This is a genomic window from Pseudomonas sp. WHRI 8519, assembly GCF_040224055.2.
In the GTDB taxonomy this organism is placed as follows: Bacteria; Pseudomonadota; Gammaproteobacteria; order Pseudomonadales; family Pseudomonadaceae; genus Aquipseudomonas; species Aquipseudomonas putida_X.
Genome location: NZ_CP167996.1, coordinates 3,989,556 through 4,450,928, shown reverse-complemented (window position 1 = coordinate 4,450,928; position 461,373 = coordinate 3,989,556). Strand labels below are relative to the sequence as shown.

General features: G+C 61.9%; 372 protein-coding genes, 3 tRNA genes, 3 rRNA genes, 1 other RNA gene and 7 pseudogenes (2 of these 386 running past the window's edge). 237 read left to right on the top strand and 149 right to left on the bottom strand.

What is annotated here, in order from left to right; translation table 11 throughout:
• The 3 genes from flgD to ABRP30_RS20225 all read left to right on the top strand — a co-directional run.
• Positions 1-158 carry the final stretch of a flagellar hook assembly protein FlgD gene (gene flgD, locus ABRP30_RS20235; RefSeq protein WP_241804604.1) on the top strand. The gene continues 550 nt to the left of window position 1, outside the view, so 158 of the gene's 708 nt are visible here — the last part of the coding sequence; the start codon falls outside the window, past its left edge; it ends in the stop codon at positions 156-158.
• 30 nt (positions 159-188) lie between these two features.
• Positions 189-1,544 carry a flagellar hook protein FlgE gene (gene flgE, locus ABRP30_RS20230; RefSeq protein WP_349976554.1) on the top strand — a complete coding sequence of 452 codons (1,356 nt, stop codon included), beginning with the start codon at positions 189-191 and terminating at the stop codon, positions 1,542-1,544.
• A 72-nt stretch (positions 1,545-1,616) separates the two neighbouring features.
• On the top strand, positions 1,617-1,802 hold the full coding sequence (locus ABRP30_RS20225; RefSeq protein ID WP_349976555.1) for a hypothetical protein: 186 nt from the start codon (positions 1,617-1,619) through the stop codon (positions 1,800-1,802).
• A gap of 129 nt (positions 1,803-1,931) precedes the next feature.
• Here the strand turns inward: ABRP30_RS20225 and ABRP30_RS20220 are convergent, their stop codons facing one another.
• On the bottom strand, positions 1,932-2,885 hold the full coding sequence (locus ABRP30_RS20220) for an IS110 family transposase (RefSeq protein WP_372490346.1): 954 nt from the start codon (positions 2,883-2,885) through the stop codon (positions 1,932-1,934).
• 419 nt (positions 2,886-3,304) lie between these two features.
• Here ABRP30_RS20220 and flgF point away from each other — a divergent pair, with 419 nt between their 5' ends.
• The 50 genes from flgF (at position 3,305) to flhB (ending at position 56,848) form a co-directional block, all read left to right on the top strand.
• Positions 3,305-4,045, top strand: a complete 741-nt coding sequence (gene flgF, locus ABRP30_RS20215; protein WP_042111635.1) for a flagellar basal-body rod protein FlgF — start codon at positions 3,305-3,307, stop codon at positions 4,043-4,045.
• Positions 4,046-4,092: 47 nt separating this feature from the next.
• Complete coding sequence (gene flgG, locus ABRP30_RS20210; protein ID WP_012315556.1) at positions 4,093-4,878, top strand: flagellar basal-body rod protein FlgG; 786 nt, start codon at positions 4,093-4,095, stop codon at positions 4,876-4,878.
• Between the two features lie 34 nt (positions 4,879-4,912).
• Positions 4,913-5,608, top strand: a complete 696-nt coding sequence (flgH, locus tag ABRP30_RS20205; RefSeq protein WP_267817756.1) for a flagellar basal body L-ring protein FlgH — start codon at positions 4,913-4,915, stop codon at positions 5,606-5,608.
• A 12-nt stretch (positions 5,609-5,620) separates the two neighbouring features.
• Positions 5,621-6,730 carry a flagellar basal body P-ring protein FlgI gene (locus ABRP30_RS20200; RefSeq protein ID WP_241804600.1) on the top strand — a complete coding sequence of 370 codons (1,110 nt, stop codon included), beginning with the start codon at positions 5,621-5,623 and terminating at the stop codon, positions 6,728-6,730.
• 11 nt (positions 6,731-6,741) lie between these two features.
• Positions 6,742-7,908, top strand: a complete 1,167-nt coding sequence (flgJ, locus tag ABRP30_RS20195; protein WP_241804599.1) for a flagellar assembly peptidoglycan hydrolase FlgJ — start codon at positions 6,742-6,744, stop codon at positions 7,906-7,908.
• Positions 7,909-7,920: 12 nt separating this feature from the next.
• Entirely contained in the window at positions 7,921-9,969 is a 2,049-nt protein-coding gene (gene flgK / locus ABRP30_RS20190; protein ID WP_241804598.1) for a flagellar hook-associated protein FlgK, read from the top strand.
• A gap of 13 nt (positions 9,970-9,982) precedes the next feature.
• Positions 9,983-11,557 carry a flagellar hook-associated protein 3 gene (locus ABRP30_RS20185; protein WP_119687560.1) on the top strand — a complete coding sequence of 525 codons (1,575 nt, stop codon included), beginning with the start codon at positions 9,983-9,985 and terminating at the stop codon, positions 11,555-11,557.
• Between the two features lie 118 nt (positions 11,558-11,675).
• The gene (locus ABRP30_RS20180; RefSeq protein WP_349976170.1) at positions 11,676-15,257 is read left to right on the top strand and encodes a glycosyltransferase; all 3,582 of its coding nucleotides are present in this window, start codon (positions 11,676-11,678) and stop codon (positions 15,255-15,257) included.
• Positions 15,258-15,382: 125 nt separating this feature from the next.
• Positions 15,383-16,156, top strand: a complete 774-nt coding sequence (gene rfbF / locus ABRP30_RS20175; RefSeq protein ID WP_119687558.1) for a glucose-1-phosphate cytidylyltransferase — start codon at positions 15,383-15,385, stop codon at positions 16,154-16,156.
• Positions 16,138-17,220: a CDP-glucose 4,6-dehydratase gene (rfbG, locus tag ABRP30_RS20170; RefSeq protein WP_349976169.1), complete on the top strand. Its 1,083-nt coding sequence runs from the start codon at positions 16,138-16,140 to the stop codon at positions 17,218-17,220. Before rfbF ends, rfbG begins: the two co-directional genes overlap by 19 nt.
• Positions 17,217-17,777, top strand: a complete 561-nt coding sequence (locus ABRP30_RS20165) for a dTDP-4-dehydrorhamnose 3,5-epimerase (protein ID WP_349976168.1) — start codon at positions 17,217-17,219, stop codon at positions 17,775-17,777. The genes rfbG and ABRP30_RS20165 overlap by 4 nt, the downstream gene beginning before the upstream one ends.
• Entirely contained in the window at positions 17,774-18,997 is a 1,224-nt protein-coding gene (locus tag ABRP30_RS20160; RefSeq protein WP_241804594.1) for a class I SAM-dependent methyltransferase, read from the top strand. Before ABRP30_RS20165 ends, ABRP30_RS20160 begins: the two co-directional genes overlap by 4 nt.
• 5 nt (positions 18,998-19,002) lie before the next feature.
• The gene (locus tag ABRP30_RS20155) at positions 19,003-19,860 is read left to right on the top strand and encodes an NAD(P)-dependent oxidoreductase (protein WP_267817743.1); all 858 of its coding nucleotides are present in this window, start codon (positions 19,003-19,005) and stop codon (positions 19,858-19,860) included.
• Positions 19,850-20,935, top strand: a complete 1,086-nt coding sequence (locus tag ABRP30_RS20150; RefSeq protein ID WP_267817742.1) for a class I SAM-dependent methyltransferase — start codon at positions 19,850-19,852, stop codon at positions 20,933-20,935. The genes ABRP30_RS20155 and ABRP30_RS20150 overlap by 11 nt, the downstream gene beginning before the upstream one ends.
• Before the next feature lie 6 nt (positions 20,936-20,941).
• A complete protein-coding gene (locus tag ABRP30_RS20145) occupies positions 20,942-21,676 on the top strand; it encodes a cephalosporin hydroxylase family protein (RefSeq protein WP_012315543.1) in 735 nt (244 codons plus the stop codon).
• Positions 21,677-21,730: 54 nt separating this feature from the next.
• Complete coding sequence (locus ABRP30_RS20140) at positions 21,731-24,628, top strand: TIGR00180 family glycosyltransferase (RefSeq protein ID WP_349976167.1); 2,898 nt, start codon at positions 21,731-21,733, stop codon at positions 24,626-24,628.
• A gap of 135 nt (positions 24,629-24,763) precedes the next feature.
• Positions 24,764-25,765: a UDP-N-acetylglucosamine 4,6-dehydratase (inverting) gene (gene pseB, locus ABRP30_RS20135; protein WP_012315541.1), complete on the top strand. Its 1,002-nt coding sequence runs from the start codon at positions 24,764-24,766 to the stop codon at positions 25,763-25,765.
• Positions 25,762-26,943, top strand: coding sequence for a UDP-4-amino-4,6-dideoxy-N-acetyl-beta-L-altrosamine transaminase (pseC, locus tag ABRP30_RS20130; RefSeq protein ID WP_267817735.1), 1,182 nt, complete (start codon positions 25,762-25,764; stop codon positions 26,941-26,943). Before pseB ends, pseC begins: the two co-directional genes overlap by 4 nt.
• On the top strand, positions 26,936-27,661 hold the full coding sequence (gene pseF, locus ABRP30_RS20125) for a pseudaminic acid cytidylyltransferase (protein WP_349976166.1): 726 nt from the start codon (positions 26,936-26,938) through the stop codon (positions 27,659-27,661). Before pseC ends, pseF begins: the two co-directional genes overlap by 8 nt.
• A complete protein-coding gene (pseG, locus tag ABRP30_RS20120) occupies positions 27,658-29,133 on the top strand; it encodes a UDP-2,4-diacetamido-2,4,6-trideoxy-beta-L-altropyranose hydrolase (RefSeq protein ID WP_349976165.1) in 1,476 nt (491 codons plus the stop codon). The genes pseF and pseG overlap by 4 nt, the downstream gene beginning before the upstream one ends.
• 3 nt (positions 29,134-29,136) lie before the next feature.
• Complete coding sequence (gene pseI / locus ABRP30_RS20115; RefSeq protein ID WP_267817729.1) at positions 29,137-30,189, top strand: pseudaminic acid synthase; 1,053 nt, start codon at positions 29,137-29,139, stop codon at positions 30,187-30,189.
• 280 nt (positions 30,190-30,469) lie between these two features.
• Entirely contained in the window at positions 30,470-31,414 is a 945-nt protein-coding gene (locus tag ABRP30_RS20110; RefSeq protein WP_119689077.1) for a ketoacyl-ACP synthase III, read from the top strand.
• Between the two features lie 53 nt (positions 31,415-31,467).
• Complete coding sequence (locus tag ABRP30_RS20105) at positions 31,468-32,760, top strand: motility associated factor glycosyltransferase family protein (RefSeq protein WP_267817724.1); 1,293 nt, start codon at positions 31,468-31,470, stop codon at positions 32,758-32,760.
• On the top strand, positions 32,757-33,005 hold the full coding sequence (locus ABRP30_RS20100; RefSeq protein WP_241804586.1) for a hypothetical protein: 249 nt from the start codon (positions 32,757-32,759) through the stop codon (positions 33,003-33,005). The genes ABRP30_RS20105 and ABRP30_RS20100 overlap by 4 nt, the downstream gene beginning before the upstream one ends.
• A 218-nt stretch (positions 33,006-33,223) precedes the next feature.
• Positions 33,224-34,078, top strand: coding sequence for a flagellin domain-containing protein (locus ABRP30_RS20095; protein ID WP_012315533.1), 855 nt, complete (start codon positions 33,224-33,226; stop codon positions 34,076-34,078).
• A 71-nt stretch (positions 34,079-34,149) separates the two neighbouring features.
• Entirely contained in the window at positions 34,150-34,503 is a 354-nt protein-coding gene (locus ABRP30_RS20090) for a flagellar protein FlaG (RefSeq protein ID WP_267817722.1), read from the top strand.
• Positions 34,504-34,585: 82 nt separating this feature from the next.
• On the top strand, positions 34,586-36,001 hold the full coding sequence (fliD, locus tag ABRP30_RS20085) for a flagellar filament capping protein FliD (protein ID WP_349976163.1): 1,416 nt from the start codon (positions 34,586-34,588) through the stop codon (positions 35,999-36,001).
• A 200-nt stretch (positions 36,002-36,201) separates the two neighbouring features.
• On the top strand, positions 36,202-36,597 hold the full coding sequence (fliS, locus tag ABRP30_RS20080; RefSeq protein ID WP_241804583.1) for a flagellar export chaperone FliS: 396 nt from the start codon (positions 36,202-36,204) through the stop codon (positions 36,595-36,597).
• Positions 36,598-36,610: 13 nt separating this feature from the next.
• Entirely contained in the window at positions 36,611-36,907 is a 297-nt protein-coding gene (locus ABRP30_RS20075) for a flagellar protein FliT (protein WP_241804582.1), read from the top strand.
• A 165-nt stretch (positions 36,908-37,072) separates the two neighbouring features.
• Positions 37,073-38,548, top strand: coding sequence for a transcriptional regulator FleQ (fleQ, locus tag ABRP30_RS20070; protein ID WP_241804581.1), 1,476 nt, complete (start codon positions 37,073-37,075; stop codon positions 38,546-38,548).
• 240 nt (positions 38,549-38,788) lie between these two features.
• Entirely contained in the window at positions 38,789-40,006 is a 1,218-nt protein-coding gene (locus ABRP30_RS20065) for an ATP-binding protein (protein ID WP_349976162.1), read from the top strand.
• Positions 40,006-41,382, top strand: coding sequence for a sigma-54 dependent transcriptional regulator (locus ABRP30_RS20060; protein ID WP_349976173.1), 1,377 nt, complete (start codon positions 40,006-40,008; stop codon positions 41,380-41,382). The genes ABRP30_RS20065 and ABRP30_RS20060 overlap by 1 nt, the downstream gene beginning before the upstream one ends.
• A 195-nt stretch (positions 41,383-41,577) precedes the next feature.
• Positions 41,578-41,910: a flagellar hook-basal body complex protein FliE gene (fliE, locus tag ABRP30_RS20055; RefSeq protein WP_012315525.1), complete on the top strand. Its 333-nt coding sequence runs from the start codon at positions 41,578-41,580 to the stop codon at positions 41,908-41,910.
• A 15-nt stretch (positions 41,911-41,925) separates the two neighbouring features.
• A complete protein-coding gene (fliF, locus tag ABRP30_RS20050; protein ID WP_241804579.1) occupies positions 41,926-43,704 on the top strand; it encodes a flagellar basal-body MS-ring/collar protein FliF in 1,779 nt (592 codons plus the stop codon).
• The gene (fliG, locus tag ABRP30_RS20045) at positions 43,697-44,716 is read left to right on the top strand and encodes a flagellar motor switch protein FliG (RefSeq protein WP_012315523.1); all 1,020 of its coding nucleotides are present in this window, start codon (positions 43,697-43,699) and stop codon (positions 44,714-44,716) included. The genes fliF and fliG overlap by 8 nt, the downstream gene beginning before the upstream one ends.
• A gap of 118 nt (positions 44,717-44,834) precedes the next feature.
• The gene (gene fliH, locus ABRP30_RS20040) at positions 44,835-45,599 is read left to right on the top strand and encodes a flagellar assembly protein FliH (protein WP_267817711.1); all 765 of its coding nucleotides are present in this window, start codon (positions 44,835-44,837) and stop codon (positions 45,597-45,599) included.
• Entirely contained in the window at positions 45,589-46,947 is a 1,359-nt protein-coding gene (gene fliI / locus ABRP30_RS20035) for a flagellar protein export ATPase FliI (protein WP_349976161.1), read from the top strand. Before fliH ends, fliI begins: the two co-directional genes overlap by 11 nt.
• Positions 46,948-46,953: 6 nt before the next feature.
• Positions 46,954-47,406: a flagellar export protein FliJ gene (gene fliJ / locus ABRP30_RS20030; RefSeq protein ID WP_349976160.1), complete on the top strand. Its 453-nt coding sequence runs from the start codon at positions 46,954-46,956 to the stop codon at positions 47,404-47,406.
• A 98-nt stretch (positions 47,407-47,504) separates the two neighbouring features.
• Positions 47,505-47,810 (top strand): STAS domain-containing protein, encoded by a 306-nt coding sequence (locus tag ABRP30_RS20025; protein WP_012315519.1) that lies wholly within the window; start codon positions 47,505-47,507, stop codon positions 47,808-47,810.
• A 5-nt stretch (positions 47,811-47,815) separates the two neighbouring features.
• Positions 47,816-49,510, top strand: a complete 1,695-nt coding sequence (locus tag ABRP30_RS20020; RefSeq protein ID WP_349976159.1) for a fused response regulator/phosphatase — start codon at positions 47,816-47,818, stop codon at positions 49,508-49,510.
• A gap of 48 nt (positions 49,511-49,558) precedes the next feature.
• Positions 49,559-49,906, top strand: coding sequence for an Hpt domain-containing protein (locus ABRP30_RS20015; protein ID WP_241804574.1), 348 nt, complete (start codon positions 49,559-49,561; stop codon positions 49,904-49,906).
• Positions 49,907-49,978: 72 nt separating this feature from the next.
• A complete protein-coding gene (locus ABRP30_RS20010) occupies positions 49,979-51,286 on the top strand; it encodes a flagellar hook-length control protein FliK (protein WP_349976158.1) in 1,308 nt (435 codons plus the stop codon).
• 131 nt (positions 51,287-51,417) lie between these two features.
• Positions 51,418-51,915 carry a flagellar basal body-associated protein FliL gene (fliL, locus tag ABRP30_RS20005; RefSeq protein WP_241804572.1) on the top strand — a complete coding sequence of 166 codons (498 nt, stop codon included), beginning with the start codon at positions 51,418-51,420 and terminating at the stop codon, positions 51,913-51,915.
• Positions 51,916-51,924: 9 nt separating this feature from the next.
• A complete protein-coding gene (gene fliM, locus ABRP30_RS20000; protein WP_012315514.1) occupies positions 51,925-52,893 on the top strand; it encodes a flagellar motor switch protein FliM in 969 nt (322 codons plus the stop codon).
• A gap of 47 nt (positions 52,894-52,940) precedes the next feature.
• Entirely contained in the window at positions 52,941-53,405 is a 465-nt protein-coding gene (fliN, locus tag ABRP30_RS19995; RefSeq protein WP_267817700.1) for a flagellar motor switch protein FliN, read from the top strand.
• On the top strand, positions 53,406-53,861 hold the full coding sequence (fliO, locus tag ABRP30_RS19990) for a flagellar biosynthetic protein FliO (RefSeq protein WP_241804570.1): 456 nt from the start codon (positions 53,406-53,408) through the stop codon (positions 53,859-53,861).
• Positions 53,861-54,628 (top strand): flagellar type III secretion system pore protein FliP, encoded by a 768-nt coding sequence (fliP, locus tag ABRP30_RS19985; RefSeq protein WP_241804569.1) that lies wholly within the window; start codon positions 53,861-53,863, stop codon positions 54,626-54,628. Before fliO ends, fliP begins: the two co-directional genes overlap by 1 nt.
• Before the next feature lie 21 nt (positions 54,629-54,649).
• Positions 54,650-54,919, top strand: a complete 270-nt coding sequence (fliQ, locus tag ABRP30_RS19980; protein ID WP_012315510.1) for a flagellar biosynthesis protein FliQ — start codon at positions 54,650-54,652, stop codon at positions 54,917-54,919.
• Between the two features lie 7 nt (positions 54,920-54,926).
• On the top strand, positions 54,927-55,703 hold the full coding sequence (gene fliR / locus ABRP30_RS19975) for a flagellar biosynthetic protein FliR (protein WP_241804568.1): 777 nt from the start codon (positions 54,927-54,929) through the stop codon (positions 55,701-55,703).
• Between the two features lie 2 nt (positions 55,704-55,705).
• Positions 55,706-56,848 carry a flagellar biosynthesis protein FlhB gene (flhB, locus tag ABRP30_RS19970; protein ID WP_267817694.1) on the top strand — a complete coding sequence of 381 codons (1,143 nt, stop codon included), beginning with the start codon at positions 55,706-55,708 and terminating at the stop codon, positions 56,846-56,848.
• Between the two features lie 217 nt (positions 56,849-57,065).
• Here the strand turns inward: flhB and ABRP30_RS19965 are convergent, their stop codons facing one another.
• Positions 57,066-57,257, bottom strand: coding sequence for a hypothetical protein (locus ABRP30_RS19965; RefSeq protein ID WP_267817692.1), 192 nt, complete (start codon positions 57,255-57,257; stop codon positions 57,066-57,068).
• 93 nt (positions 57,258-57,350) lie between these two features.
• Here ABRP30_RS19965 and ABRP30_RS19960 point away from each other — a divergent pair, with 93 nt between their 5' ends.
• Positions 57,351-58,445, top strand: a complete 1,095-nt coding sequence (locus ABRP30_RS19960) for a D-alanine--D-alanine ligase family protein (RefSeq protein ID WP_267817689.1) — start codon at positions 57,351-57,353, stop codon at positions 58,443-58,445.
• Here the strand turns inward: ABRP30_RS19960 and ABRP30_RS19955 are convergent.
• Positions 58,405-59,100: a GntR family transcriptional regulator gene (locus tag ABRP30_RS19955; protein WP_349976172.1), complete on the bottom strand. Its 696-nt coding sequence runs from the start codon at positions 59,098-59,100 to the stop codon at positions 58,405-58,407. The two genes, ABRP30_RS19960 and ABRP30_RS19955, sit on opposite strands and share 41 nt — an antisense overlap.
• Positions 59,101-59,506: 406 nt before the next feature.
• On the opposite strand from ABRP30_RS19955, the gene flhA reads away from it, so the two are divergent.
• From flhA to ABRP30_RS19885, 14 genes are all read left to right on the top strand, one after another.
• Positions 59,507-61,636 carry a flagellar biosynthesis protein FlhA gene (gene flhA / locus ABRP30_RS19950; protein WP_267817687.1) on the top strand — a complete coding sequence of 710 codons (2,130 nt, stop codon included), beginning with the start codon at positions 59,507-59,509 and terminating at the stop codon, positions 61,634-61,636.
• A gap of 11 nt (positions 61,637-61,647) precedes the next feature.
• Positions 61,648-62,955 (top strand): flagellar biosynthesis protein FlhF, encoded by a 1,308-nt coding sequence (gene flhF / locus ABRP30_RS19945; RefSeq protein WP_349976156.1) that lies wholly within the window; start codon positions 61,648-61,650, stop codon positions 62,953-62,955.
• Positions 62,956-63,048: 93 nt separating this feature from the next.
• Positions 63,049-63,882 (top strand): flagellar synthesis regulator FleN, encoded by an 834-nt coding sequence (gene fleN / locus ABRP30_RS19940; protein WP_011534890.1) that lies wholly within the window; start codon positions 63,049-63,051, stop codon positions 63,880-63,882.
• Positions 63,879-64,619: an RNA polymerase sigma factor FliA gene (gene fliA, locus ABRP30_RS19935; protein WP_012315498.1), complete on the top strand. Its 741-nt coding sequence runs from the start codon at positions 63,879-63,881 to the stop codon at positions 64,617-64,619. The genes fleN and fliA overlap by 4 nt, the downstream gene beginning before the upstream one ends.
• Positions 64,620-64,723: 104 nt before the next feature.
• Positions 64,724-65,098: a chemotaxis response regulator CheY gene (locus ABRP30_RS19930; RefSeq protein ID WP_133328372.1), complete on the top strand. Its 375-nt coding sequence runs from the start codon at positions 64,724-64,726 to the stop codon at positions 65,096-65,098.
• Positions 65,099-65,116: 18 nt separating this feature from the next.
• On the top strand, positions 65,117-65,905 hold the full coding sequence (locus tag ABRP30_RS19925) for a protein phosphatase CheZ (protein ID WP_267817681.1): 789 nt from the start codon (positions 65,117-65,119) through the stop codon (positions 65,903-65,905).
• Positions 65,906-65,917: 12 nt separating this feature from the next.
• Positions 65,918-68,149 carry a chemotaxis protein CheA gene (locus ABRP30_RS19920; RefSeq protein ID WP_267817679.1) on the top strand — a complete coding sequence of 744 codons (2,232 nt, stop codon included), beginning with the start codon at positions 65,918-65,920 and terminating at the stop codon, positions 68,147-68,149.
• Between the two features lie 46 nt (positions 68,150-68,195).
• Entirely contained in the window at positions 68,196-69,326 is a 1,131-nt protein-coding gene (locus ABRP30_RS19915) for a chemotaxis response regulator protein-glutamate methylesterase (RefSeq protein WP_267817677.1), read from the top strand.
• Complete coding sequence (locus tag ABRP30_RS19910) at positions 69,326-70,066, top strand: flagellar motor protein (RefSeq protein WP_241804562.1); 741 nt, start codon at positions 69,326-69,328, stop codon at positions 70,064-70,066. The genes ABRP30_RS19915 and ABRP30_RS19910 overlap by 1 nt, the downstream gene beginning before the upstream one ends.
• Before the next feature lie 3 nt (positions 70,067-70,069).
• A complete protein-coding gene (motD, locus tag ABRP30_RS19905; protein WP_241804561.1) occupies positions 70,070-70,927 on the top strand; it encodes a flagellar motor protein MotD in 858 nt (285 codons plus the stop codon).
• A gap of 91 nt (positions 70,928-71,018) precedes the next feature.
• Positions 71,019-71,810, top strand: coding sequence for a ParA family protein (locus ABRP30_RS19900; RefSeq protein ID WP_241804560.1), 792 nt, complete (start codon positions 71,019-71,021; stop codon positions 71,808-71,810).
• Positions 71,807-72,682 (top strand): CheW domain-containing protein, encoded by an 876-nt coding sequence (locus ABRP30_RS19895; protein WP_267817672.1) that lies wholly within the window; start codon positions 71,807-71,809, stop codon positions 72,680-72,682. The genes ABRP30_RS19900 and ABRP30_RS19895 overlap by 4 nt, the downstream gene beginning before the upstream one ends.
• 42 nt (positions 72,683-72,724) lie before the next feature.
• Positions 72,725-73,204, top strand: coding sequence for a chemotaxis protein CheW (locus ABRP30_RS19890; RefSeq protein WP_003254393.1), 480 nt, complete (start codon positions 72,725-72,727; stop codon positions 73,202-73,204).
• Between the two features lies 1 nt (position 73,205).
• Positions 73,206-73,601 carry a DUF2802 domain-containing protein gene (locus tag ABRP30_RS19885; protein ID WP_241804557.1) on the top strand — a complete coding sequence of 132 codons (396 nt, stop codon included), beginning with the start codon at positions 73,206-73,208 and terminating at the stop codon, positions 73,599-73,601.
• A gap of 401 nt (positions 73,602-74,002) precedes the next feature.
• Here the strand turns inward: ABRP30_RS19885 and ABRP30_RS19880 are convergent, their stop codons facing one another.
• The 4 genes from ABRP30_RS19880 to ABRP30_RS19865 all read right to left on the bottom strand — a co-directional run bounded on the left by ABRP30_RS19880 (position 74,003) and on the right by ABRP30_RS19865 (position 81,618).
• Entirely contained in the window at positions 74,003-76,798 is a 2,796-nt protein-coding gene (locus ABRP30_RS19880; RefSeq protein WP_349976152.1) for a dermonecrotic toxin domain-containing protein, read from the bottom strand.
• A 139-nt stretch (positions 76,799-76,937) separates the two neighbouring features.
• Positions 76,938-79,661, bottom strand: coding sequence for a dermonecrotic toxin domain-containing protein (locus ABRP30_RS19875; protein WP_349976151.1), 2,724 nt, complete (start codon positions 79,659-79,661; stop codon positions 76,938-76,940).
• Between the two features lie 59 nt (positions 79,662-79,720).
• On the bottom strand, positions 79,721-80,065 hold the full coding sequence (locus ABRP30_RS19870) for an EscU/YscU/HrcU family type III secretion system export apparatus switch protein (RefSeq protein ID WP_241804554.1): 345 nt from the start codon (positions 80,063-80,065) through the stop codon (positions 79,721-79,723).
• Positions 80,062-81,618: a flagellar hook-length control protein FliK gene (locus ABRP30_RS19865; RefSeq protein WP_349976150.1), complete on the bottom strand. Its 1,557-nt coding sequence runs from the start codon at positions 81,616-81,618 to the stop codon at positions 80,062-80,064. The genes ABRP30_RS19870 and ABRP30_RS19865 overlap by 4 nt, the downstream gene beginning before the upstream one ends.
• Positions 81,619-81,821: 203 nt before the next feature.
• On the opposite strand from ABRP30_RS19865, the gene ccmA reads away from it, so the two are divergent.
• The 15 genes from ccmA (at position 81,822) to ABRP30_RS19790 (ending at position 92,857) form a co-directional block, all read left to right on the top strand.
• Positions 81,822-82,454: a cytochrome c biogenesis heme-transporting ATPase CcmA gene (gene ccmA, locus ABRP30_RS19860; protein ID WP_241804552.1), complete on the top strand. Its 633-nt coding sequence runs from the start codon at positions 81,822-81,824 to the stop codon at positions 82,452-82,454.
• Positions 82,451-83,119 carry a heme exporter protein CcmB gene (gene ccmB, locus ABRP30_RS19855; RefSeq protein WP_241804551.1) on the top strand — a complete coding sequence of 223 codons (669 nt, stop codon included), beginning with the start codon at positions 82,451-82,453 and terminating at the stop codon, positions 83,117-83,119. Before ccmA ends, ccmB begins: the two co-directional genes overlap by 4 nt.
• Positions 83,120-83,165: 46 nt before the next feature.
• Positions 83,166-83,933: a heme ABC transporter permease gene (locus tag ABRP30_RS19850; protein WP_241804550.1), complete on the top strand. Its 768-nt coding sequence runs from the start codon at positions 83,166-83,168 to the stop codon at positions 83,931-83,933.
• Complete coding sequence (gene ccmD / locus ABRP30_RS19845) at positions 83,930-84,106, top strand: heme exporter protein CcmD (RefSeq protein WP_012273475.1); 177 nt, start codon at positions 83,930-83,932, stop codon at positions 84,104-84,106. The genes ABRP30_RS19850 and ccmD overlap by 4 nt, the downstream gene beginning before the upstream one ends.
• Entirely contained in the window at positions 84,103-84,558 is a 456-nt protein-coding gene (gene ccmE / locus ABRP30_RS19840; RefSeq protein WP_241804549.1) for a cytochrome c maturation protein CcmE, read from the top strand. The genes ccmD and ccmE overlap by 4 nt, the downstream gene beginning before the upstream one ends.
• Before the next feature lie 11 nt (positions 84,559-84,569).
• The gene (locus tag ABRP30_RS19835) at positions 84,570-86,543 is read left to right on the top strand and encodes a heme lyase CcmF/NrfE family subunit (RefSeq protein ID WP_241804688.1); all 1,974 of its coding nucleotides are present in this window, start codon (positions 84,570-84,572) and stop codon (positions 86,541-86,543) included.
• Positions 86,540-87,076, top strand: coding sequence for a DsbE family thiol:disulfide interchange protein (locus ABRP30_RS19830; RefSeq protein WP_349976149.1), 537 nt, complete (start codon positions 86,540-86,542; stop codon positions 87,074-87,076). Before ABRP30_RS19835 ends, ABRP30_RS19830 begins: the two co-directional genes overlap by 4 nt.
• On the top strand, positions 87,073-87,549 hold the full coding sequence (locus ABRP30_RS19825; protein WP_349976148.1) for a cytochrome c-type biogenesis protein: 477 nt from the start codon (positions 87,073-87,075) through the stop codon (positions 87,547-87,549). Before ABRP30_RS19830 ends, ABRP30_RS19825 begins: the two co-directional genes overlap by 4 nt.
• Positions 87,542-88,732 carry a c-type cytochrome biogenesis protein CcmI gene (gene ccmI / locus ABRP30_RS19820; protein WP_267817656.1) on the top strand — a complete coding sequence of 397 codons (1,191 nt, stop codon included), beginning with the start codon at positions 87,542-87,544 and terminating at the stop codon, positions 88,730-88,732. The genes ABRP30_RS19825 and ccmI overlap by 8 nt, the downstream gene beginning before the upstream one ends.
• A gap of 11 nt (positions 88,733-88,743) precedes the next feature.
• A complete protein-coding gene (locus ABRP30_RS19815) occupies positions 88,744-89,163 on the top strand; it encodes a hypothetical protein (RefSeq protein ID WP_267817654.1) in 420 nt (139 codons plus the stop codon).
• A gap of 150 nt (positions 89,164-89,313) precedes the next feature.
• The gene (locus tag ABRP30_RS19810) at positions 89,314-90,252 is read left to right on the top strand and encodes a 2-hydroxyacid dehydrogenase (protein ID WP_267817652.1); all 939 of its coding nucleotides are present in this window, start codon (positions 89,314-89,316) and stop codon (positions 90,250-90,252) included.
• Between the two features lie 51 nt (positions 90,253-90,303).
• Positions 90,304-91,092, top strand: a complete 789-nt coding sequence (locus ABRP30_RS19805) for a PhzF family phenazine biosynthesis protein (RefSeq protein WP_267817649.1) — start codon at positions 90,304-90,306, stop codon at positions 91,090-91,092.
• A gap of 76 nt (positions 91,093-91,168) precedes the next feature.
• Entirely contained in the window at positions 91,169-91,576 is a 408-nt protein-coding gene (locus tag ABRP30_RS19800; RefSeq protein ID WP_349976147.1) for a GFA family protein, read from the top strand.
• A gap of 69 nt (positions 91,577-91,645) precedes the next feature.
• Positions 91,646-91,984 carry an FKBP-type peptidyl-prolyl cis-trans isomerase gene (locus tag ABRP30_RS19795; protein WP_241804541.1) on the top strand — a complete coding sequence of 113 codons (339 nt, stop codon included), beginning with the start codon at positions 91,646-91,648 and terminating at the stop codon, positions 91,982-91,984.
• 210 nt (positions 91,985-92,194) lie between these two features.
• On the top strand, positions 92,195-92,857 hold the full coding sequence (locus ABRP30_RS19790; RefSeq protein WP_267817644.1) for a histidine phosphatase family protein: 663 nt from the start codon (positions 92,195-92,197) through the stop codon (positions 92,855-92,857).
• A gap of 299 nt (positions 92,858-93,156) precedes the next feature.
• On the opposite strand, the gene ABRP30_RS19785 is transcribed toward ABRP30_RS19790, so the two are convergent.
• The 3 genes from ABRP30_RS19785 to ABRP30_RS19775 all read right to left on the bottom strand — a co-directional run bounded on the left by ABRP30_RS19785 (position 93,157) and on the right by ABRP30_RS19775 (position 96,321).
• Positions 93,157-93,885, bottom strand: a complete 729-nt coding sequence (locus ABRP30_RS19785; protein WP_349976146.1) for an aspartate/glutamate racemase family protein — start codon at positions 93,883-93,885, stop codon at positions 93,157-93,159.
• 16 nt (positions 93,886-93,901) lie between these two features.
• The gene (locus ABRP30_RS19780; RefSeq protein ID WP_349976145.1) at positions 93,902-95,434 is read right to left on the bottom strand and encodes an NCS1 family nucleobase:cation symporter-1; all 1,533 of its coding nucleotides are present in this window, start codon (positions 95,432-95,434) and stop codon (positions 93,902-93,904) included.
• Positions 95,435-95,883: 449 nt separating this feature from the next.
• Positions 95,884-96,321, bottom strand: coding sequence for an Lrp/AsnC family transcriptional regulator (locus ABRP30_RS19775; protein WP_241804537.1), 438 nt, complete (start codon positions 96,319-96,321; stop codon positions 95,884-95,886).
• Between the two features lie 133 nt (positions 96,322-96,454).
• Here ABRP30_RS19775 and ABRP30_RS19770 point away from each other — a divergent pair, with 133 nt between their 5' ends.
• Positions 96,455-97,354, top strand: a complete 900-nt coding sequence (locus ABRP30_RS19770; protein ID WP_349976144.1) for a DMT family transporter — start codon at positions 96,455-96,457, stop codon at positions 97,352-97,354.
• A 70-nt stretch (positions 97,355-97,424) separates the two neighbouring features.
• A complete protein-coding gene (locus ABRP30_RS19765; protein ID WP_267817639.1) occupies positions 97,425-98,360 on the top strand; it encodes a class I SAM-dependent methyltransferase in 936 nt (311 codons plus the stop codon).
• A gap of 59 nt (positions 98,361-98,419) precedes the next feature.
• On the opposite strand, the gene ABRP30_RS19760 is transcribed toward ABRP30_RS19765, so the two are convergent.
• Entirely contained in the window at positions 98,420-99,418 is a 999-nt protein-coding gene (locus ABRP30_RS19760) for a sulfate ABC transporter substrate-binding protein (protein WP_241804534.1), read from the bottom strand.
• A 184-nt stretch (positions 99,419-99,602) separates the two neighbouring features.
• On the opposite strand from ABRP30_RS19760, the gene ABRP30_RS19755 reads away from it, so the two are divergent.
• Positions 99,603-104,090: an NEL-type E3 ubiquitin ligase domain-containing protein gene (locus tag ABRP30_RS19755; RefSeq protein ID WP_349976143.1), complete on the top strand. Its 4,488-nt coding sequence runs from the start codon at positions 99,603-99,605 to the stop codon at positions 104,088-104,090.
• Here ABRP30_RS19755 and ABRP30_RS19750 read toward each other — a convergent pair.
• The 7 genes from ABRP30_RS19750 to gcl form a co-directional block, all read right to left on the bottom strand.
• On the bottom strand, positions 104,063-104,887 hold the full coding sequence (locus ABRP30_RS19750; protein ID WP_241804532.1) for an ion transporter: 825 nt from the start codon (positions 104,885-104,887) through the stop codon (positions 104,063-104,065). The two genes, ABRP30_RS19755 and ABRP30_RS19750, sit on opposite strands and share 28 nt — an antisense overlap.
• 45 nt (positions 104,888-104,932) lie before the next feature.
• Complete coding sequence (locus ABRP30_RS19745) at positions 104,933-105,802, bottom strand: urea transporter (protein WP_349976142.1); 870 nt, start codon at positions 105,800-105,802, stop codon at positions 104,933-104,935.
• Positions 105,803-106,072: 270 nt separating this feature from the next.
• The gene (pyk, locus tag ABRP30_RS19740; protein ID WP_349976141.1) at positions 106,073-107,488 is read right to left on the bottom strand and encodes a pyruvate kinase; all 1,416 of its coding nucleotides are present in this window, start codon (positions 107,486-107,488) and stop codon (positions 106,073-106,075) included.
• A complete protein-coding gene (locus tag ABRP30_RS19735; protein ID WP_267817628.1) occupies positions 107,485-108,759 on the bottom strand; it encodes a glycerate kinase in 1,275 nt (424 codons plus the stop codon). Before ABRP30_RS19735 ends, pyk begins: the two co-directional genes overlap by 4 nt.
• Positions 108,760-108,925: 166 nt before the next feature.
• Positions 108,926-109,819, bottom strand: a complete 894-nt coding sequence (locus ABRP30_RS19730; RefSeq protein WP_267817626.1) for a 2-hydroxy-3-oxopropionate reductase — start codon at positions 109,817-109,819, stop codon at positions 108,926-108,928.
• A 154-nt stretch (positions 109,820-109,973) separates the two neighbouring features.
• Positions 109,974-110,756 carry a hydroxypyruvate isomerase gene (hyi, locus tag ABRP30_RS19725; protein WP_267817624.1) on the bottom strand — a complete coding sequence of 261 codons (783 nt, stop codon included), beginning with the start codon at positions 110,754-110,756 and terminating at the stop codon, positions 109,974-109,976.
• A gap of 68 nt (positions 110,757-110,824) precedes the next feature.
• Positions 110,825-112,600, bottom strand: a complete 1,776-nt coding sequence (gcl, locus tag ABRP30_RS19720) for a glyoxylate carboligase (protein ID WP_241804526.1) — start codon at positions 112,598-112,600, stop codon at positions 110,825-110,827.
• Between the two features lie 257 nt (positions 112,601-112,857).
• Here gcl and ABRP30_RS19715 point away from each other — a divergent pair, with 257 nt between their 5' ends.
• A complete protein-coding gene (locus ABRP30_RS19715) occupies positions 112,858-113,298 on the top strand; it encodes a heme-binding protein (RefSeq protein WP_241804525.1) in 441 nt (146 codons plus the stop codon).
• A 180-nt stretch (positions 113,299-113,478) separates the two neighbouring features.
• Here ABRP30_RS19715 and ABRP30_RS19710 read toward each other — a convergent pair whose 3' ends face one another.
• Positions 113,479-114,090 carry a TetR/AcrR family transcriptional regulator gene (locus tag ABRP30_RS19710; protein WP_039604598.1) on the bottom strand — a complete coding sequence of 204 codons (612 nt, stop codon included), beginning with the start codon at positions 114,088-114,090 and terminating at the stop codon, positions 113,479-113,481.
• Positions 114,091-114,222: 132 nt separating this feature from the next.
• Here ABRP30_RS19710 and ABRP30_RS19705 point away from each other — a divergent pair, with 132 nt between their 5' ends.
• Positions 114,223-115,137 carry a DUF808 domain-containing protein gene (locus ABRP30_RS19705; protein WP_349976140.1) on the top strand — a complete coding sequence of 305 codons (915 nt, stop codon included), beginning with the start codon at positions 114,223-114,225 and terminating at the stop codon, positions 115,135-115,137.
• A gap of 126 nt (positions 115,138-115,263) precedes the next feature.
• Here ABRP30_RS19705 and ABRP30_RS19700 read toward each other — a convergent pair whose 3' ends face one another.
• The 7 genes from ABRP30_RS19700 to puuE all read right to left on the bottom strand — a co-directional run bounded on the left by ABRP30_RS19700 (position 115,264) and on the right by puuE (position 122,211).
• Positions 115,264-116,046: an outer membrane protein OmpK gene (locus tag ABRP30_RS19700; RefSeq protein WP_267817616.1), complete on the bottom strand. Its 783-nt coding sequence runs from the start codon at positions 116,044-116,046 to the stop codon at positions 115,264-115,266.
• Between the two features lie 352 nt (positions 116,047-116,398).
• Entirely contained in the window at positions 116,399-117,184 is a 786-nt protein-coding gene (locus tag ABRP30_RS19695) for an outer membrane protein OmpK (RefSeq protein ID WP_267817614.1), read from the bottom strand.
• A 139-nt stretch (positions 117,185-117,323) separates the two neighbouring features.
• Complete coding sequence (locus ABRP30_RS19690) at positions 117,324-118,679, bottom strand: nucleobase:cation symporter-2 family protein (RefSeq protein WP_349976139.1); 1,356 nt, start codon at positions 118,677-118,679, stop codon at positions 117,324-117,326.
• 157 nt (positions 118,680-118,836) lie between these two features.
• The gene (locus ABRP30_RS19685; RefSeq protein WP_349976138.1) at positions 118,837-120,165 is read right to left on the bottom strand and encodes a urate hydroxylase PuuD; all 1,329 of its coding nucleotides are present in this window, start codon (positions 120,163-120,165) and stop codon (positions 118,837-118,839) included.
• A 43-nt stretch (positions 120,166-120,208) separates the two neighbouring features.
• Positions 120,209-120,712 (bottom strand): ureidoglycolate lyase, encoded by a 504-nt coding sequence (locus tag ABRP30_RS19680; RefSeq protein ID WP_012315446.1) that lies wholly within the window; start codon positions 120,710-120,712, stop codon positions 120,209-120,211.
• A gap of 57 nt (positions 120,713-120,769) precedes the next feature.
• The gene (uraD, locus tag ABRP30_RS19675) at positions 120,770-121,285 is read right to left on the bottom strand and encodes a 2-oxo-4-hydroxy-4-carboxy-5-ureidoimidazoline decarboxylase (RefSeq protein ID WP_241804519.1); all 516 of its coding nucleotides are present in this window, start codon (positions 121,283-121,285) and stop codon (positions 120,770-120,772) included.
• Positions 121,285-122,211 (bottom strand): allantoinase PuuE, encoded by a 927-nt coding sequence (gene puuE, locus ABRP30_RS19670; RefSeq protein ID WP_027592956.1) that lies wholly within the window; start codon positions 122,209-122,211, stop codon positions 121,285-121,287. The genes uraD and puuE overlap by 1 nt, the downstream gene beginning before the upstream one ends.
• Positions 122,212-122,588: 377 nt before the next feature.
• Between puuE and uraH the strand changes: the two genes are divergently transcribed.
• The gene (gene uraH, locus ABRP30_RS19665; protein WP_012315443.1) at positions 122,589-122,942 is read left to right on the top strand and encodes a hydroxyisourate hydrolase; all 354 of its coding nucleotides are present in this window, start codon (positions 122,589-122,591) and stop codon (positions 122,940-122,942) included.
• 589 nt (positions 122,943-123,531) lie between these two features.
• On the opposite strand, the gene ABRP30_RS19660 is transcribed toward uraH, so the two are convergent.
• Positions 123,532-124,881, bottom strand: a complete 1,350-nt coding sequence (locus tag ABRP30_RS19660; RefSeq protein WP_372490345.1) for an NCS2 family permease — start codon at positions 124,879-124,881, stop codon at positions 123,532-123,534.
• A gap of 284 nt (positions 124,882-125,165) precedes the next feature.
• On the opposite strand from ABRP30_RS19660, the gene ABRP30_RS19655 reads away from it, so the two are divergent.
• A complete protein-coding gene (locus ABRP30_RS19655) occupies positions 125,166-125,921 on the top strand; it encodes a GntR family transcriptional regulator (protein WP_241804518.1) in 756 nt (251 codons plus the stop codon).
• Between the two features lie 217 nt (positions 125,922-126,138).
• Positions 126,139-126,837, top strand: coding sequence for an aquaporin Z (gene aqpZ, locus ABRP30_RS19650; protein ID WP_267817603.1), 699 nt, complete (start codon positions 126,139-126,141; stop codon positions 126,835-126,837).
• On the opposite strand, the gene guaD is transcribed toward aqpZ, so the two are convergent.
• The 4 genes from guaD to xdhA form a co-directional block, all read right to left on the bottom strand.
• Positions 126,834-128,138: a guanine deaminase gene (gene guaD, locus ABRP30_RS19645; RefSeq protein ID WP_267817601.1), complete on the bottom strand. Its 1,305-nt coding sequence runs from the start codon at positions 128,136-128,138 to the stop codon at positions 126,834-126,836. The two genes, aqpZ and guaD, sit on opposite strands and share 4 nt — an antisense overlap.
• A gap of 10 nt (positions 128,139-128,148) precedes the next feature.
• Complete coding sequence (xdhC, locus tag ABRP30_RS19640) at positions 128,149-128,994, bottom strand: xanthine dehydrogenase accessory protein XdhC (protein ID WP_267817599.1); 846 nt, start codon at positions 128,992-128,994, stop codon at positions 128,149-128,151.
• A 116-nt stretch (positions 128,995-129,110) separates the two neighbouring features.
• Positions 129,111-131,510: a xanthine dehydrogenase molybdopterin binding subunit gene (gene xdhB, locus ABRP30_RS19635; protein ID WP_267817597.1), complete on the bottom strand. Its 2,400-nt coding sequence runs from the start codon at positions 131,508-131,510 to the stop codon at positions 129,111-129,113.
• A complete protein-coding gene (gene xdhA / locus ABRP30_RS19630) occupies positions 131,503-132,957 on the bottom strand; it encodes a xanthine dehydrogenase small subunit (protein WP_267817595.1) in 1,455 nt (484 codons plus the stop codon). Before xdhA ends, xdhB begins: the two co-directional genes overlap by 8 nt.
• 267 nt (positions 132,958-133,224) lie before the next feature.
• Here xdhA and ABRP30_RS19625 point away from each other — a divergent pair, with 267 nt between their 5' ends.
• From ABRP30_RS19625 to ffs, 5 genes are all read left to right on the top strand, one after another.
• The gene (locus tag ABRP30_RS19625; protein ID WP_267817593.1) at positions 133,225-133,884 is read left to right on the top strand and encodes a GntR family transcriptional regulator; all 660 of its coding nucleotides are present in this window, start codon (positions 133,225-133,227) and stop codon (positions 133,882-133,884) included.
• Positions 133,885-133,887: 3 nt separating this feature from the next.
• Positions 133,888-137,376 (top strand): chromosome segregation protein SMC, encoded by a 3,489-nt coding sequence (gene smc, locus ABRP30_RS19620; RefSeq protein WP_349976137.1) that lies wholly within the window; start codon positions 133,888-133,890, stop codon positions 137,374-137,376.
• 204 nt (positions 137,377-137,580) lie between these two features.
• Positions 137,581-138,465 (top strand): cell division protein ZipA, encoded by an 885-nt coding sequence (gene zipA / locus ABRP30_RS19615; RefSeq protein ID WP_241804510.1) that lies wholly within the window; start codon positions 137,581-137,583, stop codon positions 138,463-138,465.
• 275 nt (positions 138,466-138,740) lie between these two features.
• Entirely contained in the window at positions 138,741-141,071 is a 2,331-nt protein-coding gene (ligA, locus tag ABRP30_RS19610; RefSeq protein WP_349976136.1) for an NAD-dependent DNA ligase LigA, read from the top strand.
• A 199-nt stretch (positions 141,072-141,270) separates the two neighbouring features.
• Positions 141,271-141,367, top strand: an RNA gene (gene ffs / locus ABRP30_RS19605) — signal recognition particle sRNA small type.
• 130 nt (positions 141,368-141,497) lie between these two features.
• On the opposite strand, the gene ABRP30_RS19600 is transcribed toward ffs, so the two are convergent.
• On the bottom strand, positions 141,498-141,629 hold the full coding sequence (locus ABRP30_RS19600; protein WP_349976135.1) for a hypothetical protein: 132 nt from the start codon (positions 141,627-141,629) through the stop codon (positions 141,498-141,500).
• A 350-nt stretch (positions 141,630-141,979) separates the two neighbouring features.
• On the opposite strand from ABRP30_RS19600, the gene ABRP30_RS19595 reads away from it, so the two are divergent.
• Together ABRP30_RS19595 and ABRP30_RS19590 are read left to right on the top strand one after the other, a co-directional pair.
• A complete protein-coding gene (locus tag ABRP30_RS19595; protein WP_349976134.1) occupies positions 141,980-142,252 on the top strand; it encodes a hypothetical protein in 273 nt (90 codons plus the stop codon).
• A 94-nt stretch (positions 142,253-142,346) separates the two neighbouring features.
• A complete protein-coding gene (locus ABRP30_RS19590) occupies positions 142,347-143,246 on the top strand; it encodes an EamA family transporter (protein WP_241804506.1) in 900 nt (299 codons plus the stop codon).
• Between the two features lie 24 nt (positions 143,247-143,270).
• On the opposite strand, the gene ABRP30_RS19585 is transcribed toward ABRP30_RS19590, so the two are convergent.
• Positions 143,271-144,044: an ABC transporter substrate-binding protein gene (locus ABRP30_RS19585; protein ID WP_349976133.1), complete on the bottom strand. Its 774-nt coding sequence runs from the start codon at positions 144,042-144,044 to the stop codon at positions 143,271-143,273.
• A gap of 125 nt (positions 144,045-144,169) precedes the next feature.
• Between ABRP30_RS19585 and dnaX the strand changes: the two genes are divergently transcribed.
• The 3 genes from dnaX (at position 144,170) to recR (ending at position 147,446) form a co-directional block, all read left to right on the top strand.
• Positions 144,170-146,248, top strand: a complete 2,079-nt coding sequence (gene dnaX / locus ABRP30_RS19580) for a DNA polymerase III subunit gamma/tau (protein WP_349976132.1) — start codon at positions 144,170-144,172, stop codon at positions 146,246-146,248.
• Positions 146,249-146,311: 63 nt separating this feature from the next.
• Complete coding sequence (locus tag ABRP30_RS19575) at positions 146,312-146,647, top strand: YbaB/EbfC family nucleoid-associated protein (RefSeq protein ID WP_008093501.1); 336 nt, start codon at positions 146,312-146,314, stop codon at positions 146,645-146,647.
• A gap of 196 nt (positions 146,648-146,843) precedes the next feature.
• The gene (gene recR, locus ABRP30_RS19570) at positions 146,844-147,446 is read left to right on the top strand and encodes a recombination mediator RecR (RefSeq protein WP_241804503.1); all 603 of its coding nucleotides are present in this window, start codon (positions 146,844-146,846) and stop codon (positions 147,444-147,446) included.
• Between the two features lie 134 nt (positions 147,447-147,580).
• Here recR and ABRP30_RS19565 read toward each other — a convergent pair whose 3' ends face one another.
• The 16 genes from ABRP30_RS19565 to ccoN (ABRP30_RS19490) all read right to left on the bottom strand — a co-directional run bounded on the left by ABRP30_RS19565 (position 147,581) and on the right by ccoN (ABRP30_RS19490) (position 163,026).
• Complete coding sequence (locus ABRP30_RS19565; protein ID WP_003254303.1) at positions 147,581-148,129, bottom strand: adenine phosphoribosyltransferase; 549 nt, start codon at positions 148,127-148,129, stop codon at positions 147,581-147,583.
• 55 nt (positions 148,130-148,184) lie between these two features.
• The gene (gene fnrA / locus ABRP30_RS19560) at positions 148,185-148,919 is read right to left on the bottom strand and encodes a Crp/Fnr family transcriptional regulator FnrA (protein ID WP_349976130.1); all 735 of its coding nucleotides are present in this window, start codon (positions 148,917-148,919) and stop codon (positions 148,185-148,187) included.
• 185 nt (positions 148,920-149,104) lie between these two features.
• Positions 149,105-150,487, bottom strand: coding sequence for an oxygen-independent coproporphyrinogen III oxidase (hemN, locus tag ABRP30_RS19555; RefSeq protein WP_349976129.1), 1,383 nt, complete (start codon positions 150,485-150,487; stop codon positions 149,105-149,107).
• A 108-nt stretch (positions 150,488-150,595) separates the two neighbouring features.
• Positions 150,596-151,279 carry a sulfite exporter TauE/SafE family protein gene (locus ABRP30_RS19550; RefSeq protein WP_349976128.1) on the bottom strand — a complete coding sequence of 228 codons (684 nt, stop codon included), beginning with the start codon at positions 151,277-151,279 and terminating at the stop codon, positions 150,596-150,598.
• Positions 151,272-151,484 (bottom strand): cbb3-type cytochrome oxidase assembly protein CcoS, encoded by a 213-nt coding sequence (gene ccoS, locus ABRP30_RS19545; protein WP_241804500.1) that lies wholly within the window; start codon positions 151,482-151,484, stop codon positions 151,272-151,274. Before ccoS ends, ABRP30_RS19550 begins: the two co-directional genes overlap by 8 nt.
• A 13-nt stretch (positions 151,485-151,497) precedes the next feature.
• A complete protein-coding gene (locus ABRP30_RS19540) occupies positions 151,498-153,942 on the bottom strand; it encodes a heavy metal translocating P-type ATPase (RefSeq protein WP_349976127.1) in 2,445 nt (814 codons plus the stop codon).
• Between the two features lie 39 nt (positions 153,943-153,981).
• Complete coding sequence (locus ABRP30_RS19535; protein ID WP_349976126.1) at positions 153,982-154,509, bottom strand: FixH family protein; 528 nt, start codon at positions 154,507-154,509, stop codon at positions 153,982-153,984.
• Between the two features lie 15 nt (positions 154,510-154,524).
• Positions 154,525-155,940, bottom strand: a complete 1,416-nt coding sequence (gene ccoG, locus ABRP30_RS19530) for a cytochrome c oxidase accessory protein CcoG (protein WP_349976124.1) — start codon at positions 155,938-155,940, stop codon at positions 154,525-154,527.
• Between the two features lie 307 nt (positions 155,941-156,247).
• Positions 156,248-157,228 (bottom strand): cytochrome-c oxidase, cbb3-type subunit III, encoded by a 981-nt coding sequence (gene ccoP / locus ABRP30_RS19525; RefSeq protein WP_241804496.1) that lies wholly within the window; start codon positions 157,226-157,228, stop codon positions 156,248-156,250.
• Positions 157,225-157,422, bottom strand: a complete 198-nt coding sequence (locus ABRP30_RS19520; protein ID WP_012315408.1) for a CcoQ/FixQ family Cbb3-type cytochrome c oxidase assembly chaperone — start codon at positions 157,420-157,422, stop codon at positions 157,225-157,227. Before ABRP30_RS19520 ends, ccoP (ABRP30_RS19525) begins: the two co-directional genes overlap by 4 nt.
• A 5-nt stretch (positions 157,423-157,427) precedes the next feature.
• Positions 157,428-158,036, bottom strand: a complete 609-nt coding sequence (ccoO, locus tag ABRP30_RS19515) for a cytochrome-c oxidase, cbb3-type subunit II (RefSeq protein WP_012315407.1) — start codon at positions 158,034-158,036, stop codon at positions 157,428-157,430.
• The gene (gene ccoN, locus ABRP30_RS19510) at positions 158,036-159,478 is read right to left on the bottom strand and encodes a cytochrome-c oxidase, cbb3-type subunit I (RefSeq protein ID WP_241804494.1); all 1,443 of its coding nucleotides are present in this window, start codon (positions 159,476-159,478) and stop codon (positions 158,036-158,038) included. Before ccoN (ABRP30_RS19510) ends, ccoO (ABRP30_RS19515) begins: the two co-directional genes overlap by 1 nt.
• Before the next feature lie 366 nt (positions 159,479-159,844).
• The gene (gene ccoP, locus ABRP30_RS19505; RefSeq protein ID WP_349976123.1) at positions 159,845-160,786 is read right to left on the bottom strand and encodes a cytochrome-c oxidase, cbb3-type subunit III; all 942 of its coding nucleotides are present in this window, start codon (positions 160,784-160,786) and stop codon (positions 159,845-159,847) included.
• The gene (locus ABRP30_RS19500; protein ID WP_012315404.1) at positions 160,783-160,974 is read right to left on the bottom strand and encodes a CcoQ/FixQ family Cbb3-type cytochrome c oxidase assembly chaperone; all 192 of its coding nucleotides are present in this window, start codon (positions 160,972-160,974) and stop codon (positions 160,783-160,785) included. Before ABRP30_RS19500 ends, ccoP (ABRP30_RS19505) begins: the two co-directional genes overlap by 4 nt.
• A gap of 5 nt (positions 160,975-160,979) precedes the next feature.
• Complete coding sequence (gene ccoO, locus ABRP30_RS19495) at positions 160,980-161,588, bottom strand: cytochrome-c oxidase, cbb3-type subunit II (RefSeq protein ID WP_241804492.1); 609 nt, start codon at positions 161,586-161,588, stop codon at positions 160,980-160,982.
• 13 nt (positions 161,589-161,601) lie between these two features.
• Positions 161,602-163,026, bottom strand: coding sequence for a cytochrome-c oxidase, cbb3-type subunit I (gene ccoN / locus ABRP30_RS19490; protein WP_267817551.1), 1,425 nt, complete (start codon positions 163,024-163,026; stop codon positions 161,602-161,604).
• Positions 163,027-163,075: 49 nt separating this feature from the next.
• On the opposite strand from ccoN (ABRP30_RS19490), the gene ABRP30_RS19485 reads away from it, so the two are divergent.
• Positions 163,076-163,768, top strand: coding sequence for an alpha/beta family hydrolase (locus tag ABRP30_RS19485; protein ID WP_349976122.1), 693 nt, complete (start codon positions 163,076-163,078; stop codon positions 163,766-163,768).
• A gap of 113 nt (positions 163,769-163,881) precedes the next feature.
• Here ABRP30_RS19485 and ABRP30_RS19480 read toward each other — a convergent pair whose 3' ends face one another.
• Both ABRP30_RS19480 and ABRP30_RS19475 read right to left on the bottom strand, forming a co-directional pair.
• Positions 163,882-164,166 (bottom strand): pyrimidine/purine nucleoside phosphorylase, encoded by a 285-nt coding sequence (locus ABRP30_RS19480; protein ID WP_012315400.1) that lies wholly within the window; start codon positions 164,164-164,166, stop codon positions 163,882-163,884.
• Between the two features lie 90 nt (positions 164,167-164,256).
• Positions 164,257-164,802 carry an exonuclease domain-containing protein gene (locus ABRP30_RS19475; protein ID WP_267817546.1) on the bottom strand — a complete coding sequence of 182 codons (546 nt, stop codon included), beginning with the start codon at positions 164,800-164,802 and terminating at the stop codon, positions 164,257-164,259.
• Positions 164,803-164,965: 163 nt separating this feature from the next.
• On the opposite strand from ABRP30_RS19475, the gene ABRP30_RS19470 reads away from it, so the two are divergent.
• Both ABRP30_RS19470 and ABRP30_RS19465 read left to right on the top strand, forming a co-directional pair.
• Complete coding sequence (locus ABRP30_RS19470; protein WP_241804488.1) at positions 164,966-165,766, top strand: ABC transporter substrate-binding protein; 801 nt, start codon at positions 164,966-164,968, stop codon at positions 165,764-165,766.
• Between the two features lie 63 nt (positions 165,767-165,829).
• A complete protein-coding gene (locus ABRP30_RS19465) occupies positions 165,830-166,843 on the top strand; it encodes a GNAT family N-acetyltransferase (protein ID WP_349976121.1) in 1,014 nt (337 codons plus the stop codon).
• A gap of 102 nt (positions 166,844-166,945) precedes the next feature.
• On the opposite strand, the gene ABRP30_RS19460 is transcribed toward ABRP30_RS19465, so the two are convergent.
• Positions 166,946-167,476 carry an RNA polymerase factor sigma-70 gene (locus ABRP30_RS19460; protein ID WP_241804486.1) on the bottom strand — a complete coding sequence of 177 codons (531 nt, stop codon included), beginning with the start codon at positions 167,474-167,476 and terminating at the stop codon, positions 166,946-166,948.
• Between the two features lie 305 nt (positions 167,477-167,781).
• Here ABRP30_RS19460 and ABRP30_RS19455 point away from each other — a divergent pair, with 305 nt between their 5' ends.
• A complete protein-coding gene (locus tag ABRP30_RS19455) occupies positions 167,782-180,729 on the top strand; it encodes a non-ribosomal peptide synthetase (RefSeq protein WP_349976120.1) in 12,948 nt (4,315 codons plus the stop codon).
• 113 nt (positions 180,730-180,842) lie between these two features.
• Here ABRP30_RS19455 and dsbG read toward each other — a convergent pair whose 3' ends face one another.
• Genes dsbG through dsbD form a run of 3 tightly spaced genes read right to left on the bottom strand, consistent with a single transcriptional unit; the run spans position 180,843 to position 184,151 of the window.
• Entirely contained in the window at positions 180,843-181,601 is a 759-nt protein-coding gene (gene dsbG / locus ABRP30_RS19450) for a thiol:disulfide interchange protein DsbG (protein ID WP_267817538.1), read from the bottom strand.
• A 1-nt stretch (position 181,602) separates the two neighbouring features.
• Positions 181,603-182,439 (bottom strand): prolipoprotein diacylglyceryl transferase family protein, encoded by an 837-nt coding sequence (locus ABRP30_RS19445; RefSeq protein ID WP_349976119.1) that lies wholly within the window; start codon positions 182,437-182,439, stop codon positions 181,603-181,605.
• Positions 182,439-184,151, bottom strand: coding sequence for a protein-disulfide reductase DsbD (gene dsbD, locus ABRP30_RS19440; RefSeq protein WP_349976118.1), 1,713 nt, complete (start codon positions 184,149-184,151; stop codon positions 182,439-182,441). The genes ABRP30_RS19445 and dsbD overlap by 1 nt, the downstream gene beginning before the upstream one ends.
• A 265-nt stretch (positions 184,152-184,416) precedes the next feature.
• Between dsbD and ABRP30_RS19435 the strand changes: the two genes are divergently transcribed.
• Genes ABRP30_RS19435 through ABRP30_RS19415 form a run of 5 tightly spaced genes read left to right on the top strand, consistent with a single transcriptional unit; the run spans position 184,417 to position 190,529 of the window.
• Positions 184,417-187,248 carry a xanthine dehydrogenase family protein molybdopterin-binding subunit gene (locus ABRP30_RS19435; RefSeq protein WP_349976117.1) on the top strand — a complete coding sequence of 944 codons (2,832 nt, stop codon included), beginning with the start codon at positions 184,417-184,419 and terminating at the stop codon, positions 187,246-187,248.
• The gene (locus ABRP30_RS19430; protein ID WP_241804480.1) at positions 187,241-187,777 is read left to right on the top strand and encodes a (2Fe-2S)-binding protein; all 537 of its coding nucleotides are present in this window, start codon (positions 187,241-187,243) and stop codon (positions 187,775-187,777) included. The genes ABRP30_RS19435 and ABRP30_RS19430 overlap by 8 nt, the downstream gene beginning before the upstream one ends.
• 2 nt (positions 187,778-187,779) lie before the next feature.
• Positions 187,780-188,991: a cytochrome c gene (locus tag ABRP30_RS19425; RefSeq protein ID WP_372490344.1), complete on the top strand. Its 1,212-nt coding sequence runs from the start codon at positions 187,780-187,782 to the stop codon at positions 188,989-188,991.
• 3 nt (positions 188,992-188,994) lie between these two features.
• Positions 188,995-189,966 (top strand): XdhC family protein, encoded by a 972-nt coding sequence (locus tag ABRP30_RS19420; RefSeq protein ID WP_349976116.1) that lies wholly within the window; start codon positions 188,995-188,997, stop codon positions 189,964-189,966.
• The gene (locus ABRP30_RS19415; RefSeq protein WP_349976115.1) at positions 189,963-190,529 is read left to right on the top strand and encodes a nucleotidyltransferase family protein; all 567 of its coding nucleotides are present in this window, start codon (positions 189,963-189,965) and stop codon (positions 190,527-190,529) included. The genes ABRP30_RS19420 and ABRP30_RS19415 overlap by 4 nt, the downstream gene beginning before the upstream one ends.
• A 14-nt stretch (positions 190,530-190,543) precedes the next feature.
• Here ABRP30_RS19415 and ABRP30_RS19410 read toward each other — a convergent pair whose 3' ends face one another.
• The 3 genes from ABRP30_RS19410 to ABRP30_RS19400 all read right to left on the bottom strand — a co-directional run bounded on the left by ABRP30_RS19410 (position 190,544) and on the right by ABRP30_RS19400 (position 193,237).
• Positions 190,544-191,164 (bottom strand): GAD-like domain-containing protein, encoded by a 621-nt coding sequence (locus tag ABRP30_RS19410; RefSeq protein ID WP_349976114.1) that lies wholly within the window; start codon positions 191,162-191,164, stop codon positions 190,544-190,546.
• A gap of 93 nt (positions 191,165-191,257) precedes the next feature.
• Positions 191,258-191,875 (bottom strand): GAD-like domain-containing protein, encoded by a 618-nt coding sequence (locus ABRP30_RS19405; protein ID WP_349976113.1) that lies wholly within the window; start codon positions 191,873-191,875, stop codon positions 191,258-191,260.
• 18 nt (positions 191,876-191,893) lie between these two features.
• Entirely contained in the window at positions 191,894-193,237 is a 1,344-nt protein-coding gene (locus tag ABRP30_RS19400) for a DUF6861 domain-containing protein (protein ID WP_267817523.1), read from the bottom strand.
• Positions 193,238-193,488: 251 nt separating this feature from the next.
• On the opposite strand from ABRP30_RS19400, the gene ABRP30_RS19395 reads away from it, so the two are divergent.
• From ABRP30_RS19395 to ABRP30_RS19380, 4 genes are all read left to right on the top strand, one after another.
• Positions 193,489-194,172: a response regulator transcription factor gene (locus ABRP30_RS19395; RefSeq protein WP_016393078.1), complete on the top strand. Its 684-nt coding sequence runs from the start codon at positions 193,489-193,491 to the stop codon at positions 194,170-194,172.
• Positions 194,169-195,491: an ATP-binding protein gene (locus tag ABRP30_RS19390; RefSeq protein ID WP_241804474.1), complete on the top strand. Its 1,323-nt coding sequence runs from the start codon at positions 194,169-194,171 to the stop codon at positions 195,489-195,491. Before ABRP30_RS19395 ends, ABRP30_RS19390 begins: the two co-directional genes overlap by 4 nt.
• 244 nt (positions 195,492-195,735) lie before the next feature.
• Positions 195,736-196,689, top strand: coding sequence for an IS110 family transposase (locus tag ABRP30_RS19385; RefSeq protein WP_372490323.1), 954 nt, complete (start codon positions 195,736-195,738; stop codon positions 196,687-196,689).
• Positions 196,690-197,011: 322 nt separating this feature from the next.
• Positions 197,012-198,403, top strand: a complete 1,392-nt coding sequence (locus ABRP30_RS19380) for an aspartate aminotransferase family protein (RefSeq protein ID WP_267817490.1) — start codon at positions 197,012-197,014, stop codon at positions 198,401-198,403.
• Between the two features lie 86 nt (positions 198,404-198,489).
• Here the strand turns inward: ABRP30_RS19380 and ABRP30_RS19375 are convergent, their stop codons facing one another.
• Positions 198,490-199,620, bottom strand: coding sequence for a cupin-like domain-containing protein (locus tag ABRP30_RS19375; RefSeq protein WP_349976294.1), 1,131 nt, complete (start codon positions 199,618-199,620; stop codon positions 198,490-198,492).
• A gap of 180 nt (positions 199,621-199,800) precedes the next feature.
• On the opposite strand from ABRP30_RS19375, the gene ABRP30_RS19370 reads away from it, so the two are divergent.
• The 3 genes from ABRP30_RS19370 (at position 199,801) to ABRP30_RS19360 (ending at position 216,062) form a co-directional block, all read left to right on the top strand.
• Positions 199,801-210,015 carry an amino acid adenylation domain-containing protein gene (locus ABRP30_RS19370; RefSeq protein ID WP_349976295.1) on the top strand — a complete coding sequence of 3,405 codons (10,215 nt, stop codon included), beginning with the start codon at positions 199,801-199,803 and terminating at the stop codon, positions 210,013-210,015.
• Complete coding sequence (locus ABRP30_RS19365) at positions 210,012-213,098, top strand: amino acid adenylation domain-containing protein (protein WP_349976296.1); 3,087 nt, start codon at positions 210,012-210,014, stop codon at positions 213,096-213,098. Before ABRP30_RS19370 ends, ABRP30_RS19365 begins: the two co-directional genes overlap by 4 nt.
• Positions 213,099-213,530: 432 nt before the next feature.
• A complete protein-coding gene (locus ABRP30_RS19360) occupies positions 213,531-216,062 on the top strand; it encodes a TonB-dependent siderophore receptor (RefSeq protein ID WP_349976297.1) in 2,532 nt (843 codons plus the stop codon).
• Between the two features lie 286 nt (positions 216,063-216,348).
• Here ABRP30_RS19360 and ABRP30_RS19355 read toward each other — a convergent pair whose 3' ends face one another.
• The 7 genes from ABRP30_RS19355 to pvdM all read right to left on the bottom strand — a co-directional run bounded on the left by ABRP30_RS19355 (position 216,349) and on the right by pvdM (position 237,682).
• Positions 216,349-217,296, bottom strand: coding sequence for an alpha/beta hydrolase (locus ABRP30_RS19355; RefSeq protein WP_349976298.1), 948 nt, complete (start codon positions 217,294-217,296; stop codon positions 216,349-216,351).
• Between the two features lie 60 nt (positions 217,297-217,356).
• Entirely contained in the window at positions 217,357-225,894 is an 8,538-nt protein-coding gene (locus ABRP30_RS19350) for an amino acid adenylation domain-containing protein (RefSeq protein ID WP_349976299.1), read from the bottom strand.
• On the bottom strand, positions 225,894-232,304 hold the full coding sequence (locus ABRP30_RS19345) for an amino acid adenylation domain-containing protein (RefSeq protein ID WP_349976300.1): 6,411 nt from the start codon (positions 232,302-232,304) through the stop codon (positions 225,894-225,896). The genes ABRP30_RS19350 and ABRP30_RS19345 overlap by 1 nt, the downstream gene beginning before the upstream one ends.
• A gap of 119 nt (positions 232,305-232,423) precedes the next feature.
• A complete protein-coding gene (locus ABRP30_RS19340) occupies positions 232,424-234,079 on the bottom strand; it encodes a cyclic peptide export ABC transporter (RefSeq protein WP_349976301.1) in 1,656 nt (551 codons plus the stop codon).
• Positions 234,080-234,153: 74 nt separating this feature from the next.
• Positions 234,154-235,035, bottom strand: a complete 882-nt coding sequence (locus tag ABRP30_RS19335; RefSeq protein ID WP_267817472.1) for a formylglycine-generating enzyme family protein — start codon at positions 235,033-235,035, stop codon at positions 234,154-234,156.
• A gap of 12 nt (positions 235,036-235,047) precedes the next feature.
• On the bottom strand, positions 235,048-236,319 hold the full coding sequence (locus ABRP30_RS19330; RefSeq protein ID WP_349976302.1) for an aminotransferase class V-fold PLP-dependent enzyme: 1,272 nt from the start codon (positions 236,317-236,319) through the stop codon (positions 235,048-235,050).
• A 16-nt stretch (positions 236,320-236,335) separates the two neighbouring features.
• Positions 236,336-237,682: a pyoverdine-tailoring dipeptidase-like protein PvdM gene (pvdM, locus tag ABRP30_RS19325; protein WP_267817467.1), complete on the bottom strand. Its 1,347-nt coding sequence runs from the start codon at positions 237,680-237,682 to the stop codon at positions 236,336-236,338.
• Between the two features lie 214 nt (positions 237,683-237,896).
• On the opposite strand from pvdM, the gene ABRP30_RS19320 reads away from it, so the two are divergent.
• Positions 237,897-239,525 carry a twin-arginine translocation signal domain-containing protein gene (locus ABRP30_RS19320; protein WP_349976303.1) on the top strand — a complete coding sequence of 543 codons (1,629 nt, stop codon included), beginning with the start codon at positions 237,897-237,899 and terminating at the stop codon, positions 239,523-239,525.
• A gap of 30 nt (positions 239,526-239,555) precedes the next feature.
• On the opposite strand, the gene ABRP30_RS19315 is transcribed toward ABRP30_RS19320, so the two are convergent.
• From ABRP30_RS19315 to ABRP30_RS19305, 3 genes are read right to left on the bottom strand one after another with little or no spacing between them, the layout of a single operon-like run.
• The gene (locus tag ABRP30_RS19315; protein WP_349976304.1) at positions 239,556-240,959 is read right to left on the bottom strand and encodes an efflux transporter outer membrane subunit; all 1,404 of its coding nucleotides are present in this window, start codon (positions 240,957-240,959) and stop codon (positions 239,556-239,558) included.
• Positions 240,960-240,962: 3 nt separating this feature from the next.
• Entirely contained in the window at positions 240,963-242,927 is a 1,965-nt protein-coding gene (locus tag ABRP30_RS19310; protein WP_349976305.1) for a MacB family efflux pump subunit, read from the bottom strand.
• Entirely contained in the window at positions 242,928-244,106 is a 1,179-nt protein-coding gene (locus ABRP30_RS19305) for an efflux RND transporter periplasmic adaptor subunit (RefSeq protein ID WP_349976306.1), read from the bottom strand.
• Between the two features lie 205 nt (positions 244,107-244,311).
• Between ABRP30_RS19305 and ABRP30_RS19300 the strand changes: the two genes are divergently transcribed.
• From ABRP30_RS19300 to ABRP30_RS19290, 3 genes are all read left to right on the top strand, one after another.
• On the top strand, positions 244,312-244,788 hold the full coding sequence (locus tag ABRP30_RS19300) for a sigma-70 family RNA polymerase sigma factor (protein WP_241804453.1): 477 nt from the start codon (positions 244,312-244,314) through the stop codon (positions 244,786-244,788).
• A 171-nt stretch (positions 244,789-244,959) separates the two neighbouring features.
• Positions 244,960-245,439, top strand: coding sequence for a histidine kinase (locus ABRP30_RS19295; RefSeq protein WP_349976307.1), 480 nt, complete (start codon positions 244,960-244,962; stop codon positions 245,437-245,439).
• A gap of 71 nt (positions 245,440-245,510) precedes the next feature.
• Complete coding sequence (locus ABRP30_RS19290) at positions 245,511-246,836, top strand: MFS transporter (RefSeq protein WP_349976308.1); 1,326 nt, start codon at positions 245,511-245,513, stop codon at positions 246,834-246,836.
• Between the two features lie 90 nt (positions 246,837-246,926).
• Here the strand turns inward: ABRP30_RS19290 and ABRP30_RS19285 are convergent, their stop codons facing one another.
• Positions 246,927-248,591, bottom strand: coding sequence for an electron transfer flavoprotein-ubiquinone oxidoreductase (locus tag ABRP30_RS19285; RefSeq protein ID WP_349976309.1), 1,665 nt, complete (start codon positions 248,589-248,591; stop codon positions 246,927-246,929).
• Positions 248,592-249,147: 556 nt separating this feature from the next.
• On the opposite strand from ABRP30_RS19285, the gene ABRP30_RS19280 reads away from it, so the two are divergent.
• From ABRP30_RS19280 to ABRP30_RS19240, 9 genes are all read left to right on the top strand, one after another.
• Positions 249,148-249,897 (top strand): electron transfer flavoprotein subunit beta/FixA family protein, encoded by a 750-nt coding sequence (locus ABRP30_RS19280; RefSeq protein WP_012315360.1) that lies wholly within the window; start codon positions 249,148-249,150, stop codon positions 249,895-249,897.
• Positions 249,898-250,842: an electron transfer flavoprotein subunit alpha/FixB family protein gene (locus tag ABRP30_RS19275; protein ID WP_267817451.1), complete on the top strand. Its 945-nt coding sequence runs from the start codon at positions 249,898-249,900 to the stop codon at positions 250,840-250,842.
• Positions 250,843-250,918: 76 nt separating this feature from the next.
• A complete protein-coding gene (locus tag ABRP30_RS19270; protein ID WP_267817449.1) occupies positions 250,919-251,740 on the top strand; it encodes an ABC transporter substrate-binding protein in 822 nt (273 codons plus the stop codon).
• A 9-nt stretch (positions 251,741-251,749) separates the two neighbouring features.
• A complete protein-coding gene (locus tag ABRP30_RS19265) occupies positions 251,750-252,103 on the top strand; it encodes a DUF4398 domain-containing protein (protein ID WP_349976310.1) in 354 nt (117 codons plus the stop codon).
• On the top strand, positions 252,100-252,912 hold the full coding sequence (locus ABRP30_RS19260; protein ID WP_241804445.1) for an OmpA family protein: 813 nt from the start codon (positions 252,100-252,102) through the stop codon (positions 252,910-252,912). The genes ABRP30_RS19265 and ABRP30_RS19260 overlap by 4 nt, the downstream gene beginning before the upstream one ends.
• A 184-nt stretch (positions 252,913-253,096) precedes the next feature.
• Positions 253,097-254,539: a PLP-dependent aminotransferase family protein gene (locus ABRP30_RS19255; protein ID WP_241804444.1), complete on the top strand. Its 1,443-nt coding sequence runs from the start codon at positions 253,097-253,099 to the stop codon at positions 254,537-254,539.
• Between the two features lie 63 nt (positions 254,540-254,602).
• Entirely contained in the window at positions 254,603-255,064 is a 462-nt protein-coding gene (locus tag ABRP30_RS19250) for a hypothetical protein (protein ID WP_349976311.1), read from the top strand.
• Positions 255,065-255,185: 121 nt separating this feature from the next.
• Positions 255,186-255,440, top strand: a complete 255-nt coding sequence (locus tag ABRP30_RS19245) for a YkgJ family cysteine cluster protein (RefSeq protein WP_267817439.1) — start codon at positions 255,186-255,188, stop codon at positions 255,438-255,440.
• A 34-nt stretch (positions 255,441-255,474) separates the two neighbouring features.
• Positions 255,475-256,080, top strand: a complete 606-nt coding sequence (locus ABRP30_RS19240; RefSeq protein WP_267824035.1) for an START domain-containing protein — start codon at positions 255,475-255,477, stop codon at positions 256,078-256,080.
• Positions 256,081-256,306: 226 nt separating this feature from the next.
• Here ABRP30_RS19240 and gltA read toward each other — a convergent pair whose 3' ends face one another.
• Entirely contained in the window at positions 256,307-257,596 is a 1,290-nt protein-coding gene (gene gltA / locus ABRP30_RS19235; protein ID WP_241807051.1) for a citrate synthase, read from the bottom strand.
• A 352-nt stretch (positions 257,597-257,948) separates the two neighbouring features.
• Here gltA and sdhC point away from each other — a divergent pair, with 352 nt between their 5' ends.
• The 11 genes from sdhC (at position 257,949) to ABRP30_RS19180 (ending at position 271,922) form a co-directional block, all read left to right on the top strand.
• Positions 257,949-258,335 (top strand): succinate dehydrogenase, cytochrome b556 subunit, encoded by a 387-nt coding sequence (gene sdhC, locus ABRP30_RS19230; protein ID WP_012315350.1) that lies wholly within the window; start codon positions 257,949-257,951, stop codon positions 258,333-258,335.
• Complete coding sequence (sdhD, locus tag ABRP30_RS19225) at positions 258,329-258,697, top strand: succinate dehydrogenase, hydrophobic membrane anchor protein (protein WP_003254214.1); 369 nt, start codon at positions 258,329-258,331, stop codon at positions 258,695-258,697. The genes sdhC and sdhD overlap by 7 nt, the downstream gene beginning before the upstream one ends.
• Positions 258,698-258,700: 3 nt before the next feature.
• Positions 258,701-260,473 carry a succinate dehydrogenase flavoprotein subunit gene (gene sdhA / locus ABRP30_RS19220; RefSeq protein ID WP_241807050.1) on the top strand — a complete coding sequence of 591 codons (1,773 nt, stop codon included), beginning with the start codon at positions 258,701-258,703 and terminating at the stop codon, positions 260,471-260,473.
• 11 nt (positions 260,474-260,484) lie between these two features.
• A complete protein-coding gene (locus ABRP30_RS19215; RefSeq protein WP_012315348.1) occupies positions 260,485-261,189 on the top strand; it encodes a succinate dehydrogenase iron-sulfur subunit in 705 nt (234 codons plus the stop codon).
• A gap of 246 nt (positions 261,190-261,435) precedes the next feature.
• Entirely contained in the window at positions 261,436-264,267 is a 2,832-nt protein-coding gene (locus tag ABRP30_RS19210; RefSeq protein WP_267817435.1) for a 2-oxoglutarate dehydrogenase E1 component, read from the top strand.
• Positions 264,268-264,309: 42 nt separating this feature from the next.
• Entirely contained in the window at positions 264,310-265,533 is a 1,224-nt protein-coding gene (gene odhB / locus ABRP30_RS19205) for a 2-oxoglutarate dehydrogenase complex dihydrolipoyllysine-residue succinyltransferase (RefSeq protein WP_267817433.1), read from the top strand.
• Positions 265,534-265,629: 96 nt separating this feature from the next.
• Positions 265,630-267,066: a dihydrolipoyl dehydrogenase gene (gene lpdA / locus ABRP30_RS19200; protein WP_241807047.1), complete on the top strand. Its 1,437-nt coding sequence runs from the start codon at positions 265,630-265,632 to the stop codon at positions 267,064-267,066.
• A gap of 172 nt (positions 267,067-267,238) precedes the next feature.
• Positions 267,239-268,405 (top strand): ADP-forming succinate--CoA ligase subunit beta, encoded by a 1,167-nt coding sequence (sucC, locus tag ABRP30_RS19195; RefSeq protein WP_011534748.1) that lies wholly within the window; start codon positions 267,239-267,241, stop codon positions 268,403-268,405.
• Entirely contained in the window at positions 268,405-269,289 is an 885-nt protein-coding gene (gene sucD / locus ABRP30_RS19190; protein ID WP_016393102.1) for a succinate--CoA ligase subunit alpha, read from the top strand. The genes sucC and sucD overlap by 1 nt, the downstream gene beginning before the upstream one ends.
• Positions 269,290-269,681: 392 nt before the next feature.
• The gene (brnQ, locus tag ABRP30_RS19185; protein WP_267817429.1) at positions 269,682-270,995 is read left to right on the top strand and encodes a branched-chain amino acid transport system II carrier protein; all 1,314 of its coding nucleotides are present in this window, start codon (positions 269,682-269,684) and stop codon (positions 270,993-270,995) included.
• A 177-nt stretch (positions 270,996-271,172) separates the two neighbouring features.
• Positions 271,173-271,922 carry a DUF599 family protein gene (locus ABRP30_RS19180; RefSeq protein ID WP_349976312.1) on the top strand — a complete coding sequence of 250 codons (750 nt, stop codon included), beginning with the start codon at positions 271,173-271,175 and terminating at the stop codon, positions 271,920-271,922.
• 67 nt (positions 271,923-271,989) lie between these two features.
• Here ABRP30_RS19180 and ABRP30_RS19175 read toward each other — a convergent pair whose 3' ends face one another.
• Entirely contained in the window at positions 271,990-272,259 is a 270-nt protein-coding gene (locus ABRP30_RS19175) for a hypothetical protein (RefSeq protein ID WP_012315342.1), read from the bottom strand.
• A 170-nt stretch (positions 272,260-272,429) separates the two neighbouring features.
• Here ABRP30_RS19175 and ABRP30_RS19170 point away from each other — a divergent pair, with 170 nt between their 5' ends.
• The 4 genes from ABRP30_RS19170 to ABRP30_RS19155 all read left to right on the top strand — a co-directional run bounded on the left by ABRP30_RS19170 (position 272,430) and on the right by ABRP30_RS19155 (position 276,149).
• Complete coding sequence (locus tag ABRP30_RS19170) at positions 272,430-272,906, top strand: PaaI family thioesterase (protein WP_349976313.1); 477 nt, start codon at positions 272,430-272,432, stop codon at positions 272,904-272,906.
• Positions 272,903-273,385, top strand: coding sequence for a PaaI family thioesterase (locus ABRP30_RS19165; protein ID WP_267817423.1), 483 nt, complete (start codon positions 272,903-272,905; stop codon positions 273,383-273,385). The genes ABRP30_RS19170 and ABRP30_RS19165 overlap by 4 nt, the downstream gene beginning before the upstream one ends.
• A gap of 69 nt (positions 273,386-273,454) precedes the next feature.
• Positions 273,455-275,359 carry a molecular chaperone HtpG gene (gene htpG, locus ABRP30_RS19160; protein WP_349976314.1) on the top strand — a complete coding sequence of 635 codons (1,905 nt, stop codon included), beginning with the start codon at positions 273,455-273,457 and terminating at the stop codon, positions 275,357-275,359.
• 64 nt (positions 275,360-275,423) lie between these two features.
• Complete coding sequence (locus ABRP30_RS19155; RefSeq protein ID WP_241807041.1) at positions 275,424-276,149, top strand: dienelactone hydrolase family protein; 726 nt, start codon at positions 275,424-275,426, stop codon at positions 276,147-276,149.
• 173 nt (positions 276,150-276,322) lie between these two features.
• Here ABRP30_RS19155 and ABRP30_RS19150 read toward each other — a convergent pair whose 3' ends face one another.
• Entirely contained in the window at positions 276,323-277,186 is an 864-nt protein-coding gene (locus ABRP30_RS19150) for a pirin family protein (protein WP_349976315.1), read from the bottom strand.
• A 115-nt stretch (positions 277,187-277,301) separates the two neighbouring features.
• On the opposite strand from ABRP30_RS19150, the gene ABRP30_RS19145 reads away from it, so the two are divergent.
• On the top strand, positions 277,302-278,306 hold the full coding sequence (locus ABRP30_RS19145; RefSeq protein WP_349976316.1) for an amidohydrolase family protein: 1,005 nt from the start codon (positions 277,302-277,304) through the stop codon (positions 278,304-278,306).
• A 90-nt stretch (positions 278,307-278,396) separates the two neighbouring features.
• Here ABRP30_RS19145 and fabB read toward each other — a convergent pair whose 3' ends face one another.
• The 5 genes from fabB to ABRP30_RS19120 all read right to left on the bottom strand — a co-directional run bounded on the left by fabB (position 278,397) and on the right by ABRP30_RS19120 (position 285,311).
• Positions 278,397-279,617, bottom strand: a complete 1,221-nt coding sequence (gene fabB, locus ABRP30_RS19140; RefSeq protein WP_012315335.1) for a beta-ketoacyl-ACP synthase I — start codon at positions 279,615-279,617, stop codon at positions 278,397-278,399.
• Positions 279,618-279,628: 11 nt separating this feature from the next.
• On the bottom strand, positions 279,629-280,144 hold the full coding sequence (gene fabA / locus ABRP30_RS19135) for a 3-hydroxyacyl-[acyl-carrier-protein] dehydratase FabA (RefSeq protein ID WP_241807037.1): 516 nt from the start codon (positions 280,142-280,144) through the stop codon (positions 279,629-279,631).
• A gap of 201 nt (positions 280,145-280,345) precedes the next feature.
• Positions 280,346-282,277, bottom strand: a complete 1,932-nt coding sequence (locus tag ABRP30_RS19130; protein WP_349976317.1) for an ATP-binding protein — start codon at positions 282,275-282,277, stop codon at positions 280,346-280,348.
• Positions 282,274-283,164 (bottom strand): ABC transporter substrate-binding protein, encoded by an 891-nt coding sequence (locus tag ABRP30_RS19125; RefSeq protein ID WP_349976318.1) that lies wholly within the window; start codon positions 283,162-283,164, stop codon positions 282,274-282,276. Before ABRP30_RS19125 ends, ABRP30_RS19130 begins: the two co-directional genes overlap by 4 nt.
• Positions 283,164-285,311 (bottom strand): TonB-dependent siderophore receptor, encoded by a 2,148-nt coding sequence (locus ABRP30_RS19120; protein ID WP_267817409.1) that lies wholly within the window; start codon positions 285,309-285,311, stop codon positions 283,164-283,166. Before ABRP30_RS19120 ends, ABRP30_RS19125 begins: the two co-directional genes overlap by 1 nt.
• Positions 285,312-285,583: 272 nt before the next feature.
• Between ABRP30_RS19120 and ABRP30_RS19115 the strand changes: the two genes are divergently transcribed.
• The 18 genes and pseudogenes from ABRP30_RS19115 (at position 285,584) to ABRP30_RS19030 (ending at position 306,728) form a co-directional block, all read left to right on the top strand.
• The gene (locus tag ABRP30_RS19115) at positions 285,584-286,609 is read left to right on the top strand and encodes an NAD(P)H-dependent glycerol-3-phosphate dehydrogenase (RefSeq protein ID WP_267817408.1); all 1,026 of its coding nucleotides are present in this window, start codon (positions 285,584-285,586) and stop codon (positions 286,607-286,609) included.
• A gap of 57 nt (positions 286,610-286,666) precedes the next feature.
• A complete protein-coding gene (locus tag ABRP30_RS19110; protein WP_046785237.1) occupies positions 286,667-287,014 on the top strand; it encodes a DUF4389 domain-containing protein in 348 nt (115 codons plus the stop codon).
• Complete coding sequence (gene sixA, locus ABRP30_RS19105; RefSeq protein ID WP_241807032.1) at positions 287,011-287,469, top strand: phosphohistidine phosphatase SixA; 459 nt, start codon at positions 287,011-287,013, stop codon at positions 287,467-287,469. The genes ABRP30_RS19110 and sixA overlap by 4 nt, the downstream gene beginning before the upstream one ends.
• A gap of 173 nt (positions 287,470-287,642) precedes the next feature.
• On the top strand, positions 287,643-288,431 hold the full coding sequence (locus ABRP30_RS19100; protein ID WP_241807031.1) for an alpha/beta fold hydrolase: 789 nt from the start codon (positions 287,643-287,645) through the stop codon (positions 288,429-288,431).
• The gene (locus tag ABRP30_RS19095; RefSeq protein ID WP_349976319.1) at positions 288,428-289,282 is read left to right on the top strand and encodes an alpha/beta hydrolase; all 855 of its coding nucleotides are present in this window, start codon (positions 288,428-288,430) and stop codon (positions 289,280-289,282) included. Before ABRP30_RS19100 ends, ABRP30_RS19095 begins: the two co-directional genes overlap by 4 nt.
• A gap of 109 nt (positions 289,283-289,391) precedes the next feature.
• Entirely contained in the window at positions 289,392-290,183 is a 792-nt protein-coding gene (locus tag ABRP30_RS19090; RefSeq protein ID WP_349976320.1) for a DUF4892 domain-containing protein, read from the top strand.
• Positions 290,184-290,195: 12 nt separating this feature from the next.
• Entirely contained in the window at positions 290,196-291,248 is a 1,053-nt protein-coding gene (locus ABRP30_RS19085) for an AI-2E family transporter (protein ID WP_267817397.1), read from the top strand.
• 174 nt (positions 291,249-291,422) lie between these two features.
• Positions 291,423-291,512, top strand: coding sequence for a K(+)-transporting ATPase subunit F (gene kdpF, locus ABRP30_RS19080; protein WP_039602773.1), 90 nt, complete (start codon positions 291,423-291,425; stop codon positions 291,510-291,512).
• A 9-nt stretch (positions 291,513-291,521) separates the two neighbouring features.
• The gene (gene kdpA / locus ABRP30_RS19075; RefSeq protein ID WP_267817394.1) at positions 291,522-293,216 is read left to right on the top strand and encodes a potassium-transporting ATPase subunit KdpA; all 1,695 of its coding nucleotides are present in this window, start codon (positions 291,522-291,524) and stop codon (positions 293,214-293,216) included.
• Positions 293,217-293,226: 10 nt separating this feature from the next.
• Complete coding sequence (kdpB, locus tag ABRP30_RS19070; protein ID WP_349976321.1) at positions 293,227-295,281, top strand: potassium-transporting ATPase subunit KdpB; 2,055 nt, start codon at positions 293,227-293,229, stop codon at positions 295,279-295,281.
• 10 nt (positions 295,282-295,291) lie between these two features.
• A complete protein-coding gene (gene kdpC, locus ABRP30_RS19065; protein WP_349976322.1) occupies positions 295,292-295,843 on the top strand; it encodes a potassium-transporting ATPase subunit KdpC in 552 nt (183 codons plus the stop codon).
• Positions 295,844-295,992: 149 nt separating this feature from the next.
• Positions 295,993-298,647: a sensor histidine kinase KdpD gene (locus ABRP30_RS19060; protein ID WP_349976323.1), complete on the top strand. Its 2,655-nt coding sequence runs from the start codon at positions 295,993-295,995 to the stop codon at positions 298,645-298,647.
• Positions 298,644-299,339, top strand: coding sequence for a response regulator (locus tag ABRP30_RS19055; RefSeq protein WP_349976324.1), 696 nt, complete (start codon positions 298,644-298,646; stop codon positions 299,337-299,339). Before ABRP30_RS19060 ends, ABRP30_RS19055 begins: the two co-directional genes overlap by 4 nt.
• 397 nt (positions 299,340-299,736) lie before the next feature.
• Positions 299,737-301,509 carry a GGDEF and EAL domain-containing protein gene (locus ABRP30_RS19050; protein ID WP_349976325.1) on the top strand — a complete coding sequence of 591 codons (1,773 nt, stop codon included), beginning with the start codon at positions 299,737-299,739 and terminating at the stop codon, positions 301,507-301,509.
• A gap of 39 nt (positions 301,510-301,548) precedes the next feature.
• Positions 301,549-302,262, top strand: a pseudogene (locus ABRP30_RS19045) (PAS domain-containing protein); the annotation flags it as partial.
• Between the two features lie 78 nt (positions 302,263-302,340).
• The gene (locus tag ABRP30_RS19040; protein WP_277818278.1) at positions 302,341-302,847 is read left to right on the top strand and encodes a methyl-accepting chemotaxis protein; all 507 of its coding nucleotides are present in this window, start codon (positions 302,341-302,343) and stop codon (positions 302,845-302,847) included.
• A gap of 134 nt (positions 302,848-302,981) precedes the next feature.
• Positions 302,982-304,334 (top strand): MFS transporter, encoded by a 1,353-nt coding sequence (locus ABRP30_RS19035; RefSeq protein ID WP_267817383.1) that lies wholly within the window; start codon positions 302,982-302,984, stop codon positions 304,332-304,334.
• A 201-nt stretch (positions 304,335-304,535) separates the two neighbouring features.
• Positions 304,536-306,728: a TonB-dependent siderophore receptor gene (locus ABRP30_RS19030; RefSeq protein WP_349976326.1), complete on the top strand. Its 2,193-nt coding sequence runs from the start codon at positions 304,536-304,538 to the stop codon at positions 306,726-306,728.
• Positions 306,729-306,979: 251 nt separating this feature from the next.
• Here the strand turns inward: ABRP30_RS19030 and ABRP30_RS19025 are convergent, their stop codons facing one another.
• The 8 genes from ABRP30_RS19025 to gloB all read right to left on the bottom strand — a co-directional run bounded on the left by ABRP30_RS19025 (position 306,980) and on the right by gloB (position 317,247).
• Positions 306,980-307,366 carry a c-type cytochrome gene (locus ABRP30_RS19025; protein WP_349976327.1) on the bottom strand — a complete coding sequence of 129 codons (387 nt, stop codon included), beginning with the start codon at positions 307,364-307,366 and terminating at the stop codon, positions 306,980-306,982.
• A gap of 90 nt (positions 307,367-307,456) precedes the next feature.
• Positions 307,457-309,067, bottom strand: a complete 1,611-nt coding sequence (locus ABRP30_RS19020; RefSeq protein WP_349976328.1) for an ABC transporter ATP-binding protein — start codon at positions 309,065-309,067, stop codon at positions 307,457-307,459.
• A gap of 1 nt (position 309,068) precedes the next feature.
• Entirely contained in the window at positions 309,069-310,088 is a 1,020-nt protein-coding gene (locus tag ABRP30_RS19015; RefSeq protein WP_241807017.1) for an ABC transporter permease, read from the bottom strand.
• Between the two features lies 1 nt (position 310,089).
• A complete protein-coding gene (locus ABRP30_RS19010; RefSeq protein WP_039603181.1) occupies positions 310,090-311,163 on the bottom strand; it encodes a microcin C ABC transporter permease YejB in 1,074 nt (357 codons plus the stop codon).
• 1 nt (position 311,164) lies between these two features.
• Complete coding sequence (locus tag ABRP30_RS19005; RefSeq protein ID WP_349976329.1) at positions 311,165-313,000, bottom strand: extracellular solute-binding protein; 1,836 nt, start codon at positions 312,998-313,000, stop codon at positions 311,165-311,167.
• The gene (locus ABRP30_RS19000; RefSeq protein WP_349976330.1) at positions 312,997-314,826 is read right to left on the bottom strand and encodes an extracellular solute-binding protein; all 1,830 of its coding nucleotides are present in this window, start codon (positions 314,824-314,826) and stop codon (positions 312,997-312,999) included. Before ABRP30_RS19000 ends, ABRP30_RS19005 begins: the two co-directional genes overlap by 4 nt.
• A 119-nt stretch (positions 314,827-314,945) precedes the next feature.
• Entirely contained in the window at positions 314,946-316,367 is a 1,422-nt protein-coding gene (locus ABRP30_RS18995; RefSeq protein ID WP_349976331.1) for a transglycosylase SLT domain-containing protein, read from the bottom strand.
• Positions 316,368-316,467: 100 nt separating this feature from the next.
• Positions 316,468-317,247: a hydroxyacylglutathione hydrolase gene (gloB, locus tag ABRP30_RS18990; RefSeq protein ID WP_267817369.1), complete on the bottom strand. Its 780-nt coding sequence runs from the start codon at positions 317,245-317,247 to the stop codon at positions 316,468-316,470.
• Positions 317,248-317,333: 86 nt separating this feature from the next.
• Between gloB and ABRP30_RS18985 the strand changes: the two genes are divergently transcribed.
• The 4 genes from ABRP30_RS18985 (at position 317,334) to ABRP30_RS18970 (ending at position 321,786) form a co-directional block, all read left to right on the top strand.
• Positions 317,334-318,107: a class I SAM-dependent methyltransferase gene (locus ABRP30_RS18985; protein WP_241807012.1), complete on the top strand. Its 774-nt coding sequence runs from the start codon at positions 317,334-317,336 to the stop codon at positions 318,105-318,107.
• Between the two features lie 13 nt (positions 318,108-318,120).
• Positions 318,121-318,567 (top strand): ribonuclease HI, encoded by a 447-nt coding sequence (rnhA, locus tag ABRP30_RS18980; RefSeq protein WP_012315304.1) that lies wholly within the window; start codon positions 318,121-318,123, stop codon positions 318,565-318,567.
• 51 nt (positions 318,568-318,618) lie between these two features.
• Complete coding sequence (gene dnaQ, locus ABRP30_RS18975; protein WP_241807011.1) at positions 318,619-319,377, top strand: DNA polymerase III subunit epsilon; 759 nt, start codon at positions 318,619-318,621, stop codon at positions 319,375-319,377.
• A 159-nt stretch (positions 319,378-319,536) separates the two neighbouring features.
• Entirely contained in the window at positions 319,537-321,786 is a 2,250-nt protein-coding gene (locus ABRP30_RS18970; protein ID WP_349976332.1) for an Orn/Lys/Arg decarboxylase N-terminal domain-containing protein, read from the top strand.
• Here the strand turns inward: ABRP30_RS18970 and ABRP30_RS18965 are convergent.
• Complete coding sequence (locus tag ABRP30_RS18965) at positions 321,770-321,988, bottom strand: hypothetical protein (protein WP_241807009.1); 219 nt, start codon at positions 321,986-321,988, stop codon at positions 321,770-321,772. The genes ABRP30_RS18970 and ABRP30_RS18965 overlap by 17 nt on opposite strands.
• Positions 321,989-322,144: 156 nt before the next feature.
• Here ABRP30_RS18965 and ABRP30_RS18960 point away from each other — a divergent pair, with 156 nt between their 5' ends.
• Positions 322,145-322,705, top strand: a complete 561-nt coding sequence (locus ABRP30_RS18960) for an NADPH-dependent FMN reductase (protein ID WP_349976333.1) — start codon at positions 322,145-322,147, stop codon at positions 322,703-322,705.
• A 108-nt stretch (positions 322,706-322,813) separates the two neighbouring features.
• On the opposite strand, the gene phnX is transcribed toward ABRP30_RS18960, so the two are convergent.
• Entirely contained in the window at positions 322,814-323,641 is an 828-nt protein-coding gene (phnX, locus tag ABRP30_RS18955) for a phosphonoacetaldehyde hydrolase (protein WP_349976334.1), read from the bottom strand.
• Positions 323,642-323,675: 34 nt separating this feature from the next.
• A complete protein-coding gene (locus ABRP30_RS18950; RefSeq protein WP_349976335.1) occupies positions 323,676-324,782 on the bottom strand; it encodes a 2-aminoethylphosphonate--pyruvate transaminase in 1,107 nt (368 codons plus the stop codon).
• 112 nt (positions 324,783-324,894) lie between these two features.
• On the opposite strand from ABRP30_RS18950, the gene ABRP30_RS18945 reads away from it, so the two are divergent.
• The 12 genes from ABRP30_RS18945 (at position 324,895) to ABRP30_RS18890 (ending at position 339,712) form a co-directional block, all read left to right on the top strand.
• Positions 324,895-325,758 carry a LysR substrate-binding domain-containing protein gene (locus ABRP30_RS18945; RefSeq protein WP_241807005.1) on the top strand — a complete coding sequence of 288 codons (864 nt, stop codon included), beginning with the start codon at positions 324,895-324,897 and terminating at the stop codon, positions 325,756-325,758.
• A 38-nt stretch (positions 325,759-325,796) separates the two neighbouring features.
• Entirely contained in the window at positions 325,797-326,819 is a 1,023-nt protein-coding gene (locus ABRP30_RS18940) for an AraC family transcriptional regulator (RefSeq protein WP_267817286.1), read from the top strand.
• 108 nt (positions 326,820-326,927) lie between these two features.
• Positions 326,928-331,421 (top strand): NEL-type E3 ubiquitin ligase domain-containing protein, encoded by a 4,494-nt coding sequence (locus ABRP30_RS18935; RefSeq protein WP_349976336.1) that lies wholly within the window; start codon positions 326,928-326,930, stop codon positions 331,419-331,421.
• A gap of 123 nt (positions 331,422-331,544) precedes the next feature.
• Positions 331,545-333,191 (top strand): AMP-binding protein, encoded by a 1,647-nt coding sequence (locus ABRP30_RS18930; protein ID WP_267817282.1) that lies wholly within the window; start codon positions 331,545-331,547, stop codon positions 333,189-333,191.
• Between the two features lie 13 nt (positions 333,192-333,204).
• Entirely contained in the window at positions 333,205-333,972 is a 768-nt protein-coding gene (locus ABRP30_RS18925) for an SDR family NAD(P)-dependent oxidoreductase (protein ID WP_016485819.1), read from the top strand.
• 11 nt (positions 333,973-333,983) lie between these two features.
• Entirely contained in the window at positions 333,984-335,177 is a 1,194-nt protein-coding gene (locus tag ABRP30_RS18920; RefSeq protein WP_349976337.1) for an acetyl-CoA C-acyltransferase, read from the top strand.
• An 8-nt stretch (positions 335,178-335,185) separates the two neighbouring features.
• A complete protein-coding gene (locus tag ABRP30_RS18915) occupies positions 335,186-336,313 on the top strand; it encodes an acyl-CoA dehydrogenase (protein WP_349976338.1) in 1,128 nt (375 codons plus the stop codon).
• Positions 336,314-336,326: 13 nt separating this feature from the next.
• Positions 336,327-337,100: an enoyl-CoA hydratase gene (locus ABRP30_RS18910; protein ID WP_267817274.1), complete on the top strand. Its 774-nt coding sequence runs from the start codon at positions 336,327-336,329 to the stop codon at positions 337,098-337,100.
• A gap of 651 nt (positions 337,101-337,751) precedes the next feature.
• A complete protein-coding gene (locus ABRP30_RS18905) occupies positions 337,752-338,156 on the top strand; it encodes a TraR/DksA C4-type zinc finger protein (protein ID WP_012315289.1) in 405 nt (134 codons plus the stop codon).
• Positions 338,157-338,337: 181 nt separating this feature from the next.
• Positions 338,338-338,532: a hypothetical protein gene (locus tag ABRP30_RS18900; protein ID WP_267817269.1), complete on the top strand. Its 195-nt coding sequence runs from the start codon at positions 338,338-338,340 to the stop codon at positions 338,530-338,532.
• A 500-nt stretch (positions 338,533-339,032) separates the two neighbouring features.
• A complete protein-coding gene (locus tag ABRP30_RS18895) occupies positions 339,033-339,503 on the top strand; it encodes a hypothetical protein (protein WP_241806995.1) in 471 nt (156 codons plus the stop codon).
• A complete protein-coding gene (locus tag ABRP30_RS18890; protein WP_267817267.1) occupies positions 339,500-339,712 on the top strand; it encodes a hypothetical protein in 213 nt (70 codons plus the stop codon). Before ABRP30_RS18895 ends, ABRP30_RS18890 begins: the two co-directional genes overlap by 4 nt.
• Positions 339,713-339,724: 12 nt before the next feature.
• Here ABRP30_RS18890 and ABRP30_RS18885 read toward each other — a convergent pair whose 3' ends face one another.
• The 7 genes from ABRP30_RS18885 to ABRP30_RS18855 form a co-directional block, all read right to left on the bottom strand.
• The gene (locus tag ABRP30_RS18885) at positions 339,725-340,090 is read right to left on the bottom strand and encodes a Na+/H+ antiporter subunit G (RefSeq protein ID WP_267817265.1); all 366 of its coding nucleotides are present in this window, start codon (positions 340,088-340,090) and stop codon (positions 339,725-339,727) included.
• Positions 340,087-340,365: a K+/H+ antiporter subunit F gene (locus ABRP30_RS18880; RefSeq protein ID WP_241806992.1), complete on the bottom strand. Its 279-nt coding sequence runs from the start codon at positions 340,363-340,365 to the stop codon at positions 340,087-340,089. The genes ABRP30_RS18885 and ABRP30_RS18880 overlap by 4 nt, the downstream gene beginning before the upstream one ends.
• A complete protein-coding gene (locus ABRP30_RS18875) occupies positions 340,362-340,850 on the bottom strand; it encodes a Na+/H+ antiporter subunit E (protein ID WP_267817263.1) in 489 nt (162 codons plus the stop codon). The genes ABRP30_RS18880 and ABRP30_RS18875 overlap by 4 nt, the downstream gene beginning before the upstream one ends.
• On the bottom strand, positions 340,847-342,526 hold the full coding sequence (locus ABRP30_RS18870; protein WP_349976339.1) for a monovalent cation/H+ antiporter subunit D: 1,680 nt from the start codon (positions 342,524-342,526) through the stop codon (positions 340,847-340,849). The genes ABRP30_RS18875 and ABRP30_RS18870 overlap by 4 nt, the downstream gene beginning before the upstream one ends.
• Positions 342,523-342,867, bottom strand: coding sequence for a Na+/H+ antiporter subunit C (locus ABRP30_RS18865; RefSeq protein WP_043213881.1), 345 nt, complete (start codon positions 342,865-342,867; stop codon positions 342,523-342,525). Before ABRP30_RS18865 ends, ABRP30_RS18870 begins: the two co-directional genes overlap by 4 nt.
• A complete protein-coding gene (locus ABRP30_RS18860) occupies positions 342,867-345,782 on the bottom strand; it encodes a monovalent cation/H+ antiporter subunit A (protein WP_241806989.1) in 2,916 nt (971 codons plus the stop codon). Before ABRP30_RS18860 ends, ABRP30_RS18865 begins: the two co-directional genes overlap by 1 nt.
• Positions 345,783-345,932: 150 nt before the next feature.
• Positions 345,933-346,877: a DMT family transporter gene (locus tag ABRP30_RS18855; RefSeq protein ID WP_267817251.1), complete on the bottom strand. Its 945-nt coding sequence runs from the start codon at positions 346,875-346,877 to the stop codon at positions 345,933-345,935.
• An 83-nt stretch (positions 346,878-346,960) separates the two neighbouring features.
• Between ABRP30_RS18855 and ABRP30_RS18850 the strand changes: the two genes are divergently transcribed.
• Positions 346,961-347,524, top strand: coding sequence for a helix-turn-helix domain-containing protein (locus ABRP30_RS18850; protein WP_267817249.1), 564 nt, complete (start codon positions 346,961-346,963; stop codon positions 347,522-347,524).
• A gap of 26 nt (positions 347,525-347,550) precedes the next feature.
• Here ABRP30_RS18850 and ABRP30_RS18845 read toward each other — a convergent pair whose 3' ends face one another.
• Both ABRP30_RS18845 and ABRP30_RS18840 read right to left on the bottom strand, forming a co-directional pair.
• The gene (locus ABRP30_RS18845; protein WP_267817247.1) at positions 347,551-348,321 is read right to left on the bottom strand and encodes a S9 family peptidase; all 771 of its coding nucleotides are present in this window, start codon (positions 348,319-348,321) and stop codon (positions 347,551-347,553) included.
• A complete protein-coding gene (locus tag ABRP30_RS18840; protein WP_267817245.1) occupies positions 348,305-349,423 on the bottom strand; it encodes a DUF3182 family protein in 1,119 nt (372 codons plus the stop codon). Before ABRP30_RS18840 ends, ABRP30_RS18845 begins: the two co-directional genes overlap by 17 nt.
• 214 nt (positions 349,424-349,637) lie before the next feature.
• On the opposite strand from ABRP30_RS18840, the gene ABRP30_RS18835 reads away from it, so the two are divergent.
• Positions 349,638-351,446: an aminopeptidase P family protein gene (locus ABRP30_RS18835; RefSeq protein ID WP_349976342.1), complete on the top strand. Its 1,809-nt coding sequence runs from the start codon at positions 349,638-349,640 to the stop codon at positions 351,444-351,446.
• Positions 351,447-351,502: 56 nt separating this feature from the next.
• Here the strand turns inward: ABRP30_RS18835 and ABRP30_RS18830 are convergent, their stop codons facing one another.
• Both ABRP30_RS18830 and rhtA read right to left on the bottom strand, forming a co-directional pair.
• The gene (locus ABRP30_RS18830) at positions 351,503-351,784 is read right to left on the bottom strand and encodes a hypothetical protein (protein ID WP_241806983.1); all 282 of its coding nucleotides are present in this window, start codon (positions 351,782-351,784) and stop codon (positions 351,503-351,505) included.
• A 188-nt stretch (positions 351,785-351,972) separates the two neighbouring features.
• On the bottom strand, positions 351,973-352,860 hold the full coding sequence (gene rhtA, locus ABRP30_RS18825) for a threonine/homoserine exporter RhtA (protein WP_349976340.1): 888 nt from the start codon (positions 352,858-352,860) through the stop codon (positions 351,973-351,975).
• 605 nt (positions 352,861-353,465) lie between these two features.
• Between rhtA and ABRP30_RS18820 the strand changes: the two genes are divergently transcribed.
• The 5 genes from ABRP30_RS18820 to rrf all read left to right on the top strand — a co-directional run bounded on the left by ABRP30_RS18820 (position 353,466) and on the right by rrf (position 358,651).
• Positions 353,466-355,002 (top strand): 16S ribosomal RNA (locus ABRP30_RS18820).
• A gap of 86 nt (positions 355,003-355,088) precedes the next feature.
• Positions 355,089-355,165, top strand: a tRNA-Ile gene (locus ABRP30_RS18815).
• A gap of 26 nt (positions 355,166-355,191) precedes the next feature.
• A tRNA-Ala gene (locus ABRP30_RS18810) sits at positions 355,192-355,267 on the top strand.
• 242 nt (positions 355,268-355,509) lie between these two features.
• A 23S ribosomal RNA gene (locus tag ABRP30_RS18805) occupies positions 355,510-358,401 on the top strand.
• Positions 358,402-358,535: 134 nt separating this feature from the next.
• Positions 358,536-358,651 (top strand): 5S ribosomal RNA (rrf, locus tag ABRP30_RS18800).
• Together the 16S, 23S and 5S rRNA genes with 2 tRNA genes alongside form the textbook arrangement of a ribosomal RNA operon.
• 67 nt (positions 358,652-358,718) lie before the next feature.
• On the opposite strand, the gene ABRP30_RS18795 is transcribed toward rrf, so the two are convergent.
• The gene (locus ABRP30_RS18795; protein ID WP_267817239.1) at positions 358,719-359,582 is read right to left on the bottom strand and encodes a universal stress protein; all 864 of its coding nucleotides are present in this window, start codon (positions 359,580-359,582) and stop codon (positions 358,719-358,721) included.
• A 154-nt stretch (positions 359,583-359,736) separates the two neighbouring features.
• Between ABRP30_RS18795 and ABRP30_RS18790 the strand changes: the two genes are divergently transcribed.
• Positions 359,737-360,354 carry a tRNA-(ms[2]io[6]A)-hydroxylase gene (locus ABRP30_RS18790; protein ID WP_349975160.1) on the top strand — a complete coding sequence of 206 codons (618 nt, stop codon included), beginning with the start codon at positions 359,737-359,739 and terminating at the stop codon, positions 360,352-360,354.
• Positions 360,355-360,386: 32 nt separating this feature from the next.
• Here ABRP30_RS18790 and ABRP30_RS18785 read toward each other — a convergent pair whose 3' ends face one another.
• Positions 360,387-360,812 carry a YqjD family protein gene (locus ABRP30_RS18785; protein ID WP_372490503.1) on the bottom strand — a complete coding sequence of 142 codons (426 nt, stop codon included), beginning with the start codon at positions 360,810-360,812 and terminating at the stop codon, positions 360,387-360,389.
• Positions 360,813-360,832: 20 nt separating this feature from the next.
• Between ABRP30_RS18785 and ABRP30_RS18780 the strand changes: the two genes are divergently transcribed.
• Positions 360,833-361,096 (top strand): hypothetical protein, encoded by a 264-nt coding sequence (locus ABRP30_RS18780; RefSeq protein ID WP_241805440.1) that lies wholly within the window; start codon positions 360,833-360,835, stop codon positions 361,094-361,096.
• Positions 361,097-361,110: 14 nt separating this feature from the next.
• Here ABRP30_RS18780 and ABRP30_RS18775 read toward each other — a convergent pair whose 3' ends face one another.
• Positions 361,111-361,599, bottom strand: a complete 489-nt coding sequence (locus tag ABRP30_RS18775; protein WP_349975158.1) for an LEA type 2 family protein — start codon at positions 361,597-361,599, stop codon at positions 361,111-361,113.
• 262 nt (positions 361,600-361,861) lie between these two features.
• On the opposite strand from ABRP30_RS18775, the gene ABRP30_RS18770 reads away from it, so the two are divergent.
• The 4 genes from ABRP30_RS18770 (at position 361,862) to ABRP30_RS18755 (ending at position 365,153) form a co-directional block, all read left to right on the top strand.
• Positions 361,862-362,179 carry a hypothetical protein gene (locus ABRP30_RS18770; protein WP_349975157.1) on the top strand — a complete coding sequence of 106 codons (318 nt, stop codon included), beginning with the start codon at positions 361,862-361,864 and terminating at the stop codon, positions 362,177-362,179.
• A gap of 23 nt (positions 362,180-362,202) precedes the next feature.
• Positions 362,203-363,351, top strand: coding sequence for a PQQ-dependent sugar dehydrogenase (locus ABRP30_RS18765; RefSeq protein WP_349975156.1), 1,149 nt, complete (start codon positions 362,203-362,205; stop codon positions 363,349-363,351).
• Between the two features lie 104 nt (positions 363,352-363,455).
• Positions 363,456-364,562: a cell division protein ZapE gene (gene zapE / locus ABRP30_RS18760; protein WP_349975155.1), complete on the top strand. Its 1,107-nt coding sequence runs from the start codon at positions 363,456-363,458 to the stop codon at positions 364,560-364,562.
• 12 nt (positions 364,563-364,574) lie between these two features.
• Positions 364,575-365,153, top strand: a complete 579-nt coding sequence (locus tag ABRP30_RS18755; protein ID WP_349975154.1) for a DinB family protein — start codon at positions 364,575-364,577, stop codon at positions 365,151-365,153.
• A gap of 24 nt (positions 365,154-365,177) precedes the next feature.
• On the opposite strand, the gene ABRP30_RS18750 is transcribed toward ABRP30_RS18755, so the two are convergent.
• From ABRP30_RS18750 to ABRP30_RS18715, 8 genes are all read right to left on the bottom strand, one after another.
• On the bottom strand, positions 365,178-367,142 hold the full coding sequence (locus ABRP30_RS18750) for a DNA topoisomerase III (RefSeq protein ID WP_349975153.1): 1,965 nt from the start codon (positions 367,140-367,142) through the stop codon (positions 365,178-365,180).
• A 232-nt stretch (positions 367,143-367,374) separates the two neighbouring features.
• Positions 367,375-367,809 (bottom strand): GNAT family N-acetyltransferase, encoded by a 435-nt coding sequence (locus ABRP30_RS18745; RefSeq protein WP_241805433.1) that lies wholly within the window; start codon positions 367,807-367,809, stop codon positions 367,375-367,377.
• Positions 367,802-368,968, bottom strand: coding sequence for a cupin domain-containing protein (locus ABRP30_RS18740; protein WP_039604938.1), 1,167 nt, complete (start codon positions 368,966-368,968; stop codon positions 367,802-367,804). Before ABRP30_RS18740 ends, ABRP30_RS18745 begins: the two co-directional genes overlap by 8 nt.
• 81 nt (positions 368,969-369,049) lie before the next feature.
• Positions 369,050-370,420 carry an adenylosuccinate lyase gene (gene purB, locus ABRP30_RS18735; RefSeq protein WP_241805432.1) on the bottom strand — a complete coding sequence of 457 codons (1,371 nt, stop codon included), beginning with the start codon at positions 370,418-370,420 and terminating at the stop codon, positions 369,050-369,052.
• Positions 370,421-370,555: 135 nt separating this feature from the next.
• Positions 370,556-371,182 (bottom strand): high frequency lysogenization protein HflD, encoded by a 627-nt coding sequence (hflD, locus tag ABRP30_RS18730; RefSeq protein WP_241805431.1) that lies wholly within the window; start codon positions 371,180-371,182, stop codon positions 370,556-370,558.
• Positions 371,179-372,303, bottom strand: coding sequence for a tRNA 2-thiouridine(34) synthase MnmA (mnmA, locus tag ABRP30_RS18725; protein ID WP_267817219.1), 1,125 nt, complete (start codon positions 372,301-372,303; stop codon positions 371,179-371,181). Before mnmA ends, hflD begins: the two co-directional genes overlap by 4 nt.
• A 59-nt stretch (positions 372,304-372,362) precedes the next feature.
• The gene (locus tag ABRP30_RS18720; protein ID WP_267817217.1) at positions 372,363-372,803 is read right to left on the bottom strand and encodes an NUDIX hydrolase; all 441 of its coding nucleotides are present in this window, start codon (positions 372,801-372,803) and stop codon (positions 372,363-372,365) included.
• Between the two features lie 225 nt (positions 372,804-373,028).
• On the bottom strand, positions 373,029-375,254 hold the full coding sequence (locus tag ABRP30_RS18715) for an NADP-dependent isocitrate dehydrogenase (protein WP_241805428.1): 2,226 nt from the start codon (positions 375,252-375,254) through the stop codon (positions 373,029-373,031).
• A gap of 416 nt (positions 375,255-375,670) precedes the next feature.
• On the opposite strand from ABRP30_RS18715, the gene icd reads away from it, so the two are divergent.
• A complete protein-coding gene (gene icd / locus ABRP30_RS18710) occupies positions 375,671-376,927 on the top strand; it encodes an NADP-dependent isocitrate dehydrogenase (RefSeq protein WP_241805427.1) in 1,257 nt (418 codons plus the stop codon).
• Between the two features lie 69 nt (positions 376,928-376,996).
• On the opposite strand, the gene cspD is transcribed toward icd, so the two are convergent.
• Positions 376,997-377,248, bottom strand: a complete 252-nt coding sequence (gene cspD, locus ABRP30_RS18705; protein ID WP_241805426.1) for a cold shock domain-containing protein CspD — start codon at positions 377,246-377,248, stop codon at positions 376,997-376,999.
• Positions 377,249-377,478: 230 nt separating this feature from the next.
• Between cspD and clpS the strand changes: the two genes are divergently transcribed.
• Positions 377,479-377,841: an ATP-dependent Clp protease adapter ClpS gene (gene clpS, locus ABRP30_RS18700; RefSeq protein WP_241805425.1), complete on the top strand. Its 363-nt coding sequence runs from the start codon at positions 377,479-377,481 to the stop codon at positions 377,839-377,841.
• 30 nt (positions 377,842-377,871) lie between these two features.
• A complete protein-coding gene (gene clpA, locus ABRP30_RS18695) occupies positions 377,872-380,142 on the top strand; it encodes an ATP-dependent Clp protease ATP-binding subunit ClpA (protein ID WP_039601928.1) in 2,271 nt (756 codons plus the stop codon).
• Between the two features lie 85 nt (positions 380,143-380,227).
• Here clpA and infA read toward each other — a convergent pair whose 3' ends face one another.
• From infA to aat, 3 genes are all read right to left on the bottom strand, one after another.
• Positions 380,228-380,446 carry a translation initiation factor IF-1 gene (gene infA / locus ABRP30_RS18690; RefSeq protein WP_002553999.1) on the bottom strand — a complete coding sequence of 73 codons (219 nt, stop codon included), beginning with the start codon at positions 380,444-380,446 and terminating at the stop codon, positions 380,228-380,230.
• A 102-nt stretch (positions 380,447-380,548) separates the two neighbouring features.
• The gene (locus ABRP30_RS18685; protein WP_046788264.1) at positions 380,549-381,256 is read right to left on the bottom strand and encodes an arginyltransferase; all 708 of its coding nucleotides are present in this window, start codon (positions 381,254-381,256) and stop codon (positions 380,549-380,551) included.
• Between the two features lie 56 nt (positions 381,257-381,312).
• Positions 381,313-381,993, bottom strand: coding sequence for a leucyl/phenylalanyl-tRNA--protein transferase (aat, locus tag ABRP30_RS18680; RefSeq protein WP_349975152.1), 681 nt, complete (start codon positions 381,991-381,993; stop codon positions 381,313-381,315).
• A 328-nt stretch (positions 381,994-382,321) separates the two neighbouring features.
• On the opposite strand from aat, the gene ABRP30_RS18675 reads away from it, so the two are divergent.
• The 6 genes and pseudogenes from ABRP30_RS18675 to cysG all read left to right on the top strand — a co-directional run bounded on the left by ABRP30_RS18675 (position 382,322) and on the right by cysG (position 389,785).
• Positions 382,322-384,835: a DNA translocase FtsK gene (locus ABRP30_RS18675; RefSeq protein WP_372490502.1), complete on the top strand. Its 2,514-nt coding sequence runs from the start codon at positions 382,322-382,324 to the stop codon at positions 384,833-384,835.
• A gap of 62 nt (positions 384,836-384,897) precedes the next feature.
• Positions 384,898-385,533, top strand: a complete 636-nt coding sequence (gene lolA / locus ABRP30_RS18670; RefSeq protein ID WP_241805422.1) for an outer membrane lipoprotein chaperone LolA — start codon at positions 384,898-384,900, stop codon at positions 385,531-385,533.
• A 12-nt stretch (positions 385,534-385,545) separates the two neighbouring features.
• The gene (locus ABRP30_RS18665) at positions 385,546-386,871 is read left to right on the top strand and encodes a replication-associated recombination protein A (protein WP_241805421.1); all 1,326 of its coding nucleotides are present in this window, start codon (positions 385,546-385,548) and stop codon (positions 386,869-386,871) included.
• A 47-nt stretch (positions 386,872-386,918) separates the two neighbouring features.
• Positions 386,919-387,068 (top strand): annotated as a pseudogene (locus ABRP30_RS18660) (fluoride efflux transporter CrcB); the annotation flags it as partial.
• 41 nt (positions 387,069-387,109) lie between these two features.
• Entirely contained in the window at positions 387,110-388,390 is a 1,281-nt protein-coding gene (gene serS / locus ABRP30_RS18655) for a serine--tRNA ligase (RefSeq protein WP_267817204.1), read from the top strand.
• Positions 388,391-389,785: a siroheme synthase CysG gene (gene cysG / locus ABRP30_RS18650; RefSeq protein WP_241805419.1), complete on the top strand. Its 1,395-nt coding sequence runs from the start codon at positions 388,391-388,393 to the stop codon at positions 389,783-389,785. It begins immediately after the preceding gene.
• Between the two features lie 232 nt (positions 389,786-390,017).
• Here cysG and ABRP30_RS18645 read toward each other — a convergent pair whose 3' ends face one another.
• From ABRP30_RS18645 to ABRP30_RS18610, 8 genes are all read right to left on the bottom strand, one after another.
• Positions 390,018-390,974 carry a glutathione S-transferase family protein gene (locus tag ABRP30_RS18645; protein ID WP_241805418.1) on the bottom strand — a complete coding sequence of 319 codons (957 nt, stop codon included), beginning with the start codon at positions 390,972-390,974 and terminating at the stop codon, positions 390,018-390,020.
• A 92-nt stretch (positions 390,975-391,066) separates the two neighbouring features.
• Positions 391,067-392,071, bottom strand: a complete 1,005-nt coding sequence (locus ABRP30_RS18640; RefSeq protein WP_241805417.1) for a glycosyl transferase family protein — start codon at positions 392,069-392,071, stop codon at positions 391,067-391,069.
• Entirely contained in the window at positions 392,068-392,403 is a 336-nt protein-coding gene (locus ABRP30_RS18635) for a TusE/DsrC/DsvC family sulfur relay protein (RefSeq protein WP_241805416.1), read from the bottom strand. The genes ABRP30_RS18640 and ABRP30_RS18635 overlap by 4 nt, the downstream gene beginning before the upstream one ends.
• On the bottom strand, positions 392,400-392,696 hold the full coding sequence (gene tusB / locus ABRP30_RS18630; RefSeq protein ID WP_267817198.1) for a sulfurtransferase complex subunit TusB: 297 nt from the start codon (positions 392,694-392,696) through the stop codon (positions 392,400-392,402). Before tusB ends, ABRP30_RS18635 begins: the two co-directional genes overlap by 4 nt.
• Positions 392,696-393,055, bottom strand: a complete 360-nt coding sequence (gene tusC / locus ABRP30_RS18625; RefSeq protein ID WP_241805414.1) for a sulfurtransferase complex subunit TusC — start codon at positions 393,053-393,055, stop codon at positions 392,696-392,698. The genes tusB and tusC overlap by 1 nt, the downstream gene beginning before the upstream one ends.
• 1 nt (position 393,056) lies before the next feature.
• Positions 393,057-393,449 carry a sulfurtransferase complex subunit TusD gene (tusD, locus tag ABRP30_RS18620; RefSeq protein ID WP_241805413.1) on the bottom strand — a complete coding sequence of 131 codons (393 nt, stop codon included), beginning with the start codon at positions 393,447-393,449 and terminating at the stop codon, positions 393,057-393,059.
• A gap of 85 nt (positions 393,450-393,534) precedes the next feature.
• Positions 393,535-394,914, bottom strand: a complete 1,380-nt coding sequence (locus tag ABRP30_RS18615) for a nucleobase:cation symporter-2 family protein (protein WP_267817193.1) — start codon at positions 394,912-394,914, stop codon at positions 393,535-393,537.
• 222 nt (positions 394,915-395,136) lie between these two features.
• Positions 395,137-395,808 (bottom strand): Bax inhibitor-1/YccA family protein, encoded by a 672-nt coding sequence (locus tag ABRP30_RS18610; RefSeq protein WP_241805411.1) that lies wholly within the window; start codon positions 395,806-395,808, stop codon positions 395,137-395,139.
• Between the two features lie 707 nt (positions 395,809-396,515).
• Between ABRP30_RS18610 and ABRP30_RS18605 the strand changes: the two genes are divergently transcribed.
• Positions 396,516-398,348 (top strand): reverse transcriptase domain-containing protein, encoded by a 1,833-nt coding sequence (locus ABRP30_RS18605; protein ID WP_349975150.1) that lies wholly within the window; start codon positions 396,516-396,518, stop codon positions 398,346-398,348.
• A gap of 206 nt (positions 398,349-398,554) precedes the next feature.
• A tRNA-Ser gene (locus tag ABRP30_RS18600) sits at positions 398,555-398,642 on the top strand.
• Between the two features lie 311 nt (positions 398,643-398,953).
• Here ABRP30_RS18600 and ABRP30_RS18595 read toward each other — a convergent pair.
• The 6 genes and pseudogenes from ABRP30_RS18595 to ABRP30_RS18570 all read right to left on the bottom strand — a co-directional run.
• Positions 398,954-399,562: pseudogene (locus tag ABRP30_RS18595) on the bottom strand (tyrosine-type recombinase/integrase); the annotation flags it as partial.
• 3 nt (positions 399,563-399,565) lie between these two features.
• Positions 399,566-399,745, bottom strand: coding sequence for a hypothetical protein (locus ABRP30_RS18590; protein WP_349975178.1), 180 nt, complete (start codon positions 399,743-399,745; stop codon positions 399,566-399,568).
• Positions 399,742-400,089 carry a hypothetical protein gene (locus tag ABRP30_RS18585; RefSeq protein WP_349975148.1) on the bottom strand — a complete coding sequence of 116 codons (348 nt, stop codon included), beginning with the start codon at positions 400,087-400,089 and terminating at the stop codon, positions 399,742-399,744. The genes ABRP30_RS18590 and ABRP30_RS18585 overlap by 4 nt, the downstream gene beginning before the upstream one ends.
• 284 nt (positions 400,090-400,373) lie before the next feature.
• Entirely contained in the window at positions 400,374-400,598 is a 225-nt protein-coding gene (locus ABRP30_RS18580) for a hypothetical protein (protein WP_349975147.1), read from the bottom strand.
• Positions 400,595-400,948, bottom strand: a complete 354-nt coding sequence (locus ABRP30_RS18575; RefSeq protein WP_349975146.1) for a hypothetical protein — start codon at positions 400,946-400,948, stop codon at positions 400,595-400,597. Before ABRP30_RS18575 ends, ABRP30_RS18580 begins: the two co-directional genes overlap by 4 nt.
• Positions 400,945-401,223 (bottom strand): hypothetical protein, encoded by a 279-nt coding sequence (locus ABRP30_RS18570; RefSeq protein WP_349975145.1) that lies wholly within the window; start codon positions 401,221-401,223, stop codon positions 400,945-400,947. The genes ABRP30_RS18575 and ABRP30_RS18570 overlap by 4 nt, the downstream gene beginning before the upstream one ends.
• 1,213 nt (positions 401,224-402,436) lie before the next feature.
• Here ABRP30_RS18570 and ABRP30_RS18565 point away from each other — a divergent pair.
• Positions 402,437-403,168: a TorF family putative porin gene (locus ABRP30_RS18565; protein WP_349975144.1), complete on the top strand. Its 732-nt coding sequence runs from the start codon at positions 402,437-402,439 to the stop codon at positions 403,166-403,168.
• Between the two features lie 547 nt (positions 403,169-403,715).
• Here ABRP30_RS18565 and ABRP30_RS18560 read toward each other — a convergent pair.
• Together ABRP30_RS18560 and ABRP30_RS18555 are read right to left on the bottom strand one after the other, a co-directional pair.
• Positions 403,716-404,228, bottom strand: a pseudogene (locus ABRP30_RS18560) (methyl-accepting chemotaxis protein); the annotation flags it as partial.
• A gap of 393 nt (positions 404,229-404,621) precedes the next feature.
• Positions 404,622-405,470 (bottom strand): annotated as a pseudogene (locus ABRP30_RS18555) (chemotaxis protein); the annotation flags it as partial.
• Between the two features lie 719 nt (positions 405,471-406,189).
• Here ABRP30_RS18555 and ABRP30_RS18550 point away from each other — a divergent pair.
• Together ABRP30_RS18550 and ABRP30_RS18545 are read left to right on the top strand one after the other, a co-directional pair.
• Positions 406,190-407,194, top strand: a complete 1,005-nt coding sequence (locus tag ABRP30_RS18550) for an FAD-dependent oxidoreductase (protein WP_349975142.1) — start codon at positions 406,190-406,192, stop codon at positions 407,192-407,194.
• 174 nt (positions 407,195-407,368) lie between these two features.
• Positions 407,369-408,178, top strand: coding sequence for a citryl-CoA lyase (locus tag ABRP30_RS18545; protein ID WP_349975141.1), 810 nt, complete (start codon positions 407,369-407,371; stop codon positions 408,176-408,178).
• Positions 408,179-408,222: 44 nt separating this feature from the next.
• Here the strand turns inward: ABRP30_RS18545 and ABRP30_RS18540 are convergent, their stop codons facing one another.
• The 3 genes from ABRP30_RS18540 to ABRP30_RS18530 form a co-directional block, all read right to left on the bottom strand.
• Positions 408,223-408,828, bottom strand: coding sequence for a TetR/AcrR family transcriptional regulator (locus ABRP30_RS18540; protein ID WP_349975140.1), 606 nt, complete (start codon positions 408,826-408,828; stop codon positions 408,223-408,225).
• A gap of 19 nt (positions 408,829-408,847) precedes the next feature.
• Entirely contained in the window at positions 408,848-409,261 is a 414-nt protein-coding gene (locus tag ABRP30_RS18535; protein WP_349975139.1) for an acyl-CoA thioesterase, read from the bottom strand.
• 176 nt (positions 409,262-409,437) lie between these two features.
• Positions 409,438-409,785 carry a RidA family protein gene (locus ABRP30_RS18530; protein WP_349975138.1) on the bottom strand — a complete coding sequence of 116 codons (348 nt, stop codon included), beginning with the start codon at positions 409,783-409,785 and terminating at the stop codon, positions 409,438-409,440.
• A 387-nt stretch (positions 409,786-410,172) separates the two neighbouring features.
• On the opposite strand from ABRP30_RS18530, the gene ABRP30_RS18525 reads away from it, so the two are divergent.
• From ABRP30_RS18525 to ABRP30_RS18485, 9 genes are all read left to right on the top strand, one after another.
• On the top strand, positions 410,173-410,988 hold the full coding sequence (locus ABRP30_RS18525) for a polysaccharide deacetylase (RefSeq protein WP_349975137.1): 816 nt from the start codon (positions 410,173-410,175) through the stop codon (positions 410,986-410,988).
• A 14-nt stretch (positions 410,989-411,002) separates the two neighbouring features.
• A complete protein-coding gene (locus tag ABRP30_RS18520) occupies positions 411,003-411,491 on the top strand; it encodes a MaoC/PaaZ C-terminal domain-containing protein (RefSeq protein WP_349975136.1) in 489 nt (162 codons plus the stop codon).
• A 43-nt stretch (positions 411,492-411,534) separates the two neighbouring features.
• Positions 411,535-413,028, top strand: coding sequence for a class I adenylate-forming enzyme family protein (locus ABRP30_RS18515; RefSeq protein WP_349975135.1), 1,494 nt, complete (start codon positions 411,535-411,537; stop codon positions 413,026-413,028).
• Positions 413,021-413,911 (top strand): nitrilase-related carbon-nitrogen hydrolase, encoded by an 891-nt coding sequence (locus ABRP30_RS18510; RefSeq protein WP_349975134.1) that lies wholly within the window; start codon positions 413,021-413,023, stop codon positions 413,909-413,911. Before ABRP30_RS18515 ends, ABRP30_RS18510 begins: the two co-directional genes overlap by 8 nt.
• A gap of 95 nt (positions 413,912-414,006) precedes the next feature.
• Positions 414,007-414,810 carry an amino acid ABC transporter ATP-binding protein gene (locus ABRP30_RS18505; protein WP_349975133.1) on the top strand — a complete coding sequence of 268 codons (804 nt, stop codon included), beginning with the start codon at positions 414,007-414,009 and terminating at the stop codon, positions 414,808-414,810.
• 5 nt (positions 414,811-414,815) lie between these two features.
• The gene (locus ABRP30_RS18500) at positions 414,816-415,457 is read left to right on the top strand and encodes an amino acid ABC transporter permease (protein ID WP_349975176.1); all 642 of its coding nucleotides are present in this window, start codon (positions 414,816-414,818) and stop codon (positions 415,455-415,457) included.
• Entirely contained in the window at positions 415,454-416,110 is a 657-nt protein-coding gene (locus ABRP30_RS18495; protein WP_349975132.1) for an amino acid ABC transporter permease, read from the top strand. The genes ABRP30_RS18500 and ABRP30_RS18495 overlap by 4 nt, the downstream gene beginning before the upstream one ends.
• Positions 416,111-417,285: 1,175 nt before the next feature.
• On the top strand, positions 417,286-418,287 hold the full coding sequence (locus ABRP30_RS18490; RefSeq protein WP_349975131.1) for an NADP-dependent oxidoreductase: 1,002 nt from the start codon (positions 417,286-417,288) through the stop codon (positions 418,285-418,287).
• 337 nt (positions 418,288-418,624) lie between these two features.
• Positions 418,625-419,197 (top strand): TetR family transcriptional regulator, encoded by a 573-nt coding sequence (locus ABRP30_RS18485; RefSeq protein WP_349975130.1) that lies wholly within the window; start codon positions 418,625-418,627, stop codon positions 419,195-419,197.
• Positions 419,198-419,208: 11 nt separating this feature from the next.
• Here the strand turns inward: ABRP30_RS18485 and ABRP30_RS18480 are convergent, their stop codons facing one another.
• The 3 genes from ABRP30_RS18480 to ABRP30_RS18470 all read right to left on the bottom strand — a co-directional run bounded on the left by ABRP30_RS18480 (position 419,209) and on the right by ABRP30_RS18470 (position 423,242).
• Complete coding sequence (locus tag ABRP30_RS18480) at positions 419,209-420,087, bottom strand: dienelactone hydrolase family protein (RefSeq protein WP_349975129.1); 879 nt, start codon at positions 420,085-420,087, stop codon at positions 419,209-419,211.
• 94 nt (positions 420,088-420,181) lie between these two features.
• Positions 420,182-421,156 carry an aldo/keto reductase gene (locus ABRP30_RS18475; protein ID WP_349975128.1) on the bottom strand — a complete coding sequence of 325 codons (975 nt, stop codon included), beginning with the start codon at positions 421,154-421,156 and terminating at the stop codon, positions 420,182-420,184.
• A gap of 661 nt (positions 421,157-421,817) precedes the next feature.
• A complete protein-coding gene (locus ABRP30_RS18470; RefSeq protein WP_349975127.1) occupies positions 421,818-423,242 on the bottom strand; it encodes an aldehyde dehydrogenase family protein in 1,425 nt (474 codons plus the stop codon).
• A gap of 469 nt (positions 423,243-423,711) precedes the next feature.
• Between ABRP30_RS18470 and ABRP30_RS18465 the strand changes: the two genes are divergently transcribed.
• The 4 genes from ABRP30_RS18465 to ABRP30_RS18450 all read left to right on the top strand — a co-directional run bounded on the left by ABRP30_RS18465 (position 423,712) and on the right by ABRP30_RS18450 (position 427,628).
• Complete coding sequence (locus ABRP30_RS18465) at positions 423,712-424,527, top strand: FAD-binding oxidoreductase (RefSeq protein WP_349975126.1); 816 nt, start codon at positions 423,712-423,714, stop codon at positions 424,525-424,527.
• 30 nt (positions 424,528-424,557) lie between these two features.
• Complete coding sequence (locus tag ABRP30_RS18460) at positions 424,558-425,169, top strand: TetR/AcrR family transcriptional regulator (RefSeq protein ID WP_349975125.1); 612 nt, start codon at positions 424,558-424,560, stop codon at positions 425,167-425,169.
• Positions 425,170-425,257: 88 nt separating this feature from the next.
• The gene (locus ABRP30_RS18455; RefSeq protein WP_349975124.1) at positions 425,258-426,049 is read left to right on the top strand and encodes an SDR family NAD(P)-dependent oxidoreductase; all 792 of its coding nucleotides are present in this window, start codon (positions 425,258-425,260) and stop codon (positions 426,047-426,049) included.
• A gap of 103 nt (positions 426,050-426,152) precedes the next feature.
• The gene (locus ABRP30_RS18450; protein ID WP_349975123.1) at positions 426,153-427,628 is read left to right on the top strand and encodes an MFS transporter; all 1,476 of its coding nucleotides are present in this window, start codon (positions 426,153-426,155) and stop codon (positions 427,626-427,628) included.
• Between the two features lie 77 nt (positions 427,629-427,705).
• Here ABRP30_RS18450 and ABRP30_RS18445 read toward each other — a convergent pair whose 3' ends face one another.
• The 4 genes from ABRP30_RS18445 to ABRP30_RS18430 form a co-directional block, all read right to left on the bottom strand.
• Positions 427,706-429,625: an ATP-binding cassette domain-containing protein gene (locus tag ABRP30_RS18445; RefSeq protein WP_349975122.1), complete on the bottom strand. Its 1,920-nt coding sequence runs from the start codon at positions 429,623-429,625 to the stop codon at positions 427,706-427,708.
• A 180-nt stretch (positions 429,626-429,805) separates the two neighbouring features.
• Positions 429,806-431,266, bottom strand: a complete 1,461-nt coding sequence (locus ABRP30_RS18440) for an APC family permease (RefSeq protein ID WP_349975121.1) — start codon at positions 431,264-431,266, stop codon at positions 429,806-429,808.
• 142 nt (positions 431,267-431,408) lie between these two features.
• Complete coding sequence (locus tag ABRP30_RS18435) at positions 431,409-433,091, bottom strand: choline dehydrogenase (RefSeq protein WP_349975120.1); 1,683 nt, start codon at positions 433,089-433,091, stop codon at positions 431,409-431,411.
• A gap of 173 nt (positions 433,092-433,264) precedes the next feature.
• Positions 433,265-434,377 carry a nitronate monooxygenase gene (locus tag ABRP30_RS18430; protein ID WP_349975119.1) on the bottom strand — a complete coding sequence of 371 codons (1,113 nt, stop codon included), beginning with the start codon at positions 434,375-434,377 and terminating at the stop codon, positions 433,265-433,267.
• Positions 434,378-434,677: 300 nt separating this feature from the next.
• Between ABRP30_RS18430 and ABRP30_RS18425 the strand changes: the two genes are divergently transcribed.
• From ABRP30_RS18425 to ABRP30_RS18390, 8 genes are all read left to right on the top strand, one after another.
• A complete protein-coding gene (locus ABRP30_RS18425) occupies positions 434,678-435,469 on the top strand; it encodes an electron transfer flavoprotein subunit beta/FixA family protein (protein ID WP_349975118.1) in 792 nt (263 codons plus the stop codon).
• Complete coding sequence (locus tag ABRP30_RS18420) at positions 435,469-436,434, top strand: electron transfer flavoprotein subunit alpha/FixB family protein (RefSeq protein WP_349975117.1); 966 nt, start codon at positions 435,469-435,471, stop codon at positions 436,432-436,434. Before ABRP30_RS18425 ends, ABRP30_RS18420 begins: the two co-directional genes overlap by 1 nt.
• 8 nt (positions 436,435-436,442) lie before the next feature.
• On the top strand, positions 436,443-437,948 hold the full coding sequence (locus tag ABRP30_RS18415) for an FAD-dependent oxidoreductase (protein WP_349975116.1): 1,506 nt from the start codon (positions 436,443-436,445) through the stop codon (positions 437,946-437,948).
• 24 nt (positions 437,949-437,972) lie between these two features.
• Positions 437,973-439,133, top strand: a complete 1,161-nt coding sequence (locus ABRP30_RS18410) for an FAD-dependent oxidoreductase (RefSeq protein ID WP_349975115.1) — start codon at positions 437,973-437,975, stop codon at positions 439,131-439,133.
• 148 nt (positions 439,134-439,281) lie between these two features.
• Positions 439,282-440,031, top strand: coding sequence for an electron transfer flavoprotein subunit beta/FixA family protein (locus ABRP30_RS18405; protein ID WP_349975114.1), 750 nt, complete (start codon positions 439,282-439,284; stop codon positions 440,029-440,031).
• A 14-nt stretch (positions 440,032-440,045) separates the two neighbouring features.
• Complete coding sequence (locus ABRP30_RS18400) at positions 440,046-440,975, top strand: electron transfer flavoprotein subunit alpha/FixB family protein (protein WP_349975113.1); 930 nt, start codon at positions 440,046-440,048, stop codon at positions 440,973-440,975.
• Between the two features lie 20 nt (positions 440,976-440,995).
• Complete coding sequence (locus ABRP30_RS18395; protein ID WP_349975112.1) at positions 440,996-441,772, top strand: aspartate/glutamate racemase family protein; 777 nt, start codon at positions 440,996-440,998, stop codon at positions 441,770-441,772.
• Positions 441,773-442,322: 550 nt separating this feature from the next.
• Positions 442,323-443,870: an EAL domain-containing protein gene (locus tag ABRP30_RS18390; protein ID WP_349975111.1), complete on the top strand. Its 1,548-nt coding sequence runs from the start codon at positions 442,323-442,325 to the stop codon at positions 443,868-443,870.
• Between the two features lie 285 nt (positions 443,871-444,155).
• Here ABRP30_RS18390 and ABRP30_RS18385 read toward each other — a convergent pair whose 3' ends face one another.
• From ABRP30_RS18385 to ABRP30_RS18375, 3 genes are read right to left on the bottom strand one after another with little or no spacing between them, the layout of a single operon-like run.
• Positions 444,156-444,977, bottom strand: coding sequence for a transporter substrate-binding domain-containing protein (locus ABRP30_RS18385; RefSeq protein ID WP_349975110.1), 822 nt, complete (start codon positions 444,975-444,977; stop codon positions 444,156-444,158).
• Positions 444,978-445,030: 53 nt separating this feature from the next.
• Positions 445,031-445,942, bottom strand: coding sequence for an NAD(P)-binding domain-containing protein (locus ABRP30_RS18380; RefSeq protein ID WP_349975109.1), 912 nt, complete (start codon positions 445,940-445,942; stop codon positions 445,031-445,033).
• Positions 445,943-445,955: 13 nt separating this feature from the next.
• Complete coding sequence (locus tag ABRP30_RS18375) at positions 445,956-447,470, bottom strand: APC family permease (protein ID WP_349975108.1); 1,515 nt, start codon at positions 447,468-447,470, stop codon at positions 445,956-445,958.
• Between the two features lie 266 nt (positions 447,471-447,736).
• Here ABRP30_RS18375 and tnpB point away from each other — a divergent pair, with 266 nt between their 5' ends.
• The 3 genes and pseudogenes from tnpB to ABRP30_RS18360 all read left to right on the top strand — a co-directional run bounded on the left by tnpB (position 447,737) and on the right by ABRP30_RS18360 (position 450,450).
• Positions 447,737-448,285: an IS66 family insertion sequence element accessory protein TnpB gene (gene tnpB / locus ABRP30_RS18370; protein WP_349975107.1), complete on the top strand. Its 549-nt coding sequence runs from the start codon at positions 447,737-447,739 to the stop codon at positions 448,283-448,285.
• An 82-nt stretch (positions 448,286-448,367) separates the two neighbouring features.
• Positions 448,368-449,893: pseudogene (locus ABRP30_RS18365) on the top strand (IS66 family transposase).
• A gap of 68 nt (positions 449,894-449,961) precedes the next feature.
• A complete protein-coding gene (locus ABRP30_RS18360) occupies positions 449,962-450,450 on the top strand; it encodes a GNAT family protein (protein WP_349975106.1) in 489 nt (162 codons plus the stop codon).
• Between the two features lie 283 nt (positions 450,451-450,733).
• Here ABRP30_RS18360 and ABRP30_RS18355 read toward each other — a convergent pair whose 3' ends face one another.
• Positions 450,734-451,624 (bottom strand): LysR family transcriptional regulator, encoded by an 891-nt coding sequence (locus ABRP30_RS18355; protein ID WP_349975105.1) that lies wholly within the window; start codon positions 451,622-451,624, stop codon positions 450,734-450,736.
• Positions 451,625-451,714: 90 nt separating this feature from the next.
• Between ABRP30_RS18355 and ABRP30_RS18350 the strand changes: the two genes are divergently transcribed.
• The 3 genes and pseudogenes from ABRP30_RS18350 (at position 451,715) to ABRP30_RS18340 (ending at position 454,174) form a co-directional block, all read left to right on the top strand.
• Positions 451,715-452,215 (top strand): lactoylglutathione lyase family protein, encoded by a 501-nt coding sequence (locus tag ABRP30_RS18350; protein WP_349975104.1) that lies wholly within the window; start codon positions 451,715-451,717, stop codon positions 452,213-452,215.
• A complete protein-coding gene (locus ABRP30_RS18345; RefSeq protein WP_349975103.1) occupies positions 452,212-453,210 on the top strand; it encodes an alcohol dehydrogenase catalytic domain-containing protein in 999 nt (332 codons plus the stop codon). The genes ABRP30_RS18350 and ABRP30_RS18345 overlap by 4 nt, the downstream gene beginning before the upstream one ends.
• 112 nt (positions 453,211-453,322) lie before the next feature.
• A pseudogene (locus ABRP30_RS18340) lies at positions 453,323-454,174 on the top strand (ROK family protein).
• Positions 454,175-454,342: 168 nt separating this feature from the next.
• Here the strand turns inward: ABRP30_RS18340 and ABRP30_RS18335 are convergent.
• From ABRP30_RS18335 to ABRP30_RS18320, 4 genes are all read right to left on the bottom strand, one after another.
• Positions 454,343-454,585 (bottom strand): hypothetical protein, encoded by a 243-nt coding sequence (locus tag ABRP30_RS18335; protein ID WP_349975102.1) that lies wholly within the window; start codon positions 454,583-454,585, stop codon positions 454,343-454,345.
• A gap of 395 nt (positions 454,586-454,980) precedes the next feature.
• A complete protein-coding gene (locus ABRP30_RS18330) occupies positions 454,981-456,699 on the bottom strand; it encodes an OPT family oligopeptide transporter (RefSeq protein WP_349975101.1) in 1,719 nt (572 codons plus the stop codon).
• A gap of 393 nt (positions 456,700-457,092) precedes the next feature.
• Positions 457,093-458,418, bottom strand: a complete 1,326-nt coding sequence (aceA, locus tag ABRP30_RS18325; RefSeq protein WP_012315229.1) for an isocitrate lyase — start codon at positions 458,416-458,418, stop codon at positions 457,093-457,095.
• 492 nt (positions 458,419-458,910) lie between these two features.
• The gene (locus tag ABRP30_RS18320) at positions 458,911-459,645 is read right to left on the bottom strand and encodes a secretin N-terminal domain-containing protein (RefSeq protein ID WP_372490501.1); all 735 of its coding nucleotides are present in this window, start codon (positions 459,643-459,645) and stop codon (positions 458,911-458,913) included.
• 141 nt (positions 459,646-459,786) lie between these two features.
• Here ABRP30_RS18320 and ABRP30_RS18315 point away from each other — a divergent pair, with 141 nt between their 5' ends.
• Both ABRP30_RS18315 and ABRP30_RS18310 read left to right on the top strand, forming a co-directional pair.
• Positions 459,787-460,941, top strand: coding sequence for a hypothetical protein (locus ABRP30_RS18315; protein ID WP_267817175.1), 1,155 nt, complete (start codon positions 459,787-459,789; stop codon positions 460,939-460,941).
• A 103-nt stretch (positions 460,942-461,044) separates the two neighbouring features.
• On the top strand, positions 461,045-461,373 hold the 5' end (the start) of the coding sequence (locus tag ABRP30_RS18310) for a SulP family inorganic anion transporter (RefSeq protein ID WP_349975100.1). 1,114 nt of this gene lie beyond the right edge of the window; the window shows 329 of its 1,443 coding nt (coding positions 1-329); it begins with the start codon at positions 461,045-461,047; its stop codon lies beyond the right edge, outside the window.

The following is a 461,373-nucleotide window of genomic DNA, read 5'->3' as shown; positions in this document are numbered from 1 at the left end:
CCGCCAGCACCACCGTGGATGGCCAGTCGGTGCAGATGAGCACGCTGCTGCCGGCCAAGGTGACCAGCGTCAGCTTCAATGCCACCGGCGAAATGGTGCTCAACCTTGCTGGCGTCGGCAAGGTCTCCCTCTCTGACATACAAACCATCGGTATCTAAGGTCCGCCAGCGCGGCGCAGGAGCGAATTCATGTCTTTCAATATCGGCCTTAGCGGTCTGTACGCAGCCAACAAACAGCTGGACGTTACCGGCAACAACATCGCCAACGTCAACACCACTGGCTTCAAATCCTCGCGTGCCGAGTTCGCCGACGTCTATGCCGGCGCCAATCGCCTGGGTGTGGGCAAGAATCAGGTCGGCAACGGCGTGCGTCTGGCGGCTATCTCGCAGCAGTTCTCCCAGGGTGACGTCAATAACACGGGCAACGTGTTGGACATGGGTATCCAGGGCCAGGGCTTCTTCGTCCTGTCCGACAACGGTTCTCGCGTCTACACCCGTGCCGGTGCGTTCCAGGCCGACAAGAACAACTTCGTGGTCACCTCGGACGGCCTGCGCCTGCAAGGCTACGCGGCCGATGCGACCGGTAAGATCCAGAAGGGTGTGCTGACTGACCTGCAGATCGACACCTCGGCGCTGCAGCCAAAAGCCACCTCGCTGATTGACCAAGGCATCAACCTGAACTCCTCGGCCACCGATATTCCACTGGAAATCGATGATGGCACGGGTGCGATGGTGCCTAATCTGCCGTTCGACCCTACCGACGAGACGACCTACACCAAGTCGTTCCCGACCAAGGTGTACGACAGCCAGGGTAACGAGCACACCATGGAGCAGTTCTACCGCAAGACCGGTACGAACGAATGGACCATGTACACGTTGGTCGACGGTCGAAACCCGTTCGATCCTGCTTCCACCACGCCGCTGACCGGCACCATCAGTTTCAGCAGCGATGGTTCTGTGAGCAGCATGACTGCCGATAACACAGGCCATCCGGCGGGTGCTTCGTTCACCGTGACCAACAACACCTTCACCATGACCGGTTGGGTGCCAGCGGTCGAGGATTCGGCAGGCAACTGGGCGTCCAATGGCGCTGCGGGTAACGCCGATGGCATGAAGCTGTCGATGAACAGCACCACGTCCTACAACACCGAGACCGCGCGCATGTCGCAGTCCCAGGATGGTTACGCCACCGGTATCCTGTCGAGCCTGAGCATCGACTCCACCGGCGTGATGTTCGCCAGCTTCAGCAACCAGCAGTCGCGCGCCATTGGCCAGGTGGCGCTGGCCAGCTTCGCCAACGAGCAGGGCTTGCAGCAGATCGGCGGCACCCGCTGGACCGAAACCTTCTCTTCCGGCATTCCCGGCATCGATGAGCCCAAGACCGGTACGCTGGGTAGCGTCGAGTCCAATGCCCTGGAGGCTTCGAACGTCAACCTGACCCAGGAGTTGGTCGAGCTGATCAAGGCGCAGAGCAACTATCAGGCGAACGCCAAGACCATCTCCACCGAAAGCACCATCATGCAGACCATCATCCAGATGACCTGATGGTCGCGGGTTGATTGTGTGATGACGAACCCCTTTGCCATGAAGGGGTTCGTCGTTTTTGTGGGAGGGCTTATGAAAAAGTGGCTTGTCGCCGCGCTTGCCGTGTTCTGCCTGTATCAGGCCCATGCGGGTACTGCGCCCTGGTGGCGCTGGGAAAGCCAGGTGGATGGGCGCCTGGTATGCTCGCAATGGTCGCCGGGGGAGGGCTGGAAGCGTTTTGCCGGGCCCTACAACAATGGCGGTTGCCGCGATCGGTGATTGCCTGCGCCGGCCTCATCGCCGGCAAGCAGGCTCCCACAGGGTTTTACAGCGCTGCGGATATTGGGGGCAACCGTCTTACCCAATATCCAGAAGTTTACGCGATCCTTGTGGGAGATTCTATGGTTATCAGCAAGCCATTTTCCCGCCTTTGGTGACGTATTCGTCCTGATTTCTCATCAGGGCGAATGCCACACGTGCGAGCTTCCTGGCCAGAATTACCAACGCCTGGGTCGTTGCCTTACCGCTGTTTCGATACTGCTCATATACCCCTTTCCAAGCGGCCGACCTGCTGGCCGCCATTGCTGCGTTATGCAGCAAACGACGGATTTCCGAGCAGCCGCGCTTGGTGAGCCGACGACGTCCATTCTTCTCTCCAGAATCATTAACCCGCAGGTCCATTCCCAGGAATGCGATGTACGAATCACTGTTCTTGAACTCGCCCCTTACAAAAGCCATTACCAAGGCTGTAGCGGTAAGAAACCCAATTCCCTCTACCGCCTGACAGCGGGCAACTTGCTCGTGCAGCCCAGCCTCTCGTAGCACTTCCTTAATCTTTTTTTGTATCAGCTGATCCAGCCGATCTATCGATGTTACGAAGGTTTTGAAGGCGGCCTTCAGCAGGCTTTCGTTTGTCCAGCTCTGAGCTAATGCAGTGCGAGCAGTCACCAAGACAGCTCTGCGTCGAAGGAGGCTCTGAAGCTTGCCGTAGACAGCAGGAGGCGGGGTCCAAGGACGAAGATCGTCGCCCTCGTTTTTCAAAAATCGGGACAGCAACCGAGCATCAGAGGGGTCAGTTTTAACCCGCCCTCCAACACTTTTCCTGTAGTTGCTCAGTTGGAAACCATCGATGACATAAACGTCGAAACCGAAGCCATGGGCTAGCTCAACCAGGTCCAGATGGTAGACATTGGTCGCCTCAACAGCGATTGCAGTGCCGAGGGGCTGTTGCTTTAGCCAGCTTTTGATTTCGGGCTTGGTATTTTTCAGCCTGATAATTTCATCACGATCATCGTGATGAATCACTAATTCGGCTTTTGCGACATCCGCACCCACGATCAGTTTGTTTACCTGCATTGCCATGGGCGGCTCCTCGCGTTATGGTTTTTGAGCTTGAAGGGTTTTCACCAAGAGGCGCTGGCTTGCTTCTATCGTCGTTTGCAAACGATGCATTCTTTATCGGCGCTTTGGTGGAAGGGGTGGGGCGATGTCTCCCACAGTCTGTACTGCGTCAACAGTCAGAATCCGGCATTTAGTCCCACCACCCCTTCAAGTCTAACCATACAAGCCGGCTTGCCGGCGATGAGGCCGGTGCGCACACTTGCTTTGCCGCTACCGGCAACCCGGCGCCGGATAACCGGCGTTCTCCTGCCCGGTAGCACCCTTCAAAGCCCGTATTTACGGGCTTTTTCAGCATTTCAAAAAGTTGGTTCGGAACTTGCTTTAGTGCCTGCACAGCAACGGCGAGCGGCAAACGATCGCCAGTGCAGCGGAGGATGACTGTGGACAAGATGCTTTACGTGGCCATGACCGGCGCCAGCCAGAACGCGCTGGCGCAGAAGGCCCACGCCAACAACCTGGCGAACATTTCCACCAATGGTTTCCAGCGTGACCTGGAGCAGGCGCGCTCGATGCCGGTGTTCGGTGACAGCTTTCCGTCGCGGGCGTTTGCCATGACCGAGCGTCCGGCCACCGACTTCAGTGAAGGGCCCATGGTCGAGACCGGGCGTGACCTGGACGTGGCGGTGGCGGGGCAGGGCTTCATTGCCGTGCAGGCCCCCGATGGCAGCGAAGCCTACGTACGTACCGGTAGCCTGAACATCGATGCCCTCGGCGTGCTGCGCGCCGGTAATGGCATGCCGGTGATCGGCAACGGCGGGCCGATCGCCATTCCGCCAGAGCAGAAAGTCGAAGTCGGCGCTGACGGCACCATCAGCATCCGCTCAATGGGTGAAGACCCGCGGGTGATGGCTGAGGTCGACCGGATCAAGCTGGTCAACCCGGACACCAAGGGCCTGACCAAGGGCCTGGACGGGTTGATCCACACCACCAGCGGCCAGCCGGCAGCTGCCGATGTCAACGTCAAGGTCGTATCTGGCTTCCTCGAAGGCAGCAACGTCAATGCCGTCGAAGAAATGACGTCGGTGCTGGCGCTGTCTCGCCAATTCGAACTGCACGTGAAGATGATGAACGCGGCCAAGGAAGGCGATGAAGCCATGGCGCGTGTTTTGCAACTCGGCTAACCACACTTGAACGGGTGCCGTAAAACAGGCGCACGAGGAGAATACTGATGCTTCCGGCTCTTTGGGTCGCTAAAACCGGCCTGTCCGCCCAGGACACCAACCTGACGGTCATTTCCAACAACCTGGCCAACGTTTCGACCACTGGCTTCAAGCGCGACCGCGCCGAATTCCAGGACCTGCTGTACCAGATCAAACGCCAGCCAGGCGCGCAGTCCACCCAGGACAGCGAACTGCCGTCGGGCCTGCAGGTCGGTACCGGTGTGCGCATCGTCGGCACCCAGAAAAACTTCCAGACCGGCAGCCTGCAGACCACCGAAAACCCGCTGGACATGGCGGTAAACGGCCGTGGTTTCTTCCAGGTGTTGCAGCCGGACGGTACGGTTTCGTACACCCGTGACGGTACCTTCCACCTGAACTCCGACGGCCAGATCGTCACCGCCAACGGCTTCGCGCTGGAGCCTGCGGTGGTCGTGCCGAACGACGCCCAGACCTTCACCGTAGGCCAGGACGGCACCGTGTCGATCACCACCGCTGGCAACCCGGCAGCGCAGGTCATCGGCAACATCCAGACCGCCGACTTCATCAACCCGGCCGGCCTGCAGGCGATCGGCGACAACCTGTTCCTGGAAACCGCTGCCAGTGGTGCCCCACAGGTCGGTACCCCAGGCCTGAACGGCTTCGGCACCACCCTGCAACAGACTCTGGAAAACTCTAACGTCAGCACCGTGGAAGAGCTGGTGAACATGATCACCACGCAGCGCGCCTACGAGATGAACTCCAAGGTCATCTCCACTGCTGACCAGATGCTGTCGTTCGTCACTCAGCAGCTGTAAGCCCAAGTCCCTGTTACACCGTGAGGTAAGCGTCATGAATCGTTTGTTGTCCCTGTTCGCCCTGGGGGGGGCGGTGTTGCTGGCTGGTTGCGTCGCGCCGACGGCCAAGCCCAACGACCCGTACTACGCGCCGGTTTTGCCGCGCACCCCGTTGCCGGCAGCGGCCAACAACGGTTCGATCTACCAGGCCGGCTTCGAGCAGAACCTGTACAGCGACCGCAAGGCGTTCCGCGTGGGTGACATCATCACCATCACGCTCAACGAACGTACCTCGGCCAGCAAGAATGCCGGTTCGCAGATCCAGAAGGACAGCAGCGCCAACATCGGCCTGACCTCGCTGTTCGGTGCCACGCCGAACACCAACAACCCGTTCGGCGGCGGCGACCTGTCGCTGGAGGCGGGCTACAGCGGTGAACGTGCCACCAAGGGTGACAGCAAGGCCACCCAGGGCAACACGTTGACCGGCTCGATCACCGTCACCGTCGCCGAAGTGTTGCCCAACGGCATCATCGCCGTGCGGGGTGAGAAGTGGATGACCCTGAACACCGGCGAAGAGCTGGTGCGCATCGCCGGGCTGATCCGCGCCGACGACATCGCCACCGACAACACCGTGCCGTCCACCCGTGTGGCCGACGCGCGCATCACCTATTCGGGTACCGGTTCCTTCGCCGACGCCAGCCAGCCTGGCTGGCTGGACCGTTTCTTCCTCAGCCCGCTTTGGCCCTTCTGAGTACGGATGAACATGTTCAACGTCAGGCAACTGATTGCCGCAACCTTGCTTCTGTCCTGTGCGTTTGGCGCCCATGCCGAGCGCCTCAAGGACATCGCCAGTATCTCGGGCGTGCGTTCCAACCAGTTGATCGGTTACGGCCTGGTGGTGGGCCTCAACGGCACGGGTGACCAGACCACCCAGACGCCGTTCACGCTGCAGACGTTCAACAACATGCTGTCGCAGTTCGGCATCAAAGTGCCCGCCGGCTCCGGCAACGTGCAGTTGAAGAACGTCGCCGCAGTGTCGGTGCATGCCGACTTGCCGCCCTTCGCCAAGCCGGGCCAGGTGGTGGACATTACCGTGTCCTCGATCGGCAACTCCAAGAGCCTGCGCGGCGGTAGCCTGCTGATGACCCCGCTCAAGGGTATCGACGGCAACGTCTACGCCATTGCCCAGGGCAACCTGGTGGTCGGCGGCTTCGATGCCGAAGGCCGCGATGGCTCGAAAATCACCGTCAACGTTCCGTCGGCGGGTCGTATTCCAGGTGGCGCTTCGGTGGAGCGTGCAGTACCGAGCGGGTTCAACCAGGGCAATACCCTGACGTTGAACCTCAACCGGCCCGACTTCACCACCGCCAAGCGTATCGTCGACAAGGTCAACGAACTGCTCGGCCCAGGCGTCGCCCAGGCGGTGGACGGCGGCTCGGTGCGCGTCAGCGCGCCGATGGACCCGACCCAGCGTGTGGACTACCTGTCGATCCTCGAAAACCTGGAGATCGACCCGGGCCAGGCCGTTGCCAAGGTCATCATCAACTCGCGTACCGGCACCATCGTGATCGGCCAGAACGTCAAGGTTTCGCCGGCGGCGGTGACCCACGGCAGCCTGACCGTGACCATCACCGAAGACCCGATCGTCAGCCAGCCGGGGCCGTTCTCCAATGGCGAGACCGCCGTGGTGCCACGCTCGCGGGTCAACGCGCAACAGGAAGCCAAGCCAATGTTCAAGTTCGGCCCGGGCACCACGCTGGATGAAATCGTCCGTGCGGTGAACCAGGTGGGCGCAGCGCCCAGCGACCTGATGGCCATCCTCGAAGCCCTGAAACAGGCCGGCGCCTTGCAGGCCGACCTGATCGTGATCTGAGGACGCCACGCATGAACTCGAAAAGCCTGGTTTCCAGCGCGGCCGACAGCGGCGCCTACACCGACCTCAATCGCCTGAGCTCGCTCAAGCACGGTGATCGCGACAGCGATGCCAACGTGCGCAAGGTGGCCCAGGAATTCGAGTCGCTGTTCATCAGCGAAATGCTCAAGGCCTCGCGCAAGGCCAGTGACGTACTGGCCGACGACAACCCGATGAACAGCGCGACGGTCAAGCAGTACCGCGACATGTACGACCAGCAGCTGGCTGTGAGCATGTCCCGCGAGGGGGGCGGTATCGGCCTGCAGGACGTGCTGGTGCGCCAGCTGTCGAAGAACAAGAGCGCGCCGGTCAACACCAGCCCGTTCCCCCGTAGCGAAGGCAGTGCGCCGGCGCTGTGGGGCAACAAGGTAGCCGACCCGGTACATGCCGTGCAGTCGACTGCCACCCGCAACGACGTTGCCGCGCTCAATTCAAGGCGTCTGGCGTTGCCGGGCAAGCTGACCGACCGCTTGCTGGCCGGTATCGTGCCCTCGGCGGGCAACCCGGCGGCAGCCACCAATACCGCCGCTGTGCCGGCCCGCGATGGGCAGCAGGTGGCGCAGAGCTTCGCCGTGCCCGAGCGCGGGCTGCGCATCACCGGCCGTGCCGTGGCGCAGCCGCCTCTGGCGCCGAAAAAAGCGTTCACCGACAGCGACGCATTCGTCGCCACCATGCTGCCGATGGCCGAGCAGGCCGCCAAGCGCATCGGTGTCGACCCGCGTTATCTGGTGGCCCAGGCAGCCCTTGAAACCGGCTGGGGCAAGTCGGTCATGCGCAACAGCGATGGCAGCAGCAGCCACAACCTGTTCGGCATCAAAGCCACGGGCAATTGGGAAGGCGATTCGGCGCGGGCGATCACCAGCGAGTTCCGTGACGGCCAGTTCGTCAAGGAGACCGCAGCGTTCCGCTCCTACGACTCCTATCAGGACAGCTTCCACGACCTGGTCAGCCTGCTGCAGAACAATTCCCGCTATCAAGAAGCGGTGAAGGCGGCCGATAAGCCAGAACAGTTCGTGCAAGAGTTGCAAAAGGCCGGGTACGCCACCGACCCGAATTACGCCAGCAAGATCTCGCAGATCGCAAGACAGATGAAGTCGTACGAGAGCTATGCATCGCTCGGTACCACAACACCACTTTAAGGGTATGGAAACATGGCGAGTTTGATCAACATTGGCATGTCGGGATTGTCGGCCTCCCAGTCGGGTCTGCATACCACAGGCAACAACATCGCCAACGCCGATGTCGCCGGGTACTCCCGTCAGCAGAATATCCAGCGTGCCAAGGGCTCGCTCCAGGAAGGCCAGCTGTTCATGGGCACCGGTACGACGCTGGCGGATGTGCGCCGGGTGTACAATGCCTTCCTGGATGCACAGTTGCAGACCGCCACCTCGCTCAACAGTGACAGCACCGCCTACCTGAATCAGGTCACGCCCCTCAACAACTTGTTGTCGGACAGCAACACTGGTATCACTGGCGCGCTGACCAACTTCTTTTCCGCCTTGCAGAGCGCTGCCAACAAGCCGACCGAAGACGCTTCCCGTCAGTTGTTGTTGAGCAATGCCGATGCGCTGGCCAATCGTTTCAACAGCCTCTCTGCCCAGTTCAAGGAGCAGAACACCAACATCAATGGCAACTTGAGCTCGATGACCGCCCGGATCAACGAGCTGACCTCCAGTATCGCGCAGTACAACGAGCAGATTTCCAAGGTGTCGGCGGTCAACGGCCAGCCCAACGACCTGCTCGATCAGCGCAACGAGGCAGTGCGGCAGCTCAATGAGTTGGTGGGCGTGCAGACCGTCGAGCGTGACGGAAATATCGACGTCTACCTGAAGAACGGGCAGTCGCTGGTACTGGGCAAGACCACCAACAAGATGAGCGCTGAGCCAAGCGCCACCGACCCTACGCAGTTTGCGATCAAACTCGATCGTGGCAGCACCACCATGGATATCACCAACAGCATCACCGGCGGTGAAATGGGGGGGCTGTTGCGCTACCGCAGTGAAACCCTCGCGCCGGCCATGAACGAGCTGGGTCGTATCGCGTTGGTGGTGTCGCAGCAGATCAACTCGCAGCTCGGCCAAGGTATCGACAAGAACGGTGAATTCGGCGCTGCTCTGTTTGGCGACATCAATAGCGACAAAGCCATGTCTGCGCGCAGCACTGCCAAGATTGGTAACGCTGGCGACGCCGCCCTGAATGTCGTCATCCGAGATACCGGCAAGTTGAGCACCAGTGACTATCAGGTGACGTTCGTTGGCCCGACTGCGGACAAGTTCCAGGTCAAGAAGCTGCCTGACGGCACGGACATGGGCACCTATAGCACCAACGACGACCCGGCACCGGTGATCGACGGTTTCAGCATCGACCTCAAGAGCGGTACTGCGGCAGTGGGGGATAGCTTCAAGATTACCCCGACCCGCAATGCCTCGGCAGAGATCGACGTAGTGCTCACCGACGCCAAGCGGCTCGCCTTGGCCGCACCGCTGACCGCCACATCCGGCAGCGGCAATTCCGGTACCGGGGTGATCACCCAGCCGGTACTGACCTCGGTGTTGGACATCGCTGACCCTGCCCAGCGCCTGGAACTGCAAACCGGCATAAAGTATTCCACCCCGGTGCGCCTGGTGTTCGGTGACGAAACCGCCTCACCACAAACCTACGAAGCCTTCGATGCCAAGGGCAACAGCATTGGCACCGGCACCTTCATTCCGGGGCAGAGCAATACCCTGAAGCTCGATGTGCCAATGATCGACGCCTCGGGCAATCCGATCAATGACGCCAGCGGCGTCCAGAAGTCATTCAGCTTCGAGATGGATGTAGCCGGCTCGCCCAAGAATGGCGACAGCTTTACCGTATCGTTGACCGGCGCAGGCTCCTCGGACAACCGCAATGCACTGTCCCTGCAAGAGCTGCAGACCAAACAGACGATGGACATCGGTTCGACCAAGGGCATCAGCATCACCGATGCCTACGGCAAACTGGTGGAAAGTGTGGGTGCCCAGGCCAAGCAGGGCCAGATGGATACCCAGGCAACCGGCGTCATTCTGACTCAGGCTGCCGGCGCCCGCGACTCGTTGTCCGGCGTGCAGCTGGATGAAGAAGCCAGCAACCTGATCAAGTACCAGCAGTACTACACGGCCTCGTCGCAGATCATCAAGACGGCGCAGGACATCTTCAACACGCTGATCGCTGCGCTTTAAGGAGTATTGATCCATGCGTATTTCCACGGCCCAGTTCTACCAGACCAGCGCGGCGAACTACCAGCGCAACTATTCCAACCTGATCAAGACCAACGAAGAGGCCAGTTCCTTCGTCAGGGTCAATACCGCTGCCGATGATCCGGTGGGGGCTGCACGTCTGCTGCAGCTGGGTAATCAGGCAGACATGCTGGCCCAGTACAAGACCAACGCGACAAACATCACCAACTCGCTGAACCAGACCGAGACCACGCTCAATTCGATCAACACGATCCTGACGCGGGTCAACGAGCTGGCGATCGAGTCGGGTAATGCCGGCTACACCGACACCGAACGCAAGGCCAAGGCAGCCGAGCTGGGGCAGTTGGAAGACCAGCTGTTGAGCCTCATGAACAGCCGTGATGAGAACGGCCAGTACCTGTTTGCCGGTTCCAGTACCGACACCGCGCCGTTCGTGCGCAATGCCGATGGTACCTATTCTTATCAAGGTGACCAGACCCAGCTGGAGCTGCAGGTTGGTGACATGCTCAAGATGGCCGGCAACAGCTCTGGCTATAGCGTATTCGAGCAAGCCCTCAACACCAGCCGCACCGAAACCAGCCTGAGCGCCCCCGCGGTGGATGATGGCCGCGTGAAGCTGTCCAATGGGCAAGTGTCCGGCAGCGTCACGTACAACGATCGCTTCCGCAGTGGTCAGCCGTACACAGTCACCATGCTCAGCAGTACCGAGTTCAGCATCACCGACAGCTTGGGCAACGATGTGACCGCCGAGGCCACCCAGGGCGGTAAATTTGATCCCGATACCGTAGGCGGATCGATGATCAGCTTCCGTGGTGTGGACATGCGGCTGAACATCAACCTTCAGGACGGCGACGTTCCGGATGCAGCGGTGGCAGGTCATACCTTCACCCTGCAAAGCAAGCCCGATACCATCACTGCGACCCGTAGCCCGGGCAACCCGTCGAGTGCTCAGGTATCGTCGATCAGCATCACTGATCCGGCCCAGTACAAAGCGATGTTTCCCAATGGCGGTGCGGTCATCAAGTTCACCAGCGCCACGGACTTCGAACTCTATGCCCAGCCGCTGACCGCTGACAGCCGCCCGGTGGCCAGTGGTGCCATGACTGGCAACGTCGCCTCGGCTGCCGGTGTGGACTTCACCTTCACCAGCACGCCCGCGCAGCAGTCCGGTGACCAGTACGTGGTGAACGTCGACAACCACCAGACCCAGAACGTTCTGGACACCGTCGCCCAGTTGCGTACGGCGTTGAGCAAGCCGATCGACGGAGACAACGCGGCCTACCAGCAACTGCGTGCAGACCTGGATTCGGCCATCGCCAATATCCAGAGCGGTCAGGACGCGCTCAACACGGCAGTCACCGATATCGGTGCCCGTGGCAAGGCGCTGGAAATCCAGCAAAACACCAACGAGAGTCTGAGCATTGCCAACAGCACCACGCAGTCGTCGATCCGTGACTCGGACCCTGCCACCGTGCTGGTCCGCCTTACCCAGCAGCAGACCTTGCTTCAGGCTTCGCAGGCGGCTTTCGCACGCGTCAGCCAGCTGAGCCTGTTCAACGCCATCGGTTAAGTGCGCCCGTCGCCTTCACCGCTTACCCCTCGGGTACGCGGTGAAGGCGCATTGATTTCCCCGTAGTATCGACTGTTCTGAATTCCCTGCGGGCAGTCATCGGTCGAGAGATTTCCTCGTGAACCCAGCCCCTCTAGTCAGCCTCGTCATTCCCGCCTGCAACCCCCGTTACTTCCGTACTGCTCTGGTCAGCGCCCTGGCTCAGGATTACGCAAACCTCGAAGTCATCGTCTGCGACGACAGCCCAGGTACGCAGATCGAGGCGGTGGTCGATGAGCTGCGCAGTCTTGCACGTCATCCACTGATTTACTTGCGTAACCCGCAACCGCTGGGTTTTGCCGGGAATTTGCAACACGGGCTGGAGCAGAGCCAGGGCGACTACATCAAGTTCCTCTGTGACGATGACCGCCTGATGGCCGATTGCGTGTCCAGCCAGGTGCGACTGTTCCAGGCCCATGACGATGTCAGCCTGGTCGCGGCCAGGCGCCACCAGGTCGATGCTGAAGATCACATTTTGCCGCAGCGTCTGGAAACCAGCCCGGTCACGTTTGGCGACACACTGTTCAACGGTGACGACCTGCTGGATTTCTTCGAGACCCGCCAGCTCAACTTCATCGGCGGGCTGAGCAGCGTGCTGGTGCGTACCCGCGATCTGCGTGAATTGCTGCCTGCGCTGGCGCCGGGCTTTGTGGCAATGCTCGATTTCGTGTTGTTCGTGTGCCTGCTGCGTCGCGGCCATCTGGGCGTGACCGCCGGGGTGCACTGTGTCGAGCGGGTTCATCCCGACCAACTGCGTCGCCAGAGCGATGTGAAGGCTGCCGCTACCAGTGAATCACAACACCTGCGCGACATGTTCGCCGCGCGCACTGCAGTACGTGAGCCGTTCTCCGGTTGGGTGCGGGTGCAAATCCTCCAGGGCGACGAGGGCGATACCCAGCGTATCTGGGAGAACCTGTTCCTGATCCATACCCTGCGCTGCTTGCAGGCGATCCAGGAATCTCATGTCGGCAGCGACAGCGACAGTTTTGCCGAGCTGTACAGCAAATGGCTGGCCTGCCGACAGGATCCGCTGGTGCTCGCGCGTCTGATGCGCCTTAGCGAGCACTGGCCAACTCGTCCGCGTATCGTGCCCGTGGTTATCGACAGCGAGGGTGATGCACAAGCTCTGCAGGTTACCCTGGACAGCATTGAGCGCCAGGCCTATGGCGCAGAGATGACGCTGGTATTGTCCAGCGCGCCGCTGCCAGGCGGCCCAGATGTTCGCAGGGTCCACCAGCCATTGCAGGCCGACTGGGCTGAACAACTGAACACAGCGATTGACCAGTTGGGCGAGGTGGACTGGATCTACCTGCTGCGTGCTGGCGACCGGCTCAATGCCTTCAGCTTGATGCTCCTGGCCGAGCGGGTCGTATCGCGCCCGCAGATCGCCTGCTGCTATGGCGATGAGGGGGGCGTGCGGGATGAGGCGTCCGTAGAGCCGGTGTTCAAGCCCGACTTCAACCTCGATTTGATGCGCGGTTACCCCTATACCGGTCGCATGCTGGCGTTCTCGCTTGACGCCTTGCGGGCATTGGGCGGTTTCACGCCCGGATATCGCGAGCTGGCGCCGCACGATCTGCTCTGGCGTCTTGTGGAAAGCCGCGGCCCCCATGCCATCGAGCACATTCCGGAAGTGCTGGCCGAAAGCGCGTTCAGCTACGCTGCCTGGCTGTCTTCGCAGGCAGTGGTTGAGGAAAATCCGAAACTGCTGGATGCCCACCTCAGGCGCTTGGGCGTGACCTACCGGCTGCAGAACAGTGGCGGGGCAATCAACCAGGTCCGCTACCTGCACGCCACCCAGCCACTGGTAAGCCTGGTGATCAGTGCCCAGGACCAGTTGCCTGCCCTCGAGCGCTGCCTGGAAAGCGTGCTTGAGAAGACCGCCTACGGTCACTACGAAGTGCTGATTGTCGACAATGCCAGTCAAGGTGCCGAGACTCACGCCTGGCTCAGCGCCCTTCAACAGCTGGGCGAAGACAAGTTGCGGGTCCTGATGCTGGGCGAGCAGGCCAGCTTCGCCGCTGTGCAGAACCTTGCCGCGCAACACGCCCGGGGTGAATACCTGCTGATGCTGAGCCCGTTCGCTGTGGTCACCGAGCCAGACTGGCTCGACGCACTGCTCAGCCATGGCCAGCGCCCTGAAGTCGGAGCGGTGGGTGCCAAGCTCTGCAACGCCCACGGTCTGATCGTGCATGCGGGCGGCGTGCTGGGCCTGCGTGGCGCCGTGGGGTCGCCGTTCGTGGGCGAGACGATGGAGGCGGGCGGTTACATGCAGCGCTTGCAAGTGGCGCAGAATTATTCTGCTGTCGGCGCTGATTGCCTGTTGGTGCGCAAAGAGCTGTTCCTGTCGTTGGGCGGGCTCAATGAAAGCGTCTTCAGCCTGGCCTTCAGCGATATCGACCTGGGCCTGCGCCTGGGCGAAGCCGGGTACCTCGTGGTGTGGGCGCCGGATGCCCGGCTGGTACTTGACCCGCCAGCGCCGGCGGCGATCGATGCGCAGGCTGAAGCCGAGCGCCAGGCCCGGCTGGCGCAACAGCATGATGCCTTCTTCAAGGCCTGGATGCCGGTGGTGGCGCGTGACCCCGCTTACAATATCAACCTGTCCCTGAACGGCTCCAGCTTCTGTCTGGATCCGGGCCTCAAGGCCGCCTGGACGCCTTTCGTCAGCCGTCCACTGCCCCATGTGCTCGCATTGCCAATGAACAAGACTGCGGTCGGGCATTACCGGGTGATCCAGCCGCTGGTCGAGCTGGAGAAGGCTGGCTGGGTGACCCAGCAGCAGTACTTCGAGATACCGAGCAACGTCGAGCTGGAACGCAGCTCGCCGGATGTGGCAATTCTGCAGGGGCGTTATACCGAAGGGTTCGTCAAGGAGATCGAGCGCCTCAAGACCTTCTCCAAGGGCTTTTGCATCTACGAGCTGGACGACTACGTGATTGATGTGCCGAAGAAGAACGGGCACCTCAAGCACACGCCAAAAGATCTGGAAAAATCCCTGCGCCGAGGTATCGAACGCTGTGATCGGCTGGTGGTCTCGACCCAGGCGCTGGCGGATGCCCTGCATGACACCCATAGCGATATCCGGGTAATGCCGAACATGCTGGCCGAGCAGCTCTGGACCGGTTTGCGTAGCCAGCGCCGCAGCGCGCGCAAGCCGCGGGTGGGTTGGGGCGGTGGCACCAGCCATACCGGCGACCTGGAAGTGATTGCCGAGGTGGTCAAGACCTTGGCGAACGAAGTCCAATGGGTGTTCTTCGGTATGTGTCCGCCGGCATTGCGGCCCTACATCAGCGAGTTCCATCCGCCGGTGCCGCTGGAGCTGTACCCGGCCAAGCTCGCCAGCCTGAACCTGGACCTGGCCTTGGCGCCACTGGAGTATCACATCTTCAATGACTGCAAGAGCAACTTGCGCTTGCTGGAATACGGCGCGTGCGGGTACCCGGTGATCGTCACCGATACCAGTGCCTATGAAGGCTACTTGCCGTGCACGCGGATCAAGACCAACAGCACCGCCGAGTGGCTGGAGGCGATCCGCATGCACCTGGCGGACCCTGACGAAAGTTTCCGCCAGGGCGACCGTCTGAAGCAGGAAGTGCTGCGTGACTATGTGCTGCGCGAAGAGCACGTTCAGCATTGGTACAGCGGCTGGATGCCGGGCTGACTGCGGGGTGTATGGACGACACCAGTAAAGCGCCTTCTGGCGCGTTTCCTGCAAGCCCCCCGTCATATCGCCATAAATCGTGCAGCCACACGACTTATGGCTGGTGACGAACACGAGGGGACGACATGAAGGCGGTAATTCTGGCGGGTGGACTGGGCACGCGTATCAGCGAAGAGTCTCACCTCAAGCCTAAACCCATGATCGAAATCGGTGGGAAGCCAATTCTCTGGCACATCATGAAGCAGTACTCGGCTCACGGCATCCACGACTTCGTGATCTGCCTGGGCTACAAGGGCTACGCGATCAAGGATTTCTTCGCCAACTACTTCCTGCACACCTCGGACGTCACCTTCGACATGCGCGAAAACCGCATGGACGTGCACCAGAACTACAGCGAGCCATGGCGCGTGACCCTGGTCGACACCGGTGAAGAAACCATGACCGGTGGCCGCCTGCGCCGCGCCGCTCGCTACCTTGAGGGCGAAGATGCCTTCTGTTTCACCTACGGGGACGGTGTTTCGGACCTGAACATCGGCGCCCTGGTGGATTTCCACCTGGCCCACGGCAAACTCGCCACCGTTACTGCGGTACAGCCTCCTGGGCGCTACGGCGCGCTGGCACGCGACGGCGACAGCGTCACCGGTTTCGTCGAAAAGCCCCGTGGTGACGGTGGCTGGATCAACGGTGGCTTCTTCGTGCTTTCGCCCAAGGTGCTCGACTACATCGCCAACGATCAGACTTCCTGGGAGTCGGAGCCGCTTGCCTGCCTGGCCGCTGAGTCGCAACTTAACGCCTTTGAGCATGATGGCTTCTGGCATCCGATGGATACGCTGCGTGACAAGAACCATCTGGAACAACTCTGGCAAAGCGGGGAGGCTCCATGGAAGCAGTGGGCCTGAGTCCAGCGTTCTGGCAGGGCAAGCGTGTTCTGCTCACCGGTCACACGGGTTTCAAAGGCAGTTGGCTGGCGCTCTGGTTGCATGAGCTCGGCGCTCAGGTCACAGGCTTCGCGCTGGACCCTGGCACCGAACCAAGCCTGTTCGAACTTGCCCAGGTCGGCAGCGACATTGCCGACGTGCGCGGCGACCTGCGCGACCTCGGCGCGCTGCTTGAAGCGATGGCCCAGGCCCAGCCGGAAATCGTCCTGCACCTGGCGGCTCAGCCACTGGTGCGCGAGGCCTACCGTGACCCGCTAGGTACCTATTCCAGCAACGTGATGGGCACCCTTAACCTGCTTGAAGCGGTGCGCCAGGCTGGCGGGGTGCGTGCGTGCGTCCTGGTCACCACCGACAAGGTCTATGCCAACCAGGAATGGCCCTGGCCGTACCGCGAGAACGAGGCCCTGGGCGGGCATGACCCGTACAGCAGCAGCAAGGCCTGCTGCGAGCTGCTGGCGCAGTCCTACGCCGCGTCATTCTTCCCGGCCGCCGAGCATGCCGAACACGGCGTGGCCCTGGCCACCGCGCGCGCCGGCAATGTACTGGGCGGCGGAGACTTTGCCGCAGAGCGGCTTGTCCCCGATGTGCTCAAGGCTTGGTCGGCCGGGTCGCCGGTCACCCTGCGCTACCCGCAGGCCGTGCGCCCTTGGCAGCACGCCCTGGAACCGCTGGCCGGCTACCTGCAGTTGGCCGAGCGCCTGTATACCCAGGGGCCGGCCTGCGCCGGTGCGTGGAACTTCGGCCCGAGCGAAGGCGACATGTGCAGCGTCGGTGAGGTGGTCGACCGCCTGGCCCGGCAATGGCCGCAGGCACCAGGGGTGCGGGTCGAGCCAAGCGAGTTGCATGAAGCCCGGTTGCTACGCCTGGACAGCTCTCGTGCCCGCCAGGTGCTGGGCTGGCGCACGCGCTGGTCGTTGCACGAATGCCTGCAGCACACGCTCGACTGGCACCTGGCGTGGCAGCGTGGCGACAACATGCGCGCCGTCACGCTGCACCAGCTGAACCTGTACACGGAGTTGCCGTGACTGATCTGCTGCTGCAAGCCTTGCCACTGGGTGGCCTGTTCAGTGTCCAGCACAAGCGCCATGGCGATGCCCGCGGGCAGTTCGCGCGGCTGTTCTGCGAATCCAGCCTGGGCGCCTTGGATGCGCCGTTCCATGTGCGCCAGATCAACCACTCGCACACTCAGGGCTCAGGTAGCGTACGCGGCCTGCACTACCAGACCGGCGACACCCCGGAGGCCAAGCTGATCACCTGCCTGCGCGGTGAGGTGTGGGACGTGGTAGTGGACCTTCGCGAAGGCTCGCCAACCTTCCTGCACTGGCACGCCGAGCACTTGCGGGCCGGCGATGGCCGCAGCCTGTTGATACCGGCCGGCTTTGCCCATGGTTTCCAGGTGCTGAGCGAGGATGCCGAGCTGCTTTACCTGCACAGTGCCGACTATGCGCCGGGCCGCGAAGGCGGGCTGTCGGTACTCGATCCGAAGTTGGCCATCCGTTGGCCGCTTGCTGTCAAGAATCTGTCGGCCCGGGATGCCGCTCATCCCTGGCTGGACCTGTCGTTTACCGGAGTGCGTCCATGAACTGCCGTGGCTGTGGTACCTGCCTGAGCCTGCCCCTGATCGACCTTGGCACTGCGCCGCCGTCCAACGCCTACCTGCGCGCTGACCAACTGGCCGCGGCCGAGGCTTGGGTGCCGCTTAAAGTGGCGGTGTGTGAGCAGTGCTGGCTGGTGCAGACCGAGGATTACACCCGCGCCGAGACGCTGTTCGATGCCGACTATGCGTATTTCAGCTCCTATTCCAGTTCGTGGCTGGCCCATGCCCGCGACTATGTCGGGCAGATGGTCGAGCGTTTCGGCCTGAACGGCGAGAGCCGGGTGGTTGAAATCGCCGCCAACGACGGTTATCTGTTGCAGTATGTGGCCGAGCGCGGCATTCCCTGCCTAGGTGTCGAACCCACCCGAAGCACCGCACAGGCGGCCCGGGAGAAAGGGCTGCAAATTCGTGAGGTGTTCTTCGGCGAACAGGCCGCCCATGACCTGGCGAGTGAAGGTTGGTCGGCTGACCTGATGGCCGCCAACAACGTGCTCGCTCACGTGCCGGACATCAACGATTTTCTGCGCGGTTTCGCGACCCTGCTCAAAGCCGATGGTGTGGCCACTTTCGAGTTTCCGCACCTGCTGCGCCTGATGGCCGAGCAGCAGTTCGATACCCTTTACCATGAGCACTACTCCTACCTGTCGCTGACGGCGGTCAACACGCTTTGTGCCCGCAACGGCCTGGTGATCTTCGATGTCAGCGAACTGCCGACCCATGGCGGATCGTTGCGGGTTTTCGTGCAGCGCGCCGATGGCCCGCGCCCACGCCAGGCCAGTGTCGACGACCTGCTTGGCATCGAGGCGCGGGTCGGTGTCAGCACGGCGGCGTTCTACAGCACCCTTGCACCGGCGGCGCAGCGGATCAAGCACCAGCTGCTGCGCTTCCTGTTGCAGGCCAAGGCCGAAGGCAAGCGAGTGGTTGGCTATGGCGCCGCAGCAAAGGGCAACACCCTGTTCAACTACGCAGGCGTGAAGCCCGACCTGCTGGCCTGGGTGGCCGACGCCAACCCGCACAAGCAGGGCAAGTTCCTGCCGGGCAGCCGAATTCCCGTGGTCGCCCCCGAGCGCCTGGCCATCGAGCGGCCGGACTATGTGCTGGTACTGCCGTGGAACCTGCTCAAGGAAGTCAGCGAGCAGCAGGCGCACATCCGCAAATGGGGCGGGCGCTTTGTGATCGCCGTGCCTGAGCTGACCGTCCTGTGACCGCGATGAAGGTGCTTGTCACCGGTGCCACTGGCTTTGTGGGCCGGCATCTGGTCGCCGCCTTGCTGGCGCGCGGGTACCGGGTGCGTGCGCTGGCACGTCGTCTGGAGCCGGCTCAAGCCATGCCGTGGTTCGGCCAGGTCGATTTCGTCGCCGCCGATCTGCATGACCCGCAGTTGGACGTCAATCAGTTGTGCGACGGCATCGATGCGCTGGTGCACCTGGCCTGGCCTGGCCTGCCGAATTATCAAGGGCTGTTCCACCTGGAGCGCAACTTGATGGCTGACTATGCCTTCATCAAGCGTGCCGTCGCAGCCGGTGTCGGCCAGGTGCAGGTGGCCGGCACCTGTTTCGAATACGGCCTGCGCAATGGCGCGCTGGACGAGGCGCTGGCCTGCCAGCCGGCCAACCCTTACGGGCTGGCCAAGCACAGCTTGCGCCTGTTCCTCGAAAGCCTGGCCCGCCAGCAACCGTTCAACCTGCAGTGGGTGCGCTTGTTCTACCTGTTTGGCGAGGGGCAAAACCCAGGCAGTCTGCTGGCAGCCTTGGACAGCGCAATCGACCAGGGGCAGCCGCATTTCGACATGTCCGGTGGCGAGCAACTGCGCGACTACCTTGCCATCGAAAGCGCCAGTACATACCTGGCCGACCTGCTCGGTCAGCGCGATTTCAGCGGCGTGGTCAATTGCTGCAGCGGCCAGCCGATTTCGGTACGCAAGCTGGTGGAAGCCCGCATCGCCGAGCGCAACGCCACCCTTGCGCTGAACCTTGGCCATTACCCTTATCCTGCCCACGAACCCATGGCGTTCTGGGGCGATGCCCGCAAGTTGCAGGCTCTGCTGGGAGCACGCCATGAAACATGAGTTGTATAGCGCCACCGGCCTGCCGGTGCTGCAGAACCGCACATTCGCCGATGCTCAGTCGGCCCGAGCCTCAGCCAGCGCAGACATGCGCTTGGTGCAGGACAGTCGCACAGGGTTGGTTTACAACGATGCTTTCGATGCCGACAAGCTCAACTACGACAGCGACTATCAGAACGAGCAAGCGCATTCGGCGCGCTTCCAGCGCCATCTGGACGATGTCGAAGGTGTCATCGCCCGTCACTTCAGGGGCCAGCGCCTGATCGAAGTGGGCTGTGGCAAAGGCTGGTTCCTCGAACTGTTGCGCGAGCGCGGTTATGCCGTCACCGGCATCGACCCGGCCTACGAGGGCGACAACCCGGACGTGGTCAAGGCGCCCTTCACCCGTGAGTTGAACCGCCAGGCCGAAGCCATCGTGTTGCGCCATGTCCTCGAGCACATTCAGGACCCGATCACGTTCCTTGGCGCCATCGCCGATGCCAACGGCGGGGTAGGGCAGATCTACATCGAAGTGCCGTGCCTGGACTGGATCATCGAGCACAAAGCGTGGTTCGACCTGTTCTACGAGCATGTCAATTACTTCCGCCTGGCCGACCTGCGCCGCCTGTTCGGCAAGGTCGCCGAGGCCGGCCACCTGTTCGATGGCCAGTACCTGTACATCGTTGCCGACCTTGCTAGCCTGCAGACTACGCTCGAGCCCGTGCCGCCGCTGTCGTTGCCGGCCGATTTCAGTGCCAGCCTGCAGCATGCCGCATGTCTGGTGCGCCGCGATGCCGGACGTGGTTCGGCGATCTGGGGCGCATCGTCCAAGGGCGTGATCTATTCGCTGTTCCTGCAGCGTGCCGGTGCTCCGGTGGACCAGGTTATCGACATCAATCCTGCCAAGCAGGGTCGCTACCTGCCGTTAAGTGGCGCGCGGGTGTCATCGCCGCAAGAGGCGATGCAAAGCCTGCCGGATGGCGCCCACCTGTTCGTGATGAATTCCAATTACCTCGAGGAAATCCGCCGCATGACCGATGGCCGTTTTGTCTATCACGCCGTCGACAATGCCGATTTCACCGACCAGCCAACCGAGTAAAGAACCATGACCGACACGCCGATCAAAGCCTTCGAAGCCGAGTGCAACGCGCAGATCGCCTCCCAGGGCGAAGACAAGGAGCTGCAGCAACTGTCTCGCGACTTCTTCAACAAGTCCGCCGAGCACAAGTACAGCTACCATTTTTCGTGGATGGGCCGGCCGATCATCCAGTTGCCCCAGGACATGATGGCGATGCAGGAGATCGTCTGGCAGGTCAAGCCTGACCTGATCATCGAGTGCGGCATCGCTCACGGCGGTTCGATCCTCTACTACGCCTCCCTGCTGGAGCTGCAGGGCCATGGTGAGGTGCTTGGCATCGACATCGACATCCGCCCGCACAACCGCCAGGCCATCGAGGCGCACCCGATGAGCAAGCGCGTGCGCATGATCGAAGGCTCGAGCATCGATGCCGACATCGCCGGGCAGGTCAGGGCGCTTGCCGAAGGCAAGAAGGTCATCCTGGTGCTCGACTCCAACCACACGCATGAGCACGTGCTCAAGGAGTTGGAGCTGTATGCGCCGCTGGTGGCCGTGGGCAGTTACTGCGTGGTGATGGACACCGTGGTCGAGGACATGCCGGCAGACTTTTTCCCCGATCGCCCGTGGGGGCCTGGCGACAACCCCAAGACCGCAGTTTGGGAATACCTCAAGGGTAACGACAGCTTCGAAATCGACTATCAGCTGCAGAACAAGCTGCTGGTCACCGTGGCACCGGACGGCTACCTGCGCCGGGTTCGCTGAGACATTCAACAGAGTTCGATTTCTTCGGCGGCAACGCCAATGGTGGGTAAGACTATGCAAGGCAATTTCTCGGCAGACCAGGCAGCCACACTGCGCGAGCGGTTCACGCTGGTATTGATGACGCACAACCGGCCGGCGTTCCTGCAGCGCACGCTGCAGTATTACAGCGGCTATCGGTGCTCGATCCTCGTGCTGGATTCCTCGAGCGAATCTGCCGAGGTGATGGCCGCGCAGTACCCCGGCGTCGAGTACCTGCACCTGCCACAGTTTTCCTACCAGGGCTTCCAGGCCAAGCTGGCCTATGGTGTGGGCCGGGTGAACACGCCGTTCATGGCCTTCGCCGCTGATGACGATTTCCTGCTGTACGACGGGCTGAACCAGTCGCTGGACTTCCTTGAGGCCAACCCCGATTACGGCCTGTGCCATGGCTACTGTCTGAACTACCTGGCCGAAGCCACCCAGGTGAAGTACTACCGGCGTAACAAGAAGGTCCGTGAGGACTACAACGCTCCGCGCGCTGAACAGCGCCTGCTGGACTACATGGGTGAGTTCATCCCACCTTTCTTCGCTGTCACCCGCACTGCATTGCTGCGCCAGTGGTTTGAGCTGCTGCCCGAGGGCACGAGCTTCGAGTGGCAGGAGATCGGCCACGCGTACTTCCTGCTGACCAACGCCAAAGCGCGGATCCTGCCAATCCCCTACGCGGTACGTGAAACCAACTACGGTGTCTCCGAGCATCAGACCGAGGTCATTCATGTGCTGGCCTTCACCGACGCCAAGTCGGTGGCCGAGCGCGAACAGTTCGCCGACTTCCTTGCCGGCCTGCCGACCGCCATCGAGGGGCTGGACCACGAGGCGCGGCGCCAGCTGGCCCTGGACAGCTTTGCAGTCACTGCCGAGGGGCTGTTCAAAGGCCGGGCGATGACCCTGGAGCTGATCTGGGAGTCAAGCTGGACAGACCCGCTGAACCCGCCGGTGCGTACCTTCCAGCCGTCCCAGTACGTGGAAATGCCGTTCTACAACCAGGCATTCTTCGATCAGCTTACGGCACTGGAGTTTCTGATCCATGCCATGCCGGCCGGGCGCCTGCAGTTGCAGCAACTGGAGCCGCTGCTATTGCGCCAGGAACAGCTGCTGCTGGCACAGCCCAGCGACACTTCGGGCACCGTACGTACCCGCTTGTGGGAGGCACTGCAGTGCAACGCGTTCAACCGTGAGGTGGTGCGGCACCTGGCCGGACACCTGCGTGACAGTGATGAGACCGAGGAGAGCGAGGCGCTGTTCGCTTGGCTGGCACGGCTTGAAGGCGTATTGAAGCAAAGCGGTCGCGAACTGCTTGGGAGCATGCATTCGGGTCGCCTGCTCGACTGGCTGGAGGCGCGCAAGCCGGACACCGCCGCGCTAGCGACCATCAACGAGCACCTGGCGCTGCATCAGGGGGGTCCGCAGTTCGGCATCCTGCTGTTGGACCTGGACAACAACATGGCCAAACTCCAGGACACGTTCGACAGCCTGCTGGGCGGCCTGAGCAAGGCGTTCCGGATCATGGTCTTCACCACAGGCGAGCCGCCTGTGGCCACCTCGCTGCAGAACACCCTGCATTTCATCAAGGTCAGCCGCGAAGACTACGTCGAGCGGATCAACCAGATCGCCCGGCAGACGGCCTGCGAATGGCTGTTGCTGGCTGAGGCGGGTGACCGTTTCACCGCCACCGGTCTTTTGCGCGCCAGCCTCGAGCTGCTGAACGCTCCCGATTGCCGCGCGGTCGCGGTAGACGAGATCCAGCAACAGGCCGATGGTGCCTGGCGAGAGCTGCTGCGCCCGGGAGTAAACCTGGACCTGCTGCAGGCCAATCCCGCGCTGATGGCACGCCATTGGCTGCTGCGTCGGGAGGTGCTGGTGGAGGCGGGTGGCTTCGATAAGGACTTTGCCGAGGCGTTGGAGTTCGACCTGCTGCTGCGCCTGATCGAGCAGGGCGGCCTCAATGGGCTGGCCCATCTCGACGAGCCGATGCTGATCACCCCGGCACCGCAGGCCAAGGACAGCGAGCATGCCCGCCAGGCCTTGATGCGACACTTGGCCGGCCGGGGCTACAAGGCCCAGGTCAGTACGCCGCTGCCTGGCACCTTGCGTATCGACTACAGGCATGTCGAGCGGCCGCTGGTGAGCATCGTGCTGCGCAGCGAGGACAATCTGGACGAACTGCAGCGCTGCCTGAAGAGCATCCTGCAGCGCACTCGCTATGCGCGCTACGAGGTACTGATCGCCGACAACGCCAGTCAGTCACCGCAGTTGCTCGAATGGCTGGCGCAGCAGCAAGTTGGCAAGGTGCGCGTGCTGCAAAGTGCCGAGCGCCTGAGCGCGGCAGCGCTATGCAACGCTGCCAGTGCCGAGGCCAAGGGGCAATACCTGATATTGCTGGCGGCGGACGCCGAAGTGGTCAATGCCAACTGGATCGAAGCGTTGCTCAACCAGGCGCAGCGTCCGGAAGTAGGCGTGGTCGGTGCCAAGCTGCTCGATACTGACGGCAAGCTTGCCCAGGCGGGCTTGCTGCTGGACGCCGAAGGCGCAGTTGCGCCAGCTTTTGCCGGTGAGGCCGCAAATGCCGTGGGTTACCTGAATCGGCTGGCGGTCGAGCAGAACTGTCCAGCGGTCTCGGCGAGCTGCCTGATGGTCCGTAGCGAAGTCTTCCGTGCTCTGGAGGGGCTCGACGAAACCACGTTCGCCCATGCCCATGGTGATGTCGACCTGTGCCTGAAAGCAGCCGCGGCCGGCCTGCTGACAGTCTGGACGCCACAGGTGCAGGTGATTCACCCCGGCGTGGTCGCCGAGGACGAGGCGGCGCTGGCGGCATTGCGCGCCAAATGGTCGGCGCAGTGGCAAGGTACAGTCCAAAGCCAGGTGCTTGCCCCCGGCAAGGCGGCACTGGACTGGGCCGGGCTGATCGCCTGACGCGGCACTGGCCTGCATCTTGCTTCGAGCTGGTTCATTGGGGGCGCGAGTCAGAAATCTGTACGCTGTGCGCCCTGCCTTACAGTGCAATCGGGCGCCTTCGTCAGCTGACGGCGCCGCCCCTAGGAACCAGGTATGTTCGACGACAAGTCCATTTTCATCTCCGGGGGGACCGGATCGTTCGGGCGCCGCTTCATCGAGCGGTTGCTTGAGCGCTACCGCCCACGGCGCGTCGTGGTGTTCTCCCGCGACGAGTTGAAACAGTATGAGATGCAGCAGCGTTTCAACGCGCCGTGCATGCGCTATTTCCTGGGCGATGTCCGTGATGCCGAGCGCGTGCGCCAGGCCATGCGCGGTATCGACTATGTGGTTCATGCCGCCGCGCTCAAGCATGTGCCCGCGGCCGAGTACAACCCCACCGAATGCATCCGCACCAACGTCAATGGTGCCGAAAACATCATCGCCGCGGCGATCGAGAATGGCGTGCAGAAGGTCGTCGCACTGTCCACCGACAAGGCGGCCAGCCCGATCAACCTGTATGGTGCGACCAAGCTGCTGTCCGACAAGCTGTTCGTGGCCGCCAACAATTTTGCCGGCCAACAGGACACCCGCTTTGCGGTTGTGCGCTATGGCAATGTGGCGGGCTCCCGGGGCTCGGTGGTGCCATTCTTCAAGCGCCTGATCGAGGAGGGTGCCCGCGAGCTCCCCGTCACTGACCCGCGGATGACGCGCTTCTGGATCACCCTCGACCATGGCGTACAGTTCGTGCTCGACAGCTTTGCCCGCATGCACGGGGGGGAAGTGTTCGTGCCCAAGATCCCGTCCATTCGCATCGTCGACCTGGCCCGCGGCATGGCCGGGCACTTGCCGCAGAACGTGGTCGGCATCCGCCCGGGGGAAAAGCTGCACGAACTGATGATCCCACTGGACGATGCGCGGATGACCCTCGAGTTTGGTGATCATTTCACCATCGTTCCGTCGATCCGTTTCAACCATACGGATGTTGATTTTGCGGTCGATTGCGTGGGTGAAACCGGGCGTTGGGTTGCCGAGGATTTCGAGTACCGTTCCGATACCAATCCCGCCTTCCTCACCGTAGACCAGCTGGCAGACCTGCACGCAGGGTTGCCGGCATGATCCCCTATGGTCGGCAGAGCATCGATCAGGCTGATATCGCCGCGGTCGTCGAGGTGCTGCAATCCGACTGGCTGACTCAGGGACCACTGATCGAGCGCTTCGAGCAGGGCATCGCCCAGCGTTGTGGCGCAACGCACGCGGTAGCTGTGTGCAACGCCACTGCGGGGCTGCACCTTGCCTGTCTCGCCGCCGGCCTGGGGAGCGGGGACTGGCTGTGGACCAGCCCCATCAGTTTCGTTGCATCAGCTAACTGCGGGCGCTACTGCGGTGCGGGTGTCGATTTCGTCGACATCGACCCGCACACCTGGACTATCGACGCCCAAGCACTTGCGCTGAAACTTGAGCAGGCCGCCCGGGAAGGTCGCCTGCCCAAGGTGGTAGTCGCCGTGGCCTTTGCCGGGCAAAGCGCCGACATGCGTTCGATCGCGGCGCTAGCCCGGCAGTATGGCTTTACCCTTATCGAGGATGCTGCCCACGCGGTCGGCGCGCGTTACGCGGGTAAGGCGGTCGGCTGTGGCGAATATGCCGACATGACGGTGTTCAGCTTTCACCCGGTAAAGATCATCACCACGGCCGAGGGCGGCATGGTGCTTACCGCGCGTGCGGATCTGGCCCTGCGTTTGCGCAGGCTGCGCAGTCATGGGATCACCCGTGACCCGGGTCAAATGACCGAAGAAAGCCATGGCGCCTGGTACTACCAGCAACTTGAACTGGGCTTCAACTATCGCATCACCGACCTGCAAGCTGCCCTGGGGCTGTCTCAACTGACTCGGCTGGATGCGTTCCTTGCCCGTCGCCGTGAGTTGGCGGCTCGTTATCAGCGCTTGCTGGCGGACCTGCCCGTGAGCGTCCAGGCGCCTCAGCAGGGCGCCGAATCTGCGTGGCATCTGTTCGTGGTGCGCCTTAAGGGCGATCGTCTCCAGGGTTCACACCGGGAGATTTTCGATGGTATGCGGGCTGCAGGAGTTGGGGTCAACCTTCATTACATTCCCATTCATCTGCAACCCTATTACCGCGATCTGGGCTTCAATCCGGGCGATTTTCCGCAGGCTGAAAGTTACTATGCCCAAGCCCTGAGCCTGCCAATGTTCCCAGAGCTGACTGACGCTCAGCAAGATCATGTGATCGACAGTCTGCGTGGGTTGCTGCAGGTTCCGGTGGGCTGCGTCCATGCCTGAGCGAATGGAAATCAGTGTCGCGATCATCCCGGCCCGTGGAGGCAGCAAGCGGATCCTGCGCAAGAACCTCAAGATGTTCGCAGGGCTGCCGATTATTGCCCACTCGATCCGCGTGGCACTGGCCAGTGGCTTGTTCGAACAGGTGGTGGTCAGCACCGACGACCCGGAAATAGAGGCGGTGGCACGGGAATACGGTGCACAGGTGCCGTTCCGTCGGCCGGCGCACCTGGCTGACGATCATGCCACCACCCAGGCCGTGGTCAGCCACGCCCTGCAGGAGCTGGCCAGCCAAGGCCAGGTCCTGACCCATGCCTGTTGCATCTACGCCACTGCGCCTTTCGTGCAGCAGCGTTACTTGCAGCAGGGGTTGGCGTTGTTGCGGCAACACCCTGAGCGCTCTTTCGCTTTTTCGGTGAGCAGCTTCGGTTTCCCGGTCCAGCGGGCGCTATCACTCGATGACCAAGGTGCGCTGGTACCTCTATATCCACAGTATCGTGATACCCGGTCTCAGGACCTGGCGCCGGCCTATCAGGATGCCGGCCAATTTTACTGGGGGCGGGTGCAGGCCTGGCTGCAGAAAGAGGCTCTTCATTCCGAACGGAGCTTGCCAGTGATCATCCCTCGGCATCTGGTTCAGGACATCGACACCGAGGAAGACTGGTTGCGCGCACAGTACCTGTACGCAGCGCTCAGGGCTGGCGGAGAGCTGGCGCCATGAAGGTGCTGGTACGTGCTGATGCCTCTTCATCGATTGGCGTCGGCCACACGGCGCGCTGCCTGACGCTGGGCAAGGCCCTCCGAGAGCTCGGTGCGAAGGTGAGCTTTGCCTGTTGCCTGCTTGACGGTCATCGCCGGGCCGCCATCGAGCAGGAGGGTTTCAAGGTCTTTGCATGGCCGCAGCGCGAGGAAAAACCGGGCATCGAACCCTGGGCTGCGGATGTCGCGGCGCTGCGTGATGTGCTGCCGGCACAGGCCCGATTCGACTGGCTGGTCGTCGATCATTACGCCTTGGACGCCCGCTGGGAGCAGGCAGCCCGGGCGTTCGCCCGGCGCATCGCGGTCATCGATGACCTGGCTGATCGTGATCATGCCGCCGACCTGCTGCTGGATCAGAATTTCAGTGCCAGCGAGGCGCTCTACGCGCCGCGGCTGGCAACGGAGTGCCGGCGCTTGCTGGGGCCGCGCTATGCGCTGGTGGGGCCGGCGTTTCAGGGGGTGGCGATATCGCCGCCCCTGCAGGCAAGAAGGGTGCTGGTGAGTTTCGGTGGCTACGATGTGGCTGGCATGCTGCCCAAGACCTTGCAGGCGCTGTCCGGGCTGGAAGGGTTGCAGGTCACCTGCATCGCTGGGCTCAGGCATCGGCAGGGTGAGTTGCTGGCCCAGTTGTGCAACGCGCGGGCGGGTTGGGAGCTGCATGACTATGTCGACGATCTGCCAATGCGGATGGCTGCGGCAGACTTGTTCATCGGCGCCGGAGGCGGTACTACCTGGGAGCGCGCCGCACTGGGCTTGCCGAGCCTGTGCGTGAGCGTGGCAGACAACCAGCGGGCCAATGCCCAGGCCATGGCTCGGGCGGGCATGCACCTTTACCTGGGTGAGGCTGGGCAGGTCCAGGTGCCTGCGCTGCGCCAGGCGATTGCCTTGTTGCTGATCAATCAGGCACTGCGCCAGAGCTTCGCCGAGCGCAGTCGGGCACTGGTCGATGGCCTGGGGGCGCAGCGGGTGGCGGTGGCCTTGCTGGGGGAAGGGCTTGCGCTACGTCCGGCTCGCAGTGAAGACGCGCGGCTGTTGTTCGACGGGCGCAACGCGCCCGAGGTACGGCGCCGTTCGCAGCAGGCGCGGGAGCTGGACTGGGCGGGGCATCTGGCCTGGCTGGCTGCTACGCTGGCTGATCGGCAGCGTTTGCTGCTGATCGCCGAGACAGCCGACGGGCCGGTGGGCTGTGTTCGCTACGACCGCTTGCCCGGGCAGCGGGCGAAGGTGTCGTTGTATCTCTTCGCGGGGCGTTGCGGGCTGGGTTGGGGCAGAGCGTTGCTCGCCCGTGGCGAGGCCTGCGTGCGTGAGTTCTGGCCGGACCTGCGTGCGATCGAGGCCCAGGTGCTGCCCGACAATCAGGCGTCATTGCAATTATTCGCGGGTGCCGGCTTCGCTCAGTCGCCGTGCTCGTTCGAGCGGGTATTCCAGGAGTAGCCCATGAACAGATTCAACATCGGGCACCGCTGTGTCGGCCCGGACCAGCCACCGCTGGTGATCGCGGAGATGAGTGGCAATCACAACCAGTCGCTGGCCCGGGCACTGGAGATCGTCGAAGCGGCCGCCGCCGCCGGCGCCCATGCGCTGAAGCTGCAGACCTACACTGCCGACACCATGACCCTGGACCTGGCGCATGGTGAGTTTTTCATCGCCGACCCGAACAGCCTCTGGTCTGGCTCATCGTTGTATACGCTGTACGAAAAGGCCCATACCCCCTGGGAGTGGCACCCAGCGATCTTCAAGCGCGCTCGTGAACTGGGCATGCTGGTGTTCTCCACGCCGTTCGACGAAACGTCGGTGGATTTCCTCGAAAGCCTGGATGTGCCGGCCTACAAGATTGCCAGCTTCGAGAACACCGATCTGCCGCTGATACGCAAAGTGGCGGCCACTGGTAAACCTATGATCATTTCCACCGGCATGGCCAGCCTCGCGGAACTCGAACGTACCGTGCGGGTGGCGCGCGAAGGAGGGTGTCGCGACCTGGTGCTGCTCAAGTGCACCAGTACCTACCCGGCCAGCCCGCAGAACAGCAACGTACTGACCATCCCGCACATGCGCGAGCTCTTCGGTTGCCAGGTCGGGTTGTCGGATCACTCCATGGGGGTTGGGGTTGCGGTGGCGGCAGTGGCCCTGGGGGCGACGGTGGTGGAAAAGCACTTCACGCTTGACCGTGCCGATGGCGGCGTGGATGCGGCATTTTCCCTGGAACCCCAGGAAATGGCAGCGCTGGTGCTGGAAACCGAGCGTGCCTGGCAGTCGCTGGGGCGGGTGCACTATGGCGCGACCCAGGCCGAGGAGGCCTCGCGGCGTTTCCGCCGCTCGCTGTATGTAGTGCGTGACATGGCTGCTGGCGAGATCTTCGACCGTAGCAACGTGCGCGCCATCCGCCCAGGTTTGGGGCTGGCGCCAGGCCATCTCGATGCGGTGCTTGGCCGCAAGGCCAGGCAACCACTCAAGCGCGGTACGCCCCTGGACTGGCAACTGCTCGACTGAAAGTTGGCTCCAGCCGGGGCCAGGTTTGCCCTGCATGGCAAACTCGCAAGCGCTATGACGACGTGACGCGGCCAGGCAAAATATGCGATTGTCTTGAAATATTCGTGACCTATCGGTCAGAGCGGGCATCTCTTTCTGTAACCGTTAATGGGGCAGGTGTGCAATTGCCGCCTGCCAGCCTGCCTGTCGCCACTCCACCTGGGCGGCAGATCCCGTTCTTCAGGCGCCGCTCGAGTCATCCGGGCGGTGGTATTGAGCTGTTATTTATTGGGAAGCCATGATGATCGGCATTAAAAGCATCGCGAGCTATGTGCCCGCTTCCGGCCTGGACAACTATGTACAAGGCGCGAAATTCGGCAAGGACGAAGAGTTCATGTTCGGCAAGATCGGCGCAAGCTTCCTGCCGCGCAAGGACGATGAGCAGGAGACTTCCGATCTGTGTGTCGAAGCGGTCAACAACCTGTTCGCCGCTAACCCGCAACTCAAGCGCGAGGCGATCGATGCGCTGATCGTCGTCACCCAGAACGGTGACGAGGAAGGCTTGCCTCACACCGCTGCCATCGTCCAGCACAAACTCGGTCTGCCGACCCATGTCGCGGCCTTCGACATTTCCCTGGGCTGCTCCGGCTACGTCTATGGCATTTACGCGCTCAAAGGCTTCATGGAAGCCGCAGGCCTGAAGAATGGCCTGCTGGTGACGGCTGATCCGTACTCCAAGATCGTCAACACAGAAGACCGCAATACCACCATGTTGTTCGGCGACGCGGCCACTGCCACCTGGATGGGTGAGGGCGCTACCTGGCAACTGGGCAAGGCGAAGTTCGGTACCGATGGTGCTGGTGCGCCGCACCTGAAGGTGACTGATGGCGAGTTCTTCATGAACGGTCGTCAGGTCTTCAACTTCGCTCTGATCAAGGTGCCGGCGCATCTGCATGAGCTGCTGCGCGAGTCAGGGCTGGAGAACAAGGATATCGACGCCTTCTGCATCCATCAGGGCAGTGCGGCGATCGTCGATGCCGTGGCACGACGCTTCGAGGAAGACCCGGAAAAGTCCCAGGCCGACAAGTTCATCAAGGACATGCTGGAGACCGGTAATACCGTGTCATCGAGCGTTCCGCTGCTGTTGCAGAAACACATGTTCGACAGTGCCTGGAAGCGCGTGGCCATTAGCGGCTTCGGTGTCGGCCTGTCGTGGGGCTCGGCGGTTCTCTACAAGGCTGAATAAGCGCTGCCAGTCGGGTACTCTTCGGTGTTTCGCAGGTAAGGGAAGCTCAACCCATGAGCGAGTTTTTCCAGCGTAACGCTGAAGTGCTGCAGGCCCGCTGGCCGGCACTGTACGAGCGCCTGCAAGGCGAGGCGTGTAGTGCGCTCGAGGTCGAGCTGGTGGAGGGGCTGGGGTCTACCCTGAGCGTGTGTGGCATCCAGCTCACAAGTCGTCACGATCGTATTGCCGAGGCTCGCCTGCAGGCCGCGAGCCTGCCTGAAGACAGTTCCACTCTTCATCTCTATGGCAGTGGGCTGGGTGACTTGCAGCGTGTGCTGCTGGAGCGGCCTGGGCTCGTGCGGTTGCAGGTGTACCTGCTCAATGGCGCACTGTTCCAGCTGGTGCTGCAACTGCTGGATCAGTCCGACTGGCTTGCCGACCCGCGCGTCGAACTGGCCTATGCCGGCGACAGCGCGGAAATCGCCTTGCCGTTCTTCGCCTTGCCTTCCGAACGGGTGCTGGCCGATGACTTCAATGCGAAGGTGCGCGACCGTCTGATCAGCGAGGCCCACCTGGCAGACAGCAATCGCGCTTTCGATGTGGCCGACCCGCGCTTGCAGAAGCTGCTCGAAGACAGTTTGCCATTGCTGCGTCTCGACCCCGATGTGGCCACGCTGTTCGGTAGCCAGGCCGGGCGTGACTGCTATGTGATTGCCACCGGGCCAACCTTGGCCGGGCACCTGCCTGCGTTGGCAAGGGTGCGCGCTCAGGCCGAGCGGCCACTGTTCATCTGCGTCGACACCGCTTATATCCCCCTGCTGCGCGCCGGAATCCAGCCTGACATCGTGGTCAGTGTCGACCATAAAATCCGCCTCCATCACTTGCCGCCGCAAGACTCGGCTGCGACCACTCTGGTCTACATGCCGATGCTGGACGTCGAGCTGCTCGGTAATTGGCGTGGGCCACGCTACACAGCCTATTCCGGCAGTGCGCTGTATGCACAGGTGCGCCAAGCCATACCGCGCGCCGAGTTGTTCGTTGGGGGAAGCGTGATTCACCCTGCTACGGACCTGGCTGTGAAGATGGGGGCCGTGCGCATTACGTTTTTCGGCGCTGATTTCGCCTTCCCGGGTGGTCGCACCCACACAGGCTGGGACGATGGCGTACTCGGCCCGGCGATTGCGGCGGCGCAGCACTGGGTGCTGGATGGCCATGGCCAGCGGGCGCGTACCCAGCTCAATTTCCGCAGTTACCTGATCGAGCTTGAGCGGTTCATTGCGCGCCATCCCCAGGTGCGGTTCCACAACACCAGTCGTGCCGGCGCGCACATCGCCGGCACCACTTTCGATCCGGAGTTCTGTTCATGAATGCTGCCGATCAAGGGCGCGCGGCCCGCGAATGCGCCGCGCTGTTACGCCTTGGGCGGGATGTGGAGGCGGCGTTGCGTATGGTCGAGCTGTTCGATGAGGTATTGCCGCAGGTCGATCCAAAAGCGGGGGCGGTGGTCATGCAGGCCATGCTCGATGCCCAGCAGCGCCAGGACTGGCTGGCGCTGGCCGATTACCTCGAATATGAGCTGCTGCATCTGATCGAGCAGGCGGCGTCGCGCTGAAATGTGATCTGTATCACACTCTGTGGTTGGCGAAAATATCGCACGGCAGGGCTGCAAAGCCCGGTTTGTAAGGGGGTGGCGTGGTGATGGCATTTTTTTTTGGAAAAGCCCTAAAGCAACTTGCAAACCCGACGATAACCATTACGAAGGTTCTCTAGGCCACACCCGGCGGACGCCAGGGCCGGAAGCCGCAGTATCCATCCAACGAGGAATTCGTCATGGCTTTAACCGTAAACACCAACACCACTTCGCTGGGCGTGCAGAAGAACCTGAACAAAGCTTCCGACGCGCTGAGCACTTCGATGACTCGCCTGTCTTCCGGCCTGCGTATCAACAGCGCTAAAGACGATGCTGCTGGTCAGCAGATCGCCAACAAGCTGCAGACCATGGTTACCGGTACCACCGTTGCCATCAAGAACGCCAACGACGGTAACTCGATCACCCAGACCGCTGAAGGCGCGCTGTCGGAAATCACCAACATCCTGCAGCGTATGCGTGAACTGGCTCTGCAGGCACGTAACGACTCCAACGGCACCACTGAACGCGCTGCTCTGAACAAAGAATTCGCGGCCAAGTCCGACGAGATCACTCGTATCGCGACCTCCACCACCTTCGGTACCAGCAAGCAACTGCTGAACGGCACCGCTGGCACCATGGAGTTCCAGGTTGGCGCGATGACTGGTACCAGCCAGATCCTGAGCGTTTCGATGACTTCCTCGTTCGCTGCTTCGACCCTGGCTGTCGGCACTGGCACCCTGGCGATCTCGGGTACTTCCGACTCCGCCGTTCACACCTCCGTCGACGCCGCCATTACCGCGATCGACGCTGCTCTGCAGACCGTTGACACCAAGAAGTCGGACCTGGGTGCTATCCAGAACCGCTTCCAGTCGACCATCAACAACCTGCAAAGCATGAACGAAAACTCGGCTGCCGCCATGGGCCGAGTTCAGGACACCGACTTCGCCGCAGAAACCGCTCAGCTGACCAAGCAGCAGACCCTGCAGCAAGCTTCGACCTCTGTTCTGGCTCAGGCTAACCAGCTGCCATCCGCCGTACTGAAACTGCTTCAGTAATAGCGCGATGAAGTTTGGCGAGGGAGTGCTCATGCGCTCTCTCGCTTTTTACTTTTTAAAGGTGATGTGCGATGGACATAAGCGTCAAGTCAAGCCCGTCGTATCCGGTGTCGTCGCTGGTTGGCAACACCGAGCACAATACAGCTGCTGACAAGGTTTCAGGTCAGTTGCGCAAGACATTGCAGCAAGACGCTCCCAAGAGCGAGGCCGAGTTACATTCGGCCGTCAAGGAAATTCAAGATTTTGTCCAGTCGTTGCAGCGCAACCTGGAATTTTCGGTGGATGATTCCACCGGAAGGTGGGTCGTCAAGGTCGTTGCCCGCGATAGCGGTGAGGTGATCCGTCAGATCCCGTCGGAAACAGCGCTCGAACTGGCCCGAAGCCTGCAAGATTTCAACAGTCTGCTCTTCGATGAGAAAGCCTGAAAGCTGGTCGGTCAGTTGAATTGTTACGCCGGCGCTGATGAGGCAACTCTGCGTTTGGGCGTTAACCAGTAAGGAGGATGTAATGGCAAGTCCAATTCTACCGAGTTTGGGGCTGGGTTCCGGTCTCGATACCTCGGCCATTGTGAAGGCCCTGGTTGATGCCGAAAAGACTCCCAAGCAGAGCCAGCTCGACCGCCGCACGTCGGCGAACACCGCATCGATTTCGGCGGTGGGTAGCCTCAAAAGTGCGTTGACCGCCTACAAGACGGCGCTGGAGAAGCTTAACGACAGTGCCAACCCTGCGTTTCTCGGGTCCACGGCAGCCTCCTCCAACGACAAGTACGTCAAGGCCACGGCAGGCAGTGCGGCAGTCAACGGCAGCTATTCGATCCAGGTTACCCAGCTGGCCACGGCGTCGCGCGTAGCCAGTCAGCGTTTCACCGACAGCAGCTCGGTTGTTTCCGCCAGTGGTGGCACGTTGACCATCACCCAGAATAGCGTCGACTTCGATGTGACCATTCCGGCCAATGCTACGCTGCAGCAGGCGCGTGATGCGATCAACGCCCAGGCGAGCGGCAAGGGCTTCACCGCCAACATCGTTAACGACGGTACCGGTTCGCGGTTGGTGTTGAGCTCCGAAACCATGGGTGAAGGTTCGGACATCTCTACTTCGGGGGTCGCTGACCTGACCATCGACCCAGCAACGCAGATGGCCGATGCGGGCGGTGCTGGCCGTATCGGCGAACTCGCAAAAGATGCCGAGTTCGATATCGATGGCATGAAGCTCACCAGCAAATCGAACAAGGTCGATAACGCGATCAGTGGCATGACGTTCGAACTGCTGTCCAAGACCGAAACGCTCAGCCCGGTCAGCGTCACCGTGGCTGCCAACACTGAGGGCCTGAAAAAGTCGGTGCAGTCGTTCGTCGATGCCTATAACGCGTTGGTGAATACGATAAACAGTGTGAGTGTGTCGACCAAGGCGGCAGACGGCAGCTGGAACACTCCGGCTCTGTCGGGTGACCCGGCAGTGCGCAGCATGCTGTCGGCCATGCGTAATGAGCTGGTGGTCTCCGGTACCGGTGGTTCGGGGCAATTGACGGTACTTTCGCAGTTGGGGATCAATACCGCTCAGAGTAGCGGCCTGCTGGAGTTCGACAGCACCAAGTTCACCAAGGCGATCAATGATCAGAAGCTTGGTGGCGAGGTGCAGAATCTGTTCAATGGCGACGGCGGCTTGCTCGATCGCATGGTCAAGACCATGGAGCCGTTCTCCGCGTCTGGTGGTGTGCTGGATGAGCGCAACAAGTCGCTTGAGGTTGCCAAGAAAAGCCTGACCATGGAGCAGAGCTCTTTGGATGCCCGCATCAAGGACCTGGAGGCGTCATTGACCAAGAAGTACAACACCATGGACACCTTGGTCGGGCAACTCAATGCTCAGCGCGACAGTGTCGTTTCCATCTTTGAAGCGATGGCAGCACAGCAGAAGAACTCCTGATCGGCCATGGGCTACATGGCAGGTCTGCGGCATCACGCTGTGCGATGCCGCGCCCGTGCTACGATTTACGCAAGACAAACAAACGCCAAAAGCCCGACGAGGCGTGACGCTCAGTCGGGCATTTTTGTATTCTTCCTAAAGTTTTTTGACGCCGCGCCGATAGCCCGGTCATACAGCAACCCTGCGGTGACGAGGTACCCATGAATCCAATGTTAGCCCTTCGGCAGTACCAGAAGATTGGCGCCCAGGCGCAGACCTCCGAAGCGAGCCCGCATCGCCTGGTGCAGATGCTGATGGAAGGTGGTCTGGACCGTATTGCCCAGGCCAGCGGCGCGATGCAGCGCAAGGATATCGCCGGCAAAGGCATCGCGATCGGCAAGGCTATTGGCATCATTGGTGGCCTGCGCGAAGGTTTGGATCGTGACAACATGACCGACGAGCTCATTCGTCTCGATGGTCTCTACCTGTATATGACTCGCCGTCTGAGTGAGGCCAATATCCAGAATGATCCGGCGATTCTGGATGAGGTCAGGGACTTGCTGAGCACTGTCAAGGAAGGCTGGGACGCGATCGCTCCGCAGTCGATGGTTCCCTGACCCGGGAGGTTTCATGAGTAAGGTGATCGAGGGTATCGAGCGGACCCGTAGCGCGTTGCTTGCTGCGTTGGCCAGTCGTGACTGGGAAGCGGTAGGGGAGCTTGACCTGAAGTGTCGTCTTTGTATCGAGGAGGTTCTGGCCGAAGCGCTCAGCAATGAAGACGCGGTACGCTCAAGTCTTGAGGGCCTACTGGCGGTCTACGGGCAGTTAATTGATGTTGCAAGCGGTGAACGTCAATCTATAGTCGATGAGATGACGCAAATCCGTCAGGCGAAAAGTGCCGCCAAGGTATACCATCTGTTCACTTGACCACAGATGTCCTAAAAGCCGTGCGCCATTAATTTGACTGCATACTTTTTTTTGACTTTACTAGTGGCTGTTTTCGAATTTCAGACGTCCGAACACTGACCATTCAGTCTGAATGATGTCGCGCACGCCTTCGGGCGCCGATATGACTAGGGAAGTTGCTATTGCATGTGGCGTGAAACCAAGATTCTCCTGATCGATGACGACAGCGCCCGCCGCCGCGATCTGGCGGTGGTCCTGAACTTTCTCGGCGAAGAAAACCTGCCCTGCTCCAGCCAGGATTGGCAGCAGGTGGTGGGGGCGTTGTCTTCCAGTCGTGAAGTGCTCTGCGTGCTCATCGGAACCGTGAATGCTCCAGGCAATGTGCTTGGGTTGCTTAAGACAGTGGCCGGGTGGGATGAGTTCCTTCCGGTGTTGCTGATCGGCGAAATTTCTTCTGCGGAGTTCCCGGAAGAGCTTCGTCGACGCGTGCTGTCCAACCTTGAGATGCCGCCCAGCTACAGCCAGCTGCTCGACTCCCTGCACCGGGCCCAGGTTTATCGCGAGATGTACGACCAGGCCCGTGAGCGCGGCCGTCAGCGCGAGCCTAACCTGTTCCGTAGCCTGGTTGGCACCAGCCGCGCCATCCAGCATGTTCGGCAGATGATGCAGCAGGTCGCCGACACCGACGCCAGCGTACTTATTCTTGGTGAGTCCGGTACTGGCAAGGAAGTGGTCGCGCGCAACCTGCATTACCACTCCAAGCGCCGCGAAGCGCCGTTCGTGCCGGTCAATTGCGGGGCGATCCCGGCCGAGTTGCTGGAGAGCGAACTGTTCGGCCACGAGAAGGGTGCGTTCACGGGCGCCATCACCAGCCGTGCCGGGCGTTTCGAGCTGGCCAATGGCGGCACGCTGTTCCTCGACGAGATCGGCGACATGCCGTTGCCGATGCAGGTCAAGCTGCTGCGTGTGCTGCAGGAGCGTACCTTCGAGCGGGTTGGCAGCAACAAGACCCAGAGCATCGATGTGCGCATCATCGCAGCGACCCACAAGAACCTTGAGACCATGATCGAGGGTGGGACCTTCCGTGAAGACCTGTACTACCGCCTCAACGTGTTCCCGATCGAGATGGCGCCGTTGCGTGAGCGTGTGGAAGACATTCCGCTGCTGATGAACGAGCTGATTTCGCGTATGGAGCATGAGAAGCGTGGCTCGATACGTTTCAACTCTGCTTCGATCATGTCGCTGTGCCGGCATGGTTGGCCGGGTAACGTCCGCGAGCTGGCCAACCTGGTCGAGCGCATGGCGATCATGCACCCGTACGGGGTGATTGGTGTGTCGGAGCTGCCGAAGAAATTCCGCTACGTCGACGATGAAGACGAGCAGTTGGTCGACAGCCTGCGCAGTGACCTGGAAGAGCGCGTGGCTATCAACGGCCATGCGCCGAGCTTTGCCAGCCATGCCATGCTGCCGCCTGAGGGGCTGGACCTCAAGGATTACCTGGGCAGCCTGGAGCAGGGGCTGATCCAGCAGGCGCTGGACGATGCCAACGGTATCGTGGCGCGGGCGGCTGAACGTTTGCGTATTCGCCGCACCACCCTGGTGGAGAAGATGCGCAAGTACGGCATGAGTCGCCAGGGCGGTGAGGAACAGGCGGAAGATTGACTTCGCCTGTACCGCCCATATCGCCGGCAAGCCGGCTCCCACATGGATGTGCGCCGGCTTTAAGAAATTTTGCTTGCACAGGTAAAGCGCAGGCCTTCAGAGCAGCGCGGTCGTGGTGGGAGCCGGCTTGCCGGCGATAGGGCCCGAGCAGGCAGCACAAACCCCCAGCCCCGGCACGGCTATTGCTACACCGCTGGCATCACACCGTTTTTATGACGGTCAGCCACGCGAGAGAGCACGATGCCCCAGGCCGCCCACTTTTCCCGAGTCCCTGATCCGCAGGGGCCTACCCCCGTCGAACAGGAGAGTCGACAGGGGCTGGAGCAGGCGTTCGCCCTGTTCGACCAAGTCTCCACCCAGCTCAACCAGTCCTACAGCATGCTCGAGGCCCGCGTCAGTGAGCTCAAGGGTGAACTGGCGGTAGTCGGCGCCCAGCGCATGGCCGAGCTGAACGAGAAAGAGCGCCTGGCCAATCGCTTGCAGAACCTGCTGGCCCTGCTGCCTGGCGGGGTGATCGTCATCGATGACCAAGGCCTGGTGCGCGAAGCCAATCCGGCGGCCTGCGAACTGTTGGGTGAGCCCTTGCTCGGCCAGTTATGGCGCCAGGTGATCGCCCGCAGCTTCGCCCCGCGCAAGGATGACGGGCATGAGGTGTCCCTGCGCGATGGCCGCCGTTTGTCCATTGCCACGCGTTCGCTGGATGCCGAGCCAGGGCAGTTGGTGCTGCTCAATGACCTGACCGAAACCCGTCGCCTGCAGGACCAGTTGGCACGCCATGAGCGCCTGTCGTCATTGGGGCGCATGGTCGCTTCGCTGGCCCATCAGATACGCACACCGCTGTCGGCAGCCATGCTCTATGCCAGCCACCTGGCCGAAGACGAGCGTGAGCTTGCGCCAGAGACCCGCCGGCGTTTCGCCGGCAGCCTCAGGGAGCGTCTGTACGAACTGGAACACCAGGTGCGCGACATGCTGGTGTTCGCCCGGGGCGAGCTGCCACTGGGTGACCGGGTGAGCCCAAAGGGCCTGTTCCAGGCCTTGCAGCAAGCCGCCCAGCCTCATGTCCAGGGCCATGCCGTGCGTTGGCAGTGCGACAGCCACTTGGGTGAGTTGCTGTGCAATCGCGACACCCTGGTCGGCGCCATCCTCAACCTGATCGAGAATGCTCTGCAGGCCAGCGTTGGCGCTGCGCGGCTCAAAGTGCACCTGTATCGGCGCGACCACACCCTGCACCTGTGCATCAGTGATGCCGGCAGCGGCATCGATGCCGAGCTCCTGGGGCGGCTCGGTGAGCCGTTCCTCACGACCAAGGCTACCGGCACCGGGCTCGGCTTGGCCGTGGTCATGGCCGTGGTGCGGGCGCACCACGGTAAGTTGCAGCTGCGCTCCAGGGTCGGGCGCGGCACCTGTGTGAGGGTGGAGTTGCCATTGATCGGCGGGCAGCCTGCGGAGGTCGCATGATGCTCATCAAGGTGTTGTTGGTCGAGGATGACCGGGTACTGCGCCAAGCGCTTGGCGATACCCTGGAGATCGGCGGTTTTGCCTATCGCGCTGTGGGCAGCGCTGAAGAAGCGTTGGAGGCGGTGCAAAGCGACGGCTACAGCCTGGTCATCAGTGACGTGAACATGCCGGGCATGGATGGGCATCAGTTGCTGGCGCACCTGCGCCGCCAGCAGCCGCAATTGCCCGTGCTGCTGATGACTGCTCACGCTGCCGTGGAGCGCGCTGTCGAGGCGATGCGCCAGGGCGCTGTGGATTACCTGGTCAAACCCTTCGAGCCTAAGGCGCTGCTGAGCCTGGTCGAGCGTCACGCCGCCGGGCGCCTGAGTGCGGCCGAGGACGATGGGCCGGTGGCCTGCGAAGCTGCCAGCCGTCAACTGCTGGAGCTTGCCGCGCGTGTGGCGCGCAGCGATTCGACCGTCCTCATCTCGGGTGAATCGGGCACGGGCAAGGAAGTGCTTGCGCGGTACATTCACCAGCAGTCGCCGCGTGCGGCGCAGCCATTTGTCGCGATCAACTGCGCGGCCATCCCGGACAACATGCTCGAGGCCACTCTGTTCGGCCACGAGAAAGGCGCTTTCACCGGCGCCATTGCCGCGCAGGCCGGCAAATTCGAGCAGGCTGAGGGCGGCACGCTGCTGCTCGATGAGATTTCTGAAATGCCTCTGGGCCTGCAGGCCAAGCTGTTGCGTGTGTTGCAGGAGCGTGAGGTTGAGCGGGTAGGGGGGCGCAAGCCGATTACCCTGAACATCCGCGTGCTGGCAACCAGCAACCGCGACATGGCCGGTGAAGTGGCGGCCGGGCGTTTCCGTGAGGACTTGTTCTACCGCCTGTCGGTGTTCCCGTTGGCCTGGCAGCCGTTGCGCGAACGTGCTGGCGACATCCTGCCCTTGGCCGAGCGCCTGCTGGCGCGGCACGTGGCGAAGATGAAGCATGCGCCGGTGCGTCTGTCGGCGGCGGCGAAGGCCTGCCTGCAGGCCCATGCCTGGCCGGGCAATGTGCGTGAGCTGGACAACGCGTTGCAGCGGGCGCTGATCCTGCAGCAGGGTGGGGTGATCGAAGCGGCGGATTTTTGTCTGGCCGGCGCCATTCCCTTGTCGGCGGTTGCACCCGCCACGCCGCTGCCCGTCGCGGTCGAGCCGGCAGCTGATGCCGGTGGCCTGGGCGATGACATGCGCCGCCACGAGTTCCAGATGATCATCGACACCTTGCGCGCCGAGCGCGGTCGCCGCAAGGAGGCTGCCGAGCGGCTCGGCATCAGCCCACGTACCTTGCGCTACAAGCTTGCGCAAATGCGCGATGCCGGACTGGACGTGGAAGCCAGCCTTTTTGGGTGAGCTGCGCCGAGCTGCAAGCTACAAGCTACAAGCTACAAGCTACAAGCTACAAGCAAGAGCGCCGCAGTCCAGCTTGAAGCTTGAAGCTTGAAGCTTGCAGCTTGCAGCTTCCAGCTAGCTGGCACTGTTGTTGCTTTAGAAGGGCTATCCGCCGCATGAGTGTCAAAAAAATGCGGCAGCCGGAGAGAGAAGTTCATGAGCCAAGGTGTTGAATTCAATCGTCTGATGCTGGACATGCGTGCCATGCAGGCCGATGCCATGTCGCTGCCCAAAGCCACCGCCGCGCCCGAATTGGCAGAAGGCCAGAGCAGCTTCGCCGACATGCTCGGCCAAGCCATCGGCAAAGTGCACCAGACCCAGCAGGCGTCGACCCAGCTCGCCAATGCGTTCGAGATCGGCAAGAGCGGCGTCGACCTGACTGACGTGATGATCGCTTCGCAGAAAGCCAGCGTTTCCATGCAAGCGCTGACCCAGGTACGCAACAAGCTGGTCCAGGCGTACCAGGACATCATGCAGATGCCGGTTTGAGGACGGAAGTAAGTCATGGCTGAAGCAGTCGTCGATAACGTCCCCGCCAAAAGCGGCCCGCCAGCGTCCAAGCCGCCGCTGTTCGGCATGGCGTTTCTGGAAAACATCTCGCAGATGCCCATGCTGCGTCAGATCGGCCTGCTGGTCGGGTTGGCGGCGAGCGTGGCGATCGGCTTCGCCGTGGTGCTGTGGTCGCAGCAGCCCGATTACCGGCCGCTGTACGGCAGCCTTGCCGGTATGGACACCAAGCAGGTCATGGATACCCTGGCCGCTGCAGACATCCCCTACAACGTCGAGCCCAATTCCGGTGCTCTGCTGGTCAAGGCCGACGACCTCTCCCGTGCGCGCCTGAAACTGGCAGCCGCAGGCGTTGCGCCTAGCGACGGCAATGTCGGCTTCGAACTGCTCGACAAAGAGCAGGGCCTGGGTACCAGCCAGTTCATGGAAGCGACTCGCTACCGCCGCAGCCTGGAAGGCGAGCTGGCCCGTACGGTCTCCAGCCTGAACAACGTCAAGGCCGCACGCGTGCACCTGGCGATCCCGAAAAGCTCGGTGTTCGTGCGCGATGAGCGCAAGCCCAGCGCCTCGGTCCTGGTCGAACTGTACCCCGGCCGCTCCCTGGAAGCCGGCCAGGTGATGGCGATCGTCAACCTGGTCGCCACCAGCGTGCCCGAGCTGGACAAGTCGCAGGTCACCGTGGTCGACCAGAAGGGCAACCTGCTCTCCGACCAGCTGCAGGACACTGCATTGACCATGGCTGGCAAGCAGTTCGACTACAGCCGCCGCATGGAAGGCATGCTCACCCAACGTGTGCACAACATCCTGCAACCGGTACTGGGCAACGACCGCTACAAGGCCGAGGTGTCTGCCGATCTTGACTTCAGTGCAGTGGAATCTACGTCCGAGCAGTTCAACCCGGACCAGCCGGCGCTGCGCAGCGAGCAGTCGGTCAACGAGCAGCGTGCCAGCAGCTCGGGGCCGCAAGGTGTGCCTGGCGCGCTGAGCAACCAACCGCCGGCAGGTGCAGCAGCGCCTGAAAACGCCACCGCCGCAGCCCCTGCCGCCGGTGCGGTCCAGCCTGGCCAGCCGCTGGTGGATGCCAACGGCCAGCAGATCATGGACCCGGCCACCGGCCAGCCAATGCTCGCGCCATACCCGGCCGACAAGCGTCTGCAAACCACCAAGAACTTCGAGCTGGACCGCTCGATCAGCCACACCCGCCAGCAGCAGGGTCGCCTGACCCGCCTGTCGGTGGCGGTAGTGGTCGATGACCAGGTCAAGGTCGACGCCGCCGGCGAGACCACCCGCGCGCCGTGGGGCGCCGAGGACCTGGCGCGCTTCACCCGCCTGGTGCAGGACGCCGTGGGCTTCGATGCCAGCCGTGGCGACAGCGTCACGGTGATCAATGTGCCGTTCGCTGCCGACCGCGGCGAAGAAATCGCCGACATTGCGTTCTATCAACAGCCGTGGTTCTGGGACATCGTCAAGCAAGTGTTGGGCGTGGTGTTCATTCTGGTACTGGTGTTCGGCGTGCTGCGCCCGGTACTCAACAACATCACAGGCGGCGGCAAGCAGGCTGCTGCAACGGACAGCGACATGGAGCTGGGCGGCATGATCGGTCTGGATGGCGAACTGGCCAACGACCGCGTCAGCCTGGGTGGCCCGACAAGCATTCTGTTGCCAAGCCCGAGCGAGGGTTACGAGGCACAGCTCAACGCAATCAAAGGCCTGGTGGCCGAAGACCCGGGCCGTGTCGCCCAGGTCGTGAAAGAGTGGATCAACGCCGATGAGTGATAACCGAGCCGTTACCGCCAAGCTGAGCCGCACCGACAAAGCGGCAATCCTTTTGCTCTCGCTGGGTGAAACCGATGCCGCCCAGGTGCTGCGGCACATGGGCCCCAAAGAAGTCCAGCGGGTCGGTGTGGCCATGGCTCAGATGGGCAACGTGCACCGCGAGCAGGTCCAGCAGGTGATGAGCGAGTTCGTCGAGATCGTCGGCGACCAGACCAGCCTGGGCGTAGGGTCCGACGGTTATATCCGCAAGATGCTCAACCAGGCCCTGGGCGAGGACAAGGCCAACGGCCTGATCGACCGCATCCTGCTGGGCGGCAATACCAGCGGCCTGGACAGCCTCAAGTGGATGGAGCCGCGGGCGGTGGCGGATGTGATCCGCTTCGAGCACCCGCAGATCCAGGCCATCGTGGTCGCCTACCTCGACCCTGATCAGGCTGGCGAAGTGCTGAGCAACTTCGACCACAAGGTGCGCCTGGACATCATCCTGCGCGTGTCCTCGCTCAACACCGTTCAGCCAGCGGCGCTCAAGGAACTGAACCAGATTCTCGAGAAGCAGTTCTCGGGTAATTCCAATGCCGCACGCACCACCCTGGGTGGCATCAAGCGCGCCGCCGACATCATGAACTTCCTCGACAGCTCCGTGGAAGGTGCGCTGATGGACTCGATCCGCGAGGTCGACAACGACCTGTCGGAGCAGATCGAAGACCTGATGTTCGTCTTCAACAACCTGGCCGATGTCGATGATCGCGGCATCCAGGCGCTGCTGCGCGAAGTGTCCTCCGATGTGCTGGTGGTGTCGCTCAAGGGCGCCGACGAGCGGGTCAAGGACAAGATTTTCAAGAACATGTCCAAGCGTGCTTCGGAGCTGCTGCGCGACGACCTCGAGGCCAAGGGCCCGGTGCGCGTCAGCGACGTGGAAACGGCGCAGAAGGAAATCCTCACCATTGCCCGACGCATGGCCGAGGCCGGCGAGATCGTGCTCGGCGGCAAGGGCGCCGAGGAAATGATTTAAGCGGCAAGCCACACGCTGCAAGCGGCAAGGGAAAGCCAGACGCTGCACAGCCTGCTTCTTCTTGCAGCTTGCAGCCCACAGCTTGCAGCTCATCCCGCTTTCAACACCAGGCATGCCAATGTCCAGCAAAGAACAGCACCCCAGCGACCTGATTCGCGCACGTGACCTGGAAGGCGTCGATGTGTGGGCACTGCCCAGCTTCGACCCTGAGCCGGAACCTGAGCCCGAACCGGAACCGGAAATCATCGAGGAAGAGGTCGAGGAAGTACCGCTGGAGGAAGTCCAGCCACTGACCCTTGAAGAGCTCGAAGCGATCCGGCAGGAGGCCTATAACGAAGGTTTCGCCACCGGCGAGCGCGAAGGTTTTCACAGCACCCAGTTGAAGGTGCGACAGGAGGCCGAGGAGGCGCTCAATGCCCGGCTGGCCGACCTGGAACAGCTGATGGCGCACCTGCTCGAGCCGATCGCCGAGCAGGACACACAGATCGAGAAGACCCTCGTTCACCTGGTGGCGCACATGGCGCAGCAGGTGATCGGTCGCGAACTGCGCAGCGACTCCAGCCAGATCACCCAGGTACTGCGCGAAGCGTTGAAGCTGCTGCCCATGGGCGCGGACACTATCCGCATTCACCTCAACCCCCAGGATTTCGAACTGGCCAAAGCCCTGCGCGAACGCCATGAGGAGAGCTGGAAGCTGCTTGAGGATGACGCCCTGTTGCCAGGGGGTTGCCGCATCGAGACCGCGCACAGCCGCATCGACGCAACCATGGAAACCCGCATCGAAAAGGCCGTGGCCCAGCTGTTCGATCAGTTGCACGACCAGGCCCTGCACCCGGCGGCGCCGGATGTATCGATCGAGTTGGGCGCCGACGATGCGCCTTGACCGCACCAGCTTCGGCAAACGCCTGGGTGGCTACGCCGAGGCGATCACGCTGCCCGTGCAGCCTGTGGTCGAAGGCCGTCTGCTGCGCATGGTCGGCCTCACCCTGGAGGCTGAAGGCCTGCGCGCCGCAGTGGGCGCACGCTGCCTGGTGATCAATGACGACTCCTACCACCCGGTGCAGGTCGAAGCCGAAGTCATGGGCTTCGCGGGCAGCAAGGTCTTCCTCATGCCGGTCGGCAGCATCGCCGGTATCGCCCCCGGGGCGCGGGTGGTACCGCTGGACGACAGCGGTCGTTTGCCCATGGGCATGAGTATGCTTGGCCGGGTGCTCGATGGCGCCGGCCGAGCCCTGGACGGCAAGGGCGGGATGAAGGCTGAGGATTGGGTGCCGATGGACGGCCCGATCATCAACCCGCTCAACCGCGACCCGATCAGCCAGCCACTGGATGTGGGCATTCGCAGCATCAACAGCCTGCTGACCGTCGGCCGGGGCCAGCGCCTGGGCCTGTTCGCCGGTACCGGTGTCGGTAAATCGGTGTTGCTCGGCATGATGACTCGCTTCACCGAAGCCGAAATCATCGTGGTCGGCCTGATTGGCGAACGGGGCCGCGAGGTGAAGGAGTTCATCGAGCATATTCTGGGTGAAGAGGGGCTCAAGCGATCGGTGGTGGTCGCATCCCCGGCCGACGACGCGCCGTTGATGCGGTTGCGTGCGGCCATGTATTGCACACGCATCGCCGAGTACTTCCGTGACAAAGGCAAGAACGTCCTGTTGCTGATGGATTCGCTGACCCGTTTCGCCCAAGCCCAGCGTGAAATCGCCTTGGCCATCGGCGAGCCGCCGGCGACCCGTGGTTACCCGCCATCGGTGTTCGCCAAACTGCCCAAGCTGGTGGAGCGCGCCGGTAATGGTGAGCCCGGCGGTGGTTCGATCACGGCCTTCTATACCGTGCTGTCCGAAGGCGACGACCAGCAGGATCCGATCGCCGACTCGGCGCGTGGCGTGCTCGATGGCCACTTCGTCTTGTCCCGCCGGCTGGCCGAGGAAGGCCATTACCCCGCGATCGATATCGAAGCCTCGATCAGCCGGGTGATGCCGCAGGTGGTCGATGCCGATCACCTGCGCCAGGCGCAGAAATTCAAGCAACTGTGGTCGCGCCTGTCGCAAAGCCGCGACCTGATCAGTGTCGGCGCCTATGTGGCAGGCGGCGACCCGGAAACCGACCTGGCCATTGCGCTGCAGCCTAAACTGGTGGACTTGCTGCGCCAAGGGCTGGATGAAAATGTCGGCATGGAGCAGAGTCGACAGCAGTTGGGGGCTATCTTCACGCCTCCGGCGAACGGTTGATAGGCCATGAGTACGCCTGGTCGTGCCGCGCGTCTGCTGCCAGTGGTGCAGATGGCCGAGGAAGCCGAGCGCAAGGCAGCCCAGCGGCTAGGACATTTTCAGCAGTTGGTGGCCCAGGCCCAGGCCAAGCTGGCCGAACTTGAGTCGTTCCGTGAGGGCTATCAGGCGCAATGGATCGACCGCGGTGGCCAAGGCGTCAATGGCAGCTGGCTGGTCAACTACCAGCGCTTTCTAGGCCAGCTCGAAACGGCCATGACCCAGCAGCGCCAGAGCCTGACTTGGCACCAGAACAACCTGAAGAACGCCAGGGGCACCTGGCAGCAAGCCTATGCCCGGGTGGAGGGCCTGCGCAAACTGGTGCAGCGTTACCAGGAAGAGGCGCGCCGCGCCGAGGACAAGCGCGAGCAGCGCTTGCTGGATGAATTGTCCCAGCGATTGCCAAGGCAAGGTCACACCTAGCTTGCAGCTTGCAGCTTGCAGCTTGCAGCTTGCAGCTCTGCCCCCTGCCTGCTAAACCTTGAACTGTTGCATTCGCCATCATCGAAGGAATCGCTAGCATGGCAGTCGAGACCGATTTTTCGCAGGACGAGAAAAAGCTGACGATCAAGATCAAGGGTCGTTTCGATTTCGGTAAGCATCAGGAGTTTCGCGATGCTTACGAGCGTCAACCCAAGCGTCCGGACTCGGTTGTGGTCGACCTCAAAGACACAACCTACCTGGACAGCTCGGCCCTCGGCATGTTGCTGCTGCTGCGTGACCACGCCGGGGGCGATGAATCGGACGTGCGCGTGGTGCATGCCAGTTCAGACGTGCGCAAGATCCTTGCCATATCCAACTTCGACAAACTGTTCGCTATCAGTTGAGCGTCATGACGCCGGCCGAACAGCCATTGACCGTGCTGGTGGCCGAAGACGGGGCGACGGACAGGCTGTTGCTGGCTCAGATCGTGCGGCGCCAGGGGCATCACGTCTATACCGCGGAAAACGGCCAGCAAGCCGTTGAGCTGTTCGCCGAAAAGCGTCCGCAACTGGTCCTGCTCGATGCCCTGATGCCGGTCATGGACGGTTTCGAAGCGGCGCGGCAGATCAAGGTGCTGGCCGGCGAGGCCTTGGTGCCGATCATCTTTCTGACTTCGCTCAATGAGGAAGAGGCCCTGGTGCGTTGCCTGGAGGCGGGCGGTGACGACTTCATGGCCAAGCCCTACAGTGCGGTGATCCTCGGCGCCAAGATCCGCGCCATGGACCGCCTGCGCAGGCTGCAGGCCACGGTGCTCGAGCAGCGCGACCTGATCAGCCGGCATCACCATCACCTGCTCAACGAGCAGCGGGTGGCCAAGGCGGTGTTCGACAAGGTTGCCCATTCTGGCTGCATCACGGCGCCGAACATTCGTTTCCTGCAGTCGCCTTACGCACTGTTCAATGGCGACTTGCTGCTGGCGGCGTTCACCCCATCCGGCGACATGCATGTGCTGCTGGGTGACTTCACCGGGCATGGGCTGTCTGCCGCAATCGGTGCCATGCCCTTGGCGGAAGTGTTCTATGGCATGACAGCCAAAGGCTACGGCCTGGCGCACATGCTGCGTGAGATGAACGCCAAGCTCAAGCGCATCTTGCCGGTGGACATGTTCTGTTGCGCACAGCTGCTCAGCCTGAGCGTGCAACGCGGTTCGGTGGAGGTGTGGAACGGGGGCATGCCGGATGGCTACCGCCTGTCGCCTGGCGGTGAGGTGCTTTCGATGCTGGGTTCGCGCCACCTTCCGCTGGGCATTCTGGCGCCTGAACGCTTCGATGACAGTACCGAGGTGTTGCCGCTGGCGCCGGGGGAGCGGGTGTTGCTGCTCTCCGACGGTGTTGTGGATACAGCCGATGAAGCGCAGACGTTGTTCGGTGTCGAGCGCCTACGCGCGGTGCTGGCGGCCAACCGTGATCCGGCGCGGCTTTTCGACGAGGTGATGGAGGCGCTGGAGCGCTTCGGCGGGCGCCCCAGGGATGACATCAGCCTGTGCGATATCCGAATGTTCACCGCCCAGGAGCGGGTGCCGGCGCCAACCATCTATTCTGATAGTGGGCGCTCCAGCCCATTGGACTGGTCGCTAGGCTTCGAGTTGCGCGGTGAGAGCCTCAAACGGTTCAACCCGGTGCCGTACCTGGTGCAGTTGCTGCAGGAAATCCACGGTTTGCGGCCCCGCACCGGCGCCCTGCACAGCGTGCTCAGCGAGTTGTATTCCAATGCGCTGGAGCACGGTGTGCTGCGCCTGGATTCGCGGCTCAAGCGGGATGTGCATGGGTTTGCCGACTACTATCAGGAACGCGCCCGCAGGCTCGCTGCGTTGACCGAGGGCAGCGTGCGCATCGATCTGAAAGTGGAACCGATGGCCGAGGGTGGTCGTCTGATGATCGAAGTCCGTGACAGTGGTGCGGGGTTCGATGTGCAGCGGGTGCTGGCGCGTCCTGCCCGTGAGCACGGGTTGAGTGGTCGTGGGTTGCACCTGGTGCGGCGCCTTGGCAGCCGTGCCGGGTGGCGTGAAGGTGGCCGTTGCGCATGGGTGCAGTTCGATTGGTGAGCTGTTTGGCGCTTGAGGCATAATTCTGCTTGATCAGGGAGTGAGCAAGTGACTGACATACATATTGACCACAGGGTGCTCAGTGAGCTGCAGGAGGTCATGGAAGATGGCTACCTGCAGCTGGTTGAAACCTTTCTGGAAGATTCCGGGCGGCGTCTTGACGCACTTCACGGCGCCCGGAACGCCGATGAGCTTGGCGTGGCCGCGCACAGTTTCAAGGGCAGCAGCAGCAACATGGGCGCGGTCGGGCTGGCGCAGCTTTGCCATCAGCTGGAGGAGCGGGTCAAGCAGCGCTCGTTCAATGGCATAGAAGAACTGATCAACCGCATCGACCAGGAGTATCTGGAGGTGCAGCGTTTCTATCAGGGCGAACGCAAGCGTGTTTCCGCAGGCTGATCGGGCAGTTGGCTCGACTTTTGCCTGTATGTGCCTCAACGATACCTTTGTTTCTGGCGCGGAGACCCCTCAATGCCTGTCGCACCTAATCCTTTGTTGCAAACCAGTACGCTGAGCAAGCCGTCGCGTGCGGGTTCCTCGCAGGTGGACAAGCCGCTGCAGGCGGCGGGCGGGCAGGGCGGCGGCTTCGATCAGGTCATGGCCAGGCAGGGCAATGACAAAGCGCAGGTCCGTGATGACAAGGTTGCCCAGGCCAAGCCCAAGGACAAGAATGAGGTCGGCCAAGACGGCAAGAAAGAGCCTGCCGACAAACCGGCGGCTGCCGATGACGGCAATAAATTGCCAGCGGACGATCAGGCGCAAGCCAGTACCGATAGCGCACCTGGCAGTGATTCGACCTCGCTGGACGCCAGCCTGGTGGCGGGCCAGGTGACCGATGCGCAGCCGGGGGCACAGTTGCTGCAAGCCCAGGCTGAAGCGGTGGCGCCGGTGCTTCAGGCTGCGGGCCAGCTACCGCAAGCTGCGATAACCGAAGCGCTGCCCGAGGATCCGGCAGCGCAAGCCTTCGACCCTGATGCCGACCCCTTGGCCAACTTGCCGACACTGCGCCTGGCGCTGGAGCAAAGCGCTCACGCCAAGGGCACGACCTCGGCCCACGCCGCCGACCCCTCCCAGGCCAGTGCCGAGGATGGTCAGCCTGCCGTCAATCCCTTGGCGAACTTGATCGACAAGGTTGAGGCCGAGGCAGGGCAAGCGGAAACCGGTGACAAGGCCTTTGGTGCGTTGCTCGACGATGGCCTCAAGGATACCAAGAGCGCCTCCAGCGACACTCGGATCGACGATTTCGCCAACCGCTTGGCGAGCCTGACCCAGGCTGCCACGGCCAAGACCGCCAATGCCGTGCCGGTGACCGGCAACCCGCTGCACCAGCCATTGTCGATGAACCAGAACGCCTGGGCTGAAGGGTTGGTCAACCGCGTCATGTACCTGTCCAGCCAGAACCTGAAGTCGGCGGACATCCAGTTGGAGCCCGCCGAGCTTGGCCGGCTGGATATCCGCGTCAACGTCGCTGCCGACCAGGCGACCCAGGTGACCTTCATCAGCGGCCATGCAGGCGTGCGTGATGCGCTGGACAGCCAGGTGCATCGCTTGCGCGAGCTGTTTGCCCAGCAGGGGCTGGCGCAGCCGGACGTCAACGTGGCTGACCAGTCGCGCGGGCAGCAACAGCAAGCGCAGCAGGACGGTTCACAGTTGTCCGGCGTTGCCGCACGGCGGGCCCAGAATGGCGGTGGTAGCGAGCAGGGTGAGCTCGCTGACGCCTCCCGGCCGGTCGAGCATCAGGTCGTGGTCGGCGACAGTGCCGTCGACTTCTATGCGTGAGTTGCTGTTCTCTGCCATGGCCGGTCGCAGGCGATAGGGCCGGTCCCGGCAAAAAATCCCCAATCTGGCATAACACTTGCTCAAGCCACGTCATCCTCATTTGAAACCCCGATGGACGACGGATTATTGGCATGGCGAAGAGCGACGCAGTGAAAGACCCCGCCACTAAAGGCAAACTCAAGCTGATCCTGCTGTTGGTGCTGGCCCTTCTGCTGGCGGTCGGCCTGTCGGTGGGCGCGACCTGGTTCTTCATGCACAAGAGCGAGTCGGCTCCAGCGGCCGATCCGGCAGCGGCCAACGTCAAGCTGGCGGCAATCTACGAGCCCCTGGCGCCGGCCTTCGTGGTCAACTTCAACCAGAACGGCCGCCAGCGCTACATGCAGGTGAGCATCACCCTGCAAGGGCGCAACCAGGCTGACCTGGATGCCCTGAAGGTGCACATGCCGGTGATCCGCAACAACCTGGTGATGATGTTCTCCGGGCAGGGCTTCGACACCTTGGCCGCCAGCTCCGTGGGCCAGGAGATGCTGCGCCAGAAAGCCACCGCAGTGGTTCAGGAAGTGGCGCAGAAGGAAGTCGGCAAGCCGGTGATAGACCAGCTGCTGTTCACCAATTTCGTATTGCAGTAGGAGTCCGCAATGGCCGTACAGGACCTGCTGTCCCAGGATGAGATCGACGCCCTGCTGCACGGCGTCGATGATGGGCTGGTACAGACCGAGAGCGCTGCCGAGCCTGGCAGCATCAAAAGCTACGACCTGACCAGCCAGGATCGGATCGTGCGCGGTCGCATGCCGACCCTCGAGATGATCAACGAACGTTTCGCCCGGTACACCCGTATCAGCATGTTCAACCTCCTGCGTCGCTCCGCCGACGTTGCGGTGGGGGGTGTGCAGGTGATGAAGTTCGGCGAGTACGTGCATTCGCTGTACGTGCCGACCAGCCTCAACCTGGTCAAGATCAAGCCGCTGCGCGGCACTTCGCTGTTCATTCTGGACGCCAAGCTGGTGTTCAAGCTGGTGGACAACTTCTTCGGGGGTGACGGTCGTCACGCCAAGATCGAAGGCCGCGAATTCACCCCCACTGAACTGCGCGTGGTGCGCATGGTGCTGGACCAGTGCTTCATCGACCTCAAGGAAGCCTGGCAGGCGATCATGCCGGTCAACTTCGAGTACATGAACTCCGAAGTCAACCCGGCCATGGCCAACATCGTCGGGCCGAGCGAAGCCGTGGTGGTCTCGACCTTCCATATCGAACTGGACGGTGGCGGCGGCGACCTGCACGTGACCATGCCCTATTCGATGATCGAGCCGGTGCGCGAGATGCTCGATGCCGGTTTCCAGTCCGATCTGGACGACCAGGACGAGCGCTGGGTCAAGGCCCTGCGCGAAGACGTGCTGGACGTTTCGGTACCGCTCAGTGCCACGGTTGCCCGCCGTCAACTCAAATTGCGCGATGTGCTGCACATGCAACCGGGTGACGTGATCCCGGTGGAGCTGCCCGAGCACCTTGTGCTGCGTGCCAATGGCGTGCCGTCGTTCAAGGCGCGCTTGGGTTCGCACAAGGGCAACCTGGCGTTGCAGATCATCGACCCGATCGAACGCCGCTGACGGCGTGCCGGTCGCTCACTACGAATTGAATGCCTGTCGAGGACATCATGGCTAACGAAAACGAGATTACCTCCCCGGATGAACAGGCCCTGGCCGATGAATGGGCTGCGGCGCTGGAAGAAACCGGTGATGCCGGCCAGGCTGACATCGACGCGCTGCTCGGCGGCGACGGCGGTAGCGCCGGTGCCGGCCGGTTGCCGATGGAGGAGTTCGCCAGCTCCCCCCGGCCCAAGGAAAACGTCAGCCTGGAAGGGCCGAACCTGGACGTGATCCTGGACATCCCGGTGAACATCTCCATGGAAGTGGGCAGCACCGAGATCAACATCCGCAACCTGCTGCAGCTCAACCAAGGCTCGGTGATCGAGCTCGACCGCCTGGCCGGTGAGCCGCTGGATGTGCTGGTCAACGGCACCCTGATCGCCCACGGCGAGGTGGTTGTGGTCAACGAGAAGTTCGGCATCCGCCTGACTGACGTGATCAGCCCCAGCGAACGCATCAAGAAGCTGCGCTGAGTGAAGGGCACGATACGGGCTGTCACGGCCCTTGCCGCGCTGCTCGCCAGCGAAGTGGTGATCGCCGCTGCCGCACCGGCCGTGGTGGCCACGCCGCCGGCCGCAGCGCCCGGCAGCCTGGGTGGGCAGCTGGCGCAAATGGTGCTGGGCCTGCTGCTGGTGGTGGGCCTGATCTTCTTTCTGGCCTGGCTGCTGCGCCGCATGCAGGGCGCAGCACCCAAGGGCGGCCAGGTGATCGAAGTGATCGGCAGCCGCGCCATTGGCCCGCGTGACCGGCTGTTGCTGGTGCAGGTGGGCAAGGAGCAACTGCTCATCGGCCACACTCCAGGCAGCATCGAAGCACTGCATGTGCTGGCCGAGCCCGTGCAAGTGCCGGCCAGCGCCCGCCAGGCCACGCCGGAGTTTGCCCAGCGCCTCATGGAGCTGATGGGCAAGGATCATAAGGACAAGAAGTGATGAGCGGCGCGCTACGTACCCTGTCGGGCCTGTTGTTGATGCTGGTGCTGCTGTTGGCAGCGCCTCTGGCCCTGGCCGCCGACCCGCTGTCGATCCCGGCCATCACCCTGTCCAACGGCCCGGACGGGCAGCAGGAATACTCGGTCAGCCTGCAGATCCTGCTGATCATGACGGCGCTGAGTTTCATCCCTGCGTTCGTCATCCTGATGACCAGCTTCACCCGAATCATCATCGTGTTCTCGATCCTGCGCCAGGCCCTGGGCTTGCAGCAGACACCGTCGAACCAGGTGCTGACCGGCATGGCGCTGTTCCTGACGATGTTCATCATGGCCCCGGTGTTCGACCGGGTGAACCAGGATGCACTGCAGCCGTACCTCAACGAGCAGATGACCGCCCAGCAGGCGATCGACAAGGCCCAGGGGCCGCTCAAGGACTTCATGCTGGCGCAGACCCGGCAGAGCGACCTGGACCTGTTCATGCGCCTGTCCAAGCGCACCGACATTGCCGGCCCGGATCAGGTCCCGCTGACCATCCTGGTGCCGGCGTTCGTCACCTCGGAGCTCAAGACCGCGTTCCAGATCGGTTTCATGATTTTCATCCCGTTCCTGATCATCGACATGGTGGTCGCCAGCGTGCTGATGGCCATGGGTATGATGATGCTGTCGCCGTTGATCATCTCGTTGCCGTTCAAGATCATGCTGTTCGTTCTGGTCGATGGCTGGGCGCTGATCATGGGCACCCTGGCCGGCAGTTTCGGCGGCGTCTGACGCCGTCAAGGAGAGCCTTGCATGACCCCTGAAGTTGCCGTCGACCTGTTTCGCGACGCCCTGTGGCTTACCACGCTGATGGTGGCCATTCTGGTGGTGCCGAGCCTGCTGGTCGGCCTGGTGGTTGCGATGTTCCAGGCTGCCACGCAGATCAACGAACAGACCCTGAGCTTCCTGCCGCGCCTGCTGGTGATGCTGGTGACACTGATCGTCGCCGGCCCTTGGCTGACCCAGAAGTTCATGGAATACATCACGGGCCTGTACACCAGCATCCCGCAGCTGATCGGTTGAGGCGGCCATGCTGGAGCTGACCGACGCACAGATCGGCACCTGGGTCGCCACCTTCATCCTGCCGCTGTTCCGGGTGACCGCAGTGCTGATGACCATGCCCATCTTCGGTACCCGCATGCTGCCGGCGCGCATACGCCTGTACGCAGCCGTGGCCATTACCGTGGTGATCGTGCCAGCGTTACCGCCGTTGCCGGAATTCGACCCGCTGAGCTTGCGTGGCATGTTGTTGTGCGGTGAACAGATCATCGTCGGGGCATTGTTCGGTTTTTCGTTGCAGTTGCTGTTCCAGGCGTTCGTCATCGCCGGGCAGATCATCGCGATACAGATGGGTATGGCGTTCGCATCGATGGTCGACCCGGCCAACGGCGTCAACGTGGCGGTGGTCAGCCAGTTCATGACCATGCTGGTGAGCGTACTGTTCCTGGTGATGAACGGCCATCTGGTGGTATTCGAAGTGCTGACCGAAAGCTTTACCACCTTGCCGGTCGGTCACGCGCTTGTGGTCAACCACTTCTGGGAAATCGCCGGCCGCCTGAGCTGGGTATTTGGTGCCGGTCTGCTGCTGATCCTGCCGGCAATCGCCGCGCTCCTGGTGGTGAACATCGCCTTTGGCGTGATGACCCGCGCTGCGCCGCAGTTGAACATCTTCTCTATCGGGTTCCCGCTGACCCTGGTGCTGGGTATCGGCATCTTCTGGGTCGGCCTTGCCGATATTCTTCCGCACTACCAGGCATTGGCCAGCGAAGCGCTGCAATGGCTGCGTGAACTGGCGAGGGCGCGCTGAGCATGGCTGAGAGCGAGAGTGGTCAGGACAAGACAGAAGACCCCACCGACAAACGCAAGCGCGACGCGCGCGAAAAAGGTGAGATCGCCCGTTCCAAGGAGTTGAACACCGTGGCGGTGACCCTGGGGGGCGCGGGTGGGCTGCTGGCGTTCGGCGGGCACCTGGCCGAGACGCTGCTGGAGATGATGCGCCTCAACTTCAGCCTGACCCGTGAAGTGATCGTCGACGAGGGTGCCATGGGCGCCTTCTTGCTGGCCTCGGGCAAGATGGCGATCTGGGCAGTGCAACCGGTGCTGATCCTGCTGTTCGTGGTGGCCTTCATTGCGCCCATCGCGCTGGGCGGTTTCCTGTTCTCCGGCAGCCTGCTGCAGCCAAAATTCAGCCGCATGAACCCGCTGTCGGGGATCAAGCGCATGTTCTCGATGAATGCCCTGACCGAGCTGCTCAAGGCCGTTGCCAAGTTCGTCGTCATCCTTGTGGTGGCGTTGGTGGTGCTGGCCAACGACCGCCAGGCGTTGCTGGCGATCGCCAACGAGCCGCTGGACCAGGCGATCATTCATAGCGTTCAGGTGGTGGGGTGGAGTGCATTGTGGATGTCGGCCGGGTTATTGCTGGTGGCTGCGGCAGACGTGCCGTTCCAGCTTTGGCAGACGCACAAGAAGCTGAAGATGACCAAGCAGGAGGTCAAGGACGAGTACAAGGACAGCGAAGGAAAGCCTGAGGTCAAACAGCGGATTCGCCAGTTGCAGCGCGAGGTATCGCAGCGGCGGATGATGGCTGCCGTGCCCGATGCGGATGTGATCATCACCAACCCGACCCATTATGCCGTGGCGCTGCAGTATGACCCGGAGAAGGGTGGGGTGGCGCCGTTGCTGCTGGCCAAAGGTACGGATTTCATTGCCTTGAAAATCCGCGAGATCGGGGTCGAGCACAAGGTGCAGATTCTCGAGTCGCCTGCGCTGGCGCGTGCGATCTACTACTCCACCGAAATCGAACAGGAGATCCCCGCAGGGTTGTACCTGGCGGTGGCGCAGGTGCTGGCGTATGTGTTCCAGATCCGCCAGTACCGGTCCGGCAAGGGCAAACGGCCGGAGCCATTGAAGGAAGATTTGCCGATACCGCCGGATTTGCGGCGTGATAGCTGATGGCGGAGACGGTGCGCCATTGTGTGTTTGAACGTGTCGAGATCAAACGCCGCCTGCGCGGCGCTTAATCTTAACCGCGTGATTGATAGATGCCCACCGGAAAAGATCACCTACCACACTGCAGCCCCCGGTGAGGCAATGTTTTCTTAGTCTCACGTCAGCAGTGTAGGCAACGTTCCAAGTTCATCCATTGATTGCATAAGCAAAAAGTATTCTCTCAACTTTTTGTCAGGTCCCCCCCAATTGCTGTTTGCCCAAGCGCCTTTGCTTTCTTGCGCAAGGCTTGCCGCGCAGCGGCATGCGTTAAATAGGCTGACAGGGTCAGTGCTGGTTCAAGGCCCTGCCTGATTTGCAGCCGCACGCAAGAACGCTCGCCCCGGCTCCCCCCTTTGGTGATCTGTAAAGCCATGGTCTTCCTTTCCTGGAGATCGGCAAATGCCGTTGTTATTGTTTTTGGATATTGGATACAGTAGCCAAAATTTCCAGGCTGAGGTCTCTCGATATGAAACAAAATGTGATCGCACTGGTTTTTGGGGGGAGGAGCTCAGAGCACTCAGTGGCGCTCCGCTCCGCCTCTACGATTCACGCGGCGCTGATGGCCCTCGGTCAGCGTGTGCACTGTGTTGGGATAGATCGTGAGGGCAACTGGAGATATCAGGGGGAGCCTGGCCAGTTTCCAGGCGAGGTTGATCTGTCGGCGCCTTTGATTTCGATACGTCCAGGTCATCCTTCGCTCTCATACACAACTCATGGGAGCGACACGGTGGAGATTGCGATCGATCTGCTCTTTCCGGCACTGCATGGTCGGTGGGGGGAGGATGGAACGATTCAAGGCTTGGCAGCGATGTGCAGTTTGCCTTGTGTGGGCTCCGGGGTGCTGGGTTCAGCAATGTCCATGGATAAGGACGTTACGAAGACGATGGTCCAGTCTTCTGGGCTGGTTGTGGGGCCTTGGAGGGCCATGAATTTCATGCGCCCGTGGGAAGAGCTGGTTGAGTGCTTGGGTAGCAGCACGCTCTTCGTCAAGCCCGCCAATTCGGGGTCATCGATTGGTGTTTCTAAGGTATCCAATGCCTTGGAATATGCTGAGGCATTTGCTATTGCAGCGTGTCAGGACACAAAGGTGCTGGTGGAGGCGGAAATCTGTGGAAGAGAGATAGAGTGTGGAGTGCTCGAACTTGAGGGAGGTTTGATGGCCTCGGTAGTGGGTGAAATACTCAAAAAAGAAGGGCACGGATATTACGATTATCAGGCGAAATATGATTGCAACAGCGGAGCAGATCTTCGTGTGCCATGCCTACTGCCGCCGGACATTGTCGAGCGCATTCAGGCATTATCCGTTCAAGCATTCAGATGCCTTGATCTGAAGGGGTACGCCAGGGTGGATTTTTTCTTGACAGAGGGTGGTTCAATTATTCTCAATGAGGTCAACACGTTACCTGGATTTACAAGTTCCAGTATGTACCCGAAAATGTTTGAGTGCTCAGGTTATCCCCCTGTGAAGCTAGTAGGAGCGCTAGTGGAATATGCGCTCTCGTCGGCATCGAAGGACCGTATTACGGCACGTCCTGTCGTCGCCGTGTCTCAAGAAACGTAACGATCGAATCTCGGCCCTCGGCAAGGTGCTCGGCCAAATATTGCTTGGCGGCTTCGCGATCACCCTGAGCGCACGCGTTCACAATGCGTTTGTGGTCTTGTTGCGATTTCTTGTGGTAATCGAGATTTGTCAACAAAAAACGAAGATGGCGATCCACCGAGTCATGAAGGGACTTAATCAACGCAAGTAACCTGGGGCGATTGGCTTTTGAATACAGAAGGTGATGAAAATTTTCGTTAAGTTCGCTAAGCTGGTGCGGGTATGTTGCATGCTCCATTGTAGACACGAGGTCATACATCTGCGCCAGATCATTCTCTACAATGTTGGCAAAACCAAAGTCCAGGGCTGTGCATTCTGCCATGATCCGCATGTCATAGATCTCGACAATATCTTCAATCGTCATGATCGCGACAGATGCGCCTTTATGGACTTCGTAGGTAACAAGTCCTTCGGCCTCCAATTGCCTTATGGCGTCCCTTACCGGCATTCGGCTCAAGCCGAATTTTGAGGCTAGCTCTTCTTGCCGCAAAGCCGTGCCTTCGGCTATTGCGCCAGAAAGTATGCCTTGGCGTAGCGACTCGACTACATAATCCATCGCGGTTTTATGGCGATGTTTGTCAGGAACGATAAAGCTATCGAGAGAGTTTGCCACCATATGCTCCGGGTCAAGCGATGCAGTCAAAACGCTGGCGAAGGTACCACAGACTCACTAGGGCTACCAATCGAGTCATTGGCTGATGTTCGAGGCTTTATAGCTGGCATTTGCCTCGTGCGTCGGTATAGAAACCACGCTTTTTGCATGAGCATATCGGTGTGAGTTTTCCATTGGGCAGCCTCTCTGTAGATTTTCAAGAGTGAAGCATTGCGTCATTGCCGTTGAAGCGGGTGGGGTAGGAGGTATTGTTGCTCTTGTTGATTGCCCGCTGATGAGCCGCCAGCCAACGCAATTGGGCTCGGCTGGTTCACGTTTCGCGTGGGCCAGGTCAAAGTTGGAAAGCTTCTTGCAGAGCCACGCCCAAGCGCCCCTGGGGCGTCAAAGTTTTGCTTGAAGAGGGCTCTCGGTGGATCGCAGTCAGTTAATCAACAACGCACGCCACAACCTGGCCGGCCTGGGCCGGGGCAACCTGGGTGTGCCGCTGTTGCTGCTGGTGATGTTGGCAATGATGATGTTGCCGATACCGCCGTTCCTGCTCGACGTGTTCTTCACCTTCAACATCGCCCTGTCGATCGTGGTCCTGCTGGTCTGCGTGTATGCCTTGCGGCCGCTCGACTTTGCCGCGTTCCCCACCATTTTGCTGGTGGCGACGCTGTTGCGGCTGGCCTTGAACGTCGCCTCCACGCGTGTGGTCATGCTCCACGGCCAGGAGGGCCATGGCGCTGCGGGCCAAGTGATCCAGGCTTTCGGTGACGTGGTGATCGGCGGCAACTACGTCGTCGGTGCAGTGGTGTTCGCCATCCTCATGATCATCAACTTCGTGGTGGTCACCAAAGGTGCCGGGCGCATCTCTGAAGTGAGCGCGCGTTTCACGCTGGACGCCATGCCCGGCAAGCAAATGGCAATCGACGCCGACCTCAATGCCGGCCTCATCGATCAGGCCCAGGCCAAGGCGCGACGCGCCGAAGTCGCCCAGGAGGCCGAGTTCTACGGTTCGATGGACGGTGCCAGCAAATTCGTGCGCGGTGACGCCATCGCCGGCCTGCTGATCCTGTTCATCAACCTCATCGGCGGCATGCTCATTGGCATGCTCCAGTACAACATGTCCTTCAGCGAGGCCGGCAAGGTCTATGCGCTGCTGACCATTGGTGACGGTTTGGTGGCGCAATTGCCATCACTGCTGCTGTCCACCGCTGCCGCGATCATGGTGACCCGTGCTTCCGGCTCCGAGGACATGGGCAAGCTGATCAACCGGCAAATGTTCGATTCGCCCAAAGCGCTGGCGGTATCGGCAGGCTTGATGATCGTCATGGGCCTGGTGCCAGGCATGCCGCACTTCGCTTTCCTCAGCCTTGGGCTGGTGGCCGGCGGTGGTGCCTACCTGGTGTGGAAGAAGCAGCAGAAGGCCAAGGTCGCCGCGCAGCAAGAGGCGCAGCGCCAGCAGGACCTGCTGCCGTCGCCGCAACGGGCGATGGAAACCAAGGAGCTTGGCTGGGATGACGTGACGCCGATCGACATGATCGGCCTGGAAGTCGGCTACCGCCTGATCCCGCTGGTCGATCGCAACCAGGGTGGGCAACTGCTGGCTCGGATCAAGGGCGTGCGCAAAAAGCTCTCCCAGGACCTGGGCTTCCTCATGCCCACCGTGCACATCCGCGACAACCTCGACCTGCAGCCCAGCGCCTATCGCCTGACGCTGATGGGCGTGATTCTGGCCGAGGCCGAGATCTACCCGGACCGCGAGCTTGCCATCAACCCTGGGCAGGTCTTCGGTACCCTCAACGGCATCGCCGCGCGTGACCCGGCCTTCGGCCTGGAAGCGGTGTGGATCGATATCGGCCAGCGTGCCCAGGCGCAGTCGCTGGGCTACACCGTGGTCGACGCCAGTACCGTGGTGGCCACGCACCTCAACCAGATCCTGCAGAAGCATTGCCACGAACTGATCGGTCACGAGGAAGTGCAGCAATTGCTGCAGGTGCTGGGCAAGGCTTCGCCTAAACTTGCAGAGGAACTGGTGCCGGGTGTCATTTCCTTGTCGGGCCTGCTCAAGGTCCTGCAGGCATTGCTCGCCGAGCAGGTGCCGGTGCGTGACATCCGCAGCATTGCCGAGGCCATCGCCAATAATGCGGGTAAGAGTCAAGATACCGCCGCGCTGGTGGCGGCAGTGCGCGTCGGATTGTGTCGCGCCATCGTGCAAAGCATTGTCGGCGTTGAGTCCGAGCTGCCTGTGATCACGCTTGAGCCAAGGTTGGAACAGATTTTGCTCAATAGTCTGCAAAGGGCCGGGCAAGGTCAGGAAGACGGTGTTCTTCTGGAGCCGAGCATGGCCGAAAAGCTGCAGCGTTCGTTGATTGAAGCGGCCCAGCGTCAGGAGATGCAGGGCCAGCCGGCCATCCTTCTGGTGGCCGGCCCGATCCGTGCCATGCTGTCGCGCTTCGGCCGCCTGGCTGTACCGAATTTGCATGTTCTGGCGTATCAGGAAATACCGGATAACAAGCAAGTCACCATCGTTGCCACCGTGGGCCCCAACGGCTGAGGTAGTGGGTTATGCAAGTTAAGCGTTTTTTCGCCGCCGATATGCGCCAGGCCATGAAGCTGGTCCGTGATGAGCTGGGCTCCGACGCCGCCATCATCGGTAACCGGCGCATCGCTGGCGGTGTCGAACTGACGGCCGCGCTGGACTACAAACTGTCCGCGTTGGCCCCGCGCGTGCCCAATGCCGAGCTCGAGCAAGAGCTGCGCAAGACCCAGACGCGCATCGCCACTGCCCAGGCTGAGCTGGACAACCGCAGTGATGCCAGCGAAGGCAGCCGCCAATTGTTCGCCGGGCAGTCGCTGACCGCCTCGCAGCCCTTGATCGAACCGCATGTGGACGTGCCGGCCCCTGCAGCACCTGCTGCGCCGGCAGCGGTCGACCCGCGCTTGTTCGATGCGATGCGCTCTGAGCTGTCGGGCCTGCGCGAGCTGCTGGAAGTGCAGCTCGGCTCGCTGGCCTGGAACCAGCTGCAAGGCAGCAAACCGGCGCAGGCCAACCTCTGGCGCCGGCTGCAGCGCATCGGCCTGTCCGGGCCGATCGCCCGCGAGCTGCTGGACCTGATCGCCGAAATCGAAGAGCCACGCCAGGCCTGGCGCATGCTGCTGGCGCACCTGGCACGCATGATCGAAGTGCCGGAGATCGAGCCGATCGAAGAGGGTGGCGTGATCGCCATGGTCGGCCCTGCCGGTATGGGCAAGACCACCACGCTGGCCAAGCTGGCGGCGCGCTATGTCCTCAAGTACGGCCCGCAGAACGTGGCCCTGGTCAGCATGGACAGTTTCCGCATTGGTGCCCAGGAGCAGCTCAAGACCCTGGGGCGTATCCTCAACGTGCCGGTGACTTATGTAGACCCCGGCCAGTCGCTGGCCCAGGCGTTGGAGCCGCTGCTGCGCAAGCGCGTGGTGCTGATCGATACCGCCGGCCTGCAGGCCAGCGACCCGGCCCTGCGCATGCAGCTGGAAAGCCTGGCCAGCCGCGGCATCGCTGCGAAGAATTACCTGGTGCTGGCCACCACCAGCCAGAAGCAGGTGCTGACGGCCGCCTACCACAGCTACAAGCGCTGTGGCCTGGCCGGCTGCATCCTGACCAAACTCGATGAAACGGCGAGCCTCGGCGATGTGCTGAGCCTGGCCATCAGTCATGAACTGCCCGTCGCCTATCTTACCGATGGCCCGCGCATTCCTGACGACCTGCACTTGCCGCGGGCGCACCAACTGGTTAGCCGCGCGGTCAATGTGCAGTTGCAGGATGAGCCCAGCGAAGAGGCCATGGCCGACATGTTCGCTGATCTCTATCACAACCCAAGGAGAGCGGGTTGATGATCAAGCGTATGCAAAATACCTACACCAAGGGGACCGCTGTCATGCCCCACGTGTGGCTTGGGTCCAAGCGAGACAAGGTGAACAACGAACATGGGTAGCATGCATCCCGTACAGGTGATCGCCGTGACCGGTGGCAAAGGTGGCGTCGGCAAGACTAACGTTTCAGTGAACCTGTCCCTGGCACTGGCCGAACTCGGCCGCCGGGTCATGCTGCTTGACGCCGACCTGGGCCTTGCCAACGTCGACGTGTTGCTGGGCCTGACCCCCAAACACACCCTGGCCGATGTCATTGAAGGGCGCTGCGAGCTGCGCGACGTGCTGTTGCAGGGCCCGGGCGGTGTGCGCATCGTGCCGGCGGCCTCCGGCACCCAGAGCATGGTGCACCTGGCGCCGGCCCAGCATGCCGGGCTGATCCAGGCCTTCAGCGAGATCGGCGACAACCTCGACGTGCTGGTGATAGACACCGCTGCGGGGATTGGTGACTCGGTAGTCAGTTTCGTGCGTGCAGCCCAGGAAGTGCTGCTGGTGGTGTGCGACGAGCCGACCTCGATCACCGACGCCTACGCGCTGATCAAGCTGCTCAATCGCGATTACGGGATGAACCGTTTCCGCGTGCTGGCCAACATGGCGCAAAGCCCGCAGGAAGGGCGCAACCTGTTCGCCAAGTTGACCAAGGTCACTGATCGCTTCCTTGACGTTGCCCTGCAATACGTCGGCGCCGTGCCGTATGACGAGTGTGTGCGCAAGGCGGTGCAGAAGCAGCGGGCAGTCTACGAAGCCTTCCCTCGTTCCAAGTGTGCGCTGGCCTTCAAGGCCATTGCCCAGAAGGTCGACAGCTGGCCGCTGCCGGCCAACCCGCGCGGGCATCTGGAGTTCTTCGTCGAACGCCTGGTGCAGCCAACCAGTGCAGGGCCGGTCCTATGAGTGCGAGCGGGTTCAAGATGTACAGCAAGGCGTCCAAAGACGCCCAGTACGATCTGGTTGAACGCTACGCGCCGCTGGTCAAGCGCATTGCCTACCACCTGCTGGCGCGCCTGCCTGCCAACGTGCAGGTGGAAGACCTGATCCAGGCCGGCATGATCGGCTTGCTTGAGGTCGCCAACAAATACGACGCCAGCAAGGGCGCCAGCTTTGAAACCTACGCCGGCATCCGCATCCGCGGCGCCATGCTCGACGAGGTACGCAAAGGTGATTGGGCACCGCGTTCGGTGCACCGCAACACGCGTATGGTCAGCGATGCGATGCGCGCTGTGGAAGCAAGAACCGGCCGCGACGCTAAAGATCATGAAGTTGCGGCCGAACTCAAGTTGAGTCTCGATGATTACTACGGGATTTTGAACGATACCCTGGGTAGCCGCCTGTTCAGCTTTGACGACCTGTTGCAGGACGGCGAGCACGAAGGGCTGCACGAGGAGGGCGCCAGTGGCCAGGTCGAGCCGTCGCGCGACCTGGAGGACGAGCGCTTCCAGGCCGCCCTGACCGATGCCATCGCCAACCTGCCGGAGCGCGAGCGGCTGGTACTGGCGCTGTACTATGACGAAGAGCTGAACCTCAAGGAAATCGGTGAGGTACTGGGGGTCAGCGAATCGCGTGTCAGCCAGCTGCACAGCCAGTGCGCCGCGCGTTTGCGCAGCCGTCTTGGGGAATGGCGGGCGCGTTGAGCCCGGGGTCGTTGCAGTCGTTTTCACGTTGTACCGAATTGATTGAATGCGCGCTCGGGGCCGAGCGCGTTTGAGACTGCTTGGAGGTCTAATTGAACAAAGACATGAAAATCCTCATCGTTGACGACTTTTCGACGATGCGGCGGATCATCAAGAACCTGTTGCGTGATCTGGGCTTCACCAATACCGACGAAGCTGACGACGGCACCACGGCGTTGCCGATGCTCGAAAGCGGCCATTACGACTTCCTGGTGACCGACTGGAACATGCCTGGCATGTCCGGTATCGACTTGCTGCGCAAGGTACGTGCCCACGAGCGCCTGAAGGGTATGCCGGTACTGATGGTGACGGCCGAAGCCAAGCGCGACCAGATCATCGAAGCGGCTCAGGCCGGTGTGAATGGGTATGTGGTCAAGCCGTTCACCGCCCAGGTGCTCAAAGAAAAGATCGAGAAGATCTTCGAACGCGTCAACGGCTGAACAAAGTCAGGGGGCGCCATGGAATCAACACAAACGTCTTTGGGGGAGTTTGAGTCAACCCTGAAGAAGCATGCTCAGGAACTGGTCGAAAGCCTGGAACGGGGCCGGTTCGGCGAGGCGGTGCAGCTGATTCATCAGCTCAACCAGACCCGCGACCGCGGCTTGTATCAGGAAGTCGGCAAGCTCACGCGCGAGCTGCACAGTGCGATCGTCAGCTTCCAGATCGACCCGCGCATGCCGCAGGCCGAGGAAGTCTCGCAGATCACCGATGCCACCGAACGCTTGTCCTATGTGGTCAAGCTGACTGAAGGCGCCGCCAACCGCACCATGGACCTGGTGGAGGAGAGCACGCCCGTGCTCAACGACCTGGCTGCTGAAGCGCAGAGCCTCAGTGTCGACTGGCAGCGTTTCATGCGCCGCGAAGTCGCTGCGCCGGAATTTCGCGAGTTGGTCAAGCGTGTCGACAGTTTCCTGACGCACAGCGCTGAAGGTAACCGCAAGGTATCCGGCCACCTCAATGACATTCTGCTGGCTCAGGACTATCAGGACCTGACCGGCCAGGTGATCAAGCGGGTGACTGCGCTTGTGACCGAAGTCGAAAGCAATCTGCTCAAGCTCGTGCTGATGGCCAGTCAGGTCGACCGTTTTGCCGGTATCGAACATGACCACCAACAGCTGCGCGCGGAAAAAGATGAAGAAAAATATCCGGCTCGGGGTGAAGGTCCGCAGATTCATGCCGATAAGCGTGAAGACGTCGTGTCCGGTCAGGACGATGTCGATGATCTGCTGTCCAGCCTGGGTTTTTGAGGAGCACGTTTAATGAGCTTCGGCGCCGATGAAGAAATCCTTCAGGATTTCCTGGTAGAAGCCGGCGAAATTCTTGAGCAACTGTCCGAGCAACTGGTCGAGCTGGAAAGCCGGCCCGATGATGCCGACCTGCTCAATGCGATCTTTCGCGGTTTCCACACTGTAAAAGGGGGCGCCGGCTTCCTCCAGCTCAATGAGCTGGTGGAGTGCTGCCATATCGCCGAGAACGTGTTCGACATCCTGCGCAAAGGTGAGCGCCGGGTCGACGCGGAACTGATGGACGTGGTGCTCGAAGCACTGGACACGGTCAACAGCATGTTTGGCCAGGTGCGCGAGCGCAGTGAAGTCACCCCGGCCACGCCCGAGTTGCTGGCGGCCCTGGCACGCCTGGCCGAGCCGGCTGGCCCTGAAGCGGCTGCGCCGGTGGTCGAGGCTGCGCCTGCGCCGGCCGAACCTGCCGCCGAGGCCGACATCACCGACACCGAATTCGAGCAGCTGCTCGACTCGCTCGATGCGGTCAAAGCCCAGGCAGCCGCTGCCGAACAGCAGCTGCAAGGCGAAACGCTGTCCGGTTCGGGTGACGAGATCACCGACGACGAATTCGAATCGTTGCTCGACCAGTTGCACGGCAAGGGCCAGTTCTCGGCCGAAGGCGTTGCCACAGAGCCTGTGGCCGCTTCTGCCAGCGCGCCAGCCAGCGACGAGATCACTGACGAAGAATTCGAGTCGCTGCTCGATCAGCTGCACGGCAAGGGCACGTTCCAGGCGGATGCGCTGCCTGCTGCCGTGGCTCCGGTGGCCAGCGAAGCGCCAGCTGCCGGTAGCAGCGATGAAATCAGCGAGCACGAGTTCGAGGCACTGCTCGATCAGTTGCATGGCAAAGGCAAGTTCACCGGCGATGCGGTCACCGCCGAAGCGCCCGCCGCCGTTGCCACCCCTGTGGCCGCCAAGGCGCACAGCCAGCCTGTGGCCAAGCCGGCACCTGCACCTGCACCTGCACCTGCTGCGGCGGCCAAGCCCGCCGCGCCGGCCCGCGCGCCTGCACCTGCTGCCGAGAAGCACGCGGTGAGCGAAGCGGAAACCACCGTGCGCGTCGATACGGCGCGCCTGGACGAGATCATGAACATGGTCGGCGAACTGGTGCTGGTGCGTAACCGCCTGGTGCGCCTGGGCCTGAACAGCGGTGACGAGGCCATGTCCAAGGCCGTGTCGAACCTGGACGTGGTCACTGCCGACCTGCAGACCGCGGTGATGAAAACGCGTATGCAGCCGATCAAGAAAGTCTTCGGCCGCTTCCCGCGCCTGGTCCGCGACCTGGCCCGCCAGTTGAAGAAAGAGATCAACCTGGAACTGGTCGGTGAAGAGACCGACTTGGACAAGAACCTTGTCGAGGCATTGGCCGACCCCCTGGTGCACTTGGTGCGCAACGCGGTTGACCACGGTGTGGAGATGCCTGAAGAGCGTGAAGCGTCGGGCAAGGCGCGTACCGGCCGCGTGGTGTTGTCGGCCGAGCAGGAGGGTGACCACATCCTGCTGTCGATCTCCGATGACGGCAAAGGCATGGACCCTAACATTCTGCGCGCCAAGGCGGTGGAAAAGGGCCTGATGGACAAGGACGCCGCCGACCGTCTGAGCGAGTCGGACTGCTACAACCTGATCTTCGCCCCAGGCTTCTCGACCAAGACGGAAATTTCCGATGTGTCCGGCCGTGGTGTCGGTATGGACGTGGTCAAGACCAAGATTTCCCAGCTCAACGGCTCGATCAACATCTTCTCGGCCAAAGGCCAGGGTTCGAAGATCGTCATCAAGGTGCCGCTGACCCTGGCGATCATGCCGACCCTGATGGTGATGCTGGGCAACCAGGCGTTCGCCTTCCCGCTGGTCAACGTCAACGAAATTTTCCACCTGGACCTGTCGCGCACCAACGTGGTCGACGGCCAGGAGGTGGTGATCGTGCGCGACAAGGCGCTGCCGCTGTTCTACCTCAAGCGCTGGCTGGTCCAGGGCCAGGTGCACGAGGAGCAGCGCGAGGGCCATGTGGTGATCCTCTCTGTGGGCACCCAGCGCATCGGCTTCGTGGTCGACCAACTGGTGGGCCAGGAAGAGGTGGTGATCAAGCCGCTGGGCAAGATGCTGCAGGGCACCCCGGGCATGTCCGGCGCCACCATCACCGGTGACGGTCGCATTGCGCTGATCCTCGACGTACCGAGCATGCTCAAGCGTTACGCGGCGCGGCGTATTTGATTTCGGTGGCGCGCCCTGCGGGGCTGCGCCACCTAATGGAGTGTTTATGGCAGTCAAGGTCCTGGTGGTGGATGATTCGGGTTTCTTCCGCCGCCGCGTCTCGGAAATCCTCTCGGCGGACCCGACGATCCAGGTCGTCGGTACCGCGACCAACGGTAGGGAAGCGATCGACCAGGCGCTGGCGCTCAAGCCCGATGTCATCACCATGGACTACGAAATGCCCATGATGGATGGCATCACCGCCGTGCGGCACATCATGCAGCGCTGCCCGACACCGGTGTTGATGTTCTCCTCGCTGACCCACGAAGGCGCCCGTGTGACCCTCGACGCGCTGGATGCCGGTGCGGTGGATTACCTGCCGAAGAACTTCGAGGACATCTCGCGCAACCCGGAGAAGGTCAAGCAGATGCTGTGCGAGAAGGTGCACACCCTTTCGCGCAGCAACCGTCGTTTCGGTGGTTACCCAAGCACCGCAGCGGCGCCTGCGCCGGCACCTGCCAGCGTGGCGCACGCCCCCGCCAGCAGCCTGGCCAGCACGGCGTCCACACGCAGCGTGGCGCCTGCCCGAGCGGCGGCTGCACCGGCGTCAAGCCATTCGCCCGCGCCCAAGCGCAAGCCCTACAAACTGGTGGCTATCGGCACATCGACCGGTGGCCCGGTCGCGCTGCAGCGGGTACTGACGCAATTGCCTGCCGGGTTCCCGGCTCCGATCGTGCTCATCCAGCACATGCCGGCGGCGTTCACCAAGGCGTTTGCCGAGCGCCTGGACAAGCTGTGCAAGATCAGCGTCAAGGAAGCCGAGGACGGCGACGTGCTGCGCCCAGGCCTGGCCCTGCTTGCCCCCGGTGGCAAGCAGATGATGATCGATGGCCGGGGCACGGTGAAGATCCTGCCCGGTGACGAGCGCTTGAACTACAAACCCTGCGTGGACATCACCTTCGGTTCGGCAGCCAAGTCGTACGGTGACAAGGTGCTGTCGGTGGTGCTGACCGGCATGGGCGCCGACGGCCGTGAAGGCGCGCGCCTGCTCAAGCAGGGCGGCAGCACTGTGTGGGCCCAGGATGAAGCCAGTTGCGTGATCTACGGCATGCCCATGGCCATCGTCAAAGCCAACCTGGCCGATGCGGTGTACAGCCTGGATGAGATTGGCAAGCACCTGGTCGAGGCGTGTGTGTAATGGATGTCCTTAGCCTGATCGGACTGATCCTGGCCTTCGTCGCCATCGTCGGTGGCAACTTCCTCGAAGGTGGCCATGTCGGCGCGCTGCTCAATGGCCCGGCAGCCCTGATCGTACTGGGCGGTACCCTGGCGGCGGCGCTTTTGCAGTCACCGTTGTCATCGTTCAAGCGTGCCTTACAGATCTTGCGCTGGATCATCTTCCCGCCGCGGGTCGATCTGGCTGGCGGCATCGACAAGGTGGTGAACTGGAGCCTGACCGCACGCAAGGAAGGCCTGCTTGGCCTGGAAGGTGTGGCCGATGGCGAGCCCGACCCGTATGCCCGCAAAGGCTTGCAGTTGCTGGTCGACGGCGCCGAGCCCGAGGCCATTCGCAGTATCCTCGAAGTCGATTTCCTGACCCAGGAAGGCCGCGACATCCAGGCTGCCAAGGTGTTTGAAAGCATGGGCGGCTACGCGCCGACCATCGGCATCATCGGTGCGGTGATGGGCCTGATCCACGTGATGGGCAACCTGGCCGACCCGTCTCAGCTGGGCAACGGCATCGCCGTGGCGTTCGTTGCCACCATTTATGGCGTGGCCAGTGCCAACCTGATTCTGTTGCCGGTCGCGAGCAAGCTCAAGGCCATCGTCATGCGCCAGTCGCGCTACCGCGAAATGCTGCTAGAAGGCCTGTTGTCGATTGCCGAGGGTGAGAACCCGCGTTCGATCGAACTGAAGCTGCAAGGCTTCATGGAGTAACCTATGCGTCGCCGTCGCCATACTGAAGAACATGAAAACCACGAGCGATGGCTGGTGTCGTACGCCGACTTCATTACCTTGCTGTTCGCCTTTTTCGTGGTCATGTACTCGATTTCCTCGATCAACGAGGGTAAGTACAAGGTCATTTCGCAAGCGCTGCTCGGGGTGTTCAACGACCCTGAGCGGAGCATGAAGCCAATCCCTATCGGCGATGAGCAACCGCTCAGCGTCAGGCCGGCCGAGCCGTTGATCAAGGACAGTGAGCAGACCGACGCAGGCCTTGCGCAGACCAGCGTCGACCCGCTCAAAGCCATCAGTGAAGACGTGCGCGATGCCTTCGGTGACCTGATCAGCTCCGACCAGATGACCATTCGCGCCAACGAGCTGTGGGTGGAGATCGAGCTGAATTCCTCGCTGCTGTTCGGCAGTGGCGATGCCATGCCCAGCGACCAGGCGTTCGACATCATCGAGAAGGTGGCGCACATCCTCAAACCGTTCGCCAACCCGGTGCACGTCGAGGGCTTTACCGACAACCTGCCGATCCGTACCGCGCAATACCCGACCAACTGGGAGCTGTCTTCGGCGCGGGCGGCAAGCATTGTCCGCCTGCTGGCGATGGAAGGCGTCAACCCGGCGCGCATGGCCTCGGTGGGCTATGGCGAATATCAGCCTGTGGCCAGCAATGACACTGCAGAGGGCCGGGCGCGAAACCGCCGGGTGGTGCTGGTGATCTCGCGCAACCTTGAAGTGCGCCGCAGCCTGACGGGCTCCGGCAGTGCCAATACCACCCCGGACGCCGCCCTGCGCCGCGCTGGCACACAAAGTGCACCGGCAACCCCAGCAGCGACGGCGGGGCAGTGACTCGTCAATTCTCTGTCACCGCGAACCCTGTGGCGGCTGCAAAGCCGGATCGCACAGGGTTCAGCGGCCTCCATGAATCAAGAGTTGTCCTATGAGAGTCTGGGCAGTAGCCAATCAGAAAGGCGGGGTCGGCAAGACCACCACCACTATCGCCCTGGCCGGTTTGCTGGCCGAGGCGGGCAAGCGCGTGGTCGTCGTCGACCTTGACCCGCATGGTTCGATGACCAGCTATTTCGGGCACAACCCCGATGCGCTGGAGCACAGCTGTTACGACCTGTTCCTGCACAAGGGCCAGGTGCCGGATGGCTTGCCCGGGCAGCTGCTGCTGCCGACCAGCGACCAGCGTATCTCGCTGCTGCCTTCGAGTACCGCATTGGCGGTGCTGGAGCGGCAGTCTCCGGGGCAGAGCGGGCTGGGCCTGGTGATCGCCAAGAGTCTGGCGCAACTGTGGCAGGATTTCGACTTCGCCCTGATCGACAGCCCCCCGCTGCTCGGGGTGCTGATGGTCAACGCACTGGCCGCCAGCCAGCAGCTGGTGATCCCGGTGCAGACCGAGTTTCTCGCGGTCAAGGGCCTGGAGCGCATGATCGGTACGCTGGCCATGATCAACCGTTCGCGCAAGCAGGCCTTGCCCTACCAGATCGTGCCGACCCTGTTCGACCGCCGGACTCAGGCTTCGCTGGGTACGCTGAAAGTATTGCGTGATACCTATGAACATCAGGTGTGGCAGGGCTACATTCCGGTCGATACGCGCCTGCGCGATGCCAGCCGCAACGGCGTCACGCCGTCACAGTTCGATGGCAAGAGCCGCGGCGTGATCGCTTACCGGGCGCTGCTCAAGCACCTGCTCACCTACAAGGCTGCAGTACAGGTGGCGTCATGACGGTGAAGACGGGTACGCGGCCGCAACTGGCCTTGCAATCTTACCTGGACGGCCTGCTGCAGGAAGCCACCGAGGCTGAAACCAATCTCGAGCTGCCGGCTGCGAGGGACGAATTTGCCGCGGCGGTGCGCGAAGAACAGGCCCGAGACGCGCAGCCACAGGCCCAGAAGCCTGCAGTGAGCGTCCCGGCAAGGCCTTTCGCCGAACCGCAGGCCGGGGTACTTGCGACTGTCTTGCCGGTCGAAGCGCCGGTGGTGGCGGTGGTCGAGGCCAAGGTGGTGGCCGAAGCCGCCATTCCAGTACTGACCCAGGTTCAGGCGCCCGAGCCCGTCGCGCCGTTGGTTGAAGTCAACCTGCCCGCGCCGAGCGCGCCTGTGCCACCGGCCACGGTCGATGGTCGCCCGGCCTGGGCGGCCGAGCCCTTCGAGTGCCTGCTGTTCGACGTCGCCGGGCTGACGCTGGCAGTGCCGCTAGTGTGCCTGGGCTCGATCTACAGCCTGGAGGGCCAGGAACTGACGCCGCTGTTCGGCCAGCCGGACTGGTTCCTTGGCATTCTCACCTGCCAGGCGGGCAACCTGAAGGTGCTGGACACGGCGCGCTGGGTCATGCCAGATCGTTACCGGGACGATTTCCGTCAGGGCTTGCACTATGTCATTTCCGTTCAGGGCTACGAATGGGGGCTGGCGGTGCATCAGGTCAGCCGTTCCCTGCGCCTGGACCCGTCGGAGATCAAATGGCGCAGCCAGCGTGGTCAGCGACCGTGGCTGGCCGGCACGGTGATCGAACACATGTGTGCGCTGCTGGACGTGGCCGAACTGGCCGAGCTGATCGCCAGTGGCGCGGTCAAGCAGCTGCATACCAAACACAAATAACTGCGAACACACCGCCATTGGCGGATTTTGAGGGCTAGGGGAATGAAAAAGTCGTCTGCACAAGGTTCGGAAGATCCGATTCTGCAATGGGTAACCTTCCGTCTGGACAACGAGTCCTACGGCATCAATGTCATGCAGGTGCAGGAAGTCCTGCGCTACACCGAGATCGCCCCGGTTCCGGGTGCGCCGAGCTACGTGCTGGGGATCATCAACCTGCGCGGCAATGTCGTGACGGTGATCGACACCCGCCAGCGCTTCGGCCTGATGCCTACCGAGGTGACCGACAACACCCGTATCGTCATCATCGAGGCTGACAAGCAAGTGGTCGGCATCCTGGTCGATAGCGTGGCCGAGGTGGTCTACCTGCGTCAGTCGGAGATCGAGACCGCGCCGAACGTGGGGAACGAAGAGTCGGCCAAGTTCATCCAGGGCGTGTGCAACAAGAATGGCGAACTGCTGATCCTGGTCGAGCTGGACAAGATGATGACCGAGGAAGAGTGGTCCGAGCTGGAGAACATCTGAGTTGATTTTCGAGGTTGCTGTCATCTTCCTGGCGCTGTTGTGGGCGCTGAGCCTGTGGTTTTTCCTCAACTACAGCAAGCGCCAGCGCGAGCTCGCCGCCCAGCAGGCCCAGGGCGATGCCGTGCGTGACCAGCGCATCAAGGACCTGGCCAAGCGCCTGGATGATTACCAGAACGGTACCGTGCGCATGGGTGAAGCCATCCATGAGCTGCGCGCGGTAGTGGCGACCTTGCCAGACCGGCTGGAGCGTCTGGAGCAACGTGACCCGAGCGATGTAACCTTCAGCCAGGCGGCAAAACTGGTAGGGATGGGGGCGAGTGTGTCGGAGCTGACCGAAAGCTGCGGTTTGACCCAGGCCGAGGCCGAGCTGATGAGCAAGTTGCATCGTGGCGAGTAGCGTGAAAAGGCGACCTGAGGTGAGTGCCAGTCGGTAGGCGTAATCAGGGCTGCTGCGCAGCCCATCGCCGGCAAGCCAGCTCCCACAGGTACGGCGCAGGCCTGAAGGACTGCGGCATTCCACCCTTTGGGAGATACGGCGCAGGCCTCAAGGACTGTCACAGTCCAACCCTGTGGTAGATGCAGCACAGACCTCAAGGATTGTCACAGCCCAACCCTGTGTTAGATGCAGCACGGACCTCAAGGATTGTCACAGTTCAACTCTGTGGGATATGCAGCACAGACCTCAAGGACTGTCACCACCCGGTGGCCGGCTTGCCGGCGATGGGCCGCACAGCGGCCCCAAATCGCTTGCCTGGCTGGCATCGGACCTGAGGCAGCAGGTGCTTGCTGAGCCTGCGCTCAGGGCCTGGCCCAAGAATTGTATCCGCCGATCCTGGCGATGCGGTTGAGTGGAAGCAGCTGCCGTTGCGCTGCCTCAAACTCCACAAGGCTGACGAACTGCCAGGAGTTGGTGCGGGGGAACGCATACAGGTTGATGATCTGACGCATCACGCCCAGCTCAGGCAACAGCCGGTCGACCACGTCGGTGAGCAACCTCGGCCCGGTGAGGCGGCTCAGCGTCTGAGCATAACCATAGAAAGCTTGCGGGTCGGTGTGCAGGGAGGGCCTGCTGTTGTAGAAGCCCGGCGCTTGCTCGAAGCGCGCCTGCATTTCCTCCAGGATTGCCCTGAGCGTCGGGTTATCTGCATGGCTGCCTACCAGGCTGCCGTTGTAGAGGCAGTTCATGCCCAATCTTTCATTGGATACCGCCGGGTGCAGCAGCAGCCCATTTTCAGTGGTGGCGAGTACCACGTCATCCAAGTGCTCTCCCGGCGTGCCCCTGGGGGCGCCGTCGATTGACACCGGGTATTCGCCAGGCGCCAGCAGGGTGTCGTCGACGTCCATGTACAGGCCACCTTCCTGATCCAGCAGGGCATAGCGCAAAACGTCCGACGCCGACGAAAAGTTGCTCGCCACCCCACCATTGCCTTGAATCGCCGCCTGGTATTGGGCGAAGTTGGCACTCTCGCTGAAGCGTTTATAGAACGGCTGGTCCTCAAGCGGCATGACCTCCACCCCGGGCGCATGCGCCGTCAACAGCCGCAGGTTGGCCTGGAAGGCACCTGGCTCGGCCCTGGAAAGATACAGGCGATGAACATACTGGGTGTTCTGCAGCGTGCGGGCGTTGCGGGCGATAGTGTCGATCAGGCTTTGCTCGATCACCTTGTCGCCCACCCAAAGGTTCATCACCTGTTTAGGGATGGGCCGCAGTGCTTCGGTGCGCAAGGCCGGCAGGGCGACGGGCAGGTGCAGATCGACGCCCAATGCACGCAGGGTCGCCATGCGCATCTGATCGGTAACCTGCCGCGTTCGGGCATCCACCTCGACCAGATTGAGCGAGCCTGGCGCTGCGATGTAGTAGGTGGGCTCAACCTCATTGAGGCCGCTCTCCAGGCCAAAGGCATCGGCCTGCATGTCGTAGAACATATGCTCATGATAACCGCCGATCATCGCCGTAAGCAGGTCGGCCGAACCGTCGTAGCGCGGGATCCTCACCACTGCACCGGCCACAGCGTCGTCGCCACCGGGCAGCGGTGCAATGGGGTCTGTGGTCTGGAGAAAATCCGCCACATCGGCCAGCGCCAGATGCGGTGGGTCGAGGGGGCTCAAGGGGTAGCCGATCTGTTCGTTGACCCTGCTGGGCACCACGAAGCCGTCACGCTTCAAGCGCAGCAGCACCGGTGCCCTGGACAGCCCGACAGTCACCAGCGGTGCTGCATTGAGCACCCCGAACACCGACATGCTGACGCCTTCGGCGCTTTGCTGGGCGGTCTTGGCGTGGATGGCCTGGTCCAACCCCAGGCCAAACTGGGCGATGCCGCCGAGGGCGAACAGCGGGGCGAGCTCGGGCACCACCAGGGCCAAGGGGGCCAGCAGGTTGATTGCCGAATTCAAGTAGCCGCGCCATTTGGCCTTGGTCACTTCGCTGTCGCTGGTGATGATGAAGTGTGCGTCTTGGTAACTGCGCTGCTTCTGGCGCCTGGCAAGGGAAAGGAACAGGTCGCCTTCGATCAGGGGGCTGTATTCCTTGGCCTTGTAGTTGATGTAGTCCTGGGGGGGCCAGATGCCTTGCACCGTGAAACCGGGGCGGTTGCTGTCGAGGTGATAGGGGGCTGGGTAGCTGCCCAGGCCGCATAGGGCGGTGTGAAGGCCGCTGTAACTCAAACCGTCTTCGCGATCGGCCAGGGCGAAGTGGTCCTGCAAGGCATCGCGCGTGCGAGGGTCGCGGCACTGGTGGGCAAACCAGTCCAGCATGGCTTGTTTGTCGCTGAATTCGTGCAGGGGCGAGGCGTTACCCGGAATGTAGAGCAAGACCAGGCCGCTGACGGCGTCGTACAGGCACAGCAGGTCAGTGGCGCGGTAGCCATAGACGTTCAGCCACCGGGCGCGCAGCCTCGGTTTGCTGCTGGTTTTGCCGTCACTGGGCGCCGTCGGCGATGAAGCCTGCACGCCGCACGCCTGCCAGGCCAGCTGTCTGCCGGCATCACTCAGGCTGCCCTCGGTGACTTGCTTGTTGCATGCGGCGATGAAGTTGATCTTGGCGCTGACACGGTAGCGGTCCAGGTTGGCATCCCAGTAGCGGTCGAGCATCGACTTGTACTGCACCTGCAAGTCCAGGCCCCAGACGAACGACTGGAATTGCTCGGCCGCCAGCGCTACATGCGTATCTGCGTTGTATAGCGGCTGGTCGCTGTGCCTGAACAGCCCGTTGTAGATGCTGTAGGGGGCATGGTAGTCAAACAGGCCGCGCTCGCGCAGCGTCTGGACGATGGTCAGTGGCCCTTCGGGCAGTTCGCCAGCCCATGGGGCATGGAGCGCCGCCCCCAGCCAGTTGTTGGCCGACTCGCCCTGCCAGTTCGAGAGTACCGCCTGGGTCAGGGTCATCTTTTGCGCGACGATCGCAATCCAGCCGAGCTTGGGGTTGAACTGGTAGTGGAGGGTCACTGCGTCGACGCGGTCCGGGTCCAGGTCCATGGCGCGCTGGTGGGCCCACTGGCGTATGGCGTCGGCTGCCGCGCGGTCCGGGCGCGGAAAGCCGGCAAGGCTGTCGCGCACGAATTGCGTGCCCTTGGCATTGATGTACTGGGTCGTCATGACGGTCACCTTTGAGTCTGTAAGGGCTGGCCAAGGTGACCTGCGTGCAGGTAGGAATGGCGCTATTTATGTAGGTACATCGCAGGGTTCGCTAACCTGGGCAAACCGGGCCGAGTCGGGCGAACCGCCAGTGGATCGCTCAGGTGTAGGCCCAGCTATGCTCGCGGCCAATGCGCGCAACCCTGTCGAGCGGAACGTGCTGCTGCAGCACTGCGTGGAACCGGCGCAGGTTGAGCGTTGCATGGATGTCGTAGACCGGGGACATCAGCAGATGGCAGATTTCCCGCAGCTGTTTGAGCAGCGGCAGCTGTTGGTCAACTACGTCATTGAGCACCGCTGGGCCGGTCAACAAACTCAGGCGCCGGGTATAGGCCTGGAACAGCAGCGGCGCCTGGCGGGCGTGTGGGCGGCTGTTGTAGAAGTCGGGCTCCAGGCCGTAGCGGCGCAGGATTTCTTCAGAAATTGCGTCCAGCGTCGGGTTGCCCGGGTGGCTGCCAATCATGCTGCTGTTGAATTTGACGTACATGCCCAACTGGTCGTTCGACACCGGTGGCGAGAGCAGCAGGCCATCCTCCGTGGTCTTGAGTGTCAGGTTGGCCAGGGGAGGGCTGAACTGGCCGCTGCTGGCGTCCAGCAACCGATCGTCGGCATCCAGGTAAAGCCCGCCATAGTGCTTGAGCAACCGGTACCGCAGGATGTCGCAAGCGGAGGCAAGGTTGCGGCCGGGTCCGCCATTGCCGGCGATGGCGGCCAGGTATTGCGGGTAGTAGGCTGAATGGGCGAATTCCCGGAAGAAGCCTTGCGTTTCCAGGGGCAGCAGCTGTGCGCCTACCGCGCGCGCGCGCAGCAGCAGCATGTTGCGCTCAAACACCTGTTGGTCGTTTTGCGAAAGCAGTATCTGGTAGCGGTAACCACTGATGCGGGCCACGCGCGTGTTGTGCACCAGGGCTTCGAGGAATTCGCCTTGCAACACACTGTCGCCCAACCAGACACTGCTGATCAGCCGGGGGATCGGCGTGCGTTGCAGTTGCTCATAAGGCGCGTAGTCGATGGGCACCTCTAGGTCGATACCCAATGCCCGAAGGGTGGTGGTGCGCTGTACGTCGGTGGCGATATGCCGCTGGGTGGACAGGGCCAGGGCTGTGTCCTGGCCGTCGGCGAGCCGCCAGCGCAGCGGAGCGATCATGTGCGTGTCTCGGGCGCGGACGAAGCTGTCGCTGGCAAACTCATACTCGACCCATTCACCGACCACGCCTTTGGGCGTCTGCAGCCATGCCATGAAGCGGTGCTCAAGGTTTTCGTCGACGCGCGTCACCACGGCCGCCAGGCTGCTGGAGGACACGACCGCCGGGGCCCGGAATGCCAGCTCCACCGCATCGCTCGCCTGGGCAACAGGCGCCGCGCCGACCGGGGCGCCCAGCAAATCCGCAACGCGGGCGGAGCCGAAGAACCCTGGACGGGAGTATCGAAACACCGCTGCCTCCCTGGCTAAGCCCTGCCCGGCCACGGGCAGGGCGTTGAACAAGCCGAACGTCTGGTCGGCGACACCCGCGTTCTTGCTCTCCAGGCTCTTGCCATTGATGGCCTGGTCGAGGCCCAGGCTGAATTGGCCCAGGCCACCGATCACCAGCAGCGGCGCAAGCTCGGGCAGGACGATGACCAGGGGCGCCAGCAGGGCGGTGACCAGCGTGAGGTAATTGCCCCATCGGGACTTGTCGACCTCATGGTTGCTGGTGATCTGGCTGTCGGCATCGGCATAGGTGCGCTGCTTGCGCTGCAAGGTCAGGTGCTCGAAAAGGTCGCTGGTGATCGGAGGGGAATAGGTATCTGGGCGGAAATCGATCATCTGTTGCGGGTCCCAGTAGCCGCTGGTGGCAAAGCCAGGGTGATGGGCGCTGAAACGATGTGCGACGGGGTACAGGCCCAGCCCCGTCAACGCCGTGCGCAGGCCGCTGAAATCCAGGCCGTCGGGCCAGTCGGCGCGGGCGAAGTGGCCCAGCATCGCCCTGCGTTTGTCTGCGGCCTGGCACTGGCGGGCAAACCAGTGCTTCATGGCTTGGGCGTCAGGGAATGCATGAAAGGGCGATGAGTTGCCGGGGATGTACAGGACGGTCTCACTGCTGGTGCCCTGCTGGATGTACAGGATGTCGGTCGAGGTGTAACCGTAGACGTTGAGCAACGACACACTGAGGTCGCCGTAAGGCAGCAAGCCGCAAGCTCGCCAGACCAGACGGCGCTGGGCGTCGGACAGGCTTCCCTGCGCCACCTGGCGGTTGCAGGCGGCGATGAAGGCGATGTGAATGGCCCGCCGGTACTGGGCTTGCTGCTGCTCCCAGTAGGTGTCGAGTTGCTGTTTGAACAGGGTGTGAAAATTCAGCTTCCAGGCCGCGGTCTGAAAGTCCTCGGCGCGTATCGGCAAGCGCGTGTCCGGTGCGTACCGGGCAGGCTCGGTGCGCGTGTACAAGCCGTTGAACACTTGGTAAGGCGAGGCGTTGGAGAGCGGGTCGATTGGCTCGAGCCTGTCTACGATGGTCAACGGGTCCTGTGGCGGGAGGCCTGCCCAGTCGCCATAGTGAAAACCTCCGTAGCCTGCCGCGGATTCGCCCTGCCAGTTGGCGAGCAATGCTTCGACCAGGTTCATTTTCTGGGTGATGACCGCTTTGGTATAGGTACTGGCGCGGCCTTCACCCGCCGGTTCGGTCCGGTAATGGAACGTGACCACGTCGATCAGCAATGGCGATTGCGCCACGCCCTGGGGGGTGAGCCAGTCGGTAAGTACCTGTTGGGCCAGCAGGTCGGGGCGCGGTAAACCTTTCAACGCCTGGCGGATCAGGGCCGGGCTGGGGGAGGGAGCGGGCTGCATGGGGATACCCTTCTGTCGAGGAAGGGGCACAGGGTGGTGGAGCGGGGCGGCAAACGGCGTCAGGTAACGCTACCACCCGTGGGCAGGCCCAGCGGCGTTGGCGTGACGTCACGGGGCGCTGCCGGGTCGTCGGCGAAGCCTGCCGGCACACGGCCGCGCAGTTGCCAGGCGAAGGCAATGATTTCGGCGATGGTCAGGTACAGCGCTTCAGGAATCTGTTCGCCCAGCTCAAGGCGAGCCAGCAGGCGCACAAGCTCGGCATTTTCGTAGATCGGTACCTCGTGCTCGCGGGCCAAAGCCAGGATGGCCTCGGCCAGCGCATCGTCACCCTTGGCGCTGAGGGTCGGGGCCTGCTGCCCGTCGTAGGTCAGGGCAATGGCCTGGCGTGTTGGTTTCTGTGTCATGCGTTTTCGTCTACCCAGCGTTGCTCCACCCGTGTGCGCGGGCCTTGAGGGGGGATGCCCGGGTGGCATTCCAGGTCACCGACGTCCAGGCCGCGTTCCAGCAGGCGATTGCGCAAGGCACCGAGCTGGCTGTCGATGAGCCTGGCTGTTGGTTCGCGCTCTGCCCACAGGTGCCCGCTCAGGCGGCCTTGGCTCAATTGTGCCTGTACTTGCAACGGGCCAAGGGGCGAGAGGTCGAACGCGAGCTCCAGGCGCCACAGGGCTTGCAGCGGGTCTTGCGATTCCTGTTGTTGTTCGGCCTGCTGTTGCGGGGTTTCCTCGCGCTGGATCTTGACCTGCAGCGGGATGAACTCCTGGCCGTGGCGGATCGGTACTTCTGTCTGCCAGGTGGTCTGCAGGTTGCCGTTTTCCAGCGTGCCGGTTTGTTGCAGGCTGCTCATGGCATGGTTTTGCAAGCGTGAAACGGCAGCAGCAGCCAGGCGCAGCAGTTGTTGCAGGTCACCTTCGTCTTCCAGGGCCTTGAGCAAGCGCGATGGCAGCGGAAATGCCCCAGGCTGCGGCTTGGGGCTGACCCGTTCAAGCATGCCCAGGGCACTGCGCGCCAGCGCCGGCATGGTCACGGCCAGGCTGGAGGGTGCCAGGTTGGGGTTGCCCGCCGGCAGGACCGGGGCTTGGGCAACCAGGCGCAGCACGTGTGCCTTGAGGTCTGTGGCGATGCTGGCGGGGAAGCCGCCGAGCAATTTCGCTTCAAGAAAGGCGCCACTGTTGTTCAGCGCCTGGGCCACGCCTTTGGCGTCGCTCAGTTGCCGGGCGTCCGGCAGGCCCGCCAACAGGCGTTCGGCACTGGCGCGCAGTTCGCCATCGGCGCTCGGGTCGCGGGTCAGCTGTTGCAGCGCGTTGAGCAGGCCGGGCAGCGAGGCCTGGCGGTTTTGCTGGGTCAGCAGCTGCTGGGCAATGCTCAGTTGGTCCTGCCTGCCACTGAGCGGCACGAAACGCAGCGACTGGTCACCCTGCACCAGTGCGCTGAGCAGGCTGCCAATGGCCAGTGGGCGCGGGCTGTCGACGCTCAAGGTGGCGCCGGCCTGTGCACTGTTGAGCAGGCTGACCAGCGCCCGGTAGATCGGCGCTTGGCCAGGCGCCTGGGCCAGTGCCTGGTTGGTCAGGACTTTGCCCTGCAGCAGGGTCCCGACGGGTACTTTGCTGGTGTCCAGGCGAGTAAGGGTGGCGATCTGGCTGGCGTTGGCCTGCTGCAGCATGATTGCCAGGCGGTTGCTTTCGGGCTGGGTGACGGTGACCTGGCTGCCGGGGGGCAGGGGCTGGTTGGCATTGGCTTGCAATTGCGTCTGCACGCCGTTGGCCTGTATCAGGCGCAGCACCAACTGGAACTCCTGGCCTGCCTGGCGCATCGACACGACTTCGGCCTGCGCGGTCTCGCCGGGGGCCAGCAGGCCGGGCTGTGCCTGGATCAGACGCAGCAGTTCGCCGGTCATGCCTGCCTTCATGGCTTGGCTGTTGATCGCGGTTTGTGCGCCGAGACTATTGATTTCAGTCATGATTGTATACAACCTGTCGAGCCCGGCCTCTTGGCAGCGCGGCAGCGCGTGTAATAATGCCGCGCGCCGGTGGTTGCCAGTATAACGGCAGCGCGCGGGGCGACTTGAGACACAAGGGCTCTGGAGCGGTGTTGGCTGCCACGCGGGTTCACCCGTGTAGCAGCCAACAACGGCCCGAAGCCCTACAATGATAAGGCGAAACCGTGACCCTTCACCTTCAAGCCGCAGGCTTGGCCTGCGAGCGCGACTGGCGCCTGCTGTTCGAGCAGCTCGATTTCGAGCTGGGCGCTGGCGACATGCTGCAAATCAGCGGCCCCAATGGCAGCGGCAAGACCAGCTTGCTGCGCCTGCTGGCCGGCTTGATGCAGCCTACCGCCGGGCAGATTCTGCTGGGCGGCAAGCCACTGGCCGAACAGCGTCACGCTTTGGCCAGCATCCTGCTGTGGATCGGCCACGCTGCGGGCATCAAGGACCTGCTCAGCGCCGAGGAAAATCTCACCTGGCTGTGCGCGTTGCACCAGCCGGCCAGCCGCGAGGCGATCTGGGCGGCGCTGGAGGCGGTAGGGCTGCGCGGTTTCGAAGACGTACCCTGCCACACCCTGTCCGCTGGCCAGCAGCGCCGCGTGGCCCTGGCCCGGCTGCACCTGGCTTGCCCGCCGCTGTGGATTCTCGACGAACCGTTCACCGCTCTGGACAAGCAAGGCGTGGCTCAGTTGGAAGCGCACCTGGCGGCCCACTGCGAGCAGGGCGGTACGGTGGTGCTGACCACCCACCACACGCTGGAGCGCAAGCCCTACGGTTACCGTGAACTGAACCTGGGGCAATGGGCGGCATGAGCGTATTCATTTCGCTGTTGCGTCGCGAAGCGCGCCTGCTGTTCCGTCGCCCTGCCGAGCTGGCCAATCCCTTGGTGTTCTTTGCCATCGTCGTTGCGCTGTTTCCCTTGGCGGTTGGTCCGGAAAGCCAATTGTTGCAAACCTTGTCGCCTGGGCTGGTCTGGGTAGCGGCACTGTTGGCAGTGCTGCTGTCGCTGGACGGCTTGTTCCGCAGCGACTTCGAGGATGGCTCGCTGGAGCAGTGGGTGCTGTCGCCGCACCCGCTGGCGTTGCTGGTGCTGGCCAAGGTGCTGGCGCACTGGACCTTTTCCGGGCTGGCACTGGTATTGTTGGCGCCGCTGCTGGCGCTGATGCTGGGGCTGCCGAGCCATTGCCTGCCGGTGCTGCTCGGCTCCCTGCTGCTGGGCACGCCGGTATTGAGCCTGCTGGGTGCGGTGGGCGCGGCACTGACGGTCGGTCTGAAGCGCGGTGGTTTGTTACTGGCGTTGCTGATACTGCCGTTGTATATCCCTGTATTGATCCTGGGCAGTGGTGCGTTGCAAGCGGCATTGCAGAATATGCCGGCCACCGGCCACCTGCTCTGGCTCGCCAGCCTGACGGCCCTGGCTGTAACCCTGGCCCCCTTTGCGATAGCGGCCGGCCTGAAGATCAGTGTCGGTGAATAACGAGTCGCGGGCTCTCAAGCCCGGCAAATACCCTGGATGTACCCTGATGAAAATAAGCTGGACGTGGTTCCACAAGCTGGGCTCCCCGAAATGGTTCTATGCCATCAGCGGCCGCATGCTGCCATGGCTGGCCGGCGCTGCCGTGCTTCTGCTGCTGGTCGGTATCACCTGGGGCCTGGCGTTCGCCCCGCAGGACTACCAGCAAGGCAACAGCTTCCGCATCATTTACATTCATGTGCCGGCGGCGATGCTGGCGCAGTCCTGCTACGTGCTGCTGGCAGTCGCCGGGGTAGTGGGGTTGGTGTGGAAGATGAAACTGGCCGACGTGGCCCTGCAATGTGCCGCGCCCATCGGCGCCTGGATGACCGCCGTGGCGCTGGTGACCGGCGCCATCTGGGGCAAGCCGACCTGGGGCAGCTGGTGGGTGTGGGACGCCCGCCTCACGTCCATGCTCATTCTGCTTTTCCTGTACTTCGGCATCATTGCGCTGGGCCAGGCGATCAGTAATCGTGACAGCTCGGCCAAGGCGTGCGCCGTGCTGGCAATCGTCGGCGTGGTCAACATCCCGATCATCAAGTACTCGGTGGAGTGGTGGAACACCCTGCACCAGGGCGCCACCTTCACCCTCACCGAAAAGCCGGCAATGCCCGCAGAAATGTGGCTGCCGTTGCTGTGTACGGTGTTGGGTTTCTACTGCTTCTTCGGTGCCGTGCTGTTGCTGCGCATGCGCCTTGAAGTGCTCAAGCGCGAGGCGCGCGCCAGTTGGGTCAAGGACGAAGTGTTGAACAGCCTGGGGCGGAGGGCCGCACAATGAGCTTTGCCACCTTCGGTGATTTTCTCGCCATGGGCCACCATGGCCTGTACGTGTGGTCGGCCTATGGCATCTGCCTGGCGGTGCTGGCGCTGAATGTCGCCGCGCCGCTGCTGGCCCGTCGTCGCTATCTGCAAGAAGAGGCGCGCCGTTTGCGCCGGGAGAACAACCAGTGAATCCGCAGCGCAAGAAACGCCTGTTGCTCATCGTCGGCCTGCTGGTCGGTGTCGGGGTTGCCGTCGGCTTTGCCTTGAGCGCACTGCAGCAGAACATCAACCTGTTCTACACGCCCACCCAGATCGCCAATGGCGAAGCGCCGCTGGACACCCGCATCCGTGCTGGCGGCATGGTCGAAAAAGGCTCGGTGCAGCGCTCGTCCGACTCGCTGGACGTGCGCTTTGTGGTCACCGACTTCAACAAGTCGGTGCCGATCACCTACCGCGGCATCCTGCCCGACCTGTTCCGCGAAGGGCAGGGCATCGTCGCCCTGGGCAAGGTCAACGCCGAAGGCGTGGTGGTGGCCGATGAAGTACTGGCCAAGCACGACGAGAAGTACATGCCGCCCGAGGTCACCAAGGCCCTGAAGGAAAGCGGCCAGGCCGCCACCGGTACGGAGGCCAGACCATGAACGCAGCACTGGTGATCCCCGAACTTGGCCAGTTGGCGATGATCCTGGCCATCTGCTTCGCCGCGGTGCAGGCCAGTGTGCCGCTGCTCGGCGCCTGGCGTGGCGATAGCCTGTGGATGAGCCTGGCGCGGCCGGCGGCCTGGGGGCAATTCGCTTTCCTGGCCTTTGCCTTCGCCTGTTTGACTCATGCCTTCATGACCGACAACTTCTCGGTCGCCTATGTGGCCAGCAACTCCAACAGCGCCTTGCCCTGGTACTACAAGTTCAGCGCCGTGTGGGGCGCGCACGAGGGTTCGCTGCTGCTCTGGGCGCTGATCCTGGGCGGCTGGACCTTTGCCGTGTCGGTGTTTTCGCGGCAACTGCCGCAGGTGATGCTGGCCCGCGTGCTGGCGGTGATGGGCATGATCAGCGTCGGCTTCCTGAGCTTTTTGATCATCACGTCCAACCCGTTCCAGCGCCTGCTGCCGCAAGTGCCCACTGACGGCCGCGACCTCAACCCGCTGCTGCAGGACTTCGGCCTGATCGTCCACCCGCCCATGCTGTACATGGGCTATGTGGGCTTCTCGGTGGCCTTTGCCTTCGCCATTGCCGCCTTGCTCGGTGGCCGCCTGGACGCTGCCTGGGCGCGCTGGTCGCGGCCGTGGACCATCATCGCCTGGGCCTTCCTGGGGGTGGGTATCACCCTGGGTTCCTGGTGGGCCTACTACGAACTGGGCTGGGGCGGCTGGTGGTTCTGGGACCCGGTGGAAAACGCCTCTTTCATGCCCTGGCTGGTGGGCACGGCTCTGATCCACTCGCTGGCAGTGACGGAGAAGCGTGGCGTGTTCAAGAGCTGGACCGTGCTGCTGGCGATCGCCGCGTTCTCGCTGAGCCTGCTGGGGACGTTCCTGGTGCGCTCCGGCGTGCTGACCTCGGTGCATGCCTTCGCCTCCGACCCGTCACGGGGTGTGTTCATCCTGATCTTCCTGCTGTTCGTGGTCGGTGGTTCGCTGACCCTGTTCGCCCTGCGTGCCCCGGTGGTCAAAAGCCAGGTGGGCTTTGCCCTGTGGTCGCGCGAGACGCTGCTGCTGGCCAACAACCTGGTGCTGGTAGTGGCCGCTGCGATGATCCTGCTCGGCACCCTCTACCCGTTGGTGCTCGATGCCCTGACCGGGGCCAAGCTGTCGGTGGGCCCGCCCTATTTCGATGCCTTGTTCCTGCCGCTGATGGCACTGCTGATGGTGGTGCTCGGCGTCGGCGTGGTGGTGCGCTGGAAGGACACCCCTGGCAAGTGGTTGGCCAGCATGATGACGCCGGTACTGATCGCCAGCGCAGTGCTGGCGCCAGTGGCCGGTTTCATCGTCGACGACTTCGACTGGCCGACCCTGACCGCCTTTGCCCTGGCTGCCTGGGTGGTGCTCAGCGGGTTGCGCGACATTGTCGACAAGACCCGCCACAAGGGCTTGGCCAAAGGCGTACGTGGCCTGACGCGCAGCTACTGGGGCATGCAACTGGCGCATCTGGGGCTTGCGGTGTGCGCGCTTGGCGTGGTGCTGTCGAGCAACAACAGTGCCGAGCGTGACCTGCGCCTGGCGCCGGGTGAAAGCGTGGAACTGGCGGGCTATCAGTTCCTGTTCCAGGGCGCCAAGCACTTCGAAGGGCCGAATTTCAGTTCCGACAAGGGCACCGTCGTGGTCAGCCGCGATGGCCGTGAAGTGACCACGCTGCACCCCGAGAAGCGCCTCTATACCGTGCAGCAGTCGATGATGACAGAGGCCGGCATCGATGCTGGTTTCACCCGCGACCTGTATGTCGCCTTGGGCGAGCCGCTGGACAACGGCGCCTGGGCCGTGCGCGTGCATATCAAGCCTTACGTCCGCTGGATCTGGCTGGGCGGTCTGTTGACCGGCCTGGGCGGTTTGCTGGCGGCCCTCGACCGGCGCTATCGCGTCAAGGTCAAGACCCGGGTGCGTGATGTCCTGGGCGTGTCTGGAGCAGCTGCATGAAGCGTTGGATCATGGTGGTGCCACTGGCGGTATTCCTGCTGGTGGCTGTTTTCCTCTACAAAGGCCTGTTCCTCAAGCCCGACGAGCTGCCCTCGGCAATGATCGGCAAACCGTTCCCGGCGTTTTCCCTGGCCTCGACCCAAGGTGATCGCACCCTGACCCAGGCTGATCTGCAAGGCCGCCCGGCGCTGGTCAACGTATGGGCCACCTGGTGCCCGTCGTGCAAGGTCGAGCACCCTTACCTGAACCAGCTTGCCGGGCAGGGCGTGGTGATCTACGGCATCAACTACAAGGACGACAATGCTGCCGCCCAGAAGTGGCTGGCCGACTTCCACAACCCCTACCAGCTGGATATTCGCGATGAACAGGGCAGCCTGGGCCTGGACCTGGGCGTTTATGGCGCGCCGGAGACGTTCCTGATCGACGCCAAGGGCATCATCCGCTACAAGCATGTGGGCGTCGTCGACGCCGGCGTCTGGCGCGAGCAACTGGCGCCGCTGTATCAGGGCCTGGTCGACGAGGCCAAACCATGAAGCGCTGGCTTGCGGCCGCAGTATTGGCTTTGGGCGTGGCCGGCGTGGCCAAGGCGGCGATCGATACCTACCAGTTCCGCGACGACGCCGAGCGTGAGCGTTATCAGCAGCTGACCAAAGAGCTGCGCTGCCCCAAATGCCAGAATCAGGACATCGCCGACTCCAACGCACCGATTGCCGCCGACCTGCGTCGTGAGATTTTCCGCATGCTGGGTGAAGGCAAGAGCAACCAGCAGATCGTCGACTTCATGGTCGACCGCTATGGCGATTTTGTGCGCTACAAGCCAGCCCTCACTGGGCGTACCTGGCTGCTCTGGTTCGGCCCGGGCATTCTGCTGGTCGGTGGCTTTGCGGTGCTGTTGGTGATTGTCCGCCGGCGCCGTGTGCCAGCTACTCCGGGCTCGCAGGAGCTGTCCGTCGAAGAACGCGAACGTCTCGCCAAACTGCTGGAAAAAGAACAGAACCATGACTGAATTCTGGCTTGGTGCGGGCCTGCTGCTGCTCGCCGCCCTCAGCTTTCTGCTGATCCCGATCCTGCGTGGCCGTCGCCAGCAGCAGGAAGAAGACCGTACTGCGCTGAACGTGGCGCTGTACCAGGAACGTGTCGCCGAACTGGCTGCCCAGCAGGCCGCCGGGGTGCTGGATGACGCGCAACTGGCCAGCGGCCGTGATGAGGCCGCCCGTGAACTGTTGGCCGACACCGAAGGCGCCGAAGCGCCGCGCCAGGGGCACCTGGGCAGGGTGCTGCCGCTGCTGGCCGCTGTGCTGGTGCCGGTGGTGGCGCTTGGTCTGTATCTGCACTTTGGTGCTGCGGACAAAGTGCAGTTGACCCAGGAGTTCGCCGCGGCGCCCAAGACGATGGAAGAAATGACCACGCGCCTGGAGCGCGCCGTCCAGGCTCAGCCGGATTCGGCCGAGGGCCTGTATTTCCTGGGCCGCGCCTACATGGCCGAGCAGCGCCCGGCAGATGCCGCCAAAGCCTACGAGCGCGCCGTGGCCCTGGCCGGCCGCCAGCCCGAATTGCTGGGCCAATGGGCCCAGGCCCTGTATTTCGCGGCCAACAAGCAGTGGAGCGCACAGGTGCAGGCGCTGACCGACGAGGCCCTCAAGGCCGACCCTAACGAAGTGACCAGCCTTGGCCTGCGCGGCATTGCGGCATTCGAAGGCGAGCGCTACCAGGAAGCCATCGATTACTGGAACCGCCTGCTGGCGCAACTGCCTGAAGGCGACGCCTCGCGCGCGGCCTTGCAAGGTGGCATCGACCGTGCGGCAGAGCGCCTGGGCGGCAACGCTGGCAAGCCTGCGACCCCGCTGGCAGCACGCCTGAAGGTCCGGGTCGAGCTGGCCCCGGCGCTCAAGGATGAGGTCCAGCCCGGCGATGCGGTGTTCATCTTCGCCCGGGCTAGCAACGGCCCGCCCATGCCGCTGGCGGCCAAGCGGGTGACCGTGGCCCAATTGCCGCTGGAGGTCGAATTGTCTGACGCCGATGCGATGATGCCGCAGATGAAACTGTCCGACTTTGCCGAAGTCCAACTGGTTGCACGGGTATCGCGCGCTGGCCAGCCCACCCAGGGTGAGTGGATCGGCCAAGGCGCACCGCTGCCCAGCACCACCCAGGCCACCCAACTGCTGATCATCGACAGCCCCGACCGGTAAGAGAACCCGCCATGCGAAACGTCGTCCGCCTGACCCTGATCACTCTCGCCGTGGGTTTGTCTGCGTGTACGGTGCGCGAGCCGTACGAACAGCCGGCCCCACCGATCGAAACGGTGCCTGCGCAAAAGGGGCCGGTGGTCAAGCCGCTGCCGGGTAGCCAACCCTCCACGCAGCCGAGCAAACCGGCCGCGACACCCAAACCGATGCCGCGGACCTCAGCAAGCTTTGCCCCACCACCGGGGGGCGCCAGCCATTGGGATCCGAAACTGGGTGTTTATGTGTTGGAGAAGAAACCCAATACGTTCTACCGGCAGCGCACCTATTACCGCTATGACAATGGCTGGAGCTGGTCTCTGAGCCCGGATGGCCCGTGGCAGGAGACCGACAGCAGTGGTGTACCCGGTGGGCTGGGTCGGGCGTTCGCTCAGTAATCGCGTTGTGTTTTCTGGCCGTGTCGTCGGCAAGCCGGCACGGCCAGTAGCAAGCAACCGATACAGTACAGTTTACCCGCGATTTATCGATTGACTGTACCGCCCGCCGACTCCGCATAATGCCCCTTCGAATTAGAGCCGGAGGGGTGCATGAGCAAGACAGTCCTGGTGTTGGTGGAAACCGTCGATGATTACCTGCCCCTGCTCGAGCAGGCTGGCTACCGGCTGATTCGCGCACCGTCCGCGCAGCTGCGTGGCGACGCCATCCGCCGCCATGGCGCTGAAATCGATGCGGTGCTTACCCGCGGCCCGCTGGGCCTGACCGCTGCTGAAATCCAAGCGTTGCCCCACTTGCAGATCATCTGCGTGATCGGTGCCGGTTACGAACAGGTCGACCTGGCCGCCGCCGCTGCTCGTGGCATCACCGTCACCAATGGCGCCGGTGCCAATGCCGCCGCCGTGGCCGACCACACCCTGGCGATACTGTTGGCCCTGCTGCGCGACATTCCACGCGCCGATGCCGGTATCCGCCTCGGTGCGTGGAACCGGGTCATCAGCCCCTCGATAAGTGGCAAGCGCCTCGGCATCCTCGGCTTGGGCGCAGTTGGCCGGGCCATCGCCAAACGTGCCAGCCTGGGCTTCGAGATGAGTGTCTGCTATCACAGCCGCACGCCGCGCCAGGACGTGCCTTACACCTGGTACGACAGCCCGTTGCACCTGGCCGATGCCGTAGACATTCTGGTCGTAGCCACCCCGGGCGGTACCAATACCCACCACCTGGTCGATGCTCGGGTGCTTGAGGCACTGGGCCCCGAGGGCTACCTGGTGAACATCGCCCGTGCCAGCGTTGTGGATACCCCGGCGCTGATAAGTGCCCTGCAGCACGGGCAACTCGCAGGCGCAGCACTTGATGTGTTCGACGACGAACCGGCCGTGCCCGATGCCTTGAAGGCCCTCGGCAATACCGTGCTCACCCCGCATGTGGCCGGGCAATCCCCTGAAGCGGCGCGTGACACGGTGGCCTTGGTCCTGCGCAATCTACAGGCCTTCTTTGCCGGCGAACCGGTACTTACACCCGTCCATCTGTAACGTTCGTTTTTAATTCTGCCCGGCGCTGGCTGGGCCACAAGGAGTGTTCGCATGCAACTCGAGATCTTTCAGGTCGATGCCTTTAGCGCAGAACCGTTCGGTGGCAACCCGGCTGCCGTGATTGCGCTTGAAAGCTGGCTGCCTGATGACGTGCTGCAACGCATCGCCGAAGAGAACAACCTCTCCGAAACCGCCTATTTCGTGCGCAGTGGGGAGACCTTTGACCTGCGCTGGTTCACCCCGGCGGTGGAGGTCGACCTGTGCGGCCATGCCACCTTGGCATCGGCCTATGTGCTGTTCGAGCAGTTGGGCGAGCAGGCTGAAGTACTGCGCTTCAACACCCGCAGCGGTGAATTGCGGGTAAGCCGAGGCGCCGACGGCTTGCTGGCCATGGACTTCCCGGCCAAGCAGCCGGCCGCCGTCGAGGCGCCCGCCGGTTTGCTCAAGGCACTGGGGCTGAGTGGGGCGAGTGCGGTGTATCGGTCCGACGACTATGTAGTGATGATCGATGACGCCTCGCTTCTGGACCCGCTGCAGCCGGACTTCGTCGCCTTGTCGGCGTTCGATGTGCGGGGTATCGCCGTGACTGCTCCCGGGCGCGGATACGATTTCGTCACGCGCTGGTTCGGCCCGCGAGTGGGTGTCAATGAAGACCCGGTCACAGGTTCTGCGCACACTTCGCTTGCGCCTTTGTGGGCGCAGCGGTTGGGCAAGAGCACCCTGACCTGTGAGCAGGGTGGTGCGCGCAAGGGCCAACTGCACTGTGAAGTGCCGGGCAATGGCCGAGTGATCATCAGCGGGCGGGCGGCGCTCTACCTACGCGGCAACGTGTTCGTCTGACCGGCCCGGTGGGGTTGCGAGCCGTTGTGCGGGGGCGATCTATACTTGCCCTCCACCCAACGCAAGGAGCCTCACCATGACCCTGGAAAAGCACGGCAGTTGCCTTTGTGGGGAAACCCGGCTGCACGTCACCGTCGACACTACCCACATCAGCGCTTGCCATTGCAGCATGTGCCGCAAGTGGACCGGGGGGCCATTGCTGGTCGTTCACTGCAGCCAGCCACCGGTCATCGAAGGGCGTTCGCCCAGCGTCTACGATTCTTCCGATTGGGCCCAGCGCGGTTTTTGCGGGCGCTGCGGCACTCACCTGTATTACCGGCTCAAGGCCAACGATTTCTACGCGGTGCCGGTGGGCCTGCTGGACGGCGAGGAGGCCTGGGATTTCGACCTGCAGATCTTCGTCGAGCAGAAACCTGCCTGGTACTGTTTTGCCAACCAGACTACCGAGCTGACGGGCCAGCAAGCTTTCGAGCAATTGGGGTGAGTGGTGCTTGCCAATACCGTGCATTCCTGAGAAAAGGGCGGCCTTGAATGTCACCCTTGGAGCATGCCCATGAACAGCGAACTGCAAATCACCGACCTCGTCGAAGGCGACGGTAAAGCTGCCGTCAAAGGCGCCCTGATCACCACCCAGTACACCGGCTGGCTGGCCGATGGCAGCGAGTTCGACTCGTCCCGGTCGCGCGGCAAACCGTTCCAGTGCGTGATTGGCACGGGCCGGGTGATCAAGGGCTGGGACCAAGGCCTGATGGGCATGCGGGTAGGGGGCAAACGCAAGCTGCAGGTGCCTGCGCACCTGGGATATGGAGAGCGCAGCGTGGGTGCGATCCCACCGAATTCGGACCTGACGTTCGAGATCGAGTTGCTCGAAGTGTTGACGCGGGATGACTGAGCCTCGGGCGCGGCTGGCAGGCTTGGAATAATTTCGCAACATGTGTGGGTTACCCTAGGCCTTGCCCAGGGAGGAACCAAACGCGTTGAGGGCACTCTGACCCCTACTCGTTAGCCAGGGATGGCATTCACTACAAGGATGCCGGGCCTCTTGGGCCTCAGGGCAGTGTGGCGGGTCGACCCAAATTGTCTGCCACAAGAGCCTGCCTTCATGAAGTTGCCCACGTTTGTTCGCCGTCGTCGCCATCTGCTGTTGGGCCTAGCACTCGCTGCTGCGGCGGTGCCCTTGGCCCTGGAAGTGGTCGAAAACCGCGTTCAACCTGTCGACGGTACCCAGACCCTGGTGTTTCTGCGCCATGCCGAAAAACCCGGCGAAGGGTTGGGGCAGTTGAACTGCCAAGGCCTCAACCGCGCGCTGGACCTGGCCAGGCTGCTGCCCGAGCGCTTCGGCAAAGCCGATTTCGTCTTCGCCGCCAACCCGACGCGAGAGGTCGAGGAAGGCGTCGATGACCAGCGTTACAGCTACATCCGCCCACTGATGACCATCACCCCGAGCGCGATACGTCTCGGCTTGCCGGTGAATATCGATTACGGTGCGAACGATACCGATGAGCTCGCGGATGAGTTGCTCAGCGGCAAATACCGCAACGCCACTGTCTACACTGCCTGGTCCCATGGTTATTTGCCGGAGCTGATCAATACCGTCGCCGGCAAGGCGCTGGGTGAGGACCGGGTGATCACCGAGGACTGGCAGGGCGACGATTTCGACACCCTGTATGTACTGACCCTGACCTGGCGCGACGGCAAGGCCAGCCTGCTCAGCCGCAACGTACGCCAAGGCCTGGATGGCGGCGCGCACAGCTGCCCGACCTGATTCGTGGTCACTTTCCTGGCAACCAAGCTGAAACATCAGGCAAGTGTTGATGCTGCTGGGTTTGGAGCTGCTGGTCTGTCGGCCTTGGGGGTGCTCGGCGCTTGGCCTGGATGACAAGGCGACTGCGCTGGCCCTATCGCCGGCAAGCCGGCTCCCACCGCGACCGCGCAGTTCTTCAGGCCTGCGCTTTACCCGTGGAAGCAACCGACTTGCCCAATTTCTGAAAGCCGGCCCAATTGGACTGCCCCCAGGGGCCGACGGTGCTGCTGGTCTGTGGGGGCGGGAATGCGCCTTGGCGCTTACCGGCCGAATCGCATCGGCCAGCCCACTACCTTCTTGGCCCGCGGGGTGGCGTAGGTCCGCACCTTGGAGGTGCTCAGCCCCATCCGCACCAACGACTCGGCAATGGTCACCGCCGCGCTCACGCCATCGACCACCGGCACCCCGGTGCGCTGACGAATCTGCTCATCCAGCCCGGCCATGCCGCCACAGCCCAGGCAGATCACCTCGGCCTTGTCATCGCGCACCGCCCGCTCGGCTTGTTCGACGATCGCCTGCACTGCACGCTGTGGATCCTCCTCCAGTTCCAGCACGGCAAGGCCACTGGCGCGCACCGAGGCGCAGCGGTCGTACAACCCCGAAAGCCTCAGGCGGTCTTCGATCAGCGGCACGGTACGGTCCAGGGTGGTCACCACCGAGTAGGCGTGGCCCAGATACATTGCCGTGCTGGCGGCGGCATCGGTGATGTCCACCACCGGCACGTTCAGCAGTTCCTGCAGGCCTTCGCGGCCATGTTCGCCGTAGCCGGCCTGGATCACGGCATCGTACGGCCCCTCATAAGCCAGCACGCGGTCCATGACGGCGATGGCAGCCAGGTAGCTCTCGAAATTGCCCTCCACCGACTCGGCACCGAACCAGGGGGTCAGGCCGATGATCTGCGTGTCGGGGCCCGCCACGCTGCGGGCCTGCTCGGCGATGGCCTCGGTGATGGCTTCGGTGGTGTTGACGTTGGCGATCAGAATACGCATGAGCACTGCTCCTTGATCAGTGGCTGCTGTGGTCGACGGCGATGCATTCGCCGCTGACATCAGAGTATTGACGGTTGCGAGGGGCGATCAGCAGGTACAGCGCGGCGGCGATGCCGGCACCGATCAGCCAGGAAAACGGCGCGATGGCATGGAAGTTGGGCACCAGCGCCAGGACGATGGCCAGCAGCGCTGCCGGCAGGAACGCGGCGACGGCACGCAGGTTGATGCCCTTGCTGTAGTGGTAAGCCCCGGCCGGATGTTCGCTGTACAGCTCCGGCACGTTGATGCAGCCTTTGCGCAGCAGCCAGTAGTCGGCCATGATCACCCCATACAGTGGGCCCAGCAGGGCGCCCAGGCCAGACAGGAAATAGACGATCACCAGCGGGCTGTTGTAGAGGTTCCATGGCAGGATCAACACGGCCACGGTGGCGCTGATCAGCCCTGCGCGGCGGAAGTTCAGGTGCCGCGGCGCCAGGTTGCTCAGCACGAAGGCCGGGGCGACGAAGTTGGCCATGATGTTCACCGCCACGGTGACGATCAGGAAGGCCAGGCAGCCGAGGACCAGGAAGGCCGTATTGGGGATGCTGGCAACGATCTGGGTCGGGCTGTCGATGATCTGGCCGTTGATCTGGAACTGTGCGCCGCACAGCACCACGGTGATCAGCGCGAAGACCACGATGTTCACCGGCAGGCCCCAGAAGTTGCCGACGCGGATGGTCTTGCGGCATGGCGAGGAACGGGCGAAATCGCAGAAGTTGAGCACCAGGGTGCCGTAGATCGCCAGCCACAGCGCGCCGCCGGCGAATATGTTGCGCCACATCTCGTACCCGGTCAGCGGCTCGGCCACCGACCAGGCGATACGCGCATCGGCCTTGAAGTACATGAACACCGCCAGGCTGGCGACGGTCAGCAGGATCACCGGGCCGGCGAATGCCTCGTAGCGGCGCACCATCTCCATGCCGTAGGCGAGGATCACCAGTTGCACCAGCCAGATTGCCACGAAGCACACCCAGCCCAGGCTCGACAGGCCGAGGATGCTGTCTTGGTCATAACTGGCGAGTTGCGGCCACACCGCCGTCAGCAGCACGCGTAGCACCACTGAAGCCAGGTAGGTCTGGATGCCGAACCAAGCGATGGCGATCACAGCACGGATCAGCGCGGGAATTTGCGCGCCATGAATGCCGAAGGCAATGCGGCTGATTACCGGGAACGGCACGCCGGTCTTCTGCCCCATGTAGCCGGAAAGGTTCATGAAGAAGTACACCAGCGCGGCGCCGATCGCCAAGGACAGGAGAATCTGCCAGCCGCCGAGGCCAAGCGCGAACAAGCCCATGGCGAAGGAGTAGTTGGCAATGTTGTGCACATCGTTGGTCCACAGCGCGAAGATGCTGTAGCGCCCCCAGCGGCGGCCTTCGATACGCGTCGGCGCCAGGTCGCGGTTATGCAGGCGCGGGCTGAGTTCAAGTTGCGGCGCATGGCCGGCCAGGGAGGACGAGGGGTGGGTGCTGGCGACGGATAGTTCAGGGGCAAGGTCGAGGCTGGTACTCATTCCGGCAGGCTCCTGATGCACGTGGACTGCGATGAGCGGGCATGCGCACGGGCTCGCCATCTCGTCAGTCCAGCGTTGGCATCACTGGGTTCTGGGCGCGGCGGCCGGGTTGGGTCGGCGTCGCGGGTTCTTGTGTATTTATGTTTAGTTCAACTTGTATACAAAACACGAACACACAAAAGCGAGTTCCATGCCAGGCGGAGAACGTACATCAAGTTGCATTTACTTCAAAGCTATCGCTTTGAAAGCTAAGTTTATGAATTGAATTAACTATAAGTTGACCAATTGAACAGGTTTAATTTTATTCATGCATAATTAGTTGATCATTTGGTCAGATTTAGTTGCGCAACGTATGTAACGTATTGGGGCAGTGCTAGCACTTATGCACACAAAAATGGCACTTAAGGTGACGTTTGTGTGTACAGGTGTGGGTCAGGTTTTTCGGCGCTTCAATTCATCGGCGGCAAGCGCCGCTTCACCGGGCTTTTCTTGATGATCGCCGTGTTGGTTTCAGCGAGCACATTGATACGGTCGAGCAGGGTGTCGAGCTGTTCCATCGACCGCACATGCAGCCGGGCAATGAAGCAATCCTCGCCCGTTACCTTGTCGCACTCGGTGAACTCGGGAATCGCGATGATCTGCCGTTCCACTTCCTGCAGCTGCCCGGGCAGCGGGCGAATGCGTACGATGGCCTGCAATTGGTAACCAAAGCAGCGCGGATCGACATCCACGGTGTAACCGCGCAGTACGCCGCGCTCTTCCAGGCGGCGCAGGCGCTCGCTGACGCTGGGTGCAGACAGGCCACTGATGTGCGCCAGCGCTTTGAGTGAGCGGCGGGCGTCTTCCATCAGGGCGTTGATCAGGAGCTGGTCGATGGCATCGGTCATATACGCCTCATAAGGGCAAATTGGTGGTTTGCCTTGATAGTAAAGGCTGAGGAGGAATTTTTCCTTGGTTATGCGCTGGAGGGTCCACTGCGAGCCTCTGCATACTGTCCGTCATCGTCAGGGGAGGTGTGAGATGGACAGTTCGTTGCGCCGTGGCTCGCTGGAAATGGTCGCTGCCATGCTGATTTCCGGGACTATCGGCTGGTTCGTGCTGGTATCGGGGCAGCCGGTCCTGGAAGTGGTGTTCTGGCGGTGTGTGTTTGGCACCGGCACGTTGCTGCTGGTCTGTGCGGCGCTCGGCTTTCTCAAACCTGGTGTGATCAGCCGCACGGCCTTGCTCTTGGCAATCGCCAGCGGCGTGGCCATCGTCGGCAACTGGGTGTTGCTGTTCGCCTCCTATTCGCGGGCGTCGATCGCCATCGGCACCGCGGTGTACAACGTGCAGCCGTTTCTGCTGGTGGGGCTGGCGGCAGTGTTTCTGGGCGAGAAGATCACTGTGGCCAAGGTCACCTGGCTGAGCGTGGCGTTCCTCGGCATGCTGGCCATCGTCAGCGCCCATGGCGCAGGGCAGGGCAGCGGTGAAGAGTACCTGCTGGGCATTGCCCTGGCGTTGGGGGCGGCGTTTCTTTATGCCATTGCCGCGTTGATCATCAAGCGCCTGAACGGCACGCCACCGCATCTTATCGCCCTGATCCAGGTAGCGACCGGGGTGTTGCTGTTGGCGCCGTGGGTCAAGCCGGGCGGTCTGCCTGGCGAGCCCTCGGCCTTGGCCAGCCTGGTGATGCTGGGCGTGGTGCACACCGGGCTGATGTATGTGTTGCTGTACAGCGCCATCCAGCGCCTGCCCACGGCATTGACCGGCGCCCTTTCATTCATCTACCCGATCGCCGCGATCCTGGTCGACTGGGTGGCCTTTGGGCACCGCCTGGTGCCGTTGCAATGGCTCGGTGTGGCGTTGATCTTGCTGGCGGCGGCGGGCATGCAGCAGGGGTGGTGGTTCCGTTCGGCGCCGATCACTGCCAAAGGCCAGTGAGGCGCGGTTGCGCGCCCCACCAGCAGCCTCGCGGGGTAGAATGCTTCCTTTTATTTGCTTGCGACCCGCCATGACTTCGCCGATCCACACCCTCGAACAGCATCTGCTTACCGCCCTCGACCCCGCACCGCAGGAAACCCGTCGCCTGTTTCACGGCCGCGGCCGTTGCTGGCCGGGGCTGGAGCAGGTCACCGTCGACTGGTTGCAGGGCGTGCTGTCGGTAGCGCTGTTCCGTGAGCCAGCCGCAGGCCAGCTGGCTGAACTGCAGGCCATGCTGCGCACCCTCGCCGAGCGCCCGCAGTGGACCGGCCAAGCGATCCTCATCCAGCACCGTTACTTGCCGGACAGCCCGGGTGAGTGGTTGTGGGGCGAGCCGTGCCAGCAGCGCGAAGTGGTCGAAGATGGCCTGACCTATTTGCTCGACCTGGGCGTGCGGCAGAACAACGGTCTGTTCCTCGACATGCGTTACGGCCGCCGATGGGTACGTGAACAGTCGGCGGGCAAGCGTGTGCTCAACCTGTTCGCCTACACCTGCGGCTTTTCGGTCGCGGCGCTCGCCGGCGGTGCCGAGCAGGTGGTCAATCTGGACATGGCCAAGTCGGCGCTTTCGCGTGGCCGCGACAACCACCGGCTCAATGGCCACGATGCATCACGGGTGGCGTATCTGGGGCATGAGTTGTTCAAGTCGTGGGGTAAGGTGCGCAAGTACGGGCCTTACGATTTGATCATCATCGACCCGCCCACCTTCCAGAAAGGCAGTTTCGTGCTGACCCAGGATTACGCGAAGATCCTGCGGCGCTTGCCAGAGTTGCTGACCAAGGGTGGCACTGTGCTGGCGTGCGTGAACGATCCGGGCATCGGGCCGCAGTTTCTGATCGACGGGATGGCGGAGCAGGCCCCAGCGTTGGCTTTCGTGGAGCGTTTGGATAACCCGCCGGAGTTTCCGGATGCCGATCCGGCGGGTGGCTTGAAGGCCTTGGTGTTTCGCGATGAAGCACCAGCCTGATGTAGTCGGGAAGCTTCACTTGGGCGCAATGATGGCGCTCAAGTGAAGGCAGCACGCGATTACGGGTTGGTATAGATCTGGTCGAACACGCCACCATCGTTGAAGTGGGTTTTCTGCACGGTGCGCCAGTCGCCGAAGGTTTTCTCCACCGACAGGAAATCGACCTTAGGGAAGCGGTCGGTGTACTTGGCCAGTACCGTTGCATCACGCGGACGCAGGTAATTCTGTGCGGCGATTTCCTGAGCTGCCGGCGACCACAGGTACTTGAGGTATTCCTCGGCCACGGCCTGGGTGCCCTTCTTGGCTACCACCTTGTCGACCACACTGACCGGTGGTTCAGCCTCGGCCGACACGCTCGGGTAGACCACTTCGAACTGGTCGCGGCCGAATTCGCGGGCGATCATTTCGGCTTCGTTCTCGAAGGTCACCAGCACATCACCGATCTGGTTGGTCATGAAGGTCGTGGTAGCAGCGCGACCGCCGGTATCCAGTACCGGTGCCTGCTTGAACAGCTTGCCGACGAAGTCACGGGCCTTGGCCTCGTCACCGCCTTGCTTGAGCACATAGCCCCAGGCCGACAGGTAGGTGTAGCGGCCGTTACCCGAGGTCTTCGGGTTGGGCACGATCACCTGCACGCCGTCCTTGAGCAGGTCTGGCCAGTCTTTCAGGGCTTTGGGGTTACCCTTGCGCACGATGAACACAGTGGCCGAGGTGAACGGCGCGCTGTTGTTGGGCAAACGGGTGACCCAATCGTCCGGCACCAGCTTGCCGATGTCGGCAAGCGCGTTGATGTCGGTGGCCATGTTCATGGTGATGACATCGGCCGGCAGGCCATCGATCACCGCGCGCGCCTGCTTGCTCGAGCCGCCGAACGACATCTGCACGTTGACCTTCTCGTCATGCTCGGCTTCCCAGTGCTTCTGGAAGGCCGGGTTGTAGTCTTTGTAGAAGTCACGCATCACGTCGTAGGACACATTCAACAGGGTCGGGGCGGCGTGGGCCAAGTTGCCCAGCGCCAGGCCGGCCGCCAGCAGCGAGGCGGTGAATAGCTTTTTCACGAAGCATTCCTTGTTAGGGTTCAGAGGGTTGGCATTGTGCCAGTGACTATAGCCGTTCGCTTCGCAGCGATTAAAGACCGAATGGCTCTTTGCTTATGCGCGCGCCCAGCCGGGTGTTAGGTATCTAACCACTTTCAGCCCTGGGCCATACCTAAGCTCGCGCCTCCCGAAGGAGGAGCGCGCCATGACTTACCAAACCGACCCGCAGCCCGATGGACTTGCCCTGGAACAGGCCTTCCAGGATCAATTGATTGCCGCACGCCTGCCCCAGTGGCTGCGAGCAGCCCGCGCCGAACATTTGCCGGGCCTGAGTGAGGCGTTGCGCCAGAGCCTGGCCGTGCGTCAGCAACTCAGTGCAGTGCTCGCACGCCTGGAAGGTATCGACAGTTTCGCGAAAACCCGTCTGGAGCAGGCCTTGGAAGGGCCCGATGGCGAGCCTTTCAACGTGCATCTCTGGTCCTTCATTGCCGGCCACCGTGAACCGGTGATCAATGCACAGCCTGTGGGCGTGCACCTTACCGAGCTGGTGTATGACGACATGCCGCTGCTGGAAGCGGCGCTGCGCAATTTCACTGAAGATCAAGCCGAGGAGGGCGGCCAGCCGCGGGGTAACCGGCTGACCAGTGCGCGTAAAGGCGCAGCCAAACCACCGTCGGCCGTGGCGTTTGCCAAGCTGTGTCGCAGCCTCGACCTGGGCGGTCAATATCAGGCTCACCTCAACAGCGTGCTGCTGGCGCCGACAGCCCAGGGCGCAAGCGTCGCGATGCTGTTGGGTAACGCCCAACGCCAGCAGATGCTGGTGGAGGCTTACAAGGCCAGGCAGAGGGGTGTACTCGACGACGACGAACTGCAGATGATTGTGGGCTTATGCCGCGACGGCACGCCGCCGCGCCTGCAAGGCGATCCGGTGGTGGCCAGGCAACTGAGCCTGGTGGGCTGTACCCTGGAGCAGATAGTGCTGCTGGACGTCATCGATGAGGGTTGGGTTCGCAACACCACCCGGCGTTTGCTGGCGTACGTGCCGGATGATCCCCATGGGCCGTGGTGTGTGTCCAGCAGCCTGCGGCATCTGGCCAATGACCTGGGGCGGCGCCTACGTACGCGTGACTACCAGCGGTTCTTCAGCCGCTTCGTGCGGCGTCGGGACAGCCAGGCATTTTTCTCTGTGATCATCCCGGCTTACGCTGATCTGGCGGATTGGGCCAACTACGACCTCGATGAGCACATGCAGGCCCTGCGCCTGCCATTGTTCGAAACCCTGGGCACGGCGCGTATCGCGCAGATCAAGGATGACGCGGCGATGATCGCCGCCCCTGTCGCCAGCATCGACCGGGCCGTGCAGCAGGCCCACGACCAACGCCTGGCCGCAGAGGGCTGGGCGCTGCTGAACCTGGCCGGCCTGTTCATTCCGGTGATCGGCACAGGTTTGCTGGCATTCACTGCATGGGGCTTGCTCAAGGAAGTGTTCCATGGCGTCGAGGCCTGGCATGAAGGCGACACCAGCGCGGCGCTCGATCATTTGACCCATGTCGCTACCGACCTTGCCGTGATGGGCGCCACTGCTGTCGGTGTGGGGGTGGCACTGCGTACCTGGCGGCGGTCGCTGAGGGTGGACAGCTTGCTGCCTGAGCAACTGGAAGACGGTAGTACCCGGCTGTGCCGTCCGGTATTGGCCGATTACCGCAGCGTGCCACCCCTGCAGGCGCACGTGGATGAAGAGGGCGTGCATCGGCTCGATGGCCGCGCCTGGGTCGAGATGGAGGGCCACTGCTACCCCGTGGTGCAGCATGGCGCACAGGGTGAGTGGCAACTACGCCCGCGTGACGGGTATGGCCCGCAGCTGCGCCACAACGGCGCGGGGGCGTGGCGCCTGTGGTTCGAGCAACCGGCGCAGTGGGATGACCGCTATGGTTTGTTTCGCCGGCTTGGTGGACGCCTGCACGCGTTGGATGATGAGCGGATCGAGCAGATTCTGCTGATCCACGACCTGCACGCCGATCATCTGCGCGCTCTGCATGTCGAGGGCCAGGCCCCCGACGCTGTGCTGCTCGACAGCGCCGAACGCTTTGTGCTGGACCGGCGTATCAGCGTACTGATCGAGCGCCTGCGCGCCGGGCAGCCGGTGGACGACGCTGCGCTCTTGCAGCAAGCACGCGCATTGCCTGGTGGCCAGGGGCTGGGCGATCAGGCGTTGGCCGAGCTGGCCGCCGCTCGCCGTCGGTTGCTCTTCCAGCAGGCCTACGCCGCTACCCAGCCTCCATCGAGTGCAGAAACCGCAGTTCTGCGTCGCGTCTTTCCAAGCCTGCATGAATCGGCGGCACGCGCTTTGTGGCGCACTGCTCACTTGGCAGACCGCGAGCGGCTGGTGGACAGCGGGCGCGTGGCGTTGAGGCTTGCTGAGGCGGCGCGCGTGCATGTCCGGCAGATTCGTCAGGTCAGGGTGTTCGAAGCGTTCTACCTGGAAGTGGAGCAGCAGTTGGACCTTGCCCGGGTGGCGCTTGCCATGCTCAGGCACTTGCCAGCGGGCGGTGGCGTGCGCTGGGCCTTGTTCGATGGCGATGCCGGTGCCCCCTTGCTGGTCACCGGGGAAAGCGGCCCTGAATGTGCGATCCGCCATGAAGATGGCCAGTTTCGCCGCCTGGATGGCGCAGGCCAGCCGCTGGGCCAGGCTGGCGAGCTGTTCGAGGTCATGGCCTCTGCCTATGACGATCAGCTGCGCGATACCTTGGGGGTCGGCGAGCCATTCGCCCACAACTTGCGCGTACTGCTCAGCCGCCAGGCCGTAGCGCATCGCGCCGAGGTCACTCAGCTGTTGGGTGAGCCACCCTCGCGCGGCTGGTTTCGCCTGCCGCAGCGCCAGCCCGATGGGCGTCTGGGGTACCCGCTGAGCGGGCGGCGTGGAAGGCCTCCACAAGGGTTGTTTGCCTCAGTGCGCAATTTGTACCCAGGCTTCTCCGACGAGCAGATACTGGCCTGGATTGAAGGCCTGCGCACCTCAGGCAGCGATGTCCATGGGGAAATCACCCGGCTGGGCAACGAGCTTGCGGCGTTGCGCGAACGGCTGCAGCAGTGGGAGCGTCAGGCAGCATCACGGGGCCTGCGAGAAGAGCGCCGTTATTTCCGGCGTTGCCTGATCGACTGCTGGCAGCGGCGGATCACTGCGGGGGTGAACGATATCCAGGCGCCGCAGAGTTTCCGCTTTGCCATGTTCGCTGCCATGCCCGGCCAGTTGCCAGAGCTGCCCTCCCACGTCAGGTTTTCCCATATTTTTGAACTGGCGTTGTTGGGGATGCAGCTAGAGGACATTCCCGTGGCATTCCTGGGCGCTTTTCCAGAGCTTCGCATCCTTGAGCTCAGTGGCAATCGCCTGAGCCGGGTGCCGGCGGCGATCGCCCAGATGCCCAGCCTGAACGAGCTGGACCTGTTCAACAACCGCATCGTGCTCGACCCGGAACAGGCGGGCATCCTCGCCCATTGCGAGTCCCTGGAGTACCTCAACCTGTCGTTCAACCCTTTGGGCCGCGGCTTTTCTCTGCGCGCGCTGCCTCGGCTGCGACGGCTGTATTTGCGCAATACCGGCCAGACGGAGTTGCCGCCCGGGGTGCTGCGTTGCCCCGACCTGCTGCAAGCCGATTTGCGCGACAACCGTATCGCCACATTGCCTGCAAGCTATTATCGGGCACCGGTATGGAGCCGGCGCATGCTCATGCTCTGGGGCAACCCGTTGAACGATCACGACCTTGAGGGCCTGCAGACGTCGATGCCACACCTGAACATGGAAGCGCAACCGGGGACCACGTTCTTGCGTCAGCGCTGGCTGGACAGCGCCAACGTGCTGGCACGTGACGAACTGTCGGCGTGCTGGGAGGCGCTGGAGATGGAGCCCGGTGGCGACGACTTCTTCCGGTTGCTGGGCCGCTTGCTGGACACCGCAGAGTTCAGGCAGAACGGCGAAGCATTGGCGGAGCGGGTGTTCATCATGCTACAGGCCATGCAGGACCACGCCAGCCTGCGAGAGATGTTGTTCCATCAGGTCAACCAGGAACTCACTTGCCAGGACAGCGTGGCGTTGTGTTTCAGCAACCTGGAACTGAGCATGCTGGTCTGGCGTGCGCGTATCGAGGCCGGGAGTGGCGATCAGCAGGGCGCCTTGCTGCACCTGGGCCGACAACTCTGGCGGCTGGATGAGGTCGATCGCATCGTTGTGCAAGACATTCAAGCTCGCCGCGCCGCAGGCGCCGATCCGGATGAGATCGAAGTGGGCCTGGCCTATCGCGTGGCCTTGCGTGATGCACTCGATCTGCCCGCCCAACCTGGGAGCATGCTGTTTACCGCACTGGCCGGCGTGGGGCCTGAACGCGTGGAGGCGGCGCGAGCGCGGGTGCAGGCAAACGAGACAGATGAGCAGATTGCCGTCTCACTGGCTCAGCGCGAATTCTGGCAGGAGCATCTGCAACGCACGCAGGCAGCACGCCTGGAGGCGGCCGATGCGCCCTTCCACACGCGCATGCAAGCATTGCTGGAAAGCGCCGATTCGGTACCCGAGGCCGAATACCTGGCCAGGGTCGGGGTCGTCCACGCCGAGCGCCAGGCAGCGCGCAGCGACGTGCTGCTGGCGTTGACACGCGAGGCGCTGGCGCAGGATCAGTCGCGCTTGCCGAACAGTGCCTGACCACAGCGCGAGCAGAATGCCGCGTCGTGGCCATGCGTGCTTTTCTGGCAGTTTGGGCAGTCATGGTGCAACTGTTCGCCACGCATGGCATTGGCCAGTTCGGCAGTGAAAATCCCGGTGGGCACGGCGATGATCGAATAACCGGTGATCATCACCAGCGAAGACAGCACCTGCCCCAGCGGCGTCTTGGGCACGATGTCGCCGAAGCCCACTGTGGTGAGGGTGACGATCGCCCAATAGATGCCTTTGGGGATACTGGTAAAACCGTGCTCCGGCCCCTCGATCACATACATCAAGGTGCCGAACACAGTCACCAGTGTCGATACGCTGAGCAGAAACACGATGATCTTCTGCTTGCTGCCGCGCAGTGCCGCCATCAGGTAATTGGCTTGGTTCAGGTACTGGCCGAGCTTGAGCACCCGGAAAATCCGCAGCATGCGGATTACCCGGATGATCAGCAGGTACTGCGCGTCGCTGTAGTACAGGGCGAGGATCCCGGGCACGATCGCCAGCAGGTCGACCAGGCCATAGAAGCTGAAGGCGTAGCGCATGGGCTTGGGCGAGCAGTACAGGCGGGTGATGTACTCGGCCAGAAAAATCGCGGTAAAGCCCCATTCGATACCCGCCAACAGGCCTGCGTAGTTCTGGTGCACTTCATCGATACTGTCGAGGATGACGGTGACCAGGCTGGCCAGGATGATCAACAGCAGCGTCTTGTCGAAGCGCCGGCCGGCGACGGTGTCGGTCTGGAAAACGATGACGTAGAGCCGTTCGCGCAGGCTCGTAGGGTTATTCATGGGCTCGTTCCACAAAAGCAATGGGGTGAGCCTAGGGGTTGCGTTTCAGCTGTGCAAGCGGCTGGCATTGCGTTGCCTGGGTTGTGCCAGGTGGCTGCCCAAGTGCATCAGCCAACAGGCGGCGACGAACGGTGCGGTCAGGCCGGGAGCCGGTAGCAGCTTGAACAGCGATTGCAGCACTACCGCCAAGGCAATCGCCAGCAGGGTCACCCAGGGCTTTTCACCCTGTCTGCTGAAGGCTAGCGCGGCCAGTGCGGCGTTGAAGCCGTGCAGACCCAGCCAGGCAGATTGCGCTTCGGCGAACAAGCCCACGCTGCCACCGATGGCCGAGCCGATGACAGCCCACATTGCGGCATAGGGATTGGCGACGAACATGCCGACAATGATCAGTACGCCGGCCAATGGCTGGTCGAGCAGAAAAATCTGACCTACTCCCCGCGCCAGGGCATACAGCGGGTCGGCTTCGACGAAGCCGCCGGGCGAGGGGCTGGCGAACAGCAGCACGGCCCAGCCCAGCAGCACAAACGGTGCGGTATAGGCAATCAGCAGCTTGCCACCGCGCTTGCGCCACTGGTGGGTAATGATGCTCGACAGCCCGCCAGCAGCGATGATCAGTGGCGGCAGAATGGCCGACCAGGGCAGCACGGCGCTGATCAGCAGGCCGATGAGCACGCCGTTGTAGCTGTACAGCCCGGCCTGGCGGTCAGCGCGGTCGTAGCCGCGGGCCTGGGCGGTGAGCAGGCCGGCCAGGGCGCCGAGTAGGGCGCCGCCGACCAGGTTGGGCGCGGTCAGCAGAATGGCCAGCAGGCAGCACAGGCCGCACAGGGGATTGCGCAGCAGCAGCACCTGGCTGAAGCCGTTGAGCAGCGCCGTGGCCCAGTCGGGGCACGGGTTGACGAAATTTTTGGTGTACATGGGCAGTCGGCAAGGTTGATGGAAGAGCGGTGGGCCTCTTTGGGCCTCGGTTTTCCGCGTGTCTGTCGTTGCAGTGCCAGGGGAGGGCGTTGCTTGAAGCCACCCAGTCAAGCGCTTTGCAGCCGCTTCACGGCCCGCCGCCGGCAAGCCAGCTTCCACCAGGGCCGCGCAGTTCTTGAGGCCTGCGCGTACCTGTGTGAGCTGGCTTGCCAGCGATGGGCTGCGTAGCAGCCCTGCTAGCGAAACTGGCGCAAAGCGCCCCCGACACCCTCAGATCAAGGTCTCGATCCGCAGGCTGTTGGTCGAGCCCGGCTTGCCGAACGGCACACCGGCAGTGATCAGCAAGGTGTCACCACGGCTTGCCATACCCTGCGCCTGGGCGATTTCCAGTGCGGTGGTGACCACTTCATCCACCTGGCGCAAACGGTCATTGACCACCGAGTGCACGCCCCAGGTCACGCTCAGGCGGCGGGCAGTGACCAGGTTCGGCGTCAGGTTGAGGATCGGCGCCCGTGGCCGCTCGCGTGCGGCGCGCAGGGTCGAGGCGCCCGACTCGCTGTAGTTGACCAGCACCGCCACCGGCAGGATGCCGCTGATGCGGCGGATTGCGCAGCTGATGGCGTCCGACACCGTCGCTTCAGCCTTGGGCCGGCCAACGTCGAGCTGGGCCTGGTAGTCCGGGCCGTTCTCCACCTGGCGGATGATCTTGCTCATCATCTGCACCGCTTCCAGTGGGTAATCACCCGAGGCGGTCTCAGCCGACAACATCACCGCATCGGCGCCCTCGGCCACGGCATTGGCCACATCAGTGACTTCGGCGCGGGTCGGGGCCGGCGAGAAACGCATGGATTCGAGCATCTGCGTGGCCACCACTACCGGTTTACCCAGCTGACGGCAGGTGCCGATGATGCGTTTCTGGATTTGCGGCACGCTCTCGGCCGGCACTTCCACGCCAAGGTCACCGCGGGCCACCATGATCGCGTCTGCCAGTTCGGCGATGGCTTGCAGCTGTTCGACTGCCGATGGCTTCTCGATCTTGGCCATCAAGTAGGCGCGATCGCCAATCAGCTGGCGTGCTTCGACGATGTCTTCAGGGCGCTGCACGAACGACAGGGCCACCCAGTCCACGCCCAGTTCCAGGCCAAAGGCCAGGTCACGGCGGTCCTTTTCAGTCAGCGGGGAGAGGTCGAGTACTGCTTGCGGTACGTTGACGCCCTTGCGGTCGGACAGCTCGCCGCCGTTCAGCACTTCGGTGTCGATGGCGTCGTCGTGCTTGGCGGTGACGCGCAGGCGCAGCTTGCCGTCGTCCAGCAACAGGTCCATGCCGGGCTCAAGGGCTGCGATGATTTCAGGGTGTGGCAGGTTGACCCGCCGGCTGTCGCCCGGGGTCTTGTCCAGGTCCAGGCGCAGGGCCTGGCCGCGTTGCAATTGCACCTTGCCCTCGGCGAAGCGGCCCACGCGCAGCTTCGGCCCCTGCAGGTCCATGAGGATACCCAGCGGGTAGTTCAGTTGCTGCTCGACTTCACGGATCCACTGGTAACGCAGGGCGTGGTCGGCGTGTTCGCCGTGGCTGAAGTTGAGGCGGAAGATGTTCACCCCGGCTTCCACCAGCTGGCGGATGTCGTCGATGCCGTTGATCGCAGGGCCCAGGGTGGCGAGGATTTTGACTTTCTTATCAGGCGTCATGATTGTGCAGTCTCAAGGATCAGGATGGCGCGGAAGTCGTTGACGTTGGTGCGGGTAGGCTCTGTGACGATCAGCGCATCGAGTGCCGCGAAATAGCCGTAGCCGTTGTTGTTGTCCAGCTCGTCGCTGGCCGACAGGCCCAGTGCCTCGGCGCGGGCGAAGCTGTCTGGCGTCATGAAGGCGCCGGCGTTTTCTTCCGAGCCGTCGATGCCGTCGGTGTCACCGGCCAGGGCATACACGCCCGGCAGGCCCTTGAGGCTTTCGGTGAGGCTGAGCAGGAACTCGGCATTGCGCCCGCCACGGCCATTACCGCGTACGGTGACAGTGGTTTCTCCGCCAGAAAGGATCACACAGGGCGCCTTCAGCGGCTGCCCGTGCTGGACGATCTGCCGGGTTATACCCGCGTGCACCTTGGCCACCTCGCGTGACTCGCCTTCCAGGTCGCCGAGGATCAGCGGGCTGAAGCCGGCCTGGCGGGCCTGGACTGCAGCGGCTTCAAGCGATTGCTGGGGCTTGGCGATCAGCTGGAAGTGGCTGCGGGCCAGGGCCGGGTCATCGGCCTTGACGGTTTCCGAGGCCGGGTCGTTGAGCCAGTCGATGACCGCTTTGGGCGCTTCGATGTTGTAGCGCTTGAGGATCGCCAGGGCATCGGCCGAGGTGCTTGGGTCGGCCACGGTAGGGCCGGAAGCGATGACCGTGGCCAGGTCGCCAGGGACATCGGAGATTGCATAGGTGTAGACCGTGGCGGGCCAGCAAGCCTTGGCCAGGCGGCCGCCCTTGATCGCCGAGAGATGCTTGCGCACGCAGTTCATCTCGCCGATGGTGGCGCCGGATTTGAGCAGCGCCTTGTTGATGTGTTGCTTGTCGGCCAGGGTCAGGCCTTCGGCTGGCAGCGCCAGCAGGGCAGAACCACCGCCGGAGAGCAGGAAGATGACACGGTCGTCTTCGTTCAGGTTGCTGACCAGCTCCAGCACGCGTTTGGCCACAGCCAGGCCAGCGGCGTCGGGGACCGGGTGGGCGGCTTCGACCACTTCGATCTTCTGGCAGTTGGCGCCGTGGCCGTAACGTGTGACAACCAGCCCGGACACTTCGCCCTGCCAGCTCTTCTCGACCACTTCGGCCATGGCTGCAGCGGCTTTGCCGGCGCCGATGACGATGACCCGGCCGCTACGGTCGGCGGGCAGGTAGGGTTCGAGGACTTGACGGGGGTGGGCGGCAGCGATGGCTGTGTCGAACAGGTCGCGGAGAAGTTTTTGCGGATCGACCGACATGGCAGGCTCCCAATTATTGTTGTTCTGCAGAATCGAAAACGCCCCTGGAACTGCCTCCGTGCAGGCCGAACCAGGGGCGGTCCCCAGAGCTGCAAGCTTCAAGCTACAAGCCACAAGTAAAAGCAGACCTGCTTTTGCTTGCCGCTCGAGGCTTACAGCTTGAAGCTTATTTCTCGCCGCGGATCGAGAAGTTGGCCATGTGTTCCAGGCCTTTGATCAGCGCCGAGTGGTCCCAGTTGCCGCCGCCCAGTGCCACGCAGGTGCTGAACACTTGTTGGGCATTGGAGGTGTTGGGCAGGTTGATGCCCAGTTCCTTGGCGCCTTGCAGGGCCAGGTTCAGGTCCTTCTGGTGCAGGTTGATGCGGAAGCCTGGGTCGAAGGTGCCTTTGATCATGCGCTCGGCGTGCACTTCGAGGATTTTCGACGAGGCGAAACCGCCCATCAGTGCTTCACGTACCTTGGCAGGGTCCGCGCCGTTCTTGGCGGCGAACAGCAGGGCTTCACTGACGGCCTGGATGTTCAGGGCGACGATGATCTGGTTGGCGACCTTGGCCGTCTGGCCGTCGCCATTGCCGCCGACGCGGGTGATGTTCTTGCCCATGGCCTCGAACAGCGGCAGGGCGCGTTCGAAGGCTTTCGGGCAGCCACCGACCATGATGCTCAGGGTCGCGGCCTTGGCACCGACCTCACCACCGGACACCGGGGCGTCCAGGTAGGCGGCACCGGTGGCCTTGATCTTCTCGGCAAAGGCCTTGGTGGCGGTCGGCGAGATCGAGCTCATGTCGATCACGACCTTGTTCGGGCCCACGCCTTCGGCAACGCCGTTCTGGTCGAACAGGACACTCTCGACCTGTGGGGTATCCGGCACCATGACGATGATGAACTCGGCTTCCTGGGCAACCTCTTTCGGGTTGGCCAGCGCCACGGCGCCAGCGGCGATCAGGTCAGCCGGTGCGGCCTCGTGGTGGGTGGAAACGAAAATGCTGTGACCTGCTTTTTGCAGGTTCTGAGCCATGGGCTTGCCCATGATGCCGGTGCCGAGGAATCCGATTTTAGCCATGAGAAATTACCTCTTTCATTGTTATGTGAGCAGGCGACCCGGCCCCGCCAGGAGTGGCCGGGTGTCGCGAAAGGGGCGCGCAGTGGCCCCTCGGTCTCAGTGGCGCAGGAACCTGCCAGGGCTGATCTGCAGCCCACAGGTTCTGCGGGCGTTCTTAGAGTGCGTTATGGGTTTTCAGCCAGCCCAGGCCCGCTTCGGTGGTGGTCAGCGGCTTGTACTCCGCGCCTACCCAGCCTTGGTAACCGATGCGGTCCAGGTGCTCGAACAGGAAGCGATAGTTGATCTCGCCGGTGCCCGGCTCGTTGCGGCCCGGGTTGTCGGCCAGCTGGATGTGGTTGATCAGGTTCAGGTTCGCTTGCATGGTGCGAGCCAGGTCACCTTCCATGATCTGCATGTGGTAGATGTCGTACTGCAGGAACAGGTTGTCGCTGCCCACTTCGGCCTGGATTTCCAGGGCCTGCTGGGTGGTGTTCAGGTAGAAGCCCGGGATGTCGCGGGTGTTGATCATTTCCATGACCAGGCGAATGCCAGCGGCTTTGAGCTTGTCGGCGGCGAATTTCAGGTTGTCGACGAATGTCTTGCGTACGTCGGCGCACTGCAGGCCTTGCGGGCGAATGCCGGCCAGGCAGTTGACCTGGGTGTTGCCCAGGACCTTGGCGTATTCGATGGCCTTGTCGACACCCGCGCGGAATTCTTCCACGCGGTCGGGGTGGCAGGCGATTCCGCGCTCACCTTTGCCCCAATCACCGGCCGGCAGGTTGAACAGCACCTGGGTCAGGCCGTGGGCGTCGAGTTGCTGCTTGATGTCGGCAGCGCTGAAGTCGTAGGGAAAGAGGTATTCGACGCCGCTGAAACCAGCATCGGCGGCAGCCTTGAAGCGGGCCAGGAAGTCCTGTTCGGTGAACAGCATGGACAGGTTGGCAGCGAAGCGAGGCATGATGTGTCTCCTTGCGATGAAGGCCCCCGGCGCCCTCGGTCAGGGCGCAGCGCGGGGGCGTCAGGCGATCAGTCCAGCATCGAGATGGCGGTTGGCGCGTCGTTGCCGACCAGGGCCAGGTCTTCGAACTCGTTGACCGCGTTGATCTCGGTGCCCATGGAAATGTTGGTCACGCGCTCGAGGATCACTTCCACCACGACCGGTACCCGGAACTCTTCGGCCATCTTCTGAGCCTTGAGCAGGGCCGGGGCGATTTCACCTGGTTCGAATACCCGGATGGCCTTGCAACCCAAGCCTTCGACCACGGCGACGTGATCGACACCATAGGTGGCGGCGTCGGTGGAGTTGATGTTCTCGAACGCCAGTTGTACACAGTAATCCATGTCGAAGCCACGCTGCGCCTGACGGATCAGGCCCAGGTAAGCGTTGTTCACCAGCACGTGTACGTACGGCAGGTTGAACTGCGCGCCCACGGCCAGCTCTTCGATCATGAACTGGAAGTCATAGTCGCCCGACAGTGCCACGACCTTGCGTTTCGGGTCGGCTTTGACCACGCCCAGTGCCGCCGGGATGGTCCAGCCGAGCGGGCCGGCCTGGCCACAGTTGATCCAGTGGCGTGGCTTGTACACGTGCAGGAACTGCGCGCCGGCAATCTGCGACAGGCCAATGGTGCTGACGTAGCAGGTGTCCTTGCCGAACACCTGGTTCATCTCTTCGTAAACGCGCTGCGGCTTGACCGGCACGTTGTCGAAGTGGGTCTTGCGCTGCAGGCTCGCCTTACGCTGCTGGCAGTCTTCCAGCCAGGCCTTGCGGCACTGCAGCTTACCGGCGGCTTTCCACTCGCGGGCTACTTCGATGAACACGTCCAGCGCCAGGCCTGCGTCGGAGACGATACCCAGGTCCGGGGTGAACACGCGGCCGATCTGGGTGGGCTCGATGTCGACGTGGACGAACTTGCGGCCTTCGGTATAGACGTCAACGGAACCGGTATGGCGGTTGGCCCAACGGTTGCCGATGCCGAACACCAGGTCGGACTTGAGCAGGGTGGCGTTACCGTAGCGGTGCGAGGTCTGCAGGCCGACCATGCCAACCATCTGGGCGTGGTCGTCCGGGATGGTGCCCCAGCCCATCAGGGTAGGGATCACGGGCACGCCGGTCAGTTCGGCGAACTCTACCAGCTTGTCGCTGGCGTCGGCGTTGATGATGCCGCCACCGGCCACCAGCAGTGGGCGCTCGGCGTCGTTGAGCAGGGCCAGGGCTTTTTCAGCCTGCACGCGGGTGGCGCACGGCTTGTTGACGGCCAGCGGCTCGTAGGCGTCGATGTCGAATTCGATTTCGGCCATCTGCACGTCGAACGGCAAATCGATCAGCACCGGGCCTGGGCGGCCAGTGCGCATTTCGTAGAAGGCTTTCTGGAAGGCATAAGGCACTTGGCCTGGCTCCAGCACAGTGGTCGCCCACTTGGTGACGGGCTTGACGATGCTGGTGATGTCGACTGCCTGGAAGTCTTCCTTGTGCAGGCGGGCACGTGGCGCCTGGCCGGTGATGCACAGAATCGGGATGGAGTCGGCCGACGCGCTGTACAGGCCGGTGACCATGTCGGTGCCGGCGGGGCCCGAGGTGCCGATGCACACGCCGATGTTGCCTGGGTTGGCGCGGGTGTAGCCCTCGGCCATGTGCGAGGCGCCTTCAACGTGACGAGCGAGGACGTGATCGATGCCACCGACTTTTTTCAGGGCCGAGTACAACGGGTTGATGGCAGCCCCTGGGATGCCGAACGCGGTATCTACACCTTCACGGCGCATGACCAGAACGGCTGCATCGATTGCTCTCATTTTGCTCATGGGTTGTGCCTCATCGATTTTGTAATTGTATACAACTTGCTTTGTGCCAGAGTGTATTCACGGCTGGCGGTTTAGGTCAATGGGTTTTCATCGGGGGAGGTTGCTTTCGTCCGAGCGCCCATGAAAACGGCGATTTGCGTCACCGCATACGATCGTTTCAATTTATTGTATACAAAAACAATCTTACTTGTGTTCTATTTGATGAATCGTTTTTCAACTGCCCTACGGGCTTCTCACAACAAGAAGAGGACCTTTCCATGAACGCTTTGAACCTGAAAGTCGCTGTCAGCCTGGTGAACGCGGCGCTGGCGGCGGGCCGCAAGATCAATGCTGCGCCGTTGACGGTGGTGGTGCTGGATGCCGGTGGGCATGTGCTGGCCCTGCAGCGCGAAGATGGCGCCAGCCTGATTCGCCCTGGGGTGGCCACGGGCAAGGCCTGGGGTGCGATTGCCTTGGGCAAGGGTTCGCGCTTGCTGGCGCTGGATGCGCAGCAGCGGCCGGCGTTTTTTGCCGCGTTGAATGGTGTGGGTGAGCGGCCGGTAGTGCCGGCGCCCGGTGGCGTGCTGATTCGTGATCAGGATGGCAAGGTGCTGGGTGCGGTAGGGATCAGCGGCGATACGTCGGATATCGACGAGCAGTGTGCGATCAGTGCGATCGAAGAGGTGGGGTTGACGGCGGATGCCGGGGTAGCGGCCTGAATTTCTGTTGGCTGTACCGGCCTCATCGCCGGCAAGCCGGCTCCCACAGGTACTCCACGATCTGTTAACTGTGGTGTACCTATGGCAGCAACCGTCTTGCCCAATGTCTTAAAGCCGGCGCAATCCATGTGGGAGTCGGCTTGCCGGCGATAGGGCTGCAGAGCAGCCCCTCGCGTCCTGTCAGGCTGCCTCGGGCTCGCAGCCTTTGAGCACCAGCCGGATGATGGTCTCGGCTGCTGCTTCGTAATCACTGTCAGCCAACTTGGCCTTGCCGGTGATCACTGAAATCTGCCAATCGAAGTCGGCATAGGTCTGAGTCGCTGCCCAGATGCTGAACATCAGGTGGTGCGCGTCGACCTTGGCAATCTGCCCGCGCTCGATCCAGCGCTCTATGCACTCGATGTTGTGGCGGGCCTGCTCGTTGAGCTGTTCCACCTGGTTGGGTGAGAGGTGCGGTGCACCGTGCATGATCTCGCTGGCGAACACCTTCGAAGCATGGGGCAGGTCGCGCGAAATGCGAATCTTCGAGCGGATGTAGGCACTGAGCACTTCTTTGGGGTCGCCGTCGGCATTGAACGGCGTGGAGGCCTGCATGATCGGCGCGATGATGCTCTCCAGGACCTCGCGGTAGAGGTTGTCCTTGGACTTGAAGTAGTAATACACGTTCGGCTTGGGCAGGCCGGCCTTGGCCGCGATATCGCTGGTCTTGGTGGCAGCGAAGCCCTTGTCGGCGAATTCCTCGCTGGCCGCGCGCAGGATCAGTTCCTTGTTGCGCTCGCGAATGGTGCTCATGGTCAGGGATCTTCCTCGTGTCTGGCCACCTCTAAGAGGGATCGAGCATGGTAGCACCGGGCTCGATGGAGGCTCAAGGCAGCGACTTTGGGCTAGACTGCGGCCCATTCATTTCACGGGAAACAGGCAGACATGGCAGGAAGCAGTTTACTGGTACTGATCGACGACATTGCCACGGTACTCGACGATGTCTCGTTGATGACCAAGGTCGCGGCGAAGAAAACCGCAGGTGTGCTGGGCGACGACCTGGCACTCAACGCCCAGCAGGTCACGGGTGTGCGCGCCGACCGCGAGATCCCGGTGGTGTGGGCAGTGGCCAAAGGCTCGTTCGTCAATAAGGCGATCCTGGTGCCGGCGGCGCTGCTGATCAGCGCGTTCATTCCATGGGCGGTGACACCGCTGCTGATGATCGGCGGGGCATACCTGTGTTTCGAAGGCTTCGAAAAGCTGGCGCACAAGTTCTTGCACAGCAAGGAAGAGGATGCTGCCGAGCACAGTGCGCGTAGCGAGGCCATTGCCGATACCAATGTCGACCTGGTGGCGTTCGAGAAGAGCAAGATCAAAGGGGCGGTGCGCACCGACTTCATTCTCTCGGCAGAAATCATCGCCATCACCTTGGGCACCGTGGCCGATGCGCCGCTGACTCAGCAGATCATCGTGCTGTCGGGTATTGCGATCGTCATGACCGTGGGTGTCTATGGGTTGGTGGGCGGTATCGTCAAGCTCGATGACCTGGGCTTGTGGATGACTCACAAGGCCTCGAAAGCGGCCCAGGTGGTGGGCAATGGCATTCTGCGGGCGGCGCCCTACATGATGAAGAGCCTGTCGGTGATCGGGACGGCGGCAATGTTCCTGGTCGGTGGCGGGATTCTGGTACACGGTGTTGCGCCATTGCATCATGCCATCGAGGCCTTCAGCGAAGGGCGGGGCGGGGCGCTTACTGGCGCGTTGCTCAATGGTGGTGTGGGGATTGTGGCGGGTGCCGTTGTGCTCGCTGTCGTGGCGCTGGCGAGCAAGTTGTGGCGGGCGGTGAAGCCTGCCACCTGATGTGCCGGGCCGGGGCTAAGCCCCGGATCGCCGGCAAGCCGGCCCACATTGTCCCCGCCTGTCTCAGGCGCGGCGCCATTTCTGTGGGACCGGCTTGCCGGCGCTGGGCTGCAGCGCAGCCCGCTGTCAGAAGTGGACCTTGACCAGGAAGCTTGCCGTGTTCTGGTCGGTGGTGAACCCGTCGGAATCCTTGATCCCGTACTTGTTCTTCCAGTAGTCGTACTCAAAGCCTACGTACAACTGCTTCTCACCCAGGTGCAACGCCTTGCCCAGGTCATATTTGACCTGAGGGTTGAAGTGCAGGTTGGCCTGGTAGGTGCCGCGGCGGTTCTCGTCGTTGTCGACCACCCAGTCCATGAAACCGTCGATGAGGATGTCGGAGGAGCCCACAGGAATGGTGTACGACCACACCGGCGTGATCTGCCAGACATTGTCACCGGCACGGCTGCCGTCGGTGGTGCGCTGGTAGAAGTTCAGCTGGAAGTAGTCGAAGCCCGGGACGTCCAGGTCGAAGCCAGGGCCGATCAGGTAGGACTCGGTATCACCCTCGCCGAACTCGTAGGTCATTGCCAGCAGCACGTCCTTGACCGGGCCGAACGCCAGCTTCTGGTCGAAGATCTTGCCGAACGACAGGCGTGGGCTGATCTCACCGTAGTAGGTGTTATCGCCGTTACCCGAGTCCTTCTTGCCGTTGTAGAAGATCTTGTCGACGAAGATGAAGTTGTCGCCGTACTTCCAGCCATCGGCGTGCTCGAACGTGACGGTTTGCTGGATCGCTGGGTTGACCTTGAAGTTCTTGCCCCACAGGTAGGTCAGGCTGTTGTTCTGCCACTGCAGCAGGTCATCGGCGTAGGTGGTGCCGCAGGCCAGCAGGCCGCCCGCGAGAATCAGGCTATTGATGGTACGCATTGCGAGTGTCGCTCCCTTGATTGGTCTGTTGTCAGCGCTCGGTATTGGCGCTTTTTTGTCTTTTGAGTCAGCTTTTTTCGATTGGCCACAGTTGTTTGGCAAGAGCTGCGCCAACTTTCCGGATTGGCTACAACCTGCCTGCTCGACTCGTTCTGAACGGCTGAAAATGGGTATTTCCGGCTGGCAACACGTTGGCCAACCGCCCGAATTCATTGACTGAGCGGTCAGTAAACGCGGGCAGAATCCCTCCTGCCCTGTTCGAGGGGGCGCGCAGATTACTGGCTTGCGCGCCTGGCCTCAAGTGCTCCTTCCTGGAGCAGTGTGTATCAAACTTGGGCGTTTGATCAGGTTTTCAGAAATGGACCTTGATCAGCGCGCTGGCGACACTCTGGTTGCTCTGAAGATTGCCGCGGCTGTCGATGCCGTACTTGTCCTTCCAGTAGCTGTACTCAAAGCCCACATACAGCTGTTTGGCGCCCAGGTTGAGGGCCTTGCCCAGGTCGTACTTGACCTGGGGGTTGAAGTGCAGGTTGGCGTGGTACGTGCCGCGGCGGTTCTGGTCGTTGTCGGGCACCCAGTCCATGTAGCCGTCGATCAGAATGTCCGACCTGCCCACGGGAATGGTGTAGGACCAACCGGGGGTGATTTGCCAGACGTCGTCGCCAGGGCGGCCGCCTTCGGTGTTGCGCAGGTAGAAATTGAGGGTGAAATAATTGAAGCCGGGAATGTTCAGGTCAAAGCCCGGGCCGATCAGGTAGGCCTCGTTGTCACCTTCACCACGCTCGTAGGTCATGGCCAGCAACACGTCTTTGATCGGGCCGAAGGCGAGCTTCTGGTCGAAGATCTTGCCGAACGACAGGCGCGGGCTGAACTCACCGTAGTAGGTGGTCACGCCTTTGCTGGCATCGGGCTTGCCGTTGTAGAAGATCTTGTCAACGAACAGGAAGGTGTCGCCGTACTTCCATTTGTTGGCGTGCTCGAACGTGATGGTCTGCTGGATGTCTGGGTTGACCTTGAAGTCCTTGCCATACAGATAGGTCAGGCTTTCGCCGTGCCACAGCAGCCATTCGCCTGCATGCGAGGGGAGGGTGGCCAGCAGGCTGCTGCCCAGCAACAGGGTTGATGCGATGCGCTTCATGTTGTGATTCCCGGACTTATTGTTTTTGTTGGCGGATTGTTCGGCGCGCAGGCGCCCCGGGCGGCCCATTCCGGCGGGCCGACGGTGTGGCAGTTGCAACGGATAGGCGCGGGGCGACGCAAGCGCCGCCCCGCTTGGCTCAATGCTGGTGACAGGCGTCGTTGTGCGCTGCGCGGTCGGCACCACCGAGGATGTTGAACAGTACGTTCAGCACCAAGGCGCTGACCGTGGCCATGGCGATACCACTGTGGGTGATCGGTTCCATCCACTGCGGCATCTGGGCGAAGAACTCCGGACGCACCACCGGGATCAGGCCGAAGCCGACGCTGACCGCAACCAGCAGCTGGTTGCGACGGTCGCCGATGTCTGCCTCCTGAAGGATCTTGATCCCGGTGGCGGTGACCATGCCGAACATGGCAATGGACGCACCACCCAATACTGCAGGCGGGATCGAGGCGATCAGGTAAGCCGCCTTGGGCAGCAGGCTGAGCAGGATCAGCAGCGCACCGGCGACCACGGTGACATAGCGGCAGCGTACGCCGGTCATCTGCACCAGGCCGATGTTCTGGGCGAACGAGGAGTGGGTGAAGGTGTTGAAGAACCCGGCGATGAACGACGCGCCGGCATCGCACAGCAGGCCGCGGCGCAGCATCCCTGGCGTGACTTCACGATTGGTCACCTTGCCCAGGGCGAGGAACATGCCCGTGGACTCGACGAAGATGATCACCACCACAAGGCACATCGACAGTATCGGCGCCAGGCTGAAGGTCGGCATGCCGAAGTGCAGTGGCGTTACCACTTGCAGCCACGGTGCCTGGCTCAGGCCGGACAGGTCGACCATGCCGATCGAGCCGGCCAGGATGTAACCCAGGCCCATGCCTACCAGCACCGACACGTTGACCCAGAAGCCGCGCATGAAGCGGTTGATCAGCAGGATCACGGCCAGCACCAGGCCCGCGACCATCAGGTAGATCGGCGAGCCGAAGGCTTCTGCCTCATGGCCGCCACCGGCCCAGTTGACTGCGACCGGGAACAGCGAGAGCCCGATCGAGGTGATCACGGTACCTGTGACCAGCGGCGGGAAGAAGCGTACGACCTTGGACATGAACGGTGCGATGAGCATGCCGAAGAACCCGGCGGCGATGGTCGCACCGAATATCCCCTGCAGGCCAACGCCAGGCATGCCGGCCATGGCCACCATGCTACCGACGGCAGCGAAACTGGCCCCCATCATCACTGGCATGCGGATCCCCACCGGGCCGATACCGAACGACTGGATGATGGTGGCGACGCCGGCGACCAGCAGGTCGGCGTTGATCAGGAAAGCGACTTCTTCACGGGACAATCCGGCTGCCTGGCCGATGATCAAAGGCACGGCGATCGCGCCTCCGTACATCAGCAGAACGTGTTGCAGGCCTACCAGGATCAGTTGGAACAGGGGCAGAGGCTCTCGCGGTGGCGCCACAGGAATGTACGCCTTGCGTGACTCGGACATGCAGCACCTCGAGTTTTGTTTTTATTCTCGGATCCAAGCGGCAAGCCCCAGGCAGCAAGCTTCAGGAAGAAGCTTGGTGATCCGCGTGGAGCCTGACGCTCGATGCTTGCTTGTTACCTACGACTTACAGCTTGAGGCTTGAAGCGAGTGGCTTCGATCAGTTGACCTGGGCGCCTTTGGCGATCCAGTCACCGACGAGCTTGCGCTCTTCGACGGTCATCTGGGTGATGTTGCCCAGCGGCATGATCTGGCTGGCGACCGCTTGCGCCTGAATGCGCGCGGCCTGAGCCTGGATCTGCTGCGGGGTGTCGAACATCACGCCGCCAGGGGCGGTGCTGAACAGCGGGCTGGTCGGTTTCGACGAGTGGCACACGGTGCAGCGTTCCTGGATGACCGTGTGGATCTTGTCGAAGGCGCCGCCGCCGGCCTGAGCAGTCGCCTGGGCTGGGGCTTGAGCCGGTGCGGCAGGGGCTTCGGCCGCCTTGGCAGCGTCCTCGGCGCGCTGCTCGGCAGCGGTCTTGCCACCCACTGCAGTCGCGGGCAGCGGCTGGTACTCGATCTTCGCCGCGGCCTGCTCTGGGTCAACGGCCATCGGTTTCGGGCCGGTGACGTAAGCCAGGCAGATCATCGCCAGGGCACCGGCTGGCAGGGTCCAGGCGTACTTGTTGCTGTCGTGGCGGGTGTTGAAGTAGTGGCGGATCAGTACCGCAGCTACCGCAATGCCGGCCAGGATCAGCCAGTTGTACTGGCTACCGTAGGTGCTCGGGAAGTGGTTGCTGATCATGATGAACAGCACCGGCAGGGTGAAGTAGTTGTTGTGACGCGAACGCAGCAGGCCTTTGGCCGGCAGGCGCGGGTCGGGGGTGGTGTTGTTCTCGATCGCAGCCACCAGCTGGCGCTGGGCCGGCATGATGATGCGGAACACGTTACCGACCATGATGGTGCCGATGATCGCACCCGTGTGCAGGTACGCGCCACGGCCGCTGAACACCAGGCTGAAGCCCCAGCAGGCGGCGATGATCAGGACGAACAGCACGGCGCCAAGCAGTGCCGGGCGTTTGCCCAGTGGCGAATCGCAGAGCAGGTCGTAGATGAACCAACCGGCCACCAGCGAACCGATACCGATGGCCACACCCTCGGCACCGCTCAGGGTGCTGCCAGGGGCCAGCAGGTACAAGGTCGGGTTCCAGTAGAACACCACGCACAGCAGGGCGATACCGGACATCCAGGTGAAGTAGGCTTCCCATTTGAACCAGTGCAGGTTCTCGGGCATTTTCGGCGGCGCCAGCTTGTACTTCTCAAGGTGGTAGATACCACCGCCGTGGATGGCCCAAAGGTCACCCGACAGCCCGTCACGCGGATTGCTCCGGTTCAGGTTGTTTTCCAGCCAGACGAAGTAGAACGATGCACCGATCCAGGCCACGCCGGTGATCATGTGAACCCAGCGAATGCTCAGGTTCAGCCATTCGTGAAGGTGTGCTTCCACAGTATGTACCTCTGCCGATCACCGAACGATGATCGACCTTTTCTTATTGGTGGGGATTGAGGATCAGCATCTGTTCCTCGGTGAAGTAATGCTCATCGCAGTTGTTGCCGGAACCACTGCGATCAACCACCAGGAAATCATCCCGCTTTTCGATCGTAAGCACCGGGTGGTGCCAAACGCCGCGATGGTAATTGACGCCCTGCCTGCCATTACTGCGGAAGGCACGGACCAAGCCTGATACAGGTGCATCGCCAACGGGCGCGACCACGATCAGAAAGGGGTTGCCGAGCAGCGGGATGAAAGCCTGGCTGCCCAGCGGATGGCGTTCCAGCATGCGCACGGTCAGCGGCATGTCCAGCGCGTCGGCGCGGAAGATGCTGATGATCGCTTTGTCTTCAGGCTCGGCGGTCTCGACCGTGGCGAGCTTGTGGAAGCGCATGGTCGAGCCGTTGTTGATCATGAAGTGGTCACTGCCGTCGGTTTCGATCACGTCACCGAAGGGGGCGAAGGCTTCTTTGGTCAGGGGCTCGATCATCAGGGTGCGCATGCGGTTATCTCTTCTATGTTCGTTGTTCTGGATAAAGCTGTGACGTTGCCGCGCCGGTTACAGCTGCAGCAGACGGAACAGGGCGATCAGGTTGATCTGCGCCAGGGCTTCCTTGAATTCGGCATCGCTGTCGTTGTGGATGCGTTTTTCGAAAGCGGCGAGGATCTGGTGCCGGTTGCTGCCCTTGACGGCCATGATGAACGGGAACTGGAACTTGGCCTTGTAGGCATCGTTCAGTTCGGTGAACCGGGCGAACTCTTCGGCGGTGCACTGGTGGATACCGGCGCCGGCCTGTTCGTTGGTGCTCGATTCGGTCAGCTCGCCCTGGATGGCGGCCTTGCCGGCCAGGTCCGGGTGAGCGTTGATCAGCGCCAACTGGTCGGCGTGGTTGGCACTGAGCAGGATGTCGCTCATGCGCTGGTGCAGCGCTTCGATCTCGTTCAGTTCCTCCAGCTGGCCCAGGTCGTAGGCTTTTTCGGCGACCCACGGCGAATGCTCGTAGATGTCGGCGAAGACCTTGACGAAGGTGTCACGGTCCAGGGTCGATGGCTTGAGGGTCTTGAAGGCGGTCATCAGGCGTTCTCTTTCTTGTACGGGTGGGTGGTGTGCCAGTGGCGGGCGATGTCCGCGCGACGGGCGAACCAGACCTGGTCATGGCTCTTGGCGTAGTCGACGAAACGCTTGAGCGCGGCCAGGCGCGCCGGGCGGCCGACCAGCCGGCAGTGCAGGCCGATGGACAGCATTTTCGGGGCTTCGGCGCCTTCGGCGTACAGCACATCGAAGGCGTCCTTGAGGTACTGGAAGAACTGCTCGCCGCAGTTGAAGCCCTGTACCTGGGTGAAGCGCATGTCATTGGTGTCCAGGGTGTAAGGGATCACCAGGTGCGGCTTGCCGGTCGGGTTGTTGGGTTCCCAGTAGGGCAGGTCGTCATCGTAGGTATCGCTGTCGTAGAGGAAGCCACCTTCCTCCATGACCAGGCGACGGGTATTGGGGCCGGTGCGGCCGGTGTACCAGCCAACCGGGCGCTCGCCGGTCAGTTCGGTGAGGATGCGGATGGCCTCGAGCATGTGCTCGCGCTCCTGGGCTTCATCCATGTTCTGGTAGTCGATCCAGCGGTAGCCGTGGCTGCAGATCTCGTGGCCGGCCTCGACCATGGCGCGGATCACGTCCGGGTGGCGCTGGGCGGCCATGGCTACGGCGAACACGGTCAGCGGTACACCGCTGTCCTTGAACAGCTTGAGCAGGCGCCATACGCCGGCACGGCTGCCGTATTCGTACAGCGACTCCATGCTCATGTTGCGCTGGCCCTGCAGTGGCTGGGCCGCGACCATTTCGGACAGGAAGGCTTCAGACTCTTTGTCGCCGTGCAGGATGTTGCGCTCGCCACCTTCTTCGTAGTTCAGGACGAAAGACAGCGCGATGCGAGCATTGCCCGGCCATTGCGGGTGAGGTGGGTTGTTGCCGTAACCGATCAGGTCGCGAGGGTAGTCAGCGCTCACTGCAGTCTTCCTTCTTGTGCGTTAGTGCGGGGTGTGGGCGGGCCGCGTCGGGATGTCGCACCACCGGATGGACTGATTGTATACAACTTCTGAAATCATTTGTAAGCCTGTTTTTCCGCATTTCTTCCCATTTGTCGCCTGAGAATCTGTTGCAAGAAACCTGCCTGATTGGTCAGTTAATCAGATTGGCAACGGCACAGCGCTTGATTTTGCGACTATTGACCGGTTTGACCGGGCCCTGGCGGAAGGGCTCAAAAAATTGTGTACAATCTTTCGATGAAATGTCTTAATAACGCTATTCCCGCCCGTCGCAGGTTGTTTGCCGTGCGGATGGCTGTGTATTTTTTGCCCACAGATTGAACAAGAGGCGACAAGCAATGGGACGTTTGACTACACACGTACTGGATGCAGCTCACGGTTGCCCGGGCAGCGCGATCAAGGTCGAGCTGTACCGTGTCGAAGGCCAGCAGCTTGAGCTGGTCAACACCGCCCTGACCAACAGTGACGGCCGCGTGGACGCGCCGCTGCTGCAGGGTGACGATTACCGTACTGGCGTTTACCAGCTGCAGTTCAGTGCTGGCGCCTACTACCGTGCTCGCGGCGTACAACTGCCGGAGCCGGCGTTTCTGGATGTTGTCGTGCTGCGCTTTGGCATCGACGAGAAGCAGGAGCACTACCATGTGCCGCTGCTGATCTCGCCGTATAGCTATTCGACCTATCGCGGGAGCTAGTTGGTCGCTAGAAGAATCTTCGTAGGTCCTTGGCCCGCTCTCACACTGGCGGGCTTTTTTTCGTCTGCTGTTTTGTGTTTCCCCTGCGCCCTCATCGCCGGCAAGCCGGCTCCCACCTGGATTGCGGCGGCTTTTAGCAATGGGTAAGCCCGTTGCTTCGATAGGTAAAACGCTGACCTGAAGAACACCGCGGTCGGGGTGGGAGCCGGCTTGCCGGCGATGGGCTGCGCAGCAGCCCCCTTAGCAGACCTGTATTAGCCCAAGCGCGCTCGGCGGGACCCGCGAGCATCTGGGTCCGCTTTGCGGCCCATCGCCGGCAAGCCGACTCCCACCTGGATTGCGGCGGCTTGTAGAAATGGATAATACCGTTGCTTGCACAGGTAAAACGCTGACCTGAAGAACACCGCGGTCGTGGTGGGAGCCGGCTTGCCGGCGATGGGCTGCGCAGCAGCCCCCTTAGCAGACCTGTATTAGCCCAAGCGCGCTCGGCGGGACCCGCGAGCATCTGGGGCCGCTTTGCGGCCGATCGCCGGCAAGCCGACAGCACAAAAAGGGCGCCGAAGCGCCCTGATCTGGTGCATGTGTCAGTTCAGAGGAACACGAACTTGGCAATGAAGATCGCGCACAGCACCCACAGGCTGGCCGAGATCTCTTTGTACTTGCCGGTACCGGCCTTCAGCGCCACGTAGGTGATGAAACCCAGGGCAATACCGTCTGCGACCGAGAAGGTCAGCGGCATCATGATCACCGTGACGATCGCCGGAATGCTGTCGGTGGCTTCATCCCAATGGATGTGCGCCATGCTGCCCATCATCAGCATGGCCACGTAAATCAGCGCACCCGCAGTCGCGTAGGCTGGAATCATCCCGGCGAGCGGTGCAAAGAACATCGCCGCCACGAACAACAGGCCAACCACCACCGCGGTCAGGCCAGTGCGGCCGCCTGCGGCAACGCCCGCGGCACTTTCCACATAGCTGGTTACCGGCGGCACGCCCACCACGGCACCGAACACGCTGGACGCGCTGTCCGCCTTCAATGCCTTCGACAGGCCTTCGATGCGGCCATCTGGCGCCACCAGGTTGGCCCGCTGGGCGACGCCCATCAAGGTACCGGCGGTGTCGAACATGTGCACGAAGAGGAACGCCAGCACCACGCTGATCATGCTCACGTTGAACACGCCGGCCACGTCCATGGCCATCCAGGTGGGTGCCAGGCTCGGCGGCATCGACATCACCCCGCCAAACTTCACCAGGCCCAGGCCCCAGCCGGCCAGGGTGACGCCGATGATGCTGATCAGGATGGCGCCGAACACGCGCTTGTAGCTGAGGATTGCAATCGACAGGAAGCACAGTGCCGCCAGCAAAGGGCCAGGCTCATGCAGCGAACCCAGCTTGATCAGCGTGGCGGGGCTGTCGACGATGATGCCTGCCGTCTTCAGGCCGATCAGCCCGAGAAACAATCCGACGCCGGCCCCCATGGCATGGCGCAGGCTGACCGGAATACTGTTCAGCAACCATTCGCGCACTTTCGACAAGGTCAGGAACATGAACAGCACGCCCGAGACGAACACCGCGCCCAGAGCCGTTTCCCAGTTGTAGCCCATGGTGCCGACCACGGTGTAGGTGAAGAAGGCGTTGAGCCCCATGCCTGGCGCCAGCCCCACTGGCCAGTTGGCATAAAGGCCCATCAGCAGGCAGCCCAGTGCCGCTGCGATGCAGGTGGCAACGAAGGCTGCGCCGTGATCGATGCCGGCGTCAGCCATGATGTTCGGGTTGACGAAGATGATGTACGCCATGGTGATGAAGGTGGTCACCCCGGCGATCATTTCGGTTTTGACGGTACTGCCGTGCTGCTTGAGTTTGAAAATCCGCTCCAGCCAGCTCGTTTCGAGCGGTGGAGCGAGATCCAGCGTAGGTGCGTCGGATTTGCGGCTTTCCACAGCGATACTCCTCAAGTCTTTCTTGTTGTTCTTGGAGCCAGTGACCTGCGCAATGCACTTGGCGGCTCCGCGAGGGATGGCAGACGTCTGACGCCGCTTTGTTGACTTACGGGTCAAGAAGTTGCCCGATGGATTATGCTTTTGTGTACAAAGAAAGCAAATAATGTTTTATTTTTTGTACGCATCATATGCCGCACATCAGCTATATAGATAAAACCCCACCTGCAGAAACGGCTCAGCTTGTGTACAATGCCGCCATACTTTCCTTCGTGCCTCGAGAGCCCATGAACGAACAGCTGCAACCTCTGAAGAAACCTGCGCGTGCCGGCAAGGCTGGCCGCAGCGGTACCCAGGACGATATCGTCTATGCGCACATCTTCGAGGCGATCCTCGAGCAGCGACTCGCACCGGGCACCAAGTTGAGCGAGGAAGCGCTGGGCGAGATATTCGGCGTCAGCCGCACCATCATCCGCCGTGCCCTGTCGCGCCTTGCCCACGAAAGCGTTGTGCTGCTGCGCCCCAACCGCGGTGCCGTGGTGGCCAGCCCGACGGTCGAAGAAGCCCGTCAGGTGTTCTTCTCGCGGCGCATGGTCGAACGCGCCATCACCGAACTGGCCGTGCAGCACGCCACCGTCGAGCAGCTCAACGAACTGCGGCATATGGTCCGTGAAGAGCGTGACAGCTTCTCGCGTGGTGATCGGGGGGCCGGCATCCGGCTGTCCGGGGAGTTTCACCTGAAGTTGGCCGAGGCGGCCGGCAATGCCCCGCTGGTCAGTTTCCAGCGCAGCCTGGTGTCGCAGACATCGCTGATCATTGCCCAATATGAGAGCGGCAACCGCTCGCACTGCTCGTATGACGAGCACATGCAACTGATCGATGCCATCGAGGCGCGTGATGCCGAGCAGGCGGTCAGCCTGATGATGCATCACATGGACCATATCGACAGCAAGCTCAACCTGGACGAGGAGAGCGCCTCGGACGACCTGCATGCGGTGTTTTCGCACCTGCTGAAAAAGCCCAAGGTCTCGCTGAAGGGTTGATCGTTTGCCTGGCTGAATGAGGGGCCGCTTCGCGGCCTGTCGCCGGCAATCCGGCTCCCGTGAGGTTGTGCGGGGGTCGCCTTGCCGGCGATGGGCGCCATGCGGCCCTCGTTGTTGCTGGTCATTGTTCAAAGGTCTGCTAAATTCTTGTGGGCAAACCTTCATCAAGCAGTTGGGCTTGCGCATCCGTTGCGTTCCACTTCTTGAGGAAAGGTCCATGACCATGTCTCTGGGTAAACGTATGGGTGCCGAGCTGATCGGCACCTTCTGGTTGGTACTCGGTGGCTGCGGCAGTGCGGTACTCGCAGCCAGCTCTCCCCTCGGCATCGGCGTTCTCGGTGTCGCCTTCGCTTTCGGTCTTACCGTCCTGACGATGGCATTCGCCATCGGCCACATCTCCGGTTGCCACCTGAACCCTGCCGTTTCCTTCGGGCTGGTAGTGGGCGGGCGTTTTCCGGCCAAGGAGTTGCTGCCATACGTGATCGCTCAGGTGATCGGTGCGATCATCGCGGCTGCGGTGATCTACTTCATTGCCAGCGGCAAGGCCGGCTTCGAATTGTCGGCGGGCCTGGCGTCCAATGGCTACGCCGACCACTCGCCAGGCGGTTACTCGCTGGGTGCGGGTTTTGTCAGTGAAGTGGTGATGACGGCGATGTTCCTGGTGGTGATCATGGGCGCAACTGACGCCCGGGCACCGGCGGGCTTTGCCCCCATCGCCATCGGCCTGGCCCTGACGCTGATCCACCTGATCTCGATCCCGGTGACCAATACCTCGGTCAACCCCGCGCGCAGCACGGGGCCGGCGCTGTTCGTCGGTGGCTGGGCCTTGCAGCAACTGTGGCTGTTCTGGCTGGCGCCGCTGATCGGAGCAGCGATCGGCGGCGCACTGTACCGGGGGTTGGCCAAAGCGCCTTAGCGCTGGTGCACGCAGCGGCCGGCGGCGTAGGTTTCGCGCACGGTGCGGTCGTCGCCCAGGGTGGCGAGCACGAACAAGGTCTCTTCGATGCTGCCCGACTGCTGGATACGGTAGTCGAGCAGCGGCGTGGCCTTGTAGTCGAGCACCACGAAGTCGGCATCGTTGCCGGGGCGCAGGCTGCCGATCCGGTCATCCAGGCGCAACGCACGGGCGCCGCCGAGGGTGGCCAGGTACAGCGATTTGTAGGGGTGCAGGCGCGCGCCCTGCAGCTGCATGACCTTGTACGCTTCGTTCAGGGTACTGAGCAGCGAGAAGCTGGTGCCGGCGCCGACGTCGGTGCCCAGGCCTACGTTTACCTTGAAGCGTTCGGCCTGGGGCAAGTTGAACAGGCCACTGCCCAGGAACAGGTTCGAGGTCGGGCAGAAGGCGATCGCCGAGCCGGTTTCGGACAGGCGTTGGCATTCGTCGTCGCACAGGTGCACGCCGTGGGCGAAAACGGAGCGCTCGCCGAGCAGTTCGAAGTGGTCGTAGACGTCCAGGTAACCTTTCTGCTCAGGGAACAGTTCCTTGACCCAGTCGATTTCCTTGAGGTTCTCGGACAGGTGCGTGTGCATGTAGACGCCCGGATGCTCCTTGAGCAACTGCCCGGCAAGCTTCAACTGCTGCGGGGTGCTGGTGGGGGCGAAGCGCGGGGTGACCGCGTAGTGCAGGCGGCCCTTGCCGTGCCAGCGCTCGATCAGCGCTTTGCTGTCGGTGTAGCTGGTTTCGGCGGTGTCGGTCAGGTAGTCGGGCGCGTTGCGGTCCATCATCACCTTGCCGGCGATCATCCGCAGGTCCAGGCGCTCGGCCTCCTCGAACAGTGCATTGACCGACTGCGGGTGCACACTGCCGAACACCAGGGCCGTGGTGGTGCCGTTGCGCAGCAGTTCCTTGAGGAAGATTTTCGCGACTTTGTCGGCGTGATCCTTGTCGGCGAACTGCCTTTCACAGGGGAAGGTATAGGTGTTGAGCCAGTCCAGCAGCTGTTCGCCATAGGAACCGATCATGCCGGTCTGCGGGTAATGGATGTGGGTGTCGATGAAGCCCGGGGTAATCAGGGCGTCCTGGTAATGCACCACTTCGATGTCGGCATCCAGCGTCGGCAGCAGTTCGCTGGCATGGCCCAGTGCACTGATGCGGCCATCGTCGATCACCAGCAGGCCGTCCTCGTAGTACTCATGGGACGCGTCCAGGCCCACCTCGGCCGGGTCAGCGATGCTGTGCAGGATGGCGGCACGGTAGGCTTTGCGGGTAGCGGTCATAACTCACTCGTCAATTGGCTTGGCTGCGCCGGGACGGCGGCAGCAGTTGGGCGATGGGGCCCGCATTGACGCCAGCGTCATGCTGGCCAAAGCAGGCGTTGTAGGTGGCAATGATTTCGCCGGCGATGGACACGGCGATCTCGATCGGCAACTTGCCCTTGACCTCGGCCAGGCCCATCGGGCAGCGCATGCGCGCCATCACGGTCTCGTCGAAGCCGCGCTCGCGCAGGCGGTGCTCGAACTTGACCCGTTTGGTCTTCGAGCCGATCAGGCCGAACCAGGTGAAATCGTTGCGCTTGAGAATGGCGGCGGTCAGCTCCAGGTCGAGCTGATGGTTGTGGGTCATGACGATGCAGTAGCAACCAGGTGGCAGCTCGGCCACTTCGTCGACCGGCTCCTCACTGACCACCTTGGTCACCCCGTTGGGGATGAGCTCGGGGAATTCCTGTTCTCGCGAATCGATCCAGCGCACCCGGCAGGGCAGGGCGGCGAGCAAGGGTACCAGAGCACGGCCGACATGGCCCGCGCCGAACACGGCGATTTGCGCCTGTACAGCGGTCATGGGCTCGAACAGCAGCACGGTGACGCCGCCACAGCACTGCCCGAGGCTGGCGCCGAGGCTGAAGCGCTCCAGGTGCGGCGTGCTGCGCTGCTCTTCAAGCATCTGCCGAGCGATGTGCAGGGCCTTGTATTCCAGGTGGCCGCCGCCGATGGTGTCGAACAGGCCGCTGGCACTGACGACCATTTTCGAGCCTGCGTTGCGTGGGGTCGAGCCGCGCTCCTCGATGATGGTCACCAGCACGCAGGCTTCGCCACGGGACTGGTGGTCGGCGAGGGCGTTGATCCATTGGTGCATGATGCAGTTCCTCATTCCAGGTGGCCTGTTCGAGCCTTGTCGCTGGCAAGCCTGGTGCCCGCAGGTACAGCGCAGGGCTTGCTGGCGACAGGGCCCGAACAGGCGCCCACCCAACCTCAGTGTGTGACGGTTTCCCGTTGCGGTTCTGCAGGCTCGGTGGCAGCCACCGCCTTGCGCATCTGCTCGCAGCCCCACAGCACCCGCTCCGGTGTCGCCGGTGCGTCGATGTTCGGTTGCAGGCGGTAACCGGCGATACTGGCCACGGCATCCTTGATCGCACACCAGGCGGCGATGCCGAGCATGAACGGTGGCTCGCCAACAGCCTTGGAGTGGAACACGGTGTCTTCCGGGTTCTTGCGGTTTTCCACCAGCTTTACCCGCAGGTCCAGCGGCATGTCGGCCACGGCCGGGATCTTGTAGCTGGCCGGGCCATTGGTCATCAGCTTGCCCTTGCTGTTCCACACCAGCTCTTCGGTGGTCAGCCAACCCATGCCCTGGATGAAGCCGCCTTCCACCTGGCCAATGTCGATGGCCGGGTTCAGCGAATCGCCGACGTCGTGGAGGATGTCGGCGCGCAGCATCTTGTACTCGCCGGTCAGGGTGTCGACGATCACTTCCACGCAGGCGGCGCCGAAGGCGAAGTAGTAGAACGGCCGGCCGCGTGCCTGGCTGCGGTCGTAGAAGATCTTGGGCGTGCGGTAGAAGCCGGTACTCGACAGGGAGACCTGGGCGAAGTACGCCTGCTGCACCAGTTGTTCGAAGCTGACGATCTGGTCGCGCACGCGCACATGGCCGTTACGGAACTCGACATCTTCCTCGGTGACCTGATAATGCCGCGCGGCAAACTCGGTCAGGCGCTTTTTGAGAATCTCGGCCGCATTCTGCGCCGCTTTGCCGTTCAGGTCGGCGCCGCTGGAGGCTGCGGTCGGCGAGGTGTTGGGCACCTTGTCGGTATTGGTGGCGGTAATCTGGATGCGGCTGAAATCAACCTGGAAAATCTGCGCCACGACTTGGGCCACCTTGGTGTTCAGGCCCTGGCCCATCTCGGTGCCGCCGTGGTTCAGGTGGATGCTGCCATCGGTGTAGATGTGAATCAGCGCACCGGCCTGGTTGAGGAAGGTGGCGGTGAACGAGATGCCGAACTTGACCGGGGTCAGCGCCAGGCCCTTCTTGAGGACCGGGCTGTTGGCGTTGAACCGGCGGATCGATTCGCGGCGTTCTGCGTAGTCGCTGCTGGCTTCCAGCTCGGCGGTCATCTCCTCGAGCATGTTGTGCTCGACGGTCTGGTAATAGTGGGTGACGTTGCGCTCGGTCTTGCCGTAGTAGTTGGCCTTGCGCACGGCCAGCGGGTCGCGCCCCAGATGGCGGGCGATGTGGTCCATCACCTGCTCGATGGCAACCATGCCCTGTGGGCCGCCGAAGCCGCGGTAGGCGGTGTTGGAGGCGGTGTTGGTCTTGCAGCGGTGGCCGTGCACGGTGGCATCGCCCAGGTAGTAGGCGTTGTCGGAATGGAACATGGCACGGTCGACGATCGAACCGGAAAGGTCGGGCGAGTAGCCGCAGTTACCGGCCAGGTCCATGTCGATGCCCTGCAGGCGCCCTTCGTCATCGAAGCCGACGTCGTACTCGACATAGAAGGGGTGGCGTTTGCCGGTCATCATCATGTCTTCGACGCGCGGCAGGCGCATCTTGGTCGGCTGGCCGGTCAGGCGTGCGATCACGGCGCACAGGCAGGCCGGGCTGGCGGCCTGGGTTTCCTTGCCGCCGAAACCGCCGCCCATGCGGCGCATGTCGAGCACCACCTTGTTCATCGGCACGTCCAGCACTTCGGCGACGAGCTTCTGCACTTCGGTAGGGTTTTGCGTGGAGCAGAAGACGATCATGCCGCCGTCTTCGGTGGGCATCACCGAAGAAATCTGCGTCTCCAGGTAGAAATGCTCCTGGCCACCGATATGCAGGGTGCCCTGCAGGCGGTGCGGGGCGCTGGCCAGGGCAGTGGCCGAATCACCGCGCTGGTGAGTGTGGCTGTCGAGTACGAAGTGCTTCTTGCGCAGCGCCTCGACCACGTCCAGTACCGGCTCCAGGTCTTCGTATTCAATGATCGCCGCCATGGCGGCACGGCGCGCGGTGTCCAGGTCGCGCGCGGCCACGGCTAGCACCGGCTGGCCGAAGAACTCGACCTTGTCGATGGCCAGCAGCGGGTCACCGGCCACCACCGGGCCAATGTCCTTGAGGCCTGGGATGTCTTCATGGGTGATGGCGATGCGCACCCCTTCGAAGGCATAGCACGGCGTGGTGTCGATGCGCAGGATGCGGGCGTGGGCACGGTCGGCGGTGCGCGCATAGACGTGCAACTGGTTGGGGAATTCCAGGCGGTCGTCGATATACACCGCTTCGCCTGCCACATGCTTGTCGGCGCTGTCGTGCTTGACGCTGCGGCCGACCCCGGTGGTCAGGTCCTGGCTGAACAGTTCGGCCATCTCGGCCTGGCTCTTGACGGCGTGATGGTTAGACATAGTCGGTCACCCGGGTTTCGATGTGCGGCGTTTGCTGTTCGATGAAGTACTTGCGCAGCAGGTTCTGCGCGGTCAGCAGGCGGTATTCCTTGCTGGCGCGGAAGTCGCTGAGCGGGGTGAAGTCCTCGGCCAGGGCCTGGCAGGCGCGCTCCAGGCTCGCCTGGTTCCACGGCTTGCCGCGCAGGGCAGCTTCACAGGCGCGGGCACGTTTGGGGATCGCGGCCATGCCACCGAAGGCGATGCGTACCCCGCTGACCACGCCGTCTTCGATGCTCAGGTTGAAGGCGCCACACACAGCCGAGATGTCGTCATCCAGGCGCTTGGAGACTTTATAGGCGCGGAAGGCCCAGTCATTGCTGGCGCGCGGTACGATGATCTTCTCGATGAATTCGCTGTCCTGGCGGGCAGTGATGCGGTAGTCGATGAAGTAGTCCTCCAGCGGCATCGTACGCTGGCGCTCGCCCTGGCGCAGCACGATCTGCGCATCGAGGGCGATCAGCAAGGGCGGTGAGTCGCCAATCGGTGAGGCGTTGCCGATGTTGCCGCCCAGGGTGCCCTGGTTGCGGATCTGCAGCGATGCAAAGCGGTGCAGCAAGTCGCCGAAATCAGGGTATTCCTCGTTGAGCGCGCCATAGCAATCGGTCAGCGGTGTGGCAGCGCCGATTTCCAGGTGGCTGGCGGTCTTGTCGATGCGTTTGAGTTCGGCCACGTGGCCGACGTAGATCATCACCGGCAAAGTCTTGTGGAACTGGGTGACCTCCAGCGCCAGGTCGGTGCCACCGGCCAGCAAGCGCGCTTCGGGGTGCGAGCTGTAGAGGTCGGCCAAGTCGGCTACGGTCAGCGGCACCAGGCAGCGTTTGTCGCCGCTGTTGAGCTCGCCGGTCTGGGTCGGCTCGATGGCTTTGAGGCGGCTGATGGTCTGGGCTTTCTGCGCGTCGAACTGATCGCGGCACGGCTGGCGGCAGCTCTGTTCGGCGGCATCGAGAATCGGCCGGTAGCCAGTGCAGCGGCACAGGTTGCCCGCCAGCGCTTCCTGGGCCTGATGCAGGTCGTGGCCCTGGCTGTTCTTCTGCAGGGCGAATAACGACATGACGAAGCCTGGGGTACAGAAGCCGCATTGCGAACCATGGCAGTCGGCCATGGCTTGTTGCACGCTGTGCAGTTCGCCCTGGTGCTTGAGGCCCTCGACGCTGATCAGCTGCTTGCCATGCAGCGACGAAACGAAGGTCAGGCAGGAGTTGAGGCTGCGGTAGCGCAGGCTGTCCTGGCCTTGATCATCCTGGGTCAGCTCGCCGACCACCACGGTGCAGGCGCCACAGTCGCCGCTGGCGCAGCCTTCTTTGGTGCCGGGTTTGCCCAGGTGCTCACGCAGGTACTGCAGCACCGTCATGTTCGGGTCCAGGGCGTGCTCGCTGCGCAGCTCCTGGTTGACGAGAAACTGGATCACGGGGATGGCCTCGCAATGGTTTTATTGTTGTTGAGCGGACAATAAGCAGAGCTGACACGCTGGTCAATAATTTTCTGACTTAAGGGTCAAGAAATTCTCCGCACGAAGGTCTGGCCGCCCAGCCTGCCCATATATAAAGCATAGATCGGGCCGCCTTGACCGTTGCCTGGCAGCATAAATAAAGGCTGTCGCCCCTCTGCGCGACGGCTGGCCAAGTGCGCTACAATCGCCCACTTGTGCCCAGTTCAATGATTTCGAAGGAAAACCATGACGTTCAAGGCGCCGGACAGCCTCTCCGAGCAGATCGCCGACTACCTGGCCGAACGCATCATCCGCGGCGAGCTCGCGCCGGGTGAGCGCATCCAGGAGCAGAAGGTCACCCAGGCGCTGAATGTCAGCCGCGGCTCGGTGCGTGAAGCGTTGTTGATCCTCGAACGTCGCCATCTGGTTGCGATCCTGCCGCGCCGCGGCGCTCATGTGACCCGGCTCGACGAACGCAGTGTGCGCAGCCTGTGTGCCCTCATGGGCGAGTTCTACATCCTGCTGGGTAATGCCGTTGCCCAGAAATGGCGCCTCGATGCAGACCTGCGCCCGTTTCTGGACATCCAGCAACGCCTGCAGCAGGCCCGTGAACGGGGTGACATCAAGGCCTTCGTCGCCGACAGTTTTGCTGTAATGCGCGCCGCCTATCCGTTCGCCGACAATCCTTACCTGCAGGAAACCGTCGAAAACCTGCAGCCGGCCATGAGCCGAGCCTATTACCTGGCCCTCGATCAGCGCCAAGCCAACATGCTCGATTACCTAGACCTGTTCGCCCACCTGCTAGACGCCGTGGTGGCCCGTGAACTGCCGCGCATCCGCGAGGTACTCACCGCCTATTGCCAGCGCAGTTGCGAGCTGGTGCTGGCGGCGCTGGCCCGAGGCTGACCGATGCGCCTGAAGTGCATTCGCCTGGCTGGGTTCAAGTCGTTCGTTGACCCCACCACCGTCAATTTCCCCAGCAACATGGCCGCCGTGGTCGGCCCCAATGGTTGCGGCAAGTCCAACATCATCGATGCGGTGCGCTGGGTGATGGGCGAAAGCTCGGCGAAGAACCTGCGCGGTGAGTCGATGACCGATGTCATCTTCAACGGCTCCACCAGCCGCAAGCCGGTCAGCCAGGCCAGCATCGAGCTGGTCTTCGACAACAGCGAGACCACGCTGCTGGGCGAATATGCCGCCTACGCGGAAATCTCCATCCGCCGCAAGGTCACCCGTGATGGGCAGAACACCTATTACCTGAACGGCACCAAATGCCGCCGCCGCGACATCACCGACATCTTCCTCGGCACTGGCCTGGGCCCGCGCAGCTACTCGATCATCGAACAGGGCATGATCTCCAAGCTGATCGAGGCCAAGCCCGAGGAGCTGCGCAACTTCATCGAGGAGGCGGCGGGCATCTCCAAGTACAAGGAGCGCCGCCGCGAGACCGAGAGCCGCATCCGCCGCACCCAGGAGAACCTGGCGCGCCTGACCGACCTGCGCGATGAGCTTGAGCGCCAGCTCGAACGCCTGCACCGCCAGGCGCAGGCCGCTGAGAAATACCGTGAGTACAAGGCGCAGGAACGTCAGCTCAAAGCACGTCTGGCGGCGCTTCGCTGGCGTGATCTGGATGAGCGTGTACGCCAGCGCGAGTCGGTGATCGGCGATCAGGATGTGGCCCATGAGGCGCTGGTGGCCGAACAGCGCAACGCCGATGCGAGCATCGAGCGGCTGCGTGACGGCCATCATGAGCTGTCCGAGCGCTTCAACCAGGTGCAGGGCCGCTTCTATTCGGTGGCCGGCGACATCGCCCGGGTCGAGCAGAGCATTCAGCATGGGCAGCAGCGCCTGCGCCAATTGCAGGATGACCTGAAGGAAGCCGAGCGCACGCGCCAGGAAACCGAGTCACACCTTGGGCATGACCGCACCCTGCTGGCGACCCTCGGTGAAGAGCTGGCGATGCTCGAACCGGAGCAGGAAATGACCCTGGCCGCAGCCGAAGAGGCTGCCGCCACCCTCGAAGAGGCCGAGCTGGGCATGCACGGCTGGCAGGAGCAGTGGGACAGCTTCAACACCCGCTCTGCCGAGCCGCGGCGCCAGGCCGAAGTGCAGCAGTCGCGCCTACAGCAACTTGAAGCCAGCCTGGAGCGCTTGGCCGAGCGCCAGCGCAAGTTGGGTGAGGAACGCGACCAGTTGGGCGCTGACCCGCAGGAAAGCGCCATGCTGGAGCTGTCCGAGCAGTTGGCTGCCAGCGAGATGCTGCTTGAAGAGCTGCAGTTGTCCGAAGAACAGGTGGTCGAGCGCCTGGAGGGCCTGCGCGCGCAATTGCAGCAGGCGACCCAGGCTCAGCAGCAACAGCAAGGCGACTTGCAGCGCCTGGGCGGCCGCCTGGCATCCCTGGAGGCGTTGCAACAGGCTGCGCTCGAACCCGGTGCAGGGGCTGCCGACTGGTTGCGCGAGCAAGGGCTGGAGCAGCGGCCACGCCTGGCGCAAGGGCTGCGTGTGGAGCCGGGTTGGGAGCTGGCGGTGGAAACCGTATTGGGCGCTGACCTGCAAGCGGTGCTGGTGGACGGCTTCAACGGCTTGGATTTTGCCGGGCTGGAGCAAGGCGAGTTGCGTCTGTTGGTGGCGGGGCAGGAAGGTGCGCGCCGGCCCGGCAGCTTGCTCGACAAGGTCGAGGGGCACACCGACCTGGCCCCTTGGCTGGCCCAGGTGCGGCCAGTCGAAGACCTGGCTCAAGCCCTCGCTGAGCGCGCCGGCCTTGGCGAAGGCCAGAGCCTGGTCAGCCGCGACGGCTACTGGGTTGGGCGGCATTTTCTGCGCGTCAGCCGCGGCAGCGAAGCCCAGGGTGGGGTGCTGGCGCGGGCGCAGGAAATCGAGCGCCTCGGCCAGGAACAGCTGGAGCTGGAAGCTACGCTGGAGCACACGGAGCAGCAGCTGCAAGCCTTGCGTGAGCAGCAACTGGGCCTGGAAGAGCAGCGCGAGCAGCTACGCCGGCGCACCCAGGAAGAAAGCCGCCAGCATGGCGAGTTCAAGGCCAGCCTTTCGGCAGGCCGGGCCCGTGCCGAACAGGTCGAGCTGCGTCGGCGCCGTCTGCAGGAAGAATTGAGCGAACTTCAGGAGCAGCGCGCCCTGGAGCAGGAGCAACTGGGCGAAGCCCGCCTGGTGCTGCAGGAGGCCCTGGACCTGATGGCCCAGGACACCGAGCAACGCGAACAGTTGATGGCCCGCCGCGATACCTTGCGCGAAGGCCTTGACCGGGTCCGCCAAGAGGCTCGCCAGCACAAGGATCATGCCCACCAGTTGGCTGTGCGCCTGGGTTCGCTGCGCGCCCAGCACGACTCGACCCGCCAGGCACTGGAGCGCCTGGAGCTACAGGCGGCCCGCCTGAGCGAGCGGCAGGAGCAGTTGAGCCTGAACCTGGAAGAGGGCGAGGCGCCGCTGGAAGAGCTGCGCCTGAAGCTGGAAGAACTGCTTGAGCGGCGCATGAGCGTCGACGAAGAAATGCGCCAGGCGCGCCTGCACATGGACGACGCCGATCGCGCCCTGCGCGACGCCGAAAAGCGCCGCACCCAGGCCGAGCAGCAGGCGCAGTTGCTGCGCGGCCAGCTCGAGCAGCTGCGCCTGGAGTGCCAGGGGCTCGATGTGCGGCGCAAGACCTTGCAGGAGCAATTATTGGCCGACGGCTACGACCTGCAGGGTGTGCTTGCCACTGTCGAGGCCGAGGCCAGCCAACAGGGCACCGAGCAGGAGCTGGAGCAGATCGACGCCCGTATTCAGCGCCTGGGCGCGATCAACCTGGCTGCGATCGAGGAGTACGAACAGCAATCCGAGCGCAAGCGCTACCTCGATGCCCAGGACGCCGATCTGGTCGAGGCGCTGGAGACGCTGGAAAACGTCATCCGCAAGATCGACAAGGAAACCCGCACCCGCTTCAAGGATACCTTTGATCAGATAAATGCCGGATTACAGGCACTTTTCCCAAAAGTTTTCGGTGGTGGCAGCGCTTATCTGGAACTGACGGGCGAAGATTTACTCGATACAGGGGTGACGATCATGGCGCGCCCGCCTGGCAAGAAGAACAGCACCATCCATCTGCTGTCCGGCGGCGAGAAGGCACTGACCGCATTGGCGCTGGTGTTTGCCATTTTCAAGCTGAACCCCGCACCGTTCTGCATGCTCGACGAGGTCGATGCGCCGCTGGACGATGCCAACGTCGGCCGGTATGCCCGGTTGGTCAAGGAGATGAGTGAAAGCGTGCAGTTCATCTACATCACGCACAACAAGATTGCCATGGAGATGGCGGATCAATTGATGGGGGTGACCATGCACGAGCCTGGGTGTTCACGTCTCGTTGCAGTGGATGTGGAGGAGGCACTGGCCATGGTTGACGCCTGATGAGCCAAGAGAAGGCGGAATGTGCAGGTAAATGCCCCCGCCATGTGCGACAGACGGTGTAAAGTTGTCTTTGGTCGTGCTAGCTTAATGTCACTCGTTTTATGCGTGGGTAAAACGCCTGTCAGAACATAGAGTTGGCGCCACGTGTTAAAGGGCTTTGAAGCCTTTGTTTTCAAGCATATTTTTATAGAGGCACGGGATTACATGGAAATCGGTCTGCGCGAGTGGCTGATCCTCATCGGCATCATTGTCATCGCCGGTATTCTTTTCGACGGCTGGCGCCGCATGCGCGGCGGAAAAGGCAAGTTGAAATTCCGTCTGGATCGCAGTTATTCCAACCTCCCGGACGAGGAAGGCAGCGCTGAGGTGCTGGGCCCGTCGCGCGTGCTCGATACCCAGAAGGAGCCGGAGCTGGACGAAAGCGACCTGCCGTCGCTCAGTGCGCCGGCGCGTGAGCGTGAGCGCGAGCAGAAACCGGCCAAGGCCAGCAAGCGTGGCAAGCGTGCCGCTGAAGTGCAGCCGCAGGGCGACCTGGACCTGGTGGCCGAGCCGCGCGAGCCCGACTTGTTCGCCGATGCCGACGATGATTTCGCTGCCGATAACAACCGCAACGGTGGTTTTGCTGCCGCGGGCAGTGCTGCCAAGGAGCTGCCACCGGTCGAAGAGGTGCTGGTGATCAGCGTCATCTCGCGTGATGAAGGTGGCTTCAAGGGCCCGGCGCTGCTGCAGAACATTCTTGAAAGTGGTTTGCGCTTCGGCGAGATGGACATCTTCCATCGCCATGAAAGCATGGCCGGTCACGGCGAAGTCCTGTTCTCCATGGCCAACGCTGTCAAGCCCGGCATCTTTGACTTGGACGACATCGATCACTTCAGCACGCGCGCGGTCAGCTTCTTCCTCGGGCTGCCAGGCCCGCGCCATCCGAAGCAGGCCTTCGATGTGATGGTCGCCGCAGCGCGCAAGCTGGCCCACGAGCTCAATGGTGAGCTCAAGGATGACCAGCGCAGCGTGCTGACCGCCCAGACCATCGAGCATTACCGCCAGCGCATCGTCGAGTTCGAGCGCCGCGCGCTGACCCAGAAACGCTGATGTCATCGAGCGAGCGGACCATGCCCTGGTCTTGCTCGCTTCGTTTCAAGCGCAAGAGCAGCCTAGGGCTGATGCCAATCAGTGAGTGCGAGCAGGGCTGTTCTGCAGCCCATCGCCGCCAAGCCAGCCCCACAGCCGCAGCGCAGGCCTCTGGCGCTGCGCCATCTCTGTGGGAGCTGGCTTGTCGGCGATGGGCCGCAGAGCGGCCCCAAACCGCTTGCCTGACTGGCGTTGAGCCAAGGGCTGCTCTTGTGCTTCGCAAGAGAACCTGAAGAATGAACGCCGAATCCCGAATCCACGCGCTGCGCGCCGAGCTCGACCAGCACAACTACCGCTACTACGTACTCGACGAGCCCAGCGTACCGGACGCCGAATACGACCGCTTGTTCAACGAACTCAAGGCGCTCGAAGCCGAACACCCGCACCTGGTCACCCCCGACTCGCCCACTCAACGCGTCGGCGGTACCGCCCTGGCCGCGTTCAGCCAGGTGCGCCACGAAGTGCCGATGCTCAGCTTGGGCAACGCCTTCGAGGAAGCCGACCTGCGTGAATTCGGCCGCCGTGTGGTGGAGGGTCTTGACCAGCCGGGCGCGGTCGATTACAGCTGCGAGCCCAAGCTCGACGGCCTGGCGGTCAGCCTGCTCTACCGCGATGGCCAGCTGGTGCAGGGTGCGACCCGGGGTGACGGCACCACCGGCGAAGACATCAGCGCCAATGTGCGTACCGTGCGCAATATCCCGCTGAAGCTGCAGGGCGAAGGCTGGCCAGCGGTGCTCGAAGTGCGTGGTGAAGTGTTCATGAGCAAGGCGGGTTTCGACCGCCTCAACGCGGCCCAGGCCGAGGCCGGTGGCAAGACCTTTGCCAACCCGCGCAACGCCGCTGCCGGCAGCCTGCGCCAGTTGGACTCGAAAATCACCGCCAGCCGCCCGCTGGAGTTCTGCTGCTATGGCGTTGGTCAGGTATCGGCAAGCATTGGCGAGAGCCATATTGGTATCCTCGAACAGCTCAAAGCATGGGGCCTGCCGATCAGTCGTGAGCTCAGGCATGCGGCCGGTATCGAGGAGTGCCTGGCTTACTACCGCGACATCGGCGAGCGGCGCAACAGCCTGCCGTACGAAATCGATGGGGTGGTGTTCAAGGTCAACAGCCTAGCCTCCCAGCGCGAGCTGGGTTTTCGCGCCCGCGAGCCGCGTTGGGCCATCGCCCACAAGTTCCCGGCCATGGAAGAGCTCACCGAGGTACTGGATGTCGAATTCCAGGTCGGGCGTACGGGGGCGGTCACGCCGGTCGCACGCCTCAGGCCGGTCAAGGTGGCTGGCGTGACCGTGTCCAACGCCACCTTGCACAACATGGATGAGATTGCCCGCCTGGGCCTGCGCATCGGCGATACGGTGATTATCCGCCGTGCGGGTGACGTGATCCCGCAAGTCATGCAGGTGGTGCTTGACCGCCGTCCTGAAGACGCCCGCCCGGTGCAGGTGCCAAGCGCGTGCCCGGTGTGCGGTTCCCAGGTCGAGCGCACCCAGTTGGTCAAGCGCAGCAAAGGCAAGGAAACCACCAGCGAAGGCGCGGTGTACCGTTGTGTCGGCCGTCTGGCCTGTGGCGCCCAGCTCAAGCAGGCGATCATTCACTATGTTTCGCGGCGCGCCATGGATATCGACGGCCTGGGCGAGAAGAGCGTCGAGCAGTTGGTGGACGAAGGCCTGATCGGTTCGCCGGCGGACCTCTACAAACTGCAGTTCGAGCAGATCGTCGGTCTGGAGGGGTTTGCCGAAGTCTCCAGCAAGAAGCTGCTGGATGCCATCGAGGCCAGCAAGCGCCCGAGCCTGGCGCGATTCATCTATGCCCTGGGCATCCCGGACGTGGGCGAGGAGACCGCCAAGGTGCTGGCCCGCTCGCTGGGCAGCCTGGCACGGGTGCAGCAGGCGTTGCCGCAGGTGCTGACGTACCTGCCGGACATTGGTCTGGAAGTGGCCTACGAGATCCACAACTTCTTTGAGGACGAACACAACTGCAAGGTCATCGAGCAGTTGCTCGCTTGCGGCATGCAGTTGCAGGACGAAGGCGAGTTGGCGGCAGAGTTCGCTGCGAGCACCACCCTGGCCGGGATGATCGCCAAGCTCGACATCCCATCGGTCGGGCCAACCGGCGCGCAGAAGCTGGTAGCCAAGCTGGACAGCCTGGAAAAGATCATCGCCGCCGATGGCATCGACCTGCGCCAGGCACTGGCGGCGAAACAGGCCGAAGCCGTGCGCGAATTCTTCAAGGAGGAGGCCAACCAAAAGCTGGCCAGAGACATCGAAGCCCAGTTGCTGGCGTTCGGCATGCACTGGACCAGCCAGAAGAAGGTCGCCGAGGGCTTGCCCCTGGCTGGCCAGACCTGGGTGCTGACCGGCACGCTGGAGCGTATGAGCCGCGATATCGCCAAGGAGAAGCTGGAAAGCCTGGGTGCCAAGGTGGCCGGCTCGGTGTCGGGCAAGACACACTGCGTGGTCGCTGGCCCAGGCGCGGGCTCCAAATTGGCCAAGGCCAGTGAACTCGGGGTCAAGGTACTGGATGAGGATGCGTTCGTCGTGTTTCTGGGCGAGCAGGGCATTGCCATCTGATCGTCCAGGCCTCATCGCCCCCAGGCTCGGCGCAGCCCCTGTGGAAGCCGGCTTGCCGGCGATGAGGCCAGGCCAGGCCCCTCGATCTGGACAAGTCATTGAGAAATGATGACTTTTTCTCCGGTTAAAGGTTGTAACTTCGCCCCAGACCGGTACAATGGCGCGGCTCGCTACTTGGCGAGCCGCGTAGTGGTGGCCCCATCGGTCCCCCCGCATTGATTACCCGTTAACCTGGTCAGGCCCGGAAGGGAGCAGCCATAGCGGGAACATCGAGTGCCGGGGTGTGGCTGGTGGGGCCGCCTCCATTTACGCCAGCCTCTCTCAAGAACCCCTCGCACTGCCCCCTTTCAGATGTTCACTATTTTGCCGGTTCATGGCGCTATAGCCTTTTCATCACCAGAATAACCGCCACAAGTCCAGCCAGCCCTAGCCCATGCCCAAGGTAAACGGTATCAGGACCCGCCAGGGTGAACTCATCCTTGCTTTGCGCAGGTCTTCGTCGAGCGCTTCCAGTTCGCGTTGAAACCTGATCGCGCTTTCCTCGTTCAGGCGGGACATCGTCGTTCCTCATGTAATTCCATTGGGCTCGCGTCGCTTGGGTGTCTGGATCCCACGGGTATTTAAGAAAGGTCGTACTGCTATTTGACTGGTGTGGAAATATTCTATGCAACCTGTCGACGCCCGTCTGATTGCCCCTGGAAACCTCGCCCTATAGTCTTTTGCGGTCGCTGTCGGTTCAGCGATCGGGTGTGGAAGCCTGGGGTTCGGTTTTTGTCGTTATGACAGTTGTTCGCGGGAGGCCTTCGGGCCTGCCGGGTTCACCGTACCCCTGGTCTTCCACCCCGCGTACAACTGTCACCCTAAAGTGTGGAAGCGAATGGGTGCCCTCAATCCGGTACGGTGCTTTCATGAAAAAACTTGTCCCTGATCCACCACACACCTTCGAACTTCCTCCCGGCAAATCCCTCTCCCGCGCCATTAGCGACGGCATCGTGCCGATTGAATTCGTGATGATGAATGTCACCCATTACCTGATGTTCGCCTACAGCGACAGCCGGCGCGCGCTGGAGCGGATCGAGGATGAAGAGACGCGGCAGCAGCTGGAGCGTGGATTGCGCGCGATGCAGATTGCCTGGGGGCAGGCGGATGCGGTGGCGATGGCGGTTGAGCGGCGGCGCTAGTTTTTCAGCGTTCGTACGCCCCATGAAGAAAGCCCCTACATCTATCCACCTTTGTAAAAAATAAGGTCATGCCTGCTGAAATAGGAGAGCAGGCATGGGAATGTGCAAACGGGATTTGACCATCGGTGTTCTGGTAACGGTGCTGTGGGGTTGCAACTACGGCGTGATCGAACTGGGCTTGAGCACGCTCGAACCCTCCGTCATGACACTGCTGCGTTTCACCCTCTGTGCGGTGCCGCTGGTGTTCTTCATCAGGCGGCCGACGGGCGTTTCCATGGCGGTCATGGCGCTCTACGGCGTGCTGTTCGCAGTGGGGATCTGGTGGATGGTCAATTTTGCCATGTACCAGGGGCTTAGCCCCGGCATGGCCTCGGTCTTTCTGCAGTTCAGCGCATTTTTCACCATCCTGCTGAGTGCGGTCTTCCTGCGCGAGCGCATCACTGCCGCACACTTCTGGGGAATGGCGCTCGCGGCCTGTGGCCTGGGCATGATGCTGCTGTCGAGCAGCCAGTCGTCGACGGTGATAGGGCTATTTCTCGTGCTGCTTGCCGCGCTTGCCTGGGCATTTTGCAATCTGCTGATCAAGCTCAAGCGCCCTGGTGAGATGACGGCGTTCATCGTCTGGTCGAGCCTGTTCTCGCTGCCTTTCATCCTCGCCTTCATAGTCGTCTCGCAAGGCTGGAAGGCATTCGAAGGCCTTGGTCATGGCCTGGCGTGGGAGGCGCTGTTCTCCGTGCTGTTCCAGAGCCTGATCACCACCATTCTGGGTTATCGGGTCTGGAACAACCTGATGAAAAAGTATCCGGCTACCCAGGTCGCCCCTTTGTCGTTGCTGGTGCCGGTATCAGGGCTGGTCACATCCTGCATGTTCTTCGGTGAAAGGCTGGGCGCGGGCCAGTGGTTGGCCATTGGCCTGATCTTGACGGGAATGATGGTATTTTTCGCTGGCCACTTGCTTCGGGGTATCGGGCGTCGGGTTGTGCGGCTGCTTTGACGGAGTTTTCCGACGCCGTGGCAGTTATTTTCCAGGTTGTTGTGCAGCAACCTCATCAATAGCCACCCTGGCACCGTAACGCTGCATGATCCGCGCGATCTCGCCAGACTGTTGCATGCGTACCAAAGCCCTGAGTATCCCCTGCGTTGGTATCGCCGGGTCGTTCCTCACCATGCACCCCAGCGCCTGCTCCTCTAGCACCGCCAGCACCTGCAGGCGCTGCTCGGCCGGCAGCCGCTGGTTAAACCACTGCAAGGACAGCTCATTGCTGACCGCGTGCCGATAACGCCCTATTTGCAGCTTCTGCAGCGCCAACGCCTGGCTTCGGCTGTCCTCGCGGCGCAACTGCCCCTGCTCGAACAAAGGCTCCAGCGTCGTGTAGGTGTAGCCCAGTACCGTGCCAATGGCCTGCCGCGGCAGTTGCTCCGGCCGGGTCGGGGCGTTGTCACCTGGCTGCCCGACCAGTACATCGCGCTGATGGAACAACGGTATGCTCCAGACAAAATGCCCTGGCCGATCATTGAACCACTGCGTGCTCACATAGCAGCGCACGTCGATGTCGCCCTCATCCATCGCCTGCTGCAGGCGCAGGCGGGCCAGTACGTGGTATTCGGGGCGGGCGCCGACTTCGCGAGCAATCCCTTGCATCAGGTCGAACAGCAGCCCTTCGACCGGCTGCTCGCCCTCGACGCGCACCAGCGGCATGCTCCAGCTTTCGGCTACGGAAAAGCGCAGCACCGGTGGATCGGCCAGGCTGCAAGAGGTCCACAGCAACAACAGGGCCAGCAGTCTTCGCAAAGCACATCCTCCATGAACAACGTGCGCCAGTTACTGAGCGTAGACGAACCATGCAGGGTGCAATTTCGGCCCCGCTCCGCTAGCATTAGCGATCTTCCGCTCGATCAGGCTGCGATGGTTTTTCGATGAGTTATCAGGTTCTTGCACGTAAATGGCGTCCGCGCTCGTTCCGCGAAATGGTCGGCCAGGCCCATGTGCTCAAGGCCTTGATCAATGCCTTGGACAACCAGCGCCTGCACCATGCCTACCTGTTCACCGGTACGCGGGGTGTGGGCAAGACCACCATTGCGCGAATCATCGCCAAGTGCCTCAACTGCGAGACCGGCATCACCTCCACGCCCTGTGGCACCTGCTCGGTGTGCCGGGAGATCGATGAAGGCCGTTTCGTCGACCTGATCGAGATCGACGCCGCCAGCCGTACCAAGGTCGAGGACACCCGCGAACTGCTCGACAACGTGCAGTATGCCCCCAGCCGCGGGCGCTTCAAGGTCTACCTGATCGACGAAGTGCACATGCTGTCCACGCACTCGTTCAACGCCTTGCTCAAGACGCTGGAAGAGCCGCCACCCTACGTCAAGTTCATCCTCGCCACCACCGACCCGCAAAAGCTGCCGGCCACCATCCTTTCGCGCTGCTTGCAGTTCTCGCTGAAGAACATGAGCCCGGAGCGGGTGGTCGAACACCTGAGTCATGTGCTGGAGGCCGAGAACGTCCCGTTCGAGCCCGATGCGCTGTGGTTGCTTGGCCGTGCTGCCGATGGTTCGATGCGTGATGCCATGAGCCTCACTGACCAGGCTATCGCGTTCGGCGAGGGTAAGGTGCTGGCCGCCGATGTGCGGGCCATGCTCGGCAGCCTCGATCACGGCCAGGTCTATGGTGTGCTGCAGGCATTGCTGGAGGGGGATGCACGGGCGCTGCTGGAGGCGGTGCGCAACCTCGCCGAGCAGGGGCCGGACTGGAGTGGCGTGCTGGCCGAAATGCTCAATGTGCTGCACCGTGTTGCCATCGCCCAGGCGCTGCCCGAGGCGGTGGACAACGGCCAGGGTGATCGCGAGCGGGTGCTGGCGCTGGCGTCGGCGTTGCCTGCCGAGGATGTGCAGTTCTATTACCAGATGGGCCTGATCGGTCGCCGCGACCTGCCCTTGGCACCCGACCCGCGGGGCGGTTTCGAAATGGTCCTGCTGCGGATGCTGGCGTTCCGCCCGGCCGACAGCGACGATGCACCGAAACCGGTACTAAAGCCGGTGGGGATCAGCCAAGCCACAGCTGATCCTGCAACCCCGGTGGCAGCGCCTGCGGTGCTTCCCGGCGCGTCTGTCGTTGCCCAAGCCCCCGCTGCAGTGGTGATGGCCCCGCAAGCCGAGCCTGCGGTCGTCGCCGAGGCGCTGTCGGCGGCGCCACCACAACCTGAGCCGAAGGCTGAGCTGGCAGAGCCCGAGCCCGAGCCCGAGCCCGAGCCGGCACTGGAAGAGGAAGTCATCGACCTGCCCTGGGAGGAGCCTGCTGCACAGCCTGAGCCGCTGGCCGTTGAGCCCACACCTGCGCCGGCTGCCGCGCCCCGGCCTGCAGTCGCCGAGCCGCAAGCTGCCCAGCCGGCCTATGATGCGCCGCCATTCGATCCGTCGGAGTACGCCTCGGTGGGCATGGAGCGTGATGACGAGCCGCCCATGGATGAGGATTATTACGGGGGCGAAAGCGACCCGGTGGGCTTCAGCTATCTGGACGAGCTGGTCGAGCACGTCCAGGAAGACGCCCCCATCGCTGCGCCCGAGCCGCTGCCGGCTGCCAAGCCCGCCACCGGCCTGGCCCTGCAATGGCTGGAATTATTCCCACAGTTGCCTGTGTCCGGTATGACAGGCAACATCGCCGCAAACTGCACGCTGATCGCTGCAGACGGTGACGATTGGCTGCTGCACCTTGACCCAGGCCAAGGCGCCTTGTTCAACGCCACCCAGCAACGGCGCTTGAATGACGCGCTCAACCAGCACCTGGGGCGCACGCTGAACCTGCGCATCGAGCTTATCCTGCCCGAGCAGGAAACCCCGGCCCAGGCAGCCTCGCGCAAGCGTGCCGAGCGCCAGCAGGACGCGGTGGCGTCGATCGAGCAGGATCCGTTGATCCAGCAGATGATCAAGCAGTTCGGTGCTACCGTGCGGCAGGATACTATTGAACCTGTAGCGGCCCTGGTCAGTCAGGGTCAGTAACGGATAACCATGCGGCCGCCCTGTGGCGGGCTGCATCACACGACCCAATCGAGGTATACCCCCATGATGAAAGGTGGCATGGCCGGCCTGATGAAGCAGGCCCAGCAGATGCAGGAAAAAATGGCCAAGATGCAGGAAGAGCTGGCCAACGCCGAAGTGACGGGCCAATCGGGTGGCGGCCTGGTCAGCGTGGTGATGACCGGTCGTCATGACGTCAAGCGCGTCAGCATCGATCAAAGCCTGATGTCGACGGATGAAGACGACAAGGAAGTGCTCGAAGACCTGATTGCTGCTGCGCTGAATGACGCCGTACGCAAGGTCGAGCAGAGCAGCCAGGAAAAAATGGGTGGCATGACTGCTGGCATGCAGCTGCCGCCGGGCTTCAAGATGCCGTTCTAAGGCGTTTGCTGTTCAAAAGCCGCCGTGGGGTTCCAAGGCGGCTTTTTTTGTGGTGATGTTTACAGGGGCGTAGGGGTGTGGCCGTGCGATCATTCTGGCGGCCTCAAGATGGAGCGCCGCTTGTGATGTGTGAGATTTGACGCTGTCACCCTGCGCCGGTATAAACCGCCTCTCATAGAATTATCAGGCCTTTCCCATGAGCTTCAGCCCCCTCATCCGCCAACTGATCGACGCCCTGCGCACGCTGCCGGGCGTTGGCCAGAAAACCGCCCAGCGCATGGCCCTGCAGTTGCTGGAACGCGACCGCAGCGGGGGTGTGCGCCTGGCCCAGGCGCTTACCCTGGCCATGGAAGGGGTTGGCCATTGCCGCCAGTGCCGCACGTTGACCGAGCAGGAGTTGTGCCCGCAATGCGCTGACCCGCGCCGCGACGATACCCAGCTGTGCGTGGTGGAGGGGCCGATGGATGTGTATGCGGTGGAGCAGACCGGTTATCGCGGTCGTTACTTTGTGCTCAAGGGGCACCTGTCGCCGCTCGATGGCCTGGGGCCTGATGCTATTGGCGTGCCGCAGTTGATGGCGCGGATCGAGGAGCAGGGCAGCTTCACCGAGGTGATCCTGGCCACCAACCCGACCGTGGAGGGTGAGGCAACCGCCCATTACATCGCCCAGTTGCTGGCCGAGAAGGGGCTGGTGGCCTCGCGGATTGCCCATGGCGTGCCGCTGGGCGGCGAGCTGGAGCTGGTCGATGGCGGCACCCTGGCGCATGCCTTTGCCGGGCGTAAGCCCATTGCGCTTTGAGAGCTGCAAGCTGCAAGCTGCAAGCTGCAAGTAAAAGCAGGTCCGCGTTCGCGTTCGCGTTCGCTTGTAGCTTGTAGCTTGTAGCTTGTAGCTTGTAGCTTGTAGCTTGCGGCTTGTAGCTTGCGGCTTGCCGCTCAGTACTCGCTCAGGGAAAACTCGGTCAGGCAGAAGGTCGGCACACCCGCCGCCTGCAGTCGGCGCGAACCGTCCAGCTCAGGCAGGTCGATGATTGCCGCCGCCTCGAACACCTGCGCTCCGGTGCGGCGCACCAGGTTGGCTGCGGCCAGCAGGGTGCCACCGGTGGCGATCAGGTCATCGAAGATCAGCACCGAATCGCCTTCACACAGGCTGTCGGCGTGCACCTCCAGGAAGGCCTCACCATACTCGGTCTGGTAACCCTCCGACAGCACATCAGCCGGCAGTTTGCCCTGCTTGCGGAACAGGATCAGCGGCTTGTTCAACTGGTGGGCGATGATCGAACCGATCAGAAAGCCACGGGCATCCATGGCGCCGATGTGGCTGAACTCCGCCTCTACATAACGTTCGATGAACTGGTCGGCGACATAGCGCAGCCCACGTGGCGACTGGAACAGCGGGGTGATGTCGCGGAAGATCACACCCGGCTTGGGGAAGTCCACTACCGGGCGGATCAGGGCTTTGAGGTCGAAGGCTTCGCTGTGCATTGTTGCAGGTATCCTGAAAAACGAATGCGCCAGTATACCTTTTTCAAGCAGCCTTTCAGGCCTCCATCGCACCACCGGCCAGCGCACACAACTGGATCGGATCAAGAATGTGCACTTCCTTGCCCTCGGCGCGCAGCAGGCCGTTCTGCTGGAAGCGGGTGAACACCCGCGACACGGTTTCAACGGCCAAGCCCAGGTAATTGCCGATTTCGTTGCGCGACATGCTCAGGCGGAACTGGTTGGCCGAATAGCCGCGGGCGCGGAAGCGTGCCGACAGGTTGACCAGGAAGGTGGCAATGCGCTCATCGGCGGTCTTTTTCGACAGCAACAGCATCATCTGCTGGTCGTCGCGGATTTCACGGCTCATCACCCGCATCAGCTGGCGGCGCAGCTGGGGGAGTTGCACAGACAGCTCATCGAGCCCCTCGAACGGGATTTCACAGACCGAGGTGGTTTCCTGCGCCTGAGCCGAGACCGGGTAGGCTTCAGTGTCCATGCCGGACAGCCCGACCAGTTCGCTGGGCAGATGGAAGCCGGTGATCTGCTCCTCACCGCTGTCGCTCAGGCTGAACGTCTTGAGGGCGCCGGAACGTACGGCGTAAACCGAGCCGAAATTGTCACCCTGTCGGAACAGAAACTCGCCTTTTTTCAGCGGGCGCCCGCGTTTGACGATTTCATCCAGTGCATCCATGTCTTCCAGGTTGAGCGAAAGAGGCAGGCACAGGGGTGCCAGGCTGCAATCCTTGCAATGGGCCTGGCCGTGGGCGCGCAGTTTGACTGGCTCGGACATTTGAATCGATCCTTGTGGGAAAGCACACATAAGTCGTAAGGGTAACCTACGGCATAGGGTGTAGGCCAGCGTGCGCGAGGATGATGCGCCTCGGCCGAACCCCAGCTGCATCATGCCGGGGGTCCGTCATTGCCCATAGTGTGCCTGGCAAGCGGGCTTGTCCACACGGTCGAGGGTTCGCCTGGCTAGATCACTCGCGAAAAACGCTGACGGTCATGCATCGCCAGGTACGCGTCGAACACCATGCAGACCGAGCGTGCCAGCAGACGCCCGGCCGGCAGGATGCGGATGCCCTGTTCATCGAGGCGGATCAGGCCGTCCCGTTGCATGTTCAGCAGCGCTGGCCAAAGGTCGTTGAAATAGCCGCGAAAATCGATGGTGAAGGCGCTTTCGATAGGCTCGAAGTCGAGTTCGAAGTGGCAGATCAGTTGCTGGATCACTGCGCGTCGCACGCGGTCATCGTGATTGCACAGCAAGCCGCGCTGGGTGGCCAGCTGCGAGCCGGAGAGCGCGTCCTGATAGGTGATGAGGTCGCTGCTGTTCTGGCAGTACAGGTCGCCGATCTGGCTGATTGCCGAAACCCCCAGGCCGATCAGGTCGCAGTGGCCGTGGGTGGTGTAGCCCTGGAAGTTGCGCTGCAGGGTGCCTTCTTCCTGGGCGACGGCCAGCTCGTCGTCGGGCAGGGCGAAGTGGTCCATGCCGATGTAGCGATAGCCGGCGGTGGTGAGTTGCTCGATGGTGGCCCGGAGCATCTCCAGCTTGGCAGCCGGGGCCGGCAGGTCGTTGCTGTCGATACGCCGTTGCGGCATGAAGCGCTCAGGCAGGTGGGCATAGTTGAAGACCGAGATGCGGTCAGGCTGCAGGCGGATCACCTCCTCGATGGTACGGGCGAAGCCCTCCGGGGTCTGCTTGGGCAAGCCGTAGATCAGGTCCAGGCTGACCGAGCGGAACTGCAAGGTGCGCGCCGCCTCGATCAGGGTGCGGGTCTGCTCCAGGCTCTGCAGGCGGTTGATCGCGCGCTGCACCGCAGGGTCCAGGTCCTGCACGCCGAGGCTCACCCGGTTGAAGCCCAGTTCGCGCAGCAGGCCCATGGTCGACCAGTCGGCCTCGCGCGGGTCCAGTTCGATGCCGTAGTCGCCGGAATCATCGTCCAGCAGGTTGAAGTGCTGGCGCAGGGTGGCCATCAGCTGGCGCAGTTCCACATGGCTGAGGAAGGTCGGCGTGCCGCCCCCCAGGTGCAGTTGTTCAACACGCTGTTTAGGGTCCAGGTGGCAGGCGATCAGCTGGATTTCATGTTCCAGGCGCTGCAGGTAGGGTGCGGCTCGGGCACGGTCCTTGGTGATCACCTTGTTGCAGGCGCAGTAGTAGCAGATGTTGGCGCAGAACGGCACATGCACGTATACAGACAGCGGGCGCACGGCCCGGCGGCTTTCGCGCAGGGCGTGGAGCAGGTCGAACGAGCCGACTTCGCTGTGCAGTTGCACCGCAGTCGGGTAGGAGGTGTAGCGCGGGCCGGCCAGATCGTAGCGGCGGATCAGGTCGGCATCCCAGCGTAGATCTTCGAGCATGTGGGCGGTCCCCGGAATGAGCAGCAGTGCCCCGGAGTCTATGGCCGTCTGTAGGAATCTGTGTTGATTTGTGTCAAGCGCTATGGGGGCCGCTGTGCAGCAGCCCGGTCAGTGCCCCATCAACCAATGCTGGTGCGGCCCCGGCAGGGTCCACAGGCCGAACAGGATGACCAGCAGTCCGCCTGCCATGCGTACGCTGCGCCGCCGTAACAGGGTGTTGACCCGCTCCGCCGCCAGCCCTGTGGCCAGCAGCACTGGCCAGGTACCCAGCCCGAATGCCAGCATCAGGGCCGCGCTGTACCCCGCGTTGCCTTGGCTGGCTGCCCACAGCAGGGTGCTGTACACCAGCCCGCACGGCAGCCAGCCCCACAGCGCGCCAAGCAGCAGGGCCCGGGGCAGGCTGGAGACCGGCAACAGGCGCGAAGCCACGGGCTGGATACGCCGCCACAGCCCCCGGCCCAGTGCTTCGATGCGTGTCAGCCCGCTCCACCACCCGGCCAGGTACAAGCCCATGGCGATCAGCAGCAACGCGGCCACCACCCGCAGTGCCAGGGCAGCAGGGCTGCTGGCTACGGCCCAGCCGGCCAGGCCCAGCAGCAGGCCGGCGCAGGCATAGCTGAGAACACGCCCGACGTTGTACGCCAGCAGCAGACGCAGGCGCCGGCCGCGTTGCTCCGGCGGGATGGCCAGCGTCAGCGCGCCCATCAGGCCGCCGCACATGCCCAGGCAGTGGCCGCCGCCCAGCAGGCCGAGGACCAGCGCGGAGCCAAGCAGGGGAAGCAGGTCAGGCACGGGGTGGTTGGTCCTTGTCTTGCGGCTCGGCGGGCTCGGGGGTGACGGCAGCCTGGTGGCGGGGGTCCTGGTCGTCGAACAGGATGCTGTGGGCAGGGCTTTCAAGGTCGTCGTACTGGCCGCTGTCCACCGCCCAGAAAAAGATGTACACCGCGACGCCAACGAGCAGCAGGGCGGCCGGGATCATGACATAGAGGGCTGGCATGGGCGGCTCCTGATCAGGCAATGGCAGGTTGTGGGGCGCTGGCCCTGGCCGCCACGCCAGGCAGCCGGGTCAGGCGCAGGGCATTGAGGACCACGATCAGCGAGCTGACCGACATGCCGACAGCGGCCCATACCGGGGTGATCCAGCCGAGCGCGGCGAACGGCAGCATGAGGCCATTATACAGGGTCGCCCAAAGCAGGTTCTCAAGGATGTTGCGGCGGGTGCGGCGGGCCAGGTCGAAGGCATGTACCAGCGCTTGCAGGCGGTTGCTCAGCAGCACGGCATCGGCACTGGTCTTGGCAAGGTCGGTGGCACTGCCCATGGCAATGCTGATATCAGCGGCGGCCAGCACCGGCACATCGTTGACCCCGTCACCCAGCATCAGCACCTTGCGCCCGGCGGTCTGCAGGGCCTTGAGCCGGTCCAGCTTGTCGTCCGGGCGCAGGCCGCCAATGGCCTGGTCGATACCCAGCTGGGCGGCCACCTCGGCGACCATCGGCGAGCTGTCGCCCGACAGCAGCAGGGTGCGCCAGCCACGCGCCTTGCATGCCGCCAGCAGGGCAGGGGCGTCCTCGCGCAGGCGATCGTCCAGGCCGAACCAGGCCAGCGGGCCTTGGCGGTCGCCCAGCAGCAGCCATTGACCGCGAGGTTCCGGGACAGTCGGGATTTCCGCGCCGCTGAGGGCGCAAACGAATGTGGGCTGGCCGATGCGCAGGCGCTGCCCGCCGACCAGCCCTTCCAGGCCCAGCCCGGGCACCGTTTGCACCTCGTCCGCGGGCTCGGCATTGCGGCCGAAGGCGCGGGCGATGGGGTGTTCGGAACGGTTTTCCAGGGCGGCGGCAAGCGCCAGGCAGCGGTCGGCGGCCACCGCGCCCAACGGGCGAATGCTGCGCAGGGTCAGGCGGCCCTCGGTGAGCGTGCCGGTCTTGTCGAAAATGACCGTGTCGATTTGGTTGAGGCCTTCGAGCACGTGACCGCGGGTGACCAGCAGGCCGAGCTTGTGCAGCGTACCGGTGGCGGCGGTCAGTGCAGTAGGGGTGGCCAGCGAGAGCGCGCAGGGGCAGGTGGCTACCAGCATGGCCAGGACAATCCAGAACGCCCGTGTCGGGTCCAGGTGCCACCACCACAGGCCGATGACGATGGCGGCCACCAGCGTGAACAGCAAAAACCACTGCGAGGCACGGTCGGCAATCTGCGCCAGGCGTGGTTTTTCCGTCTGCGCGCGTTCCAGCAGGCGGACGATGGCCGACAGTCGCGACGCCTGGCCGAGTGCTTCGATTTCCACGTTCAGCAGGCTTTCGACATTCAGGGTGCCGCCGGTGACCCGATCGCCGACCCGCCGCGGTTGCGGCAGGTACTCACCGGTCAACAGCGACTCGTCGACGCTGGAACGGCCCTCGACAATGCGCCCGTCAGCCGGGATCACCGCACCGGGCAGCACCTGCACGGTGTCGCCGCAGTGCAGTTCGCTGAGCAGGATGCGCTCGCTGCGGCCAAGGCTGTCCAGGCGCAGGCAGGAGGCCGGCAGCAGGTTGACCAGTTGCGCAGTGGCCGCCGCCGTGCGCTCTCGGGCGCGGCGTTCAAGGTAGCGGCCGGTGAGCAGGAACAGTGCGAACATGCCCACGGTGTCGAAATACAGCTCGCCACTGCCGGTAACGGCTGTCCAGATGCCGGCACCGAAGGCCAGGGCGATGGCCAGCGATACCGACACGTCCATGGTCAGGTGGCGGGTGCGCAGGTCGCGGGCAGCCCCTTTGAAGAACGGCGCGCAGCTGTAGAACACGATCGGGATGGTAAGAAACAGCGCCACCCAGCGCAGGATGGTGTGCAGCTCGGGCGACAGGTCGATGTTGAATTCCGGCCAGGTGGCCATGGTGGCCATCATTGCCTGGAACCACAGCAGCCCGGCCACGCCCAGCCTGCGCAAGGCACTTCGGTTTTCTCGGGCCAGTTGTTCGGCGGCCTGGTCGGGTTGGTAAGGGTGGGCGGCGTAGCCGATCTGGCGCAGCTCGGCCAACAATCGCGAGAGCGGCAGGCGTTGGTCTTCCCAGCTGAGCAGCAGGCGATGGTTGGACAGGTTAAGGCGTGCGTCGGCCACCCCGGGCAGGTTGCGCAAGTGCTTTTCGATCAGCCAGCCGCAGGCGGCGCAGCTGATGCCTTCGACCAGCAGGGTGGTTTCGGCCAGCTCGCCCTGGTGGTGGACGAAGGTTTTTTGCACGTCGCTACGGTCGTACAGGGCCAGTTCGTCCTGCAACTGCTTGGGCAGGGCCTCGGGGTTGGCGCTGTTTTCGCTGCGGTGCTGGTAGTAGTGTTCCAGGCCACCGGCGACGATTGCCTCGGCCACGGCCTGGCAGCCGGGGCAGCAGAACTGCCGGGGCTGACCAAGGACCATGGCGGTGAAGCGGCTGCCAGTGGGGACGGGCAGGGCGCAGTGGTAGCAGGGGGTGGGCTGGGTCATCACATCATTGCCTTGCATATAGGGCTGGCCGGCGCGTGGCTACAGGTGTTCAGCGCCCTGGATTGCTTCATCACCCAGCTGCAAGGTCACACCGTGCGCCACCTTTTCCTCCTCGAACAAGCGCCACACCTGGCCGTTTTCGCTACCCAGCAGTTCGACGAAGCGGCGCCCGTCGACCTTGTCCTCCAGCTGCCCCACATAGCGCCCCGCCTCGACCCGGCTCAGCAGCACCTTGCGGTCCTTCTCTGGCTGGGTGGGGGAAATCAGGTTCAGCTCCAGGCGCTTCGGGTCGCTGCTACCGGTCAGGCGCAGGTCCACTCCGCCCGTCAGTTCGTCCAGGTGCACGCTGGCCTGCAAACCCAGGTTGTGCGCCAGCAACTCACGGTCCAGCGAGCGGTTGATGCCTTTGCCGGCTTCGTAGTAGTTGTCGTTGACCAGGTTGTCCGGGTTGTTCACGGCGATGCTGACCATGGTCAGGCTCAGGCACACCGAGGTGGTGAGGATGCCGATGATGATCCAGGGCCAGAGGTGCTTGTACCAGGGGCTGGTGGCGGTGGCGGCAGGCATGGTTCGCGTTCTCTCTCAGCGGATCTGTGGGCCGATGAAGCGGCTCTTGGCTTGGACCTCGGCAGCGCTGTCATCGGCGCTTTTGAGGGTGAAGGTGATTTCGTTGGTGGTCGAAGGCAGTTTTTCGGGGGCGACCGACAACTGCACCGGCAGGCTGACGATATCGCCGGCGGCCACGCGGATTTCCCGCTGGCCTTCGAGCCGCAGGTCAGGCAGGCCGGCGGCGTCCAGCACGTAGACGTGGTCACGCTGGTCCTTGTTCATGACCTTGAGGCTGTACACGTTCTCGATCCGGCCCTGGGCGTTCTCGCGGTACAGCACGCGGTCCTTGCTGACGTCGAAGCCCACCAGCGAGCGGGTGGCGAAGGCGGTGGCCAAGGCGCCGATCATCACCAGCAGCACCAGCGCGTAGCCGATCAGCCTTGGGCGCAGCATGTGGGTTTTCTGCCCCGACAGGTTGTGCTCGGTGGTATAGCTGATCAGGCCTTTGGGGTAGTTCATCTTGTCCATGATGCTGTCGCACGCGTCGATGCAGGCAGCGCAGCCGATGCACTCGATCTGCAAGCCATCGCGGATGTCGATGCCGGTGGGGCAGACCTGTACGCACATGGTGCAGTCGATGCAGTCGCCGAGGCCCTGGGCCTTGTAGTCCGTGTCCTTCTTGCGCGGGCCGCGGGTTTCGCCGCGGCGCGGGTCGTAGGAGACGATCAGTGTGTCCTTGTCGAACATCACGCTCTGGAAGCGGGCGTAGGGGCACATGTACACGCACACCTGCTCGCGCAACCAGCCGGCGTTGCCGTAGGTGGCCAGGGTGAAAAAGCCGACCCAGAAGTAGGCCCAGCCATCGGCCTGGCCGGTGAAGAATTCGATGACCAGTTCGCGAATCGGCGAGAAGTAGCCGACGAAGGTCATGCCGGTGACGAAACCGATCAGCAGCCACAGGCTGTGCTTGGTGAATTTGCGCACGAACTTGTTGGCACTCATCGGGGCCCGGTCAAGCTTCATGCGCTGGTTGCGGTCGCCTTCGGTGACCTTTTCGCACCACATGAAGATCCATGTCCACACGCTTTGCGGGCAGGTGTAGCCGCACCACACGCGGCCGGCGTACACGGTGACGAAGAACAGGCCAAAGGCGGCGACTATCAGGATGCCCGAGAGCAGGATGAAGTCTTGCGGCCAGATGGTGGTGCCGAAGATGTAGAACTTGCGCTCAGGCAGGTTCCACCATACCGCCTGATGCCCGCCCCAGTTCAGCCACACCGTGCCGAAGTACAGAATGAACAGCGCTGCCCCGCCGACCATCCGCAACCTGCGGAACAGGCCGGTGAAGGCGCGGGTGTAGATTTTCTCGCGAGAGGCGTAGAGGTCGACGGAATCCTTCCCTTTGCTGGCAGGCGGGGTGACGTCATGTACCGGAATGTGCTTGCTCATCATCAAGTCCCACGGCAGTGGAGAAATGCCGCGGCCAGTGCGTGCCGGCCGCAGTCTCGCGCATTCTGCTAGCGCTGCGACCCATGATACGCCGCTGATGGCACGCCGGGGTCGATCTGCGACCTTTAGTCGCGTTGGTTTCGTGGTGTTTATCGTGTTAAGGCGGGTGTCAATTGATCCAGGTCATGCGGCGCTGAATCTACCGGCGCTATCGCCGGCTAGCCGGCCCCCACAGCGGCCCCAGCGAACCTGAGTTCACGGGGTGACTGTGGCAGCCGGCATGCCGGCGATAGCGACAGTGCAGGCCTCACTCGGCCTTTTCAGGCTCCTGCCCTTGATGCGACAGGCTGTACACATAAGCCGCCAGCAGGTGCACTTTGTCATTGCCCTGCAGTTGCTCCTGCGCCGGCATCTGGCCCTGGCGGCCATAACGGATGGTCTGTTGCAATTGAGCGAAGCTCGAACCGTAGATGAATGCCTGCGGGTGGGTCAGGTTCGGCGCTCCCATGGCGGGTGTGCCCTTGCCTTCAGGGCCATGGCACGCCACGCAATTGGCGGCGAAGATCTTCTGCCCGTTCTCGACATCGGCCTTGGCCCCCTCGGGCAGGCTGCGGCCATCGAGCTTGCTGATCACGAAGGCTGACACGTCGGCCACACCTTGTTCGCCAATCACTTGCGCCCATGCCGGCATCACGCCATGGCGGCCGCCCATGATGGTGGCCTTGATGGTCTCCGGCTCGCCACCCCAACGCCAGTCGTTGTCGGTGAGGTTGGGGAAGCCATAGGCGCCCTTGGCGTCGGAGCCGTGGCACACCGAGCAGTTGGAAGCGAACAGCCGCGCACCCATCTTCAGTGCTTGCGGCTGCTTGGCCACTTCCTCGATAGGCATGGCCGCGTACTTGGCGAAGATCGGCCCGAAGCGGGCATCGGCCTTGGCCATTTCCTTCTCCCACTCGTGTACGCCGGTCCAGCCGGGCTGACCGTTGGTGAACTCGGTCTGCTTGTCGTTATCCAGGTACGAATACCCTGGCAACACGCCTTTCCAGTTGCCCAGGCCCGGGTACAGCACCAGGTAGCCGAGGGCAAAGATGATGGTGCCGACGAACAGCCAGAACCACCATTTGGGCAGCGGGTTGTCGTATTCCTCGATGCCATCGAAGGCATGCCCGACGGTTTCGTCGGTGACCTCTTCGCGCTGGCCCTTGCGGGTCGACAGCAGCAGCCAGGTCAATGCGAAGATGGTGCCCAGGGTCAGGACGGTGACGTACAGACTCCAGAAGGTTGTCATTGTTGTTTGCTCCCAGAAGCTTTTGCTTGCGCTTGCTCGACGTGCGTTTTGGCCTCGGGGTCATCGGCGAACGGCAGTTGGGTCGCCTCGTCGAACTCCTGCTTGCGCCGTGGGTTGAACACCCACAGCGCCAGGCCCACGAAGGCCACCATCACCACGACGGTGCCCAGGCCGCGAATCATCCCGATATCCATCAGCGTCACCGTTTGCTTTTGATGATGGTGCCAAGACCCTGCAGGTACGCGACCAGTGCGTCCATTTCGGTCTTGCCCTTGACCGCGTCGCGGGCACCGGCGATGTCGGCATCGGTGTACGGCGTGCCAAGGGTACGCAGCACTTCCAGCTTCTTCGCGGTGTCCTTGCCGTCGAGCGTGTTCTCCACCAGCCACGGGTAGGCCGGCATTTTCGACTCCGGCACTACGTTGCGCGGGTTGTACAGGTGTGCGCGGTGCCAGTCATCGGAGTAGCGGCCACCGACGCGGGCCAGGTCCGGGCCAGTGCGCTTGGAGCCCCACAGGAACGGGTGGTCCCACACGCTTTCACCAGCCACCGAGTAGTGGCCGTAGCGCTCGGTTTCGGCGCGGAACGGGCGGATCATCTGCGAGTGGCAGCCTACGCAACCTTCGCGGATGTAGATGTCGCGGCCTTCGACTTCCAGCGCGGTGCGCGGCTTCATGCCTTCGACGGGTTTGTTGGTGACGTCCTGGAAGAACAGCGGGACGATCTGGGTGAGGCCACCGACGCTCACGGCGATGACCATGAAGAAGGCCAGCAGGCCGATGTTCTTCTCGACAGCTTCATGCTTCATCAGTGGGCTCCCACAACGACGATCTTGGCGGCTTCATCCGCTTCTGCCGGGTTGGCGGCGCGTACGGTACGCAGCACGTTGTAAGCCATCAGCAGCATGCCGGAGGCGAAGAACGCACCGCCCAGTGCGCGGACGATGTAGCCCGGGTGGCTGGCCTGCAACGCTTCGACGAAGGAGTAGGTCAGCGTGCCGTCATCGTTGATGGCGCGCCACATCAGGCCTTGGGTGATGCCGTTGACCCACATCGAGGCGATGTACAGCACGGTGCCGATGGTCGCCAGCCAGAAGTGCGCGTTGATCAGGCCCACGCTGTGCATCTGTTCACGGCCATACAGGCGCGGGATCATGTGGTACACGGCGCCGATCGAGATCATCGCCACCCAGCCGAGCGCGCCGGCATGTACGTGGCCGATGGTCCAGTCGGTGTAGTGCGACAGCGAGTTCACGGTCTTGATGGCCATCATCGGGCCTTCGAAGGTGGACATGCCGTAGAACGCCAGGGATACCACGAGGAAGCGCAGGATCGGGTCGGTGCGCAGTTTGTGCCAGGCGCCGGACAGCGTCATCATGCCGTTGATCATGCCGCCCCAGCTCGGTGCCAGGAGGATGATCGACATCACCATGCCCAGCGATTGCGCCCAGTCGGGCAGCGCGGTGTAGTGCAGGTGGTGCGGGCCTGCCCAGATGTACAGGGTGATCAGCGCCCAGAAGTGGACGATCGACAGGCGATACGAGTAGATCGGCCGCTCGGCCTGCTTGGGCACGAAGTAGTACATCATCCCCAGAAAGCCGGTGGTGAGGAAGAAGCCCACGGCGTTATGGCCGTACCACCACTGGATCATGGCGTCGGTGGCGCCGGAGTAGGCCGAGTACGACTTGAACAGGCTCACCGGCAGCGAGATGTGGTTGACGATGTGCAGCATCGCGGTAACCACGATGAAGGCGCCATAGAACCAGTTGCCGACGTAGATGTGCTTGGTCTTGCGCTTGACGATGGTGCCGAAGAACACCAGCCCGTAGGTGACCCAGACGATGGCCAGCAGGATCGCCAGTGGCCACTCGAGCTCGGCGTATTCCTTGGTGGTGGTGTAGCCCATCGGCAAGGTGATCAGCGCGCCGACGATGACGGCCTGCCAACCCCAGAAGGTGAAGGCGGCCATGCTGTCGGAGATCAGCCGGGTTTGGCAGGTTCGCTGCACCACGTAGTAGCTGGTGCCGAACAACGCACAGCCGCCGAAGGCGAAGATAACCAGGTTGGTGTGCAAGGGGCGCAGGCGGCCGAAGCTGGTCCAGGGCAGGTCCAGGTTCAGTTGCGGCCACACCAGCTGCGAGGCGATGAAAACGCCCAGGCCCATGCCAAGGATCCCCCAGACCACCGTCATGATGGCGAACTGGCGGACGACCTTATAGTTATAAGCAGTCGGACTGATTGCTGTGCTCATTCTAAGGTTCCACGGTTTTGGTGTTCTTGTTGGTTGAAAAATCGGCGCCAGTATCGATAACCGCCAGGGTTATGGCAACGCAAGGAGCCCTGCGCCGACCCGTGTCCGGGCCCTTTTGCCGGTGTCCCACGGCAGTAGGGTCTGGGCGATTGTACACAAATAAATATTTGTAATGTGTACCGTTTTTCGCCTTTTTCTGATCGATCGGTCAAGCTTTTTTTGCGGGCGGTGTCAGGCGATGCACCGCGTCTGCTGCGCTGGATCGACAGCGAAGGCAACTGTGCCAACAAGCTTAGTTCTGTTCGGAGGGGGTGCAAGGCGGGGGCGGGGCGGGGAATGCCGGGGCCGCTTTGCGGCCCCGGGGTGTTACTTGGCAGTCACGGTTTCAGTCATACCACCTTGCGAAAGGCTGTACACATAAGCGGCCAGCAGATGCACCTTGTCATTGCCCTGAATTTCCGCCTGGGCGGGCATCTGCCCCTGGCGGCCATAGCGAATGGTCTGCTGCAGCTGGGCAAAGCTCGAACCGTAGATGAACGCCTGCGGATGGTTCAAGTTTGGCGCGCCCATGGCCGGGGTGCCATTGCCCTCGGGCCCGTGGCAGGCCACGCAGTTGCCGGCGAAAATCTCCTTGCCCCGGGCCACATCAGCCTTGGCCCCTTCCGGCAGGCTGCGGCCATCAAGGTTCGTCAGCACATAGGCGGCTACATCCGCCACGCCCTGTTCGCCGATCACCTCAGCCCAGGCCGGCATCACGCCGTGGCGTCCATTCATGATCGACGCCTTGATGGTTTCGGGCTCGCCACCCCAGCGCCAGTCGTTGTCGGTCAGGTTGGGAAAACCATAGGCGCCTTTGGCATCCGAGCCGTGGCACACCGAGCAGTTGGAAGCGAACAGACGGCCGCCCATCTTCAAGGCCTGCGGGTCCTTGGCCACTTCCTCGACCGGCATGGCGGCGTACTTGGCGAAGATCGGGCCGAACCGGGCGTCGGCCTTGTCCATTTCTTTCTGCCATTCGTTCGCGCCGGTCCAACCGTTCTCGTAGCCGGGCAGAACGCCCTTCCAGTTGCCCAGGCCCGGGTAGAGAATCAGATAGCCCACGGCGAACACCAGGGTGCCGACGAACAGCCAGAACCACCACTTGGGCAGCGGATTGTCGTACTCCTCGATGCCGTCGAAGCTGTGCCCCATGGTCTGGTCGGTGGTGTTGCTGCTCTGGCCCTTGCGGGTCGACAGCAGCAGCCAGGTCAGGCCGATCAGGCTGCCGATGGTCAGTACGCAGATGTACGTACTCCAGAAGGTAGTCATTGGGGATTACTCCTCATGCCAGTGTCCTGCCCGGCAGGGGGCAGGCGGTCGTCGACGAAGGGCAGCAGGCGCGCTTCGGCGAAATCATGGTCGCGGCGGCGGTTGAAAACCCACAGCGACAGGCCGATGAAGGCAATCATCACCACCAGGGTGCCCACGCCACGGATCATGCCGATATCCATTTCCATCGCTCTTACCTCTTGTTCTTGATCGCGGTGCCGAGCACCTGCAGGTAGGCGACCAGGGCGTCCATTTCGGTCTTGCCTTTGACTGCATCACGCGCACCGGCAATGTCCTGGTCGGTGTATGGCACCCCCAGCGTGCGCAGGGTGCGCATCTTGGTGTCGGTGTGGCTGTTGTCGACCTGCTGGCCGACCAGCCATGGGTAGGACGGCATCTTCGACTCCGGTACCACGTTGCGCGGGTTGTACAGGTGGGCGCGGTGCCAGTCGTCGGAGTAGCGCCCACCGACCCGGGCCAGGTCCGGGCCGGTGCGTTTTGAGCCCCACAGGAACGGGTGGTCCCACACGCTTTCACCCGCGACCGAATAGTGGCCGTAGCGCTCGGTCTCGGCGCGGAATGGGCGGATCATCTGCGAGTGGCAGCCCACGCAACCTTCGCGGATGTAGATGTCGCGGCCTTCAAGCTGCAGCGCGGTGTAAGGCTTCATGCCTTCGACCGGCTTGTTGGTGACGTCCTGGAAGAACAGCGGGACGATCTGGGTCAGGCCGCCGATGCTGACGGCGAACACCATCAACAGGGCCAGCAGGCCAACGTTTTTCTCGATGACTTCATGTTTCATAAGGCAAGTCTCCTCAGGCCAGCTGGGCGTTGGCAGGGGCGGCCTCGGCGGCCGGTGCACGGATGGTGCGCCAGGTGTTCCAGGCCATCAGGAACATGCCACTGAGGAAGATCGCGCCACCGACGAAACGCACGATGAAGCCCGGGTGGCTGGCCACCAGGGTTTCCACGAACGAGTAGGTGAGCGTGCCGTCGCTGTTCACCGCGCGCCACATCAGGCCCTGGGCGATGCCGTTGACCCACATCGAGGCGATGTACAGCACGGTGCCGATGGTGGCCAGCCAGAAGTGCGCGTTGATCAGGCCGATGCTGTACATGCGTGCCTTGCCGAACACTTGCGGGATGGTGTGGTAAAGCGCGCCGATCGAGATCATCGCCACCCAGCCGAGGGCGCCGGCATGCACGTGGCCGATGGTCCAGTCGGTGTAGTGGGACAGGGCGTTGACCGTCTTGATGGCCATCATCGGGCCTTCGAAGGTGGACATGCCGTAGAACGCCAGGGATACCACGAGAAAGCGCAGGATCGGGTCGCTGCGCAGTTTGTGCCAGGCGCCGGACAGGGTCATCATGCCGTTGATCATGCCGCCCCAGCTGGGGGCCAGCAGGATCAGCGACATCACCATGCCCAGCGACTGCGCCCAGTCGGGCAGCGCGGTGTAGTGCAGGTGATGGGGGCCTGCCCAGATGTACAGGGTGATCAGCGCCCAGAAGTGCACGATCGACAGGCGATAGGAATACACCGGGCGCTCGGCCTGCTTGGGCACGTAGTAGTACATCATCCCCAGGAAGCCTGCAGTGAGGAAGAAGCCCACGGCGTTGTGGCCGTACCACCACTGCACCATGGCGTCGGTGGCCCCCGCGTAGACTGAGTACGACTTGGTCAGGCTGACCGGCAGCTCCAGGTTGTTGATGATGTGCAGCATGGCCACGGTCAGGATGAAGGCGCCGAAGAACCAGTTGCCGACGTAGATATGCTTGGTGGTGCGCTTGATCAGGGTCCCGAAGAACACGATGGCGTAGCAGACCCAGACAATCGTGATCAGGATGTCGATCGGCCATTCCAGCTCGGCATATTCCTTGGAGCTGGTGTAACCCAGCGGCAGGGTGATGGCCGCCAGCAGGATGACCAGTTGCCAGCCCCAGAAGGTGAACGCGGCTAGGCCGGGTGCGAACAGGGTGGTCTGGCAGGTGCGTTGCACCGAATAATAGGAGGTGGCGAACAGTGCGCAGCCGCCGAACGCGAAGATCACCGCATTGGTATGCAGTGGGCGCAGACGGCCGAAGCTGGTCCAGGGGAGGTCGAAATTCAGGGAAGGCCAGGCGAGCTGGGCGGCGATGAAGACGCCGAGCCCCATCCCGACGATTCCCCACACCACCGTCATGATGGCGAATTGGCGGACCACCTTATAGTTATAGGCGGTACTGCTGGTTGTGTTCATGTATGGGTTCCCATCCACGGTTATTGGCAGGCTTTACAGCGAGGCAAGCATGATTAATGGGCAACGTGCCGGTATTGACGGGGATCAATGGGCGAAGATCGGAAATGTCCCAGGCTTGCACTGCAATCCGCCGCACACGCTGCAAGATGGCAGTGCGGCGGCGTGCCTGATCCTGGCCCATGGCGCTGGCGCGCCAATGGACAGCGGGTTCATGGACGAAATGGCGCAAAGGCTGGCGGCGCTTGGCGTCGGGGTGGTTCGCTTCGAGTTCCCCTACATGGCCGAGCGCAGGGCAGGGGGTGGCAAGCGGCCACCCAATCCACAGAAGGTGCTGCTCGAATGCTGGCGCGAGGTGTACCGGCAGGTGCGACCTTTGGTCACGGGCAAGCTGGCGATTGGCGGCAAGTCAATGGGCGGGCGCATGGCCAGCCTGCTGGCTGACGAGTTGGGTGCTGACGCGCTGGTGTGCCTGGGTTATCCGTTCTATGCCGTGGGCAAACCGGAAAAACCGAGGGTCGAGCATTTGGCGGGCTTGCAGACGCCGACGTTGATCGTGCAGGGCGAGCGGGATGCGCTGGGCAATCGTGAGGCGGTGCAGGGGTATGCGCTGTCACCGTCGATCGAGGTCAGCTGGCTGGTGGCAGGCGACCATGACCTGAAGCCGCTGAAAGCCTCGGGGTTCAGCCATGAGCAGCATTTGCAGGCGGCGGCTGAGCAGGTTGCGGAGTTTCTGTTGCGATAGCGTTGCCACCATCGCCGGCAAGCCGGCTCCCTCCAGGGTTAGCGCTGGCCTTGAGAGCAGCGCGGTAGCTGTGGGAGTCGGCTTGCCGGCGATGAGGCCGGTGCAGGCAGCGCTTAGTCGCGGTACTCGCACAGGTAGGCAGTGTCTACCGCTACCTTGAGCTGGAACTTGCTGTCGGCAGCCACATTGAACTTGTCGCCAGCGTTGAAGGTTTCCCAGTTGTCGCTGCCTGGCAGCTTGACGGTCAGCGCACCGGAAACCACGTGCATGATTTCGCGCTTGGCGGTGCCGAACTCGTATTCGCCCGGTGCCATGACACCGACGGTGGCCGGGCCTTCAGTGCCTTCGAAGGCGATCGACTTGACGGTACCATCGAAGTACTCGTTGACCTTGAACATGGGGCGACTCCTGAAAAAGAGGAATGAAAAAGGGCTGGCCAGTATGCCCAAGCCCATCCGCCTCGTCATCTGCTTTCAGGTGGCCTGCGCTCAAATGCCCGGCAGGCTCAAGGGCAATAGCCGCGCGGTATTGCGGGCATCCTCCAGCGCCCGGTGCTGTTGCCCGCAAAAGTGCATGCCGGCCAGTTGCAGGGCACCGTTCAGGCCCATCGGACGCTGCAGGTGACGAGCCTTGGCGAAGCGCTGCTTGAGGTTGATATGCGGCAGGTTGTGCAACAGGCTGTCGAGCTCATGTTGCTGCCATTCCTGAAGCAATTGCTGGCGATCGTAATCACCCCAGCTGACCCAGGCCTGCAATTGCCCACGGTGGTGCCCCAGCCAGCGCTCAAAACGCGCCCATACCTCGGGAAATGGCGCCGCGCTGTCCACGCTGGCCTGGCTGATATGAGTCAGTTCACGGCAGAACGGCGTCAGTTGCGGCCGCCGCCTGGGCCGCACGAAGCGCTGGAAGTGGTCCACTTCGCGGCCTTCACGGGTCACCAGGCTGGCGCCGATTTCAATGATTTCCATCTCCGTCACCGGCCAGCCACCGTCGTCGGTGGTGGCTTCCAGGTCGATTACCAACCAGTGGCCCATACCAGGCTCCCTCGCCATACATGCCAGAGCAGCGTAGCCAATGTCCGGCGTCACGGCATCCCCTGGCAAAATGCCCTCACTTTGGCATAACCAGCAGTTGTGCCTTGCCAGGAAAACGCCTAGCTTAGGCGCATCCAGGTATGAACCGTTATGAGTGTCCGTCTTGACTCCAGCGCCCGGCCTGAAGGCTTTGACCACCCTGTTGATGCTGGCCGCTGTATGGCTGGCGGCACCGGTCTGGGCAGCCGACGCCATCAAGGTGAAGATCGGTGCCGCGCATTTTCCGCCTTATACGGTGCGCCCCGAGCAGGGCGCGGACACCGGCTTGCTGCCGCAACTGGTCGACGCGTTGAACCGCCTGCAGCAAGACTATCGCTTCGTGCTGGTGCCCACATCGATCCAGCGGCGCTTTGGCGATTTCCAGCAAGGCCGCACCGACATGGCCATCTTCGAGAACCCGCAGTGGGGCTGGCAACGAATACCCCATCAGGCGGTGGACATGGGCCTGGAAGATGCCGAGGTGTTCGTGGCCAAGCAGGTCGATGGCCGTGACCAACGCTATTTCGATGACCTTGCCGGCAAGCGCCTGGCGCTGTTCAACGGTTACCACTATGCATTCGCCCGTTTCAACCCGGACCCCAACTACCTGCGCAAGGCCTACAACGCCACGCTGACCTATTCGCACGACAGCAACCTGCTGATGGTGCAGGCTGGCCGCGCCGACATCGCGCTGGTGACGCGCTCGTACCTCAGTGATTTCCTGGCGCGCAACCCGGCCAGCCAGGGCCAGCTGATCGCCTCCACGCGCATCGATCAGGTCTACCATCACTATGCGCTGCTGCGCCCCGGTGCGCCGATCAGCGACGCGCAGTTGGCCGCGTTGCTGCGCCGCCTGCGTGATACCGGCGAGCTGACCCGCATCTTCCAGCCTTACCAGATCACCGTCCAAGCCCCCCACGACTAAATTCCCCGATTGCAATGACGTTTTCAGAAGCGAGCCTTCAATTCATTTCTGTGAGCCCTGACCATGCCTTTCGATGCCGCTTCGCAGCCCTTGTCACAGCCCCGCTGGCGTAGCCTCAGCGCTGAAGAGGGCGACCTGTGCCTGAGCCTGACCCTGGAGGGCCGCCCGCTGATCCAGGTGCGCCTGGCGCCAGCCGCTACTCTGGCGGTGCATGTTGAACGCCTGTGCCCCGAGCGCCCGGAGCAGGCCCTGTGGGCCGCCTGTTATTGGTTGTTGTCGCGTGACCCAGCCTGCCAGCGCCTTGCCTGGCACCTGCCGAAGGCTGTCCCTGAGGCCCTCGTCAGTGGCCTGTTGCTCAGCACGCAGCAGCCAGGCGTGTACCTGTGCGAGCGCTCCATGTTCTGGCAGTCGCCACAGCCCTGGCTGGCGCAGCCGGTCAAGGGCGCATACCCGCAACAGATGCAGCTCAGCGATGGCAAGCGCCACCCGCGCCGGGCACCCAAGCCCCGTGGCGAGGTGTATCGGCGCTTCGATGCGCGCCTGGGCAGCTGGGTGTCGCTGCGCACCCTGGAGATCGACCAGGACCTGGAGCGCTTCAATCGTTGGCAGAACGATCCGCGTGTGGAGCAGTTCTGGCAGGAGGGCGGGTCGCTGGAGCAGCATCGGGAGTACCTGGCCAAGCTGCAAGCCGACCCGCACACCGTGACCTTGATCGGCTGCTTCGACGATCAGCCATTTGCCTACTTCGAGGCTTATTGGGCCAAGGAAGACCGCATCGCGCCGTTCTATCAGGCCGACGACTACGACCGTGGCATCCATATGCTGGTGGGTGAGCAGGCGCATCGGGGGCCGCACAAGGTCGCCAGCTGGCTGTCGGCGCTGGTGCACTACCTGTTTCTGGATGACCCGCGCACTCAGCGGGTGGTGGCCGAGCCCCGTGCCGACAACGGCAAGATGATCGGCTACATGCGGGACCAGTGCTTCCACTGCGACAAGGAGTTCGACTTCCCGCACAAACGTGCAGCGTTGATGATCCTGGGTCGGGAGCGGTTCTTCGACCGCTGCAGCCTGGCCTAGGCCTGGAGCGGCAAGCTGCAAGCTTCAAGCTGCAAGAGAAAAGCGGGTCGGCGCTGATCCATCTTGCAGCTTGCAGCTTGCAGCTTGCCGCTGGCAGCTGGGTCAGGCCTGGCGGCTGGCGGTTTTGCGGCAGTGCACCAGCGCATCACGGATCATGAAGTTGACCAGCGTCGGCGACACGCCCAGCTCCTTGGCGATGTCTTTTTGCGGCACACCGTGCAAACGGTACATCTCGAAAGCGTAACGGGTGCGCTGGGGCAGCTCGTTCAGCGCCTCGGCAATGTGCTCGAGGGCCGCCAGGTTGATGTGCGTCGCTTCGGGCGACGCGTTCTGGATGACCACGTTCAAGCCTTCCTCCTCGCTGCCCGAATACTTCAGCTCCATCGCCTGTTTGCGGTAATGGTCGATGGCCAGGTTGCGCACGATCTGGAACAGGTAGCTCAGCTGCGCCTTGAACGACGAGGTGATCTGCGGAGCGGCGCCGAGGCGGAAGAACGCGTCCTGCACCACGTCTTCGGCGCGTGAGCGGCAGCCGGTGATGCGCGCCGCGATCTTGACCAGGATGCTGCGATTGGCGACGAATGCCTGGAGTAATGGTGAATCGCACTTACTTGTGGATAGTTGTTCCGCCATGGAAATCACCTTGTCACAGAGAGGAATAGGAGCACCCCGCACAGGGAAGCTTCCTACGACGTGCGACAAACTATGCAGAATGATAATGATTGTCAAATACGAAAGTTAATGAGTATCTATTAGTTTCAGTTCTAAGCCGGCGAGCGTGACGCGGTTCACTTTTCGCTGCGTACAAAGCCGCCTCATCCCGGTAATTTCTTCCCTCGCCCGTCCGTTCCCCTCTGTACATCCGGCCGCCGAACGCTGCCCGCCGACCTTGCGCGGGCAACCGGCCCGACTTACCCAGACACTGGCAGGAACACCCCATGACGGACGCCTTCGAACTCCCGCTCTCGCTGGTCCAGGCCCTGGCGCAACGCGCCGCACAGACCCCGGACCGCATCGCCTTGCGCTTCTTGGCCGATGCTCCAGGCGAGCAGGCCGTGCTCAGCTATCGCGACCTGGACCTGCGCGCGCGCACCATCGCCGCCGCCTTGCAGAGCCGCGCCGCGTTCGGTGACCGTGCCGTGTTGCTGTTCCCCAGCGGCCCCGATTACGTGGCGGCGTTCTTTGGCTGCCTGTATGCCGGCGTGATTGCCGTGCCGGCCTATCCGCCGGAGTCTTCGCGCCAGCATCACCAGGAGCGCCTGCTGTCGATCATCGACGATGCCGAGCCGCGCCTGCTGCTGACTGTGGCAGCGCTGCATGACGGTTTGCAGGGCCTGCCAGCCCTGGCCGCCGACAACGCCCCCGAACTGCTGGCGGTGGATGGCCTGGACCCGACGTTGGCGAGTGCCTGGCGCGAACCTGCGCTGGCTGGCGACGACATCGCCTTTCTCCAGTACACCTCCGGTTCCACCGCGCTGCCCAAGGGCGTGCAGGTCAGCCACGGCAACCTGGTGGCCAACGAGCAATTGATCCGCCACGGCTTCGGCATCGACCTCAACCCCGACGATGTGATCGTCAGCTGGCTGCCGCTGTACCACGACATGGGCCTGATCGGCGGGCTGCTGCAGCCGATTTTCAGCGGCGTGCCCTGCGTGCTGATGTCGCCAGGTTATTTCCTCGCACGGCCGCAACGTTGGTTGCAGGCGATCAGCGAATACGGCGGGACCATCAGCGGCGGGCCGGACTTTGCCTACCGCCTGTGCAGCGAACGGGTCAGTGAGGCGGCCCTGGCCGGCCTGGACCTGAGCCGCTGGCGTGTGGCCTATTCCGGCTCCGAGCCCATCCGCCAGGACAGCCTGGAGACCTTCGCCGAAAAATTCGCCCCCTGTGGTTTCACGCCCAGCAACTTCTTCGCCAGCTATGGCCTGGCCGAAGCCACCCTGTTCGTCAGCGGCAGCCGCCGTGACCAGGGCATCGGTGCGCTGGAGCTCGACGCCGAAGCGTTTGCCGCCAACCGCGCCGAACCCGGCAAGGGCAGCGTGCTGATGAGCTGCGGCTACCCGCAACCCGGCCATGCGGTGCGTATCGTCGAGCCGCAGCGCCTGCAAGTGCTGGAGGACAACCGGGTGGGCGAGATCTGGGCCGGTGGCCCAAGCATCGCCCTGGGCTACTGGCGCAATCCCGAGGCCAGCGCCCGCACCTTCGTCGCCATGGACGGCCAGACCTGGTTGCGTACTGGCGACCTGGGCTTCATGCGCGACGGCGAAGTGTTCGTCACTGGGCGCCTGAAGGACATGCTCATCGTGCGCGGCCAGAACCTGTACCCGCAGGACCTGGAAAAAACCCTGGAGCGCGAAGTCGAGCTGCTGCGCAAGGGCCGCGTCGCAGTGTTCGCCGTCGACGATCAGGGCGAGGAGGGCATCGGCGTGGCGGTGGAAGTCAGCCGCAACGTGCAGAAGGCGGTCAAGCCCGAGGCGCTGATCAAGACCTTGCGCCAGGTCATCGCCGATGCCTGCCGCCAGGCGCCGGCGGTGGTCCTGTTGCTCAACCCGGGCGCGCTGCCGAAGACCTCGAGCGGCAAGCTGCAACGTTCGGCGTGCCGCCTGCGCATGAATGACGGCAGCCTGGATTGCTACGCGCGTTTCCCGAGCGCTACCGAAGCGGCCGAGACCGCTGCAGCCGGTGATGGCCTGCAGGCCCGCATCGCCGGCGTCTGGCGCGAGATTCTCAACGCCGAAGCGGTCGCCGCCGACGACCATTTCCTGCTGCTGGGCGGTAACTCCATTGCCGCCACCCAGGTCACCGCGCGCCTGGCCGATGAGCTGGGTATCTCGCTGAACCTGCGCACCTTGTTCGAAGCGCCGACCCTGGCCGACTACAGCGCCGCTGTGGCGGCGATCATCGCCCAGGGCGGTGGTGGCGCGGCAGCTGTCGCGGCCCTCGACCGTGGCCAGGCGCTGGCGCAGTCGCTGGCGCAAAACCGCCTGTGGTTGCTGTGGCAACTGGAGCCGCACTCGGCGGCCTACAACATTCCCGCCGGCCTGCACCTGCGCGGCGAGCTGCACCAGGCCGCGCTGGAAGGCGCGTTCCAGGCGCTGGTGCAGCGCCACGAAGCACTGCGCACCGTGTTCAGCGAAGCAGATGGCCAGGCCCTGCAGCACATCCTGCCCGAGCAGCCTTTCAATCTGCAGCGCCTGGACCTGCAAGGGCTGACGGCCAGCGAAGTGGCCGAGCGCCGCGAAGCCGAAGCCCAGCAACCGTTCGATCTGACCCAAGGGCCACTGCTGCGTGTGACCCTGGCGCAGTTGGGCGATGAAGATCATCAACTGTGGGTGACCTTGCACCACATCGTCGCCGATGGCTGGTCGCTGAATATCCTGCTCGACGAGTTCGCCAAACTGTATGCGGCCCGCTGCCAGGGCCTGGAAGCCGCGCTGGCGCCGCTGCCGCTGGGTTACGCCGACTACGGCAGCTGGCAGCGCCAATGGCTGGCCGACGGCGAAAGCGCCCGTCAACTGGACTACTGGAAGGCACACCTGGGCGGTACGCTGCCGGTGCTCGACCTGCACCCCGACCGGCCGCGTTCCACCCAGCAGACTCGCCGCGCCGCACGCCTGAACCTCAAGGTACCGGCTGCGCTCAGCGACGCCCTCAAAGGCCTGGCCCGCGAACAGCAAGCCAGCCTGTTCATGGTCTTGCTGGCCGCCTGGCAAGGCCTGCTGCACCGCTACACCGGCCAGGCGGAAATCCGCGTCGGCGTGCCGAACGCCAACCGCCCTCGCCAGGAAACCCAGGGCATGGTCGGCTTCTTCATCAACACCCAGGTACTGCGTGCGCAACTCGATGGCCGCCTGCCATTCAGCGCACTGCTGGCCCAGGTGCGCCAGGCCACCCTCGATGCCCAGGCCCACCAGCACCTGCCGTTCGAGCAACTGCTCGAAGCGCTGCCCGAGGCCCGTGAACAAGGCCTGTTCCAGGTGATGTTCAACCACCAGCAGCGCGACCTCTCGGCCTTGCGCCGCCTGCCGGGCCTGCTGGCAGAAGAGTTGCCATGGCACAGCCGCGAAGCCAAGTTCGACCTGCAGCTGCACAGCGAGGAAGACCACCAGGGCCGCCTGAGCCTGGCCTTCGACTATGCCGCCGAACTGTTTGCCGAGGGCACTGTGAAGCGCCTGTCCCAGCACCTGCTGGCGCTGCTCGAACAGGTGTGCGCACAGCCGCAGCTGGCCGTGGGCGACGTCGACTTGCTGGACGAGCAAGGCCGTCAGCAACTGTTGGCCTGGGGCCAGGCCCCGGCGCCGGTACCGCAGCGTCTGGTGGTCGAACAGCTCAACGAACAAGCGCGCCTGACCCCCGAGCGCACTGCGCTGGCCTGGCAAGGCGGCAGCCTTGACTACGCCGAACTGCATCAGCAGGCCAACCGCCTGGCCCATTACCTGCGCGACAAGGGCGTTGGCCCTGACACCTGCGTGGCCATCGCCGTCGAGCGCTCGCCGCAACTGCTGGTTGGCCTGCTGGCCATCCTCAAGGCCGGTGGCGCCTATGTGCCGCTGGACGTCGACTACCCGGCCGAGCGCCTGGCTTACATGTTGCGCGATTGCCAGGCCAGCCTGTTGTTGAGCAACAGCGCCATGCTCGCCAGCTTGCCGCAGGTCGACGGCGTCAGCGCCATCGCCCTCGACCAGCTGCACCTGGACAGCTGGCCCAGCCAAGCGCCGGGCCTGCACCTGCACGGCGACAACCTCGCCTACGTGATTTACACCTCCGGCTCCACTGGCCAACCCAAAGGCGTGGGCAATACCCACGCGGCCCTGGCCGAGCGCCTGCAGTGGATGCAGGCCACCTACGCGCTGGATGACAGCGACGTGCTGATGCAGAAGGCGCCGATCAGCTTCGATGTGTCGGTGTGGGAATGCTTCTGGCCGCTGATCACCGGCTGCAAACTGGTGCTCGCAGGCCCCGGTGAACACCGCGACCCGCAACGTATCGCCGCACTGGTGCAGGCGCATCAGGTCACCACGCTGCACTTTGTGCCGCCGCTGTTGCAGGTGTTCGTGCAAGAGCCGCTGGCCGCAGGCTGCACCAGCCTGCGCCGGTTGTACTCTGGTGGCGAAGCGCTGCCGGCCAACCTGCGGGACCGCGTGCTGCAACTGCTGCCGCAGGTGCAGCTGCACAACCGCTACGGCCCGACCGAAACCGCCATCAACGTCACCCACTGGCACTGCCAGGCCGAGGACGGCCAGCGTTCGCCCATCGGTCGCCCGCTGGGCAACGTGATCTGCCGCGTGCTGGATGCCGACCTGCAGTTGGCTGCGCCAGGCGTACCGGGTGAGTTGTACCTCGGTGGCGCGGGCCTGGCCCGCGGCTACCTGGGCCGCCCAGGCCTGACCGCCGAGCGCTTCGTGCCCCAGGCCGATGGCAACGGCGAGCGCCTGTACCGCAGTGGCGACCGTGCCCGCTGGCAGGCACAAGCCCTGGAGTACCTCGGCCGTCTGGATCAGCAAGTGAAGGTGCGGGGCTTTCGCGTCGAACCGGAAGAAGTTCAGGCCTGCCTGCTCAGCCAGCCGGGTGTCGAACAGGCGCTGGTGCTGATTCACCAGGACGCTGTTGGGGCGCAACTGGTCGGCTACTACAGCGGCTCGGCCCAGGCTGAAACGCTGCTGGCCAACCTGGCCGAGCGCCTGCCGGCCTACATGGTGCCGGCGCAGTTGATCGCGCTTGAACACATGCCGCTGGGCCCCAGCGGCAAAGTCGACCGCAAGGCCCTGCCGGCACCGGCCTGGCAGCAGCGTGAACATGTCGAACCGCAAACGGCGCTCGAACAGGAGGTCGCGGCGATCTGGCGTGAAGTGCTCAACCTGCCGCGCATCGGCCTGCATGACGACTTCTTCGCCCTCGGTGGCCACTCGTTGCTGGCCACCCAGATCGTCTCGCGCACCCGCCAGGCGTGCGACGTCGAGCTGCCGCTGAAAGTGTTGTTCGAGGCCAGCGAACTGGGCACCTTCTGCGCCGAGATCGCCCGTATCCGCGATGCCGGTGAACGCAACCTGCAAGGCGAGATCACCCGCGTCGACCGCCGCCAGGCCGTGCCGCTGTCGTACTCGCAACAGCGCATGTGGTTCCTCTGGCAAATGGAGCCGGACAGCCCGGCCTACAACGTCGGCGGCATGGCGCGCCTGCGCGGCACGCTGCATGTGGATGCCTTCGAGCGTGCGCTGCAGGCGTTGATCGTGCGCCACGAAACCCTACGCACCACGTTCCCCGCCATCGACGGTGTGCCATACCAGTGCGTGGCCGCTGACAGCGCCGTGCACCTGGACTGGCAGGATTTCAGCAGTTTGCCAGCAGCCCTGCGCGAGCAGCGCCTGGAGCAATTGGCCGAGGCCCAGGCGCACCAGCCGTTCGACCTGGAGCGTGGCCCACTGCTGCGCGCCTGCCTGGTCAAGGCCGCGGAGCGCGAGCACTATTTCGTGCTCACCCTGCACCACATCGTCACCGAAGGTTGGGCCATGGACATCTTCGCCCGCGAACTGGGCGAGCTGTACGAAGCGTTCGTCGATGAGCGCGAGTCGCCGCTGACGCCGTTGCCAGTGCAGTACCTGGACTACAGCGTGTGGCAGCGGCAGTGGCTGGAAAGCGGCGAAGGGGCGCGTCAACTGGCCTACTGGAAAGCGCGCCTGGGCGATGAGCACCCGGTGCTGGCCCTGCCGGCAGACCGGCCACGCCCGGCTGTGCAAAGCCACCGTGGCGAGCTGTACCGCTTCGATCTGGACCCGGCCCTGGTGGCCCGCGTGCATGCCTTCAACAGCCAGCGCGGCTTGACCCTGTTCATGACCATGACCGCCACCCTGGCCGCCTTGCTGCACCGCTACAGCGGCCAGCGTGACCTGCGCATCGGCGCGCCCGTGGCCAACCGCATCCGCCCCGAAAGCGAAGGGCTGATCGGCGCCTTCCTCAACACCCAAGTGCTGCGCTGCGAGGTGGACGGGCAGATGAGCATAGCTGCCTTGCTCGACCAGGTGCGCCAGGCCGCCATCGAAGGCCAGTCGCACCAGGACCTGCCATTCGACCAGTTGGTCGAAGCCCTGCAGCCACCGCGCAGCAGTGCCTACAACCCGCTGTTCCAGGTGATGTGCAACGTGCAGCGCTGGGCCTTCCAGCAAAGCCGCGAGCTGGCCGGCATGCAGGTGGATTATCTGGTCAACGACGCCAGCGCCACCAAGTTCGACCTGTATCTGGAAGTCACCGACCTCGACGGCCACCTGGGTTGCTGCCTGACCTACAGCCGCGACCTGTTCGACGAGCCGCGCATCGCGCGCATGGCCGAGCACTGGCAGCAACTGCTGACTGGCCTGCTCGACGACCCCGAGCAGCGCCTTTGCGAACTGCCAATGCTGGCCGACGCCGAGCGGCAGGTGATGATCGGTCAGCTGCAAGGTGAACATCACTATGCCCTCGACCAGACCCTGCACGGCGTGTTCGCCGCCCAGGCCGCGCGCACCCCGCAGGCCGGCGCGCTGACCTTTGCCGGCCAGCACCTGAGCTATGCCGAACTCGACCAGCAGGCCAACCGCCTGGCCCGTGCCCTGCGCGAGCGCGGTGTCGGCCCGCAGGTGCGCGTGGGCCTGGCCCTGGAGCGTTCGCTGGAAATGGTCGTTGGCCTGTTGGCCATCCTCAAGGCCGGCGGCGCCTATGTGCCGCTCGATCCGGAATACCCGCTCGACCGCCTGCGCTACATGATCGAGGACAGCCGCATCGGCCTGCTGCTGAGCCAGCGCGCGTTGCTCCAAAGCCTGGGCGAGTTGCCAGGCGGGGTGGCCAGCTGGAGCCTGGAGGACGATGCCGCAAGCCTGTGCGCCCACAGCGATGCGCCGCTGGACAACCTCAACCTGCCGCAACACCCGGCCTACCTGATCTACACCTCCGGCTCCACCGGCAAGCCCAAGGGCGTGGTGGTCAGCCACGGTGAAATCGCCATGCATTGCCAGGCGGTGATCAGCGCGTTCGGCATGCGCAGCGACGACTGCGAGCTGCACTTCTACTCGATCAACTTCGACGCGGCCAGCGAACGCCTTTTGGTGCCATTGCTGTGCGGCGCGCGGGTGGTGCTGCGTGCCCAGGGCCAATGGGGCGCCGAAGAGATCTGCCAGCTGGTGCGTGAGCAGCAGGTCAGTGTCCTTGGCTTCACCCCAAGCTACGGCAGCCAGTTGGCCCAATATCTCGCCTCGCAGGGCGAGCCACTGCCGGTGCGCCTGGTGATCACCGGCGGCGAAGCGCTGACTGGCGAGCACCTGGCGCGCATCCGCCAGGCCTTCGCCCCGCAGCAGTTCATCAACGCCTACGGCCCGACCGAAACCGTGGTCATGCCGCTGGCCTGCGTGGCGCCCGACACACTGCCCGCCGACGCTGGCAGCGTACCCATCGGCCGGGTGATCGGCGCCCGCAGCGCCTACATCCTCGACGAGGACCTGGCACTGCTGCCACAGGGCGGCATCGGTGAGCTGTACGTCGGTGGTGCCGGCCTGGCCCAGGGTTACCACGATCGTCCGGGCCTCAGTGCCGAGCGCTTCGTCGCCGACCCGTTCAGCCCTGACGGTGGGCGCCTGTACCGCACGGGTGACCTGGTTCGCCTGCGCGCCGACGGTCTGGTGGAGTACATCGGCCGTGCCGACCAGCAGGTGAAAATTCGCGGCTTCCGCATCGAGCTCGGCGAAATCGAAAGCCGCTTGCAGGCGCATGCCGATGTCGACGAGGCCGTGGTCCTCGCGCTCGACCTGCCCGGTGGCAAGCAACTGGTGGGCTACCTGGTGTGCAAGCAGGCCAGTGCCGACAGCGAGGCCCAGGCCCAGCTGCGCGAAGCGGTCAAGGCCGACGCCCGCCAGCATCTGCCGGATTACATGGTACCGGCGCACCTGGTGCTGCTCGCCAGCCTGCCGTTGATGGGCAACGGCAAGCTCGACCGCCGCGCCCTGCCGATGCCCGACCTGGAGCAGGCGCGCCAGCACTATCAGGCGCCGGCCAACGAGCTGGAGGAACAACTGGCGCAGATCTGGTGCGAAGTGCTCAACGTCTCCCGCGTGGGTGTACAGGACAACTTCTTCGAACTCGGCGGCGACTCGATTCTGTCCATTCAAGTGGTCAGCCGGGCGCGTCAGCTGGGCCTGCAGTTCACTCCCCGCGACCTGTTCCAGCACCAGACCATCCAGACCCTGGCCGCCGTGGTTGGCCGCAGCGAGATAGCGAACATCATCGAACAGGGCCAACGCCAGGGTCACAGCGGCCTGACGCCGATCCAGCAGTGGTTCTTCGACAGTGAGGTGGCCCAACCGCACCACTGGAACCAGGCGGTGTTGCTCCAGGCGCGGGTGCCGTTGGACAGCGCCCTGCTGGAGCGGGCCCTGGCTGCATTGCTGGCGCACCACGACAGCCTGCGCCTGCGCTTCACCCAGGCCGATGGCCGCTGGCAGGGCGAATACGCCGTATCGCCTGGCGAGCAGTTGCTATGGACTGCCACGGTGGCCGATTTCAACGACTGCCAGGCGCTTTACACCGACGTACAACGCAGCCTGGACCTGGAACACGGGCCATTGCTGCGGGCCTTGCTGGTCAGTGACGGGCAGGGCGCCCAGCGACTGTTGCTGGCGGTCCATCACCTGGTGGTCGATGGGGTGTCGTGGCGCGTGCTGCTCGAAGACCTGCAGGCGCTGTACCGTGGTCAGGCGCTGGCGGCCAAGACCCACGCCATGGCCGACTGGGCCGCGCGCCTGGCAAGCTACGCCGGCAGCGATTCGCTGCGCGACGAGCTCGGCTGGTGGCAGGACCAACTGGGGCATGTGCGCCATGAGCTGCCATGTGATCACCCGCAGGGCGGCAACCTGCACCGGCATGCCGATACCCTGGCCATCGCCCTGGATGTGGAGCAGACCCGTCAGTTGTTGCAGCAGGCCCCCGCGGCGTACCACACCCAGGTCAACGACCTGCTGCTGACTGCCCTGGCGCGCACCCTGTGCCACTGGACCGGTGACGACGAGGTGCTGGTGCAGCTCGAAGGCCATGGCCGTGACGGGCTATTCGAAGACATGGACCTGACCCGCAGCGTGGGCTGGTTCACCAGTGCCTACCCGCTGCGCCTGAACCCTCAGGCGGGTGACGACGACCGCGCACGCGCCACCTCGATCAAACGCATCAAGGAACAGCTGCGCGAGGTGCCGCACAAAGGCCAGGGCTTCGGCGTGCTGCGTTACCTGGCTGATGACGCCGGGCGCGAACGCATGGCCGCGCTGCCGCAAGCTCGCATCACCTTCAACTACCTCGGCCAGTTCGACCAGCAGTTCGACAGTGCGGCGCTGTTCCAGCCACTGGATGCCCCTGCCGGCCTGGCCCACGACCTCGACGCGCCGCTGCCGAACTGGCTGAGCGTCGACGGCCAGGTCTATGGCGGTGCCTTGCAGTTGCGCTGGACTTATAGTCGCGAGCGTTTCGACCAGCAGACCATTGCGCGTCTGGCCGATGCCTATCGCCACGAACTGCTGGCACTGGTTGGCCACTGCCTGGCCGAGGGTACGGGCAGCTTCACGCCCTCGGACTTCCCGCTGGCGCACCTGACCCAGGAACAGATCGACGCGCTGCCGGTTCCGGCTGGCGAAATCGAAGACGTCTACCCGCTGACCCCAATGCAGGAGGGCCTGCTGCTGCATACCCTGCTGGAGCCGGGTACCGGCATCTACTACATGCAGGACCGTTATCGCATCAATAGCGCCCTCGACCCGCAGCGTTTCGCCCAGGCCTGGCAGGCGGTGGTGGCGCGCCACGAGGCACTGCGAGCATCGTTCAGCTGGAATGCCGGCGAAGCGATGCTGCAGATCATTCACAAGCCGGGTGACACGCCTGTCGACTATCAGGACTGGCGCGGCCTCGACGAGGCGGCCCAGGAACAGCGGCTGCAAGCACTGCACAAGCAGGAACGCGAGGCTGGCTTCGAGCTGCTGCGCCAGGCGCCGTTCCACCTGCGCCTGGTGCGGGTGGACGATGAGCGTTACTGGTTCATGATGAGCAACCACCACATCCTCATCGATGCCTGGTGCCGCTCGCTGTTGATGAACGATTTCTTCGAGCTTTACCAGGCCCTTGGCGAAGGCCGCCAGGCCCAGCTGCCGGTGCCGCCACGCTACCGCGACTACATCGGCTGGCTGCAACGCCAGGACCTGGACGAAGCACGAGGCTGGTGGCAGGCCAACCTGGCCGGCTTCGAGCGCGCCACGGCGATCCCAAGCGACCGCCCGCTGCGTAATGACCATGCCGGTGACGGCATGGTGGTCGGTGACTGCTACACCCGCCTGGCGGTGAGTGACGGCGTGCGCCTGCGCGAACTGGCCCAGGCTCACCAACTGACCATCAACACCTTCGCCCAGGCGGCCTGGGCCCTGGTGCTTGCCCGCTACAGCGGCGAGCGCGACGTCGCCTTTGGCGTGACCGTGGCCGGTCGGCCGGTGAGCATGCCGCAGATGCAACGCACCGTTGGCCTGTTCATCAACAGTATCGCCCTGCGTGTGCAATTGCCCGAACCGGGCCAGCGTTGCAGCGTGCGCCAGTGGCTGCAAGGCCTGCTGGAGCGCAACATGGAGCTGCGCGAATACGAATACCTGCCTTTGGTGACGATTCAGGAATGCAGCGAACTGCCCAAAGGTCAGCCCCTGTTCAACAGCCTGTTCGTGTTCGAGAACGCCCCGGTGGAAACCGCGGTGCTCGACCACGCCCAGCACCTCAACGCCAGCTCCGACTCGGGCCGTACTCACACCAACTTCCCGTTGACGGCGGTGTGCTACCCGGGCGATGACCTTGGCCTGCACCTGTCGTTCGACCAGCGCTACTTCGAGCATTCGACCGTCGAGCGTCTGCTGGCCGAGTTCAAGCGCCTGTTGCTGGCGTTGGTGCAAGGTTTCGAGGGCGAGGTCAGCGAACTGCCGTTGCTGGGTGAAGAAGAACAGCGCTTCCTGCTCGATGACTGCAACCGTACCGAACATGCCTACGCCCTGGAGCAGAGCTACGTCGCGCAGTTCGAGGCACAGGTCGCCGCGCACCCCGAGCGCACGGTGGCCCGCTGCCTCGAGGCGAGCTACGACTACGCCGGCCTGAACCTGGCAGCCAACCGCCTGGGCCATGCGCTGGTCGCTGCGGGCGTAGGCATTGATCAGCCGATCGCACTGCTTGCCGAGCGGGGCCTGCCACTGCTGGGCATGATCATCGGCAGCCTCAAGGCCGGTGCCGGTTACCTGCCGCTGGACCCCGGCCTGCCGTCGGCGCGCCTGCAGCGCATCGTCGAGCTCAGCCGCACGCCGGTGCTGGTGTGCAGCGCGGCCTGTGCCGAGCAGGCGCGCCTGTTGCTGGACGAACTGGCGGGTGGGGCACGGCCACGCCTGCTGGTGTGGGAAGAGGTACAGGCGAGCAGCGTCGCCAGCCATGATCCAGGGATTCACAGCGGGCCGGACAACCTGGCCTATGTGATCTACACCTCAGGCTCCACAGGCCTGCCCAAAGGCGTGATGGTCGAGCAGCGCGGCATGCTCAACAACCAGCTGAGCAAGGTCCCTTACCTGGCGCTGAACGAGCATGACGTGATTGCCCAGACCGCCTCGCAAAGCTTCGATATCTCGGTCTGGCAATTCCTTGCCGCGCCATTGTTCGGTGCCAGGGTCGAGATCGTGCCAAACGCCATCGCCCACGACCCACAAGGCCTGCTGGCCCATGTGCAGGCCACCGGCATCACCGTGCTGGAAAGCGTACCCTCGCTGATCCAGGGCATGCTGGCCAACGATCACCAGGCGCTGGACGGCCTGCGCTGGATGTTGCCGACCGGCGAAGCCATGCCGCCTGAGCTGGCCGCGCAATGGCTGCAGCGCTATCCGCGCATCGGCCTGGTCAATGCCTATGGCCCGGCCGAGTGCTCCGATGACGTGGCGTTCTTCCGCGTCGACCTGGCCTCGACGCGCGGCAGCTACCTGCCGATCGGTACGCCAACCGACAACAACCGCCTGTACCTGTACGGCGAGGACCAAACCCTGGTGCCGTTGGGCGCGGTGGGCGAGCTGTGCGTTGCCGGTACCGGCGTGGGCCGTGGCTATGTCGGCGACCCGGTGCGCACCGCGCTGGCCTTCATCCCGCACCCGCACGGTGCGCCGGGCGAGCGCCTGTACCGCACGGGTGACCTGGCGCGGCAGCGCCCCGATGGCGTGCTCGAATATGTCGGACGCATCGACCACCAGGTGAAGATCCGCGGTTACCGGATCGAACTGGGTGAAATCGAAGCCCGCCTGCACGAGCAGGCCGAAATCCGCGACGCCGCCGTGGGTGTGCAGGACGGTGTCAACGGCAAGCACCTGGTCGGATACCTGGTGGCGCACCAGGGCGTCAGCGCCGATGCCACGCTGCTGGAGCAGGTCAAGCAACGCCTGCGTGCCGACTTGCCGGAATACATGGTGCCGCTGCACTGGGGCTGGTTCGATAGCCTGCCGCACAACGCCAACGGCAAGCTCGACCGCAAGGCGTTGCCGGCCATCGACATCGGCGGCCAGCATGGCCAGGCCTACGTGGCGCCACGCGACGAACTGGAAGAGGTGCTCGCCGGTATCTGGGCCGACGTGCTCAAGGCCGAGCGGGTAGGGATGCACGACAACTTCTTCGAACTGGGCGGGCATTCGCTTCTGGCTACGCAGATTGCCTCGCGGGTGCAGAAGCAGCTGCGGCTGAACGTGCCGCTGCGGGCGATGTTCGAGTGCAGTACGGTCGAGGAGCTGGCTGAATACGTACGTGGGCTGCAGGGCAGTGCGCTGGACGAAGGCAAGGTGGATAGGTTAAGTGATCTGATGGCGGAGCTGGAGGGGTTGTGACCGGTACGGATTGACCCGTAGCGGCCTCTTTGCGGGTAGATCCCCTGCTTTGTGCCCCACCTCTGAACTCGAGCGCCGCGTGTGCGGCGCTCGAAAACACTGGATGGGCGAGGTTAGCGCTTGCCGAGAATTTTCCCCAATGCCTCCGGCCGTGGTGCCCCTTGCTGGCTCTGCAGGTTGCCCTGCTCATCCTGATAGAAGATCGCCGGCGTGGCCTGCAAGCCCATTTCTTCCATCAAGGCCAGGTTCGCCGCCAGTTTCTGCTGCACCGCCTCTGGCACCTTGTCCAGCGCTTTCAGGGTACTGGCCTTGCCTGCTTTCTCATGCTGCTCCAGCGCTTTGGCCGGGTCTTTGGCGGCCAGCAGTGCCGCCGACTTGCCCGGGCTGTCCTCGCGGATGATGCCGACCATGATATGGCGCAGCTGCACCTTGCCCGACTCTACCCATGGCCGCGCCTGCTGCCAGAACATGTTGCAGTACGGGCAGTTCGGGTCGCTGAACAGATAGACCTTGCGCGGTGCATCGGCCTTACCGTCAGCGATCCAGCTGGTTTTTTCCAGTTTCGCCCAGATGGCCTTGGACATAGGCCCGTACACCAGCTTTTCAAGGGGTTCGGCACTGAGGTCCTGGCCCTGTTCGTCAAACAGGCTGCCGACCAGCACATGCTTGCCATCGGGCGTGAGGTACAGGGCGATGCCGTTGTTCTGGTACTCGGCGGCGTAACCGCGCAGGCCATTGGGTGCATCGAAGCTGCCTTTGATCACGGCACCCTTGGCTTGCAGTTGCTCGATTGCCTTGGGCAGCGTTTCGGCCTGCGCCAGCGGGGCGGCCAGCAGGGCCAGGGACAGGGGCAGCAGTGCAGTCATTCGCATGTCATTTTCCTTGTGCGGCAGGGGCGGGCGCGGCGGCCCGTTCGAAAGGTTCCAGGGCACGGTGCAGGCTGGCCCGGGACAGCTCGCCCAGGTGGCTGCCGATCAGCCGCCCGTTGGCGTCGTAGAACAGGGTGGTGGGCAGGGCCATCGAACCGACTCGCTGGGCCAGAATACCGGTGCCGTCGAACAGCACATGGGTCAGGCTCAGGCCAGTGGTGGCGAGGAAGGTGCTGACGTTTTCCGGCGTCTCGCCTTGGTTGACGAACAGGAACGTCACATGAGGGTACTCACCCTGGGCGTGTTGCAGCACCGGCATTTCCCGGCGGCACGGTGGGCACCAGGTCGCCCAGATGTTGATCACCAGCGGCTTGCCGCGATAGCTGTGCAGCGCGACCGATTGCCCGCCGGCATTGCGCAGGCTCAGCTCTGGCAGCTCGGTGCCCTTGCTGTACAGATGGCTGCCAAGGCTGGCCAGGCCCCAGAACAGCGCGCCACTGAACAGCGCCCAGCCCAACGGGCGACGCAGCCCGGGGTGGCGCCAGCCTTGCCAGAGGCTGGCGAGCACGACGCCGGTCAGCCCCGACCAGAGCAGGAATCCGCCGTCGCGGATGTCGATCACCTGCACCAGGTCATCGCGGTACATCGGCCAGTAGGCCAGCACGAAGCCCAGGCGAGCGCACAGCAGGCCGATCAAGAACAGGTTGAACAGCGCCGACTCCGGGCTTTCGCCGCCACGCCGGGCCACCCACCAGCCGACCACGCTGGCGATGCCCAGGGCGGCGAGCATCAACAGATGATTGAGGGCCATGGTCAGGGGCCCCAGGGTTACCGTCAGCATCAGCCTTGGCTCCTGGTCTGGGCCCAATGTTGCAGGAAGGCGGCCGCATCCACTTCGCCGGTGATGCGCCGCGCGCGGCGTTCTTCGCCTTCCGGGCCGAGCCAGAGGATGCTGGGCGGGCCGGGTACCTGGTAGCGCTGCAGCAGGGCACGGCTGGCGGGGGCATCGGCGGTCACGTCCAGGCGCAGCAGGCGCACGCCGGCCAGGCTGGCTTGCACGTCGTCACGGGAAAACACCTTTTTTTCCATGACTTTGCACGATACGCACCAGTCGGCGTAGTAATCGACCATCACCCATTGGCCACGGGCTTTGGCCGCATCGAGCTCGCGTTGCAGGTCCTCCGGGCGGCTGACGGTGACGAACGCATCTTCGCCGTGCTCAGTGGCCGAAGGTGCGGGCCCGCCGGCAAACGGGCGCAACGGCTGCCAGAGGTCATCGCCCCCGGCGGCAGCGCCTATCAGCAGCAGGCCGCCCCACAAGGCGCCCAGCAGCGGTACGGCGCGCAAGGCAGGCAGACGCTGCAGGGCCGGCCAGGCCGCCCAGCCCAGTGCAATCAGCCAGGCGCCGCTCAAGGCCAGCAGCAGCGGTGCGGCGAGCAGGCTGCGGACGGTGTACAGGGCCATGGCCAGGAACACGAAGCCGAACACTCCCTTGACCCGCTCCATCCAGGCGCCCGGGCGGGGCAGGTAACGGTTGCCCAAGGTGACCAGCAACAGCAAGGGCACACCCATGCCCAGGCCAAGGCTGAACAGCACCAGCGCGCCTTGCAGCACATCGCCACTCTGCGCGATGTAAAGCAGGGCGCCGGCCAGCGGCGCGGTCATGCACGGCCCGAGCAGCAGGCCCGACAGGGCCCCCAGAAGCGCCGCACCGTAGAGGTTGCCGCCACGGGTGCTTTGCCCGGCACGGTCCAGGCGATCACGCAGGGCGGCTGGCAATTGCAATTCGAAAGCGCCGAACATCGGCAGGGCAAGTATCACGAACAGCGCCGCCAGGCTGCCCAACAGCCAAGGCTGCTGCAACCAGGCTTGCAGGCTGGCGCCAAGCAGCGCTGCAACCACGCCGAGCCCTGCATAGACCAGCGCCATGCTCAGCACGTAGACCCCGGCCAGCACCCAGCCACGGCGTGCGCTGGCGCCGTTGCCCATGACCAGGCCGGCCAGGATCGGCAGCATCGGCAGCGAGCAAGGGGTGAAAGCCAGCAGCAGGCCAAGGCCGAAGAACGCCAGCAGGCTCCAGAGAAGGCTGGCGCTCTGCAGGCCGCTGGCCAGGGCTTGGTCGCTGGCCTGGTCGGTGGCAGGCGCGGCGCTGCCGCCCAGGTCGATGACAGTGGTTTGTGGCGGGTAGCACAGGCCGGCGTCGGCGCAGCCTTGCCAGCCCAGGCGCAATTGGCCTTCGGCGTTGGCGGGGAGCAGCAGTTCGAGTTGCTCGCGGTACACCGCGCTGTCGCCGAAGAATTCATCGTGATGGTTGAGGGCTGGCGGCAGTTGCGGGTGCTGCTCGACGGGCAGGCCATCGAATTTCAGGCGCTTCTGGTAGAGGTAGTAGCCCTGTTTGATCTGGAAATGAAGGCGCATCTGGCCGTCGGCCTGGCGGTCGTGGGTCAGGACGAACGCCTGGTTCACCGGCAGGAAATCGGGTTTTACCGCGAACGGGTTGGCCTGCAGCGGGCCGGCCACAAGGAATGTGAGGAAGAGCAGGAGGACGCGCATGTCTTCGCCTTGGCAGATTTGAACGGGGCCATGCTGGCCTGAGCCGATTAACCCAAAGTTAACCTGTGGCCGTGTTCGGGCGCGAGCAGTGCGGACATACCGCGACATACTGTCTGCTTGACTTTGCCAAAACCTATTGGAGTGCTGTAAAGTTGACGTGAAAGTCAGTTTTTGTGGGCGTCCTGCGTAGGCGGTCACATCCTTCCGCGTTTCCAGCACAAGAATCAAAAGATGGGCAGGCAGCGGCCTGCCCAGAGGATCAAGCATGTCCAACCGTGATATTTCCCGGCGCTCCTTCCTGCAAGGTGGCCTGATCGCCGGTGTCGGCGTGAGCATGGCGCCGCTCGGCAGCCAGGCCTTCGCCGCGCTGATGGAGGACCGTGTCACCACGTCGCCGCAGAAGTGGATGAACCACGACGGCAAGGCGCGTTTCCGTAACGACGCGTTGTCCAAGGTCTGTGGCAACAAAGTCTTTGCCCGCGACATCCGCGCCAAGGACATGCCCGGCTGGCCCGAGCAGCAAGGGCATGCCATGTTGCTCAAGACCACCAAGGCCGACCGCATCTACGCCGGTTTCGACCTCGGCCTGCTCGGCGCCGAGCTGCAGCCGGACCGCATCGTCACCGCCGCCGACCTGGAAAAGGACGGTATCGCCTGGCCCGAAGCCCATTCGCCTGACCCGCTGCTGCCACCTGGCAAGGTGCCGATGTTCATTGGCCACCCGGTGGCGATCCTGATCTGGAACGACTTCGAGCGCTTCCGCCAGGCCAAGCGCAAGCTGCAGTTCAACGACAAGGCGATCCGCTACGGCGCCCAGGCCCCGTTGTACCAGCGTGACCCTTACGGCAGCTTCCGTTTCGTGCGCGTCGGCGGCGCCACGCCGTTCGACGAGGACGAGTTCTCCAGCCTGAAGAACAGCATGCTGTTTCCGACCATCCTCAACCGCAAACCGGTGTGGTCCAAGCAGCCCAACCAGCACGGTGACCTCACCGAGCAGGGCCTGTTCTACGCCCAGCGGATCGGTGAGCAACTGGACAACCCGCCGGCGGACTGGCTGGTGTTCGATGAGCGCTACAAGACGCCTTCCATCGAGCCGGCGGCGCTCGAGCCCGACAACGGCAATGGCTGGTACGACGCCGGCACCGGTACGCTGCACTTCGTGGTCGCCACCCAATGCCCGTTCGAAGTGGCGCAGGACTGCGTGCACATGATCAAGCCTTCGCGCTTCGCCCTCAACCACCTCAACATGCACCCGGGTTACACCGTGGGCTATGGCTCCAAAGACAACAACATCTTCGTCTTCTACGCCGCAGTTGCCGCGCTGTATGGTGCCGGTGTGCCGATCCGCCTGGCCAACGACCGCTATGAGCAGTTCCAGAGCGGCATCAAGCGCCATGCCTTCGACATCCGCTATCAACTGGCCGTGGACAAGAAGGACAACAGCTTCAAGATCTTCCGCGCCGACATGAGCTGTGATGGCGGTGGCCGCATCAACTACAGCCCGTCGGTGGCTGCGGTTGGCGCCACGGCGGCGCAGTCGATCTACTACATGCCGCAGAACGACCTGTCCGTCACGGCCTACCACTCGCGTGGCGTCGAGGCCGGCTCCATGCGCGGCTACGGCACCTTGCAGACCATGGCCGCCACCGAAATGATGGTCGACGAAGTGGCGGGGCGCCTGGGCGTCGATGCCATCAACCTGCGCCGCGCCAACGCGCTCAAATCGGGTATGAAGAACACCCAGGGCGCGGTCCCGGCAGGTGCCCTGCGCCTACACGAGATCCTCGACAAGGCCGCCGCCCACGACTGGTGGCGCAACCGTGACGCACGCAAGCGCGAGATGGACGCCAAAGACAAGGACCACTGGTACGGCGTCGGTTTCGCCATCTGCCAAAAGGACTTCGGCACCGGTTCCGAAGCACCGATGGCCAGCGTCGAGTTCACCGCCGATGGCCGCATCAGCCTGCGCCACATCGGTACCGAGCTGGGCACCGGCATGTCCACTTCCCAGGCCCTGGTGGTCAGCGACTTCCTCGGCCGTTCGGCCGACGAGGTGAAGACCGCAGTGACCGAGTGGCCTGAACTGCAACTGGCCACCAGCGGCAACCCGTACCTGATCAGCCAGGCCGAGCAGGACGCGGCGCTGCGCAACCCGCGCTGGGTCGGCAAGCTGGCATCGCCGTCGTCAGCGACCAACTCGGCGTTCTATTTCAGCCACGCCACCCGCGAAGCGGCGCGCGTGCTATTCAACCATGGCCTTTGGCCGGCGGCCGTGGCCCTGTGGCGTCAAGGCCCGTTCGGTGGGCAGGCCAACCCCTTGGTGGTGCGCCGCGAGAACGCGGTGTGGGTCAACGGTGAACTGACCGGCAATGGCCTGGCGCCGATCCCGTTCGCCGAGCTTGCGAAGAAAGCCCACGAAATGGGCCTGGTCACCGGCGTCAGCGTGCACGGTTTCAACCGTTGGAGCTGGGCAGAGGCCGACTTCGTCATCGACGGCGTGCGCGAGCGTTTCCCGCTCGATGCGGTGGCCGTGAAATACGGCGACGGTGCGCCGAACGCCAAGAAAGCGCAGATGAGCAGCAACGGCTACCACTTGCTCGACCGGCAGAACGCCGCCTACCCGGCCACCCAGTTGAACAACGCCATGGTCACCTACTACAGCCCGGTGGCCACCATCGTCGAAATCAAAGTGAACAAGGGCACCCATGAGGTGCAGGTCCTCAACCATCACAGCTGGGTCGAGTGCGGCCGTGTGCTGGTGCCGGAGCTGGTCAAGGGCCAGCTCGAAGGCGGCATCGCCATGGGCATTGGCCATGCGCTGACCGAAGAGATGCCGTTGCATGAGGGTGGCCCGGGGGAGGGCGACTGGAACTTCAACCGCTATCGCCTGCCGCATGCCAAGGACGTGGCGGTCTGGAAGCAGACGTCCGAGATTCTCCCGCCCTTGTCGCCCACCGACCCGTCCAAGGGCATTGCCGAGGTGGTGATGATCCCGGTGGTCGGCGCCATCGGCAACGCCGTGGCCCATGCCATCGGCAAGCGTGTGCGTGACCTTCCGATTACTCCAGCCCGCATCAAGGAGGCCCTCAATGGCTAACCGTCCGCTTCAACTGACCCTCAACGGTCAACCTGTCGGTCCGGTCGAGGTCCCCGACGACCTGGCGATGATCGACTACCTGCACGAACACCAGAACCTCACCGGCTCGCGCCTGGGCTGCGGCCAGGGTATCTGCCATGCCTGCGTCGTGATCGTCGACAACCCGGATGGCACCAGTGAAGAAGTGCGTACCTGCATCACCGGTGCCCATTACTTCACCGGCAAGAAGGTCCGTACCATCGAAAGCCATGCCAAGCAGGACGAGGCCGGCAACTTCACGCTCAACCCCATCCAGCAGAAGTTCGTCGACCTGTTCGCGTTCCAGTGCAGCTACTGCGCACCGGGCTTCGTCAACGCGGCCACCGTGCTGGTGGAAAATGCCCAGCGTCAGCCGGTGAAGAAGAGCGAGCTGGAGGACCGTATCGAAGAGAGCCTGGGGCACCACATCTGCCGTTGCACGGGCTACGTGCGTTACTACGACGCCACCCGTACGGTCCTCAACGACCTCGGCCTGGTCAAGGAGGGTTGAGCATGGCGTTCGTACGTTCCAGCCTGGCGCTGGCGCTTGGCCTCGCCGTATCGATGGCGGCCCAGGCCGATGACCCGGCACAGATCAAGCGCGGCGAATACCTCGCCCGTGCCGCCGACTGCATGGCCTGCCATACTGCCGAAGGCGGCGCGCCCTATGCTGGCGGCCTGCCGATTCACTCACCGTTCGGCACCATCTATGGCACCAACATCACCCCGGACAAAGCGTACGGCATCGGCAATTACACCGCCGACGAATTCTTTGCGGCCGTCACCGAGGGCAAGCGCAAGGACGGCGCCAACCTGTACCCGGCCATGCCCTACACCTCGTACCACCTGATCTCCCGGGAAGACTCCGATGCGATCCTGGCGTACCTGATGACCGTGCCGCCGATCAACCGCCCGGCACCGCAGACCAAGCTCAGCTTCCCGTTCAACGTGCGCATGGGCCTGTCGGGTTGGAACATGCTGTACGGCAAGAGCGTGCAGCTACAGCCCACCGAAGGTAAAAGCCCGGCATGGCAGCGCGGGCAGTACATGGTCGAAGTCATGGGCCACTGCGGCGAGTGCCATACCCCGCGTAACCCGATTGGTGCGCTGCAGCAGGACCAGCGCCTGACCGGCGGGCTGCTCAATGGCTACCTGGCACCGAGCCTGCTGGCCAAGGACCTTGCCGACCGTGGCTGGACCCAGCCCGACCTCACCACCTTCCTCAAGCACGGTATCAGCGCCCAGGGCAGCATGTTCAACGAGATGTACCCGGTGGTGCACCACAGCACCCAGCACCTCAAGGACGCCGACCTGGCTGCCATGGCCACCTATTTGTTGGGTGAACAGCCGCCGCCTGCCAAGGTCATACAGGAAGTCCCCCTGGACCAGCTCAGCGACAGCGCCAAGCGCGGCCGCCAGCAATACCTCAATGTCTGCGCCGGTTGCCACGGTGTCGACGGCGAAGGCAAGCCGCATATCGCGGTGGCAATGCAGGGCAACACGGTGCTGCGTCAGGGGGATTCACGCAACCTGGTCAAGGCCATCCTCGACGGTATCCGTGAGCAGCAATTCACAGGTTTCGAGCGCATGCAGCCGATGCCGGGCTTTGCCGACACGCTCAGTGATGAGCAGGTCACGGATATGATCAATTACCTGCGTCAGGCCTGGGGCGGATTGCCTGGTGATTTGAGCGTACAACAGCTTGCTGAGCTGAAGGCGGAGTAATACGTGCAACATCTTGATCTGCAGGTTGTACACCAGGCGATGCAGTGGTCGGGTAACGGCCAGCGGGTCTGGTTGTGCACGGTGCTGGCCACTTACGGTTCGGCGCCGCGCGCGCCGGGCTCGCTGCTGGCGGTGAATGAGGCAGGGCAGTGGGTGGGCTCGCTGTCGGGCGGCTGCGTCGAGGAGGACTTCCTCGAGCGCGTGGCCTTGGGCGAGTTCCCCGAGCCGGTCGCGATCGTGCGCTATGGCGATGGCAGCGACCGGCGTTCGAGCATTCGCCTGCCGTGTGGCGGGGTGCTGGAGGTGCTGGTGGAAAACCTGCCGGCCGATTGCGACGTGCAGGCGCATCTGCGCGCCTTGGCAAGTGCGCTGCAGGGCCAGCGGCGGCTTCTGCGCGAGGTGAGCCTGCCCGAGGGCTCCCGCCGGCTCAGCGACGACACGTGCCAGGGCCCAAGGGTCGAACGTGCCGCCACCCGTGTGCGCCTGCGTGTGGGCGCCGCTCAGCGGCTGCTGTTGGCGGGGTATTCCAGCGTTGCGCAGTATTGCGCCGAGTTCGGCAAGGGGCTGGGGTTTGAAGTCATCCTCTGCGAGCCGCGCAGCGAGGTGCTTGAAGGCGTGGTGCTGCACGGCATCGAAGTGCGCCGCGAGTTGCCGTCGGAATTCATCGCCAATGGTGGTTGCCATGCCGACACGGCAGTGGTTGCATTGACCCATGATCCCAAAATCGATGACTTGGCCATGCTTGAAGCAGTACGTACCGAGGCGTTTTACATTGGCGTCATGGGTTCCAAGGCCACCTCCGACAAGCGTCGCGAACGCCTGCAGCGCATCGGTGGCCTGGGCAGTGGCGAGTTGGCGCGCATCCACGCACCGATCGGCCTCAACCTGGGCAGCAAGACCCCCGCAGAGATCGCCCTGGCAGTGCTGGCCGATATCCTGCGCATGCGTAACGGCATCCAGCGGGCGGCGCTGTGAGCATCGTCGCGCTGGTGCTGGCGGCGGGCAGCAGCGTGCGTTTCGGTGGCGACAAGCGCCGGGCCACGTTGGCCGATGGGCGCAGCTTGCTGGTGCATAGCGTCGAGCGTGCCTGTTCGGTATTCAGCGATGTCCGCGTGGTACTGCGTGAGGGGGAGCGCGGCGCGGATCTGGGTTTACCGGGCCAATGCCGGGTCATTGCCAGCCCGGATGCCGGGTTGGGGATGGGGCATAGCCTGGCGGCCGGGGCTGCCTCGTTGATCGACAGTGAGGCACAGGCGGTGGCGGTGCTGTTGGGCGATATGCCCTGGATCGCTCAGGCAACGTTGGGCCAGCTTGCCGCGGTTGCCGATTTGTCCAGGATCGTCTTGCCAGAACATGACGGACAACAGGGGCACCCGGTGTTGTTCGGGCGCGATTTCTGGCCGGCGCTTTCACGCCTGACGGGTGATGATGGCGCGCGCTCGGTGGTGAAGGCGCACCCGGGGAGTTGTATCAGGCTTGCAGTGCAGGATGCCGGAGTGTTGCAGGACGTGGACCGGCCCGAAGCCGTCAACCGCTGAGCACGTCGTTCTGCCTATTCATTTTCTTCTTCCTCTTCGTCGAGGTCATACGGCTGAAGGTCAGCCAGTTGCGCGAGCAGAATCAAATGCACTTCGGCATCCAGTCGCTGAAGGCGCTCCGGCTCGGCAGAGCCTCCCAGCATCAGGGCAGGTACGAAACCGTACATCTCGCCGGCCTCCAGATCGCCCAATGCTTTTCTGGCCTCGTCGAAAAGCCCCAGGCCGATGTTTTCGGTCATGGCCCGCATGAGCAAGCTTTGGATTTTGTTGTCCCGTTCTTCGCTGTTGGCGCTTGGCACACTCAGGAAGTACCGGGAATGGTAGGCCGCAATGGTCAGCAGCGAGCCGGTGTTTTCACCCCACAGGTACAACTCGCCGAAAGCGCTGTGGGCAATGAGGTGGTATGTGTCGTGGGTGGTGCCACCCAGCCAGGCATCGACTACGGATTCGTATTCACGTGGGTTTACCAGCCAGAAAAGGCCGCTGCCGTAGCCGCACCAACCGTGTTCTTTCCAGTAGTCGAGGAGTTGGTTGGGGAGTTTGTCTTTGTAATGATCGAGGGCTGAAGGCGGTACGGGTTGTTGGCCTATACGGTCTCCGAAGGCTTCGAGGAAGATGGAGAAAACTACGTTCATTGGTAAATTCCTTTTTAGGGTTTTGTGTGTGAAGTTCTACTGTTTGTTATGTGATAATTGTCAAGCGTTTGGCGGAGGCTCTTTTGTGTGCCATTAGAAATCGGAGAATGGATAGGGTTCAAGGGGTGAAAGCTGAGAGAGTAGTGTCAAGTGCTCCACTGCCTTGACTTTTTGAATATTTTCAAGCCGGAGTGTTCCGCCGAACGCAAGTGCGGGGATAAAACCATAAATTTCGTCAGGTTCAAGTCTGCCTAATTTGTTTTTTGCTGGCTCGAAAAAATTCCCGAAATCGTTGGATTCACGATCCATTAATAGAAAAAATCCCTGTACCTGTTTGTCCGAGTCATTTGTTGCGGATGCTTGAATTCGGCCGCAGTAATTTGATGTGTACGGTACGATATCTAACGAAAAGCCGGATCTTTCGCCATATAGGTAGAGGTCGCCAAAAGCGCCTCGCGCGATGATGTGATAGTTATCTCGGCCTTGGAGTGGTGTACCTTCTATGAGTGAGGCAACTACACCTTCGTAGTCCTGAGGATTAACTGTCCAAAATATCCCGTCCCCATACCCGCACCAGCCGTGCTCGATCCAGTAGTCCAATAATTTTTCTGGGAATACACTTCGGTAGCGTGCTATGGTTGATGGAGGAACTTCCTGTCTGAATATAGGTTCGCCCATTTCCTCTATGAAGAGCGAGAAGATTTCGTCCATATTCATGATCCTTGTTTGTTAGCACTTATGCAGTTTGATGTTTAGGAAGCTAGAGGCGCCTCCCGCCTTGGACTGTTGCTTTACAGATTGCACGAGTACTCCAATTTTGCTTTTCCACTGAGGGCCTATGCTCGAATTGACTTGCCTGTCGCCAAAATCACTAATGAGGTCTTTGCCGCCGGCGATCAAGTCTGGATTATGCAATGCTGCAAGTGAAGACATTGTTTCTTTGGCCTGTTTTGTTGACAGTTTTTTTGCTTCGATAGGATTCATCTGCTCAGCCAAATCTCGATAAGCCCTCTTTCTCAGATCATCATACAATTTCTTTCTTGCTTTTCTGGCTATGTTTGGGTCCCGCTTTGCAGGGTTAGCAATATTTTCCAAGAATTCCTCAACTGTGAGGCGATTTAGCCCATCCTGCTGTCCCTTCAGTTGCCGTTCAAACTCAATGTGCTTAGAGGCTGGCAATTTATCCGCCTTGAAGCAAGCCACAGTATGCAACGGCATGCTTTTGGGCTTGCCCTGGGAAGACTCCTTGTCCTTCCCCGCAGGGCGATTCGCCTGCGCAGGCTGCGGATGATCCAGCGCCCCCTTACGCCGCTCCGGCACCTGCAAATCCGGCCGGTTCTTCAGCCCTTCTTCATGCTTTAGCATCCATTGCCCAAGCCGCGCCCCCTTGCTGCTGGCCGCCATCTCCTGCGCCAGCACCCGGGCATCGCCCCGACCGCGTGTGAGGTACGAAACCATTGCCCCCAATAGCAGAACCACCACTTCCACATGGCCCAAGGCAATGTGATGGGCCGCCCTGGAAATTGCATGCGGATCATCCCGCCCGAAAGGGTTAAGGCTTTCGTCCCGTGTGCCCTCCCAGGCGATGCGGATGCCATCGATGTAGTACTCGCCGATCCGGGGCAAACCATCGATAAAGAACTCGGCAATGGAGGCAAGTCCCAGTGCGCCCAGGATCCAGCCACTGACCTTGAGGCCCACTGTCGCGCCAGTGCCGGCCAAGGGGATGGCCCCTGCACCGGCGCCGAATGCCCCGATCCCGGCGCCAATCGCGCCGCCGGTTAACGTGCTGCCGACAACGATCATCGCCATCTGCCTGACGACGATCAGCAGTTCGTCAATGATGACGGCGATGTTCAGGTCGGCGAAGCGCTGGCGCAGCATGTGCGCGGCCTGCCATTCGGCCTGGTTGAAGGCAGACTGCACCGCCCTGAGTCGGCGTAGGTTGAGTGACAGTGAAGCCACTGGCTGGTTATGGTGGGTGCGGAAATGGGCGCCTCCCTGATAGCCCACTTTATCGATGACCCGTGACTCGATCTCGTGCCATGACGGCACCAGGTGGCTCAGAAACATGTGTGTCTCCCTGACAGCGCTGTGCAGGGGAAATCACATCATGGTTTGGAAGTAATCATTTCCGTGGTTCTTGTAGGAAAAGTCTTTATCGTCTTCGAATGGAGATGATCATGGTGCAAAAAGACCGATGCCCCCTGCCTGAGCTCACCGGCCTTGAACGGCATGCCCACCATGGCCCGAAAAAGGCCCATAATCCCCCGTTAATCCCTTCATAGTGCAATGCCAGCCACACCACTGCGGGAGCCCCCACCATGCACGTTTTGCTCTGCGAGGACGACGACCTGATCGCCAGCGGCATCTGCGCCGGCCTCACTGCCCAAGGCTTGACCGTCGACCGCGTAGCCAACGCCGCTGCCGCCCGGGCCATGCTCCAGGCGGCGCAGTTCGATGTCATGATCCTTGACCTCGGCCTGCCCGACGAAGACGGCCTCAAACTGTTGCGCCGCCTGCGTCAGCAGGGCATCGACCTGCCGGTGCTGGTGCTCACCGCCCGCGATGCGGTCACTGACCGGGTCGACGGCCTGCAGGCCGGTGCCGACGACTACCTGCTCAAGCCCTTCGACCTGCGCGAGCTGGCCGCGCGCCTGCACACCTTGCTGCGGCGGGTCGCGGGGCGGGCGGTGAATGTGATCGAGCATGGCCCGCTGCGCTACGACCCCAGCAGCTGCGAAGCGACCCTGGCCGGTCAGCCGGTCGACCTGTCGCGGCGTGAGCAGGCCTTGCTCCAGGCCCTGCTGCAGAACCCTGGCCGGGTGCTGTCCAGCGAGCAGCTCAAGGACTGCGTGTACGGCTTCAGTGACGAGGTCGAAAGCAACGCCCTCAACGTGCATATCCATCACCTGCGCCGCAAGCTTGGCAACAGCATCGTCGAGACCGTGCGCGGCCTGGGTTATCGCCTTGGCCCGGCGCAGGCGCCAGAGGAAGCCGCGTCATGAGCCTGCGGGTGCGCCTGAGCCTGATTCTGGGCAGTGCGTTCATCATCATCTGGGTGCTCGCGGCTGCCTGGATGCTGCGCGACCTGCGCCAGCAGATGATGTTCTCCCTCGACCAGCGCCTGGTGGCGTCAGCGCGCATGGTCGCGGGGCTGATCGATCAATTGCCCAAGCCTCTGAGCGCCAAGGGCGAAGAGGCGCATTTTTCAGCCGACCAGTTCACCGTGCCCGACGGCATGGCCTGCCAGGTCAGCTCGCTGCGCGGCGAGATTCTTGCCAGCAACCACAAGCATGATGGGGGCATGGACGATGAACAGAGCGGCTTCCGCGACCAGACCATCGACGGCGCGCTGTGGCGTACCTTCACCTACAACCATGGCGATGTGCGCATCACCACTGCCGACCGCCACATGGAGCGCGAGGCGCTCAACCAGTCCATCCTGCTGGCCGCCTCGGCGCCGGTGCTGATGGCCTTGCTCGGCAGCCTGGGGCTTGTGTGGATCGGCCTGGGCAAAGGCCTGGAGCCGCTCAATCGCATGCGTGACGCCTTGCGCAGGCGGCGAGCCGACAGCGTTGAGCCGTTGCAGGTGGCGGGCTTGCCCAGTGAGTTGCAACCCTTGCTCGACACCCAGAACCAGCTGTTTCTGCGCATCGCCCAGACCCTGGAGCGCGAACGCCGGCTGACCGACGACGCCGCGCATGAACTGCGCAGCCCGCTGACGGCGATCAAGACCCACCTGCAGGTGGCCCGCATGACCGATGGCGCAGTGCGCGAGCAGGCGCTGGAGCATGCAGAACAGGGCACCGACCGCATGCACCGGACCCTGGAACAACTGCTGCTGCTGGCGCGGGTCGAAGGCAGCCTGTCGTTCGAGGATGGCGTGCAGTGCAGCGCCGAACAGGTCGCCCGGCAGGCGGTGCAGGATGCCGGTGGGGGTGATAACCGGCGCATCGTCCTGCGTCTGCCGGAGGAGGCCACGCGCATCTACCTCGGTATGCCGGCACCGCTGGCGGTGGCGGCGCTGCGCAACTTGCTGGACAACGCCTTGCGCCATGGCGGTGACTCGGAAGTGGAGCTGGAGGTGCAGATGGCCGATGGGCAGATTGGCTTCATGGTGCGCGACCATGGGCCTGGTATTGCCGCTGATGACCTGCAGCACTTGACCGAGCGTTTCTGGCGCAACGGCCAGAGCGGTGGCTGCGGGCTGGGGTTGGCGATCGTCCAGGCGATCGTGCAGCGCTGTGCCGGCAGCTTGCGCTTCGACAGCCAGAGCGATGGCTTGCGGGTGGTGCTGCAAGTGCCGGCGCGCTCGGGCGCTTGATCTGCGCCGGCTGTACCGGCCCTATCGCCGGCAAGCCGGCTTGTATGGTTAGACTTGAAGGGGTGGTGGGACTAAATGCCGGATTCTGACTGTTGACGCAGTACAGACTGTGGGAGACATCGCCCCACCCCTTCCACCAAAGCGCCGATAAAGAATGCATCGTTTGCAAACGACGATAGAAGCAAGCCAGCGCCTCTTGGTGAAAACCCTTCAAGCTCAAAAACCATAACGCGAGGAGCCGCCCATGGCAATGCAGGTAAACAAACTGATCGTGGGTGCGGATGTCGCAAAAGCCGAATTAGTGATTCATCACGATGATCGTGATGAAATTATCAGGCTGAAAAATACCAAGCCCGAAATCAAAAGCTGGCTAAAGCAACAGCCCCTCGGCACTGCAATCGCTGTTGAGGCGACCAATGTCTACCATCTGGACCTGGTTGAGCTAGCCCATGGCTTCGGTTTCGACGTTTATGTCATCGATGGTTTCCAACTGAGCAACTACAGGAAAAGTGTTGGAGGGCGGGTTAAAACTGACCCCTCTGATGCTCGGTTGCTGTCCCGATTTTTGAAAAACGAGGGCGACGATCTTCGTCCTTGGACCCCGCCTCCTGCTGTCTACGGCAAGCTTCAGAGCCTCCTTCGACGCAGAGCTGTCTTGGTGACTGCTCGCACTGCATTAGCTCAGAGCTGGACAAACGAAAGCCTGCTGAAGGCCGCCTTCAAAACCTTCGTAACATCGATAGATCGGCTGGATCAGCTGATACAAAAAAAGATTAAGGAAGTGCTACGAGAGGCTGGGCTGCACGAGCAAGTTGCCCGCTGTCAGGCGGTAGAGGGAATTGGGTTTCTTACCGCTACAGCCCTGGTAATGGCTTTTGTAAGGGGCGAGTTCAAGAGCAGTGATTCGTACATCGCATTCCTGGGAATGGACCTACGGGTTAATGATTCTGGAGAGAAGAATGGACGTCGTCGGCTCACCAAGCGCGGCTGCTCGGAAATCCGTCGTTTGCTGCATAACGCAGCAATGGCGGCCAGCAGGTCGGCCGCTTGGAAAGGGGTATATGAGCAGTACAGAAACAGCGGTAAGGCAACGACCCAGGCGTTGGTAATTCTGGCCAGGAAGCTCGCACGAGTGGCATTCGCCCTGATGAGAAATCAGGACGAATACGTTACCAAAGGCGGGAAAATGGCTTGCTGATAACCATAGAATCTCCCACTGGGCTGCGGCAGTTGCAGCAGTTGCAGCAGTTGCAGCACTTGCTGCAGTTTTTGGGGCCAGCGCAGTACCTTGTGTGCCGGCTTGCCGGCGATGGGCTGCGCAGCAGCCCTGATCACGCTAACGGTCTGACATTTGGCGCGCAGTCCAGAGCAGCGCTACGGTCGGCGTGGTCGCCGGCTTGCCGGCGACTGGGCAGCACAGGCCACAAAAAATCCCACAACAAGCGCTAAATCCTCTCCCCAGCCAAGCGTTTTCCAAGCGACAACTACCCGCACATTCGCTTGCTTGCGAGGATTTACCCATGTCGACCGCTTCCAGCCTTGCCCAGGTCCTGCCGGCCAGCGCGCCGCAACCGCTGTACGAGTTCACCGAGTCGCCCCTGCTGCAGCGCCAGCAGCAACAGGAATCCAACGCCCGCAGCTATCCGCGGCGTATCCCGTTGGCGCTCAAGCGCGCCCGTGGCATCCATGTCGAAGATGTCGAGGGCAGGCAGTTCATCGACTGCCTGGCTGGCGCCGGTACCTTGGCCCTGGGCCATAACCACCCGGTGGTGATCGAGGCCATCCAGCGTGTCCTGGCCGATGAAATCCCCTTGCACACACTCGACCTGACCACGCCGGTCAAGGACCGCTTCGTTCAGGACCTGTTCGGCATCCTGCCCGAGGCGCTGCGCCGTGAGGCCAAGGTGCAGTTCTGTGGCCCGACCGGGACCGACGCCGTGGAGGCGGCGCTCAAGCTGGTGCGCAGCGCCACCGGGCGCAGCACCGTGCTGGCCTTCCAGGGCGCCTACCATGGCATGAGTCAGGGCGCGCTGAGCCTGATGGGCAGCCATGGCCCCAAGCAACCGCTGGGTGCCTTGCTGGCCAACGGGGTGCAGTTCATGCCGTACCCCTACGATTACCGCTGCCCGTTCGGCCTGGGTGGCGAAGCCGGGGTCAAGGCCAACCTGCATTACCTGGAAAACCTGCTGCTGGACCCTGAAAGTGGCGTGCCGCTGCCCGCTGCCGTGATCCTGGAGGTGGTGCAGGGCGAAGGCGGGGTGATACCTGCCGATGTCGAATGGCTCAAGGGGGTGCGGCGCATCACCGAGCAGGCCGGCGTGGCACTGATCGTCGATGAGATTCAAAGCGGTTTTGCCCGTACCGGGCGGATGTTCGCCTTCGAACACGCCGGCATCGTGCCCGATGTGGTCACCCTGTCCAAGGCCATCGGTGGCAGCCTGCCGCTGGCGGTAGTGGTGTACCGCGACTGGCTCGACACCTGGAAGCCGGGCGCCCATGCCGGCACGTTCCGTGGTAACCAGATGGCCATGGCCGCGGGTTCGGCGGTGATCAACTACCTGGTCGAGCATCGCCTGGCCGAGCATGCCGAGGCCATGGGCCGGCGCCTGCGTGATCACCTGCAGCGGCTGCAACGCGACTATCCACAGTTGGGCGATATCCGTGGGCGTGGCCTGATGCTCGGGGTCGAGCTGGTCGATGTGCAGGGCCAGCGCGACGTGCTGGGCCACCCGCCGGCCAATCGCGAACTGGCACCCAAGGTGCAGCGCGAATGCCTCAAACGCGGGCTGATTCTGGAGCTGGGTGGGCGCCACGGTGCGGTGGTGCGCTTCCTGCCGCCGCTGATCATCACTGCGCAGCAGGTCGATGAGGTGGCGCAGCGCTTTGCCCAGGCCCTGGCTGCGGCGGTCTGACCCCTGAGGGGTGCGTTGCGCCCCATTTCTCGGCAAGCCCGCTTTCACTTGAACTGGCGGGGCATGCCCGCCGCGTTCGCTACCGCTTACCAGCCGCGCCCGGAGTTGACCCAGAAGTTCACAGACAGCGATGTCGATACCGACTCCACCTGGTGGAACCAGCCTTCTGGCAGGAACAACAGATCCCCGGCCTGCAGCAGCACTCGCAGGAAGGTAACCCCGCGCGCTTCGGGGAAGCGCTGATAATCCGGTGCATCGGGGTTGAAGTCGCAGCCGTCCAGGCCACCCTTGGGCGAGGTCGACCAGGTGCCCAGGGCCGGGCGATGGTGTGGCGCCGCCAGGATGAACGACTTGTCCCCCCACACCTGGGCGAACAGGTTGTCGGCATCGTCGCGGTGCAACGGCGTGAGGGTGCCTTTGGGGCCGATCCAGATGCGCGGTGCGATGTACAGCGAGCGCTCGAAGTAGGGCGGGTACTGGATCAGCTCGAGCAACTGCGCAGGCACGATGTTGTTGCCCATGTAAGCCGGTGGTTCGCCGTTGCTGTCACGCGGCTGCGGGTTGTCCAGGGCGTTGATGAAATCTGCCATGGACGTGGAGCGAAAGTCGCGCTCGGTGGAGAAGGTCTTCTTCACGTAGTCGCCATGACGGGTGATGCCCTGCAGTTCGGCGAAGTGCTCCAGCGAAGCCTGACGGTCGAGGTTGAACAGCTTCCACTCACGCAGGGCGTCACTGATCACCACCGGTGTGCCGTACGGCAGATAGTGGCGCTGGAAACGCTCCACATTCAGTTGCGCGGCGGGGATTCGTTCTACTTCGGTCAACTGCGGCAGGCTGGCCGACACACGTTCGCTGTAGCGCGGTGGCGTGACATGGCGCTGGTTCATGTCAGTCTTCTGCGCCGTCACGCCCTTGCGCGCCAGGTCGATGATTTGCGGCAGCAGCGTGGCCAGGCCCAGGTTGCCGCCGATTTTCAGCCGGCCGCCGGCAAACAGCTCCTCGACGTTGGCGCTGCCGGCCATGATGCCCAGCAGGTCCTGCTGGGTGACTTCGATGGTGACATCCGGCGTTGCATGCCGGCCGGCTTCGGTGCGCGGCCGGGTACCGGCTTCACACCAGTAGGCCTGCTGCGGGCCGAAGATGAATTGGAAGATGCCTTCGACGCCTACGGCACCGGCATTGGCGAACAGCTTGTTCAGCAAAGGTTGCAGTTCCACGGCGCAGCCTCTTCGTGGGGGAGGGGTGTGAGAACGGAACGAAGGGCGGGTTGCGAAATTTAGCGCGCCGCCCAGCGCTGGCCAGGGGGTTGGCGTTGGTAATTTTTTGCAGGTTGTATCCGTTTCGTAGGGATAGCCGGGCACTGCCCGTGGTACCCCACTCGTACGGAAAGCAAGCTGATGAATCCCGAAAAGTCCCTGCAACTGGCCCGCCGTTTCATTGAATTGCCGCTGGAAAAGCGCCGCCTGTTCCTTGAAACCCTGGCCAGAGAGGGCATCGACTTTTCCCAGTTCCCGATTCCGGCCGCAGTGGCGGCCGAGGACCGGCTTGCTCCATCGTTCGCCCAGCAACGCATGTGGGTGCTCTGGCAACTGGACCCGCAGGGCGGTGCCTATAACCTGCCAGGTGCGGTCCGCCTCAAGGGGGCGCTCGACGAGGCTGCCCTGCAGCAGGCGTTCACTTGCCTGCTCGAACGCCACCAGACCCTGACCTGCGTGTTCCAGCAGCAGGCCGATGAGCGCCTGTGCCAGGTGCACCGCCCGGCCGCGCCGCAGATCCAGCGTCTGGACCTTCGCGAGCTTGCCGAAGACGCCCGTCAGGGCCGGGTACAAGCCGAGATCGAGGCCGAGTCGCTGCGCCCCTTCGACCTGGAGCATGGCCCGTTGCTGCGCATCCGCCTGCTGCAACTGGCTGAGCAGGAACATGTGTTGCTGCTCACGCTGCACCACATCGTCGCTGACGGTTGGTCGATGAACGTGCTGATCGACGAATTCAGCCACTGCTATGACGCCTGCGCCGCTGGCACCCAGCCCCAACTGCCGGCGCTGCCGATCCAGTATGTCGATTACGCGCTCTGGCAGCGGCGCTGGCTCGAAGCCGGCGAGCTCGAACGCCAGCTGGCGTACTGGCAAGCCACCTTGGGTGATGAGCAGCCGGTGCTGGAGTTGCCGCTCGACCGCCCACGCCCGGCCGCGCCAAGTTTTGCAGGCAGCCGCCAGGAGCTGGTGGTGGACTCGGCGCTCGCTCAGCAACTGCGTAGTTTTGCGGCGCGGCACAACCTGACGCTGTTCATGGTGCTGCTCGGTGCTTTCGGCGTGCTGCTGCAGCGTTACACCGGCCAATGCGACCTGCGCATCGGCAGCCCGGTGGCCAACCGCAACCGTGCTGAAGTCGAGGGGCTGATCGGCCTGTTCGTCAACACCCTGGTATTGCGCCTGCAGCCGGATACCCAAACTGACGCACTGGCCTATCTGCAGGCCGTGCGGCAGACCGTGCTGGGCGCCCAGGCCCACCAGGACCTGCCGTTCGAGCGTCTGGTCGATGCGTTGAAGGTGGAGCGCAACCTGAGCCACGCGCCGTTGTTCCAGGTGATGTACAACCACCAGCCGCAGGTCGCCGACCTGGCAGCGGTCACGTTGGGCACTGGCCTGGAGCTGTCCGCACTGGAGTGGCGCAGCCGCACCACCCAGTTCGATCTGAGCCTGGACACGTACGAGCAGGGTGGCGTGCTGCGCGCTGCGTTCACGTACGCGACCGACCTGTTCGAGGCAGCGACCATCGAGCGCATGGCGGGGCACTGGCTCACCGTGCTGCGTGAGTTGGTGGCGGACCCTGCAAGGCCGCTGTGGCAACTGCCCATGCTCGACCAGGCCACCCGCCACCGGGTGCTGCAGGACTGGAACGCCACAGCTGCCAGCTACCCGCTGCAGTCTGGCGTGCATGAGCTGATCGAGGCTCAGGTGCAGCGCACCCCGCACGCGCCGGCATTGCTGTTCGACGATAGCCTGCTCAGCTATGCCGAGCTCGATGCCCGGGCCAATCGCCTGGCCCACTACCTGCGCGGCCAGGGGGTGGGCGCCGACAGCCTGGTCGGTGTCGCGGCGCAGCGCAGCATCGAGATGGTCGTAGCCTTGCTGGGGATTCTCAAGGCCGGTGGCGCCTACGTGCCGCTGGACCCGGAGTACCCTGAGGAACGCCTGGCCTACATGATCGAAGACAGCGGTATTGGCCTGCTGCTGACCCAGCAGGCGCTGCTCGACAGCCTGCCGCTGCCGCACTGTGTGCAGTGCGTGGCGCTCGATACCCTGGTGCTGGACGCCATGCCGGACAGCACCCCAGGGCTCAAGGTAGAGCCGACGCAGTTGGCCTATGTCATTTACACCTCGGGCTCCACGGGGCGCCCCAAGGGCGCGGGCAACAGCCACCAGGCGCTGACCAACCGCCTGTGCTGGATGCAACAGGCTTATGGCCTGGACGCCAGCGATACGGTGCTGCAGAAAACCCCGTTCAGCTTCGACGTGTCGGTGTGGGAGTTCTTCTGGCCGTTGATGACCGGCGCCCGTCTGGCCATCGCGGCGCCGGGCGAGCACCGCGACCCGCAACGCCTGATCCGCGCCATCGAGCGCTACCGGGTGACCACCCTGCACTTCGTGCCGTCGATGCTGCAGGCCTTCATTCACGAGCCCGGTGTGCAGGCCTGCAGCACCGTCTCGCGCATCGTCTGCAGCGGCGAAGCGTTGCCGGTGGACGCCCAGCGCCAGGTGTTCGCGCGCTTGCCGGCAGCGAGCCTCTACAACCTGTATGGCCCCACCGAGGCAGCCATCGATGTCACCCACTGGACCTGCGTCGAAGAGGGCAGGGACAGCGTGCCTATCGGCCAGCCGATCGCCAATATCCGCACCTATGTGCTCGACGGCGGTCTTGAGCCCGTCCCGATCGGTGTGGCCGGTGAGTTGTACCTGGGCGGGGTGGGCCTGGCGCGCGGCTACCACCGCCGTCCCGGGCTGACCGCCGAGCGTTTCGTCGCAGCCCCGTTCGTCAGCGGCGAGCGCCTCTACCGTACGGGTGACCGGGTGCGCCAGCGTGGCGACGGTGTGATCGAGTACCTGGGGCGGTTCGATCACCAGGTGAAAATCCGCGGGTTGCGCATCGAGTTGGGTGAGATTGAGGCGCGTCTGGCCGAGCATGCGCTGGTGCGCGAGTGTGTGGTGCTGGCCCTCGATGGCCGCCGCTTGGTCGCCTATCTGGTGCTCAATGCCATGCCTGAGGGCTGGCAAGGGCAGCTCAAGGACTGGCTGCTGCAAAGCCTCCCCGAATTCATGGTGCCCAGCCAGCTGCTGCCACTGGATGGCCTGCCGCTGACACCCAACGGCAAGCTCGATCGCAAGGCCCTGCCCCAGCCCGAGGCCGGGGCACAGGGTGACCATGTTGCCCCTCAGAGCGCGGCCGAACGCCAGCTGGCGAAGGTCTGGAGCGAGGTGCTGGGCACCGCGCAGGTGGGCCTGGATGACAACTTCTTCGAACTCGGCGGCGATTCGATCATTGCCATCCAGGTCGTCAGCCGCGCCCGTCAGGCTGGGCTGGCGCTCAGTCCGCGCGACCTGTTCCAGCACCAGACGCTGCGCGCCCTGGCCCAGGCTGCGGGCAGCGTGGACAGCCGTCAGGCCGACCAGCGCCCGGCTGAGGGCGAGGCACGCCTGACCCCGGTGCAGCTGCAGTTTTTCGACACGCCCATGCCGGTGCGCCAACACTGGAACCAGGCCGTGCTGCTGGTGCCCCGTGAGCCGCTGCAAGCGGCGCAGGTGCAGCAGGCCCTGGCTCAGGTGGTGGCGCAGCACGACGCCTTGCGCCTGCGCTTCACCCAGGCCGATGGCCAATGGCAGCAGCACCACGCGCCGGCCTCTGCTGGCGTGCCGCAGCTCTGGCAGCGCCAGGCAGACAGCGAGCAAGCGCTGGCTGCCTTGTGCGATGAGGCCCAGCGCAGCCTGCAGCTCGATCAGGGGCCATTGCTGGCGGCGATGCTGGTGGCCATGGCCGATGGCAGCCAGCGCATGCTGCTGGTGATCCACCATCTGGTGGTCGATGGTGTTTCCTGGCGCATTCTGCTCGAAGACCTGCAACGTGCCTGCCTGGGCCAGCCGCTGCCTGCCCGGACCAGCAGCTACCAGGCCTGGGCCGAGCGCCTGGCCGGGCATGCCGACGCCTGTGCGGGGCAGCTCGACTACTGGCTGGCGCTTGGCGAGGCCGGGGCGCAGGCGCTGCCACGTGACCGGGCGGTAACACAGACGCGCGTGGCCGATGAGCGCAAGGTACGGGTCAGTTTCCCGCCGGCCTTTACCCAGGCCCTGCTGCAACAGGCGCCGAGTGCCTACCGTACGCAGGTCAACGACCTGCTGCTGGCGGCCCTGGCCCGGGCCCTGTGCAACTGGAGCGGCGAGCAGCAGGTACTGGTGCAGCTCGAAGGGCATGGCCGTGAAGCGCTGTTCGACGATATCGACCTGACCCGTACCGTGGGCTGGTTCACCAGCCTGTATCCGGTCGCCCTGCGCCCGCAAGCACAGCCCGGCGCCTGCATCGCGGCCATCAAGGAACAACTGCGCGCAGTACCCCAGCGTGGCCTGGGCTACGGCGTGCTGCGTTATCTGGGCACGCCGGCGCAACGCGAGCAACTGGCGCGCCAGGCGCAACCGCGGGTGACGTTCAACTACCTGGGCCAGTTCGACAGCCAGTTCGACAAGGGCGCGCTGTGGCAGCCCGACCCTCGCGGGGCCGGGCAGGGGCAGGATAGCGATGCGCCGCTGGCCAACTGGCTGAGCGTGGAAGGGCAGGTCTACCAGGGCGAGCTGGGCATCAGTTTCGGCTACAGCCAGGCGATGTACGACGAGGTCACCATCGACGCCCTGGCCAGCGATTTCGCCACCCAGCTGCGCGCCTTGGTCGATCACTGCCTGCAACCGGGGGTCGCCAGTGCCACGCCGTCTGATTTCCCGCTGAGCCAACTGGACAGCAGCGGGCTCGCCGCTCTGGCAGTGGAGCTGGCTCAGGTGGAGGACATCCTGCCGCTGTCTCCCTTGCAACAGGGCCTGCTGTTCCATTGCCTGCATGCGGCCGCACCCGGCGACTACATCAACCAGTTGCGCCTGGACATCGACCAGCTCGACCCACAACGTTTCCAGGCGGCCTGGCAGGCGGCGCTGGACGCCCACCCGGGGCTGCGTGTCAGCTTTCACTGGCCGGTGGGCGTGCAGCAACCGGTGCAGGTGATCCGCCGCCAGGTGCAGCTGCCGTTCAGCCAACTCGACTGGCGCGACCAGGCCGTGCCGGCCGACCACCTGCACAGCCTCGCCGAGCAGCAGCGCCTGGCCATGACCGCGACGGATCAGGCGCCCTTGCTAGGCATCACCCTGGTGCGCCTGGGCGAGCAGCGCTGGCACATGATCTACACCCATCACCACCTGCTGCTCGATGGCTGGAGCCATGCCCGGTTGCTGGCTGAAGTGATGCAACGCTACAGCGGCCAGACACCCCGCCAGGCACCTGCGCACCCTCGCACCTACCTGGCCTGGCTGGCCGCGCGTGACCGCCAGCAGGACCAGTCGTTCTGGCAGGCGCAACTGCAGGGCATGCAGGCGCCGACACTGCTCGCCAGCCAGCGCCGCAGGGTTGAACCGGCTGCCTACGGCCTGTGGCAGCAACGCCTTGGCAGTGCGGCATCGGCGCAGATCAAGGCGGCGGCGCGGGCGCGCAAGGTTACCGTCAATACCTTGGTGCAGGCGGCCTGGCTGTTGCTGCTGCAACGGCACTGCCGTCAGGACACCGTTTGCGTCGGTGTGTCGGTATCGGGGCGGCCTGCTCAGGTGCCGGGCATCGAGGCGCAACTGGGGCTGTTCATCAACACCGTGCCATTGGTGGCTGCCCCGCGCCTTGAGCAGCGTCTTGATGACTGGTTGCAACAGCTGCAGGCCAGCAACCTGGCACTGCGCGAGCACGAGTACACGCCACTGGCCGACATCCAGCGCTGGGCGGGCAGAGCAGGCGAGGCACTGTTCGACACCTTGCTGGCGTTCGAGAACTACCCCGTGGCCGAGGTGCTGCAAGGTGGCGGTGACGGGCCGCGCTTCGGTGTGCCGGACAGCCACGAGCAACCCCACTACGCCCTGACCCTGTCAGTGGGCATGGGTGAGCAGTTGCAGGTCGACTATCGCGTGCGCCACGACGCCTTCAGCCTGGCCGACGTGCAGCGCCTGGCCGAGCAGTTTGGCCAGCTGCTGCAGGCGCTCGCTGGCGCGGGTAATCCATGCCTGGCTGAGCTCAGCCTGCTGGATGCCGCCAGCCGTCAGCGTTGCCAGGGGCAATGGCAGGCCGCCGACCGCAGTGTTCCGGCATGGGGTGTGCACCAGCTGATCGAGGCCCAGGCGGCGCGCAACCCGCAGGCCGTGGCCTTGGTCGCCGACGACGGCACGCTGGACTACGGCCAGCTCAATGGCTTGGCCAACGCGTGGGCGCACCAGTTGATCGCGCGGGGTATCGGCCCCGAGGACCTGGTAGGCCTGTGCAGCGAGCGAGGCCTGGCGATGGTCGTTGGCCTGCTGGCGATCCTCAAAGCCGGTGCCGGCTACGTGCCGCTGGACCCGCACTACCCACGTCAGCGCCTGCAGGACATGCTCGACGACAGCGCCGTCAGGCTGGTGCTGGGCACCCGCACCGCCGCGCAGCCACTGGCGCTGGCAGGCGCAGCCGAGTGGTTGTGGCTGGACCAGCCGCTGGCGCCGCTGGACGCCAACCCTGTGCCGCGCGCCAGCGCCGACAACCTGCTGGGGTTGATCTACACCTCCGGCTCCACCGGGCGCCCCAAGGGTGTGGCCCTGACCCATGGCGCCATCGCCGCGCACATCGCGACCATGGTCGGCCAGTACCAGGTGACGGCGCAGGACCGCTTCGTGCACTTCGCTTCGATCAACTTCGACTGGGGCACCGAGCAGTGGTTGCTGCCGTTGAGCCAGGGCGCCTGCTGCATCGTGCGTGGCGATGATATCTGGACTGCAGCCCAGGCCTTCGAGGTGATCGAGCGCGAGCGCGCCAGCGTGGTCTACTTCCCAACCCAATACGCCTGTCAGCTGGCCGAGTGGGCGCATCAGCAGGGCCGGGCACTGCCGGTGCGCTGCCTGAACGTAGCCGGGGAGGCACTGCCGCGCGAAGGCTTCGAGCGAATCCAGGCCCATTTGCAGCCCCAGCGTATCGTCAATGGTTACGGCCCTACCGAAACCGTGATCACCCCGCTGCTGTGGCAGGCCGACGGGTTGACCCGCATCGACACTGGCTATGCACCGATCGGAACACCGGTGCCGGGGCGCACCGCTTACCTGCTCGATGCAGCCTTGCAACTGCTCGACACCGGCACTGACGGCGAGCTGTACATCGGCGGCCCTTGCCTGGCGCGTGGTTACTTCGGCCAGGCGGCGCTGACCGCTGAACGCTTCGTGCCCGACCCGTACGACACGGTCGGCGGTGGCCGCCTGTACCGCACGGGTGACCTAGTGCGCCAGCAGATCAGTGGCGAGCTGGTGTTCATCGGCCGCCTGGACCACCAGGTAAAAATCCGCGGCTTCCGCGTCGAGCCCGGCGAAGTCGAAGCCTGCCTGCTGGCGCTGCCTGAGGTGCGCGAGGCGGTGGTGATGCCGGGCGGTCAAGGTGCCGACCTGTACCTGGCGGCCTGGTTGGTACCGGTCAGCGGTTCGCAGGCCGATGCCGGCCTGCGTCAGCGCATCCTCGACGCGTTGCGCGCCGCGCTGCCGCCCTACATGGTGCCGTCACGCCTGCAGCTGCTCGACAGTTTGCCGCTTAACCCCAACGGCAAGGTCGACCGCAAGGCATTGCCGGCGATCGAGGCCGACACCCCTGAAGAGGCGTTCAGTGCACCGCTGGATGCGCTCGAATGCGAGGTCGCCGAGGCCTGGGCCAGTGTGCTGGGCAGACCAGCAGTGGGCCGTTTCGAGCACTTCTTCGAGGCCGGTGGCCACTCACTCTTGGCCACCCAGGTGGTGGCGCGCCTGCACCGCGATGGCCACACCGGCGTCAGTGTGCGCGACCTGTTCAGCGCCCCGCGCTTGTGTGATTTCGCTCAGTGCCTGCGCCAGGCACAGCCAGTGAGCGATGCCGGCCCGCAACTGCGCGCCCTGGGCGACAAGGCCAGTGCACCGCTGTCGCTGGCCCAGCGCCGGTTGTGGATTGCCGAACAGTTCGCCCAGGGCAGCGGGGCGTACGGCATGCCGCTGGGCCTGCGCCTGGACGGGCCGTTGCAGCCCGAATGCCTCAAGCAGTCGTTGCAGGTGCTGGTGCAGCGCCACGAAGTGCTGCGTAGCGCGGTGGGCTGTGACGACGAAGGTGAGCCGCTGCTGCTGATCCAGGCTGCGGTAGACCTGAACCTGCCCTTGGACGACCTGAGCCCGTTGCCTGCCGCCGAGCAGCAGCTGCGCGTGCTTGAAGCGCAACTGGCCAACGTGCGTCAGCCGGTGCCCCTGGACCAGGCGCCGATGCTGCGTGCACGCCTGCTGCGCTTGTCCGGTGACGCCCATGTGCTGCTGCTCAACCTGCACCACATCATTTCCGATGGTTGGTCGATGGCGCTGATGGTCAACGAACTGATCGCCAGCTACAGCGCCCTTGCCCGTGGCCAAGCGCCCGCGCTGGCGCCGCTGGCGCTGCAGTACTCCGACTATGCGCTATGGCAGGCCGCGCGCGAGCGTGCCGGGTTGCTGCAGGCCCCGGCGCAGTGGTGGCGCACGGCGCTGCAAGGCAGCAGCGGGCGCTTGCAGTTGCCGACTGATTTGCCGCGCCCGGCCAAGGCCTCCCAGGCGGGTGAAAACCTGTATCACGACCTGCCGCCGGCTACGGTCGTGGCGGTACGTGAACGCGCCGCACAGCTGGGTGTGACGCCCTACATGCTGCTGCTGGCGGCGTTCCAACTGCTGATGCACCGCGCCAGCGGCCAGCACGATCTACTGCTGGGGGCTGATGTCGCAGGCCGCGAACACCCCGACCTCGAGGCGCTGATCGGCTTCTTCGTCAATGTTCTGCCACTGCGCTCGCAACTGGACGAACGGCTGGACTTCGCCGCGTGGCTGGCGCGCACCCGCACTACCTTGCTCGATGCCAGCGAGCAGCAGGCATTGCCGTTCGACCTGATCGTCGAGGCTGCTGGCGCGCCGCGCCATCCCGGCATGAACCCACTGGTACAGGTGCTGTTCGTGATGAACGACATGCCGGTGGCGCATGGCGGCCTGGCCGACCTGAGTGTGCAGGTACTGCCGCAGGCGGGCGGCTATTCGAAATTCGACATGGCGCTGTTCATCGACCCGGTCGCGGACGGCTGGCGCGTCACCTGGCAGTACGCCACGGAGCTGTTCAAGGCAGAACGGGTCCAGGCACTGCTGCGTGGCTGGCTGGACATCCTGGGCCAGGTGCTGGGCAACCCACACATTCAACTGAGAGAGATCACTATGGCGGTTCACAGTGAAATCGTGGCGGCGCCTGCCGCTGCCGGCGGGCAACCGAAGAAGGACAAGCTGGGCAGTTTCCTAAAGCGCGGCGCCGGCACGCCACCCCGGCCGGCCAGCGCAGTGCGCGAGGCTGCTCTGGTACCGGGGCAGGTGTTTCCGTTGTTGATCGAACCGGTCGACCCTGGCGTGAGCCTGACCGACTGGGTGGTCAAGCACCGTGCCGAGGTCGAACGCAAACTGGTGGCGCATGGCGGTATTCTGTTCCGCGGTTTCGGCTTGCAGACCCCACAGGATTTCGAAGCCTTCGCCGAGGCGGTGCAGCCCGGGCTGTATGGCCAGTACGGTGACCTGCCGAAGAAGGAAGGCGGTAAGAACACCTACCGCTCCACGCCGTATCCGGAACAGAAGATGATCCTGTTCCATAACGAAAGTGCCCACCAGGACCGCTGGCCGCGCAAGCAGCTGTTTTTCTGCGAGCTGCCGTCGCCGGTGGGGGGTGCCACCCCGGTGGTCGATTGCCGGCAGATGTACCAGCGCTTGCCCGCGCCCCTGCGCCAGCGTTTCGAGGACAAAGGCCTGCTTTACGTGCGTACGTTCACCGACAAGCTGGACGTGTCCTGGCAGCACTTTTTCAAGACCGACTCGCGTGCCGATGTCGAGCGCCGTTGCCAGGCGTCGGGTATCCAGTGGCGCTGGCTGGACAACGACGAACTGCAGATCCGCACGCCTTGCCCGGCGGTGATCGAGCACCCGGTCAGTGGTGAGAAGAGTTTCTTCAACCAGGTGCAGTTGCACCACGTGTTCTGCCTGGATGCCGACGTGCGCGAGGACCTGTTGGCGTTGTATGGCCTGGAGCGCATGCCGCGTCAGGTCTACTACGGCGATGGCAGCCCGATCGAAGACGCCGACATGGCGTTGATCGGTGAGCTGTACGAGGCCTGTGCGGTGCGTTTCGACTGGCAGGCCGGTGATGTGATCCTGCTCGACAACATGCTGGCGGCACACGCCCGCGACCCGTTCCAGGGGCCACGCAAGATCGTCGTCGCCATGGGCGACATGATGCAACGTGCCGACCTTGAAGCCCTCACCTTGAACCGCACAGGAGTGCAAGCATGAACATCACCGCCGAAACGAGTGGCCTGCCGTTGTTGCCCATGCAGTCGCTCGAGCTGACTGCACTGCCTGCCCGCTGGCAGGACGCGGCGCGCTGCATCACCTTGCAGCTCGACAACGTGCCGGCGCCCGCCGCACTGCGGGCCGCCCTGCAGCAGTGGCAGGGCCGCCATGACGCGCTGCGCCTGCGCATCGGCCAAGCCGCAGGTTATCGCGGCTTGCGTCAGTTTTTTGAGCGCGAGGCCGCGGGGGTGGAGCTGACGTGGCTGGCGGCGGGCGATAGCGCCGGCCGCCAGGCCTGGTTCGAGCGTGAGGTGGATGTGCAGGCCGGTGCGGGCGTTGCCGTGCTGGTGTGCGAGCAGGCCGAGGGGCGTTGCCAGTTGGTGCTGGGTGTACTGGCAGCGCTGGTCGACACTGCCAGCCTGCCGGCGCTGGCTGCAAGCCTTGCGGCGATCTGCCAAGGCGCATTGGAAACAACCGACGATGGCGATTTCGAACAATACCTGCAGTGGCGCAGCGAGGTGGTGGTGGATGAAGACGCCAGCACTGCGCGCAGCTACTGGAACGCGCTGAACGGCAAGCCCGCGAGCGCCCAGCAACTGCCCTGGCGCCCAGCCCCAGGCAGCCCACGCGGTGAGCGCGCGCAGGCCCGCACAGACCTCGACCCGGACGTTTTGACACGCCTGGCCGGGCTTGGCCTGCCCTTGGACAGGGTGCTGCAGGCAGCCTGGTGGCTGCTGCTGGCGCGGCTCGATGGCCAGCCTGTGCAGGTGGTGAACTGGTGCCACGACAGCCGTGGCGACTACGCCTATTTCGCCGGCAGCGCCGGGGTGTACCACAAGCAGTTGCCGGTGCTGCTCGATTATCAGGCCGAGCAGCCACTGCGTACCTGGCTGCACGGCCTGGCTGCGCAGCTGGAGCAGCATGCGGCTTGGCAGGAATACTTCAGCCCCGAGCAAACGCCCGCGCTGGCGCCTGCCGCCATCGGTTTTTGCCTGACCCCCGCCTGCCCGCCGCTGGCCGGTGGTTGGCAGGTGGTGGGCATTGACGCGCCGATGGCGGGCCCCGACCTGCTGCTGCAGGTCGACAGCGACTGCGCAGCGCCACAGGCGCTGGTGCAGTACTGGGCCGCGTGGCACAGCCCGGCACTGGCGCAGCTCCTGCTCGAACAGTACGCCACGCTGCTGGCAAGCATTGCCCAGACGCCCGACGCGAGCTTGGTCAGCCTGGGCATTGCCGGTGAACGACAGCGTCGTCTGGTGCTTGAGCGTAACGCCCAGGCCGCACTGCCAGCGGTCACCGAACTGCTGCCCGAGCGGGTCGCCCGCTGGGTGCGCGAACAGCCCCGGGCGCTGGCGATCATCGAACAAGGGCAGGGGTGGAGCTGGCAGCAACTCGACCAGCTGGCCACGGCGTTGGCCGCCCACCTGCAGGCCCAGGGCATTGGCAATGCCAGCGTGGTCGGCCTGGCCCTGCCGCGCTCGGTGCACTGGCTGGCGGCGGTGCTGGCCTGCTGGAAGTGCGGCGCTGCGTACCTGCCGCTGGACCCACTCTGGCCCGCTGCGCGACGTGAGCAGGTCAGCCGCCTGGCCGGCGCGCAGTTGCAGGTCGATGCCACGCTGTTCGAGCAGCTCGCGGAAACTTCAGCGCCGTTCGAGGCGCAAGTGCTCACGGCCGATACGGCAGCCTATGTACTGTTTACCTCAGGTTCGACCGGTGAGCCCAAGGGGGTGGTCATCGAGCATGGGCAACTGGCCGGGTACCTGCAGGCCGCTGAGCAGGCTTTGGACCTTTCGGCCTGCAGGCACTTTGCGTTCAGCGCCACGGTGGCGGCTGACCTCGGCCACACCAGCCTGTTCGGCGCCTTGCAGGTTGGCGCCACGTTGCACGTTGCCAGCGACGCCGTGATGCAGGACCCGGCAGCGTTTGCCGCGTTCGTGCGCGACGAAGGTATCGATTGCCTGAAGATCGTGCCGTCGCACCTGGCGGCGCTGCTCGACAGCGCGCAGCCTTGCCTGCCAGCGACCCTGGTCCTGGGCGGCGAAGCGCCGAGTGTGCAGTTGCTGGCGCGCATCGCACGGCTGGCGCCTCAGGCTCGGGTGTTCAACCACTATGGCCCGACCGAAGCCACGGTCGGCGTGCTGGTCCAGCCACTGCGGGCCGACGCGCCGATGGCGAGCCTGGGCCAGGTGCTGGCCGGCAACCGCGTTTACGTGCTGACGCCTGCTGGGCAACTGGCGGGCGTGGGTGAGCTGGGTGAACTGCATGTGGCCGGGCGCCAGCTGTGCCGGGGTTATCTGGGGGGCGAGCAGGGGGCGTCGCGCTTTATCGACAACCCCCTGCAAGCCGGCGAGCGTCTGTACCGCAGCGGTGATCTGGCCCGTTACCAGGCCGATGGCAGCATCCTGCTGCAGGGCCGGCAGGATCATCAGGTGAAGATCCGCGGGTTCCGTGTCGAGTTGGCCGAAGTGGAAGCGCGCCTGCTGGAGGGTGATGGGGTTGCTCAAGGTGCGGTGCTGGCGGTTGAAAACCAGCCGGGGCAGTTGGAGCTGCTGGCTTGCTACGTCGTGCACGGCGAAGGCCATGGGCTCGATGAAGCCTCGCTGCGTGCGCGGCTGGCCGAGTGCCTGCCAGCGGCCATGGTGCCAACCCAGCTGCGTCGCCTGCCGAGCCTGCCGCGCCTGGCCAACGGCAAGCTCGACCGTCGCGCGCTGCTGGAAATGCCGCAGGAGGGCGGCCAGCAGGATGTACCCCAGGACGCATTGCAGACATTGCTGGCCCAGCGCATGGCGCAGTTGCTCGGGCGCGAAAGCATCGGTATCCACACCGACTTCTTCGCGGCCGGCGGCCATTCGCTGCTGATCATCAAGCTGGTGGCTGGGATTCGTAAGTTGCTGAACTGTGAAGTGGCGCCGGCGCTGGTCTTCGAGCACCCCACCGTGGCGGGGCTGGCCGAGGCGTTGCAGGCCAACGAGGCAAACCGCGGGCAGTTGCTCAAGATTGCCCAGGCGCGCCTGCAACTGGAGCGCATGAGCCCTGAGGAAAAAGAGCAGATGCTGGCCAAGGCGAAGAACGTCACCGCATAGCTCGATCAGCGTTCATAGGGCCGCTTTGCGGCCCATCGCCGGCAAGCCGGCTCCCACCCCCTACCGCGCAGCGCTCAAGAACGGCGGTGTACCAGGGCTGGCCATCATGGGTGGGAATGTCTTGCTCAATGTCTAAAAGCTGGCGCGATCCCAGTGGGAGCCGGCTTGCCGGCGATGGGCCGCAAAGCGGCCCCAATCGCTCACCTCACCGCCACCAGCCTCCAGGTTGCCTCTCATGAGCGCTAGCTCCAGCCCCCCGTGCCTGCGAAACATTGAACGTAAATGAAAAAAGTTATCAGTTTTTTTAACGTTCGTGCGTCTTACCTGTAGGCCGCTGAAAACGTGTCGCTCGAACGCGTAAGGCTCTTATAGAAACGGTACGTCGAGACCGTCACCTACACACTCATAGAACATTCGGAGTCAGTCGCGCACATGAAGTCCAAACGTATGCGAAACAAGGGGGCAGCCTTGGCCGCCGGGCCATCGAAGTGGAGCCTGCGTGCCTCGGCACTGGTGCTGAGCCTGGCCATGGCCCACGCCCATGCCCAGCCGGTGGCGGTGGACATCGCAGCCCAACCACTGGACCAGGCACTGATCGCCCTTGGCCAGCAGACCGGCCTGCAGATGGTCTACTCGCCCGACCTGGTCAGCGGCAAGCGTGCACCGAAGGTCAGCGGCACCATGGAGCCGGACCAGGCCCTGTCGCAACTGCTGGAAGGCGCAGGCCTTACGTACCGTATCGAGAACAATTCGGTCCTGCTGATCAGCACCGACACCAGTGACGTCGGCGCCGGTGCGCTGGTCATTGGCGAAACCACCATCATGGGCCAGGGCATGGGCCAGGCGACCGAGAACACTGGCTCCTACACGCCGGGCCTGACCAGCGTCGGCTCGAAAAGCCCGACCTCATTGAAAGAAACCCCACAATCGGTGTCGGTGATCACCCGTCAGGTCATCGAAGACCGCCAGTTCACCGACATCAACGATGCGATGAAGGCCGTGCCGGGTGTGACGGTGCAGAGCAACACCTTCCGTATCCAGGACTTCTACTCGCGCGGCTTCCCGATCCAGAACATCCAGCTCGACGGTGCCGCCCCCATGGCGTTGGGTACCACCGCCGGCAGCTTCTACGCGTCGAACATTTACGACATCGCCGAGTTCGACCACGTGGAAGTACTACGTGGCGCCAGCGCGCTGTTTGGCGGCACCGGTGACCCGGGCGGTATCATCAACCTGGTGCGCAAGCGCCCGCTGGACTTCTACCAGCTCAAGTTCACCGCCTCGGCGGGCAGCTGGGACAACTACCGCAGCGAGCTGGACGTGACCGGGCCGCTGGGCTTCGATGGCAAGCTGCGCGGCCGCATGGTGGTCGCCTATCAGGACCGCCAGTACTTCGTCGACAACCGTGCCACCGACAAGCCGTTCTTCTATGGCGTGCTTGAAGCCGATGTCACCGACGACACCATGCTCACCGCCGGCTTGCGTTTCAACAAGGTCCACGAGACCGGCACCGCCTCGGCCGTGCCACGCTACAGCGACGGTGCCGACCTTGGCCTGCCACGCCATACCGGGCTGTCTACCACCTGGGCGTACGCGGACGGCTTTTCCCGCGAGTACTTCGCCAAGGTCGACCATCGCCTGAACGATGACTGGAAGCTCAACCTGAGCTACACCAACATCTACGACACCATCACCACCAACAACGCCACCACGCTGGGCTCGGTAAACCCGGTCACCGGCGTCGGCGTGACCCGCTACGGCACCTACAACACCCAGTGGAGCGAGCAGAACCTCTGGGACGTCAACGTCTCCGGCGACTTCAGCATGTTCGGCCTCGACCACCGCCTGGTGGTGGGGGGTGACTATCAAGAGATCGACAGCCGCTGGCGCGGCACTGGCCGCTTCACCACTGCCGGCGGCCCGGTCAATGTGTTCGACCCGGACTCCACCCCATGGGACGATCCTGGCGCCCGCCCGGCCATCAGCCGCGACTACAAACCCAACAGCCAGACTCAATATGGCTTGTACTCGAGCCTGCGCCTGCAACTGGCCGAGCCGTTGCACCTGATCGTCGGTGCCCGGGCACAGCGCTACAAGTTCGACCAGACCTACCAGACGGCAAACGCCGCCGGGACCTGGACCCAGCAGTCGCGGGTGGACATGCGCGAGCCGACCAAAGTCACCCCGTTTGGTGGCATCGTCTATGACCTGACGGACGAGTGGGCCGCTTATGCCAGCTACGCCGAGATCTTCAAGCCACAGCAGAACCTGCTGGCCGGGCCTGCGACCTCCGGCAGCACGCTGGACCCGATGACCGGCAAAACCTATGAGACCGGTCTGAAGGGCGAGCTGTTTGGCGGCGCGGTCAACACCAGTATCGCGTTGTACTACACCAAGCGTGAAGACCAGGCGGTGCAGGACCCGAACTACCCGTTGAGCCAGGTGGCATTCGGCGGTAACTGCTGTTACGTCAATGGTGGGGAAACCATCAGCAAGGGCATCGACATGGAAATCTCCGGCGAAATCCTGCCGGAATGGATGATGATGGCCAGCTACACCCTGAACATCAACAAGAACCGCGACACGGGCTCTGCGTTGAGCACGGTCACGCCCAAGCACATGGCCAAGCTGTTCACCACCTACCGCCTGCCCGGTGTGTTGAACGACTTCCGCGTCGGGGGTGGTGTGGACATCCAGAGCGCGACCAAGGTCAGCGGTACTGCTGCGACCTATGACGGCCTGGGCAACGTGGTGCAGTCCAATGTGCCTTTCGAATACCAGCAGAGCGGGTATGCGATCTGGAATGCGATGGTCGACTACCGCATCGACGAGCACTGGAATGTGACCCTCAACGGCAACAACCTGTTCGACAAGAAGTACTACCAGACCGTCGGTACCTCGACCTATGGCAACTACTACGGCGATCCGCGCAACTTCATGCTGACGGTACGCGCGACGTACTGATTTCAGCCAGCGTAATCAGGGCTGCCATGCAGCCCATCGCCGGCAAGCTGGCTCCCACAGGTACTGCGTAGGCCTCGAAGATTGCGCTGTACCCATCGCCGGCAAGCCGGCTCCCACAGGTACTGCGTAGCCCTCGAGGATTGCGCTGTACCCATCGCCGGCAAGCCGGCTCCTACAGGTACTGCGTAGGCCTCGAGAACTGCGCATTTCTGTGGGAGCCGGCTTGCCGGCGATGGGCCGCATGGCGGCCCCGGATCGCTTGCCCTTCGGGCATCAGGCTTGCTGGTCAGGCCAGCACCTGCTCCAACCAGCATCCTGCCGCCGCATACACCTCGCCAGTCGCCCCAGTGATACCCGACATGCGCAGAAAATCGTGGGTCAACCCCGCCTCGATACGCAGCGTGGTCGGTGTGGCGCTCGCCTCGAGCTTGCGCGCATAGTCCAGGCCTTCATCGAACAACGGGTCGTACTGTGCCAGGTTCACATAGGCCGGCGCCATGGCTGGCAACGCCGGGTGCAGCAGGGGCGAGGCGCGCCAGTCAGTGTGCGCTTGGCTGGCGCCCAGGTAATGCTCGTAGAACCAGTCCAGCGTACCGCTCTCCAGCAGGTAACCCTCGCCATACTGCCGGTGCGAAGCGCGTCGAGTATTGCTTTCGGCTACCGGGTAGAACAGCAGCTGCGCTTTGACTGCCATGGCCTGCGGGTGTTGCGCGGCTTCGATCGCCAGAACCGTGGCCAGCGTAGCACCCGCGCTGTCACCGGCCAGCACCAGCGCGCTCGGCAGGCCCAGCTCGGTAGCGTTGTGCTGCAGCCAGAGGGCGGCGTCCTGGCAATCGTGCAGTGCCGTTGGAAACGGCTGCTCGGGCGCCAGCCGGTAGTGCGGAGCGAACACCGCATAGTCACCCAGGCAGGCCAGGCGCCGGCACACGCAGTCATGCGAGTCCAGGCTGCCGACCACATAACCACCGCCATGCAGGTAGAACAGGGTGGCCTTGGGCGTGACGCCCGGGCGCACATAGAGGCGGGCGGGCAACTGCGCACCCTCGCGGCAACTGTACTGCAGGGCGCGCACGTCGACATGGGCGGGAGGGTCGGGGTCGAGCAGACGCGAGGCGTTTTCGAACTCCGCCCGTGCCTGGGCGATGCTCAACTGATGCATGGGCTGGCTCTTGCCCGTCAGGCGGCCGAGTTCGGCCAGTTCCAGGAACGCTTCCAGATCGCAATCCAGGGACATTCGGGTTTCCTTCACAGTGTTGGATAAAGGCCCGGCCGCACAGGGCGGCCGGGCGCAGGTTCACAGGGTGTGTGCGGCCACCGGCTGCAGGCGCTGAAGCACGGTTTCGAGCAGTGCGCCATGGCTGACGATGGCGTAGTGATCAGCGGCCAGGCGCTGGCTGGAGTGGATCGCATGGCGCGCTTCGAAGGCCTGGCAGACGCCCGCTTCGCTGCTCTGTGCCCACCAGCAGTCCAGGCTGGCGCCTACCGCGGGCAGGGCGTGCACTTGCAGCGACAGGGCCTTGAGGGTCATGGCGACGGTAAACGTGCGCGCCAGCTCCTCGCTGCTTTGCAGGCCGTCCCTGGCCTCTGCGCCCAGGCTCCGCTCGATCAGTGCCTGCAACTGCGTGGCATCGGCATTGGCCGCTACCGGGAACAGCGGCAGGCTGTCGGCCGAGCGGCCACCGACCACGGCGAGGAAGGCGCGCAAGTCGCCACCGCAGTCCTCGTCCAGCGCCGCACCTGGCTCACCCGGTACATACGGGTCAACCAGGCCGAGCAGGTCGATCTGCTGGCCCTGGCGCTCCAGCTCGCGGGCCACCAGCAGCGCCAGGGTGCCACCCAGCGACCAGCCCAGCAGGCGGTAGGGGCCGTGGGGCTGCTTCTGGCGAATGTACTGGGCGTAGTCGATGGCCATGGCGTCGAGCGACTCGTCCTGCCATTGGCGGTCGAGCAGCATGCGGTTCTGCAGGCCATAGACACTGCAAACGCCGTCCAGCCGCTGAGCGAGTGCGCGGTAGTCGAACACTGTGCCGAAGCCCGCATGCAGGCAGAACAGCGGGGCCTGGCGTTCGATTTTGCGGTTGAGCAGCAGCAGTGGGTCGAGCGCCGCCTGCTCGCCCGCCTCGGCCGGGCACAGTTCGGCGATGGTCGGGCGGGCGATCAGGTCGCGCAGCTTCAGGTTCAGGCCCAGTTGCGGTTGGTTGCGCAAGCGCGAGAGCACCTTGAGCACACTCAGTGAATCGCCCCCCAGTTCGAAGAAGTGATCACTTACCCCGACCTGCTCCAGGCCCAGCACATCGGCCCATATCGCCGCCAGGGCGCGCTGGCGGTCATCCGCCGGGGCCTGGTACTGGCGCTCGCGCAGCAAAGGCTCGGGCAGTGCGCGGCGATCGACCTTGCCATTGGGGGTCAGCGGCAACGCATCGAGCACCATCAGGTGCGTCGGTACCATGTAATCGGGCAGCACCTGGCGCAGGTGCTCGAGCATCGGCGTGACAGCACGTTCGCCGTCGCCACATACCACGTAACCGACCAGTTGCTTACCGTTGGCAGCCTCGCGCGCCACCACCACCGCATCGAGCACGTTGGCGATATCACGCAGGCGCGCCTCGATCTCGCCCAGTTCGATACGAAAACCGCGGACCTTCACCTGATTGTCCAGGCGCCCGAGGTAGTCGAATACCCCGTCCGGGCGCTGGCGTACCAGGTCACCGGTGCGGTACAGGCGCCCGCCAGTGGCGCTGAACGGGTCGGCGACGAAGCGCTCGGCACTCAGCCCCGGGCGGCGGTGATAGCCGCGGGCAAGGCCCTCGCCACCGATGTACAGCTCCCCGGCCAGGCCTGCCGGCAGCGGGTTGAGGCAATCATCCAGCACATGCAGCGTGCGGTTGCCCACGGCCACGCCAATGGGGGCGTACACCGCTTCACAGCGCGCCGTCACCGGCACCTTCCACAGCAACGGGGTGACCACGGTTTCGGTAGGGCCGTAGCCGTTGGTGAGGTAGTGCGGTTGGAGCACCTGCTTGACCAGCTCGAAGTTGGCATCGGCCACCGCATCGCCGCCGAAGCAGTAGATGCGCACCGGGGGCGGTGCCGGTTGGGCCTGGCCGTATTCAGCCAGTTGCTGCAGGTAGGCCGGCGGGAAGCAGGCGATGCTGATGGCCTCGGCATGCAGCACGTCCCAGGTCTGCTGCGGGGTCCACAAGGTGTTGCCACGGATCACCAGCAGGCCCCCGCTGATCAGGGTCGACAGCCAGCGCTCCTGAGCCCCGTCGAAGGCGAACGACATGAAAATCAGCTCGCGGGTCGAGGGGCCCATTTCGTAGCGTTCGATGATCGCCTGGCAGTGCATGCGCAGTGGGCCGCGGGCCACGGCCACGCCCTTGGGGTTACCGGTGGAGCCGGAGGTGTAGATCATGTAGCTGAGCTGATCGTCCAGCGCTTGCCGTTGCGGGGCGTGTCGCTGCGCGGACAGCTCGCAGCGGTCCAGGTCCAGGCGGCGCTCGGGGGCCACGCCCAGGCGTTCGCCGATGATGCTGTCGGTCAGCAACAGCGCCACGTCGGCGTCACCGATGATCCATTGCAGGCGTTCGGCGGGGTAATCGATGTCCAGCGGCACATAGGCCGCGCCAGCTTTCATCACCGCGTAGAAGGCAACGATGGTGCGCACCGAGCGATCCAGGGCGATGCCCACCCGGTCCTCGCGCCCGATACCGCGTTCGAGCAGGGTCCAGGCCAGGCGGTTGGCCTGCTCTTCCAGTTGCCCGTAGGTCAGTTGCACTCCGTCGCAGCGCACCGCCACCTGGTCTGCACGCGCCTGGGCATGACGGCCGATCAGGCTGGCCAGGTCATGCTCAGGGCTCACGCCGGGCTGTGGCTGCGGCTGCACGACGGTGTCGAGCAGGCCAAGCGTGCCGACGGCCGCCTCGGGGTGGCTCAGCAGGCGTTCGAGCAAGGCGTCGAAGTGGCTGCGGATGGCCTCCACCTGCGGCGCCTGGAAATGGTCCTGGCGGTAGAGGAACTCGATGCGCAGACGGGCATTGAGGTGCACCGCCAAGTCCATCGGGTAGTTGGTGACGTCGCGCAGTTGCGCTTCACCGAAACGCAGGCCGGCGGCACCGGCCGATTGTAGGCGTTCATCGATGGGGTAGTTCTCGAACACGATGATGCTGTCGAACAGCGCCTGGCCGTTGCTCTGGGCCCAGCGCTGGATGTCCACCAGCGGGGTGTGCTCGTGGTCGCGCACTTCCAGGTTGCAGGTCTGCAACTGTTGCAGCCAGTCCTGCACCGGTTGAGCCGGGTGCGGGGCCTGGATGATCGGCAAGGTGTTGATGAACAGCCCCAGCAGGTTGTCGGCACCCGGCAGGCTGGCCGGGCGACCGGACACGGTGGCGCCGAAGCACACGGTCTGTTGGCCGGTGTAACGCTGCAACAGCAGCACCCAGGCAGCCTGCACCAAGGTGTTGGGGGTAACGCGCAGGCGTTGGGCCTGCTCGCGCAGCCAGGTGGTGCGCTGCTCGTCCCAGTGCAGGTAGAGCGCGCCGTGGCCTTGCTGGGCGCTGCGGCTACCGGCCACGCCGGCCAGCTGGGTAGGGGCCTGCAGCTCGGCCAGGCGTGGCCGCCAGAACGCCTCGCTGGCCTGTTGTGCCGGCGCCTGCAGCCAGCGGATGTAGTCGCTGTAACGGCCTTGTTGGGCCGGCAACGCCTGGCCGGCATAGCATTGGAACAGTTCACCGAGCAGGCGGGACTGGCTCCAGCCATCCATGAGGATGTGGTGGCTGGTCAGGATCAGCTGGTGGCGCTCGTCATCCAGGCGCACCAGCAACAGGCGCAGCAAGGGTGGGGCGAGCAGGTCGAACGGGCGACGCCGCTCGGCTTCCGCGGCGGCGGCCAGGCGCGCCGGCTCGACGGCCTGGCCGCGCCAGTCCAGCGTCCTGGCGTCGAGCTGGCCCTGACGCAGCACCACCTGCAGTGGCTCGCTCAGTTGCGGCGCCTGCCAGAAGGCACTGCGCAGCATCTCGTGGCGCTCCACCAACCGGCCCCAGGCAGCGATGAAACGTGGCGCCTCCAGGCCTTGGACCTCGACGCTGGTCTGGTTGATGTAGAAGTCCCCGGCACCGGCGTCCTGGGTGTGGAACAGCATGCCCTGCTGCACGGTAGACAGCGGGTAGATGTCTTCGACCTGGTCGCAGGCGAAAGGCAGCAGGGCCAGTTGGGCCTGGCCAAGCCGGGCCAACGGCACGTCCGAAGGGGTGAGGCCAAGGCGTACGCCCTGGCCGCACAAGGCCACCACCTCACGCAACTCGGCGGCATAGTCGTCGGCCAGGTGCTGCAGTTGAGCCGGCTCGAACATCCGCTGGCTGAAGCTCCAGTTCAAGCGCAGTTCGCCGTCGAACACCTGGCCATTGAGGGCCAGCCAGTTCTGCAACGGCGCATCGGGGCTTTGTTCGCGGCCTTTGTCTGCGGGGATCGGCCGCAACAGCGTAGCGGCATCGTCGTGGCCACTGTCGAACTGGCCCAGGTAGTTGAAGGTGATGCGCGCAGCGGGCAGTGCGGCCAGGGCCTCACGTATCGCCGGGCTGGCGAAACTGCGCAGGGCGCCGAAGAACGCACCTTTGCCCGGCAGGGCGCGCAGCTGTTCCTTGGTCAGCATGATCGCTTCGGCCAGCGAGCTGCCGGCGCTGATGCGGGCCGGGTAGAGGCTGGTCAGCCAACCGACGCTGCGGGTCAGGTCGGCCTCGAAGTCGGCGAAAGCTTCGCGGCCATGGCCTTCGAGTTGCACCAGATGGTCACAGGCGCCGGTCCAGCGTTGCAGCACACGGGCGAGGGCGGCCAGCAGCAGGTCGTTGATCTGCGTGCGGTAGGCCGCCGGGCAATCCTTGAGCAGGCGCGTGGTGGTCGCGGCATCCAGATGGGTGGTGACGCTGCGGCTGTCGCACAGGCGCAGCGCAACGTCCGCATCGAGCACCGGCAGGGTGCTGTCGATATCGGCGCACTGGCGTTGCCAGAAGGCGGCTTCCTGCTCCCCGGCCGGGCTCTGTGCGTAGGCTTGCAGGCGCAAAGCCCAGTCCTGCACCGACAGGGTGCGCGGTGGCAGCGCGCAGGCTTGGCCGGCAACCGCCAGGGAATAGGCACTGTGCAGGTCTTCAAGCAGGATGCGCCAGGACACACCGTCCACGGCCAGGTGGTGGATCACCAGCAGCAGGCGCTGCTCACCGTCGACCACCCCCAGCACGGCGCGCAGCAACGGGCCTTGGCCCAGGTCGAGGCTGCCTTGAGCGCGGTCGCACAGGTCCTGCCAGCTGTCGCCCTGGCTTGGCTCGAACAGCCAGAGCAGGTCGTCGTCGGGCGTATGCGGGGCAAAGTGAGCCTGCCACTGGCCTTGCACCTGGCTGAAGCGCAGGCGCAAGGCATCGTGGGTCTCCAGCAGCGCCGCGAGCGCCTGGCGCACGTGGGCCGGGGCCAGCGCCTGGTTGGCCTTGAGCATCACCGACTGGTTCCAGCGCTGCGCCTGCGGCACGGCCTGGGCGAAGAACTGCTGCTGCATCGGCAGTAGCAGGCTGGGACCGCTGGCAGGCCGGTACGCGGCCTCGGCCGGTTCGGCCTGGGTCTGGGTGACTTGCGCCAGGGTGCGCACGGTCTGGTGGCTGAACAGGTCTTTGGGGGTGAAGTGCAGGCCGTCGCGTCGTGCCTGGCTCACCAGCTGGATGGACACGATCGAGTCGCCGCCCAGCTCGAAGAAGTTGTCATCGATGCCCACGTGCTCGCGCTTGAGCACCCGCTGCCAGACCTGCACCAGGCGTGCCTGCAGTTCATCTTCGGCGGCGCTGTAGCTGGCCTGGGCCTGAGCCAGCCCTGGGGCGGGCAGGGCCTGGCGGTCGAGCTTGCCATTGGGGCTCAGCGGCATGCGCGGCAGGAACAACCACTGGTTGGGCACCATGTAGTCGGGCAGGTGGGCCAGCAGTGCCTGGCTCAGTTGCTCGCGCTCAGGCAGCGGCTCGCCGGCCCTGGCCACCAGGTAGGCGACCAGTTGGTTGTCCACGGCCAGCACGGCGGCCTCGTGGATGGCGGGTTGCTCCATCAGCCGCGCTTCGATCTCACCGAGTTCGATGCGCAGGCCGCGGATCTTCACCTGGTGGTCGATGCGCCCGCAGTACTCGATCACGCCGTCGGCGCGGTAGCGCGCCAGGTCGCCGGTACGGTACATGCGCGCGCCAGGCTGGAACGGGCAGGCAACGAAACGCTCGGCGGTCAGCGCCGGGCGTTGATGATACCCGCGGGCCAGGCCCACTCCGCCCAGATAGAGCTCGCCGATCACGCCAGCGGGTTGCGGCTGCAGGCCGGCATCGAGGATCCAGCAGGCCAGGTTGGCGATCGGTTGACCAATCGGCACGCCGGTCTTGCCCTCGTCGCAACAGGTCCAGTGGGTGACGTCGATGGCCGCTTCGGTGGGCCCGTACAGGTTGTACAGTTGGGCCTGGGGCAACTGCGCGAACACCTGTTGCTGCGCCTCCACCGGCAGCGCCTCGCCACTGCAGACGATGCGCTGCAGGCTGCTGCAGCGGCTGACCTGGTCGTCGAGCAGGAAGGCCTGCAGCATCGAGGGCACAAAGTGCAGGGTGGTGACCTGATGCTGGACGATCAGTTGCACCAGGCGCGCCGGGTCGCGGTGGTCACCCGGCGCGGCAATGGCCAGGCGGGCGCCGGTGATCAACGGCCAGAAGAACTCCCACACCGACACGTCGAAGCTGAAGGGCGTCTTCTGCAGCACTGTGTCGCTGGCATCCAGGCCGTAGGCCGCCTGCATCCACTGCAGGCGGTTGGCCAGGGCCTGGTGGCTGTTACCTGCGCCTTTCGGGCGGCCGGTGGAGCCGGAGGTGTAGATGACGTAGGCCAGTTGCTCGGGCGTGCACGGCACTTGCGGGTCATGTTCGGGCTGCGCGGCGGGCGCCTGGTCGAGCAGCAGCACCGGCAGCCCGGGCGGCAGCGGCAGACGCTCGCGCAGGTGCGCCTGGGTCAGCAGCAGGCCGATGCCGCTGTCTTCGACCATGTAGCTCAAGCGCTCGGCGGGGTATTCAGGGTCCAGCGGCACGTAGGCGCCGCCGGCCTTGAGGATGGCCAGCAGGCCAACCACCAGCTCCAGGCTGCGCTCGGCGGCGATGCCGACCGGCGTGTCCTGGCGCACGCCTTGGGCAATCAGGGCGTGCGCCAGCTGGTTGGCCTGGCGGTTGAGCTGGGCGTAGCTCAGCGCGCTGTCGCCGAACAGCAGTGCGGTGGCATCGGGCGTGCGGCGTGCCTGGGCTTCGACCAGGGCGTGGATCGACGGCGTGGCCGGGTAGGCGTGGGTGGTGGCGTTCCACTGGGTGAGCAAGCGCTGGCGTTCGTCATCGGCCAGCAACGTGATCTCGCCAAGCGCCTGCTGCGGAGCCTGCACCACGTGCGCCAGCAGGCGCAGCCAGTGGTCCCCCAGGCGTTGGATGGAGCTGTGGTCGAACAGGGCGGTGGCGTAGGTCAGGCTTGCACTCAGGCCCTGGGCGTCCTCGAAGGTGTTGAGGGTCAGGTCCAGTTGCGCGGTCTCGCCTGCCAGTGGCAGCGGCTCGATGGCCAGGCCGTGGCCGAGGGCCGATTCGTTCGGCTGGGGCGCGCCGACCTGGTGGTTGAACATGACCTGGAACAGGGGGTTGTGGCTGAGGTTGCGCGCTGGCTGCAAAGCCTCGACCAGTTGCTCGAAGGGCAGGTCCTGGTGGGCCTGGGCCTGCAAGGTGGTGGCCTTGACCTGGTCGAGCAGTTGCTCGAAGGACAGGGTCGGCTGGCACTGGCCATCGATGACCAGGGTGTTGACGAAGAAGCCGATCAGGTCTTCTGCCTCGACCCGGTTGCGGTTGGCACTGGGCACGCCGACGCGGATGTCCTGCTGGCGGGTGTAGCGGTGCAGCAGGGCCATGAACGCGGCCAGCAGCACCATGAACGGTGTGGCCTGGCGGGCCTGGGCAAGCTGGCGTACGGCCAGGGCCAGGGCCGGTGGGATGGCCAGCGGCAGGCGCGCCCCGTCGAACCGCTGCACGCTCGGGCGTGGCCGGTCCAACGGCAGTTCCAGCACGGGCACTTCGCTGCCCAGGCGCTGGCGCCAGTAGTCGAGCTGGCGTTCCTGCTCGCCGGCTTCCATCCAGTGGCGTTGCCAGATGGCGTAGTCGGCGTACTGCAGCTGCGGTTCGGGCAACTGGCTGGCCAGGCCCTGGCTGAAGCGCGCATAGCAGTGGGTCAGCTCCTTGACCATCACCTGCATCGAGCGCCCGTCGCTGATGATGTGGTGCTGCACCAGCAGCAGCACATGGTCATCGCTGCCCAGTTGCAGCAACTCGGCACGCAACAAGGGCCCGCAGGCCAGGTCGAACGGTTCACGTACCCGCGCCTGGATATGCGCCTGCAGGGCCTGCTCATCGAGCCTGGTCAGCGTCAGAGCGACGGCGACGGTGGCGTCCACCTGCTGCGCCACGCCGTGCTCGTCTTCGACGAAACGCGTGCGCAGGCTGTCATGGCGATGCACCAGCGCCTCAAGGCTGGCCTGCAGCGCAGCCACGTTCAGTGCGCCACGCAGGCGCAGGGCGCAGGGAATGTGATAGGCGCTGGCCTGGCGGTCGAACTGCCAGAGGAACCATTGGCGTTGCTGGGCGAACGACAACGGCAGGCGGTCGAACGCTTCACGTACCTGAGGGATCGGCAGGCTGGCCATCGACAGGCCTTCCTCGCGCATCTTCATCAGGTACTGCCGGCGCTTTTCCAGCGGCAGCAGGACAAAGCGCTTGGCGATTCTCGAAGCGGCAGTGCTGTCCATCAGTGTTCCTCCATTTCGTCGAGCCAGGCTTCGAGGGTGTCGAGCTTGTTTTCATCGACCGCGGTTGTAGTGGTGTCCAGGTGCAGCGCCAGGGCTTGAAGGGTCGGGTGCTGGAACAGGGCCTGTGGGGTCAGCTCGCGGCCCAGCTCCAGCTGGATGCGCGAGACGACGTTGATCACCAGCAGCGAATGGCCGCCCAGCTCGAAAAAGTCGTCGTCCAGGCCCACCGTCTGTACACCGAGCACCTGTTGCCAGATGCCTGCCAGTTGCACTTGCAACGCTGTGTGGGGCGCGCGGAAGGGGCGCTGGGTAGGGCTGTCGGCCGGTGCCGGCAGGGCGCTGCGGTCGAGCTTGCCGTTGACGGTCAGGGGCAGCTGTTCGAGCCACATGCAATGGGCCGGAACCATGTAGTCGGGTAGCTGCGCCTTGAGCGCGGCGCGCAGGGTGGCGGTGTCGCCGCCCTGGCCGTGATGCGCCACCAGGTAGGCGAGCAGGCGGGTGCCGGCGGGCCCCTGGTCGGCGATCACCACCGCCTGGGCCACCGCCGGCTGCGCCAGCAGGCTGGCCTCGACTTCGCCCAGTTCGATACGGAAGCCGCGCACCTTCACCTGTTGGTCGATGCGCCCGATGTATTCGAGGGTGCCGTCGCTGCGGCGGCGCGCCAGGTCGCCGGTGCGGTATAGGCGGCTGCCGGGCTGGGAGGAGAACGGGTTGGCGATGAAGCGCGTAGCGCTCAGCCCGGCGCGGTTGAGGTAGCCTCGGGCAAGGCCCGCCTGGCCGATGTACAGCTCGCCGATGCAGCCCGCCGGAACCGGTTCGAGCTCGCCGTCGAGCAGGTAGCCGCTGAGGTCGTCGATCAGTTCGCCGATCGGGCTCAGCGTGCGGTTCACGTCATCCAGGCCAATTGGTCGATAGGTGACGTGCACCGTGGTTTCGGTGATGCCGTACATGTTCACCAGTTGTGGCCGCTGTGCGCCGAAGCGCTCGAACCAGGGGCGCAGTGCCGCCACGTCGAGCGCTTCGCCGCCGAAGATCACATGACGCAGGGCAAGGTCTGCCGAGGCGGCGCTGCATGCGGCCTGGGTCAGGGGTTTGAATGCCGATGGCGTCTGGTTGAGTACGCTCACACGCTCGTCCACCAGCAGTTGCAGGAAGCCCTGCGGGTCGCGGCTCAAGGCGTGCGGCACGATCACCAGGCGGCCTCCATGCAGCAGCGCACCAAAGATCTCCCACACCGAAAAGTCGAAGGCAAAGGAGTGGAACAAGGTCCAGACGTCATTGTGGTCGAAGCGGAACCAGCGATCGCAGGCGCTGAACAGCCTCAGGACATTGCGCTGGCTGAGCAGCGTGCCTTTGGGCAGGCCGGTGGAGCCGGAGGTGTAGATGATGTAGGCGAGGTTGTCGACGCTGCTGCGCGGCGCGGGGTTGTGCACCGGCTGGTCGTCGTAGCTGGCCTCCAGGTCCAGGCGCAGCAGCCCGGCGTGCGCGGGCAGTTCGGCGAGCAGGCCGGGTTGGTCGAGCAGCACCTTGATGCCGCTGTCGCGGACCACGAAAGCCAGGCGCTCTGCCGGGTGCGCGGGGTCGAGCGGCACGTAGGCGCCGCCGGCCTTGAGGATGGCCAGCATGCCGACGATCAGCGCGAAGCCGCGCTCGGCGGCCAGGCCCACCGGCACATCGGCGCCCACGCCCGCCGCGATCAGGCGGTGTGCCAGGCGGTTGGCGCGCTGGTTGAGCTCGGCGTAGCTCAAGGCCTGGCCCTGATAGCGCAGGGCAACGGCCTGCGGCTGGCGTTGTGCCTGGGATTCGATGCGTGCAGCCAGTGCTTGCGTTTGTGGGTGGGCGACCGGGGCGCCGTTCCAGGCCTCTTGGACCTGCAAGCGTTCGGCCGGGTCCATCAGAGCCAGCCGGGCGAGCGGCAGCCCTGGCTGGGCGATGGCCTGTTCGAGCAGGTTCAGCCAGTGCCTGGCCAGGCGTTGCAGGGTCGTAGCGTCGAACAGCGTACGGTCGTAGGTAAAACTGGCGCTGAGGCCTTGTTCACCCTGGGCCGTGCTTAGCGCCAGGTCGAACTGGGCCTCCTGGGGTTGGCTGTCCAGTGCCTCCAGGCGCAGCGCACCCAGTGGCGTGGCGTCGGCTGCCTGGTGGTGGTTGTACAGCACCTGGAACAAGCCCTGGCGTGGGCCGCGCTGGGGCAGCAGGGCTTCGAGCAGTTGCTCGTAGGGCAGGTCCTGGTGGTCCTGGGCTTCGACCATGGCCTGGCGGGTCTGCGCCAGCAGCCCGGCAAACGACAGGTCGGCCGTGCACTCGGCGCGCATCACCAGCGTGTTGACGAAGAAGCCGATCAATTGCTCGGTTTCCAGGCGGTTGCGGTTGGCCAGCGGTACGCCGATGCGGATGTCCGGCTGGCCGCTGTAGCGGTGCAACAGGGCCTGCCAGGCCGCCAGCAGCACCATCGGCACCGTCGCCTGGTGTGCGCTGGCGAAGCGTTGCACGGCTTCGCCCAGTGCCGTGGGCAATGCCAGATGCAAGCGTGCCGCCGGGCGCTTGGCATCGTCGCGGCGGGGGTGATCGCAGGGCAGTTCGAGCACCGGTTGCTCGCCGGCCAGGCGTGTGCGCCAGTAGGCCAGCTGGCGCTCGCGTTCGCCGTCATCCAGCCAGCGCCGCTGCCAGGCCGCGAAGTCGGCATATTGCAGAGTCAGTGCGGGCAAGGCCTGGCCTTGATAGAGCGCGCACAGCTCGCGGACCATCACCTGCATCGACCAGGCATCGGAGACGATGTGGTGCTGCACCAGCACCAGCACGTGGTCGTCGGCCGCCAGGCGTGCCAGGCCTACGCGCAGCAGCGGGCCGCTGGCCAGGTCGAAGGGCTGGCCGAGCAGGCCTGTGATGAAGGCCTGGCACTGGCTTTCTTCAAGCGGCACGCCCTGCACGTTCAGCGACCATGGGGCGAGGATGTGCTGGCGCGGCTGCTCACCTTCGAGGGTGAAGCAGGTACGCAGCGCTTCATGGCGGGCGATCAGTTGGTCGAAGGCTCGGTTCAGGGCGGTGACATCCAGCGGGCCGCGCAGGCGCAGTACGCTGGGAATGTGGTAGGCGCTGCTGTCTGGGGCCAGCTTCCACAGCAGCCACTGGCGCTCCTGGGCGTAAGACAGCGGCAGTTGGTCGCGCGCGGTTCGTACCGGCATGGCCAGCGGGGTGGCCGTTTGCAGCTGCGTCAGGGCCTGGCAGAAGTCGCCCAGGCGCGGCTGGTCGAACAGCAGGCGCAGGGGGAAGTTCAGCGCCAGCTCGTGGCGCAGGCGCGAGACCGCCCGCGCCACCAGCAACGAATGCCCGCCCAGGGCGAAGAAATCATCCTCCAGCCCGACCCGTTCGGCCTTCAACAGCTCGGCCCAGGTAGCCGCAACCTGGCGTTGCAGGTCACTCGTCGGCGCCAGGTAGCGAGCCTGTGCCGGGCTGTCGTCGACCACCGGCAGGGCCTTGCGGTCGAGCTTGCCGTTGGGGGTCAGGGGCATGGCCTGCAACAGGTGCAGGCGTGCTGGCAGCATGTAGCCCGGCAGTTGCTCACGCAGCGGTGCCAGGCAGTGTTCGATGAATGCCTGGCTGTCGGCGGGCGTGCTGGCGGGTACTACATAGCCGACCAGCTGCGCGCCATCGACGCCGTCGCGGGCGACCACTGCCGCTTCACGTACCGCGTCCAGGGTGAGCAGGGCCGATTCGATCTCGCCCAGCTCGATGCGAAAGCCGCGGATCTTCACCTGATGATCGACCCGGCCAAGGAAGTCCAGGCTCCCGCTGGCGTGGCGGCGCGCCAGGTCGCCGGTGCGGTACAGGCGCTCGCCGGGCTTGCCGTAGGGGTGCGGCACGAAGCGTTCGGCGGTCAGGCCGGGGCGCTGGTGGTAACCCTGGGCCAGGCCGTCGCCGCCGATGTACAGGTCGGCCGGTACGCCCTGCGGGCTGGGCAGCAGGTTGCCGTCGAGCAGTAACAGGGCGGTGCGCTCGATCGGCTGGCCCAGTTCGGGGCGGGCGCTGCTGCGGGCCAGTGCGTGGCGCGCCGACCAGATGGTGGTTTCGGTCGGGCCGTACAGGTTCCACAGTGCGGCGCAACGGGCCAGCAGCCTTGCCGCCAGGTCATCGCCGAGCGCCTCGCCGCCGCACAGTGCAGTCAGGGCGGGCAGGCGTTGCTCGGGGTCATTGTCGAGCAGCATGCGCCAGGTCGATGGGGTGGCCTGCAGCACGTCGATGCGTTCGCTGATCAGCAGGTCGAGAATTGCCGCCGGGTCCTGCACGGTGTGCTTGTCGGCCAGCACCATGCATGCCCCGGTGCACAGCGGCAGGTACAGCTCCAGGCCGAAAATGTCGAAGGAGCAGGTGGTGATGCTCAGCAGGCGCTGCCCCGGTTGCATGCCGGGCGCCTTGGCCATGGCTGCGACGAAGTTGGACAGTGCGCCATGGGGCACCATCACGCCCTTGGGGTTGCCAGTCGAGCCGGAGGTATACAGCACGTACGCCAGTTGCTGCGGCGGGCAGTCCAGGGCCAGGGGCGGTTCGGGCTGGTGCGCGGCGTGCAGGTCGACGTCATCGAGCAGCAGTACCTGTTGGCGTGGCGTTGGCAGGGCAGCCAGCACCGAGGCCTGGCTCAGCAGCAGGGGGGCGCCGCAGTCTTCAAGCATGTAGGCCAGGCGTTCGGCGGGGAACTGGGGGTCCAGCGGGACGTACGCCGCACCGGCCTTGAGGGTGGCCAGCAGGGCGACGACCAGCGGCGCGCCGCGTTCCAGGGCCACCGCGACACGCTCGCCTGGGCCGATGCCGGCGGTGTGCAGGCGCCGGGCGAGGCGCTCGGCAGCGTTGTCGAGGGCGCGGTAGCTTAGCCGCGTGTCGCCGGCCACCAGTGCAACGGCCTCGCCGTGGCGCTGCGCCAGGCGCGCGAACTGCTGGTGCACGGCCAGGCCGTCGAGGGCATCGCCTGCCGGGCCCTGGGCCGCGGCCAACCACTGTTCACGCTGCAGGGCAGGCTGCGCATGAAGCTCACCGATGGCGCACTGGGGGTGGTCGAGCATGGCCTGGAGGATGGCCAGCCAGTCCTCGCCCAGCCGCTCAGCGGTGGCCGCCTCGAACAGCGCGGCATCGTAGTCGAGGCTGATGCCCAGCCGCTCGCGACCGGCGTGAACGTTGAGGCTGAGGTCGAACTTGGCGGCAGTGGGGGCGCTGGGCATCGGCTCGATGTGCAACCCTGGGAAACCGGCCGCGGGCTGCTCGGCATTGTCGCTGGTCCAATTGAACAGGCAGTGGAACAGCACGCCGTTGCTGCCTTGGCGTTGTTCAGCAAGCGCTTGCTCCAGCGGGTAGTCGGCATGCTCCAGGCATGCCAGGGCGTGCTTGCGCACCTGCTCGAGCAGGCTGGCCACGGACTGGCGCGGGTCCAGGCGCGCCCGGTGGATCTGGCTGTTGACGAAAAAGCCGATCAGGTCCTGCACCTGTTCCTGGTTGCGCCCGGCATTGGGCACACCAACGATGAAGTCGTCCTGCCGGGCATGGCGGCCGAGTACCAGCTGCCAGGCGGCCAGCAGCACCATGAATGGCGTCAGGCCATGGGCCCGGCAGGCGGCCTGCAGTTGGCTGAACAGCGCGGCGGGCAAGGCCAGGGTGCAGGTCCCGGCGGCCGTGGCGGGGCGGCTGTCGCGCGGGTGATCGGTGGGCAGTTCCAGCCGTTGCAGGTCACCTTGCAGGTACTGTCGCCAGTAGCTGGCGGCGCGCTCGTGGGCCGGGCTGGCCTGGTAGGCGCCGCGCTGCCAGTGGGCGAAGTCCAGGTACTGCACCGCAGGGCGAGGCAACTGGTCGTCATTGCCGGTGCAGACGTTGGCGTAGGCCTGGGAGAGGTCGCGCAGCAGCACTGGGTTGGACCAGGCATCACTGACGATGTGGTGGCTGGTCAGGGCCAGTACATGGCGTTGCGCGCCCAGCTGATACAGGCAGGCGCGCAGCAGCGGGGCCTGGGTGAGGTCGAACGGGGTGGCGGCCTCGGTCTGCAGCGCCTCGCGCAACACCTGCGGTGGTTGCCCGCGCAGGTCGACGCAGCGCAGGTTCAAGCGCGCCGCGCGGTCGACCTGCTGGCGTGGATGGCCCTGCACCTCGTTGATGCGGGTACGCAGGATGTCGTGACGGTCGATGACCCGGTCCAGCGCCTGTTGCAGGTCTTGAGCCTGCAGCGGGCCCTGGAGCGCAAAGGCGCGCGGCTGGTTGTAGGTGGCGGCATCGGGGTCGAGCTGATCGAGCAGCCACAGCTGCTCTTGGGCGAACGACAGCGGCGCGTGGTCGGCGCCGTGGGCAACGATACCGGCAGGGGCGGCGGTGTCGTCGAGCTCGCAGAGCAGGGCCAGCAGCGCGTCATCGGTGGATTGGTTCTGGGGTGTCATCTCGGTCTCGCCATCACTGGAGAATTAAGCGTACTGAGAGAGACGAAGGGGCAGGGGGGTGATTTAGGCAGGCGGTGAAACAGCTGCACCCGGCGCGCGTGGGGCGCGCCGGGTGGGGTTCAGGCAAGGGCTGGCGTGTGTTCTACGACGACTTTGCCAGCCTGCAGCCGGACCCGCTGGTCGGCGATGTCGAAGTAGCGGTCATCGTGGGAAATGACAATGATGGTCTTGCCCTGGCGCTTGAGGTCCGGCAGCAGTTCGGTGTAGAAGATGCGCCGGAAGGTCGGGTCCTGGTCGGCGGCCCATTCGTCGAACACCAGCACCGGGCGTTCTTCCAGCCACGCGTTGATCAGCGCCAGGCGCTTGCGCTGGCCAGTGGACAGGTCGGTGGTGCTGAACGCACCGTCCTTGACGCTGACCTTGTGGGCGATTTCCAGGCGCTCCAGGTAGCGGTTGGCGTCGTCGGGGATGTGCGTATCGCCCTGCACCACATCATCGAACAGGTAGTAGTCGGCGAACACGGTGGTGAACAATTGCCGGTAGTCGTCGCGCCCCTGTGCGTCGATGGCCTGGCCGTTGAGCAGGATCTGCCCCTGTTGCGGCGGGTACAGGCCCAGCAGCAACTTGATCAGGGTGGTCTTGCCACAGCCGTTTTCACCGACCACGAAGACGATGTCGCCCTGGGCGATGCGCAGGTTCACCGGCCCTACCTGGAAGGGCTGGGCGCCTGGGCTGGCCTGGTAGGCATAGCTCACCTCGCGCAGTTCCAGGCTGTCGACCACCACAGGCGGGTTGCCGTGGTCCTCCAGCAGCAGGTGCGGTTCAGGCGAAGAAAACTGCTCGGAAAGCTCGGCGATACGGCGAAAGGCGATTTGCGCGCGGCTGACCACTGGTAAGGTGCCGATCAGGTGTTCCAGCGGGCCTTTCATGTACAGCAGCACCAACACAAAACCGCTGATGGCTTTGGGGTCGGCGCTTGGCCAGAGGAACTGCAGGGTAAGGCCCAGGCCGATGACCACGAAGAACAGCATGGAGCCAAAGCTCTTGGCGATGACGAACGTATTGATCGAGCGTACCTGGGTGGCGCAGATCGCATCGGCGGTGTCCTGGATGCCCTGGCGGAACATGCGCTGGCGGCGCGGGCGGTGGATGCGCAGCTCCTTGGCGCCTTCGGCGATGGCGTGGTAGTGCTTCTGCAGCCGGTCTTCGGCGTCGCGGGCGGCCATGAAGCCTTTGATGCCACGGCCTCGGGCGATGTACTGGACGACGCTGCCGATACCGATTGCCACGAGCATCATCAGGAACATCGGCAGTGACAGCGTGGCCAGGTAGCCCAGGCAGCCCAGGGTTACGGTCAGCGAAATCGCCAGGGGTGCGAAGGCAAAGGCGAAGTCGCTGATGGTGTCGACGTCATGGGTCAGCACCGGGATCAGGCGGTGGCTGCGAAAGCGTTCGATCTGCTCGATGGGCGCCGACAGCACCTTTTCGCCCAGGGCTTTGCGCAGTTTGGCGATGATGTGCTGGCCGACATAGTTGGTGCCGATGTCGGAGCAGATCGAGCTGGCCAGTGCCAGCGCACAAAGCCCGGCGAAGCCGAGGATCACGCTGTTGCTCAGGCCACCGTCGGCGTGCAGGCCGCTGTTGATGGTGGCCAGCAGGGCGGTAACGCTCAGGCCGCCGACCATGCCCATGACGACCGACAGGGAAACGATCGGCCAGAACGGTTTGAGCAGGGTGAACAGCTCGCTCAGCGCCCCGCGGGTTTTGGAGGTCATGTTGAATTCCTGGATCAGAGGCAGAAGTACATGGTTATGACGAGTGGTCCGCAGGGCAATTTAACCGCGTACCTTCAGAGGTCGCGGACCACCCGGACACCCAGCCAGTCACCCAGGCGCTCCGGGAAATTGGTGTTGCGGTTGCCCGAGCGGGAGAAGATCGGCGCCTCGCCCCAGTCGTTGCCGCGGATGCTGACCACCTTGCAGCTGTCCTTGGCCCGGCTGGCCTGGCCCCAGGCACTGCCGTCGGCCGGGGCGCCTGCATAGCTGTTGTGGTAGCAGTCTGCGACCCATTCATAGACGTTGCCGTGCATGTCGTACACGCCAAAGGCGTTGGCCGGGTAACTGCCCACGGGCGAGCTGTAGCTGTAGCCATCCTTGGGGCCGTAGACGTTGGCGTGCTGGCTGATTTCCAGGGTGGCGTCTGGGTCGATGGGGAAGGGGTACATGCCGGTGCTGCCACCGCGTGCGGCATATTCGCGTTGGGCCTCGCTGACCATGCGGTAGTGCTTGCCGGTCTTTTTCGACAGCCAGGCCACGTAGTCCTGCACGTCGTGGTAGCTCATGCACACTGCCGGTTGCTGCGGGCCCTGTTTGTAACTCGGCTTGCTGGCGGTGCAGCGCCGGCCCGGGCGATCGTCGCCGTCGGCGATGCGCGTGCCCGTGGCCTTGAGGTAGCCATCCCATTGCTCGGCGGTCACCTGGAAGCGGCTGATGGCGAAGGGTTTGGCGAAGGTCACCGCATGCTGCGGGCCTTCGTCATCCTGGCGCCCCATTTCGTCGGGCGGGGTGCCCATGTTGAAGGTGCCGGCGGGCAGCACCACCATCTCCGGGCAGAGCGTGTCGCAGTCACGGAACACCGTGCCCGGGGGTTGGGCGGCTTGGGCTGCCAGGGCCGGCAGGCTGCAGGCGGCCAGCAGGCCGGTCAGGGTCAGGCGATGCATGGAAGCGGTCATGGGGATGCCTTGTCAGAGTTGTTGGGTAATCAGGGCCATGGCCCGGTCGATCTGCTGCTCGTCATTGAGCAGGCTGGGGGCCAGGCGGATCACCGGGCCGACATCGCGATACACCGCGTCGCACATCACCTTGTTGGCGGTGAGGTGGGCGGCGACGGCGTCGGGGTCGCGGTCCTTGATGCGGAAAAACGTGAAACCGGCCGAGTAGCGCTCGCTGCGCGGTGTCACCAGCTGCACCTGGGGGTGCTCGGCGAGGCGCCCCTTGAGCAGGCTGTTGAGTTGGTGGATGCGCTGTTGCACGTCGGCCTTGCCCAGCGCCAGGTGCAGTTTGAAGGCCTCATTGGCGGCCCAGCGGTGCTCGAAGGCGTGGTAGCCGCCCGGGGTCATGATGGTGGCGAAGTCCTCATCGCGGGAGAACGTGGCCATGGTCGGGGTGAGGTGCTCCATGCCGGTGGAGGCCGCGCAGATGATCCCCGTGCCGCGCGGGCCGAACATCCACTTGTGGGTGCCGGCGATGAAGTAGTCGCAGTTGAAGTCGGCGAAACGCGCGTTCTCCACGCCGAAGCCGTGCACACCGTCGACCACATAGAGGATGCGCTCGGCTTCGCTGCGGTTGCGGTTGTGCTGGCGCACCAGTGCGCCGATCTCGCCGACCGGCAGCTTGACGCCACTGCCGGAGTGCACCCAGGTCATGCCCAGCACGCGGGTATGCGGCTGGATGGCCTTGTCCAGGGTGCTCAGCACCTGGTCGGTGGAGACTGTCCACGGGTCGTCGAACAGGCGGATCTTGCGGGTCAGGGTGCCCTGGCGCTGGGCGCGGAAGGCCAGCGCCTTGTGGGTGGAGTAATGTTCGTGCTCGGTGACCAGGATCTCCTGGTGGGCGCCGACCTTCAGGCCGCCATAGATCATCGCCAGGCCTTCGGTGGTGCTCCCGGTCAAGGCCACCTGGCGCGGTTTGACTTCAAGGTAGCGCCCGGCCCACTCGCGCACTTCATCCTCGCGCTGCCATTCGTACTGGCTTTCCCAGTCCATCAGGGCGGCGGGGTTGCGGTCCAGCGCGGCACGGTGGCGGTCGATCGCTGCCTGTACCGGGCGCGGGTGGGCGGTCACCAGGAAGTTGGCGAAGTGCGCGACTTGTGGGTCGAGCGGGAACAGCGTGCGCAGGTTGCGCCATTTGTCGGGGCCGCTCAGTGGTGCGCTGGCGCCAGCCAGGGCCTGGGGCAGCAGTGGCAGGCTCGCGGCCAGCAGGCCGGCCTGTTTCAGGAAGCTACGGCGGTTGCTCATGGTAGGCAGGCTCGGCTCAACGGTTGGCGACAGGGTGGGCAGCGCGCTGGACTTGCTCCCAGGCGCGCAGGAAATTGCCCGCCCAGAGCTTTGCAATGTCTGTTTCGCTGTAGCCGCGGGTCAGCAGTTCGGCGGTGACGTTGCTGATTTCGCTGACGTCCTTCCAGCCCTCCAGGCCGCCACCATCGTTGAAGTCCGAGGCGATGCCGACGTGGTCGATGCCGACCTTTTTCACGGTGTAGTCGATGGCGTCGACGTACTGTTTCAAGGTGGCCTTGGGTTCGTCTTCCAGGATGGCGTACAGCGAGCTTGCATACTCGCCGAAGCGGGCCTCTGGCCAGATGGCAATCACCGCGTCGCCCGGCATCAAGGCATTGGTCAGGCCTTGCAGCGGTTGCAAGTCGAAGCGCGCACGCAGGGCATCGAGCTTGTCCACGACCGGCTGGGTCAGGGGCTTGAGGTACTGACCGAAGCCAACCACCTGAATCACGCCGCCGCTCTCTTTGATCAGTTGCATCTCTTTGTCGGAGAGGTTGCGCGGGATATCCACCATGGCCCGCGGTGCCGAGTGCGAAGCCACGATTGGCGCGCGCGACAGGCGAGCGACATCCTCGAGTGCCAAGGTGGACATCTGTGACACGTCGATGATCACGCCCAGGTCGTTCAAGCGTTTCACTGCCTGCTCGCCCAGCGGTGACAGGCCGCCCAGGGCATCGGCGGTGTCGTTGAAGAACGGCAGCGGCCGCGAAGAGTCGGCCCAGTCGTTGTTGCCGACGTAGCTGAAGCCGAACATGCGCATGCCACGTGCCGCCCACAGGTCGAGCTGCGACAGGTCGTGGCCCAGCGGGTAGGCATTGAGCATGCTGATGAAGATGGCGAACTTGCCTTCGCCGTTGAGGCGCCGGAAGTCGTCAGGGGTGTAGGCGATACCGACCTGGTTGGGGAAGTCGCGGACCATGCCGGTGATGATCTTGTAGCGCCCTTCCTGTTCTTGCCGGGCGGCATCGACGAAACCGGGGGTAGGGCGGTGCGGAGCGTTCGGGCCGTTCCAGATTTCCGGCCAGCCGAATACGGTCAGGGCGGCACCTGAGAGGCGGCCACGGTTGGCCTTGACCAGGTCGAACTGGCCGGGGCCATCCTTGTCCACTTCGTGCCCCTCGCTGCCCATGCTCAAGGGCACGGTGATATGGCTGTCGAACGAGAGCATGTGCTCGTGCAGCTGCTCAGCCTGTTGCACGATTTTCAGCGGGTAGCCTGCGTGCAGGTGCTGCCAATAGAAGTAGCCAGCGGCACTTGCCAGGGCAACGGTCAGGGCCAGGGGCAGGCCGATGTACAGGGCTTTGCGGGAACGGGTCTTGGTCATTGCCATCTCGTTGCGCGGGTGATCGGGGCGGCTGCCGGCTCAGGGTCTGCGCGGGCAGGGCTTGGGTATCAGGTGGACGAACAACGGCAGGGCAAATTTATCGTTGGCTGCGCCACGGGCGGTCCGCCCGCGGCGGTAAATTTTGCGTGGTGCACAACGTTCTAGCCTTGGACGGGCCGTGTTCCATGGCCGCAATGAATGCTCAGGTAGTGCAATGACGATTTCTCGACGCGGCTTCATCGCCGGTGTGGCATTGACAGGCGTGGCGGTGCCCGCCGCGCTGTACGTGCGGCACGTGCAGCGCCAGCAGTTCGACGAGCAGTTTCCTGAAACCCCGGGCGAAGCCGTGGTCGAACTTGCCGATGCGCCCCTGCAGCAGTTGGGGGACACCTTGCGCGGGTGCTGGCGTTGGACGGCGCAGGGCGCGGACGCAGGGCTGCACGGCTTGCCTGAGGGGGAGCTGGAGCTGTTGCTGGACGTGGCCCACAGTGGGCGTGGCCTGCGTGGTTACCTGGACACGCCCGAGCGCCTGCGGGGTACGCAAGAGCCGCGCTATCGCGTGATGGGCGACCTGCTGGGGGACAAGCCAGGGGCACTGCGCTGGCGGCTGTTTTCGACGCAGCCGGGGCAGGAGCAGGTCAGCTATGAGTGCCAGGTGGTCCTCGACGAAGCCTGGGGCGGGTTCGGCAACGCCGGCCAGGCCACCCTCAATGGCCGCATGCTGCCGCTGGGGCGCGCATTGACCCTGCCCGAGCAGGACAACCGCTTTCTTGCGCTCAAGCGCCCGTTCCCCGAGGCCCGGGAGCGGGCGCCCTTGTCACCGGCCTTGCTGGCGAGCCTGATCGCGCCGGAGCATCGATTGTTCCACCAGCTCTGGCATGCCTCGCGCGACAAGTGGCACAAGCTGAACAAGGACCAACAGGCGGCGCTGCGCGGCCTGGGCTGGCAGCCAGGGCCGCGCGGCCATGAACGCGATGCGCGGGGCCGGCACAAGGACCGCAACGGCTCGGGCGTGGATTTCTTCTTCATGCACAGGCACATGCTGGGTGCGGCCCGGGCCCATCAGGATTTACCCTCCTGGAAGCGTTTTCCACTGCCGCAACCTGAGCTTGAGCGCGACCGCATCGGCTTCGCCCGCTATTTCGACAACCATGATGGCAATGCCTTGCCGCCCACTTGGCTGGCTTCGGGCGATGCCGCGTACACCCAATGGGTGCGCGATATAAAGACGCCCGATACGTTCCACGCCAACTTCCAGGTATGGGAGTCGAAGTACACCGACCCGCACTACCTGAGCACGCTTACGCTGGGGCAGTTCGGTTCGGAAATGGAGCTGGGTTTGCACGACTGGCTGCACATGCGCTGGGCTTCGGTGCCGCGCGACCCCTCCAGTGGCCTGCCGGTGCCGTTCGCACGCAAACCGGAAGATTTTGCCGCACGCTGGTTCCAGGCCGAGAACGACTTCCTCGGCGATCCGTTTTCATCCCATGTAAACCCGGTGTTCTGGCACTTCCACGGCTGGATCGACGACCGTATCGAGGATTGGTTCCGCGCCCATGAGCGGGTGCACCCGGGGCAGGTCAGGCGCCTGGACGTCAACGGTGTGCCGTGGTTTGCGCCTGGGCGCTGGGTCGAAGTGGCCGACCCGTGGCTGGGGCCAGACACCCACGGTTGCTCGACGGTACCGGGGCTGCGGCCCGGGCGCAGTGTGGAGATGGACCCGGAGACCATGAAGTTGGCGTTACGCATCATCTTTGGCGACGATGACCTGTTCGCCAAGCTGCGGCCGAAAGTCCCGCAACGCCCCTGGTACGCGCGCAATCTGAAGTTGGCGCAGCGCTGAAAACATCGGCCGCAAGTAGTCGCGGCCTTTTCAGTGCGGTAGCTGCCAGCCACCCCCAAGTGCCTTGTACAGCGCCACGCTGCCCTGCAGGCGGGCCAGGCGCAACTGCGCCTGCTGGTCTTGGGCCAGGTAAAGCGTGCGCTGGGTCTCCAGTACGCTCAGCAGGGTCTCGGCACCCGCTTCATAGCGCTGTTGTGCCAGGCCGAAGGCCTGGCGTGCCTGCACCACTTCTTCGTCCTGCCACAGCCGTTGACGCTCCACACCCTCGATGGCGTTGAGGGCTTTTTCCACGTCGGCAAAGCCGGCCAGGATGCTGCTGCGGTACTGTTCGAGCAATTCGTCCTGCTCGGCTTCGGCCAGCTCGCGTGAGGCGCGCAGCCGGCCGTTGTTGAAGATGGGCGCGACCAGGCCGGCAGTGAGGGTGTAGTAGGAGCTGTCGAGCACCTGGGCAAAGGTGTTCGCGCCCGTGCCAAGGTTGGCGCCCAGCGTCAGCTTCGGCAGCATGGCCGCCCTGGCCACCTGCACATTGGCGTTAGCGGCGGCCAGGCGTGCTTCGGCAGCGGCGATGTCGGGGCGGCGAGTCAGCAGCTCGCTGGGAACGCCGCTGCCGATTGCCGGCCAGTGCAGGGTGGTGATCGGCTGGCGGCTGGCCGGCAAGGCCTGTACCGGGTCGCCGAGCAAGGTGGCGAGGGTGACGCGGCTGTCTTGGCGCTTTTGCTCGAGCAGCGGCACCTGGCGCTCCACAGCCGCCACCAGGCTGCGCTGCTGGGCCAGTTCCAGGCGGGTCGCGGAGCCCGCGCGCTGGCGGGTTTCGACCAGGTTCAGCACCGCCCGTGCATTGCGCAGGTTAAGGCGTGCGATGCGCAGTTGTTCTTCCAGGGCCAGGCCTTGCAGGTAGCTGTCGGCAACCGCGCTGACCAAGGTCAGTTCCACCGTCTGGCGGTCGAAGCGGCTGGCGTCGAGGCCGTGCAGCGCGCTCGCCCGCGCCGCGCGCAGGCCGCCCCAGAAGTCGAGCTCGTAGCTGGCGGTGAGTTGCAGGCCGAAGGCTGTGTAGGTGGGCTCGCTGCTACTGACGTCCAACTGGTCGGACCCTTCGCCGTGCAGGAGGCGTTGCCGGCTGCCATCGAGGCCCCCTTGCACCTCTGGCAACAGCGGCGCGCCAGCGATCACGGCGCGGGCCTGGGCCTGGCGTACGCGGGCCGCGGCTGCGGCGAGGTCATGGGCGTTGTGTTGTGCGCGCTTGACCAGGTGGTCCAGCTCACGGCTGGCGAACGCCTGCCACCAGTGCCCCGATGGCAGTGCGATGGCGGGCGCAGCTACCTTGCCTTGCCAGTGTTGCGGTGCGCTGATGCCGCTTGAGGGCGCAGGGGGGGTAGTGCAGGCGGTGAGGCCCAGGCACAGGGTCAACAGGCTGATGCGGCTTGGCAATGTCATGGATTATTCGCTGGTAAGGGCTTTGACCGGGTCGAGTCGGGCGGCCTTGCGTGCTGGCATGAAGCCGAACACCACGCCGGTGATGACGGCGCAACTGAAGGCGCCGAGAATGGCGGGCAGGGCGAAGGCCACGGCGACGTCGGCGAATATCAGCCCGCCGCCGATCAGCAGCGCCAGCACGATGCCGCTCAGCCCGCCGACCATCGACAGCATCACCGCCTCGCTGAGGAACTGGCGCAGGATGTCGCGCTGGCGCGCGCCGGTGGCCATGCGGATACCGATCTCACGGGTACGCTCGCGCACGGTCATGAGCATGATGTTCATCACGCCGATGCCGCCGACCAGCAACGAGATCGCAGCGATCGCCCCAAGCATCAGCGAAAGGCTGTTTTGTGTGCGCGCTTCGGCCTGGATCAAGGCTGCATCGTTGGTCAGCTCGAAATCGTCCTTGCCTTGATGGCGCTTGCGCATCAGGCGCTGGATCGCGGCTTCGGTCTCGGCGATCCGGGCCGAATCGGCGGCGGCGATGATCACGTATTCCGGATCGTGGCTGCCGAACAGGCGCATGGAGGCGGCGGAGTAAGGCACCACGATGCGCTCGTCGCTCTTCTGGTCACCCGAACTTGCGCCCTTGCCGGCGAGCACACCAACGACCTGGAACGGCACGTTGCCGATCAGCAGGTATTGACCCAGCGCGTCGGTGCCGGGGGCCAGCAATTTGTCGCGGACTTTCTGGCCGATGACCGCCACGGCAGCGCCACTGCGTTCGTCGGCCTCGCTGAAGAAGCTGCCCTGCACGACCGGCCAGTTGAGGATGGCGGGGAATTCGACGTTGTTGCCGCCCACATAGAACTTCTGGTTGTTGTTGCCGTGGCGCACCATCAGGTCGCCGCCGATGACCGGCATGACGCGCCGAACCCAGGGCAGTGCGGCGATGGCGGCGACGTCATCGAGCGTTACGATGCCACCTGGCTCGCGCAGCGTCGGCGGGCGCCCGTTGAGGTAGAGGATGTTGGAGCCGAACGCGGCCATCTGGGCCATGACCTGGCGTTTGCTGCCTTCGCCCACGGCCAGCATGACCACGACCGAAGCCACGCCGATGACGATGCCAAGCAAGGTCAGGGCGGTGCGGAACCGGTTGATCCACATGACCCGCCAGGCTGCCTGTAGCGCCTCGAGCAGTTCGCCTTGCCACGCACCACGCACGGTCGTACCGCGGTCCAGGCGCTGGCGCAGGTCATCGGCTTGCAGGGTGTGCGGTGCACTGTCTGGCGGCTGGTCGCCGGCCGAGTCGCTGATCATCAGCCCGTCGCGGATTTCCACCACCCGGCGCGCCCGCGCCGCCACCTCGCGGTCGTGGGTGATCAGGATGATCACATGGCCCTGGCTGGCCAGTTCGTCCAGCAGGGCCATGACCTCGGTACCGCTGCGGCTGTCCAGGGCGCCGGTCGGCTCGTCGGCAAGGATGATATGGCCGCCATTCATCAGTGCGCGGGCGATCGACACCCGTTGCTGCTGGCCGCCGGACAATTGATGCGGGCGGTTGCCGGTGCGGCTGGCCAGGCCCAGGCGCTCCAGCAGGGCGGCGGCGCGGGCGTGGCGCTCGGCGGGCGCAGTGCCGGCGTAGATGGCGGGCATCTCGACGTTTTCCTGGGCTGAGCCTGAAGGGATCAGGTGGTAGCCCTGGAACACGAAACCGAAAGCTTCGCGGCGCAGCCAGGCCAGTTCGTCACTGCCCAGCCGGGCCACGTCCTTGCCGGCGAACAGGTAATGGCCCGAGGTGGGGCGGTCGAGGCAGCCGAGGATGTTCATCAGGGTCGACTTGCCCGAGCCCGATGCACCGACGATGGCGATGAATTCGCCAGGGTGGATGCTCAGGCTGATGCCGCGCAGCACGTCGACCTTGGGGGTGTCGATGCCACCGTAGGATTTGCGGATGTCGCGCAGTTCGATCAGGGGAACGGCCATTCAACCTCCGCTGGCCAGGGGCGCACCGATGACCAGGCGCTCGCCTTCGCTGAGGCCATCGAGCACTTGTGCGCGCAGCCGGTCGCTGAGGCCGATCCGCACTGTGCGTTGTTCGACCTTGCCATCCTGGCCCAGTACCTGGGCCATGCGCAGGTCATCGGCCTGGCTGTCGTCCAGTGCCGCCAGTGGCGCGGTGAGTACCTGGCTGGCCTGGCCGGCGACGAAGAACACCTGGGTGGTCATGTCGGCCATCAACGCCCTATCGGGGTTGTCGACGTCCAGTAGCACGGTGTACTGCACCACCTGGCTGCCTGTGGTACCGGCGATGGCACTGGCAGGGCCGCCGCCGCCCTGGCTGGCATGCGCCAGCGGCTTGGGCGGGATTGGCAGGATCTGCCGCACGCTGCTGTTCCAGCGGCGTTTGCCGCCGGCCAGGGTGGTGAAATAGGCGCTCATGCCAGGCTTGACCTTGCCGATGTCGGCTTCGGACACCTGGGCCCACACGGTCATCGGCGAGAGCTTGGCGATCCGCAGAATCAGCGGCGTCTGTTGCTGGGCGTTGAGGGTCTGGCCTTCACGGGCATCCACCGCCACCACGGTGCCGTCCATCGGCGCGTAGATACGTGTATAGCCAAGCTCCGCCTCATCGCTGCGCAGGTTGGCCTGGGCCTGGCGGATCTGCGCCTGGATCATGTCGATGCGGGCCTGGGTGACCTTGAGTTGGGCGTCGGCTGCCTGCAGGTCTTGCTCGCGTGTGGCGCCGGCGCCAGCCAGTTCGCGCTGGCGCCGGTACTGCTGGGTGGCCAGCTGGTACTGTGCGCGCTGCTCGGCCAGTTGCGCCTTGAGGTTGTCGATCGAAAAACGTCCGGCGTCCAGCCTGGCTTGCTGGGTAGAGGGGTCGATCTCTACCAGCAACTGCCCCGTGTGCACCTGATCGCCAGCCTCCACGTGCAGCTTGCGGATCTGCCCGGAGGCTTGGGCGCCGACATCCACATACCTTCGCGGCTGCAGCGTACCCAGGGCGGTGACGCTGCTTTCGATGTCGGCGCGGGTGACCGCGACGGTACTCACGGGCAAGGCGCCCAAAGGAAGCGCCTTCCAGGCCAACAGGCTGCCAACGGCCAGCAGGCCGAGGCTGCCCGCCAAGAGGTGGCGGCGGGTTTTGGGTATGCGACTCATGCGGACTTCCAGCCAATGGGTGGCCACACGCAGCCAGATCAAGGTGCGCACGGAGGTGCCAGTTAAACGAAGGCGCGCGGGGCGGATTTAGCTGCGCTGGCGCAGGGGGAAGGACAGTTGCTGAGAATCATTATAATTTGTAAGATCCCACGCTGATATCACATGACCCTGTCCGAGCCTGTCAGGACGTACACCAGGTGCCGTCGTGGAACACTACTATCGCGAATTGGTGAGCTTCCTCTCTGCGCGCCTGGGCAGCCGCCAGGCGGCTGAAGATGTGGCTCACGATGCCTATCTGCGGGTGCTCGAACGCACCGGTACGCAGCAGATCGAGCATCCGCGCGCGTTCCTTTACCGCACGGCGCTGAACCTGGTGATCGACCGTCATCGCCGCCACCTGCTGCGCCAGTCCGAACCGCTGGAAGTGCTGGACCTGGACGAACGCTGGCACAGCCCGGCGCCTACCCAGACCATGCAGTTGGACCAGCGCCTGGCGCTGATGCAGAAGGCACTCGATGAATTGAGCCAGCCCTGCCGTGACAGCTTCCTATTGCGCAAGCTCGAAGGCCTGTCGCATCAGCAGATCGCCGAGCACCTGGGCATCTCGCGCAGCCTGGTGGAAAAGCACATCGTCAACGCCATGAAGCATTGCCGGGTGCGCATGCGCCAGTGGGAATCCTGAAAAAAAGGTAGTGCACCGGTGAAAATTCTGTGTGCTGGCAACTTGATTTCTAACTGTTTCAAGACAACTATCTAAATTGACCCCGCCAGGCGCCGCCCTGGTGGTTGCCTGTCACTGGCGCTGTTTGGTCAGGGAGCGTGTCCCTATTCACCTGACTGCCCAGGTCCGACAATGACCAACAAGACCCTGCGCATCCTGATTGCCGACGAGCACCCGTCCCAGCGCCTGCAGCTGGAAAGGCTGCTCAATGGCCTGGGCTATTACCGGATTGCCCCGGTGGGCTCCTTCGACGAACTGCAGCGCCTGGTACAGTGCGCGCTGGAGCCGTTCAACCTGCTGCTGGGCAATTTCGAGCTGGCCAGCCATGCGGGTGTCGACCTGGCGCGCTTCTGCCGGGTGAGCACGCAGATTCAGCATGCCTTGCTGTACCACTCGCGGCACCTGAAGGTCCCGAGTGTGCCGCCGAGCGAGCGCCAAGCGGTGAGTGTGAGCCTGCCGCAGGTGCCGGACAACGAGGCCCTTGAGTCGTTCATGGCGCTGATCGATGCGCCGGTGGTGATCGGCAAGCTGGCCTTGCCGTCCGGCCTATCCAACAGTGGGCCGCCGGCCTACCCGCGCAGGAACTTCGCCCACACGGTCTTCAGCCGATAGCCGCAGCGGGCAGGGCAAGGCAGCGGGTATTTGTTATCCTCTTGCCCTTTGCCGATCTGCGGACCTGTGCCATGACTGCCATCGATACCGCTCGCCCGCCCCGGTTCAGCCGCGGCGACCACCAGACCCTGGGCCTGGCGGCCCTGGGCGGCGCGCTGGAAATCTATGATTTCATCATCTTCGTGTTCTTCGCCCTGACCCTCAGCCAGCTGTTCTTCCCGCCTGAAATGCCTGAGTGGCTGCGCCTGCTGCAAAGCTTCGGGATTTTCGTCACCGGCTACCTGGCGCGGCCGCTGGGCGGCATCGTCATGGCGCACTTCGCCGACCACCTGGGCCGCAAGCGGGTATTCAGCCTGAGCATTCTGATGATGGCGCTGCCGTGCCTGCTGATCGGGGTGATGCCGACCTATGCCGAGATCGGTTACGCGGCGCCGCTGGTCTTGCTGGCGCTGCGCATACTGCAGGGGGCTGCGGTCGGTGGCGAGGTGCCCAGTGCCTGGACATTCGTTGCCGAACACGCACCGCAAGGGCGGCGGGGTTACGCCCTGGGCTTCCTGCAGGCCGGGTTGACCTTTGGCTATTTGCTGGGGGCACTGACCGCGACACTGTTGGCTCAGGTGTTTACCGCCGAGGAAATTCTCGATTACGCCTGGCGTTACCCGTTCCTGCTCGGCGGGGTATTTGGTGTGATCGGCGTGTGGTTGCGCCGTTGGCTGAGTGAAACCCCGGTGTTTCTGGCCTTGCGCGAGCGCAAGGAGCAGCCGGTGAAGTTCCCGCTGCGACGGGTGCTGGGCGAGCACCGTGGGGCGTTGATCCCGGCTGCGCTGCTGACCTGCGTGCTGACCTCGGCGGTGGTGGTGCTGGTGGTGATCACGCCGACAGTCATGCAGCAGCGCTTCGGCATGACCGCCGCGCACACCTTCGCCCTGAGCAGCGTAGGCATCGTCTTTCTCAATATCGGTTGTGTGCTCGCCGGGCTGCTGGTCGATCGCCTGGGCGCCTGGCGGGCGCTGATGATCTACAGCGCGCTGCTGCCGCTGGGTATCGCTGCCTTGTATGCGAGCCTGGTGGGGCAGTGGGGCATGACGTGGCTGGCTTACGCGTTGGCCGGGCTGTGCTGTGGTGTGGTGGGGGTGGTGCCGTCGGTAATGGTCGGGCTGTTCCCGGCGCAGATCCGGGTGTCGGGTATTTCCTTCACCTACAATGTGGCCTATGCCTTGTGGGCCAGTACCACGCCGTTGGCGTTGATCGCGTTGATGCCGTGGAGCCCGTGGGTGTGCGTTGGCTTTTGCCTGCTCATGGGCGCGGTGGGGCTGCTCACGGCCCTCTACTTTGGCCGCCGGGAACCTTTGGCATTCACGGCCGAGCCCATGCCGCTCATGTGCGTCGACAAATGAACGGCTAACGCCCGATAGGCGCTGCAAGCCTGAACGAAAAAGCCCCCGGGCCGTGAGGCCAGGGGGCTTTTGCTTGCTGCAAGGGCGGGCTTACATGTTCGGGTAGTTCGGCCCACCGGCGCCTTCAGGGGTAACCCAGGTGATGTTCTGGGCCGGGTCCTTGATGTCGCAGGTCTTGCAGTGCACGCAGTTCTGCGCGTTGATCTGGAAGCGCTTGCTGCCGTCTTCCTGGCTGACCACTTCGTACACGCCTGCCGGGCAGTAACGCTGAGCGGGTTCGTCGTACAGCGGCAGGTTGCTGGCGATCGGAATGCTTGGGTCGGTCAGCTTCAGGTGGCAGGGTTGCTCCTCTTCGTGGTTGGTGCTGGAGAGGAATACCGAGCTGAGCTTGTCGAAGCTGAGCTTGCCGTCGGGTTTGGGGTAGTCGATCTTTTTCGAATCGGCCGCAAGCTTAAGGCAGGCGTAGTCCGGCTTGGTGTCGTGCAGGGTGAATGGCAGCTTGCCACCGAACCAGTTCTGGTCGACATAGTTGAACGCACCACCGAGCAGCGGGCCGAACTTGTGCAGGGCAGGGCCGAAGTTGCGGCTGGCGAACAGTTCTTCGTACAGCCAGCTGGCCTTGAACGCGCTGACGTAGCCGTCGAGCAGGTCGCCGCCCTCGCGGCCGGCAGCCAGTGCGTCAGCCACTGCCTCGGCGGCGAGCATGCCGGATTTCATGGCGGTGTGGCTGCCCTTGATCTTGGCGAAGTTCAGGGTGCCCAGGTCGCAACCGATCAGCGCGCCACCGTTGAACACCATCTTCGGCAGCGAGTTCAGGCCGCCCTTGCAGATGGCGCGGGCGCCGTAGCTGATGCGCTTGCCGCCTTCGAGGTACTGCTTCATCACCGGGTGGTGCTTGAGGCGCTGGAATTCGTCGAAAGGCGACAGGTAAGCGTTGCTGTAGGACAGGTCGACGATCAGGCCGACCACCACCTGGTTGTTTTCCAGGTGATAGAGGAACGAGCCGCCGGTGTTTTCAGCGCTCATCACGTCGAGCGGCCAGCCGGCGGTATGTACCACCAGGCCTTGTTCGTGCTTGGCCGGGTCGATTTCCCAGATTTCCTTCAGGCCGATGCCGTAGTGCTGAACGTCGGCCTCGCTGTCGAGGTTGAAACGCTTGATCAGCTGCTTGCCGATATGGCCACGGCAACCTTCGGCGAACAAGGTGTACTTGGCACGCAGTTCCATGCCTGGGGTGTACAGGCCGTCCTTCGGGTTGCCCTCACGGTCGACACCGAGGTCGCCGGTGACGATGCCGCGGACCACGCCGTTTTCATCGAACAGCGCTTCCTGGGCGGCGAAGCCGGGGTAGATCTCCACGCCCAGGTTTTCGGCCTGCTGGGCCAGCCAGCGGCACAGGTTGCCCAGCGAGATGATGTAGTTGCCCTGGTTGTGCATGGTCTTGGGCACGAACAGGTCAGGGACCTTGGTCGAGTTGCCGGCATCCTTGAGCACATAGATGTCGTCACGCTTCACTTCGGTGTTCAGCGGCGCGCCGAGGTCCTTCCAGTCGGGGAACAGCTCGTTCAGGGCGCGGGGTTCGAACACCGCGCCGGAGAGGATGTGGGCGCCGACTTCGGAGCCTTTCTCGACCACGCAGACGCTGATCTCGCTACCGGCTTCGGCGGCCTTCTGCTTCAGGCGGCAGGCGGCTGACAGGCCCGCCGGGCCAGCGCCGACGATGACCACGTCGAATTCCATGTATTCGCGTTCCACTGGTTCTCTCCTACTCATCAAGGCTGGTGCTGTTGCTTTGTCTTATGGGTGTGGGGTGATCATGCGCGCCGCGCTTCACGGGAGCGGAGCTGTAGCGTCACAGAGGATGAACTACACCGTTTTGTCTTGGCCGCGCATTATATCTACACCACTTGGCGGGTCCAATACAAACGTTTGTTTGAATTTGCCGCAGGCCAGTAAAATCAAAGGAGCGCGGCTGGAGGGTGACCGATTTGCCGTATTGACCGGATTGGGTGTTGCGGTCAAGATACGAGCGGTTTTACGTTCGCCGTAGGCTTAACGCCGGGCGCAGGTACACCTCTAAAAACCAGGTGTGGGGTAAGGCTTTCGGGCCAAAACACGGTTTGTAGTGGAGTTTACACGCCACCACAGGAAATGACCCGCGGGTATTTGCCGCAAGAGTCTCAACTGGACTGATTGGTCACCGTGAAGATTGCACCGCGCGTATCGTTTTCAGAGGTGCCCTTGTACCCACGCGCATCGCCGGGCTTAGCCCCAGGCGACTATCTATTCACCGGAGAGTAACGAGGAATCCATGAAGGTTCTTGTAGCTGTCAAACGAGTGGTCGACTACAACGTCAAGGTTCGCGTCAAAGCGGACAACTCCGGCGTCGACCTTGCAAACGTCAAGATGTCCATGAACCCCTTCTGCGAAATCGCCGTGGAAGAAGCTGTGCGCCTGAAAGAGAAGGGCGTGGCAAGCGAGATCGTCGTCGTCTCCGTCGGCCCGACCACCGCTCAGGAGCAGTTGCGTACTGCCCTGGCCCTGGGCGCCGATCGTGCCATCCTGGTCGAAGCTGCCGACGAACTGAACTCCCTGGCCGTGGCCAAGGCGCTCAAAGCCGTTGTCGACAAAGAGCAGCCGCAGCTGGTGATCCTCGGCAAGCAGGCCATCGACAGTGACAACAACCAGACCGGCCAGATGCTGGCCGCGCTGACCGGCTACGCCCAAGGTACCTTCGCCTCCAAGGTTGAAGTGGCTGGCGACAAGCTGAACGTCACCCGTGAAATCGATGGCGGCCTGCAGACCGTAGCGCTGAACCTGCCAGCGATCGTCACCACCGACCTGCGCCTGAACGAGCCGCGCTACGCGTCGCTGCCGAACATCATGAAGGCCAAGAAGAAGCCACTGGAGACCCTGACTCCAGACGCGCTGGGCGTATCGCTCGCCTCCACCAACAAGACCCTGAAAGTCGAAGCGCCTGCTGCCCGCAGCGCGGGTATCAAGGTCAAGTCGGTGGCCGAACTGGTCGAGAAGCTGAAGAACGAAGCGAAGGTAATCTAAATGACTATCCTGGTTGTCGCTGAATACGAGAACGGTGCCGTAGCCCCGTCCACCCTGAACACTGTCGCCGCAGCCGCCAAGATCGGTGGTGATGTGCACGTGCTGGTCGCCGGCCAGAACGTCGGTGGTATCGCTGAATCCGCTGCCAAGATCGCGGGTGTTGGCAAGGTGCTGGTTGCTGACAACGCAGCCTATGCCCACGTCTTGCCAGAAAACGTCGCGCCGCTGATCGTTGCTCTTGTTGAACAAGGCGGGGCCAACGGCTACAGCCACGTGCTGGCCCCGGCCACCACCAACGGTAAGAACATCCTGCCGCGCGTTGCCGCGCTGCTGGACGTCGACCAGATCTCCGAGATCATTTCGGTTGAATCCGCCGACACCTTCAAGCGCCCGATCTATGCCGGTAACGCCATTGCCACTGTGCAATCGAGCGCTGCTGTGAAAGTGATCACCGTGCGTACCACCGGCTTCGACGCTGTGGCCGCCGAAGGTGGCTCTGCAACTGTTGAAGCTGTAGGCGCTGCGCACGATGCGGGTATTTCCGCCTTTGTCGGCGAAGAGCTGGCCAAGTCCGACCGCCCAGAGCTGACCGCTGCCAAGATCGTCGTTTCCGGCGGCCGCGGCATGGGCAACGGTGACAACTTCAAGCACCTGTACAGCCTGGCCGACAAGCTTGGCGCTGCCGTGGGTGCCTCGCGCGCTGCGGTTGACGCAGGCTTCGTGCCCAACGACATGCAGGTCGGTCAGACCGGCAAGATCGTTGCACCGCAGCTGTACATCGCCGTCGGTATTTCCGGCGCGATCCAGCACCTGGCCGGCATGAAAGACTCCAAAGTGATCGTTGCGATCAACAAGGACGAAGAGGCGCCGATCTTCCAGGTGGCTGACTACGGCTTGGTCGCTGACCTGTTCGAAGCGGTTCCGGAGCTGGAAAAGCTGGTCTGATCCGCCTGCTTCACTTATAAAGAAGCCCGGCCCTTTCACGAGGGCCGGGTTTTTTTATGCGGGCAAGGAGTGAAGGATGGCGTTGCGTGAAGCAGGCAAGGTGCTGGTGTGCACGATGGCGATGCTTTCACCGCTGGCGATGGCGGCTGGCAAGTGTGAGCGGCTGGTGGCGACCGGCAGCCCGGATGCGCCCCCTTACTCCTGGCAAGACCCGAAGGACCCGAAACACCTGATCGGCGCCAATGTCGATCTGTTGCGCCAGGTGGCCGGGGAATTGGGGTTGAAAGTGGAAGTCCTCAATGCCGGCAGGCGTGACCAGGCGCTGGAAGAGGTGCGCAGTGGGCGCATGGATGTGTTGCTCGACACCCCCCTGCAGGTGGAGCAGTTGACTGCCCTGGACTACATCCACCCGCCATTGCAGCTCAATGAATACCTGGTCTGGACGCGCCATGATGCTGAAGTGGAATTCAACGGCCCGGCGGATCTTGCCAGGTACCAGGGTAGCCTGTCGGAGCGTGCCCGCCTGACCCCGGCTTTCAGCGCCTTCGCCAAGGCGCAGTTGAACCTGGTGCCGGCGCAGAACCTGACCCAGGCCTTCCAGAAGCTGGTGCTGGGCCAGGTGGATTACGTACTGGCTGGGCGCTACGCGGGCATGGCCATGACCCAAAGCCTGGGCATGAGCAATGACCTGATCGCCCGCGGCCTGCCGGTCGACCGGCCCGGGCTGTTTTTGGCCGTGTCGCACAACTCGGCATGCAATGACACCTGGTTGCGTGGGCAACTGGCAAAAAAGCTGACAGAATTGCCGATCTCCGGTGCGTCTGAAGCCGTGCTGCAACGTAATGTCGAGCGCTGGAAAGCGCAGATGGATGTGCAGGCGGACGCCCCCAAACAGTAGGAAGAGTGCGTGAGAACCCAATCACTGATCCTTGCCGTGGCCATGCTCGGCCTGGCCGGCTGCGCCAACGACCCGGCGCCCAATGAACAGATGCGTATTTCCGAGCAGGCGCTGGAACAGGCCAGGGCGGTCGGCGCCACCGACCAGGTCGAGGAGTTGAAGCTTGCCGAAGACAAGCTCGCCCGCGCCAAGAGCGACATGCTGACCGAAGACTACCGCGACGCCCGTATGCGTGCCGAGCAGGCCGAGCTCGATGCCCGTCTGGCCGAGGCGCGGGTACTTAACCAGAAGAGTGAGGAGCAGCTCGACGTATTGCAGTCGCGGGTCAAGCGCTTGCGCAAGCAACTGGAGATGCAGCCATGAAGTGCTTCAAACCGATGGCGGCGCTGGCATTGCTGGCACTGGCTGGCGGCCTGCAGGGGTGCGCCAGTCAGCGCAGTGCCGCGGCGCTGGACGATGCCTCCGTGGCCTTTCAGAAGGTCAAGGATGACTCCGCTGTACTGCGCAGCGCACCACGTGATGTGATCCGGGCTGGTGAATCGCTGGCCCGCGCCGAGCGCCTGTCCAGCTACATCGGCACCGGCAGCGACGTGCGCCACTATGCGTATCTGAGCCAGCGTTACAGCGAAATCGCCGGTGAGCACGCGAAGTTGGCGCTGAACCAGGAGCGTTTGGCCAAGCTCGACCTTGAGCGCCAGCGCCTGCAGCTGGCCTTGCGCGAGGCCAAGTTGGCCAGCGTGCAGCAGCAGGGTGAATGGGTTGAAGCGCAGATCGCCGCGTTGGCCTCGCAGCAGGCCGATCGCGGGCTGGTGATGACCCTCGGCGATGTCCTGTTCGATACCGGTCGTGCGGACCTCAAGAATTCGGCCAGCCGCACGGTGCTCAAATTGGTCCAGTTCCTTCAGCTCAACCCGCGCCGGGTGGTGCGGATCGAGGGCTACGCCGACAACACCGGCGCGCCGGAAGATAACCTCAAGCTGTCGCGCGACCGGGCGCAGGCCGTGGCCGACATGCTGGTCGACCTGGGTGTCGACGAAAAGCGTCTGCAGGTTGAAGGGTATGGCGACCAGTACCCGATCGAGGCCAATGCCTCGGAGCGCGGCAGGGCGCAGAACCGCCGGGTGGAAATCGTCTTCTCCGATGACAAAGGAAGGCTGGCCCCGGCACGCTGACCGCTGGCGCCTCTTCGTGGCTGGCGAAGAGGCGCGCTGGCTAACCCTTTCGATAGCGGCCACGCCACTGTAATGTCGACTATTGTGCAATCTGTCCCAGTACACTTTGCAACTGTTACGGTATCCTCTACCGTAAGTGAGTCGCACAAGAACAATGAGCCCGTCCGCGCGTCGAGATATCGCCATGACCAACCTGCTGCTGTATCAGCGTATCGCCCAGCAACTGGCCGATGACATCCGCCGTGGTGTCTACCAGCCAGGCGAGCGCGTGCCGTCCGTGCGCAAGATGAGCGCCCAGCTCAACGTCAGCCATGCCACGGTGCTGCAGGCCTATGCCAATCTCGAAGACCAAGGGCTGATCCGCGCTCGCCCGCAGTCGGGCTACTACGTGCACCAGACCCCGGCGTTGACTGCGCAGACGCCTGACATTGCCAGGGTCGAGCGCCCCGGCCTGGTCACCCGCGCGAGCATCATCCAGCAGGTATTGACCGAGGCGCGTCGTGATGGCGTGTTCGCGTTCGGTGCCGCCGTTCCCCATGTCGACTACCTGCCGGTGCGCGCCTTGCATCAGCAGATCGCCAAGGTCACGCGCTTTCACAGCCCGCGAGCTTTCAGCTACATGTTCAGCCCAGGCTTCGAGCCGTTGCGTCGGCAGATTGCGATCCGCATGCGCGATGCGGGTGTGCTGGTCGATCCCAGTGAAGTGATCGTCACCCATGGCTGTGTCGATGCCCTTCAGATGTCGTTGCGCGTGCTGACCCGCCCGGGGGACCTGATCGCTGCCGAGTCGCCCACCTATTACGGCCTGCTGCAGCTGGCTGATTTGCTCGGGCTGAAGGTGATCGAGATCCCCAGCGACCCGTCCACCGGGATCAGTCTGGAGGCGCTGCAACTGGCGGCCAATCAATGGTCGATCAAGGCGCTGGTGCTGACCACGCGCCTGAGCAACCCGCTCGGCGGCACGATTCCCGAAGAGCGGCAGAAGCAGTTGTTGCGCCTGGCTTCGGACTTCGACATCCAGATCGTCGAGGACGACATCTATGGCGAGTTGATGTTCGAGCAGGGCAAGACCAAAGCGCTCAAGGCATTCGACCGGCTGGATCGTGTGATCTACTGCTCGAGCTTTTCCAAGACCTTGTCACCCGGCGTGCGCGTCGGCTGGATGGTGGCGGGGCGATACCAGGAGGAAATCCAGCGGCTGCAGACCTTCACCACTCACTCGGCATGCAGTGTCACGCAGATGGGGGTGGCGGCTTATCTGGAGAACGGCGGCTATGATCGCCACCTGCGCTATATCCGTCAGGAGTACCGCAAGAACCTCAGTGCCTACCAGTTGGCGGTGCAGCAGCACTTCCCTGAGGGTACGCAGATGACCCGGCCCACGGGGGGCTTCATTCTGTGGGTCAGCCTGCCGGGACGGGTCAATACTCAAGAGCTGCATGTGCGTGCGCTGGAGCAGGGGATCAGTATCGCCCCCGGGCTTATCTTCAGTAATACCGAGCAGTTCAACCACTGCATCCGGCTCAACTGTGGCATTCCGTGGAACAAGGAAGCCGAACGGGCGGTGATGACACTGGGTATGCTCGCCCAGCAATTGTGCAGGGAGTCTGTAACTGCGCTTGTGTAACGCTTGCCAGGTGCGGTCGGAACGGAGAGCATACGCACATTTCCAGCCTGCCAGCCGATGTCCATGAAACTGTTGCGTAGCGTTGCCCTGATTTTTTGCCTCGCGCCGCTCTGGGCGCCTTGTGGCCTTGCCCAGGCGGCGCAGCCTGCCGCATCGGCGCATCAGGGCGCGGCGGCTGAAAAGGCATCGGCCAAGCAGTCTGCCAAGCCCAAGCCCAAGCCCAAAGCCAAGCGCAAGGTACCGCGCAAGCCAGTGAGCAAAGCTGTGGCCAAACCGGTGCCCAGGGCAAAGCTCGACCTCAGCTTGCCGGCCGACATGGTCAACGAGCTCGAGCCTGATGTCGGCAGCGCTGCTACCCGGCGCAAACCTTTGCTGCCGGCCATGTTCACCGAAAAGCCTCACAACGACGATAGCCCGTTTCAGCTCAATGGGCGGTTGATCAGCAACGAAATGCAATTGCAGATGCGCAACGACAGTCGCCGTGATGTGGAAGGGGCGGCCATCGACTTTGAGTTCCGTCAGTAGTCGGGCGCAACTGACTGCTGGGTCACTACAGATTTCATCGGGCCAGCAATTTCAAACGTATGTTTGAGCGGTTAGTATCCGGGGACGTTCGTCCCGTTTTGTTCCAGGGAGTCCTGATTGTATGAAATGCCGTGAGGGTTGCGGTGCCTGCTGCATCGCCCCGTCCATCACTTCAGCCATGCCCCGCATGCCAGATGGCAAGCCGGCTGGCGTGCGCTGCCTGCACCTGACCGTCGACAACCTTTGCGACCTGTTCGGCATGCCCGAGCGGCCGGCGGTCTGTGGTGGGTTCAAGGCGGATGTCGAGGTGTGCGGCCATGATCGCGACGAGGCAATCAGGATTCTCGGTTGGTGGGAGCAGATGACGGCGGCGTGACAAAGCTGGATCTTCGACAACAAGGATAAAGATGATGAGATCGTTCAAGCGTATTGCACTGCTGTGTGGCATGGGTGTCCTGCTGGCGCCTGCCGCCTGGGCGGAAAACTGGCAGGTGGCCAAGGACGAGGAGGGCATCACGGTGTCCCTCAGCGAAGTGCCGGGCTCCAAGTACAAGGCCTATCGCGGTGTCACCGTGATCAAGGCGCCGCTGGCCAAGGTCGAGGCGCTGCAGGAGGATGTGGCCGGGGCTTGTGCGTGGATTCACGAGTGCAAGTCGCAGAAGTTGCTCAAGCACGAAGGTGATCAGAGCTGGACCTACACCCAGTTCAATACGCCGTGGCCGGTAACGCCGCGCGATTCGGTATTGCTGGTCACTACCGTCAAAGGCGCGGATGGCAGCCTGACGCGTAACCTCAAAGGTGAGCCGTCTTATATCCCTGAAGAGAAGGGCTTCGTAAGGGTGGCGAAAGTCGAAGGCTTCTGGAAATTGGTGCCCAAGGGCGGCAGTACAGAAGTGACCTATCAGGTGCACACCGAGCCGGGTGGCAGTGTGCCGGCCATGGTGGCCAACAAGTTCGTGGTGGATGCGCCGTTCAATACCCTGAAAAGCTTGCGCGAGCGGGCTGAGAAGAATTAAGGCCGGTGCAGGAGGGGGTGAAATGAAAAGGCTGCTTGAGGGCTAATGGCAATCAGGTAGTGTTTGGGGCTGCTACGCAGCCCATCGCCGGCAAGCCGGCTCCCACAGGTACAGCCAAATGCCCCCTGCGGGAACAACTGTCTTGCCCAACTTTTAAAAGCTGGCGCAATCCCTGTGGGAGCCGGCTTGCCGGCGATGGGCCGCAAGGCGGCCCCAAAACCTTGGCTTACTTGCGGTCTTTCAGCTCAACGATGTCACGCTGCTGCTCGCCGGTGTACAGCTGGCGCGGGCGGCCAATCTTGTACGGGCTGGAGAGCATTTCTTTCCAGTGCGAGATCCAGCCCACGGTACGTGCCAGGGCGAAGATCACGGTGAACATGCTGGTTGGAATGCCGATCGCCTTCAGGATGATGCCCGAGTAGAAGTCGACGTTCGGGTACAGCGAGCGCTCGATGAAGTACGGATCGGTCAGGGCGATCTCTTCCAGGCGCATCGCCAATTCCAGCTGCGGGTCGTTCTTGATGCCGAGTTCGCCCAGGACTTCGTCGCAGGTTTTCTTCATCACGGTGGCGCGCGGGTCGCGGTTCTTGTAAACGCGGTGACCGAAGCCCATCAGCTTGAACGGGTCGTTCTTGTCCTTGGCCTTGGCGATGTACTTGTCGATGTTCGAGACATCGCCAATTTCATCGAGCATGGTCAGCACGGCTTCGTTCGCACCGCCGTGGGCAGGGCCCCACAGTGCAGCGATACCGGCGGCGATACAGGCGAACGGGTTGGCACCCGAAGAGCCAGCCAGGCGGACGGTGGAGGTGGAGGCGTTCTGCTCGTGATCGGCATGGAGGATGAAGATCTTGTCCATGGCCTTGGCCAGCACCGGGCTGATCGGTTTGATCTCGCACGGGGTGTTGAACATCATGTGCAGGAAGTTTTCCGCGTACGACAGGTCGTTGCGCGGGTACATCATCGGCTGGCCCATGGAGTACTTGTAAACCATCGCGGCCAGGGTCGGCATCTTGGCGACCAGGCGCACCGCGGAAATTTCGCGGTGTTGCGGGTTATTGATGTCCAGGGAGTCGTGGTAGAACGCCGACAGGGCGCCGACCACGCCGCACATCACGGCCATCGGGTGGGCGTCGCGGCGGAAACCGTTGAAGAAGGACTTCAGCTGCTCATGAACCATGGTGTGGTTCTTGACGGTGCTGACGAACTGGGCCTTCTGCTCGGCATTGGGCAGTTCGCCGTTGAGCAGCAGGTAGCAGGTTTCCAGGTAGTCCGATTGCTCGGCGAGCTGTTCGATGGGGTAGCCGCGGTGCAGCAGCACGCCCTTGTCGCCGTCGATATAGGTGATCTTCGACTCGCACGAAGCGGTCGCCATGAAACCAGGGTCGAAGGTGAAGTGACCAGTGGCCCCCAACCCGCGGACGTCGATTACATCAGGACCAACGGTGCCGGTTAAAATGGGCAGCTCGACGGGGGCAGCGCCCTCGATGACCAACTGCGCTTTTTTGTCAGCCATGTGGCCTCCTATTAATGCTTGAAATCATCAGACAGACCCCCCACGCAGGGCCCGCACCACTATAGAGAAGTAAATTCGAATGTCAATTTGCCTAAAGGCTGGTTGAAACCCGCTCTGAGGCCTGATTTTTCGCGAAATTCTCGCCCATTTACGCCTTTTGCTCGCTAAAGGCAATGCGCTATTTGGGCTACCCCGTCACGTTGTCATAAGCAGCCTAACTGTCTATACTCGGCACCCGACCGCCAGGGGCTTGCAAGCCCGAACTGCTGGGGGTCGCCGTTCCCTGGGTGGTGGGTACCTGACCAGTACACTTACCAACAACTTTGCCCTGATTCGCTAGGGGCTCTTCAGTGTGAAAAAAGCCGTGAAAAGCCAACGACCTGTAAACCTAGACCTAAGGACCATCAAGCTCCCCGTCACAGCGTACACGTCCATCCTGCACCGTATCTCCGGCGTCATCCTGTTCCTCGGCCTTGCCATCATGCTTTATGCACTGGGCAAATCGCTGGGTTCCGAGGAAGGCTTCGGTGAGGTGAAGGCGTGTCTGACCAGCCCGCTGGCCAAGTTCGTGACCTGGGGCCTGCTATCCGCCCTGCTTTATCACCTCGTGGCAGGTGTGCGTCACCTGATCATGGACATGGGCATCGGTGAGACGCTGGAAGGCGGCAAGCTGGGCTCGAAAATCGTGATCGTCATCTCCGTGGTGCTGATCGTTCTGGTGGGAGTTTGGGTATGGTAACCAATGTCACGAACCTGTCGCGTTCGGGCCTCTATGACTGGATGGCGCAGCGCGTCTCGGCGGTCGTTCTCGCGGCTTACTTTCTCTTCCTGATCGGCTACGTGGTCGCCCACCCAGGCATCGACTACACCCAGTGGCATGGTCTGTTCTCCAACAACGCGATGCGGATCTTCAGTCTGCTGGCCCTCGTTGCCCTGGGCGCTCACGCCTGGGTCGGCATGTGGACCATTGCAACCGACTACCTGACGCCAATGTCGTTCGGCAAGTCGGCAACTGCGATTCGTTTCCTGTTCCAGGCGGTATGCGGCGTTGCGATGTTCGCTTACTTCGTCTGGGGTGTGCAGATTCTCTGGGGTATCTGATCCATGGCTAGCATTCCAACCATTTCCTTCGACGCCATCATCATCGGTGGCGGCGGCGCCGGCATGCGCGCAGCGCTGCAGCTGGCCCAGGGCGGTCACAAGACTGCCGTGGTCACCAAGGTCTTCCCGACCCGTTCGCACACTGTATCCGCCCAGGGCGGCATCACCTGCGCCATCGCTTCGGCCGACCCGAACGACGACTGGCGCTGGCACATGTACGATACCGTCAAGGGTTCCGACTACATCGGTGACCAGGACGCTATCGAATACATGTGTCAGGAAGGCCCGGCTGCGGTCTTCGAGCTGGACCACATGGGCCTGCCGTTCTCGCGTACCGAAACCGGCCGTATCTACCAGCGTCCGTTCGGTGGCCAGTCCAAGGACTTCGGCAAGGGCGGCCAGGCTGCTCGTACTTGCGCAGCCTCCGACCGTACCGGTCACGCGCTGCTGCACACCCTGTACCAGGGCAACCTGAAAGCCGGGACCACCTTCCTCAACGAGTACTACGCCGTTGATCTGGTGAAAAACCAGGAAGGCGCCTTCGTCGGTGTGATCGCGATCTGCATCGAAACCGGCGAAACCATGTACATCAAGTCCAAGGCCACTGTGCTGGCCACTGGCGGTGCGGGTCGTATCTACGCCTCCACCACCAACGCCCTGATCAATACCGGCGACGGTATCGGCATGGCCCTGCGTGCCGGTGTGCCGGTGCAGGACATCGAGATGTGGCAGTTCCACCCGACCGGCATCGCCGGCGCTGGCGTACTGGTCACCGAGGGTTGCCGCGGTGAGGGTGGCTACCTGATCAACGCCCACGGCGAGCGCTTCATGGAGCGTTACGCGCCGAACGCGAAAGACCTGGCCGGCCGCGACGTGGTGGCTCGTTCCATGGTCAAAGAGATCATCGCCGGCAACGGCGTGGGCCCGAACAAGGACCACGTACTGCTGAAGCTGGATCACCTGGGCGAGGAAGTGCTGCACAGCCGCCTGCCAGGTATCTGCGAACTGTCCAAGACCTTCGCCCACGTCGACCCTGTCGTCGCGCCGGTGCCGGTCGTTCCAACCTGCCATTACATGATGGGTGGCGTTGCCACCAACATTCATGGCCAGGCCATCACCATGGACGAAGAAGGCAAGGATCACATCATTCCTGGCCTGTTCGCCGTAGGTGAAGTGGCGTGCGTATCGGTTCACGGTGCCAACCGCCTGGGCGGCAACTCGCTGCTCGACCTGGTGGTGTTCGGCCGTGCTGCCGGCCTGCACCTGGAGAAGGCGCTGAGCGACGGCATCGAGCACCTCGACGCCAGCGACACCGACATCGATGTTGCGCTGAACCGCCTGAACAAGCTCAACGAGCGCTCCACTGGCGAAGACGTTGCCAGCCTCAAGCGCGAGCTGCAGAGCTGCATGCAGAACTACTTCGGTGTGTTCCGTACCGGTGAATACATGCTCAAGGGTATCGAGCAGCTGGCCGGCCTGCGTGAGCGTATCGCCAACGTCAAGATCAACGACAAGTCCCAGGCCTTCAACACCGCGCGTATCGAAGCGCTGGAGCTGCAGAACCTGTTGGAAGTCGCCGAAGCTACCGCCATCGCGGCCGAAGCCCGTAAAGAGTCCCGCGGCGCTCACGCCCGTGAAGACTTCGAAGACCGTGACGACGAAAACTGGCTGTGCCACACCCTGTACTACCCGGGTGAGAAGCGCGTGGCCAAGCGTGGCGTCAACTTTGCGCCGAAGACTGTTCCAGCCTTCGAACCAAAAGTCCGGACTTATTGAGGGTGACTGCTATGTTGAAAGTCGAAGTTTATCGCTACAACCCGGATACCGACTCGGCACCCAAGATGGAGTCGTTCGACGTCGATACCGGCGGTAAGGACCTGATGGTGCTGGACGTGCTGGCGCTGATCAAGGAGAAGGACGAGGGCTTCTCGTACCGTCGCTCCTGCCGTGAAGGCGTTTGCGGTTCCGATGGCATGAACATGAACGGCAAGAACGGCCTGGCCTGTATCACGCCGCTGTCCGGCGTGGTCAAGGGTAACAAGCTGGTTCTGCGCCCGTTGCCTGGTCTTCCGGTCATTCGTGACCTGGTCGTCGATATGAGCATCTTCTACAAGCAGTACGAGAAGGTGAAACCGTTCCTGCAGAACGACACGCCGGCCCCGGCCATCGAGCGTCTGCAGTCGCCGGAAGATCGCGACAAGCTGGACGGGCTGTACGAGTGCATCCTGTGCGCTTGCTGCTCGACTTCCTGCCCGTCCTTCTGGTGGAACCCGGACAAGTTCCTGGGCCCCGCTGCCTTGCTGCAGGCCTATCGCTTCCTGGCCGACAGCCGTGACACCAAGACCCAGGAGCGCCTGGCGTCCCTGGATGACCCGTTCAGCGTCTTCCGCTGCCGCGGGATCATGAACTGCGTCAACGTTTGCCCGAAGGGTCTGAACCCGACCAAGGCAATCGGCCACGTACGTAACATGCTGCTGCAAAGCGGCACCTGATTCAAAGCGTTGTAACTGCAGTAAGCCGAGGTGCGGGTGGTGAGCCCGCACTGAGGTAAAACCTGAGCAAGGGCCCACAAAGCCCGCGCTCGATACCTATGAAGATATGAGACCAGCAGGGGCTTTCCGGGCTGGTACCCGGAAAATCAGCAGGATCCAAGTGGCGTGGTTCAGTCGCTGTGTTCGGACTTTTCCAGGTTTGCTGTGGCTCTCGCCGATCAGTCCCCTAACCGAGGGTGACCAAGCATGCAAGAAAGCGTGATGCAGCGCATGTGGGAAAGCGCCCACCTTTCAGGTGGTAACGCTGCATATGTGGAAGAGCTCTACGAGCTCTACCTGCACGACCCTAACGCTGTGCCAGAAGAGTGGCGCACTTACTTCCAGAAGTTGCCCGCCGACGGCAGCACCGCTACTGATGTATCGCACTCGACAATCCGCGACCATTTCGTACTGCTGGCAAAGAACCAGCGCCGCGCCCAACCGGTATCTGCCGGGAGCGTGAGCAGTGAACACGAGAAGAAGCAGGTTGAAGTTCTGCGACTGATCCAGGCCTATCGTATGCGCGGCCATCAGGCTGCCAAGCTCGACCCCTTGGGGTTGTGGCAGCGCCCTGCGCCCGTAGACCTGTCGATCAATCACTACGGCTTGACCAATGCCGATCTTGATACGACCTTCCGTGCCGGCGACCTGTACATCGGCAAAGAGGAGGCGAGCCTACGCGAGATCATCGAGGCGCTCCAGAAGACATATTGTCGCACCATTGGCGCCGAGTTCACCCATATCGTCGATTCCGAGCAGCGCAGCTGGTTCCAGCAGCGCCTGGAAAGCGTGCGCGGCCGCCCGGACTTCTCCGCCGACGTGCAGGCTCACCTGCTCGAGCGCGTGACGGCCGGTGAAGGCCTCGAAAAGTACCTGGGCACCAAGTACCCGGGCACCAAGCGCTTCGGCCTTGAGGGTGGCGAAAGCCTGATCCCGATGCTGGACGAAATGATCCAGCGTTCCGGCTCCTACGGCACCAAGGAAGTCGTGATCGGCATGGCCCACCGTGGTCGTCTGAACGTGCTGGTCAACACCTTCGGCAAGAACCCGCGCGAGCTGTTCGACGAGTTCGAAGGCAAGAAGATGAACGAGCTGGGCTCCGGTGACGTGAAGTATCACCAGGGCTTCTCCTCGAACGTGATGACCACCGGTGGCGAAGTTCACCTGGCCATGGCGTTCAACCCGTCCCACCTGGAAATCGTCTCTCCGGTGGTCGAAGGTTCGGTGCGCGCCCGTCAGGACCGCCGCAACGACACCGCCGGCGACAAGGTGCTGCCGATCTCGATCCACGGTGACGCTGCATTCGCAGGTCAGGGCGTGGTCATGGAAACCTTCCAGATGTCGCAGACCCGCGGTTTCAAGACCGGCGGTACTGTGCACATCGTGATCAACAACCAGGTTGGTTTCACCATCAGCAACCCGCTGGACGCGCGCTCCACCGAGTACGCCACCGACGTTGCCAAGATGATCCAGGCGCCGATCCTGCACGTGAACGGCGATGACCCGGAAGCGGTGCTGTTCGTCACCCAGCTGGCCATCGATTACCGCATGCAGTTCAAGCGTGATGTGGTCATCGACCTGGTCTGCTACCGCCGTCGCGGCCACAACGAGGCCGACGAGCCCAACGGTACCCAGCCGCTGATGTATCAGCAGATCAGCAAGCAGCGCACCACCCGTGAGCTGTACGCCGAGGCGCTGATCCAGGCCGGTCGCATCGATGCCGAGCGCGCCCAGGCCAAGATCGACGAGTACCGCAACGCGCTGGACAACGGCCTGCACGTGGTCAAGAGCCTGGTCAAGGAGCCGAACCGCGAGCTGTTCGTCGACTGGCGTCCGTATCTGGGCCACGCCTGGACTGCGCGTCACGACACCCGTTTCGACCTCAAGACCCTGCAGGACCTGTCGGCCAAGCTGCTCGAGCTGCCGGAAGGCTTCGTCGTCCAGCGTCAGGTGTCGAAGATCTACGAAGACCGTCAGAAGATGCAGGCCGGTGGCTTGCCGATCAACTGGGGTTATGCAGAGACCATGGCGTACGCCACCCTGCAGTTCGAAGGTCACCCGATCCGCATGACCGGCCAGGACATCGGCCGTGGCACCTTCTCGCACCGCCACGCGGTGTTGCACAACCAGAAGGACGCCAGCACTTACGTGCCGCTGCAGAACCTGTTCCCGGGCCAGCCGCGCTTCGACCTGTACGACTCCTTCCTGTCGGAAGAAGCGGTACTGGCCTTCGAATACGGCTACTCGACCACCACGCCGAATGCGCTGGTGATCTGGGAAGCCCAGTTCGGCGACTTCGCCAACGGTGCGCAGGTGGTGATCGACCAGTTCATCACCAGCGGTGAGCACAAGTGGGGCCGCCTGTGCGGTCTGACCATGCTGCTGCCGCACGGTTATGAAGGGCAGGGCCCGGAGCACTCCTCCGCGCGCCTGGAGCGTTACCTGCAGCTGTGCGCCGAGCACAACATTCAGGTCTGCGTACCGACGACTCCGGCACAGATCTACCACCTGCTGCGTCGTCAGGTCATCCGTCCGCTGCGCAAGCCGCTGATCGTGCTGACGCCCAAGTCGCTACTGCGCCACAAGCTGGCCGTGTCGACCCTGGAGGACCTTGCAGAAGGTTCGTTCCAGACCGTGATCCCGGAAATCGACACCCTGGATCCTGCCAAGGTCGAACGCCTGGTGCTGTGTGGTGGCAAGGTCTACTACGACCTGCTGGAAAAACGCCGTGCCGAAGGCCGCGAAGACATCGCGATCGTGCGTATCGAGCAGCTGTACCCGTTCCCGGAAGACGACCTGGTCGACATCCTGGCGCCGTACACCAACCTCAAGCATGCCGTCTGGTGTCAGGAAGAGCCGATGAACCAGGGCGCCTGGTACAGCAGCCAGCACCACATGCGCCGTATCCTGGGCCGCCACAACAAGGCGCTGGTCCTGGAATACGCAGGCCGCGACGCTTCCGCCGCGCCAGCTTGTGGTTACGCTTCGAAGCACGCCGAACAGCAGGAAAAACTGCTGCAAGACGCCTTCACTGTCTAACGCCTTCGCGCACTTGAAACCGAATTTAAGGAAACACTGCTAATGGCTATCGAGATCAAAGCCCCAACCTTCCCGGAATCGGTTGCCGATGGCACCGTTGCCACCTGGCACAAGAAGCCGGGCGAAGCCGTCAAGCGTGACGAGCTGATCGTCGACATCGAGACTGACAAGGTCGTCCTGGAAGTCCTGGCTACCGCCGATGGCGTGATGGGCGACATCGTCAAGGGCGAGGGCGATACCGTCCTGTCCGACGAAGTGCTGGGTTCGATCGTGGAAGGTGGTGCTGCCGCCGCCGCACCTGCAGCCGCTCCGGCCGCTGCTGCTCCGGCTGCCGCTGCCCCTGCCGCCGACGCCGGCGAAGATGACCCGGTCGCCGCTCCAGCCGCGCGCAAGCTGGCTGAAGAGAACGGCATCGACCTGGCGACCGTTGCCGGTACCGGCAAGGGTGGCCGCATCACCAAGGAAGACGTGGTTGCCGCAGTTGCCAACAAGAAGTCCGCGCCTGCCGCTGCTCCTGCTGCCAAGCCTGCCGCTGCCGCCCCGGTGGTGACCGCTGCTGGCGATCGCACCGAGAAGCGTGTGCCGATGACCCGCCTGCGTGCCAAGATCGCCGAGCGTCTGGTCGAAGCCCAGTCCAACATGGCGATGCTGACCACCTTCAACGAAGTCGACATGACCGAAGTCATGGCCCTGCGTTCGAAGTACAAGGACCTGTTCGAGAAGACCCATAACGGCGTGCGCCTGGGCTTCATGTCGTTCTTCGTCAAGGCTGCCACCGAAGCGCTGAAGCGTTTCCCGGCGGTCAATGCCTCGATCGACGGCAACGACATCGTCTACCACGGCTTCGCCGACGTCGGCGTTGCCGTCTCCAGCGACCGTGGCCTGGTAGTACCGGTACTGCGCAACGCCGAATCGATGAGCCTGGCTGAAATCGAGAACGGCATCGCCACCTTCGGCAAGAAAGCCCGTGACGGCAAACTGTCGATCGAAGAAATGACCGGCGGCACCTTCACCATCACCAACGGTGGTACCTTCGGCTCGATGATGTCGACCCCGATCGTCAACCCACCGCAGGCCGCCATTCTCGGCATGCACAACATCATCCAGCGCCCGATGGCCATCAACGGCCAAGTGGTTATCCGCCCGATGATGTACCTGGCGCTGTCGTACGATCACCGCCTGATCGACGGCAAGGAAGCGGTAACCTTCCTGGTCACCATCAAGAACCTGCTGGAAGATCCGTCCCGCCTGCTGCTGGACATCTAATCGCGCAGCTGTAAGCTGCAAGCCGCACGCTTCAAGCCGAAGCCTGCTGGTCTTGCGGCTTGCAGCTTGCCGCTTGAAGCTAAAAAGGAATCTTTTATGACCCAGAAATTCGATGTAGTGGTGATTGGTGCAGGTCCTGGCGGCTATGTGGCTGCCATCAAGGCTGCCCAACTTGGTCTGAAGACTGCCTGTATCGAGAAGTACACCGACGCCGAGGGCAAGCTGGCCCTGGGCGGCACTTGCCTGAACGTAGGCTGCATCCCCTCCAAGGCGCTGCTCGACAGCTCCTGGAAGTACAAGGAAGCCAAAGAGAGCTTCAACGTCCACGGTATCTCCACTGGCGAAGTGAAGATGGACGTCGCCGCGATGGTTGGCCGCAAGGCTGGCATCGTCAAGAACCTGACCGGTGGCGTTGCCACCCTGTTCAAGGCCAACGGCGTCACTTCGATCCAGGGCCACGGCAAACTGCTGGCTGGCAAGAAAGTCGAAGTCACCAAGGCGGATGGCACCACCGAAATCATCGAAGCCGAAAACGTGATCCTGGCCTCCGGCTCGCGTCCGATCGACATTCCGCCGGCTCCGGTCGACCAGAACGTCATCGTCGACTCCACCGGCGCCCTGGAATTCCAGTCGGTTCCCAAGCGCCTGGGCGTGATCGGTGCTGGCGTGATCGGCCTGGAGCTGGGTTCGGTATGGGCTCGCCTGGGTGCTGAAGTCACCGTCCTGGAAGCCCTGGACACCTTCCTGATGGCTGCCGACACCGCAGTGTCGAAAGAAGCCCAGAAGACCCTGACCAAGCAAGGCCTGGACATCAAGCTGGGCGCTCGCGTCACCGGCTCGAAAGTCAACGGCGACGAAGTCGAAGTGACCTACACCAATGCCGATGGCGAGCAGAAGATCACCTTCGACAAGCTGATCGTCGCGGTTGGCCGTCGCCCGGTGACCACCGACCTGCTGGCCTCCGACAGCGGTGTCAACATCGACGAGCGTGGCTACATCTTCGTTGACGATCACTGCGCGACCAGCGTGCCGGGCGTCTACGCCATCGGCGACGTGGTGCGCGGCATGATGCTGGCGCACAAGGCCTCGGAAGAGGGCATCATGGTCGTCGAGCGCATCAAGGGGCACAAGGCCCAGATGAACTACGACCTGATCCCTTCGGTTATCTACACCCACCCGGAAATCGCATGGGTCGGCAAGACCGAACAAGCCTTGAAGGCCGAGGGTGTTGAGGTTAACGTAGGCACCTTCCCGTTCGCGGCCAGCGGCCGTGCGATGGCGGCCAACGACACCGGTGGTTTCGTCAAGGTCATCGCTGATGCCAAGACCGACCGCGTTCTGGGTGTACACGTAATTGGCCCGTCGGCTGCCGAACTGGTTCAGCAGGGCGCAATCGCAATGGAATTCGGCACCAGTGCCGAGGATCTGGGCATGATGGTCTTCAGCCATCCAACCCTGTCCGAAGCGTTGCATGAAGCAGCGCTGGCAGTGAATGGCGGCGCCATTCACGTGGCCAACCGTAAGAAGCGTTAATTATAAGAAACCACGGCGGGCTGCCCGTCGTGAGTCTTGCGTGCATGACTCACCGCGGAACGTCCGCCGGACCGGATCACACGGGAAAACCCGGGGTCAACGGTCACAGGTGGTGCGGCGCCAGTAATGGCGCAGCGCCGAAGCGCAGTACCTAACGAAGACGGTAAAAAGCATGAATCTTCACGAGTATCAGGGTAAGCAGCTGTTCGCTGAGTACGGCCTGCCAGTTTCCAAGGGTTTCGCGGTCGATACCCCTGAGCAAGCTGCAGAAGCCTGCGACAAGATCGGCGGTTCCGAGTGGGTTGTCAAAGCCCAGGTCCACGCTGGTGGTCGCGGTAAGGCGGGCGGCGTCAAGCTGGTTCGCAGCAAGGAAGACGCCAAGGCGTTCGCTGCACAGTGGTTGGGCAAGAATCTGGTTACCTACCAGACCGATGCCAACGGTCAACCCGTCTCCAAGATTCTGGTCGAATCCTGCACTGACATCGCCAAAGAGCTGTACCTGGGCGCTGTAGTGGATCGTTCGAGCCGCCGTATCGTGTTCATGGCCTCCACCGAAGGTGGCGTGGACATCGAGAAAGTCGCTCACGAAACGCCTGAGAAGATCCTCAAGGCTACCATCGACCCGCTGGTCGGCGCTCAGCCGTTCCAGGGGCGTGAACTGGCATTCCAGCTGGGCCTGGAAGGCAAGCAGGTTCAACAGTTCGCCAAGATCTTCGTTGGCCTGGCCAAGCTGTTCAAGGATCACGATCTGGCCCTGCTGGAAGTGAACCCGCTGGTGATCAAGGCCGATGGCGACCTGCACTGCCTCGATGCCAAGATCAACATCGACGCCAACGCCATGTACCGTCAGCCTAAGCTGAAGACCTTCCACGACCCGTCGCAGGACGACGCCCGTGAAGCCCACGCTGCCAAGTTCGAACTGAACTACGTTGCCCTGGAAGGCAACATCGGCTGCATGGTCAACGGTGCCGGCCTGGCCATGGGTACGATGGACATCGTCAACCTGCACGGCGGCAAGCCAGCCAACTTCCTCGACGTTGGTGGCGGTGCTACCAAAGAGCGCGTTACCGAAGCGTTCAAGATCATTCTGTCCGACAGCAATGTCGCGGCCGTTCTGGTCAACATCTTCGGCGGCATCGTTCGCTGCGACATGATTGCCGAAGGCATCATCGGTGCAGTGAAAGAAGTTGGCGTTAAGGTTCCGGTCGTCGTTCGCCTTGAAGGCAACAACGCCGAACTGGGCGCAAAAGTACTGGCAGAAAGCGGTTTGAACATCATTGCGGCAACCAGCCTGACCGACGCTGCTCAACAAGTTGTCAAAGCTGCGGAGGGCAAGTAATGAGCGTCCTGATCAATAAAGACACCAAAGTCATCTGCCAGGGCTTCACCGGCTCGCAGGGTACTTTCCACTCCGAACAAGCCATCGCCTATGGCACCAAGATGGTCGGCGGCGTTACCCCGGGCAAGGGTGGCACCACCCACCTGGGCCTGCCGGTGTTCAACACCGTCAAGGAAGCCGTGGAAGCTACCGGCGCTGACGCTTCGGTGATCTACGTTCCGGCTCCGTTCTGCAAGGACTCGATCCTGGAAGCAGCTTTCGGCGGTATCAAGCTGATCGTCTGCATCACCGAAGGCATTCCTACCCTGGACATGCTCGATGCCAAGGTCAAGTGCGACGAGCTGGGCGTTACCCTGATCGGCCCTAACTGCCCAGGTGTCATCACCCCGGGCGAGTGCAAGATCGGCATCATGCCAGGCCACATCCACCTGCCAGGCAAGGTCGGTATCGTGTCGCGTTCCGGCACCCTGACCTACGAAGCGGTCAAGCAGACCACCGACGCCGGTTTCGGCCAGTCGACCTGCGTGGGTATCGGCGGCGACCCGATCCCAGGCTCGAACTTCATCGACATCCTGAAGCTGTTCCAGGAAGACCCGAAGACCGAAGCGATCGTCATGATCGGTGAGATCGGCGGTTCGGCTGAAGAAGAGGCCGCGGCCTACATCAAGGCCAATGTCACCAAGCCTGTCGTTTCCTACATCGCTGGTGTTACTGCACCTGCGGGCAAGCGTATGGGCCACGCTGGCGCCATCATTTCCGGCGGCAAGGGTACTGCGGACGAGAAGTTCGCCGCCCTGCAGGACGCTGGTGTGAAGACCGTGCGTTCCCTGGCTGACATCGGCAAGGCCCTGGCCGAGCTGACTGGCTGGGAAGCCAAGAAGTAAGTAGCACCCGCTTTACGTAGTACCCCCCACGCGCACAAAGGCTACCTTCGGGTGGCCTTTGTCGTTTTTGTGATCGGTTAACGCGACCCAAAGGTTCGGAAAATTCGACCGAGCTCATCAGGTTTTTCAACCAGACATTCGCTCGAATCAGCAATAAATTGTCGTTGAACACGGTCAACCAGACGACAAACATGTACGCACATCGGACAGGCAGCACTGTGCCAGTGCGTTTGCCGGGTAAAACGGTTAATCTACGCGTTCACTCTGTGCCCGTACCCCAAAAGGGAACGACACGCTAAACGGGTCTGGCCCATCAAGCCGGGCAGCATTTCCCTCACCCATGGGGAAATCCCTTCTCGAATCCCGATTTCAGCAGTGTGGTACTACCCTAAATGAAAGTTTTAAAAGGCCAGGATATCCTGGCGCTTGGCTTTATGACGTTTGCCCTTTTTGTGGGCGCTGGCAATATCATCTTCCCCCCCATCGTTGGCCTGCAGTCCGGGCCGCATGTCTGGATGGCCGCCCTGGGCTTTCTGGTAACGGCGGTGGGTCTGCCGGTCATCACCGTGGTCGCACTGGCCAAGGTCGGTGGTGGCATGGATGCACTCAGCAGCCCGATCGGCAAGTTCTTCGGTGGCTTGTTGGCGGCGGTGTGCTACCTGTCGGTCGGCCCGCTGTTCGCCACCCCGCGCACGGCGACCGTGTCGTTCGAAGTGGGGGTTGCACCGCTCACCGGCGAAAGCCCGCTGGCGTTGTTCATCTACAGCCTGGTGTACTTCATCGTGGTACTGGCGGTGTCCATGTACCCGGGCAAGTTGCTCGATACCGTGGGCCGTTTCCTCGCGCCACTGAAGATCATCGCCCTGGCGGTCCTTGGCATCGCTGCGTTCGCGCTGCCGGCTGGCACCATTGGTGAAGCGCAGCCCGCCTATGCAGCCGCGGCCTTCTCCAAAGGCTTCTCCGATGGCTACCTGACCATGGACACCTTGGGTGCGCTGGTCTTCGGCATCGTGATCGTCAATGCCATCCGTTCGCGGGGCGTCGAATCGCCGAAGCTGATCACCCGCTATGCCATCATCGCCGGCCTGATTGCCGGTGTAGGCCTGGCGCTGGTGTACATCAGCCTGTTCCGTCTGGGGGCCAGCAGCCATGATATCGCGGCTGGCGCCACCAACGGTGCAGCGGTATTGCACGCCTACGTACAGCACACCTTCGGTTCGCTGGGCAGCGGCTTCCTGGCGGTGCTGATCGCGCTGGCCTGCCTGGTGACTGCAGTAGGCCTGACCTGCGCATGCGCCGAGTACTTCAGCCAGATCCTGCCGCTGTCGTACCGTGCGCTGGTGGTGATCCTGGCGGGCTTCTCGCTGCTGATCTCCAACCTGGGCCTGACCAAGCTGATCATGTTCTCGATCCCGGTGCTGACCGCCATCTACCCGCCGTGCATCGTGGTGGTGGGGCTGAGCTTCGTCAATGACCTGTGGAATTCGCCTACGCGCATCCTCGCGCCAGTCATGCTGGTGTCGCTGTTGTTCGGCATGGTTGACGCGATCAAGGGCAGCAGCATTGCCCACGTGTTGCCGGACTTCATGGCGCACCTGCCGCTGAGCGATCAGGGCCTGGCCTGGCTCGTGCCGTCGGTGGTGACACTGGTTGCTGCCGTGGCGTGCGACCGCATGCTTGGCAAGCCGCGTGAAGCGCTGGCCTGACAGGTTGACGCCTGCCGTTGGCACCGGCCACAAGCCGTAGGGTGCCCGCGCTGGCTGTACACCGAACCCCGCATCCCTGAGGATGCGGGGTTTTTTATTGCGTGGATGTGTCTTTGCGTGCTCGCAGGCGTCGAACAGCGGTTGCTATCCTTGTGCCCTGGCCTTCGGGAAAACTGCATGAATTTCATCCAAAGCAATCTTCACAACGTGTTGGCCCTGTGCTGGTTCGCGCTTTGCTGGGGCGGCTATACCCGCTATGCCATCTGGAAGGGCCGCGACACCGCCTGCCTGGCCAGTGTCCTGCATCTGTACCGGGAAGACTGGATGCGCCGCATGCTGCTGCGCGACAACCGCATCGCCGATGCCAGTGTCATCGGCAATCTGGAGCGCAACGCGTCGTTCTTCGCCTCCAGTACCCTGATCATTCTGGCCGGTATCCTGACCGTTCTGGGGGCCACTGACCGCGCCCTGTCGCTGCTGGCCGACCTGCCTCTCGTGCAACAGGCCTCGCAGGGCATGTCGGAAATCAAGCTGCTTTGCCTGGCGATGGTGTTCGTCTATGCGTTCTTCACGTTCAGCTGGTGCATGCGCCAATACAACTTTGCCGCAGTGCTGGTGGGGTCTGCGCCCATGATAGGCGAGCGACTGGTCAGTGAGCTTGAGCGCAAGGCTTTCGCTTCGCGGGCGGCGAGGGTGTTGTCGCTGGCGGCCAACCAGTTCAACTTTGGCTTGCGCGCTTATTACTTCGGCATGGCCATGCTCACTTGGTTCATCAGCCCCTGGTTGTTCATGGTCGTGAGTGTCGGGGTGGTATTGATCCTTTATCGCCGGGAGTTCCACTCCGATGTGCTGGAAGTGATGGTTTTCACGCCGACGGAAAGTGCGCCTACCGAGATCAGCAAGGAAGGCGTCAGCACAAACACCTGAAACGTTTAATCCATAGCCGACAGGCATAAAAAAACCCGACATTGTCGGGTTTTTTTGTGCGTCGCTATTACTGCTTGGCAGGCTCAGCGGGTGCAGTAGCCGGAGTGGCCGGCGCGGCCTCTTCAGCAGCCTTCTGCTCGGCTTCAGCCTGATCTTTGGCAGCTTCGGCGTTTTCCTCGGCGGCGTCGTTCATTTTATCCTGAGCTTCGCCCATTTTTTCCTGGGCTTGCTCGGCATGTTCCTGCGCATCTTGGGCTTTGTCTTCGCTCGCTTTATCGCAAGCAGCCAGGCCCATGGCAGCAGCCAGCATCAGAGCAAAAGCAAATGGTTTACGCATTGGGTGTTTCTCCTTGGTGGAATAAGTGACTTGTTCCTTCGAGTTCGGCCGTGCGGCAATAGTTCCGTATCGTTTACAGATATATAACACCGCATTGCGCATAGACTTTTTATCACACTTATGCAGATGTAGCTTGCGCCGGCGGCCGTGAACTGGAGTGGGGTGTACCGATGACCGATTCAAGCTTGATAGCCATGGCCGAGCGTTTTTTATCGGCACTGAAACATTGCCAAGTGCTACAGATGCGTGTGGAACAGGCGGACACTGATGGCATGACGCTGATCTTGCCCTGGTCACCGGCCATCGTCGGTAACCCGCAGACCGGCGCAGTGCATGGCGGCGCCCTGACCACGCTGATGGACACCACCTGCGGGATGGCCACGCTTTGCGTGCTGCCAAGCTTTGAGGTATGTCCAACCCTGGACCTTCGCATCGACTACATGCATCCGGCAGAGGCGGGCAAGCCCATCTATGGTCATGCCCAGTGCTATCGGGTCACCCGGGACGTGATCTTCACCCGAGGCATGGCCTATCAGGACGACCCCGCCCAGCCGATATGCCAGGTTGTCGGCACCTTCATGCGCCTGGGGCAGGAGATAAAAGGTGGCATCCGCTTCGGCAAGGCGCTGAAGGAGGGCAGGGCATGATTCCCCAAGACGTACGTCGCCAGCTCAACGCGGCCCATGCGGTGGGCGATTACCAGCCATTGCTGGCGTTGATACCTTATGCCGGCCTGATCGGCATCACCTGCGAGCGCCAGGGCGATGATTTGCTGTTCCGCCTGCCGGCCAACCCGGACAACATCGGCAACCCTCTGCTGCCGGCCATCCATGGGGGTGTGATCGCTGGCTTCATGGAGCTTTCTGCCGCCTTGTATCTGCTGATCTACAGCGAGAGCGCCAGCATTCCCAAGATCATCGATTTCTCCATCGACTACCTGCGCGCCGGGCATTTTCGCGACACCTATGCGCAGTGCCAGTTGTGGCGCCAAGGTCGGCGGGTGACCAATGTGGCGATCACGGCCTGGCAGGGCGATCGACAAGCCCCGATCGCCACTGCCCGCGCGCATTTCAAGATTGAGCCGGAAAAGCCCTTGAAATCGTCGGGGCTGCCCCCATCTGCATGACATCCGCCGTTAATGCATGCCGACTCGGCTGCAGGCGCCCACTGCCATCAGATCGGAGTTTTGAAGACCATGAGTGTGGAAACACAAAAGGAAACCCTGGGCTTCCAGACCGAGGTGAAGCAGCTGCTGCACCTCATGATTCACTCGCTGTACTCGAACAAGGAAATCTTCCTGCGTGAGCTGATTTCCAACGCCTCCGACGCCGCCGACAAGCTGCGCTTCGAAGCTCTGGCCAAGCCAGAACTGTTCGAAAACGATGCCGACCTGAAAATTCGCCTGAGTTTCGACAAGGACGCCGGTACCGTGACCCTCGAGGACAACGGCATCGGCATGAGCCGCGAAGACGTGATCACCCACCTGGGCACCATCGCCAAGTCTGGCACGGCCGACTTCATGAAGAACCTCACCGGTGACCAGAAGAAGGATTCGCACCTGATCGGCCAGTTCGGTGTGGGCTTCTATTCTGCCTTCATCGTCGCCGACAAGGTCGACGTGTTCAGCCGTCGCGCTGGCCAGCCGGCTGCCGAGGGTGTGCACTGGTCGTCCAAAGGCGAGGGTGACTTCGAAGTTTCCACCGTCGAAAAACCACAGCGCGGCACCCGTATCGTCCTGCACCTGAAGAAGGACGAGCAGGAATTCGCCGATGGCTGGCGCCTGCGTAACGTGATCAAGAAGTACTCCGATCACATTGCCCTGCCGATCCAGCTGCCCAAGGAACAGGCAGCCGCCGAAGGTGAAGAGCAGCCGGCCGAAGAGTGGGAAACCGTCAACCGCGCCAGTGCCCTGTGGACCCGCCCGCGTACCGAAATCAAGGACGAGGAATACCAGGAGTTCTACAAGCACATCGGCCATGACTTCGAAAACCCGCTGGCCTGGAGCCACAACAAGGTCGAAGGCAAGCTCGAATACAACTCGCTGTTGTACGTGCCGGCCCGCGCGCCGTTCGATCTGTACCAGCGTGAAGCGCCCCGCGGCCTGAAGCTGTATGTGCAGCGCGTGTTCATCATGGACCAGGCCGAGTCGTTCCTGCCGCTGTACCTGCGCTTCATCAAGGGTGTGGTCGACTCCAATGACCTGTCTCTGAACGTCTCCCGCGAGATCCTGCAGAAGGATCCGATCATCGATTCGATGAAAACCGCGCTGACCAAGCGCGTGCTGGACATGCTGGAGAAGCTGGCGAAGAACGAACCCGAGCAGTACAAGGGCTTCTGGAAGAACTTTGGCCAGGTACTCAAGGAAGGCCCGGCCGAAGACTTCGCCAACAAAGAGAAGATCGCCGGTTTGCTGCGCTTCGCCTCTACCCATGACGAGGGCGGCGAGCAGAGCGTCTCCCTGGCCGACTACCTGGCACGCGCCAAGGAAGGTCAGGACAAGGTCTACTACCTCACCGGCGAGTCGTACGCGCAGGTCAAGAACAGCCCACACCTGGAAGTCTTCCGTAAGAAGGGCATCGAGGTGCTGCTGCTGACCGATCGCATCGACGAGTGGCTGATGAGCTACCTCAACGAGTTCGACGGCAAGGCCTTCGTCGATGTCGCGCGTGGCGACCTGGACCTGGGCAAGCTGGACTCCGAAGAGGACAAGAAGGCCCAGGAAGAAGTCGCCAAGGAAAAAGAAGGCCTGGTCGAGCGCTTGAAATCTGCGCTGGGTGAGAGCGTTGCCGAAGTGCGTGTGTCGCACCGCCTGACCGATTCGCCGGCAATCCTGGCCATCGGTGAGCAGGACCTGGGCCTGCAGATGCGCCAGATCCTCGAAGCCAGCGGGCAGAAGGTGCCGGACTCCAAGCCGATCTTCGAATTCAACCCGACTCATCCGCTGATCGAAAAGCTGGACAACGAGCAGAGCGAAGACCGCTTTGCCGAGCTGTCGCACATCCTGTTCGATCAGGCGGCGCTGGCGGCCGGTGACAGCTTGAAGGACCCGGCGGCTTACGTTCGTCGCCTGAACAAGCTGTTGGTCGAGCTGTCTGCTTGAGTTGATGCATCGATAAGCCCGCTTCGGCGGGCTTTTTTAATGGTGAATGCCCAAGGAGTGCTTGATGAGCAAGGTAATCGTCGAATCGCTGGTTTATCACCTGTCCGGCAAGACGTATGAAAGCCGCCTGGTGTATGAGCCCGGTGCGCTGGGGCGCCCGGGGCTTGTAATGGCGCCGAACTGGATGGGTATTGGCGAAGGTGCCGAGCGCATTGCCAAGGAAGTGGCCGAGAAGGGCTACGTGGTGCTGATTGCCGACTTGTATGGGCAATCGGTACGCCCTGCCAATGCTGAAGAGGCGGGCGCGGCCATGACGCCATTGAAGGATGACCGTGCTGAGCTACGCAAGCGCATGCGCGAAGCACTGTCGCAGCTGCTGGCCCAATCCAAGGCACTGCTGACCCCCGGCAAGGTGGCCACGTTCGGCTTCTGCTTCGGCGGCTGCTGTGCCCTGGAGTTGGCCCGCGATGGCGCTGACCTGAGGGCTGCTGTGTCATTCCACGGCACGCTGGATACCCCCAACCCGGAAGATGCCAAACGTATCCAGGGCTCGGTACTGGTGCTGCACGGTGCCTCCGACCCGCTGGTGCCGAAGGAGCAGTTGCCGGCGTTCGAGGAAGAGATGAACGCGGCCAAGGTGGATTGGCAGCTGTTGAGCTACGGTGGCGCGGTGCACTCGTTCACTGACCCGGGTGCCAATGTACCGGGCAAGATGCAGTATGACCGTCGCACTTCGGAGCGGGCCTTCCGCTCGATGCACAACCTGCTGACAGAAGTGTTCCAGCGCTGACATAGCGGGGGCGCTTCGCGCCCCATTGCCGGCAAGCCGGCTCCCACCCCGACCGCGCCGTTCTTCAGGCCTGCGCTTTACCTGCGCAAGCAACCGTCTTGCCCAATTTCTAAACGCCGGCGCAAGTCCATGTGTGTGGCTTGCCGGCGATGGGCTGCAGAGCAGCCCCAACATTACCGGGGCAACTCGATCCTTGAGGTTTCCCCGGGTACCTGCGGCCAATCTCCCGCAGCCCAGCGGGCTCTGGCCTGCTCGATCAGTTCCGGGTCACTGGCCACGAAATTCCAGTTCATCCGCCGCGGCCCGTCCAGCGGCTCCCCGCCAATCAGCACCAGCTGGCACTCGCCCTGCGCATACAGCGTCACATCCTCGCCCTCCGGCAGCACCACCAGGCTGCAAGGCTCCACATCCTCATCGCCCAGCACCAACTCGCCATCGAGCAGGTACAGCGCCCGCTGCACGTGGTCAGGCGGTATCAGCAGCGTGGTTGCCGGCTGCATCTGTACGTGCGCATAAAGGGTGGGGGAGAGCACGGGCACCGGTGATTCCAGGCAAAAACCGCTGCCGGCAATCATACAAATGCGTACCCCAAGGCTATCGCTCACGGGCAGGCTGGCGGCGGGGTGATGGCTGTAGCTCGGCGGGCTTTGTTCCAGCTCACGCGGCGATGCCAGCCACACCTGCAGCCCGTGCAGGCGTGAGCCGTGGGCCAGGGCGTCGGCAGGCGTGCGCTCGACATGCGCCACACCGCTGCCGGCAGTCATCCAGCTGACATCGCCAGGCAGAACGCGCTGCTCGGTGCCCAGGCTGTCTTTGTGCAGGATTGCGCCTTCGAACAGGTAGGTCAGGGTCGACAGGCCGATATGTGGGTGTTGGCGGATATCCATGCCATGGCCCGGCGCATAATCAGTTTCGAGCATGTGGTCGAAGAACACGAACGGGCCGACGCTGCGGCACTGCGCCGACGGCAGTGGGCGCAGGATCGGCTGGCCCTCGACCGATTCGGCGCGCGGGCGAATGACCAATGGGCTGCTCATGCTGTGCTCCAGGCGGTGGGAAATAGCACCAGCATAGCGGTTTGCCGTGCACGGCTGAACCGCTGGCTAGCCCGTCAGGTCTATTCTGCTCATACCCAGAGAAGGATGCTGCCCCATGATTGCCAGAGTGCTGGCCTGCCTGTTGTTGTGCGTAACGTGGTGCCAGGCGGCACAGGCACGTGATTATCGCTACAGTGACGCCCACCTGCACTATGTGGACTTCTTTCAGGAGACTGAAGGCATGTCTGCACTGATCAAGGCCATGGATGAAGCCGGTGTCGATCACTCGATGATTTCCGGTATTCCGGTGGCCAAGAAATGGCACGAGGATGAGCCCAAGCGGCCGCGCTACTACGCCGGTGACGACGCCGATGCCTACTGGTACAGCGCAACCGACACCTACGTGGCGGCGGCGCTGCAGAAGCTGCCGGCAGAGCAGCGCAAGCGCTTTCACCCTTTCCTGACCGGTTTCAATCCGGTAGACAAGAATGCGGTCAGCCATATCGAGCGCATGCTCGATCTCTACCCTGGGCTCTGGCAGGGCATAGGTGAAGTCTTCACCCGGCACGACGACCTCACTGCGCTCACCAGCGGGGACACGCCCCGCGCCAACAACGAGGCCATGACGCGTATCTATCACCTGGCAGCCGAACGCGACATGCCGGTGCTGCTGCATTCGAACATCACCTCAAAGCGTGAGCGCAACCCGCTTTACCTGGCCGAGATCGAAGAACCGTTGCGTAATCATCCGCATACTCGGTTCATCTGGGCGCACGCGGGCACGAGCATGGAGATTCATCGGCATCAGACGCAGATGGATTTTTTATTGCCGGTGCTGACGCGCCTGCTCGAGGACTACCCCAACCTGTATATCGACTTGTCCTGGACTGTGCTCAAGCCGTACCTGCTCGATGACAAGGGTGTGCCGCGCAAGGCGTGGCTGGCGCTGGTCGAGCGCTTCCCTGAGCGCTTCATGCTTGGGTCTGATGTGGTGGGCAAGTTTGGCAGCGTGGGGGAGCAGATGCACGGCTTCGAGCCGTTTCTGGATGCTTTGCCGCAGAAGGTGGCGCAGCAGGTGGCGCGGGACAACTTCCTGGCGGTCTTGCCCAAGGCTCGCTGACGCTCTGCCCGCAGCGCTGCGCGGCACAGGCATACACAAAAGAAAACGCCCCGAACCAGTCGGGGCGTTTTCATTTACAGCGTCAAAGCATCACTTGCCAGTCCAGCGCTTGAGCACGAGGGTGGCGTTGGTGCCGCCAAAGCCGAAGCTGTTGCTCATGACCGTGTCGATCTTGGCGTTTTCTTCGGTTTTGCGCAGGATCGGCAGGTCAGCGACTTCCGGATCCAGTTCGTCGATGTTGGCGGAACCGGCGATGAAGTTGTTCTCCATCATCAGCAGGCAGTAGATCGCCTCATGCACGCCAGCAGCACCCAGCGAGTGGCCCGACAGGCTCTTGGTCGAGCTGATCTTGGGCGCCTTGTCGCCGAACACGGCGCGAACGCCTTTGATTTCGGCAACGTCGCCGACCGGCGTCGAGGTGCCGTGGGTGTTCAGGTAGTCGATCGGGGTGTCGACCGTGGCCAGTGCCTGCTGCATGCAGCGAATGGCACCTTCGCCGCTTGGGGCAACCATGTCGTAGCCGTCGGAGGTCGCGCCGTAGCCGACGATTTCGGCGTAGATCTTGGCGCCACGGGCGAGGGCGTGTTCCAGTTCCTCGACCACGACCATACCGCCGCCGCCAGCGATGACGAAGCCATCACGGTCGGCATCGTAAGCGCGCGAAGCCAGTTCTGGCGTATCGTTGCGCTTGGTCGACAAGGCACCCATGGCATCGAACAGGAACGACTGGCTCCAGTGCTCTTCTTCACCGCCACCGGCGAAGACGATGTCCTGCTTGCCCCACTGGATCTGCTCCAGGGCGGTGCCGATGCAGTGTGCCGAGGTGGCGCAGGCCGACGAGATCGAGTAGTTCAGGCCCTTGATCTTGAACGGGGTGGCCAGGCACGCCGAGACGGTGCTGCCCATGGTGCGGGTGACGCGGTAGGGGCCGACACGCTTGACGCCTTTCTCGCGCAGGGTGTCCAGCGCTTCCATCTGGTTCAGGGTCGAGGCGCCGCCGGAGCCAGCCACCAGGCCGGTACGCGGGTTGGAAACCTGCTCTTCGGTCAGGCCGGCGTCCTTGATTGCGTCCTGCATCGCCAGGTAGGCGTACGCCGCAGCGTGGCCGACGAAGCGGTAGACCTTGCGGTCGATCAGTTCTTCGAGGTTGAGGTCGATGGAGCCGGAAACCTGGCTACGCAGCCCCTGTTCCTTGTATTCCGGGTTGTAACGGATACCCGGACGGCTGTTGCGCAGGTTTTCGGTGACGGTAGCTTTGTCATTGCCCAGGCACGATACGATGCCCAGACCAGTTATAACGACGCGGCGCATGCGAATAACCCTTAGAAATTGTCAGTGGAGGTGAACACGCCGACCCGCAGAGCGTCGGCTGTGTAGATCTCGCGGCCGTCAACGCTGACCGAGCCATCGGCGATGGCCATGTTCAGCTTGCCCTTCAGGACGCGCTTGATGTGAATGTTGTAGGTGACTTTCTTGGCGGTGGGCAACACCTGGCCAAAGAATTTCACTTCACCCGAACCCAGGGCGCGGCCACGGCCGGGCAGGCCCTGCCAGCCCAGGAAGAAACCAACCAGCTGCCACATGGCATCCAGGCCCAGGCAGCCAGGCATTACCGGGTCGCCTTCGAAATGGCAGGCGAAGAACCACAGGTCCGGGGTGATATCCAGCTCGGCGACCAATTCACCTTTGCCGTACTTGCCGCCTTCTTCGCTGATATGGGTGATGCGATCGACCATCAGCATGTTCGGCGCGGGCAGTTGCGCATTACCTGGGCCGAACAGCTCACCGCGACTGCAGCGCAGCAGGTCTTCCCGAGTAAAGGCGTGTTGTTTGGTCATGCGAGCTCCTCAATAACCCCCTGTGGCAGGGGATGAATCTTCCCGGCCAACCCGGCATCAGTCCGGGCGGCAGCCTACAGGTAGACTATTGCGTTGTAGTGAAAGTCACAGCGCACCTGGCGAAAGAAGTACAGGTGTGCACTGAAACGTCTATTTTCAGGGCCGATGACGGTCCTGTCCAGTCCTTAAGACTGCCGCACTTTAGCATTTATCGCCAGTCGCGACTGTCCGGCCAGGCAGCCAGCGTTGCAACACCTGCTGCAGGTCAGTGCGACGCAACGGTTTGCTCAGGTAATCGTCCATGCCGGCGGCCATGCAGCGTTCCCGGTCACCCTGCAGGGCGTTGGCGGTCAGGGCGATGATCGGCAGCTGGCCGCCGTTGGGCAGCAGGCGTATGCGTCGGGTGGCTTCATAACCATCGAGCTGTGGCAGGCGGCAGTCCATCAGGATGGCCGCAAAGTGCTGCTGGCTGACCTTTTCCACGGCCTGGATGCCGTCCTGGGCCACGCTGACTTCCAGGCCCAGGCTGCGCAACATGGCTTCGATCACGCTCTGATTGACCGGATTGTCCTCCACCAGCAGGATCCGTTCGCCTTGGGCGAGCGGTGTGTGAGCCGCCAGCGCGCCGGGCAATGCCACAGCAGCAGGGCTGGCCAGGGTAAGCGGCATTTCCAGGGTGAAGGTCGAGCCCAGCCCTTCGTGGCTTTCCCCGCGCAGCGTGCCGCCCATGCGTTCAGCGAGGGTACGAGCGATGGACAGCCCCAGGCCGGTACCGCCATAGCGCCGTGAAATCGAGCTGTCGGCCTGCTGGAAGGCGACGAACATCATTTCCAGGCGTTCGCTGTCGATGCCGATGCCGGTGTCGCGCACGCTGCAGGTGAACCAGAGCGTCTGACGATCGAGCGCCTGCCAACGAGCCTCGACCTGCACCTGGCCCCGTTCAGTGAACTTCAAGGCATTGCCGACCAGGTTGAGGAGGATCTGGCGGATGCGTGTGGGGTCGCCGACCACCTGCAGCTGCTGGCTCTGGGGCGGTAATTGCAGTTGCAGGTCCAGGCCCCGTTGCTGTGCGCTGTGCTGGAAGGACTGCACGCTGCTGGCGATCAGCTCGCCGAGGTTGAAGTCGATATGCTCCAGTTGCAGGGTGGTGCGTTCGATCCGGGAGAAATCGAGAATGTCGTTGATCACCTTGAGCAAGTGCCCGGTGGACTCGCTGGCCACAGCGGTGTACTCGGCCTGCTCGCTGGTCAGCTGGGTGGTTTCGAGCAGTTGCAGCATGCCCAGCACGCCATTCATGGGGGTACGCAACTCGTGGCTCATCATCGCCAGGAATTCCGACTTGGCGCCGTTGGCCTGCTCGGCCTCCTCGCGGGCCTGGATCAACTGGGCAATGGCTTGCTTCTGTTCGGCGCTGGCCTGTTCCAGGGCGCTGGCCAGGTTGTTGATGTGGCGCGCCAGGTGCCCCAGTTCGCTGTCGTCGACCACTGGCAGCGGGGTGTTGTAGTCACCTTGCTGGATGGCCTTGACCGCATGGCCCATGTCGCTGATCGGCTTTGCGAGGCTCATGGCCAGGCGGCGTGCCAGCAGGAAGGTGAACAGCAGGGCGAACAGTGCCAGGATGCCGGCCTTGATGACGATCTCCTGTTGGCGCTGGCTGAAGGCGTCGTCCGACATGCCGACGATCACCCTCCCCAGATAATCGTCCCCGATCGCCGGCGATGGCGCCTTGCCCTGCTGCAGGAAGTCACTGTCCAGGCGGATCTGTTGAAGGCGGATCGGAGCCTGGAATACCTCTACCCGCTGCGCCCGGTTGGTGCTTTCGTCGGCCTGCTCGACGTAGACGAGGATATGGTTGCGGCTGTCCTGCACTTCCAGGAAGCGCACATGCGGAATGCTCAGGGTGGCGCGCATCAACCCCTCGAGCACTTCGTTGTTGCCTGAAATTACCCCATATTCGGATGCCGGGGCCAATTGGTTGGCGATCAGTTGGCCGGTATGGTTGAGCTCCTGACGCAGGTCCTGAATACGCACGAAGGTGAAGAAGCTGATCAGCAGCAACGTCAGCAGCAGCGCAGGGCCCAGGCTGATGATCTGGGTGCGGGTGTGGATATCCCAGCTCAGGCGTTTGCTCATGGGGTGGGTTCTCCTTCGGCCAAAACCTTGGCAGTGGCGTTTGGATCGATCGGTTCCAGGCCCAGGGCGCGAGCCACCTGCTGGTTGCCACTGACCCCGAAGCGGTCGGGGTACTGGCTGCGCGGCCATTGCGCTGGCGGGCGGTCGAGCAGCCGGTCGAGCACCGCCAGCCAGTCTTCCTGGTCGCTGTAGGTACTGGCCAGAGCACCGGCGCGGACAAAACCGGCGTTCGGGCCGATCAACGCCATCTGCCGGCCATAGCTGCTGAGCAGCAGGTTCTTGGCGGTCTTGGAGTTGTAGAGGTCGGGGTCTTCCAGGCCCAGCAGCACGTCGCTGTTGCCCAACAGATTCAGCAGCGGCCGGCTGTCGCGCTGGTCCGGCCATTGTTGGGCGACGATTTCCAGCCCCAGAGGCCGGGCCGCCTGGCGCAGTTCGTCAAGCAGAAAATGGCTGTGTTCTGCGTACAGCACGCCGATGCGTTGGGCTTGCGGCAACAGGTAGCGGGCCAGGCGCAACTGGCGGGCCAGGGGCGGATCACTCCACAGCAGGGTCAAGTACGCCGGTCGTGACTTTCCCAGGCGCTGCTCGGCCTCTACGCGGCTGATGCGCATGGCCAAGGCCGGCGGGCCTTTGCTCTCGGCCAGGCGCCACTCCAGTGCGGCGCTGTCAAGCAGCACCAGGCGCAGGTCGGCCTGAAGCTTGCCTGGGCTAGGCAGTTGGTCGACGGTCTGAAACCTTACCTGATCGTGGTTGCGGCGGCTTTCGAGCGCTGCGACGAAGCTACGGATGCCGGGCTGTTCCTCGCCACCGACCAACAGGATTTCGCTGGCGGACAGCGAACCCATTGGCCAAAGGCAGAACACCAGCAGGCGCAGCAGGCGGGCCATCAGAACTCCAGCTCCGCGCTGACGCTCAGGCGGTGACGGCTGTCATAGCGGTTCTGCACGGTGGTGGTCGGTTCGTCGTCCAGGCGCTGCTGCCATAACGCGGCCAGTTCGAGGGTGCTGCCCTGGATACGAAAGCGTTTGGCCAGACGCAGGTCGAGGCGCTCGTAGCGGTACTGGTTGAGTGCATCGTCCCCGTAGTAGAACAGCGCACTGGACCAGCCATCACCCCATTCGCGCATCCACCCCGCCGAGCCACTGTTGCGGGCAGTGTTGGCGCTGTCGGCGGGGTTGCTGGCCCAGGCATCGACATAGGCATAAGTGAGCCGCAGGCGGTCGCGCCGGGTGGGTCGCCAGTCCAGCTGTGCCTCGCTGCCGCTGAATCGGGCCTTGTTGGCGTTACTGGCGATGTACTGGTTGTTGCGCAGTGGCTCGCTGATCATTCCGGTGATCTCGTCGTAGAACAGCTTCACATCCATGTTCAGGTCGATATCGGTGAACTGGCCGTTGTAGCCCAGCTCACGTGAGCGCATGCGTTCCTGGTCGAGGTCGCCCGGCCCGCGGGTCTTGACGAAATACTCGCCGTTCTGCTGGCCGAACGCAGTAGGGGTCAGGTTCGTGACCGTGTAGCTCCAGTTGACGTTGTTCTCGAACATGTCCGGGGAGCGCACTGCCTCGGAGTACACCGCACGCAAGCCGTGGCGCGGGGTGATCAGGTAGTTGACCGCCATGCGCGGTGACAACGAGCTGCCGGACAGTTGCGAATCTTCGAACATCGCGCCGCCCTGCACGATCCAATGCTCGTCCGCGCGCCACTCCAACTGGCCAAAGAGGCGCCAGGTCTGATCGTCCAGGCCGCCGTCGAAATACGTCTGCGAGTCGGCGCGGTCATAACGGTAGTTCATGCCGCTGAGCAGGCGCAGGTTTTCGGTCAGGCTCAGGGTGTCCTGGATTTCCAGGTCGTAGCGGGTTTCCCGGGTGCTCTGGTCGACATCGCCGCACACCACGTTGCTGCCGCCCTGGTTGTTCCACTGGTCCTTGATGGCATCGACCAGCGCCTGCTCTTCGGGGTTGCTGCTGTTGGGCGGGTTGTTCGCGCCGCGGGCGACCTGCTCGGCGAAATTCGGGTTGAGCTGCCACAGCCGGGTCAGTTCCGGGCTGAACGACAGCGCTGCGTCGCAGGCGCGCCAGACCTGCTGGCGGTCGAAGTGCTGAGCCGAGCCCTGCACGTACAGGCTGTGGTCAGGGTTGAAGTCGATGTTCCAGCGCACGGAGCCTGCGTAGTCCTTGGCATTGACGTCGGCATTGTTGCCGCTTTCGGTGACGAAGGGGAATACGGGCTGGTAGGTATAGGGCCGCTGGTTGCTGCCTTCTTTGGCTGCCAGTTGCCACTCCAGGGTCTGGTTTATCGCGAGGTTGTGGCTGACGCTGAGGTTGAAGCGGTTCAGGCGGCGGCTGTCGCGGTAATCCTGGCCGAACTGGTTTTCATCGAAGCCGTCATCTTTCTGGCCCGACACCGACAGGCGCAGGTCACCGCCGTCCCAGCCGAAGCCGTGGCTGAGGTAGTAGTCATCGATGCCATCCTGGCCGCGGGTCAGTTTCATGCGCGTGCCGTGGCTGTCGGCAGGATTGCGGGTGAGAATGTTGACCACCGCCATCAGGGCGTTGGCGCCGTAGCTGACGGTGTTGGGGCCGCGGAACACCTCGATGCGTTCGATGTCCTCCAGCGCCACCGGGATGTCGCTCCAGTCCACCGTGGCCAGGCCGGCGCGGTACACCGAGCGGCCGTCGATGAGCACCTGCATGCGTCGGGCTTCGTTGACGTTGGTGCCGTGGTAGTTGACGGTCGGCTGGTTGCCGGCGCCGTAGCCGATCATCATCCCCGGCACCAGGCGCAGCAGTTCGGGAATGTCGCGGGCGCCGCTGGCTCGGATCAGTTCGCTGTCGAGCACGGTCATGCTGCCCGGCACGGCGGCCGGGGACTGTTTCAGCCGCGTGGCGGTCAGAACCTGTGGCAGGTCGGCGTTGTCGATGAACAGGTCGTCGGCCACGGCCGGGCTGCCGAGCAATGCTGTGAGCAGCAACAGGCGAGGGTAGGGAGGCGTGCCAGGGAACACGATACGGCCTTGTATCAGAGTTGAAACAGGCATGGTAACTGACCATGGAGCTTTTGCCAGCCAAACGGTGGGCTGCGGGCTGCGAGCTGCAAGCTGCAAGCTACGAGCTGCAAGCTGCAAGCTGCAAGAAACAGCGACCTCACTGGCCACAAGGGTTTCTTATGGCTTGAAGCTTGAAGCTTGAAGCTTGAAGCTTGAAGCTTGAAGCTTGCAGCTTGCAGCTTGCAGCTTGTAGCTCGCAATCCCTGGCTTGGTCGTATAATGGGCCCCGTCGCCAATTAACTAATGGCTTTAACGGATCGAATATGACTGAACAGCAACCTGTTGCAGTTCTGGGAGGCGGCAGCTTCGGCACCGCAGTGGCGAACCTGCTGGCGCAGAACGGCGTGCCGGTGCGCCAATGGATGCGTGACCCTGAGCAGGCCGAGGCCATGCGCATCAATCGCGAGAACCCGCGCTACCTCAAAGGCATCCGCCTGCATGACGGCGTCGAGCCGGTCAACGACCTGCTGGGCACGTTGCACAGCAGCGACCTGATCTTCGTTGCGCTGCCTTCCAGCGCCTTGCGCAGCGTCCTGGCCCCGCATGCCGAGCTGTTGCGCGGCAAATGCCTGGTCAGCCTGACCAAAGGCATCGAAGCACAGAGCTTCAAGCTGATGAGCCAGATCCTCGAAGAAATCGCGCCCGATGCGCGAATCGGTGTGTTGTCTGGGCCAAACCTGGCCCGCGAGATCGCTGAGCATGCGCTGACCGCTACCGTGGTCGCCAGCGAAGATGAAGACCTCTGCCAGCGCGTGCAGGCGGTATTGCACGGGCGCACCTTCCGTGTCTACGCCAGCAGCGACCGCTTTGGTGTCGAGCTGGGCGGTGCCCTGAAGAACGTCTATGCGATCATCGCTGGCATGGCCGTGGCATTGGGGATGGGCGAAAACACCAAGAGCATGCTGATTACCCGGGCCCTGGCCGAAATGACCCGTTTTGCCGTGAGCCAAGGTGCCAACCCCATGACCTTCCTCGGCCTTGCCGGGGTCGGCGACCTGATCGTCACCTGTTCTTCGCCCAAGAGCCGCAACTACCAGGTCGGTCACGCCCTGGGCCAGGGCCTGACGCTGGAGCAGGCGGTCACTCGCCTGGGCGAAGTGGCCGAAGGGGTCAATACCCTCAAGGTACTCAAGGCCAAGGCGGAGGAGGTCCAGGTCTACATGCCGCTGGTGGCCGGGCTGCACGCCATCCTCTTCGAAGGCCGCACGCTGAACCAGGTGATCGAGCGCTTGATGCGTGCCGAGCCCAAGACCGACGTCGACTTCATTTCCATCAGCGGTTTCAACTGAGCCTTCAGCGGCTTCAAATGAGCCTTCAGCGGCTTTGAACAGAACAAGGAGCGACACATGAACGATACCCCTGAGCGCGCCCAGCGCGAGTCGATCATCCTGCGTGTGTTATGGATGCTGGTGTTTCTGGTGGTGTGGCAATTGGCCGAGCTGCTGCTCGGCGGCCTGGTGCTGGTGCAGCTCATCTACCGCCTGATCTACGGCGCGCCGAGCGCCAGCCTGATGAACTTCGGCGACAGCCTGAGCCAGTATCTGGCGCAGATCGGTCGCTTTGGCACCTTCCATACCGACAGCAAACCGTGGCCTTTCGCTGACTGGCCCACGCCGCGTGCGCCGGAAGGCGAAGCGCCCCATGCCGTTGCCCCAGCACCCCATCCGGTGCGCGACGAGGAGCCCAAACTGTGAAACTGTGGGTATTGCGCCACGGTGAGGCTGAGCCCAGGGCCAACACCGACGCCGAACGACGCCTGACTGCCCACGGCCGCGAGCAGGTGCTGCACAGTGCTGCGCACCTGCTTGGCCAGCCGCTGCAGGCCATCCTTGCCAGCCCCTACGTGCGTGCTCAGCAAACGGCCGCCCTGGTGCATGACACCCTGGGCTTCGCCGAGCCGGTGCGCACCGTGCCCTGGCTGACGCCGGAAAGCAACGTGCAAGAGGTGATCGCCGAACTCGAACGCCTGGGGCTTGAGCAGGTATTGCTGGTCAGCCACCAGCCGTTGGTGGGCGCACTGGTGGGCATGCTGGAGCATGGCCACGCGCAACAGCCTGCGCCGCTGAGCACCGCCAGCCTGGCGCAGCTTGAAGGCGACTGGCCGCTGGCGGGGCTGATGACCCTGCAGGCCCTGCATCACGCCCCTTGAGTGATCGGCAACGGGCCTTGGTGCCTGTTGCCGTGCCCTCTGCCGATTGCTCGCATACCCGCCTGGTGAGCCCTCGGTGACCTGATCGCCCTCGCCGATGACCTTTACAGGCGTTGCCGAGCGCGAGCGGGATGCCGACAATGGGCCATCATCCCCGTACCGGACCAGGTGCCATGTCGCAGCAGATCTTCTTCGCCCATGCCAACGGATTCCCGTCGGCCACCTACGGCAAGCTGTTCGCTGCCCTGGCGCCGGATTACCAGGTGCAGCATTTGCCCCAGCATGCTCACGACCCCCGCTTTCCGGTGAACGAGAACTGGCAGAGCCTGGTGGACGAACTCTTGCACCACCTGGCCAGGCAGGATCAGCCGGTGTGGGGGGTAGGGCACTCGCTCGGTGGCGTGCTGCACCTGCATGCAGCCCTGCGCTGCCCGGCGTATTACCGCGGTGTGGTCATGCTTGACTCACCGGTGCTGACCCGCGCCGATCAGTGGTTGCTGCGCACCGCCAAGCGCTTTGGCTTCATCGACCGCATTACCCCTGCTGGCCGCACCCTGGGCCGGCGAGAAGCGTTCAGCGACCGCGCCAGCGCACGGGATTATTTCGCCAGCAAGAAGCTGTTCCGGCATTTTGACCCCGACTGCCTGGAAGCCTACCTCGAGCATGGCCTGGAAGACGTGGAGCAGGGGGTACGCCTGCGCTTCGATCCGGCTACCGAGATCAGCATCTACCGCAGCATTCCTCACGCCAGCCCGGCTCCTGCACGGCAGCTTCAGGTGCCCCTGGCGATGGTGCGGGGGGAGCGCAGCAATGTGATTCGTCGCCACCACACGTTGGCGGTGCGCGGCATGCCCAAGGGCGAATACCACAGCGTGCCCGGCGGGCACATGTTCCCGCTGGAGCGGCCGACAGACACTGCCAGCCTGATCAAAGGCCTGTTCGACCGCTGGGGCCAGGCATGAGTGCCCATGTCGAGGAAATCCGTCTCAGCCTCGGCCATATCGAACTGGCTGCTCACCTGTTCGGCCCCGAAGATGGCCTGCCGGTGATCGCCCTGCATGGCTGGCTGGACAACGCCAACAGTTTTGCCCGCCTCGCACCGCAGTTGAAAGGCCTGCGTATCCTCGCCCTGGACCTTGCCGGGCACGGCTACTCGCAGCACCGCCCGCCAGGCGCCGGCTATGCGCTGGCCGACTACGCCCATGATGTACTGCGGGTTGCCGAACAACTGGGCTGGCAACGGTTTGCCCTCTTGGGGCATTCGCTGGGGGCGATCATTTCGGTGCAACTGGCCGCCGCCCTGCCAGAGCGGGTCAGCCATCTGGCGCTGATCGATGGCGTCATCCCGCCGACCGGGGCCGAGGAGGATGCCGGCGAGCGCCTGGGGTTGGCGCTGCAGGCCCAGTTGCGCCTGGATGGCAAACGCAAGTCGGTCTACAAGACCCTGGAGGAGGGCGTGCAGGCGCGAATGAAGGGCATGGTCGCGGTCAGCCGGGACGCTGCCGAGTTGCTCGCCCAGCGCGGACTGATGCCGGTGCCTGGCGGTTACAGCTGGCGCAGTGACAGCCGCCTGACGTTACCGTCGCCGGTGCGCCTGAGCCATGCCCAGGCCATGGCCTACGTGCGCCGGGTGAGCTGCCCGGCCTGCCTGGTGGTGGCGGCCGATGGCATGCTGGCGCGCCACGCTGAGCTGCTGCAGCAGCTAACCTTCGAACAGACGGTGCTACCCGGTGGCCATCATCTGCACCTGAACGATGAACACGGTGCGACCCTTGTCGCAGACTGTATCAATCGCTTCTTTGGCTTTGCTTGACTTGAGCCGGACAAGTGTCGAGGCTTGGCGGGTTGAACAGGGAGACAACCATGCAACTGCCAGACATCCTGGAGCTTCATCACGGCGCTCGCCGCCGCGCGGGTCGCCGATGAGCGTGCCCGTCATGATTCGCACGGCCGGCGCCTGCCTGGCGCTCGTCAGCCCGTTGCTGTGGGCCGGCGCTCTGCCGGTGCCTGTGGACGCCAAAGTGGTCGAACAACGCCCGGCAGTCGAGCAGGAACGCATCTACCCGATGGGCCCACTGCGCAAGATCAGCGGCCGTCTGCGCGTGGACGCCAAGGTCGAGAGCCGGGGTCAGGTCAGCTCCATCACCTACGAGCTGCCGGAAGAACGCACGGCGCGCGAGGCTTTTGCCAGCGCCCGCGAAGCACTGCAGCGCGATGGCGGCTATCCGTTGTTCTGGTGTCTGGGGCGCGATTGCGGCGAAGCCAGCCTGTGGGGCAACGAGGTCTTCGGTAGCGCGCGGCTCAATGGCGGTGACGAGCAGCAGGCGTTCATCCTTCTGCGCCGCTCCGCCGAAGAGGCCGATACCCTGGTGGCGCTTTACGCCGTAACCCGCGGCAACCGTCGCGCCTACCTGCACGTGGAAGAGTTCGTCGCTAGCAGCCCGCTGGGTGAATTGCTGCCGACACCCGCCACGGTGCTGCTTGAAATGCGCGACACTGGCAAGCTCGACTACCCCGACCTGGGGGCACCTGAGCCTGCGTGGGTGGCGCTGTTGGGGCGCAGCCTGAAGCTGGATATCACGTTGCGCGCCAGCCTCAGCGGTGCCCAGGCCGAAGCCTGGCGTCAGCAACTGCTCAAGGCCGGCGTACGCAGCAACCGGCTCGAAGTCGGCAATGCCCCCACCGATGGCCTGCACCTGGAACTGATCCGTTGAATGAGCGCCACCATGGCCAACAATGATCGCCTGCTGATCCAGATTATCCTGCTGACCTTGCTCGGCGCCGCGTTGTGGGTGATGGCACCGTTCATCTCCGCGTTGTTGTGGGGGGCGATCCTGGCATTTGCCAGTTGGCCGCTGATGCGCCTGCTGACGCGCGCACTGGGTGGGCGTGAAACATTGGCGGCAGGCCTGCTGACCTCGGCCTGGATCCTGATCGTGGCCTTGCCGCTGGTGTGGCTGGGCTTCAACCTCGCCGACCACGTTCGGGACGCCACTGCCTTCGTGCGCGACGTCCAGGTCGATGGCTTGCCTGATGCCCCAGCGTGGCTGGGTGGCATTCCGCTGGTCGGTGAGCGGCTGGTCAGCGGCTGGCAATCCCTGGACCAGCAGGGCGCGGCGCTGATCGCGTCGGTCAAGCCTTACCTGGGGCAGGTCGGCAACTGGTTGCTGGCACGCAGTGCGCAGATCGGCAGCGGTGTGCTGGAGCTGACGCTGAGCCTGGTGTTCGTATTCTTCTTCTACCGCGATGGCCCGCGCCTGGCGGCGTTCGTCCTGCGTTTGCTGAAGCGTCTTGTTGGTGAGCGTGCCGAGTATTACCTGGACCTGGTAGCGGGCACCGTGCAACGGGTGGTGAACGGGGTGATCGGTACTGCGGCGGCACAGGCACTGCTGGCCTTGATCGGCTTCCTGATTGCCGGTGTGCCGGGGGCCATCGTGCTGGGCCTGGTCACCTTCATGCTCAGCCTGATCCCCATGGGGCCGCCACTGGCGTGGATACCCGCGACGGCCTGGCTGGTATGGAAGGGTGAGTACGGCATGGCGGTGTTCCTGGGTATCTGGGGCACCTTCGTCATCAGTGGTGTGGACAACGTGCTCAAGCCTTACCTGATCAGCAGGGGCGGCAACCTGCCGCTGGTCATCGTGCTGCTCGGGGTGTTTGGCGGTTTGATTGCCTTTGGCTTCATTGGCCTGTTCATCGGGCCGACCCTGCTGGCGGTGGGGTATAGCCTGCTGCTGGACTGGAGCCGCAACGCCGGGCAGCCAACCCCCCAACCTTAGCCTGCCTGACCCCTGGCGGGCTTACCCCGCCAATGGGCCGGTGCAGGCAATGGCCCGTCCTGATCTTTACGCATTCTTTATCCCCAGCCCCGCGCCTCGACCTCGCCCCTTTACGCCTTCCCCTCGGACAATTCCCCCAAAGCGGCTCAAGCCGTAACCAGGGGAGATCCACACATGAACATGCTCGACGGGCTGTCACTGCTACTGGCAGTGGCATTGGCGGTTTACCTGCTGATGGCGCTGCTGCGCGCCGATCGCAGCTAGGGAGCGGCCATGCACAGTTATGACTACGCGTTGCTGGTGGCGTTTTTCGCTATCGTGCTGCTATCGGCACCCTGGCTCGGGCGGTTCTACTTCAACGTCATGGAAGGGCAGCGGACTTGGCTGACGCCGCTGCTTGGGCCGGTGGAGCGGGGCTGCTACCGGCTGGCCGGCGTGCGCGCCGATCAGGAACAGAACTGGAAGCAGTACGCCCTGGCGCTGATGGCATTCAACCTGGCCGGCTTCGTGCTGCTCTTCAGCGTGCTGTTGCTGCAAGGGTACCTGCCGCTCAACCCGCAACACTTGCCCGGCCTGGAATGGTCGTTGGCGTTCAACACCGCGGTGAGTTTCGTCACCAACACCAACTGGCAGGCTTACAGCGGTGAAGCTTCGGTCAGTTACCTGAGCCAGATGCTGGGCATGACTGTACAGAACTTCGTCAGCGCCGCTACCGGGCTGGCCGTACTGGTCGCCTTGTGCCGCGGCATCGCCCGGCGCTCGACCAGCAGTATCGGCAATTTCTGGGTCGACATGACCCGTGCCACCCTGTACGGCCTGTTGCCGTTCTGCCTGGTGCTCGCGCTGCTGCTGGTCTGGCAGGGTGTGCCGCAGACTTTCGCTGACTACGCCCACGCAGTGACCCTGCAAGGCGCTGACCAGACGATTCCGCTCGGCCCTGCCGCCAGCCAGATCGCGATCAAGCAATTGGGGACCAACGGTGGCGGTTTCTTCGGTGTCAACTCGGCGCACCCGTTCGAGAACCCCACGGCCTGGAGCAACCTGTTCGAGGTGGCTTCGATCATCCTGATCCCGGCCGCCCTGGTCTTCACCTTCGGCCATTACGTCAAGGACCTGCGCCAGAGCCGGGCGATTCTTGCCTGCATGCTCGGCCTGTTTCTGATTGGCGGCGCGACCGCGCTGTGGTCGGAGCACCAGCCCAACCCGGCGCTTGACAGCGCGCAGGTTCAGCAGAGCGCACCCCTGGAGGGCAAGGAAAGCCGCTTCGGCACGACCGGCTCGGTGCTGTGGGCGGTAACCACCACCGCAGCGTCCAACGGGTCGGTCAACGCCATGCACGATAGCCTCAACCCACTCACCGGCATGGTCGCCATGGTCAACATGATGGTCGGCGAGGTGATCTTCGGCGGTGTTGGCGCGGGGCTCTACGGCATGTTGCTGTTCGTGTTGATCGCGGTGTTCCTGGCCGGCTTGATGATCGGCCGGACCCCGGAATACCTCGGCAAGAAACTGCAGGCCCGGGAAGTGCAACTGTTGGTGGCAACCCTGCTGGTGATGCCGGTGGGCGTGCTGGTGCTTGGCGCTATCGCCGCCAGCCTGCCAGGCCCTGCCGGCGCGGTCAGCAACCCGGGGGCACATGGCTTCAGCCAGTTGCTTTACGCCTACACCTCCGGCGCCGCCAACAACGGCTCGGCGTTCGCAGGTTTCGGCGCAAACACAGTGTTCCACAACGTGATGATCGGCCTGGCCATGCTCATCGGCCGCTTTGGCTACATCCTGCCGATCCTGGCCTTGGCTGGCAGCCTGGCTGCGAAGAAAAGCGCGCCCCAAGGGCTCAACAGCTTCCCGACCCATGGCCCGCTGTTCACCGGCCTGCTGCTGGTGACCATCCTGCTGGTGGGCGGCCTGACCTTCCTGCCGACCCTGGCCCTTGGGCCAATCGCTGAACACCTGAGCCTGGGTTTCTGAGGAACCGACCATGAATATGCCCATTCCTGAAGTGAACGCCCGGCACAGCGCCAAGGACCAGACCCGCTTCGCCGCGCTGTGGCGCCCGGCGCTGGTGCAGGCATTCGTCAAGCTTGACCCGCGTCAGCTCAAGCGCTCGCCGGTCATGCTGGTGGTGGCTTTGACCGCCGTCTTGACCACCGTGCTGTGCTTTGCGCCCGGCAGTGACGTGAGCACCGGCGTTGCCGTGCAGATCGCGTTGTGGCTGTGGTTTACCGTGCTGTTCGCCAACTTTGCCGAAGCGCTGGCAGAGGGCCGGGGCAAGGCCCGCGCCGATAGCCTCAAGGCCGGCAGCCAGGGGCTGACCGCAGAGCGCCGGACGCGCGACGGCACGTTCGAGACCGTTGCCGCTGCGCAGTTACGCAAGGACGACGTAGTGCGTGTCGTGGCCGGCGAGATGATCCCAGGTGACGGCGAGGTGCTCGAAGGCATCGCCGCGGTCAACGAAGCGGCCATCACCGGTGAGTCGGCGCCGGTGATTCGCGAATCCGGTGGTGACCGCTCGGCTGTCACGGGCAATACCCGGCTGGTTTCCGACTGGTTGCTCATTCGCATCACCAGCAACCCTGGCGAGTCGACCCTGGACCGCATGATCGCCCTGGTCGAAGGCGCCAAGCGGCAGAAGACGCCCAACGAAATCGCGCTGGACATTCTGCTGATCGGCCTGACATTGATCTTCCTGATCGTCGTGGTGACGCTGCAGCCATTCGCTCACTTCGCCGGCGGCAGCCTGCCACTGATTTTCCTCGCTGCACTGCTGGTGACGCTGATCCCGACCACCATTGGCGGCCTGCTGTCGGCCATCGGTATCGCCGGCATGGATCGCCTGGTGCGCCTTAACGTGATCGCCCGCTCGGGCCGTGCCGTGGAGGCGGCCGGTGACGTGCACACACTGATGCTCGACAAGACCGGTACCATCACCTTTGGCAACCGCCGCTGCAGCGCCCTGCATGCCGCCACCGGGGTGACTGCCAAGGAACTGGGCGAAGGTGCCTTGCTCGCTTCGCTGGCCGACGACACAGCCGAAGGCAAGTCGATCGTCGAGTACCTGCGCCAGTTGCATGACTTCGTCGAGCCGGACGCGGGGCAGTACAACGCCGTCGCCTTCAGTGCCGAGACACGCCTGTCGGGCATCGATTTCCAGCAGCATTGCTACCGCAAGGGCGCCGTTGATGCCGTGCTCGCCTTCGTCGGCATGCAGCGCCTGGAAATGCCGCTGGCGCTGACGCGTGAAGTTGAACGCATCGCCCAGAGTGGTGGTACGCCGCTGCTGGTGTGCGTGGACAAGCGCCTGCTCGGTGTGATCCACCTCAAGGACGTGGTCAAGCCTGGCATCCGCGAACGCTTCGCCGAGTTGCGCAAGCTGGGTATTCGCACGGTAATGGTGACCGGCGACAACCCGCTGACTGCCGCGGCCATCGCCGCCGAAGCCGGTGTTGACGACGTGCTGGCCGAAGCCACGCCGGAGAAGAAGCTGGCGCGCATCCGCCAGGAGCAGAATGACGGCCGCCTGGTGGCCATGTGCGGCGACGGTGCCAACGACGCCCCGGCCCTGGCCCAGGCTGACGTGGGCATGGCCATGAACGACGGTACCCAGGCTGCGCGCGAGGCCGCCAACATGGTCGACCTGGACAGCGACCCGACCAAGTTGCTGGACGTGGTCCAGGTGGGCAAGGAGTTGCTGGTGACCCGTGGCGCGCTGACCACCTTTTCCATCGCCAACGACGTGGCCAAGTACTTCGCCATCCTGCCGGCGTTGTTCGCCGCCATCTACCCGCAACTGGGCGTGCTCAACCTGATGCACCTGGCCAGCCCGCAGAGTGCGATCCTTTCGGCCATCGTGTTCAACGCGCTGATCATCATCGTACTGATCCCGCTGGCGCTGCGCGGTGTGCGGGTACAGGCGGCCAGTGCTGCTCATCTGCTGCGACGCAACCTGCTGATCTACGGCCTGGGCGGCATCATCGTGCCATTTGTCGGGATCAAGCTGATCGACCTGCTGCTCAACGCTTTGCACCTGGTCTGAGGAGGCCACCATGAACACATATGTACGCCCGGCGCTGAGCCTGATCCTGTCACTGGCAGTGGTCACCGGTGCGCTGTATCCACTGGCGGTGACCGGGGTTGCGCAAGTGGTTTTTCCGGAACAGGCCAATGGCAGCCTGGTGCGCGATGAGCAGGGCAAGGTGCGCGGCTCGGCACTGATCGCCCAGGATTTTCAGGGCGATGGCTGGTTCCATTCGCGGCCTTCGGCGGGGGCTTATGCCACCGTGGCCAGCAGCGCGAGCAACCTGTCGCCAAGCAACCCGGCGCTGGCCGAACGGGTCACGGGCGATGCCGCGAAGCTGTACCAGGCTGGGCAGGGGCCGGTGCCGCAGGCCTTGCTGACCACCTCGGGCAGTGGCCTGGACCCGCATTTGCCACCGCAGGCCGTGGCCTACCAGATTTCGCGGGTGGCGGCGGCGCGCCAGATACCGGTAGAGCGCTTGCAAGCCCTGCTGGAAGAGGCCACCCTCCACCCATTGATCGGGCCGCCTGTGGTCAATGTGCTGGCCCTTAACCAAGCGTTGAGCAAATTGGGGTCATGAATGTGGGGCCGCTTTGCGGCCCAATCGCCGGCAAGCCGGCTCACACAGGTCGTGCACAACTTTCCAAAGCTGTGAACCGCCTGTGGGGGTCGGCTTGTCGGCGATGCAGGCCCAGAAAAACCGATCGTGGCGCTATTGAAGGATGAAGCATGAGTGACGCAGCCCGCGCAGACGCGCTGTTGGCCAACCTGCCGCGCGAAGGGCGTGGCAGGCTCAAGGTATTTCTCGGTGCGGCACCCGGGGTGGGCAAGACCTACGCCATGCTCCAGGCGGCCCACGCCCAACAGCGCCAAGGCGTGCAGGTACTGGCAGGCGTAGTCGAAACCCACGGCCGCGCCGAAACCGAATCACTGCTCTCTGGCCTGGCCCAGCAACCTCTGCTGCGCAGCGAATACCGTGGTGTCACCCTGGAAGAAATGGACCTGGACGGCCTGCTCAAGGCCGCCCCAGATCTGGCCCTGGTCGACGAACTGGCCCACAGCAACGCCCCGGGCAGCCGTCACGCCAAACGCTGGCAAGACGTTCAGGAACTGCTAGCCGCCGGGATCGACGTGTACACCACGGTCAACGTCCAGCACCTAGAGAGCCTCAACGACAAGGTGCGCGACATTACCGGTGTGCACGTGCGTGAAACCCTGCCGGACTGGGTGCTGCAGGAGTCCTTCGAACTGGTGCTGATCGACCTGCCGCCGCGCGAGCTGCTCGAACGTCTGCGTGAGGGCAAAGTCTATGTGCCCGAGCAGGCTCGGGCTGCGATCGATGCCTATTTTTCCCAGACCAACCTCACCGCGTTGCGTGAGCTGGCCATGCAGGCCGCCGCCGCACAGGTCGATGCCGACCTGGCCCACGGCTACCGCCAGCGTGGCCAAGAAGCGCCGGCACTGCGCGGGCGTCTGCTGGTAGGTGTCGATGGTGACGACCAGGCCGAACGCCTGGTGCGCCATGCCAGCCGGGTTGCGCAGCGTCGGCATTTGCCCTGGAGCCTGGTGCATGTGGACAACGGGCGGCTGCGCGACGAAACCGCACGCCAGCGTTTGCAGGCGGCGCAACAACTGGCTGAACGCCTGGGCGGGGAAGTGGTGCTGCTGCGCGCAGGCGAGGTGGCACGCACGCTGATCCAGCATGCCGTCGAGCGCCGAGCCAGCCTGGTGCTGGTAGGCCAGTCTCGGGACCGCCTGCGTCGTCGCCTGTTCGGTGCAGGCGTGGCTGCCCGGTTGCTGCGTGAAAGCCACGGGCTTGAAATCAACGTGCTCGACCGCGATGTTCAGCCGGCCCCGGCACGTTCGACCGTGCGACGGGTGTGGGTATGGCGCCACTATCTGTTGGCACTGGCTGCCACCGCGCTGGCGACGGGGTTGTCCTGGGCGGTGTCGAGCGTGTTGGCACTGCCCAATATTTCGCTGGTGTTCCTTGCCGCCGTATTGCTGGTTGCGGTGCGCAGCAGCCTGGGCCCGGCCTTGGCCTGTGCCGCCTTGTCGTTCCTGACCTACGACTTCCTGTTCATCCCGCCGAATTTCTCCTTCAGCATTCAGCGCGAAGAAGACGTGCTGACGCTGGTGTTCTTCCTGTTGATGGCTGCGCTTACCGGCAACCTCGCTGCGCGTCAGCGCCGCCAGTTGCAGGCCCTTCGCGAAACCCAGGCGCAGACCAACCAGTTGCTCGACCTGTCGCGGCGGCTGACGGTCGCCACCGACCGGCAAGCCGTGTTCAACGCCGCCGGCCAGCACCTCAATGGCTGGCAGGACGTGCACGTGTGCCTGCTCGAACGCAACCCTGAAGGGCAGTTGCAAGTGGCCAGCGGCCAGGCTCAGGCCCTGAGCGACAACGAGCGCGCCGCCGCCGAATGGGCCTGGCAGCATGGGCAGGCCGCTGGCCATGGCAGCGACACCCTGCCTAACGGCCGCTGGTGGTGGTGGCCATTGATCGTCGACGATCATCCCCTGGCCCTGCTCGGCGTGCGCCCCCAGTCCGGCGAACCTCTCAGTGCTCAGCGCCGCCGGCTGCTCATGGCGCTTGGTCAACCGCTGGCCCAGGCGCTGGCCCGGGCTCGCCTGGCCGAGCAACTGGAAGCCGCTCGGCTGCACGGCGAGACCGAGCAGTTGCGCAGTGCGCTACTGGCCTCGGTGTCCCACGACCTTCGCACACCGCTGACCGCCATGCGTGGCAGTATCGACAGCCTGCTGGCGCTGGGCGAGGCCATCCCCACCGAAGACCGCCGCGAACTGTTGGAAGGTACCCGCAACGAAGCTGAGCGCCTTGACCGCTATATCCAGAACCTGCTCGACATGACCCGCCTGGGCCACGGCGGCCTGAAGCTGGCGCGCGACTGGGTCGCCCCGGCCGATATCGTCGGCAGTGCCCTGAACCGCCTTCGCGTGGTGCTCGCGCCGCTGCGCGTGCACACCGAGGTGCCCGCCGAGCTGCCGTTGCTGTTCGTGCACGCCGCGCTGATCGAACAAGCGCTGATCAACGTGCTGGAGAACGCGGCCCGCTTCTCACCGGCCCAAGGCCGCCTCGAACTGCAGGTGTCGGTGCACGAAGCGCAATTGCGCTTCGCGGTCAGCGATCAAGGGCCTGGTATCCCCATGGCCGAGCGCGAGAAAATCTTCGACATGTTCTACACCGCGGCCCGCGGCGACCGTGGCGGGCAGGGCACTGGCCTGGGCCTGGCGATCTGCCAGGGCATGATCGGTGCCCATGGTGGGCAGATCCTGGTCAGCGAAGGCATCGATGGCCATGGCACCTGCATCACTCTATGCTTGCCCTTGCCCCAACAACCCGAAGCCGAAAGCGAAACCCCATGAGCCAGTCCGCCACCCTCCTGGTCATTGACGACGAACCGCAGATCCGCAAGTTCCTGCGCATCAGCCTGGCCTCACAAGGCTACAAGGTAATCGAGGCGGCCACCGGTAGCGAAGGGCTTGCTCAGGCTGCTTTGGCCAAGCCTGACCTGGTGGTGCTCGACCTCGGCTTGCCTGACATGGACGGCCAGCATGTGCTGCGCGAGTTGCGCGAGTGGAGTGCGGTGCCGGTGCTGGTGCTGTCGGTGCGTGCCAGCGAACTGCAAAAGGTCGATGCGCTGGATGGCGGGGCCAATGACTATGTGACCAAACCGTTCGGCATCCAGGAGTTTCTGGCCAGGGTCCGTGCGCTGTTGCGCCAGGTGCCGCAAGCGGGTGGGGGCGAGGTGACCGCGAGCTTTGGGCCGTTGACCGTGGACTTCGCCTTTCGCAAGGTGACGCTTGAGGGCGCGGAGGTGGCACTGACGCGCAAGGAATACGCGTTGTTGGCGCAACTTGCCGGGCATCCGGGGCGGGTCATTACCCAGCAGCAGTTGCTCAAGGATATCTGGGGCCCGACACACGTGGAGAACACCCATTATCTGCGGATTGTCGTGGGGCATTTGCGGCAGAAACTGGGCGATGATCCAACAGCACCGCGGTTCATCATCACCGAGGCCGGGGTGGGATACAGGTTGGTTGCGCCTACCGCCTAGGGCCGTTGCCAGGCAAGCTGAACGTCAGTTGGCGCGCAAACCGAAACACCCCCTCCATTACTCCCCCCTTTTCTGAAGCGTCGCAGCAACCCGCCAGTTGCAGCGACAGCGCCTCCATTCGCGCTTTTTGCCAGGCGCTGCCTGGGGCGCGACCGTTCATTCCTTTGTACGCTAATTTTATTTTGTACAGGTATGCAGCGGTGAATGTGCCGTATTCACGGCGGATGGGTCTCTCCTGATATCAAAATATTGTACAGCTATCTGGATTTGTACAGGTTTTGTCGGTACTGTTGAATTCCTCGCAGGAGCGCGGAACGTTCAAGGGAGTGATCAAGTCTCAATAATGGCCTATAGCCATAACCTAGTTGCCATTCCGATCGGGGCAGGTGAAATGAACATGAATGTCGCCCCAGTGCCGTCCAACGAAGAGCAGCGCCTGGCTGCGGTCGCCGAGTGGTGTGTTGCGCACCAGGACTGCAGCACCGAGCTGCGCACGCTGGTCGAATGGGCCGGGCGGTACTTCAGTGCGCCGATATGCCTGATCTCGATCGTAAGTGAGTGCCAGCAGTGGTTCATGGCCAAGACTGCATTGGAGGCCGACAGTACGCCGCGTGATGTCGCGTTCTGTGCCCACACCATTCTTCAGGCGCAGCCGCTGGAAGTACTGGATGCGACGCTGGACCCGCGCTTTGCCGACAACCCACTGGTCACCGGTGCGCCCGGCATTCGCTACTATTGCGGCGCTCCGCTGCTGGTAGACAAGCAGGTCGCGATTGGCAGTTTCTGCATCATCGATACGGCCCCGCGTGCGGCCTTGGATGATGCCCAGCGCGGGATGTTGCAGGCGTTCGCCGACATGGCAGTGCAGATCATTGCCGGCATACGTCGTCGAAATTTCTACGACCAGCCGACCGGGCTGTTCAACCGGGTGAAACTGGAATGCGACGTGCAGACGCGCCTTGAACGCCATGATGCCCTGACCGTGGTGGTGTTCGACATCATGCCGGCGCAGGTGCTGACGCACATGATCAAGGTGTTGGGCTACAACTTCGCCCACGATCTTACCCTTCAGGTGAAAGACCTGATCGTCAGCCAGCTTGATTCCGATCTGGCGCTGTACAAGATCAGCCCCACCCGGTTTGCCGTCATCGTGCACCAGCACCCGCTGGCAATGTGCGCGCGGGTCATCGGTGTGCTGAGCGATCCTGTGCTGTGTCATCAGATTCCTGTCCTGCTGGATGCCTCGGTCGGTATTTCACCGGTGAGCCGCTGCGACGACGATGGCAGCCTTGACTGGTTGCGCCGTGCGGTCGGCGCCGCCGACGCGGCCCGTGGCAACCCTGGGCGCTGCGCGCACTATCAGCCGGAGGTGGACGCCGCACAGCGCAGGGCCTTCTCCCTACTGACCTCACTGGGGGCGGCGCTGCAGCGCGATGACGAGCTCAGCCTGCACCTGCAGCCGCGCGTCGAACTGCAAGGCCATACGTGCACCAGCGCTGAAGCGCTGTTGCGCTGGCGCCACCCGCAATTGGGGGATATTTCCCCTGCCGAGTTCATCGCCCTGGCCGAGAAAACCGCGCTGATCGCGTCGATCAGCCTGTGGGTGATGCACGCGGTGTTGAACATCCTGCAACACGCTCAGGCGCCAGACTTACGCATCAGCATGAATGTCACCGCGCGCGACCTGGAGAGCGCAGCATTCATGGATGCCTTGCTCGCCGAGCTCCAGCGCAGGGCCATCGTGCCGGGGCGCCTGCAGCTGGAGTTCACGGAAAGCGTGCTGATCGAGCAACCCGAAGAAGTGCGGCGGCAATTGCTGCGCGCCCGTCGGGCCGGGATCGACGTCGCCATCGATGACTTTGGTACCGGCTATAGCAACTGGGCCTACCTCAGCCGCATTCCTGCCACGCTGGTGAAACTGGACCGTTCGTTGATCCAGAAGGCCACGCACAGTGCCAAGGACCTCCTGCTGGTGCAGTCGCTGGTGGGGCTGGCTAACCAGCTCGGTTACCAGGTGGTGGCCGAAGGCATCGAAACCGCTGAACAGCTCACCTGTGCCAAGGCCTGGGGTTGTGCCCAGGCGCAAGGCTATTACCTGGCAAGGCCCATGCCACTGGCCGCCTTCCAGACGTGGTACTGCAACAACCGGCTTCGCTGGTCGCAGTCCTGATTTGACTTATTCGTCGCTTATCCTCAGCAGGTAGCCAGCATGTTCAACCGGCAATTGAAAACCACGCTCGCCGAGCGTGAACGCGAACTGGAAAGCCTTCGGCAATGCCTGGAGCAGATAGAGCAGGCGGGGTTTTTTCTGCGGCTCGACGGCGATTGGCGGATCCTCGACTGCAACCTCGTCAGTGCGGCTGCGTTCGGCGTGACGGTGGATGCCTTGGCCGGCACCTCCTTGAAGCAATGGCTTCCCGCCCAGGCCTTGGGCGGGTTGGCCAGCGCGCTTGCCAAGGGTGCGCCGGTGCACGATGACATGAGCCTGAGCGCGGCCAATGGCAAGTCGGCGTGGTGGCGCCTGGGCTGGTATCCGCGGTTGGATGCACAAGGGCGGGTATGCGAGGTACGGGCATTCGGGCGCGACGTGTCGCAAGAGGTCGGGCTGGCCCGGGAAAACCAGGCGCTGCTCGACGCGCTGTTACGCTCCAGCGCGGTCATCCAGTTCGACCTGGCAGGCAATGTGCTGGCCGCCAATGACACGTTCCTGGCGGGCATGGGCTACCGCCTCGATGAAGTGGTGGGTAAGCATCACCGGATGTTTTGCTGCGCAGAAGACACCGCCAGCCCGGCTTATGCAGACTTCTGGCGAACGCTCAACACCGGCCGCTACGTCACCGGCCGCTTCCGCCGGCTGGACCGGCACGGGCAGGAAGTGTGGCTGGAAGCCAGTTACAACCCGGTGAACGACGCCCAGGGAAAACGGGTGCGGGTGGTGAAATTCGCCTCGGTGGTGACCGCACAGGTCCAGCGTGAAGAGGCCATCAGGCAGGCTGCGCAGATGGCGCTGGAGGTGTCGCGCGACACCGTGGGCGGAGCGTCCGAGGGCGCGGCGGTGGTGCAGCAAGTGGAGCAGACCATGCAGGGCATGACCCAACAACTGCAATCGGCCGGCACGACGATCACTGCACTGGGTGAACAATCGGTATTGATCAGCTCGATCGTGCAGACCATCGGCGGCATCGCGGCGCAGACCAACCTGCTCGCGCTCAATGCAGCCATCGAAGCGGCCCGCGCCGGCGAGCAGGGCAGGGGCTTTGCCGTGGTAGCCGACGAAGTGCGAAAGCTGGCGGCGCGCACCAGCACCGCTACCGATGAGATCGTCTCGGTGGTGGCGCATAACCAGACCCTCGCCAGCCAGGCCGTGGGCGAAATAGAAACCAGCCGCAGTCATGCCACGCAGAGCCTGCAACTCGCCTCGCAGGCAGGTCAGGCGATTGGCGTGATCCTGCAGGGCGCGACGGGTGTGGTGAACGCTGTAGAGCGAGTGAGTCAGGATTTGCGTTGAGCCGGGCCGGCGTACCGTTCAGCGGGCATCGCTCGGTATCAGCGCGGTCAATGGTGGCAGACGCACAGCTGTTGGCCCTCTAGATTCGTGTGGCGTGCTGGAAGCCCCGAACAACAAGAAAGAGGGACCTGACGATGCCGACCGCCATCCAAGCGAACAACGCCTGGCGCATCCTGTTGCTGCTGTTTCTGGCCAACCTGTTCAATTTCTTCGATCGCACCATACCCGCCATCATCATCGAACCGATTCGCCTGGAGTGGCACCTTAGCGACTTCCAGATCGGCCTGATCGGCACCGCCTTCACCCTGGTCTATGCCATCGCCGGCCTGCCACTGGCACGGCTGGCCGACACCGGCTCGCGCAGCCGGCTGATGGGCTGGGGCCTGATGGCGTGGAGCGGGCTGACGGCAGTCAACGGCATGGTCGGCAGCTTCTGGAGCTTCCTGCTGGTGCGCATGGGGGTAGGCATCGGCGAAGCCAGCTATGCGCCTGCCGCCAATTCGCTGATCGGCGACCTGTTCCCTGCCGAGCGGCGGGCACGGGCGATGGGTATCTTCATGCTCGGCCTGCCGCTGGGCCTGTTGCTGGCCTTCTTCACCATTGGCGCCATGGTGCAGGCCTTCGGCAGCTGGCGCGCACCGTTCTTCATCGCCGCTGTGCCGGGTGTGGTGCTGGCGTTGTTCCTGTTCCTGATCCGCGAACCCGCACGCGGTGCGGCCGAAACCGTAGCCGTCTCCCAGGCGCCACTGGACCGGCCCCTGCGCCGCGTACTCAGCGTGCCCACCTTCGCCTGGCTGGTGCTCGCAGGCCTTACGTTCAATTTTGCGTCGTACGCCTGCAACTCGTTCATGGTGCCCATGCTGCAGCGGTACTTCGAGCTGCAACTGCAACAAGCCGCAGTGGCCACCGGGGTTATTGTCGGTGTGACCGGTCTGGTAGGCCTTACCCTGGGTGGCTGGGTGGCCGACAAGGTGCATCAGCGCTTTGCCAACGGCCGGCTGATGTTCGCCGTGTTGAGCATGCTGGTCGCCACGCTGGCCACCGCCTGGGCGCTGCATGCCGGGCGGATCGAGCTGGGCCTGTTCGTGGCGCTGTTCGGCGTGGGCTGGCTGTTTTCGTACAACTTCTACACCTGCGTGTACACCGCCATCCAGGACGTGGTGCAGCCTCGCTTGCGCGCCACGGCCATGGCGCTGTATTTCGCCGGCCTCTATCTGCTGGGCGGTGGCCTGGGGCCGGTGGTGGTCGGTGGGCTGTCGGACCATTTCGCCGTCGCCGCCATGGACGCAGCGGGGGAGGTACTGATGAGCGAGGCGTTCAAGGCCCAGGGGTTGCACGACGCGATGTACCTGATACCGGTGGCGCTGATGTTGACCATGGTGTTTCTGTTGGCCGCGTCGCGCTGTTTCAGTCGCGATGCGCAGCGCATGCGGGAGGGGATGGTGGCTGACAGCGAAGCCGCGGTGGGCCGGGCTGTTCAGGCTTGAGTATTTTTAGCTGAAAAGCGGTCTGCGCGGGCGCTGCAATCCAACCCCAGGCATCGGTGGCTTGCTCGCGCTGTGACGGCTCGAAATGCCACTGGTCCTATAGATGGCATTTGGCCTTGTTTCAGGTTGATGCTCATATCTGGGAAGCATTATCATTCACGCCATCACTCTAATTCAGAATTCTTTGTCAGGATTTGTACGATGGCGTCTCGCTTCCCATCGCGCCCAGCCATGCTGGCGCTCTGCTGTTCCGTAACGCTGATGGCGCAAGCGGCCGAGCCTATTCAGCTCGACGCCACTGACGTCAACGCCGACGCCGTCAAGCCCACCCCCGGCGCGCTGCCCGAGGCGTTCGCCGGTGGCCAGGTCGCCCGCGGCGGCAGCATGGGCGTGCTGGGCAATCAGGACAACATGGACGTCCCGTTCACCCTGACCAGCTACACCTCCAAGCTGATCGAAGACCAGCAGGCGGAGGACATCGGTGACGTGCTGGCCAACGACCCGTCCGTGCGCGAGTCGTTCGGCTTCGGCAACCAGTCGAAGGTCTTCGTGATACGCGGGCTGCCGCTGGCAGGGGATGACATCTCATTCAACGGCCTCTACGGCATTCTGCCGCGCCAGATCATGTCCACCGACGGTGTGGAGCGTGTTGAAGTATTCAAAGGGCCCAATGCGTTTCTCAATGGTGTGAGCCCGACCGGCACTGGCCTTGGTGGTAACGTCAACTTGCAACCCAAGCGTGCTGGCGATGTTCCTACCCGCCGTTACACCCAGGACATCAGTGCTGATGGGCGCATCGGCGAGCATCTGGACATCGGCCAGCGCTTCGGCGTAGACAACCGCTTTGGCGCGCGGCTGAACCTCAGCCAGCGTGAAGGTGAAACCGCTGTTGACGATCAGGACCAGCGGACCAAGCTAATCGTTGCCGGCCTGGACTACCGCGGCGACACGGTGCGCATCTCCACGGACTTCGGTTACCAGAAGCAGCGTATCAACCACCTGCGCAACTCAGTGCGCCCAGGCACCGCCACCCAGGTGCCAACCGCACCGGATGCCAGCCACAACTACGGCCAGGCTTGGAGCTACAGCGAGTCGGAAGATACCTTCGGCATGATTCGTGGCGAATGGGACCTGAACGAGAGCTGGACCGCCTATCTGGCGGGTGGTGCGCGCCATACCCGCGAGCATGGCACCTATGGCACGCCGGTGCTGGTGGGCAATAGCGGCACGGCTACGCTCTCCGGTTCGGATATCGTCCACGGCGAAGACAACACCAGCTTCAGCGCCGGCCTCAATGGCCGCCTGCAGACCGGGCCGTTCAGCCACCAGATTGCCGTGGGCGCCAATACCCTGTGGACGCAGGCGGAAAACGCCTACACCTTTTATCGCCCAGTCCCTGGCAATACCAATATCTACGACAAGGTCACGCTGCCCAAGCCAACCGACGGCTACCTCACCGGTGGTGAGATGGGTGACCCCGGTGTGACCGGCAAGACCCGCAACCGCAGCATCGCTATTTCCGACACGGTGGGCATGTTCGATGACCGTCTGTTGCTCACTTACGGGGTGCGTCGTCAGCAACTGCGCATCGAAAACTATTTCTATGACGGTACCACTTTCAATGGCGTCGCCAACCCGGCCAATGACGGAAGCCGTAACGGTCCTGCTTATGAAAAGGGCGTGACCACGCCTGTCTATGGGATCGTGTACAAGGCCACCGACAGCATCTCGGTTTACGCCAACCGCATCGAAGGCTTGGCCCAGGGCCCGACGGCGCCGGCGAACACTGTCAATGCCGGGCAGATGTTCCCGCCTGGCCGTACCAAGCAACTTGAGGCAGGTATCAAGCTCGATAAGCAGACCTACGGCGCGAACCTGGCTGTGTTCCGCATTGAAAAACCGTCCGATGGCTATACCGAGGGCACTACCTACATTCGCGATGGCGAGCAGGTCAACAAAGGCCTGGAGCTGAGTGTCTACGGCGAACCGATCGAAGGTTTGCGCCTGATGGCCGGCGGTACCCGCATGGCGTCGGAGCAGAAAAAGACTGCCAACGGTACCAATGACGGCAACCACGCCATCGGCGTGCCGACTTTCCAGCTGAACGCCAGTGTCGACTGGGATGTGCCGGGGGTGCCAGGGTTGGCACTCAATGCCCGGATGCTGCGCACCGGCGGCCAATACGTCGATGCCGCCAACGACCTCAGCCTGCCGACCTGGAACCGTTTCGATGCCGGTGCACGCTACAAGCTGAAAGTCGCCGAGAAGGACCTGACCCTGCGGGTGAACGTGGAAAACCTCACCGACAAGAACTACTGGGCTTCAGCCAATGGTGGCTACATGACCCAGGGCGATCCGCGGTTGGTGAAGTTCTCGGGCACGATTGATTTCTGATCCTGTGTGCCTGCGCCACTGTACGAGCGGCCTACCTCCAGCGCTGCGCTAGCGTAGCTGCTGGAGGAGGGCTTGTCCCGCGATGTGGGGTTTGCCGGTGCGATGCCAGCCCAGGCAAAACGCGTCAGGCCTGCTGCAGAGTGCGTCGCTTTGTCGGCATCAGCAGCAGGATCAGCGCTGACTCAAGCCGCACGCGTAGAGACTGGAGCTCATGGACCGTGCAGCCTTTACCCAGCCGCTCGCCCTATGTATCAATCTTTGAACTGTTTCAAGTATTCAATAATGTCAGCACGGTCTTGAGCCTTTTTTAATCCTGCAAATACCATTTTGGTTCCCGGTATATATTGCCCCGGATTTATCAAATATTCAGAAAGCGTTTCGGTGTTCCAGATTATCCCTTTGTTTTTATTGGCCGCAGTATAAGCGTAGTTTTCGGCAAATCCCGTTTTGCTGCCTACGACACCATAGAGGTTGGGACCTGTTGTGTTTGCGCGCCCCTTTTCTATGGTATGGCATACCGCACATCGTGAAGCGAATATGAGCTTACCCTTATCATAGTTGCCGACCGGTACCTCAGCGGCGCCGGCAACGGCGGGTATGTTCATGGCGATCAAAACCAGCCAAATGATAGGTTTCATTCCTGCTCTCCATTTTTTTGCCTGCAGGAGTGTTGTACGCGCTACCTCTGCTCTTGAATACTGGTAAAAATATCAGGTTTTGGCAGGCAGTCACCGTTCATTGTCATGACGCAAAAACGCTGCCTCCAATAGTTGCTGCGTATAAGCATGTTGAGGTGAATTGAAGATCTGCTGAGCCTCACCTTGCTCCACAACATGCCCATGTTTGATCACCATCAGTTGGTGACTCAACGCTTTGACCACGGCAAGGTCATGGCTGATGAACAGGTAGGTGAGGTTGTACTTCTGCTGCAGGTTGCGCAGCAATTCCACCACCTGCCGCTGCACCGTACGGTCCAGCGCAGAGGTCGGTTCGTCCAGCAGAATCAACGCCGGCTTGAGCACCAGCGCCCGGGCGATGGCGATACGTTGACGTTGCCCGCCCGAAAACTCATGCGGGTAGCGATGGCGGGTGCGAGGGTCCAGGCCGACTTCTTCCAGCGCCGCGATAATCGCCGCTTCCTGTTCCGCGGCTGTACCAATCTTGTGAATCCGCAGCCCCTCGCCAACGATGTCCGCCACACACATACGTGGGCTCAGGCTACCAAAGGGGTCCTGAAACACCACTTGCATCTCGCGTCGCAGTGGCCGCACCTGCTGCTGGTTCAAGCCTTCCAGTGCCTGGCCGTGGAAGCGGATGCCCCCTTGGCTGGAAATCAAGCGCAAGATCGCCAGCCCAAGCGTCGACTTGCCCGATCCGGACTCACCCACGATCCCCAGGGTCTGCCCCTGGGGCAGGCTGAAGTTGATCCCGTCCACGGCCTTCACGTGGTCGACCGTCTTGCGCAGCAAGCCTTTCTTGATCGGGAACCATACCTTCAGGTCGTTCACTTCCAGCAGTGGCGCACCCACTGCGGTTTGCGCCGGCAACCCGCTGGGTTCTGCATTGATCAGCATCTGCGTGTAGTGGTGCTGCGGCGCGCTGAACAGCGTTGCGCAATCGGCCTGCTCGACAATCTGTCCGCGCTGCATCACGCAAACACGGTGGGCAATGCGCCTGACCAGGTTCAGGTCATGGCTGATCAACAGCAATGCCATGCCCAACCGCGCCTGTAGTTCCTTGAGCAGTTCCAGAATCTTCAACTGCACGGTCACGTCGAGTGCAGTGGTGGGTTCATCGGCAATCAGCAGCTCCGGCTCATTGGCCAGGGCCATGGCAATCATCACCCGCTGCCGCTGGCCACCGGACAGCTCGTGGGGCAGGGCTTTCAGGCGTTTGCGTGGCTCGGGAATGCCCACCAGTTCAAGCAGCTCCAGCGTGCGCGCAGTGGCTTGCTTGCCGGTGAGGCCCTTGTGCAGCAGCAGGATTTCGTTGATCTGCTTCTCGATGCAGTGCAGCGGGTTCAGCGAGGTCATCGGCTCCTGGAAGATCATCGCGATGCGGTTGCCGCGAATCTTCTGCATGGCCTTCTCACCTTGCTGCAGCAGGTCCTTGCCTTCGTAGCCAATGCTGCCACTGGGGTGGCGTGCCAGCGGGTAGGGCAGCAGGCGCAGAATCGAGTGGGCGGTAACGGACTTGCCCGAACCGCTCTCGCCGACCAGCGCCAGGGTCTCGCCCTTGCGGATGTCGAAGCTGATGCCATCGACCACACGGTTGACCTGTTCGCCGGTAACGAACTCTACCGCCAGGTCGCGCACTTCGATCAGGTTCTGTTCACTCATCTCACTTCCTCGGGTCGAAGGCATCGCGGGCGGATTCGCCGATGAATACCAGCAGGCTCAGCATGATCGCCAGTACGGCAAAGGCGCTGATGCCCAGCCATGGCGCCTGCAGGTTGGACTTGCCTTGGGCTACCAGTTCGCCCAGCGACGGCGCGCCCGGTGGCAGGCCGAAACCGAGGAAGTCCAGGGCGGTGAGGGTGCCGATGGCACCGGTGAGGATGAAGGGCATGAACGTCATGGTCGAGATCATGGCGTTGGGCAGAATGTGCCGATACATGATCGCGCCATTGCGCATGCCCAGGGCACGGGCGGCACGCACGTACTCGAGATTGCGCCCGCGCAGGAACTCGGCGCGCACCACGTCAACCAGGCTCATCCATGAGAACAGCAGCATGATGCCCAGCAACCACCAGAAGTTGGGCTGTACGAAGCTGGCAAGGATGATCAGCAGGTACAGCACCGGCAAGCCGGACCAGATCTCCAGAAAGCGCTGGCCGGCAAGGTCCACCCAGCCACCGTAGAAACCCTGCAGGGCACCGGCGATGACGCCGATGATGGAGCTGAGGATGGTCAGGGTGAGGGCGAACAGTACCGAAATGCGGAAGCCGTAGATCACCCGCGCCAGCACATCGCGGCCCTGATCGTCGGTGCCCAGCCAGTTGTCCGCCGAGGGCGGCGCAGGGGCGGGTACGCGCAGGTCGTAATTGATGCTCTGGTAGCTGTAGGGGATCGGGGCCCACAGCACGAAGCTGTCTTTCTTGGCCAGTAGCTCCCGGATATACGGGCTCTTGTAGTTGGCCTCCAGTGGGAACTCGCCGCCGAAGGTGGTTTCCGGGTAGCGTTTGAAGGCCGGGAAAAACCACTCGCCGTCGTAGCGCACGGCAATCGGTTTGTCGTTGGCGATCAGCTCGGCACCCAGGCTCAGGCCGAACAGGATGAGGAACAGCCACAGCGACCACCAGCCGCGTCGGTTGGCCTTGAAGCGCTCGAAGCGCCGACGGTTGAGAGGGGACAAGGCCATGTCAGTGCTCCCGGCTGGCGAAGTCGATGCGCGGATCGACCAGGGTGTAGGTGAGGTCGCCGATCAGTTTCACCACCAGCCCGAGCAGGGTGAAGATGAACAGGGTGCCGAACACCACCGGGTAGTCGCGGTTGATGGCCGCCTCGAAACTCATCAGGCCCAGGCCGTCGAGGGAGAAGATCACCTCGATCAGCAGCGAGCCGGTGAAGAAGATGCCGATGAACGCCGAAGGGAAGCCTGCGATCACCAGCAGCATGGCATTGCGGAACACGTGGCCGTAGAGCACCCGTGAGCGGCTCAGGCCTTTGGCTTTGGCGGTGACCACGTACTGCTTGTTGATCTCGTCGAGAAAGCTGTTCTTGGTCAGCAGGGTCATGGTGGCGAAGTTGCCGATCACCAGGGCGGTGATCGGTAGCACCAGGTGCCAGAAGTAGTCGAGCACCTTGCCGGTCGTGGACAGCTCGTCGAAGTTGTTCGAGGTCAGGCCGCGCAGCGGGAACCAGTCGAAGTAGCTGCCGCCGGCGAACAGCACGATCAGCAAGATGGCGAACAGGAACGCCGGGATGGCATAGCCGACGATGATCGCCGAGCTGGTCCAGACGTCGAAGTGGCTACCGTGGCGCACCGCCTTGGCAATGCCCAGGGGGATCGACACCAGGTACATGATCAAGGTGCTCCACAGCCCGAGCGAAATCGACACCGGCATCTTCTCGGCGATCAGGTCGATGACCTTGGCGTCGCGAAAGAAGCTCTCGCCGAAGTCCAGTTGGGCGTAGTTCTTGACCATTATCCATAAACGCTCGGGGGGCGACTTGTCGAAGCCGTACATACGCTCGATTTCGGCGATCAGCGCCGGGTCGAGGCCCTGGGCGCCGCGGTAGTTGGAGCCGGCCACGGAGACCTCGGCGCCACCGCCGGCGATCCGGCTGGTGGCGCCCTCGAAGCCTTCGAGCTTGGCGATCATCTGTTCGACCGGGCCGCCGGGGGCGGCTTGGACGATGATGAAGTTGATGACCAGGATGCCGAACAGGGTCGGGATGATCAGCAGCAGACGACGCAGGATGTAGGCCAGCATGTCAGTTGGCCTCTTGAGCGGGCGTTTCGGACACGGCTGGCGTCACGTCAGGCTTGATCCACCAGGTGTCGATGCCGATGTCGTACTTGGGTGAAACATCGGGGTGGCCGATGTGGTTCCAGTAGGCCACGCGCCAGGTCTTGATGTGCCAGTTGGGGATCACGTAGTAGCCCCATAGCAGCACCCGGTCCAGGGCGCGGGAGTGGTCGATCAGGCTTTGCCGGGAGTCGGCGTTGATCAGTGCTTCGACCAGCTGGTCGATGGCCGGGTCACGCAGGCCGATGAAGTTGCGGCTGCCGGGGTTGTCAGCCGCCGCACTGGACCAGAACTCGCGCTGCTCGTTGCCTGGGGAGTTGGACTGCGCAAAGCCACTGACGATCATGTCGAAGTCACGTGAGCGCAGGCGGGTGATGTATTGCGAGACGTCGACGCGGCGGATGTTCAAGTCGATGCCAAGGTCGGCCAGGTTGCGTTTGAACGGCAGCAGGATGCGCTCGAATTCTGTCTGGGCCAGCAGAAACTCGATGGACACTGGCTTGCCGTTCTTGTCGACCATCTTGTCGTCGACGATCTTCCAGCCAGCGTCCATCAGCAATTTGTAAGCCTGGCGCTGCTGTTCGCGGATCATGCCGCTGCCGTCGGTGACCGGGTTGTGGAAGACTTCGCTGAACACCTGTTCGGGGACCTTGCCGCGCAGCGGCTCGAGTATCTTCAGCTCGGCAGGCGAGGGCAGGCCCCGGGCGGCCATTTCGGAGTTTTCGAAGTAGCTGCCGGTGCGGGTGTAGGCGCCGTTGAACAACTGCTTGTTGGTCCACTCGAAGTCCAGCAGCAGGCTCAGCGCCTGGCGCACGCGGATGTCCTGGAACAGCGGTTTACGCAGGTTGAAAATGAACCCTTGCATGCCGGTGGGGTTGCCGTTGGGCAGCTCTTCCTTGATCAGGCGGCCATCGCGTACAGCGGGAACGTTGTAGGCGGTGGCCCAGTTTTTCGCGCTGGTTTCCAGGCCATAGTCGAACTGGCCAGCCTTGAGTGCTTCCAGTGCGACGGTGTTGTCGCGGTAGGAGTCGAAGGTCATGGCGTCGAAGTTGAACTGGCCGCGGTTGAGCGGCAGGTCCTTGGCCCAGTAGTCCTTGACCCGCTCGTAGCGGATCGAGCGGCCGGGCTTGACCTCGGTGATCTTGTACGGGCCGCTGCCGAGCGGGATTTCCAGGTTGCCGCGGTTGAATTCGCGGCCTTCGTACCAGTGCTTGGGCAGTACCGGCAACTGGCCGAGGATCAGCGGCAACTCGCGGTTGTTCTTGTGCTTGAACGTGAACAGCACACGCAGCGGGTCTTCGGCGACGACTTGGGCGACATCGCCATAGTACTGGCGGTACAGCGGTGCGCCGTCCTTGATCAGGGCGTTGAAGGTGAATACCACGTCTTCGGCGCGCATCGGGTGGCCGTCGTGGAAGCGTGCCTCGGGGCGCAGGTAGAAGCGCACCCAGCTGTTGTCCGGGGCCTTTTCGATCTTGCCGGCAACCAGGCCGTACTCGGTAAAGGGCTCGTCCAGGCTCTGGCGCATCAAGGTGTCGTAGATGGCACCGACGTTTTCGGCGGCCACACCTTTGTTGATGAAGGGATTGAGGCTGTCGAAACCACCGAAGCTGGACTGGCGGAAGGTGCCGCCCTTGGGCGCTTCGGGGTTGACGTAGTCGAAGTGCTTGAAGTCGGCCGGGTATTTCGGCGCTTCATCATAAAGGGTCAGTGCGTGTTGCGGCGCGGCCATGGCCGGCAGGCTCAGGCAGGCGAGCAGCAGGCTGCCTGCCAGTTGGCGCAGGCGGTACGTTGGCATCATTGGGCTTTCTCCGAAGTCTTTAGCCACCAGGTATTCAGCCCGAGGGTATAGGGCGGTGTGGTGACGAAACCGAACCGGTTGCGGTAGGCCAGGCGGTGATTGTCGAGATACCAGTTGGGGATCATGTAGTACTGCCAGGAAAGCACGCGGTCCAGGGCGCGGGCGGCGGCGACCTGGTCATCGCGGGTGCGTGCGGCGAGCAGGGTATCGAGCAGGTGATCGACCACAGGATCCCTGACCCCCGCGTAATTCTTGCTGCCCTTGGTCGCAGCCTGGCTGGAATGGAAGTACAACCACTGTTCCAGGCCGGGGCTCAAGGTCTGACTCAGGGTCATCAGAATCATGTCGAAGTCGAACTGGTCCAGGCGTTGTTTGTACTGGGCACGGTCCACGGTGCGCAAGCGCGCATCGATGCCGATGCTCGCCAGGTTTTCGACATAGGGCTGCAAGATGCGTTCGAGGTTGGGATTCACCAGCAGCAGTTCCATGCGCAGCTGCTGCCCGTGTGCGTCGACCAGGCGCTGGCCGTCGAGCTTCCAGCCGGCGTCGCCGAGCAGGCTCAGCGCCTGGCGCAGGGTCTGGCGGTTGATGCCGCGGCCATCGGTGTGGCTGACCTGATAGGGTTGGGTGAACAGCTTTTCCGGCAATTGGTCACGGAACGGCGCCAGCAGCAGCCACTCCTTGCCCGTGGGCAAGCCGCTGGCGGCAAACTCGCTATTGGGGTAGTAGCTGGTCGAGCGGCGGTAGGCGCTGCTGAAAAGGGCGCGGTTGGTCCATTGGAAGTCGAGCATCAGGCCCAGCGCCTGGCGTACCCTGGCGTCGCTGAAGGTGGGCCGGCGGGTGTTCATGAACAACCCCTGGGTCTGGGTCGGGATGCGGTGCGGGATCTGGGCCTTTATCACCTCGCCACGGCGCAGTGCCGGGAAGTTGTAGCCGTTGGCCCAGTTCTTTGCCTGATGCTCGATATAGATGTCGAATTCGCCGGCCTTGAAGGCTTCGAACGCGACTGTGGCGTCCCGATAGAACTCGTATTCGACGCGGTTGAAATTGTACTTGCCGCGGTTCACCGCAAGGTCCTTGCCCCAGTAATTCTTCACCCGCTCGAACACCAGGCGCCTGCCGGGCTGCACCTGGGTGATGCGGTAGGGGCCACTGCCCAGAGGCGGCTCGAAGGTGGTGGCCTTGAAATCGCGGCCTTGCCAGTAGTGTTTGGGCAGCACCGGCATCTCGCCCAGGCGCAGGATCAGCAGTGGGTTGCCAGCGCGCTTGAACACGAAGCGGATGCGCAACGGGCCCAGGATATCCACGCGCTGCACTTCCTGCAGATTGGTGCGGTAGATCGGATGGCCGCCTTTTAGCAGTGCGTAATAAGAGAAGGCGACGTCGGCCGAGGTGATCGGTTTGCCGTCATGCCAGCGCGCTTGCGGGCGCAGGTTGAACACCACCCAGCTACGGTCCTCGCTGTACTCCACCGAGCGGGCGATGAGGCCGTAACTGGAAGTGGGTTCGTCGCCGGAAGGGTCGTACATGCCGGTGCCGACCATCAGCGTTTCGTTGAGCTCGTTGACCCCGTACTGCAGGAAGTTCGGCGTTGTGACTGGGCTTGAACCCTTGAAGGTATAGGCGTTGAGCGTATCGAACGTACCCAATGCCATAGCACGCAAGGTGCCGCCCTTGGGCGCTTGCGGGTTGACCCAGTCGAAATGGGTGAATGTCGCTGGGTACTTGAGCGTGCCGAACTGCGCGTATCCGTGGCTTTCGCTCACCATCGCGGCTGCGGGAAAGCTCAAGGCCAGGCTGAGTGACAGCAGGAGGGGACGTATCAAGTCGGCATCCGATCCAGAGGCGTTGGGCTTTGGTCGGGCTACAGTAACAGCTTGGCGGGGTTGGAAAAAGGGTGTGGCGGGAAGGAGATCGAGGGGCTGCCAAGCAGCCCCGATTCAGATCAGTGCCCCAGGTAGACGGTCAAGGTCTGGCCTGGCTTGAGGGCATGCCCGCTGCGCGGATTCCAGCGCTTGAGGTGCTTCATCTCGACGTTGAACCGTTTCGCCACCAGATACAGTGAGTCGCCTTTGCGGACCTTGTACTGGGTAGAGCGCTTGGAGGATGCCGCCACCCGGCTGCCCGCCGCACTCCCGCCACGCAGCGCCAGCACCTGGCCGGCCTTTACCCGGCTACCCGGGAGCTTGTTCCAGCGCTGGATATCCTTGACCGAAACCCGGTTGGCCCTTGCAATGGTGCTCAGGCTGTCGCCGCGCTTCACGCGGTAGCTGCGGGCGCTGGCAGGCGCCTTGGCTTCAGCCACGGCGCGAGCGAACACGGCCTTGTTCGGCTGCAGGCTGATCAGTTGTTCAGGCTTGAGGTTGGACAGGCTGTCGGACAGCAGTTGCGCCTTGGCCGTCGGCACCAGCAATTGCTTGGGCCCATCCACGGTCATGCGCTTCTTGAAAGCCGGGTTGAGCTGGATCAGTTCGTCTTCGTCTATGTTGGCGAAGGCGGCAACCCGCGACAGGTCCAGGCGGTCATTGATGGCGACGGCTTCGAAGTAGGGCTCGTTGGCGATCGGGTTGAGATTCACGCCGTAGGCTTCGGGGGTCAGCACCACCTGCGACAGGGCCAGCAGTTTGGGCACGTAGTCGCGTGTTTCCTGCGGCAGGGGCAGGTTCCAGTAATCGGTTGGCAGGCCGAGTTTCTCGTTGCGCTCGATCGCCCGGCTGACGGTGCCTTCGCCGGCGTTATAGGCGGCCAGCGCCAGCAACCAGTCGCCGTTGAACATGTCGTGCAGGCGGCTCAGGTAGTCCAGCGCGGCATTGGTCGATGCGGTGATGTCGCGGCGACCATCGTAGAAATTGGTCTGGCGCAGGTTGAAGTGGCGCCCCGTGGAGGGGATGAACTGCCACATGCCTGCAGCATGGGCGCGCGAGTAGGCCATGGGATTGTAGGCGCTTTCGATCGCCGGCAACAGGGCCAGCTCCAGCGGCATGTCGCGTTCTTCCAGGCGCTCGACGATGTAGTGCAGGTACAGGCTGCCGCGCTCACCGGCGTTTTCCAGGAACGAGGGGTTGCTGGCAAACCACAGCCGCTGCTGCTCGATGCGCGGGTTGACGTCGATGGTGTCTTGCAGGGCGAAGCCCTGGCGCATGCGCTCCCACACATCCTGGGGCGCCTGCTCGGCTGGTTTGACCGCGAGGGGAGCGGGTTTGTGTTTGATCCGCGCCTGGTAGCTGTGCGCGCGAACGCTATCGGATTCGTCGAGCTGACGGGTGCTCTGGCAACCCACCAGGGTGGCGGCCAGCGCCAGCGCACTGATTTGGGCCAGGCGCGTCAGGGCGACTGAATGAGCGGTTCTGCGGCTTGGGGAAGACATCGGCGGGGACGGGTATCCGGGCAAAAAATTTCGGCGATTCTAGAAACCGCATCCCGCCGGGTCAACCTTGCAGCGCATGTTGCGATATATCTTCAGGTTATCAGAAGGTGTCCTTCCAAGACCTCAAGGCAGCAAAAACAGCGACATGCGTGGCGTTTGAATGTCCCTTCCATTCGTCAGCTTTTTGTTTAACTAATGTTTCAGCGGTACGTAAAAAAGGGTTAGTCAGCCGTTCCAGGCCGATGGTTGATGGCAATGTGATGCGATTGTCGGCCCGCAGCCGGGTAACATCATCGAAACGTTGCAGAACGTGCGGGTTTTGCGGCTCGACGGCCTTGGCGAAGCGCAAATTGCTCAGGGTGTACTCGTGGGCGCAGTACACCTCGGTACGCTCCGGCAGCGCGGCCAACCTGGCGAGGGCGGGCTGCATCTGCTCTGGCGTGCCCTCGAACATCCGCCCGCAGCCGGCGGCGAACAGCGTGTCGCCGCTGAACAGCACCGGCGTCGCGGGCTGGTCGCTGAAGAAGGCAATATGGCCCAGCGTGTGCCCCGGCACTGCCAGGACCTGGAAGGTCACGCCCAGCACGGTCACCCTGTCACCCTCGTCCAATGCAAGGTCGCGGCACGGGATGCGCTCGTTGGCGGGGCCGCAGACGCGCGCACCGGTCAGCGCTTTCAGCTGCTCGACTCCGCCGACGTGGTCATTGTGGTGGTGGGTGATCAGGATATCCTCCAGCAGCCAGTCAGGATGGGCGGCCAGCCAGGCCTGCACCGGTCCGGCATCGCCAGGATCGACCACCGCGCAGCGGCGTTTGGCAGTATCCTGTAACAACCAGATGTAGTTGTCGGAGAAAGCGGGGAGCGCATCGATCTGTATCATGGTGTGGATCCGTATCGCCAAGCGTGGCACATGAGGGCATCTTAGCCGCGATGGCGCGGTGCGAGAACCTTCGAGGGAGAGCGCAAATGACCGACCAACCCTTTGCCCAGGCCGACCCGGCCTGGGTCGAGCTGATCAGCCTGGCCCGTGACTGGTTCCACGGCCCGCTCGGCCAGCTGATGCTCAAAGAAGAGGAAAAATTGCTGGAGGAGGAGCTCGGGCGCTTCTTCGGTGGTTACCTGGTGCATTATGGCCCCTGCGCCGAGGCACCGCCCAGCGCCCCTCAGGTCCAGCGCAACGTGCGCCTGGGCGCGCCGTTGCCGGGGGTGGAGATCGTCTGTGAAGAGCAGGCCTGGCCCTTGAGCGAGCACGCCGCCGACGTGGTGGTGCTGCAACACGGCCTGGACTTCTGCCTGTCGCCCCATGGTTTGCTGCGCGAAGCCGCCAGTGCCGTACGCCCCGGTGGCCATCTGCTGATCGTCGGCATCAACCCCTGGAGCAGCTGGGGCATACGCCACTTCTTCAGCCACGGCGCGCTGCGCAAGGCCCGCTGCATCTCGCCGTCACGGGTGGGTGACTGGCTCAACCTGCTGGGCTTCGCGCTGGAGAAACGCCGCTTCGGGTGCTATCGTCCGCCGCTTGCCTCACCGGCTTGGCAACAACGCCTGGCGGGCTGGGAACGGGTGGCGGGCGGTTGGCAGAGCTCCGGTGGCGGGGTTTACCTGCTGGTAGCGCGCAAGATGGTGGTCGGCCTGAGGCCGCTGCGCCAGGAGCGCCGCGAGCCGATGGGCAAGCTGCTGCCGTTGCCCCTGGCCAAGGTCAACCGCACCGCGGTCAGCCCGGATACCGAAAAGCACTGAACATGAGTGGTACATGAGCGATAGCGTCGAGTTGTATACCGATGGTGCCTGCAAGGGCAACCCTGGCCCTGGTGGCTGGGGCGTCCTGTTGATCTACAAGGGCGTCGAAAAGGAGCTGTGGGGCGGCGAGCGCGAAACCACCAACAACCGCATGGAACTGATGGCCGCGATCCAGGGCTTGATGGCGCTCAAGCGCGAATGCGAGGTGGTGTTGACCACCGACTCGCAATACGTGATGAAGGGCATCAACGAGTGGATGGTCAACTGGAAGAAACGCGGCTGGAAGACGGCCGCGAAAGAGCCAGTGAAGAATGCCGACCTGTGGCAGCAGCTCGATGAGCAGGTCAACCGCCACAAGGTCACCTGGAAGTGGGTGCGCGGGCACATCGGCCACCCCGGCAACGAGCGCGCTGACCAGTTGGCCAACCGTGGCGTCGACGAGGTACGCGCCAAACGTTGAGCTGGGGTACAATCCCCAGCTTTGTAACTGATGCAAGTTGGAGCGCCCCGCGTGGAGCAGCAGCAAGATAAACGCCTGGTCATTCTCGATACTGAAACCACCGGCATGCCGGTCAGTGAAGGCCACCGGATCATCGAGATCGGCTGCGTCGAGGTCATTGGCCGGCGCCTGACCGGTCGGCACTTCCACGTCTATCTGCAACCGGACCGCGAGAGTGACGAGGGCGCGATCAACGTCCACGGCATCACCGACGCTTTTTTGGTCGGCAAGCCGCGCTTCGGCGATGTAGCCGAGGAATTCTTCGAATTCATTCAGGGTGCCACGCTGGTCATCCATAACGCCGCGTTCGACGTCGGTTTCATCAATAACGAGTTCGCCCTGCTCGGCCAGCGTGACCGTGCCGACATCTCGCAGCATTGCACCATCCTCGACACCCTGTTGCTGGCCCGGGCCCGGCACCCGGGGCAGCGCAACAGCCTCGACGCGCTGTGCAAGCGTTACGACATCGACAACTCCGGCCGTGAACTGCACGGCGCGTTGCTTGACTCGGAGTTGTTGGCCGACGTCTACCTGGCGATGACCGGTGGCCAGACCAGCCTTTCGCTGGCTGGCAATGGGGCTGACGGTGACGCTGAAGGGCAGGGCAGTGGTGGCAGCGAGATCCGCCGGATCACCGGGCGTGCGCCTGGGCGGGTGATCATGGCCAGTGCCGAGGAGCTGGAGGCGCATGCAGAGCGGTTGGCGGCGATCGCCAAATCGGCGGGCGGGCCGTCGATGTGGCAGGCATTGACCGAAACGCCAGCCGGTTGATGCTGGGCCTGCCATGGCCTTGTCGCCGGTAAGCCCACAGGCTCTTTACTGAACTGCAGGCCCGTACAGGAAACGGCGTGCCTGCGACAGGGCCGCACTGACAACACCAGGCTCTACTACCCTGTGAGAGACGCTCTGTCCTTCGGAGGTAGCAGCCTGATGTACAAGGACCTCAAGTTCCCCATCCTCATCGTCCACCGCGCCATCAAGGCCGACAGCGTAGCCGGCGAGCGCGTGCGGGGGATAGCCGAGGAACTGCGCCAGGACGGCTTCGCCATTCTTGCCGCCGCAGACAATGCCGAAGCGCGCCTGGTCGCTGCCACTCATCATGGGCTGGCCTGCATGCTGATCGCCGCCGAAGGTGTTGGCGAAAACACCCACCTGCTGCAGAACATGGCCGAATTGATCCGCCTGGCCCGCCAGCGTGCGCCTGACCTGCCAATCTTCGCCCTGGGCGAACAGGTCACCTTGGAGAACGCTCCCGCTGAAGCGATGAGCGAGCTCAACCAGCTGCGCGGCATCCTTTACCTGTTCGAGGACACCGTGCCATTCCTCGCCCGCCAGGTAGCACGTGCTGCCCACAACTACCTCGACGGCTTGCTGCCGCCGTTCTTCAAGGCCCTGGTACAGCACACTGCGCAGTCCAATTATTCCTGGCACACGCCCGGCCATGGCGGTGGCGTGGCCTATCGCAAAAGCCCGGTGGGTCAAGCTTTCCATCAATTCTTCGGCGAAAATACCCTGCGTTCGGACTTGTCCGTCTCGGTGCCAGAACTGGGCTCGCTGCTCGATCACACGGGACCTTTGGCAGCGGCTGAAGCCAGGGCGGCGCGCAATTTTCGCGCCGACCATACCTTCTTCGTGATCAATGGCACCTCCACCGCCAACAAGATCGTCTGGCATGCCATGGTCGGCCGTGATGACCTGGTGCTGGTCGACCGTAACTGCCACAAGTCGGTGGTCCACGCCATCATCATGACGGGCGCCATTCCCATTTACCTGTCCCCGGAGCGCAATGAGCTTGGGATCATCGGGCCGATCCCGCTCAGCGAATTCAGCGCTGAGTCGATCCAGGCCAAGGTGCGCGCCAACCCTTTGGCCAAAGGGCGCGAACCACGCATCAAACTGGCGGTGGTGACCAATTCAACCTATGACGGGCTGTGCTACCACGCCGGGCTGATCAAGCAGGCTCTGGGTAGCAACGCCGAGGTGCTGCACTTCGATGAAGCCTGGTTCGCCTACGCCGCGTTCCATGAGTTTTTCACCGGGCGCTATGCGATGGGTACGGCCTGCACCGAGGGCAGCCCGTTGGTGTTCAGCACGCACTCCACGCACAAACTGCTGGCTGCCTTCAGCCAGGCGTCGATGATCCATGTGCAGGACGGCGCCCAGCGCCAGCTGGACCGTGATCGCTTCAATGAAGCCTTCATGATGCATATCTCCACCTCACCGCAATACAGCATCCTCGCTTCTCTGGATGTGGCTTCGACCATGATGGAGGGGCCTGCAGGGCGCTCGCTGCTGCAAGAGATGTTTGACGAGGCACTGAGCTTTCGTCGCGCCCTGGCCAACTTGCATGCACATATGCCTGCCCCCGATTGGTGGTTCAGCATCTGGCAGCCGCCGGGGGCTGAGGGTATCGACCAGCTCGCGGCGCAGGACTGGCTGCTGCAACCCGGCGCGCAGTGGCATGGCTTTGGCGAACTGGCGGGCGATTATGTGTTGCTCGACCCACTGAAGGTCACCTTGGTGATGCCGGGGTTGCGAGCCGACGGTGTGTTGGACGAGCAGGGCATCCCGGCGGCAGTGGTCAGCAAGTTTCTATGGGAACGCGGGTTGGTGGTGGAGAAGACCGGCCTTTACAGCTTCCTGGTGCTGTTCTCGATGGGCATCACCAAGGGCAAGTGGAGCACACTGCTGACCGAGTTGCTGGAGTTCAAACGCCATCACGATGGCAATACCCCGCTAAGCCAGTGCCTGCCGAGCATCGTTGCAGTCGACACCGCACGCTACCACGGCCTCGGGCTGCGCGACCTGTGCCGCCAGCTGCATCAATGCTATCGGGTCAATGCCACGGCCAAGCAGCTCAAAGGCTTGTTCGGACGCTTGCCGGAAGTCGCCCTCAGCCCGGCCCAAGCCTACGACCATATGGTGCGCGGTGAGGTGGAAGCGGTGCCGATCGAGGCATTGCTCGGCCGCGTTTCGGCAGTCATGCTGGTGCCATACCCTCCAGGCATACCCCTGATCATGCCGGGGGAACGGTTCACCGAAGCGACCCGCCCGATCCTCGACTACCTGGCGTTTGCCCGCGCCTTCAACAGCGATTTTCCCGGTTTCGTCGCCGATGTTCACGGCCTGCAGAATGAGTCGGGAAGCTATACGGTCGATTGCGTCAAGGGATGCGAATGATCTCGACGCCGGTCTGGACCAGTTCAAAGCGGTCTTCACCCAAGTGGTTGACGCGATCGCCGATGGCCAGGCGATAGGTGGTAACCGGCGCGCCCAGTGCGCTGCCGTCAGCCTGCAGGGTGGACTCTTGGAACTCGTGCACGGGGTAGATACGGCCTTCGGCGTCTCGGGCGTGGAATTGGCCGACCATTACTGCTGCCATTTAGGTGAAAACCTCTGAATTACGTGGGAAATGTCTGCAGGAATAGACCGTGGATGGTACCTGGAAGTTTTCTGCCGGAGGAAAAAAACCTTAGCGCCGGGCGATGGTCATCTATAACTACAACGTCTCTTACCCCAGCAAAGGTTGAAAATCGCCATGAGCCAGGTGTATTCGGTAGCGGTCGTCGTCGGCAGCTTGCGCAAGGAATCGTACAACCGCAAGGTGGCCCGTGCCCTTTCAGAGCTGGCACCGTCCAGTCTCTCCCTGAAAATCGTCGAAATCGGCGATCTGCCCATGTACAACGAGGATGTCGAGGCTGCGGGTGTGCCTGAGCCGTGGAAGCGCTTTCGCGATGAGATCCGGCACAGCGACGCGGTGCTGTTCGTCACTCCGGAGTACAACCGCTCCATACCGGGCTGCCTGAAAAATGCCATCGATGTGGGTTCGCGTCCCTATGGGCAAAGCGCCTGGAGTGGCAAACCTGCGGCAGTGGTGAGCGTGTCGCCCGGGGCCATTGGCGGGTTCGGCGCCAACCATGCCGTGCGGCAGTCGCTGGTGTTTCTCGACATGCCCTGCATGCAGATGCCCGAAGCTTATATCGGAGGGGCGGCCAGCCTCTTCGAGGACAGTGGCAAGCTCAATGACAAGACCCGGCCCTTCCTGCAGGGCTTCATCGATAAGTTCGCCTCCTGGGTGAAGCTGAACAGGGCAGTCTGAGCCGGCCCTGTCGCCGGCACGCCGGCTCTCACAGATACCCCATCGTTGATGAAACAGCGGGGCCGTCATGGGAGCCGGGGCGCCGACGAAAGCAGCAACGAACACCGGTCAGAACGTCTGCGGCATCTCCCCCTTGGCCAACCGCCGGTTGATATCGGCGACCACCTCGGGCAGGTCATTGATGGTATCGATCAGGTAGTGCGGGCGTGACGCTGCGAACATCTCATGAATTCGCTTGCGTTCACTTTCCAGCTTCTCGGCGCTCAGCGCCTGGTACCCTTCCCAGGTCAGCCCGAGCGCGTTGCCCGAGCACACCAGTGCCACGGTCCACATGCCGGCACGGCGCCCTTCGAGGATGCCCGGCACGGTGTCGTCGACCTTGACGCAGGCCGCCACATCATCAATGCCCAAGGCAATCACATTGGCCAGTGCCTGTGCCGGCCAGGGGCGGCCATTGGGGGTTTCGTCGGTGGCCACCACATGGTCGGCGACATAGCCGTTGCGTGCCGCCAGTTCGACGACCTTGTCCATCACCACTTTCGGGTAGCCCGAGCAGGAGCCGATTTTCAAGCCGTCCTGGCGCAGGCCGGTGAGGGTGTCCAGAGCGCCGTGGATCAGCGCCGAATGCACGGCGATCTTCTCGATCTGCAGCGGCATGAAGCGGTTATAGATGGCGGTGACGTCATCGTCGGTCGGCGTGCGGCCGAACACGTTGCGATAGCGCTCGGCAATTTCCGGCACGTCGCACAGCGTGCGAATGTGGTCCCACTTGCCCATGCCCATAGGGCCGCGCGCTTCCTCGATGGACACCTGCACGTCGAACTCGGCAAAGGCTTCGACAAAGATCTGTGTGGGGGCGAACGAGCCGAAATCGACCACGGTGCCGGCCCAGTCGAGGATGGCGGCTTGCAGCTGGGTGGGGTTGTTGTAGTTCATGTGCGCTAATTCCTGAATTCGGGTGGGCAAAGGGTCAGATGTCCAGCACTTCCATTTCCCGCAGCACGTCGGCCACGGCATTCACGGCGGCCTGCATGCCATCGGCACCGACCACGCCGATGCAGCCGACGCGGAAGGTTTCGACCTGGGTCAGCTTGCCCGGGTAGAGGATGAAGCCCTTGGCCTTGACCCGCTCGTAGAAGTCCTTGAACTGGTAGCGGGCATCGTTCGGTGCGTGGAACGTGACGATGATCGGCGCCTGGATATCGGCGGGCAGGAAGCTGCGCAGGCCGATGGCGGCCATGCCGTCGAGCAGGGTCTTGCAGTTGTCGGCGTAGCGTCGGTGGCGCGCCGGCAGGCCGCCTTCCTCGTTGTATTGCTGCAGGGCTTCGTGCAGGGCCGCGACCACATGAGTGGGTGGGGTAAAGCGCCATTGGCCGGTCTTGGCCATGTAGGCGTGCTGGTCGTGCAGGTCCATGGCCAGCGAATGGGCATTGCCCTCGGCAGCGGCCAGGGCGGCTTTTTCGGCGAAGACGAAGCCCATGCCGGGTACGCCTTCCAGGCACTTGCCGGAGGCGGCGATCAGCGCTTCGAAAGGGATTTCGCGGGCATCGATGGGTAGCGCGCCGAACGAGCTCATGGCATCGATGATCAGGCGCTTGCCGTGGCGTTGGATCACCTGGGCGATCTCGGGCAGCGGGTTGAGGATGCCGGTGCTGGTTTCGCAGTGGATCAACGCCACATGGGTCACGGCGGGGTCGGCAGCCAGCAGGCGGTCGACATCGGCGGCGGTGGTCGGTTGGTCTTCGGCGCTTTCGAAGGTGCTGTAGGTGCGGCCCAGCACGTTGCAGATCTTCGCCAGGCGCTGGCCATAAGCCCCATTGATCAGCACCAGGACCTTGCCATCGCGTGGCACCAGGGTGCCGATGGCCGCTTCCACGGCAAAGGTGCCACTGCCTTGCAGGGGGACGCAGTGGTGGCTGGCGGCGCCGTCGATGATTGCCAGCAGTTGCTCGCAGACACTGGCAGTCAACTGATTGAAGTCGCGGTCCCAGGAGCCCCAGTCCACCAGCATCGCTTGGCGGGTGCGCAGTGATGTGGTCAGGGGACCTGGGGTCAGCAGAATAGGGGCGTTGCTCATTCCGTTATTCCTCGCAAGCGGTGGGCTGAAACTACGAGGCCTAGGTTGCAATTCGCGCTTCCATCAATCAAATTGTTTGTTGTTATCCCAGCTATAAGTCAGGCCGATAAATATGAACCTGTTTCAGCTGCGTGCCTTCGATGCAGTGGCCCGTGAGGGCAGCTTTACCCGTGCTGCCGAGCGCCTGTTCATCAGCCAGCCGGCAGTGACCGGGCACGTCAAGGCTCTGGAGGAGCACTACCAGATCACCTTGCTGCGGCGCACGGCGCGGCGCGTGGAATTGACCGAGGAGGGCACGCGGCTGGCGGCCATCACCCGGGCCATGTTCGGCCTGGCTGAAGAGGCACAGGCCATGCTCGAAGCCAACCGGCAACTGCTGACCGGGCGCCTGGAGGTGGCTGCCGATGGCCCGCACCGGGTCATGCCCATGCTGGCGCAGTTACGCGAGCGCTACCCCGGCATTACGGTCAATCTGCGTCTGGGTAACGCTCAGGAGACGCTGGCTGCCCTGTTGTCCGAGCATGCCGATGTGGCGGTGCTGACAGAGATCGAGCCACGCAAGGGCCTGTATCTTCAGAGCCTGTGCCAATCCCGCTTGTGTGCGTTGTTGCCAGCAGGGCACGCCTGGGCTGGGGGCGAGGGTGACCTGGCCTTGGCCGAGCTGCACCAGCAGATCATGGTGCTGCGCGAACCCAGCTCCACTACCCGGCGCACCTTCGACAAGGCCTGCGCTACAGCTGGCGTGCAGCCCCGGGTGCAGCTGGAGCTGGACAGCCGTGAGGCGGTCACCGAGGCAGTCGCATCGCAACTGGGCATCGGCGTGGTGTCGTCTACCGAAGTGGCCAACGACCCCCGGGTGGTGGCGCGACCGTTAGGCGGCCAGGGCCTGGTCAACCAGCACATGGTTGGCTGCCTGGAGCGGCGCCGTGAGTTACGCTTGATCCAGGCATTCCTGGGCCTGGCGGCCAGCCTTTGAGCCGGGCCGAGATGCCGGCATAACCTGATGGACTGCAGATGAGCGAGAAAGACACCATTTCCATGCAACTGGTGCGTGAGGCCTTGTTGCAGACCTGCCCGGCGGGTGAGCCGGATGCGCCGCTGCTGGCCCGTGCCGGTATCGACGCCGGGCAGTTGCAGGCCCCGGATGCACGGGTCAGTGCCCAGGCCTATGCCCGGCTCTGGCGGTTGCTGGCGCGGCGCTGCAACGATGAATTCTTTGCCATGGACCCGCGCGGCCTGCGCAGCGGCAGCCTGGCGTTCCTGTGCCGGGCAAGCATGGCTCAGCCAACCTTGGGCGAGGGCCTGGAAACCGCGCTGGCGTTTCTTTCGCTGATGCTCGAGGACCTGCAGCCGAGCCTGGTGCGCCAGCAGGGCCTGGCCGAGATTGTCATCAATGAGCCGCGCGACCTCCCACGGCGGGCGTTCACCTATTTCACCTTCTGGATGATCGTGCATGGCGTGGCCTGCTGGCTGGCCGGGCGACGCATTGCCATCCTGGCCATCGAGCTGCGCTGTGCCGAGCCGCCGTACTGCGACGATTACCGGGTGATGTTCTCGCAGAACCTGCAGTTCGAGCGGCCGCGCACCCGCATGATCATCAGTGCCGATTGCCTTGACGTGCCACTGCGCCGCAGCCCCGAGGACCTGCAGCGCTTTCTGGCCGAAGCGCCTGGCAACATCCTGGTCAAGTACCGTGATCCGGCCAGCCTGGCGTGGCGCATCCGCAGCGACCTGCTGCAACTGGACCCGTCCCATTGGCCGGATGCCGACGCCCTGGCACGGGATTTGTGCCTGTCGCCGTCAACCTTGCGCCGTAGACTGGCGGAGGAGGGGCAGAGCTACCAGGTACTCAAGGACAGCGTCCGGCGTGAGCTGGCCATCGCCTGGTTGAGCCAGGCCGAAGCGCCCATGGGGGAAATCGCCGAGCGCCTTGGTTTTGCCGACGGCAGTTCGTTCTACAAGGCGTTTCGCAAGTGGTTCGGCTGCAACCCCGGGCATTACCGTGCGCTGATCCTGGCTCGGGGCGCGGCAGGCTGAAAGGGCGCCACTGCGACCTCAGGCGGTGGCTACGGTGGTATTTCCTCATGCCTTGCCCAGTGCCGGTTGGCGAGCATGCCAGCCCCATCTTTTGCTCCCGGCACACCCATGACTTCCATCGCCTTGAACCCTGTTACCCGCCATGAACAAGCAACCGATGCCTTCATCGCTGCCAGGCTACCCGACTGGCTCAAACGGGCCAGTCAGCCTCAGATCGCCGCCCTGCGCGCCAGCCTCAACGCCCACCACGCCAGCCAGGCCCGTCTGCGCGGGCTCACGTTGACCCTCGAGCCTCTGCAGCAGTTCGCCGAGAAACACCTGTCCGCAGTGCTGATCAAGCCGCTGCCCACAGGCATGACCCTGGCAGGGCTGGAGTGGCTGCAGGTATCGCCGCGCATTGGCACACTGCCCGGAACATTCCAACAGACTTACCGTTACTCGGCGGCTCGGCAGAATGGATTGCTCAGGCTGATGAGCAACTTCGGCCCTGACGAATCGTTTTTTCAGGGTACCGGGCTCGTACCCCCTGGGCGGGACACTCTGTTGACCGGCACGCCCGAGCAACTGGTTGAGACGTGCCGTGCGCTGGATGTCGGCCAGCTCTACCAGACCGAGCTGCGGAGTATTTTCAGTGCCACCACCCAAGACATTCTTGCCCAGGACAAGCGTTCGGGCCTGGCACTGGCTGCGCAGGTCGCAACCCTCAAGGGTGATATCGACGAGCAGGTGCAGCAAGCCTTGCGCAAGATGGTTGAGGGGGGTGGTGCCCATCCCGACGCGGGTCTGCACGGTTACCCCGGCTTGCTGGAGATGTTGGGCCAACGCGTGGCTGACGGGCTGTTCATTCGCTTGCGCGACGGTGTGGGCAATGATCGGGGTGTGGTCGTCTACCTGCCCAGTGATCCGGTGCAGGCCCTTCGCCGCTTCGACTCCACCGAGGCGATGAACACTGCGATGGTTGCAGCCTTGCAAGAGAAGGCCTACCGGGACTATTTCCTTCAGCTCATCAGCTTGCGGCATCGGGCAAGCGTCGCAGGTGTGCTCAGCGGACGCCTCAGGGATGCAAGGCCCGATCTGGCGCTCAAGGGCGCTACTGCGCCTGGCGACCTGTTCGCCGCGCTGGCCGCGCAACAGCTGCAGCGAGTCAAGGACGATGCCAGGCTGTTACTGGTACCCACAGCAGACGCTGATACGGCTGCCGCCCGCGCTCGCCATGCGGCCTGGCATGCTGCCGGCCTTGACTTGTTCAACCTGGCTGGGCTGTTCATCCCTGTCGTCGGCGCGCTGCTGCTGGGCCAACTGGTGGCGCAGACGCTTGGCGAAGTCTTCGAGGGCGTCGAGGACTGGGTCCGGGGGCATCAGCACGAGGCTCTGGAACACATGCTGGGGGTCGCCGAGACAGTGGCTGCCACAGGGGTGACCGCCGCCGCCGTGAGTTTTCTGCGCAGCAGCTTTGTCGATGGCTTGCAGCCTGTGAACGTGGGGGGACGGCGTGGCCTGTTGTGTTCCGATGACATCACCGCCTACGCGTCCAATCCCGGCACCATCGCCCTGCGTGACGATGGCCTCTATGGCGATGGCAACAGGCGCTGGATGCGCAGGGGCCAGCGTTACTATGAAGTACAGCGCAGTGAGCCTGAAGCCCCATACCGCTTGCGTCATCCTGGTGTGGACAAGGCGTACGGGCCAACGGTACTGCACAACGGCGAGCGCGGCTGGCGACTGCTGCGCGACCAGCCGCAACGCTGGAGCGACGTGCGCTGGATGCTCGACACCCTGTGGCCGCAGCATCCGGTCATTGATGCACAGCAGGCGGCGCAAGTGCTGCGGGTTGCCGGTATGGATGCCGAGGAGTTGCGGGGCGTGCTGGTCGAAAACCGGCCGGCGCCTGTAAACCTGCGTGAGACGTTGCGGCGCTTCGAGGCCCATGCACGTATCGAGTCGTTCTTCACGCGCCTGGCCAGCTACTCGCTGGCCACACAGGACAATGCATTGCTGGAGTGGTGCCAGGCCCGTTCCGCCAGTACCGACATCGATGTCCTGTTGCGTCAGCGCGCTGCGCTGCAGGGGCCTCTTCTCGAACAACTGAGCACGCCACCGGCTGTCGACGACGCCCTGCTGCCCTTGATAAAACGTGACTTCGCCGGTTTACCGCAAGCCTATGCGCAGGCACTGGCCACCCAGGCCAGCGAGGGTGAACGCTTCGTGGCGACGTCAGCTGGGCACGTGACGCTGGGGCTGGCAAACAAAGCCCGCTCCCTGCTGCGCTTGGCCAGGTTGAATCGTACGCTCGAGGGGCTTTACCTGCCCGCCAGCTATTGCAACGACACTGGCCAACTGGCGCTCACCCTGCTTCAGGGCGAGATGGAAAACAACGCAGGCGTGAGTTGCGAGGCGCTGAGCATCGAGTTGCGCGATACCGGCCCGCACGGGCGGCTGCTAAAGGTCGTTGGCACCGCTGTCGACCCTTTCGTGCGCAGGATCGTGGTGCGTAAAGACGGGCAGTTCCACCTTTACGATGGCTTGGGGCGCGGGTTGCCGTTCGGCCCTGGCAACCCGGCGAGCCTGTATGAAATGCTTGCCGCGGTGTTGGCGCCTGAGCATCGCGCGGCCTTGGGTATGGCCCAGGCCGACGCCGGTCCACAGCTACGCCAGCGACTGCTGGCCAGGCTTCCTGCCACGCACCGCGAGGTGGCTGAGCTCTTGCAATGGCCGGCTCAGGCTCAGTGGTTCAACCCAGGACGACGCTTGCCGGACGGGCGTGTTGGCTATCCGCTCAGTGGCCGTGCCGAGGGCGACAGCCGTTCGTTCCCTGCGCGCATTCGCGAGCGTTTGCGTCAGCTTTATCCCGGGCTGGATGAGGCGCAACTGGACCAGGAGCAGGCGCTTCTTGCAAGCGGGCAGCGGCCGGCCTATGAACGCCTCGTCGAGCTTGAGGATGACCATGATCAGTTGATTCGCCACCTCAACCGATGGAGCAGTGCTCAATTGGACGCACGGCGACGGGTACTCCGGCGGCGAGTGGCCGACGCCATTCTGCGGGCTTGGCGTTTGCAGGGGGACTGGATTTACGACGATGCGGGTACAGCAACAGGCCAGAACTTGTCCCTGAGCGGCATGTTGCTCAACAGTTTGCCGGACCTACCGGGTGTCATCGATTTCCACCGTGTAACCCGCCTGAGTCTGCAAAACTCGGCGGTCGATCTGGTGCCAGTGGACTTCTTGCGCCCATTTACTGCGCTGACCGAGCTTGACATGAGTTTCAACCGGTTGCGCAACATCCCGCTCGGGATCGCTTACCTGCCGCAACTACAGCGCTTGCGCCTGGCGCATAACCAGATCCGCTTCAACGCGCAGACCGTCGGTGTGCTGCAGGCAATGACTGCCTTGTCCCATCTTGACCTGAGCTACAACCGGCTGGAGCACCTTTATCTGGACTTCAACCATTTCTCGGCAATGACTCATCTGAACCTGCGCCACTGCCGGCTGGGAGCCTGGCCCAGCCGGCTCGAGCTGTGCGGCCAGTTGGTGCACTGCGACCTGAGCGACAACCAGTTGCGCGAACCACCGCAGGCGTTGCTGGCAATGCCTCATGCCTGGCGCCGGGGGCTGGTCGTCGACCGGAACCCGCTAAGGCGGGCGCAATTGCAACGGCTGTACGTGCTGGACCCCATCGAGGAACACGGACATTTGCCAGAATCGATGGCAAGGGTCGACTTGCCCCGTGCCCGAGCCTTGTGGCTGGGGCATGTCGCCGAAACCGATCAAGCAGCGCGCGGGTTGCTGTGGGACGGCCTGGTGGCCGAACCGGGCAGCGCGAGCTTCTTCCGTATTCTGGCGTGGCTGGAGCATACGGCTGATTATGCCCCGGCCATTGCTGATGGCGGCCGGGATGCGCTTGCGCGGGATGTATGGGCCGCGTTGCAGGCGGTCGAGAGCAACCCGGCGTTGCGCATACGCGTTTTTGAAGTGGCCAGCCAACCGGTTTCGTGCACGGACATGGTCCGTGACATTTTCAGTGATATTCATGTGAGGGTCTTGCTGGCCCAGGCTGAAACCGATGCGCGAGACCCGACGCAGCGGGGACGATTGATGGCATTCGGCCGGCAACTATTTCGGCTTGACCTGGTATGGCAGCAGGCCAGCCGGGCGATCATGCGCCTGGGCGCCGAGGGTGAACACGTGGGGCGTTCAGCCGTGTCGTTGGCATACCGGGTGCGTTTGCGCGAGCGCCTTGATTTGCCGGGCCAACCACGAGCGATGCGCTACCCGGACTCCGCCGGGGTGAGCGATGAGCAAGTCAATGACGTGCTTGCCGCTGTGCTCGCCAGTGAAACGATCGAGGCGCTGAGCCAAAGCCTGTTGAGCCGACTGTTCTGGCAAACCTGCCTTCGTGAACAGCACCGGCCGCTGTTCGAAGCGCTCAATGCCGACTATCTGCAGCGCAGGGCAAACTTGCGCGTTGTCCGGCCACCCATCCCGGCCGATCAGCTGCGTTCGCAGCTCGCTGATCTGGACGACCAAGAACAGCGCGATGCAGAGCGGCTGCTGGCAGGTTTGACCGAGTCTTACTTGCATGGGCTGGGCCGTGGAGACGGCTGACGGCCAAGGCGGCCAAACCAGTCATCCAGATTGACAGCTTTGGCCATTGCCGCCTTGCTTGAGCGGCGCGAACATCGTCGGACCGATGGTTAACACCAAAAACAAGAAACCAGGAGTCCGACGATGCGCGATTACATCGAGGCTGCTCGTGCGTTCGACCAAGGCCAGGCTGCTGCCGCGGCGCTGCATGGCGACCTCCAAGCCCTCAATGCCTGTGTCGAATGCTGTGACCGCCATGCCGGTGCCGGCAAGCTGGCGCTGATTCACGAAGACCGCGATGGCAACACGGCGCGGTTCAGTTTCGACCAGCTCAAGGCGCAGTCTGCGCGTTTTGCCAATGTGCTCAGAACCCACGGCGTGGGCCCCGGTGATCGGGTGGCTGGGCTGATGCCACGTACTCCCGAGCTTCTTGTCACCATCCTCGCCACCTGGCGCCTTGGCGCTGTGTACCAGCCTCTGTTCACTGCGTTTGGCCCCAAGGCTATCGAGCACCGCCTTGAGCAGTCGCATGCCCGCGTAGTCGTTACCGACAGCCTCAACCGTGGCAAGCTGGACGAGGTGCAGGCCTGCCCGACCATCATCACGGTCAATGCCCGCGCCGGCGAGCTGGACTACCAGCAGTGCCTGGCGGGCGCCCCGAGCGACTGCGAACCGGTAATGCGCACAGGTAACGATCCGTTCTTGCTGATGTTCACCTCAGGCACCACCGGCCCGGCGAAACCGCTGGAGGTGCCGCTGCGTGCCATTGTCGCGTTTCAGGGCTACATGCGCGACGCCATCGACCTGCGCAGCGAAGACAACTTCTGGAACCTGGCCGACCCGGGTTGGGCCTATGGCCTGTATTACGCAGTTACCGGCCCGTTGTCACTGGGCCACGCCACCACGTTCTACGATGGCCCGTTCAGCGTCGAAAGCTGCGCGCGGGTGATCGACAAGCTCGGTATCACCAACCTGGCAGGCTCGCCCACTGCGTACCGCATGCTGATTGCGGCCGGCAGTGCTTTCTCGGCGCCCGTCAAGGGCCGCCTGCGCGCAGTCAGCAGTGCCGGTGAGCCGCTCAACCCCGAGGTGATCCGCTGGTTCGCCAATGAGCTGGGCGTGACCATCCACGACCATTACGGCCAGACCGAACTGGGTATGGTGCTGTGCAACCACCACGGCCTTTCACACCCCGTGCACCTGGGGTCTGCCGGCTTCGCCGTCCCCGGCCATCGCATTGTGGTGCTGGACGAGCAGGGCGCAGAACTGCCGGTCGGCCAGCCGGGCATCCTTGCCGTCGACCGCGAGCAATCGCCACTTTGCTGGTTCGCTGGCTACCACGGGCTGCCGACCAAAGCGTTCATCGGCAAGTACTACCTCAGTGGTGACACCGTCGAGCTCAACGCGGATGGCAGCATCAGCTTCGTTGGCCGCAGCGATGATGTGATTACCACCTCCGGCTATCGCGTCGGGCCGTTCGACGTCGAGAGCGCGTTGATCGAGCACCCTGCGGTGGTCGAGGCCGCCGTCATCGGCAAGCCGGACCCGGAACGGACCGAGCTGATCAAGGCGTTCGTGGTGCTGGCCCAGGGCGTCGTCGGTTGCGCCGAACTGGAAGAAGCGCTGCGTCAGCATGTGCGCCAGCGCCTGTATGCCCATGCCTACCCCCGCGAAATCGAATTCGTCAGCGAGCTGCCCAAGACCCCGAGCGGCAAGCTGCAACGCTTCATCCTGCGCAACCAGGAAGTCGCCAAACAACACGCGCAACAGGCCACCCCTGCCAGCGCCTGAAAGGAAACCGATCATGCAGATAGCCAATAAACACTTCATTGTCAGCGGTGCCGCCTCCGGGCTGGGTGCTGCCACTGCGCAGATGCTGGTCGAGGCTGGCGCCAAGGTCATGCTGGTCGACCTCAACGCTCAGGCCGTCGAGGCCAAGGCCCGTGAACTGGGTGACAACGCCCGCTTCGCCGTGGCCGACATCAGCGACGAGCAGGCTGCCCAGGCGGCCGTCGACGCAGCCGTCAGCGCCTTTGGCAGCTTGCATGGCCTGGTCAATTGCGCCGGCATCGTCGGCGCCGAGAAGGTGCTGGGCAAACAGGGCCCGCATGGCCTTGCCAGCTTCGCCAAGGTCATCAACGTCAACCTGATCGGCAGCTTCAATTTGCTGCGCCTGGCCGCTGCAGCCATGGCCGAAGGGGCCGCCGATGAGGCGGGCGAGCGTGGGGTGATCATCAACACCGCCTCCATCGCTGCCTACGACGGCCAGATCGGTCAGGCTGCCTACGCTGCCTCCAAGGGCGCCATTGCCAGCCTCACCTTGCCGGCCGCTCGCGAACTGGCACGCTTTGGCATCCGTGTGATGACCATCGCTCCGGGCATCTTCGAAACGCCGATGATGGCTGGCATGACCGAAGAGGTACGTGCTTCGCTGGCTGCCGGTGTGCCGTTCCCACCACGCCTGGGCCGCCCGCAGGAATACGCGGCGCTGGCCCGTCACATCATCGAGAACAGCATGCTCAACGGCGAGGTGATCCGCCTCGACGGTGCACTGCGCATGGCTGCCAAGTAAGGAGCGTGAACATGACCCTCGCCAATGATCCGATCGTTATCGTCAGCGCCGTGCGCACGCCCATGGGCGGCCTGCAGGGCGATCTGAAAAGCCTGACCGCGCCACAGCTGGGCAGCGCGGCCATTCGTGGTGCCGTGGAGCGTGCCGGCATCGATGCCGCCAGTGTCGAGCAAGTGCTGTTTGGCTGCGTGCTACCGGCCGGCCTGGGCCAGGCGCCAGCGCGCCAGGCCGCACTGGGTGCCGGGCTGGACAAGCACACCACCTGCACCACCCTGAACAAAATGTGCGGCTCGGGCATGCAGGCCGCGATCATGGCCCATGACCTGCTGTTGGCCGGGACCGCGGACGTGGTGGTGGCGGGCGGCATGGAGAGCATGAGCAACGCCCCGTATCTGCTGGACAAAGCCCGTGGCGGCTACCGCATGGGCCACGGCAGGATCATCGACCACATGTTCATGGACGGCCTGGAAGACGCCTATGACAAGGGCCGCCTGATGGGCACCTTCGCCGAAGACTGCGCCCAGGCCACAGGCTTGAGCCGTGAAGCCCAGGACCAGTTCGCCATTGCCTCGCTGACCCGTGCCCAGGACGCGATCCGCAGCGGCCGCTTTACCGCCGAGATCGTGCCGGTGGAAGTCACCGAGGGCAAGGACAAGCGCGTCATCAAGGACGACGAGCAGCCGCCCAAGGCGCGCCTGGACAAGATCCCGCAGCTCAAGCCTGCCTTCCGTGAAGGGGGGACGGTGACCGCCGCCAACGCCAGTTCGATCTCCGACGGTGCTGCGGCGCTGGTCCTGATGCGCCGCTCCGAAGCCGACAAGCGCGGCCTCAAAGCCCTGGCAGTCATCCACGGCCACGCGGCCTTCGCAGACACCCCGGCGCTATTCCCGACTGCGCCGATCGGGGCCATCGACAGGTTGATGAAACGCACCGGTTGGAACCTGGCAGAGGTCGACCTGTTCGAGATCAACGAGGCCTTCGCCGTGGTCACGCTGGCTGCCATGAAACACCTTGACCTGCCGCACGACAAGGTCAACATCCACGGCGGCGCCTGCGCCCTTGGCCACCCGATCGGTGCTTCCGGCGCACGCATCCTGGTGACCTTGCTGTCGGCCCTTCGCCAGAACAACCTGCGCCGCGGCGTGGCGGCCATCTGCATTGGCGGCGGCGAGGCCACGGCCATGGCCGTCGAATGCCTGTACTGAGGTGAACCATGCTGGTAACTGACGAGCAACAACAGATCGCCGATGCAGTACGCGCATTTGCTCAGGAGCGGCTGAAACCCTTTGCCGGGCAGTGGGACCAGGAACACCGCTTCCCCAAGGAGGCCATCGAGGAGATGGCCGAGCTGGGCCTGTTCGGCATGCTGGTCCCGGAACAATGGGGTGGCAGTGACACCGGTTACGTGGCCTACGCCATGGCGTTGGAAGAAATCGCCGCGGGTGATGGTGCCTGCTCGACCATCATGAGCGTGCACAACTCGGTAGGGTGTGTACCGATCCTGCGTTTTGGCAGCGAGCAGCAGAAGGCGCAGTTTCTCACCCCCCTGGCAACTGGCGCGATGCTGGGTGCCTTTGCCCTCACCGAGCCTCAGGCTGGCTCCGATGCGAGCAGCCTGAAGGCCCGTGCGCGCCTGCAGGGTGACCATTATGTGCTCAATGGCAGCAAGCAGTTCATCACCTCCGGGCAGAACGCCGGGGTGGTCATCGTGTTTGCCGTGACTGACCCAGAGGCCGGCAAGCGCGGGATCAGCGCCTTCATCGTGCCCACCGATTCACCGGGCTATCAGGTAGCGCGGGTCGAGGACAAGCTCGGCCAGCACGCCTCCGACACCTGCCAGATCGTCTTCGACAACGTGCATGTGCCGGTGGCCAACCGCCTGGGCGCAGAGGGCGAGGGCTACAAGATCGCTCTGGCCAACCTTGAAGGCGGGCGCATCGGTATTGCCTCGCAGGCCGTGGGCATGGCCCGTGCAGCGTTCGTAGTGGCGCGTGACTACGCCAAGGAGCGGCAAAGCTTCGGCAAGGCGCTGATCGAGCACCAGGCCGTGGCCTTCCGCCTGGCCGACATGGCGACGAAAATTGCCGTGGCCCGGCAGATGGTGCTGCACGCCGCCGCGCTGCGTGATGCCGGGCGCCCGGCGTTGGTGGAAGCGTCGATGGCCAAGCTGTTTGCCTCGGAAATGGCCGAAAAGGTCTGTTCGGATGCCTTGCAGACCCTGGGCGGTTATGGCTATCTGAGTGACTTCCCGCTGGAGCGGATCTACCGCGACGTGCGGGTTTGCCAGATCTACGAAGGCACCAGCGACATTCAGCGCATGGTCATTGCGCGCAATCTTTGAAGGAGCAGTCTGCATGGCATTCGAAACCATCCTGTTGGATATTCACGGTAAGGTCGGCCTGATTACCCTTAACCGGCCCCAGGCGCTCAATGCGCTCAACGCGCAGATCGTCAGTGAGATCAACCAGGCCCTGGACCAGCTCGAGCGTGACCCGAATATCGGCTGCGTGGTGCTGACGGGGTCGGCCAAAGCCTTTGCCGCCGGCGCCGATATCAAGGAAATGGCCGAGCTCAAATACCCGCAGATCTACGTCGATGACCTGTTCAGCGATGCCGACCGCATTGCCAACCGCCGCAAGCCGATTATCGCTGCGGTGTCGGGTTTTGCGTTGGGCGGTGGTTGTGAGCTGGCGATGATGTGCGACTTCATCCTGGCTGGCGACAATGCAAAGTTCGGGCAGCCGGAAATCAACCTGGGCGTACTGCCGGGCATGGGCGGTACCCAGCGCCTGACCCGTGCCGTGGGCAAGGCCAAGGCCATGGAGCTGTGTCTGACGGGGCGCCTGATGGGGGCTGAGGAGGCGGAGCGGGCAGGCCTGGTTGCGCGCGTGGTGCCACAGGCCGAACTGGTGCAGGAGGCATTGAAGGTGGCTGCAACCATTGCTGGCAAGTCGATCCCGGTGAGCATGATGGTCAAGGAAAGCGTCAACCGGGCCTTTGAAGTCACGCTGAGCGAAGGTGTGCGTTTCGAGCGCCGTGTGTTTCATGCCGCATTTGCCACTGAAGACCAGAAGGAAGGGATGGCGGCGTTCATTGCCAAGCGTGAGGCTCAGTTCAAGGACTGCTGAGCTGCACCAGCAGGGGCAGCGAAACTGCCCCTGCCTATGATCAGGCCTGATGGTTGAAGAAGTACCGCTTTGCCGCAGCCAGGTCGATCGGGCTGCGATGCACTTCGGTCTCATGCCCGCCTGCGTTCTCTGCTCCACCGCCTGCGTTGTCAGCGTTGCCGACAGGTCTTCGATTGCCTTGATGTTCAGTGCCGCATCGGCATCGTGAACGCACTCGTCCGTCTGGTTGGCACGGGTCAAGCGCAGTTCGATGGCTGCGCGGTGGTGGTCAAGGCCTTCGCGGTGCAGCAGCAGTATCTTTTCGATCTCCATTGGCAGATAAGTGTTGGCCTTGGTGCCTTGCATCAGGGCCAGGCTGCTTCTTGCTGTCTAGGGGCGGGGGCCATGAAACCGCCCGGGTTGGTTATCTGCCTTGGCTTTAAAGATGTACTGCCAGTGACATCGTCCGGGGGCAACTTGATGCCGTCAGGCGTAAACCATGTCATTTCGGTCAATTACCCCGTGATTGGTGTTGCCCCTCGCGACGTGGGGCCTTAGACTGCCGCCCCCTGCAAAAGAGTGCCGATTGGCGCTTGAAGAATTCTGTTGCCAATGCCGAGGCGTTGGCGACACCCGAATCGCCCAAATGCACATTTTTTCATAGAGAAATCGATGACCAAGGAACAGTTGCTGGCCATGTCGGCCGATGACTACATGAACGCTGATCAGCTGGCCTTCTTCACTGGCCTGCTGCAGGCGATGAAAGTAGAAACCCATGAACGCATCGAGCTGAGCCGTGCCACCATCGAAAGCCTGGATACCCCGTCGGATCCTGCCGACGTGGCCTCGGTCGAAGAAGAGCGTCACTGGTTGGTAAATGCCATCGAACGTGATCAGCGTTTGCTGCCGCAGCTGGAAATGGCCTTGGGCCGTATCGCTGACGAAAGCTTCGGCTGGTGCGATGACAGTGGTGAACCGATCGGCCTGCAGCGTCTGCTGATCAGCCCGACCACCAAGTACTGCATCGAAGCCCAGGAGCGCCACGAGCAGCTCGATCGCCACCAGCGCCAGATCTGACCGAGCGTTGTGTGCCAGGCCCCACGGAGCAATCCTTGGGGCTTTTTGCGTTTGCTGGCGGGTACGGGCTGATTCGTTGCTGCTGACGCAATAGTGCTATACCAATGTTGGCTTTTTCGGCCGGGTGTCGGGCGTACCATGGCTGTATCGTTAGGTAGCTAAGTAAATTCCGGAGGGAATGATGAATAGCCGAGTCGATGTAGCCGTGATGATTGGCTCAGGTGTGCCCGCTGCCTTGCAGGTATTGGGCCGCCGAGTCTGCTGGGTGGTTCTGGTGGACGGTGAACGTCGGGGCCCTGCGTTTGCGACACGTGATGAGGCGCGGGTGTGTCAGGTGGCCTGGCTGGAACAGCTCGAGAAGGGCCGAGCCGCCTGACTGTGGTTCAGTTTTCGAGGCTACGGGCCAGCTCGCAGGCATCATGGTGGCGACGTCGAAACCCCTTTACTCTACCGGTAGCGCTTTCGGTGACGTGGAAGAACTCGATGCCGGCAGGTATCACGACGTAACGCGGTGTGAGGCGAGAATAAATGCGCTTTGCCTCTCGACGTGTTTCTGTGTTTTCGTGCATATTTCCTTCCCAGTAATGCGCTGATGGATTGCAGAGCCCGTTCTGCCGAAGGGCCTGGCGTTATCTATCGCATCTTTTCTGACGGAATAGTTGTAAGACATTACGCTTCCCGGTTGGGGAATGTGCCTAAACCCGTCCTTTGGGCGAAGTCTGGCAAGCAGGAGTAAAGATTCCTCCATGCTCTATAGCCAGAAGGCACAGACGTTATGCACATCGCTTCATTACTCTTTTCGCCTATCGAAATGAAAGGGCCGTGCCTCACCGATGGTGAGTGGGGGCGGATGTTACCGATTTGAGGATTACTTCATTGGCAGTCAGTACTCTGGATACCCACGCTCTGTTCGCCCTTGGCGATTTGCGCGGTAAGTTGGCCAAGCTGTTTCAGGGCCGTTTCGTTTATGTCACCGAGCAAAGTCCCGAAGGCCTCTATATGGCCGAAATCGACACCGAGAGTGCGTTGGTAGTCGATGACAAGCAGCGTTTGGAATTGAAGGTGGGGGATCACTTTCGTGCTGCCGTATTGCCCAGTCGTGAAGGCGGCAAGTTGGAAATGCGCTTTCGCGAGATCAAACTGAACGTCTATGGTGTCGGGGACTATGCCTTTGTCTCGGTGCCGCAAGGTGAAGGTATCGTGTTTCGTGAAGGCCAAGGCGTAATGCTGGTGTTCGCGGCTCAACAGCAAGTCCAGGAGGGCTTGGGCAAGCTGCTCAAGGCCGTGACCGGTAAGGTCGCCAAATGGCGCAAGGGTGAATTGACCACGTTCAAGGCGAGTGAATGAACGAGGCGCAAGAGGCGGATGGCGGCCGTGCCGCGTTCCATCGACAACATCAGGCCATGGCCTTGGCACAGGCAGAACGTTTGCTGGCGCGACGCGATGAGATGAAGGGGGCCTGGTTGACCTGGGTGGCGGCCCAGCTCTATCAATTAGGCCCACCTCCCTACGTCGCGATGGTGCGGCGAGAGTTGCAGCGGATCAGCCAGCAATGAGCCTGCCGCACCTCAATTGCCACCCTCCTGGCTGTTACTGACTTCTTCGGGTACCGCTTCCCCGGCCATGCGTTTGCGAAACAGCGCCGCCCTGGCCAGTAGCAGGGTAGTGACCGGTACGGTGATCGACAGTAGAACAGGGATCAACCAGGCGTGCAGTACCGGGCCTTGCTTGAGCCATGAAAAGTAGATGATCGAAGCCAAGGCAACGCACCAGGCTCCGATGGTCGAGGCCAGGGCTGGCGGGTGCATGCGCTGGAAATAATCCTTGAGGCGCAGCAGGCCAATGGCCCCGATCAGCGCGAACAGGCTGCCGAGCAGCAGCAGGGCGGCGGTAACGAGCTCGAGCCAGAGCGGTAATTCAAGAACCTCGGTCATTCTATTACCTCGCCACGCAGCAGGAACTTGGCCAAGGCAAACGAGCCGACAAAGCCGAACAGTGCAATCAATAGCGCACCCTCAAAGTAGGTATCGCTGGCATAGCGGATCCCCAGTACCAGCATCATGAGCATGCCCAGGATGTACAGGTAGTCCAGTGCCAGTACCCGGTCCTGGGCGGAGGGGCCGCGAAACAGCCGGATCAGCGTCAGGCCCATGGCCAGGGCAAAGATGAACAAGCTGGCGAGCACTGCGTAGGCTAGCAGGCCTGTCATTGGAAAATCTCCATCAGCGGTCGTTCGTAGGCGTGTTTGAAGTGCTCGATGAAGGCGTTTTCATCCTTGAGGTCGAACACGTGCAGCAGCAGGACGCTACGGTCCAGTGCCAGCTCTGACCAGACGGTACCGGGCACTACGGTGGTGATCATCGACAGTGCTGCCAGGCCGTGGGCATCGCGCAGGTCCAGTGGGATATGGACAAAGGCTGAGCGAGGCGGGTGTTGCCCGGCGCGCAAAACGCTGAAGGCGACTTGCAGGTTGGACTGGATGACGTCGATGCCCACGCGGCCCAGCAGCTTTACGACCATCAGCGGCCTGCGCACGCGGGCGTGCTGGGGGCGCAGTGGCGCCATCAGCAGCGGCGCCAGAATGCCAAGCGCGGCGGCGAGCAGCAGGTTGCCCGGGCTTAGCGAGAGGTTCAGCAGCAGCCACAGTACGAACAGCGCGACAGACAGCAGCGGTGCGGGGAAAAGTCGGCTCATGGCTGCACCTGTGCGTCGAGCGTGGTCGGGCCGGGTATCGGCTGCGCGGCCATCACGGCCTTGATGTAGGTGTCAGGGGCCTGCAGGCTGGCAGCCGTGTCCTGGGTGTATCGTAGCAGGGGCTCGGCCCGGAAACTGAGCATGATGCACAGGCCCAGCAAAATCACGATCGGCAGGCATTCATAGCGCCGCAGTACTGGAGAGGGGCGCTCTTCAGGCTTCCAGAAGCGCTGGATGCCCACGCGGCCGAAAGCGATCAGCGAGGCCATGCCAGACAGGACGAGCAGAACTACCAGCGCCCAGCCGGCTGCGGACAGCGGGCGTTCGTTCGGCACCCCCAACCCCAGTGGGTTGAACAGCGCACTGATCAAGTTGAGTTTGCCGACGAAGCCAGACAGCGGTGGCATGCCGATGATCAGCAAGGCGCAGGCAATGAAGCTCAGGCCCAGGAACGCCATGGTCCAGGGAATGATCTGGCCGATCACGGCCTTCTGCTCATCGTCGAGGTTGATCCCTTTGGGCGGGTGCAGTGATTCCAGTGGCGAGGGCATGCTGCCTTCTTCGTCTTCCAGCGGCGGCTCGTTGGCCGAGCGAGAGCGTTCCACCAGTTCGGCGAGCAGGAACAGGGCACACAGTGCCAACGTTGAGTTGACCAGATAGAACAGGGCCGCACCCGTCAGGGCCGGCTGGGCGAAGCCGATCGCGCCCAGCAGGGTGCCTGCCGAAACCAGTATGCTCAGTGCCGCCATGCGCTCCAGTCGCTGTGCGGCAAGGATCGATACGGCTGCGATGGCAAGGGTGACCAAGCCCCCGTAGATCAGCCATTGCCCACCGAAATGCGCCGATGCACCGGCCTGGCCCGAGAACAACAGGGACCAGAGCCGCAATACAGCGTACAAGCCGACCTTGGTCATGATGGCGAACAATGCGGCGACGGGTGCACTGGCCGAGGCATACGCCGATACCAGCCAGAAATTCAGCGGCCAGATGCCGGCCTTCGCCAGGAAGGCTACGGCCAGGATTGCCGCGCCCGCGTGCAGCAAACCACGGTCGGCCTCGGGCACCAACGGTACTTTCAGCGCGAGGTCGGCCATGTTCAGGGTGCCGGTCACACCGTAAAGCATCGCGGCGCCAATCAGAAACAGCGAAGAGGCGAACAGGTTAATGGCGATGTAATGCAGGCCGGCGCGCACCCGCGCTCGTCCCGAACCGTGCAGCAGCAGGCCATAAGAGGCCGCGAGCAGCACTTCGAAAAAGACGAAAAGGTTGAACAGGTCGGCGGTCAGGAAGGCGCCATACAGGCCCATCAACTGGATCTGGAACAGTGCGTGGAAGCTGGCGCCGGCGCTGTCCCAGCGGGCGCGAGCGAACAGCAGGGCGCTGATACCGATGACCCCGGTCAACGTCAGCATCAGCGCCGAAAGGTGGTCAACCACCAGCACGATGCCAAAAGGCGCGGGCCAGTTGCCCGGCAGATACACGCCAATCGATTCCGCCTGGCCCTGGACGCGCACCCACAACAGCAAGCTGACGGCGATGATCAGCCCGCTGAAGGTCGACAGCAGGTTGAGGCGGGCCTTGAGCAGGCGGTGCTTGTCGCCCAGTATCAGCATCACTGCGGCGGTCAGCAGCGGCAGCAGAATGGGGGCGATGATCAGTCGGCTCATCTCGCTCATTCTTCACGCTCCCGGCCATCCACATGGTCGGTGCCGGTCAGGCCGCGAGAGGCCAGCAGCACCACCAGGAACAAGGCGGTCATGGCAAAGCTGATGACGATGGCCGTCAGAACCAGTGCCTGGGGCAGCGGGTCGGTGTAGTGCAGCAGGTCCTGGGTCACGCCTTCCTTGATGATCGGCTCCTTGCCGATGAACAGGCTGCCCATGCTGAAGATGAACAGGTTGACGCCGTACGATAGCAGGCACAGGCCCATGATCACCTGGTAGGTCCGAGGGCGCAGGATGAGCCACACGCCCGATGCGGCCAGTACGCCGATGGCGACTGCAATGACTTCTTCCATCAGGCGGCTCCTGCTTGGCTGGGTTTCGACGGATTACCCGGGCGGTAGGCTCGCACCGACTGGTGGGCCAGGGCAGTGAGGATCAGCAGGGTCGAACCGACCACCACGGTGTACACGCCGACGTCGAAGAACAGCGCGCTGGCCACGTGCACATCGCCGAGCACTGGCAGGTGCAGGTGGGCGGTATGGGTGGTCAGGAACGGGTAGCCCAGCAGCATGGCGCCGCCCCCGGTCAGGGTCGCACAGAGTAACCCGGTGCCCATCCAGCGCAGTGGGCGCAGGCTCATCTGGGCCTCGACCCATTGGGTGCCTGCGACCATGTACTGGAGGATGAATGCCACCGACATCACCAGCCCCGCGACAAAGCCGCCGCCAGGCTGGTTGTGGCCGCGCATAAACAGGTACATCGAGATCAGCAGGGCGATCGGCAGCAGCAGCCGTACCAGCACTGCAGGCACCATCATGAAGCCCAAAGCTGTGTCGGTGGCATGGCGCGGGTTGATCAGGTCGGTGACCACGTCAGGTGCAAGCTGGCGCTGCTGAGCGGGCAACTGCATGCTCTCCTTGGGTGGGCGGAAGCGGCGCAGCAGGGCGAATACGGTCAGGGCGACGGCCACCAGCACGGTGATCTCGCCCAGTGTGTCGAAGCCGCGGAAGTCAACCAGCATCACGTTGACCACATTGGTACCGCCACCTTGTGGCAATGCCCGGCTCAGATAGAACGAAGAAATGTCGTTCGGCGTAGGTCGTGTCAGCATGGCGTAGGACAGCAGCGCCATGCCACCGCCGACCAGGATCGCCAGCAGCAGGTCGCGCAGGCGCCGCATGCGGGCGCGGTCGAGGCTCCCGGGCAGCGGCGAGACACCTTCGATACGCCGCGGCAACCAGCGCAGGCCAAGCAGGATCAGGACCGTGGTGACCACCTCGACGACCAGTTGGGTCAGTGCCAGGTCAGGTGCGGAGAACCAGACGAAGGTGATGCAGGTCATGAGGCCGCAGACGCCGACCATGATCAAGGCCGCCAAGCGGTGATACTTGGCTTGGTAGGCCGCGCCGATGGCGCAGGCGATAGCGATCACCCAGAGGGCGACGAACACACCTGACCCCGGGATTTTCGGGCGGTCGCCCCAGCTCAGGCCGCTGTACAGCATGGGTGTGAGCCCCGCGAGGAAGGCGGCGAGCACCAGCATGAACAGTTGCGCTTGCAGGCGGCGAGTGGTCAGCAGCCCCTCGATGCGCCTGGCCAGTAACATCAGGTGCACCTGGCCGTGCTCGAACAGGCGCTTGCCATTGAACCGCTCGATCAGGGGGGGATACGGGAAGCGCCCTCGGCGCAACTGCTTGCGCAACAGCAGGTAGAGCACGATACCGCCGCTCATGGCCACCAGGCTCATGATCAGCGGGGCATTCCAGCCGTGCCAGATAGCCAGGCTGTACTCGGGCAGCGTACCACCCACCACTGGAAGGGCTGCAGCGGCCAGCAAGGGGCCAACCGACTGGGCAGGGAAAATGCCCACCACCAGGCAGGTGAGAACCAGCAGTTCGACGGGTGCGCGCATCCAGCGAGGCGGTTCGTGAGGTGTGTGAGGCAGGTCTTGGGCGGCAGGGCCAAAGAATACGTCGACGGTGAAGCGCAAGGCGTAGGCCACGCTGAAGGTGCCGGCCAGGGTAGCTATCACTGGCAGCGTGGCTTCGACCCAGGCCGTGGAGCTGATGAACACGGTTTCGGCGAAGAACATTTCCTTGGACAGGAAGCCGTTCATCAATGGCACGCCGGCCATCGAGGCGCTGGCCACCATCGCCAGGGTCGCGGTGTACGGCACCAGCCGGATCAGCCCGCTGAGGCGGCGGATGTCGCGGGTGCCGCTTTCGTGGTCGATGATCCCGGCGGCCATGAACAGCGAAGCCTTGAACGTGGCATGGTTGAGTATGTGAAACACCGCGGCCACTGCCGCGAGCGGGCTGTTCAAGCCCAACAGCAGCGTGATCAGGCCCAGGTGGCTGATGGTCGAATAAGCCAGCAGACCCTTGAGATCATTCTGAAACATCGCTGCGAAAGCACCCAGCAGCAAGGTTATGGCCCCCGCGCCGCCGACGATCCAGAACCACTCTTCGGTGCCCGAAAGCACCGGCCACAGCCGTGCCAGCAAGAACACCCCGGCTTTCACCATGGTCGCCGAGTGCAGATAAGCTGAAACCGGGGTGGGTGCGGCCATGGCATGAGGTAGCCAGAACTGGAAGGGGAACTGCGCGCTCTTGCTCAATGCGCCGACCAGGATCAGCGGCAGCAGCACTGGATACAGCGCGTGCTGGCGAATGGTCTCACCAGCAGCCAGCACTTTGTCCAGGTCATAGCTGCCCACCACATGGCCGAGCAACAAGGCGCCGACCAACAGGCACAGGCCGCCGGCACCGGTCACCATCAACGCCATATAGGCGCCGCGTCGGGCGTCGGCGCGGTGGTGCCAGTAGCCGATCAGCAGGAACGAGAACAGGCTGGTCAGCTCCCAGAAAAACACCAGCTGGATCAGGTTGCCTGAGATTACCAGGCCGAGCATGGCGCCCATGAACGCCAGAAAGAAGGCAAAGAAGCGTGGTACCGGGTCCTGTGGCGACATGTAGTAGCGCGCATACAGCGACACCAGGGTGCCTATGCCCAGCACCAGCAGCGAGAACAGCCAGGCGAAGCCGTCCATGCGCAGGACCAGGTTCAGGCCCAGGCTTGGCAACCAGAGGAACTCTTCGCGGATTACACCGCCGTGGGCAACCTGGGGGTATAGCAGTGCTACCTGAACGGTACCGACCAGGGCCACGAGCCCAGCCAGGATGGACTCGGCGTTACGTGCGTTGTGCGGCAGCACAGCTGCCAGGCAACTGCCCACGAACGGCAGAAGCAGTAGCACTATCAAGGACATAGCGTTCTATTCTGGAAAGGTTTGTCAAGGATCATACGTGCCGAGCGGTTGATCACCAACACGCAAGCTGTCGCAGAATCATACAAACAAGGTGTGACAGGCGGTTTTTTTATAACAGTTTCTTACAGAGCATAGCTGCTGTTCGCTGTTTTACAGGCCGCCTTCGCGTTCGCCCTCCAGCTCGAGCGCTTCGCTGGCCGGGCGATGGCGTCGAACTTTGAGTTCGCTCACCACCACGGCGATGACGATCAGCAGCCCGCCGAGCAAGGCCACCCCGGGCAGACGCTCGCCGGCGAGGCGGCCGACGATCCCGGCCCACACCGGCTCGCCGGCGTAGATCAGGGTGGCGCGGGTAGGCGATACTGATTTTTGCGCCCAGTTCATCGCCACCTGGATCACGGCACTCATGGCGCCCAGGCCCAGTGCGCTGAGCAGCAACAGCCAGGAAAAGTCGGGGATGGGCTCCTGCGTCGGTACGATCATCAGGAACGAGAGCAGCGAGGCGGTGGCCAGTTGCACAACGGTGACGCGGCGCACATCGACCTGTCCGGCATACCGGCTGATCAGAATGATCTCAGCGGCGATGGCCACGGCACTCACCAATGTCACCACTTCACCCTCGCTGAAATGCAGGGACCCGCCTTCGGGGCCAGCTAGCAGCATCAGGCCGAGGAACGCCAGGCAGATACCCAGGCTTGGCATGAGCCCTGGACGGCGGCCAAGCACCAGCCATTGCAACAGCGGTACGAAGGGAACATACAGTGCAGTAATAAAGGCCGACTGGCTGCTGCTGATGGTTTGCAGGCCCATGGTTTGCAAACCATAACCCAGCATGATGGTCGCGCCGATCAGCACGCCAGCCTTCATTTCGGTGAATGTCAGCCCAGGCAGCGCGCGTACCGAGACGAGCCCCACGAACAAGGCCGCTGCAGCGAACCTCAGGCCGACGAAGAACATAGGGCCACTCACGGTCATGACGTTGTGCACCAGCAAGAAGGTGCCGCCCCACAGCATGGTGATGAACACCAGTACCACCTCGGCTTTGCTCAGGCGCAAGGAGACGGTGGTTTGCTGGCGGTTCATCGGTTGGCTCATGGTCTTGCTTACTCTGAAGGGGCAGCGCACAATCGCCGCAAAGTGGGCAGTATACTGCGCAACCGGTGAAAGTGAGCAATATAGTGCACAAAGATTCCGCGCACCGTGCTTCGGTGCTGCAGCATGTGAGCCTCAACGTTCGTGGCCTGCGCAATGCAGTGGGGATGAGCCAGAGTGCCTTGGCCGAGCGCTCAGGGGTCAGCCGGCGCATGCTGGTGGCGATCGAGGCCGGTGACAAGAACGTCAGCCTGACGACGCTCGACCTGATAGCCGAAGCGTTGGGGGTCGCCTTCAGCCGGCTGATCCAGGCGCCCGACCAGCGCGATACCAGCCGCATCGACGAGCTGGCCTGGGCCGGTGAGCATCCCCAGAGCAAAGCGGTGCTCCTGGCCAGCAGCGCCGCGCGGCGAGAGGTGGAGATCTGGGAGTGGACGCTGGCGCCGGGTGAGTGCTACACCAGTGAAGCCGATGCCGAGGGCTGGAGCGAACAGATCTATGTGGCCGAAGGGCAACTGACCCTGATCATTGAGCAGACCGAACACTGCCTGCACGTGGGCCAGTTTCACGTGTTCCCCAGTAACTGCCTGTACGCCTACCGCAACGATGGTGACGTGCCGACGCGTTTCGTACGCAATGTGGTGATTTGAACGGTCAGTTTTTCACAAGGCCATCTTCAGGCATACCAGGGGGCGTAGTGGGGATAGCGGTCCAGGCGTGCACCCGTCACCATCTCGCTGACCCACGAAGCGAGGATCGAACTGTAGGCTTTTTGGCTTTCTTCACTCGATAGTGCGTGGTCGGCACCATCGACTATGCGGTGGGTCAGTGAATGGGCGCTGATGAAGGCCGAGCGATAGCTCATCAGCGTGGTGTGCGGCACATAGTCATCCTGTTCAGACTCCACCAGCAGCACGTCACCCGCGAACTGCGCGCAAGCGGCCAGTGCACGATTGTCACTGGGGCCGAGCAGGCGTTGGCGGTAGGCATTCAGGCGTTGACGGTCCAGCGTTTGTTTGGGCGTGTCCCATTCCTCGTCCCAGTACAATGCGGGTACGCGTAGGGCCAGCCATTTCACTGACCGTTGCAGTGTCAGCAGGGTGGCCAGATAACCACCGTAGCTGCTGCCAATGACGGCTATGGCGCTGCTGTCTACGGCGGGATGGCTGACCAGGCGATCGTAAGCTGCCAGCAGGTCTTTGAGATTCTGTTCGCGGGTTACGGTGAGGCGCTGGCTTTCGGTTTTTTCGTGACCGCGCAGGTCAAAGGTCATGCAGACACATCCCAAGCCGGTGATGTGCCGGGCCCGGGCAAGGTCGCGTTGCTGGCTGCCGCCCCAACCATGTACGAAAAGGATGCCGGGCATCTTGCTGCCGGGGCTGACCAGAGTGCCGGTAATGCTTTCATCCTCGACCTGCAGCTCGATGGTTTCACTCAGAATGGCCATGCTCGCGAATCCGCGCGTATTTGCAGAATTGTCCGAGTTCACTGTCGTTTCCTTGATAGAAGAGGGTGGCGTCAGTGGGAAGGTTGGGCGTGCCGAATATTTCGTGGGTGGAGGCATGCACCCGTTGCAGTGCCGGGTCATCGGCAAAGGCCTGTAGGGCCAGTAGCTCTGCGCTGCTGGCGCCGCCCAGACGCCACGATTGTTCGAGCACGCCACTGCGCACATGGCCCTCATGGTTTTTGCCGCGGGCGATGTCGTAGTTGCGCCGGGAGGCGATGAAGCCAGGGAAGTGCTGCTCGGCCGCATGCTCATAGGTCAGGGCCTGGTTGACGGCAAGGCGCAGGTGGTCCTCCAGCGGTAGTTGCAACAAGGCATGATAGTCGCCGCGCACCACCACCAGATCGGAACCTCCGTAAACCTCGGTGCCTTGGTGGTCCAGGGTCAGTTGCTGGGTGCCGAAGTAGCTGCAGGTCAGGCCGGCGACACGCACTTGGCCGACGCTGAAAGTTTCGACTTCACTGAGGTCTTCCTCCAGCACCAGCCCCCACAACGCCAGGTCCTGATCGTCAATGTTGGCCAGCAAGGGCTCCAGTTCATCCAGTTCAACGATCACCTGTTGGCCGCGCCCCGCGCAAGCCAGCACGGGTTTGAGCCGTACTGCGCGATCCCGCAGCAGTAGCTGTGCGGCTCGCCGGGCATCGGCCTTGCTGAATACGGTGTAACCACACAGCAGCGCATCGCTGGCCTGGCGGGCGAAGTCGTCAGTCCAGCCTACGGGGAAGGTGGCATTGGCAGGCAAAGGATGGGAGATCGCCTTGGTTGCCATATAAGGGTGGCTGACCAAGCCACCGAACAGGTCATGTTCAGTGCGGATGCCCAGGTGGGCATAGCGTTGCGGATCGATGAGGGTTTCTGTGGGGAGGTAATAATAGTGGTCGGCCGCGTTGGGGGGCTTGTCAGGGGTCACTCGCGTGCATCCCAGAAGCTCGGCCAGGCCCTCAGCCAGCTTCAGGTGCACTGTGTGTTCGTGCTCTGGAGTGTGCTCGCGAGTATCGAGGAGGACGACCCCCGCTTTTGATTCGCAGGTGCTGGGCATGGGCATCAGCCTGTCTGCAATGGATGTACTGCTTGTGAAGCCCGTGGCTTGGGGAAGTTCAGGTGGAAGCGATCGGTGGTTCGTGGAGGCTCTTACTGCTTTTATTCTTGCGCGCGCAGGGATGGCCTGCAGGCCGGGAGTCGGTCGTCGAGATTGCAGGGTGAGGTTGGCTGTTCCATTATCGTGCCTCTGGATCAATCGAGATACCGCAGGAGTGCGAATGAACGTTCAAACCACCCATGAGCAGAGTGTGCCCGAGCGCCTGATGCGCGTGCGCGAGGTAATGGCCAGGGATGGGATTGATGCCCTGCTGGTGCCCTCTGCCGACCCGCACCTTTCTGAGTATCTACCGGGCTACTGGCAGGGGCGGCGGTGGCTGTCGGGCTTCGATGGCTCGGTGGGTACGTTGGTTGTCACTGCGGATTTCGCCGGCGTGTGGGCCGATAGCCGTTACTGGGAACAAGCCCTCAAGGAGTTGGCAGGTAGCGGCATCGAACTCATGAAGCTGCTGCCGGGTAAGCCGGGTGCATTGGAGTGGCTGGGCGACAATGTCCGGGCCGAAGGCGCAGTGGCCGTGGACGGGGCGGTCATGGCCCTGGCGTCTGCGCGCCAGCTCGAGGAACGTCTCAAGAGCAGGGACATTCGCTTGCTAACCCATCAGGATTTGCTGGCCGAAGTTTGGGAAGGGCGCCCTGCGCTGCCAGGTAACCCGGTGTATCAGCACTTGCCGCCTCACGCCACTGTCAGTCGGTCGCAAAAACTTGCCCAGTTGCGCCGCACCATGGAAGAGAAGGGCGCAGACTGGCACTTCATCGCGACCCTGGATGACATCGCCTGGTTGTTCAATTTGCGTGGTAGTGATGTCTCCTATAACCCGGTATTCGTTTCCTTCGCATTGATCAGCCAACAGCAGGCCACATTGTTCGTCGGTGCTGGAAAGGTTGATGAGCATTTGCGCCAAGTACTGGAAGCCGATGGTATCGAGGTGCGTGATTATTCGCAGGTTGGCGAGGCGCTGTCAGCGATACCTGCCGGCGGCCGGCTTTTGGTCGACCCTGCGCGCGTGACGTGTGGCCTGCTCAAGAACCTGGACCCGCAGGTGTCGCTGATTGAGGGGTTGAACCCGACGACGTTGAGCAAATCACGCAAGGGTGAAGAGGAGCTGGTGCACATCCGCCGCGTCATGGAGCAGGATGGCGCTGCTTTGTGCGAGTTCTTCGCTTGGTTTGAAGCGAGTCAGGGAAAGGAGGCCATCACCGAACTGACCATCGATGAGAAATTGAGTGCTGCCCGTGCACGGCGCCCCGATTTTGTCTCGCTGAGCTTCTCTACCATTGCTGCCTTCAACGCCAATGGTGCAATGCCCCATTACCGTGCCACGGAGCAGTCTCACGCGGTCATTGAAGGTAACGGTTTGCTGCTGATCGACTCGGGAGGACAGTATCTGGGGGGTACCACCGACATCACGCGGATGGTGCCGGTCGGCACGCCAAGCATTGAGCAGAAACAGGATTGCACCCGGGTGCTCAAGGGCATGATCGCTCTGTCACGCGCCACGTTCCCGCGCGGAATTCTGTCGCCACTGCTCGATGCTATCGCAAGGGCACCGATTTGGGCGGATCAGGTCGACTATGGCCATGGCACTGGCCACGGTGTCGGCTATTTCATGAATGTGCATGAAGGGCCGCAGGTCATTGCGTATCAGGCTGCAACCACACCGCAGACCGCCATGCAGGAGGGGATGATCAGCTCCATCGAGCCTGGGACCTATCGCCCTGGGGCTTGGGGTGTGCGCATCGAGAACCTAGTGGTCAACCGTGCATCGGGCAAAAGCGCGTTCGGGGATTTCCTCAATTTCGAGACCCTGACGTTATGCCCTATCGATACGCGTTGCCTGCTCACCGAGTCCCTCACCCAGGATGAACTCGCTTGGCTCAACGGCTACCACGCGACGGTCCGCGAGCGCCTTGCTCCCCTGCTGTCAGGCGATGGGTTGGCCTGGCTTGAGGCGCGAACAGCAGCTTTGTAAGCAGCCGATTTGGGCAGTGTATAGAAGAAGGGCAGCTCACGAGCTGCCCTTTCTGTTCACTTGCAGATAACGATCATACTGCGGCTGGTATAACCGGCGGGGTTGATGCCGAAGAGGTAATCACCCGGCTCCTCGTCGGTGTCTCCAGAGCGGGCGATGACCTTGTAACCGCGTGTGCTGCAAGCCGTGGCGGCCTTGCTATAGCACTTGTCCCAGGACGAGGAGAGGCCGGAGCAGTTTATGTGCAAGCCCTTCTTCCCTCTTTTGACCTCGGTCTTGGCCGTCGCGGCACATCCGGCAATGGCCAAGACGGCCAGGATGAGCAAAATACGTTTCATTCCTGTCCTTAAATGCAGGGTTGATCAGTTGTCTGACCCTGTCGTTATCGCTTCGGTTCTTCCTGAATAGTCTTTGGCATCCGTGTACATGCAAGTAGATAGCGTAGAGATTATGGTTCTGTGACAGCTTAATCAGCAGGGCTGCTTGCTACAATGGTCAATTCCGGGCCAATGAAAATATTTCTCAACTAATCCGCCGCTACCGGGGGCTTGGCGTCGCGGCGCATGGACAGCGTGGCGCCCACTGACGCGGCAATGATGGCGAGAATGGCCAGCCACTGGGTCAAGCTCAGCAGCTCACCGAGGAACAATAAGCCGGAAAGGGCGCCAATGGCGGGTTCTATGCTCATCAGCGTGCCGAAAGTGCGTGCCGGCATGCGGGTCAGGGCGACCATTTCCAGGCTATAGGGGAGGGCAGTCGAGAGTACTGCGACGCCTAGGGCCAGCGGGATGAGGGCAGGTGTCAACAGTGCGGTGCCTGCATGAGCGATGCCGATCGGGGCAACGAATATCGCTGCGACCACGACACCCAGTGCTGCGCTCTGAATCCCATGTTCTGCTCCGGCGCGTTGGCCAAACAGAATGTACAGGGCCCAGCACACGCCGGCACCCAGTGCATAGACGGCGCCCGTGAGGTCGAGGGGCTGGCCGCCATGGCCGACCGGGATCAGCAGCAGCAGGCCGCTGACTGCCAGCGCAATCCACAGGAAATCAACGGCCCGCCGCGATGCGAAAAGCGCTACGGCCAATGGGCCGGTGAACTCGAGGGCTACAGCGATGCCCAGTGGTGTTGTCTGCAGTGCCATATAGAAGAGGAAATTCATCCCGCCCAAGGCCATGCCATAGATGATCACATTACGGAGTGTCTGTATGGTCATCCGTACGCGCCAGGGGCGCAGAATCAGCAGCATGATGATGCTGGCGAATATCAGGCGCAGTGTTGTGGTGCCTTGTGCGCCAATGATGGGGAACATGCTTTTGGCCAGAGACGCACCGGACTGAATCGATGCCATGGCGATAAGCAGCAGGCATATAGGAAAAAGCGTAGTGGCCAGGCTGCGGGGCTGGGTGTTCATTTGTGCTCGGCAATCCTTCAGATGAGGGCTAGGTGTGCAATATAGTGCGCAAATGCAAGGGGGCGGTGCAAGGTGCCCTTAAAAACACCTTATTTGGCAGAATGGGTGTGATTTGAAATAACTCCTTGACGCCTTCCCGAATCCCCTTATAATGCGCCCCACTTCCAGCGTAGTCGGAACGAGAAACTCCTTGAAATTCAATGAGTTGCTTAATCCAGGTAGTGCTGGAGGTGCTTCGGTCATCTGATCGATAGGGGTTGAGATGGTGGTTGACAGCGCTTCTAAACGCTGTATTATTCGCCTCCCGCTACGAGAGATCGAAGCGAGCCAAGTGTTTGAAGCTAAACGAGTTTCTCGCAAAAAACTTCAAAATAAACGCTTGACAGACCCTGAGGAAAGCGTAGAATGCGCGCCTCGGTTGAGACGAAAAGCTCTTAACCAAACGCTCTTTAACAAATCGAATCAAGCAATTCGTGTGGGTGCTTGTGAGTACGGACTGATAGTCAAAAAGATTATCAGCATCACAAGTGGCCATGCGAGAAATCACATAGTCATTTGAGATTGCTGAGCCAAGTTTAGGGTTTCTTAAAAACCCAAGCAGTATTGAACTGAAGAGTTTGATCATGGCTCAGATTGAACGCTGGCGGCAGGCCTAACACATGCAAGTCGAGCGGATGACGGGAGCTTGCTCCTTGATTCAGCGGCGGACGGGTGAGTAATGCCTAGGAATCTGCCTGGTAGTGGGGGACAACGTTTCGAAAGGAACGCTAATACCGCATACGTCCTACGGGAGAAAGCAGGGGACCTTCGGGCCTTGCGCTATCAGATGAGCCTAGGTCGGATTAGCTAGTTGGTGGGGTAATGGCTCACCAAGGCGACGATCCGTAACTGGTCTGAGAGGATGATCAGTCACACTGGAACTGAGACACGGTCCAGACTCCTACGGGAGGCAGCAGTGGGGAATATTGGACAATGGGCGAAAGCCTGATCCAGCCATGCCGCGTGTGTGAAGAAGGTCTTCGGATTGTAAAGCACTTTAAGTTGGGAGGAAGGGCATTAACCTAATACGTTAGTGTTTTGACGTTACCGACAGAATAAGCACCGGCTAACTCTGTGCCAGCAGCCGCGGTAATACAGAGGGTGCAAGCGTTAATCGGAATTACTGGGCGTAAAGCGCGCGTAGGTGGTTTGTTAAGTTGGATGTGAAAGCCCCGGGCTCAACCTGGGAACTGCATCCAAAACTGGCAAGCTAGAGTACGGTAGAGGGTGGTGGAATTTCCTGTGTAGCGGTGAAATGCGTAGATATAGGAAGGAACACCAGTGGCGAAGGCGACCACCTGGACTGATACTGACACTGAGGTGCGAAAGCGTGGGGAGCAAACAGGATTAGATACCCTGGTAGTCCACGCCGTAAACGATGTCAACTAGCCGTTGGAATCCTTGAGATTTTAGTGGCGCAGCTAACGCATTAAGTTGACCGCCTGGGGAGTACGGCCGCAAGGTTAAAACTCAAATGAATTGACGGGGGCCCGCACAAGCGGTGGAGCATGTGGTTTAATTCGAAGCAACGCGAAGAACCTTACCAGGCCTTGACATGCAGAGAACTTTCCAGAGATGGATTGGTGCCTTCGGGAACTCTGACACAGGTGCTGCATGGCTGTCGTCAGCTCGTGTCGTGAGATGTTGGGTTAAGTCCCGTAACGAGCGCAACCCTTGTCCTTAGTTACCAGCACGTTATGGTGGGCACTCTAAGGAGACTGCCGGTGACAAACCGGAGGAAGGTGGGGATGACGTCAAGTCATCATGGCCCTTACGGCCTGGGCTACACACGTGCTACAATGGTCGGTACAGAGGGTTGCCAAGCCGCGAGGTGGAGCTAATCTCACAAAACCGATCGTAGTCCGGATCGCAGTCTGCAACTCGACTGCGTGAAGTCGGAATCGCTAGTAATCGCGAATCAGAATGTCGCGGTGAATACGTTCCCGGGCCTTGTACACACCGCCCGTCACACCATGGGAGTGGGTTGCACCAGAAGTAGCTAGTCTAACCTTCGGGAGGACGGTTACCACGGTGTGATTCATGACTGGGGTGAAGTCGTAACAAGGTAGCCGTAGGGGAACCTGCGGCTGGATCACCTCCTTAATCGACGACATCAGCCTGCTGATGAGCTCCCACACGAATTGCTTGATTCTTTGTATAAAGACGATGCTGTAACGCGACCCTGTTATAGGTCTGTAGCTCAGTTGGTTAGAGCGCACCCCTGATAAGGGTGAGGTCGGCAGTTCAAATCTGCCCAGACCTACCAATTACTTGGTGCGGCCTAGAAAATACGGGGCCATAGCTCAGCTGGGAGAGCGCCTGCCTTGCACGCAGGAGGTCAGCGGTTCGATCCCGCTTGGCTCCACCACTCTTTCAGGTTGTACAGCTTTCAGAACTTAGAAATGAACATTCGGTGATGAATGTTGATTTCTGGCTTTTGTCAGATCGTTCTTTAAAAATTCGGATATGTGATAGAAATAGACTGAACACCAGTTTCACTGCTGGTGGATCAGGCTAAGGTAAAATTTGTGAGTTCTGCTCGAAAGAGCAACATGCGAATTTTCGGCGAATGTCGTCTTCACAGTATAACCAGATTGCTTGGGGTTATATGGTCAAGTGAAGAAGCGCATACGGTGGATGCCTTGGCAGTCAGAGGCGATGAAAGACGTGGTAGCCTGCGATAAGCTTTGGGGAGTCGGCAAACAGACTGTGATCCAGAGATCTCTGAATGGGGGAACCCACTCAGCATAAGCTGAGTATCTTGTACTGAATACATAGGTGCAAGAGGCGAACCAGGGGAACTGAAACATCTAAGTACCCTGAGGAAAAGAAATCAACCGAGATTCCCTTAGTAGTGGCGAGCGAACGGGGACCAGCCCTTAAGTTGGTTTGAGATTAGTGGAACGCTCTGGAAAGTGCGGCCATAGTGGGTGATAGCCCCGTACACGAAAATCTCTTATCAATGAAATCGAGTAGGACGGAGCACGAGAAACTTTGTCTGAACATGGGGGGACCATCCTCCAAGGCTAAATACTACTGACTGACCGATAGTGAACCAGTACCGTGAGGGAAAGGCGAAAAGAACCCCGGAGAGGGGAGTGAAATAGAACCTGAAACCGTATGCGTACAAGCAGTGGGAGCCTACTTTGTTAGGTGACTGCGTACCTTTTGTATAATGGGTCAGCGACTTATATTCAGTGGCGAGCTTAACCGAATAGGGGAGGCGTAGCGAAAGCGAGTCTTAATAGGGCGTTTAGTCGCTGGGTATAGACCCGAAACCGGGCGATCTATCCATGGGCAGGTTGAAGGTTAGGTAACACTGACTGGAGGACCGAACCGACTACCGTTGAAAAGTTAGCGGATGACCTGTGGATCGGAGTGAAAGGCTAATCAAGCTCGGAGATAGCTGGTTCTCCTCGAAAGCTATTTAGGTAGCGCCTCATGTATCACTGTAGGGGGTAGAGCACTGTTTCGGCTAGGGGGTCATCCCGACTTACCAAACCGATGCAAACTCCGAATACCTACAAGTGCCGAGCATGGGAGACACACGGCGGGTGCTAACGTCCGTCGTGAAAAGGGAAACAACCCAGACCGTCAGCTAAGGTCCCAAAGTCATGGTTAAGTGGGAAACGATGTGGGAAGGCTTAGACAGCTAGGAGGTTGGCTTAGAAGCAGCCACCCTTTAAAGAAAGCGTAATAGCTCACTAGTCGAGTCGGCCTGCGCGGAAGATGTAACGGGGCTCAAACCATGCACCGAAGCTACGGGTATCACCTTTGGTGATGCGGTAGAGGAGCGTTCTGTAAGCCTGTGAAGGTGAGTTGAGAAGCTTGCTGGAGGTATCAGAAGTGCGAATGCTGACATGAGTAACGACAATGCGAGTGAAAAACTCGCACGCCGAAAGACCAAGGTTTCCTGCGCAACGTTAATCGACGCAGGGTTAGTCGGTCCCTAAGGCGAGGCTGAAAAGCGTAGTCGATGGAAAACAGGTTAATATTCCTGTACTTCCAGTTATTGCGATGGAGGGACGGAGAAGGCTAGGCCAGCTTGGCGTTGGTTGTCCAAGTTTAAGGTGGTAGGCTGAGATCTTAGGCAAATCCGGGATCTCAAGGCCGAGAGCTGATGACGAGTTGCCTTTAGGCGACGAAGTGGTTGATGCCATGCTTCCAAGAAAAGCTCCTAAGCTTCAGATAACTGGGAACCGTACCCCAAACCGACACAGGTGGTTAGGTAGAGAATACCAAGGCGCTTGAGAGAACTCGGGTGAAGGAACTAGGCAAAATGGCACCGTAACTTCGGGAGAAGGTGCGCCGGTGAGGGTGAAGGACTTGCTCCGTAAGCTCATGCCGGTCGAAGATACCAGGCCGCTGCGACTGTTTATTAAAAACACAGCACTCTGCAAACACGAAAGTGGACGTATAGGGTGTGACGCCTGCCCGGTGCCGGAAGGTTAATTGATGGGGTTAGCGCAAGCGAAGCTCTTGATCGAAGCCCCGGTAAACGGCGGCCGTAACTATAACGGTCCTAAGGTAGCGAAATTCCTTGTCGGGTAAGTTCCGACCTGCACGAATGGCGTAACGATGGCGGCGCTGTCTCCACCCGAGACTCAGTGAAATTGAAATCGCTGTGAAGATGCAGTGTATCCGCGGCTAGACGGAAAGACCCCGTGAACCTTTACTATAGCTTTGCACTGGACTTTGAATTTGCTTGTGTAGGATAGGTGGGAGGCTTTGAAGTGGGGACGCCAGTTCTCATGGAGCCATCCTTGAAATACCACCCTGGCAACTTTGAGGTTCTAACTCAGGTCCGTTATCCGGATCGAGGACAGTGTATGGTGGGTAGTTTGACTGGGGCGGTCTCCTCCCAAAGAGTAACGGAGGAGTACGAAGGTGCGCTCAGACCGGTCGGAAATCGGTCGTAGAGTATAAAGGCAAAAGCGCGCTTGACTGCGAGACAAACACGTCGAGCAGGTACGAAAGTAGGTCTTAGTGATCCGGTGGTTCTGTATGGAAGGGCCATCGCTCAACGGATAAAAGGTACTCCGGGGATAACAGGCTGATACCGCCCAAGAGTTCATATCGACGGCGGTGTTTGGCACCTCGATGTCGGCTCATCACATCCTGGGGCTGAAGCCGGTCCCAAGGGTATGGCTGTTCGCCATTTAAAGTGGTACGCGAGCTGGGTTTAGAACGTCGTGAGACAGTTCGGTCCCTATCTGCCGTGGACGTTTGAGATTTGAGAGGGGCTGCTCCTAGTACGAGAGGACCGGAGTGGACGAACCTCTGGTGTTCCGGTTGTCACGCCAGTGGCATTGCCGGGTAGCTATGTTCGGAAGAGATAACCGCTGAAAGCATCTAAGCGGGAAACTTGCCTCAAGATGAGATCTCACTGGGATCTTGAATCCCCTAAAGGGCCGTCGAAGACTACGACGTTGATAGGTTGGGTGTGTAAGCGCTGTGAGGCGTTGAGCTAACCAATACTAATTGCCCGTGAGGCTTGACCATATAACACCCAAGCAATTTGCTGCTGCAGATTGTGGTGGTGAAGATGATACGAACCGAAAGTTCGCAACGAACCACAAATATCGCATATCCGGATTCGCTGGGCTGTCCATCTGGACATTCTGGCTACAGAATTTCTTGACGACCATAGAGCATTGGAACCACCTGATCCCATCCCGAACTCAGCAGTGAAACGATGCATCGCCGATGGTAGTGTGGGGTTTCCCCATGTGAGAGTAGGTCATCGTCAAGATTCATTTCGCAAAACCCCTATCTGCGTGAGCAGGTAGGGGTTTTGTCTTTGTGCGCGGAAACGTTTTTTAGCCTCGGGCCAGTTCAGCCAGGTGCGCGATCGCCTCTTCGCTTTTGAGCACCAGCACATCGCCCACCAGCGTATCCAGCACGACTTCAGAGGTATTGCCGATCAGGGCGCCAGAGATGCCCGTGCGCGCGACAGTGCCAATGACCGTGACCACTGCATCGAGCTTCTGCTCAATATGCGGTATCAGCACATCCGCAGGGCCCTCTGCGACATGCAGGCGATCCTCGCTGATATCGTATTCGGCCTGGAAAGCCCTGCACGCCTCTCGGTAGCGTTTTTCGATGGTCTCACTGAGCTGGTAGACCGGGTCGGATGCCGCCAGCATGGGGGAGGGATGCGCAGTGATCACGTGCAGTTCACCCTTGGCAAGGCTGGCGATGTCATAGCCATGCTCGATGATGCTGGCATGCAGCCGCCGATGGTCTTCGTCATCGTTGCCGACATCCACGGCAGCCAGAATTATGCCTTGCGTCCAAGGCCGCTCGCTCTTGACCATCAACACTGCGCAAGGGCACTGGCGTAGAAGTTTCCAGTCGCTTGGCGTCAGCAATGCCTTGCGCAGGGAGTTGTCAGGCCGGTGCTCCTTGATCACCAGGTCGCAACCCTCAGCCTGCTGAACGGCAATGATCGACTCATGCAGGCTCTCCCTCCAGTTCTGTTCGTGAGAGACGTTTGCGTAGCCATCGTCGTGTAGCTGACTGCTAAGCAAGCTGAGCAGTGCGCTGTGATCCTGTTTTTTGTCGCACATCAGCAAGTGCAGGCGCGCGCCGGTTACGCCGGCTATCAGCTTGGCGCGGGTCAACGCACGGCTATGGGCATGATGAGGATCGAGTACCACTAGAATGCTACGGACAGCTTGCATGGGCATGAACTCCCCTCAAAAGGTGGTGACCTATGCCTGACTATAGTAGGCCGGCCTTGCGTCGCCGTTTGATGTACATCAAGCATAGCCACTGGCGCTCATGATCGGCGCCGGTATAATCGCCCGTCCTGCCTGCTGTGTGTGGTTGTACGTTATGTCCCTGATCCCCGAAATAGATGCCTTCCTTGGTTGCAAGACGCCAGACGCCTGGATCGAGGCGGCCATTGCTGACCAGGAAACCTTGCTGATCGACCACAAGAACTGCGAGTTCAAAGCTGCCAGCACGGCGTTGAGCCTGATCGCCAAGTACAACACCCATCTGGACCTGATCAACATGATGTCACGCTTGGCCCGTGAGGAACTGGTACATCATGAGCAGGTGTTGCGTTTGATGAAGCGCCGTGGTGTGCCTTTGCGCCCAGTGTCGGCGGGGCGCTATGCCTCTGGCTTGCGCCGCCTGGTGCGCGCCCATGAGCCAGTCAAGCTGGTGGATACCCTGGTGGTCGGTGCCTTTATCGAAGCACGCAGTTGCGAGCGCTTTGCAGCATTGGTCCCGCACCTGGATGATGAGCTCGGCACTTTTTATCACGGCTTGCTTAAAAGTGAAGCGCGCCACTACCAAGGCTACCTGAAACTCGCCCATCAGTATGGCGAAGAAGCGGATATCGCCCAGCGGGTTCAGCGGGTGCGTGAGGCGGAAGCAGATCTGATCCTGTCTGCGGATCAGGAACTGCGTTTCCACAGTGGTATTCCGATGGCGCAGGCCGCCTGATATGCAACAGCCGGCACTGCGCCTGGTAACGGTTAGTGACGGCGGCCCAGTAGCAAGCCAATTACCAGGCCAAACCCGGCAGAGACCGCAACGGTTTGCCATGGGTGGCCGCCGATATATTCGTTTGTAGCGTCTACTACCGGTTGGGCTTTGGCGCGCACCTGTCCGGCCGCCTCTCGAGCCTGGCGAAGTTTCAGGCTGACCTGCGCGCGCAGCGTGTCGGCTTCTTCACCTACCAGGGAGGCGCTGTCGTTGAGCAGCCTCTCGGATTCTTCTATCAATGCCTGCAGCTCACTGAACACCTGATCCTTGATCTGCTCGCTGTTAGCTGCAAAGGCTGATTTTCGGGCCATGAACATGTCCTCGTCGATAGGGGGGTAAGCAATGGATGCCGGTGCGCCGGGAAAGTTGCGCCTGCTTAGCGATGAAGCACCACTAAGGTGTAAGATAGCGGCCATTTCAACTGGCAGGTGCATTCATGAGTTTCAATCTGGCCAACAGGAGCTTCGAGGAACGGGCACAGATCGAGGCAGAAAAGGCGCGGCTGTTCGAACTGTGGCAGAACAACCTGGGCAAGGCGAAGGCTGACGCAGCCCGGCTGATTTCGGAAAAGCCGCGTCGCAAGGGCAAATGGGCTGAATGGGTACGTGCCGAGCTGGACGGCATGTCGCCGCCTGAATACGCCAGCATGGTACGCAGCGAGGTAAACAAGATGATGGCTGCTGCCAGCACCAACCGCTGATGATCCGCGGCCTGTCACCAGTACAGGTTGCCCCCCTTGGGCAGGTCCAGCTTGCCCTCATCGGTAAAGCGCACGGTGCCCAGGGGGCCGCCAGCCAGTTTACCGCGCAGCACATAAGGCATTCCTTGTAGCGAGTCGAGCTTGCTCAGGCCATAGGCCTGGCGCAGGAATGAAAACGCCGTGATGCTCACCGGTACCACCACCACCGCTTCACTGTAACGGCCGATATGCCCCCGCTGGTCGCTGACCCCAGAGGCAAGTGCCTGGCCGTTGACCTCCAGGTTCAGCGCGATGCCGTTGTAGTCGACGGCTGCCTCGTTGGGATTTTGCACGCGCATCTTTACCGCCATGCGCATTTCCAGTTCTTGACCCGGCAAGGGTTCGATGCCGATCACGCTGATGTTCAGCGGGTCGCGTGCCTGCAGCAAAGCGCAGGCGTTCAGCACACCAGCCAGCAACAAGACCAGCAGCAATCGGGCGTAGCGTTGCAAAACGGCAGTCATGAAAATGGACCTTGCCAATGGAAACCGGCCTTGAGTGTGGCAAATGTCAGCCAGTGTTGAAAGCAGCGGTTCTGCTGCTGGGATGCCGCAACCGCTACCTTCCAGCATCCGAAGCCTACGCCTGGCATATTCTGCAGGTGCTCAGGGCTGCCTGAGGGTCATACTGAAACATCGCGAATCGCATTCACCCTTTTTCTGCGAACGCATGACGCCTTAGGCTATCAAACGCACGAGGCGCACCTTTTCGTACGCGAGGTGGAGTATGAATATTACATTGCCGGCCCTGGCCGTCGGCCTGTTGCTGGGCCTGCCTGTACAGGCGGCGCCGCTACAGCCTTTACTGCTTGCTGCCGGTAGTAACAACCCCTACAACAGCCCGATCCAGCGAGCCAACCCCAACAGCCGCCAAGGCAGCCTGCCTGTCACGCCACCAGTGCGCGGCCCTTCGACCCAGCCGATCCAGCGCACACCTAGTCTGGACAACCGCGGCATCGGTAATGGTGACAATTTGCGCCGCCAGCAGCAGACGCCGAACCTGGAACCCACCCGCCCACCGCGTGACACCCAGCGCGCGCCCTGAGCCGCCACCCAAAGGAATTCTACATGATCAAAGCTACCTGGCTGACCACGTTTACCGCTGCTGCATTGCTGCCGCTGCTCGTGCATGCCGCCGCCGAGAAGCGCTTTCCCAGCGAGGAGGGGCAGGTGACCGTCAGTACCGTAGCGGACGGCTTGCGCAACCCTTGGGCATTGGCGTTCCTGCCCGGCGGTAGGGATATGCTGGTGACTGAACGCTCCGGTAATCTGCGTGTGGTCAATGCCGAAGGCAAGGTCGGCCCTCCCATAAGCGGAGTGCCCAACGTCTGGGCCGAGGGCCAGGGCGGCCTGCTCGACGTGGTGTTATCACCTGAGTTCGCCCAAGATCGTACCGTTTACTTGTCGTATGCCGAATTGGGCAGTGATGGCAAGGCCGGCACTGCGGTTGGCCGTGGCCAACTGTCCGAAGATCGCGCACGTTTGGAAAATTTCGAGGTGATCTTCCGCCAGCAACCCAAGCTTTCGGTGGGCAATCACTTTGGCTCGCGCCTGGTCTTCGATCGGAATGGCTACCTGTTCGTCGCGCTGGGCGAGAACAACCAGCGCGCCACCTCCCAGGACCTGGACAAGCTGCAGGGCAAGGTTGTGCGCATCCTGCCCGATGGTGAAGTGCCCAAAGACAATCCCTTCGTCGGTAAAGACGGCGTGCGCCCTGAAATATGGTCGTTTGGCCATCGGAACCAGCAAGGTGCAGCGCTCAACCCCTGGACCGGCAAGCTGTGGACGCACGAGCATGGCCCCCGCGGCGGTGATGAGATAAACATCCCGCAGGCTGGGAAGAATTATGGTTGGCCGATCGCTACTCATGGCATCAACTACTCACTGCTGCCAATCCCTGAGGCGAAGGGTGAACATGTGGACGGTATGGTCGATCCGCATCATGTTTGGGAAAAGTCGCCAGGTATCAGCGGCATGGCTTTTTACGACAGCCCCACGTTCAAGGCTTGGGACCACAATCTGTTCATCGGCGCGCTGGCCACTCAAGAGCTGATTCGCCTGCAGCTCGATGGCGACAAGGTCGTGCATGAGGAGCGCCTGTTAGGGGATTTGAAAACGCGAATCCGTGATGTGCGGGTTGGGCCGGATGGTTACCTGTACGTGCTCACCGATGACAAGGACGGGATGCTGCTGAAAGTTGGCTTGAGCCAGGGCTGAAAGCGCTTCCGGGATGTACTGGCCTATCGCAGGCGAACAGCTGAGCTGAAGTACAGTAGCGGGCGCTGGCTTGCCGATGATCGGCACCATCAACATAATGCGGCATGGCCTTAGACCCCAAAACGCTCTATCAGCAGGCCCTTGCCGAGCAAGGCTATGTCCCCGACCCGGAGCAGGCTCAGGCCGTCTATGCCTTGCAAGCCTGTTTCGAGGCCCTGGAGGGCGGTCGCCCCGCTCGGGGCCTTTACCTGTGGGGGCCGGTCGGCCGCGGCAAAACATGGCTCATGGACTTGTTCCACCGCTGCCTGAGTACTGGCGCCCGGCGGCAGCACTTCCACCATTTCATGGCGTGGGTCCACCAACGGCTGTTTCAACTCAAAGGCACCGCTGATCCGCTGCAGGCGCTTGCCCGAGCGCTGGCGGGGGAGATCCGCGTGCTGTGCTTCGATGAGCTTTTTGTCAGCGACATCGCAGATGCAATCATTCTCGGTCGCCTGTTCCAGGTGTTGTTCGATCATGGTGTGGTAGTGGTTGCCACCTCCAATCAACCGCCGCAGTTGCTGTACCAAGACGGTTTCAATCGCGATCGTTTTCTGCCGGCTATCACCGCCATAGAGCGGCACATGCAAGTGCTGGCGGTGGCAGGCGAACTGGACCATCGTCTTCACCCTGGGGCCGCACACCAGCGCTACTGGGTGGCTGAAGCTGGCAAGGCAAAGGCGCTTGAGGCGGTGTTCAGGCAGCTCAGCCCCGACGATCCGGGCACTGCGCTGCCGTTCGCAGTGGGCGCACGGCAGATCCGGGTGATCCGGCGTAGCTCACAAGCGATCTGGTGTCGCTTTGCCGACCTCTGCGAGCAGCCAATGGCAGCAATGGAATTCATGGCGCTGTGCGATCAGTTTCCGGCGATCCTGGTCGAAGGCATTCCAGCCCTGAGCGGTGAGCAGCAGGCCGGGCGTATCGCCCGTGGTACCGAGGACGGTGCCGCACGGGTGGAGGCCGGTGATCGGCAACTGCCGGCGCTGGCGGCCAAGGATGACGCCGTGCGCCGCTTCATTGCGCTGGTCGACGAATGCTACGACCGCAGGGTGGCGCTGTACCTTGAGGCGCAGGTTCCGCTTGAAGCGCTCTACACTCAAGGGTATCTGGCCTTCCCGTACCAAAGGACCCTAAGCCGGCTACGGGAGATGCAACTGCAACGCTTCGCCTGAAGGAGCCGAACCATGGAGCCGCTGTCGCATCATCTGCTGACCCAGGCCTATAACAATGGCTGGGCCAACCACCGCCTGTACAAGGCCTGTCTGCAACTGACCCAGGACGAGTTCGTCGCGCCCCGGTGCAGCTTCTTTCCGTCGATCAAGGCCACTCTCAACCATGTGCTGACGGTGGACTGGTTCTATCTGCACATGCTCGAGTGCGAGCAGCGTGGTGAGGCGCCTGCGGCCGACGGTGAACGCTTCTTCGAGCCGGAGCAGCCTTTTGCCACGTGCACCGACCTTCACGCCGAACAGGCCCAGGCTGACCACCGGCTGATCGCTTACTGCAGTGTGCTGAGCGACGACCAGTTATCGCGCTACGTGAGCATCGTGAGGCCCGACCGTGTGCAGCGTGAACAGCGCCTGCGCTTGCTTGCACACCTTTTCGAGCACCAGATCCATCACCGTGGCCAGGTCCATGCCATGCTCAGCGATACAGCGGTGCGCCCGCCCCAGCTCGATGAGTTCTTCTGTGAGGAAGAGGCCGGTTTGCGAATGCATGATTTTGCCGAGCTTGGCTGGAGCGAGGATCGCGTCTGGAAGTGAGGCCGTGCTGCACTGGCCGACTATTCAGTTGGCGGCTTTGCGCCGGGGTTGCCGCGGCTTGCTGCCTGTGGCCTTGGCACCGTTAGCTGCAGGTTTGCCTTTGCCACCGCTGCGGCGCTTTTTCTTCCACGGCGCCGCCTTGCCCATCGCTGGCCCGTTGATGGTCATGCGCATGCCGCTGCAGCGCTCCACCAGTTTGCCCATCCATGCCGACTGCCGAGCAACGAAGTCCTCCAGGCTCATTTCACCATTTTGCACCATGTCCAGCGCCTGTTCCCAGATTGCCGTGGTACCTGGGTCGGCGATGGCGCGTGGCACGGCGTCGATCAGGCTGAACGCGGCTGGGGTGGCGGCCAGTGCCTTGCCGTTCTTGACCAGATAGCCGCGGTCGAGCAGGCCCTGGATGATGCTGGCACGGGTCGCCTCGGTGCCGATGCCGGTGGTTTCCTTGAGCTTCTGTTTGAGCCGCGGGTCGTCCACCAGTTTGGCGACGTTCTTCATGGCCTTGATCAGGTCGCCTTCGGTGAAGGGTTTGGGCGGTTGGGTCCAGAGGTCCTTCAACTGCAGGCCCTGTACGGCGCAGTCCTGGCCCTCGCACAATGTGGGCAGCACTTGCGCCGGCGGCGCTTCGCGACCTTTGGCTGGAGCCAGCGCCTCGGGTAATGCGCGACGCCAGCCCGGCTCCGCGATCTGCTTGCCCACTGCACGCAGGGCATGGCCTGCACAGTCGAACTCGGCCTGGGTGCGATCATACTCGTGGTTAGGCAGGAACTGGGCCAGGTAGCGGGCGCGGATCAGGGTGTAAACCGCCTTGTGCTTGGCTGGCAAGCGTGACGGGTCGCTGGCGGCCGCAGTAGGGATGATGCCGTGGTGCGCGGTGACTTTGGCATCGTTCCAGGCCCGCGAGCGGCGGTGCGGCGCAAGGTGCGCTTGCAACGGCGCCAGGCTGCTATCGGCTCGCTGCAATGCAGCAAGGATTGCCGGCGCTTCGCTGTGCTGGCTGAGGGGCAGGTAACCGCAATCGCTGCGTGGGTAGGTGATCAGCTTGTGGGTTTCGTACAGGGCCTGGGCAATGTCGAGGGTTTCCTGCGCACCAAGGCCGAATTTCTTGGAGCACAGTTCCTGCAGGGTGCCGAGGTCGAAGGGCAGGGGGGCTGCCTCGCGTACACGTTCTGTGGCCACCTTGATCACCCGTGCAGTACGGGCGTTGCCGATGTCTGTGGCGGCCTGTTGGGCCAGCGCCTGGTCAAGGCAGCGGCCCTGGTCGTCGCAGATGTGTTGTGGCGCTCGCCACTGGGCGTTGAAGCCCATGCCGGCATGCTCGAGTTGCACGTCGATGGCCCAGAACGGTAACGGTACGAAATCGGCGATGCTGCGGTCGCGGTCCACCACCAGGCGCAGGGTAGGTGTTTGTACCCGGCCCACCGGTAGCACACCCTGGTAGCCCGACTGGCGGCCCAATAGGGTGAACAGCCGGCTCATGTTCATGCCGATGAGCCAGTCGGCGCGTGAGCGGCCCAGCGCCGAGTGATAGAGGTTGAAGGTATCCTGCCCCGGCAGCAGGCGCGCCAAGGCCTTGCGAATCGAGGCATCGTCCAGAGCGGACAGCCACAGGCGCTGTATGGGCCCACGGTAGCGACAATGCTCGACCAGTTCGCGGGCGATCATTTCGCCTTCGCGGTCGGCATCGGTGGCGATAACCAGTTCGCGTGCCTCGCCGAGCAAGCGCTTGACGGCCTTGAACTGGCTGGCGGTCTTGGGCTTGACCAGCATCTTCCACTTGTCTGGAATGATTGGCAGGTCGGCGAGGCTCCAGCGCTTGTAGCGTTCGTCGTAGCTGTCGGGCGGCGCGGTTTCCAACAGGTGGCCGATGCACCAGGTGACGCAGACGTCTGTGCCTTGCCAGCAGCCGTCGCCCTTGCGGTTGGCACCTAGGATCTTGGCGATGTCTTTTGCCTGGGAGGGTTTTTCGCAGAGGAACAGGCGCATGGCCGGGACGCTTTATCGAGAGTGATAGGCACTAGGATGCGCAAGCGCGGGCGCGGAGGCAAGTTTTATCTGGATGGATGTACAGGTTTTTATCAGTGAGGATGTTGCTGCAACCACCGTCCTCTCGCCGGCAAGCCGGCCCCCACAGGTGTATCACCGCTCCTGAAAGCTATGAGGTATGTGGGGGAGCCGGCTTGCCGGCGAGAGGGCCGGTGAGGTCAGCCGCTAGGCATCAGGCAAACTCGCGGGAGTCGCGCACCATGTCAACATGCGGGATGCCGGCTTCCAGAAATTCCTCGCTGACCACGCGAAAGCCCAGCCGCTCGTAGAATGGCGTGGCATGCACTTGGGCGCTGAGCATCTGTTGCTTGAGGTCACGGTTCTGCGCCTCGAGGATGACCGCATTGACCAGTGCATCGCCAACCTTCAGCCCGCGCCAGTCCTTTAGCACCGAGATGCGCCCGATGGTACCGTCGGCCAGCAGGCGGGCAGTGCCAATCGGGTAATCGCCTTCCAGCGCCAGAAAATGCAGCGCGTCCTGGTCTTCCGAGTCGAACTCCAGCTCAGGCGGAATGTGCTGTTCTGCGACGAACACCGCTTCACGGATACGCCGGATATCGGCATTGTCTTTCTGCCAATCGGCGAGGCGCACGCGAATCTTATTCATTGGCGAATCCCAGGCTTCCTTGTTTGATCAACTGCTGTACCAGCATAAGGCCGTCTTCATCCTCCAGCCACTGTGCAAGGTTGTCGATGTGTAACGCGTCGGCGGCACACACCAGCTTCAGCAGCTCGCGCAGTTTGGCGGGCAGCGGGCAGCTGCGGCCGCTGGCGAACAGCATCAGGTCATCGCCAAGCTCCGACCAGGCCATGCGCGCACTTGGGTTGCGAATCAGGATGGCACCGTCTTCGAGTGCTTCGATCAGCTCCTGCTCGTCCAGCTCCTCACCGACGACCTGTTCGGGGTAGCGCGGCTCGGTCATGAACTGGCCGAACCAGGTCAGCAGCAGGTCCTTGTCGTTCATGTGCTTGTCGAGCAGGCCCTTGAGACGGTCGAGGGCGTCGTGCTGGATCTGGTGCGGGTCGCTGGCAGGCTCGGCGTCGGCGTCGCTGTAGCGTTCCTCGTCCGGCAGGAACTGGCCGAGGAAGTCGGTGAAGTGGGTCAGCACTTCGGCGGCGCTTGGCGCGCGGAAACCGACCGAGTAGGTCAGGCAGTCGTCCACGGCTACGCCGTAGTGAGCCAGGCGCGGTGGCAGGTAGAGCATGTCGCCAGGCTCCAGGGTCCATTCGCCGCTCTGTTCGAATTCGGCGAGGATGCGCAGGTCGGCATGGTCCAGCAGTGGGCTGTCGCTGTTGCACATCTGGCCGATCTTCCAGTTGCGCTGGCCGTGGCCTTGCAGCAGGAACACGTCGTAGTTGTCGAAGTGCGGGCCTACGCTGCCACCGGGAGTGGCGAAGCTGATCATCACATCGTCGATGCGCCAGCTTGGCAGGAAGCGGAAGTGCTCCAGTAGTTCGGCCACTTCAGGTACGAACTGGTCGACGGCCTGAACCAGCAGGGTCCAGTCTTTCTCAGGCAGGTCGGCGAAGGTGTCTTCATTGAACGGGCCGCGGCGCAGCTCCCACGGGTGGGCGCCGTGCTCGAGCACGATGCGCGACTCGACTTCCTCTTCCAGGGCCAGGCCGGCCAGCTCGTCGGGGTCGATCGGGCTTTCGAAGTCCGGGAATGCCTGGCGCACCAGCAGCGGCTTCTTCTGCCAGTAGTCGCGCATGAATTCACGGGCCGAGATGCCGCCGAGCAGCTGCAGTGGAGTATCAGGATTCATGTTCAACCTATTGAAAAAACGTAATTTTCGTCCGGGAATAAAAACGCCCGGCCAGGCCGGGCGTTGAACTCGACGCTTAGCTTAGATGCGTTTGGCCTGCGCTACGGCGTTACCGATGTAGCTGGCAGGGGTCAGCTGCTTGAGCTCGGCCTTGGCTTCGGCTGGCATGTCCAGGCCGTCGATGAAGGTCAGCAGTGCTTCTGGGGTGATGCCCTTGCCACGGGTCAGCTCCTTGAGCTTCTCGTAGGGGTTCTCGATGTTGAAGCGGCGCATCACGGTCTGGATCGGCTCGGCGAGGACTTCCCAGCAGGCGTCCAGGTCGGCGGCGATACGTGCGGCGTTGACTTCCAGCTTGCCGATGCCTTTGAGGCTGGCTTCATAGGCGATGACGCTGTGAGCGAAGCCCACACCCAGGTTGCGCAGCACGGTGGAGTCGGTCAGGTCACGCTGCCAGCGCGAGATCGGCAGTTTGCTGGCCAAGTGCTGGAACAGTGCGTTGGCGATACCCAGGTTGCCTTCGGAGTTTTCGAAGTCGATCGGGTTGACCTTGTGCGGCATGGTCGACGAGCCGATTTCGCCAGCGACGGTCTTCTGCTTGAAGTAGCCCAGCGAGATGTAGCCCCACACGTCGCGGTCGAAGTCGATGAGGATGGTGTTGAAGCGGGCGATGGCGTCGAACAGCTCGGCGATGTAGTCGTGCGGCTCGATCTGAGTGGTGTACGGGTTGAACACCAGGCCCAGTTCGTCTTCGATGAAGGCGCGGGCGTTTTCTTCCCAGTCGATCTGCGAGTAGGCCGACAGGTGGGCGTTGTAGTTGCCCACGGCACCGTTGATCTTGCCCAGCAGCGGCACAGCGGCCACTTGAGCGATCTGGCGCTCCAGGCGGTAGACGACGTTGGCCAGCTCTTTACCCAGCGTGGTCGGCGAAGCCGGCTGGCCGTGGGTGCGCGACAGCATCGGCACGTCGGCGTGCGCATGGGCCAGGGCGCGGATGGCATCAGCGATCTGGCGCATCAGTGGCAGCAGCACGTCATCGCGGCCAGCACGCAGCATCAGGGCGTGGGACAGGTTGTTGATGTCCTCACTGGTGCAGGCGAAGTGGATGAATTCGCTGACTTTGGCCAACTCAGGCAGTTGCGCAGCCTGCTCCTTGAGGAGGTACTCGATCGCCTTGACGTCATGGTTGGTGGTGCGCTCGATTTCCTTGACGCGTTCAGCGTGCTCGAGCTTGAAGTCGGTGGCCAGGCTGTCCAGCAGGGCGTTGGCTTCGGCGGAGAACGCCGGCACTTCGCCGATCTGCGGGTGGGCGGCCAGGCGCTGCAGCCAGCGCACTTCGACCAGGGCGCGGAAACGGATCAGGCCGAATTCGCTGAAAATGGGGCGCAAGGCCTGGGTTTTGCCGGCATAACGGCCGTCTACAGGGGAAACCGCAGTGAGCGAAGAGAGCTGCATGGGGTGTTCTCGGACAGTCAGGCTTTTGGAGGGCGCATATCATACATGAAAAATGCGCCGAGGTCGGGTGGCTGACCAAAGGTCAGCCCAATCTGGATCGGGTGGCAGTCGCTGTGCAAACAGGCAGCTCAGCCCTCAGCTGGGGCTGCGCATCATATCGTACAGCTCGTTGAGCAACTTGCGCCGGCTGAACACCAGCTGCCAGCGGTGCCCGCCCAGCTGGCGCCAAAGGCGTGCGGCGCGGATACCGGCCAGCAGCAGGGCGCGAATTTTCGAAGCGTTGCTGGCCTGCTGCAGGAAGCGCATGTCGCCATGCACCTGAATGCGCTGGCGCAGGGTGCTCAGGGTGTCCTGATACAACGCGCCGCTGGAAGCGATGACGTTTTCGTGAACCAGGCCGAAATGGTCGGCCTGTGACTGGATCTGCGGCAGGCGGTTGCCAATGGTGTCGAGCAGGTCGCCCCGCTTGTTCAGCTGGCGTTCCAGGCCGAGCATCGACAGCGCATAACGCAGCGGTTCGCGCTGCAGGCTGCTGGGGTCGCGCTCCAGGGCGCCGACCAGGGCGCGATAACCGTCACGCAGGTTGAGGTCGTCGCCACCGAACACCTCCAGGGTGTCCTTGGGGTCGCGCACCAGCAGGCTGCCCAGCATGCAGCCGATATCGGCCTCGCTGGCCTGGCCGGTGCGGGCGATGCGGTCGACCAGCACGGCGGCCTGAAACACCCCGCCCAGGGCGATCAATTGCTCCTGCAGTTTGCTCATGCGCGCGGGCTCCACGGCTCGGCCGTCTCGATCACGCCGCCACCCAGGCACACCTCACCGTCGTAGAACACTACCGACTGGCCAGGGGTAACGGCGCGCTGCGGCTCGTCGAACACGGCGCGGTAGCCGCTTTCGGTCAGTTCCAGGGTGCAGCGCTGGTCGCTCTGGCGGTAGCGCACCTTGGCAGTGAGCGTACGCGGGCTGCTGAGGTCGATCGGGTTGACCCAGAAGATTTCCGAAGCGAGCAGCGCGCGGGAGAACAACCAAGGGTGTTCATTGCCCTGACCGACCACCAGTACATTGCGGGCCAGGTCTTTGTGCAGCACGTACCACGGCTCGTCGCCTGCGTCTTTCAGGCCGCCGATACCCAAGCCCTGGCGCTGGCCAATGGTGTGGTACATCAGACCGTGGTGGCGGCCGATGACTTCGCCTTCGGTGGTCTGGATCTCACCTGGCTGGGCCGGCAGGTACTGCTTGAGGAAGTCACTGAAGCGGCGCTCACCGATGAAGCAGATACCGGTGGAATCCTTCTTCTTGGCGGTGGCCAGGCCGTGTTTTTCGGCGATGGCGCGGACCTCGGGCTTTTCCAGTTCGCCGACCGGGAACAGGGTGCGAGCGATTTCCTTGCCGCCCACGGCATGCAGGAAATAGCTCTGGTCCTTGTTCGGGTCCAGGCCCTTGAGCAGTTCGGTGATCGCGCCGGTGTCGCGGCGGCGCACGTAATGACCGGTGGCGATCAGGTCTGCCCCCAGCGAAAGCGCGTAGTCGAGAAACGCCTTGAACTTGATTTCGCGGTTGCAGAGGATGTCCGGGTTGGGTGTACGGCCGGCTTTGTATTCTTCGAGGAAATGCTCGAAAACGTTGTCCCAGTATTCAGCAGCGAAGTTGGCGGTATGCAGCTTGATGCCGATGCGGTCGCACACGGCCTGGGCGTCGGCCAGATCTTCCCGGGCGGTGCAGTATTCGGTGCCGTCGTCCTCTTCCCAGTTCTTCATGAACAGACCTTCCACCTGGTAGCCCTGCTCCATGAGCAGAAGGGCGGAGACGGAAGAGTCCACGCCGCCGGACATGCCGACGATGACGCGGGTCTTGGCGGGGTCTTTGAGTGCTGGGCTGGTCATGGCTACCGATGTGTATCAAGGGGGAAAAGCGCCGATTCTATCAAACCCGAGGCTGCGCGTCAGTCGCGCAGCAAGTCGAGGCTGTGCAACGGGCCTGCGAGGTAGTCATCCAGGCAGCGTGGCACCAGTTCGCTGCGCCAGCGGTCGGGGGCGGCCAACAGCTCCTCGCGGGTGAGCCAGACGGCACGGACGATGTCGCTGTCCAGGGCGCGGTCGGCGTGGTGGCGCACGGGGCGTGCGGCGAAGCAGATGCGCTGGTAGGTCACGCCGTTGCTGGGTGCGGTGTACAGATAGATGCCGACCACGCCGGTGAGCTCGACTTCCCACGCGGTTTCTTCCAGCGTTTCGCGCAGTGCGGCCTGGGGCAGGGTTTCGTCAGGCTCCAGGTGGCCGGCGGGCTGGTTGAACACGTGCTGGCCGGCCTTGAACTCCTCGACGAAGAGGAATTTGCCTGCGTGCTCGACGACGGTGGCGACGGTGATGTGCGGTTGCCAGGACACGGTCGATGTTCTCCGATGGTTAGAAGCTGCAAGCTGCAAGCTGCAAGCGACAAGCGACAAGCGACAAGCTGCAAGCTACAAGCAAGAGCAAGAGCAAGAGCAAGAGCAAGAGCAAGAGCAGTGCGCGCATCGCTTTGTCTTGCAGCTTGCAGCTTGCAGCTTGAAGCTCAAAAAGCACAAACCCCGGTGCGTGGCCGGGGTTTGTGCTGTTACGTCAAGCGAGCCTTACAGTGCGGCGATCGCGCTGTTCAGGGTCTGGCTTGGGCGCATCACCTTGGCGGTCAGCTCTGCATCCGGAGCGTAGTAGCCACCGATGTCGGCCGGCTTGCCCTGAACGGCGTTGAGCTCGGCGACGATGGTCGCTTCGTTCTCGGCCAGGGTTTTCGCCAGCGGCGCGAAGCGCGCCTGCAGCGCGGCGTCGTCAGTCTGGGCGGCCAGGGCTTCTGCCCAGTACAGGGTCAGGTAGAAGTGGCTGCCGCGGTTGTCGATACCACCGACTTTACGCGAAGGCGATTTGTTGGTGTCGAGGAACTTGCCGGTGGCCTGGTCCAGGGTGTTGGCAAGGACCTTGGCGCGCGGGTTGTCGTACGTGTTGCCCAGGTGCTCCAGGGAAGCGGCCAGGGCCAGGAATTCACCCAGCGAGTCCCAGCGCAGGAAGTTTTCTTCCACCAACTGTTGCACGTGCTTGGGTGCCGAACCGCCAGCGCCGGTTTCGAACAGGCCACCGCCGTTCATCAGCGGCACGATCGACAGCATCTTGGCGCTGGTGCCCAGCTCCATGATCGGGAACAGGTCGGTCAGGTAGTCGCGCAGCACATTGCCGGTCACCGAGATGGTGTCCTTGCCTTCACGAATGCGGGCAAGCGAGAACTTGATGGCGTCGACCGGCGCCAGGACACGGATGTCCAGGCCAGCGGTGTCGTGATCCTTCAGGTACTTCTGCACCTTCTCGATCATCACACCGTCGTGGGCGCGGGCCGGGTCCAGCCAGAATACGGCCGGGGTGTTGCTCAGGCGGGCGCGGTTGACGGCCAGCTTGACCCAGTCCTGGATCGGCGCGTCTTTGGTCTGGCACATGCGGAAGATATCACCGGCTTCGACGTTCTGCTCCAGAACGACCTTGCCCTTGCCATCGACCACGCGCACGACACCGTCGGCCTTGACCTGGAACGTCTTGTCGTGGGAGCCGTATTCTTCGGCCTTCTGTGCCATCAGGCCGACGTTCGGTACGCTGCCCATGGTGGTTGGGTCGAACGCGCCGTTGGCCTTGCAGTCTTCGATGGTGGCCTGGTAGATGCCGGCGTAGCAGCGGTCCGGGATGATCGCCTTGGCGTCCTGCAGCTCACCGGCGGTGTTCCACATCTTGCCCGAGTCACGGATCATGGCCGGCATCGATGCGTCGACGATGACGTCGCTCGGCACGTGCAGGTTGGTGATGCCTTTATCGGAGTTGACCATGGCCAGGGCCGGGCGGTCGGCGTACAGGGCCTGGATGTCGGCTTCGATCTCGGCCTGCTTGTCGGCTGGCAGGTCCTTGATGCGGGCATACAGGTCGCCGATGCCGTTGTTGGCATTGAAGCCCACTTCGGTCAGCGCGGCAGCGTGCTTGGCCAGCACTTCGCCGTAGAAGGCTTCGACGATGACGCCGAACATGATCGGGTCGGAAACCTTCATCATGGTGGCTTTCAGGTGCACCGACAGCAGCACGCCAGAGGCCTTGGCATCGGCGATCTGCTCGGCGATGAAGGCTTTCAGGGCCTTGCGGCTCATGGTCGCGCAGTCGATGACTTCGGCGGCTTTGACGGCGGTCTTTTCTTTCAGCACGGTGATGCTGCCGTCTTTGGCAACCAGCTCGATGCGCAGGCTGTCGTCAGCCTCGATCAGTGCGGCCTTTTCGCTGCCGTAGAAGTCGCCCTGGGTCATGTGGGCTACGTGCGACTTGGAGTCGGCGGCCCAGGCACCCATCTTGTGCGGGTGCTTGCGCGCGTAGTTCTTGACCGACAGCGGTGCGCGGCGGTCGGAGTTGCCTTCGCGCAGTACCGGGTTCACGGCGCTGCCCTTGATGCGGTCGTAGCGCGCGCGGGATTCTTTTTCTTCCGCGGTGGCCGGTTCGTCGGCGTAGTCCGGGATATTGAAGCCCTTGCCTTGCAGTTCCTTGATGGCGGCCTTGAGCTGCGGCACCGAGGCGCTGATGTTCGGCAGCTTGATGATGTTGGCTTCAGGTGTGGTAGCCAGTTGGCCCAGTTCCGCCAGGTGATCGCCTACCTGCTTCTCGGTGCCCAGTTGCTCCGGGAATGCCGCGAGGATGCGGCCAGCCAGGGAAATGTCGCGAGTTTCGACGGCGATGTCAGCCGAAGCGGTGAACGCTTCGACGATCGGCAGCAGCGAGTAGGTGGCGAGGGCGGGGGCTTCGTCGGTGAAGGTATAGATGATCTTGGAACGGGTGGGCATGCGGGTTAACTCTCTATGTGCTGAGCGTACTCGAGTCTCGAGGTGCGCAGGGTAGGCGCTTCGCCCTGGCGACGCCATGAGCGGAAAGTCGAGAGGCTGCGAGCGGTGATGGTGGATGCATCAGTCGAGCGTCAAGTGCTGAACTGCGGTAACAGCCCAGGCTTTGTGGCCAGTTACTGGCCGAGGGCGAGCCGCATTTTCCTGGGATTCGCCCCGATGACCCTTCGGTCGCGGCGCAGTATATCAAACCAATCGGGCTATTCAGCAAGGCGAAGTGACATCGGCGCCATTTATAAGACCAAAGACGTAGCGGCAATGTGGCGTGATGTCGCAGCGCTTGCAGGTCGGCAGATGTGGTTTAGGCTCAGTGGGATCGCATGATGTCCAATCACACCCGAAAGCGGAGTAGTGCAAGCATGGGATACCAGAAAATCAAGGTTCCGACCGACGGCGCCAAGATCACCGTCAATGCAGACCATTCGCTCAATGTGCCCGACAACCCCATCATTCCCTATATCGAAGGCGACGGCATTGGCATCGACGTCTCACCGGTGATGATCAAGGTGGTTGACGCTGCTGTGAACAAGGCCTACGGCGGCAAGCGCAAGATCGCCTGGATGGAGGTGTACGCCGGGGAGAAGGCCACCCAGGTCTATGACCAGGATACATGGCTGCCCCAGGAAACCCTGGATGCGGTGCGCGACTATGTCGTATCGATCAAGGGGCCGCTGACCACCCCGGTCGGAGGGGGCATCCGTTCGCTGAACGTGGCCCTGCGCCAGCAGCTCGATCTTTATGTGTGCCTGCGCCCGGTGCTGTGGTTCGAGGGCGTGCCCAGCCCGGTCAAGAAGCCAGGCGATGTCGACATGGTGATCTTCCGTGAGAACTCCGAGGACATCTACGCCGGTATCGAATGGAAAGCCGGCTCGCCCGAGGCGGACAAGGTGATCAAGTTTCTCAAGGAGGAAATGGGCGTCACCAAGATCCGTTTCGACCAGGACTGCGGCATCGGGGTCAAGCCGGTTTCCCGCGAGGGCACCAAGCGCCTGGTGCGCAAGGCCCTGCAGTACGTGGTGGACAACGACCGAGAGTCGCTGACCCTGGTCCACAAGGGCAACATCATGAAGTTCACCGAAGGTGCCTTCAAGGACTGGGGTTACGAGGTGGCCAAGGATGAGTTTGGCGCCGAGTTGCTCGATGGTGGCCCGTGGATGAAGTTCAAGAACCCCAAGACCGGCCGCGAGGTCATCGTCAAGGACGCCATTGCCGACGCCATGCTCCAGCAGATACTGCTGCGCCCGGCCGAGTATGACGTGATCGCCACGCTCAATCTCAACGGCGACTACCTGTCCGATGCATTGGCGGCGGAAGTGGGGGGTATCGGTATCGCGCCAGGTGCCAACCTGTCCGACACCGTGGCCATGTTCGAGGCCACCCACGGCACGGCACCCAAGTATGCCGGCCAGGACAAGGTCAACCCGGGCTCGGTGATCCTCTCGGCAGAGATGATGCTGCGCCACATGGGCTGGACCGAGGCAGCCGACCTGATCATCAAGGGCACCAACGGCGCGATAGCGGCCAAGACGGTCACCTACGACTTCGAGCGGCTGATGGAGGGCGCGAAGCTGGTGGGCAGCTCAGGCTTCGGGGACGAAATGATCAAGCATATGTGAAACAATTGAAAACCGGCCGCCCCTTATGACGGGGCGGCCGGTTTTTCGTGTGCCGGCGCAAAGCAGGGGTCAGGCTTCTGCGGTCGATGATTGCGAGGCTCCCGTCGAGGTGCTGGTGATAGCGTTGGCGATCTCGGTCGCATGCAGGCCCTTGGGGCCCTGCACGATCTCGAAAGTCACGGCTTGTCCGGCCTTGAGGGTTTTGTAACCGTCCATCTTGATCGCCGAATAGTGGGCGAACAGATCGTCGGTTTTGCCGTCTTCATTGATGAATCCGTAGCCCTTGGCATTGTTGAACCACTTGACTTTACCGCTTGCCATCCCTATGTCCCTCTGCAAAGGACTCCATCACTGGAGTATCATCCACTTCATCCGCATACGAACCTTGCGAAAAATCTGGTTGACTGCGCGGATCTTTATCGACCACGGTGGGTTCTTATTGGTTGTAACACCGTTTTGCCGATAGTCAAGGTCGCCCCGTCTACACGCGGGCTGCGGCTTGTGCGGTCAACTCACAACCTTAACCTGTCGATCATGATGAAATTCTTTCCATGCATGCACGTAGCGAGATTCGACTAACATTCAATCAGGATCGCCCGCAATCGAATGAGGACGACGGCTCAGGGCTTGCGGTACAGGAAGCCAAGCCGATCCTGCAGGCGCCACCGATGTACAAGGTGGTTTTGTTCAACGATGACTACACGCCGATGGATTTCGTCGTCGAAGTGCTCGAAACGTTCTTCAATCTGAACCGCGAGCTGGCGACCAAGATCATGCTGACCGTCCATACCGAAGGGCGGGCAGTGTGCGGATTGTTTACCCGGGACATCGCCGAAACGAAGGCAATGCAGGTCAACCAATACGCCAGGGAAAGCCAGCATCCGCTACTCTGTGAAATCGAGAAGGACGGTTAATCGCCGACCACTTGGGTATGAGGTGAAGCTATGTTAAACCGCGAGCTCGAAGTCACCCTCAATCTTGCCTTCAAGGAGGCCCGTTCGAAGCGTCATGAATTCATGACCGTCGAGCATCTGCTGCTGGCACTCCTTGACAATGAGGCTGCTGCGACCGTTCTGCGCGCCTGTGGCGCCAATCTCGACAAACTCAAGCACGACCTGCAAGAGTTCATCGATTCCACCACTCCCCTGATTCCCGTCAACGACGAGGATCGCGAAACCCAGCCGACCCTAGGCTTCCAGCGTGTGCTGCAGCGTGCCGTGTTCCACGTGCAAAGCTCTGGCAAGCGCGAGGTGACCGGTGCCAATGTGCTGGTGGCGATCTTCAGCGAACAGGAAAGCCAGGCCGTGTTCCTGCTCAAGCAGCAGAGCGTGGCCCGTATCGACGTGGTCAACTACATTGCCCACGGCATTTCCAAAGTGCCGGGCCACGGCTCGCACAGTGACAGCGACCAGGAAATGCAGGATGAGGAGGGCGGCGAGACGTCGTCCTCGAGCAACCCCCTGGATGCGTATGCCAGCAACCTGAACGAATTGGCCCGTGCTGGGCGAATCGACCCGCTGGTCGGGCGCGAGCAGGAAGTCGAGCGTGTGGCGCAGATCCTTGCCCGCCGGCGCAAGAACAACCCGCTGCTGGTCGGTGAGGCTGGTGTGGGCAAGACCGCGATTGCCGAAGGCCTGGCCAAGCGCATCGTCGATGGTCAGGTGCCCGACCTGCTGTCGCAGAGCGTGGTGTATTCGCTCGACCTTGGCGCACTGCTGGCAGGGACCAAGTACCGTGGCGACTTCGAGAAACGCTTCAAGGCGTTGCTTGGTGAGCTGCGCAAACGCCCCCAGGCCATCCTGTTCATTGACGAAATCCATACCATCATTGGTGCCGGTGCTGCCTCGGGCGGCGTGATGGACGCCTCCAACCTGCTCAAGCCGCTGCTGTCTTCCGGCGAGATTCGCTGCATCGGTTCGACGACGTTCCAAGAGTTTCGTGGCATCTTCGAGAAGGATCGTGCCCTGGCACGGCGCTTCCAGAAGGTGGATGTCAGCGAGCCGTCTGTCGAGGACACCGTGGGCATTCTGCGCGGCCTCAAAGGGCGCTTTGAAAGCCATCACAATATCGAGTACAGCGATGAAGCCTTGCGCGCCGCCGCCGAGCTGGCATCACGCTACATCAATGACCGCCACATGCCGGACAAGGCCATCGACGTGATCGACGAAGCAGGGGCGTATCAGCGCCTGCAGCCTGAGGCGAATCGGGTCAAGCGTATCGATGTACCTCAAGTCGAGGACATCGTGGCCAAGATCGCGCGGATTCCGCCGAAGCACGTCACCAGCTCCGACAAGGAACTGCTGCGTAACCTGGAGCGTGACCTGAAACTGACCGTGTTCGGCCAGGACCAGGCGATCGATTCGCTGGCCACGGCAATCAAGCTGTCCCGTGCAGGCCTCAAGGCACCGGACAAGCCGGTCGGTTCGTTCCTGTTCGCCGGCCCTACCGGTGTGGGCAAGACCGAAGCGGCGCGGCAGCTGGCCAAGGCGCTGGGTGTCGAGCTGGTGCGCTTCGACATGTCCGAGTACATGGAACGGCACACTGTGTCGCGCCTGATCGGTGCGCCTCCTGGGTATGTCGGGTTCGACCAGGGTGGCCTGCTGACCGAGGCGATCACCAAGCAGCCGCATTGCGTGTTGCTGCTCGATGAGATCGAGAAGGCGCACCCGGAAGTCTTCAACCTGCTGCTGCAGGTGATGGACCACGGTACCCTGACCGACAACAACGGGCGCAAAGCGGACTTCCGCAATGTGATTCTGATCATGACCACCAATGCCGGCGCTGAAACTGCGGCACGCGCTTCCATTGGTTTCACCCATCAGGACCATGCGTCCGATGCGATGGAAGTCATTCGCAAGAGCTTCACACCGGAGTTCCGCAACCGTCTGGACACCATCATCCAGTTTGGCCGCCTGAGTCACGAGACCATCAAAAGCATCGTCGACAAGTTCCTCATCGAACTTCAGGCGCAGCTGGAAGACAAGCGCGTCTTGCTTGAAGTCAGCGATGCCGCCCGCGGCTGGCTGGCGGCCTCTGGCTACGATGTGCAGATGGGTGCGCGGCCGATGGCGCGGCTTATCCAGGACAAGATCAAGCGGCCGTTGGCCGAGGAGATTCTGTTTGGCGAGCTGGCCGAGCACGGCGGTGTGGTGCACATCGACCTGCGCGATGGGGAGTTGGTGTTCGACTTCGAAACCACGGCAGAAGTCGCGTGATGCAAGGGGCTGCTTCGCGGCCCCAAGCCATTTTTGCAAGCACAAAAAAGCCCGGCACATGGCCGGGCTTTTTCATGGCTGGAGCTTAGCGCGCACGGTAGGTGATGCGGCCCTTGCTCAGGTCATAAGGCGTCAGCTCGACGCGGACCTTGTCGCCAGTGAGAATACGGATGTAGTTCTTGCGCATCTTTCCGGAGATGTGCGCGGTTACGACGTGCCCGTTTTCCAACTCCACGCGGAACATGGTGTTGGGCAGGGTGTCGACGACAGTACCTTCCATTTCGAAGCTGTCTTCTTTCGACATGCAGTTGAGCCCTCGGTGTCCAGTGTTGGCCCGACGCATAACCGCACCGGGCAAAAAAGTGGCGTGGATTATGCCGGAAAATAGTGTGTCAAGCCAATGCTTTCAGTTGAGAGTGACCCAACGCTGGTTGATCAGCAGCTCGATGGGGCGATACTGGGTCTTGTAGTTCATCTTCTTGCAGTTCTTGATCCAGTAGCCAAGATAAACCGCTTCGAGGTCCTGGCGCAGGGCTTCGGTGATTTGCCAGAGGATGGCAAAACGCCCCAGGCTGCGCCGTTCTTCGTCGGGCTCATAGAACGTGTACACCGCAGACAGCCCGTTGGGTAGCAGGTCGCAGACGGCAACTGCCAGCAGGCGACCGGCCAGGCGGAATTCGTAGAACCAGCAGAACGGCAAGTCGCGCACCAGAAAGGTGGAAAACTGATCGCGGCTTGGCGGGTACATGTCGCCATCGGCATGACGGGTTTCGATGTAGCGACGGTACAGGTCGAAATATTCTTCTTTGAACGCCGGCCGTGCAGCCGTCACGGTGAGGTCTGCATTGCGCTTGAGGATGCGCCGCTGCTGGCGGTTGGGAATGAAGCGCGCGGCCGGGATGCGCGCCGGCACGCAGGCATTGCAGTTCTGGCAATGGGGGCGGTACAGGTGGTCGCCACTGCGGCGAAAGCCCATCTCCGAGAGGTCGGCATACACATGCACATCCATCGGCTGGCTGGGGTCGAGGAACAGGGTGGTCGCCTGCTCGTTCGGCAGATAGCTGCAGGAGTGGGGCTGAGTGGCATAGAACTTCAACCGCGCCAACTCTGTCATGATCGACCCCTTCGGTGAGACTTTGCTTTAAGTGTAAGCCAGCTCTCGGAACTCGCCTAGGTGCGCCAGCTGGCACTGTTGGGCTGGTCGAGGTGAAGGGCCAGGTAATCGGCGAAGCTCGCGCGGCTGATCGCGCGGGCGCCCAGGCTGTGCAGGTGATCAGTTGGCATCTGGCAGTCGATCAGCACGAAGCCTGCATCGCGCAGGTGGTTGACCAGGGTCACGAAGCCGACCTTGGACGCATTGTCGGCGCGGCTGAACATCGACTCGCCGAAAAACAACCGCCCCATGGCCAGGCCGTACAGGCCGCCCACCAGTTCGCCGTTGTGGCGTACCTCCACCGAATGGGCGATACCGCGCCGGTGCAGCTCGCAGTAGGCGTTGCGCATGGTGTCGGTGATCCAGGTGCCGTCGGCGTAGTCGCGCGGCGCCGCGCAGGCGTCGATCACGGCGGGGAAGTCGGTGTCGAAGCTGACCTGATAACGCGCCTGGCGCAACAGCCTGGCCAGCGAGCGCGAGACATGCAGCTCGTCCGGGAACAGAACGGTGCGTGGGTCGGGCGACCACCAGAGGATGGGTTGGCCGTCCTGGTACCACGGGAAGCAGCCATGGCGATAGGCCTGCACCAGGCGCTCGGGGCTCAGATCGCCACCAGCGGCGAGCAGGCCGTTAGGGTCCTGCAGGGCTTTTTCCAGGGGTGGGAAGGTCAGCGAGTCGCGAGTCAGCCAGGTGAGCATGGTCTATCGTGCGGTGGGGGAGGGGAGCCGGCAGCATGGCAAGGAGGGCGCCTGCGGTCAATGCTTGGCCCATGCGGGGCAAGTCCTGCCCGCAGGAGCGTCCAATCGGGCGATAGGGTCGGCAATTTCCTACACATTCGTGAGGCTGCAGGCACCATCTGGCACATTTGCTGTCACACCTGTGCAAAAACACAGCATAAGCCTTTGTCACAAAAGAAAATGCATGCTCAAATTGCAGCTATACGAAAGTCGCCCCCACCCAAGCGCCATAGGGCGTGCCGCCATGGCGGCCGGCGGGCAGTAATGTTAAAAGTAGGGGTTCATTGGCCTGTCATCGGCCAATCACTACTGGACGCGCAGCACGCGCAGGAATAGACGCGTTTTGAAGAAATCCACCGCAACTCCAGCTCCATTGCCTGTGCCCCTGTGGCGCCAGCAGCTGCATTACCGCCTCAAGGAAGGTGCGTTGATCGCTGTCGGCGCCCTGTGCCTGTACCTGTGGATGGCGCTGCTGACCTACGATACCTCCGACCCAGGCTTCAGCCACACCAGCAACGTCGACCAGGTGCAGAACGCTGCCGGGCGTGCCGGTGCGTATTTCGCCGATATCATGTTCATGGTGCTCGGCTATTTCGCCTACATCTTCCCTTTGCTGCTGGCGATCAAAACCTGGCAGATCTTCCGCGAGCGCCATCAACCCTGGCAATGGAGCGGCTGGCTGTTCTCCTGGCGCCTGATCGGCCTGGTGTTCCTGGTGCTGTCGGGTGCTGCACTGGCGCATATCCATTTCCATCCCCCGGCGAGCCTGCCGTTCTCCGCCGGTGGTGCGTTGGGCGAAAGCCTCGGTGATCTGGCGCGCAACCTGCTCAACGTGCAGGGCAGTACGCTGATGTTCATCGCCCTGTTCCTGTTCGGCCTGACCGTGTTCACCGACCTCTCGTGGTTCAAGGTGATGGACATGACCGGCAAGATCACCCTGGACCTGTTCGAGCTCGTGCAAGGCGCGGCCAACCGCTGGTGGGAGGCGCGCAACGAGCGCAAACGCCTGGAAGCGCAATTGCGTGAGGTGGACGAGCCAAGGTTCGATGCGCCGCCAGCGGCTGCCGAGAAACGCGAGCCGGCCAAGGCGCAACTGCGCGAGCGCATCGGTGAGCGCGATGAGGCTCCAGCGCGCCCTGTCGTCGCCCAGCGCGAACCGGTTGTGCCACGCGAGCCTGTGGTCCCCCGTGAGCCGTCGATTGCCCCTGTGATCATGCCGCCTGCCGCCCCGGCCAAGGCAGTGGAGCCGAGCAAGCGGGTGATGAAGGAAAAGCAGGCGCCATTGTTCGTCGACAGCGCCGTGGAAGGCACCTTGCCGTCCATCTCCATCCTCGACCCAGCCGAGCAGAAGAAGATCGAGTACTCGCCAGAATCCCTGGCCGGCGTCGGTCAGTTGCTGGAAATCAAACTCAAGGAATTCGGCGTCGAAGTCTCGGTGGACTCCATTCACCCGGGCCCGGTCATTACCCGCTACGAAATCCAGCCCGCGGCCGGGGTCAAGGTCAGCCGCATCGCCAACCTGGCCAAGGACCTTGCGCGGTCGCTGGCCGTGACCAGTGTGCGGGTGGTCGAGGTCATCCCCGGCAAGACCACCGTGGGTATCGAGATCCCCAACGAAAACCGGCAGATGGTGCGCTTCTCCGAGGTGCTGTCGACACCGCAGTACGACGAGCAGAAGTCGCCCGTCACCCTGGCCCTGGGCCACGATATCGGCGGCAAGCCGGTGATCACCGACCTGGCCAAGATGCCACACCTGCTGGTAGCCGGTACCACCGGTTCCGGTAAGTCGGTGGGTGTGAACGCGATGATCCTGTCGATCCTGTTCAAGTCCGGCCCTGAAGACGCGCGCCTGATCATGATCGACCCGAAGATGCTCGAGCTGTCGATTTACGAAGGCATCCCGCACTTGCTGTGCCCGGTGGTCACCGACATGAAGGACGCCGCCAACGCGCTGCGCTGGAGCGTGGCCGAGATGGAGCGGCGCTACAAGCTCATGGCGGCCATGGGCGTGCGTAACTTGGCCGGTTTCAACCGCAAGATCAAGGATGCCCAGGAGGCCGGCGAGGTCATCCATGATCCGCTGTACCGCCGCGAGAGCATGGAAGACGAGCCACCGGCCCTCAAGACCCTGCCGACCATCGTGGTGGTGGTCGACGAATTCGCCGACATGATGATGATCGTCGGCAAGAAGGTCGAAGAGCTGATCGCCCGTATCGCCCAGAAGGCTCGGGCAGCCGGTATTCACCTGATCCTCGCCACCCAGCGCCCATCGGTGGACGTGATCACCGGCCTGATCAAGGCCAACATCCCGACCCGCATGGCGTTCCAGGTGTCGAGCAAGATCGACTCGCGCACCATCATCGACCAAGGTGGCGCCGAGCAACTGCTGGGCCACGGTGACATGCTCTACATGCCGCCAGGTACCAGCCTGCCGATCCGGGTACACGGCGCATTCGTCTCCGACGATGAAGTGCATCGCGTGGTGGAAGCCTGGAAGCTGCGTGGCGCTCCGGACTACAACGACGACATCCTCAACGGCGTCGAGGAGGCTGGCAGCGGCTTCGAAGGCGGCGGTGGCGGTGGCGGCGACGAGGATTCGGAAAGTGACGCCCTGTATGATGAGGCGGTGCAGTTCGTCCTCGAAAGCCGCCGGGCGTCGATTTCGGCCGTGCAGCGCAAGCTGAAGATCGGCTACAACCGCGCCGCCCGCATGATCGAGGCGATGGAGATGGCCGGTGTGGTCACCCCCATGAACAGCAACGGTTCGCGGGAAGTGATTGCCCCGGGCGGCCCGCGCGACTGATGAACACCTTGCCAGGCGCCGACGGTGGCGCCCGGCTTCATAAATGCTCAATGAGGATTAACATGCGCGCGATTCGCATGCTGTTGGTTTCTGCCCTGACCCTGGGTTCGGTAACGGCCACACTGTCGGCTCACGCTGGTGAGCAGGACGTACAGCGCCTGACCCAGTTGCTGGAAAAGTCGCAGACCATCGAGGCCAATTTCTCCCAGCTGACCCTGGACGCCGGTGGCACCAGCCTGCAGGAGACAACCGGCAAGATGACGGTCAAGCGCCCGGGCCTGTTCTACTGGCACACCGATGCACCCCAGGAGCAGGTGGTGGTGTCCGACGGCAAGAACGTCACCCTGTGGGACCCTGACCTGGAGCAGGCCACCATCAAGAAGCTCGATGTGCGCCTGAACCAGACCCCGGCGCTGCTGCTGTCCGGTGACGTGTCGAAGATCAGCCAGAGCTTCGACATCACCTCCAAGGAGCAGGGCGAAGTGATGGACTTCACCCTCAAGCCAACCACCAAGGACACCCTGTTCGATTCGCTGCGCGTATCGTTCCGCCGTGGCCTGATCAACGACATGCAGCTGATCGACAGCGTCGGCCAGCGCACCAACATCCTGTTCAATGGCGTCAAAGCCAACCAGCCGGTGCCGGACAGCAGGTTCAAGTTCGACATCCCGAAAGGCGCGGACGTCATCAAGGAGTAAGCAGAGCGCACCATGGACCTGTTTCGAAGCGAACCTGTTGCCCAGCCCCTGGCTGCCCGGCTACGCCCGTCCAACCTGGACGAGTATGTCGGCCAGGAGCACCTGCTGGCGCGCGGCAAACCGCTGCGTGAGGCGCTGGAGCAGGGTGCGCTGCACTCGATGATTTTCTGGGGGCCGCCGGGCGTGGGCAAGACCACGCTCGCCCGGCTGCTGGCACAGTTTTGCGATGCGCACTTCGAGACGGTTTCGGCGGTACTGGCAGGGGTCAAGGAAATCCGCCAGGCCGTCGAGGTGGCCAAGCAGCAGGCCGGCCAGTATGGCCGCCGGACCATCCTGTTCGTGGACGAGGTGCACCGCTTCAACAAGTCCCAGCAGGATGCGTTCCTGCCTTTCGTCGAAGATGGCACGCTGATCTTCATCGGCGCCACCACCGAGAACCCTTCCTTCGAACTGAACAACGCTTTGCTCTCGCGTGCGCGGGTCTACGTGCTCAAGAGCCTGGACGAGCCCGCCTTGCGCAAGCTGGTCGACCGCGCACTCAACGAAGAGCGCGGTTTGGGCAAGCGCAACCTGAGCGTGGGCGACGACGCTTTCAAGATGCTGATGGCCGCCGCCGATGGCGATGGCCGGCGCATGCTCAACTTCCTCGAAAACGCCTCGGACCTGGCCGAAGATGGCAGCGAGATTGGCGTAGACCTGCTGCAGAGCCTGCTCGGTGACAGCCGCCGGCGCTTCGACAAAGGCGGCGAGGCCTTCTATGACCAGATTTCCGCCCTGCACAAATCGGTGCGCGGCTCCAACCCGGACGCCGCGCTTTACTGGTTCGCGCGCATGCTCGATGGCGGCTGCGACCCGCTGTACATCGCCCGCCGCGTGGTGCGCATGGCCAGCGAGGACATCGGCAACGCCGACCCACGGGCCCTGAGCCTGTGCCTGGCGGCCTGGGACGTGCAGGAGCGCCTGGGCAGCCCCGAGGGCGAGCTGGCGGTGGCTCAGGCCATTACCTACATTGCCTGTGCGCCGAAGAGCAACGCCGTGTACATGGGCTTCAAGACTGCCCTGCGCGAAGCCGCCGAGCATGGCTCGCTGGAGGTGCCACTGCACCTGCGCAACGCCCCGACCAAGCTGATGAAGCAGCTCGGCTACGGCGAGGAGTACCGCTACGCCCACGACGAGCCCGATGCCTATGCCGCAGGTGAAGATTACTTCCCGGACCAGCTCGAGCCACGTCAGTATTATCAGCCCGTGCCCCGGGGGCTTGAGCTGAAGATCGGCGAGAAACTGCGCCACTTGGCCGACCTCGATCGCAGCAGCCCGCGTCAACGGAGAAAGCCGTGAGCGCTCTGTGCCATGGCCCAGTCCTGCACAAGTCGCTGGCGCCTGTCGGACAGCGCGCCGGCCTTGTCGTCGGCGTCACGGCGACGTTTTCCTCTTTTTCGCTCGATACCGTGCGCCCGGTGGAAAGTGGGCAAGTGCCCCTGGCCGTGGGCTATACCGGTATTAGCGTGATGGGCGGGCTACTGGCCTGCCCCTGACCCGACTCTGAACCAACCTACACACATAACGAGAGAACGATATGCTCGATTCCAAACTGTTACGCGGCCAACTTCAGGAAGTGGCGGACCGCCTCGCCTCCCGTGGCTTCAGCCTGGATGTCGCGCGCATCGAATCGCTGGAAGAGCGCCGCAAGGCGGTGCAGACCCGCACCGAGCAGCTGCAGGCCGAGCGTAACGCCCGCTCCAAATCCATCGGTCAGGCCAAGGCCAAGGGCGAGGACATCGCACCGCTGATGGCTGACGTCGAGCGCATGGCCAATGAACTGGCCGCAGGCAAGGTCGAGCTCGATGGCATCCAGGCCGAACTGGATGGCATTGTCCTGACCATCCCCAACCTGCCGGACGCCAGTGTGCCGGTCGGTGCCAGCGAAGACGACAACGTCGAAGTGCGCCGTTGGGGGACCCCGAGGGCGTTCGATTTTCCAATCAAGGACCACGTCGCCCTGGGTGAAATCAGCGGTGGCCTGGACTTCGAGGCTGCTGCCAAGCTGTCGGGCGCCCGTTTTGCCGTGCTGCGCGGCCCGGTTGCCCGCCTGCACCGCGCCCTGGCGCAGTTCATGATCAACCTGCACACCGCTGAACACGGCTACGAAGAACACTACACCCCGTACCTGGTGCAGGCGCCAGCGTTGCAGGGCACCGGCCAGCTGCCGAAGTTCGAGGAAGACCTGTTCAAGATCACCCGTGAAGGCGAAGCCGACTTCTACCTGATCCCGACCGCTGAAGTGTCGCTGACCAACCTGGTAGCCGGCGAGATCATCGATGCCAAGCTGCTGCCGCTCAAGCTGGTCGCCCATACCCCGTGCTTCCGCAGTGAAGCCGGCGCTTCGGGCCGTGATACCCGTGGCATGATCCGCCAGCACCAATTCGACAAGGTTGAGATGGTCCAGGTGGTTGAGCCGTCCAAGTCCATGGAGGCGCTGGAAGGCCTCACCGCCAACGCCGAGCGCGTATTGCAGCTGCTGGAGCTGCCCTACCGCGTACTGGCCCTGTGCACCGGTGACATGGGCTTCGGCGCGGTGAAAACCTACGACCTCGAAGTATGGGTGCCGAGCCAGGACAAGTACCGCGAGATCAGTTCCTGCTCCAACTGCGGTGACTTCCAGGCGCGCCGCATGCAGGCCCGCTGGCGCAACCCGGAAACCGGCAAGCCAGAGCTGGTGCACACCCTCAACGGTTCGGGCCTGGCCGTAGGCCGTACCCTGGTCGCTGTGCTGGAAAACTACCAGCAGGCCGATGGCTCCATCCGCGTGCCGGAAGTGCTCAAGCCCTACATGGGCGGTGTCGAGGTCATCCGCTAAATGGATTACCTGCCGCTGTTCCACAAGCTGCAGGGCGGCCGTGTGCTGGTCGTCGGCGGCGGCGAGATCGCCTTGCGCAAGGCGCGCCTGCTGGCCGATGCCGGCGCCGCGCTGCGGGTGGTGGCGCCTGAGGTCGACGGCCAACTGGCTGCGCTGGCCCGTGAAGGTGGCGGTGAGGTCCTGGTGCGTGGCTATCAGGGGGCTGACCTGGTTGGCTGTCGCCTGGTGATTGCGGCCACCGACGATCCTGAGCTCAATGCTCAGGTGTCGGCGCAGGCGCAGGCGCTTTGCGTGCCGGTCAATGTGGTGGATGCGCCAGCGCTGTGCACGGTGATCTTCCCGGCCATTGTCGACCGTTCGCCGCTGGTGGTTGCGGTATCCAGCGGCGGTGACGCCCCTGTGCTGGCGCGCCTGATTCGCGCCAAGCTGGAAACCTGGATCCCGTCCACTTATGGCGAGCTGGCCGCCTTGGCAGCGCGCTTCCGGCACAAGGTCAAGTCGCTTTACCCGGATGTCAACCAGCGTCGCGGCTTCTGGGAAACCGTGTTCCAGGGCCCGATCGCCGAGCGTCAGTTGGCCGGGCAGGGTGCCGAGGCCGAGCGGCTGTTGCAGGCGATGGTCGATGGTGCCCCGGTGCAGCAGGGGGGGGAGGTGTATCTGGTAGGGGCGGGGCCGGGTGATCCGGACTTGCTCACCTTCCGCGCCTTGCGCCTGATGCAGCAGGCCGATGTGGTGCTGTATGACCGCCTGGTGGCACCGGCGATCATTGAGATGTGCCGCCGCGACGCCGAGCGTATCTACGTCGGTAAGCGTCGTGCCGAGCATGCCGTGCCGCAGGATCAGATCAACCGTCTGCTGGTCGACCTGGCCCGCGAGGGTAAGCGTGTGTTGCGCCTGAAGGGCGGTGACCCGTTCATTTTCGGCCGTGGGGGCGAAGAGATCGAAGAGCTTGCCGAGCATGGCATCCCGTTCCAGGTGGTGCCCGGTATTACCGCAGCCAGTGGTTGCTCTGCCTACGGCGGCATTCCGTTGACCCACCGTGACCATGCTCAGTCAGTGCGCTTCGTCACCGGCCACCTCAAGGACGGTACCAGCAACCTGCCTTGGAATGACCTGGTGGCGCCGAACCAGACCTTGGTGTTCTACATGGGCCTGGTAGGGTTGCCGACCATTTGCGCTGAGCTGATTCGCCATGGCCGTGCGTCGAGCACGCCGGCGGCGTTGGTGCAGCAGGGGACTACCCGCAATCAGCGGGTGTTCACTGGTACGTTGGCTGACCTGCCAGCATTGGTGGCCAAGCATGAAGTGCATGCGCCGACCCTGGTGATTGTCGGGGAAGTGGTCCAGTTGCGTGACAAGCTGGCCTGGTTCGAAGGTGCACAGCAGGACCAGTAAAAGCGGGGGCCGCTTTGCGGCCCATCGCCGGCAAGCCGGCTCCCACAAGATGGTGGTTTTCACCGAAGAAGTGGGCTGCAATCCAGTGACCTGGGCAGTCAGGGTTGGTCAACTTTTTGAAGGCCGGCGCCATACCTTGTGGTAGCAACTGTCCTGCTCAACTTCTAAAGCTGGCGCGATCCCTGTGGGAGCCGGCTTGCCGGCGATGGGCTGCAAAGCAGCCCTAACTCCCTCAGCCCCAAATCCCTTTGCCAGGCAACCGTTCCCGATCATGCGGCAAGTTGAAATCCTGCAGCGGGCCTTTGGGCACGATCCCGTTCGGATTGATGGTTTTGTGGCTCATGTAATAGTGCTTCTGGATGTGCTCCATGTTCACCGTCGGCGCCACACCCGGCCACTGGTACAGCTCACGCAGCCAGTTCGACAGGTTCGGGTAATCGCTCAACCGGCGCAGGTTGCACTTGAAGTGGCCGTGATACACCGCATCGAAGCGCACCAGCGTGGTAAACAGGCGCACATCGGCCTCAGTCAAATACTCGCCTGCCAGGTAACGTTGGCGATCCAGCAGTGCTTCCAGGTAGTCCAACTCGTTGAACACTTCGTCGAACGCAGCCTCGTAGGCTTCTTGCGTGGTGGCGAAGCCGGCACGGTAGACACCATTGTTCACGGCTGGGTAGATACGTGCGTTGAGCGCCTCGATGGTCGGGCGCAATGGCTGCGGATACAGGTCGAGGGTGTTGCCTGTCAGCTCATTGAACGCACTATTGAAGATACGGATGATCTCCGCCGACTCGTTGTTGACGATGCGCTTTTCCTTTTTATCCCACAGCACGGGCACGGTCACGCGGCCTGTGTAGTGCGGGTCGTCCTGGGTATAGCGCTGGTGCATGAATTCGAGGGCGTCAAGGTGATCGCCGGTGGAGCCCTGTTGCTGGTCGAAAGTCCAGCCGTTTTCCTGCATCAGCCAACTGACCACCGACACATCGATCAACGGCTCCAAGCCTTTGAGCGCCCGAACGATCAGGGTGCGGTGAGCCCATGGACAGGCCAGTGACACATAGAGGTGGTAGCGACCGGCTTCAGGGGCGGGCAGCGGATTGCGGCGTTGGGCGTTCTCGCGCTTGAAAGTGCCATCCTTGCCGTTTTCGTACCACTGGTCGTGCCAGCGGCCGTCGATCAATAGGCCCATGATGAGCTCCTCGGAACAAAGTTGTTTGTCGTTGGAGCCCAGTCTAGGGCAAAGCGTTCGAATAAATAGCGCAAAGACTGCGAAGAAATGATCTATTTATTCGATTGGTTCCGGGCGCTCCAATAGCTGCGTGCGGTCGCAAAGGCCTGCTCGCGGTCCTGCCCCAAGCCGCGCAACGCCAAGGCCATGGTCGCCACCACGGCCATTTCCCCATAGCTGTCCTGAGCCTCCCCGCGCCAAACCGCCAGCAGTTGTTCGGGCTGCAGGCTTGCAGGTTTTACATGGCGCCGCTCACTCAGCGCTGGCCACTCTTCGTCCCAGTTTTCACCTGCGCTAGTGCCGTACAGATGGCTGATCACATCCGGGTTAACTTCAATTTCGCCACCATCGCCCTTGATCACTACCGCGTGGTCACCCAGCAGCCGGCTGGCCTCACGGTGTACGGCCTGGTAGCCGGGGTGAAAGATGCTCTGCAGGCCACAGCGGGCGCTCAGCGGGTTGAGCACGCGCGCCAGCGAATGGATGGGGGAGCGCAGGCCAAGTATGTTGCGCAGGTCGATCATGCGCTGCAGTTGCGGGGCCCAATCGTGCAGCGGGAAAAACGCCAGCCTTTGCTGGTCCAGCGCCTGCTCCACGGCGGACCAATGGCGACAAAGCGGAATTTCCAGCAGGGCCAACAGCTGCTCGGTGTACATGCGCCCGGCGGTGTGGGCGCCACCACCATGCATCAGGATGCGCACGCCGTTGGCGGCCAGGCATTTGGCGGCCAGCAGGAACCAAGGTAGGTGGCGCTTCTTGCCGGCATAGCTGGGCCAGTCCAGATCGACAGCGATGCGTGGTGCATTCAGTTGCGCGCGCAGGGCCTCGGTGAAGCCCGCCAGCTCCTCCGCGCTCTCTTCCTTGTGCCGCAGCAGCATGAGGAAGGCGCCGAGCTGAGTGTCTTCAACCTTGCCTTCAAGCAGCAGGGCCATGGCGGCTCGGGCTTCCTCGCGGGTGAGGCTGCGAGCACCGCGTTTGCCTTTGCCAAGGATGCGCACGAATTCGGCGAACGGGTGTTCGGCCGGGGTTTGCAGGGTGAGCGGGCGAGCGTCTGTCATATGCAATTGGTCGGCTTGGGCAGGCCCGCCAGCTTGGCGGCAAGTTTGGCGGGGGTGCCGTTGAACAGGCGGTTGAGGTGCGGGCTGTTGCCCTTTTCAGGGCCCAGCTTCAACGCGGTGTACTTGATCAGTGGGCGCGTTGCCGGAGACAGCTGGAACTCCTCATAGAACTGGCGCAGCAGTTCGAGGACTTCCCAGTGGTCGTTGGTCAGGGCAATGCTTTCGCGCGCGGCCAGCGCTTCGGCGACGGCGTGGGACCAGTCTTGCAGGTCGACCAGAAAGCCGTCCTTGTCCAGGGCGATTGCCTGGTCGTCTACGGTCAGGGTGTTCATAGCCAGCTGTTGACCTTGTCATAGTGCAGTGACAGCGCGACGAACCCCTGATAGTCCACGGTGTTGGCCAACTCGCTGCGGATACCGCGCGCTTGCAGGTCCTCGTCGAGTGCAAAAAGGCGCTGCTCCAACGCTGCCGCCTGAAGCAGGCGCTGTGGTTCGCTGCCGTCACGCAGGGCATACACCGCATCGCCGCACAGCAGCAGGGCATCTTCGTCAGCAAGCAGGCGCAGGCAACTGCTCAAACGATCGTCGCCAAAAGGCGAGTGGGATATCACATGCAAAGTCGGCATCAGAGCGTCACCACTTGGTCGAAACGGGCAATCAGGGCCTTCAGGGCCGCGTCGTCCAGCACCTCAACGGGCAGGGCCAGGCTGTCGGCAGCAAGCCCGCGCAGGGCCAGGCTGTGCTGGCAGGCGAACAGCTCCTCTACACCAAACATCGGCAGTGCCTGCAGGTTGGCGGCGAGGTTCTTTTGTTGCACCGCCGCTGGTTGCTGGGCAGGGGCGAGCTGGAACACGCCGTCATCGAGGAACAGCATGCCCAGTGGCAGATCGAAAGCGCCGCCGGCCAGTGCGATGTCCAGCGCTTCGCGGGCAGACGGGCCGCTCCAGGGCGCCTGGCGGCTGATGATCAACAGGGATTTGGCCATTTCAATCGCCTCCAAAGCAGACAAGGCGGTCGGCGAGCTGTGCCGCTTCATGCAATTGACCCAGGCCGGAGAGCTCCCACGGCTTGGGCAGGTTCACCGCTTGGCGCTGGTAGCGGCTGGCTTCGGCCTCATCGAGCACGCCGCGGCGCAAGGCAGCGGCGATGCACACCACGGCGTCCAGCTGGTGCTGCTCGATAAAGGCGCGCCACTGGGCGGCGATATCCTGTTCGTCCTGGGGCGCGACCACGTTGGCCGAGGCGCTGTGCACACCGTCCTGATAGAAGAACAACCGGGCAATCTCATGCCCGCCGGCCAGCACCGCCTCGGCGTAGCGCAAAGCGCGCCGCGAGGAGGGTGCGTGGGCCGGGGAAAAAACCGCGATAGCGAATTTCATGGGCAACTCGTGCAAAGGAATGCGGCCATTCTAAAGCAAAAAGCCCGCGCGAGTAGGCGCGGGCTGGCTGGCCGGGGCAGGGCTGTCAGGCGTGTTCGTTGCGCTCTGGCAGGAACCAGTTCAGCACCAGGGCGCAGATACCACCGGTGGCAACGCCTGACTCCAGTACGTTGCGAATAGCCGCCGGCATGTGCGCCAGGAACTCCGGCACCTGGGCCACGCCCAGGCCCAGCGCCAACGACACGGCGATGATCAGCAGTGCACGGCGGTCCAGGCGCGTGCTGGCCAGAATATTGATGCCCGAAGCGGCCACGGCACCAAACATGACCATGGCCGCGCCGCCCAGCACAGGCTCAGGTACAGCCTGAATCACACCGGCAACACTCGGGAAAAGGCCCAATACCACCAGCATCACGGCAATCCAGATACCAATGTGGCGGCTGGCGATGCCGGTCAGCTGAATCACGCCGTTGTTCTGCGCGAAGATCGAGCTGGGGAAGGTATTGAACAGGCCCGCCAGCAGCGAGTTGGCGCCGTTGACCAGCACGCCGCCCTTGATGCGCTGCATCCACACCGCGCCTTCGACCGGTTGGCGTGAGACCTTGCTGGTTGCCGTAACGTCGCCGATGGCTTCCAGTGAGGTCACCAGGTAAATCACCAGCATCGGGATGAACAGCGCCCACGAGAAACCGAGGCCGAAGTGCAGCGGCGTCGGCACCTGGAACAGTGCAGCTTCATGCATGCCGGTGAAGTCCAGCCGGCCGAGGTAACCCGCCAGGGCGTAACCCACCGCCAGGGCGATGACGATCGCGCAGCTGCGCATCCACACCACCGGGAGGCGGTTGAGGATGACGATGATTGCCAGCACCACGCCCGACAGCAGCAGGTTTTCACCATTGGCGAAGGTGCCATTGGCCATGGCGCCAAAGCCGCCGCCCATGCTTATCAAGCCTACCTTTATGAGGGTCAGGCCGATCATCAACACCACGATGCCCGTCACCAGCGGCGTGATCAGGCGTTTGACGAAGGGCAGGATGCGCGACACGCCCATTTCGACGAACGAGCCGGCGATCACCACGCCGAAGATCGCTGCCATCACGCTTTCGACAGGGGTGCCCTGCTTGACCATCAGCGCCCCACCTGCAATCAGTGGGCCGACGAAGTTGAAGCTGGTGCCCTGTACGATCAGCAACCCCGCGCCGAACGGCCCAAACCGCTTGCACTGCACGAAGGTGGCGATACCCGAGATCACCAGCGACATCGACACGATCAGGTTGGTATCACGCGCCGAAACACCTAGCGCCTGGCAGATAAGCAGGCCTGGGGTCACGATCGGCACGATAATCGCCAGCAGGTGCTGCAGTGCCGCCAGCAGGCCGATCAGCAGCCGTGGCTTGTCCTCGAGGCCAAGCACCAATTCATTGGCAGGCGCATCCGCGCCCGGGCTGTGTTCGTGTGAGCTCATCGGTGAAGCTGCCCCGGAAGAAAAAAGGAGCGCATTCTACGGGGTGAAGGGGGATTGCGGTAGTGGCATGCACGATGGCGGCAAGATCGGCGAGTATGCCGCTAATAACCTGACTTTTGGGTCAGTTGGCGCGCCGAGAGCTGGCTTGAAGATAGAGGCCTGCACGAACACACAAAAAAGCCCGCCGAGGCGGGCTTTTTGAACGGGCTCTAGCAACCGCTATCAGTCGTCGCGGCCCATGATGCCGAACAGTTGCAGCAGGCTGACAAACAGGTTGTAGATCGATACATAGAGGCTGATGGTCGCCATAATGTAGTTACGCTCACCGCCATGGATGATCGCGCTGGTCTGGAACAGGATGCAGACCGACGAGAACAGCACGAAGCCAGCGCTGATCGCCAGTTGCAGGCCGCTGATCTGGAAGAAGAAGCTAGCCACTACGGCACCCAGCAGGACGAAGAAGCCGGCGGTGATGAAACCGCTGAGGAAGCTCATGTCCTTGCGCGAGATCAGCACATAGGCCGACAGGCCACCGAACACCAGGGCCGTCATGGCGAACGCCGAGCTGACCACCTCAGCGCCACCGGCCATACCCAGGTAACGGTTGAGGATTGGGCCGAGGATGAAGCCCATGAAGCCGGTGAGGGCGAAGGTGGACACCAGGCCCCACGCCGAATCACGCAGTTTGTTGGTAAGGAAGAACAGGCCGTAGAAGCCGATCAGCACAACGAAGATGTTCGGGTAGCCCACACGCATTTGCTGGGCGACGAAGGCCATGACACCGCTGAAGGCGAGGGTGAGTGCCAGCAGGCTGTAGGTGTTGCGCAGGACCTTGCTGACCTCGCGCTGCTCAACCTGTTGGCCGCTGTGTACGGCATAATCCTGTTCGCGCATGGCGACACTCCTTGGTAAACCTGTGGTTTTGGAACGTTCAGATGCTAGGAGTCTATCAGAGCTCCTGCAACCGGCGACATAGAGAGTTTGACAGCGTGTTTCATTACGGTATTATGGCGGCCGCAAACGAGCTGGAAGCGTGGCCGAGTGGTTTAAGGCAACGGTCTTGAAAGTGCGCCCATGCGCGCGTAACGAATGTGATATTGGCAGTATTGCTGAGTATCCACATTTCTCCTATATGTGTAAAGCACCTGACTAAGCGACCTCCCGAAAGAGAGGCGTGAAAGTAGCATGTCAGGAAAGGCCCTCTGAAAGCCAAGCGTTCTAACGGTCTATAGAGAGGGTCGAGCTAGGCTACATACGGCTAAAACTGATTGTTTGAACCCCAACCAACTTGGCAGACCTGCGCCACCTAGGACACGAACGCTTACGTCCCAGGGACAACGATACGAGGTTTGGTTTTCAAGAGCCCCGTAAGGAGATCGTTGTAAGTACCCCACAGAGTGCGGGATAAGGTGTAAAGGGAGCCTAAGTGTAGAGACACCATTCGTTGCGGGAACTTGGGGATCACCTAAGGGAAGTAATTCCTAAGAGGCGTAAGCCTCGCGGTGACGGAGTGCTCGTAGTACCCAAACGCCCATGGTAATGCGTGGGACAGGGGGAAGGGGCACAGCTTGACATTCACTAATTGACAGGGAAATGTTCGGATGAACACTAACGGTCTCAAGAGATTAGTGAAACTGCGGGAGTTAAACGCAAGCCAAGTGTGGGTCAATCAAGACCTGTACCGACTGATGTACGCGGAAGATCTGTATATAACCGCCTACGAACGAATCAAGAGTAGCCCCGGCAACATGACCCTCGACGCCGAGGGGAAGACCATCGACGGTTTCTCCCGGACTACCATCCGGAACATAATCGACGAAATGCGTGACGAAAGCTTCACATTCACGCGGTCACGGAGAGTTCAGATACCAAAGCCTAACGGCGGTAAAAGACCTCTGTCCATCCCATCTGCCCGAGACAAGATCGTCCAGGAGGTCATGCGAATGATCTTCGAAACGATCTACGACGGGGACAATCCTACTTTTAAGGAGTGCAGTCACGGTTTTCGCAGAGGCAGAGACACCCATGGATGCCTCAAAGAGGTTCAGAAATGGAGCGCGACAGCGTGGTTCATCGAAGGTGACATCAAGGCATGCTTTGACGAAATCCCACATGACAAACTGATTGCGGTACTTAAGAAACGCATCACCGACTCCAGATTCATTGATTTGGTCTGGAAAGCCCTGAAAGCGGGTTACCTTGAGTTCAACACTCCCAAGAATTCCATCGCGGGAACACCTCAAGGAAGCGTAGTAAGCCCGATCTTGGCAAACATCTTCCTCCACGAGCTGGATACCTTCGTTGAAGGCATAGCGGAGAAGGAGACCAAGGGCGATTTCAGGCGACGAAACCCGGTCTACACCAGGTATTCAAAGGTGATCAAACGCGCTCGGCGCGGTCTGAAGGTGTCGCAGGAAGAACACGAAGAAGCGAGACGTAATTGGAGGAAAATCCCATCGGTAATGGTGTGCGACCCAAGTTTCATCAGGGTTCGCTACGTGCGGTACGCCGATGACTGGTTGATAGGAATCGACGGGCCCAAAAGCCTAGCCATCGATATCCGAGATAGGATCCAGGAACACCTACGGGTGAACCTCGGTCTGACCTTGAGTGTCGAGAAAACAAAGATCGGGAACGCCAGGTCGGAGCCAGCCTTCTTCCTAGGCACCTACATCCAAGTTGGGCGAAGCATTAACGCAGAAGCAAAGCAGTCCAAGATCAACGTCACGGGTAAACGGCAATTCCAACGCCGCGCATCCTTGATGGGGATCATATTCAGACTGCCTACACAGCTGGTGATTCAAAAGCTACATGCCAACGACTTCTGCGACGGGATGGGTAACCCCACCCCTAAAAGAGCCTGGTCTATCCTGGAGCCTAGAGACGTCGTCACCAGGTTTAACCACCTGCTGAACGGTTACAACAACTACTACTCCTTCGTCCATAACAGACAAGGACTGGCACGGTTACAATTCATACTGCAAAAGTCGGCGATCCTGACTCTCGCACAGAAATTCCGCGTCAGACAACCCGAAATCTATCGACGATTCGGGCCAAAACTGGAAGTTATTACACCGGGTAAAGACGGAAACTTCGACTCCGTATCCCTTAACCTGATAAAGGTATGGGGGGCGAGCCAACGGTTCTCCAGCGGAGGAAACGTCAAAGACATCGCCCGAACCCAGCTAAGACTGCGTAGCAGGACGAAGCTGGAAGGGGAAGTCTGCTGCGTATGCGGGAATATAGGGGACGTCGTCATGCATCACGTGCGACACGTCCGCAAGGGTACAAGCAAAGGCTTTGCTAAGATTCTATCTGCAATAAACAGGAAGCAGATCCCAGTTTGTCCCAAATGCCACACCGATATCCACGCGGGGAGGTACGACGGGATGAAGCTAGCAGACCTGGCGGAACCTAAAATCGCCGCCAGATAAGCGAAGGGTGGGAACGGTAGACAGTGAGGTGTTTTCAAGCCGCCTTCACTCCCTCTGAAAGTGCATGCCGCCGTAGGCTACGGTGACCTCTGCACTCCCTCAAAACGCCGGATCCCTGTCTGAAAACGCCGGATTCATGCAAATCCCCAGTTTGCATGAGAAAAGTGTTGTAAGTATCTGAGCAACCTGTATAATTGCTCGTATACGGAAGAGTGGCTGAGTGGCCGATAGCGACGGTCTTGAAAACCGTTGAGTGTAACAGCTCCGTGAGTTCGAATCTCACCTCTTCCGCCACTATTTGATTGATGTGGTGATCTGGGAAAACAACCCAGATGATGTACCTGCGGGTCAGGTGGAGAGCCGTGTGCTCTGAAAGGTGCACGCACGGTTCGGAGGGGGGCTTCTGATATCCTGTGGAGACACAGGACTCGGTCGTCCTACCCTACACCGTCGATGGGCAACTATCCTAGAGTTCGAATCTCTACGCTTCCGCCATATTCAAAGCCCTGATTATTCAGGGCTTTTTGCGTATTTAGGGCATAGAAAAACTACCCATGGGAACACCCTTGGGAATGGTTTCATTTGTCAGCGCTGACAATACTTTCCTACTTGGTGGGTTTCGCTAAGGCTCCAACTCGGCGATAAACACGCTCTGTAATGTCGCCCTTGGTGTGGCCCAGCAGCAGGCTGGCGTGGTCGACATCGACGATTTCGGATGCAGCTTTCGGGCGGATGTCACGGAACTGGAACTGGCTAATACGGCCAGCCAGCACCTGATCGCCTGCCGCTACCGCGTCTTTCACTGCTTGCTCCCGGGCATCGTCCCAGCGATGGCGGAGCATGGCGGCCTTAACACGTTTTCCCGACTCGGTCAGCAGGAGATACGGCGAGCCGTGCGGCGCGTTCCGCTCTAGTATCTTCCGGATCAAGGCGCCCAGGCCGCTTTCGACCCCGTCCACCTCAAGCATGATCCTCAGCTTCTTGTGGGTCTTTTTCTGCTTCACGCCGAGGGCCTTATCCTCAGTGTCATCCCTTCTCATCACCAGCACGTCCGCCGGGCGCTGGCCCGTCAAATACGCTAGATCCATGGCGTCCTTCAACTCACCCACCACCTTGCGTAAACCGCGCTCCAAATTGTATCGTTCGCATATGAAGTCCCTGGGCACTTCCTTGTTTTTGCGCACGCCCTGGCATGGGTTCTCCTTGGTGGTGAGGTCTCATTCCCGCGCCATGTTCAAGCAGCTGATGCCGGAGCCCATACCGGTGATCCAGCACGTGACGCCGCGCTCAACGTCGTCGTAGCGGGATAGGCCGCTCGGAATGAACCGCTCTAGCACGATTGGATCTGCGCTGGCGCCGGTGGCCAGTAGCAGCACGCAGAGCGCGAGGCGGGTCATCGCGTTACCACTCGACGATCCCACCAGCAAACCGGGCCGTCGTCGGTGTTGTGGATGGCCAGGCAGAACCAGCCATCACCTTCAGGCTTGCCCGGCTCGCAGTGCCCGCAGTGCGGCTCATCGGACTGGAAGTAGCGATCTGCGATCTCTTCCGGTGCATCTGTTTCCAGGTGGACCAAGACGAGCTGCAGGCCCTGCTGCGCGATCCATGCCTTGCACTTCTCGCCGTCGCCGTCGCCGTCGCCGTCGCCTTCGTCGAAGTCGGGCAGCTCTGGGTGTTCGTACATTCCGTATTCGTCACGCACGACCGGCGCCGACTGGATCAACTCGATTTCTTCAGGCATAGCGATTCCTTGGCCGCTCATGCGACCGGCTTGTGCTTAAATGGGCGAGTGTTGAAATGGATCTTCTAGCGAGGGATAACGCTTATGTTTGCTGTCGGAATTGCGCTTGTTGCTGTTGGCCTGGGCACATCGAATCCCGGCCTCTGGATACCGGGCGCCGCGTTCATAGCCGCCGGGGTTGTGAAGCGAGCACGCAGCTGACCCCTTGGCCGCCATATCGCGGCAGTGATATAGAGGGGAGAGGGATTACAGCTGGGTTGAGTACATTTGTACCCCAAGGCGGTCTAGCCTTGTGCGCGCATGACGGCCGCCATGTCGCCCATCTGCTCAACGATGAAGCGTTCTTCGGCCTCTGCAGCTGCGATGATCTTTGTTTTGTGTTTTTGGCAGAGCAGGCAATCGACTTCGGCCCAGTCGCCTGATAGCTCAGAGGACTCCCCTAGCCAGGTACCGCAGGACGCTTGCTCAACGTCTTCCAAGTCGGTGAACGGTACGAAGTGCGTCTTCATTCCTTCGCCTCCGCGTCTGCGCTGGCAGACAGGAAGATTTCGAGGTGGCGTCGCACGCGCAGTACGTGATCGCTATCCGAGAAGCCGCCGGTTGCAACTTCGAGGAAGTCGCGCAGCAGCGCATCCCGCTCGGCCAGCTTGTCGTTCAGCTGCTCAATCGCCGAGAGGTGCTTGATCCCGTGGCTTCGCGAGTAGAACCGATCGAGCTTGGCACTCAGGTCGTCGCGCTCCACCCGCAGCCGCTCAACCTCAGTGGCACCGGTCATCGGGCTCAGCCCAACAATCTGCAGCCCAGTCTCCGCCGCATCCCTCTCTGCCTCTTCTTTGGTCCACCAGAACGCTGCGATCAAGCTTCCGACAGCAAGGTTCGGCGTCGGTGGATACTACTCAGAATTTTGTAATCACGAATGCGGTCGTTGGAGAGATGACCGGCATCAACCAGACCGCGAATGTAGCCTTCGGCTTTGCCCTGGGCTTCGCGGAGTTCACCTTCAGATGCGCTGCAGCGAATGTCATCAACGATCAGTCGCCAGCGCTGACTCTGGCGAGCACCAATCGGGTTGTCGGAGAAGTCGGGAGCAGTGAGAAGAATTTCGTAGTAGCCAGCAACAGGTGGATTGCTCAATTGCAGCGTTCCTCAAATTGAATCTGCTGCAAGGCTAGCCTGCGCACATCTAATCGCTTATTGCTGGTCAGCCCATAGGAAGGCACCTCGTGTGTAAGCTTCCGAGAGCATCACAGCATAGGAGGTAAACATGGTTATATGGCGAGCGCCGCTTTCCACATCCAAGGTTGTCGAGGTCTCGCCATCAGCCATGCCCAGCACGGTCGCCAAGGCGATGCAGATCGACTTCGATTTGGAGTTTACGGCGTACCTGTCTTCGGTTGAGTAGCCGATGTTGCCCAGCGCCCGGGGGTGCTGATTAGGAACAGGCGATCAAGGATAACATGCAGTCGATGCATTGAAACTCCCAGGGGAAAGGATGTCCTGAGCAGGATGGCTTACGGGGTTTGTCAGATGTTACTACCCAGCCGGCAATGACCAGGTCGGTAGCGGCACACGGCGCCAGGAAGTAGGTACGGGCGTCGATGCGATCATCAGCAAAGTTGCGGCTCTCCCTAAACAACGTCTCACCCATGTAGTTGAAGCAATAGCACCTTCATCGCTCAGAGCAGCCTCTGCTCAGTTCTCCGAATCAGTTGCCATCCTGTACCTACGCCTTCATCTTATCTTCATGATTTTAATGACTTTTTACTTTAATGCCGACTCGGTAACCAACACAAAAATCTGCAAAGAATACCGGGTGGTCAAAAATACCGCCCGGTTGGTTGACTTTGTTTTTGAATGCTGTCATTTTGAGTCCCATCGCGACGACAGGGACTGCCGAAACTACTTAGCGAGCACTCGAACCGCCTTGACTGAACAAACCTCTCCCGCCGTTGGTGGGACAGTTCAGTGCGGATTTAAGTGGGGTAGAACCGAGGATGTCTGCACTCAGCTTGTTCAAGGCGACCGTGTGCGTTGCCTGCCAGCGATTAGTAGAGTTGATCTGTATAACGTCGAACTCTAGGGTTTTCTGCTAAATGGCCATCAGGTAGAGGCGGGAAAATTTAGAGTGGGGTAATTAGAAACTGTTGAAGAATGGCCGCCTCATGAGGCCTGCCAGTTATTTCACGTTGGACGGATCCATAGAGTAAGCAGTTTTCGCAAGTGGAGGCTTGCGGTCTAAGCAGATTTTTAAGGTTTGATTCAAACTCAATAACAACAATTTTACCAAATCGATCTTTGGAAACTGTCTCGCTCAAAAACTCTCTCACCTCAACCAGTGGATCAAACTGTGAAAATAACTAAAAAATACTTTGCTCCTGCTCTATTTTTTGCACCTTGGACTTTTGCGAACGCGATCGACCTGGGCCATGACCTTACCCTGAGCGTCAACGTGGGGGCCTTCAGCAACTATTGGAGCAGGGGGGTGTCGCAAACTCAAAACGACCCAGCCTTGCAGGGGAGTCTAACGCTTTCACACTCCAGTGGTGCATACCTCGGCGTGTGGTCATCGAACGTTGACTTTGGTTATGGTAGCAAAACCCGTCAAGAGCTTGACTACTATGTAGGCTACTATTTCGAGCCTATGGAGAATGTCTCCTGGGATATTGCCTATTACAAATATGAGTACCCGAGGCAGTCCAGTCTAAATTACTCAGAATACTACACTAAGTTGACGGCGTATGGCTTCAATGTGGGGGGCTGGTATTCGGATGATCTCTACGGTGATCAAAGCTATCTCTACAGTTTTGTCGGGTACACTGCGAATCTACCGTTCGAATCGACTCTTGATCTCACTTATGGGAAGGTTGATTACAAAGATAACTACTTCTTCAGTAAGAGTGGGGGGGAGCGCGACAGCTATAATGCGTGGATTGCTAAACTCAGCAAAAGCGTCCTGGGTATCAAGTGGTCAGTCGCTTACGCAGACAGCAGTCTTTCGAAATCGGAATGTGCCAGTTTCAACGGATTTGATGATGTCTGCTCCAGTACTGTGATCTTCGGCGCTGAAAAAACCTTCTGACAGAGTGCTCTAGCCTCCCCCAGGTGACCCTGGTAGCGCACTAGCAGGGTCACGCCACTCTTCAATCTCTATCGGGCCCACGACCAGCATCTTTCTCCAGCGGGAAAGAGACTGAGGCGGGTTGCAACCACTTCTTGGGGGCAGATACCCGTGTCTTTCTTTATGGCATTCGAGGCAGAGAATTTTCCTTTCAAAGCCGGCGGCGGCTCTGCCAAGCAACCCCGTACATCATGATCCCATTCGCAGGGCTGCGTTGGATACTGAGGCAGAGTGCTGAACTGGCTTCGGCCTGAGCCTACAGCCCTGCTGTACTCAAGGGTGCCCGTGGGCCGAGCATCAACTGAGGGAGGCTCGCATCCAATGTGAAGTCAGGGAGCCTTGCGTGCGGGTGGATTCAAGGGCCAGCGGCCTGGCTATCGGCATGGGCTTGATATGACTGCGGAAGTGGCTATGGCAGTGAGCAGTTCGGTTTCACAAAGGGTTGCCTGGTTCTAGAGGTCTCCGTCCCCAGGCGCATTGCCGCCCTGGATAGGGCGGCAGGTTTAATTTAGACGTGAAACTGTTCAGCCAGTGCATGCTGCTTATCGGCCAGGGTGTTGAGGTGCTCACTGAGCGTCGCGGAGCTGCTCGCTTTCTCGTTGAGTTCCTGAGTAACCAAGCGGATATTGCTGATGTTGCAGTTGATGTCCTCTGCGACTGCGCTTTGTTCCTCAGCTGCAGTGGCAATTTGATGAGTCATGTCCTGGATTTTCGACACTGCCTGGGTGATGTCGTTGAACGACACGACCGTTTCGTCCATTCGCTGCGAGCTGGCTGTAGCTCGCTGTTGGCTGTCTTGGATGGCACTGGTAACCGTCAAAGCACCGGCCTGCAGTTGCTCGATAACAAGCCGGATCTGCTCCACCGAGTCTTGGGTTCTCATAGCCAGGCTTCTGACCTCGTCCGCTACAACTGCAAAACCTCGACCACTTTCCCCGGCGCGTGCAGCTTCGATGGCGGCGTTGAGTGCGAGCAGATTGGTTTGCTGAGCAATCCCACGGATCACGTCCAATACATCGCCGATCTGCTCGCTGCTGTCGGAAAGCTGCCTGGCGTCCTTCATGGATGACGTAAGGCAACCCGTTAGGTCAATGATTCCCTGGTTAGTCCGCTCCAGCATGGCATGACCTGTCTGCGCAGATCGCTCAGCATCTTGCGCTGCCTGGGCAACCATTGCGGCGTTGCTGGCCACCTCATGTGCCGTGCTGGTCATCTCGTTGGATGCTGCGGCGACCTGGTCAATATCTCGGAACTGAGCCTGCATCCCTTCACTGGTATCCTGAGAAATGCTGAAAGACTGATTCGCGGTCTGGCGAGTTTCGACGATGCTCGAGCGGATCGTTTTGATCATGGGCTGGAGTTTGTCCAGGAACATATTGAACCAGACCACGACCTCGCCCAGCTCATCTTTCTTGGTGTAGGTCAGGCGCTTCGTAAGGTCACCTTCGCCCGATGCAATGTCGCGCAGCATGGTGGACACCATGCGTATGGGGGTGGTGATTCGAGTTGCGGTCAGCCACATCAACAGTCCACCAATGAGGGTGGCAATGCCGGCGACTACCAAGGTCTTGATGAGCGATTCGGCTTGGAGTTGCTCATGGAGGTCGTGGAGCTTCTGGACTTCCGCCTGCGCCACTGATTTCGGTAGCTCAAGGACAATCCACCAGGGGGCGATGTTGTCGCCGACGTTGACTGGGGAGATCACTTTCACCGACTGAGCATCTTCAACATACGCAGACGTGTTCACGCCTTTGTTGCCACCCAGCTGCTTGATCTCGGGTAAGCCCAAGCTTTGATAGGGCTGGCCCAACTTTGCAGGGGAGAGCGTGTAGGCTGCAACAATACCCGAGCTGGTGATGAGCGAAATGTCACCGGCGCCGTTGTACAGCTTTTCCTTCGCAGACATGGCCAGCTTTTGCAGGTCTGTGAGTGCCACATCAACCCCTACCGCGCCTATCACCATGCCGCCGCTGCGGACAGGGTATGCCAGTGTTGTCATCAGGATGTCCTGGCCGGCCAATGTTGCAGTGAACGGAGGTGCCAGGCACGGGGCGTTTGTAGTCAGTGGGCACTTGTAGAAGTAGTTGAATGGCAGGCCGCTCTCACCCTTCCTCTCATCCACCAACATCTGCTCATCGGTGGGTGCGTTCGAAACTGTTCCCGTGGTGCGATTCCAGTAGCTGGCGAAACGGCCTTTGTTGTTCGAGCTGTACGGAAGCGAATTGACGAAGTCTTTGTCGTCACCCAGCTGGTTGGACTCCATGATCCCCCATACGCCGAGCAAATCGTTATCACCCACGAACGTTGCTTTCACCGCTTGGTCGGCTTGAAAGCGAGAGGCATTGGCCGCGATGCCATAAGAATTGAAAACAGTTTGAATACCTGAAAACTGGATCGCGAGCTGAGCAAGCGAGGTGTATTGCTCTCCGAAAATGCGTTCAATTTGAGCTGCCTGGCCGGCTGCCGCGCTCTCAAGCTGGCCTTTGATCGCCCGCTCAATCGCCGCATTGCTCGCTGCACTGGTCAACGCGCCGGTTGACTCATTTTGCTGGATGTTAATTGCACTGATCGCTGTGATTAGTCCGACCATGCTGATCAAGCTCAGCGCGGTAATGGTGGTTCGAATGGAGGCGTTCCCCAGCATCATGAATCCTCAGGCGAGCGTTGCTGTTGTTGTGATGTGCAGAAGACCCCGTGTTGGCGTGGGGTGTTTTTATGTACCAGTGGGTCTGCAAAAGCTACCACTGGGTATTTTGCGAGTATGTCTCGGTGTGTCGCATCCGTGCAAGGGTAAATTCGGCCAGTCCCTGCAGGGCTCAGGAACCGCTTCTCTCAGGTGCTGCTCCAGCCGATGAGCTGCTGCTGAAGCTGCTTGACGGTCATGAATGATTAAAATACCTTCTGGTCTCAAAATAATACCTACGAGTACATTTGTTTTGAGCTCGTGCTTAGGGCGAGGCGCGTGAGATGCGGAGGGCGGATATGGGCACGGGTGTTCGGGATAGAGGTATCGCAGTCGTGGGGAACGGTGTTGAGGCGCTTCTATATGCGTATGTCCTGCAGCGGTTTGGGTTTGATGCGGACGTGTTTTTGGATGACTTGGACTTTCCTCAATTCGCCTCCAATGAGTTGGTTTCAACGTGGCTCGGTCTGTATCAATCAGCAGATGCTTCCAAGATCGCTTGGCAGGGCATCGCCGAGTTTCGGGACATGGCACTTGATCTCGGGGCAGCAGTGATTTCTTCCCCATCGGGGACAATGATTTTCGAGCGTCGACCTGATCACGTAGATGCGCTGGAGGCGTTTGCCGACAATCGCCGGGCGAATGGGTTAGTGGTCAGGTTTTCGACCCGGGTCGCCCACCTTGATGTCCCTCCCTTTACCTTGGCGGTCGCCAGATTCGATCAGGATATTTCGGTCTCGCCCAAACGGCTGGCCACGCAACTTATTGAAACCATCCTCAATCGAGGCGGAAGGGTGTTCAAGGGACGTTCACTCGCCGACCTGCGCCCGGCGAGAGGGCATCATGAGGCTGACATCAACGATGAGGTTCTCGGATACGCGACAGTGCTGGAGTGTTTAGAGGCAAAGGGGGATAAGTCAGCGGATGCGTCAAGTTATGGCCAGGATGCCTGGTTGCCTGTGACAGGTCGGTACCTGTCTTTTGAGCGTGCTTCACACATTCTGACCAAGACAAGGGCCTCAACTGCAAACCGGCTGGTGTCTGCCATCTTTGATCCGATTCGTGGATTTTTCGCCAAGGAAGGAAATGGCAGGCGAGTCTCATGGCCAGGAGCCGAGGCGCATTCACACGATCCGGAGGTCACTACTGTCGGCCCGCACCAAGACATTTTTCATGCCGTAACTGGCGCTCGGGAATTTGCAGAGAGTCTCCGTCCTTACGCTCATCTCGGGCGCATCCAGGTGCCAGCCTGTGCTGGAACTGCTCTGGTAGAGCCGCCCCAATCCATACCCTGGATCATCTGAAATCATGCAACTGTGTACGGGGCTTTGATGCCCGGTCGCAACAGAGTGTTGATAATGACATACCGATTGGTCAGTTAAAAAGACTGACTGGCTGGACAGTTGTTTTGGGCTCGGATACCATCATTAGACGCCGGGCCGCGCGCTTGGCTTTGATCCATTCACCAGGAATTCAGCATGAACGAGACGCCTAAGTACTGGAGCAGCGCTGTCAGCGATGTCCAAGACAACACTGTGTACATCCGTGGCTATGATCTGGGCGACCTGATTGGCAAGCTAAGCTTCGCTGACGCCACCTACCTGTTGATTCGCGGCAAGCTGCCTACGGTTGGCCAAGCCAAGATGGTCGAAGGGGTTCTGTGTTCTGTTCTGGACTATTCCCTGCGTAAGCCAGGGACTACCGCTGCGCGCTTCTGCGTATCAAGCAATCCCAGCATGGTTGCTGGCCTGGCGACCGCCGTTCTGTCTGCAGGTGAGTACTCGTTGGCGCCGGATCAGACGGGCATTTTCCTGAATGCAACCCTTGCTGCTGCCAAGCAAGCGGCATCCCTGGATGAGGCTGCTGCGAGCCTCGTCGAGGGAATGAGAGCTCGTAAGGAGCGAGTTCCAGGTCTCGGTCACCCAGCTTTTAAGTACACCGATCCTCGTGCTCAGCAATTGAAACAGCTGGCAATCGAGACGGGTGTTTGGGGAGAAATCTGTGAGTGGTACGAAGCAGTGCACAAAGCGTTCACTACCCAGGCCAACAAGCCAGAGATCGTCATCAACGAAGTCGGGATGATGGGCGCGATCCTGGCACAGATGGGGTTCACTCCTGCCGAGATGACAGGTCTGGCGGTGATCTCGACCATGCCTGGTGTGATCGCTCACATTTCCGAAGAGATGCAGAGCAAAGTCCGTATTCGTATTATCCCGGATGATCAGGTTGATTACGCGCGTGAGCGCCGCAGCTTTGCTGAAGATTTTGCCCAGGCTAAATCGAACTGAAAAAAAGCGCGACGGGAGTCGCGCTTCTTCCGCTTTGCTGGCGGTTACTTCAGGTAGCCGCCCGACATCAAGTCGCAGTAGTAATCGGCGATCTGCTCAGGGGTATGAGACCCCTGTTCGTTGAACCAGGTGTGCAGCCAGTTGCACATGCCCATGAAGCCCGTGATCGCGATGTGAGGAGGAATGTCTTTGAATTTCTTCTCGTCGATGCCACGCTGGTAAATGACCTCAATCTTGGCGTCGTACTCGCGCTTGCGCTTGCGCATCAGTAGGCGCTGCTCGGACTCCAGCTCGCTTTCGTCTCTGAAATAGATAGCTGTCCAGTCCTTCTTCTTCATCACGTGAAGGGCATGGCTGTGAAGGATGCGGTGAAGCGCATCTTCAGTGGAAAGCTCCTGAGTCAGGATTTCGTCGATGGTTGCCTCGTAGCTCTCATGCATCCTGTTGAAAATCTGCCACAGGATCTCGTTCTTATTCTTAAAGTAGTAGTAGACAACAGATTTGGTGTAACCCAGCTGTGCGGCAACATCGGTAATGGTAATTGCTCGAAATCCCTTCTCAGCGAAGAGGGATGCTGCGGACGACAGAATTTCGTCTTGGACGTAGGCTTGCTTTTTCTGTTTGAGTTGATCGCGCAGATCTAGATTCATGGGTTACACCAAATAGTTTTTAAGCAGTACGCGTCTCGATCATTGAGGATGCAGACGCACGAATAAAGTCAGGTATCTCTATGGCCTTGCGCTTTTCGAGTTCGAAATAGACAGAGGTCATGGCGATTTCTGCACAGAGCTGGTCTTTATTGTTGTAAAGGGAGTGGTGGGACACCATCGACGTGCGGCCAACCTTGTCGATCGTGCTCTTGATATAAAAAGTCGATCCAACGTGCAATTCAGATCGAAAATCGATTTCGTAATGAACATCTGCCCAACCCTGTTTGCGGCTGAACCGCCACTCGGTGTCGTAGCCAAGGTGTTCTGCCAAGTGCCAGAAGGCCTGGTCAAAGGACGCGACGTAGTGCTGCACATTCATGTGGCCCATGGCGTCGGTCTGCGCAGGATATACAACCCCTCTAAACGTGATCATCGGTACTCCTGCTTCCTAGGGCTGTATTCAGCCTGTACCAAGCCTCTGATTGGACAGAGCCTGGCAATTGTCTTTTTTTTGTACCGTCAAGTCAATTTTGCCTTCGTATGGGTCAGCCAGGCGGTACAGCCGTTCGATTAAAAGTGCCGCCTGGTTGGTAGGCGGCAAGCGATCGGTCAAGCGCGTGGCAAGACTGCAACGCCATCTACTTCAATCCGGATGCGACCGTCATACAGGCCGTTCACCTTGAGCAACGTGTTGGCCGGCGGGCAGTCCATGTTCACGAAGCGGTTACGCACAGCCTTGAAGGTTGCGAGGGTCTCTGGATTCACGTCGGTCAGGTACGTGTTCATGCGTACCAGGGCCTCGAAGCCCACCCCTGCCGCCTGAAGAGTGCCGCGCAGGTTCTCGAAAACCGCTACGACCTGTGCTTCGAAGTCGCCTTCGATCACCTCGCCGTCACTGTCAACGGGGGCGTGGCCGGTGATGAAGAGCAGATCCCCGTCGGTGACCCGGATTGACATCGATACGCCTGGGTAACCGGGCCCTGCATTTATAGCTTGGATCATGACGACACCTTTCAATGGTTGACAGACCGTACAGTCAGGCAAAAAATCTGACTTATCGGTATTAATTCTAAACCTGAGAGTCTTGCTACGCAAGGTGAAGCCCATGGTTGGGAGCTTGACGGCGAATTTTTCGGGCGATGTCTGACCTGTGGGTCTATTGACATGCTTACCAATTCAAGCATACTGACTGGGCGGTCTAATTTTTATTACGATTGGTCTTTTTTCTGGGCTGACCCGTTACAGGCGCTAAAAAGCACGCGGGGAGCGCCCTGGTTGTGATGCCAGGGGCAGGTCGAGACCGTTCGAGATGCCAAACCTGCTGATTTCTGTTGAGGAGCACTGATGACCATCGCATGCCTAACCTTCGATTTTGATGGCGTCGCCATCTGGATGAGTACCTTCAAGCAGGTTTCTCCGACGCCTCTGTCTCGGGGTGAGTTTGGAGCTGAAGTCGGCATTCCCCGTCTTCTGGAGGTTCTGGAGCGTTGCGAAGTCCCCGCGACCTTCTTCGTGCCGGCTCACACTGCTTCCTCCTACCCTGAGCAGATGAAGCGCATTGTGGCGGCCGGTCATGAGATTGGGTGCCACGGCTATCTTCACGAATCGCCTGTGGGGCTGCCGATCGAAGAAGAGCGACGCCTCCTGACCCAAAGCCTTGAGGTGCTGGAAAAGGTCACGGGCGTGCGTCCGATCGGCTACCGCTCGCCCGCGTGGGATCTGAGCGACAACACCATTGATCTGCTCGAAGAGTTCGGACTCATCTACGACAGCAGCCTGATGTCAAATGATTTCAACACTTTCTATGCTCGGAAAAACGACGTACTCACCGAAGAGCAATTCACGCACGGCGAGCAGAGTCAGGTACTTGAGTTTCCGGTTGCCTGGGAGCTTGACGACTACCCGTACTTCCAGTTCTCCCCGCGTCCGTTAAATACCGGATTGCGGCTGGCTGAAGATGTCTACAAGGCATGGTCTGCCGAGTTCGATTATGCCCATAAGGTCGATGGCGTATTTACGCTGACGTGCCACCCGGAAATCATCGGGCGTGGCCCGCGCATCGAGATGCTTGAAAGGTTGATCAAGCACATGCAACAACCTGGCGTGCAATTCATGACCATGGGTGCCGCTGCGAAAAATATCAAGAGCACTGCTCTTTAATCTGGAGAAATACAATGAATAGTGCAGTTGAACCGAAGAGCCTGACCGGTATTGGCCAAAACGCCTTGTACTTCGATCAATTGGAAGTTGGCCAGGAATGGAACTCGCCACGCCGTACCATCACTGAAGCCGACATCGTCATGTTCGCCGCGCTGACCGGCGACCATAACCCCGTTCACACAGACGAAGAATTCGCGAAAACCACCGTCTTCGGTGGCCGCATCCTGCACGGCCCGGCTGGCTTTGCCATCGCTACTGGTCTGGAAAGCCGCCTGGGCATCAAGGAAGGCACTGCAATCGCTTTCCTGGGCATGACCTGGGATCTGCGTGGCCCAATAAAGATTGGCGACACCATCCATGTGAATCAGAAGGTCGGCTCCAAGCGTGAGACGAAAAAGCCAGGTGTGGGTATCGTCAACTTCCAAGTTTCTCTCGTCAACCAGCGCGGCGAGTCGGTGCAGGAAGGCGAGTGGAAGGTGATGATGCACTGTAAGCCTGCCTAACACGCATCTATGGCTCGGCACTAACGTTCTCTGAGGTTTTGTCATGATAGTTAGCGGTATTCAGGCTTTCTCCGGTAGCGATGTGGTAAGAGTCGCTCTTCGTTTTGAAAACGAGGCTCTCAGCTACGAGGCGTTAGTGCGCGAGGTCAACCAGACGGTATCGCGTTTGGTGAGTGTGGGCGTTGGGCGAAATACCCCAGTAGGCGTGTACTGCGAAAATAGCAGCGCGACCATGATTCTGTATTACGCAGTGTCGAAAATCGGCGGTACCTTTATCCCGCTCAATGCTGTGCTGACCCCTGCGGAGGCGGCCTATATCATCGATCACGCGCAGATCAAACATCTATTTGTCGATGAGCTGCTGGCATCGGCAGCGTTGGATGCGGTCGGCGAACGTGACTGCACCATTTTTGATACCCGTGGTTTCCTCCAGAAAGCGTCGGTTGAGGCGCAGCTGGAGGCATCCGAGATCAATCCGGATTTCCTCATTGTTTACACCTCTGGCTCCACGGGGGTTCCCAAAGCTGTTCGCTACACCCAGGCCGCAGAGTTTGCGGGAAACCGTTCCTTGATCGAGCTCTGGGGGGTAACGCCCGAAGATAAGGTGTTGGTGGCTCTGCCGTTGGGCTTCCTCTATGGACTCTCAACCGCAGCGTCGATGGCCTTGCAGGCCGGCGCAGAAGTGATTTTGCTCCGTAAATTCCGTCCAGCGGATGTGTTGAATGCCATCGTGAATCACCGTGTGACGGTGTTCCATGGTGTCCCAACCATGTTCAGCATGATGCTCGAATATGCCGAGCAAAATGATCTGCAGTTCGATTTATCCTTCATGCGGCTCTTCATCTCTGCTGGTGCACCTCTGCCGAAGGAACTCAAGGATCGCTTCGCTCGGCGGTTCAACAAGCGAATCGAAGATTACTACGCGCTGACTGAGGTTCGTCCGGTCTTTGGTAGCTACGCCTGTCGCCAGGTCGAATTGCCTGAAGGCTCTATCGGCCAAGCAGCGCCTGGTGTCGAGGTGAAGTTCGTCACTGCCTCTGGGCAACTGGCGGCTGATGGTGAAGAGGGCGAGGTATGGGTGAAGGCTCCCGCCACCACCAGCGGCTATTACAAGGCCGCAGATCTGACTGCATCAGCTTTCGTTGATGGCTTCTTCCGTACGGGCGATCTGGGCTACCGCGATGCGGATGGCTTCTATTACCTGACCGGTCGTATCAAGGACATCATTATCAAAGGCGGCGCGAACATCGCTCCAGCTGAGGTTGAAGACGTCATCTGTGAGCATCCAGCTGTCCAGCTGGCTTCTGTGATCGGCATCCCAGACACCAAATTTGGTGAGCAGCCGTTCGCATACTTTGTGACCACGGCTGGTAAGCAGGTCAACGCTGAAGAGTTGGCGGCTCACTGCCGAGCAAAACTTGCCGAGTTCAAAGTTCCGGTCAGCTTCATCCAACTGTCTGAAATGCCACTGGGATCCACTTCGAAGATCGACAAGAAGGCGTTGTTCAATATTTGGAAGGAAGCACAAGATGCTTGATCAGCTGAAAGTATCTGTCGCCGTTTTTGAGATCAGGCGTTATGCAGCGTTTCAAGACTTCGCTGAGCATGTTGAGTCGGTAGTCCTCGAGGCCAAGGCGGCAGGTAGCCGCGCACTGCTGCTCCCTGAATTCTTGCCAATGGGTCTGCTGTGGACGAGTCCGGACGCGGCCCGGGTCAGTAATCAGACTGTTTCGGCTTTTTACCGGGACGTCCTGACCCCGCTGTATCCCGCTTTTGTAGAGTGCTTGACCGCGCTGGCCAAGGCTCATGACATCTACATCGTCGGCGCAACCTACTGGCATGAAGAAAATGGCGAAGGCTTCAACAGTGCCTTTGTCTTCAAGCCAGACGGCTCGTTCGAACGCCAGCACAAGGTACACCTCACTCGTGGGGAGAAGGCCATCCAGACCTCGGGTGCGTCCTCGCTGAATGATGTTTTTGAGATTGATGGCGTGAAGTGCGGTGTCTTCATCTGCTACGACGTTCAATTCCCTGAGCTCACTCGTAGCTTTGCCGCCGCGGGTGCCGAAGTCATTTTCGTTCCAGCCCTGACAGAAGAGCGTGGATCCTGGCGTGAGTGGTTCAGTGCTCATGCTCGTGCGCTAGAAAACCAGGTGTATGTGTGCGTCTCGCCACTCGTCGGGGATCTGGGTATCCCCAATGACTATCCAGTGAGCTGTATGGGCAAAGCATTCGTTGCGTGCCCTATCGACAACCGGATGGGTGTGACTGATGGCACCTACGCTGAGGGCGCGTTGAACGTCGCAGGTCTGCTCAATGTTGAGCTGGATCTTTCGAGGCTTAGGCTTTCGCGCGAGAAGGGCGAAGTTCGCCACTTGCGCGATCGTCGGCCGGAGCTGTATTCGAATTTGAAATTGTAATAAGAGTTTTAAAAGAGTCTCATTTTTTGGGCTGTGCCAGCAGCCCATTTTTTTATAGCCCTGCCAAAAATAAAACGTAGTAAAGGGGTAAAAATATGAACGCTGAGATTTCCTTCGCGTCCTCTTCGCTCGCGCTAGATTTATCTCCTCAAAGCACTGTTTTGCGGTTGGATGGAGTCAGTAAGCGATTTGGCGATATCACTGTTTTAAAAGCCATCGATTTTGAGCTCAAAAGCGGTGAAGTGGTGGCACTGATCGGGCCTAGTGGTTCGGGTAAGAGTACGCTGCTGCGCTGCATCAATCAGCTTGAGCCTCCAACTGCTGGCACCGTGACAATCGGCGATCTGTCGATTGATGCTTCAGTCGGCGCTACGCGTGCTCAATTGGCAGGCCTGAACCGCAAGCTCGGTATGGTGTTCCAGTCATTCAATCTATTCCCACACATGAGCGTGCTAGAAAACGTTTCGTTGGCACAGCGGCGAGTGCTCAAGCGCAGTCGAGAAGACGCGGATGAGCGCTCCATGCAACTGTTGGAACGAGTGGGACTGGCAAGCAAGGCTGGTTTGTATCCCTCTCGATGCTCGGGTGGCCAGCAGCAACGCATCGCCATTTCCCGCGCACTCGCACTTGATCCTCAGATCATGCTTTTTGATGAGCCAACATCGGCCCTGGATCCGGAAGTGGGCCTGGAAGTGCTTGCCGTCATGCGGGAGTTGGCTGATGAAGGCATGACCATGATGGTCGTCACCCACGAGATGCGATTTGCCGAAAACGTATCGAACCGGGTTATTGTCATGGCCGACGGTGAGATCATCGAACAAGGCGAAAGCGCTCAAGTCATGAGGTCACCGCAGCACCCACGCGTTCAACAGTTTCTTTCCGCTGTGCGTGATCGCTAATGGACATGCTCACAGTGATCCAGAAACTGTGTGCGGGCTTGCCATGGACAATCGCCTTGACCCTGGTGTCTTTTATCGCCGGGGCGATTTTGGCGATTCCGCTCTGTGCACTCCGGTCGGCTCGCAACGCGCAGCTTTCCTACCTTGGCGCAACGGTGATCCTCATCGTCCGCTCCATCCCTCCCATCGTGTGGTTGTTCGCGGTGTTCTTTGCGATTGGGCAACACGTGATCCGGTTGAGCCCATTTACTGCTGCTGTGATTGGTCTGTCGATCATCACCGCTGCCAACCTGGCGGAAATCTATCGCGGGGCACTCAAAGCGGTTCCCAAAGGGCAGAGTGAGGCGAGCCATGTCATAGGGCTCTCAGCGTGGCAGCGGTACCGGTATGTCCTGGCACCTCAGGTGCTGCGTATATCGCTGCCGTCCGCCAGCTCTTATGCAATTGGTCTGCTCAAGGATACGGCGATTGCGTCGGCCATCGGCGTGGCGGATGTGGCGTTGATCGCGAACCAACTCACCCAGCAAACCTACCAGGGGCTGCAGATCTACGCTTGGGCGGCGGTGGCCTATTTCAGCCTCAGCTTCCTGATGGCCTACGTTTCACGTGCAGTCGACTCACGGCTTCGGATGAGGATTGAACGATGACAGGCACTTTCAATGACTGGGTTGAGTGGTTCCCACGGTTGTGGGACGGCTACCTCATCAGCCTACAGGTTGCTGCATTGAGCTTGATCATCGGCATTCCGCTTGGTCTCATCTGGGCCATTGGTGGCCAGGCTAAGGTAAGGTCGATCCGTTGGCTCTGTGTGATTCTGGTTGAGCTGGGTCGGGGTGGGCCAGTCTTGATCCTCCTGCAGTTCCTTTATTTCGGATTGCCCACTAGCGGGTTGACGTTATCCTCGCTGAGCGCGTCCGTGGCGGCGCTGGCTTGGAGTACGGGCGCGTATACAAGCGAGATCATTCGCGCCGGTTTGAATGCTGTCGCCGTCGGCCAACGCGAAGCCTCGCAGACCCTTGGGCTCAGCCGTGCTGATACGTTGCGCATCATCGTGATTCCGCAGGGCTTGCGGATCGCTTTACCTCCCTTGCTCGGGTTTGCCCTGTTAATCCTTCAAGCGACGTCGCTCTGTTTCACGATTGCGCTTCCTGAGCTCATCAGCGCCGCCAACGACATCGGTTCAGAGACCTTCCAATACATGTCGATCCTGAGCCTGACCGGATTGATGTACGCCTTGATTTGCATCCCGGCGACCTTGGCTGTCAACTACCTTGAGAGGCACCTTGGTAAGTACGACTGAGGCTACAGGGTGGTGTAGCAGCAGGCTATCGGTTGACATCAGCCCGGTATTTCGCTTGCCGTAGCGGCCATTGGCCATCAATCGGTCACTGGGCGCTGGGTTGACTGCTAAGCCTGCTGCCGCGCTTTGATCAAGGACGACCATCAACCAGGGATGATCTCGGTTTTGACTTTGCCAACGCTGTGCCGCGGTTTGTACATGAGCGGATCATCCCTATGTGCTGGTGAGGATGGCTGCCCAGAACGTGGCACTCCTGGAGACAGCCATGGTCGAACCGCTGCGCCGTTGCCACATCACTGACGGTGCTATTGCGGCAGCAGTAGCACGCCTGGAGTAACGCCTGCTGATGTTCTAGCTGCCAAGCATCACCGATGCCGGCGCAACCATGGCTGGAGATTTCGAAGAAGGGCTCGGCTACTTCTACCAGTCCACCAAGGAGCATCCGGATCCGGCCATTGGCCCCAAGAAATGGCGGCTCAGCAGGACAGAACAAAGTTAGCGCCCAAGTCAGACGTCGTTCACTTCATTTTGATGTCGATCGGAATCATAAATGTTGACATTAATGATTTCGATCGACATCAAAAATACACGGCTCAAAGCCGCAGTGACATTTCATGAGCTGCTGGGAGCCTGCGCTTGATTCAGATCTGGGCGAGTGCACATGCCTTTGTATCAATTGCGTTGGTCAACGTGACCGATTAAAGCCTTCACTACCTGGGTGGGGATTTATGAGTCAACCATCTGCAATAGTGTTTGGCGTAGGTACGACCCGAGGCGTGGGGGGAGGCGGTCTGTAAGCGTTTTACCCAAGAGGGGTATCACGTCATGATCCGGGATTGCGAATGCCCACCCAGAGCATGGCACGCGAGTATGGGCCTAAGGGTAATCATGTCGCCGATGCTGTGATCGATGGCGGCATCCTGGGTGACCGACTGCGCAATGCTGCCCCGGCCATGGTGGAGGCTCATGGATCAGATGGGTTGTCGGGATATGAAGCAATAGCTGAGAACTATTAGATGTTGCACCGGCAGTTACGCTCCGCGTGGACTCAGAACTCGATAACAGGCCGTATAAGGAAAACTGGTAGTTTTCTGTGTCGATATGGCGCAAAAATTAGCGACCTGTAGTTCGTTTTTCTACTCGATGAGAAGTGTCGGCGAGTAATTGGAATTTATATGAAAGCCTTGACTTTTAAACGCTATGGGAAGTCTCCTGATATTGGATTCACGGAAGTTGCTAAGCCATCGATCAAATCGGACGAGCTTCTGATTGAAGTTTATGCGGTGGGGCTGAATCCGATTGATAACATGATGCCTACCGGTATATTTAAAGAAGTACTGAAGTTCGAAGTGCCGGCCACCCTGGGCAGCGACGTTGCAGGTGTCGTTGTCAGTGTGGGCAGTGCCGTGACGAAATTCAAGGTTGGCGACGAAGTGTTTGCCAGTGTATTCGACCTGGGTGCGGGAACCCTTGCTGACTTTGCGGCTGTACCTGAGTTTGCAGCTGCCCATAAGCTAGAGCGCCTAAGTTTCGTCCAAGCAGCTTCTGTACCTATGGTTGGCCTGACTTCATGGCAAGCCTTGAGAGAGCGCGCCAATCTGGTAGCGGGTCAGAAGATATTCATACCCGCAGGCTCAGGTGGTATTGGGACTTTCGCTATTCAGCTTGCTAAGTATGTAGGGGCTTGGGTCGCAACAACTACCAGTGCTGTAAATGCTGGTCTGGTACGTAGCTTGGGGGCTGATGAAGTAATAGATGACAGATCACAAAAATTCGAAAATGTTCTGACGTCTTATGATCTGGTTCTTGGTACAGTCAGGGGCGATGAACTTGATCGTTCTATTGGTATTATCAGTGCTGGTGGAAAGATCGTCTCCCTCGTTGGCCCATTGGACAGCGCTTTCGCTGAGAAGCGTGGGATGAGCTTCATTTTTAACATCATATTTTCTTTGATGGGTTGGAAGACTAAGAGGCCTGCCAGGAAGCGCGGGGTAAGTTATTCATTCCTATTTGTTCGCCCCGACGGTGTTCGGCTCAAAGAGATAGCTACCATTATCAGGGCTGGTTCGATTAAGCCGGTAATTGACCAGGTATTTGCTTTCGAGGACGTTAAGGAAGCGCTAACGTATCTCGCCCAGGGACGAGCGAAAGGCAAGGTTGTTGTACAGATGAAGTGAGTAAAGGTGAGCGGTTTCTTCAGGGTGTCGTCAGCCTGCGCAGGAGGGGGATCGCATCTTACTCCCGACTCGATAAGATGTGGACAAAGGGAAGTTAAAACTGACCGGTATGGTTGAAGTTTAGTTTGTGTAGGTCTTGATCAGGCGCCTTGTCTTGGGCCTTAGCGAGTGTCAGATTGGCGAGGTTGTATGGCCCGAAAAGTGGATTGAGGTGTATTTTGCGGGTCTCAGGGAGGGGAGCACAATGGTTACGCCCGACATCTAAACATGTCAATACTTTGATGTCGACCATCATCAATGTATGATGTTTGTATTTCACACCACTCCAGGAGCAATGATGAAGGTCACTAAAAAGCAGGCGCAGGCAAACCGCGTGCACATTGTTGAGACGGCATCAGCCCTTTTCAAGGAGCGTGGCTATGACGGAATTGGAATCGCAGAGCTGATGGGCGCTGCTGGGTTTACTCAAGGTGGCTTCTATAAGCATTTCGAGTCTAAGGCTGATCTGATGGCGGAAGCGTCAGCTTGTGGTCTGACTCAATCAGCAAATCTTATGGCTGGCGCTTCATTAGGCGATTTCATCAATGCTTATCTATCGCGTGAGCATCGAGATCACCGAGCGTCAGGTTGCACGCTTGCAGCCCTGTGCGGGGATGCTGCTCGCAAAGAAGTTGAAGTAAAGGCTACATTCGCTGATGGAATAGAGAGCCAGGCTAAGGCATTTTTAGATAGTGCCGCCCAGCAGGGCGAGTCTGAGACAGCACAAATGCGTGCAAAGATTTTAGCTGCTATGGCTCAATCTATTGGGGCAATTGTAATGTCTCGCGCATGCCCAGACGACTCTCCACTGGCAGATGAAATTCTCATGACTTGTCGGGATGCAGTGCTGCAAGGCCTCAGCAAGAACTAGATAATGGAGCTCTAGTTTAATAAATTCTTTTTGAAAAATGCGTTAAGTGTGATGATAAGATTTTTGGTTGCGCTAGGTGAGAACCCCATAGTTGCACCTTTTATAACATCATAATCTTTGTAGGAGAAAGGTACACCGGTTCTAGCATTAACTAGGAGGCCTGGGCTAATTTCTTCTATCTGGCACTTAACGGTTGACTGGGCCTCTGGAAAAAATTGTGGTGGATCAAGCGCATCCCAGTCAAAAACATGATGCGCGTCAGCGTACCGATGTAATGATATATCGGCATTTCTACTTTTGGCGCGATCACAAAAGACCTGTGTTGCACCTGCAGGATTGTAGTCATCCGCGTTGCCATGATGAACGCTTATAGGCTTACAGTCGAGTAAATTATCTTCGAGGTAACGCGTTGTGCAGTTTGGATAGAGTGCAACATACGCACGGAATGTTAGGCTTGCACAAAGATGCATTCGCTGGAAGCGTTTTACTGAAGCATATAGAGCACCTTGCCCACCTCTTGAAAATCCCATAATGGCTATTTTAGCTTTGTCTATGGCAGGCATGTTTGAGCAAAAATCAAGAGCACTATATGCATCCATAGTGCCTACCAAGCGGCCAAGGGCATCTTGGTTATCTCTTACACTGGTTAGTCCTCTCCCGGTGAAGCTATCTACTGCAAATGTCGCAATGCCAATGTTTTGTAGTCGTTTTGCCCATTGATTTATCAGGGGGCCGCGACCACCAGAGCCGTGAAGTAAAATTACTAACGGACTCGGATTTTTGCCAGGGAGGGGCAGAGTCAGTACGCCATCTATGATGACTGGATCTGAGGCTGTGCCCCTTAAGAAATCACTATCGCTCGGCGTATAGCTTTTGAAATACAATTTCACTATTCTGTTACCTGCTCATTGCATTTCTATTTCTGTGTGCGAGAGGCTTATGGTTAGCCTCCCGCACTTGGGCCCATACCACGGGCTTTACCCTTTACGATGCCATTGAGGCTGCTGCTGTATTGCTCTCTAAGCTACTTGCACTATTTAGCCTTGTGAGTTGCTCATGGGAGAGCTTGAAGGATAGTGCACCAAGATTGTCAGCGAGTTGTTGCTCGGATCGAGGGCCGATGATAGGGACTCCTCCATGTGTGCATGCCCACGCAATAGCGACTTGGCCAGCACTTACATCGAGTTCTCTTGCGATATCTAGCACAGTGTCTAGAATCAGTGTTCTCTGTGCCGAGTTCTCTGCTTGGAAAACCTTTCCGCCAAAGCCCTCGGCTCGACCTTTTTCACCTTGCCTATACTTACCTGTCAGCATTCCCCCGCCGAGAGGAGACCAAGTAACTACCCCTAGCCCTAGTGCATTTGACGCTTGAAGGAGGTCAGCTTCTGGCTCCCGTCGAACTAGGCTATGCTCAAACTGCGCCGCTGCAATCGGCAACGAATTCGTCAGTTCAGCTAATGTAACTGCACGCGCCAGTTTCCAAGCCGGGAAGTTAGAGAGGCCTGCATAAAGAATCTTTCCGTCGCGTGCCAAGTCCTCAAAACCCCTTATGATTTCTTCAAGGGGGGTTACGCCGTCCGGATGATGTGCCCAATAAATGTCGATGCGATCCGTTTTAAGGCGTCTTAGACTTGCTTCCACCGAGGTCACCATGGCCCGGCGACTGTTCCCGGTAGCTAAACGATCAGTATTTGGCCCTGTACCATTCGTGAATTTCGTCGCCAGGACAAAGCTATCACGTCTTCCCGTCAGTAAAGTTCCGAGCAGCTCTTCTGATTGACCAAATTGATAAATGTCAGCTGTATCTATGAAGTTTCCGCCAGCTTCGGCGTATGCATTGAGTATAGCTTTGCTAGATTCGGAGTCGGCACCATAGCCCCAACCAGTACCAAAGTTCCCTGTGCCTAAAGCAAGCTCAGATACGCTGAGCCCCGTCTTTCCGAAAGCTTTATAGTTCATATTGATCTCCAGGTGTTCGTGGTAGCGACTTGATGGTTATCTGCTATGAGTTGGTTTGTTTGCTAAGGTTCTAGCATTAAACTACGCCATGTGATTTTGGAAGGATCCTGTAATTTAGGGCGGGCGGAACAACTATCAGTGTGAGGTGTATCCTTTTTGGGTGAGGCCATGTCTCGGCCTGCTGAATCTTCGTCGGCTACAGATGTCGCAATATCTTGGTTTTCAGCTTTAGGTTCGCCAATAGCAGCAATTCCAGTCAGCTCTGATCGCTTCGTAATTGAGTGAGCTGACAAACTGTCCCCGATTTCAGGTTCTGGGTGTTTGGAGCCCCTTGAGACTTTCCTATTCATGTCCAGTCCGAACCTAGTCACCTGGGCCGTGGGGGGTCTCCATTTCGGCAACCTCACCCGGAACGGATTTATGATGTCGATCGAAATCTAAAATGTCAATTCTTAGATTTTGATCGACATCAAAGACCGCTCGCCAAGCGCCAGGGTTGGATTCGAGGGTATCAGGCATGGATGCAGGGGGGGGCGGGGCGTGTAGTAGGTGAGGAAACGCAAGATGTGAGAAAAAAGACGGGGGCGATTAAAAACCCCGCTATCGAGGCGGGGCTTGCTCATCGCTTAACTTTTATCAGGCTTCTGGCCGCGAAACTCCGTCAGAAGTACCCAACGCTGGCTTTGATTTCAAGGTACTCATTCAGGCCGTGTGCGCCGCATTCGCGACCGTTGCCGGACTGCCGGAACCCACCGAATGGCACCAGCGAGTTCCACTCTGGGCTGTTGATATAGACAGATCCTGCACGAATCTGGCGAGCCACCTTGCGGGCGCGCTCCAGGCTTCCTGATTGAACGTAGGCAGCCAGGCCATAGTCGGCAGCGTTGATGGCATCGATGAGGGCCTTCTCGTGATCGTAGGGGAGGATGACCAGCACTGGCCCAAAGATCTCCTCCTGCACAATCCGCATGTCGGGCGTTGCGTCAGCGAAAATGGTGGGCTTGACGTAGAAGCCTTCTTTCAGATCATCAGGGCGACCCTCGCCCCCGATCACTGCGCGGGCACCTTGGGTGATCCCGGACTTGATGAGTTCTTGAATTCGGTTGAACTGATTACGGTTCGCCACAGGCCCAAGATCGGTATCTTGCGAGTCTGGATTACCGACTTGGAGTGCCGCGCCTGCATTGGCTGCGATCGAGACCGCTTCATCGTAGAGAGCAGCAGGTACGTACATCAGGGTAGGGGCATCACAGGACTGGCCGCTGTTGCTGAAGCAGTGCTCGACACCAGCCTTCACCACGGTCGCCAGATCCGCGTCGTCGAGGATGATGTTTGGGGACTTGCCTCCTAACTCCTGGGTCACACGCTTGACGGTGTCAGCCGCCGCTTTGGCAACTTGGATCCCGGCTCGGGTGCTGCCGGTGAAGGACACCATGTGAATCCCAGGGTGAGTGGAGATGGCGTGCCCAACACTCGGGCCATCGCCGTTCACCAGATTGAACACTCCCGGGGGGACGCCGGCCTCGGTGAGAATGTCGGCGAACAAAATGGCGTCCAGCGGGGCAACCTCACTGGGCTTGAGCACAATGGTGCAGCCGGAGGCGATGGCAGGGAGCACCTTGCAGACTACTTGGTTGAGGGGCCAGTTCCAGGGAGCAATCAGCCCTACCACACCAATCGGTTCCTTCGTGATCAGCGTGTTCCCCACGACTTGTTCGAAGTTGAAGTCTTTGAGCACGGCGATCATCGCATCGGCATGAGCAACGCAGGTAGCGGCTTGGGCATCGCGAGCAAAGCTCATGGGAGCCCCCATTTCGATGCTGATCAATCTAGCAATTTCGGGGGTGCGATTGATGAGGCCCTCGCGAATGCGTTCCAGCATTTCCAGGCGCGACCCGACCGAGGTCTGGCTGAACGATTCAAAGGCCTTCTGCGCGGCTATGACTGCTTTATCCACGTCTACGGAGGAACCGTTGGCGATCTGGGCGACCACTTTCTCCGTGGCCGGATTGATCACATCGATCAGCTCATCGCGAGACGGCGCAACCCAGGCCCCATCGATAAAAAACTTATCTGCATTCTTCATAACCGACCTCGAAGCTTGGTGTGAGTTTGGCGGCAGACCTCGCGGTTTCGTCTCTGAAAAGACCACCGATAGGGTTGCCAAAAAAAGATGAGCGAGGGCCAATCCAGATTGTTCAATCTGCCTCGCATAGAGGATGGCCGGCCTGAAGGGCGTTCAGTCTCCATTGAGTCGCTGCCTCGCTTCTGTCTAAACTGACCTTCCGATCTTAAAAACTGACCGATGGGTATTTTCAGTATGCTCGGTTATCCCCATCCAAAGCAAGATGGGGAAAGCTCAACGGCGCTCTCGCCATTTCACCCCTGGCAAACCGTCCACGCTCTGTTGACAAATGAGGGGTTCAATTACCATACTGACTGGACGGTCTAAAAAACTGTACTAAAGGTATGATTCGCGAGCTTCGGGTGTGGATGATTGAGAGTTGGGTGCAGTGGCGTGCCTGTGAGGGCATCTGATAAACGAGGTGGGTGACGTGAGTAAGCACGGGAATCTTGAGGTTGCGATCGTTGGTGCGGGGATCATTGGGGTTTCGGCGGCTTACTTTCTTCAGAAGCTAGGTGCCAGCGTCACGCTGATCGACAAATCTTTTGTCGGTGATTGCGTACCCAATCTGGGCTTGAGCCAGGTAATGACCTATTGCAGGAAAACCCAGCCCAGCCACTTCACCGATAGGGGAGTGGTGTTAGCCCGCACTTTGGCGATCGAGTTGGGTTACGGCGAAAGCCTCGACAACTCCGGCGACGAGCCGGGTGTACCCGACCAGAAATCGGGGGATAGTCCAAGGACGGTGCTGCTATCCGATTTTGCTCGGGATCTTGCCGCGCGATGCCGAGATGCTGGCGTGCGAGTCCTTGAGGCTGATCCTGCTCATTGCCTCCTCGGCATAAATAACCATGTGCGTGGAGTCGATGCGGCCAGTGGCGTGATCACTGCGGATGAAGTGGTGGTGTGTGCCGGTCTGCAAAGCCAGATGCTGCTGACTTCGGCAGGGCTGACTCTGCCTCTCAGCGCAGCGGAAAACCGATTGGGTGCCAGCTCCGCTCGCCAAGGTATCCCTGGGGTGTTCACGGGCATGGTTCCGATGACGCCGAATGGCGTGCCCTATGTCGGTCGGCCCGAGGGCTTCAAAGGACTATACCTGGGCATCGGCCATGGTACGAACCCTGCTGCTGCGATCGCCGTGGGTGAGGACATCGCTGCGGCGCTGTGTGGCGCAGGCGCTGCGCCCCAAGACGTGCTGCTTCGCAGTGACCTTTTCGTGGGTCACCCGATTTCGCAATCACTTTAACAACGCCTTCTTCTTGTTTTGTGGCCTCTTATGAATATGTCGCATCTCTCAGGCAAAAACAGCAAATCCGTCGTAAGGGCGGAGGTTATCCGGGCCACTGCTTTGAAATTGTTTGCCGCAGAAGGGTTTGGCTCGGTGAGCTTGCGAAGGATTGCGGACATGAGTGGCATCCAGGTTGGATCGCTCTACAACCACATAGATGGCAAGCAGCAGTTGCTGTTTGAGTTGATCTATGAGGCCGAGCAGAACCTGTTCGCAGCGTTGAAGCAGGCAGTGGATGGAGCCCTCACACCTGTCTCGCAAGTCGGGGCATACGTTGAGCAGTATTTTCTCCATGCCTCTCTGAACAAGGAGCTGCATCTGCTCGCCGTTCGCGAGAAGCGGTGTCTGGATGATGGAGATGCAACCCGGCTCAAAACCCTGCTGCTCAGTCATGAGCAGCTGATTTACCAGGTGTTGGAGCGAGGGGTGAAGGCTCGAGTGTTCACAATTCCAAGCTATGAGTTCGCGATCAAGGCGATCTGGAGCTTACTTGATGGGATGTTGGGGGGTGTATCTACGAACCCCGCCGATGTATCAAAGTGCGCTGACCAACTGAAGGATTGTGTTACCCGGCTTCTCGGAGCTGGCGCCGCTCGGTAGTGCCCTGTAACCGTGAGCTTCATTGAGCCGGTGCAGGGCTGATCGAGTGCAATTGATAAATGAAAACTGAATCTACACGAGGTGAGCCATGTTTGATCTGAAGGGTAAAGTTGCTGTTGTAACCGGTGGTGAGACGGGGATCGGTCTGGCCATTTCTCGCAATCTGGCGGTGGCCGGTGTCAAGACCGTCATCGGCGGTATTCAGCCTGAGGCTGGTGCGAAGGCAGTAGCTGAAATCCAAGAACTGGGTGGCGAGGTTCTGTTCGTCCGCACGGATGTCCGCTCCAAGGAGCAAGTCGAAGCTCTGGTTCAGACTGCTGTCGACAAGTATGGGCAGTTGGACATCATCGTGAACAACGCGGGCGTCTTTGATGGCTTTGCTGACGTCATGGAGACCACAGAAGAACTGTTTGATCAGATCACCGGTATCAACCTCAAGGGTACCTTCTTCGGCTGCCAAGCTGCCCTCAAACACATGATTCCACGTGGCGTTGGTCGGGTGATCAACACCTCTTCGATTGGCGGGTTGGTCGGTCGTGCTGATGGCGCTTCTTACACCGCCTCGAAATTTGCCGTTATCGGCTTGACCCGCCAGATGGCAACCACTCACTCCGGTTCGGGTATCACCTTCAACACCGTTTGCCCTGGCCTGATTGCCACTGACATCCGTGGTAACTCCGCCTCGATCCTGCCTAACGCTGCTCACCTGATGAACCGTGGGGTAGGCGCGGCTGATCCAGACGCCTACAAAAAGTCCATCCCAGCACGCCGCAAAGGTACGTCTGACGAGGTTGCTGCTGCGGTGCTGTTCCTGGCATCGGATGAAGCCAGCTACATCACTGGTCACTCCATGGTGGTGGATGGTGGGTTTGTTGCTTGATCTTTTCGCCTGCGAATCAACTCCAGATTCGTAGGCTACATACTGCGTTTTAGCTGGCCCCAGTGGGCCAGTTTTTTTTGCTCGACGCTTGGAGGATGTGTCCGTGGAAACTCTTTCGCAAGGGTGGAGGATGGTGGCATGCGTATGCATCGCTCTCCTCGCAATGCCTCTTTGTTTTTCTGCGGGGATTCTCGCTGTGCCGGTTATTCGCTCGGATCTCGGTGGTGGAGCGATGGAGCTGGCCTGGATAACGAATGGCTACATCCTGATGGTGAGTTGCACGATGCTCGCTGCTGGAACGTTCGCAGACGGTGTCGGGCGCAAGAAGACCTTCCTGGTTGGCCTTGTCGGCTTTACTGTCATATCCGCATTGCTCGCATGCGCTCAGAGTGCCATGGCCCTTTCGGTTCTGCGCACGATTCAGGGCCCATTTGGTGCGGCTTTGCTAGCTGCAGGATCTGCGATGCTTGCCAGCTCCTTCCGGGCGGAGGCCAAGAAGCAAGCCTTGAGCTGGATCGGAACGAGTTTTGGTGTAGGGCTCGCATTGGGGCCTCCTGTCTCTGGTCTCCTGATTGATGCGTTTGGCTGGAGATCTATTTTCTTTTTATCGGCCCTGCTCGGTCTGATCGCGCTGGTCATCGGTCGGGGAGCCCTGAAGGAGTCCAAAGATCCCGAATCCAAGCGGATTGATTGGGGCGGAATCATCACGATCTGCGCTTCACTGATACTGATGACCTGGGCCGTCCTGCAAGCACCAGCGACAGGCTGGACGAGCATCTCCACCTTAGGCTTCTTGACGGGGGCGGTGGTCTGTCTGGTCATCTTCGTAAGAGGTCAGCGACGTCAGGTTCGCCCCGTGCTGGATCTCTCGCTGTTCAGGTATCCGGCCTTTCTTGCGGTACAGGCCTTGCCGCTGGCCACCACCTGCTGTTATGTGGTGCTGCTGCTCATATTGCCGATCCGACTGGTGGCTATCGAGGAGGTATCGCCGGCAGGGACAGGGCTGATCATGTTCAGCTTGAGCCTCCCGTTGATGATTTTTCCGACCATCGCTGTTCGACTGGCACGGCATTTTTCCCCGGCGGCGATTTCCGGCTTTGGGCTCATGATCGCGAGCATCGGACTGGTGCTCCTTTCTTTGCGCCAAAGTGGAGATATGTCCGGGCTGATCATCTCCCTGCTCATCATTGGCATTGGCACTGGTCTTCCCTGGGGGCTGATGGATGCCTTGTCCGTATCAGTCGTTCCCTCCAGTCGGGCGGGTATGGCCTCGGGAGTGTTCAACACCATCCGGTTGGCGAGCGAGTCCGTGGGGCTGGCTTTGGCAGGTTCGATACTGGCGCTGTTGATCGGTTTCCAGCTGCCTTCACTGGGAACTGCTGCCTTCGAATTGGCACAGGGAAACATTGGCGAGGTAGCCACAACTGGGCAGCTCTCTCACTCGCTGGTCTACGGCGCGTACGTATCCGCCTTCGAGACACTGATGCAAGGTCTCGCGGCCATAACCGCTGTGTTTGCAGTGTTGGTTATGGTCTTCTTGGGACGCCCGCATGCCGAGGTGAGCTGCAGAACTATGTAGCATGTTCGGTGCGCAGCACGCGGGTCTCTCAGATCGGCAGTGGCTGCGTCCTCGGTGAACTGTAAAACCAGAGGGGACTAAGTTGCCCCCAGCTCTTCTCGTTCGAGTTCAAGGGTCAGCCAATTCATTTCAAGCCCGGTGATTTGAGACTCTAAGTCGTGAATCACCAGTGCGATCGATTGGATCTCAGCAACATCAGCGGCACTGTTGATGAGCTTGAGCTCAAGTGCCGACTTCTCCCATCGAAGCTTTGTCATGTTGGACTCAACGGTTTCCAGCGCCTTTTGGAGTCGCGCTAGTCGCTTCGCTTGCTGGCTGTTGCTCGCATGTCTCTGTGCGGCTTTCGGCTCCTTCCGGACTTTTTGCGTGTTCAATTGCTGCTGTTTGACTTCACTCAGCAGGTACCGATGGTAGTCACTGAGGTCGCCCTGGAACGGCTCAACGCCACCGTCGCGCACCAGCCAGAATTCATCACAAACGGAATTCAACAACGCTCGATCATGGCTGACCAGCATGACGGTGCCGTCGAACTGGTTCAGTGCGATCGACAGCGCCTCACGAGTCGCGAGATCCAGGTGGTTCGTGGGCTCATCCAGAAGGAGGAGGTTAGGGCGTTGCCATACGATCATGCACAACACCAGGCGCGCCTTCTCACCCCCACTCAATGTCCCGACTTTCTGGCTCACCATATCGCCACTGATATTGAAGGTACCCAGGAAGTTGCGCAGCTCCTGCTCCCGGACAACCTGGCCAGATTGTGCTGCCAGCGTATTGGCAAGATCGAGCATGTGAGTCAGCGGTGTCTCTTCTTCACGCAAGACGTCCAGTTCTTGTTGGGCAAAGTACCCGATCGCCAGACCTTTGCCTTCGGTGATGCATCCTGAGAGTGGCTTGAGCGCCCTGGCGATGGTTTTGATGAACGTGGACTTCCCCCGGCCATTCGCTCCCAGAATTCCGATGCGCTGGCCAGCCAAGACGGATTTGCGCACATCGGTGAGAATCACCTTGGGTTCTTCACAGTCCTGGATGCGGTAGCCAAAATCCACGTCGTCGATGGCCAGCATCGGATTTGGCAGGTTTGCAGGCTCCTTGAATACGAATGTGAACTCGGCATCGGCGACCACGGCACTGATCTTTTCGATGCGCTCCAAGGCCTTGATGCGGCTTTGCGCCTGGCGAGCTTTTGTGGCCTTGTACCGGAAGCGATCAATGTACTTCTGTAGGTGCGCCATCTTTTCCTGCTGCTTTTCGTGAGCGGCTTGCTGTTGCTCAAGCTTTTCGGCTCGTAGGCTTTCGAATGCGCTGTAGTTTCCGTTGTACCGATTGAGCCCGGCATGCTCAAGGTGCACTGTCACGTTGGTCACTGCGTCGAGGAATTCACGATCGTGGCTGATCACCAGCATGGTGCCTTCGAACCGGTCCAGCCACGCTTCGAGCCAGACAAGTGCATCGAGATCGAGGTGGTTGGTGGGTTCATCGAGCAGCAGAAGGTCACATGGACACATCAGCGCGCGAGCTAGCTGAAGTCTCATTCGCCAGCCACCCGAGAAGCTGTTCACGGGGTTGTCCTGCTCGCCGGGCTTGAATCCAAGTCCCTGAATAAGCGTCTGGGCACGAGCGGCGGCATCATGATCGCCAGCGTCCGCGAGATCGGAATAGGCCTGGGCCATTGCCATCCCATCGTCCTGCTCGATCGCCAACTGCAAAGCGGTGCGGGCGTGCATGAGAATGGTGTCACCTTGGAGAACGAATTCCAGGGCGGTGTCCGTGGTTTCCGGCATGTCCTGGGAAACCTGAGAAATCTTCCATTTTACGGGCATCTCGAAGTCGCCCTGATCCTCCCGAATCTGACCGGTGAGAAGCGAAAATAGGGTCGACTTGCCTGCACCGTTTCGCCCAACCAGTGAAGCTTTTTCTCCGGTGTTAATCCACACATTGGCCTGTTGAAGCAGCACTTTCGTGCCCAGGCGGAGTTCGATGTTTTTGAGGGAAATCATGGCTCGCTGCTGGGCTCCGATGACATTGAGTGCGTTTGAACGACGGGCGCGTCAAGCGTTAACGAGGATAAGGTGGTAGGGGCCTGGAACGCTGCGAGACGGCCCTCTGTGGTAACTGCTTGACACTTCCGCTCATAAAAAAGCCACGCTCGCGCGTGGCTCAGAGGTTTCGAGGATCAATCAGTTGCTTTGTCGACCGATGCGTCGATAGACATGGGGCTTGGTCACGCGGAGCTTCAGAGCCCAAACGATCCCGAATGCAACGACAACTACGATCGCACCGAGCAAGGCGTCGGTAAGGTTCTCGTTACCCGTCAATGAGGACAGATTGACTGTAGCCACGCCAGTGGTCACAAAGAGGCAGGCTGCACTCAGGGTCGGGGCCCCTACGGTTTTCCAGATGCTATCGCCGGCACTCTTGCGTCGGCGGAAATACAGCATCACCGCGATGGATGTGGTCGATAGCAAGATAAGCAGGGTATAGCTCGCTGCCCCCAAGAGTTGGGAATAACCCTGGGTGGCATCTAGCTCCGAGGCCAGTAGGAAACACACCACGCCAATGGAGACGATGCTGATCAGGATGGAAGATAGGTAGGGCGATTCATGGCGGGGATGGATGGAGCTCAGTGCCTGGGGTAACACGCCGTCCACACTCAGCGAGTAGACATACCGGGCCAGGATGTTATGGCAGGACAGAAGGCAGGCGAAAATGCTCGTGCAGACGAGGACTTCAACCAGGTCGTGGCCAACTTTCCCGAAATTGATCGCAAAGGCTGCCATGCCCGTGGCAATAGGATCGGCAGATGCCTGGGCCACGACCGTTGACGGCCCAAGCGCCCAGATCACGCACACAGCAGTAGCCGAGTAGAACACGGTCAGCAACACAATCGAGGTGTATGTTGCTCTCGGAATGGTGCGCTCTGGGTTCTTCGTCTCCTCGCGAAAAATCGCAGTAGCTTCAAAGCCTGCAAAACAAATGACCGCGAAGAGCAGGGCGGTACCGGGGGAGCCTGCCATGAAGCTATCAAGCGTCATCCAGTCAAGGCTGTTTCCCTCAGGGCCACCTTTAACGGCGACGAGGCAATCCCAGACGACCACGATGCCTGCTTCGAGGATCAGAGCTGTCGATAGCACCTTCGCAGAGAGATCTATCCGGAAATAACCTAGCAACGCGACCAGGCACGCCAGCACCAGCGACCACTGCCACCAAGGCAGTGCACCAATTCCGAAATGATTCGGCAGCAGGGGCACGAAAAGAAGCCCTGCGTAGACGTAGGTTGAGATCAGAGCCAGGCCATAACAAAGAATCGCAAGGAGGGCGAAGCCCAGACCCGCAGGTCGTCCCAAGCCAGCGGTGATGTAGGCGTAATACGCGCCGGCATTTGGCAGGCGTTTGGACATCTGGGAGAAGCCGATCGCGAATAGCAGAAGCATGCAGCCGACGGCCAGATAAGCCAGCGGAGTGCCAAGGCCATTGCCCGTGCCAATAATGAGTGGGATGTAGCCGATCACTACGGACAATGGGGCTGTGTAGGCGAGTACGCTGCAGACGATATCAAAAAGCTTGAGATCGCCTGAGAGCTTGCCTTCATGACGCGAATGTGTCGTATCGGATGCAACTTGAGTGTTCACTGCAGACATTTAAGTGGCTTTCCTGATGGGGGCGCGGTGGCAGATGAACATGGGAAAGTCAGCGTGCACGGCATCGCTGTATAAATGGCAGTGTTATTGGGACTGTTCATGGCTATTTTATTTTTGTAGATAAGTTTTAGTATTCGAAGCTCTACTTCTGGCTGCTTTGCCACTGAGGCGACACGAAGTAGTTTTGCCGCTCTTCCGCAAGGCTTTTGCCTTTGATCAAATCTGCGGCTCTCTCACCAATCATGATCGTTGGGGCATTGGTATTGGAGGCAATGACCTCAGGCATTACCGAAGCGTCGGCCACCCGCAGGTTGGCAACCCCGCGTACCCGAAGATCTGGTGTAACCACCGCCATCGGGTCGTCTTTGGTACCCATGCGACAGGTGCATGAGGGGTGGTATGCCGTTGCAACGACCTTGCGGATCCAGCGGTCGAGTTGCTCATCGGTCTGGCAATCGATGCCCGGTTCAAGCTCTTCGCCACGCAACTCGTCAAACGCCTCTTGGGAAACGAGTTCACGGGTGAGCTTAAGCGCTTCCCGGAGCGAAACGAGATCGCTCTCTTCCTGGAGGTAATTGAACTTGATATCTGGCTTCACGCTCGGATCTGCGCAGGTGATCTTCAGATACCCACGGCTGTCTGCTCGCATCAGTGTCATGTGGATCTGGAAGCTGAAGCCTTGGTAGGGCGTAAAGGTGTCGTTCTGGAACGCCAGCGGCAGCATCTCAAGCTTGAAGTTGGGGTACTTCAGGCCTGGTCGGGAGCGGAGATAGGCAGCAGCCTCGAACTGGTTGCTCGAAGCAGCTCCCGATCGATTCAGGAACCAGGAAATACCCGTGAGGTGTTTCTTTGGGAACTTGAGGATCGTGCCCAGGCCTGCCGGCGTCTTGCACTGCCATTTGATCACCAGATCAGGGTGATCTTGCAGGTTTGCCCCCACCCCCGGCAGTTCATGGACAACAGGTACATTTGCTTTCTCAAGCACATCGCGCGGGCCAATGCCGGACAGTTGGAGGAGTTGTGGAGAGTTGAAGGCCCCCCCGCTGATGATCACCTCACGGCTGGCGAGTACCTGGAGTCGATTGCCTTCGTGACGGTAAATGACACCCTTGGCAGTCTTGTCGGTGATGATGATCTTTTCCGCCAGGGCACCGGTGATGACGTGAAGGTTGTTGCGCTTCATCACCGTGCTGGAGAGGTAGGCGCGCGCCGTGCTCCAACGCTCACCCTTATAAATAGTGCATTCGTTGGGGCCGAAGCCTTCCTGCTGGAAAGCGTTGGAATCCTTGGTGACTGGATAGCCGGCTTGTGCGCCCGCAAGCATGAACGCTTTATTGATGGGGTTAGCCATCACGTCAGGGCAGTTCACAAACAGTGGGCCTTCTGTGCCCCGATAATCGTTTTTGTTGCCCAGGCTGGTCTCAGCTTTTTTGAAATAGGGAAGTACGCCAGCGTAGCCCCAGCCCTTGCAGCCGTACTTCTGCTCCCAGTTCTCATAGTCCAGCGCGTGACCACGCGTGTACACCATGCCGTTGATCGAGGAGGAGCCTCCGAGAACACGGCCACGAGGATGGGCAATCTGCCGGTCGTTGATAGAAGCGTCACGCTCTGACTCGTAGGCCCAGTTGTATTTATCGTCAACAAGCAAACGCTCGACTGCCAGTGGCATATCGATCGTCCAACTCTTGTTGGTCGGCCCCGCCTCAATGAGGAGGACGCTGACACTGGGCTCTTCTGAGAGGCGCGAGGCGATTACACAACCTGCCGACCCACCGCCGACTACGACGTAGTCATACTGCTGAAGGGCCTTCGATACAATTCCCATCTCTTACTCCAAGAACGTCGATTCGGTACGTGCACGGATGCGAGGATTCGCACTGGTGCGAGGCCTTATTGAGTGCCTTCCGTGATGGCTCACCCTACTGGTGTGAACATTTGAAAGCGGAGCCGATTAGTGGCTACCGCTTCCACAGGGATGTCCCTTCGAAGCAGTGCTAATCAGTCTTCGAGCAGGTTGGTCAAGTGCTCCATGACCTCAACGTACTCGCCCAGCATCTCCGCGAAGATCTGGCGAACAGTCGTCTCCTGGTTCATGTCGCCAACGATCTGGCCGACGGCATACGTCCAGTAGTCGAAGCGACGCACGCGTTCAGCGCGGCGCAGCGGTACGCCACCCAGAATCGATTGCAGAGGGAAGGTCAGAGGTTTCAGGGTCTCTGCCTTGTCCCAGGCTTCGGTGTAGTTGCTGCGCAGGATCCGGCAGTTCTTACCGGTCAACGCCTTGCTCACTACCGCGTCTTCGGACTTCGATTCGAACATCCGCTCTTTCATGTTCGGGGTCAGATCGCTTTCGCGAGTACCCAGCCAGATCGAACCACACCAGGCACCTGCAGCACCCAGTGCCATTGCTGCTGCGAACTGACGACCACGACCGATGCCGCCAGCTGCCAGTACTGGGATTGGGGCCATCGCATCGACTAGCTGAGGCCACAGCACCATCGAACCCACTCGACCTACGTGGCCACCGGCTTCGGCACCCTGGGCAATCAGTACGTCGACGCCTGCGTCCTTCTGTTTGATCGCGTGGTCAATGTTGCCCACCAGGGCACCGACCTTCAGGCCATGTTCGTGAACAATATCCACGACGTGCTTCGGAGCCGCACCCATGGCGCTGACAATGAACTTCACGCCTGGATGGCGCAGCGCGATCTGCAGCGAGCGCTCAGAATCGCTTGGTGTCATCTTCATCTTGTCGGCGTGCTCTTGAGCAAACGCCTTCGCGTCATCGTCAGGCAGCTCGGGAATGCCTGCTTCCTTCATCATGCTGTCGACGAATTGGCGATGACCTTCTGGGAGAATTTTGGCTGGATCGCGATCATCGGTCAGTGGGGCGAAGGTGCCAGGGAACACGATGTCTACGCCATAGGGTTTGCCATCGATGCGTTCGTCGATCCACTTCAACGACACCTCCAGCTCTTCTGGAGTCATCCATGCAGCACCCAGGATCCCCATGCCACCGGCCTTGGAGGCTTCGAGCACGACATCGCGGCAGTGGGAGAAAGCGAAGAGCGGGATGTCGATCCCAAACATTTCAGTGACTGCAGTACGCATAAGGAAACGACCTCTGGTATTGCCGCCTGACGCGGCGCTTCTTTATTCAAAAAGGGCAGGCCGAAGGGGTCGGCTGGCTCCTTGGAAAATATCTTAGACCCGTGAGTCTTTTTTGTATACTGCAAAGTCAAAAGGTTGTACATTCGATCTCAAGCCACCTTCGCCAGCCCTCCAGAAAAGGGCCCATGAGTAAGCAAGAGCCCGCTATCTAGGGGCTTTGCCATGCGGGGAATAGACGAGGGCAGTCAGGAGGCGAGGACTACTTCACCGTATGAAATGCTGGCACCGTAGGAGCATCGCATGCATATCGTTGTAACTCTCAAGCAAGTCTTTGACCCAAACACTCCGCCTGTTTTGCTGCAGGTTGCTCCGGACGAAAAATCCATTGAGATGCGTTCAGGTATGAGTCCTGTTCTCAATGGATACGACGCCAACGCTGTCGAAGAAGCCCTGAAAATCAAAGACGCTGTCGGCGGCACCGTGACTGTAATGACAGTCGGAGATGACCAGGCCATCGCCCAGTTGCGTCGGGCGATCGCGATGGGCGCGGACGGTGGGGTTCATATCAAGGGCGCCGTTGGTCTTGAATGCGACAGTTTTGTCATCGCCGACCAGTTGGCAAAGGCGATCCAGAAGCTGGGTAATGTTGATCTGGTACTTTCGGGTAAGGCTTCGTCGGATACCGACGCAGGTCAAACGCACCTCATCCTTGCTGAGAAGCTGTGTTTTGCCTCCGTTTCTCCTGTCAAAGCGATTACCCAGGTCGAGGCTAAGGCCTTGACTGTCGAGCGGATGGGTGATGACGTCACTCAGCGCCTGAAGGCGCGTCTGCCTCTTCTGGTGGGTATTTCCAACGAAGCGAACAAGCCTCGAACCGCTGGCCTCAAGGGCGTGATGATGGCCAAAAAGGTCGCCATTCCTACCTGGACTGAAGCTGACCTTGGCGGTAGCTCGAACGCTCCAGCCAGCGAACTGAAACGGCTGTTTATCAAGCCTGCCGTCAAAGTGGACACCGTAATGATTTCCGAGGGCTCCGACGAAGCTAATGGTCGTGCCTTGGCAGACCGTCTGGTTCAAGAGGGGGTAATGTAATGTCGAGCATTGTCGTTTTTGGCGAACTTCAGAATGGCGTGTTGGCCCAGGTTTCGGCTGAAGCTATCACTGCTGCCCTGGCTGTACGTGACGCTGGTTCGCAGGTCATAGCCGCCCTGATCGGAAGCGGAATTCCTGACAGCGCCTTCTCGGTCGCGGGCGTCGACCACCTGCTTGTTGTCGACGATGATCAGGTCGCCGACTACACCTGCGAGGCCTTCGTCAGTGCCGCAGCAGAGATTGCCAAACAGGCCGGCGCCGAGCTGATCATCGTGCCTCACACCTCCAATGCCCTGGAGTGGGCGCCTCGTTTGGCAGCACGCTTGAACGCTGCCCTGGCGACCAACTGCAATGCGCTGGAAAAAACCGAAGGCGGTGTGCTGGCGACCAAGCCTGTATGCGGCGGTGCTGTTCAGGCGCAATATGCACTGACCAGTGAACTGAAGGTTGTGACGGTATCCGCAGGTGCTTTTGCCCCGGCAGCCAGCGGTGCTGCAGTGCCGGCTGAGAAGGTATCGCTGGGTGTGATCGACAATCCCGTCTCCTTGATTGAAACAATCGTCGAAGAAGCGGGCGATGGCCCGTCGTTGCGTACCGCAAAAGTGGTGGTGTCGGGCGGCATCGGTATTGGCAGCGCTGGCGACTGGGGCATCATTGAAGAATCCGCCAAAGGTCTCAATGCTGCTGTTGGTGCGACCCGTGCTGCAGTAGAAATGGGCTGGGCACCGACGACGAAGCAAGTCGGCTTCAGCGGCCTGAAAGTGGCTGCAGATCTCTACATTGCTGCAGGTATCTCCGGTGCCATCCACCACCTGGCAGGCATCAGCCGCGTCAAGAACGTTGTGGCTATCAACAGCGATGCTGAGGCCAACATTTTCAGCGTTGCCAAGTACGGTGTAGTGGGGGACGCCAAAGCCGTCCTGCCAGCTTTCGTCGCACGTGTACAAGAGCTGCGTAGCAAGTAGGTGTTGCCATGACTATTACAAGAGAACAAGTTGTCGTCATCGGTGCAGGTGTTGCGGGCTGTACCGCAGCACTTGAGGCTGCTCGTCGGGGACTGACCGTGACCCTGATTGATGAGCACCCGCAGAATACCGCTGCGATGAGCCTGGATGCGCCGTATTTCTACGGCGCTCGACTCGCGCCGGTGTTGTCGGATGAGGGCACCATCGCTGACCGAGTCTTGGGTTCCAACGACCTCCTCATGGAGTGCCTTGAAGCGGGTGTTGAGGTACTGACCAACACCTGCGTCTGGGGCCTCTTTGTTTCGGGGGCTAACAACGAGCATCTGGAATGCAATCAGGTCGGTCTGGCCGATGCTGAAAAATCCTGGATGCTTGGCTTCGACTATCTGATCGTTGCGGCAGGCGCTCGTGATCTGGTGTTGTCCTTCGAGGGATGGCACCTGCCCGGAGTGCTCGCGGCGAAAGGCGCAACGACGTTGATGGGCAAGTACCAGGCACTGGGTGGCAACCAAGTACTGCTGCTGGGCTCGGGCAACGTGGCCCTTCAACTGGCCAAGCAAGCCACCGAACTGGGTATCAAGGTCGTCGGCATCGTAGAAGCGGCTGATGAGTTGCAAGGCGATTCCGAGCTCGCTTCCTCGCTCAAAGATCAGGGAGTGCCTGTTTTCACGGGTTATTGCATCAAGAACACCACGGGCGTCAACGAAGTCAGTGGGGCCGTATTGGTGCCGGTTAATGACCAGTCGTTGCCGACGATCGACATTACCTGTGACACCGTCTGCATGGCCTACGGCGTGGTACCCAACGTGGAGTTGGTTGCTTCTGCAGGCGCTGCGCTTGACTACGATGCCGCTCAAGGTGGCTGGGCTCCTCGGCTCACCTCGGAATTCGAAAGCACTATCTCGAACGTGTTCGTGGCAGGTGATGGTGGCGGTGTGACTGAAGCCTCGCTCATCAACCCGGACGTGTCGATCTATCAAGGTCAGCGTATCGCTGCTGCGATTGCTGCGAGGGAAGGGCAGGCTGTGGAGGACGAGATCGAGGCACCCCAGGTGCAGTCGGATTCTTGTTCTGTTTATCCGCCACAGTACTGGCTGGATGCTCTGCTCAAGGCTGGCGGCATGGGTGTCATGGCTTGCCAGTGTGAAGATGTTTCACGCCAAGAGCTCATCGAGGTTCGTGCGCCCAAGTACCTCGCCTCCACCCACAGCAGTCCCTGCGATGCGGCCAAAACCTTCGTTGCAGAAGGGCAAGCGAGTCAGGACATGCTCAAGCGCATGACCCGCGTCGGCATGGGGCACTGCCAAGGCCGCCGTTGCCGCGAGCATTCGGCAATGCTGCTTGCAGGCATTGCGGGAGTTGAATTGAGCAAGGTCGCCCCAGGCAGCTATCGAGTGCCTGTACGTCCTCTGCCGTTGAACATCATCCGTGCGCACGATGAACCCAAAGAGATGCGTGACAACTGGCCGACGTGGTTGCACCCGGTCGAAGACACCATTGGTGGCGTTCACTGAGTAGCCTGCAGGTAAGAGGTTTGTATGCAAAATGCAGATGTTGTGATTATCGGCGCAGGGATTACAGGTTTGTCTTCCGCCTACTGGCTTGCGAAAGCCGGGGCGAAAGTAATTGTGCTCGATAAAGGTCGTACGGCAGCAGAGGCCTCCTCGCGTGCCACTGGCTTTTTGAGCCTTCGTGGTGAACAGCCGATGGAATCGGCTCTAGCTGCTGAAGCCGAAAAGCTTTGGGATACCCTGGATGAGGAATTGGGATATCCCACCGAATGGAAGCAGGAAGGCCGCCTGTGGGTCGCCACCAATGCTCAGGAATGGGCGGACATGCAACTGACCTATGAGCATTTCTGCACCACGGCGATCCCATTCGAATTGATCGATGGTGAGCAGTGCAGAAAGATCGCCCCCTCACTGATGCCTGGCATCGTAGGCGGCATCCACACTCACCGGTCAGGGCACGGTAACCCTCAGCGCACCTCCCAGGCATTTGCATGGGCATTCCAGGATCGAGGTGGCGTCATCCTCGAAAACAGCCCTGTGGTGGATATTCTGGTCGAGGGTGGCCGAGTCAAGGGTGTCCGTACACCTGATTCGACTTTCTACGCGCCGGTCGTGGTGAACTGCGCCGGCCCGCAATTGGCAAAAATAGGTGCGATGGTGGGCGTGGATATTCCCATCGCCACGGTGCGCCTGGAGTCCATGGTCACGGCGCCGCTGCCTCCGCTCTTCGATGTTGCGATGGCGGGGAACGGTCTGTCGCTGCGTCAAACCCGTCGGGGCAACATCCATTTCAATGGTGGGCCTCACGAATGGATTGACGTGAGCCTGACGGAAGAATCCGCCAAGCCGAACACGCCGATCGTGCGAAACATCGCAGGTCGCCTCGCGGAATTGATGCCTTCAATCGCTCACATCCCACTGCTCCGCAGTTGGGCAGGTATCGTCGATGTCACGCCAGATCAGGTCTGTATTGTTGACCGGCTCAGCGATCCTGAGGGGCTGATCATCGCCTGCACATCTGGACATGGTTTTGGAATGGCGGTGAGTGTGGGTGTCGCTGTGAAAGATCTAGCGCTGGAGGGGCAAACTTCGATGCCAATTAGCGCCCTGAAGCTGGATCGCTTCAAAGACCTCCCAGCTGATTGGAAGGCGCAGCGTAAATGGCAACCAGGTAGCTATAACACCTGAAGCTTTTAAGTTTATGTAACTAATCTCTGCAGTCAGTTTGTTGGTAAGTGCTCATCGGCGCCCATGTTTTCACTCAGTGATTATGTGGGTGCCTAGGGTGCGGCTTGCCTGAAACTGGACTTTTGAAAGTTAGATAGGAGTCGCAGGCATGAAGATTGTTGTTCCCGTAAAGCGCGTCGTGGATTACAACGTCAAGATCCGAGTAAAAGCCGATAATTCGGCGGTTGATCTCGATAACATCAAAATGTCGATGAACCCCTTCGACGAGATCTCGGTGGAAGAGGCTGTTCGTCTCAAAGAGTCCGGGCTCGACGCTGAGATCATCGTTGTTTCCATCGGGACAGCAAAGTGCGAAGAAACCCTGCGCACTGCACTGGCCATGGGCGCTGACCGCGCGATCCTGGTTCAGACCGACGAGAATGTCGAACCTCTCGCTGTGGCCAAGATCCTCAAGGGCGTTTGCGATGCCGAGCAGCCTGGTCTGATCTTCGTCGGCAAGCAAGCCATTGACGATGACAGCAATCAGACCGGCCAGATGCTCGCCGCGTTGCTGGACGCCTCCCAAGCCACTTTCGCTTCCAAGGTATCGGTTGAAGGCGAGAGCGCGCTGATTACCCGCGAAGTGGACGGGGGGACCCAGACTGTTCGCGTCACGCTGCCGGCGGTCATCACCACCGATCTGCGATTGAACGAGCCGCGCTATGCATCCTTGCCGAACATCATGAAGGCCAAGAAAAAGCCGCTCGATAAGAAGGCACCGGGTGATTACGGCGTCGACACCGCGCCACGATTGAAGGTCTTGAAGGTTGAAGAGCCGCCAGTTCGCAAGGCAGGCGTTCGCGTTTCTTCGGTTGCAGAGCTGGTCGAGAAGCTCAAAGCCGTCTCGGTCATCGGTTGAGGTAGGAGAAGATTATGACTGTTTTGATTCTGGCTGATCACACTTCTGGCGTACTGGCGGATGACGTTGCCAAGGCTGTGGGTGCTGCAACCAAATTCCAGAAAGACGTTCACGTTCTCATTGCGGGCCATGCTGTTGAGTCCGTTGCAGCCCAGGCTGCCAAGCTGGAAGGCGTGAGCAAGGTTTTGCTGGCCGACGATCCTTCTCTGGAGCATGCACTCGCCGAGTCAGTGGCCAGTGTTGTCGTCGGGCTTGCGCCTCAGTACGACGTGATCCTGGCGGCAGCCTCCACAGCCGGCAAATCCGTTCTCCCGCGCATTGCTGCGAAGCTCGATGTCATGCAGATCTCGGAAGTAATCGAGGTGATTTCGGCTGACACCTTTGCACGTCCAATTTATGCCGGCAACGCCATCCAAGTCGTACAGTCCTCCGATGCCAAGAAGGTTCTGACCATCCGCTCCACTGCGTTCGACGCAGTGGGCGCATCGGGTAACGCAACCGTCGAAGCTGTAGCGGTCTCGGCTACCAAGAACCCCACGACCTTCGTGAGTAACGCACTGGCTACGAGTGAGCGTCCAGGCCTGGCTTCGGCTCGAATCGTGGTTGCGGGTGGTCGTGCCCTGGGCTCAGCAGAGAAGTTCAGCTCTACCCTGAGCCCGCTCGCTGACAAACTGGGCGCCGCCATTGGTGCATCTCGCGCGGCAGTGGATTCTGGGTACGCCCCGAACGACTGGCAGATCGGCCAGACCGGCAAGATCGTCGCCCCTGAGCTCTATTTCGCTTTTGGTATTTCCGGCGCCATCCAGCACCTTGCAGGTATGACAGGCTCGAAAATTATCGTGGCGATCAATAAAGACGAAGAAGCCCCTATCTTCCAAGTTGCCGACTTTGGCTTGGTCGGTGACATCTTCGAACTTGTTCCCGAACTTACTAACGCGCTGTAATTTTTATTCTGGAGAGCGTCATGGGCGTAAAAATTAACTTCATCAACCCATTCGGTACTGATGCCTACAACGGCTTGATCATGGAGACCATGAGTCCGTACTTGACGGGGGGGGCCGAGCTTGTCGTCACCAACACCAAGAACTGCCCAGAAAACATTGATTATTACTACAGCAAGCATTTGATCGAAGAGGCCATTTTCGAGAGCTGTATCGAAGCTGAGAAAGCAGGGTTCGACGCGGTTATTGTTGGTTGCTGCTACGATCCAGGCGTTCGCGTTGCGCGTGAACTAGTGGATATCCCTGTAATCGGCCCTCTTGAAGCGACCATGCAGATGGCACCGTACTACGGCCACGAATATGTACTGGTCACTGATCACCATAAAGCAGTGCCGTACCTGCGGGATATGGTTCGCCTCTATGGTGAAGATGCTCACTGCCGCAAGGTCGATTGCATCGATTGGTGGGTGACCGACATGATCCAGGACACCGCTGGCGTCGCACGCGATGCAGTGGCTGCTGCTGACAAGATTCGCCGTGAAGCTGAGGCAGACGTCTGTATTCTTGGTTGCACCATCATTTCTGCTTCTCATGAGAAAGCGATCATGGAAGGCACGCCTCGTGACGTGGCCATCCTGAACCCAAACACAATGGCGCTGAAAATGGCTCAGTCATTGGCAGAATTGAAGCAGCAAGGTGCTTATGCCATTAGCCGCCGTGCCTACTACCAGAACCTCAAGGATCGTAACGCTGACGAGTTCGAAGGAGTTCGCAAGCAGTTCGCTAATCGCGGAAAGTAAAAGTCGATGATGAAGAACGCCCAGCAGTGATGCTGGGTTTTTTCGTTGGCCGGTAATCACCTTGAGCCACGAGTGCTCTGCGCGACCTCGTATTGCGCTGACCTTCCTCCTCAATCCTGCTCTGGGTGTCATTCATCCAAAATTTGTACCCACCCCCCCCAAAAATGGGTATCAGCTGACTGTCGAATGATTAATGTTGACTTCATGTTGATGGCTTATCTTTAAATCCGCAATGTTTGGCTTCAACGCTCCCGGCATGAATCCGTGTTCGCTACTGCATGCTAGGTGCGCTAACGAAGTTAAGCGTGTTGGCGAGCCCGGTGGTTTAATTTTGAAAAATTAGATAATTTGTGTTTAAAAATCGGAACCTGATTTTTGTTTCTATTAGGCCGAAACTATTTGGCCAGTTCTGGCTTTTTGATACCGGCTTCTAGCGCTGGTTTTTAGCGCCTTTGTACGCGGCCTGATGGTGTGAAGATTTCGCGCGTCCCCATGCAAATCTTAGAAAAGTGTGGCATAAGGTAGGGGTGAATAATAATGGGTGACGTGGATGAAAAAGCTCTCCCAAAGCACACTTAGCTGTTTGGCTGGATGCTTGATGCTCGGCGTGGTTTTCTCGCTTGGAGGGACACAACTTTTATGGCTGATCAGCGCGAACAATAGGGTGGAATCCTATGCTTATGTAATTCTTAAGCACTCTGAGGCGATTGCCGAAGACCTTACGAATGCTCTTGATGAGTTAAATGGTTTGCCTGGAGGGGATTGTGGCTTGGATGATCTGTCGCCCCTAAAAAGGGTTTCTTATAAGTATCGTTTCGTGAAAGATGCTGGGCGGATAAATAAAAACATCATTGATTGTTCTGCTATGTGGGGTTTGATTCCTGCGTTCAAACTGGTAGGGGATGGCAGGCTGACGAAGAATAAAGTTACGCTTTGGGGCGGTGTTTCAAGTTATTTTTCAGGGGCCATAAAAATTGATATATCAGCAAAGGGAGGCTATTTCGTTGTTACATCGCCCACTGCCTTTGCGCCATTTGAATCGCCACCAGTTGAGTTGAGTGCGTCAGTTGTATCTCGTGATGGTAAAACCATCATGCGCGCATTCGGGGAGCCCCATCAAGGGAACATGTTGACGCGCAGTTCCACGAAAATATGTTCTGAGCAATACGATATTTGTGTTAAATCGTACATTCAAGCTAATATTTTTCTAGCTAATGAGCCCGGCTTGCTCTTGTGTATCACATTGGGTGGGTGCTTTTTGGGGGGGTTGATTTTCTACTCTGCAAGCCAATACCGGAAAGTTAAGGGGTCACTCCGTTGTCGCTTGAAGTATGCCATTAAGAACGGATTGATTTTTACTGCTTATCAACCAATCGTTTGCGGAGTGACGGGTGAGGTTTCAGGGTTTGAGGTCTTGTCGCGATGGACTGATAGAAAATTTGGCTCAGTTTCCCCAGCTGTTTTTATTCCAGAGGCTGAGCATCTTGGAATGCAGGGCGAATTAAATGATCTTATTATTAATAAGGCGTTGGGTGAGTTTTCAAAAATACTGTCTTACAATCCTGGTTGGTATTTGAGTTTTAATATTGAGACTAAAGATTTGTTGGGTGGCGCTCTAGTGTGGAATATATCTGAAGTGGCAGGTAGGTACGGTGTATTAGCCAGTCAGATTGCAATAGAAATTCTTGAGGGTGCAACTGCCGAGATTAGTAAGATTGAAGGAAGAATTAAAAATATCCGGGCCTTGGGGTATAAGGTGTTTGTTGATGATTTTGGGTCGGGCTATTCAAGCTTATCTTATTTGGCGGGGCTAAATGTTGATGCCATAAAGATTGACAAGTCTTTCACGCAAGCTGCGGGGACAAGCTCTCCGGCAGCAACTGTTTTGCAGAAAGTATATGAAATCGCCGAGGCGTTGGGTACACAAATCGTCTTCGAAGGTGTTGAAACTGAAACGCAGAAATCTGCAATTCTTGATTTTTGTCCTGAGGCACTTTTCCAAGGCTGGCTATTTAGTGAGGCCTTGTCGATTAATGAGTTGAGTGAAAAATTTAATTTGGAAGGCAATGACGAAGCTCTGTTTTTTGCAAGGGATTGATGTTCTGGCTGGGTTCGAACAAAATACTGCCCATGATTAGGTGCTTTTTGGGTTTGCAGCGTGCGGTAGTAGGCGTGTTGTAATGGATGCGTATAAGTGCGTTGTGGTCGATGTGGTGCTCTGAAAGGTGGCTGCTGATAGCGATTTTGCGCATGCACCTACGCAGATCCATGAGTATTGCAGATTATCAGTTGGGTTATAGATCAGTTTGGACAGCCTCCGCCCTTATAGACATCTTCAGCCTAAGATTGGCCGGGTGAGGGAGCCCGGCCAGCCTCATTTCCCTTACTCGATTGCGCGTGGTTCCCCCACGTTGCTGTCCTCAGCACTCAGGCCATAGGCTTGCAGTGCCTTATCGATAGCCTTCGTCTCGCGCAGCTTTGCGATGTCTTGATTAATAGCCTTGGTAAAGTCGTCGTTGCCTTTGGCCATCGCGAATGCGATCTGAGCTGCCTCGATCGAGGCGCGTACGCGCTGATCGGGCTCAGCCCGAACAACCTTAAAGCCTTTGAAACCGCCCTGCTGCTGGGCGTACAGGCCACCTGAAAGGCTGTCTAGGCCAGCTTCAATACGACCAGCTTCCAAATCTTGAGCTAGCGCTACAGGGCTTGGATACAGCTTGATCTTGGAGCCGAACAGCTTCTGTAGGTCGCTCACCCAGTTGTAGCCTTGAACGGTACCTACGACTTTCCCAGATTCAACCAGTGCATTCAGCGATGGCGTACCCTCCTTGCTGTAGATAGCCAGGCTGTCCAGATACACAGGGTTTGTCATTTCCATCGATTTGAGACGCGTAGCAGTGCGGAACCAGTTACCGACGGCAATATCTGCCTGGCCTGAAATCACATACTGCATAACTGCACGCGTATCGACAACGATCGGCGTGATGGTCAGGCATTCCATTTCCGCGATCCTTGTGATCAGGTCTCCGTCCACACCTTTGAGGCCTCCGTTCTCTGGAATGAGGAAAGGTGGAATCATCATCGTCGCCACAGTGAGTTTTCCTGGGGTGACGGTTTTGAACTCATGAGCCGGGGTACATGCTGTGGCTGCCTGGGCCGAGACACTGATAATTGCAGCAATAGCGAGTGTGAGTTGACGGAACATGAGGTGGGTCTCCTAGGTTGCGAAACAGTGTGGGCAATGAGTAATCCTGGCGCTCAAGCGACAGGTAATGGAGTGTTCAAAGTCAGCTGGTGGATTTCCCATCGGTTGATCGTCGCTGCGACGTCTTTATCGTGCATGCCTGTCGAGCAGGCTTGTTCAAGTGTCTGGCGAAGGGCTGTGCTGAGCGGGGAGTCCTTGACGGGAGAGCGCGCGTTCCGCTGATAGCTGGATACAGCGTCCAGGAAAACCTTCAGCGTTGCCTGGTTCGTGCTGAACTCGTTGATGCTGACCTTCTGCATCGTCTGAAGGATGCTGCTACGAAGGAGCTCCATGGTTGGCCCTACGGAGTCCAGCACCACCTCGTCGGAGATCTCGTACGCCCGGCACAGCGCAACCCCCTCAATGAAGCTCAGGATGGCTGTCATGTAGAGGGTTCCTGGAAAAGCAGCTTCCAGGGCATTTGCTGCCCCGAAGCTTTCGCTCACGTACCTAGATGCACCACCCAGGACTTTAAGCACCGGGCACCAGCGCTCCCATGCTGAACGCGATCCCGAGTAGGACAGGCAGGTGCCAGGCTCACCGATTCCTTTCGGCAGTGCCCAGATTGAGCCATCAAGGTAGTCAGCCTTCACCCCTCGAATCCATCGACCGAACTCGTCCGCTTGTTCGCAGGTACCGCTTGAAAGGTTCACCACGACCTTGCCGCGCAGCAGGGATTGGTGGGGGTAGAGCACCGAACTGCATGTGTCGTAGTTGCTCAGAACGACAACGACACACGAGGAGGAATGGATCGCCGCTTCCAGAGAGTGTTCGGGAGTGATCCCGAACACTGCGAGCTGATCGGCAGCATCCGGGCTGCGGTTCCAGGCGACCACGTTGACCCCAGAAGTACTCAGTGCCTTGGCGATAGCTGATCCCATCAGGCCACAGCCAACCACGACCACTTGGGAGCGCTTCTTTGACATGGTCACGCTCCTGTTATCGTACGTTCAGAGGCTTCAGCGAATCGAAGTCAGTCAACTCCTTTAATGTGTCCTCACGCATCTGCCGGCCAATACGTTGAAACACGTCTGGCTTCGATTTCTTCAGCCAGCAGGCGTAGGCGAAGCCGAAGACGAACGTACTAACCACGGCGTACATCATGGTGTTAGCTAATGCTTGGGAGTCATCAATCAGCGTCGCGAAGTTCTGAGCCGCGAGGAGAACCATCCCCCCCAGGATCAGCACTGAGAGCGTCGGAGCGATCAAGCCCTGCCATGCATTCACCGGATGATGTTTGTTACGGCGGAAGTAGACGATGGCTGACAGGCTGGTGATTGCCATGGCGATCAGAATCGAGAACGACGCGAGGCCACAGAACCACGAGTAGATTTTCGTCGCGCTCAGGCCGGCGAAGATCATGGCCGCCGTCAGGCCCAGGTAAATCAAGCTGCAGGTCAGCGAGGCACGAGCAGGGGAGCGGTGTTTCGGATGTGCCTTGCCCAGTGCACGAGGAAATACACCGTCGATTGCCAGCGAGTAGACATACCGGGTCGTCGCGTTCTGAATCGACAGGTGGGACGCGAAGATGCTTGTCAGCAAAAGCAGGGTTACGACTTTGTAGAAGAAATCACCCACGAAGACTCTGGCGACGTCAAAGAAGGCGGTCGCAGTGTTTGCCGTGGAGCGCGCGACGGCTTGCGAGTTTCCAAGGCCGGTGATAAGCGCCCAGGACGTCAGCGCATAGAATACGCCGATGAAGATCACTACCAGGTAAGTGGCGCGCGGGATGGTCTTGTCCGGATTCTTAGTTTCTTCCCTGTAAATCGCTGTCGCTTCAAAGCCGCAGAAAAGGGCACCGCCAAATATGAGAGCTAGTCCGACGTTCCCACTATTGAAAGCCGCCCAGGTGAAGGATTCAAAGGAAATACCTTCAGCCCCCCCTTGCACCATCACCGCACCATCAAAGATCAGAGCGAGCAATACTTCAACGATCAGTACAACACCCAGTACTTTGGCGGAAACCGCGATGTGGAAATATGCCAGGGTGCCTACGGTCGCCCAGAAGATCAGCGAGTAGTAGTACCACTCGATTTTAGGGCCTCCCCAGCCCACAACCAGATCCTGGAACGCAAGTCCCGCAAATCCGTAGAAGCCCACTCCGATGCAGAAGTAGGAACCGAGCACCATGAATGCAGAGCCCAGGCCTGCACTTCGGCCCAAGCCTGAAGTGATGTAGGCGTAGAAAGCGCCTGGATTCGGGACGTATCGCGAAAGGGCGCTATATCCCACCGCGAAAATCAAAAACGCGGCCATCACAGCCAGGAAAGCACTTGGCGCGCCTAGCCCATTCCCGAAGCCTACAACGAAGGTGATGTAACCGGCAGTCCCTGCCAGCGGGCCCGCGTAGGCCAGCGTAGTCAAGGCGATGTCCAAAGTGCCTAACTGGCCTGCTAATCCTGGTGAAGCGTGGCTTTTTTTGGGCAGAGATTGACTGCCCTTTTGTTCGCTCATTTTCGGACACTCCCGTGCTGCAGCTACCTAGTCGTTGTTATAGCCCCGATATGCCTCGTGCATAGCAGGGCCCCAATTGACAATCTCACCAGCACATAAAACTGTCAACTCGGTAGACAGTAAAACTGTCTCGCGGGTACGCAAAGCGTGCTAAAAGGTCGTTTTTAGGAATGTGATGGTCGTGAATGATGGGGGATGGACGCTGGTAGGGCCGGGCAGGGAGTGCCGAGTGTGCGCAGGCTGACACCTCGATTGCCAAGGTCGCCTTGACCCACAACCTCAATGCCAACCTCGTCCATAAATGGATTCGGGTGCATGGACAGAAAAACCTGGCACTGCAAACTGCCTTTATTCCGGTTAAGCCGTTGTCTTCGACAGCAGCCCCTCAAGTTCTTCCGGCCACGATTCGAATCGAAGTGCCTCATTCAAAAGGCGTGGTCGTGGTGAGCTGGCCAGCAGAAAATGCGAGACCTGCTGCGATGATCCGCATCGACACCATCTGGCTCGCCATCGAGCCCATGGACATGCGCGTCGGCACTGAAACCGCGCTGGCGCGAGTTGTCGCGGTGTTCGGTGCGGCGAAGCCGCACTGTGCTTATCTGTTCGCCAACCGCCGCGCCAATCGTATGAAAGCGTTGGTGCATGACCGCGTGGGGATTTGGCTTGCAGCCCGACGCTTGAATCAAGGGCGCTTCTTTTGGCCGGGCGTGCGGCACGGCTCTGAAGTCGAGTTGGATGCAGAGCAACTTGAAGCCTTGGTGCTCGGTTTACCTTGGCAACGCGTCGGTTCCGGAGGAGCCATCACGGTGCTCTAACTCATCGCCGTGGCGCGCTTGCCAGCGCAAATGGCCCATCCGTCTATCGCCGCCCCTAGCCCTCTCTGGCAAAATCGGCGGCATGACTTCGCATCCGAATCTCGATCAATTGAACCCTGAAGAACTGCGCGCGTTGGCGGCGGAGTTGATCCAGCGCGTCGAGACGATGGACAAGCAAATCACTCATCACAAGTCGGTCAACGAGAAGCTGGCCCACGAGATCGCGCTGCTCAAACGCTTCAAGTTTGCCAAGCGCAGCGAGCAGCTAAGTCCGGATCAAGCCAGCTTGCTCGACGACTTGATCGACCCCGATATTGCCGCCATCGAAGCTGAGCTTGAAGCACTGCAACCGATGTCTGTCGAAGCCAAAATGCGCCAGCAGCCCAAGCGCGCTTCGCTGCCACCGCAGTTCCCCCGCACGCTAATCTATCACGAACCGGAAAACAGCTACTGCCAATGCGGCTGCGCCCTCAAGCGCATCGGTGAAGATGCCAGCGAAAAGCTCGACTACACACCGGGCGTCTTCACTGTCGAGCGTCATATCCTTGGAAATGGGCCTGCGAGCAGTGCGAAACACTGATCCAGGCGCCGGTACCGGCCCACGTCATCGACAAAGGCATACCGACAGCGGGCCTGCTGGCCCGCGTCATGGTGGCCAAGTTTGCCGATCATCTGCCGCTGTGTCGGCAGGAGAAAATCTTCGGCCGCGCGGGGCTGCCTATTGCGCGCTCGACCTTGGCGCACTGGGTGGGCAACTGCGGCGTCCGATTACAGCCTCTGGTCGAGGCACTGCGCGAAGCTGTGCTGACGCACGGTGTCGTCCATGCCGACGAGACGCCAGTACAAATGCTGACGCCTGGGGCGAAGAAAACTCATCGCGCTTACGTCTGGGCCTATGCCACCAGCCAGTTCTCCGATATGGCGGCGGTCGTTTACGATTTCAGCCCGAGTCGCGCTGGCGAACACGCCCGAAACTTCCTCGGCCACTGGAACGGTAAGCTGGTCTGCGATGACTTTGCTGGATACAAGGCAGGCTTTGAACTGGGCGTCACGGAAATCGGCTGCATGGCCCATGCACGTCGAAAGTTCTTCGATTTGCACGCGACCAGCAAGAGCCAGATCGCCGAAAAAGCGCTGCACTACATCGCGGCCTTGTACGAAGTTGAACGAGAAGTCCGCGAGCTGGAACCGGGTGTTCGGCAACAAATACGGCAGGAAAAAGCTGGGCCAATCATCGACGCACTTCATTCTTGGATGATCGCCCAGAGACTCCTTGTGCCTGAGGGATCGGCCATTGCGAAGGCATTGGATTACAGCCTCAGGCGCTGGATCGCGCTAACGCGCTATCTCTATGACGGTGCTGTACCCATCGATAATAACTGGTGCGAGAATCAGATCCGACCGTGGGCTCTTGGACGCTCGAACTGGCTGTTCGCGGGCTCGTTACGCAGTGGTAAACGTGCCGCAGCGATTATGAGTTTGATCCAATCGGCACGGCTCAATGGGCATGATCCATATGCTTATCTGAAGGATGTTCTCACGCGGCTGCCGACACAGCGGGCGAGGGATATTGCAAACCTGCTACCGCACCAATGGGTGCCCCAGTAACCAGGCAAGGTGTATAAGCAAATCTAGGTAAGCTAGAATGCCGGATGTATAGACCTCAAGGACGCGCGATGAAATTGCAACACAGGCCAGTGAAGGCTGATGACATCAAAACTATCTGTAGCTTTCCCCTGAACGCTCGGGAACTGTTTTATATGTTCCCGAAAGCTCAATACCCTCTGACTGAAGCTCAGCTTTCTAACGCTATTGCTCAACGATTCGACTCGACGGTTGTTGAGACCGAGAACAGCGTCGTCGGCTTTGCTAACTTTTATCGGGCTGAAACGGGTGGGATGTGCTGTATCGGCAATGTCATCGTTGCCCAAGAGGCACGAGGAAAGGGGGTGGCGACCTTCATCGTGGAGACGATGACAGCTCTGGCGTTCGACCGCTATGACGCCACAGAGGTGCAGATCTCGTGCTTCAACGAAAATACAGCAGGCTTGCTGCTTTATCCAAAATTGGGCTTCTTACCATTTGCTGTCGAAGAGCGAATGTCCCTGGATAGTCGTAGATCAGCACTCATCCATATGGCCCGCAGGAGAGCGGCCCGACCATAACTCACATTGAAAGCACGCTGAATGCAGCTGCTTTCAGGTATTCGGTTGGTTGCTTCGGTTCAGGTGCGTCAGTGCTGAATGGGCAGCGCTGTGCAGCCTAGAGATCTAGGGGTGGGATTACCGGACGCTTACAACTCACTAACTCAGGTTTTTGATTTTCGGCTTACGAATACGAGTAGCGCTGCGACGTTGAGTCAACTCCCCATCTATCCCGGCCACCAGGATTTTTGGGATGGACTGGCGATGCTGCAAAAGATCTGAGGCTGTCACCCCATCTTGACGTTTACATGCGGCAATTGGTTACATTCAGGTGTTGTTGCATCTGATCAATGACTCGCCTGGCTCTGGACGAAAGAGGCCACTCTGATCTGTAGATGAGCCAGAGCGTGTCCACAACGGGGTTTCCACACTCCACCACCTGCAAAGTATCTTGTTTGTGAAAGGCGCGCCTGGCGAACCTCGGCAGCACAGTAAAGCCCAAACCTCGTGAAACCGGCTCCAGGATGAGGCCTACCTGATTACTGAAGCCTCGTTTCTGGATTGCTTGAATACCCGGTGCTTCTGGATACCTTCGGCTGAGTAGGCGCGTTGCCATAGCGGCCCCGTCGGGGTGATCGATGAAGCCAAGTTCTGAGAGCGTTTCGAACCCCACGTAGGGTTTAGCGGTTGGCAGTATCAACTCCAATGGCTCCTCGGCAAACCTCTGTGCTTCGATCCTCTCGTTGTCTGGCTTGTAAGTTACAATTCCCATTTCGAAACGATTGCTCAGTACTGCTTCGAGTACCTCCGCGTCAGGGGCGAACCTGTGGCGAATGATCAGTCCAGGATGGGCTTGTTGATAGTCCAGCAGGAGCGGATACAGTGCCAATCCTATACTGCCGGGGGACACTAAGCTGATATCACCTACGTCTTGTTCTTCTGCGCTCAGGCGGGCATCGAGTGCACGGCCAGCGCGCTCCATTTCTCTGAAGTAGTCCAACAAGGCATTCCCCGCAGGGGTCAACTCAACGTGCCGGTGGTGACGGATGAACAGACTACCGTACTGCTGTTCCAGGTGTCGTAAGTGCTGACTCACGGCAGCTTGGGTCAGATTCAGATGCTCGGCTGTGCGGGTGAAATTCCCAAGATCGGCAAGCACTGCGAAGGATCGGAGCCACTGCGGGTTAACCATCATGAAGTCTTATCGTAACCATAACGTGATCGTTGTTTTCATTATAGGTCACGGGGGATAGGGTAGGGCCAACTGTTTTGGAGGCTAGCCGTTATGTCCGTTTATCCACGCAATTTCTCTCACATTGGCCTGTCGGTCACCGACCTGGACGGCGCCGTCAAATTCTATACAGAGGTACTGGGGTGGTACCTGATCATGCCGCCGACCACCATCACTGAAGACGAAACTGCAATAGGTGTGATGTGCACGGATGTCTTTGGTGAGGGGTGGGGCTCGTTCCGCATCGCCCACCTGTCCACGGGTGATCGTATCGGCGTCGAGATATTTGAGTTTCCCAACGCCGAGCGCCCGGAGAATAACTTTGAATACTGGAAAACGGGGGTTTTCCACTTCTGCGTACAAGATCCAGATGTCGAAGGCCTAGCCGCCAAGATCGTCGCTGCGGGCGGTAAGCAGCGGATGCCGGTGCGTGAATACTTTCCAGGTGAGAAGCCGTACCGCATGGTTTACATGGAGGATCCGTTCGGCAACATCCTTGAAATCTACAGCCACAGCTACGAGCTCACCTACTCGGCGGGAGCTTACCAATCATGATTATGGCAACAACTCACCGCGCTTTTACCTGGCAGGGCAGCGCTGACCCAGCAGGGCTGAGACTCACTGAGATCCCTCTTCCTAGGCCGGAAGCGGGCGATGTGCTCATTCGCAACGTCGTGATCGGCCTCAATCCTGTGGATTGGAAAGTCTTGGGTGGGCGTCTGGTCAGTTGGCAGCCAGGTCACGTACCAGGTGTAGATGGTGCGGGGGTTGTGGTTGCTGTCGGTGAGAATGTCTCAGCTTCTTGGATTGGCCAACGTGTTGCTTACCACCAAAGCCTTAGTCGTCATGGCAGTTTTGCGGAATATACCTCTGTGAAAGCCAGAGCAGTCCTTCGGGTTCCGGCAAGCGTGAGTTGGGAACAAGCAGCCAGTCTCCCGTGCCCTGCACTCACCGCGTGGTTGGCTCTCGAAAAGCTACCACAGTCATGTCAGACGCTGCTGGTGAGCGGGGCTGGTGGATCTGTTGCAAATCATCTGATTCAGATAGCTGTGCGGCGAGGGTTCAAGGTCAGCTCGCTGAGCCACCGGCGGCATGCGCAACGGCTGACCGATCTGGGGGTGTTCGACTGCATGGAGGGCCCTCTCGTTGAGGCATGGGATGGGCCCATGGTGTTCGACGCTGTAATAGACACGGTGAACGCTGAACATGCTGCGCGACTCGTGCCCGCGCTTAGGGCCAACGGCCACTTGGTATGCGTTCAAGACCGGCTCCAGGCCTCCCCAGTACCACCTTTCACTCGGACGATTTCGATGCACGAGGTGGCACTGGGTGCATTGCATACGTTCGGTGACGATCGTGCCTGGCAAGACCTCGTAGACGCAGGCGAGAGCGTTCTCACCGCATCAGGGAGAGGCGAGTGGGAGCCTGATAGTTTTAATGTCGCCTCGTTCGAGCGTCTTCCAGATCATCTTGAAAACCTGCAGCACCGAGCCTTTAGCGGTAAAGGCTTGATTCGCATCACGAGCGATGAGCTGGGCAACTTGCCGTGACGTGCGCAATGTCTAAAGCTTTCCCCAGTGCACACAAGTGAATGATGATGAACCACTGCGACTCGAGTGCTTAATATTTCCACCCCGTCGTTTGCTACCCAAAGGTATCGCAATGCACAGTGCCCCCGAAGGAAATGAGATCATCATTGGCGCCGACTTGGGCGGTACTAAGCTGTTGCTATTATGCGGAGCTCATTCAAGACGTTTTGAAACGGGGCCCGGTTACACACCCGAAGACTTTGCTACCCAACTCCGCGCCTTCATCGAACATGTGAATCTACGCCCGGTTCGTATTGGAATCGCGGTGCCTGGTCTGGTCGCTCGCGACGGCGAGATCGTTAGCTGCGATGTCCTACCCTGCCTGACAGGCTGGCGTCCAAATACCTCGCTCAAAGCACTTGGGTGCCAAATAACAGTTATCAATGATGTCAAGGCGGCCCTACTGGAAGAGATGCAGGATGTTAGCAACGATTTTACAGGCGGCGTGATCATGGCGGGCACTGCTATCGGAGCCGCATTCATGACGCACGGACGGGAGTTACGTGGTGTTAATGGCTAGGCTGGCGAGCTTGGATACTTACCGCTGCACACTGATGGTTCAGTCAAGCGGTTGGATGAGATAGCCGGTGGCGGTGCTATGGCCACACAAATGGGTCTTAGTGGTGAGGCCCTGGCACAGTTGGCAAATGAGGATGACGCTCTGGCCATGGCTACGGTAAAGGCCGGTGGCGAGGCACTGGGTATTGGGATGGCGAGCGTCATTAACCTGCTCAATCCTTCGCGGCTGGCAGTGGGGGGTGGGGCTTTGAAACTGAAGGGCTACTGGGAGGCCGCTTTGCGGACAGCCCAGGCTCATGCCATTCCACCGCTCTGGGATGCTTGTAGTGTGACACGAGTGAAGTCGGGACATTGTGTAGCGGCGCTAGGAGCGATTCGGGCGGCTCAGCGTGAAGTAGACCACTGACGCTGGTGCTTGCCGGTATTGTTCTGTCCGAAGCCTCCAGGGTCTGAGCGGGCCCTTTCGCGGGTAAGCTGCCCGCTGTCGCGACACCAGCCTCACGCAGTGCCGCGCATGCTTCGGTAGCCGGCTTGCCGGCGTCAGGGCCCGCCCAGACAACACAGTGCTGCCGACTCAGTGCAGAGTTCGCGGCTCGGCCGGCATCTGGACCTGAATCAATGCCGCCTCAAGCAGCACACGCAGCGACTCGAGTTCATGTGTCGACGCCCTCATCAGAGCCGACGCAGGCGACCGCGGCTGAACAAGCATCGCCTGATGCGCAACGGCTAGCGCGCAGTTAGCGAAGTCTGCGGCCTGGATGAGAGTGTCTTCGAGATTGTGGAGGGCATGGGGTGGATCGGGGACTATCTTTAACATTCCTATATCTCCAAGGGGAGCACACCTATCCCGCTGTCAAACAGGTTGGGTGGCAGCTGTGTGCAGGTTGACAGACCGGCGGACATAGGAAGTTCCGGCGCACGCAAGCGTGCCCCACACACAGCCGCCATTGAAGACGCTGCCTACCTACATACCGTTACGGCCTGTCAAAGCCGTGTCGCTGTTGTGCAGCAACAGGCCGAGACTAGAGCGCGAGCAGGGCGACCGCAACGGAAATCAGGCGGCTGCAGTATGTTTGGGAAATGGACTACATGAAAGGGAAAAAGTCTGATTTTTCCGAACACAACCGGAAAACACATAGACCCAGAGCTGACATTCACTCACGGCAGGCAAAAACACTGGCGCTGCCGTGTGTGCAATGCTGTTTCCTACAGCTAAAGCGCCCTAAGCATCTCCCAGAACGATGCCCCAACGCCCGTGATGCTTTCACCGGCAATCAACCCTGCGGCCGCTGTGATCGCGAAGCGCTCTGTGACTTTCGGCCATCGGCAGTTGACCAGCCAGGTAAGCACTGCGCCAAAGCCCATCATCATTGCGATCGACGCCGGCAGTATGAACGCCAACCCCAGTGCGGCGGTGCTCGGCAGCCAGCGTGCCGCCCGTTGCGGTAGCAGGCTGTCCAGCATGCCCAGCAGTACGCCAACGGCGCTGCCGCCCAAAATCGCCCAGCGGATTTCCGGCGACAGCGCGCCCAAGCCATGTGTCAGCGTCTGGGCCACTGCTTTCCAGGTCGCGACAGCCGGCGCAGGCCACTGCTCGGTAAGCAGCATGGTTTGCGGGTCCGGGATCAGCATCAGGTAAACCAGCACGCCGACCACGCTGCCGATGAAAATACCGATGCATTGGGCAACCAGCTGCTTGTGCGGGGTGGCGCCGATCGCCAGGCCAACCTTGAAGTCGTTCATCAGGTCAGTGGACTGTCCGGCCGCGCCACCTGCCGTGTTGGCGCTCATCAGGTTGATGGCCACCTGGCCCGGGGCGATCAGGCCGAAGCTGAGTTGCGACAGCTTGCCAATCGCGCCAATCGGTGCAATGCCGGTGGCACCGACGACGCGTGCGGCGACGACAGCAAGGCAAATCGCCAAAGGAATGCTCAACAACGCCATCCACCAATCGATCCCGAACAGCAGCGCCTGCAGGGCGACGACCAGAGCGATGGACAGCAGCAGACCCGATGCAGGCCCTGGCGAAAACCGTGCCCTGACACGCGGCGCCCGACGTGCTGGCTCATTCGCAGGCAACCGTCGTGGCACTTGCAACAGACGAATTGCCAATGAAGTCAGGGTCGCACAGACCATCAGGCTTATGCCCGGCCACAACAGCCACTCCACCAGCGCGGCGAACTGGGGGCCGCTGGCGTTCGGAGCGATCACTACCAATGCGTGGTCGATCAGCCACGGCGCTAGCCCACCCCAGGCCAGCGCGGCGCCGAATAGCAACGTGAGGCCCACGCGAATGCCGATGATGCCGCCAAAGCCGATAAGCAATAGCGAAGGGTCGACGGTGAAGGTCAGGCGTTCGAGCGCAGGTGTGGGGGCCCAGCGCGGTATGGCCCAGACGAAGCCATCCATCCACTTCACCAGCCCTGACAGCAGCGCTGCACTGCACAGCACTTTGATGCGAGCCATGGCCTCGCGCCCATGATTGTAGATCTGCTGCAGCGTTTCCAGGGTCGCCATGCCTTCGGGGAACTTAAGGTCACGGTCGTTGAGCAAGGCGGGGCGTAGATACCAGGCCATCATCGGCACTGGGTCCAGTTGGTTGCCGGTGAGCAGCGTATAGGCAGGGATCGGTGCCACCAGCCCGCCGGAAATGATGGAGGCAGCCGCCGACGCCACGGTCTGGTTGATATTGCTTTCGTGCAGTGTCCACGCGGGCCGGCCCTTTGTGCGGCCCGCCATGCCCTGCCAGAGGGCGAAGCCGACCAGCAACGCGATGATCGACATGTTGAATGACCAGCCGATCTTGAGGCCCGCATACACATTCGATGGCGTGAGCAAGATGCCCAGCAGCGCGCCGGTGAGCACGGCCCGCGGGCTCAGTTCACGTTCGATGCGAACCTTTGGCAGAGCGGCGGGTGGAGCATATCCCATTACAAATCCCTTTCTCGATGGTGCAAGCGCTGTCTGCACAACTGAGCCCGCAGAGCCCTGAAGGTTCACGCCGATGGGCAGCGTTGTGGACTGGATCGTGCCATGGACGAGGCAGGCCATGGCAAATCGCGAGCAAAAGAAAGCCCGCCGGGAGGGGCGGGCAAAGGAGCGTCTATCACGTAGGGATGGCTGCAGTATCCGCGCGTTGCGGTGAAAATTGAGTGAAAGAAAAGTCAGTGCGACGTGACGGGGCCAGCATGGCAGCCGAATTTTCTCCGGCATGAACAACTCAGGCCTGCGTGCGCTCTTTCTCTGAGAACAACCAGAAGCTTGCATGAAAAAAAGCCCGGAGCTTTCACAAGCCCCGGGCTTTTGTTCAACAGCAAGCCACTATCAGTGGAACTGCTCTTCTTCGGTCGAACCGGTCAGTGCCGTCACCGACGATGCGCCACCCTGAATCACGGTGGTCATGTCGTCGAAGTAGCCGGTGCCCACTTCCTGCTGGTGCGCCACGAAGGTGTAGCCTTTGCTGGCGTCGGCGAACTCCTGCTCCTGCAGCTTCACGTAAGCGGTCATGTCGTTGCGGGCGTAGTCGTGCGCCAGGTTGAACATGCCGTGCCACATGTTGTGGATGCCGGCCAGGGTGATGAACTGGTGCTTGTAGCCCATGGCCGACAGCTCGCGCTGGAATTTGGCGATGGTGGCGTCGTCCAGGTTCTTCTTCCAGTTGAAGGAAGGCGAGCAGTTGTACGACAGCAGCTGGTCCGGGTATTCCTTCTTGATCGCTTCGGCGAAGCGGCGGGCTTCGTCCAGGTCCGGCTTGGCGGTTTCGCACCAGATCAGGTCGGCGTACGGCGCGTAGGCAAGGCCGCGGGCGATGGCCTGGTCGAGGCCGGCGCGTACCTTGTAGAAGCCTTCACGGGTACGCTCACCGATCACGAACGGCTGGTCGTAGGGGTCGCAGTCGCTGGTCAGCAGGTCGGCGGCGTTGGCGTCGGTACGGGCCAGGATGATGGTCGGTACGCCCGATACGTCAGCGGCCAGGCGAGCTGCCACCAGCTTTTGCACGGCTTCCTGGGTAGGTACCAGCACCTTGCCGCCCATGTGGCCACACTTTTTCACCGAGGCCAGCTGGTCTTCGAAGTGCACACCGGCAGCGCCCGCTTCGATCATGTTCTTCATCAGCTCGTAGGCGTTCAATACGCCGCCGAAACCGGCCTCAGCGTCTGCCACGATTGGGGCGAAGTAGTCGATGTAACCTTCGTCGCCGGGGTTCTTGCCGGCTTTCCACTGGATCTGGTCGGCGCGGCGGAACGAGTTGTTGATGCGCTTGACCACGGTCGGTACGGAGTCGACCGGGTACAGCGACTGGTCAGGGTACATGGACTCGGCCGAGTTGTTGTCGGCGGCCACCTGCCAGCCAGACAGGTAGATGGCCTGGATGCCGGCCTTGACCTGCTGCACTGCCTGGCCGCCGGTCAGGGCGCCCATGCAGTTGACGAAATCTTTTTCAGGGCGGAAGGACGGGTGGGCACCTTCGGTGACCAGCTTCCACAGTTTTTCTGCACCCAGGCGGGCCAGGGTGTGCTCCGGCTGCAGGGAGCCACGCAGGCGAACGACATCGGCGGCGGTGTAGGTACGGGTCACGCCTTTCCAGCGCGGGTTTTCGGCCCAGTCTTTCTCGAGGGCTGCAATTTGCTGTTCGCGTGTCAGTGCCATGGAAATAAACCTCGTCGCATCGATCTTGGGGTAATTGTGCTGATGCTCACGAAGCGAATCAGGGGCGTGGCGGCTGTCCTGTCCGGGGGAGTGCGGCGGCGAACGGGAAGGTTCGAAGGGGGGAAGGGGTTGCAGGCCGGGCGAGGGCATGCGCCGGCAGGTCGGCTCGTGGATGCCTTGCTGCGGTGCTACGCGATTGCCAGAACTGCGGTGATGCGCTTCCGTCCCTCGGGACAACTTCTTCGTTGCAGTCGCAATCCCGTCGAACCGCCTTGTGGGCCGTATAGACACGAGTGCCTCCAAGGGTGGGAGGAGGCGCCTCGAAGGCCCTTGCCAGGGCCCCTGATTAGCGGGAGCGAGGCCATCATGCCCTTGGGAAAAAGAGCCTGTCAAATGTTTTGTAGTGGTTTTTTGTGCTTACTACATCTTTGGTCTAGTGCGACTTGTCGGTCAGTTTCAAGGCCTTTGGTCGAGGCCTTGATTCGCCTGGGATCAGTCGAGAAGGTCGACTTTGACACGTAAAGTCATGTTTTCACCCCGTTGGGTGCTGTATGTGCGGCTTGACGCATTGAGCTCGGCCTGGCTCTGCTGGTTGAACCCTGCCAGGGTAATCCACTCGCCGAGCTTGCCGGTCACCGTCGTGTCGGTACTTTGCACTTTCACTACATCAGCACGTTCATGGCTGATGCGGTCATTATTGGTGCTTATTTGCAGACGAACCGTTTCCCCGGTCAGGCTTGGGGTCACGTAGAAACCCTGGGTGACATTGCGGTATTCGGTAGTGCTCTGGATGCGCCCGTAGCCGTCGGTGCTGGTGCTGGTGACCGGGATGCTCTGGCCGACCTGGATCAGCGCGGGTTGGCCTTCGCTGGCCTGGACCTGCTGCAGGCCACCATCCCGGTTGCTGGTGCCGTAATGGATGATGCGCGCATTGCCACGGTTGTCCTGGTAGTTGCTGTCGTTGTTGTCGACGCTGATCATCAGGCGCTTGGGCGCGGTGTCCAGCTGTTGCAGCAGGGTGCGCAGGTCGTCGATGCGTTCGGGGCTGGCATTGACGATCAACTTGTTCTCGAAGGCGCTGACGCTACCGTCCTTGCCGATGAACGACTGGGCGGCGGGCAGCAGCTCGGCGCTGCTGCGGTGCTGCAGCGGCAGCACTTCGGTGGCGGCGTGGGCGGCCAGGCTGGCGGCCAGCAGCAGGGAAGTTAAAAGGGGGCGTAGCGCCATGTCCATGATCTCCGCAGGTGGAATCAACATGATGGCAAAATTGCGCGACTCGTGCCTGTCGTGCATCACACGCTGTCTTTTATCCTGAATTTATTCTATAAAACATAAATTATAGTCGTCTGGATAATTCAGGATAGTGCCATGAGCCTTGCCCGCCCGATCTTCCGCCGCGAACAGCTGGCTAAAGCCCTGGTAAGGGACCTGGCTGGCGAGTCGTTCGTCGACTACAGCTCGGGGATGTTCCTCGCAGCGCCACGGCGCACGGGCAAGAGTACATTCCTGAACAACGACTTCATTCCAGCCTGCCTGGAACGTGGCTGGCTGCCGGTGTATGTCGACCTGTGGTCTGACCGTGATGCCGACCCTGCCGAGTTGATCAGTGGTGCCATCGGCAGCGCTCTGGCGCGTTTTGAAAGCACCCTGGCCAAAACCGCGAAGAAGGCGGGTATCGACAAGATCAACCTGCTGCGCACGCTCAGCTGGGATTTCACCCGGCCGCAGCTGCCCGCCGGTACCACACTGGCCCAGGCGCTTGCGGTCTTGCATCAGGTGTGTGGGCAAATGGTGGTGCTGGTAGTGGACGAGGCGCAGCATGCCCTCAACAGCGAGGGTGGGCTGAACGCCATGTTCGCCCTCAAGGCGGCGCGCGACCACCTCAACCGGGGTGACGGCCCGGATGGGCTGCGCCTGGTGTTTACCGGCTCCAGCCGGGACAAGCTGGCCAACCTGGTGCTCAAGAGCAAGCAGCCATTCTATGGTGCCAGCATCACAGCGTTTCCGCTGTTGGGGCGGGACTTCGTCGACTTCGTGACCGCTGTCTGGAATGGCCGTCTGGCGGCCAGCAACCAGTTCAAGGCCGAGGACCTGGAGTATGCCTTCGAACGTGTGGGCCGGCGCCCGGAGATGCTCGGTAAGTTGCTGACCGAGGTAAGTATCGGGCTGGGCGAGGCGGGCAACCTTGGCGAACTGCTGCGCACCGGCGCACTGAACCATCAGGCCGGGGTGTGGAGCGACTACGAAAGTGCCTGGAACGAGCTGTCTGCCTTGCAACAGGCGGTGCTGGCGGTGATGGCCGAGCGCACGCTGGCCCGGCAGCCGTTCTCGCCTTTCACCGAACAGACCTTCATCGACGTCAACCGCAAGCTGGAACAGGCCGCTGCTCAAGCCAATGCCACCACACCCAATGTGCAGAAGGCCCTGGATGCCTTGCGGGAAAAGGAGCTGGTGTGGAAGGCCAATCGTGGCGAGTACGCGCTGGAAGATGTGGCAATGGCCGAATGGCTGGCGCGCGGCTAGGGCTGGCTTGCTCGCGGTGGTCTCAGCCAGACAAATTCCGTAACATCCCGCCCTTCGTTTGTTTTTCAGTATCGGCCGCCTGGCCCTGCATCACAGGATACTCATGAAACCCGCCCGACTTCGCGCCGACCTGCTCGCCGGCCTGACCACTTCATTCGCCCTGGTGCCCGAGTGCATCGCCTTCGCCCTGGTGGCGCACCTCAACCCGCTGATGGGCCTGTACGGCGCCTTCATCATCTGCACCCTGACTGCGCTGTTCGGTGGCCGCCCGGGCATGATCTCCGGTGCTGCCGGCTCGATGGCGGTGGTCATCGTCGCCCTGGTGGTGCAGCACGGTGCGCAGTACCTGCTGGCCACCGTGCTGTTGGGCGGAGTGGTGATGGTCCTGTTCGGCCTGCTGCGCCTGGGCAAGTTGGTGCGCCTGGTGCCGTA

What these genes read in the sequence shown, in the direction of transcription:
- flgE (WP_349976554.1), top strand. Translation starts at nt 189, where the DNA reads ATGTCTTTCAATATCGGCCTTAGCGGTCTGTACGCAGCCAACAAACAG.
- ABRP30_RS20225 (WP_349976555.1), top strand. Translation starts at nt 1,617, where the DNA reads ATGAAAAAGTGGCTTGTCGCCGCGCTTGCCGTGTTCTGCCTGTATCAG.
- ABRP30_RS20220 (WP_372490346.1), bottom strand. Translation starts at nt 2,885, where the DNA reads ATGGCAATGCAGGTAAACAAACTGATCGTGGGTGCGGATGTCGCAAAA.
- flgG (WP_012315556.1), top strand. Translation starts at nt 4,093, where the DNA reads ATGCTTCCGGCTCTTTGGGTCGCTAAAACCGGCCTGTCCGCCCAGGAC.
- flgH (WP_267817756.1), top strand. Translation starts at nt 4,913, where the DNA reads ATGAATCGTTTGTTGTCCCTGTTCGCCCTGGGGGGGGCGGTGTTGCTG.
- ABRP30_RS20200 (WP_241804600.1), top strand. Translation starts at nt 5,621, where the DNA reads ATGTTCAACGTCAGGCAACTGATTGCCGCAACCTTGCTTCTGTCCTGT.
- flgJ (WP_241804599.1), top strand. Translation starts at nt 6,742, where the DNA reads ATGAACTCGAAAAGCCTGGTTTCCAGCGCGGCCGACAGCGGCGCCTAC.
- flgK (WP_241804598.1), top strand. Translation starts at nt 7,921, where the DNA reads ATGGCGAGTTTGATCAACATTGGCATGTCGGGATTGTCGGCCTCCCAG.
- ABRP30_RS20185 (WP_119687560.1), top strand. Translation starts at nt 9,983, where the DNA reads ATGCGTATTTCCACGGCCCAGTTCTACCAGACCAGCGCGGCGAACTAC.
- rfbF (WP_119687558.1), top strand. Translation starts at nt 15,383, where the DNA reads ATGAAGGCGGTAATTCTGGCGGGTGGACTGGGCACGCGTATCAGCGAA.
- rfbG (WP_349976169.1), top strand. Translation starts at nt 16,138, where the DNA reads ATGGAAGCAGTGGGCCTGAGTCCAGCGTTCTGGCAGGGCAAGCGTGTT.
- ABRP30_RS20160 (WP_241804594.1), top strand. Translation starts at nt 17,774, where the DNA reads ATGAACTGCCGTGGCTGTGGTACCTGCCTGAGCCTGCCCCTGATCGAC.
- ABRP30_RS20155 (WP_267817743.1), top strand. Translation starts at nt 19,003, where the DNA reads ATGAAGGTGCTTGTCACCGGTGCCACTGGCTTTGTGGGCCGGCATCTG.
- ABRP30_RS20150 (WP_267817742.1), top strand. Translation starts at nt 19,850, where the DNA reads ATGAAACATGAGTTGTATAGCGCCACCGGCCTGCCGGTGCTGCAGAAC.
- ABRP30_RS20145 (WP_012315543.1), top strand. Translation starts at nt 20,942, where the DNA reads ATGACCGACACGCCGATCAAAGCCTTCGAAGCCGAGTGCAACGCGCAG.
- ABRP30_RS20140 (WP_349976167.1), top strand. Translation starts at nt 21,731, where the DNA reads ATGCAAGGCAATTTCTCGGCAGACCAGGCAGCCACACTGCGCGAGCGG.
- pseB (WP_012315541.1), top strand. Translation starts at nt 24,764, where the DNA reads ATGTTCGACGACAAGTCCATTTTCATCTCCGGGGGGACCGGATCGTTC.
- pseC (WP_267817735.1), top strand. Translation starts at nt 25,762, where the DNA reads ATGATCCCCTATGGTCGGCAGAGCATCGATCAGGCTGATATCGCCGCG.
- pseF (WP_349976166.1), top strand. Translation starts at nt 26,936, where the DNA reads ATGCCTGAGCGAATGGAAATCAGTGTCGCGATCATCCCGGCCCGTGGA.
- pseG (WP_349976165.1), top strand. Translation starts at nt 27,658, where the DNA reads ATGAAGGTGCTGGTACGTGCTGATGCCTCTTCATCGATTGGCGTCGGC.
- pseI (WP_267817729.1), top strand. Translation starts at nt 29,137, where the DNA reads ATGAACAGATTCAACATCGGGCACCGCTGTGTCGGCCCGGACCAGCCA.
- ABRP30_RS20110 (WP_119689077.1), top strand. Translation starts at nt 30,470, where the DNA reads ATGATCGGCATTAAAAGCATCGCGAGCTATGTGCCCGCTTCCGGCCTG.
- ABRP30_RS20105 (WP_267817724.1), top strand. Translation starts at nt 31,468, where the DNA reads ATGAGCGAGTTTTTCCAGCGTAACGCTGAAGTGCTGCAGGCCCGCTGG.
- ABRP30_RS20100 (WP_241804586.1), top strand. Translation starts at nt 32,757, where the DNA reads ATGAATGCTGCCGATCAAGGGCGCGCGGCCCGCGAATGCGCCGCGCTG.
- ABRP30_RS20095 (WP_012315533.1), top strand. Translation starts at nt 33,224, where the DNA reads ATGGCTTTAACCGTAAACACCAACACCACTTCGCTGGGCGTGCAGAAG.
- ABRP30_RS20090 (WP_267817722.1), top strand. Translation starts at nt 34,150, where the DNA reads ATGGACATAAGCGTCAAGTCAAGCCCGTCGTATCCGGTGTCGTCGCTG.
- fliD (WP_349976163.1), top strand. Translation starts at nt 34,586, where the DNA reads ATGGCAAGTCCAATTCTACCGAGTTTGGGGCTGGGTTCCGGTCTCGAT.
- fliS (WP_241804583.1), top strand. Translation starts at nt 36,202, where the DNA reads ATGAATCCAATGTTAGCCCTTCGGCAGTACCAGAAGATTGGCGCCCAG.
- ABRP30_RS20075 (WP_241804582.1), top strand. Translation starts at nt 36,611, where the DNA reads ATGAGTAAGGTGATCGAGGGTATCGAGCGGACCCGTAGCGCGTTGCTT.
- fleQ (WP_241804581.1), top strand. Translation starts at nt 37,073, where the DNA reads ATGTGGCGTGAAACCAAGATTCTCCTGATCGATGACGACAGCGCCCGC.
- ABRP30_RS20065 (WP_349976162.1), top strand. Translation starts at nt 38,789, where the DNA reads ATGCCCCAGGCCGCCCACTTTTCCCGAGTCCCTGATCCGCAGGGGCCT.
- ABRP30_RS20060 (WP_349976173.1), top strand. Translation starts at nt 40,006, where the DNA reads ATGCTCATCAAGGTGTTGTTGGTCGAGGATGACCGGGTACTGCGCCAA.
- fliE (WP_012315525.1), top strand. Translation starts at nt 41,578, where the DNA reads ATGAGCCAAGGTGTTGAATTCAATCGTCTGATGCTGGACATGCGTGCC.
- fliF (WP_241804579.1), top strand. Translation starts at nt 41,926, where the DNA reads ATGGCTGAAGCAGTCGTCGATAACGTCCCCGCCAAAAGCGGCCCGCCA.
- fliG (WP_012315523.1), top strand. Translation starts at nt 43,697, where the DNA reads ATGAGTGATAACCGAGCCGTTACCGCCAAGCTGAGCCGCACCGACAAA.
- fliH (WP_267817711.1), top strand. Translation starts at nt 44,835, where the DNA reads ATGTCCAGCAAAGAACAGCACCCCAGCGACCTGATTCGCGCACGTGAC.
- fliI (WP_349976161.1), top strand. Translation starts at nt 45,589, where the DNA reads ATGCGCCTTGACCGCACCAGCTTCGGCAAACGCCTGGGTGGCTACGCC.
- fliJ (WP_349976160.1), top strand. Translation starts at nt 46,954, where the DNA reads ATGAGTACGCCTGGTCGTGCCGCGCGTCTGCTGCCAGTGGTGCAGATG.
- ABRP30_RS20025 (WP_012315519.1), top strand. Translation starts at nt 47,505, where the DNA reads ATGGCAGTCGAGACCGATTTTTCGCAGGACGAGAAAAAGCTGACGATC.
- ABRP30_RS20020 (WP_349976159.1), top strand. Translation starts at nt 47,816, where the DNA reads ATGACGCCGGCCGAACAGCCATTGACCGTGCTGGTGGCCGAAGACGGG.
- ABRP30_RS20010 (WP_349976158.1), top strand. Translation starts at nt 49,979, where the DNA reads ATGCCTGTCGCACCTAATCCTTTGTTGCAAACCAGTACGCTGAGCAAG.
- fliL (WP_241804572.1), top strand. Translation starts at nt 51,418, where the DNA reads ATGGCGAAGAGCGACGCAGTGAAAGACCCCGCCACTAAAGGCAAACTC.
- fliM (WP_012315514.1), top strand. Translation starts at nt 51,925, where the DNA reads ATGGCCGTACAGGACCTGCTGTCCCAGGATGAGATCGACGCCCTGCTG.
- fliN (WP_267817700.1), top strand. Translation starts at nt 52,941, where the DNA reads ATGGCTAACGAAAACGAGATTACCTCCCCGGATGAACAGGCCCTGGCC.
- fliP (WP_241804569.1), top strand. Translation starts at nt 53,861, where the DNA reads ATGAGCGGCGCGCTACGTACCCTGTCGGGCCTGTTGTTGATGCTGGTG.
- fliQ (WP_012315510.1), top strand. Translation starts at nt 54,650, where the DNA reads ATGACCCCTGAAGTTGCCGTCGACCTGTTTCGCGACGCCCTGTGGCTT.
- fliR (WP_241804568.1), top strand. Translation starts at nt 54,927, where the DNA reads ATGCTGGAGCTGACCGACGCACAGATCGGCACCTGGGTCGCCACCTTC.
- flhB (WP_267817694.1), top strand. Translation starts at nt 55,706, where the DNA reads ATGGCTGAGAGCGAGAGTGGTCAGGACAAGACAGAAGACCCCACCGAC.
- ABRP30_RS19965 (WP_267817692.1), bottom strand. Translation starts at nt 57,257, where the DNA reads ATGGCTTTACAGATCACCAAAGGGGGGAGCCGGGGCGAGCGTTCTTGC.
- ABRP30_RS19960 (WP_267817689.1), top strand. Translation starts at nt 57,351, where the DNA reads ATGAAACAAAATGTGATCGCACTGGTTTTTGGGGGGAGGAGCTCAGAG.
- ABRP30_RS19955 (WP_349976172.1), bottom strand. Translation starts at nt 59,100, where the DNA reads ATGGTGGCAAACTCTCTCGATAGCTTTATCGTTCCTGACAAACATCGC.
- flhF (WP_349976156.1), top strand. Translation starts at nt 61,648, where the DNA reads ATGCAAGTTAAGCGTTTTTTCGCCGCCGATATGCGCCAGGCCATGAAG.
- fleN (WP_011534890.1), top strand. Translation starts at nt 63,049, where the DNA reads ATGGGTAGCATGCATCCCGTACAGGTGATCGCCGTGACCGGTGGCAAA.
- fliA (WP_012315498.1), top strand. Translation starts at nt 63,879, where the DNA reads ATGAGTGCGAGCGGGTTCAAGATGTACAGCAAGGCGTCCAAAGACGCC.
- ABRP30_RS19930 (WP_133328372.1), top strand. Translation starts at nt 64,724, where the DNA reads ATGAAAATCCTCATCGTTGACGACTTTTCGACGATGCGGCGGATCATC.
- ABRP30_RS19925 (WP_267817681.1), top strand. Translation starts at nt 65,117, where the DNA reads ATGGAATCAACACAAACGTCTTTGGGGGAGTTTGAGTCAACCCTGAAG.
- ABRP30_RS19920 (WP_267817679.1), top strand. Translation starts at nt 65,918, where the DNA reads ATGAGCTTCGGCGCCGATGAAGAAATCCTTCAGGATTTCCTGGTAGAA.
- ABRP30_RS19915 (WP_267817677.1), top strand. Translation starts at nt 68,196, where the DNA reads ATGGCAGTCAAGGTCCTGGTGGTGGATGATTCGGGTTTCTTCCGCCGC.
- ABRP30_RS19910 (WP_241804562.1), top strand. Translation starts at nt 69,326, where the DNA reads ATGGATGTCCTTAGCCTGATCGGACTGATCCTGGCCTTCGTCGCCATC.
- motD (WP_241804561.1), top strand. Translation starts at nt 70,070, where the DNA reads ATGCGTCGCCGTCGCCATACTGAAGAACATGAAAACCACGAGCGATGG.
- ABRP30_RS19900 (WP_241804560.1), top strand. Translation starts at nt 71,019, where the DNA reads ATGAGAGTCTGGGCAGTAGCCAATCAGAAAGGCGGGGTCGGCAAGACC.
- ABRP30_RS19895 (WP_267817672.1), top strand. Translation starts at nt 71,807, where the DNA reads ATGACGGTGAAGACGGGTACGCGGCCGCAACTGGCCTTGCAATCTTAC.
- ABRP30_RS19890 (WP_003254393.1), top strand. Translation starts at nt 72,725, where the DNA reads ATGAAAAAGTCGTCTGCACAAGGTTCGGAAGATCCGATTCTGCAATGG.
- ABRP30_RS19880 (WP_349976152.1), bottom strand. Translation starts at nt 76,798, where the DNA reads ATGACGACCCAGTACATCAATGCCAAGGGCACGCAATTCGTGCGCGAC.
- ABRP30_RS19875 (WP_349976151.1), bottom strand. Translation starts at nt 79,661, where the DNA reads ATGCAGCCCGCTCCCTCCCCCAGCCCGGCCCTGATCCGCCAGGCGTTG.
- ABRP30_RS19870 (WP_241804554.1), bottom strand. Translation starts at nt 80,065, where the DNA reads ATGACACAGAAACCAACACGCCAGGCCATTGCCCTGACCTACGACGGG.
- ABRP30_RS19865 (WP_349976150.1), bottom strand. Translation starts at nt 81,618, where the DNA reads ATGACTGAAATCAATAGTCTCGGCGCACAAACCGCGATCAACAGCCAA.
- ccmB (WP_241804551.1), top strand. Translation starts at nt 82,451, where the DNA reads ATGAGCGTATTCATTTCGCTGTTGCGTCGCGAAGCGCGCCTGCTGTTC.
- ABRP30_RS19850 (WP_241804550.1), top strand. Translation starts at nt 83,166, where the DNA reads ATGAAAATAAGCTGGACGTGGTTCCACAAGCTGGGCTCCCCGAAATGG.
- ccmD (WP_012273475.1), top strand. Translation starts at nt 83,930, where the DNA reads ATGAGCTTTGCCACCTTCGGTGATTTTCTCGCCATGGGCCACCATGGC.
- ABRP30_RS19830 (WP_349976149.1), top strand. Translation starts at nt 86,540, where the DNA reads ATGAAGCGTTGGATCATGGTGGTGCCACTGGCGGTATTCCTGCTGGTG.
- ABRP30_RS19825 (WP_349976148.1), top strand. Translation starts at nt 87,073, where the DNA reads ATGAAGCGCTGGCTTGCGGCCGCAGTATTGGCTTTGGGCGTGGCCGGC.
- ccmI (WP_267817656.1), top strand. Translation starts at nt 87,542, where the DNA reads ATGACTGAATTCTGGCTTGGTGCGGGCCTGCTGCTGCTCGCCGCCCTC.
- ABRP30_RS19815 (WP_267817654.1), top strand. Translation starts at nt 88,744, where the DNA reads ATGCGAAACGTCGTCCGCCTGACCCTGATCACTCTCGCCGTGGGTTTG.
- ABRP30_RS19810 (WP_267817652.1), top strand. Translation starts at nt 89,314, where the DNA reads ATGAGCAAGACAGTCCTGGTGTTGGTGGAAACCGTCGATGATTACCTG.
- ABRP30_RS19805 (WP_267817649.1), top strand. Translation starts at nt 90,304, where the DNA reads ATGCAACTCGAGATCTTTCAGGTCGATGCCTTTAGCGCAGAACCGTTC.
- ABRP30_RS19800 (WP_349976147.1), top strand. Translation starts at nt 91,169, where the DNA reads ATGACCCTGGAAAAGCACGGCAGTTGCCTTTGTGGGGAAACCCGGCTG.
- ABRP30_RS19795 (WP_241804541.1), top strand. Translation starts at nt 91,646, where the DNA reads ATGAACAGCGAACTGCAAATCACCGACCTCGTCGAAGGCGACGGTAAA.
- ABRP30_RS19790 (WP_267817644.1), top strand. Translation starts at nt 92,195, where the DNA reads ATGAAGTTGCCCACGTTTGTTCGCCGTCGTCGCCATCTGCTGTTGGGC.
- ABRP30_RS19785 (WP_349976146.1), bottom strand. Translation starts at nt 93,885, where the DNA reads ATGCGTATTCTGATCGCCAACGTCAACACCACCGAAGCCATCACCGAG.
- ABRP30_RS19780 (WP_349976145.1), bottom strand. Translation starts at nt 95,434, where the DNA reads ATGAGTACCAGCCTCGACCTTGCCCCTGAACTATCCGTCGCCAGCACC.
- ABRP30_RS19775 (WP_241804537.1), bottom strand. Translation starts at nt 96,321, where the DNA reads ATGACCGATGCCATCGACCAGCTCCTGATCAACGCCCTGATGGAAGAC.
- ABRP30_RS19770 (WP_349976144.1), top strand. Translation starts at nt 96,455, where the DNA reads ATGGACAGTTCGTTGCGCCGTGGCTCGCTGGAAATGGTCGCTGCCATG.
- ABRP30_RS19765 (WP_267817639.1), top strand. Translation starts at nt 97,425, where the DNA reads ATGACTTCGCCGATCCACACCCTCGAACAGCATCTGCTTACCGCCCTC.
- ABRP30_RS19755 (WP_349976143.1), top strand. Translation starts at nt 99,603, where the DNA reads ATGACTTACCAAACCGACCCGCAGCCCGATGGACTTGCCCTGGAACAG.
- ABRP30_RS19750 (WP_241804532.1), bottom strand. Translation starts at nt 104,887, where the DNA reads ATGAATAACCCTACGAGCCTGCGCGAACGGCTCTACGTCATCGTTTTC.
- ABRP30_RS19745 (WP_349976142.1), bottom strand. Translation starts at nt 105,802, where the DNA reads ATGTACACCAAAAATTTCGTCAACCCGTGCCCCGACTGGGCCACGGCG.
- pyk (WP_349976141.1), bottom strand. Translation starts at nt 107,488, where the DNA reads ATGACGCCTGATAAGAAAGTCAAAATCCTCGCCACCCTGGGCCCTGCG.
- ABRP30_RS19735 (WP_267817628.1), bottom strand. Translation starts at nt 108,759, where the DNA reads ATGTCGGTCGATCCGCAAAAACTTCTCCGCGACCTGTTCGACACAGCC.
- ABRP30_RS19730 (WP_267817626.1), bottom strand. Translation starts at nt 109,819, where the DNA reads ATGGCTAAAATCGGATTCCTCGGCACCGGCATCATGGGCAAGCCCATG.
- hyi (WP_267817624.1), bottom strand. Translation starts at nt 110,756, where the DNA reads ATGCCTCGCTTCGCTGCCAACCTGTCCATGCTGTTCACCGAACAGGAC.
- gcl (WP_241804526.1), bottom strand. Translation starts at nt 112,600, where the DNA reads ATGAGCAAAATGAGAGCAATCGATGCAGCCGTTCTGGTCATGCGCCGT.
- ABRP30_RS19715 (WP_241804525.1), top strand. Translation starts at nt 112,858, where the DNA reads ATGAACGCTTTGAACCTGAAAGTCGCTGTCAGCCTGGTGAACGCGGCG.
- ABRP30_RS19710 (WP_039604598.1), bottom strand. Translation starts at nt 114,090, where the DNA reads ATGAGCACCATTCGCGAGCGCAACAAGGAACTGATCCTGCGCGCGGCC.
- ABRP30_RS19705 (WP_349976140.1), top strand. Translation starts at nt 114,223, where the DNA reads ATGGCAGGAAGCAGTTTACTGGTACTGATCGACGACATTGCCACGGTA.
- ABRP30_RS19700 (WP_267817616.1), bottom strand. Translation starts at nt 116,046, where the DNA reads ATGCGTACCATCAATAGCCTGATTCTCGCGGGCGGCCTGCTGGCCTGC.
- ABRP30_RS19695 (WP_267817614.1), bottom strand. Translation starts at nt 117,184, where the DNA reads ATGAAGCGCATCGCATCAACCCTGTTGCTGGGCAGCAGCCTGCTGGCC.
- ABRP30_RS19690 (WP_349976139.1), bottom strand. Translation starts at nt 118,679, where the DNA reads ATGTCCGAGTCACGCAAGGCGTACATTCCTGTGGCGCCACCGCGAGAG.
- ABRP30_RS19680 (WP_012315446.1), bottom strand. Translation starts at nt 120,712, where the DNA reads ATGCGCACCCTGATGATCGAGCCCCTGACCAAAGAAGCCTTCGCCCCC.
- uraD (WP_241804519.1), bottom strand. Translation starts at nt 121,285, where the DNA reads ATGACCGCCTTCAAGACCCTCAAGCCATCGACCCTGGACCGTGACACC.
- uraH (WP_012315443.1), top strand. Translation starts at nt 122,589, where the DNA reads ATGGGACGTTTGACTACACACGTACTGGATGCAGCTCACGGTTGCCCG.
- ABRP30_RS19655 (WP_241804518.1), top strand. Translation starts at nt 125,166, where the DNA reads ATGAACGAACAGCTGCAACCTCTGAAGAAACCTGCGCGTGCCGGCAAG.
- aqpZ (WP_267817603.1), top strand. Translation starts at nt 126,139, where the DNA reads ATGACCATGTCTCTGGGTAAACGTATGGGTGCCGAGCTGATCGGCACC.
- guaD (WP_267817601.1), bottom strand. Translation starts at nt 128,138, where the DNA reads ATGACCGCTACCCGCAAAGCCTACCGTGCCGCCATCCTGCACAGCATC.
- xdhC (WP_267817599.1), bottom strand. Translation starts at nt 128,994, where the DNA reads ATGCACCAATGGATCAACGCCCTCGCCGACCACCAGTCCCGTGGCGAA.
- xdhB (WP_267817597.1), bottom strand. Translation starts at nt 131,510, where the DNA reads ATGTCTAACCATCACGCCGTCAAGAGCCAGGCCGAGATGGCCGAACTG.
- ABRP30_RS19625 (WP_267817593.1), top strand. Translation starts at nt 133,225, where the DNA reads ATGACGTTCAAGGCGCCGGACAGCCTCTCCGAGCAGATCGCCGACTAC.
- smc (WP_349976137.1), top strand. Translation starts at nt 133,888, where the DNA reads ATGCGCCTGAAGTGCATTCGCCTGGCTGGGTTCAAGTCGTTCGTTGAC.
- zipA (WP_241804510.1), top strand. Translation starts at nt 137,581, where the DNA reads ATGGAAATCGGTCTGCGCGAGTGGCTGATCCTCATCGGCATCATTGTC.
- ligA (WP_349976136.1), top strand. Translation starts at nt 138,741, where the DNA reads ATGAACGCCGAATCCCGAATCCACGCGCTGCGCGCCGAGCTCGACCAG.
- ABRP30_RS19600 (WP_349976135.1), bottom strand. Translation starts at nt 141,629, where the DNA reads ATGTCCCGCCTGAACGAGGAAAGCGCGATCAGGTTTCAACGCGAACTG.
- ABRP30_RS19595 (WP_349976134.1), top strand. Translation starts at nt 141,980, where the DNA reads ATGAAAAAACTTGTCCCTGATCCACCACACACCTTCGAACTTCCTCCC.
- ABRP30_RS19590 (WP_241804506.1), top strand. Translation starts at nt 142,347, where the DNA reads ATGGGAATGTGCAAACGGGATTTGACCATCGGTGTTCTGGTAACGGTG.
- dnaX (WP_349976132.1), top strand. Translation starts at nt 144,170, where the DNA reads ATGAGTTATCAGGTTCTTGCACGTAAATGGCGTCCGCGCTCGTTCCGC.
- ABRP30_RS19575 (WP_008093501.1), top strand. Translation starts at nt 146,312, where the DNA reads ATGATGAAAGGTGGCATGGCCGGCCTGATGAAGCAGGCCCAGCAGATG.
- recR (WP_241804503.1), top strand. Translation starts at nt 146,844, where the DNA reads ATGAGCTTCAGCCCCCTCATCCGCCAACTGATCGACGCCCTGCGCACG.
- ABRP30_RS19565 (WP_003254303.1), bottom strand. Translation starts at nt 148,129, where the DNA reads ATGCACAGCGAAGCCTTCGACCTCAAAGCCCTGATCCGCCCGGTAGTG.
- fnrA (WP_349976130.1), bottom strand. Translation starts at nt 148,919, where the DNA reads ATGTCCGAGCCAGTCAAACTGCGCGCCCACGGCCAGGCCCATTGCAAG.
- hemN (WP_349976129.1), bottom strand. Translation starts at nt 150,487, where the DNA reads ATGCTCGAAGATCTACGCTGGGATGCCGACCTGATCCGCCGCTACGAT.
- ccoS (WP_241804500.1), bottom strand. Translation starts at nt 151,484, where the DNA reads ATGCCAGCCCTCTATGTCATGATCCCGGCCGCCCTGCTGCTCGTTGGC.
- ABRP30_RS19540 (WP_349976127.1), bottom strand. Translation starts at nt 153,942, where the DNA reads ATGACCCAGCCCACCCCCTGCTACCACTGCGCCCTGCCCGTCCCCACT.
- ABRP30_RS19535 (WP_349976126.1), bottom strand. Translation starts at nt 154,509, where the DNA reads ATGCCTGCCGCCACCGCCACCAGCCCCTGGTACAAGCACCTCTGGCCC.
- ccoG (WP_349976124.1), bottom strand. Translation starts at nt 155,940, where the DNA reads ATGAGCAAGCACATTCCGGTACATGACGTCACCCCGCCTGCCAGCAAA.
- ccoP (WP_241804496.1), bottom strand. Translation starts at nt 157,228, where the DNA reads ATGACAACCTTCTGGAGTCTGTACGTCACCGTCCTGACCCTGGGCACC.
- ABRP30_RS19520 (WP_012315408.1), bottom strand. Translation starts at nt 157,422, where the DNA reads ATGGATATCGGGATGATTCGCGGCCTGGGCACCGTCGTGGTGATGGTG.
- ccoO (WP_012315407.1), bottom strand. Translation starts at nt 158,036, where the DNA reads ATGAAGCATGAAGCTGTCGAGAAGAACATCGGCCTGCTGGCCTTCTTC.
- ccoN (WP_241804494.1), bottom strand. Translation starts at nt 159,478, where the DNA reads ATGAGCACAGCAATCAGTCCGACTGCTTATAACTATAAGGTCGTCCGC.
- ccoP (WP_349976123.1), bottom strand. Translation starts at nt 160,786, where the DNA reads ATGACTACCTTCTGGAGTACGTACATCTGCGTACTGACCATCGGCAGC.
- ABRP30_RS19500 (WP_012315404.1), bottom strand. Translation starts at nt 160,974, where the DNA reads ATGGAAATGGATATCGGCATGATCCGTGGCGTGGGCACCCTGGTGGTG.
- ccoO (WP_241804492.1), bottom strand. Translation starts at nt 161,588, where the DNA reads ATGAAACATGAAGTCATCGAGAAAAACGTTGGCCTGCTGGCCCTGTTG.
- ccoN (WP_267817551.1), bottom strand. Translation starts at nt 163,026, where the DNA reads ATGAACACAACCAGCAGTACCGCCTATAACTATAAGGTGGTCCGCCAA.
- ABRP30_RS19485 (WP_349976122.1), top strand. Translation starts at nt 163,076, where the DNA reads ATGATTAATGGGCAACGTGCCGGTATTGACGGGGATCAATGGGCGAAG.
- ABRP30_RS19480 (WP_012315400.1), bottom strand. Translation starts at nt 164,166, where the DNA reads ATGTTCAAGGTCAACGAGTACTTCGATGGTACCGTCAAGTCGATCGCC.
- ABRP30_RS19475 (WP_267817546.1), bottom strand. Translation starts at nt 164,802, where the DNA reads ATGGGCCACTGGTTGGTAATCGACCTGGAAGCCACCACCGACGACGGT.
- ABRP30_RS19465 (WP_349976121.1), top strand. Translation starts at nt 165,830, where the DNA reads ATGCCTTTCGATGCCGCTTCGCAGCCCTTGTCACAGCCCCGCTGGCGT.
- ABRP30_RS19460 (WP_241804486.1), bottom strand. Translation starts at nt 167,476, where the DNA reads ATGGCGGAACAACTATCCACAAGTAAGTGCGATTCACCATTACTCCAG.
- ABRP30_RS19455 (WP_349976120.1), top strand. Translation starts at nt 167,782, where the DNA reads ATGACGGACGCCTTCGAACTCCCGCTCTCGCTGGTCCAGGCCCTGGCG.
- dsbG (WP_267817538.1), bottom strand. Translation starts at nt 181,601, where the DNA reads ATGCGAATGACTGCACTGCTGCCCCTGTCCCTGGCCCTGCTGGCCGCC.
- ABRP30_RS19445 (WP_349976119.1), bottom strand. Translation starts at nt 182,439, where the DNA reads ATGCTGACGGTAACCCTGGGGCCCCTGACCATGGCCCTCAATCATCTG.
- dsbD (WP_349976118.1), bottom strand. Translation starts at nt 184,151, where the DNA reads ATGCGCGTCCTCCTGCTCTTCCTCACATTCCTTGTGGCCGGCCCGCTG.
- ABRP30_RS19435 (WP_349976117.1), top strand. Translation starts at nt 184,417, where the DNA reads ATGTCCAACCGTGATATTTCCCGGCGCTCCTTCCTGCAAGGTGGCCTG.
- ABRP30_RS19430 (WP_241804480.1), top strand. Translation starts at nt 187,241, where the DNA reads ATGGCTAACCGTCCGCTTCAACTGACCCTCAACGGTCAACCTGTCGGT.
- ABRP30_RS19425 (WP_372490344.1), top strand. Translation starts at nt 187,780, where the DNA reads ATGGCGTTCGTACGTTCCAGCCTGGCGCTGGCGCTTGGCCTCGCCGTA.
- ABRP30_RS19410 (WP_349976114.1), bottom strand. Translation starts at nt 191,164, where the DNA reads ATGAACGTAGTTTTCTCCATCTTCCTCGAAGCCTTCGGAGACCGTATA.
- ABRP30_RS19405 (WP_349976113.1), bottom strand. Translation starts at nt 191,875, where the DNA reads ATGGACGAAATCTTCTCGCTCTTCATAGAGGAAATGGGCGAACCTATA.
- ABRP30_RS19400 (WP_267817523.1), bottom strand. Translation starts at nt 193,237, where the DNA reads ATGTTTCTGAGCCACCTGGTGCCGTCATGGCACGAGATCGAGTCACGG.
- ABRP30_RS19395 (WP_016393078.1), top strand. Translation starts at nt 193,489, where the DNA reads ATGCACGTTTTGCTCTGCGAGGACGACGACCTGATCGCCAGCGGCATC.
- ABRP30_RS19390 (WP_241804474.1), top strand. Translation starts at nt 194,169, where the DNA reads ATGAGCCTGCGGGTGCGCCTGAGCCTGATTCTGGGCAGTGCGTTCATC.
- ABRP30_RS19385 (WP_372490323.1), top strand. Translation starts at nt 195,736, where the DNA reads ATGGCAATGCAGGTAAACAAACTGATCGTGGGTGCGGATGTCGCAAAA.
- ABRP30_RS19380 (WP_267817490.1), top strand. Translation starts at nt 197,012, where the DNA reads ATGTCGACCGCTTCCAGCCTTGCCCAGGTCCTGCCGGCCAGCGCGCCG.
- ABRP30_RS19370 (WP_349976295.1), top strand. Translation starts at nt 199,801, where the DNA reads ATGAATCCCGAAAAGTCCCTGCAACTGGCCCGCCGTTTCATTGAATTG.
- ABRP30_RS19365 (WP_349976296.1), top strand. Translation starts at nt 210,012, where the DNA reads ATGAACATCACCGCCGAAACGAGTGGCCTGCCGTTGTTGCCCATGCAG.
- ABRP30_RS19360 (WP_349976297.1), top strand. Translation starts at nt 213,531, where the DNA reads ATGAAGTCCAAACGTATGCGAAACAAGGGGGCAGCCTTGGCCGCCGGG.
- ABRP30_RS19355 (WP_349976298.1), bottom strand. Translation starts at nt 217,296, where the DNA reads ATGTCCCTGGATTGCGATCTGGAAGCGTTCCTGGAACTGGCCGAACTC.
- ABRP30_RS19350 (WP_349976299.1), bottom strand. Translation starts at nt 225,894, where the DNA reads ATGGACAGCACTGCCGCTTCGAGAATCGCCAAGCGCTTTGTCCTGCTG.
- ABRP30_RS19345 (WP_349976300.1), bottom strand. Translation starts at nt 232,304, where the DNA reads ATGACACCCCAGAACCAATCCACCGATGACGCGCTGCTGGCCCTGCTC.
- ABRP30_RS19340 (WP_349976301.1), bottom strand. Translation starts at nt 234,079, where the DNA reads ATGACCTCCAAAACCCGCGGGGCGCTGAGCGAGCTGTTCACCCTGCTC.
- ABRP30_RS19335 (WP_267817472.1), bottom strand. Translation starts at nt 235,035, where the DNA reads ATGACCGCTTCCATGCATCGCCTGACCCTGACCGGCCTGCTGGCCGCC.
- ABRP30_RS19330 (WP_349976302.1), bottom strand. Translation starts at nt 236,319, where the DNA reads ATGAGCAACCGCCGTAGCTTCCTGAAACAGGCCGGCCTGCTGGCCGCG.
- pvdM (WP_267817467.1), bottom strand. Translation starts at nt 237,682, where the DNA reads ATGACCAAGACCCGTTCCCGCAAAGCCCTGTACATCGGCCTGCCCCTG.
- ABRP30_RS19320 (WP_349976303.1), top strand. Translation starts at nt 237,897, where the DNA reads ATGACGATTTCTCGACGCGGCTTCATCGCCGGTGTGGCATTGACAGGC.
- ABRP30_RS19315 (WP_349976304.1), bottom strand. Translation starts at nt 240,959, where the DNA reads ATGACATTGCCAAGCCGCATCAGCCTGTTGACCCTGTGCCTGGGCCTC.
- ABRP30_RS19310 (WP_349976305.1), bottom strand. Translation starts at nt 242,927, where the DNA reads ATGGCCGTTCCCCTGATCGAACTGCGCGACATCCGCAAATCCTACGGT.
- ABRP30_RS19305 (WP_349976306.1), bottom strand. Translation starts at nt 244,106, where the DNA reads ATGAGTCGCATACCCAAAACCCGCCGCCACCTCTTGGCGGGCAGCCTC.
- ABRP30_RS19295 (WP_349976307.1), top strand. Translation starts at nt 244,960, where the DNA reads ATGACCAACAAGACCCTGCGCATCCTGATTGCCGACGAGCACCCGTCC.
- ABRP30_RS19290 (WP_349976308.1), top strand. Translation starts at nt 245,511, where the DNA reads ATGACTGCCATCGATACCGCTCGCCCGCCCCGGTTCAGCCGCGGCGAC.
- ABRP30_RS19280 (WP_012315360.1), top strand. Translation starts at nt 249,148, where the DNA reads ATGAAGGTTCTTGTAGCTGTCAAACGAGTGGTCGACTACAACGTCAAG.
- ABRP30_RS19275 (WP_267817451.1), top strand. Translation starts at nt 249,898, where the DNA reads ATGACTATCCTGGTTGTCGCTGAATACGAGAACGGTGCCGTAGCCCCG.
- ABRP30_RS19270 (WP_267817449.1), top strand. Translation starts at nt 250,919, where the DNA reads ATGGCGTTGCGTGAAGCAGGCAAGGTGCTGGTGTGCACGATGGCGATG.
- ABRP30_RS19260 (WP_241804445.1), top strand. Translation starts at nt 252,100, where the DNA reads ATGAAGTGCTTCAAACCGATGGCGGCGCTGGCATTGCTGGCACTGGCT.
- ABRP30_RS19255 (WP_241804444.1), top strand. Translation starts at nt 253,097, where the DNA reads ATGACCAACCTGCTGCTGTATCAGCGTATCGCCCAGCAACTGGCCGAT.
- ABRP30_RS19250 (WP_349976311.1), top strand. Translation starts at nt 254,603, where the DNA reads ATGAAACTGTTGCGTAGCGTTGCCCTGATTTTTTGCCTCGCGCCGCTC.
- ABRP30_RS19245 (WP_267817439.1), top strand. Translation starts at nt 255,186, where the DNA reads ATGAAATGCCGTGAGGGTTGCGGTGCCTGCTGCATCGCCCCGTCCATC.
- ABRP30_RS19240 (WP_267824035.1), top strand. Translation starts at nt 255,475, where the DNA reads ATGAGATCGTTCAAGCGTATTGCACTGCTGTGTGGCATGGGTGTCCTG.
- gltA (WP_241807051.1), bottom strand. Translation starts at nt 257,596, where the DNA reads ATGGCTGACAAAAAAGCGCAGTTGGTCATCGAGGGCGCTGCCCCCGTC.
- sdhD (WP_003254214.1), top strand. Translation starts at nt 258,329, where the DNA reads ATGGTAACCAATGTCACGAACCTGTCGCGTTCGGGCCTCTATGACTGG.
- sdhA (WP_241807050.1), top strand. Translation starts at nt 258,701, where the DNA reads ATGGCTAGCATTCCAACCATTTCCTTCGACGCCATCATCATCGGTGGC.
- ABRP30_RS19215 (WP_012315348.1), top strand. Translation starts at nt 260,485, where the DNA reads ATGTTGAAAGTCGAAGTTTATCGCTACAACCCGGATACCGACTCGGCA.
- ABRP30_RS19210 (WP_267817435.1), top strand. Translation starts at nt 261,436, where the DNA reads ATGCAAGAAAGCGTGATGCAGCGCATGTGGGAAAGCGCCCACCTTTCA.
- odhB (WP_267817433.1), top strand. Translation starts at nt 264,310, where the DNA reads ATGGCTATCGAGATCAAAGCCCCAACCTTCCCGGAATCGGTTGCCGAT.
- lpdA (WP_241807047.1), top strand. Translation starts at nt 265,630, where the DNA reads ATGACCCAGAAATTCGATGTAGTGGTGATTGGTGCAGGTCCTGGCGGC.
- sucC (WP_011534748.1), top strand. Translation starts at nt 267,239, where the DNA reads ATGAATCTTCACGAGTATCAGGGTAAGCAGCTGTTCGCTGAGTACGGC.
- sucD (WP_016393102.1), top strand. Translation starts at nt 268,405, where the DNA reads ATGAGCGTCCTGATCAATAAAGACACCAAAGTCATCTGCCAGGGCTTC.
- brnQ (WP_267817429.1), top strand. Translation starts at nt 269,682, where the DNA reads ATGAAAGTTTTAAAAGGCCAGGATATCCTGGCGCTTGGCTTTATGACG.
- ABRP30_RS19180 (WP_349976312.1), top strand. Translation starts at nt 271,173, where the DNA reads ATGAATTTCATCCAAAGCAATCTTCACAACGTGTTGGCCCTGTGCTGG.
- ABRP30_RS19175 (WP_012315342.1), bottom strand. Translation starts at nt 272,259, where the DNA reads ATGCGTAAACCATTTGCTTTTGCTCTGATGCTGGCTGCTGCCATGGGC.
- ABRP30_RS19170 (WP_349976313.1), top strand. Translation starts at nt 272,430, where the DNA reads ATGACCGATTCAAGCTTGATAGCCATGGCCGAGCGTTTTTTATCGGCA.
- ABRP30_RS19165 (WP_267817423.1), top strand. Translation starts at nt 272,903, where the DNA reads ATGATTCCCCAAGACGTACGTCGCCAGCTCAACGCGGCCCATGCGGTG.
- htpG (WP_349976314.1), top strand. Translation starts at nt 273,455, where the DNA reads ATGAGTGTGGAAACACAAAAGGAAACCCTGGGCTTCCAGACCGAGGTG.
- ABRP30_RS19155 (WP_241807041.1), top strand. Translation starts at nt 275,424, where the DNA reads ATGAGCAAGGTAATCGTCGAATCGCTGGTTTATCACCTGTCCGGCAAG.
- ABRP30_RS19150 (WP_349976315.1), bottom strand. Translation starts at nt 277,186, where the DNA reads ATGAGCAGCCCATTGGTCATTCGCCCGCGCGCCGAATCGGTCGAGGGC.
- ABRP30_RS19145 (WP_349976316.1), top strand. Translation starts at nt 277,302, where the DNA reads ATGATTGCCAGAGTGCTGGCCTGCCTGTTGTTGTGCGTAACGTGGTGC.
- fabB (WP_012315335.1), bottom strand. Translation starts at nt 279,617, where the DNA reads ATGCGCCGCGTCGTTATAACTGGTCTGGGCATCGTATCGTGCCTGGGC.
- fabA (WP_241807037.1), bottom strand. Translation starts at nt 280,144, where the DNA reads ATGACCAAACAACACGCCTTTACTCGGGAAGACCTGCTGCGCTGCAGT.
- ABRP30_RS19130 (WP_349976317.1), bottom strand. Translation starts at nt 282,277, where the DNA reads ATGAGCAAACGCCTGAGCTGGGATATCCACACCCGCACCCAGATCATC.
- ABRP30_RS19125 (WP_349976318.1), bottom strand. Translation starts at nt 283,164, where the DNA reads ATGGCCCGCCTGCTGCGCCTGCTGGTGTTCTGCCTTTGGCCAATGGGT.
- ABRP30_RS19120 (WP_267817409.1), bottom strand. Translation starts at nt 285,311, where the DNA reads ATGCCTGTTTCAACTCTGATACAAGGCCGTATCGTGTTCCCTGGCACG.
- ABRP30_RS19115 (WP_267817408.1), top strand. Translation starts at nt 285,584, where the DNA reads ATGACTGAACAGCAACCTGTTGCAGTTCTGGGAGGCGGCAGCTTCGGC.
- ABRP30_RS19110 (WP_046785237.1), top strand. Translation starts at nt 286,667, where the DNA reads ATGAACGATACCCCTGAGCGCGCCCAGCGCGAGTCGATCATCCTGCGT.
- ABRP30_RS19100 (WP_241807031.1), top strand. Translation starts at nt 287,643, where the DNA reads ATGTCGCAGCAGATCTTCTTCGCCCATGCCAACGGATTCCCGTCGGCC.
- ABRP30_RS19095 (WP_349976319.1), top strand. Translation starts at nt 288,428, where the DNA reads ATGAGTGCCCATGTCGAGGAAATCCGTCTCAGCCTCGGCCATATCGAA.
- ABRP30_RS19090 (WP_349976320.1), top strand. Translation starts at nt 289,392, where the DNA reads ATGAGCGTGCCCGTCATGATTCGCACGGCCGGCGCCTGCCTGGCGCTC.
- ABRP30_RS19085 (WP_267817397.1), top strand. Translation starts at nt 290,196, where the DNA reads ATGGCCAACAATGATCGCCTGCTGATCCAGATTATCCTGCTGACCTTG.
- kdpF (WP_039602773.1), top strand. Translation starts at nt 291,423, where the DNA reads ATGAACATGCTCGACGGGCTGTCACTGCTACTGGCAGTGGCATTGGCG.
- kdpA (WP_267817394.1), top strand. Translation starts at nt 291,522, where the DNA reads ATGCACAGTTATGACTACGCGTTGCTGGTGGCGTTTTTCGCTATCGTG.
- kdpB (WP_349976321.1), top strand. Translation starts at nt 293,227, where the DNA reads ATGAATATGCCCATTCCTGAAGTGAACGCCCGGCACAGCGCCAAGGAC.
- kdpC (WP_349976322.1), top strand. Translation starts at nt 295,292, where the DNA reads ATGAACACATATGTACGCCCGGCGCTGAGCCTGATCCTGTCACTGGCA.
- ABRP30_RS19060 (WP_349976323.1), top strand. Translation starts at nt 295,993, where the DNA reads ATGAGTGACGCAGCCCGCGCAGACGCGCTGTTGGCCAACCTGCCGCGC.
- ABRP30_RS19055 (WP_349976324.1), top strand. Translation starts at nt 298,644, where the DNA reads ATGAGCCAGTCCGCCACCCTCCTGGTCATTGACGACGAACCGCAGATC.
- ABRP30_RS19050 (WP_349976325.1), top strand. Translation starts at nt 299,737, where the DNA reads ATGAATGTCGCCCCAGTGCCGTCCAACGAAGAGCAGCGCCTGGCTGCG.
- ABRP30_RS19040 (WP_277818278.1), top strand. Translation starts at nt 302,341, where the DNA reads ATGGCGCTGGAGGTGTCGCGCGACACCGTGGGCGGAGCGTCCGAGGGC.
- ABRP30_RS19035 (WP_267817383.1), top strand. Translation starts at nt 302,982, where the DNA reads ATGCCGACCGCCATCCAAGCGAACAACGCCTGGCGCATCCTGTTGCTG.
- ABRP30_RS19030 (WP_349976326.1), top strand. Translation starts at nt 304,536, where the DNA reads ATGGCGTCTCGCTTCCCATCGCGCCCAGCCATGCTGGCGCTCTGCTGT.
- ABRP30_RS19025 (WP_349976327.1), bottom strand. Translation starts at nt 307,366, where the DNA reads ATGAAACCTATCATTTGGCTGGTTTTGATCGCCATGAACATACCCGCC.
- ABRP30_RS19020 (WP_349976328.1), bottom strand. Translation starts at nt 309,067, where the DNA reads ATGAGTGAACAGAACCTGATCGAAGTGCGCGACCTGGCGGTAGAGTTC.
- ABRP30_RS19015 (WP_241807017.1), bottom strand. Translation starts at nt 310,088, where the DNA reads ATGGCCTTGTCCCCTCTCAACCGTCGGCGCTTCGAGCGCTTCAAGGCC.
- ABRP30_RS19010 (WP_039603181.1), bottom strand. Translation starts at nt 311,163, where the DNA reads ATGCTGGCCTACATCCTGCGTCGTCTGCTGCTGATCATCCCGACCCTG.
- ABRP30_RS19005 (WP_349976329.1), bottom strand. Translation starts at nt 313,000, where the DNA reads ATGATGCCAACGTACCGCCTGCGCCAACTGGCAGGCAGCCTGCTGCTC.
- ABRP30_RS18995 (WP_349976331.1), bottom strand. Translation starts at nt 316,367, where the DNA reads ATGTCTTCCCCAAGCCGCAGAACCGCTCATTCAGTCGCCCTGACGCGC.
- gloB (WP_267817369.1), bottom strand. Translation starts at nt 317,247, where the DNA reads ATGATACAGATCGATGCGCTCCCCGCTTTCTCCGACAACTACATCTGG.
- ABRP30_RS18985 (WP_241807012.1), top strand. Translation starts at nt 317,334, where the DNA reads ATGACCGACCAACCCTTTGCCCAGGCCGACCCGGCCTGGGTCGAGCTG.
- rnhA (WP_012315304.1), top strand. Translation starts at nt 318,121, where the DNA reads ATGAGCGATAGCGTCGAGTTGTATACCGATGGTGCCTGCAAGGGCAAC.
- ABRP30_RS18970 (WP_349976332.1), top strand. Translation starts at nt 319,537, where the DNA reads ATGTACAAGGACCTCAAGTTCCCCATCCTCATCGTCCACCGCGCCATC.
- ABRP30_RS18965 (WP_241807009.1), bottom strand. Translation starts at nt 321,988, where the DNA reads ATGGCAGCAGTAATGGTCGGCCAATTCCACGCCCGAGACGCCGAAGGC.
- ABRP30_RS18960 (WP_349976333.1), top strand. Translation starts at nt 322,145, where the DNA reads ATGAGCCAGGTGTATTCGGTAGCGGTCGTCGTCGGCAGCTTGCGCAAG.
- phnX (WP_349976334.1), bottom strand. Translation starts at nt 323,641, where the DNA reads ATGAACTACAACAACCCCACCCAGCTGCAAGCCGCCATCCTCGACTGG.
- ABRP30_RS18950 (WP_349976335.1), bottom strand. Translation starts at nt 324,782, where the DNA reads ATGAGCAACGCCCCTATTCTGCTGACCCCAGGTCCCCTGACCACATCA.
- ABRP30_RS18945 (WP_241807005.1), top strand. Translation starts at nt 324,895, where the DNA reads ATGAACCTGTTTCAGCTGCGTGCCTTCGATGCAGTGGCCCGTGAGGGC.
- ABRP30_RS18940 (WP_267817286.1), top strand. Translation starts at nt 325,797, where the DNA reads ATGAGCGAGAAAGACACCATTTCCATGCAACTGGTGCGTGAGGCCTTG.
- ABRP30_RS18935 (WP_349976336.1), top strand. Translation starts at nt 326,928, where the DNA reads ATGACTTCCATCGCCTTGAACCCTGTTACCCGCCATGAACAAGCAACC.
- ABRP30_RS18930 (WP_267817282.1), top strand. Translation starts at nt 331,545, where the DNA reads ATGCGCGATTACATCGAGGCTGCTCGTGCGTTCGACCAAGGCCAGGCT.
- ABRP30_RS18925 (WP_016485819.1), top strand. Translation starts at nt 333,205, where the DNA reads ATGCAGATAGCCAATAAACACTTCATTGTCAGCGGTGCCGCCTCCGGG.
- ABRP30_RS18920 (WP_349976337.1), top strand. Translation starts at nt 333,984, where the DNA reads ATGACCCTCGCCAATGATCCGATCGTTATCGTCAGCGCCGTGCGCACG.
- ABRP30_RS18915 (WP_349976338.1), top strand. Translation starts at nt 335,186, where the DNA reads ATGCTGGTAACTGACGAGCAACAACAGATCGCCGATGCAGTACGCGCA.
- ABRP30_RS18910 (WP_267817274.1), top strand. Translation starts at nt 336,327, where the DNA reads ATGGCATTCGAAACCATCCTGTTGGATATTCACGGTAAGGTCGGCCTG.
- ABRP30_RS18905 (WP_012315289.1), top strand. Translation starts at nt 337,752, where the DNA reads ATGACCAAGGAACAGTTGCTGGCCATGTCGGCCGATGACTACATGAAC.
- ABRP30_RS18900 (WP_267817269.1), top strand. Translation starts at nt 338,338, where the DNA reads ATGAATAGCCGAGTCGATGTAGCCGTGATGATTGGCTCAGGTGTGCCC.
- ABRP30_RS18890 (WP_267817267.1), top strand. Translation starts at nt 339,500, where the DNA reads ATGAACGAGGCGCAAGAGGCGGATGGCGGCCGTGCCGCGTTCCATCGA.
- ABRP30_RS18885 (WP_267817265.1), bottom strand. Translation starts at nt 340,090, where the DNA reads ATGACCGAGGTTCTTGAATTACCGCTCTGGCTCGAGCTCGTTACCGCC.
- ABRP30_RS18880 (WP_241806992.1), bottom strand. Translation starts at nt 340,365, where the DNA reads ATGACAGGCCTGCTAGCCTACGCAGTGCTCGCCAGCTTGTTCATCTTT.
- ABRP30_RS18875 (WP_267817263.1), bottom strand. Translation starts at nt 340,850, where the DNA reads ATGAGCCGACTTTTCCCCGCACCGCTGCTGTCTGTCGCGCTGTTCGTA.
- ABRP30_RS18870 (WP_349976339.1), bottom strand. Translation starts at nt 342,526, where the DNA reads ATGAGCGAGATGAGCCGACTGATCATCGCCCCCATTCTGCTGCCGCTG.
- ABRP30_RS18865 (WP_043213881.1), bottom strand. Translation starts at nt 342,867, where the DNA reads ATGGAAGAAGTCATTGCAGTCGCCATCGGCGTACTGGCCGCATCGGGC.
- ABRP30_RS18860 (WP_241806989.1), bottom strand. Translation starts at nt 345,782, where the DNA reads ATGTCCTTGATAGTGCTACTGCTTCTGCCGTTCGTGGGCAGTTGCCTG.
- ABRP30_RS18855 (WP_267817251.1), bottom strand. Translation starts at nt 346,877, where the DNA reads ATGAGCCAACCGATGAACCGCCAGCAAACCACCGTCTCCTTGCGCCTG.
- ABRP30_RS18845 (WP_267817247.1), bottom strand. Translation starts at nt 348,321, where the DNA reads ATGGCCATTCTGAGTGAAACCATCGAGCTGCAGGTCGAGGATGAAAGC.
- ABRP30_RS18840 (WP_267817245.1), bottom strand. Translation starts at nt 349,423, where the DNA reads ATGCCCATGCCCAGCACCTGCGAATCAAAAGCGGGGGTCGTCCTCCTC.
- ABRP30_RS18835 (WP_349976342.1), top strand. Translation starts at nt 349,638, where the DNA reads ATGAACGTTCAAACCACCCATGAGCAGAGTGTGCCCGAGCGCCTGATG.
- ABRP30_RS18830 (WP_241806983.1), bottom strand. Translation starts at nt 351,784, where the DNA reads ATGAAACGTATTTTGCTCATCCTGGCCGTCTTGGCCATTGCCGGATGT.
- rhtA (WP_349976340.1), bottom strand. Translation starts at nt 352,860, where the DNA reads ATGAACACCCAGCCCCGCAGCCTGGCCACTACGCTTTTTCCTATATGC.
- ABRP30_RS18795 (WP_267817239.1), bottom strand. Translation starts at nt 359,582, where the DNA reads ATGCAAGCTGTCCGTAGCATTCTAGTGGTACTCGATCCTCATCATGCC.
- ABRP30_RS18790 (WP_349975160.1), top strand. Translation starts at nt 359,737, where the DNA reads ATGTCCCTGATCCCCGAAATAGATGCCTTCCTTGGTTGCAAGACGCCA.
- ABRP30_RS18785 (WP_372490503.1), bottom strand. Translation starts at nt 360,812, where the DNA reads ATGGCCGCTATCTTACACCTTAGTGGTGCTTCATCGCTAAGCAGGCGC.
- ABRP30_RS18780 (WP_241805440.1), top strand. Translation starts at nt 360,833, where the DNA reads ATGAGTTTCAATCTGGCCAACAGGAGCTTCGAGGAACGGGCACAGATC.
- ABRP30_RS18775 (WP_349975158.1), bottom strand. Translation starts at nt 361,599, where the DNA reads ATGACTGCCGTTTTGCAACGCTACGCCCGATTGCTGCTGGTCTTGTTG.
- ABRP30_RS18770 (WP_349975157.1), top strand. Translation starts at nt 361,862, where the DNA reads ATGAATATTACATTGCCGGCCCTGGCCGTCGGCCTGTTGCTGGGCCTG.
- ABRP30_RS18765 (WP_349975156.1), top strand. Translation starts at nt 362,203, where the DNA reads ATGATCAAAGCTACCTGGCTGACCACGTTTACCGCTGCTGCATTGCTG.
- zapE (WP_349975155.1), top strand. Translation starts at nt 363,456, where the DNA reads ATGGCCTTAGACCCCAAAACGCTCTATCAGCAGGCCCTTGCCGAGCAA.
- ABRP30_RS18755 (WP_349975154.1), top strand. Translation starts at nt 364,575, where the DNA reads ATGGAGCCGCTGTCGCATCATCTGCTGACCCAGGCCTATAACAATGGC.
- ABRP30_RS18750 (WP_349975153.1), bottom strand. Translation starts at nt 367,142, where the DNA reads ATGCGCCTGTTCCTCTGCGAAAAACCCTCCCAGGCAAAAGACATCGCC.
- ABRP30_RS18745 (WP_241805433.1), bottom strand. Translation starts at nt 367,809, where the DNA reads ATGAATAAGATTCGCGTGCGCCTCGCCGATTGGCAGAAAGACAATGCC.
- ABRP30_RS18740 (WP_039604938.1), bottom strand. Translation starts at nt 368,968, where the DNA reads ATGAATCCTGATACTCCACTGCAGCTGCTCGGCGGCATCTCGGCCCGT.
- purB (WP_241805432.1), bottom strand. Translation starts at nt 370,420, where the DNA reads ATGCAGCTCTCTTCGCTCACTGCGGTTTCCCCTGTAGACGGCCGTTAT.
- hflD (WP_241805431.1), bottom strand. Translation starts at nt 371,182, where the DNA reads ATGAGCAAACTGCAGGAGCAATTGATCGCCCTGGGCGGGGTGTTTCAG.
- mnmA (WP_267817219.1), bottom strand. Translation starts at nt 372,303, where the DNA reads ATGACCAGCCCAGCACTCAAAGACCCCGCCAAGACCCGCGTCATCGTC.
- ABRP30_RS18715 (WP_241805428.1), bottom strand. Translation starts at nt 375,254, where the DNA reads ATGCCCACCCGTTCCAAGATCATCTATACCTTCACCGACGAAGCCCCC.
- icd (WP_241805427.1), top strand. Translation starts at nt 375,671, where the DNA reads ATGGGATACCAGAAAATCAAGGTTCCGACCGACGGCGCCAAGATCACC.
- cspD (WP_241805426.1), bottom strand. Translation starts at nt 377,248, where the DNA reads ATGGCAAGCGGTAAAGTCAAGTGGTTCAACAATGCCAAGGGCTACGGA.
- clpS (WP_241805425.1), top strand. Translation starts at nt 377,479, where the DNA reads ATGCATGCACGTAGCGAGATTCGACTAACATTCAATCAGGATCGCCCG.
- clpA (WP_039601928.1), top strand. Translation starts at nt 377,872, where the DNA reads ATGTTAAACCGCGAGCTCGAAGTCACCCTCAATCTTGCCTTCAAGGAG.
- infA (WP_002553999.1), bottom strand. Translation starts at nt 380,446, where the DNA reads ATGTCGAAAGAAGACAGCTTCGAAATGGAAGGTACTGTCGTCGACACC.
- ABRP30_RS18685 (WP_046788264.1), bottom strand. Translation starts at nt 381,256, where the DNA reads ATGACAGAGTTGGCGCGGTTGAAGTTCTATGCCACTCAGCCCCACTCC.
- aat (WP_349975152.1), bottom strand. Translation starts at nt 381,993, where the DNA reads ATGCTCACCTGGCTGACTCGCGACTCGCTGACCTTCCCACCCCTGGAA.
- lolA (WP_241805422.1), top strand. Translation starts at nt 384,898, where the DNA reads ATGCGCGCGATTCGCATGCTGTTGGTTTCTGCCCTGACCCTGGGTTCG.
- ABRP30_RS18665 (WP_241805421.1), top strand. Translation starts at nt 385,546, where the DNA reads ATGGACCTGTTTCGAAGCGAACCTGTTGCCCAGCCCCTGGCTGCCCGG.
- serS (WP_267817204.1), top strand. Translation starts at nt 387,110, where the DNA reads ATGCTCGATTCCAAACTGTTACGCGGCCAACTTCAGGAAGTGGCGGAC.
- cysG (WP_241805419.1), top strand. Translation starts at nt 388,391, where the DNA reads ATGGATTACCTGCCGCTGTTCCACAAGCTGCAGGGCGGCCGTGTGCTG.
- ABRP30_RS18645 (WP_241805418.1), bottom strand. Translation starts at nt 390,974, where the DNA reads ATGGGCCTATTGATCGACGGCCGCTGGCACGACCAGTGGTACGAAAAC.
- ABRP30_RS18640 (WP_241805417.1), bottom strand. Translation starts at nt 392,071, where the DNA reads ATGACAGACGCTCGCCCGCTCACCCTGCAAACCCCGGCCGAACACCCG.
- ABRP30_RS18635 (WP_241805416.1), bottom strand. Translation starts at nt 392,403, where the DNA reads ATGAACACCCTGACCGTAGACGACCAGGCAATCGCCCTGGACAAGGAC.
- tusB (WP_267817198.1), bottom strand. Translation starts at nt 392,696, where the DNA reads ATGCCGACTTTGCATGTGATATCCCACTCGCCTTTTGGCGACGATCGT.
- tusC (WP_241805414.1), bottom strand. Translation starts at nt 393,055, where the DNA reads ATGGCCAAATCCCTGTTGATCATCAGCCGCCAGGCGCCCTGGAGCGGC.
- tusD (WP_241805413.1), bottom strand. Translation starts at nt 393,449, where the DNA reads ATGAAATTCGCTATCGCGGTTTTTTCCCCGGCCCACGCACCCTCCTCG.
- ABRP30_RS18615 (WP_267817193.1), bottom strand. Translation starts at nt 394,914, where the DNA reads ATGAGCTCACACGAACACAGCCCGGGCGCGGATGCGCCTGCCAATGAA.
- ABRP30_RS18610 (WP_241805411.1), bottom strand. Translation starts at nt 395,808, where the DNA reads ATGCGCGAACAGGATTATGCCGTACACAGCGGCCAACAGGTTGAGCAG.
- ABRP30_RS18605 (WP_349975150.1), top strand. Translation starts at nt 396,516, where the DNA reads ATGAACACTAACGGTCTCAAGAGATTAGTGAAACTGCGGGAGTTAAAC.
- ABRP30_RS18590 (WP_349975178.1), bottom strand. Translation starts at nt 399,745, where the DNA reads ATGACCCGCCTCGCGCTCTGCGTGCTGCTACTGGCCACCGGCGCCAGC.
- ABRP30_RS18585 (WP_349975148.1), bottom strand. Translation starts at nt 400,089, where the DNA reads ATGCCTGAAGAAATCGAGTTGATCCAGTCGGCGCCGGTCGTGCGTGAC.
- ABRP30_RS18580 (WP_349975147.1), bottom strand. Translation starts at nt 400,598, where the DNA reads ATGAAGACGCACTTCGTACCGTTCACCGACTTGGAAGACGTTGAGCAA.
- ABRP30_RS18550 (WP_349975142.1), top strand. Translation starts at nt 406,190, where the DNA reads ATGGGCACGGGTGTTCGGGATAGAGGTATCGCAGTCGTGGGGAACGGT.
- ABRP30_RS18545 (WP_349975141.1), top strand. Translation starts at nt 407,369, where the DNA reads ATGAACGAGACGCCTAAGTACTGGAGCAGCGCTGTCAGCGATGTCCAA.
- ABRP30_RS18540 (WP_349975140.1), bottom strand. Translation starts at nt 408,828, where the DNA reads ATGAATCTAGATCTGCGCGATCAACTCAAACAGAAAAAGCAAGCCTAC.
- ABRP30_RS18535 (WP_349975139.1), bottom strand. Translation starts at nt 409,261, where the DNA reads ATGATCACGTTTAGAGGGGTTGTATATCCTGCGCAGACCGACGCCATG.
- ABRP30_RS18530 (WP_349975138.1), bottom strand. Translation starts at nt 409,785, where the DNA reads ATGTCAATCCGGGTCACCGACGGGGATCTGCTCTTCATCACCGGCCAC.
- ABRP30_RS18525 (WP_349975137.1), top strand. Translation starts at nt 410,173, where the DNA reads ATGACCATCGCATGCCTAACCTTCGATTTTGATGGCGTCGCCATCTGG.
- ABRP30_RS18520 (WP_349975136.1), top strand. Translation starts at nt 411,003, where the DNA reads ATGAATAGTGCAGTTGAACCGAAGAGCCTGACCGGTATTGGCCAAAAC.
- ABRP30_RS18515 (WP_349975135.1), top strand. Translation starts at nt 411,535, where the DNA reads ATGATAGTTAGCGGTATTCAGGCTTTCTCCGGTAGCGATGTGGTAAGA.
- ABRP30_RS18510 (WP_349975134.1), top strand. Translation starts at nt 413,021, where the DNA reads ATGCTTGATCAGCTGAAAGTATCTGTCGCCGTTTTTGAGATCAGGCGT.
- ABRP30_RS18505 (WP_349975133.1), top strand. Translation starts at nt 414,007, where the DNA reads ATGAACGCTGAGATTTCCTTCGCGTCCTCTTCGCTCGCGCTAGATTTA.
- ABRP30_RS18500 (WP_349975176.1), top strand. Translation starts at nt 414,816, where the DNA reads ATGCTCACAGTGATCCAGAAACTGTGTGCGGGCTTGCCATGGACAATC.
- ABRP30_RS18495 (WP_349975132.1), top strand. Translation starts at nt 415,454, where the DNA reads ATGACAGGCACTTTCAATGACTGGGTTGAGTGGTTCCCACGGTTGTGG.
- ABRP30_RS18490 (WP_349975131.1), top strand. Translation starts at nt 417,286, where the DNA reads ATGAAAGCCTTGACTTTTAAACGCTATGGGAAGTCTCCTGATATTGGA.
- ABRP30_RS18485 (WP_349975130.1), top strand. Translation starts at nt 418,625, where the DNA reads ATGAAGGTCACTAAAAAGCAGGCGCAGGCAAACCGCGTGCACATTGTT.
- ABRP30_RS18475 (WP_349975128.1), bottom strand. Translation starts at nt 421,156, where the DNA reads ATGAACTATAAAGCTTTCGGAAAGACGGGGCTCAGCGTATCTGAGCTT.
- ABRP30_RS18470 (WP_349975127.1), bottom strand. Translation starts at nt 423,242, where the DNA reads ATGAAGAATGCAGATAAGTTTTTTATCGATGGGGCCTGGGTTGCGCCG.
- ABRP30_RS18460 (WP_349975125.1), top strand. Translation starts at nt 424,558, where the DNA reads ATGAATATGTCGCATCTCTCAGGCAAAAACAGCAAATCCGTCGTAAGG.
- ABRP30_RS18455 (WP_349975124.1), top strand. Translation starts at nt 425,258, where the DNA reads ATGTTTGATCTGAAGGGTAAAGTTGCTGTTGTAACCGGTGGTGAGACG.
- ABRP30_RS18445 (WP_349975122.1), bottom strand. Translation starts at nt 429,625, where the DNA reads ATGATTTCCCTCAAAAACATCGAACTCCGCCTGGGCACGAAAGTGCTG.
- ABRP30_RS18440 (WP_349975121.1), bottom strand. Translation starts at nt 431,266, where the DNA reads ATGTCTGCAGTGAACACTCAAGTTGCATCCGATACGACACATTCGCGT.
- ABRP30_RS18435 (WP_349975120.1), bottom strand. Translation starts at nt 433,091, where the DNA reads ATGGGAATTGTATCGAAGGCCCTTCAGCAGTATGACTACGTCGTAGTC.
- ABRP30_RS18430 (WP_349975119.1), bottom strand. Translation starts at nt 434,377, where the DNA reads ATGCGTACTGCAGTCACTGAAATGTTTGGGATCGACATCCCGCTCTTC.
- ABRP30_RS18425 (WP_349975118.1), top strand. Translation starts at nt 434,678, where the DNA reads ATGCATATCGTTGTAACTCTCAAGCAAGTCTTTGACCCAAACACTCCG.
- ABRP30_RS18420 (WP_349975117.1), top strand. Translation starts at nt 435,469, where the DNA reads ATGTCGAGCATTGTCGTTTTTGGCGAACTTCAGAATGGCGTGTTGGCC.
- ABRP30_RS18415 (WP_349975116.1), top strand. Translation starts at nt 436,443, where the DNA reads ATGACTATTACAAGAGAACAAGTTGTCGTCATCGGTGCAGGTGTTGCG.
- ABRP30_RS18410 (WP_349975115.1), top strand. Translation starts at nt 437,973, where the DNA reads ATGCAAAATGCAGATGTTGTGATTATCGGCGCAGGGATTACAGGTTTG.
- ABRP30_RS18405 (WP_349975114.1), top strand. Translation starts at nt 439,282, where the DNA reads ATGAAGATTGTTGTTCCCGTAAAGCGCGTCGTGGATTACAACGTCAAG.
- ABRP30_RS18400 (WP_349975113.1), top strand. Translation starts at nt 440,046, where the DNA reads ATGACTGTTTTGATTCTGGCTGATCACACTTCTGGCGTACTGGCGGAT.
- ABRP30_RS18395 (WP_349975112.1), top strand. Translation starts at nt 440,996, where the DNA reads ATGGGCGTAAAAATTAACTTCATCAACCCATTCGGTACTGATGCCTAC.
- ABRP30_RS18390 (WP_349975111.1), top strand. Translation starts at nt 442,323, where the DNA reads ATGAAAAAGCTCTCCCAAAGCACACTTAGCTGTTTGGCTGGATGCTTG.
- ABRP30_RS18385 (WP_349975110.1), bottom strand. Translation starts at nt 444,977, where the DNA reads ATGTTCCGTCAACTCACACTCGCTATTGCTGCAATTATCAGTGTCTCG.
- ABRP30_RS18380 (WP_349975109.1), bottom strand. Translation starts at nt 445,942, where the DNA reads ATGTCAAAGAAGCGCTCCCAAGTGGTCGTGGTTGGCTGTGGCCTGATG.
- ABRP30_RS18375 (WP_349975108.1), bottom strand. Translation starts at nt 447,470, where the DNA reads ATGAGCGAACAAAAGGGCAGTCAATCTCTGCCCAAAAAAAGCCACGCT.
- ABRP30_RS18360 (WP_349975106.1), top strand. Translation starts at nt 449,962, where the DNA reads ATGAAATTGCAACACAGGCCAGTGAAGGCTGATGACATCAAAACTATC.
- ABRP30_RS18355 (WP_349975105.1), bottom strand. Translation starts at nt 451,624, where the DNA reads ATGATGGTTAACCCGCAGTGGCTCCGATCCTTCGCAGTGCTTGCCGAT.
- ABRP30_RS18350 (WP_349975104.1), top strand. Translation starts at nt 451,715, where the DNA reads ATGTCCGTTTATCCACGCAATTTCTCTCACATTGGCCTGTCGGTCACC.
- ABRP30_RS18345 (WP_349975103.1), top strand. Translation starts at nt 452,212, where the DNA reads ATGATTATGGCAACAACTCACCGCGCTTTTACCTGGCAGGGCAGCGCT.
- ABRP30_RS18335 (WP_349975102.1), bottom strand. Translation starts at nt 454,585, where the DNA reads ATGTTAAAGATAGTCCCCGATCCACCCCATGCCCTCCACAATCTCGAA.
- ABRP30_RS18330 (WP_349975101.1), bottom strand. Translation starts at nt 456,699, where the DNA reads ATGGGATATGCTCCACCCGCCGCTCTGCCAAAGGTTCGCATCGAACGT.
- aceA (WP_012315229.1), bottom strand. Translation starts at nt 458,418, where the DNA reads ATGGCACTGACACGCGAACAGCAAATTGCAGCCCTCGAGAAAGACTGG.
- ABRP30_RS18320 (WP_372490501.1), bottom strand. Translation starts at nt 459,645, where the DNA reads ATGGCGCTACGCCCCCTTTTAACTTCCCTGCTGCTGGCCGCCAGCCTG.
- ABRP30_RS18315 (WP_267817175.1), top strand. Translation starts at nt 459,787, where the DNA reads ATGAGCCTTGCCCGCCCGATCTTCCGCCGCGAACAGCTGGCTAAAGCC.